Source organism: Nocardia sp. NBC_01499, from assembly GCF_045040275.1.
In the GTDB taxonomy this organism is placed as follows: Bacteria; Actinomycetota; Actinomycetes; order Mycobacteriales; family Mycobacteriaceae; genus Nocardia.
Genome location: NZ_CP109426.1, coordinates 7754608 through 8214459, shown reverse-complemented (window position 1 = coordinate 8214459; position 459852 = coordinate 7754608). Strand labels below are relative to the sequence as shown.

Annotated in this window: 433 protein-coding genes, 5 tRNA genes and 3 pseudogenes (2 of these 441 cut by a window edge); 197 read left to right on the top strand and 244 right to left on the bottom strand. The window is 66.5% G+C overall.

All coding sequences use genetic code 11. The features are described from left to right. The 6 genes from OG203_RS37685 to OG203_RS37660 all read left to right on the top strand — a co-directional run. Positions 1-325: the 3' portion of a chemotaxis protein CheB gene (locus tag OG203_RS37685; protein WP_405161968.1), read on the top strand. 263 nt of this gene lie to the left of the window's left edge; only the last 325 of its 588 coding nucleotides appear in the window; its start codon lies off the left edge, out of view; it ends in the stop codon at positions 323-325. Further along, positions 322-2232 (top strand): CheR family methyltransferase, encoded by a 1911-nt coding sequence (locus OG203_RS37680; RefSeq protein WP_405161967.1) that lies wholly within the window; start codon positions 322-324, stop codon positions 2230-2232. Before OG203_RS37685 ends, OG203_RS37680 begins: the two co-directional genes overlap by 4 nt. Positions 2233-2267: 35 nt before the next feature. Continuing rightward, positions 2268-3155 carry a GAF domain-containing protein gene (locus OG203_RS37675; RefSeq protein ID WP_405161966.1) on the top strand — a complete coding sequence of 296 codons (888 nt, stop codon included), beginning with the start codon at positions 2268-2270 and terminating at the stop codon, positions 3153-3155. A gap of 15 nt (positions 3156-3170) precedes the next feature. Further along, the gene (locus tag OG203_RS37670; RefSeq protein ID WP_405161965.1) at positions 3171-3926 is read left to right on the top strand and encodes a GAF and ANTAR domain-containing protein; all 756 of its coding nucleotides are present in this window, start codon (positions 3171-3173) and stop codon (positions 3924-3926) included. A gap of 151 nt (positions 3927-4077) precedes the next feature. Then, positions 4078-4821 (top strand): phosphoribosyltransferase, encoded by a 744-nt coding sequence (locus OG203_RS37665; RefSeq protein WP_405161964.1) that lies wholly within the window; start codon positions 4078-4080, stop codon positions 4819-4821. Between the two features lie 181 nt (positions 4822-5002). Further along, entirely contained in the window at positions 5003-5905 is a 903-nt protein-coding gene (locus OG203_RS37660; RefSeq protein WP_405161963.1) for an STAS domain-containing protein, read from the top strand. A 6-nt stretch (positions 5906-5911) separates the two neighbouring features. Here the strand turns inward: OG203_RS37660 and OG203_RS37655 are convergent, their stop codons facing one another. Continuing rightward, positions 5912-6595 carry a PAS and ANTAR domain-containing protein gene (locus OG203_RS37655; RefSeq protein ID WP_405168129.1) on the bottom strand — a complete coding sequence of 228 codons (684 nt, stop codon included), beginning with the start codon at positions 6593-6595 and terminating at the stop codon, positions 5912-5914. 223 nt (positions 6596-6818) lie between these two features. Between OG203_RS37655 and OG203_RS37650 the strand changes: the two genes are divergently transcribed. Beyond that, on the top strand, positions 6819-7268 hold the full coding sequence (locus OG203_RS37650; protein WP_405161962.1) for an anti-sigma factor: 450 nt from the start codon (positions 6819-6821) through the stop codon (positions 7266-7268). After that, the gene (locus tag OG203_RS37645; RefSeq protein WP_405161961.1) at positions 7258-8094 is read left to right on the top strand and encodes an RNA polymerase sigma factor SigF; all 837 of its coding nucleotides are present in this window, start codon (positions 7258-7260) and stop codon (positions 8092-8094) included. Before OG203_RS37650 ends, OG203_RS37645 begins: the two co-directional genes overlap by 11 nt. A gap of 4 nt (positions 8095-8098) precedes the next feature. On the opposite strand, the gene OG203_RS37640 is transcribed toward OG203_RS37645, so the two are convergent. After that, a complete protein-coding gene (locus OG203_RS37640) occupies positions 8099-8602 on the bottom strand; it encodes a flavin reductase family protein (RefSeq protein ID WP_405161960.1) in 504 nt (167 codons plus the stop codon). A 135-nt stretch (positions 8603-8737) separates the two neighbouring features. Beyond that, positions 8738-9100, bottom strand: coding sequence for a MerR family transcriptional regulator (locus OG203_RS37635; RefSeq protein ID WP_405161959.1), 363 nt, complete (start codon positions 9098-9100; stop codon positions 8738-8740). A 51-nt stretch (positions 9101-9151) separates the two neighbouring features. Between OG203_RS37635 and OG203_RS37630 the strand changes: the two genes are divergently transcribed. Both OG203_RS37630 and OG203_RS37625 read left to right on the top strand, forming a co-directional pair. After that, a complete protein-coding gene (locus OG203_RS37630) occupies positions 9152-9784 on the top strand; it encodes an NAD(P)H-dependent oxidoreductase (RefSeq protein ID WP_405161958.1) in 633 nt (210 codons plus the stop codon). 85 nt (positions 9785-9869) lie between these two features. Then, positions 9870-10310: a hypothetical protein gene (locus OG203_RS37625; RefSeq protein ID WP_405161957.1), complete on the top strand. Its 441-nt coding sequence runs from the start codon at positions 9870-9872 to the stop codon at positions 10308-10310. Positions 10311-10333: 23 nt separating this feature from the next. Here OG203_RS37625 and OG203_RS37620 read toward each other — a convergent pair whose 3' ends face one another. After that, positions 10334-10567 carry a hypothetical protein gene (locus OG203_RS37620; RefSeq protein ID WP_405161956.1) on the bottom strand — a complete coding sequence of 78 codons (234 nt, stop codon included), beginning with the start codon at positions 10565-10567 and terminating at the stop codon, positions 10334-10336. A 109-nt stretch (positions 10568-10676) separates the two neighbouring features. Here OG203_RS37620 and OG203_RS37615 point away from each other — a divergent pair, with 109 nt between their 5' ends. Further along, complete coding sequence (locus tag OG203_RS37615) at positions 10677-13157, top strand: ATP-binding protein (RefSeq protein WP_405161955.1); 2481 nt, start codon at positions 10677-10679, stop codon at positions 13155-13157. Positions 13158-13478: 321 nt separating this feature from the next. On the opposite strand, the gene OG203_RS37610 is transcribed toward OG203_RS37615, so the two are convergent. Continuing rightward, positions 13479-13552: transfer RNA gene (locus tag OG203_RS37610), tRNA-Ile, on the bottom strand. 118 nt (positions 13553-13670) lie between these two features. Here OG203_RS37610 and OG203_RS37605 point away from each other — a divergent pair. Beyond that, the gene (locus OG203_RS37605; protein WP_405161954.1) at positions 13671-14102 is read left to right on the top strand and encodes a nitroreductase family deazaflavin-dependent oxidoreductase; all 432 of its coding nucleotides are present in this window, start codon (positions 13671-13673) and stop codon (positions 14100-14102) included. Between the two features lie 6 nt (positions 14103-14108). Here the strand turns inward: OG203_RS37605 and OG203_RS37600 are convergent, their stop codons facing one another. The 3 genes from OG203_RS37600 to OG203_RS37590 form a co-directional block, all read right to left on the bottom strand. After that, positions 14109-14288, bottom strand: a complete 180-nt coding sequence (locus OG203_RS37600) for a hypothetical protein (protein WP_405161953.1) — start codon at positions 14286-14288, stop codon at positions 14109-14111. Between the two features lie 55 nt (positions 14289-14343). Further along, on the bottom strand, positions 14344-15351 hold the full coding sequence (locus OG203_RS37595) for a zinc-binding dehydrogenase (RefSeq protein ID WP_405161952.1): 1008 nt from the start codon (positions 15349-15351) through the stop codon (positions 14344-14346). A gap of 98 nt (positions 15352-15449) precedes the next feature. Further along, the gene (locus OG203_RS37590; RefSeq protein WP_405161951.1) at positions 15450-16466 is read right to left on the bottom strand and encodes a hypothetical protein; all 1017 of its coding nucleotides are present in this window, start codon (positions 16464-16466) and stop codon (positions 15450-15452) included. A 447-nt stretch (positions 16467-16913) separates the two neighbouring features. On the opposite strand from OG203_RS37590, the gene OG203_RS37585 reads away from it, so the two are divergent. After that, a complete protein-coding gene (locus OG203_RS37585; RefSeq protein WP_405161950.1) occupies positions 16914-17429 on the top strand; it encodes a hypothetical protein in 516 nt (171 codons plus the stop codon). Here OG203_RS37585 and OG203_RS37580 read toward each other — a convergent pair. From OG203_RS37580 to OG203_RS37570, 3 genes are read right to left on the bottom strand one after another with little or no spacing between them, the layout of a single operon-like run. Next, complete coding sequence (locus OG203_RS37580; RefSeq protein WP_405161949.1) at positions 17426-19204, bottom strand: SDR family oxidoreductase; 1779 nt, start codon at positions 19202-19204, stop codon at positions 17426-17428. The two genes, OG203_RS37585 and OG203_RS37580, sit on opposite strands and share 4 nt — an antisense overlap. Positions 19205-19234: 30 nt before the next feature. Then, complete coding sequence (locus OG203_RS37575; protein ID WP_405161948.1) at positions 19235-20341, bottom strand: PDR/VanB family oxidoreductase; 1107 nt, start codon at positions 20339-20341, stop codon at positions 19235-19237. A 34-nt stretch (positions 20342-20375) separates the two neighbouring features. Continuing rightward, a complete protein-coding gene (locus tag OG203_RS37570; protein ID WP_405161947.1) occupies positions 20376-21278 on the bottom strand; it encodes a metal-dependent hydrolase in 903 nt (300 codons plus the stop codon). 258 nt (positions 21279-21536) lie between these two features. Here OG203_RS37570 and OG203_RS37565 point away from each other — a divergent pair, with 258 nt between their 5' ends. Next, on the top strand, positions 21537-22928 hold the full coding sequence (locus tag OG203_RS37565) for a WS/DGAT/MGAT family O-acyltransferase (RefSeq protein ID WP_405161946.1): 1392 nt from the start codon (positions 21537-21539) through the stop codon (positions 22926-22928). 57 nt (positions 22929-22985) lie between these two features. Here the strand turns inward: OG203_RS37565 and OG203_RS37560 are convergent, their stop codons facing one another. Both OG203_RS37560 and OG203_RS37555 read right to left on the bottom strand, forming a co-directional pair. Continuing rightward, complete coding sequence (locus OG203_RS37560; RefSeq protein WP_405161945.1) at positions 22986-23882, bottom strand: alpha/beta fold hydrolase; 897 nt, start codon at positions 23880-23882, stop codon at positions 22986-22988. A gap of 98 nt (positions 23883-23980) precedes the next feature. Continuing rightward, positions 23981-24439 carry a MaoC family dehydratase gene (locus OG203_RS37555; protein ID WP_405161944.1) on the bottom strand — a complete coding sequence of 153 codons (459 nt, stop codon included), beginning with the start codon at positions 24437-24439 and terminating at the stop codon, positions 23981-23983. A gap of 197 nt (positions 24440-24636) precedes the next feature. Here OG203_RS37555 and OG203_RS37550 point away from each other — a divergent pair, with 197 nt between their 5' ends. Continuing rightward, entirely contained in the window at positions 24637-25383 is a 747-nt protein-coding gene (locus OG203_RS37550) for a glucose 1-dehydrogenase (RefSeq protein WP_405161943.1), read from the top strand. 9 nt (positions 25384-25392) lie between these two features. Here the strand turns inward: OG203_RS37550 and OG203_RS37545 are convergent, their stop codons facing one another. Next, positions 25393-26412 carry a YdcF family protein gene (locus tag OG203_RS37545; protein WP_405168128.1) on the bottom strand — a complete coding sequence of 340 codons (1020 nt, stop codon included), beginning with the start codon at positions 26410-26412 and terminating at the stop codon, positions 25393-25395. Positions 26413-26642: 230 nt separating this feature from the next. Here OG203_RS37545 and OG203_RS37540 point away from each other — a divergent pair, with 230 nt between their 5' ends. Beyond that, positions 26643-27857 carry a lipase family protein gene (locus tag OG203_RS37540; protein WP_405161942.1) on the top strand — a complete coding sequence of 405 codons (1215 nt, stop codon included), beginning with the start codon at positions 26643-26645 and terminating at the stop codon, positions 27855-27857. 64 nt (positions 27858-27921) lie between these two features. Beyond that, positions 27922-28950 (top strand): FAD-dependent oxidoreductase, encoded by a 1029-nt coding sequence (locus OG203_RS37535; RefSeq protein WP_405161941.1) that lies wholly within the window; start codon positions 27922-27924, stop codon positions 28948-28950. Positions 28951-29000: 50 nt separating this feature from the next. On the opposite strand, the gene OG203_RS37530 is transcribed toward OG203_RS37535, so the two are convergent. Together OG203_RS37530 and OG203_RS37525 are read right to left on the bottom strand one after the other, a co-directional pair. Continuing rightward, a complete protein-coding gene (locus OG203_RS37530; protein ID WP_405161940.1) occupies positions 29001-29261 on the bottom strand; it encodes a CsbD family protein in 261 nt (86 codons plus the stop codon). 241 nt (positions 29262-29502) lie between these two features. Next, the gene (locus tag OG203_RS37525) at positions 29503-30153 is read right to left on the bottom strand and encodes a LysE/ArgO family amino acid transporter (protein ID WP_405161939.1); all 651 of its coding nucleotides are present in this window, start codon (positions 30151-30153) and stop codon (positions 29503-29505) included. 49 nt (positions 30154-30202) lie between these two features. Between OG203_RS37525 and OG203_RS37520 the strand changes: the two genes are divergently transcribed. The 3 genes from OG203_RS37520 to OG203_RS37510 all read left to right on the top strand — a co-directional run bounded on the left by OG203_RS37520 (position 30203) and on the right by OG203_RS37510 (position 32487). Continuing rightward, entirely contained in the window at positions 30203-31072 is an 870-nt protein-coding gene (locus OG203_RS37520; protein WP_405161938.1) for a LysR family transcriptional regulator ArgP, read from the top strand. Between the two features lie 170 nt (positions 31073-31242). Beyond that, positions 31243-31575 (top strand): Lsr2 family protein, encoded by a 333-nt coding sequence (locus OG203_RS37515; RefSeq protein WP_357382689.1) that lies wholly within the window; start codon positions 31243-31245, stop codon positions 31573-31575. Between the two features lie 180 nt (positions 31576-31755). Continuing rightward, entirely contained in the window at positions 31756-32487 is a 732-nt protein-coding gene (locus tag OG203_RS37510) for a PaaX family transcriptional regulator C-terminal domain-containing protein (RefSeq protein WP_405161937.1), read from the top strand. A 28-nt stretch (positions 32488-32515) separates the two neighbouring features. Here the strand turns inward: OG203_RS37510 and OG203_RS37505 are convergent, their stop codons facing one another. Further along, the gene (locus tag OG203_RS37505; protein WP_405161936.1) at positions 32516-34150 is read right to left on the bottom strand and encodes an acyl-CoA dehydrogenase family protein; all 1635 of its coding nucleotides are present in this window, start codon (positions 34148-34150) and stop codon (positions 32516-32518) included. Between the two features lie 90 nt (positions 34151-34240). On the opposite strand from OG203_RS37505, the gene OG203_RS37500 reads away from it, so the two are divergent. After that, positions 34241-35269, top strand: a complete 1029-nt coding sequence (locus tag OG203_RS37500; protein WP_405161935.1) for a crotonase/enoyl-CoA hydratase family protein — start codon at positions 34241-34243, stop codon at positions 35267-35269. Between the two features lie 7 nt (positions 35270-35276). On the opposite strand, the gene fabD is transcribed toward OG203_RS37500, so the two are convergent. From fabD to OG203_RS37420, 16 genes are all read right to left on the bottom strand, one after another. Continuing rightward, positions 35277-36119 carry an ACP S-malonyltransferase gene (gene fabD / locus OG203_RS37495; RefSeq protein ID WP_405161934.1) on the bottom strand — a complete coding sequence of 281 codons (843 nt, stop codon included), beginning with the start codon at positions 36117-36119 and terminating at the stop codon, positions 35277-35279. Positions 36120-36136: 17 nt separating this feature from the next. Then, complete coding sequence (locus OG203_RS37490) at positions 36137-37096, bottom strand: zinc-binding alcohol dehydrogenase family protein (protein WP_405161933.1); 960 nt, start codon at positions 37094-37096, stop codon at positions 36137-36139. Further along, complete coding sequence (locus OG203_RS37485; RefSeq protein ID WP_405161932.1) at positions 37093-38748, bottom strand: FAD-dependent monooxygenase; 1656 nt, start codon at positions 38746-38748, stop codon at positions 37093-37095. The genes OG203_RS37490 and OG203_RS37485 overlap by 4 nt, the downstream gene beginning before the upstream one ends. Continuing rightward, entirely contained in the window at positions 38745-40292 is a 1548-nt protein-coding gene (locus tag OG203_RS37480) for an FAD-dependent monooxygenase (protein ID WP_405161931.1), read from the bottom strand. The genes OG203_RS37485 and OG203_RS37480 overlap by 4 nt, the downstream gene beginning before the upstream one ends. Further along, positions 40289-44782 carry a beta-ketoacyl synthase N-terminal-like domain-containing protein gene (locus tag OG203_RS37475; RefSeq protein WP_405161930.1) on the bottom strand — a complete coding sequence of 1498 codons (4494 nt, stop codon included), beginning with the start codon at positions 44780-44782 and terminating at the stop codon, positions 40289-40291. The genes OG203_RS37480 and OG203_RS37475 overlap by 4 nt, the downstream gene beginning before the upstream one ends. Before the next feature lie 27 nt (positions 44783-44809). After that, positions 44810-46378 (bottom strand): phosphopantetheine-binding protein, encoded by a 1569-nt coding sequence (locus OG203_RS37470; protein ID WP_405161929.1) that lies wholly within the window; start codon positions 46376-46378, stop codon positions 44810-44812. Beyond that, positions 46375-50877 (bottom strand): beta-ketoacyl synthase N-terminal-like domain-containing protein, encoded by a 4503-nt coding sequence (locus OG203_RS37465; protein WP_405161928.1) that lies wholly within the window; start codon positions 50875-50877, stop codon positions 46375-46377. The genes OG203_RS37470 and OG203_RS37465 overlap by 4 nt, the downstream gene beginning before the upstream one ends. Beyond that, positions 50796-52148: a multidrug effflux MFS transporter gene (locus tag OG203_RS37460; RefSeq protein ID WP_405161927.1), complete on the bottom strand. Its 1353-nt coding sequence runs from the start codon at positions 52146-52148 to the stop codon at positions 50796-50798. The genes OG203_RS37465 and OG203_RS37460 overlap by 82 nt, the downstream gene beginning before the upstream one ends. A 297-nt stretch (positions 52149-52445) precedes the next feature. Continuing rightward, entirely contained in the window at positions 52446-53393 is a 948-nt protein-coding gene (locus OG203_RS37455; protein WP_405161926.1) for an enoyl-CoA hydratase/isomerase family protein, read from the bottom strand. After that, complete coding sequence (locus OG203_RS37450; protein ID WP_405161925.1) at positions 53390-54265, bottom strand: SDR family NAD(P)-dependent oxidoreductase; 876 nt, start codon at positions 54263-54265, stop codon at positions 53390-53392. The genes OG203_RS37455 and OG203_RS37450 overlap by 4 nt, the downstream gene beginning before the upstream one ends. 187 nt (positions 54266-54452) lie before the next feature. Continuing rightward, positions 54453-58298, bottom strand: a complete 3846-nt coding sequence (locus OG203_RS37445; protein WP_405161924.1) for a WD40 repeat domain-containing protein — start codon at positions 58296-58298, stop codon at positions 54453-54455. A 318-nt stretch (positions 58299-58616) separates the two neighbouring features. Next, entirely contained in the window at positions 58617-58880 is a 264-nt protein-coding gene (locus OG203_RS37440; protein WP_405161923.1) for a hypothetical protein, read from the bottom strand. 34 nt (positions 58881-58914) lie between these two features. Next, positions 58915-59439 carry a hypothetical protein gene (locus OG203_RS37435; protein WP_405161922.1) on the bottom strand — a complete coding sequence of 175 codons (525 nt, stop codon included), beginning with the start codon at positions 59437-59439 and terminating at the stop codon, positions 58915-58917. Between the two features lie 61 nt (positions 59440-59500). Further along, the gene (locus OG203_RS37430; protein WP_405161921.1) at positions 59501-64621 is read right to left on the bottom strand and encodes a hypothetical protein; all 5121 of its coding nucleotides are present in this window, start codon (positions 64619-64621) and stop codon (positions 59501-59503) included. A 101-nt stretch (positions 64622-64722) separates the two neighbouring features. After that, positions 64723-65082, bottom strand: a complete 360-nt coding sequence (locus tag OG203_RS37425) for a hypothetical protein (protein ID WP_405161920.1) — start codon at positions 65080-65082, stop codon at positions 64723-64725. Positions 65083-65775: 693 nt separating this feature from the next. Then, positions 65776-67353 carry an FAD-dependent oxidoreductase gene (locus OG203_RS37420; RefSeq protein WP_405161919.1) on the bottom strand — a complete coding sequence of 526 codons (1578 nt, stop codon included), beginning with the start codon at positions 67351-67353 and terminating at the stop codon, positions 65776-65778. 59 nt (positions 67354-67412) lie between these two features. Between OG203_RS37420 and OG203_RS37415 the strand changes: the two genes are divergently transcribed. Beyond that, positions 67413-68153 (top strand): TetR/AcrR family transcriptional regulator, encoded by a 741-nt coding sequence (locus OG203_RS37415; RefSeq protein WP_405161918.1) that lies wholly within the window; start codon positions 67413-67415, stop codon positions 68151-68153. An 8-nt stretch (positions 68154-68161) separates the two neighbouring features. Here the strand turns inward: OG203_RS37415 and OG203_RS37410 are convergent, their stop codons facing one another. After that, a complete protein-coding gene (locus OG203_RS37410; RefSeq protein WP_405161917.1) occupies positions 68162-68611 on the bottom strand; it encodes a winged helix-turn-helix domain-containing protein in 450 nt (149 codons plus the stop codon). A gap of 202 nt (positions 68612-68813) precedes the next feature. After that, positions 68814-69815 carry an HD domain-containing protein gene (locus tag OG203_RS37405; protein WP_405161916.1) on the bottom strand — a complete coding sequence of 334 codons (1002 nt, stop codon included), beginning with the start codon at positions 69813-69815 and terminating at the stop codon, positions 68814-68816. 297 nt (positions 69816-70112) lie between these two features. Between OG203_RS37405 and OG203_RS37400 the strand changes: the two genes are divergently transcribed. Continuing rightward, positions 70113-70373 (top strand): MarR family winged helix-turn-helix transcriptional regulator, encoded by a 261-nt coding sequence (locus OG203_RS37400; protein WP_405161915.1) that lies wholly within the window; start codon positions 70113-70115, stop codon positions 70371-70373. An 11-nt stretch (positions 70374-70384) separates the two neighbouring features. On the opposite strand, the gene OG203_RS37395 is transcribed toward OG203_RS37400, so the two are convergent. Next, positions 70385-70951: a tetratricopeptide repeat protein gene (locus OG203_RS37395; protein WP_405161914.1), complete on the bottom strand. Its 567-nt coding sequence runs from the start codon at positions 70949-70951 to the stop codon at positions 70385-70387. Between the two features lie 355 nt (positions 70952-71306). Here OG203_RS37395 and OG203_RS37390 point away from each other — a divergent pair, with 355 nt between their 5' ends. Further along, complete coding sequence (locus OG203_RS37390; RefSeq protein WP_405161913.1) at positions 71307-71654, top strand: helix-turn-helix domain-containing protein; 348 nt, start codon at positions 71307-71309, stop codon at positions 71652-71654. Between the two features lie 134 nt (positions 71655-71788). Here OG203_RS37390 and OG203_RS37385 read toward each other — a convergent pair whose 3' ends face one another. Genes OG203_RS37385 through OG203_RS37370 form a run of 4 tightly spaced genes read right to left on the bottom strand, consistent with a single transcriptional unit; the run spans position 71789 to position 73935 of the window. Further along, positions 71789-72358 carry a hypothetical protein gene (locus tag OG203_RS37385; protein ID WP_405161912.1) on the bottom strand — a complete coding sequence of 190 codons (570 nt, stop codon included), beginning with the start codon at positions 72356-72358 and terminating at the stop codon, positions 71789-71791. A 41-nt stretch (positions 72359-72399) separates the two neighbouring features. Then, positions 72400-72891, bottom strand: a complete 492-nt coding sequence (locus OG203_RS37380) for a hypothetical protein (protein WP_405161911.1) — start codon at positions 72889-72891, stop codon at positions 72400-72402. A 1-nt stretch (position 72892) separates the two neighbouring features. Next, entirely contained in the window at positions 72893-73615 is a 723-nt protein-coding gene (locus OG203_RS37375; RefSeq protein ID WP_405161910.1) for a hypothetical protein, read from the bottom strand. Further along, positions 73612-73935: a type VII secretion target gene (locus OG203_RS37370; protein WP_405161909.1), complete on the bottom strand. Its 324-nt coding sequence runs from the start codon at positions 73933-73935 to the stop codon at positions 73612-73614. Before OG203_RS37370 ends, OG203_RS37375 begins: the two co-directional genes overlap by 4 nt. Positions 73936-74088: 153 nt before the next feature. On the opposite strand from OG203_RS37370, the gene OG203_RS37365 reads away from it, so the two are divergent. From OG203_RS37365 to OG203_RS37355, 3 genes are all read left to right on the top strand, one after another. Further along, positions 74089-74469, top strand: coding sequence for a hypothetical protein (locus OG203_RS37365; RefSeq protein ID WP_405161908.1), 381 nt, complete (start codon positions 74089-74091; stop codon positions 74467-74469). Between the two features lie 71 nt (positions 74470-74540). Next, positions 74541-75374 (top strand): hypothetical protein, encoded by an 834-nt coding sequence (locus tag OG203_RS37360; protein ID WP_405161907.1) that lies wholly within the window; start codon positions 74541-74543, stop codon positions 75372-75374. Between the two features lie 550 nt (positions 75375-75924). Continuing rightward, entirely contained in the window at positions 75925-76251 is a 327-nt protein-coding gene (locus OG203_RS37355; RefSeq protein WP_405161906.1) for a hypothetical protein, read from the top strand. A gap of 968 nt (positions 76252-77219) precedes the next feature. On the opposite strand, the gene OG203_RS37350 is transcribed toward OG203_RS37355, so the two are convergent. Both OG203_RS37350 and OG203_RS37345 read right to left on the bottom strand, forming a co-directional pair. After that, positions 77220-77888, bottom strand: coding sequence for an HAD family hydrolase (locus OG203_RS37350; protein WP_405161905.1), 669 nt, complete (start codon positions 77886-77888; stop codon positions 77220-77222). Then, the gene (locus OG203_RS37345) at positions 77885-78733 is read right to left on the bottom strand and encodes a GntR family transcriptional regulator (protein ID WP_405161904.1); all 849 of its coding nucleotides are present in this window, start codon (positions 78731-78733) and stop codon (positions 77885-77887) included. The genes OG203_RS37350 and OG203_RS37345 overlap by 4 nt, the downstream gene beginning before the upstream one ends. Positions 78734-78853: 120 nt before the next feature. Here OG203_RS37345 and OG203_RS37340 point away from each other — a divergent pair, with 120 nt between their 5' ends. From OG203_RS37340 to xerC, 14 genes are all read left to right on the top strand, one after another. After that, positions 78854-79333: a hypothetical protein gene (locus OG203_RS37340; RefSeq protein WP_405161903.1), complete on the top strand. Its 480-nt coding sequence runs from the start codon at positions 78854-78856 to the stop codon at positions 79331-79333. A gap of 127 nt (positions 79334-79460) precedes the next feature. Further along, the gene (locus OG203_RS37335; RefSeq protein ID WP_405161902.1) at positions 79461-80207 is read left to right on the top strand and encodes a DUF2637 domain-containing protein; all 747 of its coding nucleotides are present in this window, start codon (positions 79461-79463) and stop codon (positions 80205-80207) included. Positions 80208-80220: 13 nt separating this feature from the next. Next, a complete protein-coding gene (locus OG203_RS37330; protein WP_405161901.1) occupies positions 80221-80478 on the top strand; it encodes a hypothetical protein in 258 nt (85 codons plus the stop codon). Further along, positions 80478-80825, top strand: a complete 348-nt coding sequence (locus OG203_RS37325; RefSeq protein WP_405161900.1) for a hypothetical protein — start codon at positions 80478-80480, stop codon at positions 80823-80825. The genes OG203_RS37330 and OG203_RS37325 overlap by 1 nt, the downstream gene beginning before the upstream one ends. Then, positions 80825-81109, top strand: a complete 285-nt coding sequence (locus OG203_RS37320) for a hypothetical protein (RefSeq protein WP_405161899.1) — start codon at positions 80825-80827, stop codon at positions 81107-81109. Before OG203_RS37325 ends, OG203_RS37320 begins: the two co-directional genes overlap by 1 nt. Further along, on the top strand, positions 81106-81327 hold the full coding sequence (locus OG203_RS37315) for a hypothetical protein (protein ID WP_405161898.1): 222 nt from the start codon (positions 81106-81108) through the stop codon (positions 81325-81327). Before OG203_RS37320 ends, OG203_RS37315 begins: the two co-directional genes overlap by 4 nt. Further along, entirely contained in the window at positions 81327-82631 is a 1305-nt protein-coding gene (locus tag OG203_RS37310) for an FtsK/SpoIIIE domain-containing protein (protein ID WP_405161897.1), read from the top strand. The genes OG203_RS37315 and OG203_RS37310 overlap by 1 nt, the downstream gene beginning before the upstream one ends. Next, positions 82628-82861, top strand: coding sequence for a hypothetical protein (locus OG203_RS37305; protein ID WP_405161896.1), 234 nt, complete (start codon positions 82628-82630; stop codon positions 82859-82861). The genes OG203_RS37310 and OG203_RS37305 overlap by 4 nt, the downstream gene beginning before the upstream one ends. 21 nt (positions 82862-82882) lie before the next feature. Beyond that, the gene (locus tag OG203_RS37300) at positions 82883-83194 is read left to right on the top strand and encodes a hypothetical protein (RefSeq protein ID WP_405161895.1); all 312 of its coding nucleotides are present in this window, start codon (positions 82883-82885) and stop codon (positions 83192-83194) included. Further along, positions 83191-83406, top strand: coding sequence for a hypothetical protein (locus OG203_RS37295; RefSeq protein WP_405161894.1), 216 nt, complete (start codon positions 83191-83193; stop codon positions 83404-83406). The genes OG203_RS37300 and OG203_RS37295 overlap by 4 nt, the downstream gene beginning before the upstream one ends. A gap of 198 nt (positions 83407-83604) precedes the next feature. After that, complete coding sequence (locus OG203_RS37290; protein WP_405161893.1) at positions 83605-83847, top strand: hypothetical protein; 243 nt, start codon at positions 83605-83607, stop codon at positions 83845-83847. Further along, entirely contained in the window at positions 83847-84476 is a 630-nt protein-coding gene (locus OG203_RS37285) for a hypothetical protein (RefSeq protein WP_405161892.1), read from the top strand. Before OG203_RS37290 ends, OG203_RS37285 begins: the two co-directional genes overlap by 1 nt. Further along, complete coding sequence (locus OG203_RS37280) at positions 84476-86167, top strand: replication initiator (RefSeq protein WP_405161891.1); 1692 nt, start codon at positions 84476-84478, stop codon at positions 86165-86167. The genes OG203_RS37285 and OG203_RS37280 overlap by 1 nt, the downstream gene beginning before the upstream one ends. A 226-nt stretch (positions 86168-86393) precedes the next feature. Continuing rightward, a complete protein-coding gene (gene xerC / locus OG203_RS37275) occupies positions 86394-87878 on the top strand; it encodes a tyrosine recombinase XerC (protein ID WP_405161890.1) in 1485 nt (494 codons plus the stop codon). A 25-nt stretch (positions 87879-87903) separates the two neighbouring features. Here xerC and OG203_RS37270 read toward each other — a convergent pair. Both OG203_RS37270 and OG203_RS37265 read right to left on the bottom strand, forming a co-directional pair. After that, positions 87904-87976, bottom strand: a tRNA-Asn gene (locus tag OG203_RS37270). A gap of 78 nt (positions 87977-88054) precedes the next feature. Further along, a complete protein-coding gene (locus OG203_RS37265; RefSeq protein WP_405161889.1) occupies positions 88055-88945 on the bottom strand; it encodes an endonuclease/exonuclease/phosphatase family protein in 891 nt (296 codons plus the stop codon). A 179-nt stretch (positions 88946-89124) separates the two neighbouring features. Here OG203_RS37265 and OG203_RS37260 point away from each other — a divergent pair, with 179 nt between their 5' ends. Further along, a complete protein-coding gene (locus OG203_RS37260; RefSeq protein WP_405161888.1) occupies positions 89125-89265 on the top strand; it encodes a hypothetical protein in 141 nt (46 codons plus the stop codon). A gap of 205 nt (positions 89266-89470) precedes the next feature. Further along, positions 89471-89716 carry a hypothetical protein gene (locus OG203_RS37255; protein ID WP_107654933.1) on the top strand — a complete coding sequence of 82 codons (246 nt, stop codon included), beginning with the start codon at positions 89471-89473 and terminating at the stop codon, positions 89714-89716. Positions 89717-89803: 87 nt separating this feature from the next. Here OG203_RS37255 and dnaG read toward each other — a convergent pair whose 3' ends face one another. The 4 genes from dnaG to OG203_RS37235 form a co-directional block, all read right to left on the bottom strand. Beyond that, positions 89804-91729, bottom strand: a complete 1926-nt coding sequence (gene dnaG / locus OG203_RS37250) for a DNA primase (RefSeq protein ID WP_405161887.1) — start codon at positions 91727-91729, stop codon at positions 89804-89806. A gap of 56 nt (positions 91730-91785) precedes the next feature. Then, on the bottom strand, positions 91786-93045 hold the full coding sequence (locus OG203_RS37245; protein ID WP_405161886.1) for a deoxyguanosinetriphosphate triphosphohydrolase: 1260 nt from the start codon (positions 93043-93045) through the stop codon (positions 91786-91788). Continuing rightward, positions 93045-93623 (bottom strand): YdcF family protein, encoded by a 579-nt coding sequence (locus OG203_RS37240; protein ID WP_405168127.1) that lies wholly within the window; start codon positions 93621-93623, stop codon positions 93045-93047. Before OG203_RS37240 ends, OG203_RS37245 begins: the two co-directional genes overlap by 1 nt. A 197-nt stretch (positions 93624-93820) precedes the next feature. Continuing rightward, positions 93821-94498, bottom strand: coding sequence for an MBL fold metallo-hydrolase (locus tag OG203_RS37235; protein ID WP_405161885.1), 678 nt, complete (start codon positions 94496-94498; stop codon positions 93821-93823). A 380-nt stretch (positions 94499-94878) separates the two neighbouring features. Here OG203_RS37235 and OG203_RS37230 point away from each other — a divergent pair, with 380 nt between their 5' ends. Both OG203_RS37230 and OG203_RS37225 read left to right on the top strand, forming a co-directional pair. Next, on the top strand, positions 94879-96852 hold the full coding sequence (locus tag OG203_RS37230) for a TPM domain-containing protein (protein WP_405161884.1): 1974 nt from the start codon (positions 94879-94881) through the stop codon (positions 96850-96852). A gap of 44 nt (positions 96853-96896) precedes the next feature. Next, complete coding sequence (locus OG203_RS37225) at positions 96897-97715, top strand: MerR family transcriptional regulator (RefSeq protein WP_405161883.1); 819 nt, start codon at positions 96897-96899, stop codon at positions 97713-97715. A 110-nt stretch (positions 97716-97825) separates the two neighbouring features. Here the strand turns inward: OG203_RS37225 and OG203_RS37220 are convergent, their stop codons facing one another. Then, on the bottom strand, positions 97826-99277 hold the full coding sequence (locus OG203_RS37220; RefSeq protein WP_405161882.1) for a molybdopterin-dependent oxidoreductase: 1452 nt from the start codon (positions 99275-99277) through the stop codon (positions 97826-97828). Positions 99278-99414: 137 nt separating this feature from the next. On the opposite strand from OG203_RS37220, the gene OG203_RS37215 reads away from it, so the two are divergent. Further along, positions 99415-99810 carry a PPOX class F420-dependent oxidoreductase gene (locus tag OG203_RS37215; protein WP_405161881.1) on the top strand — a complete coding sequence of 132 codons (396 nt, stop codon included), beginning with the start codon at positions 99415-99417 and terminating at the stop codon, positions 99808-99810. A 341-nt stretch (positions 99811-100151) separates the two neighbouring features. Here the strand turns inward: OG203_RS37215 and OG203_RS37210 are convergent, their stop codons facing one another. Further along, positions 100152-101405: a phthiocerol/phthiodiolone dimycocerosyl transferase family protein gene (locus tag OG203_RS37210; RefSeq protein ID WP_405168126.1), complete on the bottom strand. Its 1254-nt coding sequence runs from the start codon at positions 101403-101405 to the stop codon at positions 100152-100154. Between the two features lie 86 nt (positions 101406-101491). On the opposite strand from OG203_RS37210, the gene OG203_RS37205 reads away from it, so the two are divergent. After that, complete coding sequence (locus OG203_RS37205) at positions 101492-102100, top strand: TenA family protein (RefSeq protein WP_405161880.1); 609 nt, start codon at positions 101492-101494, stop codon at positions 102098-102100. Between the two features lie 72 nt (positions 102101-102172). Here the strand turns inward: OG203_RS37205 and OG203_RS37200 are convergent, their stop codons facing one another. Beyond that, positions 102173-103093, bottom strand: coding sequence for an NADP-dependent oxidoreductase (locus tag OG203_RS37200; RefSeq protein ID WP_405161879.1), 921 nt, complete (start codon positions 103091-103093; stop codon positions 102173-102175). Between the two features lie 204 nt (positions 103094-103297). On the opposite strand from OG203_RS37200, the gene OG203_RS37195 reads away from it, so the two are divergent. Then, complete coding sequence (locus tag OG203_RS37195) at positions 103298-104023, top strand: DUF899 domain-containing protein (protein WP_405161878.1); 726 nt, start codon at positions 103298-103300, stop codon at positions 104021-104023. Between the two features lie 56 nt (positions 104024-104079). After that, on the top strand, positions 104080-104493 hold the full coding sequence (locus OG203_RS37190; protein ID WP_405161877.1) for a DUF1707 domain-containing protein: 414 nt from the start codon (positions 104080-104082) through the stop codon (positions 104491-104493). A gap of 58 nt (positions 104494-104551) precedes the next feature. On the opposite strand, the gene OG203_RS37185 is transcribed toward OG203_RS37190, so the two are convergent. Beyond that, positions 104552-105943: a glycine--tRNA ligase gene (locus OG203_RS37185; RefSeq protein WP_405161876.1), complete on the bottom strand. Its 1392-nt coding sequence runs from the start codon at positions 105941-105943 to the stop codon at positions 104552-104554. Positions 105944-106150: 207 nt separating this feature from the next. Here OG203_RS37185 and OG203_RS37180 point away from each other — a divergent pair, with 207 nt between their 5' ends. The 4 genes from OG203_RS37180 to OG203_RS37165 all read left to right on the top strand — a co-directional run bounded on the left by OG203_RS37180 (position 106151) and on the right by OG203_RS37165 (position 108815). After that, positions 106151-106501: a metalloregulator ArsR/SmtB family transcription factor gene (locus tag OG203_RS37180; RefSeq protein WP_328410690.1), complete on the top strand. Its 351-nt coding sequence runs from the start codon at positions 106151-106153 to the stop codon at positions 106499-106501. A 3-nt stretch (positions 106502-106504) separates the two neighbouring features. Then, positions 106505-106951, top strand: a complete 447-nt coding sequence (locus tag OG203_RS37175; protein ID WP_405161875.1) for a Fur family transcriptional regulator — start codon at positions 106505-106507, stop codon at positions 106949-106951. A 135-nt stretch (positions 106952-107086) separates the two neighbouring features. Continuing rightward, positions 107087-108073 carry a hypothetical protein gene (locus tag OG203_RS37170; RefSeq protein ID WP_405161874.1) on the top strand — a complete coding sequence of 329 codons (987 nt, stop codon included), beginning with the start codon at positions 107087-107089 and terminating at the stop codon, positions 108071-108073. A 160-nt stretch (positions 108074-108233) separates the two neighbouring features. After that, positions 108234-108815, top strand: a complete 582-nt coding sequence (locus OG203_RS37165) for a hypothetical protein (RefSeq protein WP_405161873.1) — start codon at positions 108234-108236, stop codon at positions 108813-108815. 69 nt (positions 108816-108884) lie between these two features. Here the strand turns inward: OG203_RS37165 and OG203_RS37160 are convergent, their stop codons facing one another. Further along, positions 108885-109859 (bottom strand): hypothetical protein, encoded by a 975-nt coding sequence (locus OG203_RS37160; RefSeq protein WP_405161872.1) that lies wholly within the window; start codon positions 109857-109859, stop codon positions 108885-108887. A gap of 101 nt (positions 109860-109960) precedes the next feature. Between OG203_RS37160 and OG203_RS37155 the strand changes: the two genes are divergently transcribed. Then, positions 109961-110563, top strand: coding sequence for a TetR/AcrR family transcriptional regulator (locus OG203_RS37155; protein ID WP_405161871.1), 603 nt, complete (start codon positions 109961-109963; stop codon positions 110561-110563). A 19-nt stretch (positions 110564-110582) separates the two neighbouring features. Here the strand turns inward: OG203_RS37155 and OG203_RS37150 are convergent, their stop codons facing one another. Both OG203_RS37150 and OG203_RS37145 read right to left on the bottom strand, forming a co-directional pair. After that, positions 110583-110858 carry a YggT family protein gene (locus tag OG203_RS37150; protein ID WP_405161870.1) on the bottom strand — a complete coding sequence of 92 codons (276 nt, stop codon included), beginning with the start codon at positions 110856-110858 and terminating at the stop codon, positions 110583-110585. 110 nt (positions 110859-110968) lie between these two features. Further along, positions 110969-111541: a methyltransferase family protein gene (locus OG203_RS37145; protein ID WP_405161869.1), complete on the bottom strand. Its 573-nt coding sequence runs from the start codon at positions 111539-111541 to the stop codon at positions 110969-110971. 273 nt (positions 111542-111814) lie between these two features. Here OG203_RS37145 and OG203_RS37140 point away from each other — a divergent pair, with 273 nt between their 5' ends. Further along, positions 111815-112243: a hypothetical protein gene (locus OG203_RS37140; RefSeq protein ID WP_405161868.1), complete on the top strand. Its 429-nt coding sequence runs from the start codon at positions 111815-111817 to the stop codon at positions 112241-112243. A gap of 65 nt (positions 112244-112308) precedes the next feature. On the opposite strand, the gene OG203_RS37135 is transcribed toward OG203_RS37140, so the two are convergent. The 8 genes from OG203_RS37135 to recO all read right to left on the bottom strand — a co-directional run bounded on the left by OG203_RS37135 (position 112309) and on the right by recO (position 118657). After that, positions 112309-112680, bottom strand: coding sequence for a hypothetical protein (locus tag OG203_RS37135; RefSeq protein WP_405161867.1), 372 nt, complete (start codon positions 112678-112680; stop codon positions 112309-112311). Positions 112681-112780: 100 nt separating this feature from the next. Then, the gene (locus OG203_RS37130; RefSeq protein ID WP_405161866.1) at positions 112781-113386 is read right to left on the bottom strand and encodes a response regulator; all 606 of its coding nucleotides are present in this window, start codon (positions 113384-113386) and stop codon (positions 112781-112783) included. A gap of 39 nt (positions 113387-113425) precedes the next feature. Next, a complete protein-coding gene (locus tag OG203_RS37125; RefSeq protein WP_405161865.1) occupies positions 113426-114598 on the bottom strand; it encodes a histidine kinase in 1173 nt (390 codons plus the stop codon). A 174-nt stretch (positions 114599-114772) separates the two neighbouring features. Then, positions 114773-115558 carry an ABC transporter permease gene (locus OG203_RS37120; RefSeq protein WP_405161864.1) on the bottom strand — a complete coding sequence of 262 codons (786 nt, stop codon included), beginning with the start codon at positions 115556-115558 and terminating at the stop codon, positions 114773-114775. A 1-nt stretch (position 115559) separates the two neighbouring features. Continuing rightward, positions 115560-116531 (bottom strand): ABC transporter ATP-binding protein, encoded by a 972-nt coding sequence (locus OG203_RS37115; RefSeq protein ID WP_405161863.1) that lies wholly within the window; start codon positions 116529-116531, stop codon positions 115560-115562. A gap of 79 nt (positions 116532-116610) precedes the next feature. Then, on the bottom strand, positions 116611-117039 hold the full coding sequence (locus OG203_RS37110; RefSeq protein WP_405161862.1) for a YbjN domain-containing protein: 429 nt from the start codon (positions 117037-117039) through the stop codon (positions 116611-116613). Then, positions 117036-117845 (bottom strand): isoprenyl transferase, encoded by an 810-nt coding sequence (locus OG203_RS37105; RefSeq protein WP_405161861.1) that lies wholly within the window; start codon positions 117843-117845, stop codon positions 117036-117038. The genes OG203_RS37110 and OG203_RS37105 overlap by 4 nt, the downstream gene beginning before the upstream one ends. Positions 117846-117904: 59 nt before the next feature. Then, positions 117905-118657 carry a DNA repair protein RecO gene (gene recO, locus OG203_RS37100; protein ID WP_405161860.1) on the bottom strand — a complete coding sequence of 251 codons (753 nt, stop codon included), beginning with the start codon at positions 118655-118657 and terminating at the stop codon, positions 117905-117907. On the opposite strand from recO, the gene OG203_RS37095 reads away from it, so the two are divergent. Then, positions 118593-119180 carry a DUF1870 family protein gene (locus OG203_RS37095; protein WP_405161859.1) on the top strand — a complete coding sequence of 196 codons (588 nt, stop codon included), beginning with the start codon at positions 118593-118595 and terminating at the stop codon, positions 119178-119180. The two genes, recO and OG203_RS37095, sit on opposite strands and share 65 nt — an antisense overlap. Here the strand turns inward: OG203_RS37095 and OG203_RS37090 are convergent, their stop codons facing one another. The 10 genes from OG203_RS37090 to OG203_RS37045 form a co-directional block, all read right to left on the bottom strand. Further along, a complete protein-coding gene (locus OG203_RS37090; protein ID WP_405161858.1) occupies positions 119181-119627 on the bottom strand; it encodes a hypothetical protein in 447 nt (148 codons plus the stop codon). 55 nt (positions 119628-119682) lie between these two features. Further along, positions 119683-120282: a TetR/AcrR family transcriptional regulator gene (locus OG203_RS37085; RefSeq protein ID WP_405161857.1), complete on the bottom strand. Its 600-nt coding sequence runs from the start codon at positions 120280-120282 to the stop codon at positions 119683-119685. Further along, positions 120269-121135, bottom strand: a complete 867-nt coding sequence (locus OG203_RS37080) for an alpha/beta fold hydrolase (RefSeq protein ID WP_405161856.1) — start codon at positions 121133-121135, stop codon at positions 120269-120271. The genes OG203_RS37085 and OG203_RS37080 overlap by 14 nt, the downstream gene beginning before the upstream one ends. A gap of 156 nt (positions 121136-121291) precedes the next feature. After that, positions 121292-121975 (bottom strand): acireductone synthase, encoded by a 684-nt coding sequence (gene mtnC, locus OG203_RS37075; protein WP_405161855.1) that lies wholly within the window; start codon positions 121973-121975, stop codon positions 121292-121294. 4 nt (positions 121976-121979) lie between these two features. Beyond that, positions 121980-122885 carry a GTPase Era gene (gene era / locus OG203_RS37070; protein WP_405161854.1) on the bottom strand — a complete coding sequence of 302 codons (906 nt, stop codon included), beginning with the start codon at positions 122883-122885 and terminating at the stop codon, positions 121980-121982. Further along, positions 122878-123258, bottom strand: coding sequence for a cytidine deaminase (locus tag OG203_RS37065; protein WP_405161853.1), 381 nt, complete (start codon positions 123256-123258; stop codon positions 122878-122880). Before OG203_RS37065 ends, era begins: the two co-directional genes overlap by 8 nt. Continuing rightward, entirely contained in the window at positions 123255-124613 is a 1359-nt protein-coding gene (locus OG203_RS37060) for a hemolysin family protein (RefSeq protein WP_405161852.1), read from the bottom strand. Before OG203_RS37060 ends, OG203_RS37065 begins: the two co-directional genes overlap by 4 nt. Beyond that, positions 124610-125164, bottom strand: a complete 555-nt coding sequence (gene ybeY / locus OG203_RS37055; protein WP_405161851.1) for an rRNA maturation RNase YbeY — start codon at positions 125162-125164, stop codon at positions 124610-124612. Before ybeY ends, OG203_RS37060 begins: the two co-directional genes overlap by 4 nt. 74 nt (positions 125165-125238) lie before the next feature. Next, positions 125239-126300 (bottom strand): PhoH family protein, encoded by a 1062-nt coding sequence (locus tag OG203_RS37050; protein WP_405168125.1) that lies wholly within the window; start codon positions 126298-126300, stop codon positions 125239-125241. Positions 126301-126459: 159 nt separating this feature from the next. Next, positions 126460-127395 carry a LysR family transcriptional regulator gene (locus tag OG203_RS37045; RefSeq protein ID WP_405161850.1) on the bottom strand — a complete coding sequence of 312 codons (936 nt, stop codon included), beginning with the start codon at positions 127393-127395 and terminating at the stop codon, positions 126460-126462. 141 nt (positions 127396-127536) lie between these two features. Here OG203_RS37045 and OG203_RS37040 point away from each other — a divergent pair, with 141 nt between their 5' ends. After that, positions 127537-128772 (top strand): MFS transporter, encoded by a 1236-nt coding sequence (locus tag OG203_RS37040; RefSeq protein WP_405161849.1) that lies wholly within the window; start codon positions 127537-127539, stop codon positions 128770-128772. 115 nt (positions 128773-128887) lie between these two features. Here the strand turns inward: OG203_RS37040 and OG203_RS37035 are convergent, their stop codons facing one another. The 8 genes from OG203_RS37035 to OG203_RS37000 form a co-directional block, all read right to left on the bottom strand. Beyond that, complete coding sequence (locus tag OG203_RS37035) at positions 128888-129628, bottom strand: 16S rRNA (uracil(1498)-N(3))-methyltransferase (protein WP_405161848.1); 741 nt, start codon at positions 129626-129628, stop codon at positions 128888-128890. After that, the gene (gene dnaJ, locus OG203_RS37030) at positions 129629-130783 is read right to left on the bottom strand and encodes a molecular chaperone DnaJ (RefSeq protein ID WP_396967509.1); all 1155 of its coding nucleotides are present in this window, start codon (positions 130781-130783) and stop codon (positions 129629-129631) included. Positions 130784-130924: 141 nt separating this feature from the next. After that, a complete protein-coding gene (gene hrcA / locus OG203_RS37025) occupies positions 130925-131956 on the bottom strand; it encodes a heat-inducible transcriptional repressor HrcA (RefSeq protein ID WP_405161847.1) in 1032 nt (343 codons plus the stop codon). Positions 131957-132240: 284 nt separating this feature from the next. Next, positions 132241-132645 carry a hypothetical protein gene (locus OG203_RS37020; RefSeq protein WP_405161846.1) on the bottom strand — a complete coding sequence of 135 codons (405 nt, stop codon included), beginning with the start codon at positions 132643-132645 and terminating at the stop codon, positions 132241-132243. A gap of 170 nt (positions 132646-132815) precedes the next feature. Continuing rightward, on the bottom strand, positions 132816-133994 hold the full coding sequence (locus OG203_RS37015) for a DUF3558 family protein (protein ID WP_405161845.1): 1179 nt from the start codon (positions 133992-133994) through the stop codon (positions 132816-132818). Between the two features lie 131 nt (positions 133995-134125). Further along, the gene (locus OG203_RS37010; RefSeq protein ID WP_405161844.1) at positions 134126-134548 is read right to left on the bottom strand and encodes a DUF4254 domain-containing protein; all 423 of its coding nucleotides are present in this window, start codon (positions 134546-134548) and stop codon (positions 134126-134128) included. Continuing rightward, complete coding sequence (locus OG203_RS37005; protein ID WP_405161843.1) at positions 134545-134865, bottom strand: hypothetical protein; 321 nt, start codon at positions 134863-134865, stop codon at positions 134545-134547. Before OG203_RS37005 ends, OG203_RS37010 begins: the two co-directional genes overlap by 4 nt. Next, complete coding sequence (locus tag OG203_RS37000) at positions 134862-135320, bottom strand: DNA-directed RNA polymerase subunit beta (RefSeq protein WP_405161842.1); 459 nt, start codon at positions 135318-135320, stop codon at positions 134862-134864. The genes OG203_RS37005 and OG203_RS37000 overlap by 4 nt, the downstream gene beginning before the upstream one ends. A 254-nt stretch (positions 135321-135574) precedes the next feature. Between OG203_RS37000 and OG203_RS36995 the strand changes: the two genes are divergently transcribed. The 6 genes from OG203_RS36995 (at position 135575) to OG203_RS36970 (ending at position 140683) form a co-directional block, all read left to right on the top strand. Then, a complete protein-coding gene (locus OG203_RS36995) occupies positions 135575-136456 on the top strand; it encodes a helix-turn-helix domain-containing protein (protein ID WP_405161841.1) in 882 nt (293 codons plus the stop codon). Next, a complete protein-coding gene (locus tag OG203_RS36990; RefSeq protein ID WP_405161840.1) occupies positions 136453-136665 on the top strand; it encodes a DUF397 domain-containing protein in 213 nt (70 codons plus the stop codon). Before OG203_RS36995 ends, OG203_RS36990 begins: the two co-directional genes overlap by 4 nt. Before the next feature lie 223 nt (positions 136666-136888). Further along, positions 136889-137470, top strand: coding sequence for a DUF3558 domain-containing protein (locus OG203_RS36985; protein ID WP_405161839.1), 582 nt, complete (start codon positions 136889-136891; stop codon positions 137468-137470). Between the two features lie 40 nt (positions 137471-137510). Next, complete coding sequence (locus OG203_RS36980; protein ID WP_405161838.1) at positions 137511-137987, top strand: hypothetical protein; 477 nt, start codon at positions 137511-137513, stop codon at positions 137985-137987. Then, positions 137984-139165, top strand: coding sequence for a hypothetical protein (locus tag OG203_RS36975; RefSeq protein ID WP_405161837.1), 1182 nt, complete (start codon positions 137984-137986; stop codon positions 139163-139165). Before OG203_RS36980 ends, OG203_RS36975 begins: the two co-directional genes overlap by 4 nt. Before the next feature lie 741 nt (positions 139166-139906). Next, positions 139907-140683, top strand: a complete 777-nt coding sequence (locus OG203_RS36970; protein ID WP_405161836.1) for an ESX secretion-associated protein EspG — start codon at positions 139907-139909, stop codon at positions 140681-140683. An 8-nt stretch (positions 140684-140691) separates the two neighbouring features. Here OG203_RS36970 and OG203_RS36965 read toward each other — a convergent pair whose 3' ends face one another. Both OG203_RS36965 and OG203_RS36960 read right to left on the bottom strand, forming a co-directional pair. Beyond that, on the bottom strand, positions 140692-141405 hold the full coding sequence (locus OG203_RS36965; protein WP_405161835.1) for a hypothetical protein: 714 nt from the start codon (positions 141403-141405) through the stop codon (positions 140692-140694). 32 nt (positions 141406-141437) lie between these two features. Then, the gene (locus OG203_RS36960; RefSeq protein WP_405161834.1) at positions 141438-142178 is read right to left on the bottom strand and encodes a nuclear transport factor 2 family protein; all 741 of its coding nucleotides are present in this window, start codon (positions 142176-142178) and stop codon (positions 141438-141440) included. Between the two features lie 170 nt (positions 142179-142348). On the opposite strand from OG203_RS36960, the gene OG203_RS36955 reads away from it, so the two are divergent. Further along, complete coding sequence (locus OG203_RS36955) at positions 142349-142852, top strand: MarR family winged helix-turn-helix transcriptional regulator (protein ID WP_405161833.1); 504 nt, start codon at positions 142349-142351, stop codon at positions 142850-142852. Positions 142853-142884: 32 nt separating this feature from the next. Here the strand turns inward: OG203_RS36955 and OG203_RS36950 are convergent, their stop codons facing one another. Together OG203_RS36950 and OG203_RS36945 are read right to left on the bottom strand one after the other, a co-directional pair. Continuing rightward, a complete protein-coding gene (locus OG203_RS36950; protein WP_405161832.1) occupies positions 142885-143943 on the bottom strand; it encodes a DMT family transporter in 1059 nt (352 codons plus the stop codon). A gap of 236 nt (positions 143944-144179) precedes the next feature. Beyond that, positions 144180-144473, bottom strand: a complete 294-nt coding sequence (locus tag OG203_RS36945) for a hypothetical protein (protein ID WP_405161831.1) — start codon at positions 144471-144473, stop codon at positions 144180-144182. A gap of 328 nt (positions 144474-144801) precedes the next feature. Between OG203_RS36945 and OG203_RS36940 the strand changes: the two genes are divergently transcribed. After that, entirely contained in the window at positions 144802-146079 is a 1278-nt protein-coding gene (locus tag OG203_RS36940; protein ID WP_405161830.1) for a helix-turn-helix domain-containing protein, read from the top strand. On the opposite strand, the gene OG203_RS36935 is transcribed toward OG203_RS36940, so the two are convergent. The 5 genes from OG203_RS36935 to OG203_RS36915 form a co-directional block, all read right to left on the bottom strand. Further along, positions 146066-146509: a serine hydrolase gene (locus tag OG203_RS36935; RefSeq protein WP_405168124.1), complete on the bottom strand. Its 444-nt coding sequence runs from the start codon at positions 146507-146509 to the stop codon at positions 146066-146068. The genes OG203_RS36940 and OG203_RS36935 overlap by 14 nt on opposite strands. A 119-nt stretch (positions 146510-146628) precedes the next feature. Beyond that, a complete protein-coding gene (locus OG203_RS36930) occupies positions 146629-147375 on the bottom strand; it encodes a histidine phosphatase family protein (protein WP_405161829.1) in 747 nt (248 codons plus the stop codon). 164 nt (positions 147376-147539) lie between these two features. Next, positions 147540-148343 carry an alpha/beta fold hydrolase gene (locus OG203_RS36925; protein ID WP_405161828.1) on the bottom strand — a complete coding sequence of 268 codons (804 nt, stop codon included), beginning with the start codon at positions 148341-148343 and terminating at the stop codon, positions 147540-147542. A 15-nt stretch (positions 148344-148358) separates the two neighbouring features. Beyond that, positions 148359-148847 (bottom strand): hypothetical protein, encoded by a 489-nt coding sequence (locus OG203_RS36920; RefSeq protein ID WP_405161827.1) that lies wholly within the window; start codon positions 148845-148847, stop codon positions 148359-148361. Between the two features lie 1086 nt (positions 148848-149933). Then, complete coding sequence (locus tag OG203_RS36915) at positions 149934-150143, bottom strand: hypothetical protein (RefSeq protein ID WP_107654883.1); 210 nt, start codon at positions 150141-150143, stop codon at positions 149934-149936. On the opposite strand from OG203_RS36915, the gene OG203_RS36910 reads away from it, so the two are divergent. Further along, positions 150142-150390 (top strand): hypothetical protein, encoded by a 249-nt coding sequence (locus OG203_RS36910; RefSeq protein ID WP_405161826.1) that lies wholly within the window; start codon positions 150142-150144, stop codon positions 150388-150390. The two genes, OG203_RS36915 and OG203_RS36910, sit on opposite strands and share 2 nt — an antisense overlap. Positions 150391-150922: 532 nt before the next feature. Here OG203_RS36910 and hemW read toward each other — a convergent pair. Together hemW and OG203_RS36900 are read right to left on the bottom strand one after the other, a co-directional pair. Further along, positions 150923-152098 carry a radical SAM family heme chaperone HemW gene (gene hemW, locus OG203_RS36905; protein ID WP_405168123.1) on the bottom strand — a complete coding sequence of 392 codons (1176 nt, stop codon included), beginning with the start codon at positions 152096-152098 and terminating at the stop codon, positions 150923-150925. A 195-nt stretch (positions 152099-152293) separates the two neighbouring features. Then, positions 152294-152692 carry an SgcJ/EcaC family oxidoreductase gene (locus OG203_RS36900; protein WP_405161825.1) on the bottom strand — a complete coding sequence of 133 codons (399 nt, stop codon included), beginning with the start codon at positions 152690-152692 and terminating at the stop codon, positions 152294-152296. Positions 152693-153034: 342 nt separating this feature from the next. Here OG203_RS36900 and OG203_RS36895 point away from each other — a divergent pair, with 342 nt between their 5' ends. The 6 genes from OG203_RS36895 to OG203_RS36870 all read left to right on the top strand — a co-directional run bounded on the left by OG203_RS36895 (position 153035) and on the right by OG203_RS36870 (position 159522). After that, positions 153035-153127 (top strand): Ms4527A family Cys-rich leader peptide, encoded by a 93-nt coding sequence (locus OG203_RS36895; protein WP_405161824.1) that lies wholly within the window; start codon positions 153035-153037, stop codon positions 153125-153127. Positions 153128-153260: 133 nt separating this feature from the next. After that, positions 153261-155078 (top strand): nitrite/sulfite reductase, encoded by a 1818-nt coding sequence (locus OG203_RS36890; protein WP_405161823.1) that lies wholly within the window; start codon positions 153261-153263, stop codon positions 155076-155078. 41 nt (positions 155079-155119) lie between these two features. Next, entirely contained in the window at positions 155120-155851 is a 732-nt protein-coding gene (locus tag OG203_RS36885) for a phosphoadenylyl-sulfate reductase (RefSeq protein WP_405161822.1), read from the top strand. A gap of 70 nt (positions 155852-155921) precedes the next feature. Then, positions 155922-156884, top strand: coding sequence for a sulfate adenylyltransferase subunit CysD (gene cysD / locus OG203_RS36880; protein ID WP_405161821.1), 963 nt, complete (start codon positions 155922-155924; stop codon positions 156882-156884). Between the two features lie 81 nt (positions 156885-156965). Next, positions 156966-158261 (top strand): sulfate adenylyltransferase subunit 1, encoded by a 1296-nt coding sequence (locus tag OG203_RS36875; protein WP_405161820.1) that lies wholly within the window; start codon positions 156966-156968, stop codon positions 158259-158261. 454 nt (positions 158262-158715) lie between these two features. Further along, the gene (locus OG203_RS36870; RefSeq protein ID WP_405168122.1) at positions 158716-159522 is read left to right on the top strand and encodes a sirohydrochlorin chelatase; all 807 of its coding nucleotides are present in this window, start codon (positions 158716-158718) and stop codon (positions 159520-159522) included. Position 159523: 1 nt separating this feature from the next. Here OG203_RS36870 and OG203_RS36865 read toward each other — a convergent pair whose 3' ends face one another. The 3 genes from OG203_RS36865 to OG203_RS36855 form a co-directional block, all read right to left on the bottom strand. After that, entirely contained in the window at positions 159524-160150 is a 627-nt protein-coding gene (locus OG203_RS36865) for a TetR/AcrR family transcriptional regulator (protein WP_405161819.1), read from the bottom strand. 93 nt (positions 160151-160243) lie between these two features. Further along, a complete protein-coding gene (locus tag OG203_RS36860; protein ID WP_405161818.1) occupies positions 160244-161482 on the bottom strand; it encodes a cytochrome P450 in 1239 nt (412 codons plus the stop codon). A 97-nt stretch (positions 161483-161579) separates the two neighbouring features. Further along, positions 161580-162524, bottom strand: a complete 945-nt coding sequence (locus tag OG203_RS36855; protein WP_405161817.1) for a helix-turn-helix transcriptional regulator — start codon at positions 162522-162524, stop codon at positions 161580-161582. A gap of 98 nt (positions 162525-162622) precedes the next feature. Here OG203_RS36855 and OG203_RS36850 point away from each other — a divergent pair, with 98 nt between their 5' ends. The 3 genes from OG203_RS36850 to OG203_RS36840 all read left to right on the top strand — a co-directional run bounded on the left by OG203_RS36850 (position 162623) and on the right by OG203_RS36840 (position 164711). Next, positions 162623-163033: a VOC family protein gene (locus OG203_RS36850; RefSeq protein ID WP_405161816.1), complete on the top strand. Its 411-nt coding sequence runs from the start codon at positions 162623-162625 to the stop codon at positions 163031-163033. A 329-nt stretch (positions 163034-163362) separates the two neighbouring features. Further along, positions 163363-163920 (top strand): ECF RNA polymerase sigma factor SigK, encoded by a 558-nt coding sequence (gene sigK, locus OG203_RS36845; RefSeq protein WP_405161815.1) that lies wholly within the window; start codon positions 163363-163365, stop codon positions 163918-163920. Then, positions 163917-164711, top strand: coding sequence for an anti-sigma factor domain-containing protein (locus OG203_RS36840; RefSeq protein ID WP_405161814.1), 795 nt, complete (start codon positions 163917-163919; stop codon positions 164709-164711). The genes sigK and OG203_RS36840 overlap by 4 nt, the downstream gene beginning before the upstream one ends. Position 164712: 1 nt before the next feature. Here the strand turns inward: OG203_RS36840 and OG203_RS36835 are convergent, their stop codons facing one another. Next, complete coding sequence (locus OG203_RS36835; RefSeq protein WP_405161813.1) at positions 164713-165585, bottom strand: cyclopropane mycolic acid synthase family methyltransferase; 873 nt, start codon at positions 165583-165585, stop codon at positions 164713-164715. Between the two features lie 207 nt (positions 165586-165792). Continuing rightward, complete coding sequence (locus OG203_RS36830) at positions 165793-166587, bottom strand: HAD family hydrolase (protein ID WP_405161812.1); 795 nt, start codon at positions 166585-166587, stop codon at positions 165793-165795. 378 nt (positions 166588-166965) lie between these two features. On the opposite strand from OG203_RS36830, the gene OG203_RS36825 reads away from it, so the two are divergent. Further along, positions 166966-167988, top strand: coding sequence for a serine hydrolase domain-containing protein (locus OG203_RS36825; RefSeq protein ID WP_405161811.1), 1023 nt, complete (start codon positions 166966-166968; stop codon positions 167986-167988). A gap of 102 nt (positions 167989-168090) precedes the next feature. Here OG203_RS36825 and OG203_RS36820 read toward each other — a convergent pair whose 3' ends face one another. Continuing rightward, positions 168091-168705: a chloramphenicol phosphotransferase CPT family protein gene (locus tag OG203_RS36820; protein ID WP_405161810.1), complete on the bottom strand. Its 615-nt coding sequence runs from the start codon at positions 168703-168705 to the stop codon at positions 168091-168093. A 66-nt stretch (positions 168706-168771) separates the two neighbouring features. Beyond that, complete coding sequence (locus tag OG203_RS36815; protein WP_405168121.1) at positions 168772-170721, bottom strand: Hsp70 family protein; 1950 nt, start codon at positions 170719-170721, stop codon at positions 168772-168774. 574 nt (positions 170722-171295) lie between these two features. Between OG203_RS36815 and OG203_RS36810 the strand changes: the two genes are divergently transcribed. Next, on the top strand, positions 171296-172057 hold the full coding sequence (locus tag OG203_RS36810) for an SDR family NAD(P)-dependent oxidoreductase (protein ID WP_405161809.1): 762 nt from the start codon (positions 171296-171298) through the stop codon (positions 172055-172057). Positions 172058-172152: 95 nt separating this feature from the next. On the opposite strand, the gene OG203_RS36805 is transcribed toward OG203_RS36810, so the two are convergent. The 8 genes from OG203_RS36805 to OG203_RS36770 all read right to left on the bottom strand — a co-directional run bounded on the left by OG203_RS36805 (position 172153) and on the right by OG203_RS36770 (position 180720). After that, positions 172153-173736 (bottom strand): FAD-dependent oxidoreductase, encoded by a 1584-nt coding sequence (locus tag OG203_RS36805; RefSeq protein WP_405161808.1) that lies wholly within the window; start codon positions 173734-173736, stop codon positions 172153-172155. Between the two features lies 1 nt (position 173737). Further along, on the bottom strand, positions 173738-174742 hold the full coding sequence (locus tag OG203_RS36800) for a diiron oxygenase (protein WP_405161807.1): 1005 nt from the start codon (positions 174740-174742) through the stop codon (positions 173738-173740). A gap of 239 nt (positions 174743-174981) precedes the next feature. Next, the gene (locus OG203_RS36795) at positions 174982-176151 is read right to left on the bottom strand and encodes an Hsp70 family protein (RefSeq protein WP_405161806.1); all 1170 of its coding nucleotides are present in this window, start codon (positions 176149-176151) and stop codon (positions 174982-174984) included. A gap of 515 nt (positions 176152-176666) precedes the next feature. Beyond that, positions 176667-177662, bottom strand: coding sequence for a sulfate/molybdate ABC transporter ATP-binding protein (locus OG203_RS36790; RefSeq protein ID WP_405161805.1), 996 nt, complete (start codon positions 177660-177662; stop codon positions 176667-176669). After that, positions 177659-178465 (bottom strand): sulfate ABC transporter permease subunit CysW, encoded by an 807-nt coding sequence (cysW, locus tag OG203_RS36785; RefSeq protein ID WP_405161804.1) that lies wholly within the window; start codon positions 178463-178465, stop codon positions 177659-177661. The genes OG203_RS36790 and cysW overlap by 4 nt, the downstream gene beginning before the upstream one ends. Continuing rightward, on the bottom strand, positions 178462-179322 hold the full coding sequence (gene cysT / locus OG203_RS36780) for a sulfate ABC transporter permease subunit CysT (protein ID WP_405168120.1): 861 nt from the start codon (positions 179320-179322) through the stop codon (positions 178462-178464). Before cysT ends, cysW begins: the two co-directional genes overlap by 4 nt. A gap of 55 nt (positions 179323-179377) precedes the next feature. Continuing rightward, positions 179378-180424 carry a sulfate ABC transporter substrate-binding protein gene (locus tag OG203_RS36775; protein WP_405161803.1) on the bottom strand — a complete coding sequence of 349 codons (1047 nt, stop codon included), beginning with the start codon at positions 180422-180424 and terminating at the stop codon, positions 179378-179380. A 206-nt stretch (positions 180425-180630) separates the two neighbouring features. Next, positions 180631-180720, bottom strand: coding sequence for an Ms4533A family Cys-rich leader peptide (locus OG203_RS36770; RefSeq protein WP_317983926.1), 90 nt, complete (start codon positions 180718-180720; stop codon positions 180631-180633). Positions 180721-180791: 71 nt separating this feature from the next. Here OG203_RS36770 and OG203_RS36765 point away from each other — a divergent pair, with 71 nt between their 5' ends. Further along, positions 180792-181847: a M48 family metallopeptidase gene (locus OG203_RS36765; protein WP_405161802.1), complete on the top strand. Its 1056-nt coding sequence runs from the start codon at positions 180792-180794 to the stop codon at positions 181845-181847. A gap of 73 nt (positions 181848-181920) precedes the next feature. On the opposite strand, the gene OG203_RS36760 is transcribed toward OG203_RS36765, so the two are convergent. Further along, entirely contained in the window at positions 181921-182178 is a 258-nt protein-coding gene (locus OG203_RS36760; RefSeq protein WP_405161801.1) for a hypothetical protein, read from the bottom strand. A 135-nt stretch (positions 182179-182313) separates the two neighbouring features. On the opposite strand from OG203_RS36760, the gene OG203_RS36755 reads away from it, so the two are divergent. After that, positions 182314-184311 carry a glycoside hydrolase family 15 protein gene (locus OG203_RS36755; RefSeq protein ID WP_405161800.1) on the top strand — a complete coding sequence of 666 codons (1998 nt, stop codon included), beginning with the start codon at positions 182314-182316 and terminating at the stop codon, positions 184309-184311. A 12-nt stretch (positions 184312-184323) separates the two neighbouring features. Here OG203_RS36755 and OG203_RS36750 read toward each other — a convergent pair whose 3' ends face one another. Beyond that, on the bottom strand, positions 184324-186123 hold the full coding sequence (locus tag OG203_RS36750; RefSeq protein WP_405161799.1) for a dynamin family protein: 1800 nt from the start codon (positions 186121-186123) through the stop codon (positions 184324-184326). A 76-nt stretch (positions 186124-186199) separates the two neighbouring features. Continuing rightward, positions 186200-188584, bottom strand: a complete 2385-nt coding sequence (locus OG203_RS36745) for a hypothetical protein (RefSeq protein ID WP_405161798.1) — start codon at positions 188582-188584, stop codon at positions 186200-186202. A 383-nt stretch (positions 188585-188967) separates the two neighbouring features. Between OG203_RS36745 and OG203_RS36740 the strand changes: the two genes are divergently transcribed. The 3 genes from OG203_RS36740 to OG203_RS36730 are packed head-to-tail and all read left to right on the top strand — an operon-like array spanning position 188968 to position 191449. Beyond that, positions 188968-189327: a hypothetical protein gene (locus tag OG203_RS36740; RefSeq protein WP_405161797.1), complete on the top strand. Its 360-nt coding sequence runs from the start codon at positions 188968-188970 to the stop codon at positions 189325-189327. A gap of 23 nt (positions 189328-189350) precedes the next feature. Further along, positions 189351-190040: a response regulator transcription factor gene (locus tag OG203_RS36735; protein WP_405161796.1), complete on the top strand. Its 690-nt coding sequence runs from the start codon at positions 189351-189353 to the stop codon at positions 190038-190040. Continuing rightward, on the top strand, positions 190037-191449 hold the full coding sequence (locus tag OG203_RS36730) for a sensor histidine kinase (protein ID WP_405161795.1): 1413 nt from the start codon (positions 190037-190039) through the stop codon (positions 191447-191449). The genes OG203_RS36735 and OG203_RS36730 overlap by 4 nt, the downstream gene beginning before the upstream one ends. Here OG203_RS36730 and OG203_RS36725 read toward each other — a convergent pair. From OG203_RS36725 to lepA, 3 genes are all read right to left on the bottom strand, one after another. Then, positions 191430-192023, bottom strand: a complete 594-nt coding sequence (locus OG203_RS36725; RefSeq protein WP_405161794.1) for a Uma2 family endonuclease — start codon at positions 192021-192023, stop codon at positions 191430-191432. The two genes, OG203_RS36730 and OG203_RS36725, sit on opposite strands and share 20 nt — an antisense overlap. Before the next feature lie 161 nt (positions 192024-192184). Further along, on the bottom strand, positions 192185-192802 hold the full coding sequence (locus OG203_RS36720; RefSeq protein ID WP_405161793.1) for a Uma2 family endonuclease: 618 nt from the start codon (positions 192800-192802) through the stop codon (positions 192185-192187). 35 nt (positions 192803-192837) lie between these two features. Continuing rightward, on the bottom strand, positions 192838-194697 hold the full coding sequence (lepA, locus tag OG203_RS36715) for a translation elongation factor 4 (protein ID WP_405161792.1): 1860 nt from the start codon (positions 194695-194697) through the stop codon (positions 192838-192840). A gap of 300 nt (positions 194698-194997) precedes the next feature. On the opposite strand from lepA, the gene OG203_RS36710 reads away from it, so the two are divergent. After that, a complete protein-coding gene (locus tag OG203_RS36710) occupies positions 194998-195549 on the top strand; it encodes a type II toxin-antitoxin system PemK/MazF family toxin (protein WP_405161791.1) in 552 nt (183 codons plus the stop codon). Between the two features lie 79 nt (positions 195550-195628). Here OG203_RS36710 and OG203_RS36705 read toward each other — a convergent pair whose 3' ends face one another. From OG203_RS36705 to OG203_RS36690, 4 genes and pseudogenes are all read right to left on the bottom strand, one after another. Beyond that, positions 195629-196414: an aquaporin gene (locus tag OG203_RS36705; protein WP_405161790.1), complete on the bottom strand. Its 786-nt coding sequence runs from the start codon at positions 196412-196414 to the stop codon at positions 195629-195631. A gap of 97 nt (positions 196415-196511) precedes the next feature. Then, positions 196512-197354: a transglutaminase domain-containing protein gene (locus OG203_RS36700; RefSeq protein ID WP_405161789.1), complete on the bottom strand. Its 843-nt coding sequence runs from the start codon at positions 197352-197354 to the stop codon at positions 196512-196514. Further along, a complete protein-coding gene (locus OG203_RS36695) occupies positions 197351-198322 on the bottom strand; it encodes an alpha-E domain-containing protein (RefSeq protein WP_405161788.1) in 972 nt (323 codons plus the stop codon). Before OG203_RS36695 ends, OG203_RS36700 begins: the two co-directional genes overlap by 4 nt. Positions 198323-198677: 355 nt before the next feature. After that, positions 198678-200303: pseudogene (locus OG203_RS36690) on the bottom strand (circularly permuted type 2 ATP-grasp protein); the annotation flags it as partial. 325 nt (positions 200304-200628) lie between these two features. Here OG203_RS36690 and rpsT point away from each other — a divergent pair. Both rpsT and OG203_RS36680 read left to right on the top strand, forming a co-directional pair. After that, a complete protein-coding gene (gene rpsT, locus OG203_RS36685; RefSeq protein ID WP_364728132.1) occupies positions 200629-200889 on the top strand; it encodes a 30S ribosomal protein S20 in 261 nt (86 codons plus the stop codon). Positions 200890-201053: 164 nt separating this feature from the next. Further along, the gene (locus OG203_RS36680) at positions 201054-201305 is read left to right on the top strand and encodes a hypothetical protein (RefSeq protein ID WP_405161787.1); all 252 of its coding nucleotides are present in this window, start codon (positions 201054-201056) and stop codon (positions 201303-201305) included. Here OG203_RS36680 and OG203_RS36675 read toward each other — a convergent pair. Further along, positions 201289-202161: a helix-turn-helix domain-containing protein gene (locus tag OG203_RS36675; protein ID WP_405161786.1), complete on the bottom strand. Its 873-nt coding sequence runs from the start codon at positions 202159-202161 to the stop codon at positions 201289-201291. The two genes, OG203_RS36680 and OG203_RS36675, sit on opposite strands and share 17 nt — an antisense overlap. Before the next feature lie 187 nt (positions 202162-202348). Here OG203_RS36675 and OG203_RS36670 point away from each other — a divergent pair, with 187 nt between their 5' ends. The 3 genes from OG203_RS36670 (at position 202349) to OG203_RS36660 (ending at position 204249) form a co-directional block, all read left to right on the top strand. After that, positions 202349-203419: an aldo/keto reductase gene (locus OG203_RS36670; protein WP_405161785.1), complete on the top strand. Its 1071-nt coding sequence runs from the start codon at positions 202349-202351 to the stop codon at positions 203417-203419. A gap of 118 nt (positions 203420-203537) precedes the next feature. Then, entirely contained in the window at positions 203538-203765 is a 228-nt protein-coding gene (locus OG203_RS36665; RefSeq protein ID WP_405161784.1) for a hypothetical protein, read from the top strand. Between the two features lie 10 nt (positions 203766-203775). Further along, positions 203776-204249, top strand: coding sequence for a GNAT family N-acetyltransferase (locus OG203_RS36660; protein ID WP_405161783.1), 474 nt, complete (start codon positions 203776-203778; stop codon positions 204247-204249). An 83-nt stretch (positions 204250-204332) separates the two neighbouring features. On the opposite strand, the gene OG203_RS36655 is transcribed toward OG203_RS36660, so the two are convergent. After that, entirely contained in the window at positions 204333-205361 is a 1029-nt protein-coding gene (locus OG203_RS36655) for an LCP family protein (RefSeq protein WP_405161782.1), read from the bottom strand. A 623-nt stretch (positions 205362-205984) separates the two neighbouring features. Beyond that, complete coding sequence (locus tag OG203_RS36650; RefSeq protein WP_405161781.1) at positions 205985-206338, bottom strand: hypothetical protein; 354 nt, start codon at positions 206336-206338, stop codon at positions 205985-205987. A 276-nt stretch (positions 206339-206614) separates the two neighbouring features. On the opposite strand from OG203_RS36650, the gene OG203_RS36645 reads away from it, so the two are divergent. Further along, complete coding sequence (locus OG203_RS36645; protein ID WP_405161780.1) at positions 206615-207052, top strand: hypothetical protein; 438 nt, start codon at positions 206615-206617, stop codon at positions 207050-207052. A gap of 106 nt (positions 207053-207158) precedes the next feature. Here OG203_RS36645 and holA read toward each other — a convergent pair whose 3' ends face one another. The 3 genes from holA to OG203_RS36630 all read right to left on the bottom strand — a co-directional run bounded on the left by holA (position 207159) and on the right by OG203_RS36630 (position 211775). Further along, positions 207159-208127 carry a DNA polymerase III subunit delta gene (gene holA, locus OG203_RS36640; RefSeq protein WP_405161779.1) on the bottom strand — a complete coding sequence of 323 codons (969 nt, stop codon included), beginning with the start codon at positions 208125-208127 and terminating at the stop codon, positions 207159-207161. A 268-nt stretch (positions 208128-208395) separates the two neighbouring features. After that, positions 208396-211098 (bottom strand): ComEC/Rec2 family competence protein, encoded by a 2703-nt coding sequence (locus tag OG203_RS36635; RefSeq protein ID WP_405161778.1) that lies wholly within the window; start codon positions 211096-211098, stop codon positions 208396-208398. Then, positions 211095-211775, bottom strand: coding sequence for a helix-hairpin-helix domain-containing protein (locus OG203_RS36630; RefSeq protein WP_405161777.1), 681 nt, complete (start codon positions 211773-211775; stop codon positions 211095-211097). The genes OG203_RS36635 and OG203_RS36630 overlap by 4 nt, the downstream gene beginning before the upstream one ends. A gap of 1764 nt (positions 211776-213539) precedes the next feature. Between OG203_RS36630 and OG203_RS36625 the strand changes: the two genes are divergently transcribed. After that, entirely contained in the window at positions 213540-213755 is a 216-nt protein-coding gene (locus OG203_RS36625; RefSeq protein ID WP_405161776.1) for a hypothetical protein, read from the top strand. A 156-nt stretch (positions 213756-213911) separates the two neighbouring features. Continuing rightward, positions 213912-214694, top strand: a complete 783-nt coding sequence (locus tag OG203_RS36620) for a DUF5984 family protein (protein WP_405161775.1) — start codon at positions 213912-213914, stop codon at positions 214692-214694. Here OG203_RS36620 and OG203_RS36615 read toward each other — a convergent pair. From OG203_RS36615 to OG203_RS36560, 12 genes are all read right to left on the bottom strand, one after another. Beyond that, positions 214670-215191, bottom strand: coding sequence for a GNAT family N-acetyltransferase (locus tag OG203_RS36615; RefSeq protein WP_405161774.1), 522 nt, complete (start codon positions 215189-215191; stop codon positions 214670-214672). The two genes, OG203_RS36620 and OG203_RS36615, sit on opposite strands and share 25 nt — an antisense overlap. A gap of 1011 nt (positions 215192-216202) precedes the next feature. Then, the gene (locus OG203_RS36610) at positions 216203-217045 is read right to left on the bottom strand and encodes a DegV family protein (protein ID WP_405161773.1); all 843 of its coding nucleotides are present in this window, start codon (positions 217043-217045) and stop codon (positions 216203-216205) included. A 3-nt stretch (positions 217046-217048) separates the two neighbouring features. Further along, the gene (gene octT / locus OG203_RS36605) at positions 217049-217744 is read right to left on the bottom strand and encodes a diglucosylglycerate octanoyltransferase (protein WP_405161772.1); all 696 of its coding nucleotides are present in this window, start codon (positions 217742-217744) and stop codon (positions 217049-217051) included. Positions 217745-218411: 667 nt separating this feature from the next. Beyond that, positions 218412-219071, bottom strand: a complete 660-nt coding sequence (locus OG203_RS36600; RefSeq protein WP_405161771.1) for a histidine phosphatase family protein — start codon at positions 219069-219071, stop codon at positions 218412-218414. A 144-nt stretch (positions 219072-219215) separates the two neighbouring features. Then, positions 219216-219632 (bottom strand): ribosome silencing factor, encoded by a 417-nt coding sequence (gene rsfS / locus OG203_RS36595; RefSeq protein WP_405161770.1) that lies wholly within the window; start codon positions 219630-219632, stop codon positions 219216-219218. A 26-nt stretch (positions 219633-219658) separates the two neighbouring features. Continuing rightward, on the bottom strand, positions 219659-220300 hold the full coding sequence (gene nadD / locus OG203_RS36590) for a nicotinate-nucleotide adenylyltransferase (RefSeq protein ID WP_405161769.1): 642 nt from the start codon (positions 220298-220300) through the stop codon (positions 219659-219661). Between the two features lie 78 nt (positions 220301-220378). Further along, positions 220379-222967, bottom strand: a complete 2589-nt coding sequence (locus OG203_RS36585) for a hypothetical protein (protein ID WP_405161768.1) — start codon at positions 222965-222967, stop codon at positions 220379-220381. Positions 222968-222970: 3 nt separating this feature from the next. Next, positions 222971-224821 (bottom strand): HSP90 family protein, encoded by a 1851-nt coding sequence (locus tag OG203_RS36580; RefSeq protein WP_405161767.1) that lies wholly within the window; start codon positions 224819-224821, stop codon positions 222971-222973. Between the two features lie 60 nt (positions 224822-224881). Then, entirely contained in the window at positions 224882-225223 is a 342-nt protein-coding gene (locus OG203_RS36575) for an MmcQ/YjbR family DNA-binding protein (protein ID WP_405161766.1), read from the bottom strand. A 9-nt stretch (positions 225224-225232) separates the two neighbouring features. Next, complete coding sequence (locus OG203_RS36570; RefSeq protein ID WP_405161765.1) at positions 225233-226660, bottom strand: vWA domain-containing protein; 1428 nt, start codon at positions 226658-226660, stop codon at positions 225233-225235. 4 nt (positions 226661-226664) lie between these two features. Further along, entirely contained in the window at positions 226665-227549 is an 885-nt protein-coding gene (locus OG203_RS36565) for an AAA family ATPase (RefSeq protein WP_405161764.1), read from the bottom strand. 44 nt (positions 227550-227593) lie between these two features. Next, a complete protein-coding gene (locus OG203_RS36560) occupies positions 227594-228859 on the bottom strand; it encodes a glutamate-5-semialdehyde dehydrogenase (RefSeq protein ID WP_405161763.1) in 1266 nt (421 codons plus the stop codon). Positions 228860-228938: 79 nt separating this feature from the next. On the opposite strand from OG203_RS36560, the gene OG203_RS36555 reads away from it, so the two are divergent. From OG203_RS36555 to OG203_RS36540, 4 genes are all read left to right on the top strand, one after another. Next, a complete protein-coding gene (locus tag OG203_RS36555; protein ID WP_405161762.1) occupies positions 228939-229817 on the top strand; it encodes a ribokinase in 879 nt (292 codons plus the stop codon). A 302-nt stretch (positions 229818-230119) separates the two neighbouring features. After that, positions 230120-231490: a glutamine synthetase gene (locus OG203_RS36550; protein ID WP_405161761.1), complete on the top strand. Its 1371-nt coding sequence runs from the start codon at positions 230120-230122 to the stop codon at positions 231488-231490. 1 nt (position 231491) lies between these two features. Beyond that, a complete protein-coding gene (locus OG203_RS36545; protein WP_405161760.1) occupies positions 231492-232562 on the top strand; it encodes an amidohydrolase family protein in 1071 nt (356 codons plus the stop codon). Positions 232563-232653: 91 nt separating this feature from the next. Then, a complete protein-coding gene (locus OG203_RS36540; RefSeq protein WP_405161759.1) occupies positions 232654-233877 on the top strand; it encodes an RtcB family protein in 1224 nt (407 codons plus the stop codon). A gap of 39 nt (positions 233878-233916) precedes the next feature. Here OG203_RS36540 and OG203_RS36535 read toward each other — a convergent pair whose 3' ends face one another. Continuing rightward, on the bottom strand, positions 233917-234399 hold the full coding sequence (locus OG203_RS36535) for a hypothetical protein (protein WP_405161758.1): 483 nt from the start codon (positions 234397-234399) through the stop codon (positions 233917-233919). A 142-nt stretch (positions 234400-234541) separates the two neighbouring features. On the opposite strand from OG203_RS36535, the gene OG203_RS36530 reads away from it, so the two are divergent. Next, positions 234542-235465 (top strand): alpha/beta fold hydrolase, encoded by a 924-nt coding sequence (locus OG203_RS36530; protein WP_405161757.1) that lies wholly within the window; start codon positions 234542-234544, stop codon positions 235463-235465. 29 nt (positions 235466-235494) lie between these two features. Here OG203_RS36530 and OG203_RS36525 read toward each other — a convergent pair whose 3' ends face one another. Further along, a complete protein-coding gene (locus tag OG203_RS36525; protein ID WP_405161756.1) occupies positions 235495-236613 on the bottom strand; it encodes a GGDEF domain-containing protein in 1119 nt (372 codons plus the stop codon). A gap of 288 nt (positions 236614-236901) precedes the next feature. On the opposite strand from OG203_RS36525, the gene OG203_RS36520 reads away from it, so the two are divergent. The 3 genes from OG203_RS36520 to OG203_RS36510 all read left to right on the top strand — a co-directional run bounded on the left by OG203_RS36520 (position 236902) and on the right by OG203_RS36510 (position 242739). Further along, positions 236902-239025: a RecQ family ATP-dependent DNA helicase gene (locus tag OG203_RS36520; RefSeq protein WP_405161755.1), complete on the top strand. Its 2124-nt coding sequence runs from the start codon at positions 236902-236904 to the stop codon at positions 239023-239025. An 838-nt stretch (positions 239026-239863) separates the two neighbouring features. Then, complete coding sequence (locus OG203_RS36515) at positions 239864-241687, top strand: ThiF family adenylyltransferase (RefSeq protein WP_405161754.1); 1824 nt, start codon at positions 239864-239866, stop codon at positions 241685-241687. After that, complete coding sequence (locus OG203_RS36510; RefSeq protein WP_405161753.1) at positions 241684-242739, top strand: 3-oxoacyl-ACP synthase III family protein; 1056 nt, start codon at positions 241684-241686, stop codon at positions 242737-242739. The genes OG203_RS36515 and OG203_RS36510 overlap by 4 nt, the downstream gene beginning before the upstream one ends. Before the next feature lie 197 nt (positions 242740-242936). Here OG203_RS36510 and OG203_RS36505 read toward each other — a convergent pair whose 3' ends face one another. The 3 genes from OG203_RS36505 to OG203_RS36495 form a co-directional block, all read right to left on the bottom strand. After that, positions 242937-243140, bottom strand: coding sequence for a hypothetical protein (locus OG203_RS36505; RefSeq protein WP_405161752.1), 204 nt, complete (start codon positions 243138-243140; stop codon positions 242937-242939). Positions 243141-243204: 64 nt separating this feature from the next. After that, positions 243205-243513 carry a hypothetical protein gene (locus OG203_RS36500; protein ID WP_405161751.1) on the bottom strand — a complete coding sequence of 103 codons (309 nt, stop codon included), beginning with the start codon at positions 243511-243513 and terminating at the stop codon, positions 243205-243207. Next, positions 243510-243758, bottom strand: a complete 249-nt coding sequence (locus OG203_RS36495; protein ID WP_405161750.1) for a DUF6364 family protein — start codon at positions 243756-243758, stop codon at positions 243510-243512. Before OG203_RS36495 ends, OG203_RS36500 begins: the two co-directional genes overlap by 4 nt. 85 nt (positions 243759-243843) lie before the next feature. On the opposite strand from OG203_RS36495, the gene ligD reads away from it, so the two are divergent. From ligD to OG203_RS36440, 11 genes are all read left to right on the top strand, one after another. Next, positions 243844-244818: a non-homologous end-joining DNA ligase gene (gene ligD, locus OG203_RS36490; protein WP_405161749.1), complete on the top strand. Its 975-nt coding sequence runs from the start codon at positions 243844-243846 to the stop codon at positions 244816-244818. A gap of 135 nt (positions 244819-244953) precedes the next feature. Continuing rightward, positions 244954-245736: an SRPBCC domain-containing protein gene (locus OG203_RS36485; RefSeq protein WP_405161748.1), complete on the top strand. Its 783-nt coding sequence runs from the start codon at positions 244954-244956 to the stop codon at positions 245734-245736. Continuing rightward, positions 245733-246071: a YciI family protein gene (locus tag OG203_RS36480; protein WP_405161747.1), complete on the top strand. Its 339-nt coding sequence runs from the start codon at positions 245733-245735 to the stop codon at positions 246069-246071. Before OG203_RS36485 ends, OG203_RS36480 begins: the two co-directional genes overlap by 4 nt. A gap of 1 nt (position 246072) precedes the next feature. Then, positions 246073-247386, top strand: a complete 1314-nt coding sequence (locus tag OG203_RS36475; RefSeq protein WP_405161746.1) for an RNA polymerase sigma factor — start codon at positions 246073-246075, stop codon at positions 247384-247386. A gap of 44 nt (positions 247387-247430) precedes the next feature. Continuing rightward, complete coding sequence (locus OG203_RS36470; protein WP_405161745.1) at positions 247431-248381, top strand: D-isomer specific 2-hydroxyacid dehydrogenase family protein; 951 nt, start codon at positions 247431-247433, stop codon at positions 248379-248381. A 142-nt stretch (positions 248382-248523) separates the two neighbouring features. Beyond that, positions 248524-248880 carry a nuclear transport factor 2 family protein gene (locus OG203_RS36465; protein ID WP_405161744.1) on the top strand — a complete coding sequence of 119 codons (357 nt, stop codon included), beginning with the start codon at positions 248524-248526 and terminating at the stop codon, positions 248878-248880. Between the two features lie 134 nt (positions 248881-249014). Beyond that, complete coding sequence (locus OG203_RS36460; RefSeq protein WP_405161743.1) at positions 249015-250001, top strand: alpha/beta hydrolase; 987 nt, start codon at positions 249015-249017, stop codon at positions 249999-250001. Positions 250002-250003: 2 nt separating this feature from the next. Next, positions 250004-250909 carry an SDR family NAD(P)-dependent oxidoreductase gene (locus tag OG203_RS36455; protein ID WP_405161742.1) on the top strand — a complete coding sequence of 302 codons (906 nt, stop codon included), beginning with the start codon at positions 250004-250006 and terminating at the stop codon, positions 250907-250909. 7 nt (positions 250910-250916) lie between these two features. Beyond that, the gene (locus tag OG203_RS36450; protein ID WP_405168119.1) at positions 250917-251837 is read left to right on the top strand and encodes a ferritin-like domain-containing protein; all 921 of its coding nucleotides are present in this window, start codon (positions 250917-250919) and stop codon (positions 251835-251837) included. A 5-nt stretch (positions 251838-251842) separates the two neighbouring features. Then, on the top strand, positions 251843-253345 hold the full coding sequence (locus OG203_RS36445) for a flavin-containing monooxygenase (protein WP_405161741.1): 1503 nt from the start codon (positions 251843-251845) through the stop codon (positions 253343-253345). 42 nt (positions 253346-253387) lie between these two features. After that, a complete protein-coding gene (locus OG203_RS36440) occupies positions 253388-254215 on the top strand; it encodes a MerR family transcriptional regulator (protein WP_405161740.1) in 828 nt (275 codons plus the stop codon). Here OG203_RS36440 and OG203_RS36435 read toward each other — a convergent pair. The 3 genes from OG203_RS36435 to OG203_RS36425 all read right to left on the bottom strand — a co-directional run bounded on the left by OG203_RS36435 (position 254212) and on the right by OG203_RS36425 (position 257214). Beyond that, positions 254212-255093, bottom strand: coding sequence for an alpha/beta fold hydrolase (locus OG203_RS36435; protein ID WP_405161739.1), 882 nt, complete (start codon positions 255091-255093; stop codon positions 254212-254214). The two genes, OG203_RS36440 and OG203_RS36435, sit on opposite strands and share 4 nt — an antisense overlap. A gap of 79 nt (positions 255094-255172) precedes the next feature. Further along, positions 255173-255901, bottom strand: coding sequence for an ABC transporter permease (locus OG203_RS36430; RefSeq protein ID WP_405168118.1), 729 nt, complete (start codon positions 255899-255901; stop codon positions 255173-255175). A 32-nt stretch (positions 255902-255933) separates the two neighbouring features. Then, entirely contained in the window at positions 255934-257214 is a 1281-nt protein-coding gene (locus OG203_RS36425) for a glycosyltransferase (protein WP_405161738.1), read from the bottom strand. Between OG203_RS36425 and OG203_RS36420 the strand changes: the two genes are divergently transcribed. The 3 genes from OG203_RS36420 (at position 257213) to OG203_RS36410 (ending at position 261629) form a co-directional block, all read left to right on the top strand. Further along, positions 257213-259870, top strand: coding sequence for a cytochrome P450 (locus OG203_RS36420; protein WP_405161737.1), 2658 nt, complete (start codon positions 257213-257215; stop codon positions 259868-259870). The genes OG203_RS36425 and OG203_RS36420 overlap by 2 nt on opposite strands. Before the next feature lie 38 nt (positions 259871-259908). Continuing rightward, complete coding sequence (locus tag OG203_RS36415) at positions 259909-260436, top strand: pyridoxamine 5'-phosphate oxidase family protein (protein ID WP_405161736.1); 528 nt, start codon at positions 259909-259911, stop codon at positions 260434-260436. Between the two features lie 98 nt (positions 260437-260534). Next, entirely contained in the window at positions 260535-261629 is a 1095-nt protein-coding gene (locus OG203_RS36410) for a methyltransferase (protein WP_405161735.1), read from the top strand. Here OG203_RS36410 and OG203_RS36405 read toward each other — a convergent pair. Then, positions 261626-262216: a TetR/AcrR family transcriptional regulator gene (locus OG203_RS36405; protein ID WP_405161734.1), complete on the bottom strand. Its 591-nt coding sequence runs from the start codon at positions 262214-262216 to the stop codon at positions 261626-261628. The genes OG203_RS36410 and OG203_RS36405 overlap by 4 nt on opposite strands. A 72-nt stretch (positions 262217-262288) precedes the next feature. Between OG203_RS36405 and OG203_RS36400 the strand changes: the two genes are divergently transcribed. Next, positions 262289-263113: a class I SAM-dependent methyltransferase gene (locus OG203_RS36400; RefSeq protein WP_405161733.1), complete on the top strand. Its 825-nt coding sequence runs from the start codon at positions 262289-262291 to the stop codon at positions 263111-263113. 47 nt (positions 263114-263160) lie between these two features. On the opposite strand, the gene OG203_RS36395 is transcribed toward OG203_RS36400, so the two are convergent. The 9 genes from OG203_RS36395 to OG203_RS36355 all read right to left on the bottom strand — a co-directional run bounded on the left by OG203_RS36395 (position 263161) and on the right by OG203_RS36355 (position 274696). Beyond that, on the bottom strand, positions 263161-263505 hold the full coding sequence (locus OG203_RS36395; protein WP_405161732.1) for a hypothetical protein: 345 nt from the start codon (positions 263503-263505) through the stop codon (positions 263161-263163). A gap of 157 nt (positions 263506-263662) precedes the next feature. Beyond that, complete coding sequence (locus OG203_RS36390) at positions 263663-264586, bottom strand: hypothetical protein (RefSeq protein WP_405161731.1); 924 nt, start codon at positions 264584-264586, stop codon at positions 263663-263665. Continuing rightward, complete coding sequence (locus OG203_RS36385) at positions 264568-265179, bottom strand: nitroreductase family protein (RefSeq protein WP_405161730.1); 612 nt, start codon at positions 265177-265179, stop codon at positions 264568-264570. The genes OG203_RS36390 and OG203_RS36385 overlap by 19 nt, the downstream gene beginning before the upstream one ends. Beyond that, positions 265176-266162 (bottom strand): ScbA/BarX family gamma-butyrolactone biosynthesis protein, encoded by a 987-nt coding sequence (locus OG203_RS36380; RefSeq protein ID WP_405161729.1) that lies wholly within the window; start codon positions 266160-266162, stop codon positions 265176-265178. The genes OG203_RS36385 and OG203_RS36380 overlap by 4 nt, the downstream gene beginning before the upstream one ends. Then, positions 266159-267079 (bottom strand): nucleoside-diphosphate kinase, encoded by a 921-nt coding sequence (locus tag OG203_RS36375; RefSeq protein WP_405161728.1) that lies wholly within the window; start codon positions 267077-267079, stop codon positions 266159-266161. Before OG203_RS36375 ends, OG203_RS36380 begins: the two co-directional genes overlap by 4 nt. Continuing rightward, positions 267076-268164, bottom strand: coding sequence for an SDR family oxidoreductase (locus OG203_RS36370; protein WP_405161727.1), 1089 nt, complete (start codon positions 268162-268164; stop codon positions 267076-267078). The genes OG203_RS36375 and OG203_RS36370 overlap by 4 nt, the downstream gene beginning before the upstream one ends. Before the next feature lie 76 nt (positions 268165-268240). After that, a complete protein-coding gene (locus tag OG203_RS36365; protein ID WP_405161726.1) occupies positions 268241-268498 on the bottom strand; it encodes an acyl carrier protein in 258 nt (85 codons plus the stop codon). Next, positions 268495-272010 carry an AMP-binding protein gene (locus tag OG203_RS36360; protein WP_405161725.1) on the bottom strand — a complete coding sequence of 1172 codons (3516 nt, stop codon included), beginning with the start codon at positions 272008-272010 and terminating at the stop codon, positions 268495-268497. Before OG203_RS36360 ends, OG203_RS36365 begins: the two co-directional genes overlap by 4 nt. Continuing rightward, entirely contained in the window at positions 272000-274696 is a 2697-nt protein-coding gene (locus tag OG203_RS36355; protein ID WP_405161724.1) for a phosphoenolpyruvate synthase, read from the bottom strand. Before OG203_RS36355 ends, OG203_RS36360 begins: the two co-directional genes overlap by 11 nt. A 191-nt stretch (positions 274697-274887) precedes the next feature. Between OG203_RS36355 and OG203_RS36350 the strand changes: the two genes are divergently transcribed. From OG203_RS36350 to OG203_RS36340, 3 genes are all read left to right on the top strand, one after another. Then, entirely contained in the window at positions 274888-275619 is a 732-nt protein-coding gene (locus OG203_RS36350; protein WP_405161723.1) for an ESX secretion-associated protein EspG, read from the top strand. Between the two features lie 82 nt (positions 275620-275701). Continuing rightward, positions 275702-276076, top strand: coding sequence for a hypothetical protein (locus OG203_RS36345; RefSeq protein ID WP_405161722.1), 375 nt, complete (start codon positions 275702-275704; stop codon positions 276074-276076). Further along, a complete protein-coding gene (locus OG203_RS36340; protein ID WP_405161721.1) occupies positions 276073-277185 on the top strand; it encodes a hypothetical protein in 1113 nt (370 codons plus the stop codon). The genes OG203_RS36345 and OG203_RS36340 overlap by 4 nt, the downstream gene beginning before the upstream one ends. Positions 277186-277602: 417 nt before the next feature. Here the strand turns inward: OG203_RS36340 and OG203_RS36335 are convergent, their stop codons facing one another. The 12 genes from OG203_RS36335 to OG203_RS36280 form a co-directional block, all read right to left on the bottom strand. Continuing rightward, on the bottom strand, positions 277603-278007 hold the full coding sequence (locus OG203_RS36335; protein WP_405161720.1) for a hypothetical protein: 405 nt from the start codon (positions 278005-278007) through the stop codon (positions 277603-277605). A 273-nt stretch (positions 278008-278280) separates the two neighbouring features. Next, positions 278281-278655, bottom strand: a complete 375-nt coding sequence (locus tag OG203_RS36330) for a hypothetical protein (protein WP_405161719.1) — start codon at positions 278653-278655, stop codon at positions 278281-278283. A gap of 273 nt (positions 278656-278928) precedes the next feature. Beyond that, the gene (locus OG203_RS36325) at positions 278929-279312 is read right to left on the bottom strand and encodes a hypothetical protein (protein WP_405161718.1); all 384 of its coding nucleotides are present in this window, start codon (positions 279310-279312) and stop codon (positions 278929-278931) included. 579 nt (positions 279313-279891) lie between these two features. Then, positions 279892-281034, bottom strand: coding sequence for a glutamate 5-kinase (gene proB, locus OG203_RS36320; protein ID WP_405161717.1), 1143 nt, complete (start codon positions 281032-281034; stop codon positions 279892-279894). Between the two features lie 607 nt (positions 281035-281641). Then, a complete protein-coding gene (gene obgE, locus OG203_RS36315; RefSeq protein WP_405161716.1) occupies positions 281642-283096 on the bottom strand; it encodes a GTPase ObgE in 1455 nt (484 codons plus the stop codon). A 135-nt stretch (positions 283097-283231) separates the two neighbouring features. Continuing rightward, on the bottom strand, positions 283232-283498 hold the full coding sequence (rpmA, locus tag OG203_RS36310; protein ID WP_040732806.1) for a 50S ribosomal protein L27: 267 nt from the start codon (positions 283496-283498) through the stop codon (positions 283232-283234). A 22-nt stretch (positions 283499-283520) separates the two neighbouring features. Further along, the gene (gene rplU / locus OG203_RS36305) at positions 283521-283832 is read right to left on the bottom strand and encodes a 50S ribosomal protein L21 (protein ID WP_040732804.1); all 312 of its coding nucleotides are present in this window, start codon (positions 283830-283832) and stop codon (positions 283521-283523) included. A gap of 340 nt (positions 283833-284172) precedes the next feature. Continuing rightward, positions 284173-287295 (bottom strand): translation initiation factor IF-2 N-terminal domain-containing protein, encoded by a 3123-nt coding sequence (locus OG203_RS36300; protein ID WP_405161715.1) that lies wholly within the window; start codon positions 287293-287295, stop codon positions 284173-284175. 506 nt (positions 287296-287801) lie between these two features. After that, positions 287802-288218, bottom strand: a complete 417-nt coding sequence (ndk, locus tag OG203_RS36295; protein ID WP_405161714.1) for a nucleoside-diphosphate kinase — start codon at positions 288216-288218, stop codon at positions 287802-287804. 97 nt (positions 288219-288315) lie between these two features. Then, positions 288316-288732 (bottom strand): DUF4233 domain-containing protein, encoded by a 417-nt coding sequence (locus tag OG203_RS36290; RefSeq protein ID WP_405161713.1) that lies wholly within the window; start codon positions 288730-288732, stop codon positions 288316-288318. Further along, entirely contained in the window at positions 288729-290099 is a 1371-nt protein-coding gene (locus tag OG203_RS36285; protein WP_405168117.1) for a bifunctional folylpolyglutamate synthase/dihydrofolate synthase, read from the bottom strand. The genes OG203_RS36290 and OG203_RS36285 overlap by 4 nt, the downstream gene beginning before the upstream one ends. Before the next feature lie 95 nt (positions 290100-290194). Continuing rightward, positions 290195-292867 (bottom strand): valine--tRNA ligase, encoded by a 2673-nt coding sequence (locus tag OG203_RS36280; protein WP_405161712.1) that lies wholly within the window; start codon positions 292865-292867, stop codon positions 290195-290197. Positions 292868-292987: 120 nt separating this feature from the next. Between OG203_RS36280 and OG203_RS36275 the strand changes: the two genes are divergently transcribed. Next, entirely contained in the window at positions 292988-293290 is a 303-nt protein-coding gene (locus tag OG203_RS36275) for a helix-turn-helix domain-containing protein (RefSeq protein ID WP_405161711.1), read from the top strand. Between the two features lie 132 nt (positions 293291-293422). Here OG203_RS36275 and OG203_RS36270 read toward each other — a convergent pair whose 3' ends face one another. Further along, positions 293423-294346, bottom strand: coding sequence for an NAD(P)/FAD-dependent oxidoreductase (locus tag OG203_RS36270; RefSeq protein ID WP_405161710.1), 924 nt, complete (start codon positions 294344-294346; stop codon positions 293423-293425). Positions 294347-294615: 269 nt separating this feature from the next. On the opposite strand from OG203_RS36270, the gene OG203_RS36265 reads away from it, so the two are divergent. Then, a complete protein-coding gene (locus OG203_RS36265) occupies positions 294616-295326 on the top strand; it encodes an AAA family ATPase (protein ID WP_405161709.1) in 711 nt (236 codons plus the stop codon). A gap of 149 nt (positions 295327-295475) precedes the next feature. On the opposite strand, the gene OG203_RS36260 is transcribed toward OG203_RS36265, so the two are convergent. Both OG203_RS36260 and OG203_RS36255 read right to left on the bottom strand, forming a co-directional pair. After that, the gene (locus tag OG203_RS36260; protein WP_405161708.1) at positions 295476-296426 is read right to left on the bottom strand and encodes a diacylglycerol kinase; all 951 of its coding nucleotides are present in this window, start codon (positions 296424-296426) and stop codon (positions 295476-295478) included. Next, a complete protein-coding gene (locus OG203_RS36255) occupies positions 296423-298000 on the bottom strand; it encodes an FAD-binding oxidoreductase (protein WP_405168116.1) in 1578 nt (525 codons plus the stop codon). Before OG203_RS36255 ends, OG203_RS36260 begins: the two co-directional genes overlap by 4 nt. 136 nt (positions 298001-298136) lie before the next feature. On the opposite strand from OG203_RS36255, the gene OG203_RS36250 reads away from it, so the two are divergent. Both OG203_RS36250 and OG203_RS36245 read left to right on the top strand, forming a co-directional pair. Further along, entirely contained in the window at positions 298137-298766 is a 630-nt protein-coding gene (locus OG203_RS36250) for a TetR/AcrR family transcriptional regulator (protein ID WP_405161707.1), read from the top strand. Between the two features lie 103 nt (positions 298767-298869). Continuing rightward, positions 298870-300411 (top strand): glycerol-3-phosphate dehydrogenase/oxidase, encoded by a 1542-nt coding sequence (locus tag OG203_RS36245; protein WP_405161706.1) that lies wholly within the window; start codon positions 298870-298872, stop codon positions 300409-300411. Here the strand turns inward: OG203_RS36245 and OG203_RS36240 are convergent. Together OG203_RS36240 and OG203_RS36235 are read right to left on the bottom strand one after the other, a co-directional pair. Then, a complete protein-coding gene (locus OG203_RS36240) occupies positions 300408-300962 on the bottom strand; it encodes a GNAT family N-acetyltransferase (RefSeq protein WP_405168115.1) in 555 nt (184 codons plus the stop codon). The genes OG203_RS36245 and OG203_RS36240 overlap by 4 nt on opposite strands. Positions 300963-300970: 8 nt before the next feature. Next, complete coding sequence (locus OG203_RS36235; protein WP_405161705.1) at positions 300971-301642, bottom strand: TetR/AcrR family transcriptional regulator; 672 nt, start codon at positions 301640-301642, stop codon at positions 300971-300973. 212 nt (positions 301643-301854) lie between these two features. Between OG203_RS36235 and OG203_RS36230 the strand changes: the two genes are divergently transcribed. The 3 genes from OG203_RS36230 (at position 301855) to OG203_RS36220 (ending at position 306162) form a co-directional block, all read left to right on the top strand. Then, positions 301855-303270: an MFS transporter gene (locus tag OG203_RS36230; protein ID WP_405161704.1), complete on the top strand. Its 1416-nt coding sequence runs from the start codon at positions 301855-301857 to the stop codon at positions 303268-303270. Between the two features lie 79 nt (positions 303271-303349). Next, entirely contained in the window at positions 303350-304108 is a 759-nt protein-coding gene (locus OG203_RS36225; RefSeq protein WP_405161703.1) for an SDR family oxidoreductase, read from the top strand. A gap of 623 nt (positions 304109-304731) precedes the next feature. Further along, complete coding sequence (locus OG203_RS36220) at positions 304732-306162, top strand: FHA domain-containing protein (protein ID WP_405161702.1); 1431 nt, start codon at positions 304732-304734, stop codon at positions 306160-306162. A 49-nt stretch (positions 306163-306211) separates the two neighbouring features. Here OG203_RS36220 and OG203_RS36215 read toward each other — a convergent pair whose 3' ends face one another. Both OG203_RS36215 and OG203_RS36210 read right to left on the bottom strand, forming a co-directional pair. After that, entirely contained in the window at positions 306212-307123 is a 912-nt protein-coding gene (locus OG203_RS36215; protein ID WP_405161701.1) for a hypothetical protein, read from the bottom strand. Next, positions 307120-307632: a hypothetical protein gene (locus tag OG203_RS36210; RefSeq protein ID WP_405161700.1), complete on the bottom strand. Its 513-nt coding sequence runs from the start codon at positions 307630-307632 to the stop codon at positions 307120-307122. The genes OG203_RS36215 and OG203_RS36210 overlap by 4 nt, the downstream gene beginning before the upstream one ends. 913 nt (positions 307633-308545) lie before the next feature. Between OG203_RS36210 and OG203_RS36205 the strand changes: the two genes are divergently transcribed. The 3 genes from OG203_RS36205 to OG203_RS36195 all read left to right on the top strand — a co-directional run bounded on the left by OG203_RS36205 (position 308546) and on the right by OG203_RS36195 (position 312285). Further along, positions 308546-310843 carry an FdhF/YdeP family oxidoreductase gene (locus OG203_RS36205; protein WP_405161699.1) on the top strand — a complete coding sequence of 766 codons (2298 nt, stop codon included), beginning with the start codon at positions 308546-308548 and terminating at the stop codon, positions 310841-310843. After that, entirely contained in the window at positions 310836-311675 is an 840-nt protein-coding gene (fdhD, locus tag OG203_RS36200; RefSeq protein ID WP_405161698.1) for a formate dehydrogenase accessory sulfurtransferase FdhD, read from the top strand. The genes OG203_RS36205 and fdhD overlap by 8 nt, the downstream gene beginning before the upstream one ends. A gap of 79 nt (positions 311676-311754) precedes the next feature. Further along, positions 311755-312285 (top strand): hypothetical protein, encoded by a 531-nt coding sequence (locus tag OG203_RS36195; protein ID WP_405161697.1) that lies wholly within the window; start codon positions 311755-311757, stop codon positions 312283-312285. A gap of 178 nt (positions 312286-312463) precedes the next feature. On the opposite strand, the gene mihF is transcribed toward OG203_RS36195, so the two are convergent. Beyond that, positions 312464-312778 carry an integration host factor, actinobacterial type gene (gene mihF, locus OG203_RS36190; protein WP_029895202.1) on the bottom strand — a complete coding sequence of 105 codons (315 nt, stop codon included), beginning with the start codon at positions 312776-312778 and terminating at the stop codon, positions 312464-312466. A gap of 529 nt (positions 312779-313307) precedes the next feature. Here mihF and OG203_RS36185 point away from each other — a divergent pair. From OG203_RS36185 to OG203_RS36160, 6 genes are all read left to right on the top strand, one after another. Further along, positions 313308-313685: a nuclear transport factor 2 family protein gene (locus OG203_RS36185; RefSeq protein WP_405161696.1), complete on the top strand. Its 378-nt coding sequence runs from the start codon at positions 313308-313310 to the stop codon at positions 313683-313685. A gap of 191 nt (positions 313686-313876) precedes the next feature. Then, positions 313877-314692 carry a hypothetical protein gene (locus tag OG203_RS36180; protein ID WP_405161695.1) on the top strand — a complete coding sequence of 272 codons (816 nt, stop codon included), beginning with the start codon at positions 313877-313879 and terminating at the stop codon, positions 314690-314692. Between the two features lie 380 nt (positions 314693-315072). Then, positions 315073-315687, top strand: a complete 615-nt coding sequence (locus OG203_RS36175) for a DUF3558 domain-containing protein (protein WP_405161694.1) — start codon at positions 315073-315075, stop codon at positions 315685-315687. Positions 315688-315689: 2 nt separating this feature from the next. Further along, on the top strand, positions 315690-316082 hold the full coding sequence (locus OG203_RS36170; protein ID WP_405161693.1) for a hypothetical protein: 393 nt from the start codon (positions 315690-315692) through the stop codon (positions 316080-316082). Next, positions 316079-317395, top strand: coding sequence for a hypothetical protein (locus OG203_RS36165; RefSeq protein WP_405161692.1), 1317 nt, complete (start codon positions 316079-316081; stop codon positions 317393-317395). The genes OG203_RS36170 and OG203_RS36165 overlap by 4 nt, the downstream gene beginning before the upstream one ends. A 2-nt stretch (positions 317396-317397) precedes the next feature. Further along, positions 317398-318177: an ESX secretion-associated protein EspG gene (locus tag OG203_RS36160; protein ID WP_405161691.1), complete on the top strand. Its 780-nt coding sequence runs from the start codon at positions 317398-317400 to the stop codon at positions 318175-318177. A 17-nt stretch (positions 318178-318194) separates the two neighbouring features. Here OG203_RS36160 and OG203_RS36155 read toward each other — a convergent pair whose 3' ends face one another. Both OG203_RS36155 and OG203_RS36150 read right to left on the bottom strand, forming a co-directional pair. After that, on the bottom strand, positions 318195-318641 hold the full coding sequence (locus tag OG203_RS36155; protein WP_405161690.1) for a DUF4254 domain-containing protein: 447 nt from the start codon (positions 318639-318641) through the stop codon (positions 318195-318197). After that, on the bottom strand, positions 318635-319096 hold the full coding sequence (locus OG203_RS36150; RefSeq protein WP_405161689.1) for a DNA-directed RNA polymerase subunit beta: 462 nt from the start codon (positions 319094-319096) through the stop codon (positions 318635-318637). Before OG203_RS36150 ends, OG203_RS36155 begins: the two co-directional genes overlap by 7 nt. 32 nt (positions 319097-319128) lie before the next feature. Between OG203_RS36150 and OG203_RS36145 the strand changes: the two genes are divergently transcribed. Continuing rightward, on the top strand, positions 319129-320226 hold the full coding sequence (locus OG203_RS36145; RefSeq protein WP_405161688.1) for a helix-turn-helix domain-containing protein: 1098 nt from the start codon (positions 319129-319131) through the stop codon (positions 320224-320226). Further along, a complete protein-coding gene (locus OG203_RS36140) occupies positions 320223-320435 on the top strand; it encodes a DUF397 domain-containing protein (RefSeq protein WP_405161687.1) in 213 nt (70 codons plus the stop codon). The genes OG203_RS36145 and OG203_RS36140 overlap by 4 nt, the downstream gene beginning before the upstream one ends. A 106-nt stretch (positions 320436-320541) precedes the next feature. Here the strand turns inward: OG203_RS36140 and OG203_RS36135 are convergent, their stop codons facing one another. The 3 genes from OG203_RS36135 to OG203_RS36125 form a co-directional block, all read right to left on the bottom strand. Then, positions 320542-320709, bottom strand: a complete 168-nt coding sequence (locus OG203_RS36135; RefSeq protein ID WP_405161686.1) for a hypothetical protein — start codon at positions 320707-320709, stop codon at positions 320542-320544. A 155-nt stretch (positions 320710-320864) separates the two neighbouring features. Continuing rightward, complete coding sequence (locus OG203_RS36130; RefSeq protein ID WP_405161685.1) at positions 320865-321587, bottom strand: GNAT family N-acetyltransferase; 723 nt, start codon at positions 321585-321587, stop codon at positions 320865-320867. 303 nt (positions 321588-321890) lie between these two features. Beyond that, entirely contained in the window at positions 321891-322508 is a 618-nt protein-coding gene (locus OG203_RS36125; protein ID WP_405161684.1) for a LysE family translocator, read from the bottom strand. A gap of 109 nt (positions 322509-322617) precedes the next feature. On the opposite strand from OG203_RS36125, the gene OG203_RS36120 reads away from it, so the two are divergent. Further along, on the top strand, positions 322618-323070 hold the full coding sequence (locus OG203_RS36120; protein ID WP_405161683.1) for an Lrp/AsnC family transcriptional regulator: 453 nt from the start codon (positions 322618-322620) through the stop codon (positions 323068-323070). A gap of 4 nt (positions 323071-323074) precedes the next feature. On the opposite strand, the gene OG203_RS36115 is transcribed toward OG203_RS36120, so the two are convergent. The 7 genes from OG203_RS36115 to OG203_RS36085 all read right to left on the bottom strand — a co-directional run bounded on the left by OG203_RS36115 (position 323075) and on the right by OG203_RS36085 (position 329550). After that, on the bottom strand, positions 323075-323350 hold the full coding sequence (locus tag OG203_RS36115; RefSeq protein ID WP_405161682.1) for a ribosomal protein L7/L12: 276 nt from the start codon (positions 323348-323350) through the stop codon (positions 323075-323077). 51 nt (positions 323351-323401) lie between these two features. Continuing rightward, on the bottom strand, positions 323402-323785 hold the full coding sequence (locus tag OG203_RS36110; protein ID WP_405161681.1) for an STAS domain-containing protein: 384 nt from the start codon (positions 323783-323785) through the stop codon (positions 323402-323404). Between the two features lie 265 nt (positions 323786-324050). Continuing rightward, the gene (gene clpX, locus OG203_RS36105; RefSeq protein WP_150403131.1) at positions 324051-325331 is read right to left on the bottom strand and encodes an ATP-dependent Clp protease ATP-binding subunit ClpX; all 1281 of its coding nucleotides are present in this window, start codon (positions 325329-325331) and stop codon (positions 324051-324053) included. A gap of 449 nt (positions 325332-325780) precedes the next feature. Next, entirely contained in the window at positions 325781-326452 is a 672-nt protein-coding gene (locus OG203_RS36100) for an ATP-dependent Clp protease proteolytic subunit (RefSeq protein ID WP_364727875.1), read from the bottom strand. Positions 326453-326519: 67 nt separating this feature from the next. Continuing rightward, the gene (locus tag OG203_RS36095; protein ID WP_405161680.1) at positions 326520-327110 is read right to left on the bottom strand and encodes an ATP-dependent Clp protease proteolytic subunit; all 591 of its coding nucleotides are present in this window, start codon (positions 327108-327110) and stop codon (positions 326520-326522) included. A gap of 273 nt (positions 327111-327383) precedes the next feature. Beyond that, on the bottom strand, positions 327384-328796 hold the full coding sequence (gene tig, locus OG203_RS36090; protein ID WP_405161679.1) for a trigger factor: 1413 nt from the start codon (positions 328794-328796) through the stop codon (positions 327384-327386). Positions 328797-328965: 169 nt separating this feature from the next. Continuing rightward, a complete protein-coding gene (locus OG203_RS36085) occupies positions 328966-329550 on the bottom strand; it encodes an FKBP-type peptidyl-prolyl cis-trans isomerase (protein ID WP_405161678.1) in 585 nt (194 codons plus the stop codon). Positions 329551-329661: 111 nt separating this feature from the next. Between OG203_RS36085 and OG203_RS36080 the strand changes: the two genes are divergently transcribed. The 4 genes from OG203_RS36080 (at position 329662) to OG203_RS36065 (ending at position 337824) form a co-directional block, all read left to right on the top strand. Beyond that, a complete protein-coding gene (locus tag OG203_RS36080) occupies positions 329662-332127 on the top strand; it encodes a phosphoketolase (protein ID WP_405161677.1) in 2466 nt (821 codons plus the stop codon). A 56-nt stretch (positions 332128-332183) separates the two neighbouring features. Continuing rightward, positions 332184-333776, top strand: coding sequence for a 3' terminal RNA ribose 2'-O-methyltransferase Hen1 (locus OG203_RS36075; protein WP_405161676.1), 1593 nt, complete (start codon positions 332184-332186; stop codon positions 333774-333776). Further along, complete coding sequence (locus OG203_RS36070; RefSeq protein WP_405161675.1) at positions 333776-336370, top strand: polynucleotide kinase-phosphatase; 2595 nt, start codon at positions 333776-333778, stop codon at positions 336368-336370. The genes OG203_RS36075 and OG203_RS36070 overlap by 1 nt, the downstream gene beginning before the upstream one ends. A gap of 218 nt (positions 336371-336588) precedes the next feature. Further along, positions 336589-337824, top strand: coding sequence for a serine hydrolase domain-containing protein (locus tag OG203_RS36065; RefSeq protein ID WP_405161674.1), 1236 nt, complete (start codon positions 336589-336591; stop codon positions 337822-337824). A gap of 5 nt (positions 337825-337829) precedes the next feature. Here the strand turns inward: OG203_RS36065 and OG203_RS36060 are convergent, their stop codons facing one another. Next, positions 337830-338225 (bottom strand): DUF1801 domain-containing protein, encoded by a 396-nt coding sequence (locus tag OG203_RS36060; RefSeq protein ID WP_405161673.1) that lies wholly within the window; start codon positions 338223-338225, stop codon positions 337830-337832. Positions 338226-338293: 68 nt separating this feature from the next. Between OG203_RS36060 and OG203_RS36055 the strand changes: the two genes are divergently transcribed. The 5 genes from OG203_RS36055 (at position 338294) to OG203_RS36035 (ending at position 344434) form a co-directional block, all read left to right on the top strand. Beyond that, positions 338294-338938: a TetR/AcrR family transcriptional regulator gene (locus OG203_RS36055; RefSeq protein WP_405161672.1), complete on the top strand. Its 645-nt coding sequence runs from the start codon at positions 338294-338296 to the stop codon at positions 338936-338938. A gap of 283 nt (positions 338939-339221) precedes the next feature. Beyond that, entirely contained in the window at positions 339222-340058 is an 837-nt protein-coding gene (locus OG203_RS36050; RefSeq protein WP_405161671.1) for an SDR family oxidoreductase, read from the top strand. Positions 340059-340144: 86 nt separating this feature from the next. After that, positions 340145-341194: a 3-oxoacyl-ACP synthase III family protein gene (locus OG203_RS36045; protein WP_405161670.1), complete on the top strand. Its 1050-nt coding sequence runs from the start codon at positions 340145-340147 to the stop codon at positions 341192-341194. A 3-nt stretch (positions 341195-341197) separates the two neighbouring features. Then, positions 341198-342154 carry a hypothetical protein gene (locus OG203_RS36040; protein ID WP_405161669.1) on the top strand — a complete coding sequence of 319 codons (957 nt, stop codon included), beginning with the start codon at positions 341198-341200 and terminating at the stop codon, positions 342152-342154. A 246-nt stretch (positions 342155-342400) separates the two neighbouring features. Continuing rightward, positions 342401-344434 carry a LuxR C-terminal-related transcriptional regulator gene (locus OG203_RS36035; protein ID WP_405161668.1) on the top strand — a complete coding sequence of 678 codons (2034 nt, stop codon included), beginning with the start codon at positions 342401-342403 and terminating at the stop codon, positions 344432-344434. A 1-nt stretch (position 344435) separates the two neighbouring features. Here OG203_RS36035 and OG203_RS36030 read toward each other — a convergent pair whose 3' ends face one another. Continuing rightward, positions 344436-345863 (bottom strand): MFS transporter, encoded by a 1428-nt coding sequence (locus OG203_RS36030; RefSeq protein WP_405161667.1) that lies wholly within the window; start codon positions 345861-345863, stop codon positions 344436-344438. A gap of 54 nt (positions 345864-345917) precedes the next feature. Continuing rightward, positions 345918-346688: a trans-aconitate 2-methyltransferase gene (locus OG203_RS36025; RefSeq protein WP_405161666.1), complete on the bottom strand. Its 771-nt coding sequence runs from the start codon at positions 346686-346688 to the stop codon at positions 345918-345920. Positions 346689-347038: 350 nt separating this feature from the next. Between OG203_RS36025 and hspQ the strand changes: the two genes are divergently transcribed. Further along, entirely contained in the window at positions 347039-347257 is a 219-nt protein-coding gene (gene hspQ, locus OG203_RS36020; protein WP_405161665.1) for a heat shock protein HspQ, read from the top strand. Positions 347258-347476: 219 nt separating this feature from the next. Here the strand turns inward: hspQ and OG203_RS36015 are convergent, their stop codons facing one another. The 5 genes from OG203_RS36015 to OG203_RS35995 form a co-directional block, all read right to left on the bottom strand. Beyond that, entirely contained in the window at positions 347477-347950 is a 474-nt protein-coding gene (locus tag OG203_RS36015) for a flavodoxin family protein (protein ID WP_405161664.1), read from the bottom strand. A gap of 119 nt (positions 347951-348069) precedes the next feature. Next, positions 348070-348963, bottom strand: a complete 894-nt coding sequence (locus tag OG203_RS36010) for an RNA polymerase sigma-70 factor (protein WP_405161663.1) — start codon at positions 348961-348963, stop codon at positions 348070-348072. After that, the gene (locus OG203_RS36005) at positions 348960-350168 is read right to left on the bottom strand and encodes an NAD(P)/FAD-dependent oxidoreductase (protein ID WP_405161662.1); all 1209 of its coding nucleotides are present in this window, start codon (positions 350166-350168) and stop codon (positions 348960-348962) included. Before OG203_RS36005 ends, OG203_RS36010 begins: the two co-directional genes overlap by 4 nt. Positions 350169-350282: 114 nt before the next feature. Continuing rightward, a tRNA-Pro gene (locus tag OG203_RS36000) sits at positions 350283-350356 on the bottom strand. A 47-nt stretch (positions 350357-350403) separates the two neighbouring features. After that, positions 350404-350477 (bottom strand) — tRNA-Gly (locus tag OG203_RS35995). Between the two features lie 913 nt (positions 350478-351390). Here OG203_RS35995 and OG203_RS35990 point away from each other — a divergent pair. After that, the gene (locus tag OG203_RS35990) at positions 351391-352341 is read left to right on the top strand and encodes a diguanylate cyclase domain-containing protein (protein ID WP_405161661.1); all 951 of its coding nucleotides are present in this window, start codon (positions 351391-351393) and stop codon (positions 352339-352341) included. A gap of 52 nt (positions 352342-352393) precedes the next feature. Here the strand turns inward: OG203_RS35990 and OG203_RS35985 are convergent, their stop codons facing one another. Beyond that, complete coding sequence (locus OG203_RS35985) at positions 352394-353206, bottom strand: Fpg/Nei family DNA glycosylase (protein WP_405161660.1); 813 nt, start codon at positions 353204-353206, stop codon at positions 352394-352396. A gap of 13 nt (positions 353207-353219) precedes the next feature. Further along, positions 353220-353693 carry a ribose-5-phosphate isomerase gene (locus OG203_RS35980; RefSeq protein WP_405161659.1) on the bottom strand — a complete coding sequence of 158 codons (474 nt, stop codon included), beginning with the start codon at positions 353691-353693 and terminating at the stop codon, positions 353220-353222. Between the two features lie 390 nt (positions 353694-354083). Here OG203_RS35980 and OG203_RS35975 point away from each other — a divergent pair, with 390 nt between their 5' ends. Next, positions 354084-354959: a M48 family metallopeptidase gene (locus OG203_RS35975; protein ID WP_405168114.1), complete on the top strand. Its 876-nt coding sequence runs from the start codon at positions 354084-354086 to the stop codon at positions 354957-354959. Positions 354960-355008: 49 nt separating this feature from the next. Here the strand turns inward: OG203_RS35975 and OG203_RS35970 are convergent, their stop codons facing one another. Continuing rightward, a complete protein-coding gene (locus OG203_RS35970) occupies positions 355009-355656 on the bottom strand; it encodes a DsbA family protein (protein ID WP_405161658.1) in 648 nt (215 codons plus the stop codon). 179 nt (positions 355657-355835) lie between these two features. Between OG203_RS35970 and OG203_RS35965 the strand changes: the two genes are divergently transcribed. From OG203_RS35965 to OG203_RS35950, 4 genes are all read left to right on the top strand, one after another. Then, positions 355836-357071, top strand: a complete 1236-nt coding sequence (locus OG203_RS35965; RefSeq protein ID WP_405161657.1) for an NAD(P)/FAD-dependent oxidoreductase — start codon at positions 355836-355838, stop codon at positions 357069-357071. A 111-nt stretch (positions 357072-357182) separates the two neighbouring features. After that, the gene (locus OG203_RS35960) at positions 357183-357584 is read left to right on the top strand and encodes a YciI family protein (RefSeq protein WP_405161656.1); all 402 of its coding nucleotides are present in this window, start codon (positions 357183-357185) and stop codon (positions 357582-357584) included. Between the two features lie 11 nt (positions 357585-357595). Continuing rightward, positions 357596-358825, top strand: coding sequence for an RNA polymerase sigma factor (locus OG203_RS35955; RefSeq protein WP_405168113.1), 1230 nt, complete (start codon positions 357596-357598; stop codon positions 358823-358825). A gap of 83 nt (positions 358826-358908) precedes the next feature. Continuing rightward, positions 358909-359391, top strand: a complete 483-nt coding sequence (locus tag OG203_RS35950) for an NUDIX domain-containing protein (RefSeq protein WP_405161655.1) — start codon at positions 358909-358911, stop codon at positions 359389-359391. A 247-nt stretch (positions 359392-359638) separates the two neighbouring features. Here OG203_RS35950 and OG203_RS35945 read toward each other — a convergent pair whose 3' ends face one another. After that, a complete protein-coding gene (locus tag OG203_RS35945) occupies positions 359639-360475 on the bottom strand; it encodes a phosphoribosylaminoimidazolesuccinocarboxamide synthase (RefSeq protein WP_405161654.1) in 837 nt (278 codons plus the stop codon). Between the two features lie 122 nt (positions 360476-360597). Here OG203_RS35945 and pepN point away from each other — a divergent pair, with 122 nt between their 5' ends. After that, complete coding sequence (gene pepN / locus OG203_RS35940) at positions 360598-363177, top strand: aminopeptidase N (RefSeq protein WP_405161653.1); 2580 nt, start codon at positions 360598-360600, stop codon at positions 363175-363177. A gap of 53 nt (positions 363178-363230) precedes the next feature. On the opposite strand, the gene OG203_RS35935 is transcribed toward pepN, so the two are convergent. The 6 genes from OG203_RS35935 to OG203_RS35910 form a co-directional block, all read right to left on the bottom strand. After that, positions 363231-364025, bottom strand: coding sequence for an NAD(P)H-binding protein (locus OG203_RS35935; RefSeq protein ID WP_405161652.1), 795 nt, complete (start codon positions 364023-364025; stop codon positions 363231-363233). Positions 364026-364154: 129 nt separating this feature from the next. Continuing rightward, a complete protein-coding gene (locus OG203_RS35930; RefSeq protein WP_405161651.1) occupies positions 364155-365072 on the bottom strand; it encodes a hypothetical protein in 918 nt (305 codons plus the stop codon). 222 nt (positions 365073-365294) lie between these two features. Beyond that, the gene (locus OG203_RS35925) at positions 365295-365759 is read right to left on the bottom strand and encodes a DUF5130 domain-containing protein (RefSeq protein WP_405161650.1); all 465 of its coding nucleotides are present in this window, start codon (positions 365757-365759) and stop codon (positions 365295-365297) included. Next, the gene (locus tag OG203_RS35920) at positions 365746-366027 is read right to left on the bottom strand and encodes a hypothetical protein (RefSeq protein ID WP_405161649.1); all 282 of its coding nucleotides are present in this window, start codon (positions 366025-366027) and stop codon (positions 365746-365748) included. Before OG203_RS35920 ends, OG203_RS35925 begins: the two co-directional genes overlap by 14 nt. 80 nt (positions 366028-366107) lie before the next feature. Next, complete coding sequence (locus OG203_RS35915) at positions 366108-367709, bottom strand: alpha-amylase family glycosyl hydrolase (RefSeq protein WP_405161648.1); 1602 nt, start codon at positions 367707-367709, stop codon at positions 366108-366110. 134 nt (positions 367710-367843) lie between these two features. Continuing rightward, complete coding sequence (locus OG203_RS35910; protein ID WP_405161647.1) at positions 367844-368272, bottom strand: globin; 429 nt, start codon at positions 368270-368272, stop codon at positions 367844-367846. Positions 368273-368504: 232 nt separating this feature from the next. Here OG203_RS35910 and OG203_RS35905 point away from each other — a divergent pair, with 232 nt between their 5' ends. Then, entirely contained in the window at positions 368505-369200 is a 696-nt protein-coding gene (locus OG203_RS35905; RefSeq protein WP_405161646.1) for an HNH endonuclease, read from the top strand. A gap of 839 nt (positions 369201-370039) precedes the next feature. Continuing rightward, positions 370040-370165 (top strand): hypothetical protein, encoded by a 126-nt coding sequence (locus OG203_RS35900; protein WP_405161645.1) that lies wholly within the window; start codon positions 370040-370042, stop codon positions 370163-370165. 684 nt (positions 370166-370849) lie between these two features. Here OG203_RS35900 and OG203_RS35895 read toward each other — a convergent pair. From OG203_RS35895 to OG203_RS35865, 7 genes are all read right to left on the bottom strand, one after another. Then, positions 370850-371515 (bottom strand): hypothetical protein, encoded by a 666-nt coding sequence (locus OG203_RS35895; protein ID WP_405161644.1) that lies wholly within the window; start codon positions 371513-371515, stop codon positions 370850-370852. Positions 371516-371558: 43 nt separating this feature from the next. Further along, positions 371559-371930, bottom strand: coding sequence for an acyl-CoA thioesterase (locus OG203_RS35890; protein WP_405168112.1), 372 nt, complete (start codon positions 371928-371930; stop codon positions 371559-371561). A gap of 110 nt (positions 371931-372040) precedes the next feature. Then, complete coding sequence (locus OG203_RS35885; RefSeq protein ID WP_405161643.1) at positions 372041-376990, bottom strand: NAD-glutamate dehydrogenase; 4950 nt, start codon at positions 376988-376990, stop codon at positions 372041-372043. A 493-nt stretch (positions 376991-377483) separates the two neighbouring features. After that, positions 377484-379160 carry an energy-dependent translational throttle protein EttA gene (ettA, locus tag OG203_RS35880; protein ID WP_405161642.1) on the bottom strand — a complete coding sequence of 559 codons (1677 nt, stop codon included), beginning with the start codon at positions 379158-379160 and terminating at the stop codon, positions 377484-377486. A gap of 87 nt (positions 379161-379247) precedes the next feature. Next, positions 379248-379739 (bottom strand): single-stranded DNA-binding protein, encoded by a 492-nt coding sequence (locus OG203_RS35875; RefSeq protein ID WP_405161641.1) that lies wholly within the window; start codon positions 379737-379739, stop codon positions 379248-379250. A 191-nt stretch (positions 379740-379930) separates the two neighbouring features. Continuing rightward, positions 379931-380899, bottom strand: coding sequence for a threonine/serine dehydratase (locus tag OG203_RS35870; RefSeq protein WP_405161640.1), 969 nt, complete (start codon positions 380897-380899; stop codon positions 379931-379933). 66 nt (positions 380900-380965) lie between these two features. Next, positions 380966-382999, bottom strand: a complete 2034-nt coding sequence (locus OG203_RS35865; RefSeq protein WP_405161639.1) for a cytochrome c oxidase assembly protein — start codon at positions 382997-382999, stop codon at positions 380966-380968. Between the two features lie 82 nt (positions 383000-383081). On the opposite strand from OG203_RS35865, the gene OG203_RS35860 reads away from it, so the two are divergent. The 4 genes and pseudogenes from OG203_RS35860 (at position 383082) to OG203_RS35845 (ending at position 385192) form a co-directional block, all read left to right on the top strand. Next, entirely contained in the window at positions 383082-383468 is a 387-nt protein-coding gene (locus tag OG203_RS35860; protein WP_405161638.1) for a DUF4345 family protein, read from the top strand. Positions 383469-383537: 69 nt separating this feature from the next. Next, positions 383538-383611: transfer RNA gene (locus tag OG203_RS35855), tRNA-Arg, on the top strand. A 184-nt stretch (positions 383612-383795) separates the two neighbouring features. After that, a pseudogene (locus OG203_RS35850) lies at positions 383796-384197 on the top strand (hypothetical protein); the annotation flags it as partial. A 173-nt stretch (positions 384198-384370) separates the two neighbouring features. Beyond that, on the top strand, positions 384371-385192 hold the full coding sequence (locus OG203_RS35845) for an alpha/beta fold hydrolase (protein WP_405161637.1): 822 nt from the start codon (positions 384371-384373) through the stop codon (positions 385190-385192). Between the two features lie 265 nt (positions 385193-385457). Here the strand turns inward: OG203_RS35845 and OG203_RS35840 are convergent, their stop codons facing one another. From OG203_RS35840 to istA, 3 genes are all read right to left on the bottom strand, one after another. Next, complete coding sequence (locus OG203_RS35840) at positions 385458-386351, bottom strand: hypothetical protein (RefSeq protein WP_405161636.1); 894 nt, start codon at positions 386349-386351, stop codon at positions 385458-385460. Positions 386352-386754: 403 nt separating this feature from the next. Continuing rightward, complete coding sequence (gene istB, locus OG203_RS35835; protein WP_405160819.1) at positions 386755-387528, bottom strand: IS21-like element helper ATPase IstB; 774 nt, start codon at positions 387526-387528, stop codon at positions 386755-386757. Further along, on the bottom strand, positions 387525-388997 hold the full coding sequence (gene istA / locus OG203_RS35830) for an IS21 family transposase (protein ID WP_405167889.1): 1473 nt from the start codon (positions 388995-388997) through the stop codon (positions 387525-387527). Before istA ends, istB begins: the two co-directional genes overlap by 4 nt. A gap of 1081 nt (positions 388998-390078) precedes the next feature. Between istA and OG203_RS35825 the strand changes: the two genes are divergently transcribed. Next, entirely contained in the window at positions 390079-390810 is a 732-nt protein-coding gene (locus tag OG203_RS35825) for a sensor domain-containing protein (protein WP_405161635.1), read from the top strand. A 237-nt stretch (positions 390811-391047) separates the two neighbouring features. Here the strand turns inward: OG203_RS35825 and OG203_RS35820 are convergent, their stop codons facing one another. Next, positions 391048-392019 (bottom strand): magnesium transporter CorA family protein, encoded by a 972-nt coding sequence (locus OG203_RS35820; protein ID WP_405161634.1) that lies wholly within the window; start codon positions 392017-392019, stop codon positions 391048-391050. Positions 392020-392115: 96 nt separating this feature from the next. Between OG203_RS35820 and OG203_RS35815 the strand changes: the two genes are divergently transcribed. The 5 genes from OG203_RS35815 to OG203_RS35795 all read left to right on the top strand — a co-directional run bounded on the left by OG203_RS35815 (position 392116) and on the right by OG203_RS35795 (position 395184). Then, positions 392116-392439 (top strand): ArsR/SmtB family transcription factor, encoded by a 324-nt coding sequence (locus tag OG203_RS35815; protein WP_405161633.1) that lies wholly within the window; start codon positions 392116-392118, stop codon positions 392437-392439. Next, entirely contained in the window at positions 392436-392918 is a 483-nt protein-coding gene (locus tag OG203_RS35810; RefSeq protein ID WP_405161632.1) for an SRPBCC family protein, read from the top strand. The genes OG203_RS35815 and OG203_RS35810 overlap by 4 nt, the downstream gene beginning before the upstream one ends. After that, positions 392919-393362, top strand: a complete 444-nt coding sequence (locus OG203_RS35805; RefSeq protein WP_405161631.1) for an SRPBCC family protein — start codon at positions 392919-392921, stop codon at positions 393360-393362. Positions 393363-393533: 171 nt separating this feature from the next. After that, positions 393534-394286: a phosphotransferase family protein gene (locus tag OG203_RS35800; protein WP_405161630.1), complete on the top strand. Its 753-nt coding sequence runs from the start codon at positions 393534-393536 to the stop codon at positions 394284-394286. Positions 394287-394383: 97 nt separating this feature from the next. Beyond that, positions 394384-395184 carry an LLM class flavin-dependent oxidoreductase gene (locus tag OG203_RS35795; protein WP_405161629.1) on the top strand — a complete coding sequence of 267 codons (801 nt, stop codon included), beginning with the start codon at positions 394384-394386 and terminating at the stop codon, positions 395182-395184. A gap of 131 nt (positions 395185-395315) precedes the next feature. Here OG203_RS35795 and OG203_RS35790 read toward each other — a convergent pair. Next, positions 395316-395614 (bottom strand): annotated as a pseudogene (locus tag OG203_RS35790) (cytochrome P450); the annotation flags it as partial. A 175-nt stretch (positions 395615-395789) separates the two neighbouring features. Between OG203_RS35790 and OG203_RS35785 the strand changes: the two are divergent. Continuing rightward, entirely contained in the window at positions 395790-396929 is a 1140-nt protein-coding gene (locus OG203_RS35785) for an FAD-dependent monooxygenase (protein WP_405161628.1), read from the top strand. A gap of 42 nt (positions 396930-396971) precedes the next feature. Here OG203_RS35785 and OG203_RS35780 read toward each other — a convergent pair whose 3' ends face one another. Beyond that, positions 396972-397391: a DUF2000 family protein gene (locus OG203_RS35780; protein WP_405161627.1), complete on the bottom strand. Its 420-nt coding sequence runs from the start codon at positions 397389-397391 to the stop codon at positions 396972-396974. A gap of 50 nt (positions 397392-397441) precedes the next feature. On the opposite strand from OG203_RS35780, the gene OG203_RS35775 reads away from it, so the two are divergent. Beyond that, a complete protein-coding gene (locus OG203_RS35775) occupies positions 397442-398260 on the top strand; it encodes an AraC family transcriptional regulator (RefSeq protein WP_405161626.1) in 819 nt (272 codons plus the stop codon). A 42-nt stretch (positions 398261-398302) separates the two neighbouring features. Here the strand turns inward: OG203_RS35775 and OG203_RS35770 are convergent, their stop codons facing one another. Continuing rightward, entirely contained in the window at positions 398303-399649 is a 1347-nt protein-coding gene (locus OG203_RS35770; RefSeq protein WP_405161625.1) for a helix-turn-helix domain-containing protein, read from the bottom strand. 804 nt (positions 399650-400453) lie between these two features. On the opposite strand from OG203_RS35770, the gene OG203_RS35765 reads away from it, so the two are divergent. After that, positions 400454-401335, top strand: a complete 882-nt coding sequence (locus OG203_RS35765) for an ATP-grasp domain-containing protein (RefSeq protein WP_405161624.1) — start codon at positions 400454-400456, stop codon at positions 401333-401335. 76 nt (positions 401336-401411) lie between these two features. On the opposite strand, the gene OG203_RS35760 is transcribed toward OG203_RS35765, so the two are convergent. Beyond that, a complete protein-coding gene (locus OG203_RS35760) occupies positions 401412-402245 on the bottom strand; it encodes a class I SAM-dependent methyltransferase (RefSeq protein WP_405161623.1) in 834 nt (277 codons plus the stop codon). A gap of 153 nt (positions 402246-402398) precedes the next feature. On the opposite strand from OG203_RS35760, the gene OG203_RS35755 reads away from it, so the two are divergent. Beyond that, positions 402399-402626, top strand: a complete 228-nt coding sequence (locus tag OG203_RS35755; protein ID WP_405161622.1) for a hypothetical protein — start codon at positions 402399-402401, stop codon at positions 402624-402626. Between the two features lie 119 nt (positions 402627-402745). Here OG203_RS35755 and OG203_RS35750 read toward each other — a convergent pair whose 3' ends face one another. After that, entirely contained in the window at positions 402746-403432 is a 687-nt protein-coding gene (locus OG203_RS35750) for a TetR/AcrR family transcriptional regulator (protein WP_405161621.1), read from the bottom strand. Between the two features lie 65 nt (positions 403433-403497). Here OG203_RS35750 and OG203_RS35745 point away from each other — a divergent pair, with 65 nt between their 5' ends. Continuing rightward, the gene (locus OG203_RS35745) at positions 403498-404016 is read left to right on the top strand and encodes a hypothetical protein (RefSeq protein WP_405161620.1); all 519 of its coding nucleotides are present in this window, start codon (positions 403498-403500) and stop codon (positions 404014-404016) included. A 75-nt stretch (positions 404017-404091) separates the two neighbouring features. Here OG203_RS35745 and OG203_RS35740 read toward each other — a convergent pair whose 3' ends face one another. Further along, entirely contained in the window at positions 404092-404610 is a 519-nt protein-coding gene (locus OG203_RS35740) for a macro domain-containing protein (protein WP_405161619.1), read from the bottom strand. A gap of 398 nt (positions 404611-405008) precedes the next feature. After that, complete coding sequence (locus tag OG203_RS35735) at positions 405009-406628, bottom strand: asparagine synthase-related protein (protein WP_405161618.1); 1620 nt, start codon at positions 406626-406628, stop codon at positions 405009-405011. Positions 406629-407363: 735 nt separating this feature from the next. Here OG203_RS35735 and OG203_RS35730 point away from each other — a divergent pair. Then, a complete protein-coding gene (locus OG203_RS35730) occupies positions 407364-411311 on the top strand; it encodes a hypothetical protein (protein WP_405161617.1) in 3948 nt (1315 codons plus the stop codon). A gap of 53 nt (positions 411312-411364) precedes the next feature. After that, entirely contained in the window at positions 411365-412690 is a 1326-nt protein-coding gene (locus OG203_RS35725; protein WP_405161616.1) for a bifunctional folylpolyglutamate synthase/dihydrofolate synthase, read from the top strand. Between the two features lie 9 nt (positions 412691-412699). Here the strand turns inward: OG203_RS35725 and OG203_RS35720 are convergent, their stop codons facing one another. Next, the gene (locus OG203_RS35720) at positions 412700-414169 is read right to left on the bottom strand and encodes a benzaldehyde dehydrogenase (RefSeq protein WP_405161615.1); all 1470 of its coding nucleotides are present in this window, start codon (positions 414167-414169) and stop codon (positions 412700-412702) included. Positions 414170-414291: 122 nt separating this feature from the next. Here OG203_RS35720 and OG203_RS35715 point away from each other — a divergent pair, with 122 nt between their 5' ends. Then, complete coding sequence (locus tag OG203_RS35715; RefSeq protein ID WP_405161614.1) at positions 414292-415530, top strand: SGNH/GDSL hydrolase family protein; 1239 nt, start codon at positions 414292-414294, stop codon at positions 415528-415530. 23 nt (positions 415531-415553) lie between these two features. Here OG203_RS35715 and OG203_RS35710 read toward each other — a convergent pair whose 3' ends face one another. Further along, positions 415554-416819 (bottom strand): wax ester/triacylglycerol synthase domain-containing protein, encoded by a 1266-nt coding sequence (locus OG203_RS35710; RefSeq protein WP_405161613.1) that lies wholly within the window; start codon positions 416817-416819, stop codon positions 415554-415556. A gap of 266 nt (positions 416820-417085) precedes the next feature. Here OG203_RS35710 and OG203_RS35705 point away from each other — a divergent pair, with 266 nt between their 5' ends. The 5 genes from OG203_RS35705 (at position 417086) to OG203_RS35685 (ending at position 420714) form a co-directional block, all read left to right on the top strand. Beyond that, positions 417086-417784 carry a hypothetical protein gene (locus OG203_RS35705; protein WP_405161612.1) on the top strand — a complete coding sequence of 233 codons (699 nt, stop codon included), beginning with the start codon at positions 417086-417088 and terminating at the stop codon, positions 417782-417784. Further along, on the top strand, positions 417781-418683 hold the full coding sequence (locus OG203_RS35700; RefSeq protein WP_405161611.1) for an NADP-dependent oxidoreductase: 903 nt from the start codon (positions 417781-417783) through the stop codon (positions 418681-418683). Before OG203_RS35705 ends, OG203_RS35700 begins: the two co-directional genes overlap by 4 nt. Before the next feature lie 97 nt (positions 418684-418780). Next, a complete protein-coding gene (locus OG203_RS35695; protein WP_405161610.1) occupies positions 418781-419176 on the top strand; it encodes a hypothetical protein in 396 nt (131 codons plus the stop codon). 80 nt (positions 419177-419256) lie between these two features. Further along, positions 419257-419556: an ANTAR domain-containing protein gene (locus OG203_RS35690; RefSeq protein ID WP_405161609.1), complete on the top strand. Its 300-nt coding sequence runs from the start codon at positions 419257-419259 to the stop codon at positions 419554-419556. Between the two features lie 144 nt (positions 419557-419700). Further along, complete coding sequence (locus OG203_RS35685; RefSeq protein WP_405161608.1) at positions 419701-420714, top strand: YdcF family protein; 1014 nt, start codon at positions 419701-419703, stop codon at positions 420712-420714. 1 nt (position 420715) lies between these two features. Here OG203_RS35685 and OG203_RS35680 read toward each other — a convergent pair whose 3' ends face one another. Both OG203_RS35680 and OG203_RS35675 read right to left on the bottom strand, forming a co-directional pair. Continuing rightward, on the bottom strand, positions 420716-421399 hold the full coding sequence (locus OG203_RS35680) for a PAS and ANTAR domain-containing protein (RefSeq protein WP_405161607.1): 684 nt from the start codon (positions 421397-421399) through the stop codon (positions 420716-420718). A gap of 144 nt (positions 421400-421543) precedes the next feature. Then, positions 421544-422425 carry a hypothetical protein gene (locus OG203_RS35675; RefSeq protein WP_405161606.1) on the bottom strand — a complete coding sequence of 294 codons (882 nt, stop codon included), beginning with the start codon at positions 422423-422425 and terminating at the stop codon, positions 421544-421546. Here OG203_RS35675 and OG203_RS35670 point away from each other — a divergent pair. The 5 genes from OG203_RS35670 (at position 422411) to OG203_RS35650 (ending at position 426510) form a co-directional block, all read left to right on the top strand. Next, positions 422411-422962, top strand: a complete 552-nt coding sequence (locus OG203_RS35670; protein ID WP_405161605.1) for a hypothetical protein — start codon at positions 422411-422413, stop codon at positions 422960-422962. The two genes, OG203_RS35675 and OG203_RS35670, sit on opposite strands and share 15 nt — an antisense overlap. Continuing rightward, on the top strand, positions 422941-423483 hold the full coding sequence (locus OG203_RS35665) for a hypothetical protein (protein ID WP_405161604.1): 543 nt from the start codon (positions 422941-422943) through the stop codon (positions 423481-423483). The genes OG203_RS35670 and OG203_RS35665 overlap by 22 nt, the downstream gene beginning before the upstream one ends. Before the next feature lie 273 nt (positions 423484-423756). Continuing rightward, positions 423757-425370, top strand: coding sequence for a hypothetical protein (locus OG203_RS35660; protein ID WP_405161603.1), 1614 nt, complete (start codon positions 423757-423759; stop codon positions 425368-425370). A 110-nt stretch (positions 425371-425480) separates the two neighbouring features. After that, entirely contained in the window at positions 425481-425846 is a 366-nt protein-coding gene (locus OG203_RS35655) for a hypothetical protein (protein ID WP_405161602.1), read from the top strand. A 205-nt stretch (positions 425847-426051) separates the two neighbouring features. Beyond that, positions 426052-426510 carry a hypothetical protein gene (locus tag OG203_RS35650; RefSeq protein ID WP_405161601.1) on the top strand — a complete coding sequence of 153 codons (459 nt, stop codon included), beginning with the start codon at positions 426052-426054 and terminating at the stop codon, positions 426508-426510. A 43-nt stretch (positions 426511-426553) separates the two neighbouring features. Here the strand turns inward: OG203_RS35650 and OG203_RS35645 are convergent, their stop codons facing one another. Beyond that, positions 426554-427360: an SAM-dependent methyltransferase gene (locus OG203_RS35645; protein ID WP_405161600.1), complete on the bottom strand. Its 807-nt coding sequence runs from the start codon at positions 427358-427360 to the stop codon at positions 426554-426556. Positions 427361-427479: 119 nt separating this feature from the next. On the opposite strand from OG203_RS35645, the gene OG203_RS35640 reads away from it, so the two are divergent. The 3 genes from OG203_RS35640 (at position 427480) to OG203_RS35630 (ending at position 433228) form a co-directional block, all read left to right on the top strand. Further along, complete coding sequence (locus OG203_RS35640; protein WP_405161599.1) at positions 427480-429609, top strand: putative bifunctional diguanylate cyclase/phosphodiesterase; 2130 nt, start codon at positions 427480-427482, stop codon at positions 429607-429609. Between the two features lie 666 nt (positions 429610-430275). Then, a complete protein-coding gene (locus OG203_RS35635) occupies positions 430276-432636 on the top strand; it encodes a hypothetical protein (protein WP_405161598.1) in 2361 nt (786 codons plus the stop codon). Positions 432637-432724: 88 nt separating this feature from the next. Continuing rightward, positions 432725-433228 carry a DUF6301 family protein gene (locus tag OG203_RS35630; RefSeq protein WP_405161597.1) on the top strand — a complete coding sequence of 168 codons (504 nt, stop codon included), beginning with the start codon at positions 432725-432727 and terminating at the stop codon, positions 433226-433228. A 60-nt stretch (positions 433229-433288) separates the two neighbouring features. On the opposite strand, the gene OG203_RS35625 is transcribed toward OG203_RS35630, so the two are convergent. The 3 genes from OG203_RS35625 to OG203_RS35615 form a co-directional block, all read right to left on the bottom strand. Beyond that, entirely contained in the window at positions 433289-434290 is a 1002-nt protein-coding gene (locus tag OG203_RS35625) for a DUF1295 domain-containing protein (protein ID WP_405161596.1), read from the bottom strand. A 12-nt stretch (positions 434291-434302) separates the two neighbouring features. Next, entirely contained in the window at positions 434303-435667 is a 1365-nt protein-coding gene (locus OG203_RS35620) for an oxygenase MpaB family protein (protein WP_405161595.1), read from the bottom strand. Between the two features lie 87 nt (positions 435668-435754). Next, entirely contained in the window at positions 435755-435904 is a 150-nt protein-coding gene (locus OG203_RS35615; protein WP_405161594.1) for a hypothetical protein, read from the bottom strand. A gap of 116 nt (positions 435905-436020) precedes the next feature. Between OG203_RS35615 and OG203_RS35610 the strand changes: the two genes are divergently transcribed. Next, positions 436021-436683 (top strand): TetR/AcrR family transcriptional regulator, encoded by a 663-nt coding sequence (locus OG203_RS35610; protein ID WP_405161593.1) that lies wholly within the window; start codon positions 436021-436023, stop codon positions 436681-436683. A 118-nt stretch (positions 436684-436801) separates the two neighbouring features. After that, positions 436802-437065, top strand: coding sequence for a GlsB/YeaQ/YmgE family stress response membrane protein (locus OG203_RS35605; protein ID WP_405161592.1), 264 nt, complete (start codon positions 436802-436804; stop codon positions 437063-437065). Here OG203_RS35605 and OG203_RS35600 read toward each other — a convergent pair. From OG203_RS35600 to OG203_RS35590, 3 genes are all read right to left on the bottom strand, one after another. Beyond that, entirely contained in the window at positions 437038-438492 is a 1455-nt protein-coding gene (locus OG203_RS35600) for a purine-cytosine permease family protein (RefSeq protein WP_405161591.1), read from the bottom strand. The genes OG203_RS35605 and OG203_RS35600 overlap by 28 nt on opposite strands. A gap of 173 nt (positions 438493-438665) precedes the next feature. Further along, a complete protein-coding gene (locus tag OG203_RS35595) occupies positions 438666-439373 on the bottom strand; it encodes a respiratory nitrate reductase subunit gamma (RefSeq protein ID WP_405161590.1) in 708 nt (235 codons plus the stop codon). Between the two features lie 179 nt (positions 439374-439552). Then, a complete protein-coding gene (locus tag OG203_RS35590; protein ID WP_405161589.1) occupies positions 439553-440227 on the bottom strand; it encodes a response regulator transcription factor in 675 nt (224 codons plus the stop codon). Positions 440228-440332: 105 nt separating this feature from the next. Between OG203_RS35590 and OG203_RS35585 the strand changes: the two genes are divergently transcribed. Continuing rightward, the gene (locus OG203_RS35585) at positions 440333-441196 is read left to right on the top strand and encodes a phosphatase PAP2 family protein (RefSeq protein WP_405161588.1); all 864 of its coding nucleotides are present in this window, start codon (positions 440333-440335) and stop codon (positions 441194-441196) included. Beyond that, positions 441177-442580: an ATP-binding protein gene (locus OG203_RS35580; protein ID WP_405161587.1), complete on the top strand. Its 1404-nt coding sequence runs from the start codon at positions 441177-441179 to the stop codon at positions 442578-442580. The genes OG203_RS35585 and OG203_RS35580 overlap by 20 nt, the downstream gene beginning before the upstream one ends. Positions 442581-442584: 4 nt before the next feature. On the opposite strand, the gene OG203_RS35575 is transcribed toward OG203_RS35580, so the two are convergent. From OG203_RS35575 to OG203_RS35565, 3 genes are read right to left on the bottom strand one after another with little or no spacing between them, the layout of a single operon-like run. After that, on the bottom strand, positions 442585-443595 hold the full coding sequence (locus OG203_RS35575; RefSeq protein WP_405161586.1) for a hypothetical protein: 1011 nt from the start codon (positions 443593-443595) through the stop codon (positions 442585-442587). Further along, positions 443582-445039 carry a hypothetical protein gene (locus OG203_RS35570; protein ID WP_405161585.1) on the bottom strand — a complete coding sequence of 486 codons (1458 nt, stop codon included), beginning with the start codon at positions 445037-445039 and terminating at the stop codon, positions 443582-443584. The genes OG203_RS35575 and OG203_RS35570 overlap by 14 nt, the downstream gene beginning before the upstream one ends. After that, on the bottom strand, positions 445036-445359 hold the full coding sequence (locus OG203_RS35565; protein ID WP_405161584.1) for a hypothetical protein: 324 nt from the start codon (positions 445357-445359) through the stop codon (positions 445036-445038). Before OG203_RS35565 ends, OG203_RS35570 begins: the two co-directional genes overlap by 4 nt. A gap of 215 nt (positions 445360-445574) precedes the next feature. Between OG203_RS35565 and OG203_RS35560 the strand changes: the two genes are divergently transcribed. The 3 genes from OG203_RS35560 to OG203_RS35550 are packed head-to-tail and all read left to right on the top strand — an operon-like array spanning position 445575 to position 448240. Next, the gene (locus tag OG203_RS35560; RefSeq protein ID WP_405161583.1) at positions 445575-446429 is read left to right on the top strand and encodes an ABC transporter permease; all 855 of its coding nucleotides are present in this window, start codon (positions 445575-445577) and stop codon (positions 446427-446429) included. Further along, the gene (locus OG203_RS35555) at positions 446422-447249 is read left to right on the top strand and encodes an ABC transporter permease (RefSeq protein ID WP_405161582.1); all 828 of its coding nucleotides are present in this window, start codon (positions 446422-446424) and stop codon (positions 447247-447249) included. Before OG203_RS35560 ends, OG203_RS35555 begins: the two co-directional genes overlap by 8 nt. Before the next feature lies 1 nt (position 447250). Next, positions 447251-448240: an ATP-binding cassette domain-containing protein gene (locus tag OG203_RS35550; protein WP_405161581.1), complete on the top strand. Its 990-nt coding sequence runs from the start codon at positions 447251-447253 to the stop codon at positions 448238-448240. Positions 448241-448272: 32 nt separating this feature from the next. Here OG203_RS35550 and OG203_RS35545 read toward each other — a convergent pair whose 3' ends face one another. Then, positions 448273-448977: a DUF4389 domain-containing protein gene (locus OG203_RS35545; RefSeq protein WP_405161580.1), complete on the bottom strand. Its 705-nt coding sequence runs from the start codon at positions 448975-448977 to the stop codon at positions 448273-448275. Positions 448978-449243: 266 nt separating this feature from the next. Next, positions 449244-451301, bottom strand: coding sequence for a CocE/NonD family hydrolase (locus OG203_RS35540; protein ID WP_405161579.1), 2058 nt, complete (start codon positions 451299-451301; stop codon positions 449244-449246). Positions 451302-451430: 129 nt separating this feature from the next. Here OG203_RS35540 and OG203_RS35535 point away from each other — a divergent pair, with 129 nt between their 5' ends. Beyond that, positions 451431-452093: a TetR/AcrR family transcriptional regulator gene (locus OG203_RS35535; RefSeq protein WP_405161578.1), complete on the top strand. Its 663-nt coding sequence runs from the start codon at positions 451431-451433 to the stop codon at positions 452091-452093. Here the strand turns inward: OG203_RS35535 and OG203_RS35530 are convergent. Then, entirely contained in the window at positions 452090-452416 is a 327-nt protein-coding gene (locus OG203_RS35530) for a hypothetical protein (protein ID WP_405161577.1), read from the bottom strand. The genes OG203_RS35535 and OG203_RS35530 overlap by 4 nt on opposite strands. A gap of 390 nt (positions 452417-452806) precedes the next feature. On the opposite strand from OG203_RS35530, the gene OG203_RS35525 reads away from it, so the two are divergent. Next, entirely contained in the window at positions 452807-453340 is a 534-nt protein-coding gene (locus tag OG203_RS35525; RefSeq protein WP_405161576.1) for a DUF4254 domain-containing protein, read from the top strand. Here the strand turns inward: OG203_RS35525 and OG203_RS35520 are convergent, their stop codons facing one another. Genes OG203_RS35520 through OG203_RS35510 form a run of 3 tightly spaced genes read right to left on the bottom strand, consistent with a single transcriptional unit; the run spans position 453341 to position 455943 of the window. Further along, on the bottom strand, positions 453341-453658 hold the full coding sequence (locus OG203_RS35520) for a hypothetical protein (protein WP_405161575.1): 318 nt from the start codon (positions 453656-453658) through the stop codon (positions 453341-453343). It lies immediately after the preceding gene. Then, on the bottom strand, positions 453659-454807 hold the full coding sequence (locus OG203_RS35515) for a fatty acid desaturase family protein (RefSeq protein WP_405161574.1): 1149 nt from the start codon (positions 454805-454807) through the stop codon (positions 453659-453661). Between the two features lie 20 nt (positions 454808-454827). Further along, the gene (locus OG203_RS35510; protein ID WP_405161573.1) at positions 454828-455943 is read right to left on the bottom strand and encodes a ferredoxin reductase; all 1116 of its coding nucleotides are present in this window, start codon (positions 455941-455943) and stop codon (positions 454828-454830) included. Between the two features lie 207 nt (positions 455944-456150). Between OG203_RS35510 and OG203_RS35505 the strand changes: the two genes are divergently transcribed. Then, positions 456151-456771: a TetR family transcriptional regulator gene (locus OG203_RS35505; protein WP_405161572.1), complete on the top strand. Its 621-nt coding sequence runs from the start codon at positions 456151-456153 to the stop codon at positions 456769-456771. Positions 456772-456775: 4 nt separating this feature from the next. Here the strand turns inward: OG203_RS35505 and OG203_RS35500 are convergent, their stop codons facing one another. Next, entirely contained in the window at positions 456776-457534 is a 759-nt protein-coding gene (locus OG203_RS35500) for an SDR family NAD(P)-dependent oxidoreductase (RefSeq protein ID WP_405161571.1), read from the bottom strand. Positions 457535-457670: 136 nt separating this feature from the next. Between OG203_RS35500 and OG203_RS35495 the strand changes: the two genes are divergently transcribed. Further along, a complete protein-coding gene (locus tag OG203_RS35495; RefSeq protein ID WP_405161570.1) occupies positions 457671-458336 on the top strand; it encodes a CPBP family intramembrane glutamic endopeptidase in 666 nt (221 codons plus the stop codon). Between the two features lie 48 nt (positions 458337-458384). Here OG203_RS35495 and OG203_RS35490 read toward each other — a convergent pair whose 3' ends face one another. Continuing rightward, positions 458385-459401: an alpha/beta hydrolase gene (locus OG203_RS35490; protein ID WP_405161569.1), complete on the bottom strand. Its 1017-nt coding sequence runs from the start codon at positions 459399-459401 to the stop codon at positions 458385-458387. Between the two features lie 148 nt (positions 459402-459549). After that, positions 459550-459852: the final stretch of an oxygenase MpaB family protein gene (locus OG203_RS35485; RefSeq protein WP_405161568.1), read on the bottom strand. The gene runs 939 nt beyond the window's last position; the window shows 303 of its 1242 coding nt (coding positions 940-1242); its start codon lies beyond the right edge, outside the window; the stop codon is at positions 459550-459552.

Below are 459852 nucleotides of genomic sequence, written 5' to 3'. Positions count from 1 at the left end.
TGAGCCGAAAGGGGTCCTGGCGCTGTCCGGCAGCGAGCTCGTCCACTTCGTCCGGCCCTCCGCCGACCTTCTATTCGAGTCGGTCGCGGGCGAGTACGGCGCACGCGCGATCGCCTGTGTGCTGACCGGGTCCGGCAGCGACGGCGCGACCGGCGTGAGCGCGATCAAATCCCGGGGCGGCACGGTGGTCGCGCAGGATCCGGAGGACGCGGAATTCAAGGGCATGCCTGGCGCCGCCGTGGCGACCGGCGACGTGGATCTCGTTGTGCCACTTGACGAGATCGCGGGCGTCATCCGGGGTCTCGTGGTGGAAAGCGCATCGTGACCGAATCGAGCGAGGAGATCATGACGACACCGGGTGAAGACATCGACACCGTCGACCCGGCGCTGGAAGATCTGCTGCTGTTCATTCGCGATTCGCGCGGGTTCGACTTCACCGGTTACAAGCGCTCCTCACTGACCAGGCGTATCCGCAAGCGGATGCACGAGGTCAAGGTCGCCGAGTACCTCGACTATCGCGACCTGCTGGAGAGCAACGCCGAGGAATTCCGCCACCTGTTCAACACCATCCTGATCAATGTCACCAGCTTCTTCCGTGACCTGGAGGCCTGGCAGTACCTACAGCGCGAAGTGCTGCCGGAACTGATCGCGAATACCAAGCCGGACAGCGAGATCCGGATCTGGAGCGCGGGCTGCTCCAGCGGCGAGGAGACCTATTCGCTGGCCATCGCGTTCGCCGAGGCACTCGGCATCGAGGAGTGCGCGAAACGGGTCAAGCTCTACGGCACCGACGTCGACGAGGAAGCACTGCGCGAGGCGCGGTCCGGTGTCTATCCGGCGAAGGCGCTCAGTCAATTGTCCGGCGAGCTGCGCGACCGCTATTTCGAGCCGGTCGGCGACAAGTTCGCCTTCCGCACGGACCTGCGCCGCCGGGTGATCTTCGGCCGGCACGACATCACCCGCGACGCGCCCATCTCCCGCCTCGATCTGCTGGTGTGCCGAAACACGTTGATGTACTTCAACGCCGAGGCGCAATCGCAGATCCTGGATCGATACCGCTTCGCGCTGCGCGAGGGCGGCTTTCTGTTCCTCGGCAAGGCGGAACTATTGCTCTCCGAGGGCGAGCGGTTCGGCGTGGCGAGCATGCGCCAGCGCATCTTCCGGCGCCGGGCCGGCCAGGTCCGGCCGCCACATCAGCCGAGCCCGGCGCGGCTCGACGTCGACCTCGGCCAGGAGGTGCAGGGCCTGGTCAAGAAACGCCAGCTCGGCGAGCTCGCCCTGGAGACCGCCCCGTTCGGGGTGCTCGGCCTCGACGCCGAGGGCAAGGTCTCCATCCTGAACAATCAGATGCGCAGCCAGTTCGGCCTGTCCCAGCACGATCTCGGCAGGCCGCTGAGCGAGCTGGAGATCTCCTACCGGCCGGTCGAACTGCGCTCGCTGATCCAGCAGGCGGTGTCCGAACGCCGTAGCATCAGGATCAGCACGGCCGAACGCAAGCTCGGCCCTGACGATGTCCAGTATTTCGAAGTGCATATTCAGCCGCTGTGGGGCAGCGACGGCTCGGATGTCGGGGTCGTGGTGAACTTCATCGACACGACAGTGTCAACGCGACTTTCCCTCGAAGTGAAAGTGAAAAGGGAAGAACTCGAGACGGCATACGAGGAACTCCAATCCACCAACGAGGAACTCGAAACCACCAACGAAGAACTCCAATCCAGCATCGAGGAATTGGAAACGACCAACGAAGAACTGCAATCGACCAACGAGGAACTCGAAACCACCAACGAAGAACTTCAGTCCGGCAACGAAGAACTCGAGACGATGAACGAGGAGATGCGGCTGCGTACCGACGAACTGAACGAGACCCGCACGTTTCTCGAGGGTGTGCTGTCCAGTGTCGCGGCTGGCGTTGTCGTGCTCGACGATCAGTTGCGGGTCAGGAGCTGGAACCGGGGCGCCGAGGAGATGTGGGGACTGCGTTCCGAGGAGGTTCAGCAGCAGGTTTTCTTCACGCTCGACTTCGGGCTGCCGACGCAACTGCTGCACGAGAGCATCCAGCGCTGCCTCAAAACGGGTCACCGGGACGGACCGGTGGAGATCCCGGCGGTCAATCGGATCGGGCGATCGATCACCTGCGCGGTGACCTGTTCGCCGCTGGACGGCACCGGTGACGGCGTGGTGTTGCTCTTGGAGGAAGTGCCACCGACAAATGTTGCCATACAGGGCAATTAACGCTTTTACCAGCTCTAGCGAGTAGGCTTGCCAACGTGCGGTCGTATTCGGACGCTCACCAGGAAATTGCCCGTGAGTGGCAGGAATTCAGCGCCGAGCGTGAACGAGCCGCTCGTGCGGCGACGGTTGCCGCGAAATACGAGGCGCAGGCCACCGAGCGGCCGGAATCCATGCGGCCATTTCGGCAGCGCATGGCGGAGCTGCATCGACGGATCGAGGGACGGCACCTGGCCTGTGCGCGACTGCACCGGTTGCACGCCCTGCGCTTGCAACGGTGGTACATCGGCGATCGGGCCACGCTGCGACCCGTCTTCATGGCCTCGGTGGCCCAGCACCTCGGCATGGACAACGCCGCGGTCACCCTGTTCGGCCACGCGGGTGAGGAGTTACTGGTCGCCGCCTCGGACGTCACCGCGCGGGCCGCGCACGATCTCGAACTGCTGATCGGCGAAGGCCCGGCCCGCGACGTGCTCGACGGCAGGGAGTACGTCGCCGCGGGCGGTGCCGAGCTCGCCGCGCGCTGGCCGCAGTACGGCCCGGCACTGACCGAGCTCGGCGTGCGGTCGGTGGTCGCGGTCCCGTTGCTCTCCTCCCGTCTGCTCGGCGCGCTGTGCGTGTTCACCAGCCGAGCCGGCCTGCGCACCGAAATAGCTCCGGCCGCAGAGAAAGTGGCCGACGCCCTCGCCAACACGGTGCTGCTCGCCTCGTACGCGACCGCCGACGACGACGCACCGCGGGGCACGTTGTTCGATGATGCCGATTACCTCGCGGCCGTGCATCAGGCGGTCGGTATGGTTGCCGTGCAATGTAGTTGCGATCTCGACGCGGCGCTGGCGCTGTTGCGCGCACGCGCCTTCGCCGACGGGATCGCCGTCTCGGAGATCGCCCGCCGCGTACTGGAGGACGGATACCAATTATGTTGACCGTCAAGGTATTTCATGGCTGAAGAGCTGGCATTAGGGATGTCGGAGTTGACGGCGCTGCTGTTGACCGGCGACGACGTCGCCGAATCACTCTGCGCCGTCGCCGATACCGTCGCGCGGATGCTGCCGGACCACCCGATGACGGGGGTCACGCTGACCCGTGAGCAGGGCACCATCGTCGGCGGTTCCAGCGACGCGCACGCGATGCTCATGGAGGAATCCCGGTTCAGCGAGGGGTACGACCCAGGCCTACAGGCCATCAATACGGCACAACAGGTTTCGGTGCCCGATGTCGCGGCCGAGCACCGCTGGGGCGGCTATTCGATGCGAATGCTCGCCTACGGGATCAATTCGATCTACGCCCAACCACTTTCGGTCGACGGCGAGCCGGTCGGCGCGCTGTCGCTCTACTCGACCCGGCCGCACAGCTTCACCGACCGGGCCAGGCGGGCGGCCACCCTCACGGCCGAACACCTCGGCGTGCTGCTCGCCGTCGCGACCGGCACCGCGCGCCAGGCCAAGCTGACCGAACAGCTGCGCGCGACACTGGCCTCCCGCTCCACCATCGATCAGGCGCTCGGCATCCTGATGGCCGAACGTCGTTGTGACCGTGACGAAGCCTTCGACATCCTGCGCGGCAGGTCCCAGCGGCGCAATGTCCGCGTCGCGGTCCTCGCCGTGGAGATCATCGAGACGGTCACCGGCCGTAAACCCGCCTCACCACATTTCGCCGAGCCGGAAGAGCCGTCACGGCAGCGTCGCCGTTCCTGATCTACCCACTCCCCCAAGGCATTTCGCGAGCTCGAAGGTAGCCGTGCGACAAACCGGCGGCAAAAGCGGTACCGCCGAGTAGAATTGGCCATGTCCTCCTGAGTCCTGAAGCGCGGCTCCGGATCATGCCACTCGACGCTCGGGGGACGGTATGGACGACCCCGCTTTATCCCGTGACCCGATCGACCGCCGCGCGCACCTGCGTTCGCTGTTCAGCGATCGCCGCGACGCGGGTCGTCGGCTCGCCGACCGATTACAGGCCTTCCGCGGACCGGATGTCGTCGTCCTCGGCATCCCCCGCGGCGGCGTCACGGTGGCGCACGAGATCGCGGCGCGCTTGCGACTGCCGCTCGACGCGATCGTCGTCAACAAGCTTCGCGTTCCCTATCAACCGGAGCTGGCCTTCGGCGCGATCAGCGAGGCCGAAACCCGCATCATCGACGAGGTCGTCGTCCGCAGTTCCTTCCTGACCGCCAAGGAACTCGCCGAGACCGAATCGCACGAACGCGACCGATTGCACCGCCTGTCGGAACGGTTCCGGCGCAGCGGTCCGCAGCCGAAACTCGGCGGGCGCACGGCGCTGGTCGTCGATGACGGCGTCACCACCGGCATCACCGCACGGACCGCCTGCCGTGCCGCCTATCGTCGCGGCGCGGTCCGCGTCGTCCTCGCCGTCCCGGTCGCGCCGCACCGCATCGTGCGGACGCTGGCCTATCACGCGGACAAGATCGTGTGCCTGGAAACCTCGGCGAACGCCCGGCCCCTGTTCGAGTCCTACCTGCGCTTCGACCCGGTCACCGATACCGATGTCGACCATCTGCTCGGCAGGCACACACCGGCGCCGAGCGCGCCGGAGCGAATTCGCCTGGCGGAGAGCGGGAACGGCAGCGGATAGCCGGAGTACCCAGCTCGCCGCGCCCGGAAACCGGCGCGGCACCCTTGCGATGGCTGCATCGCCCGCGATAGGTATACGATTCTGCGGGCGGTGGAATGGTCCAACAAACGGCTGGCCACTGGATTTTCGAGCACGCGAGGCCGACGTGCGTGGGATGGACCGGAGGGCGGCATTGTCCGAGATGTCGATTACTGCTTTCGCGGCGGATACCAGTTCCAACGGTGTCAGTGAGGGGCTGCTTTCCGAGCTGGTCGAACACCTGCGGCAGAACCGAACCATCCTGCGCGAGGAGTGGGCGCGCCGCATCACCGAGGCGCAGTTGCTGACCGCGATGACGCCCGACGAGATGTTCTCCGAGGCCACCTCGGTCTATGACAACTACGTGGCCGTGCTGGAGACCGGTTCGGTGGAGGCGCTGCAGGATTACGCCCGCGATCTGTCGGAGCGCATTATTCCGCGAGGTGTCGAGACCGACGAGGTCCTCGGCATCGTGCTGCTCCTGCGTGACGTGCTGGCCCGCTCGTTGTTCGAGAAATACCAGGCCGATTTCCAGCTGCTCAACGCGGTGCTCGACGCCTACGAACCGGCTGCCAACCGCATCGCCAACACCGTTGGCGTCTCCTTCGTCGAGGAACGCGAACGCATCATCCGCCAGCAGCAGGAGGCGATCCGCGAGCTGTCCACCCCGGTTCTCCAGGTGCGTGAACAGCTGCTCATCCTGCCGATCATCGGCGTGCTCGACGGGCAGCGCGCCCGCCAGCTCACCGAACAGCTGCTGCGCGCGATCCGGGCCAACCGCGCGAAGGTGGTCGTCATCGACATCACCGGTGTGCCGACCATCGACTCGACCGTGGCCAACCACCTGGTGCAAACCGTCGACGCGTCCGGCCTGATGGGCGCGAGCGTGATCATCACCGGCCTGTCTTCGGAGATCGCGCTGACGCTGGTGACCATCGGCCTCGACCTGTCGAAGATGAACGCGGTCGGCGACCTGCAGGGCGGCATCGAAGAGGCCGAACGGCTGCTCGGCTACGAGGTCAGCCGCTCCGGCACCGGCGAAACCACCCGACGCCCGGAAGCCTGACGGCTCTTATTCGGGTCCGGCCTGCTCATGCATGGTCAGCAGCAGATGGTCGAACGCGGTCTGCACCTGCGGCGGCGCCGGGGGCAGTGAGTCGAGTTCGGCGATCAACCGCGTGGCCAGGGTGCGCAGCTTGATGTTGGTTTCCTGCGACCGCCACTGCAGCACCCGGAAGGCCTGCTCGGCGTTGAGCCGGTAGACCCGCATCAGCACGCCCTTGGCCTGTTCGATGACGGCGCGCGCCTCGAACAGTTCCGGCAGTGCGTTGGCCAGCGTCTCCTGGCGCTGTTCGTCGAAGGTTTCGGTCAGGTCGACGTAGTAGCCTGTGGTGCCGACGACTTTGCCGTCGTCGTCGGTCATGGTGTCGCCCAAGACGATCACGTGGCGCATCTGACCGGTGGTATCGATGATCCGGTGACGGCTACAGAACGGCTCGGCATTGCGCAACGACTTGGCGATCGTCTCGGCGACTTGCGCACGGTCGTCCGGATGCTTGTGTGACAGCAGCAATTCCGTGGTCGGTGTGACCGTCCCCGGCTCGTAGCCGTGCATCACGGCGACCTCGTCCGACCATTGCCATCGCTGATCGGCGAACCAGAAGCCGAAGCTTCCCGTTGCCTGCGGCGTGCCGCCACCGACCACCTGGACGACCGCATGGGTCGCCGCCTCGGTTGCCGTTGCGCCTGATTCCATCACCGCGTAAGTATGCGCGCTACCTGCGGTTTTTACACTGTGTTGACGGTCGGTCGCCCGTGTCGGAACCGTATTGAAATGCCGCGCAGTCAAATTTCCCGCGTTGCCGAATCCGGCGCCGACCGTGTGACACCGGCAACTGCGCCGCATCCAGATCTCGGCAGCCGGGTTGGGTCGGCGCAACGCGGGTATGGCCCAAGTGAATCGTTGGGAGGCGGTGAAGATGATGAAGGTAGTTTCCCGGACATCGGAACCACAGCAGACGGCCGTTGTCGCACACCGAGTGGCCCTCGAACTGGCCGCTGAGCCGCACGAGTTGGGGATGCTCCGTGCGCTCACCGATACCACCTGCATGATGGCCGATGTCCCGCTCGACGCGATCCCGGACATTCGGCTGGTGCTCAGCGAAGCGGGGACCGCGCTGATGCTCGACGCGGTGCCCGGCTCGACCCTCAGATGCGCGTTCACCTACAACCGGCGTCGACTCAGCGTGCGACTCAGCGCGACGACGACGCGCGATGTCGAAATCAGCCGCGATCCATTGAGCTGGCAGCTGGTTCAGGTACTCACCGATTCGGCCGAGATGATCCAGGATCCTTTTGAACTCGACGTCGGCGGGTATCCGACGGCCATCGAATTCAGTTGGGAGCGAGGAACATCCGATGCAACGTGAGTTCACCAAGGACCGAACCGACACCCCTCGGCGCACGCAATCGCGTGGCGACAGCTACGACAATATCGAGCCGTGGTTCGAGAAGATGGCCGCACTCGCGGCGGGCGACCCGCATCGAAATGAGTTGCGCGAGGAAGTAATGCGGCTGTGCCTGCCGCTTGCCGAGCACATCGCGCGCAAATTCGCCGGTCGCGGTGAGGCTTTCGACGATTTGCAGCAAATCGCCAGGCTGGGTTTGGTTCTCGCGGTGGACCGCTTCGATGTCTCGCGCGGCAGTTCGTTCCTGTCGTTCGCCGTGCCGACCATCATGGGCGAGGTGCGCAGGCACTTTCGCGATCACACCTGGGCCGTGCGAGTTCCGCGCAGGCTCAAGGAGATTCAGCAGTTGATCGGGCCCGCCACCGAGACGCTGTCGAACCGGCTCGGCCGCGTACCCACCGCAAGGGAGATCGCCGCCGAGCTGGAGCTCGAGGTCGGCGAGGTGACCCAGGCGTTGATCGCACGCAACGGGTATCAGGCCAACTCGATCGAGGCCGTGACTCGTGACGACGGCGAGAACGCGCCGTTGGCGGTCGCGGCCGGCCTCGGCGCGGAGGAACCCTGCTACCAACTGCTCGAACAATCGATGACGATACGTCCGTTGATCGCCGCGCTGCCCGAGCGGGAACGCGGGGTGCTGATCATGCGGTTCTTCGAATCGCTGACCCAGGCGCAGATCGCCGAACGACTCGGTGTTTCCCAGATGCAGGTGTCGCGGATTCTGTCCAAGACCTTGAATACCCTGCGCGAACAGGCATCGGACGAGCAGCAGGCCCAGGTGGCCTGACCGGCTATGCCACGTGGCCTGGTTTCAGGTCTGCGACGGTGTTGTAGCGCAGCGGGTCGGTAGGCGGCGGGGCGGACGCGTCCTCCGGTTCGATCAGCATGCCGACGTGATCGCCGAGGTCGTGTCGTTCGAGGATGCGGCCGGTGAACCAGCCCGCCGCGGCGGCCAAGATGGGTAGCTCCCCGGGGCCCGGCTGCCACTTGCAGTGCGCGAACTTGTTGATGTCGTCGCCGGTCTCCGCGCCGAAAAGCGCTGCCAGTGAAGACTGTTCACGACCGAGCAGATGCACGGCCAAGCGCTCGGCCGCCATCGCGACGCCGAAGGTGAAGTTGTTCTTGGAGATGCCGACCAGAAACCGCCGCGGTTCGATACTCACCTGAGAGGTGAACCCGACCAGGCATCCCGCCTGCCGCCCGTCGGCCCGTGTGGTCACGACGAACACCGGATAGTCGGCGGCCGCGATCACCGCATCGAAACCCGATCGACCTGCTGTGGCGTTGTCCGACATGGTCCTCGCTCGGCTCGGCCGCAACCCGGGACCGCCTGGTCAGCGCGGCCCGGGACCGCGGCAAGTGGGCAGTCCACGACCCACACTACGAGACATCGCCGGTGATCAGGGCTCGAAGATTCCGGCTTGCCTCGGTCAGCGACCGGCCTTGATGTCCTGGCGGAGCTTGCGGAGGTTGGCCTTTTCGACGAGAAGGCGTTCGATGCCCGCGTCCAATTGGCGGGTGCGCTCGTCGAGTTGGGCGAGCACCTCGTCGCGGTCCTGGTCGGTGGCGCTTTGCGGGGCGGTGCAGGCGATGTGGATCAGGGCGGCGGCTTCGGTGAGCGAGAGTCCGGAGGCGAGCAGGCAGCGGATGTCCCGCACGGTCTTGATGTCTTCGTCGCCGTAATGCCGGTAGCCGTTGGGGTCGCGTCGCGGGGTCAGGACGCCGGCGTTCTCGTAGTGGCGCAGCATGCGCGGGCTCGCGCCGGTGAGCTGGCTCAAATCTTTGATCTGCACCCTGAGCTTCTCCTTGACATTGACGTTAATGTCATACTTTACCTTGGCCGTATGACGAACGAACGGAGCAAGCCGAACGTACTGCTCGTGGTGTCCCACCCGGATCACCAGTCCGCCACCTGGGCTATCGCCCGCGCGGTCGAGCAAGGCATCCAGGCGGACGGAAACACCACTGCCACAACGCATGACCTGACGGCCGCCGGCTTCAACCCGGTGTTCACCGCCGCGGATCTCGCGGTCCACCGTCTTCTCGGCGACGTTCCCGCCGACGTGCGGCGCGAGCAGGAGTTGATCGAATCGGCCGACGTCGTCGCCGTGCTGTTCCCGGTCTACTGGTGGTCGCTGCCCGCGCTGGCCAAGGGCTGGATCGATCGCGTATTCAGCCGAGGCTGGGCCTACGAGAACACCTCCCCCGACGGCCCGAGCGCGGTAAAAGAGCTGCACTTCATCGCGCTGGCGGGCGTCAAGCAGGGCACCTTCGATCGCCGCGGCTACAAGGACGCGATCACGCTCCAGCTCAAAGAGGGCATCGCCGGTTACTCCGAGATCGCCGCTTCCTCCATCGAAATCCTCTACGGCACCGAGACCACCGACCCGCACGCTCACGAAGAACTGGCCGCCCAGGGCTACAAACTCGGCGCCGACCTAGCCCAGCGCGCTCAAACGGCCTTCGACAACGGCTAAGGCGCGCGAACCAATCCAGAACCACCTCGGGTCCGAATAGCGGGATGGCCCCCGAACCGTCCCCACAGAATCGAGACCCGACCTCGTGTCATACCGACCCGCCCACCTCGCCGCGGCTGGAATCACCACCGTCGCATCGTTGTTCATCCTTGCCCCGGCCGCACACGCCGAAACCTCCCCCAGCTATCACTGCAAAACCATCAAGCCAGGCAAGTCCATCGGCGACAACCTCGCCCCGGTAGCAGCCGCTGGCTGCACCTCCGTCAACGAAGCCCCGACAGACGGAGCGGTCACCGGCTTCTTCTTCATCATCGACCTCACCAAGAAGGGCGCGTTCTACGTGTGCGGCGTCAACCCGGACGGCAAATTCGCCCCCGACAAGACACAGACCGGCACGGCAACCCTCCCCGACAAAGTCAAGGCGACAGGCTGTAAAGCCTTCCCCAAGGGCAAGTTCAAGTTCACCCCCGAGCAGTTCGAAGGCGAACTGGCCAAGCAAGCGGAGGCAAAGGGCACCGCGAGCTAGCGGGGCGTTCGCACCCGCCCGCGTTATCGCTCGGCGCGGAAACCCATGCCGCGCAATACCGTTCGCAGGTGGGTGTCGAATAGTCCGTCGGTGTCGGTGACGATCCTCGGTAAATTGCCCCACAGCTCGGAGATGGTGAATCCGAGGATGGCGGCCCACGCGTTGTGAGCCGCGGCGGGGGTCAGCTCCGTCAGCGCGCGAGGTAGTGCGTGAAGCCAGCGCGACGATTCGTGCCAGCGCCTAGCACCCCACCGCAACCCACGGACCAGGCCATTATCGTGTGTCAGTGTGCGTTGCGAGATAAACGGGACCGGTCGGGATGCGATTGCGGAAGACGCTTCACCGCGGGCGCTGTTCGCAGCCAGGTTGGCGGAACTGTGGGAAGCCGCAGGCAACCCCACACTGCAGCGGGTCACGACCGCCACCGAGGAACGGCTCAAGGCCACCCGCACCCCAGCACAGAACCAGCGCTCATCGATGCAGCGCATCAGCGATTGGCGAAGCGGGCGCAATGTGCCCTCCCGATTCGAATCGTTGGATCCGGTGCTGGTGACGTTGATCGCGCTAGCGCGGAACACATCCGGTCCCGTTCCGTCGGTCTTGACGAACCGGTCGGCCTGGCGGCGTTTATGGAAGGCGGCCACCGTCCAGCCCGTACGCCCGACGGTGCTGACCTCGCTGCGCCGCGATATCCCCACCTTCATTGGACGCGACGAGGAGGTGCAGCGGATTCTGGATGCGGCGGGGCCGGGTCGGGTCGTGTCCATCCACACCATCGACGGCATGCCAGGCGTCGGAAAAACCGCCCTGGTCACCCGGGCGGCACATCTGCTATCCGACTTGTTTCCCGACGGCAGGTTCTTCGTCGAACTGAACACCCACACCCCAGGACAGGTGCCCGCCGATCCTGCCGAGGTCTTGGCCACCCTGCTCACCGGCCTCGGCATCGCACCGAGCCACATCCCGGACTCCCTCGACGCACGACGTGATCTATGGCGCGACCGCGTCTGCACCAAGCGGGTGCTGCTGATCCTCGACGACGCCCGCGACCAGGACCAGATCGAACCGTTGCTACCGGCCGGGCCGGCATGCCTCACCTTGATCACCAGCCGCCGCCGACTCATCGCCCTGGACAGCGCCCTACCGCTGCCACTGGACACCCTCGATCCCGGCAGCGCGGTCGACCTGTTCTGCCAGTTGGCCCAACGCAACCCACAAGGCGACGACATCGCGGCCGTCGCCGAGATCGTCCGGTTATGCGGGTACTTGCCGCTGGCGATCGTGCTACTGGCCGGCCGACTCGCCCATCATCCCGCCTGGACTCTCACCGGCCTGGCCAAGGAGTTCCGCACCGCTCAGGATCGGCTCGGCGAACTCGACGCCGGTCAGCGCGCGGTGCGCGCCGCATTCACCGCCTCATACGACACATTGCCACCCCGCAAGCAACAACTGTTCCGCACGCTGGGCCTACACCCTGGCACCGACTTCGACGCCTATGCCGTTGCCGCGCTGAACGACATACCGCTCGGCCAAGCACGAGCCGACCTCGACGCTCTCTACACCGACAACCTCATCGAGGAGACCACACCCGGCCGGTACTGCATGCACGACCTGGTACGCGAATACGCGCGCGACCTCGCCGACGCGTCATCCAGCGACGTCGAGCGACTGCTCGACTACTACCGCCACACCGCCGCAGCGGCGGACCGATGGCTGACCCGACGGCCCCGCCCCGCCAACAACAACCACACCGCCGGCAGCACCGGTGCCCTGGTGCGCGAATTCGACGACGAGATGACCGCGCTGGCGTGGATGCGTACCGAGCGAGCCAACCTACTCGCCTGCGTCGAGTACACCGCCGACCACGATCCCGCCCGGATGATCGAGCTGACCGAGGTGCTCGCGGCATTGCTGGAACGCGAAGGGCCGTGGTCATCGGCCCTGCGACTGCACCAGCGCGCCGCCGCGACCGCGGACCGCCTCGGCAACCGACTCGGCCATGCCAACGCACTCACCAACCTCGCCATCGTGCAGTGGTGGACCGGGCAATCCGAGCAACCCGCCCACCTGCTCCGACAGGCTCTGACCCTGTACCGGGCGACCGGCTACGCCATCGGCGAAGCCGACACCTTGGCCACCCTCGGCGGTATACACCGATACACCGGTGACAATGCGCAGGCCGCCGACCTGCTCCGGCAGGCTCGCACTCTGTACCGGGCGACCGGCTACGCCATCGGCGAAGCCGACGCCTTGACCAGGCTCGGCGGCGTACTTCGAGATAACGGCGACTACGAACAGGCCGCAGACCTGCTCCAGCAAGCCTTGATCCTGTTCCAGGAGACCGGATACCGCCTCGGCGAAGCGGACGCTCTCGGCTTGCTCGGCAGCGTGCACCGCACGACCGGAGACTATGCGCGGGCCGCCGATTTGCTGGAGCGCGCCGAGTCGTTGTACCAGGCGATCGGCGATCGCCGCAGCGCGGCCAACGCACTCAGCAACCTCGGCCTCGTGAGCCGCGACATCGGGGATCACGACCAGGCCGCCGACCTGATCCACCAGGCGCTGATCCTGTCCAGGGAAATCGGCCACCGCATCGGCGAAGCCAACAACCTCAACAACCTCGCCACCGTGCGCCGGGAAATGCACGACCACGAGCAGGCAGCCACCCTCTCCCGCCAAGCCCTGACCTTGTTCCGCGAGACCGGATACCGCCTCGGCGAAGCCGAAGCCCTCGCCAACCTCGGCGCCGTCTGCCGCGAAACCGGCGATCACGACCAGGCCGCCGACCTCTCCCGCCAAGCTACGGACCTGTTTCGCCAGATCGGCTACCGCGTCAACGAAGCGTAGTTTGAAACGCCGCTGGTCCCCTCCACCTGCGGCGCCTCGACCACCGGCTCCACCACTTCGCAGATGGCGACGCAATCATCACCGCCACCCCATAACCGCCGCCAAACAAACCCGTAACTCCCCCGGTGAACCAGCAGGTCAGAGCCCACAGATCGAAATTCCGGTCCGGATAACACCGGATGCTGAGACCGCCGTACCCACCCTGTCATCGGAGGCGGCCAGCCGAACACGGCATGCGATCGGCGTCGACACGAACACCTAGGAAACCAAAACCTTTGTCGCAGAACCCTGTTCGTGGCATTCGCGAGGAAGAGAAAGATGTGGGGCGGGCGGGGCTCGAACCCGCGACCAATGGATTATGAGTCCACGGCTCTGACCGACTGAGCTACCGCCCCTCTTCTGCGGGTGTACCGCAGGCGTGGGGGATGTTACCGGTTCGGGTGGTGCTTGCACCAGTTGGACCCGGGTGGCGGTTAGGGTTGGGCGTCCGGCAACCGTTCTGGAGGGTCGACGATGGCTAGTGTGTTCACGAAGGTGCTGAAGGCGCATCAGTGGGTGTACGAGAACAGCGGCGGGCTGGTTGGACATCGGGTGCTGTTCGGCAATCCGACGCTGCTGTTGCGGACGGTGGGGCGCAAGACGGGGCAGGCGCGGACGTCGGCGCTGACCTACGGCGAGGATGGGGCGGACTACTTGGTGACGGCGTCCAATGGTGGGTCGCCGCGGCCGCCGGGGTGGCTGGCGAACGTGAAAGCCAAGCCGGAGTGTGAGATTCAGATCGGGCGGCGCAAGGTGGCGGTGATCGCACGGCCGACTTATCCGGAGGATCCGGACTATGCGCGCCGGTTCGCGATTGTCGACAGGATCAACAAGGGTCGCTACGGCGCCTATCAGAAGATGACCGAGCGCCCTATTCCCGTGGTGGTGCTGACGCCGGTCGGCTGAGCGGGGTCAGTCCCGGTCGTCGCGCTCGTAGTCGTCGTCGCGGTCATCCCAGTGGCCGTCGTAGTCGTCGGGATCGTCCCTGTCCCAACGTTTCCCGTCGGCCGGGGGTCTGCTGGCGATTTGCACGACAACGATGACCAGGGCGAGCACTACCAGGACCACGCCTACAACGATCAGAGTCTCCACCCAGGGCACCCTAGCGCCGAGCCAGGGTGCCCGCTAGGTGCTCGACCGAACGGTCTCAGACGGTAGAACCCACGGTCAGCAGGGTGCGGCCCACCGCGGTCCTGGATTCGATGGCGGCGTGCGCACTTTCGGCGTCGTCGAGCGGAAAGGTTTGGCCGATCACCACTTCCAGGCGTCCGGCCACCGCCTCGGCGAGGGAACGTTCGGCAAGCCCGGACCAGTCGGTACTCGCGTCGGTGATATCGAACAGGGCGTAGACGGTAATGCCGCGCGCGGCAGTCACCTCGGCGTCGATCACCGCGAATTCGCCTGCGGCAGCGCCATATCCGAGGAATCGAGCGTTGTCCGCGGCCGCCTCCAGCGCGGCCGCACCCAGCGCACCGCCCGCGCCGTCCAACACCACGTTCGCGCCCGCCCCGCCGGTCGCCGCGCGGGCCTCGGCCGCCCAGCCCGCTTCGGAGTAATCCACGACAGCATCGGCACCGAGACGCTCGGCAAGCTCCAGCTTGGCCCGTCCCCGCGCCGCCGCGATCACGTGCGCTCCGGCCGCGTGCGCGAGCTGAATCAGCAAGGTGCCAAGGCCACCACCGGCCGCGGTGATCAGCACCCACTCCCCCGGCCGGATCGCGGCACGGTCGAACACCGCGAGTGCCATCTTGCCGTCGTGGGCGAGCGCGACGGCCTGCGGCAGGCTCAGTCCGTCGGGCACGGCGGTCAACGATTCGGCCTTGGCGAGGGCCTTTTCGGCGTAGCCGCCGATCGGCTGGCCACCACCGATCCTGCTCGCCGCAGTCGTGGTGGTGACGCGCGTGCCGAGCAAGGACGAGTCGACACCGGCACCGACCGCGCTGACTACTCCGGCGACGGCACCGCCCGGCACATACGGCGTCGTCAGTGTGAAGAACTCGCCGCCCCACCCGCTACGCAACCGGGTGTCGAGGAACATCACGTCGGCGGCGGCCACGTCGACGACCACCTCGCCCGGCCCTGCCACCGGTTCCGGCACCTCACGCACCGTAAGCACTTCGGGTCCACCGAATTCCACTGCCTGCACTGCCCGCATGACGGTCCTCCATCGCTTCGCTGTTTCCTCCGACAGAGACCAGCATGGAACCTGAACCGTTGTTTAGGTCAAGCCGAGCGGTTATGCTCAGCGCATAATCAGGCGACGCCGATAGAGTCACGGTCCGGATTCGCCGCCCACGCACGGACGCGACGCCAGGCGATCAGCAGAACCACCAGTGCGACAAGGCAATACACAACGTTGCCGACCCGCGCGATCACCTGGTCGGTGCTCCCGACGATCGGTGTCCCGAGGAAGCTGCTCCAGCCGTAGGCGACGAACGCACCCGACGCGGTCGCCAGCGTCTCCGGCAGACCCCACTCCGCTCGCCGCCCGAACACCCACAGCGCCGCGACGGCGAGCGCCTCCGTCACCAGGATTACCGCCGCGCCGACCCACCCGTTCAACCAATGTCCGGATCGCACAACAACACTCGCCGCGAGCAGCGCTGCCCCGAAGATCACGAGCACGGGCGGCACGGTCCCGGAACGCCGCGCACCGCCCGATCGTGCGGCGAGCGCGGCACCTACGAACACCACCGCGACCACACCGGTGACAACCATCTGCGCCACGGTGGGGCGGAATTTCGGTTCCGTGTTCAGCGCACCGACCGACAGCAGCGCGCAGCCGAGCACGAATACGACACCGGCGACGATCATGCCGCGGATACGCAACCATGGCGCACGGGCCCGCGCGGGAAACAGGCTCTCGGCCACCGCGATCGGCGCACAGATGCTCCAAATGACATGCAGCGAAAGGACGAACACGGTCCACTTGCCGCCCATCCCGAGCACGTGCAACGGCGCCTCGTCCAGCAGCCGATACCCCGCGTAGTCCGGATTGAACAACGACATCGTGACGTAGCCCTCTTCGATGACGCCGAATGCGAAGGCCAGCAACGCGATCGACGGCCATCCGCGCCCGGTACGGCGCACCACCTCCCGGATGAGCAGCGCCCCGCACCCGTACAGCGGAATGAAGATGACGAAGATGAAAACACTGGTGATCGCCACGTCACCGAGGAGCAGCTCGGCGACGAACGGCGACAGCAGCAGCAACGTGACAACCGGAACCCATCGCCGCGTCTTCGGACCCACTACCGCGTCTACCGCCATATGCCAACGGTATCGACCGTCACGAACCGCTGCCAGCGACGCCGATCAGGAACTGCCACCGCCACAGCTGCTGCCTCCGCCGCCACAGCTCGAACTGCTCCCGCCGCCGCAACTGCTGCTACTTCCCCCACCGCAGCTGCTACCGCCGCTGTCGTGATGACCACCGCCGTGATGGTGGTGACCACCGCCCGAATCCGAGCTACTCGATGACCCGCCGTCCGCGCCGATAAGCCCCGCGCCACCGGCCGCCCAGTACGGATCCGAACTAGTGGAGCCGCTGTCGGATCCACGTCGCGGATCACCACCGCGCCGACCCCGGCTGTTGCGCTGCGATCCGGCGGCGATCTTCGCGACAAACAGCAGCACAACCAGCCCGATCAGCACGATAGCGACAGCTTCACCCATCTCTGCACCGTAGCGGCCGGGCACGCCTGCGTACAGTGAACTGTGCCGTCTTTCAGCTTCCGCAGGTCAGGGCAGCGCGAGATCGATCTCGACGCGGTCAACGCCGCCGTCGCCGCGCTGGAGTTGCCCGAGGCCGTCTACAAGACCTCCCCGTGGCAGCCGAGAGAACTCGTGGAAACCGGCCTGCGGCAATGGTTGCGCTGCTGCGGCGCGGCGATGCGCGACGGGCAGGTGGTCGGCATGCCGTCACACGCCGTTGACGAGGCGTGGCACGGGTTCATTCTCTGCACCGAGCGTTACGCCGAGTTCTGCGCCACCGCCTACGGACGCTTCCTCCACCACTTCCCGGAAGGTGCTGGGCCGCCGAAGGATTCGCACGGCTCGATGGGCGAGCAGCTCGGCCGCACCGTGGTGGCCTGGGCGCTGGTCGCCGCGCCCGGCGAGACCTGCGTGCTGTGGGACCTCGACCGCAGGGTCGGCGTCGAACACCCGTGGGGTGTCGACGCCGAGCGCGTCGCGGCCATCGAGGCCGATCTGCGCACCCTGTCCGATGGTTAGGTGAGCTTCACCCGCGCCGCGACGAACCGGCCGACCGCGGGCGCGAGCCTGCTGAAGTGGTACTGCAACCGCGCTTCCGGCGTCACCGGGACGATGCTGCGGTCCTTCTCGACGGCGCGCACGATCTGCTCGGCCACCTTCTCCGGCCCGTAGCTGCGCTTGCGGTAGAGGTTGTCGTAACGCTCCTGCTTGCGCTTCTCCTCCTCGGCACTGACACCCGAGAAGGTCGTCGTCGCAACGATATTGGTGTGCACGATGCCGGGGCAGATGGTGTGCACCGAGATGCCGCGACCGGCCAGTTCCGCGCGCAGGCAGTCGGAGAACATGAACACCGCCGACTTGCTGGTCGAGTACGCGCTGAACCCCTGTTGCGGGCTGTAGGCGGCCATGCTGGAGAGGTTGACGATGTGTCCGCCCAAACCGCGCTCGGCCATGGCGGATCCGAAGGCACGGCAGCCGTTCAGCACGCCGCCGAGGTTGATCCGCATGACCCGGTCGAACTCCGCCGCCGAGGTGTCGAAGAACCCACCGGCCTGGCCGATTCCGGCGTTATTGATCAGAATGTCGGGTACGCCATGGGTTTCCAGCACGATCTCGGCGTGCGCGTGCACCGCGTCCGCGTCGGCCACGTCGAGCTGATAGGCATGCGCCACACCGCGTTCGGCGGCGATCAGCTCCGCGGTCTCCTTGGCCGCGGCGAGATTGATGTCCGACAGCACGATTTCGGCGCCGCGACGCGAGAGCGACAGCGCCGTTTCGCGACCGATACCGCTGCCACCGCCGGTGATCACCACGAGCTGATCCTCGAATGGCCGTGCGCTGCGGCCGACTTCGGCGCGCCTAAGCCCACGCGGCACCGTGCCGCCGTTGAGCGCGTCGATCAGCTCGGTGGTCGCGGTGGCCAGCAATTCGGGGTGGGAGAACGGCATCCAGTGCCCGGCGGGCACGTCGCGGCGCCACAGCCGCTGCACCCACTTGCGTTCGTCGTCGTATCCGGCGGGCCGGACCGCGACATCGCGACCCGCGACGATGAGCTGCACGGGCACCTCGGTGTGCCGCTCGCGCGGAGAACGCAAGCGCTGCACGATGTTCGCGCGATAGATCAGCAGGCCGTCGACCAGGTCTTGCCGAAACGTCGGACCGAGCGTCACATTCGACGGCGATGTCTCGTTCATGATCGAGACGACCCGCTGCCACCGCCGCTCGGTGCCGAGCAGGCCGAACACGGCCCTCGGCAGCCCCGGCGTCATGAAGAAGAAGGTGTAGGCCGAGGACAGCGTCTGGCTGACCGGCTGCCAGATGTTGCGCGGCGTCGGCCGGGACAGCCTGTTACGCATCCAATTCGCGATGTGGTCCAGATTCGGACCCGACACCGAGGTGAACGACGCGACCCGCGCGGCCGCCCTCGGCTCGCACACCGCCTCCCACACCTGCACCGAACCCCAGTCGTGCGCGAGCACATGCACCGGCCGGTCCGGGCTGACCGCGTCGACGACGGCGAAGAAGTCGCCGGCCAGATGATCGAGCCGGAAGTCCGCGGTGCGCCGGGTCCTGGTGGACCGCCCGTGCCCGCGGGTGTCGTAGGTGACGACGTGGAAGCGGCGTGCCAGCAACGGCACCACCTTGTCCCACAGATGGTTGGTGTCCGGCCAGCCATGCACCAGCACTACGGTTTCCGCGGTCGGATCGCCGTATTCGTAGACGGCGAGCTCGAATTCGCCGTTGCGCACCGTCCGCTCGGCGGCCACGAGCTCCGGTGGTTCGAGGGTCGTCATCGGTTTCTCCTTGCTGACCAGAGGTCGTGGTTACAGATCGAGCACCAGTCGCCCACCGGGCGAACGGGATACGCAGACGAGCATCTCGCCCGCCTCGTGTTCGGCTCGGGTGAGCACGGTTTCGCGATGCTCCGGCTCGCCGGACACCACCCGGACCTTGCAGGTGCGGCAGAAACCCTGGCGGCACGAGTAGGGACGATCCGGCCGAGTCTCGAGGATCGTATCGAGCGCGGAGCGATCCGCGGCCACCTCGACCACCTCACCGGTAGAGGCGAATTGGATCTCGAACGGCACGCCGTTCACGATCGGCGGCGGCGAGAATCGCTCGGAATGCAGTTCCACGCCGGGCATTTCGCGCACCGCCGCGGCGACGGCCGTTGTCATCGGTACCGGGCCGCAGCAGTAGACCGCGGTATCGGCCGCGACGCCGGGCAGCAATGCGGCGGCGTCGGGCAGGCCGTGCTCGTCGTCGGTACGCACGATGACCCGGTCGCCGAACCCGGCGATCTCGTCGAGGAACGGGATGGTGTCGCGGTTACGGCCGGTGTACACCATCGACCAGTCGATGCCGAGCCGCTGCGCGAGCCGCGCCATCGGCAGGATCGGCGTGATCCCGATGCCGCCCGCGATGAAATGCAAACGGGCAGCGGGTGATCCGTGGCCGGGCACGGCGAACGGGAAGGCATTGCGCGGCCCGCGCACGGTGAGCGGCGCACCGACCGGCAGCCCGTCGTGCACCTCCACCGACCCGCCGAGACCGTCCGGAATGCGCCGCACCGCAACCCGATACGCGCGAGTGTCGGCCGGATCGCCGCACAGCGAGTACTGCCGCAACCGCCCCGAGGGCAGCTCCAGATCCAGGTGCGCGCCCGCCCGCCACGGCGGCAGCTCCCGCCGGTCGGGCGCCTCCAGTCGCAGGCTCACCACGTCCTGATCATGCGCCTCGATTCGCCGCTCGGTCACCACCAGCGCAAGCCGGTGGTCGTCCACCTTTGGTGCGAGGTCGCGTCGGTTGATCATGGTGGTCCAGCGCAGCCGCGCCGAGGCGACCGCGTCGAGCACCCGCATCGCCCGGTCCTGATCACGCTTGCCGAACAGGTCCGCGGGGAACTGTTCGGGGACGGGACGTAGGTTCACCACCGCACCTCACCCACGCTGCGCTGTCTCCGATTCACGACGCGATCGCCTGCGCGGCAGGCGACTTCGCGAGGTAGGCCACCGCCTGCGCGGTTGACCCGACCGACCCGGGGTTGTAACCGGGCTTGAATGTCGACAGCGCACTCCACAGCAGCGACGGCACACCGGGCAGCGCGCCGCGCCACATCGCGCCGAACACGCGCTTGATCAGCCGCGGGTAACCGAGGTCGGGCAACTCGGGATCCTGGTGCACCATGTATTTCGTGCCGCGCACCACCAGCGTGATGAAGGTCGGGAAGACGAACGTCATGACCGCCGCACGCCGCACATAACCCGCGCCGAAATAGACCGCGACATCGTGCGCCACATGCCGATGCTCGACCTCCTCGGCTCCGTGCCAGCGGAACAGGTCCGCGATGCGCGGCTCGGCGTCGAACTTCTCCAGGTCCGCGTTCAGCACCCAGTCGCCGAGGTAGGCGAAGAAGTGCTCGAGGCAGGCGATCACCGCAAGCCGCTCGACCAGCGTCTGACGCTCCGCGATGCCCTCGTTCTCCCTGGGGCCCAGCGTCTTTCGGAACAGGAACTCGGCCTGGCGCACGTAGGGTTCCGGGTCGATGCCGTGCGCGGCGAGCACCTCGGTCAGCACCTTGTCGTGCGTTTCGGCGTGCATGGACTCCTGGCCGATGAAGCCGAGCATGGCCTCGCGCAGCTTGTCGTCCTTCACGAACGGCAGCGCCTCGGCATAGGCGGCACAGAACATGCGCTCACCCTCGGGCAGCAGCAGATTCAGCGAGTTGATCAGGTGCGAGGCGATGGGCTCGTTCGGCATCCAATGCAGTGGCGTATCCGCCCACTGGAACTGCACGTTGCGCGCGTGCAGCGCGACCTCGCCCGGATCAATGTCCGGTCGCCGCTCACCTCTACGAAGTAGCTTCATCGGTACTCCTCTCACGACTGCGTCGTCGTGCGCCTTCCTGCATGGCCGTAGCAATCATCATACACATACATGCAACTACGGGTTACATAAACATCTGTAGCGCCACAAATGGGACACCCAGCCGCCGGACCTCGCCGAACGGCGACCAGCCGGGCCGCGACCAATGCCGTTAGCCCGCTTGACAATAGAGGCCACCACTGTGACCCACCTCGCGCCCGTTCGACCAAATACTAGAACGCGTTCTAGTAGGCTTCGGCTATGGAACGACTTACCGGATTGGATGCCAGCTTTCTCTATTTGGAAACCGGAACCCAGCACCTGCACGTGTGTGCCCTGCTGATCCTCGATCCCAGCTCAGGGGACTATTCATTCGATAATTTCAAGGCCGAACTAGGCAGGAGGCTGCCGCTGATTCCGCAGCTGCGCCGCCGCGTCTACGAGGTGCCGTTCAATCTCGACCACCCGGTCTGGGTCGAAGATCGGAACTTCGATCTGGACTATCACATTCGCCGCATCGGCATCGCCGCCCCGGCCGGACGCCGCGAGCTCGCCGAATTGGTCGGCGATATCGCCAGCCGCCCGATGGACCGCGACCGCCCGCTCTGGGAGATGTCGGTGGTGGAGGGTCTCGACGACGGCAAGGTCGCGGTGATCTGCAAGTACCACCACGCCTCGGTGGACGGCATCACCGGCACGAACATGATGATGCACCTGTGCGATATGGAGCCGAACGCGGCCAAGACCCCGCCCGCCGAGCCGTGGCGGCCGGAACCGAGCCCGAACGACTGGCAATTGCTGGCCAAGGCGGTGGTCAAGTTCCCGACCAAGGCGGGCATCGTCGGAATGGTGCCGAAAACCCTCGGCATGGTTGCCGGATTCGCGAACCGACGCCGAAATGACAAGGCGGGCATGGCCTTGCCGTTCTCCGCGCCGCGGACCCCGTTCAATCTTGCCATTACCCCGCATCGCGCGGTCGCGTTCACCGAGGCCGAACTCGGCGCCGTCAAGGAGATCAAGTCCGCGTTCGGGGTGAAGATCAACGACGTGGTGCTCACCATTGTCGCCGGGGTGCTGCGCGCCTATCTGGCGAAGCACGACGAACTGCCGGACCGCTCGCTGGTCGCCTCGGTGCCGGTCTCGGTGCACGAATCCACCAGGCACACCGCGGGTATCAACAAGGTGTCCACGCTGTTCGCGCGGCTCGGCACCGATATCGCCGACCCGGTGCAACGCCTGCTGCAGGTGGCCGAGGACAACCGCGGCGCCAAGGCCGAACACGACCTCATCGGCGCCGACTTCCTGCAGGACTGGTCGAAGTACGCCCCGCCGAACACCTTTCAGCTCGCGGCACGGGTGTACTCGTCGTTGAAGTTGGCCGAACGGCATCCGGTGGTGCACAACCTCGTGGTGTCGAATGTGCCTGGCCCGCCGATGCCGCTGTACTTTCTCGGCATTCGAGTCAACGGGATGTATCCATTCGGCCCGGTCTTTCACGGCGCCGGGCTCACGGTGACCGTGATATCGAACGACGGCAACTTGGACTTCGGCTTCATCGCCTGCAAGGAATTGGTGCCCGACATCGCCGAGCTGGCCGACGCGGTCCCGCACGTCGTCGCCGAATTACTGACCGCCGCACGGGAATTAGGCTGATACACGAATAGGCACCTGTTCGCCATCGCCGCCGAACAGGGCCGAGGTAGCCCTGCCTCACAATCTCGCGGCGACCGCACCGCAGGCTTCGAGCAGCACGGGCACGAAGAGATCGGCCTCGAGCACGCAGGCCGCGTGCCCGCCCTTGATCAGGTGAATGCTCGCCCCGGGGATCATGGTCGCCATCTCCAACTGCCGATAGACCGGAATGGCCCGGTCCCGAGTCGTGATCACCACGGCGGTAGGCATTTTCAGGGTCGACAACCAGTCCGTCGCATCGAATCGGCCGACCTCGCCGATCACCTGGGTAATCGCCCACCCGCTGGTACTGCGCAGCTCGGTGAGCGCCCACCGATCCAATCGTCCCGGCGCCCAGGCGATTTCCGGCAGTTCGGGCAGCCGTCCGGCGTATTCCTCGATCCGCTTGAAGGAATAGGGCCCGACCGCCTCCGCGAACGCCCCGAATGCCCGATGAAAGGCGCGCTCGCGCCACTTGTCCTGGAACCGATACGGCGTTGAGCACAGCACGAGCCCGCTCACCCGATCCGGATGCCGATGTGCGGCAGCCAAACTCACCACACCGCCCAGCGAGTATCCCGCGCACACGGCCTGTGCCACGCCGAGCGCGTCGAGCACGGCGGCGACGTCGTCGGCGCAGTCAGCCACCGAGAAGCGCTCGGAGCGGATACCGCGACCGTGCCAGCGCTGGTCGAACAGGATCACCCGGTACCGCTCGGCCAGCGGCGCCAGCGCCGGAAACCAGTTCAGGTACGCGGTGCAGCCGGTGCCGTGCAACAGGACCAGCGCCGGTGCACCCTCCGGTCCCGCGATGTCGACCACGTAGGTGCTGCCCCGCCCTGGCAAGTCGATCAGCCGACCGCCCGGCACCTCGGCGATATCCGGCACCCGCCGCGCGAGCCGACGCAGTGCCGCCGAGGATGCTGAGTTCGTCATCGCGCGCCTCCCGCGAATCGCGGACAGAATTAGAACGTGTTCTACACGATGATGCCATAGCGCGGCGGCCGACGACGGCGAGACGCCCGATCGAACGCCTAAGCCAGGGCCCGGACGATCGACTCGGCGACGCAGGCGGGCTTCGCCGCGCCTTCACACTCGATCGTCGTTGCGATCACGACCTGAAGCCCGCCCGGCACCTCGTCGACGCTGACGATCGTGGCCCGCCCGCGAATGCGCGAGCCAGCGGGCACCGGCGACGGAAACCGAACCTTGTTGAGGCCGTAGTTGATCCGCACAGCGGCGTCGGTGATCTCGAAGAGCTGCCCGGTGATTTCCGGGAGCAGCGACAGCGTCAGATACCCGTGCGCGACGGTCGTGCCGAACGGCCCGTCGGCCGCGCGCTGCGGATCGACATGAATCCACTGCCGATCCTCGGTGGCCTCGGCGAACGCGGTGATGCGGTCCTGACCGACCTCGATCCAGCCGCTCACGCCGAGGTCGGCGCCCGCGGCGTCGCGCAGCGATGCCATGGTGAAATGGGTTGGCTCACTCATAGGTAAACCGTAGAGCGCGCGGGCCGCCGTGGCGAGAGCCGCTGGCCGATTCCCCGAAGTCGCTGGCTCGCAACGACTTTCTCCGAGGCCGTCCCCGCTATGACACCATCGGACCTGAGACCAGCGTCCGATTCGGCACATTTCTGTAACGTGTTCCAGTACGTTGGCGGGAACAGACGAGAGACGGAGGTGCCGCGATGGGGCGGTTGACCGGCAAGGTGGCATTGATCAGCGGCGGGGCCCGCGGCATGGGCGCGGCACACGCCAAGGCCATGGTGGCCGAGGACGCCCGCGTCGTGCTCGGTGACGTGCTCGACGACGAAGGCGCCGCGGTCGCCAAGGAATTGGGCGACGCCGCCGCCTACGTGCACCTCGATGTGCGCGAGCCGGCGGACTGGACCGGCGCGGTCGCCGAGGCGGTGCAGCGGTTCGGGTCGCTCAACGTGCTGGTGAACAACGCCGGCATCGCCAACGGCAACCTGCTCGTCGACTTCGAGCTGGCCGAATGGCAGCGGATCATCGACATCAACCTCACCGGAACGTTTCTCGGCATGCGCGCCGCGACACCGGCGATGATCGAGGCGGGCGGCGGCTCGATCATCAACATCTCCTCCGTCGAAGGCCTGCGCGGCAGCCCGGGCCTGCACGGCTATGTCGCGTCCAAATTCGCCGTGCGCGGCCTGACCAAGTCGACGGCACTCGAGTTGGCCAAGCACAACATTCGGGTCAACTCGGTGCACCCCGGCCTGATCAGCACGCCGATGACCGAGGGCATTCCCGCGGATTTCCTGCAGATCCCGATGGGCCGGGCCGCCGACCCGTCCGAGGTCGCCGCGCTGATCACCTTCCTGGCCAGCGACGAATCCTCCTATTCGACCGGCGCCGAATTCGTCATCGACGGCGGCCTCACCGTCGGCATCCCACACAAGACCTTCGATTCCTGAACCGCGGCGTCAGTCGCCGTAGTGGTGCGGCATATCGCGGGTCAGCACCAGCGCGAGCACCGGAAGCGCCGTCAGCGCGAGACAGGCGATCACGTTGATCCACTTGTAGGCGATGACAACCGCGGCGAATTCGCGCAGAATCGCGGAAGGCAGATAGTAGAAGGCGGTCCGCGCACCGGTTACCTCGGCGTCCAGGTCGAGGCGCCGGGCCAGGATCGCCGTGCGCAGAATGTGGAAGTTGCTCGTTACCAGCACCATTCGGGTTGACTCGCCGCGCTCGCCCAGTAATTGCTTGGTGTAGAGCAGATTTTCCCGGGTGGTCGTCGAACGGTCCTCCAGCACAACGCTGTCGGCGGGCACGCCGTGCTCGATGAGGTAGCCCGCCATCGCCGCGGCCTCCGACACCGCCTCGTCGGAACCCTTACCGCCGCTGGCGATCAGCAGTGGCGTGCGCCCCGCCGCGAGTTCGGCGCGATACACCTCGATGGCTCGATCCAGGCGGCTGGCCAGCAGCGGCGGCACCCGCGCGCCGATCAGGCCGGCGCCGTGCACGACGATCGCGTCCATGCCTGGCCGATAGGGCAGCGATCCGTAGAACAGCGAATACAACAGGAAGCTGGCGAACAGGAATCCGATGTAACTCACCGCCATGGTCACCGACGCCAAAATCACCACGACCCAGATATCGCGGGTGAAAATAGCAACCCCGAGCAACACATAGGGCACCAGCAGCGCGACACCGAGGCCGAGCGGAAGCAGATTCGCGACGCGCAATCCTTCCCGGCGAATCATCTGTCCGCCGTTGACGATCAGCAACCCGGCGAGCACAAGAACCAGCAGCGGCGACAACAGCACCAGCAGCCCGGCCAGCACCACCGGCAGGTCGCCCTTGGCGCCGGAGCCGATCAGCCACACCCCGGTGAAAGCCAACCCGAGCAGCAGAAACACCCCGTTGCTCAGCCGTCGCCGATCCTTACGGAACCTGAGTAGGAAGACGCCGAGCAGGACGAGGCCGACAACGAGCAGCATCACCGAACCACCGTAACCGGCGCACCGACAACCGTGCCGCGATGCCACGCCCGCCGATCGGCAGGACCGCACGGCGCGGCTCCCTCTCGCCTTTCCGTTTTTCCCATATCGTGTCGCTCGTCCGAACACCGGCCGGGCGATTATCCACGGCCACTTTTCGGGTTATTCGACTTTCCACAAGCTGAACAATCCCCCGTGAATGTCGTGATGAATGGGAGTCGCTCATCGCCATGCTTCGACACCTTCGCCCCGCGCTCGCCGTTGTCGCCCTGCTGATATCGGTCGCTCACGTGGCCGTGCTGCCGGGTTCCGCTGCGGCACAACCGATCTATCCAAGGCCGGACCCCGACCCCTTCTATGCCGCACCGCCGGACCTCGACCGCGCGCAGCCCGGCGACGTGCTGGCCGTTCGCCCGATGCCCGCGCTGCTCGGATTTCCCGGCAGCACGGTCACGATGATCAAGTTCCGGTCCACCAATTCCGCGGGCAATCCGATCGCGGCCACCACCACCGTGCTGACCCCGCACGACCATGTCCCCGGCGGGCCGCTGCTTTCCTATCAACACATCATCAATGGCCTCGGCACCCAGTGCGCCGTTTCCCGGGTGCTCTACACGGCCGATCCGAATCTCGCCGTCCGCGAGGCGCCCGCGCTCAACACCGTGCTGCTGCGCGGCTGGTCGGTGGCGCTGCCCGACCATCTCGGCCCGACCAGCGCCTACGGGGCGGCGAAACTCGGCGGAATGATCACCCTCGACGGCATCCGGGCGGCCCGCCAGGTCGCTGAGCTCGGTGTCGCCAAGAGCCCGGTCGCGATGTTCGGCTATTCCGGCGGCGGCATGGCGACGGGCTGGGCGGCCGCGCTCGCGCCAACCTACGCACCGGAACTCGACATCGTCGGCGCGGCCGAGGGCGGTGTCCCGATGAACCTGGTGAAAATGACCGAGGGACTCGGCTATTCCAAGCACCCGGCGTTCGGGCTCGCGCTGGCGGCGGCCATCGGGCTCGAGCGGGAGTACCCGACGCGGCTGCCGATCAGCGACAACCTGAATGCCTTCGGCCGGGCCACCCGCGACCAGATCGCCAACGGTTGCACCAACGAAATCCTGGCGGCGGGTGCCGGGCACAGCGTCCTTGACGTGGCAAGCTCCACCTCACTGGCCGACGACCCGAGTGCCCGCTCGGTGCTGGAGGAGAACAGCCTGGAGCTCTACGACGGTGTGCCGAAAATGCCGATCTACCAATGGCGTTCGCAGGACGACGCGCTGATCCCGGTCGTCTCTATCGACAACACGGTCCGGCGGTACTGCGCGGCGGGCGTGCGCGTGCAATCGGAGCTGTATCCGAGCCCGGATCACCTGACCACCGCGGTGCTCGGCGCACCGGCCGCGATGTCGTGGATCGACGACCGATTCCGCGGCGTACCGGCACCGACCGACTGCTGATCCCCACGACGGTCCCACCAGCGAGACTCTCCCGCGCCTCGCTGGTGGGACCTAAGGTAGGCGCATGGTCACGATCATCGGCGGTGGAATCGCGGGTACGTTGCTAGCCGGTGCGCTCGCGCGGGAGAAACGACCGGTCACGGTCTATGAGAGTCAACCGGTTGTCGGCGCGGGACACTTTCTGGCACTCGACGGCCGCGCCCATGCGGCGATGGCGGATTTGGGAGTCGAGATCGACCGGTTGCACGCGGCGTCGCATCCGCTGACCGAGCTGCGCGCGGCCGACCATACCGGGGTGATCCGCAGCGACTCCCGCACCGATCGCCGAATGTATCTGCGCGCCGACCTCATGCGGGCGCTCACCGAATTCGCCACTGCCACAACGGCGGACATCCACTACGGCACGCCGGTCACCGAGCTGAACGCCGCCGAGGGCACGCTCTTCAGCGGAGACAACCAGGTGGCCGCCGATCACCTGATCATCGCCGCCGACGGCATCGACTCCCTCGCACGCCGCCGCCTCGAACCGGAGCGCACCGCCGAATACTCCGGGCAGGTCATCATTTACGGCATCACCGACAAGCCGATCCGGCCGGACACCGACCCGTCCGTCCTGCACTTCCAACGCCAACTCGACGACGACGGCCGACCCGTCAGCACCTTCGGCCACTTCTGGGACGACACGATCTCGGTGTGGTTCACTCGCCTCACCCGCGCGCCACTCGCGGTGCAGGACATCGGGATTCAGCCGATCGACAGCTGGACGGAGCCAATCATGGCCGGCGCCACCGCGATTCCCGAACTCGTCGAGAGCCTGCTCGCCGCGACCAACACCGTGCACGTCTCCAACGCCCGCACGGTCCCGCTCGCCGACGCGCGGCCACCGCGGACTCCGGTGATCCTGTGCGGCGACGCCGATCACGCCATCACACCGGCCGCGGGTGTCGGCGCCCGCGACGCCATCGAGGACGCCGCTGCGATCTACGAGGCCATCGCTACCGGCGGCGCACCGGCGGCCGCGATGGCCGAGCGGCGGAACCAGATCCTCGCCGAGCGGGCGCAGGCCGCCCAAATGTTCCGCAGCGCAACATGAATCGGCGGCGCAGGGACAAAAGTCCCCGCGCCGCCGACAACTGGCAGTGACTAGGAATCCTTGGATTCCTTGCCGCTCTCGTAGGCGCTCTGACGGGCCTCATTCAGGGTGGCCTCGGCGCGCGCCTTCTCCGCCTCGGCTTCCTTCTTGGCGGCCTCACGCTCGGACTCGGCCTTGTCCTGCTGGGCGCGGCCCTCGCTCTTGAGGCCTTCGTTGCCGGTGACAATGCCCGCGGCTTCCTTGGCCTTGCCCTTGACGTCCTCGACGACGCCCTCGACGGCCTCGCGCGGTCCGCTGTCGTGCTTGGTCATGACTACTCCTCCAACTAGGGGTGTGGGCGGTCATTCGCCGCATACCCGGCCCCTATGGCCCTAATCAGCACGGACCGCCGCGCTGGCTGTGTCTCCCGTCACGCGAAGGACGCAGCCAACCGCGTTCGCGCCGAACAACACTCGACACCGGTCGGTCGGCAACATTCGAGCTTTCACTGTCCGACGCCGGATCTCGTTCGTCTACGGGTCTGGAGCGTTGAAAACCAACGGGTTCGAACTCCTAGGGACCGGTCAGCAGCAGGCCGACGGCCAGCAGCGTCATCATCACCGCGATTGCGGAATCCAGCACGCGCCACGCGACGGGACGCGCGAACAGCGGGCCGAGCAGCCGGGCGCCGTAGCCGAGCGCGGTGAACCAGACGATGCTGCCGACCATCGCGCCCGCGCCGAGGAACCAGCGGTCGGGGCTCGTATAGGTACTGGCGAAGGAACCGAGCAGGACAACGGTGTCCAGGTAGACGTGCGGGTTCAGCCAGGTCAGCGCCAGGCTGGTGGCGATGGTGGCGCCGAGTGCGAGCGTTGTGCCCGCGGGTCCGGCGGTGAGCGCCGCCGACGCGAACGCCCGGCGGGCCGCGAGGACGGCGTAGCCGAGCAGGAACGCGGCACCCGCATACCTGATCACCGTGAGCACGCCGGGCGCCGATTGGACGACAACACCGAATCCGCCGACGCCCGCGGCGATCAAGACGACGTCCGACAGCGCACACACCGCGACCACCGCGAAGATGTGCTGCCCGCGCACCCCCTGACGCAGGACGAACGCGTTTTGCGCGCCGATGGCCACGATCAGCGAGAGCCCGAAACCGAGACCGGAGAGGGCAGCCAACACCGCCGAGGGAACATCCACATCCACCGACGCTAGGCACGGCATTATCTCAAGGCAAACTAAAGATTCTGCATCACCATTACGATTCCTTAACATGGACCTGCAGCTCGATCAGCTCCGCGCGCTGAACGCGGCGATCACCGAGGGCACTTTCGACGCGGCCGCGAAGCGCCTGCGGATCACGCCGTCCGCGGTCAGCCAACGCATCAAGGCACTAGAGGACGCGGCGGGCCGGGTTCTGGTGCTGCGCACAAAACCGGTGTGCGCCACCGAATCCGGGCTCGCGGTACTCCGACTGGCCAAACAGATCGAGCTGCTCGCCGCGGACACCGCCACCGAACTCGGCGGCGCGCATCGGCCGACCAGGCTGCCCATCGCGGTCAACGCCGATTCACTGGAAACCTGGGTGCTGCCAGCACTGGCAACGGCACCGACCGGCGTCTGCTTCGAAATCCATCGCGAGGACGAGGAATACACCACCCGGCTGCTCCGCGACGGCACCGTCATGGCGGCGATCACCGCCACTTCCACACCGGTGCAGGGGTGCAAAGTCGAGCGACTCGGCGCGATGCGCTATCGACCGATGGCGCAGCCGCGATTCGCGCGCACCTGGTTCGGCGACGGCGCGACCGCCAAAGCTTATGCGGCCGCACCGGTGGTGCTATTCGACCGCAAAGACGATCTGCAAGACCGTCACCTGCGCCGCCGTAGCCGCCAACCGCTGGATCCGCCACGCCATTACGTCCCGTCCTCGGCCGGTTTCCTCGACGCGGTCCGGCTCGGATTGGGCTGGGGCATGTTGCCGGACCTGCAAACCCGCAATTTCGGCACCGAGCTGGTTACCATCGACGGCGAGGCATTCATCGATGTCCCGTTGTACTGGCAGCAATGGCGGCTCGACTCACCGGCATTGAGCGCGGTCGCCGCGGCGATAGCTGCGACGGCGGCAGAATCGCTGCGCTGAGTACCGCCTATCGGATGCGCTCCCTGCGGCCTTGCGCATTCGCGACTCGCAAGCACCTGTGCACTTGCTGTGCACTTCTGCGGCACAGTACTTTTCTCCTCGCCGAGTTCGATGCGATACGGTATTAGTATTTCGAGCAATTACTCGTGCCTACCCAAAGGACGCACCCCATGGCCAAGAAAGTCACCGTCACCCTGGTCGACGACTACGACGGCAAGTCGAAAGCGAATGAAACAGTTCAATTTTCGATCGATGGCGTGGCCTACGAGATCGATCTGTCCACCAAGAACGCGGGCAAGCTGCGCGTGACGCTGGAGCCATGGGCGGAAAAGGCGCGCAAGACAGGGCGGGCGAAGCGCAAAGGCACCGGCAAAGCGACTTCGGCGACCGACCGCGAGCAAACAGCGGCGATCCGCGAATGGGCCAGGAAGCACGGGCACAACGTATCGACCCGCGGCCGGATCCCGGCCGACATTGTGGCGGCATATAACAACGCGAACTAGCGGCACCACGGGATTCGCCTCTCGGCCCGACACATCGCCAGTTCACGGCCCTCGCCGCGAACTTCGGGCGGGCGATGTCTCGCGGCGCGACCGTCGGGTCCGCGCGTGCTCGTCTGTAGAATTTCGAGTTCGTCGGCCGGAGTTCGACCGGCACCGACTCGGACAGGACGGGGTGTGACGATGCGCGTGCGGAAGCTGACCGCTCGGTCGGCAATTCTGAGTGCGTTGCTCGGCGCGCATCCGGCCGAGGCACCGGTCAGCTGGATCGTTTCGGTGGCCGAGGAACTCGGGCTTCAGCAATCGGCCGTTCGAGTCGCGCTGACCAGGATGGTCGCCATGGGTGATCTGGCACGCGCGAACGGCGTGTATCGGCTCTCGGACCGGTTGATCGAGCGACAGCGCAGGCAGGACGCCGCAGTGCGTCCCGTGGTGAAAACCTGGGACGGCGAATGGTTTTTGGCGGTGGTGACAGCCGTCGGTGACGACGCGCCGGCGCGGACCGCCTTCCGAGACACGATGCGCGCCCGCAAACTCGGCGAATTACGCGAGGGCGTGTGGACCAGGCCCGCGAACATCGAGATCGTGCTCGGACCGCAGGCAAGCCGTCGGGTTTCCGTATTCACCGCCGCGCCAACGGATTCACCGATCGCGATGGCGGAAACCCTTTTCGCGCCACAACTTTGGGCCCGCGACGCGGAGCGGCTGCTGCGCGAGTTCGCGAGTTCGTCGACGTTGCGGGAACGGTTCGAGGTGGCGGCAGCGGCGGTGCGGCATATTCTCGACGATCCGCTGCTGCCCGATCCGCTGCTGCCCGCCGACTGGCCGGGAGCGCGCCTGCGCGCCGAATACGCGGCGTTCCGCACCGAATTCTTGGCATTCGCCGAGCAGCTGCTCGTCACCTCGGATGTGTAGCGGCAATCGAGGAAACTGCCGGTCGGTTTCAGTCGCCTGCCTTGGGCGTGGCGCGCTGAATGATGGCGGCGCTATCAATACCTGTCGGTAGGGTGCCGAAAACGTCGCCGTGTTCACCGCCGAGCCTGCTGACGGTGAAGGCGTCCGCGACGGCGGGATGACCGTAGCGAACAAGCAGCGACGCCTGAAGTACCTGCGCCATATCGCCGACGATCCGGCGGGCGCGGTGCTGGATGGTATCGAAGTCACCGAATTGCTGTTCGAGCCGGACGATCGCCGCGTCGAGGTGCGCGTCGGCGCCAGAGGCACGTTTGACTTCGTCGAAAAAGGCGCCGAGGGTTTCCGGTTGTTTGGCCATCGCGCGCAGCGTATCGAGCGCGGCGACATTGCCGGATCCCTCCCACACCGACATCAACGGCGCCTCCCGATACAGCCGTGGCATCCGCGATTCTTCGACATAACCGTTGCCGCCCAAGCATTCCAGCGCCTCGGCGGCGTGGATCGGGCCGCGTTTGCACACATAGTATTTGCTCACCGCCAACGTGATTCGGCGCAACTGATCGGCGCCGTCCACCCCGGCCGTCGCCCGATCGGTGAGATCGGCGAGCCACAGCGCGACCGTGCTCGCCGCCTCCGCCTCGATCGCGAGATCGGCGAGCACATTGCGCATCAACGGCTGATCGGCCAGCGTCGCACCGAAAGCCGTGCGGTGCGCGGCATGATGGGCCGCCATGGCGACGCCGGTGCGCATCGCGGTGGCGGTGCCGATGGTGCAGTCGAGGCGGGTCAGATTGACCATTTCGATGATCGTCTGCACGCCGCGGCCTTCGTCGCCGACCAACCAGCCGACGGTATTGTCGTATTCGACCTCGCTACTGGCATTGGAGTGATTACCCAGCTTGTCCTTGAGCCGTTGCAGCGCAAAGGTATTGCGGGTGCCGTCGGGCAGCACGCGCGGCACGAGGAAGCAGGAAAGCCCGCCGGGAGCCTGCGCGAGCACCAGGAAGATATCCGACATCGGCGCGGAGGTGAACCACTTGTGCCCGGTGATCCGGTAGGCTCCCTCCGACATCGGGGTGGCGGCGGTGGTATTCGCCCGAACGTCGGAGCCGCCTTGCTTTTCGGTCATCGACATTCCGGCGAGCAGGCCGCGCTTGGCCAGCGGTGCGCGCAGAACAGGATCGTATTCCTTTGTGGACAACAAGGGTTCGTACTGGGCGGCGAGTTCCGGAGCCACCCGCAGGGCGGGCACCACCGCGTAGGTCATCGAGATCGGACAGCCGTGGCCCGCGTCGACCGGACCCCACACACTCAATTTCGCGGCCCGCGTCAGATGCGGGTTCGGCCGGGTGTCCGCCCACACCGCCGCGTGCAGCCCGAAGCCGACCGCGTTGGTCATCAGCTGGTGATAGCTCGGGTCGTAGACCACCTCGTCGATCCGGTTGCCGTAGCGATCGTGCGTTTTCAGCGTCGGCGGATGCGCCTCGGCCAGATCGCCGAGCTCGATGGCCTCGGCACTACCCGCAAGCCGTCCGATCTCGTGCAACTCGTCGAGGATGTGCTCGGCGCCCGCGCGGTGCAGCGCCTCGAGCAGCACCGGCTGCTCGGCGGCGTCGTAATCGACGAGCGGGGGAACCTGGTTCGTGACCGCGTGGGTTGGCATAAAATCAGTATTACAGTGCACCGTCAGTTGACACAAGTATGTAATATCAGCGGGAAGTTCGCCGTCCCCCGACGTAGTCAGGAAACCCTCTTGTCAGACTTCGAGAATCAATCCGGCAAGCGCAAGGCCGCTTGGTATGAGGGACTTACCGAAGCGCCCGATTCGCCGTGGGCCGACCGTGCGCTGCCGCCGACGGAAATCAGCTATCGCACGCTGACCTACGAGGTCACCGGCCGGATCGCGCGGATAACCTTCAATCGCCCCGAACACGGCAACGCGATCACCTCCGACACCCCGATCGAGCTCGCGCACGCGGTCGAGCAAGCCGACCTCGATCCGCGGGTGCACGTGATGGTGGTTTCCGGGCGGGGTAAGGGATTCTGCGGCGGATACGATCTGTCGATCTTCGCCGAGAGCGGTTTCGATCCCGGCGAGCCCGGCGAGTCCGCGGGCGCTCCCGCTGGCACCGTGCTGGATCCGGTGGTGCAGGCCCGCAATCACGATTCCGGGCGCACCTGGGATCCCATGGTCGACTACGCGATGATGAGCCGGTTCAATCGTGGCTTCGCCAGCCTGCTGCACGCCAACAAGCCGACGGTTGCCAAGCTACACGGCTTCGCGGTCGCGGGCGGCACCGATATCGCGCTCTACGCCGACCAGATCATCTGCGCCGACGACACCAAGATCGGCTATCCGCCCACCCGCGTGTGGGGTATCCCGGCCGCGGGCATGTGGGCGCACCGCCTCGGCGACCAGCGCGCCAAGCGCCTGCTGTTCACCGGCGACTGCCTGTCCGGCAAGCAGGCCGAGGAATGGGGTCTCGCGGTCGAGTCGACGCCCGCCGACGAACTCGATGAGCGCACCGAGGCACTGCTAGAGCGCATCGCCCGGATGCCGATCAACCAGCTGGTCATGGCGAAACTGGCGCTCAACAGCGCGCTGCTCGCGCAGGGTGTGGCGAACTCCGGCATGATCAGCACCGTCTTCGACGGCATCTCCCGGCACACGCGCGAGGGCTACGCCTTCCAATCGCGTTCGGCCGAAACCGGTTTCCGGGAGGCCGTACGGGAGCGCGACGAGCCGTACGGCGACTGGAAGCGCGCGCAGTTCGAGAAGTAGCGTCCGTTCAGGCCGCGATCTTCGCGATCATCGGGGTGAGCACGCGGCGGGCGCCGGTTTCGATGAATCGGGTCTCGCCGCGCGCCAACAACATTCGGATGCTGTCGGCCCAGCGGACCGGCCCGGAGAGCTGCGCGGCGAGCGAGGTACGCAGTCCGGCATCGGCATGGAGTTCGCCGGACAGGTTGGCCACCACCGGAATTCGGAGTTCTCGGATCGGCGCAGCGGCCAGCACCTCCGTGAACCGTGCCTGCGCGGTCGCCATCAGCGGTGAGTGGAAGGCCCCGCTGACCGGCAGCACCACATAGCGGGTCGCACCCGAGGCCAGGAAATCGGCACGCGCCGCGCGGATCTGCTCGGTGCTGCCGGATATCACCACCTGCTGCGGTGTGTTCAGATTCGCCACCCAGATGCCGCCGTCCGGCCTGCTCGCCGCGACGGCCTCGACCTGCTCGGCGGTCAGGCCGACCACCGCCGCCATGGCGCCGTCATCGGCCTCGGCCATCAGGTCGCCGCGACGAGCGACCAGGGCGAGCCCGGTGGCGAAATCGAACGCGCCCGCCGCGAACAGCGCGCAGTACTCCCCCAGGCTGTGGCCGAGCAGATAGGACGGTCGCAGCGCTGATCTGCGTTGAAAACGTAAGTAGGTCAAGACATTCACGGTGTAGATGGCGGGTTGGGCGTACCTGGTCTGCGCGATGCGTGCGCCGCCGGGTTCCATGCACACCTCGCGCACCGAGTAGCCGAGCACCGCGTCCGCCTCGCGCACGAGGTCGGGGAACTCGTCGAACAGTTCCTTGCCCATGCCGGGGAACTGCGAGCCTTGGCCGGGGAAGACGAATACAGGCATAGTCGGTGCTCCGTCGGTCAGGGGTTGAGGAAGACGAACTTGTCGTTGGCCCCCGCGGCCAGCTCGCGATAGGTCTCGACCGCCTCGTCGAGCGGGCGGGCGATGATACCGGTCGGCACCGGCAGCGCGCCCGATTCGAACAGCGCGCCAATGCTGTTCAGCGCGGCCGCGCTGGCGACGGTGTCGTGCCTGGCCGAGTTGACGCCGACGAGGGTGCCGCCGCGGCGGTAGAGGTCGAGCACCGGGACCCGCTCGTGACCGTCGGCGGGCGCGGCGATCACCGCGATGTGGCCGCCGGTGCCGAGCGCGGTGATCGCCGCGGGCAGCCAGAAGCCGGTGGTGTCGAACACGGCCTCGGCGCCGTTGGCGAAACGGTCGCGGACCTGTGCGGCGAACTTCTCGGTGTCGTCGAGCACGATCGCCTCGACGCCACGGGCGCGCAGTTCCTCGGCGTGTGCCGAACGGCGCACGCCGACAACGACATCGGCGCCGCGGGCGGTGGCGAGCAGATAGGCCGCCGTGCCGACCGCGCCCATGCCGATGAGGACCAGGCTGGTGCCCGCGCCGACGCCGATCCGCTCGACGGCCTCCCATGCGGTCAGATACGGCACACCGGACGCGGCAGCCTCGGCGAAGGAAAGGGCGGCGGGTTTGCGTGCGGCACCCGCGGCGGGCAGCGCGAGGTATTCGGCGTGTGAGCCGTCGCGGACGAACCCGAGTTCGCGTCCGCTGCCCCACACCTGCTGGCCGATGAGCTCGGCGGGACCGTCGACGACGACGCCGGCGAAGTCGCGGCCGGGCGTGCGCGGCACGGTCGTATACGGGAACTTGCCGAGCACGTTCTTGAAGTCGCTCGGATTGACTCCGGCGGCCTGGATGCGCACCACGACCTCGCCCGAGATCGCCTCTGGCCGAAGCACTTCCGCCAGGGCGAGGGCGTCGAGTGAGCCGATCTGGTCGAAACGCAATGCCTTCATAGTCCGTCCTCGGTCCGCGGTGTGGTGGATGTGAGTAGATCCCAATAGGTTTCGAGCGTCTGCTGGTCGCCATGCCGGAATACCGCCGCCACGTAGCCGTCCGGGCGGATCAGCACGCCGGTGCGCGGCGGCACCCCCATCCGCGTGCGCCAGTGTCCAGAAACGTCGAACAGTACGTTGCCGCCCTCCGGTCGCCGGTACTTCTGTCGTGGTGACGGGCGGTCGTAGACGACATAGCAGGCGGTTTCCGCGGCGACCTCCGCGGCGAACGTTTCCGGCGGGTCGGTGTCCTCCCCGGCGAACACCAGCAGAACGTGCCGGTAGGCGCCCAGTTCGTCGAGCAGCCGGAGGGGGTGGCCGTTGGCGGTCTCGAAGGCGCAGTGCGGCATGCGTTCTCCGACGCGTACCCGCGGCCCGCCCGGCGTGCTGCCCGGCGCGGGGCGCGCGAACAGACCGCCCGCGGGATAGCCCACCCGGTACTGGCTGACCTTCGCCAGCTCCTCGGCATGGAACTTGGGTAGCCGGAGCAGATAGTTCTGGTAGCGCAGCAGCTGCCGCTTGAGGCGATTGCGGCCGAAGATCCGTTCGCTGAGCATGTTGTTGTATTCGAAGAGCCGCTTGGCGACCGGATGCCGTTCGTCGTGATAGCTGCCGAGCACCGCGGTGCCGCCGTGGCGCAGGCTGCTGCCGAGCTTCCAGGCCAGGTTCATCGAGTCCTGGATGCCGGTGTTCAATCCCTGTGCGCCGATGGGGCTTTGGATGTGCCCGGCGTCGCCGACGAGGAAGACGCCACCGACCTGTAGTCGTTCGGCGAGGTACTGACGCGGGTTGAATCGGGTGAGCCAGAACGGATCTCCGAGTTTCACGTGCGCGAGGCCGACGGTGCGCAGCAGCGCGTCGAATCGGCGCAGGATGAATTCCTCGTCGACCTCGGCCGACGCGGTGCGCGAGGTCGATATCAGCCGGAAGTAGCGGCCGTCGATCGGCAGGATGGTGAAGAACGTGCCCTCGTCGAGATAGAACGCGTGCCGATCTTCGGGATGGTAAGGGAAACCAGCTATTTCGATGTCGGCCATGATGAAGGTCTCCGACTGCTCCGCGCCGTCGAAGGCCGTCCCGATCACCTCCCGTACTCGGCTGCGGCTGCCGTCGGCCCCCACTACATAACGCGCTTCCACCGTGGTGACGGTCCCGTCGGCCGCGGTGAGGGTGCAGACGTGATCCGTCCCGAGCTGCTCGATCTCCGCGAGTGCGAGACCGCGCTCGACGAGGATGCCGCGCTCGGCCAGTGCGGCGGTGAGGATTTCGATCGTCCTGCGCTGGCTGAGGTGTAGCACGCCGTGGAATTCGCCGTCGAGCCTGGCCAGATCGGTGACCGCGATGGGGCTTCGTCGCTCGGTGTAGTGGTGGATGCGACGCGACAGGATGCCCTCTTCGAGGAACCGGTCGGCGACGCCGAGCATCCGGAAGCATTCGAGGGTCCGCGGTGTCAGCGTCATCGCCTTGCTCAGCTCCGACCATCGATCGAGCTTGTCGACGATCCGGAACCGCACGCCATTGTTGGCCAGTGCCAAGGCCATAGTGAGCCCGACCGGGCCCGCGCCGACGATGAGCACGTCGACCTGTCCTGTGCCATGGGAACTTTCGATCACCACACACCGCCACCGGACAGCTGCCAGGCCGACAGACACTCGGCGATCCGAGGTGCCATGGCGTCGCGGTACGCGGCGAACACGAATCGGTCCGGCCGCAGCACCACGAAGTCGGCGTCCCCGATGGCGCGCACCACGTCGCCAGTGGCATCGTCGAGCACGATCACCCCCGGTTCTCGCTTCTTCGGCTCCCCATGGGCGCGCACCTGGACGACCACCGTGTCGGCACCGAGCAGCGCCCGCCACCCGATGGCCGAGATACGACTGTGCGTTCGCGCCAGCACCGCGAAACCATGACCGAGCAGGTTGTCCAGCGGTTGCGCGACGCCTTCGTGCAGCACCACGGGTTGCGGGAACATCTTTCCGCCGCAAGCCTTTTCGTCGAAGAACCCAGCTTCGTACTCGGGTGCGGGTTTGGCGCGGCGCTGGTCCTGCACCGACAACTCGCGAGCACCCGGGGCTTCGCCGGTGTCACCCTCGATCCGGCGGGCAAGATGCCGCACGAATGCCACGGTGCGCGCGAGATGGTCGCCGCGCTCGATGTCGTAGCTGTCCAGGATGTCGGCGGGTAACCGGCGCTGGAGCACGAAGGCGATCTTCCAGGCCAGGTTGACGGCATCGCGGACGCCGGAGCACAGGCCCTGGCCGCCGTAGGGCGGTACGAGGTGCGCGGCGTCGCCGAGCAGGAAGACGTTTCCGTCGCGCAGTTGTTCGGCGTGCCGAAAGTAGCGTTCGTACACTGCGGCTCGTACGACGTCGACCGGGTGATCGGCGACCAGTGGCCGCAGTGCGTCCCGAATGAGTTCCGGCCCAACGACTTCGGACCGCGCGGCCACGGCCGACAGTCGGCATTCGATGCGGCGCAACCCTTCCGGTAGCGAGATCGACACCATCGGTTGATCGGCGGTGTCTTCGTGCCGTTCGCGCATGGCCGCCGCGAGGAACTTATCATCGCGCACGTCGACGACCAGCCACTTCTCCTCCTGGGTTGCCCCGACCAGTTCCACGCCCAGTTGTTGGCGCACGCGGCTGCGGCCGCCGTCGCAGGCGAGCAGGAAGCGGGCGGACGCGCGCAGTTCCCGCCCGTCGGCGTCGCGCATCAGGGTGACGATCCCGCCCGCCTCGTCGAAGTCGACGAACTCGGTGCCCTCGCGCAGCTCGACCGAGGGCAGCTCGGCCAACCGGGTGCGCAGGCCAGCTTCCAGCCTCGGCTGGAGGAACGTGGCGAGGAACGGATGCCCGAAGGGGCCCGGCGTCGCGGGCGGCTGGAAACGTGAATAGCCCACCGGGGACAGGTATTCGATGGTCGGCGAGTACCGCAGTCGCGGCAGCTGGGTGTCCGCGATGCCGGTCGCCTGCATGGCGCGCATGGTCTCGTCGTCGATGCCGATCGCGCGCGGGTAGGTGTACATCTGCTGCCTGCGCTCGACCACCAGCGTGCGCACGCCGTACTGGCCGAGCAGTACCGCGGTGAACAGGCCGACGGGTCCGGCGCCGATGACGATCACGTCGTATTGCGGTGGCGTGCTGGCGAATCCATTCATCGGGCGCCCCTCGCGATTATCTCCAACACATCGGCGCGGCGTTGCTCGGGGTGCAGGAAGAAGTGGTCACCGTCGAGGACGTGCAGGTCGAAATCCGCTGACGTCCAGGCGGACCAGCCGCGCATATTCGCTTCCGTGACGCGATCGTCACCGCTGCCGTGCAGGGCCGTGATCGGCACGTCCAGCACCTTCGCCTCAGCCTGCCGGAAGCTGCCGACCATGCGAATGTCGTTGGCCAGGATGGGGAGTGCCATCCGCAGGAAGGCCGCGTCGGCGTCGAGGGCGGGGAACCGCAGCAGCCCGGCCAGGCGTTCGAGTTGAGGATCGGTGCGGTCGCGGATGTCCTCGTCGCTCGGCAGATCCGGATAACCCGCCTGCCGCAACTCTTCTCGGCACGCCAGGTAGAAGGGGTTACCGGTGTGATCGGGGCTGCTGAACGCACCGATGTACAGGTGCCGTGGTCCGGGGTGGCCGCGCTCGCGCAGGCGGAGGGCAAGTAGGTAGCTGATCAATCCGCCCGCGCTGTGTCCGTAGAGCGCGAATGGTCCGTCGCCGGAACGGAGTACCTCGTCGGTCAGCTCGTCGACTATGCGGTAGACGTCGGGCACGAGCGGCTCGCCGAGTCTGGTGCCACGGCCGGGCAATGCGACCGGGCATACCTCGATGTCGGCGGGTAGCTGGGACTGCCAGCCGTGGAACAGCAGCGTGCTGCCGCCACCGTAGGGGATGCAGAGCAAGCGCAACGGTGCGTCGGAATTACGCGGCGGGAGATACGGTTTCGCAGTCGATGGTTGCTCCGGTGCGCTTTCGGCCTCGGTGTGTAGCCGAGCCGCCAGGTCGGCGATGGCGATGCCCTGCACGAGATCGCTTAGCTCGACCCGCTCGCGTGGGTTGACCGGTTCCAGTGCTCGGTACAGCCGGGTCGCCTGGATCGAGTCGATGCCGAGCGCGGCGGTCGTGTCGGCGGCGCTGAGGTCGGTGATTGGGATGCCGGTGAGTTCGGCGATCAGGCGACCGACCGCGGCCTCGAGCAGGCCCTGCGCCGTTGATCCTCGCGCCGTGTTGATCTCGGCGATCTCGTCCGAGGTCAGCCGCAGCGTGTCCGTCGACGCGTCCGAGGCGGCGATGACCGAATCGATACCGCTGTCGATCCAGCGGATGGTGCAGGCCTGGCATTCCACGATCGTGGCCGCGTCGGCATCGAGCAGGGCGAAGCGGCCGACCACGCTCTTGCCGTCTGGGGCGAGGCGGATCCCGTCGACCCGAATCGTGTGCGGCGCCACCGGTTTACCGGGACGCACGATCAGTCCCGCCAGGCGTTCAACCATGAACGCGGCGCCCGCGGGGACGACGTCCGGCATGAGGACGTGGAACACTTGCGCGCACGCGTCGAGGATTCCGGGCGCGACCCGGGTTGCCGCGCGTTCGGTACGGATGATGTGCGCGGGATCGATATCGGCGATCGCGACGGTACCGGCGCGGCGCACCGCGCCGACGGCACGGACGCTCCGTCCCAGCCGCAGGCCACGGTTCCGCATGGCGGTATAGAACTCGGGGCCGGCGTATGCGGTGTCGAATCCGCCTGACGCACCGGCGATTTCGGCGAAGACCGGGGGCGGATCGGAGCGCTTGGCGAGCACGCCGGACACATGGGTTCGCCAGCGGTTGGCTTCGGCGTCGACCAGGGAGTGGAACCCGAATCGTGGTGCCGTGGAGTCGATGTCGTCGAAGACTAGGCGGACCGGGACCGGCTTGTCCGTGACGACGAGCGCGGTGCTGAAGGTCATTTCCGCGATATCGAAGCGGGCGTCCGGGGCGAGCCTGGCGGTGGCGCGGAGCACCATCTCGACGAAATAGCCGATGTGCACGATGTTGTGGGTATCGGCCAGTGGGAGCACGCTGCTGGTCAGCACGAAGTCCAGCTCGGAGCTGCCGCGGGGTGAGGGATGGGTGCGGGGCTCCAGCGGGTCGCCGACGGGTACGGCGGCCGGTTCTTCCTGCGTCGTCTCGAGGACGTAGGTCGATTCTTCGTAGGCCGAGGTGGGCACCAGGATGTGATGAGCCCGCGTGCCCTCATACCAGGCCGCCCAATCGATCTCCGCGCCCAGCTCGTACAGGCGTACCAGGGCTGCGAGCAGTGCGTCCGTGTCCGACGCGAGTTCGACCACGGAGAGTGCGTCGGTCATCGCTCGTGTCGGCGCCGATTCGAGGCCGAGCACGATGGCCACCCGCGCGTCGTGACCAGCGCAGAGACGCGCGGTGCGGGCCAGGTCGGGTTCGGCCCGTGCGGCTTCCATCCAGTAGTCGGGGTCGAGTGCCTTGCGTGGGCTGAGGAATTCGCCGGTGGCCGGGCAGATCACGGCGGCCTCGAAACGAAACGCCTGCGCGGGCTCGCGCGTTGCCGGGCGGGTGCCCTCCGGGATCCGCAGCGCGGCAACGCCGGTCGGCGTCGTGCAGGTCGGCACATGGTGCGCGGTTGCGAACGCGTCGATCAGTTCGCCGACGATGGAATCCGGGCTGCGCGCACCGGTTTCGAGGGCTGTCGCGTATAGGCCGATGCCGTCGGGGCACCAGATCTCCGGTTCGATGCCGAAGCTGTGCCACATCCGGATGAGTCCGGACAGTACGGCGAGTTGGTGGCAGGCCGCCTCGGCCGGACTGTCGGTGCGGCTTCCGCTCGGCAGTGACGTGCCGCGGCGTGTGGTCCATGCGGTGGCTACCGTGTCGAATCCGTTGCGGAATCCGGCGAATGCGCGGTACCAGGTGTCCGCGCGTGGATCCGGTTGCTGGGGAATCAGTCCCGCGAGGACGAAGACCGGTTTCAGCGGTCCGGTTCGGGTCAGTTGCGATCTGATGGTGAAATGCGGTGTAGTGGCGAGGGTTTCGAGTGCGTCGAGGAGGTCGTCGCGATTCGCGCCCGTCACGTAGGTGCGGTAGGGGCCGTGTGCGCGACCGGTGGCGTAGGTGAAGCACACGTCCTCGACCTTGGCGTTGGGTGTGGCACGTAGGTATCGCACCGCGTCATCGATGGTGGTCGCCAATGTCTTCGCGGATCGGGCGCCGAGTAGCAGTGCGTGCGTGCGGTGCTCGACGCCCTCGGTACGCGCCCGCATTTCGGGACTGCCGATCACCACGTGCGCATTGGTGCCGCTGAAGCCGAATGAGCTGACCGCGGCGACCAATTCGCGTCCGGGGACGTCCAGGTGCGCGTCGGGGACCCGCAGTCCCAGTTTCTCGAAGTCGATCGTGTGGTTGAGCGCGTCGGATCCTGGTTGCGCCGGGATACGGCGATGCTGCAGCACCAGAACAACTTTGAGCAGTGATGCCAGCCCGGAAGCGGCCTCCAGGTGGCCGATCTGCACTTTGTTGGATCCGACGATCAAAGGGCGGCCGGTCGGACGGTCCTGGCAGTACGCCGCGCTGGCCGCCGTCATCTCGATTGGATCGCCCAATGGTGTTCCGGTTCCATGGGTTTCGAGGTAGTCCACCTCGGCTCCGCGCAGACCCGCCTTGCGCAATGCCTCGGTCAGCAAGTGCCGCTGTGCTCGTCCGTTCGGCACGGTCAGGCCGCTGCATCGGCCGTCGTGGTTGACGGCGGTGGCGCGGACCACCGCGAGTACCTCGTCGCGGTCGTCCCTGGCGTCGGTCAACCGCTTCAGCACGACGACCGCGCCGCCCTCACCGCGACCGTAGCCCTGGCCGTCGCCGGTGAACGGATGGCAGCGGCCGTCCAGCGACAGCGCGCCGAAGCCGGCCAGCGCGCCGACCACCGACGGGTCGAGCAGCAGGTTCACGCCGCCGACCACCGCCACGTCGCAATCGCCGTTGCGGATGCCCTCGCAGGCCAGATGCAAGGCGACCAGGGAGGAGGAGCACGCGGTGTCGATGGAGAGCGCGGGCCCGGCGAAGTCGAAGGTGTGGCTGATGCGCCCGGACACGACGCTGTCGAGGGTGCCCGTCGCCACGTAATGACCCGGCTCCGTGGACTTTCGGGCCAGCGCGCCGTATTCGCCGCCGATGACACCGAAGTAGACGCCGACCTTGCCCGTCATCCGCCACGGGTTGTAGCCCGCCCGCTCCAGCGCCTGAGTAGTGAGCTTCAACGCCAACCGTTGGGTCGGGTCCATATCGCGGGCTTCGTTGGGCGAGATGTTGAAAGCCCGTGGATCGAAGCGCATTACGTCACGATCGAGGTAGTTCGCGGGCGCATAGGCTGCCGCTGTTGGGTGCTGCGCGAAGTACTGGCTGTGCACGGTGCGCAGCCACTCGCTCGCGGGAGCGTCACGCTCACAGGACTTTCCGGAATTCAACAACTCCCAGAAGGCCTCCGGTGAATCCGCACCACCCGGGAGTTCACATGCGGTGCCGATGATGGCAACGGGCGCTACGGCACCGGTACTGGTCGCCGTCTCCCGGTTCAGTTCCCGGATCGTCGCCAGCGACTTCCGCAACAGTGCCCTGAGCTGCCCATTTTCTTCTTCGGGTGTCATCTGGTTCCTCGATCGAATAGCCGGGCGTCAGAGAATCGCGGTAAGGACGCGCTCGAGCTCCACCGGCGAAAGATCGTCGATGGCAGCGGAATCCAGTGCGGTCAGCATGTTCTCGCCGCCGGAGGTGTCCTCGGCGCGTAGCACAGGCAAGGAGGTCGGAACCGAAACCGGCTGGGTTACCGCACTATCGAGCGACCGTTCGAGATAGTCGGCGAACTCGGTGATCGTCGGGTAGTCGAATGCGGTCGTCTCGTCAGGCTCAAAACCCAGCGTGGCCGAGATCCTGGTGCGGACTTCGGCGAGATGAATCGACGTCATCCCGATATCGAAGAACCCCATATCCACAGCGGGCACCTCCCCGTCCGAGTACCCGAGAGCGTCCCCAATCCAGCCCTGCAGACGGCCGCGGAGGAGTTGGCGGCGCAGCGTCGACGGCAGATCGGCCAGCTCCGAACGCAGATCGCCGGTGCTGGCGTCGGACATCACCGACGCAGCTGACGCGACGATTGGAGCGGATGCAACGGTCGGCCCCGTCGCGGCGGTCGGCGCGATATGGGCCGTAATCCCGGGCAGAGTGATCGGGGCGGTCACGGCCGTCGGGACAATCGGCCCAGTCGCCGCAGTCAGCCCGGTCGGCGCAGTCGGCGCGGTCGCCGCAGTCGCCGCAGTCGCCGCGGTCGGCGCAGTCGGCGCACTCGGCGCACTCGGCCGGGCCAGCGCAGTCGAAATCGTCGAGGCAGTCGGCACGGTAGGCGCAGTCACGGCTGTCGGCCACACCGCGGCAACCGCCGCAGTCTGGGGCATCGGCGCGGTCGCCACAGTCAGCCCGGTCCTCGCGGTCGGCGCAGTCACCGCGGTCGGCGCAGCCAGCACCGTCGGCGCACTCGGCGCGGTCGCGTCACTCGCCGCAGTCTGGACTGTCGGCGCGGTCGCCACGGTCAGCCCGGTTTGCGCGATCGGCCCAGTCGCCTCGGTGGGCGCAGGCAGGTCAGTTGCGACGGTGGAGTGGGTCGGTGGGGGCTGCGTTGTCGTCGGTTCGGGCTGCGCCGATGGGCTGGTCGCATCGGGGTGGGTGGTGGGTGTTGGCCAGAATCGTTGGCGCGACAAGGGGGTGGGGGGTAGGTAGGCGGGGAGTTCTAGGTCCAGTTGTGGGTGGACGATGGTCCAGTCGATGGGGAAGCCGACTGTCCATAGACCGGCCAGCCGGTTGTAGTGTCCGGCGGCGGTTAGGTTTTGCACGTAGTCCTGGTCTGCGTTCAATCTATCGCCGAACAGGTTCGTCTCGACTCGGCCTGCGTAGATTCCCTTCCCCCGCAGCTGGTTTCCGCTATCAGGGTGTTCGGCGAAGAAGCGCAGGGACTCGATCGCTTCGGCCAGCGTGGTCGCTACGAAGGCGAATCGGTGCGGGTAGGCGTCGCGGTGCCGTAGCAAGGTTTTCGCGACTGCCGGGAGGGTCACCGTGCCCGCGAAAGCCGCTCGGCGCGGGTCCCGTTCGGTCGCGTCCAGGTAGGTGGCGAGCGTGTCCGCTTGGGCGGCAAGTGTTTCCGTGGTTCTGCCGGATATGCCGATGACGTATCGAGGGGTGGGGGCATTCATGACGGGTACTCCTCGATCAGGACATGGACATTGGTGCCGCCCGCGCCGATCGACGACAGTCCGGCACGGCGCGGGATGGCACCGGCACCCATACGGGCGGGATCCCAGTCCTCGAGTGTTCGTTGGACGTAGACCGGTGAGTTGGCGAAGTCGATGGCCTGGTTGGTGCGTTCGGCGTGCAGCAGCGAGGGGACGAGGGTGCGGTTCTGCAGTTGCAGTAGCACTTTGGCCAGTTGGGCGACTCCGGCGGCTGCTTCCGCGTGCCCGATATTCGATTTGACCGAACCGATGGCGCACTGTCGCTGCCGCGGCGTGGCCGTCTCGAAAGCGTCACGGATGGCGGCGATTTCGACCGGGTCGCCCAGTCGGGTTCCGGTGCCGTGCGCCTCGAAGTAGGTGATCGTGTCGGGCGTCCAACGCGCCTGACGCAGCGCGCGTTCGATGGCCGTGGTGTGCGCTACCGGGCTCGGCACAGTGAAACCGTTTGTCCGGCCGCCGTGGGTGAGCGCACTCCCCCGGATCACGCCATAGACCCGGTCGCCGTCACAGACCGCGTCGGCCAACGGCTTCAGCAGGAACGCGCCGACAGCCTCGGCCGGAACGTAACCGTCGCCTCCTTCACCGAAGGCCCGGCAGCGACCGTCAGAGGAGAGGAACTGGTACTGGGCCAGCATCTGGTACTTCGACGGGTGCAGCGTGAGATTCACGCCACCGGCGACCGCGAGGGAACATTCACCGCGGCGCAGACTTTCGCACGCGAAGTGCAGCGCGTACAGCGACGAGGAGCACGCCGTGTCCAAAGTCAGGCTGGGCCCGCGGAAATCGTTGAGATACGAGACTCGGTTGGCTACCGCATAGGTCTGCGAGTTGATCGGCACGTAAGAGTTCGCGCCCGCGGCTTCGTGCTGCACGAGCTGGTAGTTGTTGAAACTCGCGCCGACGTAGACGCCGACCTGATTGTCGTGCTCCGCGCTGAGCCGCTCCCGCGAATAGCCAGCGACCTCGAGGCAGCCACGGGTGGCCTCGAGGAACAGCCGTTCCTGCGGGTCCATGAAGACGGCTTCGACCGGGGCGATGCCGAAGGCCGCAGCATCGAAAAGGTCTACGTCGGAAAGGAATCCGCCCCATTTCGAGTAGACCTTGCCCGGCACGTTGCGTCGCGGATCGAAGTACTCGGCGTGATCCCAGCGGTCCAGGGGGATCTCGGCGACGGAATCGACGCCGTCGCACAGGTTCTGCCAGAACTCCGGCACCGTATCGGCGCCGGGGAACCTCGCGTCGAAGCCGATCACAGCGATGCCGTCGTCGGCCGACTCCTGCCGAATCCGCTGCCGCACAACGGGCCGCGCGGCCGGGGGCGCGACAACCGAGGGTGCCGGTTCGGTGGCGGGTGCGGAGCCGAAATGCTTGCCAACGCCGTCCGCGTAGTCGCGCTGAATCCGACCAGCGACCTCACCGATATCGCGGCATTCGAAGAACAAGGTCGCGGCAATGTCGCCGAACCGCTCCGACAGCTGCAGGTTGAGCGTGTGAATGATGAGCGAATCGATACCGATGTCCGCGAACTCCGTTGCCGCGCGCAGGTTCTCACGCGGTGACCGGGTCGCCTCGGCGATCAGATCGATCAGGAGCTGTTCCAGTCGCGACGTGTACTCCGGCGGCGGCGCACTCGTGCCCGCGAATACCGGGAGGGACTCGGGACTTTCAGCCGAAACCTCACCACTAGATTCCGACAACTGGGCAATCGCGAGATCCGCTGACGGCACATCGGGCACCTGGCCGTCGATACGAAGATCAGTGTCCTCATGCCAGAACGAATGCTGATCGAACACGTAGCCGGGCAGCCCGGGCAGCCGCGGCGTCTCATCGAGCTGCGGCCCGGCCCAATCGAGATCGCAACCGCGCAACCACAATTCGAGCAACGCGGCGGTCACCGTGCGCTGGTCGCCATCGGCGATCCGCACCACCTCCCCCGATGCTTCGTCCAGCGGCCCGAGCACAACCACGGCCGACGATCGCTCGGTGAGCGCGGCGACAGCCCCCGCGAGGTCGGCACCCGGAGCGGGTAGCTCCAGCCGACGCCCGGTATAGGCCTGCTCGGTCCGCTTCGTCAGCACGCGGAACCGAGGTAACCGCGCCGACCGCACTACTGTTCGGCTGCGTGCGCTATCGGCGATATCCGACAGCTCCGCATCGCCGAAAAGCGCTGCCACAGCATCACTTCGGTCCACGATCCCATCACAGATCAGCACGGCGAGTTCCGCCGTCGCGGGCGGCAGCCACCCCGGCGGCGTCAATCCCCACGCGCGGTCGATCTCGCCCGCCGCCACATTCACCGCGAGCGCGAGCACGGCAAGCTGCTCCGGCGTCAGTTCCGGCGCCACCTCACCGAACCGGCGGATCGCCTCGACCACCGAAAAGCTTCGGGCGGACAGCAATTGCTCCCAGCGGCCGAGCGCCCTGGCGAAGGTGTGCTGATGGTCGAGCAGCAGCGCCGCCTGGGTGATGTACGGCGTGACCTCGGTCAGGGTGCTGGCACAGCCGGTCACCAGGTCGCGCAGGTAGTCCGCGTCGATCTCGTTGGGCAGCAGGCATTCATCGCCGACCAGCACGGTGTAGCGCGGTGATGCCTGCAAGACCAGCGGATCGTCGACCAGCAGCGCGCCGATGGCTTCTTCCATCGGAATCGCTTGCGCGTGCACAAGGGCCGCCGCCGTGCCGACCGCGTCGAGGGCGACCACCTCGGTGATCGCCACCCGGCGCCTGGTCAGCTCGGCCAGACCGTCGAGGTGCGCCACGAACCGCGTGAGGCGCCCGTCCGCGGCGAATTCTCCGTCACGGTCGGCGATCAGTGCGCGCAGTTCACGACCGGCCGCCGAGTCGGACACCGGACCCGCTGTGGCACTTGCCGAGTCGTGCGGCGCGAGCAGCACTATCGGCTCGGGCTGCGCGGCGACATAACGGACAGCGCTCAGCTCACCACGACGCACCGCGGCAAGCAGATCCGCGATACCGTCGGCGGGGACCCCGAGCCGATACGGCAGGCTCAACAGCCGCTGGTTCGCCGCATGACACAGCTGCGGGACGAATTCCGGTTCGGCCCAGCGTGGTTCGTCCGCCCACGCGGCGAGCGTCTTGCGCAGTGCGTCAGGAGTTTTCGCGGCGAGGGTGAAGACGGCTGGCCCGTGCCGCGGCGCGGGGTCCCGCCGACCGGCCGGGGCTTCGTATTCCTGAACTACCGCATGACAATTGACGCCGCCGAAGCCGAACGAGCTGATCCCCGCCGTGCGCGGTCCATGCTCGGCGGGCCAGTCGACGAGGGCGTTCGGGAACCGGATCGTGGCACCGACGGCATGCAGCAGCGGGTTGTGGATCTCCATGTTCACTGTGGGCGCGATGCGGCCGTGCCGCAGCATCAACAGGACTTTGATCAGCCCGGCCATCCCCGCGCCCGCCTCGACGTGGCCGATGTTCGTCTTCACCGAGCCAACGGCCAACGGCGTGCCGCGATTCCGGCCGTACACGCTGTTCAGCGCCTCGATCTCGATGGGATCGCCGAGGCTGGTACCGGTGCCGTGCGCCTCGACATAGCTCACCGCCGACGGCTCGACACCCGCCGCGGCCAGCGCCCGGTTGATCACGTCCGTCTGCGCCGCGACGCTGGGCGCGGTGAGACTTCTGTTGTGCCCGTTGTGATTTGTGGCGATGCCGCGCAGCACACCGTAGATGTGGCAGCCGAGCCGCTCCGCCTTCGCGCGGGTGGTCAGCAGCACGACACCGACGCCCTCCCCCGGCACATAACCGTTGGCGCGCCGATCGAAGGTGAAGCACCGTCCGTCGGGGCTGAGCATTCGCGATTGCGAGAACGCCAGATACCGCCACGGCGAGCAGACCACGTTCACCCCGCCGACCAGCGCGAAATCACAGTCCTCGGTGAGCAGGTCGGCGCGACCCTGTGCCAGCGCGACCAGCGAGGCGGAGCAGGCCGTATCGACGGTCCTGCTCGGCCCGTTCAGGTTGAGCAGGAACGAGATTCGGTTCGCCGCGATGCACGCGTAGTTGCCGGTGGGATCGAAGGCGTCGACCTGCTTGTTGTTGGAGATCCCCTTGATCAGATAGTCCTGCGCCATCAGCCCGACGTTCACCGACGTGCGACCCGACTGCAGCAGGTCGATCGGCAGGCCGGAATCTTCTACACAGTGCCACGTCTCCTCGAGCAGCAGCCGATGCTGCGGATCGATGGCGACGGCTTCGCGTGGCGACAGGTTGAAGAACGCGTTGTCGAAGTAGCGCGCCCCCGCCAGCCTGCCCAGCCACTTCGTGTTGATCTTGCCCGGGTTGCGGTCGCCCGGCGCGAAGAATCGGTCCCGATCCCACTGATCCGGGCCGACTTCCGCGATATCGGAATGTCCCGTCGCTAACGTTCGCCAGAACTCTCCGGAATCGCGCGCGTTCGCGTATCGGCAGGCGAGGCCCACCACGACGACATCTTGTTCCATCGCCTTCGACTCCCTGGAATTCTCGAAGCACCCGCGCCGCGAATGTCCGGGCGGCACAACACCGTTCGGACGATCACGGCGAGCGTGCACAAAGTGATGGCGACAACGCCCATGGGGACCGCACTGACCCCACCGAGCCCGACCAGCGGCGCGACGACGGCGCCGAACAGGAACTGCGTGAACCCGAGCACTGCCGAGGCGCTACCGGCCGTTGCGCCGTGTGGTTCGAGCGCGAGCGCGGTGGCGTTCGGCATGATGAAGCCGATCGAGGCCACCATGAGAAACAGCGCGGGCACCAGGAACAACAGCCCGAGGCTGCCCACCGCGACCACGACGAGCACCGCCGCGCCGCCGAGCGCTAATCCGATCAGACCGATATCGAGCAGCGTGCGGGGCGTGGTCCGATTCAACAACCGAGCATTTGCCGCATTGGCGACCAGTATTCCAGCGCCGTTGATCGCGAAGAAGACGCTGAACAACTGCGGTGACGCCCGATACACCTCCTGGAATACGAATGACGACGCGGAGATATAGGCGACCATCGCACCGAAGGACAATCCGACAACGAGTGCGTACCCGACAAATGACCGGTCCCGCACCACCTGTCGCATATCGTGGCCCATCATCACGATGCCGCCGCCGCGCCGGTGATCGACCGGCAGGGTTTCGGGCACCCAGAGATAGGCGAGCGCCAGAAACACCACACCAAGTCCGGCAAGCACCAGAAACACACCACGCCAGTCCACGAACCGCAACAACTGACCGCCGACAACGGGCGCGATAATCGGCGCGACGCCATTGACGGCGAGCAGGATCGAGAAGGCCTTTCCGGCCGCGGCGCCCTGGTAGATATCCCGGACAACGGCGAACGAGATGACGATGCCCGCCGCCCCCGCGATTCCCTGCAGCAGCCGAAACAGGTCGAATACCACCACATTCGGCGCGATCGCGCACAGCAGCGAGGTGCCGCAAAACAGCGCCATGCCCGCCATCATCGGCCCGCGGCGCCCCCGTGCGTCACTGATCGGACCGACGAGAAGCTGACCGAACGCGAGGCCGATGAGGCACGCGGTGAGTGAGGACTGCACGCCCGACTGCGACGTATGCAATGCGGTGGCGGTTTGCGGCAGGCTCGGCAGATAGAGGTCGGTGGTGACCGGGCCGAACGCGGACAGCGCGCCGAGCACGGCGATCAGCCGCACAGTGCGCATACCTTTGCCGACACCCTGCTCGAGGGTGCCGGTGCCCACGTCACCGATATCGATGTCCACGGCGAACCTCTCTGCCCTCCAGCGAGGCTCGATCCAACGTATTGATTCCCCCCAGGACCCCCTTGGTCGAAAAGTGTAGTTAGATCGGCTTTAACTCTCGGTGAACTGTCTATGGATAAGACGACCGATCTCTATGACGGACGTCACGAAAGACCGGTGAACAGTATTCTGCGCAATTCACCCGAATAGGCCATTGCCGACAAGTCGCCTTTATGCGCCGTTACTTCAGCTCGCGGTTCGAAGCGATTCCTGTTGTCGCACTTGGTATCGCGCTTGCCCTGCCGAAACCCGCTCGAGTTAGAAGTCGACCACGCTGCCTTCGACCCATCGGGGCAGCCGTTCCGCGATGAAGGTCGCCAGGTCGCGGCCGCTGCGTTCGACCTCGCGGATCTCTTCGAGATACGCCGTCATCGCGCGTTGGGCGGTCGCGGTCGAGCTCGATTCCAGGAAGCCGGTTCGCTCGACATGCAGTCCCTTTTCCAGGGATTCGGAGCCACCCTCGTAGATGGCGCGTTTGAGGGCCGCGACCGCGACCGGTGATCTGCGGGCGAGGCGAGCGGCGGTGCCGAGGGCCTCGTCCATCAGGTCGGCCGGTGCGACCAATCGGTGCACGAGGCCGATGTCGCGGGCCCGGGCGGGCGTGATCGGGGCGCCTTCCAGGCACAATTCCAGTGCGCGGGCGGCACCGAGCACCCGCGTGAGCATTTGCGTGCCACCGCCGCCCGGGATGATCCCGACCAGGATTTCGGGTTGGCCGATCTCGTAGGGGCCATCCGCCATCAGCCGGATATCGCAGGACAGCGCCAGCTCGCAGCCGCCACCGAGGGTGCGGCCGTTGAGCGCGGCGACGAATACCTTGTCGGAGTTACGCATTCGGCGACACACCTCGTGATAGCGGCGCAGATCGGCGACGCCGCCCGCACCGGCACGAGCGAGTGCCGCTTGGCCGCCGGGAATGTGGTCGGCGGCGCGGCTGGTGCGCAGGGCCGCGGCGGCGGTGCGCCGGGTGAGGGTGACCGGGGATGCCGCAGCGCCAGCGAGGATTTCGGCGACATCGTAATGGCTGACGAAGACATCCTCGACGGCGCTGGTGAGTACGACGGCGCGGATGGTGTCGTCGTGTTCCAGCGAGGTGAGCAGGTCCGCAAGCGCGGTCATGATTTCGCTGGTGAGGAAGTTGTAGGGCGGGTTGTCCAGCCAGACGGTCAGGACAGTGCCGTCACGGTCGGTGCGGAGCACACTCATGATTCCTCTTCTGCCGGTGATCTTTTCAACGTCGAGCGGATTCCGAGCTTGATCACGGCCACCATGATGCGCTGGTAGCCGACTGGGAACAGCCGTTGGATGATGTCCATTGCCACCGCGTCGGCGCCGATTCGGACCTTCGCCTTGCCGCGCCGGATCCCCTCGGCGATCGCCACCGCCGCCTGTTCCGGTGACATTCGCGCCATCTGGTCGAACATCTCGACATTGGCCGCGGCGGAGTCGGCGCGGGCGACACCGGTGCCCTCGATCCGGGTTGACCGCGCGATATTGGTCCGGATCCCACCCGGGTGCACCGCCATGACGCGCACCGGAGATCCCGCTAGCCGCAACTCCATTCGCACCGATTCGGTGAAGCCGCGGACCGCGAACTTCGTTGCGCTGTAGGCCGATTGGCATGGCATTCCGAGCAATCCGAATATGCTCGACACATTGGCGATGGTGCCGCCGCCGGATCGTTCCAGAATCGGATGGAACGCCCGGGTGCCGTGTACGACGCCCCAGAAGTTGATGTCCACGATCCACCGCAGGGTCTCGTCACTGAGCGTGACGGCGTCGCCAAGTACCGCGACTCCGGCGTTGTTCAACACGATATCCACCCTGCCCCACCGTCTTTCGACGGCGTCGGCGAAGGCGTAGATCGCGTCCTCGTTGCCGACGTCGACCAGGTGCGTGCTCACCTCGGCGCCGAGCCCGGCCACGCGGTCCGCCGTCTCCTTCATTCCCGTCTCATCGATGTCGGCAAGGGCCACCGTGGCACCGCGACGGGCGAATTCGACGGCCGTCGCCGCACCGATTCCCGACGCCGCCCCGGTCACCACCGCTACCTTGCCGTCCAGGCGTTTATCAGACATGTCGCAGCCCTCCGCTCGGTCCCACCCTCGCCATAGTAGAGAACGATCACTCTCTAACTTCGACTTAGGTCGATTCCCGGGCAAGACTGTTCGCGTGCACAGTCGGACGCCATCGAACTGGTGCACCGAGCGGAGGTCGTCGGATAGTCGGATTCGTCTCGGACACAGGTGAATCAGCGGTAGGTGCTCAGCAGGGACGGATATAGTCGATCGAGGGAAACAGGTCTCGCCAGGTTTGCTCATCGATCTGCGAGGCCGAGGAGGCGCACAGTTTGTCCGCGACCGCGTCCGGGTCGATATGCCAGATTTCCGACAGTTGATCGCCGATGCCGATCAGGCGGGAGTCGTCTTTCGGATCGAAGCGCACGAACCACGTCCAGCCGATCTTCGCCTGGATCGGGTCGCCCAGCGGCTTCATATCGGACGGGTCCGAGATGTTCCACAGGCGGGCGGCCTGGTCGTCACCGCCCGAGGCAAGGCGGCGGCCGGATTGATCGATCGCCAGCGTCCGTACCGCGGCGGTATGCGCGCGCAGTGCGCCCAATTCGCGAACCCGCGCCAGATCGGTGACGTCCCACGAGCGGATCATGCCCTTGTCGTCCGCGCCGAAGAGGGTCTTGCCGTCGGGGGCGAAGACCAGCGCACGCGCGTTGCCGCCCTGGGTGTTCAGGGATGCCTCGACCGGCTTGGCCGGATCGGTGATGTCCCACAGGTGGATTCGCGAATCGTCGTCGGCGGCCGCGACCAGCGACCTGCTCGGCGCGAACACCGCCAGTTCGATCTCTCGATCGTGTCCGGTCGGCAATTGCCCTAGTAGTCGCGGCGCGGACGGCTCGGCGACATCCCACAGCTGAAGCGACTGTCGGTCGATGCCGGTGAGCAGGCGCTTCCCGCTCGGGTCGAAGGCGATCGGTCCACTGAGGCCGCCCGGCAGTGCGCCGAGCGGTGCGGGTCGCGCGGGGTCGGCCAGATTCCACAGTCGCACTTCGCCATTGCCCGCGGTGGCGAGCAGCCCGCCGTCCGGACGCAGCGCGACCTGCGGGCCCCGGCGATCGGGCGGGCCTGCCGTCGCCTCGCCGATCAATCGACTGTAGAACGGGATGCTGATGTCCCACACGCCGATTCGTCCGTCGCGAAGGCCGCTGGCCAGCAGTTTGCCCGAGGTGTCGAAGCTGGCCGAACTGAGTGCGCCCTCGAACAGGATGGGCATCTGCACCCTCGCGTGCGTCCAGGTCCGGATCCGTCCGTCCGAGCCCGCGCTCACCACCTGGGTTTCCGAGACGATCGCGAACTGCTGATTGGAACGGCTGTTGCCGTTGACCTCGAGGGGAACGCCGGAAATGCCGTCGTAGCCGCGGGTTTCCCAACCACGAGCGATACCGCCCGCGTCCGAGGTAGCGAGGACCTGACCACCAAGCCAGAACTGCAGATGCGTAATCGGCACCGACCGTTGCTGTTTCCGGTCGATCAGTCGCGGCCGAGCCGGGTCGCGCACATCCCAGACCTGCAGCAGGCCATCGGCGGTACCGGCCGCGATCCGCCCGCCCTCGCCGAAAGCGATTGCCGGAACGGCACCTTCGCTGTCGAGCGGTGCCCCTATCTGGGTTGGGTTTTCGGAGTCGCCAACGGCCCACAGTCGCACCGTGCGATCGTTTCCGGCGGTGGCAAGCACCGCAGCGTCCGGCGCGAGCGCCAGCGCCTTTACCCCACCCGCGTGCGCGGCGATGGGTGCACCGATCCGCCGAATCGTTTGTGGCGTATCGGCATTCAGGAAGTTCAGCGTTCCGTCGACACCACCCGCGACGATCGAACGTCCATCGGGTAAGTACGTGACAGAGGTGGCGACCGTGCCGATGTCGACCTGACCGAGCTGGCGTGGCGCGCGTGGATCGTAGACATCCCAGACCCGTACCGTGCCATCGCTGCCCGCGCTGACCAGCTTGCTGTTGTCCGGGCTGAACGCGACCGATTCGACGTTGCCGCGGTGGCCGCTGAGCTGCCCGGCGGCAGCTATCGTTCGCGGCTCCGAGAGATCCCACAGTCGGATGGTGCCGTCGCTGCCCGCGCTGGCCAGCAGCCGCCGCGCGGTACTCAACGCGAGGGCGCGCACCAGGCCATCGTGCCCCTCCGTCGAGGTGATCTCGATCGGCAGTTCCTGCGCCGCCAGTAGGCGGGCCCGCGCGGTGGGGTCATCCGGGCTCATCCGATATGCCGCAAGCGCGAGCTGAGCGGAGAGCCCGGGGTCCACGCCCTCGATCCGCTGTGACTCCTCGATGAGCTGGCCGAGTTCCACGTCCTTGTGTTCCTGCGCGACGGCCGCGCGCTGTGCGATCACAATCACCGAAAGTGCAAGTGCCACAACGGTCAATACCGCGATAGCGGACAGGATCGCCCGGCGCCGCACCGTCCTGGCGTGCTGGCGCGTCAGCGAGGCGGCCACGAACTCCCTGGCAATCCGGTTCGACGACTCCGTGCGCCGCATCCACCCGGCCGCGTCCTCGAGCCGAGTCCTGGAGTAGAGCAATGCCGTTGGACGGTCCTGCTGTACCCACTCCCGTGCGTCGGATTCGATACGCTGGCGGTCGGGCGCGAATTCCTTTTCCGCGGACAACCATTCGGCCATTCGAGGCCAGCCGGTCAGCAGCAGATCGTGCACCAGCTCGATTTCGCCGTTGCGCTGCACGATCATTCGCACTTCGGTCATCCGCTCGATGACCAATCGCGTCAATTCCGGATCCGCGGACTCGTCGACCAGTAGCTCGATCGACATCCGGTTGCGCACCACCGCGGTTGGTCCGATGACCGTCAGCGCGATGAGCACATGCCGGGCGGCCTCGCGTTCGCTTTCGGTGAGCTCGGACCAGAACATCTCGCTACCCACCGCGCAGGCGCGAGCCAGTCCGCCCGCCTCGCGATAGGCGTCGAGCGTCAGCGTCTTGCTGCGGCGGTTCGACCAGGTCACGGCGAGTACGAAGGACAACAGCGGCAGGCGTGCCGAACTGTGCGCCTCGATGGCGTCGAGGTCTTGCAGCAGGACCTCGACCAGGCTGTCCTCGACCCGCAGCCCGGTGACCGTGGCGGGCCGGACGATCGCCTCGCGCAGTTCCTCCGGCGTCATCGGGTTGAGCAGCATGGTGTGGTCGCGCAGCACCGTCATCAATACCGGGTAGCGCAACAGCTTCGGCAGGTGCGCGGTGTCGAAGGCTACGACGACGGTGGTGCGTTGTTCGGCGTCGGTGGTCGCGAGCGATGTCAACGCGGACAGAAACTGTTGGCGCAGTGCGTCGTTCGGGCAGCGCGTGAACAGTTCCTCGCCTCGGTCGACGACCAGCAGACAGTGGCCTGGCGGCCGCGTTCGGAGCGCGGACGCCAGGGCGGTCATCGGATCCTTGCCCGGGGTCATGGTGATCGGCGTCCGCGAACCCGGCGCGGCGAGCAAGCCCGCGGCGAGCAATGACGATTTGCCGACGCCCGAGCCGCCGAGCAGCAGCACCATCGACGGGGCTTCGGCGGATTCGGCGGTCGAAATCAGCTCGAGCAGTTGCTTTTTCGCTTGGTCGCGGCCGAAGAACAGGTCGCTGTCCTCGGTGCGGTATGCCCAGAGGCCTCGGTAGGGCTCGCGTTCGACGTCGGCGACCGGCGGCTCGACCCTGGCCGCCTTCCAGTCCTCGTGCCAGCGCACCAGATCGAGCAGGGTCGCGTCGATGCCGGGGTTGCTGGCGACCCGGCGCCTGGCCTCCGCGATCAAGACCTCCAGCACCGGGCGGATCGCGAGGAAGGTGGCCGGTGTGCGGTTGCCGCGGCGCCAGTCGCTGATCCGCTGGGCAGTGATGCGCGCCGCGGTGTCCGGGATTCGCGCGTTGGCGGCGCGGACCACCGACTTCACCGGCGGCGTCCCGGCCGCGGCGAACAGCTCACCGAGCCTGGCGACGAAAATGCGACGGCCTTCGAGTCGACTCGGTCCGGCGGTCGGGCGTGGGTCTACCGCGTTGCCGCTGCCGGAACCCGGGCCTGGCGCTGTGCGTCCCTCCACGGCTGCCTATCGCCGCGAGGGTGTCGTCGCGCCGATCAACGAACAGGACGATCGCATGTTCTCCACCGAGGTCTCGGGTGTCCAGGGAATTGCGGTACCTAGCTGAAACGGTGTATCGCGTTCGTGTCATCACCCGATCGACCTACCCTCCGACGTCCTGAAACCGAGCACCTGCGCTTAAAAAAACCAGGCAGGCGGGACTATCGAGCGATGGGCCGATCGTATCAGCCGCCCGCTCCAGCATCGTTTGCGACGCAGTAGCCACAACGCCCACCGTGTGAGTCACGGTGGGCGTCGCGGCCTGTGCGCTGCGGGGTGCTACCACCCCATGATCACGGCGTTCTGCACCGCTGGCAGGAATCCCAGTGTCGTCACCAGCATCATTCCGACGCCGACGGTGAACTGCCGGTGCCGGTTCCACCAGCCGATGGGCCCGGAGCGGGACCTTGCGTGGCAGACGGCGATGGTCTCGGCGTCGGTCGCGTTCTGTTCGTAGTAGCCGAAGGCGACCGGTGCGGAGCTGATGTCGAGCAGGCCCCCGAGCGGGGCGGTGCTGCTTGGCGCGGACCTGGGATCGAACATGATCGGATCTCCTTTGCTTGTCGTTGGTGGTTGGTCAGAAGATGGCGTCGATCCAGGGGTCCATCAGGGAGTCGTAGACGTCCCTGGTGAATTCGCCGCGACCGACCAGATCGCCGAGCACCGCCGCGGTGACCGCTCGGTTGATCGCGTTCATCGCGCCGAGCGAACTGAGCGACTGCAGCAATCCGTGCAGGCCCTCGACGCTGCCGCCGATGGCCGGGGAAATCGCCTGTCCGGCAATCAGTCCCGCGAGCTGAACGGCCCTGGTGCGGCCGAACTCCTGTGCGGTGTCGGCGGCGATCTGCGCGGTCTTCGTTTCTGTCGACGACTTGCGGAAGCTGGACAGCAGCCCGGCGAGGCCGTCGGGGTTGGACAGTCCGGTCGGCTGGCCTTTCTCCGCCGCGATGTTGAGCGTCTCGATTTCGTCTGCGGTGAGCTGGGCGGCGCGTTCGATGATCTGCACGACGTCGCGCCACTGTGGGCCGTAGAGATACTCGAGGTGCAGGCTCGGGTCGGCTGGATCGAAATCGGTGTCGGTGTTGTGCTGTTCGGGATTCATCGTCTTCTCCTCAGATGTGTTGGATTCCGTTGCTGAACAGTGCATTCGGTTGGCTGCCGGTTCAGAGGGACAGCTCGACCAGGCGTCGGTCCTCCTGGTTCGTGATGCGTCCATCCGCGACGTCGTTGCCGACCAGCGGGATCTCGGCGTGGGCGTGCGTGACTTCAGCGCGAGCCCGCGGTGCGAGGGACTTCTGCAGCGAGGCGATGAGCTCCTCGACGCTCGCAGTGTCCTGGATGTCGTCCAGGAACTGGGTTCCGGTCGGCGTCATACCGCTGTCGGAGTGACCACGCGAGGTGTTCTGATCGCGCCAGGCGCGGATCGCGGAAATGATGTAGGACTTCACATCCGGGCTCGACAGGGCGGCCGCGGGCACCACCACGATGACCGCGATGAGCACCGCGATCAGCAGCAGCGGCACCACAACCACCAGCACGCTCGGCACCAGCACGCTGGCCAGCAGCGCGCCGAGCAGCAGCGGAACCGTACTGGCGACCAGCGCCGTCAGTCCGAGCGCGATACCGATACCCACCGGCACCGCGACCGCGAGCAGCAGGCCGAGCAGCGCGACGGTCAGCAGAGCCGCCAGCGCGGCGGGCACGCCGATGGCGAGCAGCGGGATGGTGGCCAGTGCGACCAGCGCACCGATTCCGGCGATCACCGGCGCGAGCGCGGCAAGACCGAGCACCGGCAGTGCCAGCCCGATCAGCAGAGCCCCGATGATGCCGACGGTGACCACCGCGGCAATCGTGGCAACCGCACCAAGAGCGATGGCACCCAACACGATCGGCGCAAGGACAGCACCGAGCAGGATGGGCAACGCCAGCGCGACCAGCGGAGCGAGCGGAGCCAGCGGACCAAGAAGCAAGGCGCCCAGCACAATCGGCGCCAGAACGGCCAGCACCGGCAGCAGCACGGGAAGCAGCGCCACGGCGATGGCACCGAGCACGAGCGCGGGGAGCGCCAGTGCGGCGAGCGGAGCCAATGCGGCGAGGGACAAGGCCCCCAACACAATCGGCGCCAGGATGGCCAGCAGTGCAGGCACCGCCAGTGCGAGCGGAGCCAACGCGGCCAGCGGAGCCAGCACACCAAGCACCAACGCGCCCAGCACAATCGGAGCCAGCGCCGTGAGCAGTGCCGGAATCGCAGCCAGAGCCAGCGCCCCGGACACGATCAGCGGCAGCAGCGCCAACGCGGTGATAGTGGCGACGGCCGCGAGAGCACCGAGCACGAGCAGCACCGGAGGCACCAGTGCGGCCAGCGGAGCCAGTGCGGCAAGAGCCAAGGCCCCCAACACAATCGGCACCGTCAGAGCCAGCACCGCCAGCAGCGCAGGCACCGCGGCCAGGGCCAGCGCGCCCGCCACGAGCAGCGGCAGCAGCGCCAGCGCCGTGATCGCGGCCAGAGTCGCGAGAGCGGCCAGCGGAACCAGTGCGGCAAGAGCCAAAGCTCCCAACACAATCGGCGCCGTCAGAGCGGCGAGCATCGCAGGCACCGCAGCCAGGGCAAGAGCCCCGAGGGCGACCAGCGGCAACAGCGCCAGTGCGGTGATCGTCGCCAGCGCGAGCGCGCCGAGGGCGATTAGGACGGGCAGCGCCAGCGCGGCCAGCGGAGCCAGAGCCGCAAGGGCCAAGGCCCCCAACACAATCGGCGCCGTCAGAGCGGCGAGCACCGCAGGAACCGCAGCCAGGGCAAGAGCCCCGAGGGCGACCAGCGGCAACAGCGCCAGTGCCGTGATCGTCGCCAGCGCGAGCGCGCCGAGGGCGATCAGGACGGGCAGCGCCAGCGCGGCCAGCGGAGCCAGAGCCGCAAGGGCCAAGGCCCCCAACATAATCGGCACCGCCATAGCCAGCACCGCCAGCAGCGCAGGCACCGCGGCCAGGGCGAGAGCGCCTGCCATGAGCAGCGGAAGTACCGCCAGCGCCGTGATCGCGGCCAGAGTCGCGAGAGCGGCCAGCGGAACCAGTGCGGCCAGCGGAGCCAGTGCGGCGAGAGCCAAGGCCCCCAACACAATCGGCGCCAGGATGGCCAGGACCGCGCCCGCGGTGAGCAGCGCGCCGATGATGGCGGCCGTACCGAGAGCGATGGCGCCGAGGGCGATCAGCACCGGCAAGGCCAGCGTGGCCAGCGCGACGGCACCGGCGATCAGCAGCGCACCGAGAACGATCGGTGCGGCCGCCAGGGCCAGGGCGGTCAGGATAGCCGCGCTGATTGCCAACGCGCCGAGCCCGATCAGGATGGGCAGGGTGAGTGCGGCGAGCGCGGTCAGAGCGAGAACTCCGAGCACGATCGGCGCGGTGAGGATCGTCGCCACAACCAGTGCGGTGATGGCCAGAGCGGGGATCGCTGCGGCGATAGCAGCCAGCGTGAGCAGCACCGGCAACAGCGCGGCCAGGGCCAGGGCCCCGAGCACGATCGGTGCGGCCAGCGCGGCGATTACGGCTGCCGTGACCAGTGCGGCGATTGCGGCCAGCACGGGTGCTCCGAACACCGCGCCGATGACGAACGCGGCGAAGGCCAGAGCGGCCAGGGTGACCACCGTGCCCGCGGTCAGCGCGGCCAGGATGATCGCCGTGGCGACGCCCGCGGAGAGGGCCACGATGGCCGCGACCACCGCGATGGCGGCGATCGTGATCATTGCGGGCAAGCCTGTCCAACCCGCGAAGACGAACACGATCAGTGCGGCAAGAGCCAGTGCACCGAGGGTGACCGCCGTGCCGAGGCCGATGGCGCCGACCGTGGTCAGTGCGGCCAAGGTCGCCGTGGCGAGTACGGCCAGCGCGGCCAGGGCCAGTGCCGTCGTTGCGATCGCTCCCGTGATGGCGTAGGCGGCCAGCGCGATCACCGCAGCGAGTGCAAGGGCACCGAGAACGATCGCTTCGACGAGGCCGAGGGCGGCGAGGATGATGCCCGCGATCGGTCCGGTCCAGCCGAGGACCAGCACGACCACCAGCGCGGCGAAGCCGATCACCAGGGTCGCCACCAGAGCGGCGAGACCGAGCGCGCCGAGGGTGATCGTCCCGGCCAGACCCAATGCGATCGAGGCGATCACGATCAGCGAAGCCACCGCCAGAGCTGTCAGTGCGGCAGCACCGGCGGTCAGCAGTGCGCCGAGCGCGACAGCACCGAGGGCGAGCAGTGCGGGCGCGACCACGAGGGCAAGGGCGGTCAGCAGGGCCGCCCCGATTGCCAAGGCGCCGAGCACAATCGGAGCGGGCAACGTCAATGCCAAGAGCGCGAGCGCGCCGAGCACGATCGGTGCCGTCAGCGCGGCGAGTACCGCTACCGCGATCAGTCCGGCGATGACCACCGCGGGGATCGTGGCGGCGATGGCGGCCAGCGCGAGCAACGCCGGGAGGGCGATCGCGGCCAGCGCGGCCAGGCCAGCCAGCACCGGGGCACCGAGCACCACGGTGATGACGAATGCCGCGAAGGCAAGCCCGGCCAGGATGACGGCCTCGCCGACAGCGAGACTGGCGATCACAACCACGGCCGAGAAGACAGCCGCGGCGATCACGATGGCCGCAACCACCGCGATGGCGGCGATCACGATCATGGCGGGTATGCCCGTCCAGCCCGCGAAGACGAACACGACCAGGGCGGCGAAGGCAAGCACACCGAGGGTGACCGCGGCGCCGAGACCGATCGCGCCGACCGTGACCAGCGCGGCCAAGACCACCGCGGCGATCGTGGCGAACGCGGCAAAGCCGATGGCCGCCATGCTGATCGCTTCCGCGACCGCGAACACCGCGAGCGCGACGGCGGTCGAGAAGGCCAGTGCACCGATGACGATCGCTTCGACGAGACCGAGGGCCGCGAGGATGATGCCCGCGATCGGTCCTGTCCAGCCGAGGACCAGCACAACCACCAGCGCGGCGAAGCCGATCACCAGGGTCGAGACCACCGCGGCGAGACCGAGCGCGCCAACAACGATCGTGCCGGCCAGACCGATCGCGACCGCGGCGAGCACGGCAACAGCGGCAACCGCGACGGCCGAGACCGCGACGAGTGCGGCAACCGCCACCGCGCCGAGCGCGACGCCACCGATCAGCAGTGCGCCACCGATCAGTAGCGCGCCGATGACCAGCGGTGCGGCCACCACAGCGGCCAGCGCGAGCGCGCCGAGCGCAACGGCTCCGACGACGACGCCGACGACCACCAGTGCGACGAGCACGGGCAGTTCCATGAACGGCAGGGCCGCATTGTGGCGAGTGCTGACCAGGCCGCTTTCCTGCACCATGCTGCGGATCTCGGTCAGTACCGGCGCCCAGGCGGAGCTGAGCGCGTTGACCGGGTCGGCGAGGAACTGTGTGATGCCTTCGGCCAAGCCCTGCAGCGGGTCGCCGTCACCGACGGTCTGGCCGAGCATCGGGGTCAGCATGTCGCGCAGTGCCTGGGTGGGGTCCGGCCCGTCCTTCGGGAAGTCGAAGAGGGTGCGGGCCTGGTCGATCAGGTTCTCGAGGGGGGCGCCCACCGGATCGCGGCGGGTGCCTGCCTGCTCGACCGCCTGGTTGACGAAGGCGAGCAGGTCCTCGACGGGCCCACGCAGCGGCCCACTCGGGAAGGTCGTGTCGGCCCATCCGGCCAGTTGCTGCAGATCGACGCCGGTGCTGACGACCTGCTCGGCGACGGCGGCCAACTCGGTGACCTGCGACGGCACGAAGCCGAGCGGGGCAGCCGTGGTGGTGGTCGCGGTGGTGGTGCCCGGCACCGTGCCGACGGGTCCCGGCTGGGCCGCGGTCTGCGGCGCCGGGGTGGTGAAGCCGCGGATCATCTCGCCCGCGTTCTCCGCGGGGGTGCCCGCGGTCACGTTGTCCAGTGCGTTCAGCGCCTGGTCGACCATGTTCTGGCCCTCAGGAGCGAGGTTGTTGGTGATGTTGCCGATTTCGGGCACAGCGGCGGCGATGTCGGGTACGGATCCGCCGAATTCGGTCACGGCACCGTTGACGGTGTCACCGAGTCCGGGTACAACCGAGTTCAAGCCGGGGATGAACTCACCCGGGCTGATCGGAATGGGCGGAAACGCCGGTGCTTCGGCCGACGCCTTGCCGGTCGACACCATGACGGTGGCCAGCGATGCGAACGCGGCCGCCGCGTAGAGGCCCCTGCGATTACGCTTCGTTTCCTTGCGATGCTTCGCGGCGCGCTTGGTGGTTCGGTGACGTTCGTTGGCTGCAGACATGGGATGTACCTTTCGATCGGACGCTGATGCAGCGAATACACAGCCGGATCTCGACTGGGTTGGCTGAGCTCGCGCAGAGCTCTCGGGAAAGAACTCGCGGGTCAGACCGGTCCGCTTTCGCCGGTCGCGCACACCGCCCGTGACCAACCGCCGTTCTCGCCGACGGTGGTCCCGATTCGGGTGTGCAGAATGCCGCCGATATCGCGGCACCGGATGTACGCGTGCTGGCCGGCTCCGGCCCCCGGCTCACAGGTGATCGTGAGCTGATTCGGCACTGAGTAGTCGGAGTTGCACCCTGCTGGCGGCGGGTCGGCGAAGGCCGGAGTGGCGGCCAGTCCCGAACCAACAACTACTGCGATCCATGTGGCAGCTAATGCTGCGCAGCTGATGTTTTTGTTCATGGGTTCAGGTTTGGGAAGCGGCGCAAGGGCGTCAATCAAGAAACCGGAGATATGCGGCATCCTCGCAGGTCAAAGGGTCGCCTATACTAATTCGCGGCGGATTATCCTTACGAGATCTTGACGCTGAACGGTATTGACATTCGGCGCCCTATGCGTTGGATGCCGCCCATTAAATCTTCTGTAGCGACTATCTAGCAAACATTTTTCGAGGCCTGTCGACGACAACCTGCGATGCCTTCCGCGGACGCGTGAGTTGATCCTCGAGCGTCGCTGCCCAGCCGTCGGGCCAGACGGGATTGGCAGTGCGTTGCGGTCGAGGGGTGCGAGCTGACGATCGACGAGATGGTCTTCATCGTCGAGGCACTGGACGTCGCGTAGGTAGACGGCCACGCCGTACGCGCGGCGGCGAGCGGGCGTCCGGCCAGAACCTGGACACCCGGATGGCGACTCACGAGGCTTACGCCCGGGCGATTGTCGGTTTCGACGGCCGCCCGGGCGTGATGTCGATGAGCCACATGCGACAGACCGCGCTGAGCACGGCTTCCAGCACGGCCTGGACCCGACTGCTGGATGGCCACGGTGCCAGCATGCGTCGGGGATTGGCCACGGGACCGGCACACGCCGGCAACTGACCACCGGACCGGCACACGCCGGCGACTGACCACCGGACCGGCACACGTCGGCAACTGACCCACTGTGCCGGCATGCGTCGGACAGCCTCCGGACCGGCAAATGACGCCAGGGCCGGCCCGCTTATCGAGTAAGTTTCGCGTCGACTGACGCAAATGCTGCCGACGACGGCACACCAGCCCATTGACGCAGGACAGCTTCCAAGCCGGTGACGGCAGTGCTATCGGTAGCCCAGATGACCACCCCATCCGGGCGAACCAACACCCCGGTCGGTGCCGCATTGTCGTCGATCACACTGTTCACTCGCCCGGCCCAGCCTTCGGCAATGCGAGCGAACGCACCCTCCGGCGTGCGATCGAGCAGCAGGAATCCGCCGCCGTGACCGTGGTCGACCAGCCGGGAACCGTCGCTCAACCACAGGTCAGGCGCGTACCGGCCGATCAGCGGGTGGTCGCCGGGCAGGTCGATGCGCTGGTCGACGCCGGAGACCTTCTTGACCGCGTAGGTCGTGCCGTCCCGCGTGCTCAGCAGATCGGCCACGATCCCCCGCAGCGCGGCCGACTTGGGGTCCCCGCGCAGCATCCCGGTCTGGGCTCGTGTCCAGTCCAGCACCCAGGCGCCGAGGGGACGGCGCTCGGCGTCGTAGGTGTCGAGCAGCCCTTCGGGTGCCCACCCGGCGATCACCGCGCCGAGCTTCCAACCGAGGTTCATCGCGTCGCCCGCCCCGAGGTTGAGCCCCTGGCCACCGAACGGCGGGTGCACGTGCGCGGCGTCACCGGCCAGTAGCACCCGCCCCGAACGGTAGGTCGCGGCTTGGCGGGCGTTGTCGGTCCAGCGGCCCGGGGCGGAGTGCAGCGCGGTCAGTGTGACGTCGGTGCCCGACACTCGGCGCAGGGTGCTCTGCAGTTCCTCGAGGGTGATCGGTGTCGAGCGGTCGGCGGGCGGGGCGTTGAACTCGATGGTGGCCACCCGCCCCGGCTGCGGCCCGTATCGGTAAGCCCCCGCGAGCGACCACGTCCATCCGCTCGCGAGTTTCTCCGGGTCGGCGATGTCGACGACCGCGAGGTACCCGGTGAGTTCGGGGTCGGTACCAGGGAATTCGATGCCGGCGAGGCGGCGTACAGCGCTGTGCCCGCCGTCGCAGCCGACCAGCCACCCGGTGCGTACCGTGCCCTCGGTGGTGCCGACGAGCACGCCGTCGCCGGTGTCTTCCAGCGCGGTGACCTCCACGCCACGCCGCACCGGTACGCCGAGTCGGGCGACCTGTTCGGCGAGCAGCGCCACCAGCTCGGGCTGCGGCACCATCCGTGCGCCGGCGGCCGCGGTGTGCGCGGTGAAGTCGGGATCGGACCAGTCGACGAGGCCGGCATCGAGGACCATGCCCGCGAAGTGCCCGGTGAACCGCGACTCGAGCGATCGCCGACCAGGGTCGTCGGCAATCCAGGAGGACGAGCCCGTCCGCTCGCGCAACTCTCGCTGCACCGCCTCGGCGGCAGGCAGCAGGCCGCGGCGGTCGAGCGCCTCGGCCGTCGGCATGTTGATCGACTGCGCCTTCATCGCCTTGTCCGGTTCGGCCGACCGCTCGAGTACCTGCACCGAGGCGCCCGCGAGCGCCAGCTCGGCAGCGAGCATGAGGCCCACCGGCCCGGCGCCGACCACGGTCACGTCTACGTCTTGATTCGCATTGATTATCACGAACACTGTTCTATCTAAGAACGATGTTCGTGTCAAGAACGATGTTCGTATAAGGAACATTGTTCGTGACGCGCTATGGTGGTCCGGTGAACCCGAAGGAGCGACGCGCGGCGCGCCACCAGCCACCGAACCCCGATGCCGACCCGAGGCCACGGCGCCGCAAGACACTGATCACCGTCGAGCTGGTCATCGATACCGCGCTGCAGGTCGTCGCCACCGAGGGCTACGAGGCGCTGACCATGCGTCGGCTGGCCGCCGCGCTCGACACCGGACCTGCCTCGCTCTACGCCCACGTGGTCAACAAGGCCGACCTCGATGAGCTGCTCATGGGGCGGCTGTGCGCGGAGCTCGTCCTACCCGAACCCGACCCCGCGGCCTGGCGCGAGCAGATCCGCGGCGTGTGCGCCCAGATCCGCGACCAGTACCTGCGATACCCCGGCATCTCCCGCGCCGCGCTCGCGCTGGCCCCGACCGACCTGGAGATCGTGCGCGTCAGCGAGGGCATGCTGGCAATCCTGCTCGCCGGCGGCATCGCCCCGCAGGCCGCCGCGTGGGCCACCGACGCCCTGTTCCTGTACGTGGCCGCCTACTGCCTCGAGGCATCGATCCGGCAGCAGCGATCAACCGACGATGACACCGCCTGGGTCGTCGACCGCGCCGAAGTGATACGTAGGTTCACCGCCCTACCTGCCGAAACCTTCCCGCACACCAGCCGGCACGCCGTCGAGCTCACCGCAGGCGAAGGTCATGATCGGTTCGACTTCACCGTCGGACTGATGATCGACGGACTCGCACACCGCGGCTAACGCTCAACTCACCGCCCGTTGCTCAGGCCGAGTCGTTCGCCGATGTCGGCGATGCTCATGCCGTGGTCGTGCGCGTCTTCGATCGCGGTCTGGCGGATGCCGGACAGTTCGGCGATCCGCAGTTGGTAGTGGGTGATGAGGTTGGCGGCGAGTTGCGCACGTCGGATGGGGTGCGCGACGGCGCGGACCTCGTCGACATCGTCGTCGAGTTCGACATCGAGCGGTTCACGCTGCCGCACCGGCTCTTGATCAATGACGAAGGTCCCCCGGCGCGGAACTGTCCGCACAAGTTGCTGATTACACAGCAGCTGAATTGCTTGACGGATCACCGAACGCGATACGCCGTGCCGCTCGGCGAGCTCAGCGTGACTGGGCAGCTGGGCATCGCCGGGAAGAGTCCCGTTGCGGATCCGTCGTGCGTAGTCGCCCGCGATGGTGACGTAAGCCGCCTCGGCCATCCCGTCGATCCCTTCGTCTGCGGTCGCTGCGTTCGAGGGTACGGCGGAGAATGCGATCGCGTCGGCCGCGATCCCGGGACCTGTTGCGTTTCAACGTTTCCTAGCGGACCAGGCCGTCGCGCAAGAGTGGACCGCTCAGTGCGGTGGGATGACGACGCGCCACGATTGTTGCGGACCAGGTCGTCGCGCGAGACTGGACCGCTCAGTGCGGTGGGATGACGACGCGGCGCCACGGTAGTTCGGGAAGTTCGGCGAGCTGCTCCGCCGTGAACCCGAGCGGCACCCCGTCCACGCAAGCGGTGTCCAGGTAGAGGCGTTTGAGCTGGTAAGCCCAGCCGAGCGACGCGTCCGGGTGGCCGTCGTCGAGCAGCTTCCAGCCCAACGGATCGCGGCGAAGGTGACGAGCCAGGTCGGACGTTCGCGGATCGGCGAGCAGCAGTGCCCACAACTCGTCATCGGTCATCGACGCGATGTCGGCCGCGCGTTCGCCGTCATCGAGCAAGACACTGACCAGCCCACGCAGGGCCCCGTTCGCGACCGCGTTCTCCCAGCTACACAGGTACAACGCTTCACCGAACGCCAGCTCCGCCAAGTAGCTCGCGGTAGCCCGATCCGTGTGCACCGCCCCGTCGACCAGCCGCAGCTTCGCCAACGTATCCGGCGGCGATTCGGCCAATCGAGCGTGCGCACGCCCACTACGCACGAACGATTCGAGATGATCGAGCTTGAGCGCCCCCGACAGTCCCCGCAGGACCGAAACGCCGCCCGCCTCCACCCGCAGCACGGCCGCTACGTCCATGCCGTGCTCACCCAGCAACGACGCCAACCCGCGGACCCGCTGCCGCCCCAACTCATGATGATTCAACCCAGCCAACCCCTCAAAGGTATGACTGAACGGCAAATGCCCAATGTCATGCAGCAACGCCGCAACCCGCGCGACTTCATCATCCGGCGCGAAATGCACCACCAGACTGAGCAATCCGAGACTGTGCTCGAGCCGACTATAAGTCTGATGCGTCGTCACCACCGCCCCACCGGCATGCGCGATGAACTGCAGCCGCCGCACCTCCCAACTCCGCAACAGCCGCCGCTCCACCGGCAGTAGCCGAAACTCCACTCCCCACAGCGGATCTCGATACCAGTCATCCCGACCGAGAATCCCGGCCACCGAACGTGCCCCAATCCCATTGCTACGCAAGTCCATAACCACTCCCCCGGTCCGTGAACACTGCCCGACACTCTGCCAGACACAGCCCGCTTCGCGCAGGACCAAACGGACCCGCCGCACCCGACGCCGTCGACCACATCATCGACCAGTAGCACCACGAACGCCCCTCACCCATGCACGTGATCGGCCGAATCACCCGCCTGCACTGGGCGTTAGCCGAGCAACTCACCCACGTCTTCAGCGAATTCGACCTGGGCCGAGGCGAATTCGACGTCCTCGCCACCCTCCGCCGCTCCGTTTGAACTCACCGCAGGCGACCTACGCGACTCCACGATGGTGACCTCCGACGCCGTCACCAAACGCGTAGACCGCCTCGAACACGCCGGACTAGTCAACCGCCACGCAGCCCAATCCGACGCCCGCAGCCGCCTGATCCAACTAACCAACCAAGGCCGCACCGTCACCGACAAGACAGTCGAACACCACGCCCACAACGAATCGCGTCTACTCTCCGGCCCCACCCCCGAAGATCAGCAAGCCCCAACCACATCGCTACGCAAGCTAACTCAGACATTGCCGCCGAACGAACGTTAAGCCGTCCGCAGCTACGGGCTCTTACCCTCGGCCCGCCCGCGCCAGTATTCGGCCTCATCGATCTCGCCACGTTCGGCAAGCAACCGGCTCAGGTTGCTCATCGCACGGTAGTCATTTCCGTCGGCGGCCCAGCGGAACCAGGATTCGGCATCGTCCGCCTCGCCGCGTTCAACGTGCATTATGGCCAGGTTGGTCATTGCCTCGAGATGACCGGCGTAAGCGATCTGGCGATACCAGAATTCGGCGTCGTGTTTCTCGAACCGCCCGGCGAGCATGATGCTCAGGTTCGCCATCGCGTGTTGGTGGCCGACGGCGGCAGCCTGACGAAACCAGTACTCGGCGCTCCGCGTCGCACCGCGCTCGGCAAGGAAGAGGCCGAGAATGTTCATCGCCCAGGGGTCATTGGCGTTCGCGGCCCGGCGAAACCAGTTTTCCGCCGCCGATATCTCACCGCGCTCGGCGTACAGGATGCCGAGGGTGCACATGGCGCGGGGGTGTTCAGCGGCGACCTGGCGACGCCAGTATTCGACCTCCGATGTCTCACGGCGCAACGCGAGCAGGATTCCCAGATCGGTCATCGTCGTGGTTTCACCCGTACCGGCGCGCGCCGTCGGCCCGCTACTCGAATGATGTTCGGCCGCAGCGCGATAGCGCGAGTATCCGGTTGCCAACCCACAGCGCCACCCTGCGCAGCTCGACCTGTGTGATCCACTTTCACATCCCGCAATCGTCTCTGCCGACGCCCGGCGCGGCCCCCGTGGACCGTGTGGATCCTCCGAATAGATCCCGCGCCCGCCAAGTCCCAACAGCGACACTAATACTCACTTTTGAGTACCGCAACACCCACTCTTCGCAGTTCCAGACCATCAGCTTCGGAAAACTTTTGACTGCTCCGATTGGGTGAGCCGGTGTTGCCATGGATACGCTGGTCCGATGGCGAGAGAGGACGCGTTGGGCGCGCGAGCGCGCGAGCGGCTCAATGCCGCCGTTGCTCGCGCCATCCGGGATCGCCGTCTCAAACGGGAGATGACCAGGGAGCAGGTTTACACGACCGCCGACCTGCCCCGCGCCACCTACGACCGGATCGAGAAGGGCGAGACGCTACCCGACGTCGGCCGACTCGAGGCAATCGCGCACGCGCTCGACACGACGGCGGTCGGAATCATCAACGAGGCCAAGCGATCTCTCGAAGAGACCCCCGAAATCAGCCAGACCGCGAACCGCGAGGAAACATCTGCCCGAGCGGCCAGAATCTACGGCCGCATGCTGGGCCTGGAGTGACGTTGTGCCACAACAACTTCAGCAGTCGCCATAATCCGCCCCCTGCGCTTCGGAGTCGTGCCCGATCAGCATTGGGAGCGAATGCCATTACGCTAGAAGATCTTCCATGTTCGCTGTTTGATCACCCGCGCCCGCTAGCGGAGGTTACCTTTGACCGAAACAGCGGCAGCGAAGTTCGGGTGCGCGCGGATCACCACCGTCGTCCTGTCCACGATCGGCCGAATACGTACGTACCGGGTCGCGCGACCGAATGCACTGGCGGCCACGACAAGACCACATGGAAACCAGCCGGGAAAGAATATAAGCACCACCGGCATAGACACTTCTCCGACAACTCCCGCCTGGGCCGCCATCCACAATACGACGATGGCGACGATGCCGGATAGCGCAAAGACGTAGCCGATCAATCGAAGCACTCGGGACTGCCAGATGCAACGTTTACATACCGGCCAATCGCCGCTGAGTTCGGTGTTGCTCTCCGGTGTGCGACGGTAATGTCGGAGACCCCAGAAAAAGTTTGTCGCCCAGGTACTTTGCACTCGACCATGCGTTCCCTCATGGAAGCGCACCACCCCGGAACGGCGCTCGACAGCGAGCCGGCCGTGTCGAGCGCATACATCGGGCAGCGGTCGACTCACTTCCAACGCCAGGTAACCCGGCACCGCCGTTCGGCCTGCCCTCGCCTGAAGCTCCAGCGCGCTCATCGAACCGGTCCTGGTTCGAACGGGCACAGGTACGTCTTGCTTCACACCATCCATCCACGCTGTCGGCGTTCCCGGAAATACAGATCGTCGTCGTCCGGATCGTCAGGCGCAACAACCTGGTCGCGGTTGGGTTTACGCGTACCCGCGATGACATGTCCCGACCCAGCACTCGGCTGAAGGTTCGGTTGGTTATCGGTCGACGTCAAAGGCGGCGTGTGCACCGGTTCCCCGGGTTGTTCGCGATATCTTTCCAGCTCCGCCCGCCCCCGCTCGGCCAAGCGAGCCCGCTCCTCGTCCGACATTGCCGCAAAACGTTGCAGCGCATCAGGCATCACTCTGTCGAGTGTGCGGCTGAACGCATCGGTGCGCGCGAAGTCGCGCACGCCGAGTTTCCCGGCGAGGACCCCGCGGATCTGTTCCTTCATGGCCGGATCGGAGGTGTTGGCGGCGAGGGTACGCAGCGCGTCGGATAGTCGGCGCGACACGGCGATATCGCCGCGGGCAACGTCGAAGATCGGTTCGGGAATGTTCATCTCACGCTCCAGGGTGGTCGTAACCGGTGCCGGGTAGCTGCGGGATCTCCTTCGACCGCACCGTCGCCACACCGTCCAGGATCGCGGCGACGGCGGTCTCACCGGCCGTAGCGAACGTTGCGTACTTGGTCAGCGCCTGATTCCACAGACCGACCATCTTCACCATGTCGTAGACGACCGCCGCCTCCAAACCGGCCGACGCGATGGCACCGATGCCGGTGGACGCGGCCGCGGTAGCCGCCGCCTCCTCTATAAGCGCGATGACCGCCGTGTCGATGATCGACTGAATCAGAAACGAGACTCCTTGGGCCGCATAGTATGCCGATAACGCGAAGGTATCGATGTCCTGCGCGATATTCTTCAGCGGAGCGACCTGGCTGTCGATCGCATCACGGAACTCATCGAAATACGATCGAGCCGAATCGGCTGCATTTCCACGCCAGGAGTCAACGCCCTTGACTGCGGAATAGACTGTGCGTGCATAACTATCGTTGTATTTCGAGAGGGCCCTTATTGCCGCACCAGCTTTTTGGATCTGCGCCCAGTCTCCGGCGAACTCGGTTGTCGCCCATGCCAGCGGATCCTTGCCGATGACCTGGACGATGAACTGATCAACCCAATACGTCATCGAATACACATTGTTGTTGAGAAACAGCTCGACCGGATCAGCTACCGGATCCTGCACTTCCGGCTCTGTCAGCTGGTCCACTGGCGCGTCGCTCACCGCCGACCTCCGGGGTAGGTTCGGTCCAGCGCAGCCGCAGTGGCGTGATCAGTGGTGCGATACATCTGCGCGGCCTTCGCCACCTCGTCACCCGACTGGCTCGTGAGCCGCCCCAACGTCTCATAGTTCGACGCCAAGTCCACGCGCAGCTGCTGGATGGTGTCGGCAACCCGGCTGAAGATCACTCCGGCTCGGTCTCGCGACAGATCGACATGCTCCTTCAGGTATGTCTCCGACTGAGCGTTGTCAGTCCCAAGTTGCTTCAACTTCGTGGACAAACCATCGAGCGTGGTTGGTTCCACCGTGAGATCGTCTGCCATCAGAATCCTGTCTCCATAGTCCGTCAAAGCTATGACGCACCATGCGCGGCTTTGGTTCCACTCGAGACAGCTCGAACCAAGACGTGCTGGCGTCCGCTTGGGTATTCAGGGGCTGGCTACCGGCCCGCGAACTCACCTGGCATGTTGGGGCGTATGAGCGAACAGTGGCGAGATGGTGAGCTTGCGGAGTTCGTCGGGGTGATTCGACGCGGCATCGAGGACGACGGTGGTGCGGCGTTCAGCTTCCGTGGGCATGGCGTGTTCACGGCAACGTCCGCTGGTGGCCGCGACTACGCGATAACGGTCACCCCGGCCCCGGCTGAGCCGCCTCCCATCGATCAGGCCGCCTACGACCGCGCCGTTGCCGACTATGGGCGTCAGTTCGTCCCCGATGTTGACACCCTGAACGCCGCAGCGAACCTCATCCGTTTGTACGGCCACAAGAAGATCATCGAAGGTGTCCGCGAGGACCGAGAACTCGCGGATAAAGTCCAAGAGTTCGCCGACTGGGTAGGGCGCGGAATCGAACGATGATGGCATTCTCCGACTGACGGCGACCTCAGTTTCACTCGTGGAAGTGCATGGTGCCCGCGAGAATTGGCGGCATGACTGGCTTCGTGCTGACGACACAACGGCGGAACGAACTGGCGGCACTCCTGGAGGACGAGCAGCGGCTCCGGACGGAGTATCCGAAGGTAGCGGACTATCTGGACACAGCTCCGCGGTTGTCCGGCACCGGGGATTCTGGCGCTGACTCGGCGTTCGACCTCCGGCTGGTGCACTACATGACGGGCGGAGAGTCCCCGACGGGAAACCCGTACTGGGACATCGTCGGCCCGTCGGTGGCGGAGGACAGCGGGCGTCGCGTGGTGAACGGCGGTCGATCGAACGGGAGCGCTCGCCTCGGCTACGCGCAGACGATCTTGCAAGCGGCCTACGCCTACGCGGTGCCGTCCCCGGAGACATTGCGGTGGATCGAGCGGTTCGCGCAGGGGCGAAGAGTCCTGGAGCTGGGCGCGGGTCGCGGCTATTGGGCGGGACAGTTGGCGCGAATCGGGGTGGAGGTCGCGGCCTTCGATTCCGAACCACCAGACCGAGCCGGGAACGTGTCGTTTCCTGAAGCGTCCGGACAGCTGGATGTATGGCACCACGTTGGCGGCTTGGCAGAGTTCGCGGCGGAAGAGCAGTCGGGGTGTGTCCTGCTCCTGTGCTGGCCCCCGGGCTGGGGCGATCCCATGGCGTCCAAGGCGCTGCACGCATTCGAGGAGGCAGGCGGGGAACGGCTGATCTACCTCGGCGAGCCCAAGGGCGGCAAGACTGGCGACGATGCGTTCTTCGATCACCTCGACGCGACATGGCATCTCGAATCCCCAGACCCGCACTATGTTTCGTGGTGGAACCTGGCCGATGCCGGTCAGGGGTGGGTTCGCAGGCGTTAGAGACACAGCAGCCCGCTCGATCGAGGCGCATCCGGGCCCGAAAACGAGTTCGGCCCCCGACCAAGATGTATAACTCCTGGTCAGGGGCCGTACAGGCTCCCCCATCTGGACTCGAACCAGAAACCTGCCGACTAGCAGAACAACGGGCTACCACGGACAATCCGAGACTGTCCAGCACTACGTGAAAGCTGTTGTGATGCAGGGTGTTACCCGCATGACGGACACTCTTGAACGATCCGGAACAACTTGGAACTACCGAGACGGCCGGTCACTTAGTGGAGCGTTTCTGGAGCGAGTTCGATTTCGCGGCCGGGCTGATCGCAGTGCTGACCCCCCGCTCTACGACCTGAATGTTTGCTGCGTGCGGCGTGTCGCAGGATGAACCGATCCAAGCTTGCGGCAGATTCGAATACGTCGAGTACCTGTTAACCGACTGATCGGAGAAGGGTCTATGACGTTGTCGAGAGTTGCTTCAGGCGTGCTTGTGGCCGTGGCGTGTGTGTCGCTGGTTGGGTTGTCGGGTACGGCGAATGCCAGGCCGGACGCCACGGTGACGGTCGAGAAGGCAACCTACGTCGATGATTTGAACGTCGATGTGACGATCAGCTACACCTGCGCCAAGGGTGAAGCGAAGGGCGTTTTGGTATCGGTATCCCAAACCGACCCGGCCCTGGATGAGGAGAACGGAGTGGGTGACGCTGGCGGCTCGAATTCGACTGAGAAGATCACCTGCAAGGGCAAACCGCAGAGCGTGACGCTTCGAGTCAACAACAGCGGCCAAGATGAATTCGCGCATCCGGGTGCGGGTGATGTGCGGGCGACGATCTACGGCTCGAATGGCGTGATCAAGGACAACAAGAAGAACCTGACGTGGTAGCAGTTTCTGTCGGATGGGCTGCGGTACCGCGGTAGGTTGTTGATCCGCTAACTGCTGTTCTCCCCGCTTCCTCATAGCTGCCGCCCTGAAGCGAGGGAGTGCGTGTCAAGGGTGGCGTAGCCATCACGGAGTGACGCCGTAGGCGCTCTTGACTCGTGCGAGTGAGGTCAGATACTTCGGCAATGAGGAGGCGGGGGGAATGTCCGCTGGTGTCACCGGGGTGGGCTGGAACCGCGGCGTGGATGGTGGCGTCGAAGCTGGCATTGACGAATCGGGACCACAGCCAGTCACCCCGTCAGGTGCCGGGCGATGCGTGATCAGCTGCGGAGGTAGGTCGGGGACGGCTCACGGCGTGCCCACACTTACTCGGCTATGCCCAAAGCGACCAAGAGTGTCCTGGAGTGGCAGTTGTGAGCGCAAGCGCGGTTACCGACGTGCCGACGCGCCCGCCTGCCGCAGCTTGCGGAGGCCGGCGGTCGCGCGGCGCGGCGCGGCGGTAGCCGCGCGGGCGGCGCGCAGCGCCGCTCTTGATCCTCAATGGCGGAATTCGGCAGCAACCGCGTTCGGTAGTGAGCGAACCTAATTGGGGCGCGTCAGACTGACACTCCAGTGACATCGCGGAACTCGCTGCGGTCCAACGGTTCCGGTGCTTAAGGTGGTGAAACCTCCCCTCAAGGGACGGTGTGGCAGCTGGTCCAGGCCGCATCGTGCCGAGGAAGGAGGTGGTGGGTTTGGCGAAACATCGCCGGAAAAAGCAAGAGGCTCCGGTCGACTACGGCATCGTCTTGGTAGGAGTTGCCGTAATCGCCGGAGCACTCGTCTTGGTCCGCTGGCTGCGAGCTAGCTAGCCCACCGGGGTGGGGCGTCGCACGAACGGCGTCCCACCTTCCAGCATCACTTGCGTGACGGCTTCATGCTATCAAGATTGCATGAAATCATGATAGGGCCGAAGAGATCAGAGGACGTGTTCATGAACCGTCCAGGGCGGTACGGATTTCGGCCATGCTGGTAACGAGCGCAGCGGGAGAGTGCGCCCGGAAGCGAGCGACCTTTTCTGGTCGGTTCGCGAAAGCGATCACAGGGATGTGCGCCGTATGCCCCGCTTCGATGTCCGACACGGAGTCGCCGATGAAGATGCAAGCGCCAGCGTGGGCGTTGAGGTCGTTCGTCGCGGCGTAGAGAAGGTACGGATCGGGCTTCAACAGGGTGAGGTTCTCGGGCGTCCGACCGTAGATCCCGGCCACAAGTTCGCGGAGCCCGTGGGCGTTGAGGTACGTGTCGATGGCGGTAGTGGAGTTGTTGCTAACGACGCCGATAGTTCGTCCGTTCGCGATGAGGGCGCGCATCAAGGCTGGGGTTGCCTCGGTAGGACGCGCCACTCGCACGGCGGCTATTTCGAGCTCTGTTAGTCGATGCTCGACAGTGCGAGCGGTTGCGGCGTCGTAGGCGGCGGCGTAGCTGAGGAGACCGAACGGATCTTTGGCGGAGGCAAGATCGTCGGGAATCGGTGAATCAATCAGGGCTGCAAGCTCTTTGGAGACAGATCGATCAGTGACTTCCGAGAAGACGGCACAGATCGGCCCATCGAAGTCGAAGAGTACGCAGGAGCGGTCGTGCAGTAGTTCGGTGAGATTCACGACGGTCGGTAGTCCCGAGCGACGGAGTTCCAGATGCTGTCGAACCAGATCTGGGACTGTTCGACGAACTGGCTGTCGTTGGAGTCGGGGTCGGCGTCCTGGCCGTGTTCGAAGAGGGTGGCATCCTTGCCCATGAGATCCCAGACAGCGACGGATTCTCCGTCGAGTTCCAGTCGGTGTTCGCGGACTGGGTAGTAGCCGAAGAAGGCTTGCTCGCCGTTCAGGATGTAGAGCTTGAACAGCGGGACGGCGGGGTATGAGCGCACCTGAGCGGTTGCACTGGTGACGAGACCGAGTGACGCGAGTTCGTGCACGGAGTCGACGATCGCAGTCGTGTGGCGCTCCATGATGCGTATTGCACGGCGCCGGAATGCGGGGCTGTCGGCGAGATCATCGGTGCGTGCCGGTAGAGACCACGGCATCGAAGCATCTGGGACCAGCAGGCGGACAACCAGCGACTCTGGCCGAAGTCGTCCCTCCCTGATTCGGTCGAGTGGTTCCGCGATCGCTCCATGCAAAGTCTCGCCAGAGAACCCAGCGAAATCGATGGTTACTGCGGTTGCCTCGAATGCGCGCTCGATGTGGCGGCGCAGACCCACCGGACGTTCAGTGCGCTCACGAACGAAGACGCCGCTGCCCTTTCTGGAGACCACGAGGGACTCGTCGCGAAGAATTCGAATCGCCTGCTCAACAGTCGCTTTCGCCACTCCGTAGCGCTCGACGAGTTGAGGCCCGGAGGGCAGCTTCTCCCCCGGTGCGAGCTTCCTCGTGAGGATGGCCGCCCGTAGCACGTTCGCGATTTGCTGCGAAGCGGGCCGAGGGTCGTCGGGGTCAATGGCATCCATGTCCACAGGATAGTCGATCTGCCTAGGTAAGCCAGGAAGGCTATTGACCTACCTAGGGAACATGCGTAGATTGAAGATACCTAGGGAGGCTGGGTAACTTTCAATCGACTAGGAGTCACGATGGCGATCAGCAAGGGTCACAAGTTCTCGATCGAGTCGTCGGCGGCGTTCCCTAAGCGTTTGTTGCTGATGGGTGGGATCGGTCCGGCGATCAAGTACAACCCGGACCGCAACGCGTTGCCGGAGCAGAAGTTCGATATCGATCCGAAGAACCCTGATGTGGGCACGGGTCTGCCGTTGTGGACGGCAACGGTCACTGATCCGCATGAGGCCAGTGACGGTAAGGGTAAGCGGGCCTCGTTCGAGATCACGTTCGTTTCGCGTCATCAGCCGATTCCGGCTGGTGAGCAGGTCACCGACGATATCTGGTTCATCGAGGTGGAGGGGTTGACCGCTGAGCCGAAGGTGATGGGTCAGGGCGAGTTCAAGTACCTCGGGTACACCTACCGCGCGACGGGCATCAAGGGTGACACCTCCGGTGCCAAGCAGCCGCCGAATGATCCGGGTGCTGCTCGTCCGTCTGCGTCGAAGGCGGCGTGATGATGCGTATCGATGGCAAGGCCAGCTTGTGTGCGGTGTGCGGTCATTCCGAGTACGTGCATCGTTCGATGGTTGCTGATCACGCTTTCGTGCCTGCGGTATCCGGCTTCGGATCGGTTGCGGCGTAATGGGTGCGGCGGATCAGTCGGCGGGGATGGTTTGGGCGCGCTGGTCCGCCGTGGTCATCATCGTCATCATCGGGACAGCTGCGTTCGTACTGTCCTTCGCTGCGTTGCGTGATCTGGCGATTCTTGCCAACACTCCGAAGCAGTGGGCGTGGCTGTTCCCGGTGATCGTCGACGGCACCATCATCCAAGCAACCATCTCCGCCTTGGTGCTGGCTGCCAGTCCCGAACGTCGCTGGTTCCTGTGGGTCCTCGGCACCGGCGCCATGGTGTCGATCGCGGGCAACTCACTGCACGCGGTCGCGGCCGGCCGAATCCTGCCGTGGTGGGCCTCAGCCCTGGTCGCGGCGATTGCCCCGATTTCCCTCCTCGTTGACACGCACGGTCTGGCGGTGTTGTTCCGTGCCGCCCAACACGATTCGATCCCTGAGCCCGTCACGGTGAGCGAACCAGCACCGGCGAAGTCTCCGGTCCCGGCTCGTCGTAAGGCGGTCAAGCGTCGCGATCCGAACATGATTGCTCGGGCGGTAGCGATGCACGCCGCTGGCGAGTCTTACGCCGAAATCGGTAGGGCACTGGGTGTTTCAGCCCGCACGGCGGCGAACTACGCAACTTCGGCCGCACCGACCCCGGCACCTGCTGCGGCTGCCACACCGGCACCAGCAGCGCCCTCCCCCGCACCCGTGGTGGTGCGTCCCATTCATCCCGTGCGGCCGGTGCAACAGGCGCTGCCACTCACGGTGTCCTGACAAGGAGTCTCTGATGTCTTCGACTGTATTCACAAGTGCCACTGCTGAATTCGAGAGGGTGGTGTATCTGCCTGCTCATCCGTACCGCTACGGGCCTGATGAGCGGTTCGAGATGGCCGTTCCGGCTTACGTGCGGGTCGATCTCGGAGCTGATGCGTGGCTGAGGCTGAGCATCGAGGATGCGCGTGGCGTGCTGGCGGGATTGGTGACGGTGCTGGCCGAACACGATGCCGCTACCGCTCGCGTCGATCTGGTGAAGGCGGTGGCGTGATGTCGGAATTGATGCACCAGTGCGAGAACCACTGGGTCACCCCGAACATGTCCGACCGGACCTCGATAGAGATCTCACGCGGCGCAGCCAAGGTCGTTGCCGAGGGTGCGATCGGTGCCCGCTACGACAAGTGCCGTGCGGCGGTCATGCTCACTCTCGGTGGACTGGGAACGGGGTGCCGGGGCCTGTTGGGTGGGTGGTATCTGCGACCGGAAGACATTCCCGGCGTTATCGAGGTCCTTGAGGCTGCTTACCGGGATGCGTTGATCGCCAATGGCGCTGACCTGCCCCCGATTCCGTACGTGGATATCACCCTGCGGGCGCGTGAGAACAGCGAGGTGGCGTGATGCCCGCGACTGCCAAACGCGTTGTCCACCCGCCGTTCCTGGTGGCTGTTCTCGGTGTTCCTGCGGTCGCGATCATGGCGACAGCGGTGCTGCTGACCGCCGACCGCTCACCAGCCCCGGTGGCCTATCACACCACTGTCCGTGCTGATGGGTGCGTGATGTTCTGCGAGGACGTGCCGAAGCCGTCGTTTCGTGACGCGAACTGCCCCGACGGGCCGCCGTTGATCGGTTTCACGTTGTGGACGTGCGCGACCGGTAGCCCGAAACCGGAGGGGAAGCGGTGACGAGTACTCCGATCATGGGTGAGCTGCGGAACGTGAAATACGTTGCGGCATCACCGGTTCAACCGGTCCAGTCCGCGGCTCGGATGTCGTTCCTCGTCGGCCGGACAGAAATCCGGCTGAGCCTCGATGATGCTCGCGTGCTGGCCGAGGTGCTGCCGAACGTGCTCGCTGAGCATTCGGTGTCGCTGTCGTTCGAGCCGTTGCGGGGGTTGGTGTGATGGCGCTGACTGAACTCACGGTCGCTGGTGGTGCGCTCCTCGGCACGGGTGGGTTGGTGTGGCTGCGCCACCTCGGTGCCGGTGCTCGCCCGAAGACGGTGCAGGACATCGCTGCGGATGCCCCGCTCGAATTGCGTACTGCCGTCTCGATTCTGGCCGATCCGCTGCAAACCAATCTGATGTTCGCGGCCCTGGATCTGGGTTCGGTGCAGGGCGGGTTTCCCAAGCTTGAACGCTACGACTACTCGCGCTTCGGGCTAGAGGTCGACGTGCTCATGCTCGGCGGGCAGTCGCTCAAGGACTGGGCAGGCGACGAGACCTTGAACCAGTTCGCGACCTATCTCGGAGTGCCGAAGGTGACAGCGTCGTCACCAGAACCGAGCTGGGTCCGTCTCCAGGTGCGGGTGTTCGACACCCTCGTCGCCCCGGCAACGACGCCGGGAACGGTCCCCAATGGTGTGGACCTGGAGGCGGTCCCGGTCGGAATCACCGAGGACTACGACACCTGGCGGCTCAAGGTCCTCTACTCCCACATCCTGCTCGCCGGGGCCACGGGTTCGGGGAAGGGCTCGGTGATCTGGTCGATCCTGGCCGGTCTCGGTGTGGCGATCCTCGCCGGTTTGGTGGATGTCCGCCTGGCCGATCCGAAGGGCGGTGCGGAGTTCGGACGCGGCGAGGATCGGTTGTTCACCCGCTTCGCTGTCGATACCGACTCGATTCTCGCGATGCTCAAAGAAGCGGTCGCGGAGATGGATGAGCGGTTGGTCCGGATGCGTCGTGCCGGGCTGCGCAAGCTCGTCCCTACCACCGATGAACCGCTGATCCTGATCATCATCGACGAGGCTGCCTCGCTGTCGTCCTATGCCAACCGCGCCCAGCAAGAGGAGTTCCGTCAGCAGACCGGGCTGCTGCTGTCCAAAGGCCGTGCGGCAGGGGTGTCGGTAATCGCGGCCCTGCAGGACCCGTCGAAAGAGACGATGCCCAACCGGCAGCTGTTCCCGACCCGAATCGGGCTGCGCCTGGACGAACCGAACCAAACCACCATGGTTCACGGGCAAGGCGCACGTGATCGTGGTGCGCGCTGCGACGAGATCAACGAACACACCCCCGGCGTCGGCTACGTCGGCGAAGACGGCACCACCGGATTCGTGCGGGTACGTGCCTTCTGGGTCAACGACGAAGCCGCCGACGCGATCGTGGACGCCTTCTCCCCGGCCCCCGAAATCAGCGGCCCCACACAGGATTACAGCGGCTTCGACCCTGACGACCTCGGCGACGGCAACGAAGACGGGGTGGCGGCATGACCAGCATGCGAGACATCCCGGCCGATCCGGTGGTGAGCCTGCGACTGAGCGGGTCAGCAACCTTCGTCAACGACGTGCTGGCGTTGCTGGAAGCCCTCGGTTTCGACCTCACCGTGGAGAGCAACTACCTGGCCCGCCACACCCACCGCGACGTACGTATCTACGCCTCGATCACACCGCGCTCGCTGCGTCCGCTGCGCTGGCTGCCTACCGACTCCGAAAGGCGGTGAACAGACATGAAGCGAGGGTTCGTGACCGAAACTCACGTCGTCATCTACTGCGACATGTGCGGTGACATCTACACCGAAAACACCGGCGAATCAATCTGTTTCGACTCCACACAGCAAGCCGTCGACTACATCCAAACCCGCTCGGCCGGTGTCGGCTGGCTCTACGACGGTGACCGGATCTGGTGTGACGGCTGCATAGCCGCTGACCACTGCGACCGCATGGGACACCAATTCCCCGACACCTGGCAGACCACTAAACGCCTGCTCGGCATCTCCACCCGTCTCCGCACCTGCACTGTGTGCGGCATCCCTGAAATCGAGGCCCTGTCATGACCATTCACCACCTCCACCCCGCCGACGACTTCGACCGCGAAGACATCGACGCCGCCATCCACCTCCGTTCAGTACGCCGCTGCCGCCTCGAACGCGGCGGGCTGGACTCGATCGCTATCGCGGTGCGCTTGCTCGCTGAAACCGGTGAGGCTCCGGGCTGGGATGACGCCCTGGACGACGTCGACGGTTCCGATTGGGACTGGGCAGCATGAGCACCGCTGCGAGGCCGATCTGCTGCGGGACAGCGATGTCCATCGAGCGGGTCAGTGTGTGGGACGGCGGAGAGGTCATGCACTGCTACGAGTGCGGCCATTGGGAACCCTACGAGACCGACGAAGACGGCCATTACTGCGGCGATCCCGAATGCGAACGCTGCGGTATGTGGGAGCCCAATGGCGCGGCCCGGCTCGATGAGTACAGACCGTAAACGGGTGCAGTGGGGCGTGCTGATCGGTCAGGCAGTGCGCCCCCTGCCCAAGGCTCGCAACGTCACCGACGCGGTCCTCTACGCCTGCCACCTCAAAACCAACAGACGGGTGAAAACCATTGTGGTGTACCGGGATTCGGACACCGAGAACTGGCGGAAATGGATCGATGAAACTCCCGTGCCGACACAGCTGGCACTGGATCTGTACGACAAGGAGGCCCGGTAATGGCGACGAAAACCACTGAGACACAACAAAGCCTGGCAGAGGTGCTCACCGAAGCGTTCCTGATGCTGGGGTGGCAGATCCTCAAGGCTGGGGTGGTGACGGTGTGGTGGGCGGTGCTGTTCCCGATGGTCTCGATCCCGGTCGCCGGTGCTGTCGCGGCCGGCCTTTTCTTCGGGTGGCCGTGGGCGGTCGTGGTGGTCGGGGTGTCCATCGCGGGGATGGTGCTCTGGCGTGCGAAGCATCCGGAGACCTTCGAGCGGTGGCTCACCGGACGCGCACGTGCCCGCTTCCTGCGGTGGTGGCGCTACCGGCTGCGCTGGGACAAGCGACTAGACGCCTGCAAACTCACCGTGGCGGGTGAGGCGTCGACGTTCGTTCCGTGGCTCCTCATGGCCGAGATCGGCGACAGCATGGACTGGGTGCGGGTGCGGATGCTCGACGGTCAGTGTCCCGCCGACTACGAGAACCGTGTCGATCGCTTGGCCCACACCTTCCAAGCTCTCGAATGCCGCGCTCACGTCGTCGGCCCCGGTGTTGTCGAGCTGGTGTTCCGCTACGCCGATGCCCTCGCCGAACCCGTCCCGGTACCCCGTCTCGATGCTGCTCGCTTCTGGAAGGACGCTGCCTGATGAACGACACCACCACCGAACCCAAGGCAGGGGGGACAGCGGCTCAGCGCCGCGCCCTACCCAACCTCTACGAGGTCGCCCAGGCCGCAGCTGATCAGTACCAGGTGTGCAAGCGTCCGATCGCGATGCGGGTCGAAGACCCCAAGACCGGCACCGTGACCTACGAGGGTTCGCCGTGCAAGTCCACGATCGAATCGGTGTGCCCGGCGTGTGCAAAGGCGAATCGGCTGCTGCGGATCGCCCAATGCCGCGAAGGCTGGCACGCCGCTACCGAACCCGTCGAACCGGCCAGCGACCCGACCGACTTGCAGGTCGAATTGCTCACCGCCCGAGCCGATCTCGTCGCCCAGTACCGCCAAGCTGTCGCTGACGGGGATGAGGAGTTGGCGGCCGGTATCGCGGAGGTGATCCGGGACCTGGACATCGAGCTGCGGGAAACAGGTCTGCGTGGTCGTCTCCCGGTCTTGGACGCTACGGGCAAGGATCGGCGTCGTCGCTCCACTCGTCGCCGTCAGGATGTGCCGGACCTGCCTCGCCGCAAGGTCACCAAACGCACTGTCGGCAAGGCGATCGGCGGTCACCTGTCCTCGATGTTCGTCACCTTGACCATGCCCAGCTACGGCCACATCAACCGTGACGGCGCGGTCAACGACAAGGGCGAACCCTGCTCCGACGGTTCCCCGGTCGACCCGGACAGCTACGACTACCCCACTGCGGCACGCGATATCGTGTTCTTCTCCAAGCTGGTCGACCGGTGGATTCAGAACCTGCGTCGCTGTGTCGGCTACGACGTGCAGTACTTCGCCACCGTGGAACCCCAGCGTCGCGGTGCCCCGCACCTGCACATCCTGATCCGGGGCGTGGTCTCCCGCGAAATCCTCAAGCAGGTCACCGCGGCTACCTATCACCAGGTGTGGTGGCCGCGCTTCGATGCCGAAAACCAGGTCTACGGGGGCAAGCATCTGCCGGTGTGGGATCACAAAAAGGCGACGTTCGTAGACCCGGAAACCGGTCGGGCACTGACGTATTGGGATGACGCCTTGGACATCCTCGACACCATTGATGACCTCGAGCCTGCGCATACGGTGCGGTTCGGGTCACAGATGGACCGCAAGCAGATCACCGGCATCGCCGCAGGGACGGAAAAGGCCGGCCGAACCATCGGCTACGTCACCAAGTACCTGGTCAAGTCGATCGCCGAAATCGTCGAGCCGCAATCCGACCGTGCCGCAGAGCATTACGACCGCCTGCACACCCAGCTACAGCACACCCCGTGCTCGCCGCGCTGCGCGGTCTGGCTGAAATACGGCATCGTCCCCCAGGGTGCCAGCGACAAAACCGTGCCCGGACGCTGCCGGGGCAAAGCACACCGGCGAGACACTCTCGGCCTGCCCGGTCGTCGGGTGCTGGTCTCGCGCAAGTGGTCCGGCAAGACCCTGCCCGATCACAAGCAGGACCGGGTCGAGTTTGTTCGGCAACTGCTCGCAGACGCCGGAATCGTCAAACCCGACACCAGTCACCTGAAGGTGACGCCGGTCGAACCAGGTGACAAGTCCCGGCCCCTGCGGGAGTACCTGATCATGGGCGCGATCGCCAAACGCACCACCTGGCGCGCGGAACTCCTGAAAGCCCAGCTGGCCGCCGGTCCACCGGAGCCACCAGAAACTTCGGCAACTCAGCAAGCAGCATAGGAGGAGGTCACGCATATGAGCATCCGAGCAGAAGTTACGAGCCTTGGTCAGCGGTGGGCAACCACTCGGGAGGCGGCCGCTATCGTGTGTTGCCATCCGGAGGTGTTGCGTCGCTGGAATCGTGAGGGCTCTGCACCCTTCGCATTGCCGACGCCGAAACGTCGTGGCCGCCAGCTCCTTTGGGATGTACAGGCGTTGCACGAGGCAATGGAGTCGATCGCTGCTGATGAGCGGGCTGCGTAGCGGCATGGCAACAGGTGGTCGGCCGCCTGGTGAGCTGGGCGTCGCGGGTGCGGTCTGGTTGACCGAGCTGCGTCCGGGTCATTGGGAGGCACAGACGTGGGTTCGGGATCGCAGTGGTCGGCGTCGGCGAGTGCGTCGCGTGTCTCCGGATCGGTTCGATAGTCGCGGTCGTCGGGTACCGGATAAGGACGGCAGTCGTGCTGATGCGGCGGTCCGTGCTGCGGCTGCTGGACTGGCTCCGGATACGGGCAACGATCAGATCACCGCACGTACGACCGTAGAAGCCCTGTGGACGGCGTATCGGGCCTATCTGGTGAAGAAGGGCCGCGCGGACAATACGTTGCGGCTCTATGACCGCTGGGCGGCAATGTTGGTTGCCGAGTACGGGTTTCGTCGTATCGGGCAACAGGAGTTCACGACGGGCACCGCAGAGTCGTTCCTGGAGGGGGTAGCGGCGAACCATGGCCGCGGCTCGATGTTGAACGCGCGCTCGATGATGTCGGGCATGTTCCGCTTCGCGGTGCGCCGGAGTCAGGGGGCGATAAGCGTGAATCCGGTGCGGGAGGCCGAGATACCGGAGAACGTGACCCCGAGGGGCCGCACAGGTGGTGCGGCGTACATAGAGATCGAAGACTTGTGCTTCATCCTGGCGTCGGTCTACTGGTCCACGGTTCCGTGTCCGCGCAAGCTGACCAAGGCCGAGCAGAAGCGCGGAATCCGTTCCTACACACCGCCTACGGTCGCGGAGTACTGCGACAGTGCCGATTTGGCAGACCTGGTCACGATCATGAGCGCGGTCGGTCAGCGTCCGAGCCAGGTACTGGGTCTCGCGTGGCCGTTCTACGACCGCAAGCGGCGCACCATTCAGACGGTCGGGAAAGTGGTTCGCGTGCCGGGCAAGGGCTTGGTGCGGGTGGTCAAGGACAACGATCCGAAGAACCCGCAAGGCACCATTGCCCTACCGGAGTACGCCGTCGAAGTCCTCGACCGTCGATGGGAGCGGATGCAGCTGCGCAAACGCGAGACTCCCCCGCCCACCGCATTCGACACACTGCTGGGATGCCGACCTGAGGAGTTGATTTTCCCGTCGTTCGAGTGGACGCTCCGGGATCCGGTGAACGTGAATCATCAGTGGCAGCGTGTTCGTGAGGCGTTGGGGTTGCCCGATGACGTGGTCCCGTACTCGCTCCGCAAATTGATAGCCGGGCTGCTCGATGATGAGGGACTGTCGGCTCGGGTGACCGCTGATGTGCTCCAGCATGCCGATCCGGCAATGACACAGCGCAAGTACATGCAACGCGGGCGGGTGCATCATGGCGCGGCGGCGGTGGTCCACAACGCGGTCATGGCCGGGCTCGGTCGGGATGAGGATGATCGTGACACGGAAGGACGAGGTCCGAGTTTTGGGAGCGTTAGTGGAGCGTTTCGGGGTCTGGGAACGAATTCGACCCCTGACCCGGTTCAGTGATACCCAGGTCAGGGGTCGTATCAGGCTCCCCCATCTGGACTCGAACCAGAAACCTGCCGATTAACAGTCGGCTGCTCTGCCAATTGAGCTATAGGGGACTATCCTCGGCTCGTCTGTGCTAGGCGGGCCGAGGAGAAACTTTAGCGTATGGGCGGGCGCCCGCCCAAATCGCGCCGCTACCTGCTGACTTGTGGGGCGAGGGTGGCGGTGGCGGCGCGGTGGTCGCTGCCGGGGGTGTGGCGGACGGTGGCGTCGAGGGGGGTGAGGCCGCGGGTGAGGATGTGGTCGGGTCTGGTCAGGGGGAATTGGGCGGGCCAGGTGAAGCCGAGGCCGCTGCGGACGTCTTGGAGGGTTCGGGTGAGTGGGGTGAGTTCGGGGTCGGTGGAGGCGGTGTTCAGGTCGCCGAGGATCAGTAGCCGGTCGGCGGGGTCGCGCTGGACCAGGTCGGTGAGGGTGTGCAGGGTGCGGTTGCGTGAGTCGGTTTCGCCGAATCGGACGGAGCCCAGGTGCACGGCGTAGACGGTGATGTCGCCTGCGGGCGATTCGATGCGGGCGCGTAGGGCTCGGGCCCACCCTTGGCCTAGGTCCAGGCGTTCGACGTCGTCAAGGGGGTAGCGACTCCAGAGGCCGATGGTGCCGACGGTGGCGACGTGCGGGTGCTGTGGATCCAGGGCCGCCGCGACGGACGGCCGGTTGCGATCGGTGAGTTCCTGTACCGAAATCACTGCGGCGTCGGTCAATTCGGCGGCTGTGCCGCGCGCGCCGAGGTTCTGGGTGGCGACGCGGAGTTCGGCGGTGGATGACGGCCCGTCGGGCCGTTCGACGAGCTGCGGCACGAATAGGACCGACCAGGCCAGGATCGGTGCCACCACGGCGGCGATACCGACCTTGGAGCCAGTGGCGAGCGCGACGGCGGCGAGTAGCAGCGTCGGGACCAGCAGCCATGGCAGAAAACTGCCGACCAGCTGGCGCAGTCCGCCGATCTCGGGCAGTAGTCGATGGGCGACCAGCAGTCCGCCGAGTAGTGCGGCGGCGGCCGCGAGCGTGATGTCTCTTGGAGTCCCCATGACGGCCACGATGAACGCGGTAGATGAGAGGTTCATGAATCCGGGCGTGTTCGACCGTTCTCACATGGAAGTAACGGCACGGCCACCATCCGGAGAGAGTATGAACACATAGGGCTGAGAACGTGGCGAAGTGGGCACTCCTCAGCAACCCGCTGAGCAAAAGGAACGAGGAGGCCGCCATGAACGAATTCGCATGCGGCGATTGCTGGCGCAACGAGAACCTGACCTTCGCACAACGACTGGATCCGGCGCTCATCCGCCGCGGCCAGCGCCAGCTGTGCGAGGAGCATCGGGCCAAGCGAGAAGAACTCGCCGCCTGACCTGTCCGGTCTCGATCACCTGGTCGGGTTACGCCACCGCAGCTGCCCGACCAGGCCGATACGGCTCCCCTCCCTGGCCGAAACATGCTGCGGGTCTTGCGTGCCGAGGTGGCGCGCCGCCCCAAGCCCCCATCCGGATCGACACGGCCACCGCGCGTCGGGCAGGATAGACCCGCGAACAGGCAACTGGGAGGAGCACATCGAGATGCTGCGGTTGATCATCGGCGTGGCGGCCGGATATGTACTCGGCAGTAAGGCCGGGCGGGCTCGCTACGAACAGATCAGCGCCGCGACCCGTGCGCTGTCGGAAAGTCCGGTGACCCGCAAGTTGGTGCTCGTCGGCAGGCAGAAGTTGTCGGACAAGCTCAGCACCAAGCCGCGGCTGGAACCGATGGAGCCGCTGGACGAGCGCACCACCATCCTGGTGCCGCAGGATCAGCTGCGCCGTTGAGCGCGGTGCCGGACACTGCTCCGCTGGGTGGCGTCGAGACGACCCGCCACGGAACGTGGCACCTGGGGACCCGACGGACGCGAGTTACTAAGCCCCGGTAGCGAAGTCGTCGTGATTCCCCATCGCCTGCGTCAACAGACTCTTGCGATACTGCTCCAACGCCACCAGATCCCCGAACAACGCCATATAGGCATCAGGCTGCTCAGTAGACGACACCCGCTGCAGCTTCGACTTCAGCTCCGCGATCTGCCGCCCCACCCAAGCCTCCTGGGTACGCGCGAGCACCCCCGCGACGAACCGCGGGATCCCCGCCGCGTTCTTCACCGGCAGCGGCTCGTTCGCCAGCTCGGACAGCAGCGCACGCATGGTCAGATCGTCGGTACGGTCCGCGACCGCGTTGACCCACTCGGCACCCCCGAGCCCGAGCCCGGTGCCGCCCACCTCGGCGATCAGCTGCCGAACCGCCGCGTAAGCGGGATGGGTGAAGGCATCGGCCTCCAGCGAGTCGAACACCGACCCTGCCATCGCCGGATACTGCAGCGTCGCGGCGAGCACCTGCCGCTGCGGCATCAACGTCGGATCGTTCGGATTGGGCCGCGCCGCAGGATGTTCGGCGACCGTCTCGGCCTGCCGGGCAGCGGGTGCCTGGCGTCCACCGGTACTGCCGCCGCCCATCCGATTGCGCTTGGCTTCGTCGCCGACCCGACGGACAACGGTCTGGATGTCATCCCAGCCGACCCACCCGGCCAGTTTCGTCGCGTACGCCTTGCGCAACGCGTTGTCCTTGATCTGCGCCACCACCGGAATCGCCCGGCGCAACGACTCGACCTGTCCCTCGGCGGTGTCCAGGTTGTGGTCGGCGAGCAGGCCACGAATCACGAACTCGTACAACGGGGTTCGCCGCGCCACCAGATCGCGGACGGCGCTGTCGCCGGAGTGCTGACGTAGCTCGCACGGGTCCTGCCCGTCGGGTGCCACCGCGATGTAGGTCTGCCCGGCCAGTTTCTGGTCGCCCGCAAAGGCTTTCAGCGCGGCCGCCTGGCCCGCCGCGTCGCCGTCGAAGGTGTAGATGATCTCGCCGCGCCAGAAGTTGTCGTCGAGCAGGAGTCTGCGCAGCAGCGCGAGGTGCTCGTCGCCGAAGGCGGTGCCGCAGGAGGCGACGGCGGTCTTCACACCGGCCAGGTGCATGGCCATCACGTCGGTGTAGCCCTCGACGACGACGGCCTGATGCCCCTTGGCGATGTCCCGCTTGGCCAGGTCGAGGCCGAACAGCACCTGAGACTTCTTGTACAGGATCGTTTCCGGGGTGTTGATGTATTTGCCAGGCATGGTGTCGTCGTCGAAGAGCTTGCGCGCGCCGAATCCGATGACGTCGCCGCCGAGATTGCGGATCGGCCAGAGCAGCCGCCGATGGAACCGGTCGATCGGGCCGCGCTGGCCCTGCCTGGACAGCCCGGCGCCCTCCAGCTCCTTGAACTCGAAACCCTTGCGCAGCAGATGCTTGGTCAGCGTGTCCCAGCCCGCGGGCGCGTAACCGCAGCCGAACTGCTGGGCGGCGGCGGCATCGAAATTGCGGTCGGTGAGGAACTTGCGCGCCGTCTCCGCGCCCGGCTCGCGCAGCTGAGCCATGTAGAACTCGTGCGCGGCGGCGTTGGCGGCGACCAACCGGGAACGGGTGCCCCGATCGCGCTGCACCGAGGTGCCGCCGCCCTCGTAGTTGATCTGGTAGCCGATCCGGTCGGCCATCTGCTCGACCGCTTCGACAAACCCGACATGATCGATCTTCTGCAGGAACGCGAAGACGTCACCGCCCTCACCGCACCCGAAGCAGTGAAAGAGGCCGTGATTCGGCCGCACGTGAAACGACGGCGACTTCTCGTCATGAAACGGGCACAGCCCCTTCATGGAGTCCGCGCCAGCGCGCTTCAGCGCGACGTACTCCCCCACAATGTCTTCGATGCGGACGCGGTCACGTATCGCCGCGATATCGCGATCAGGGAGTCGTCCGGCCACGGCACGAGTCTAGGCCAACCCGAGCCGACGCCTACGCAGCGGACCAACCCCGCTGCTCACCGACTGAGTTCGATGGCGACGCGTTCTAGTCTGCTTTCGGTGTAGGACGCGATCTGGTCGACGATGACGCGGACGCGGGCGGTGTCGTCGGGGGCGGCCTCCCACCACGGGAGTAGGAGGGGGTCGAGGGTTTGCGGGGCGGCGGCTAGTAGGCCCTCGGCTACGGCGTGGATGCGGTCGCGTTGGGCGGCCTGGCGGAGTTTGTGGTCGGGGTCGGACATGACGTAGCGGAGGGCGACGGTTTTGAGGACGGCGACTTCGGCGGCGACGACGTGCGGGACCTCGAGGTCGGCGCCGTAGCGGGCGAGGCTGTCGCTGCCCGCGGTCGCGCGGGTGGCGGTGATGGCGGCGGTGGCGAAGCGGCCGACGAGTTCGCTGGTGAGTCGTTTGAGCGCAACGGAACTGGCGAGGGTGCCGTCGTAGGCGGTGACCGCGGCGACGACGGGGAGTTCGGATAGTCGTTGGGCGGCGGCGACCAGCTCGTCCGCGGACAGGTCGTAGTGCTTGTGGCGGCCGAGGCTGGCCAGCGCGTCCTGTTCGGCGGGGTCGGCAAGGGCACGCAGGTCGATGCGGCCCGCGATCACACCGTCCTCGACATCGTGCACGGAATACGCGACATCGTCGGACCAGTCCATGATCTGGCATTCCAGGCTGCGGCGGCGCTCGGGTGCGCCCTTGCGGATCCAGTCGAGCCGGTCGGTGTCGATGTCGTACGCGCCGAATTTGGTGCCGGAACCCGTTCTGCCCCAAGGGTATTTGAGCGCGGCGTCGAGGGAGGCGCGGGTCAGGTTGAGGCCGGCGCTGGCACCGTCGGCGTCGAGCACCTTGGGTTCGAGGCGGGTGAGAATGCGCAGGTTCTGCGCGTTTCCTTCGAAACCGCCGTGCGCGTCGGCGAACACGTCGAGTGCCTTTTCGCCGTTGTGCCCGTACGGCGGGTGGCCGATGTCGTGGGCAAGCCCGGCCAGGTCGACCAGGTCCGCGTCGCAGCCGAGGCCGTCGGCGATGCTGCGCCCGATCTGGGCGACCTCGATCGAATGGGTGAGCCGGGTACGCGGGGTGTCGCCGTCGCGGGGACCCATCACCTGCGTCTTGTCGGCGAGGCGGCGCAGCGCGGCCGAGTGCAGCACTCGGGCACGGTCGCGGGCGAATTCGGTGCGATGACCGGTCTCGAATTCGCTGCGCGGCGGACCGAGCCCCGCGGTTTTGGCCCGCTCGACGACGAGCCGTTCACAATCGTGTTCGCCGTAGCCGTCCACTACTGTCCTGCCGTATATCGGAAGTCCGCCGCGAAATGGGTGAGCTGATACCAGAGCAAAGCGCCTGTCTCCCTGGCGATTCCGTGTGCCTGCGACTCACGGGTGTAGACGGCGGGCCCGGTCCTGGTCGGCGCGGTCCACGCGTCGAGGCCCTCGTCGCGGGCCATGGTTCGGGTGCGCAGCGAATGCCACGGGTCGCTCACCAGCACCGCGGAGTCCATATCGCGGGCCTGCATGGCCGTCGCGACCGCCTCGATGCTGCGCAAGGTGTCCGAGCCGGTCTCCACGGCCAGGATCTTGTCGCTCGGCACCCCGCGCGACTGCAGATAGTTCTTGCCCGACGCCGCCTCGGTGTACAGATCACCCTCCTGCTTGCCCCCAACGGTGATCACCCGCGGCGCCACGCCGAGCCGGAACAGCCGGTAAGCCTGGTCGAGTCGCGCCTCGAACACGCTGGAGGGAGTGCCGGAGTATTGCGCGGCACCGAGCACCACGATGGCATCGGCGGTCGCGTAATCGTCGATCCGCGCCACCTGCCACACCCGCAATGCCGTCCCTCCGACCAGCACCAACCCCATCAACACCGACCCGGCAACGAGCCGACGAACCCACCTCAGGATCCCCGCGCCGCGGCCTCGCGGCTGAACGGGGTCGGGCGCCGAATCGGCTCGAGCGCGCATCGTTGGCGAATTCACTCCCCAAGTCTGCCAGTACGCGTGCTTCGCCCGGGTTGTTCGGGGATCTACCCCCGTCGACGGGCGGACGCGGGTCTTCGCTACCAGCCGCGTTCCCGCCACTCGGGCAGGTGCGGGCGGTCGATGCCGAGGGTGGTGTCGTCGCCGTGACCTGGGTAGACGACGGTGTCGTCGGGGTAGCGGGCGAAGAGTTTGGTGGTGACGTCCTGGTAGAGCGAGTCGAAGTCCGCGGGGTTGGCGGTGCGGCCGAGTCCGCCGGGAAACAGTGAGTCGCCGGTGAACAGGTGGACCAGCCCATCGCCGTCGGTGAGGGCGAGAGTGACCGAGCCTGGGGTGTGGCCGCGGAGGTGGATCACCTCGAAGCTCAACTCGCCGATGTCGATGTGGTCGCCGTCGGCCAGCAGGCGGTCGGGGCGGACCGGGAGCGGGTCGGCATCGAGTTGATGTGCGGCAGTAGGTGCTCCGGTGGCGGCCGTCGTCTGCTTCAGCGCCTGCCAATGGTCCGGATGCTGATGCGTCGTGACGATCAGCCCGATCTGTCCCGGCGCCACGTAATCGATGAGTTCCGCGACGCGCTCGGATTCATTCGCGGCATCGATGAGCAGCGCGGCACCGGTGGCCGCGCATTGCACGAGGTAACAGTTGTTGTCCATGCCGCCGACGGACATCTTCACGATGCTGGCACCCGGCACGTCACGCTGCTGCGGATCGGCACCCGGCGACACATGGCCGGTATACGGGCGATCGATGTTGATCACACCGTCGATGCTATCGACCACCGCCGTCCCCAGCCACTCGGTCTTGATCAACGGGACGTGACGGCGCCTTCGACCCGACACGCGTCGCGACTCGCGAGTCATCCGGACGTGGAGGGCCCGAGACACGGGAGTCATCCCGACGCGGAGGGCCCGAAACTCGGGAGTAATCCCGACGCGGAGGGCCCGAGACTCGGGAGTCGTCCGGACACAGAGGGCCCGAAACTCGGGAGTCATCCGGACACAGAGGGCCCGAGACTTTGGAGTCATCCGAATGCGGAAGGCGCGGCGACTCAGGAGTCAGCGGGGACCTCGAGGCATTCGACTCGAGTTGTGCCGTTGACCAGCAGCCTGACGGACAGCTCGCGCGATAGATTCTTGCCATGCCGAATCGTGTTGCCCGCTGGACCTCCTGGGTGTTGCTCAGCGTGCTGTTCGCCGTGGGAGCGCTGTTCGGTGCGCCGACGGGGACGGCGGACGCGCCGCTGCGGCTGGATACCTATGTCGTCGATTCGGCCAAGGTGCTGAACCAGGGGCAGCTGGATCGGGTGCGGGCGGCGGTGGATCAGCTGTATGCCGACCAGCAGGTGCGGCTCTGGGTGATCTACGTGCACGATTTCGGCGGGCTCGGGCCGGAGGTGTGGGCGCAGCAAACGGCCACCAAATCCGGGTTCGGCGACCGCGATCTGTTGCTCGCGGTCGCCACGCAGGATCGCGCGTACTGGTTCTACGGCGAATTGCCAAGCGGTGTCAGCGATTCCGACTTGAACAGCCTGCTGACCCGCCAGGTGGAGCCCGCGCTGCGGGAGGGCCGGTGGGACGATGCTGGCGTCGAGACCGCGGACGGTCTGACGTCGGCCATGCAAGGCGGCGGCGTCAATGTCGGATTCCTGATCGTCATCGGTGCGCTGGTCGTGCTCGTGGTCGGCGGACTCGTGCTGTTCTCCCGCAAGCGGCACCGCGACCGGGCGAAGGCCGAACTCGCGGTGGCACGCGAGGTGGACCCGGACAACACCGCCGCGCTGGCCGCGCTCCCGCTGGCGGCGCTGCACGCACGTTCGCGCGAGGCGCTCGTCGAGATCGACAACGCGACCCGCACCAGCGCCGAGGAACTGGAGCTGGCGACCTGCGAGTTCGGCGCGACCGCGACGCTCCCGTTCAGTACCGCCCTCGATCACGCGAAAACCGCTGCCGTCAAGGCCTTTTCGATCCGACAGCGCCTCGACGACGACATCCCGGAAACGCCGGACGAACAGCGCACCCTCCTCGTCGACCTGATCGGCACCGTCGGACGCGCCGATCGCGAACTCGACGCCCAGGTAGCCGAATTCGACGCCATGCGCGATCTGCTGATCAACGCCGCCGACCGATTGGACGGGCTGACAAGGGATCTGGTCGAGCTGAAGAGTCGCCTGCCCGCGTCCGAGGCGGAACTGTCCCGGCTCACCGCCGCGCACCCGGCCAGCGTCCTCGCCCCGATCCACGACAACGCGACCATGGCACGCGAGCGAATCACCTTCGCGGAGCAGAACATCGACGCGGGCCACGCGGCACTCACCCAGCCGGTGGGCAAGCAGGGTGGCGCGGTGGCCGCGATCCGCTCGGCGGAGGCCGCGGTCGGCCAAGCCCGCACCCTGCTCGACGGAATCGACAACGCCGCCACCAACATTCAGCAGGCCCGCGACGGCCTGCCCGCGGCACTGGACGAGCTGCGCCGTGATATCGCCTCCGCCACAGAGCTTTCCGGGTACGGCGGCCAAGACCTGGCCGCCGCGACCGCGACCGCGCAATCCACCCTGGACAAGGCTGCCGCCGCCGCGACAGCCGACCCGCTCGACGCCTTCCACGACGCGGTAGCCGCCGACGGCGAGCTGGACCGCGCCATCGCCGCGGCCACCGATCGCAAACTCGCCGCCGAGGATCTGCGACGCAGGCTCGACCAGGCACTGACCGACGCCCGCTCGCGCGTGAGTGCCGCGGCGGACTACATCAGCACCCGCCGCGGCGGCATCGACGCCGAAGCCCGCACCCGGCTGTCCGAGGCACAACGCAATCTCGATGCGGCACAACAGCAGAGCGCCACCGACCCCGCGCAGGCACTGACCAGCGCTCAGGCTGCCGCGGATCTCGGCGGACGCGCACTCCAGGCCGCGCAGGCCAGCGTGCGGGCCTGGGAGACGGCCCAACCGGTGTCGGGGTCCTCGCAGGCCGGTGCCGTGCTCGGCGGCATCTTGATCGACGGACTGCTACGCGGAGCGGCGAGCGGCGGCCGCCGGTCCGGCTCGGGCGGCTGGAGCGCTGGCTCCTACGGTGGCTCGACGGGTTCGCGGCGGATCAGCCGGGGCGGCCGGTTCTGATGCTTGACCCTGACACAGTGTGAGGTCATAGACCAGGAGTCGTTATGTTCACCATCGGAGACTTCGCCAGACACGGACGGGTGTCGGTACGCATGCTGCGCCACTACGACGCGATCGGGCTGTTGCGCCCCGATCGGGTCGACGAGCACAGCGGCTACCGCTTCTACTCCGGCGCACAGCTGGCCCGGCTCAATCGCCTTGTCGCACTGAAGGATCTGGGCTTCACGCTGGAGCAGGTCGGCCAGATCCTTGACGACCAGGTCAGCGGCGCGGAACTACGCGGCATGCTCACTCTGCGCCGTGCCGAGCTCGAGCAGCGCATCGCGGGCGACCGCGCCAGGCTCGTCCAGGTCGAAACGAGGCTCCGCATCATCGAGAAGGAGGGCGCGATGCCTGTCCATGACGTGATCATCAAATCCATTCCAGCGGTCCGCGTGGCTGAATTGTCCGCTGTCGCAGCCGATTTCGAGCCGAAATCGATCAGCCCGGTGATCGGCCCGCTATTCGACGACATCTGCAGGCGGCTGGAGAAAGCCGGGGTGCCGATCATCGGCCCCGGCATCGCGTACTACGAGGAACGCGAAGACGGATCGATCCTCGCGCACGCCGCCATGCCCGTCGCCCTCGACCCCGCCGACACCTACGATTTCACCGTCACCGACCTACCCGCCATCCCCCAGGCCGCCACCGTCGTCCACCGCGGCAGCATGAACGAAGCCCTGGAACCCTGGCAGGCCCTCGGCCGCTGGGTAGACGAAAACGGCTACCGCCTCACCGGCCCCAGCCGCGAGGTCACGCTGGTCTTCACCGAAGACCCAAGCGGCTGGGTCACCGAACTACAGGAACCCATCGCCCCGAAGTAGTCCCGAGCTAGCTTTCAAGATCATGGGGAACTGGTGGCGGGGGCTTCTCGGCCGATGCCGCCATCAGTTCCCCATGATCTTGATCGCCACCCCCTTCTGCGGAGGTTAGGTCAGACCTGGAGGGTTACCGTGTGGAATCCCGATGGGCCCGTAGGGAATGGGGTGCGGTGGCGGCCCTGCTGGACTTCGCCGGAGCGGCTGATCGTCCTGGCCTGCACTCGATGTTCCCCTGGGGGCAGTTCCAGTGTGGTGCGCCAGCGACGCCAGGCGGCCGGGCCGAGTTCGGTGGCGAGCTCGGCTGGGTGCCAGTCGCCTTCGCCTATGCGGACTTCCACACCGGCGACGCCGTGCGGTGGAGCCCATGCGACACCGGCGATCGTGGTGCTGTCCGCGGCGGCTCGGCCAGGGGCGGTGACGTCGATGCGGGCCTGAGGCGCTACCCACAGTGGGCCCGCTGGCCAGCCGCGCCGCCACCAGTAGTCGACATGGCTGTCGTCGGAAAGTTCCAGTTCGCCAAGCCATTTCGCACCGGTGTACTGACCGTAGAGGCCGGGGACGAAGACGCGGGCGGGGAATCCGTGCGCGGGGGTGAGTGGCTCGCCATTCATGCCGATCACCACGTAGCCGGGCCATTCGCCGGAGCGCAGCGGTTCGACCGGCAGCGAGATCGTGTAGCCGTCAACGGCTCTGGTGACCAGCCGGGTGGCATCGGGCTCCGGGATGGCGTGCTTCAACAGGTCGGCCAGCGGCACGCCGAACCAGCGGCCGTTGCCCGCGCGGTCCGCACCGGCATGGTTGTGCAGGCACACCATGACGGCGTCGAATTCCACGGCGTCCTCGGCCAATTCGGGCAGCGACAGCCGCAACGGATGCGCGACCTTGCCGGTGACCGACAGTCGCCAGTGCATCGGATCGATCCGGGGCGCACGCAGATTGACATCGGCGACGTACATCCGACGCGCGGCGGTGACCAGTGGCGACAGCCCCGGCTCATCCTCCAGCCCGTCCTGCGGCACCACGCCCAGCGCGCCCATCGGCCCGATCCGGCGAATATCGTTGTCCTGCTTACGATCCAGGTCATGCTGCAACGTGTGCGCGGCCACGAACATCCCCGCGCCCGTCGCCGCCCAGGCCAGTGCGCCGCGCATCCCACGCGGCCGCCTGCGCAAACCCGCGGCGAGCACACCGGTGGCCGCGACCGCACCGGCGACGGTGGACGTCGACCGAGTCGGCTGTCGTGTCGCCAATGCTGCCGCCCCGGCACCGAATACGGCCGCGGCGGGCGTGCGCAATCGTTCGGGCAAGCCACCGACCCCGATGGTGGCCGCGAGCGCACCAACGCCGATACCGAACCGCGTGGCGGCCTTGTCGTGCCGACCGAACAGCGCAACGGCGGCCTCGACGACCGGCACCGGCACCGCATCGATGGCCGCCCGCCCGAGGGTGTCGATCAGCGACCCACCCCTAGTCGCCGCGACAGCCTCGCCGACCCCTAGCGCCGCCACCCCGACCGCGGCCGCACCGACCCCGCCGCCGCGCTTCCGGTCTCCGTTTGTCAGCACCTCCGGCACACCCGCTTCCACCCTGATCGTCCGCTGTCACCATGCATTCTGCCCGAACGGCGGCACCGGCCAGCCGGTTTCACCCGCAGCCCCTACGGGCCTACCAGCCCGTCGGCGTACACGATAACGTTCGAAAGATGAACCATCCGGTGATCCCCGACAGCTACGCCGACCTGCTGACCCGTCCGCTCTACGGACACCTGGCGACTCTCACCGCGGGCGGGGACCCGCAGGTAACGCCGATCTGGTACCTCTGGGACGGCGAGGTGCTGCGCTTCACCACGACGACCGATCGCCACAAGTACCGCAACACCCAGAACCACCCCCAGGTCGCGATCAGCATCAACGACCCCGACCAGCCATACCGCTACCTCGAGGTCCGCGGCGTCATGGAGACGGCCGAGCCCGACCCCGACGGCACCTTCTTCGACGTACTCGCCCGCCGATACGGACTAACCTACGACGCGCCGGTCGCCGACCACCCCCGCCGCGTCGTCCTGATCATGCGCCCCAGCCGAGTCAGCTACCAGTAGTCCGCTCCGGATCATCCCGCCAGACAACACATTCAACTGACCAACAGCCGGTCGGCATAGGCACCACCACCCAGCAGGCCAATCGCCGACCAGCCGCCGCGCATCGTGCCGATCACGCGACCCAACCGCATTAGCTACCACCACTCACTGAGCGGCCCGACCGGCCGTTCACGCATCGTGCCAATCATGCGGTTAGCCGAGTCAGCTACCAGCGGGCGGCTCCTGGATTATCTTGACCGACAAAGCATTCAACCCATACGCACCACGGCTAGCAACCGGCTGGCGTCAGCACTGCTACCGAGCAGGCCAACGGCCAGCTGGCCGTTCGCGCATCGTGCCAATCATGCGGCTCCGCCAGTGGGCCGCTCCTCGATCGTCTCGACGGACAACGCGTTCAGCTCTTTGCGCACCGCGACCAGCAGTTGGTCGGCGTTGGCACCACCGCCGAGCAGGCCAACAGCTAGTTGGCCGTGGAAGGTGTAGATCAGGAAGGTGATTGCGGCGGAGGCTCCGGTTGAGGGCCTGGGGTGGGCGGAGAGGTAGACGATTTCGTAGTCGGTGAGCGCGAGGCCCCCGGGGGTTCGGAACGGTGGTACGGCGCCGGTGTTGGTGATTGCGACGTGTCCGGCGAGGGAGTGGATTCGACTGGGGCCGAAGAAGTCTGGGAAGTGCAGCACCGACTGCTGCACGGTGCCGTCGGCCAGGTCGTCGCGTAGTCGTTGCGAAATCCGTTGGGCCAGTTCGATGACGCTCCCAGACGGGTCTACCTCGGCGGCGAACGACGCGAGTCCGGCCATATTGGTGCCCTCGGCGGGAGCCACCCGAGGGTCGAGGCGTGGCCGCATGTCCACCGGATACAGACAACCCAACGGCACCGTGCCATCGGATGTTTCGGATGCGTACGCGCGCAACAGCGCGGCAGTAACCAACCCATTGACACTGACGCCCTGCTGACGCCCAAGTCCGACGATCCGCGCCGTCACAGCTTCATCCAAGCGAACACGCCTGGGCCTGGCGAGCGAAGTGGGCGCCGAATCACCAACGGGGACAGGCACTACCTCCAGCGGACGCGTCACACCCTCGAGACCAGACACCCGCCCAGCGGTAATACCACGCCGCGCAACATGCCATTCCAACGACTGCGGATAGTCCTGCGGCACAACACTTATCGGCGCTGACTCAACAATATCCGTGTAATACCCCCAGAACCGCGACAACAGTTCGACGCAATGCCCAGCATCCGCGACACTGTGATGCGCGAACAGCGTGACCCGCCACCGATCAGCCCCGGACACCACCGCATCCAAATAAGCCAGCTGCGTCCCCGGGTCCACCGGCGTAGCCGGCAAACCCACAGTCTGCACATCCCCCTCGGTGACCGAGGCCCCGACTCGCGAATCCCCAGGGCGCAGTAGATAACCCGCCCCCGCCGCATCCTCCCCGATCCGGCAGAGCACCACCGGAAACGCAAGCTGCAATGCGGCGAAGGCCTCTTTCAACGCCGCTGTATCGAGCTGTCCCGACACCGACACCGACCGACCCGTGTACGTCCCGTGCCGAACAAACCGCTGTTCCGACGGCGCAAGCACGCGCACCACTTCATCCTCATCCCGCAACACCTCGCAAGCGTGCGGCAACACCGGCCGGGGCGCAAACGAGGGAATGCGCAAGACTGGCAGACATGAGTCTCGCCGCACATCTGGAAGAACTCGGCCGTCCCCTGGTCGAGCATCAGCTCGACCATCCCACCGTGGCCGGCATAGCCAAGGGTGACCTGCCCGAGCCGATCTTCCGGTCCTGGCTCGAGCAGGACTACCTCTTCCTGCTCGACTACGTCCGCGTATTCAGCCGCCTGGCCTGGCAGGCCCCGTCGGCGCACCTCGGCGACCTGGTCGATCTGGCGCACGCCACCTACCACGACGAGCTCGCACTGCATCGCTCACTGGCCGCGGAGTTCGGCGCCGACCTCGACGGTGCCACCAAAGGCGTTGCCTGCCAGGCATATACGACGTTCCTGCTCGACTCGGCCGCCACCTACGCCGAGGGCCTCGCCGCCATGTACCCGTGCATGTGGGGCTACTCCACCCTCGGTGCGCGCCTGGCCAAGAACCCGCCCGCCGAGCCGCGCTACCGCCGCTGGGTCGACACCTATGCCGACCCCGGTTTCGCCGCCCTCACCCGCCGCTGCGCGCAGATGATCGATGAGGCAGGTGCCGACCCAGACCGCGCGGAACAACTGTTCCGGGAGGGCATGCGCCACGAACTCGCTTTCTGGGACGTCCCCCGCTAAGGACGCACGCCGTTGATTTCCCGCACTTGGAATCGCATGCGAGGTGCGGGAAATCAAGAGTGGCGCGGGAACTCAGGGATGCAGCACGATCTTGCCGCGCGTGTGCCGCCGCTCGAGATCGCGGTACGCCTCCTGCACCTTGTCCAGCGGATACACCGCGGCAATCGGCACCTCGACGGTGCCAGCGGCGGCGAGATCGGCCAGCTCGGTGAGCACATCGATCGTGCCCGCGGCGGCATTGCCATCGGCCTTCACCCCGTACTTCTCCGCAGCGGCGAAGTTGATGATGGTGTCGATGCGCTCCACCGGAACCCCGAGCTCGATGGCAATGTCCACATAGTCGGCACCGAACGTATCGATGAACGCGTCCACACCATTGGGCGCGGCGGCCCGCAGCCGATCGATCAGTCCATCGCCGTACGCGACCGGCGTCACACCGACCTTCCGCAGCCAGTCATGGTTGCTCGCACTCGCGATGCCGATCACCTCGGCCCCGCGCGCACGCAACAGCTGCACCGCGATCGACCCGACGCCTCCCGCGGCACCGGACACGACGACGGTATCGCCCTCGTTGGCCTCCACCACCCGGATCGCCGCGAAAGCCGTTGTGCCAGCGACATATAACGCGCCGGCGACATCCCAATCCAACCCGGCGGGCTTGGGCGTCACCTGCGTGAAGGGCACCACAACGTGTGTCGCGTGACTGGCCCGGTCGTCGGTGAACCCGAGCACCTCGTCACCGACCTCGATACCGCCGACATCGGCACCGATCTCCACGATCCGCCCCGCGAAATCGGTCCCCTCCCCCGACGGAAACGTCGCGGGCCAGCGGTCGTGCAACGCACCGCTACGGATCATCGCCTCGCCCGGATTGAGGCCCGCCGCGACCACCGCGACCACCACCTGCCCGGTCCCCGCGGTCGGCGTCGGTACCTCGACCACCGTCAACTCATCAATCCCGCCATAACGATCGAACTTCACCGCTCTTGCCATGCTGGGCTCCTCGTTTCGGTGACTTGTTGCACGTCGAGCGTCAACTGTCCACCCGGGCCGGTTAATTCCCGCCGGACCACATCCGGAAACTCCGGCAGCACCAGGGCCGTCAAGCCCTCTGAACACGCCAAGACGCTACCGACCGATGTGTTCGCCCCGATCAGCCGGTCTACACACATGGACCACTGAACCAAGGGAGAACTCATGAACCGCCCGGCCGTAGCAACCCCCGACGAATGGCTGGCGGCCCGCAAGAGCCTGCTGGCCGAGGAGAAGGCACTCACCCGCCAGCAGGACGAGCTCGCCGCCAAGCGCCGCACCCTGCCGATGGTCGCGATCGACAAGGACTACGTATTCGAAGGCGCCACAGGCAAACTCACGCTGAGCGAACTGTTCGAGCAACGTCGCCAACTCATCGTCTACCACATGATGTGGCGCTGGGACCTGGACGCGGGCTGCCCCAGCTGCGCGTTCCTGCTGGACAACGTCGGCAACCTCGCCCACCTGCACCACCAGAACACCTCGTTCGCGGTGGTGTCCCGCGGCCCGTGGGACACGCTGAACCGCTATCGCGAGCGGATGGGCTGGACCTTCCCCATGTACTCCTCGCACGGCAGCGATTTCAACTACGACTACCACGTCACCCAGGACGACTCCGTCACGCCGGTCGAATACAACTTCCGCACCAGGAACGAGATCGAAACCAGCGGCCAGACTTGGCAACTCGACGGCGAGCAGCCCGGCACCAGCGTCTTCTGGCGCGACGACGACGGGGCGGTCTTCCACACCTACTCCTCCTACGCCCGCGGCGGCGATATCCACATCGGCACCCACAACTACCTTGACCTCACCCCGCTCGGCAGGCAGCAGCACGTCGGCGAGGCGGTGCACCACGACAGCTACGACTCGAATGGGCCGCACTGCCACTGAAAGTCAGTGCACCCATTGATGCGCGGATCGCCCGCCACCGCCCTACGCTGGCAATCGTGGGTGCGGAGCATGTGCGGGCGTCTGATGCGGACCGCGAGAAGATCGTCGAACGACTGCGGCTCGCGATGAACGAGGGCAGGCTGACGCTGCACGAGTTCGACGACCGGCTGCAGCAGGTGTACAACGCCAAGACCTACGGCGAGCTGACCCCGGTGCTGGCCGACCTTCCCGCGCAACGTGGTTCGCGCGCGGCGGCGACCAGGCGGATACCGCAGTGGGTCGTCATAATGTGGATCCCGTGGGTCTTCGTGAACATGCTGACCCTGTTGATCTGGGTGGCCACCGGCGCGGGCTACTTCTGGCCGTTCTGGGTGGAGGTGCCGTGGGGCATGGCGCTGCTCATTCCGACGGCGATCGGAATCACCGTGCAGGGCAACGGTTCCGAGCCGAAGACGCCACCGAGTCACTGAACGACGAACGACCCGCACCGATCCACTCGGCGCGGGTCGTCACGATGTCGCGAAAAGCTCAGGACCCCAGCAGATGCTGAGCGAGATAGCCCTCGACCTTGTCCAGCGCGATCCGCTCCTGCGTCATCGAGTCACGCTCGCGAATGGTCACCGCCTGATCATCGAGGGTGTCGAAGTCGACGGTGATGCAGAACGGGGTGCCGATCTCGTCCTGACGACGGTAGCGGCGGCCGATGGCGCCCGCGTCGTCGAACTCCACATTCCAGTTCCGGCGCAGTTGCGCGGCAAGGTCTTTCGCCTTCGGCGTCAGATCAGCGTTGCGCGACAACGGAAGTACGGCGGCCTTGACCGGGGCGAGCCTGCGGTCGAGCCGCAGCACGGTGCGAGTGTCCACGCCGCCCTTGGCATTCGGCGCCTCGTCCTCGGCGTAGGCGTCGACCAGGAACGCCATCAGCGAGCGGGTCAGACCGGCCGCCGGCTCGATGACGTAGGGCACGTAGCGCTCGTTGGTGGTCTGGTCGAAGAAGCTGAGCTCGGTGCCCGAGTGCTCGGAATGCGTCTTGAGGTCGAAGTCGGTGCGGTTGGCCACGCCCTCGAGCTCACCCCACTCGTTACCCTGGAAGCCGAAGCGGTACTCGATGTCGGTGGTGCCCGCCGAGTAGTGCGACAGCTTTTCCTTCGGGTGCTCGTAGAGCCGCAGGTTGTCCGGGTTGATGCCGAGGTCGGTGTACCAGGAGAAGCGGGTCTCGATCCAGTACTTGTGCCACTGCGCGTCCTCGCCGGGCTTGACGAAGAACTCCATCTCCATCTGCTCGAACTCGCGGGTGCGGAAGATGAAGTTGCCGGGGGTGATCTCGTTGCGGAAGCTCTTGCCGATCTGCGCGATGCCGAACGGCGGCTTCTTGCGCGCGGTGGTCATCACGTTGGCGAAGTTGACGAAGATGCCCTGCGCGGTCTCGGGCCGCAGGTAGTGCATGCCCTCCTCGGACTCGATCGGGCCGAGGTAGGTCTTGAGCATCATGTTGAAGTCGCGCGGCTCGGTCCACTTGCCGACGGTGCCGCAGCTGGTGCAGGCGATCAGCTCCATCGAGACCGTGTCGGGGTCGTCGATCTTGTGCTTTAGCGCGTACGCCTCCTGCAGGTGGTCCTGCCGGAAACGGTGGTGGCAGTTCAGGCACTCCACCAGCGGATCGTTGAACACCCCGACGTGGCCCGAGGCCACCCACACCTGACGCGGCAGGATCACCGACGAGTCGAGGCCGACGATGTCCTCGCGGCTGGTGACCATGGAACGCCACCACTGCCGTTTGATGTTCTCCTTGAGCTCGACGCCGAGCGGACCGTAGTCCCAGGCCGACTTGGTGCCTCCGTAGATCTCACCGCTCGGGTACACCAGACCCCGGCGCTTGGCGAGGTTGGCAACGGTGTCCACCTTCGACTTGGGTGCCACTCGAGAATTCTCCATCCACTACGAGTCGGATTCATTCGGTCCGATCAGACCTCGCCCACAGACTATCGGCCCTGCCCAATCGAGTTTCCACCGCACGGCAACCTCGCCGTGTCACCGACACCGGATCACCGGCTTGCGGCGCGCCCGTTTGACATGCGCAACTATGCATATCAAAATGGGATCGCTTTCCAATAAGGAGTTGGTGCCATGACCGCCGAGACCGCCACCGCCCATCCGCACAACCCGTACCGCTCGCCCGCCCCCGCGGCGGTGCCAGCGCGGACCGTGCTCGAGGACGCGGGCGAGTTGCTTCGCGCCCTGGCCGCACCGGTCCGCATCGCCATTGTGCTGCAACTGCGCGAGTCGCCGCGCTGTGTGCACGAGCTGGTCGATGCGCTCGGCGTCACCCAACCGCTGGTCAGCCAGCATCTGCGCATCCTCAAGTCCGCGGGCGTCGTACACGGCGAGCGGTCCGGTCGCGAGGTGCTCTACGAACTCGTCGACGACCATCTCGCGCACATCGTGGTCGACGCCGTCGCGCACGCCGAGGAAGGGTAATTCGTGCCAGAGAACAGTGTCGTTCCGCAGAAGGCGGTCGGCATCCGCAGCACCAGACAGCGCAGTGCCATCGCGGCATTGCTCAGTGACATCGAAGAGTTCCGTTCCGCGCAGGAACTGCACGACGAGTTACGCAAGCGCGGCGAGGGCATCGGCCTGACGACGGTCTATCGCACGCTGCAGTCGCTGGCCGACGCGGGCATGGTCGACGTATTGCGCACCGACACCGGCGAATCCGTCTACCGTCAGTGCTCGACCGGGCATCATCACCATCTGGTCTGTCGGCACTGCGGGCGCACCGTCGAGGTGGAGGGGCCGACCGTGGAGGCCTGGGCCGGTGCCATCGCGCGCGAGCACGGCTTCACCGAGGTCAGCCACACCATCGAGGTGTTCGGCACCTGCCAGTCCTGCGCGTCGTCGGGCAACGGCGACGGCGGGACCGTCGTATAACGCACGCTTCGGTCCGCCCAACGGACCGGTCCCTGGTTAACATCGCCGCTGCCCGTGCAGATTTCAACGCGAACCCAAGAACGCCCGGCCGACCCGGGCGTCGCGCTCTGGGGTTGCACATCTTCTGGAGGCAGCGTGCGCTCGACCATTTCATCCGTAGTTCCGGCGCGTAATCGCCGAATCCGCACCGCCGCAGGAGCCGCCGCGCTGATCAGCGCGGCCGCGATGGTCCTGACGGCATGCAACGACAAGGACGGCGCGGCGACACCAGTCTCGGCGGCACCGGCCACCAGCGTGGCCGCCAACGGCGCGCCGAACAGCAGCAACACGGGCGGCGCGAGCCAGTCGACGGTGCGGACCGTCGGCAAGACCGGCTGGTACGAGGGCTTCGACATCACCGTCAACAAGGCCACCGTCGTGCCCGACGAATTCGGCGGCGCCAAGGTGTTGATCGACATCACTTACAAGAACACCACTCTCGACAACAAGACGATCAGCACCAACACCTCGTTGCTCGTCGGCGGTCAGGTCGACGGCGGCGCGAGCTGGGACAACCCGACGGTGCCCGGCGGCGGCTCGGCCGCGGGCAAGGTGACCACGTCGGTCAAGTCCGCCAAGGACGCCGACCATCTGATCGACACGATGACCGTTGTCTACGGGCAGGCCTCGGACAACCAGACCAAGATTCCGCTCAGCGCCGCGGGCGCGGTCGAGAGCGTGCAGCCCAAGACGCTGCCCGTCACCGGCACGCTCACGCAGGACCAGACCACGATCGAGGTGACCGGGGGCAAGCTCAGCCCGAGCTACACCAAGGACGAGAACGGCAAGTACGAGCTCGCCCTGCACATCAAAATCATTGGCGGGCCTGGCATCTCCGCGGGCGGGGCCAACATCTTCACCGAGTACTTCTCGGTGAAGACCCCGGACGGCCAGAGCCTGGTCGCCGACGACCGCGGCACCATCAACGAACTGCTCGACGCGGGCAAGACCATCGACAACGCCAAGGACTACGTCGTCTTCGTCGTCCCCGCCCCCGGCACCGGCCCCTATGTCCTGACCTACAACAGCCAGAAGGCCGACGGCGCCGCCACCGCCCCGACCCTCCCCTTCACCGTCAGCTGACCATCGGACCGAGATAACTGCTCAGCCCCGCAAAACGGCCCCGGAGATCTTCTCCTGGGCCGTTTTCCGTCCCCCAACCTCTTTCCATCCACGCCGCCCCCGGCAACGAACACCTGATCGACACTTGTTGCTACCGAAGGGGACAACTCGCATGCTCGCGATGAGAAGCAGTCTGCTCGCTGTGCTCGCCACGATTGCTGCCGTGCTGATCGGCGCAACGGCAAGCTATGCCAATGCTTATCCCGAAGAAGTAATCGAGAAGAAATCAGCGGAGATCACGAGCTACGTATGCATGAACGGAGGCAAGGAACCACGCAGCCGCATCTGGTACGAGACGCACAGCGCAATCCAGCGTATGGCTCCGTACGACTGGGTTTGGGATGTTAAATCCGGCTCGTTGAATCCCAATTACAACCCAATGGAAGATACGCTGAAACAGCTCTATGGTGACCGAAAGTTCAATCCACGGACCAGGGTAAAGCTGTGCGCAGATTTACAAAATTACGCCAAGAAGCTGACGGAGAACATCATCGCCCACAAGGGTAAGAACAAGATATGCTGTATCGTCGCAGAGGACACGGAGAAGTTCTTTGAGAAGAAGATCGACGCGCAAATAGACAACAACAATAAGCAAAAAGCAGCCATCGATAGCCCGGGCTACTACGAGAGCGTGCACGAAGGAAACGATCTCAAATACCTGGACATGTGGGCCTGCGATCCCGACGAGCCCCACTGCGACTGAACTCACCGAACGGGACATGACAGCGCGTCCACTCGACGTCCGACGCCGTCATGTCCCGTTCGGCGAATCTCAGCCGGTGGTGACCGGGATGGGGGCGGCGGTGGCAGGTTCGTTGGCGGGACGGGTGCGGAGTGCGCCGACACCGAGCAGAGTGAGGGCGGCGACGGCCCAAATCACCAGTACCGCAAGGGGACCCGAGGCACCCGCGCCATCGAAGAACGCGACCGAGCGAAGTAACGAGGCGGCGGCGCCCGGCGGGAGCAGCTGGCCGATCGCGCCCCATGGCTTCGGAAGTAGTTCCGGCGCCGAGGTCGCCGCGGAGAACGGGTTGCCGACGAGCAGCATGGTCAGTGCCGCGATGCCGATCCCTGCCCGGCCGATCGCGGCCGATAGTCCGACTACCGCGCCCGAGACCGCGAACGAGACCAGCCCGGCGACGGCGGCCAATACCAGGTATGGGCCCGGCACCAGCGACATCCAGCCCTGGATGACCTCCATGCTCAGCAGACCACCGACCACGCCGAAAGTGGCCAACCCCAACGCTTTTCCGCCGATCGTCGGGATCAGCAGGCCGAGCAGCACGCCCGCCGCGATGCCCGACAACGCCAGCGGCAGCACCATGGCGCCGAACGCGGTGCCGCGCGGATCGTCGGAATCGGCGGCGACCACATCATCCACCCGTGCGGCCGGACCGCCGGACAACTGCTGGCCGATCTGCGTGAGTTGTTGCGCGACAGCAGGACTCGCGGCGGAGGCGATCAACACTCGCGGCGGCCCATCGCCAGTGACGATGGCGCCGTACACATCCCGGTCCTCGATGGCGGCGCGGGCGGCAGCCTCATCGGCCGGGCGGGAGACATCGAAGGCGCCGGGGCTGCGCTCCGCTAGCTGACCAACAACTAGGTCGGCCTGCGGGCCGGTGACCGCGATGGGTAGATCACGCGGGGCGATATTGGCGGCGGGCCAGGCGAAGGCAATCAGCATCAGCGCCTGGAGCAGTGCGGCGCCGACGCCGACGGCCAGCGCTCGCTGCGTGGTATCCATGACGTACTCCGTAAATCGAATGATCGTTCTCTTTCGATGAGGAAACGGTCGCACGCACCCCCGACGTTGTCAAGAACGGACGTTCGTTTTACTTTGGAAGCATGCCGAGAGTCAGCGAAGAACACCTGGAACGCCGCAGGCAGCAGATCCTCGACGCCGCCCGCAGGTGCTTCGCGCGCAAGGGCTTCCACGAGACCTCCATGCAGGATGTCTTCGCCGAATCAGGGCTGTCCGCCGGTGCGGTCTACCGCTATTTCAAGAGCAAAGACGACCTCATCGGGGCACTGGCCAGCCAGACGACGGTCGCCCTGCGCGCGTTGATGTCCGAGCTGATCCGCGCCGAACCGCTGCCGCCGCCCGACGTTCTCGTCGCCGCCTTGGCCGAGCACATCGCCGCGCGCAGCGGACCCGACGACCCGCTGCGACTGGTCCCCCAGGCGTGGGCGCTGGCACTCGTGCACCCCGAAGCCGCCGAGTACGTCAAGGAGGCCATCCTCGCCATCCGCAACTGCTGGTACGAATACACCGAGCGCATGCGCGACGCGGGCTGGCTGCCCCCCGACGCCGACATCCACGCGGTAGCCACCGCCATCATGGGCGTGCTTCCAGGATTCATGTTGCAGCACTTGATAATCGGCGATATCGACCCCGAAACCCTGGCGCGCGGCATCCGCACCCTCCTCCCCTACGGGCCCGCCGCCTGACACGCGGCAGTTCGCAGGATCAGAGGCTGAACGCGATCCCGCGCAGCACCAGCGCGACGATGAACACCGCGGTGAACGCCAGGTCGATCGATAGCCCGCCCGCGCGGATCGGTTGCAGCACCCGCCGGACCGGCGCGATCACCGGCTCGGTCGCGGCGTGCGTCAGTTCGCGGGGACGGGTGGCCCAGCTCGGACTGTTGCCGAGCGCCAGCATCCAGTCGAACACCATCCGCGCGAGCAGCAACACGATGAATACCGTCAAGGCGTAACCGATCAGGGTCCCGATGAGGCTCATGCCGATCTCCTTCGTGGTGGCCTGGTTGGCCTTCTCACCAGTCTCAACGCAGCGGACAGGGTAAAAAGTGTCGGGTTTGCCGGGTTCTTAACGGACTATCAGATGATTGATCACCACAGGCCGGGGATAAGCCGTTTGGTACCGGCCCGATATTCCTCGTAGGGGCGGCCGATGGTCGCGACCAAGGCCCGCTCCTCGACATCGATCCGTCGGTTCAGCGCGTAGACCGGGAGCACGACGGCGATGAGCAGCGAGATCCAGTTTCCCGCGGCGAGGCCCAAACCGGTCGTGATGAGCAGGACACCGGTGTAGGACGGATGGCGCACCCACCGGTACGGGCCGCGATCCACCACCGTCTGATCGGTGTCGACCTCCACCGTCGTCCGGAACGAGCTGCCGAGCACGGCGATCGCCCAGACCCGCACGACCAGCCCGAACCACATGATCGCGAGCCCGACGATCTCCCAGGGCAGCCGCCCGCCCGGCAGCTGGAATACGCTCGTCGCGGGCAGTATCGCCGCGATGGCTATGGCACCGTTGACGGCGATCACGACGAGTAACACGATGGTGAGCCGGGTACCGCCGTCGTGCTCGGTCGAACCCTTGCTCCGCAAGCGATCTCGCACCCGCAAGACGAGCTCGAGCGCCAGCCACACCCAGGTGCTGACCATGGCAGCGTTCACGGCAATCGCTCCTTCGCCTGATTCCTACGGTCGATACAGCGAGCAAACCATCAAATGCCGTTGCCGCGCATCAGGGAACTCCCTGATGAGATCGTCGCATTGCCACCGGTGTCCCGTCAGCGCAACTCGCTCGCCAACGAGCGAAAACCACCCGACCCCATGAAACTGACGGCCCGCTGATCCGCGCCGGGCCATTGAAAGCAGCCACTACCTGTGTAAGTGTCGGGGCATCCCCTCGTAGGGCGAATCAGTTTGTCGGAAGGGAAATTTGCTGTGCTCGTTTCGAAGAAGGCCGCTGCCGCGGTGACCACGCTCGGCGCGTTGACGGCCGCGATCACGCTCGTCGCCCCCACCGCGGGGGCCTCGGTCACCCGCGTCGATGTCGCGCCCGGCCTGAGTTTCGGTAGTTCGGGTGGTGCCTACGGCGCCGGTTGTTCGTACACGGTCACCGCGACCGCGCGACCCGGCGCGACCGTGACCTACCTCGATGACGTCGAGGGCGGACGGACCATCGATACGTTCAAGCCGGTCACTCAGGTCGCGGACGCCTCGGGCAAGGCGACGACCACCTGGACCCCCGTCAAGAAGGGCAAGCACGATATCTGGGCGGCCGAGTACGTCCAAGGTGAGTCGTACATCATGACGACGGTGAATGTCGGGACCGGCATCAACCTCGGCCCCGCATGCGTCGTACTGCCGTAATCGCCTAGCGCGCCGCGTCGGCCGCACACCTGGTACGGCCGACACGGCGAAAGTGGCGCCAGCTATCAGTGCGTCGGCGCCGGACTTGGTGTCGGCGTGGCGGACGGCGGCGTCGGTGCCCCGGGAACCGAGTCGTTGCGGCCCGGTTCGCCGGACCTGTCCCCGTGGTGCATTCTCGATCCGTCCTCCCGCCCGGAACGATGGGCGGCGGCCGCCATGTGATGCCCGCCGTGATCGTGGCCGGCGCCACCGGCGGCTAGTCCGACACCGAATCCGATCCCGCCGATCAGCACGGCCGCCAGCACCGCGCTGGCGACCCGTAGCGGCCGCGATCCGCGCCAGCGCGACGCCAGCCGCGATGGTGGCTTCGGTGCCGCCGCTGTTGGGTTCGTACCCTGCTCAGGGGCACTTTCCCCGGTGTTCTCTGCTTCTGCCATGTCCGCGCCTTTATGTATGGATTGTCCCGACCTGGACCTCCGACCGTACGAGCGAAGGGTGGGACACTCCTGCGGATCTGTTGTGTAAGTCCTGTGCGCGTCAGAGCCAGCCGAGGCGTTCGGCGGCGCGGACGGCTTCGGCCCTGGTCGAAGTGCCCGTTTTGCCGATGGCGGACGAAAGATGGTTGCGCACAGTGCCTTCCGACAGATGCAGCTGTTTGGCGATGGCACCCGCGGTCGCGCCGTCGGCGGCGGCGGACAGGACCTCACGTTCGCGTTCGGTCAGCGGGGAGGTGCCCGCCGTGAGGGTCTCCGCGGCGAGGGCAGGGTCGACTACCCGAAGGCCGAGCTGAACCCGACGCACCGCGTCGGCCAATTCCCTTGCGGGAGTGTCCTTCACGACGAATCCACTGGCACCAGCATCGATAGCGCGACGCAGATAACCGGGTCGACCGAAGGTGGTCACCATCAAAACCCGCACGCCGGGGTGGCTGGCATGCAACTGCGCGGCGACCGAAATACCGTCCATCCCAGGCATTTCCACATCGAGCAGCACCACATCGGGATTCGTGCGGGCGACCGCGTCGAGCACCTCGTCGCCGCGACCGACCTCCCCGACCACGTCCAGGTCGGATTCCAGTCCGAGCAACGCCGCGAGCGCGCCACGCACCAGCGCCTGGTCGTCGGCGAGCAACAGCCGGATCATCTGGCCCACTTCCTGTTCCGGAGAACACTTTTCGTCGAACTACTCGGGAACAGTGACACGAACACGCACTCCCCCTTCCGCCGGAGCGGACAGCTTCAATGTGCCACCCGCGGCTATCACGCGTGCGCGCAGACCCGCGAGCCCCGAGCCCGACGACCCGCTCGCACCGAGACCGCGCCCGTCATCGACCACCTCGATGCTCGACGGCGTGACCGTCACCGTGCAGTGCCGGGCGGCGCTGTGCCGGATCACATTGGTGATCGCCTCGCGCAGCACCCAGCCGAACAACTCATTGTCCGGCGCATCCTCGGTCGCGGGCAGGTCGGCGGCGATATCCGCGGCGGCCAACGCCGTCTTGGCATTGGCGAGTTCGCCGCGCAACGACACCTCACGCAACCCGCCGACGGTATCGCGCACTCCGGCGAGCGCCTCCCGCGCGAGCCGCTCGATATCGGCGAGCTCGGTCTTCGCCCGACCCAGGTCGACATCGATGAGTCGTTGCGCGAGTTCGGTTTTCACCGTGATCACGGTCAGCGAGTGGCCGAGGATGTCGTGCACGTCGCGGGCCACCCTGTTGCGTTCCTCCACGATGTCGAGTTCGGCGCGCTGCCGCCGCGCCAGCTCGGTGAGCTGCTCGCCACGCATGCCCAACTGTCTGATCACCCAGACCACTACGGGGACGAAGGCAAGGTAGAACGGGAAATCGGACAGGCTCGGGATGGCGAGCGGCGCGAGCAGGGTCGCGAGCACAACCGCGAAGGTCACGTAGCCGGACTCGCGGCCAGACATATTAAAGATGGCGGCCAGCGCGACGAAGTTCGCGGTGGGCAACGCCACCGGCCCGAGCAACGCGACCAGTGCGACCGTACACACCACCATGCCTGCTAGGAACAGCCATATGCGGGGGTCAACGACCCGGTCTAGCACCGATGCGGTACGGCTGCGGCGACCGAACAGCACAAACGAGCTGACGACCAATGCCGCGTAGCCGAACAACGTCGATGCCGCGAGTACTACCCGCAGCCGCTCACCGTCCGACCAGCTCTGCAGCACCGGCCCGATCATGTAGGACATCCAGGCCACCGACATCAGCGCGCCGAACCACGCACGCCGCCGACCGTTGTCCGAGGATCCGCCCTCGGCGACCACGCTGTCGATGAACGCCAACATCCCGCCGTCGCGCAGCGACCCGAGCCGCGACCTCACATCCATGCCGTACGCCTCGCAGGCAACGGGTCGCGAGGCAGAGTTCGCGCGGCTCGGTCGATCACGAGGACAGACGCTACCGAACCGGTCGATCCAGCCCGCACCCCGAACGTCACGCGCACAACGTCGCGGCCGTCCACCCCGCGAGTAGGACGGCCGCGACGCTGTGCGCCGGGTAGCTCAGCGAGCGGTATCACGACGGAACAGCATCGCCGATCCCCCAGCGAACACCGCGGCCCACACGATGACGTTGACCACCGCGAGCGCGATCGACACCCCGCTGGTGTCGCCGAACGGCAGCCGCGCCAGCGTGGCGACGCCGTTGGTCGGCAGCACCTTCGACACGTCACCGAACCAGCCGCTCAGCGGAACGAACAGCCCGCCCGCGAAGGACAGCACCGCGAGCACCGGGCCGAGCAGCTGCATCACGTTCTCCGATGGAAGCAGGTAGCCGACGAACACGCCGAACGCGGCGAAGACCAGCGAGGTGATCCAGGCGAGCAGGAAACAGCTCACCCACGCGACCGGCGTCAGGTGGGCGCCGAGTACCGCGCCGATCGCGAAGACCGCGGCGACCGAGATCAGGCCGAGCACCATCGCGACGGTGACCTTGGTGGCGATGTAGGCGACCGGATGCAGTGGGGTGAGCCGCAATTGGCGACTCCAGCCCTGTGCGCGTTCGATCGCCACCATCGCACCGCCGCTGGTGTTGGCGAGCATGGCGCCGTAGACGGCCATCGACACCATGATGTAGCCGGTCATATTGCCGGTGCCGACCGTCTCGGTCCGGAAGTCGGATTGCAGGCCGAAGATGACGAAGAACAGCGGCGGTATCACCAGCGTGAAGATCATCGTGCGGCGGTTGCGCAGCATGCGGCGCAGTTCGAGGCGCAGGAATCCGGTACTGAAGCCACCGAGCGGTGTGGTCCGGTGCTTCGTCGAAGCCTGCGGGGCAAGGGTTGTCATATCAGTTGTCTCCGGTGGTGAGCGCCAGGAACGCGGATTCGAGGTTGTGCGAGGTGATTTCGAGATCGGTCGCGGTGGTCTCGGTGAGCAGGTAGCGGGCCACCGCGTCGGAGTCCTTGGTGTGCACGGTGATTCGCTCGCCGCGCACCTCGACATCGTCGACACCGGGCAGCGCGAGCAGCCCTGCGGGCACGGTACCGGCCAGGGTGGCGCCGACCGCGCGGCCCGAGGCCAGGTTCTTGATCTCGGCGGCGGTACCGTCCGCGACCACCCGCCCGGCCCGGACCAGCACGATCCGATCGGCGTAGGCGTCGGCCTCGTCGAGGTAGTGGGTGGCGAACACGACGGTGCGGCCGCGCTGGGAATCCTCGCGCATCGCGTTCCAGAAGTCCCGGCGCCCTTCGACATCCATGCCGGTGGTCGGCTCGTCGAGCACGATCAGGTCGGGGTTCGGCAGCAGGGCGAGCGCGAACCGCAGCCGCTGGCGTTGTCCGCCGGAGCATTTGCCGACCATGCGACCGGCGATATCGGCGATGCCAGCACGGGCGAGCACCTCGTCGACCGGACGCGGGTTCGCGTGCAGCGTGGCCACCAGGCGCACGGTCTCCCCGACCGTGAGATCGGGCAGCAGACCGCCGGATTGCAGTACGGCCGAAATCCGGCCTACCGCAAGCGCTTCCGTCGGCGTGCCGCCGAACACCTCGACGGTGCCCGAGTCCGGCCGCGCCAGGCCGAGCACCATGTCGAGTGCGGTGGTCTTGCCCGCGCCGTTGGGCCCGAGGAACGCGACGATCTCACCCTGTTCGATGATCAGGTCGAGCCCGTCTACCGCCCGCACTGTGCCGCTGCCGGGCACCGCGAAGCTCTTACGCAGATCGTGCAGTTCAATCGCGGGCGTCGCCCGGTGTGCGCCCCGCGCCCCCGAACCGCCAGCCGCGGCGAAGTCGGCCGCGGTCGTCAGTGCTGATGTCATGCCTTAACGTTCGCGCACCGGGGCCGCGAACACCCCACACGTCCGTCACGTGTCTGCCATGACAGATGTCATGGCTCGGTCAGGGCAGCAAACCCTGACGGGCGCGGCCGGCTCCGGAGAGGACCAGCACCAGCATGGTGGCCAGTGCTTGGTCGTCGAGCCCGGCGGCGGGGAAGGTGTAGCGCAGGATGATGTCGGCGAGCTTGTCGTGCGCGATCACGGTGAGCGAGCCGAACTGCAGCGCGTTGTTCCGTTCGGCGACCCGCTTGTGCAGCTGCGGCTTGATCGGACGATCCCAGGCGAGCACGCAGGTCAGCGTCAGCACGTCCAGGCCGGGCGCGAGACTCACCGCGCGCAGCGAGCACAGCGCGCCCTCGTATTCGAAACCGATCGATCCCTCGGGGTCGACGCGCACGTCGATGTCGTAGAGCGACAGGCAGGCACCGGCCCGCGCCTGCAGTTCGTGTTCCGGACTCACCGTTGATTCCATGTCCGTGCCGCCGTTCATTTGGTGCCGCCGAAGCGCCGGTCACGCGAAGCGTACTGGAGGCAGGCTGCCCACAGGTTGCGCCGGTCGAAATCGGGAAACAGGGTGTCCTGATAGACGAATTCGGCGTAGGCGGACTGCCAGATGAGGAAGTTGGAGCTGCGGAATTCGCCGGAGGGCCGCAGGAACAGGTCCACGTCCGGCATGTCCGGCTCGTCCAGGTATTTCGCCACCGTCGCCTCGGTGACCTTCTCCGGATCGATCTCGCCCGCCGCCACCCGGCGCGCGATTTCCCTTGCGGCATCGGCGATTTCGGCCCGGCCACCATAATTGACGCACATGGTGAGGGTCATCACCGTGTTGTCCTTGGTCATCTCCTCGGCGACCTCGAGTTCGTTGATCACGCTGCGCCACAACCGAGGTCGCCGTCCGGCCCAGCGCACCCGAACGCCCATCTCGTTCATCTCGTCGCGGCGGCGCCGGATCACGTCACGGTTGAAGCCCATGAGGAAGCGCACCTCCTCGGGGCTGCGCCGCCAGTTCTCGGTGGAGAAGGCGTAGGCCGATAGCCACTTCACGCCGATCTCGATGCAGCCCTCGACGGTGTCCATCAGCACCGCCTCGCCGCGTTCGTGGCCAGCGGTGCGCGGCAGTCCGCGCTCCTGCGCCCAGCGGCCGTTGCCGTCCATCACCAGTGCGACGTGCTTGGGTACCAGCACGGCCGGGATTTCCGGCGGACGAGCCCCCGAGGGGTGCTGCGAGGGCGGACGAACGGTGCCGGGCGCACCCGACCTGGTCGCGGTGGCGGAGTCTCGACGGAGGATCACGGCCCCTATCCTGCCTGATGGTTGTGGAGGCTTTGTGAAGGTCTCCACCGATCAGGGGATCAGGCGGGGGCTCGCACCGGGCTCGACCGCTCGATCAGCGGCAACGTGCGCAACTGCCGCTCGAGATGCCACTGCAGATGCGCGGCGACCAGACCGCTGGCCTGCCTGCGCACCCCGTCGGGCACCGTCTCGACGAACTCCCACTCGCCGCGCAGCAGCGCGACGAGCAGATCGAGCACCCCTGGCGCCGGTGTCGCCGAACCGGGCGGACGGCAGTGCACGCACACCGCGCCACCGGCCGCGACATGGAACGCCCGATGCGGGCCCGGTGTCGCGCACTTGGCGCATTCGTCCAGCGCGGGCGCCCAGCCCGCGAAACCCATGGCGCGCAACAGGAATGCGTCCAGGATCAGCTCGTGCGGCCGCTGTTTGGCTGCGATGGCGCGCAACGCGCTCGCGGTGAGCGCGTGCAGCCGTGGCGCGGGCGCCCGCTCCTCACCGGCCAGCCGTTCGGCGGTTTCCAGCACCGCGCAGGCCGTGGTGTAGCGGCCGTAGTCGTCGATGATGTCGGCGGCGAACGCCTCCACCGTGTGCACCTGGGTCACCACGTCCAGCGTGCGTCCAGGATGCAACTGCACGTCGATGTAGGCGAACGGCTCCAGCCTGGCCCCGAACCTCGACTTGGTGCGGCGCACCCCCTTGGCCACCGCGCGCACCAATCCGTGCTGGCGCGTCAGCAACGTGACGATGCGGTCCGCCTCGCCCAGCTTGTGCTGGCGTACCACCACCGCCACATCTCGATACAAACGCACGCCTCATCCTCCCACGAAGACCCGACAGCCCCCGGCAGGCGCGGCATCCGCTCAGCCACTTCCCCGACGAATCCACCATGCCGGTCGGCGCACTGCCCTATCCTTTTCCTCTAACCGCACTGCTGGGGAGGGGTTTTCGGATTTGGACGACCTACTTGGTACCGGAACCGCCGCAGGTTTCCGGGCCACTCGTGAACTACTCGGTTTGCCAGTGCCCTGGTGCGCTCGGCTCTTCGCCGTCGCCGAGCGCACCGTAGAACGATGGGAGAGGGGGGCCTTCCAGATCCCGGACACGGCGGCTCGCGAGCTGGCCGAGATCGCCGACGAGACCGAGCAGGTGGTCGAGGCGATGGTCGACGCGATCGGCGCTGGTGAGATCTCCGCGCGCCTGCACACCTACCGGACCAATGACGACTACTGCCGCCACGAGCCGGATACGCGCTATCCGGCCACCTGGCATCGTGCCGTCTGCGCCCGGGTCATGGTCGAATTACCGCAGGTGGAGCTGCAATTCGTGGAGTAGTCAGCGGTACAGCGTCGGCTCGATGACGAGCTGGAAGACCGGGGTGTCGACACGAACGGGGGTCAGTGCGGTCGCGTCGGCGGGCTTGGCGCCCGAGCCTTCGAACAGGCAGTGACCGTTCGGATTGATCACCAGCGCGCGCCCGTCCGCCGCGCCGGGCACGGTGACGCGGGCCGCGCCCCGCAGCTCGACCGCGGTATTCGGCGCGATCGGGACCAGGTTGTGCACCCACGGCGCTAGGTAGGGATGCGCGACGACGGTGGTCGCATCGGCACCGCGCTCGACCTCCGTCGCTGGCACCTGGATCGGCGAGATCGCCGGCGTGAGCGATGTCGCGCCGTCGCCGTTCGGGGCCTGGGTGTAGTCGGGGGTGAGCGGCTGCGCCTGTGCCATTCCGGCCAGTCCGAAGCCGACCGCGAGGCCGACACCTATCGCTACGAGCTTCATCTCGCCGATTCTGGGTGCCCGTGCGACCGGGCACGACTATTGCGCTCGAGCTGATTCAGGTCCGCACGATGCCAGAGATCAGCTGCAGTACCGCCTGCTGGGCTTCGGCGCGGGCGCGGTCCGGGTCCTCGGCGTGCGCGACGATCAACGCCGCCTCGTTGAGGGCGCTGAGTATCAGTTGGGCAAGCACCTGAATGGGGCCGTCGGCGATCAGGCCGGCCGCGCGAGCGCGTTCCAGCTGAGCGATGGTCATGCCGAGGGCGTGCCGGCTTTCGAATTCGCGCCAGGCCTGCCAACCCATGACGGCGGGCGCGTCGGTGAGGGCGATGCGCAGCACGGCTGGACGCTGACAGATCTCCAGAAAGACGCCGAGGCCGACCGCCATTCCCGCCATCACATCGTCGGGATCGACTGTGGCGATGGCGTTTTCGATCTCTTCGGTGGTCTCGATCTCGAGCTGCTCCAAGACCGCGAGGAACAGGCCGCGCTTGTCGCCGTAGTGGTGGTGCAGCGCACCTCGGGTGACCCCGGCTTCGGTGACGAGTTCCTCGGCGGAGGTCGCCGCGAAGCCGCGCTCGGTGAACAGTCGACGTCCGGCCTGTTCGAGCGCGGCCCTGGTGGTGCGGGAGCGGTCCTCCTGGCTACGGCGTGGCATGCAGCCGAGTGAACTCCAGGATCGACTCGGTGAGCAACTCGGGCTGGTCTTCCGGGATGAATGTGTAGGAATCGTCGATGACCTTCAGCGTCGCGTGCGGCAGGTCCCTGGTCAGGCGTTCGGCGTAGGACATCGGGAAGATCTTGTCCTCGCTGGCCCACACCACGAGCACCGGGATCTCCACCGACCCGAACTGCGCCGCGGCTTCCAGCGTGTAGCGGGCCTTCGCGCTCTTCAAGAACAGCCGCAGATCCTTACGAATGGCGCCGGACTCACGGCTGCCCTTCAGATAGGAGTCGGCGATCTCCGGCGGCAGCGGGCGCTTGGCGATCATGCCGAACACCAGCGGCGTCGAGTGCAGCGCCCGGATGCGCGCCACCTCGGTCACCGGGCGCATCGAACCCGGAATCTTGGCAAGCAAGGGGAAGACGTTGAACGGCGGCGGCATCATCGCCTCGTAGCTGTCGACCGCGGCGAGTACCACGCGGCCGATCCTGGCCGGATGACGCGTCATCAGCACCTGGGTGATCGCGCCGCCGGTGTCGTTGGCGACCACGGTGACGTCGGTCAGGTCGAGTCGTTCGAGGAAGGCGGCGATGAGGTCGGCGAAGCCGGGCAGGGTCAGGTCCGCGTCCGGCACCGGGATCTGGTGTGAGCCGAGCGGCCAGTCCGGGGCCAGGCAGCGATAGCCCGCCGCGGCGATGCCGGGGACGACCTTGCGCCACAGGTCCGCGTTGACGAGCAGTCCATGCACGAAAAGGACCGGCGAACCCTCCCCCGTGTCGTGGTATCGGATGCGGCCGCCGGGCAGGTCGATCTCGTGTGTGCGGCCGAGTTCGGTGCTGATTCCCATCGTTCCTCCAGTGCGTTGCGGTACCGCCACTCTTACATACATACGGTATGTATGTCTACAGTTCCACGGCTAACCAAACGGAAATCGGCCAGCTGACACTACTGATTTCCGTTGCGGCACAATTGGAATCGGAACTGCACCGGGACGGCGAACGCCCTAGCCCCTGGTGGCTATCGCACTGAACCGCGCGACCCGCGGATGCGCACCAACCTCCGGCGAACCATCCTCGATCCGAGACACCCCCACCGTCCGCATCCCAGCCGCAGCCGCCGCATCCAACTTCGCCACCGCCCCGGAAACGAACCGAACCCGCTCCGGATCCACCCCGATCACCTTTGCGATCAACCGGTAGGACAACGGCTCATCCCCCTCCCCCTCCGACGCACTGTCGAAATACCCACCGATCCCCCCGGACAAGTCCCCGAACTGCGAGTTCGCGAACCAAAGCTGCTGTACCAGTTCAGATTCCGCACAGAACACATAAACCGGCACCCCCGCCCCAGCCCACTCCTCCAGCACCGCAGGCACATCCGCATAAAACGGCGCCGACAACTCCCCCGCCGCGAACCCACCCAACCAAATCAACCCCTCCAACGCCCGCAACGGCTCAGCCCTGATCCCAAGATCACTCCACTGCTCCAACCGCCCCGTCACCGCAGCCGAATCAGCCCCCACATCCCCCATAGCAAGCCGCACCGCATCGACAATCCGACCGATCTCAGGCTCAGGCCTCCGCACCCACTCCGCCAGACGCTCACGCGCGTAGGGAAACAGCGAATCCCGAATAGCCCCAACAGGACTCACGGTCCCTTCGATGTCGAGAAGAACGGCTTCGTTCATACGCTTAGAACCCCAACTTGCCCAACTGTTTCGGGTCACGCTGCCAATCCTTGGCGACCTTCACGTGCAGGTTCAGGTAGATGCGGGTGCCGAGGATGTGTTCGATTTGGTGGCGGGCGTTGGTGCCTACCTCTTTGAGACGCGCCCCGCCCTTGCCGATGACGATGGACTTCTGGCTGGGTCGTTCGACGTAGAGGATGGCGTGCACGTCGAGCATTTCCTCGTTCTGCTCGTACGGCAGGATCTCCTCGATCACCACGGCCAGCGAGTGCGGGAGTTCGTCGCGGACACCTTCGAGTGCTGCCTCGCGAATGAGCTCGGCCATGAGGGTTTCCTCGGGCTCGTCGGTCAGCTCGCCGTCGGGGTAAAACGCCGGTCCCTCAGGCATTTTCGAGGCGATGACATCGATGAGAACCTCGATCTGCTCACCCTTGACCGCCGACACCGGCACCACGTCACAGTCAGGACCGAGCAGCTTCGATAGCGCGAGCAGTTGCTCGCCGATCTGATCCCGGCTCACCTTGTCGATCTTGGTGACCACGCCGAGCAACGTCGTCTTCGGCGCCATCTGCTTGATCTGCTGCACGATCCACTTGTCGCCGGGACCGATCTTCTCGTCGGCGGGCACGCACAGCGTGATCACGTCGACTTCCGAATACGTATCGCGCACAAGGTCGTTCAGCCGTTGACCGAGCAGGGTGCGCGGACGGTGCAGGCCGGGGGTGTCGACGAGGATGAGCTGGGCGTGATCACGGTGCACGATGCCGCGAATGGTGTGCCTTGTGGTCTGCGGACGCGAGGACGTGATCGCGATCTTCTGGCCGACAAGCGCATTGGTCAGCGTCGACTTGCCGGTGTTCGGGCGGCCGACGAAACAGACGAAGCCGGAACGGAATTCGCCGTCAGCCACCGCGCACCTCGCTGACCGGCTCCGCGTCGACGGACATCTTCGAGTCGTCGACGATCTCGAACACCGCGCCATCACGATCGGTGAAGATGATCCTGGCCTCGGGCGACACCTCACGCACCGCCGCGACCCCGAAGTCGGACAGCCGCCCGCCGACCACCACGGCCGCCTCGAATCCCTCTGCGCCACTGGAGATCGCGGCCGCGACCGCCGCCTGCAACGCGGTCAGCCGCAGTGCCGTCAGGCTCACCTCGCCCGCCGCGTAGGTGCGGCCGTCGGTGTCGCGCACCGCCGCGCCGCTGGCACCGCCCGCGCGGCCCATCGCCCCGCGCGCGAGCACAAGCAGTTTGTTGTCCTCGGGATCCAATTCGGTCATTCGGTGTCTCCGTCCTCGTGTCGACCGGCCGGGGTCTCCCGATCCGCTCCATTGCCTTTGCGCTTGCCGTTCGGCTTCTCGCCGTCGGCCTGCTGCGCTTTGTCCGTCACCTTGCGCACCACCACGGTGTGCACCCGCACCCGCCCGCGCGTGTCCGCGCCGCCCTCGCCACGCAGCATCAGCCCGTGCACCACGACCTTGGACCCTGGCAGCGGCACCCGGCCGAGTTCGTGCGCCATCAGACCGCCGACCGTGTCGACGTCCTCCTCCTCGATGTCGAGCCCGTACAGCTCGCCGAGGTCTTCCACCGGAAGTCGCGCCGAGACCCGGTAGCGGCCGTCGCCGAGGTCTTCGATGGGCGGCGTCTCGTCGGTGTCGTATTCGTCGGCGATCTCCCCGACGATCTCCTCGAGCACATCCTCGATGGTGACCAGCCCGGCGATGCCGCCGTATTCGTCGACGAGCAGCGCCATGTGGTTGCGCCTGCGCTGCATCTCGTCGAGCAGGCTGTCCAGCGGTTTGGAGTCGGGCATGAACACGGCCGGGCGCATGACTTCGCGCACCAGCACCTTGCGGCCCCGTTCCGCGTACGGCACAAGGTCTTTCAGGTACACCACGCCGAGGATGTCATCGACGTTCTCACCGACCACCGGTATGCGCGAGTGTCCCGATCGCACCGCCAGCGACATCGCTTGTGCCGCGGTCTTATCCGCCTCGATCCAGACCATCTCGGTACGCGGCACCATCACCGCGCGGGCGGCGGTATCGCCGAGTTCGAAGACGGACTGGATCATTCGGCGTTCTTCGTCGGCCACCACGCCGCGCTCACTGGCCATCTCGACCACTTCGCGCAGCTCGATCTCGGAGGCGAACGGACCGTTACGGAAACCCTTACCTGGCGTGATCGCGTTACCGAGCAGGATGAGCAGCCTGGACAACGGCCCGAGCAGCGCGCCGATGAACTGCAACGGCAGCGCCGCGCCCAACGCGATCGAATAGGCGTGCTGGCGGCCGAGGGTTCGCGGGCCGACCCCGATCACCACGTAGGACACCAGCACCATGACGATGGCGGTGACCAGCAGCGCCCAGTCGTCTTCCCAGACCGCGATCAGTGCCGCAGCGAGCAGCACAGTGGCGCCGATTTCGCACAGAATACGAAGCAGCACCATGAGATTCACGTAGCGGGCGCGGTCCGCGACGATCTTGCTCAGCCGCACCGCGCCGGGCCGGTCGGCCCGCACCAGGTCGTCGACGCGGGCCGGTGAGATGGTGTTCAACGCCGAATCGACGCCAGCGAACACTCCCCCCACCGGGACGAGCAGGACGGCGAGCATTATCAGGGTCAGCGAATTCACGCGGGTCCTAATGCGTCACCCGGTGTGGTGAAGCCCGCCTTCCCCAGCAACCTGGCGTCTCGGGCGGCGAGTTCGGCCCGCCGCTGTGCCTCGCGCAGGCTCTCGTACCACTCTTCGAGCAGCGTGGCCTGCAGCGCGAACATCTCCTTCTCCTCCTCCGGCTCGGCATGGTCGTAGCCGAGCAGGTGGAGCACGCCGTGCACGGTGAGCAGCGCGAGTTCGTGGTCGAGCGAGTGACCGGCCTTGCGCGCCTGGGCCGCGGCGAATTCGGGGCACAGCACGATGTCGCCGAGCATGGACGGGCCGGGTTCGGGGCTGTCGGGGCGCCCGCCGGGCTCGAGTTCGTCCATCGGGAAGGACATGACATCGGTCGGGCCGGGTAGGTCCATCCAGCGCATGTGCAGGTCCGCCATGGTGTCGAGATCGACGAGCACCATCGACAGCTCCGCGGCCGGGTGCACATCCATCCGGGTGATCACGAAGCGCGCGACACTGACCAGATCTTCTTCGGGCACGTCGATACCCGACTCGTTGGCGATCTCGATACTCACCCGGTCAGCCTAATGCCGCAGGTCGACACCCAACGCCGTTGGGTGTCGACCGAATGACCGACATTGTGCGCAACTCAGTGTCGATCGCCTCGACTTGCGGCACGACGCTGCGCCCGGTTGCCCGGATAGTGCGCGCCGACCTGGGGCGCACGCTCCGACTCGGCCCGCTCGTAGGCGTCGACGATGTCGGCGACCAACCGGTGCCGGACCACGTCACTGCTGGTCAGGTACGAGAAGTGGATGTCGTCGATATCGGTGAGGATCTCACTGGCCGCACGCAACCCGGACCGTGCTCCGGTCGGCAGGTCGACCTGGCTGACGTCACCGGTCACCACGATCTTCGAACCGAACCCGAGCCGGGTGAGGAACATCTTCATCTGCTCGGCCGTGGTGTTCTGCGCCTCATCGAGCACGATGAACGAATCGTTCAACGTCCGACCACGCATGTACGCCAGCGGCGCGACCTCGATGACTCCGGCGGCCATCAACTTCGGAATGGCCTCGGGATCCATCATGTCGTGCAGCGCGTCGTAGAGCGGCCGCAGGTACGGATCGATCTTCTCGTTGAGCGTGCCGGGCAGGAAGCCGAGCCGCTCGCCCGCCTCCACCGCGGGGCGGGTGAGGATGATCCGGGTGACCTGCTTGGTCTGCAACGCCTGCACGGCCTTGGCCATCGCCAGATACGTCTTGCCGGTGCCAGCGGGGCCGATGCCGAACACGATGGTGTTGGCGTCGATCGCGTCGACGTAGCGCTTCTGGTTCAGGGTCTTTGGCCGGACGGTCTTGCCGCGCCGGGACAGGATGTCCAGGCTGAGCACCTCGGCCGGGGACTCGGAGGAGCCCTCCGTGAGCATCGAAACGGTGTGCCGCACCGCTTCCGGGGTCACCACTCGGTTCCGGCCGGTGAGCGCGACGAGCTGTTCGATCACTCGCTCGGCGAGGGCGACGTCGGCCGCCTTGCCGGTGAGGGTGACGGAATTGCCGCGGACGTGAATGTCCGCGTCGAGCAACTCTTCGAGTTCACGCAGGTTCTGATCGGCCGAACCGAGGAACGGGAACACGGATTCGGGAGCGAGTTCGATACTGGAACGCACGGTGCGTGCTGCGGGACCCGAGGTGTTGTCGTCAGCGCTGATGCCTGCTGCGGAGGTTGTCGGGTCGCCGATCTCGCCTTGTGTTCTCAAAAGTGGCTATAGCCTGCTTTCCGGTCTCGACGTGCTGCTGTGTTGATGAAAGTTTAACGCGCCCCACCGACACCGCCCAGTGAATAAGCCGCTAACGGGAGGACCGGATGATCAGGGGATTCCCCGGCGCCGCTGCGCCCAATCCTCGGTGAAATCACGAAACCGGCGCGCCGCCCCTGGAGCGGAGGTCTGCGCGGACCACACCAGCCCGACCTCCCGGGTGGCGCCCGCGTCGGCGAGCGGGATCAGCACCGGCCCGGTCAGCCGCACGTCCGCCTTCACACCGGCAACGCGCGGCGAGCTCGCCGGGCCGATGTCCTCCTCCGGCAACACTCCGACGCCTAGACCTGCGGCGACCAGTCCCGCGACGGTGATCAGGTCGCTGGCCTCGAAGGCGATGCGCGGGCGCAGGTCGGCGGCGGCACACAGTTCATCGACGATGCGGCGCATGCCGAAGCCCGGATGCATGGCGATGAAGTCCTCGTCGGCGACCTCGTCGAGGCGCACCTGCCTGCGGCCGGCGAGCCGGTGATCGGCGGGCACGGCCAGCGCGAGCCGTTGCCGAAGCAGGCCACGCCAGCCGATGCCTGCCATGGTCGGGCGCGGCGAGACGATACCCAGATCCGATGTCCCGTCGAGCACATCGGTGGCCACCATTTCGGCGGGCCCCTGGCGAAGCGCGAAAGTGATTCTGGCCGAACCTCGGCGGAATTCGCCGACCAGTTGCGGAACGAGCCAGCCACCGAAGGAATGCAGAAAGGACAGGCGCACAACACCGTTGGCGGGACTGTTCAGATCGTCGATGGACGTGGCGGCGGTATCGAGTTCGGCTCGCGCGCGGCGGGCGTGTTCGTAATAGATGCGGCCGAACTCGTTGAGGATGATGCGTTTGCCACTGCGGTCGAACAGCTCGACGCCGAGCCTGCGCTCCAGCCTGCCGAGCATGCGGGACAGCGTCGGCTGGGCGATGTGCAGGCGTTCGGCGGCCGCGCCGACCCGTTCCAGTTGGGCGAGCGTGGTGAACCATTCGAGGTCTTCGCTCAGCAACGGTGTCCACCTCCTCGGTGATGCGGGTCACAGGCGCGCTAAGGGCGGCCCCGGCTGCCCTGCCTATATGTGCTCAGTGCATGAACTTCACCATTATTATGCATTTCCGTTCGGAAGGGGTGCGGGGCGATCCTGAAAGCCATGACCTCGACGAAGACCCGGCCCGTCGCCGGGGGCCGCACGTCGCACGAGCGCCGGATCACCACCGCGCTGTTCGCGGCGGGCCTGGCCACCTTCGCGACCATGTACAGCGCGCAGGCGTTGCTGCCGAGCCTGTCGGCGGCGTTCGGCGCGACCCCGGCCCATGCGGCGCTCGCGGTTTCGCTGACCACCGCGTTTCTCGCGCTGGCGATCATTCCGGTGAGCGCGCTGTCCTCGCGGATCGGGCGCACGCGGGTGATGACGATTTCCGCGGTCAGTTCGGCGGTGATCGGACTGCTGCTGCCGTTCAGTCCGTCGCTGGAGGTGCTGCTGACCGGGCGGGCGCTACAAGGTCTCACCCTGGCCGGGGTGCCTGCGGTGGCGATGGCCTATCTCGCGGAGGAGGTCGGCACCGCGGGGCTCGGGGCGGCGATGGGTGTGTACATCGCGGGCACCAGCATGGGTGGCCTGGCCGGACGGGTGATTCCGGCGTTCACCCTCGGACTCGGCTCCTGGCGCTGGGCCGAGGCGACCATCTCGGTCGCGGCGGCCGTGTGCACCGTGTGGTTCGTCCGTAGTCTGCCGCCGTCGCGTGGTTTCGTCGCCAGGCCCGCCGGAATCCGCACCGTGCTCGGCGATCTCGCCGTTCAGCTGCGCAACCGCGGGCTGCTCGCGCTGTTCGCGCTCGCGTTGGTTCTGGTCGGCACCTTCGTCTCGCTCTACAACTTCCTCGGCTACCGGCTCACTCAGCCGCCGTTCGAATTGCCCGATGCGGTAGCGGGTTTGGTGTTTCTGCTCTATCTGGCGGGCACCGCGGTCGCGACGGTCGCCGGGCGGCTCGCCGATCGCGTCGGCCGTCATCGCGTGCTCGCGGGCACGGTGGTGCTCATGGGCGTCGGGTTGGCGCTGACCATCCCCGATAACCTGGTGACCCTCATCCTTGGCATGTCCCTGTGCACCGCAGGCTTTTTCGGCGCGCATACGGTGGCGAGCGCCTGGGTCGGTGTCATGGCGTCAGGCAATCGCGGCGCCGCCTCGTCGCTGTACCTGTTCTCGTTCTACGTGGGCAGCGGCGTCATCGGCGGCGCGGCGGGTATCGCCTATACCAAGCACGGCTGGGCGGGACTCGTCGTCTGCGTTGCGGCTCTGCTTGTGGTGGCCTTGATCCTGGTGTCCACCTTGGCGTTCCACACCAAGCGCGAGACCCTCCACACGGCAACGTCACCCAGCATCTAAGCGATCGCGGACTCGCTTGCACCAGTCACGGCCGCAGCCGCACGCTTTCTGACATACGCACGCGTGTCAGTGCGGCGATTCGGGGCGTGGGGGATCAGAAGGCGTGCGGCCGTTACTACCAGCGCGGAGTCAACGCGCCCAGCGCACCCAACGCAACGGCAGCGGCCGTTGACGTACGAAGCACGGTGGGCCCCAACAGGACAACGTCCGCACCCACCTCGGACAGCGCCGCCAGTTCGGAGCCGTCCAGCCCGCCTTCAGGACCCACAATCAGCACAACTTCGGGCGCATCGGCAAACGGCAGCTCGGTGAACCGCCCGGTACCGGATTCGTGCAGGGCGGCGACGATCGCACCGTCCGCCTTGGCCTTTCGGATCAACTCGAGCAGATCGCGAGTCCGATGCAGGTCCGCCACCTCGGGAATGTACGGACGCCGCGATTGGCGAGCGGCCGAGCGTGCGGCAGCACGCCACTTGTCAACGCCCTTGCCCGCCTTACCTTCCCAGTTCGCGATGCAGCGAGCGGCCTGCCACGGAACGATGGCGTCGGCACCAGCCTCGGTCATCAGCTCGACGGCCAGCTCCGAGCGATCCGATTTCGGTAGCGCTTGCACAACCGTCACCCGTGGCGGAACAGGTTGCGCCACAGTGCGATTCAGCACCTTCAGCTCCAACCGGTCCCGTTGCGCCGCAACGACTTCCGATTCGGCGAGCACACCGCGCCCGTCCGACAACGTGATCGGCTCGCCGACCCGGATGCGGCGCACCGTCGCGGCGTGCCTGCCCTCCTGGCCGTCGAGCACGGCGATGGCGCCCGGTTCGGGCACCTCGTCGAGGTAGAAGACCGTCGCGGCCAATTAGCGCCCGCTGAACGAGGCCCGCAGCCTGGCGAACAGGCCGCTGTTGTGCTCGGACTGGGTGGACATGACCTCGGCGCGTTCGCTGGGGCGCATGCCCTTGTACTTGCGCAGCAGCTCGGTCTGCTTGCCGTCCAGCTTGGCGGGGATCACGATGTCCAGGTGTGCGAGCAGGTCGCCGCGCGCGCCGGAGCGCAGCCGAGGCATGCCGTGACCGCGCAGCACCGAGACCTCGCCGGGCTGGGTGCCCGGCGCGATGGTCAGTTCGGTGGGCCCGTCCAGGATGGTGTCGATCACCACGGTGGTGCCGAGCGTGGCGTCGACCATCGGCACCCGGATGGTGCAGTGCAGGTCGTCGCCGTCGCGGACGAACACGTCGTGCGGCTGCTCGACGATCTCCACATACAGATCACCGGCGTGCCCGCCACCCGGACCGACCTCGCCTTGCGCGGCGAGCCGCACCCGCATGCCGTTCGCGACACCGGCGGGGATCGGCGCGGCGATCTCGCGACGCGCGCGCACCCGGCCGTCGCCACCACACTTGTGGCACGGATCGGGAATGGTCTCACCGGCGCCGCGGCAGGTCGGGCAGGGGCGCGAAGTCAGCACCTGGCCGAGGAACGACCGCTGCACCGATTGCACTTCGCCTGCGCCACCGCAGGTTTCGCAGCGCACTGGCTTGGATTTTCCGTTGGTGCCGGCGCCCGTACACACATCGCAGAGGATCGCGGTGTCCACCGTCAGGTGCTTGGTCACGCCGACCGCGCATTCGGCCAGGCTGAGCCGGGTCCGCAGCAGCGAGTCCGCGCCGGGCTGTACCCGTCCGCGTGGCTTGCGTGCGCCACCCGAGGCGTTCATGCCGCCGAAGAAGGCCTCGAACACGTCGCCGAGTCCGCCGAATCCGGCGCCCGAGAATCCGCCGCCGCCACCGCCACCGGACTCCAGCGGGTCACCGCCGAGGTCGACGATGCGCCGCTTCTCCGGATCCGACAGCACCTCGTAGGCGGCGGACACTTCCTTGAACTTGGCCTGCGCCGTCTCATCCGGGTTGATGTCGGGATGGAGTTCCCGCGCCAACTTGCGATAGGCGCGCTTGATCTCCTGGTCGGTCGCGTTCTTCGCGACGCCGAGCAGTCCGTAGTAGTCCCGTGCCACTTGAGTTCTCTAGTCCTTGGTCGTTCTCGACAGTGCCGACGGTGCTTCACCGTTCCAACCGCATGCTGATGGACAGCATTAGTCGGATGCACTCAACTTTATCCGGCCGGAAGTACGAGGGTATCAGCGGCATCGGAGCCGTCAGCGTTCGGCGAGGACCTCGCCGATGTACCTGGCCACGGCCGCGACCGAGGCGATGGTTCCCGGGTAGTCCATTCGGGTGGGGCCGAGCACGCCCATGCCGCCGAGGATCGCGCCGGAGGTGCCGTAGCCGGTCGACACCACCGAGGTGCCGCGCATCTGCTCGACCTGGGTCTCCTCGCCGATGCGCACGGTCACGGTGCCAGGCTGTTGCGCGGCGGCCAGCAGCTTGAGCACGATCACCTGCTCCTCCAGCGCCTCCAGCACGTCACGCAGCGAACCGGGGAAGCCGAAATCGGCCGCGTTGCGGGTCAGATTGGCGGTGCCACCGAGCACGAGCCGTTCCTCGGGATGCTCTACCAGCGTCTCGACCAACACCGTCGATACCCGGATCAACACGTCGCGCAGGCGAAGCGGCGCCCGCTCGGGTAGCTCCGCCACCGCCGCCGAGGCGTGCGCAAGCCGCTTGCCGTCCATCGCGCCGCCGAGCATGCCGCGCAGCGCGGCCAGATCCTCGTCGTCGATCAGCGCGCCGAGTTCCACCAGTCGCTGATCGACCCGGCCAGTGTCGGTGATCACTACGAGCAGCAGCCGCGCCGGATTCAGCGCGACCACCTCGATGTGCCGCACCGTCGACGCGGACACCGACGGGTACTGCACGACCGCGACCTGCCTGGTCAGCTGGGCAAGCAGCCGCACGCCGCGGCGAAGCACGTCGTCGAGATCGACACCGGACTCCAGGAATTCCATGATCGCCCGGCGCTCGGCCCCCGACAGCGGCTTCACCTCTGCGATCCGATCGACGAACTGCCGATAACCCTTGTCGGTGGGGATGCGCCCGGAACTGGTGTGCGGCTGTGTGATGTAGCCCTCAGCCTCCAGCACCGCCATATCGTTACGAACGGTCGCGCTGGAAACACCCAGATTGTGCCGTTCCACCAGGCTCTTCGACCCGATCGGCTCCTTGGTCGCGACGTAGTCCGCGACGATCGCGCGCAGGACCTCGAAGCGCCTGTCATCGGTGCTCGACATCGGCCCCACCTCCTCGCTTCGTCCTCGGGTATGCCGCTTATGGGCCACCCTCTCATCGCACAACACCATGCGAATCCTGGTCCGTCTGCTTAACCAGTCTAATTGCCCATGCACGAATCGCCCCTTTGCCCGCCGGACGGTCGGGCGAACGGGACATGAGTGCGCGGGCGTTGCGCTGGAATCCGATGGAACCGATCGGCGGTTCGCTGCGTCGGATCGAGTGACGGAATCGCTGCGGGACGACCTTGACCGCATCACGCCGCGCCTGGTCGCAGGATGCCACTTCAGCAGTCGGAATCGTCCTCCTCGCAGGTGCCTTGCGGAGCGGCGGGCGTATGGGCACCCGAGGCCGTGTCGCTCGGTGTGCCATCGGCTTTGGTGCCGAGCGGCAGGCCGTAGCAGCGACCGGACACTTCGAGCGTGCTTGCTTTCTTGGTGGCTGTGCCGTTGGTACAGGCGAAGATTGGGCCTTCACCGTCGAGTGCGATGGTGAACGCTGTTTTGAGCTGACCGGTTGGCTGCGCACTGTTGGTGGCGTTGCAGTAAAGGCCAAGGCTCTGGGGCCCTTTGAAGCTCATTTCCTTGCAGATAAACGTCGCGGAAGTGGCAGGGGCCGCGACGGCAACGGTGGTACCGGGCAGGACGAACGCGGCGGCTAACACGAACAGATTGATGGGACGAACGCTCAAGACGAAACCCCTTCACAGGCCGTGCGAGCCCCACTGCCTCATCTCGACGCAGCGGGCCCGCGACTCTGGCCCCGACCGATCGGTCAGAACTACTCCTGTATTCGAGCCAGCCAACGCCACGGATCGGCCCGAACCGAATTCGACGGGATTCCTCTTCGCAGCGACGCCGGTCACGGAATGGCGTGCAGGACCGTCGGGGTGACTTGGGCGGCTTGCACGCAGGCGTCGAACGGGAAGGGCGGCGAGGCGGGGACGAGGTTCACCGAAACCGTCAGCAGGTTGGCGTTATTCGCGGTGGGTGGGTCGGCGCGGCGATAGTTCAGGGTGATCGCGCAGCTGGAGTTCTGCCGGGTGGGATCGGTGGACTGGACCGTCCGCAGCTCGATACCGGTGAGCCCTTCCACGCTCGTGTGGCGCGCGTATTGGATGGACTGTCCGCCGTCCAGGCCGGACGGTAGGCGCAGGACCTCGCCCGTCTTGACCATCTGCTCACTGGTTTGGTCGAAGGAGATCGCGACGGTGGCGCGCTGGGCGTCGCCGGGCTGGATGAGGGATATCGCGCACTGGTATGCCTTGGTCCAGCCGACCGAGGTCATCTGCCAGCCGGGGAACTGCGCGGTGATCTGGGCCGTTGCCGCACAGGGATTGCGCTGCAGCAGCGACCGCCCGCCCTGATCGTCGATGACGTGCGGCGGCAATGCCACAAGGCCGTCGATGGTCGCGGCGAGGTAATCGCTGGTGAACTGGCACGGCTGCGACCACGGGACCGGCGTCTTCGCCGCGTTCGACAACTTGGCGACGCTGAGGAAATGCGCGAAACCGGTGTCCCCGGCCGGAATTCGGTAGTCACAGCTGGATGCGCCTGGCCGGTCGTCGCTGCTCGCGCTGCGGTACACGGTGTGGCCGCTGATCTGTTCGGCCTTGTCGGCCGCTCGCTTGTCCGAGGTGTAGAGCTGGTCGAGTTGCAGGTTGAACGAGTAGTACGCGTCGTCGGGCGCGCTAACGATCAAGCTGCATCCGGTCCAGCCGTCACCGCGGTCCATGCCGGGGCTGCGGTCGAAGCGCTGGAATACGCCGAGCCGCTCGGCGAATTCGCGATTCAACAGCGCGCACGGGTCGGTCGCGCGGATCCGGGTCATGAGGTCGGCCGTGCCGGGCGCGATGGCCGCCATATCTTCCGAAGCCGGCGTCCCTACCTGCGCTTTCGCCGCTCTCGGTGCCGTGGATTCGACGGTGGCCCGCACGGTCGCGTCTTTGGATATGGTGCCGCATCCGGACAGCGCGATAACGGCCGTGGCTATCGCTACCACGGCCGCCCAGCGCCGACTGCCGCCCACGATCAACGGCAACTCCCTCGGCTTATCGAACGATCCACGGCAGGTTAACCCAATAACGGGTCCTCCCCTATAGGTTCTCGAATACCCGGTGAATCGTGACCCAATCCAGGCCCGAATCCATGTCGCGGGAACAAAACTCATGATCAGCACCCGGTGGGGAGTCGGCGGCGGCCGGTGGACAGTTCGTCGACGAGATCCTCGTACCCGACGGCCAATTCGGCGAGGCGTTCCCAGGCGAACCAGAGCTCCCAGTCCGACTCGTCGGACAGTGCCGCGTAGGCACAGACGGTGAGGTAAGCGAGGCGGTCGAGGATCGCGCCGACGGTTTCGGTGTGCAGGTAGGCGCCGCCGTGCGCGACGGGGAGGTCCGCGGCGACCCAGCGGTCGATGGCGCGGACCTCACGAACGCGGTATTCGTCTATCTCCCGGGCGGTTTCGCGAGCGACCAACCTGCGCTCGTGCAGGGTGGTCAGCTCGCGAGCGGCACGCAACAACGGATGGTCGGTGTCCACGTCACCACGACAGGCTTGCAGCACTTGGCTTCTCGTCGGCAACAAGTCAGTCACCCGGCCCACATCGTGTGGCGGCGCGCGCTTTCCATGCGGCCACGTACGAGATCGCTGGCTGACTTATGCGCGGGCCGCGAAACTATGCGCGCGGTGCGTCCGCGGGGCTGCGGGACGGTCACCGGGTGCGGCTCGCGGACGTGCAGGTTTCGGCGAGGTGGCCAGATATCGCTATCGGGTGCCGCCAGGGCTGTCGCAGTTGACTTCTCGGCGGCGGCACAGTTCTCACCAGCTCCGCTCAATGAGGTTGGCGCGGCAAGCGGCGCGGACTGGTAGGCGATGGGCTTGCGGCGGTTGACTTCTCGGCGGGTGCTCATCGGATCGGCCTCCTGGTGCAGGCACGGAGGTAGTCGATGATTACCGCGCCGGAGGGGCGAAAGGTGTCACGTGGCGGGACGATCCAAGTGCGGGAGGGGGTTTGGGAGTCGGCGGGAGACGGGAGGGCGATCTCGCCGCCGAACGGGACGATGGCGACGTCGAGGTGGAACAGTTCGGTGCAGAGCTGGACACTTTCGGGGACATCGGGTCTGCACAGGAAAGTCCAACGGCGGGAACGGATGTGGGCCACGATGGGCCCGAGTGGGCAGCCGCGGAACAGCATGTCGTCACGGACCCGCTGACCGAGCCGGGCGGGCATGGTGATCGCACCGACTAGTCCGGCTTTGACAACGATGCGGCCCGCCTCCGGGTGGATTCCGGCGGGTAGGCCGCAGGTGCGGCGGTAATAGGCACAGCGGGAAATAGGGGTATCCGTGAACGCTGGGTCGTTCATATCTAACCTCGACTCACCTCGATCGGACGCTTGGTGCGCCCGATCCGAGTGGACCTGAACCCGCTCTCGCAGATAGGGTTTCAAGACTTCGATGACACGGACCGGGGCGCGGATTCAGTAGAGCACCGGAAATGATCGGCGGGAACGTTCCCAGTAGCGGAACCAGGGGAAAAGTCGCAAGGTTCCAAGGATTCCCGTCCATGCGGTTCCAGTTGCATACCTGGCCAATAGTGAGGCTACGAAAGGGAATTGCCGTGACCCCCACCGGATCGACCATCCCGCGACGCATGCTGGCCCGTCAGCTGCGCGAACTCAGGGAGAAATCGTGCGTCAGCGCGGAAATCGCCCGCCAGGCGATAGGCGTTGGCAAGCAGACGCTATGGCGGATGGAAACCGGGCAACCCGTCCGGTTGAATCCGTTGTTCATCGAGCGGCTGTGCGCGCTGTACGGTGCGCGCGACGACGTGACGCGGATGCTGCTCGGATTGGCGGAGGAGTCGCATCGCACCGGGTGGTGGCATGCGTATGGGGATGCCATTCCGAAGCATTTCGATTTGTTTGTCGGGTTGGAAGAGGCTGCTAAGAGGATTGTTTCGTATCAGACAATGCTGATTCCCGGCCTGCTGCAGACCGATGAATATCGGCGCGCGATGACCTGGGTGATGTCACCCACGATGCCAACAGCTGAAGTTGAACGACGAATCGAACTGTTCACTCGACGGAAGGCTCGGGTAACCACGGAAAGCAACCCACTGATTGTCGACGCCATCGTGGACGAAGCGATGCTCCACCGTGCTATCGGCGGTCCGGCTGTCATGGCGGATCAGCTGAATCACCTTGTGAGAGTGGACAAGCTCCCGAACGTCTCAGTGCGAGTGGTCCCACTCAGCGCCGAGGCGTACGGCGGGCTCCGGTTCGGGCCGTTCGTCATGCTCGAATTCCCTAGGCATCCAACAGCACATCTCACCGAACCTCCTGTCATCTACATGCAGGGCTTCACGGGGGCGCTGTACCTTGAGAAGACCGAAGAGGTGCAGCAGTATCAACTGGCGTATGCCGACCTGCAACGCTCGGCATTGGATGAGACTCGCAGTCGCGCTCTCATCCGCAAGATCGCGAAGGAGTACGCGACGTGAACAGAGATCTGCCCAACGCTGCCTGGTTCAAGAGTAGTCACAGCAGCCCGGATCAAGACTGCGTAGAGGTCGCATTCCTCGATGAGAACACGGTCGGTGTTCGCGATTCGAAGAACCCAACCGGACCAGCGCTCGCCTTCAGTCCTGGCGAATGGGACGCCTTCACGGCAGGCGTCGCCGGTGGAAAGCTCGACCGCTCGCACGCCTGAATCAGGAACCTGAGCCGTACGCTCGGAACCTTGCTCACGTGAGGTTCCGGGCTCATACCTCCTAAGCCACTCCCTACCGGGTGCGAAGGAATCCGCTCGACCCGTTGCGACTCGCTTGCACGCAGGTAGAGCCATCGGTAGCGTCAGCATGAGCTGACGAGGGGGCGGAGAAGCCGGTCCAGCCCCTGGGCAATCGATAAAGCACCGGTGAGCGAAGGATCCGATGTCGAGCAGGTCGATCTCGTGGCAGCTGACCACCCTCGCTCTTGGTGCCGTGTTCCTGCTAGGGGGGTGCGGGCCTGACAACGATGGGAACGGCAAACCCACCGGAAGCACGAACGCCCCGTCTACATCAAAATCAGGTCTCGCCGCAGACGTCCCCGCCGGATTCAACGCTTGCAATGACATCCCCCAGGCCGTACTCGACTCCGAGAAACTTCTGGACAAGACGCCGAACGACTCCAATGCCAATGGTGGCATCAAGTGGCGCGGATGCCTGTGGGCTCAGACAGACGGATATGCGGCGAGCATCCAAACAACGAACATCACCCTCGACATGGTCCGGGAGAAGAAGTTTCCGGACAGTCAGGAATTCACCATAGGCAGTCGGCGCGCGGTCTCCACACGACAAATCGATGATCACCCAGAGGCAGCATGCACGGTGAACGTGGAGATGAAGGGCGGCAGCCTCGAGTTCAACCTCACCAATCCCGCGTCGAGCAAGATCACGGGTCACCTCAACACGTGCGACTTAGCGCGCGAATTGGCCGAGAAGGTTGCACCGACGATGCCCGCGACTGCGTAACCACACTCTGAAGGACTGCATTCATCGGGAGGGATGGAACATGGGTGACGACACGACACCGCCTCGGCCAATGGCGAACTTGCTCAGTGCGGTGCGGGAGGGGCAGGCGACGGTAGAGATGAAGCCTGAAGACTTCGTCTACATAGACCGCGACTGCGAATACTTCAAGCGCTTGATCCGGCGGGTCCAGGGCATCGCCGAGCAAGTCTCGCGACAAGAGAGCTGGGGCCTTGGCGAGAAGACTACGAAAATGGTGTCAGGGAAGACCGTGGTCGACCGTTTCAAACAAAAGGCCAAACAAGCGGGCGACGGCAACGATGTCTACGCAATCCTGGACCAGCACTACAAGATCGTCGAAGATCTCCAGGAAGTCCATAAGACGGCGCGAGAGCGAATGATGCAGGCGGACAGCAACTTTGCTGCTGAATTCACTCGATTGAACGATACGCTCCCCGAACGACCACCTGCTCAGCTCCCAGCTGGCCCGTACATCCTCCCCGACAGGACCGCCCGATGACCGGATACGAACCCCCGCGAATTCCCGGCGGCGGCGAGCATGCCGCCAGCTGGGGTCACGCGGAAATCAAGGACGCCTTCGAGCCGCTCGATACCACCAACGCGATCGACCAGGCCGAAAAATACTGGCAGATGCACCAACTCTGGGAGCAAGGCGTATCGACGTTCGCCCGCTCGATCCAGACCTCGATCTCCCAAGCGTGGTCCGGCCCAGCCGCCAAGGATTCCAAGGATTCGATCCAGGCCTACGCGACCGATGCGCACACGCTGACGCCCGCTTTGGCCGAACTACACAGCAGAGTCCGCGATGCCGCGACAGCAATCGTCAACACCAAGAAGGCGATTCCCGATACGGTCGAGACATCGATCCGCTCCCGGGTATTCCACCCGAGCCGCTGGAATATACAGAATGTGCAGAACGAAGAGGCGGAGAAGGCTCGGGTCGCGATGTACGAGCATTATGTGCAGCCGTTCGGCCAGATAGACGGCAAGATCCCGGTCCTGCCAACGCCGACGAGCCCAACCAAGGCTGTCGACATCACACCTCCGCCCGGTGGCTACACGAACGACGGTAGCAACAACGGCGGTCAGCCAAACGGGCCCAAATCGACTGATACCAACCAGAATTCGAAGAACCCCACCGTCCCGGGCGACAAGGACGGCGACGGCAAACCCGACGACTCGACCACCAAGGACGACCAGTCGAAGTCCGACCAAACCACGCCGAGCTCGACAACTCCGAGCAGCACCCAAACCAACCCGGCGAGCACCACCCCGACGACAAACCCGAACTCCCCCACCTCAACGGACCCGACGAAGACCGTGCCATCGAGCACCACCCCGACCGGCACCGGCCTCCCCCACTCCCCCGGCAGCCCAGGCAGCCCTGGCTCACCGAATTCGAGAACCCCCCAACCGGGCCGCAGCATCCCCGGCACCCCCACCACCCCCGGCACCACCTCCAACCCCGCCGCCGCAGCAGCCGCAGCCGCCCGTGGCGCAACCGGAACCCCAGGCATGGGCGGCATGGGCTCGGGCGCCCGAGGCGGCAAATCCGAGGACGACGCCGAACACAAAATCCCCGACTACCTGATCACCCAGGAAAACACCGACGAGCTCCTCGGCGAACTCCCAAAAACCATCCCCGGCGGCGTAATCGGCGGCGACCTCCCCACCTAACCCCCCATGCACCCACCCCAAGCAACCCCCCGAAACCAACCCCCGCCTCCCACCACCCCCATATCCCACTCGCCAACCCCAACATCGCCGGAGCACCCCGAACGGGACACAGTGGCGGCAAAACCCGCACTCCTCCGCCACCACGTCCCACTCGCCGCAGCAACCACGCGGCGGACTGGACCGACGCGCCCGGGACGTCACCGGGCAACCACTCACAACCCGAGCCCGCTCCGGCCCATCGAACGGGACGTGGTGGCGGCAAAACCCCCATTCCTCCGCCACCACGTCCCAGTCGCCGCAGCAGCCACGCGGCGGGCTGGACCGACGCGCCCTGGGCGTCACCGGGCGGCCACTCGCAACTCGAGGCCGATGCGGCCCATCGAACGGGACGTGGTGGCGGTGAAACCCGCATTTTGCCGCCACCATGTCCCACTCGCTGTAGCGACCACGCGGCGGGCAGGATCGATGCGCCCCGGGGCGTCGTTAGGCGGCCGCTCGCGACTCGAGTTCGCCGGACCATCGAGCAGGACATCGCGGCGGCGATACCCGCATTTCACCGCCACCATGTCACACTCGCCGCCCGAACCGGCGGTGCTCGACGGGCTGGAACGACGCGGATGACAGGATGCGTGTGGGAGTGCTGTGGCGGGAGCGGCGGCGGAGAGGGTATTGCGGGGGCTGGAAGGGGCCGCTCGCACGGGGCATGTATCGAATGTACGACAGGGAGAAGATCGGATCGGCATGACTGAATGGACTTGGGAACCAGACGATTTCGCGGCCCTCTGGTACTCCGATGCCCATGACCGGTTTCCCGGCCCCCTGCGCTACACCAGCCGCTTCGCTCTGCGCGACGAGTTCGCCGCACACCGCCGAGCCGTCCACGATCGCTACAGCGCCGACGAGCTGGAGGAGATCCAGCTGGCGCTGCACACCCTCGGCACCTCCGATATGCGGATCGAAATCCTCGGCGGCACAAGCAAACACAAGAACAGCACCGGCGACGACGACCTGCGCGAATACCGAATCCTCGGTGCGCGCAACCCGTATCGCGCCGTCACCCTCATGCAGGGCGGCACCGCCACCGACCACGGACCGATCCGCGTCCGCATGTTCCGCCCGGAAAGCCTGCCCGCCCGCATAGTCCAGGCCATCCCCTCCTGCACCCCGGGCACTGCGGCCCCCGCGACCTTCCACCCCGACGATATCGCCCCGCGCCGCAACGGCTACTTCGAAGACGTCGCCCGCCAAACCCCCCGCGAGCAATACCAACGCCTCCTCGGCCGCCCCACCGACGGAGGCGGCTCCGCCGTTCTCGTCGCCGCCCCACTGCACACCCTCGCCGAACCATGGAACGTCCTCCAATGGCACGACATCACCAACGACGGCCGCTACACCGAAATCCGCGGCCCCCACATCACCGTCCGCCCCACCACCCCCGCCGACCTGACCACCCACTTCACCACCTGGCTGGACCGAGCCCAACAACGCCTAGCAGACGCCGACCCCGACCCCTGGTAGCCCGTTGATCATGAATGCGACCCCGCGTAGGTGACAGGGATTCGATGTATGACGTCCCAGTGTTCGACGATCTTGTCACCCGCCACGCGATACAGGTCGTAGAAGACGATGGGTGTATCCCCGCGTAGGGCTTCGGACATGGTCAGGACGAACTCACCCTCGGCCACGGTGTAGCGCAGTAGTGGGTCGCGCAGGGGTATCCCGGCCGCGCCGAGGGCGGCGTGCAGGGCCTCGATACCGTCGGCGATATCGGGATTGTGCTGGGCGAAGCGCTCATCGATGAATTCGGCGATGCGTTCCAGCTTCCCGCCGAAGACGACGTTCTGCAGGAAGCGGACGACGATCGCGCGGCTCACCTCGGTCTGTTCGGGGACGATGACCTCGGTCGGTCCGTCGAATTGGGTTCGACCGCTGCGGGTGACGTAGACGACGGGTTGCCGCACGGTCCAGTGCTCGGCGAGCTTGCCAGCCGCGATCCGGAACACGTCGAAGGCCACCACGAAGCCGGTGGTGCCGACGCACCGGTAGACGCCGTGCAGCGCGACCATCTCCTCGTCGGCGATCACCCGCGCGAGTCGATAGTCGAGGATGTCGGGTTGTCGATTCAGTACAAAGCGCAGCTCACCCGCGCTGTTGTCGCCGGTCCAGCGGTCCGCGCCGGGCTCGGCGTCCACGAACATCTCCTGGATCGCCTGCAGGGCGATGTCCTTGTTACCACTCACCGATTGCTCCCTTCGATCGATGCGACCTGCGCTCAGAACAGCCCGTTGCCGTGGGCGGAGGTGGGCGGGACCTTGCCGACGACGTCCCAGTGCTCGACGATCTTGTCGCCTTCGACACGGAACAGGTCGTAGGCGAGGATGCGCTCGCCGTCCTTGACGTATTCGCCCATGGTCAGCGCGAACTCCCCCTCGGCCAGCGCGAAGTGCGGGTCCTGCACCATCCCCCCGTCCTCGATGGCGGCGCGCAGCCCGTCGATCCCGTCGTCTCGAAACGGGTTGTGCTCCGCATACCGCTCGGAGCTGACGAATTCGGGCAGCCGCTCGACCTGCCTGCCCATCAGCACGGTCTCGACGAACCCGATGACGATCTTGCGGGTCGCCTCGGTCCGTTCCGGCGCGGTGACCCGAATCCGCCCGTCGACCTGGGTGCGGCCGCCGACGGTCCAGTCGACGACGGGTTGCAGCGCGTCCCAGTGCTCGGCGAGCTTGCCCTCCTCGAGCCGAAAGACGTCGAAGGCGACCAGCGAACCGAAGCGCGTGTCCCGGTAGACGCCGTGCAGCGCGACCATGTCCCCGTCGGCGATCACCCGCGCGAGCTGGTAGCCGAACCCGTCGGGCTGCGTGGCGAGGAACTGACGCAGGCCGTCGGGGCCGTCCGCGACCCACGGATTGTGCTGGCGGTAGTCGGTGCTGGTCCAGCGGTCGACCGCGTCAGGAAGCTTGTGCACGAACAGATCTCGCGTCGCCTGCACAACGATGTCCTTGCTGCTCATTTCGTTGCTCCGATCGGTCTGCGTGCGGAACACGGCGAAGCCCAGCGGCCGTCAACAGTTAAAGCATTAACCATGAATTCGGCCAAGTAAATGTCACCGACGCCACATTGCGGAAGGACGTATCTTTGATTAACGAATTACCCTGGCAATCGGTCGCTAGACTCGGCACCATGGACGAACCGCGCGCGTTGACCGCCGATGAGCGGCCGATGTTGACCACCGACGAGCGGCAGATATGGAAGAAGCTCGCCATCCTGATGTTCCAGGTGCCTGCGGCAGTGGAAACCCAGCTACAGCAGAACGCGGGCATGAGCCACTTCGAGTACGCCGCACTCCACCTGCTCGCCCAGGCCCCCGGCCATAAACTCCAGGTCAGCGCCCTGGCTGACGCGGCACGTGCCTCCCGCCCCCGCGTCTCGCAAGGCATGACCCGACTGGAAAGGCGCGGGTGGGTGCGCCGCCAGCCGAGCCCGCACGACTCCCGCGCCACCTTGATCGTGCTCACCGACGCGGGCCGCGCCCAGCTCGCCGAGGCCACTCCCGGCTATCACGAGACGGTCCGGGCCTTAGTACTCAGCGGCCTCGACAACACCGACGTCCAACACCTCGAAGCCGTCTGTGACCTGCTGCTCAGCAACCTAGAGACCTACCAGGCCGTCACCGGTCCGGCCTGAAACACCCTGTCACGCAAGCGAGCTGACCTATCTCAGCTGGCCGCGGACTGCTGACCTTTCGCCGGGTCATTCACCCATGCTCCGATCCACGAATGGCTCGCTGCCAGTTCCTCTTCGCGTTGTGAGCGCGGTTCCTCTCGGTCATCCGACAAATACATGCGGAGAACGGGAGACGATTGTTCGACGGTGGATAGCGCGAACTCCGGTTGCGGCAGGATAGGAGCTGGCACCGGGTCTTCGGGCACACCATCGGCCGGTGCGCCGCGCCCATCGAGCAGGTTGAGCGCAAGCGCGCACAGCACAATAACTGTGCCGCCTGCGATTCCACTCCAGGTCGGCACCTGTCCGAAGAAGAGTAGCCCGAACAGCAGCCCCCAAACGCATTCGACGGTAAGCATATTACCGCTGAGCACCGGGTCGACTCGTTCGAACGAATAGTTGATGAGGAAGACGTTCAGCACGCTGAGCACTCCGGCGAGACCGACTGCGCCCCAAAGCATTACCGCTGACACGTGCGACGCGACATGCGGCAGACCATCGCCTTGCACAACGGAAGTCAACACCACTCCCACCGCGCCGACACCGAGGGTAAGCGCGGTGAGCTCGTGATTGTTCAAAGTGCCGTCGTGCCAATCCCGGCCGAGATAACTCAGCGACATTGCCACCACGGCGACTAGCGCGAGCAGGTTGCCATAGTTCAACGAACTCGTCGCGCTGCCACTGAATCCCGACAGGATCGCGACACCGACGCCGGAGCCACCGACGAAGATGATCCGGACTGCGGAGACGCGCACGCTGCGAAACAGCATCCCGAGCGCGGAGACCAGCGGTAGGGCGGCGATGAACGAAATATCGCTCACCGCCGTCATTCCCGCGGCCTTCGAGAACAATGTGGTGCCGACTACGTACAGCAGGACGGTACGTCCCACGATCACGCACCATTCCCGCGCCCGGATCCGCAGCACTGTTCGCCAGCGGATCCATCGACTGAATACGACAATCGCGATGAAGAACGCCAGACCGGAGCGCAGATAGACCTGCTGGGCGGGGGTGAAACCGCCACCGAGATAGCGTGACAACACCGTGAGCATCGCGAAAGACGCGGTTAACAGAACCAGCGCTCCGATACCGCGCAGGTCAGTTGAATGTCTGCTTAGTACGATCGCGGACCCGTTGATGTCGCTCACATTACCGATATGACCGACACCCGGTTCCGTACTCCCGGGTATTTTTTACATGACTTGACGCAGCTACAACGGTATGGGGCTAAACGAACCCCGCTGCGGCGTCACGCGCCCGTACGTGCCTCAGTTACTGCGGCATTCGACTAGGCGGGACCCCCTATGACAGGACGAATCTGGAGACGTCGCCGATCGGTACGGCAGCGGCAGCGCCGCCCTCGGGCCAGCCAACCGGCCAGTACCCACGCGACGGCCAATACCGTCACGGCCATCGTGTTCATGGCGGAGGCGCAGGTCACGAAGGTGGCCAGAGCGGTCACCGCAGTCGCGATAGGCGTCATTACGTACACCAACTTTTGGGCGAATGACACATGGTCATCCTCGTCGGTGGTGTACTCCGGGTTTTCCAGGACCCTCCCGACGATGACGATTCTTTTCATGCCCCTAGGGTGCCGCTGACCGGCCAACCCGGCCAGGGATTGCCCCGCCCTTGCACGCCTGGCGCGCAGAACCGCTCGTTTATGGACGTGGGACCAGGTCAGGGATACCGTCGGAAGCGCGGACGACGTACATCCTTACGCGTGTCCGACTACCGGAGCAGCAGGGATCTGGGGAGATGTGTCGTGAGGGAGCTTCAGCGAGCGAACCGAAGATACGCCATCGAGCACGACGTAGCCGTGAACCATCAGGGCGGGGTCGTGTACAAGCCAACCGACCATACAGTGCGCGTTCGCGCATTGCAGAGCTGAGCGTCGACGAGGTGGGTCGATGAACGCACAGCACAGCATTGCGTGTGGAAGACGAGTCGTACGTGAATACGAGGCCGCGGGCGGGTCGACGTGGGAACAGGTCCACGCGGTCCGATCGCACTGCGGCGTCTCGTTGCTACGTGCTCATCGCATCGCACACGGATTCACTTTGGTCGATGTGGCGCATCGGTTGCAGGAGATCGTCAGTACGGACGGGTCGTCGTGCCGCGGGTTGTCGCATCAGAGCGTGTCCCGGTGGGAGACCGGACTGGACATGCCGTCGTATCAGTTCCTCGACGCGCTGTGCCGGTTGTATCGAACCCGGCCGGACCGGCTAGGTTTCGGCCACGACTACACCGACGACGGCGTCCCACCGGTCGCCGTGCCGAGCCGCCTGGTCGTCACGCCCGCGTCGCAGGTGGGCTCCACCGCGCGAGATACCGTGCGCGCGTTGGAAGAAGGGCTCGAACTCAGCGGCTATCTCGTATATGTCCTGCCCCCTTCGGAATACATTCCGGCGCGGATGCGGGACCTGGCGCAGGTCCAGCAGGTGAAGCTCGCCGACCATTCGGCGGATCTGCATCGGCGACTACACCGCATCGAGGCGATTCTGGCTGGCCTCATCGCGTTTCGGCTCAACGATGTCGCCGATCTGCACGACACCTTCATGTGGTTCGCCAAAGCGCGCCGCGCCGCCAGGCAGGCCGGAGACCCGTCGCTGGAGGCCTGGCTCGCCGGGCACATGGCGCACACCCACGAGTGCTATCGGCACGCCCTCGATCAGGGTTTGACGGCGGCCCGTTCGGCGCAGGCGGCCAGCGGCCGTGGTCCGACGGCGGCGGGTGTGTTCGGGCTGCTCGCCGAGGCGGGAATCCAGGCCAGGATCGGGCGGCGCCGGGATGCCGTCGACGCGGTCACCGCGGCGGAACGGATGTTCGCCGCGCTACCCGACACGGCCACCACCGACGACAACCTCGGCACCTCGGAATACATTCTGCGCTGGCATCAATCGCATGCGCTGAGTTCGATCGGCGACTGGCGGGCGGCCGAGGCCATCCGCGGTCGCATGCTCGAATTGCCGATGGCCGAGAAGGATCAGGTCGGGCGTGCGCTGCTCGATCTCGACATGGCCACGTTATGGACCCGGCAGGGAGAACTGGACCATGCGCGCGAACAGATCCGGCAGGTGTGGCAGTCGTTGCCGCCGGAGCTGCGGGTGGGGCAGGTCCGGCGCAACGTCTCGCAACTTGTGGTCGGGTTGCCACAGGCCATGCGGGACAACATCATCGAGCGGTGATCCCGCCGGTTCGGTGGAAGAGTCGGCCCGCGAGGTCGGCGCCGGTGATGTGGCCGTGGTCGTCGCGGAGGAACCAGCCGATGCCGATGGCGTCGCCGAGAGTGCTGCCACGCAACGCGATTGTCGGTTGTCGCATCTGGTTGATGACCGCGGCGGGCAGTATGTCGGTGCGGCCGTCGCCGAGATGGAAACGGGCCCAACGGAGTTGGTCGGCGACCGAGGAAGCGAGGCCGCCGCCGGGGTTGTTGGCGCGGGTGTCCTTCCATGGCCGGGCGACCGCGAGTGTGCCGTCCTCGCCCGGGTTGTGCCCTTCGGCGAAGGGGCGGGCCATGATGTCGTCGGGCAGAAAGTGGCTGTCGGACAGGCCGAGTGGTTCGAGACCCAGTGTGGCGACGGCCTTTTCATAGGTCAGGCCGGTGACTTTCTCGATGAGCCGAACTCGGTGGCTGTCTTCTCGATGAATTCGGCCAGTTGTGCCATGGGGTGCCCCTTGCGGATTCGGTGGATCGTCTGATGTGTATGACGATGCCGAGGGCCGCTGATACGGATTCAGTGCTGCGGCAGGTGGGTGCGCTGGTCGTAGGCCAGCAGGTGATAGCCGTTGGCGGTGCGTTGCCAGCTGGTGATCGATCCGTTGCCTGCCAGACCGGCTTCGGCGAGTGCCAGAACCGCTGTGTCGGTGAGGTTTTCGAGGAGTTGGCGCAGGAACAGGACTATCGCGTCGTGCGCAACGATCAGCACGCGATGGTGCCGCTGATCGGTTTCGAGATCGGCAACGACACCGCGCAGTCGGTCGGCGACGTCCCGGAACGACTCTCCGTCAGGTGGCCGGTAGCCGAGCGGGTCGGCGGCTTCCTGCACGAGTTCCTCGGGAAAGCGTTCGCGCACGGTAGACGGCGGCATATGGCTGAGTTTGCCCCGATGCCGGTCATAGAGCCGCTGATCGATGTGGTGGCACGGTAGCTCGCGCTCCGCCGCACGCAATTCCTGTTCGATAAGTTGCCACGTCTGCGCGGCTCGCAGATATGGCGAACACAACACCAGGTCAGGTACCTGATCCGAGTCGAGCGAAGCGAACCACCGCCCGACGGCAATCGCCTGCCGCTCCCCTAAATCGGTCAGCCCGATAGCCATATCGTCGGAATCGATAGCCGTATCCGTGGCGAAAGCTACATTCGCGGTGCTCTGCCCATGCCGAACCGCATACAACAGATCGACCGATCCAGAGTTCTCCGAATGCGCGCAGGTAGTCTCGAATCCACCTTGCCCCCAAGCATTTCCATCACCGAATGTCACACCATCCCCCTTCGTGATCACACCAGCTTATGCGCCAACCCTGACCGCCGAGCGCAGCGGCGTACGCCGACGTGATCGAGCGGCCGCACACTTCTTGATTTCCCGCACCTGGAATTGGATGCGATTCCCAGGTGCAGGAAATCAAGAGGTGTGCGCCACGTGGGTCAGCGCGGGACGGCCGCCTCGACTACCGCGGTGACCTCGGCGGGGTGGGAGACCAGTGATGCGTGCGAGGAGTTCACCTCACTGGTGTGCGCGCCCATGCGGTTGGCCATAAAGCGTTGGGAGGCAGGGGGAATCACTCGGTCGGCGGCCGAAACGAGGTACCAGCTCGGGGTGCTGGACCAAGAGGGAGCGCCGGAGGGTTCGAGGTTGGCCGCGATCGCGATGGAGTGCTGGTGGGCGATCATGTCGGCGGCGGTGGCGGGGCTGACGTCCTGGGCGAACACGGCATTGAAACTATCGGGCGCGACGAAACCGTCGAGGTTCTTGCCCGCGATGCCGGTGGGGTCGTCGACGATGCCGAGTTGCAGGACGGGCGGCAGGAGTTGGCTGCCTGGGAAGCGAATCGGGTCGAGCAGCAGTTGCGCGGGCTCACCCTGCACGGGGGCGAAAGCCGCGATGTAGACCAGGGATTCGACCTTCGGGTCGTGCACGTTGCTGATCACCGCGCCGCCATACGAATGGCCGACCAGCACAACGGGTCCGGAGATGGTGTCGAGGGTGCGTTGGATGGCGGCCGCGTCGTAGGCCGGACCGCGCAGCGGATTGTCCGGTGTCACAACGCGATAGCCGTCCCCGCGCAGCGCGGCGGCGACGCCGTTCCAGCTGGTGGCGTCGGCGAACGCGCCGTGCACAAGCACGATGGTCGGCAGCGGCGCGGCATTGGCGGGAATGGCCGCCAACGTCGTCGCGGCCGTGATCGCCACCGCCGCAACCGCCGCCCGCAGAGTGCGAGAGATGTTCATTGTTGTCCTGTCGGGTCAGGCTTCGCAGCCGTCGATTCGCGAGAAAGTCCAGCAGGTCGTCGTTGAACACTGCTCGAACTCGCCGTGCAGGCCATGCGATGCGTCAGCGTAGCCCGTCAACCGCGCTTTCGGCGACCATCGCCCCACCCCGACAACCGCCCCGTTCTCGTCATCGTCCCACCCGCAACCACCACCGTGATCGACCCGGATATCGCGCGCAACACGGATCGATGCACCACCTTCGCCAGCAGCAGTCACAGCCACAGCAAGCCGCTGCGTAAAGACCCGATGGCCGCGCACAACAGCCAGCAATACCGCGCGCGTGCTGCGAATCGACGCGCAGCGTACTGCGGCTAGGACAGTTCCGCTGAGCGCCGGGTCGAAGCTGCTGCGCATTCGTCGGTCAGGCCAACCGGGGCCCTGGTCATCCGAGCGACCGCGCAGTAGTAAACGGCCTTCGGCCTGACCCGCTGCGATCGGGACGATCTCGTCATCACCTCGCACGACCACACCGGGCTATCAACGAATCGCAGGTCCTCCATGAAATCGAGTCGTGGAGAGAACACGGCCATGCAATCGCAGGCGGGCCCTGCCCGATCGGGCGCGCGGTCGGCCACTAGTCGGACCGGCCGCACAGTAGAAAGCGGCCTTCGGCCAGAGCGATCGGGACGATCTCGTCGTCGCCGCGCACAGACTGACTCGCCGCGCACGAAACAACCAGCAATATCGCGCGCGTGATGCGAATCCGTGCGCAGCGCGCTTCGGCTAGGACAGTTCCGGCGCCGGGGGGAACTGCTGCGCATTCATACGTCAGGCCAACCCGGGCCCTGGCCATCCGGCAGCCGCGCAGTCATAAGCGGCCTTCGGCCCGAGCGGCGATCGGGGCTCACCGCGCACGACCAACACCGCGATCTCAACGGATCGCAGGTCCTCGATGAAACCGGGTCGTGGGGAGAACACGGCCGTGCAATGCCGGCGGGCCCGAGGACGCCCCGGGCGCGCGTCGGTCAGGCGTGCCGCGAGACCGCTACGGCGAATGGGACATAGTGGCGGCGAAATGTCGGTTTCACCGCCGTGATGTCCCATTCGATGGTCCGGGCAGACTCGAGTTGCGAGTGGCCGCCCTGCCCCGATCGGGCACGCGGTCGGCCACTAGTCGGACCGGCCACGCAGTAATAGGCAGTAGTAAGCAGCCTTCGGCCTGACCGGCTGCGACCGGGACCACCGCGCACGACCACACCGGGCTATCAACAGAGCGCAGGTCCTCGATGAAATCGAGTCGTGGGGAGAACGCCGCCGTGCAATTGCAGGCGGCCCCCGCCCGTGTCGATGTCTCAGCCCGGGGCGGATCGCCCGCGCGCACAACGTGTTGGTGCGGCGGGTGTGCCGGGCCTGTGCGGCGGGGTCGAGCAGTCACTCATCCGGAGGGCCGGGCCGACAGGTCGGGACAGCAGACACCGCACGATCGCAATGATCGCGCGGCGCTGGGGGTTTCGTGACCCGTCGTATTTGCCCGGCGTCTCCGCGCCGCATACGGGCTTTTCCCCGAAAGTGGCGACGGGTGGCGGTCGCCGACGGGGAAGTTTTTAACTAGTCGCAGACCCTGGCTTGCTTGCCAGCGAGTGCGTCCAAACCGAGCATCGCCAATAGGGACTGGCAATCGTCGGCATTTTGTGAATAGCTGGCAACGGTGCGTGCGGCCACCGCGCTCTGTCGCGCAGTTTCGGCCTTTTCGTTTGCCCGCGCCTCGGCGAATTCGCCCGGTTCGTGGATGAGGGTGATGTGTCGTGCCGGGGACATGAATCTCCTTGGGGTTGATCGAAGCCTACAAGGCGCGCTCGCTCAGCGACAGCTGAACCAACCCGGCAGTTCGCTGAAGGCGGTCGGTTGGGCGGTGGACGGCGGGCATCCCGGCGGGCGGCAGGGGCGAGTCGACCGGGCACAGTTGCGGCACTCGCCCGGTGGTGGGGCGGTTGCGGACGCCCCGGAGGAGCCGAGCCCACTTGACGCCGATCGGATCGCGGTGATCACCGGCGTGGCCTGCTGACGAGAGGCGGTGACTAGGCGGGTGCGCGGTGAGCGTTGCGTCACATGATCGCGCTGACGAGCCGCACGGCACTCCCCCACGATCAACCCGGACGATCCCGACCGCGGTAGCGAAGACCTCGGCGTTGACCCTGGTTGGCACTCTTGAACAGCTCCCACCGGCCGGCCGTTTCGCTCAGCTGGCCCCGGCCGACCACCTCGCTCAGTCGGTCAGCAACTGGCTCACCTCGCTGTCGGCTGCCTCGACCGAAAGTCTGACCACCGGACTACGACGCCGTAGTCACGAACATCGCCGAGGCCCTCAGCTGATCCCGGCGGACACACGGTCGGCAGCCACCCACCATCTCCCGCCGTCGGTCGTCGAGTGGCACAGGTCGAGGCGTTTGCCGAGACGCCACTTGCGCCACTCAACAAGTGGCAGCCCATTCTTCGGTGAGGGGCCGTCAGCGATCTGACATCACCGTCTTCTATGCGGCGCGCACCGAAGTATCAGGCGGGCCGGGCGATCGGCGCCGCCCTGGCCATAGCCGGTTTCAAGGGACGAGGAGCTGACGGACTACACCGTCGGCCAGGAGCCTGCCTTGATCCGTGAGAACGAGATGGTCGCCGGAGTGGATCGCGAGCCCGTCGGCGATGACGCGATCGGCGGCGGCGAGCCCGACCGGGTCGAGATCAGCGAGGGGTAGGCCGGTGCGGAGGCGGACGGCCAGCATGACGCGCTCGGTGTAGCGCTCGTCGGGGGTGAGGGTTTCCCAGCCTGCGGCCGGCAGGCCACCCTCGGTCACGCGGTCGGCGTAGCGGGCCGGATGTTTGATGTTCCACCAGCGGACGCCGCCGACGTGACTGTGCGCGCCGGGCCCGGCGCCGAGCCAGTCGCCGCCGTCCCAGTAGCCGAGGTTGTGCCTGCAGGCCGCGGCTTCGCTTGCGGCCCAATTGGATACCTCGTACCAGGTCAGACCCGCGGCGGTGAGGCGAGCGTCGATGCGTTCGTAGCGGGCGGCGAGGACGTCGTCGTCGGGGGCGGGGAGTTCGCCGCGACGCACCCGTCGAGCCAGCGCGGTGCCGTCTTCGACGATCAGTGAGTAGGCGGAAACGTGGTCGACACCCGCGGCGAGCACCGCGTCGAGGCTGGCGTCGAGGTCGCTGTCGCGTTCGCCGGGGGTGCCGTAGATCAGGTCGAGGTTCACGTGGTCGAACCCGGCGGCCCGAGCCTCTTTCGCGGCGGCGACGGCACGGCCGGGGGTGTGCGTGCGGTCGAGCACTTTCAGCACGTGGGCGGCGGCGGATTGCATGCCGAGGGAGATCCGGGTGAAGCCCGCCGCGCGGATCTGCTTGAAGAATTCCGGCGAGGTGGATTCCGGGTTGGATTCGGTGGTCACCTCGGCATTCGTGGCGAGGGTGAAGTTCGCGCGCACGGCGTCGAGCACCGCGGCTAGCCCGTCGCCACCGAGCAGCGAGGGGGTGCCACCGCCGACGAAGATCGTCGCCACCTCGGGCGTCGCGGTCGGCAATGCCGCGAATTGCGCTGCCGCCGTAGCCAACTCGCCACGCAACGCTTCCAGCCAGGACTGCGGCGACGCGGACGTCCCGAGCTCGCCCGCGGTATAGGTGTTGAAATCGCAGTATCCGCACCGCGTCGCACAGAACGGAACGTGCACATAGATCCCGAACGGACCGCCCCCGAAATCACTCAGCACCGGTCCGGACATCTCGGTACCGACGGGGATAGTCGCAGGTGAACTCACCCCTCTAGTGTGCAGGTCCCCCAGCACCCACCCGCCCCCGGGCAACCCGCACGCGATCGAGGCCGCCCCGCTCCCCTGCGGATCTGGACGAATGATCACGGGGAACTGGTGGCGGAAAAGTTCGAGAGTCCGCCGCCACCAGTTCCCCCTCACCGACAGTTAGACGACTTCGGCGACCACGGTGTTCTGGTTGGCGGTGAGCAGCCAGCGGCCGTCTTCCTTGGACATCACATACATCGGGGAGCCTTGGCCGGTGAGTTGGCCGTCGTGGGTGAGGTAGCGCTGGATCACTTTGACGGCAGCGACATCCGGTCGGATGAACAGGACGTGCTCGACCTCGTAAGTGGCGGTACCTTCGCGCATCGCGCCGGGCAGGACGTTGGCGGTGAACTCGGCGATGGCCGCGCGGCCGAACAGTCGCTTGCCGCCGCCGGTGGTCCAGATGGCATCTTCGCGGAACAGGTCGACGAATTCGTCGACCAGTTCGTTCTGCTGGACGTGCTGAATGGTCGCGACTACTGCACGGATGGCGCCGAGGTCGACAGATGCGGTACTCATGATGGTCACTGTGATACCTGAAGTGGACTTCAGGTCAAATCAGCTCCGCCGCCGACCCGGCCGAGGGAAACTCGAGTGGCCCCGCCGTGACATCCCGCTCGCCAGGCAACCGCAGTCGACTCGTGTCGACGGGCCTGCGCGAGTAGCTCCGCCGCCATCCCCGTTCAAGGAACGTGGCGCGGTTCACTCCGGGCGGGTTGGACGCATCAACCGCCGCCCGAGCGGGGCGATCTATGACTGGCGTCACATATCAGGTCAACGGTCCAGGGGATTTCCCGCTGAATTGCGGAAAATACGGACGCCCGGTCCGAAGGCCGCCGCTGAGGTGGCACAATAGGCTTCATGCGCGCATCGGGAGTACGACTTGTGGCACGTCGCCACGTCGACTACAAGCGCGTCTGTAGTGCCTGCTGTCTGACCGATTCCCCTCGGTAGCTCAGCGACGCCCATCCCCGGGTCTTCCCGGCGATCCCGATATTCGACTTCATCGGTCCGCTGACACCGCAGGTGCGAGTCAGCCCCTCGCGCCTCCCGCACGGATACAAACCACCCCGCAGGAGCGACCCCCATGACGTCGAGCCCCGACGCCGGTCCGACCGACCAGTCCGGCCCCGAGCCCCGGCCAGGCCACCACACGCGCCCCGACCGCCCCGCTTCCGAGCGCCGCGTCCGCACGCGCGCCGAAGCCGCCGGCGCCGCGACGGCCACCGCGCCGCGCGCCCGCACGGGTAAGCCGGTGCGCCGCAAGGCCGAGGGCCAGTGGGCGCTCGGCTATCGCGAACCGCTGAACCCGAACGAACAGTCCAAGAAGGACGACAACCCGCTCAACGTCCGCGCCCGGATCGAGAACATCTACTCGAAGCAGGGCTTCGACAGCATCGACAAGGGCGACCTGCGCGGCCGTTTCCGCTGGTGGGGTCTCTACACCCAGCGCGAACAGGGCTACGACGGCAGCTGGACCGGCGACGAGAACCTCGACCTGCTCGAGGCCAAGTACTTCATGATGCGCATCCGCTGCGACGCGGGCGCATTGACCGTCGAGCAGCTGCGCACCCTCGGCCAGATCTCCACCGAGTTCGGCCGCGACACCGCGGACCTGTCCGACCGCGAGAACGTGCAGTACCACTGGATCGAGGTGGAGAACGTCCCCGAGATCTGGCAGCGGATCGAGGCGGTCGGGCTCAAGACCACCGAGGCGTGCGGCGACTGCCCGCGCGTGGTGCTCGGCTCGCCGCTGGCCGGTGAATCGTTCAACGAGATCATCGATCCGACGCCCGCGATCGACGAGATCGTGCGCCGCTACATCGGCAAGAAGGAGTACTCCAACCTGCCGCGCAAGTTCAAGACCGCGATCTCGGGCCAGCAGGACGTGGTGCACGAGATCAACGACATCGCGTTCGTCGGGGTGAACCATCCCGAGCACGGACCCGGCCTCGACCTGTGGGTCGGCGGCGGGCTGTCGACGAATCCGATGCTGGCGCAACGGGTCGGCGCGTGGGTGCCGCTCGACGAGGTGCCCGATGTGTGGGAAGCCGTGGTGTCGCTGTACCGCGACTACGGCTACCGCCGCCTTCGCACCAAGGCGCGGCTGAAGTTCCTGGTCAAGGACTGGGGCATCGAGAAGTTCCGCGAGGTGCTCGAAGAGAAGTACCTGAAGCGCAAGCTGATCGACGGTCCCGCACCGGAGCAGCCGACCAAGCCGATCGATCACGTCGGTGTGCAGAAGCTGAAGAACGGGCTCAACGCGGTCGGGTTCTCCCCCATCGCGGGCCGGGTCTCGGGCACGATCCTCACCAAGGTCGCCGACGCGGTCGAGCGGATCGGGTCGGACCGCATCCGGTTCACCCCGTATCAGAAGCTGATCGTGCTCGACGTCGCCGACGACAAGGTCGACGCGCTGATCGATGAGCTTGCCCCCCTTGGGCTGCAGGCACGTCCGTCGCTGTGGCGGCGAAACCTGATGGCCTGCTCGGGAATCGAGTTCTGCAAGCTGTCCTTCGCCGAGACGCGCAAGCGGTCGCAGGTGCTTGTCCCCGAACTCGAGGAGCGGCTCGCCGATCTCAATGCGCAGCTTGACGTTCCGGTCACCATCAACATCAACGGCTGCCCGAACTCGTGCGCGCGGTCGCAGATCGCCGACATCGGGTTCAAGGGCCAGCTGGTCGACGACGGTAGCGGGAATCACGTGGAGGGCTTCCAGGTTCACCTTGGCGGCAGCCTCGGCTTCGACAGCGCTTTCGGGCGAAAACTGCGTCAGCACAAGGTGACCAGCGACGAGCTCGGTGACTACATCGAGCGGGTGGTGCGCAACTTCACCAAGCACCGCGAGGATGGCGAACGGTTCGCACAGTGGGCCGTTCGTGCCGACGAGGCCGATCTGAAATGAGCCTCGCTTGCGAAGGGCCTTCAGGTGATGGGAGATCAACTGTGACAACCGAACTGGTGGCGAAGCTGGCCGAGGACGAGCTGCGGGCCATCGCGGAAAAGGGCGCGGCCGACCTCGGCACGGAGGCGTCGGCACTCGACCTGCTGCGGTGGACCGAGGAGCATTTCGGCGGTGCCGAAGCAGGCGGCTACATCGTCGCCTCGAACATGCAGGACGGCGTGCTGGTGCACCTGGCCGCGCAGGTTCGCGCAGGGGTCGATGTGCTGTTCCTCGACACCGGCTACCACTTCGCCGAGACCATGGGCACCCGCGACGCCGTCGAGGCGGTGTACGGGGTGAACGTGATCGACGTCCGGCCGGAACACACTGTCGCCGGACAGGATCAGTTGCTCGGCAAGGACTTGTTCGGGCGTGATCCTGGTGAGTGCTGCAGGCTGCGCAAGGTCGTTCCGCTGAAGAAGTCCCTAGCTGGGTACAACGCGTGGGTCACCGGCATCCGCCGGGTCGAATCGCCGACCCGCGCCAACGCGCCGCTCATCTCGTTCGACGAGGCGTTCGGGCTTGTGAAGATCAATCCGATCGCCGCCTGGTCCGACGACGAGATGCAGGCCTACATCGAACAGCACGGCATCCTCGTCAATCCCCTTGTCGAAGAGGGCTATCCGTCCATCGGCTGCGCTCCGTGCACACGGAAGCCGGAGCCGGGAGCCGATCCACGAAGCGGGCGTTGGGCAGGCCTCGCCAAGACCGAATGCGGGTTGCACACCGCCTGACCGAGTCAGGCCCGGAGGCGGCAGCCTGCGTAACCACGTAGGGCCCTCGGGCAGGCAGATTGGACACAGCATGACGGAGACCATTGTGAGCGAACTTCTAGGCGAGTCCTCGAACACCACCGAACGTGCCTTCGGCATCACCGATTTCGATACCCTTGCCGCGCTGGAGTCGGAGTCGATCCACATCTTCCGTGAGGTGGCAGGGGAATTCGAGCGGCCGGTGATCCTGTTCTCCGGCGGCAAGGATTCCACCGTGCTGCTGCATTTGGCGCTCAAGGCATTCTGGCCTGCGCCGCTGCCGTTCTCGCTGCTGCACGTCGACACCGGGCACAATCTGCCCGAGGTGCTCGAGTTCCGGGACAAGATCGTCGAACGGTACGGGCTTCGGCTGCACGTCGCCAAGGTCGAGGATTACCTCGCCGACGGCAGGCTCACCGAGCGCCCGGACGGCATTCGCAACCCGCTGCAGACCGTTCCGCTGCTGGACGCGATCAGCGAGCATCGCTTCGACGCGGTGTTCGGCGGCGGCCGCCGTGACGAGGAGCGGTCCCGCGCCAAGGAGCGAATCTTCTCCCTGCGCAACGCCTTCGGGCAGTGGGATCCGAAGCGGCAGCGGCCCGAGCTGTGGAATCTGTACAACGGACGGCACGCGCCTGGTGAACATGTGCGGGTGTTCCCGCTGAGTAACTGGACCGAGCTGGACATCTGGCGCTACATCGCGCGCGAGGACATCGACCTGGCGAGTATCTACTACGCGCATCAGCGTCCGGTGTATCAGCGTGACGGCATGTGGATGACGCCCGGCGTGTGGGGCGGGCCGCGGGAAGATGAAGTGCTGGAGACGCTTTCGGTGCGCTACCGCACCGTCGGCGACGGATCATCCACCGGCGCTGTGCTTTCCGACGCAGCCGATAACGAGGCGATCCTCGCCGAGGTGGCCGCGTCCCGACTGACCGAGCGTGGGGCCACCCGCGGTGACGACCGCGTGTCGGAAGCCGCGATGGAAGACCGCAAGCGCGAAGGCTACTTCTGATGCGGCCGAACCTGGTGCGCGGCACCGCCCCGATCGCGGAGACCGTGATGAAAGAACGCAAGCGAAAGGGTTACCTCTGATATGTCCGACCTATTGAGGCTGGCTACCGCCGGTTCTGTCGACGACGGTAAGTCCACTCTGGTCGGGCGTCTGCTGTACGACACGAAATCCGTTCTCGCCGATCAGATCGACGCCGTTACTCGCGCGTCGGTGGACAAAGGTCTTGCCACGCCGGATCTTTCGCTGCTCGTCGACGGGCTGCGTGCCGAACGTGAGCAGGGCATCACCATCGATGTCGCCTACCGCTATTTCGCTACGCCGCAACGTTCTTTCGTGCTCGCGGACACGCCGGGGCACGTGCAGTACACGCGCAATACGGTGTCCGGCGCGTCGACCGCGCAGCTGGTGATTCTGCTCGTCGACGCGCGCAAGGGCGTTATCGAGCAGACCCGACGGCACGCGGCGGTACTCGCGCTGCTCGGGGTGCCGAGGCTGGTGCTCGCGGTGAACAAGATCGACCTGGTCGATGACGCGGCGACCGTGTTCGCGGAGATCTCCGCCGAATTCAACGGTCTCACCCGCACACTCGGCTGGTCCGACGACGACGTGCTGGAGATTCCGGTCTCCGCGCTGCACGGCGACAACATCGCCACCCGCTCGGACAGCACCCCGTACTACAGCGGACCCTCGCTGATCGAGCACCTCGAATCGGTGCCGGTCGATGCCGACAGCACCGGCAATCACACACTGGGACTTCGCTTTCCGGTGCAGTACGTGATCCGGCCGCGCACCGCCGAATACCCCGATTACCGCGGTTACGCCGGACAGATCGCGGCCGGTGCGGTCGCGCCGGGTGACGAGGTCGTCGTGCTGCCCTCCGGGATTCGCACCACCGTCGAGCGAATCGACACTCCGGACGGTGAACTCGCGGTGGCGCAGACCGGCCGCAGCGTCACGCTGATCCTCGCCGATGAGGTCGACATCTCCCGCGGCGACACCATCGCCTCGGTCGCCGACGCCCCCGAGCCGATCGACACCTTCGACGCCACCGTCTGCTGGCTCGGCGACAAGCCGCTGCACCCCGGCGCCCGCCTGCTGCTCAAGCACGGCACCCGCACCACCCAGGCCATCGTCGGCGCACTGCTCGAACGCTTCGACGAACAACGCCTGATCGCCGACCCGAACCCAGAATCATTGGCCCTCAACGACATCGGCCGCATCTCCCTGCGCACCGCCGAACCCATCGCCGTCGACGACTACCGAGTAAACCGCCACACCGGCAGCTTCCTGCTCATCGACCCCGCCGGCGGCAACACCCTGGCCGCAGGTCTCGTCGGCGACGTACTGTCGGCCGTCGAAGTCGGCACCGGAGCCTGACATGACGCACCCGTTCGGCATCGCGACAACGCGGCCCCTCGCCGTGCGCGCGGTGCCGGGCGCGCGCGTAACCGCGACAACGGCGACCGGCGGCGCCAATGGCCCGCCGGAAGCCGTCGTGCCGCCACCAGCGCTCGACACCGCCGTAAAGCTGAACGCGCATGCGGCACTGAGCATCTCGGCGCGGCCCTTCGCCGCCAAAGCGGTGGCGGACAGGATGGTGGCGTCGCCCGAGACCGCGGCAGCGTCGACCGGCGGCGCCGATGCGCTGCCGGGAGACGCGGCTTCATCCGTCGCGATGGCTTCATCCGTCGCGATGGCTTCGTCCTTCACGATGGCTTCGTCCTTCACGATGGCTTCGTCCCTCACGATGGCTTCGTCCTTCGCGAGGGCGTCGAACATCACGATGCCGCGCGCCGTCCACGCGGCAGTAGAGACGGATGCGCTTGCGGCACTGAACATCGCTGCTGGGTCACCCGGGAGCGAGGGCACGCCGTTTGACGGCAGGCCTGCGCTGATCGCGGTGGCGCACGGTAGTCGGGATCCTCGGTCGGCGGCGACAATGTCGGCGGTTGTTGCCGAGATCGCGGCTGCCCGGCCGGAGTTCGATGTGCGGCTGGCGTTTCTCGATCTCAGTGCCCCTTCGGTTGATCAGGTTGTGGATGCTGTTGCGGTCCAAGGGCATACACATGCGATTGTCGCGCCGTTGCTGCTGGGCAGCGCCTTTCATGCTCGGGTGGATCTGCCCGGACTGTTGGCTGCGGCGCATGCCCGGCATCCGCAGCTGCACTTGACTCAGGCGGATGTTCTCGGTCCTGATGCCCGGCTGATTGCTGCTCTGCGAGATCGCGTGACGGAAGCGTCCTCGCTCGTTGCGACGCGAGATGCGTTGGAAGCCCCGTCGAATCGACGCCTTGGTATCGCGGTTGCCGCGGTGGGCTCATCCTCCCCCGCCGCCAACGGCCGCACGACCGAGGTGGCCCGCCGCCTCGCCGCACTCACCGGGCACCTCACCGAGATCTGCTTCGCCACCACTGAACCATCACTGCCCCAGGCGATATCGCGCCTGCGCACCCGCGGCGCCGACAACATCCTTGTCGCCCCCTGGTTCCTGGCGCCGGGCCTACTCACCGATCGCCTCGTCACCGCAGCGCCGAATGTGTTCCACGCCAACGTCATCGGCCCACACCCAGCCCTCACCGACATCGTCTGGAACCGCTACGACGCGGCGATCACCAACGCCCTCACCATGTCGGCCTAGTTCACGAGCCGAGCAGGTTGTCGACGATGGCGCGGGCCGTCGCCACGCCCCACTCGTCACCCATCTGGTGGGAGGTGTGCGCGGCACCGATCACGGCGGCCAGTTCGAAGGCGATCACGTCGGCATTGCGTTCGCCGAGGTGTCCTTGCTCCTGGGCGCGCCGGACCTCGTTGGCCACGAAGGTGAGGAAGTCGCGGTTGTCCGCCGAAATCGCATCGCGGATGGGACCGGGGCGGCTGTCGAACTCGGCGATGGTGGCCACCCGGAAGCAGCCGCCGGGGAAGGCGGGCTCGACAACCTGGCCGAACCAGCGATCGATGAGGGCGCGCAGGCGAGGCATGCCACTGTCCTCATCGAGGCTCGGCGTGACGACCTGGTCCAGAAATACGTCACGCGCCGCTTTGACCGCGGCCAGCTGCAGGCTCTCCTTGCTGCCGAACAAGGTCGCGATGCCGCTCTTGCTGAGCCCGAGATCGGCGGCCAGCCTGCCGATGCTCACCCCGGTCAGCCCCTCGACGGACGCCACATCGGCGGCATGCCGGGCAATCGAAGCCCGCGATCGCGCCCCTTTGGCCAACCGCTGATCGATACCTTGCTGCCGGTCAGCAGCGGTAGTGGACTCGGACATGTGCCCATCCTCCCACGAAATCGCGCGAATACGAACGTACGGTCGTACTTCGATGAACGACCGGGTGCTCGCTCCCATTCCCCGATATGGCAGCTAGGGGCGTAGGCGCACCGGCAAAGCGGTCAGCCCTCGGATGGCGAAGCTAGTGCGCCACTCGAGTTCGGAGCGCGGCGATAGTTCCAGATCGGGGTACTGCCGCAGCAACCGAGCCAGTCCGATGCAGCCCTCCATGCGGGCCAAGGGCGCCCCGACGCAGTAGTGGATGCCGTGGCCGAAGGCGAGGTGACCGTTGTCGGATCGGTCTATGTCGATGCTTTCCGGATCGGCGAATCGACGAGGGTCCCGGCCGGTCGCCGCCACGGACAAGGCGATCAGCTCGCCGGCGGCGATGTCGATGCCACCTACGGTGATCGGGGTGGTCGTGTAGCGGAAGGTCGTCTCACTCGTCGGTGACCGATGCCTGAGCACCTCCTCGATGAACGCCGGGATGCTCGCGGGGTCGCTGCGTAACCGCTGGTGTGAGTTGTGGTCTGCCAACAGCGTGACCACTGCGTTGCCGATGAGGTTCGCGGCCGTCTCGAAACCGGCGACCAACAGGACGAGGACCATGCTGCGCAGTTCGCGGGGAGTGAGCCGGTCGCCGTCCGCTCCGGCCGCGATGAGCTCGGAGAGCAGGTCGGCGCCCGGTTCGGCGGTCCGCTGGTGGATGAGGTGATCGATATACGCGACGAACTCGGTGGCGGCCGTCATCCGCTCGCGCGGAGCGTGCTCGCCGGACACGATGACCGTCGACCAATGCTGGAACTTCCCACGGTCCTGGTCCGGCACTCCGAGCAGCTCACAGATCACCGACATCGACAACGGCACCGCATAGCGGTCAAGCAGATCCACGACATCATCGGCGGCCAGCTCATTGAGCAGGGCGTCGGCGAGCTCGGTGACGCGCGGTGCCAGCCCGCGCACAGCTCGTGTGCCGAACGCGCCGCTGAGCAAGGTCCGCAGCCGGGTGTGCTCGGGCGGGTCGTAGAAGACCAGCATGTGTTCGAACGGGCCGCTTTGCCGCTGGTGGCCGGCATTGTTGGCCGCGAGGGCCGCCCGCGCGCCGTCGGAGCCAAGGCGTTTGCTGATGCCGGGATGCGTGAACGCCGCTTTCGCTTCGGCATAGCCGGTGATCAGCCATCCGGTGCTGCGATCAGGAAACACCACCCGGTTGACCGGCCCCCGATCACGCAGCGCGCGGTAGGCGGCCTGCGGGTCACGGTAGAAATCGGGGGTCAACACGAACGGCTTGTTCGCTGATCCGTCGGCGGCAGAAGCGGTTTCGATCTCCATCTGGCGACGCTATCAGCGTGGCGGCGAGTGAAGCCCCGCCATGGTCTGCCGCTTCATGGTCGGCGGTGCGACCTACTGGAGATTCTCCGGGTGTGGGTCAGGGGTGGTAGCGGTCGACGAGTTCGGTGCCGATTCGGGCTAGTTCGGTGCGAACTTCCGGTGGATCGAGGACTTCGATGGAAGCGCCCCAACCTGCCAGTTGCTGGGCGAGCATCCAGGCGGTGGGGGCGGTGATCTGGACTCGGACGCGGCCGTCGTCGACCGGGCCGTCGACTACGCAATGTCTGCCCTGCTGATCGCGCAGGATCGGCAGCAGTCGCTCGGCGATCAGGACGGTTGCGGCGGTGGCGGCGCGGCGCTGCTCGACCTCGTCCACTACCTCGTTCCAGGTGGCGGACAGGTCGAAATCAGTTGGGCGGTGGGCGATTTCGCAGGTAATGACAGCTTCGGCGATGCGGTCGATGCGGAAAGTGCGTTGGCCGTGGTCGGTTCCGGCGATGAGGTACCAGATGGCGTCCTTGTCGATCAGGCCCCACGGGTCAACGAGACGGTCGGTGTGTTCGCCCTTCTTGCTGGCGTAGCGCAGGCGAACCTTGTTGCGCTGCACCACCGCTCGCTGCAGCAGCGCGACCACCGGCGGCAGCTCGCGGTCCGTCTGCCCCCATCGAGCCGGGTCGATCACCACGGCGTCGGCCGCCGCGGTGGCGTCGGTCCGGAACGGCTGCGGCAGGGCGCGAACCAGTTTGCGCAGCGCCGATTTCACCTCCGGCACCGCGCTCGCCGACGGGCCGGCCAGCAGGAACAACGCCCGCGCCTCGCCCGCGGTCAAACCGGTGAGGTCGGTGCGCGCGCCGCCGACCAGCGACCATCCGCCGCCGCGACCGGGCTGCGGATACACCGGGACGCCCGCCGTCGACAACGCCTCGAGGTCACGGCGCGCGGTGGCGACCGACGTCTCCAGCTCCTCCGCGACTTCGGCCGCGGTCACCCGTCCGCGCGTCTGCATCATCAGCAGAATCGCCACCAACCTGTCCGCTCGCATGCGCACAATTCTGCCGGAGAAAGTGCTCATTCGGTGAGCACTTTTGCGCGGAGGATGGTTTCCACAAGCACAGCAAGAACCGATGAAGGAGACCCACAATGCTGCGAGGAATGGCGACGAGCACGTTCTACGCCGACGACGTCGAGGCCGCGAAGGACTGGTACAGCGAGTTCCTCGGCGTCGAGCCATACTTCACCGTCCCCGGCGGCTACTACGAGTTCCGCATCGGCGACTACCTGCACGAATTCGGCCTCATCAACCGCGCCTACGCACCGCAGGGAGCACGCAACGCACCCGGCGGCGCGATCGTGAACTGGCACGTCGATGACCTCAAGGCCACCTTCGACCGCCTGCTCGAACTCGGCGCCAAAGAATACGACCCGATCACCGAGCGCGGCAAAGGCACCGGCTTCGTAACCGCCTCCGTCATCGACCCCTTCGGCAACATCCTCGGCCTCATGTCGAACCCGCACTACCTCGAGGTGCTGGCCAAAACCGGCCCGGCATAACCTCGAAACGGTGACATGGTGCCGGACGGGACTCGTTCGTCCGGCACCATGCCCCGCCGCGTGTCCCGGCCGGTCGCCTCGGCCGGGACACCGCGCGAGCCGCCGCTGGCAGGCAGGCTCTGCATAGAAGTCGAAGCCGGAGCGAGCGCGGATTGGTCCGGATTTCGACGGCGCGCGGGGTAGCGGCGGCGTTGCGGTGGCTGAGGCGTCATATGATCTGGCTCACATCCGCCGTTGCCTCGCGCACGGCTTCCGGCTTGGTCAGGCTTGGAAGGACACCTATGGTCAGCCGCGCCCGAGCTCTACCCGGCGCCCGCACCCCCGACAACATGACCGATGCAGCGAACACCCCGGAACTATTGCTGCGCCGCATCGCTCGCGGCGACGAGCAGGCCTTCGCCGCGCTCTACGACATCGTCGCGGGCCCGGTTCTCGGCATCGTCGCGAGTGTTCTGCGCGACCACGCGCAGTCCGAAGAGGTCGCGCAGGAGGTGCTACTGGAGATCTGGCTCAAGGCGGCGCAGTTCGACGAGCACGGCCGCAGCGCACTGGCGTGGGTGCTGACCATCGCGCACCGGCGCGCCGTCGACCGGGTGCGCTACCAGCATGCCAACGCCGAAAGAGAAAACCGCGCAGGACAATTGGAGCCGCGCCACGGATACGACGAGGTGGTGGAGGCGACGCTGGCCAAGATGGAGCACGAGGCGGTCCGGCAGGCGCTCGACGACCTCACCGAGCTGCAACGCCGATCGATCGTCCTCGCCTACTACGGCGGCCGCACCTACCGCGAGGTCTCCGAGACGCTCGACAAGCCGGTCGGCACGATCAAGACCCGGATGCGCGACGGCCTGATCCGTCTGCGCGAGAGTTTGGGAGAGCGCTCGTGACACCGGACCTGCACAACCTCACCGGCGCATACGTTTTGGACGCGTTGTCCACCGCCGAGCGCGTCGGCTTCGAGCGGCACCTTGCCGACTGCGCGGCGTGCCGCACCGAGGTCGACGAGCTGAGCGAGGTCGCCATGCGGCTGGCCGTCGCGATGCCGCCACAGCCCGCGGCGGACATGAAAGATCGGGTGCTTGCCGATATCCGCGCGCGGCCGCAGCGGCGCTCCGACGACGTCCTCGGGAGTACCCAGTTGTTGCCCGCGCTGGACGCGCTCGGCCGTACCGACATCATGCCCGCGCTGAATGGGTTGGCAGACAACACTATTCCTACACCGCAACGCCGTTGGGTCATTCGGGTCGCGCTCGGTGTCGCCGCCGCCGTCGCGGTGGTCGCCGTGCTGCTCACCGGGCTCGCGTTCGTCGGCAGCGAGCAGCGCGGCGACGTGGTCGCGACGGATCAGGTGCGCGATGCCGGGGACGCGGTCACCAGAACCGGCACAGTGACGACGGGTGACGGTGTGGCACAGGCGATGTGGTCGGCCAGCGTCGGCAAGATGGTCGTCACGGTCACCGGGTTGCCGAGGCCGGATGACGACCACGGCTATCAACTGTGGACCATCCCGGCCGACGGCATGCCGCGGTCGGCCGGGATGATGCACGTCTCCGGTGGTCGCGCCGAGCTGGCGGGCGACCTTGCCAGAGACACCGCGTTGCTCGCGATCACGGCGGAACCGAGCGGCGGCTCAGCTCAGCCGACAACACCCATCGTGGCGCGAATCCCGCTGAGCTGAACTACTTCACACAGGTGAACTGCATGACGTCGAGGTGGCCCGCCCGGAAGTGATGGGCGCATCCCGTCAGATAGCGCATGTATGTCTGATAGGTGTCCGCGCCGCACAGGGCCTCCGCCTCGTCGCGGCGTTCGGCGAGCGCGGCCGCCCAGTGATCGAGGGTTTTCGCGTAGTGCAGTTGCAGCGGGTGGATCCGTTCCACGGAGAAGCCCGCGTTCTGCGCGTACTGGCGCACGCCCGGCGGGAATACGCTGCTGTGAAAGGGCAATTGGCCGCCGGGGAAGATGACGTCACGGATGAAACGGAAGAAGTCGATATCGGTGCGGTCGAGCTTTATGTCGTGTTCGCGCAGATACGTCAATCCGTAGATGACAATGCTGTGCAACAACATTCGGCCGTCTTCGGGCAGCGTGCGGTAGGCGAAGTCGAAGAACTCGGTGTACCGCTCGTGCCGAAAGTGTTCGAAAGCACCGATACTGACGATTCGGTCGACCTTGCCGTCGAACTCTTCCCACCCTTGCAGGCGGACCTCGGCGCGCCCGCCGTAGCCACCCTCGTCCAGCATGTCCTGCACGTAACCGTGCTGGTTCTTGCTGAGCGTCAGCCCGATGACCTTGACGTCGTAGCATTCCAGCGCGCGCATCATCGTCGAACCCCAGCCACAGCCGATATCGAGCAGGGTCATGCCGGGGCGCAGGTCGCACTTGCCGAGGGCGAGATCGATTTTCGCGCGCTGGGCCTGTTCGAGGGTGTAGTCGTCCTGTTCGAAGTAGGCGCAGCTGTAGGTGCGGGTCGGGTCTAGGAACAGGGCGAAGAAGTCGTCGGACAGGTCGTAATGGGTCTGCACCTCCGCGTAGAACGGCGTGCGGGTCATGTCGATAACCTCCGTCGAGTCCATCGATGGTCGACCGATCCGTGCGCTGTGCGACGGGTCGGGCGATGAACAGGCGATCGAGCAGCGGCGGACGCGGACGCGCGCCGCGATGTTCAGGTAGCGGCGATGCTTGGCCAGGCGACGGTCCTGGCATCAGCTACGAACATCGATGTTCACAATAGCGCAGGCGGATGTTGGCCCACCAGATTAGGGGCGAAACCAGCGCTCGAGGACGGTAGCGACGCCGTCTTCGAGCACGTCGCCGGTGACCTCGTCGGCCAGGTCTCTGACCTCGGCGGGCGCGTTTGCCATCGCTACGGAATGTGCTGCCCAGCGCAGCATTTCGCGATCGTTGTAGCCGTCGCCGATGGCAAGGGTGGCGGTGCGTGGGACTTGTAGTGCCAGGCGGAGGCGTTCGAGGGCCCACCCTTTGGAGACGCCTTGGCGGGAAACGGTGAGCCAGGGACCGAATTCGCCGTGCACCCAGCTGGCGCCGGGGACCTTGAGCTTGTGCAGCAGGCGCAGCATTTCCGCCAGCGAACCCTGCGGCCACCAGCCATTGAGCCGTGGGGTCGGCTCGCTGCTCAAGGCGCTGTGGTCGACGAGCAGGTATTCGCCGAGCGAGAACTCCCCCGGGCTGACGCCGGTGGCCCAGTAGCCGATGCCGACCTTCTCCACGGCGAAGATCATCTCGGGGATCAAGGCGCGCAATGCGACGACCGCGGGCGCGGGGTCGAAGTCCTGCACGGTCAACGGTTGGCCCTGAGCTACGTCGACGTGCACCGCGCCGTTGGAACACAGCGCATGCCCTTCGACGAGGCCGAGCTCGGCCAGCACCGACCTGGTCGCCAAGACGGTCCGCCCGGTCGTCACCACTACATGCGCGCCCGATGCGACGGCCGCGCGCACAGCGGCGGCCACCCGCTCGCTGACCGGACTCCCGGTGTCGAGCAGCGTTCCGTCCACATCCAGCGCGATGAGCTGGGGTCCCCCGCTTGCCACCAGTCCATTGTGCCCCGCCGCGACGGTGCTCGTCCGGCGATCAACCGCACGAGACCTCTACGTGCGTCCGATGATTCAGTAGCGCGGTGACAGGCCCTAGAGCGCCGCACCGTAGACACCACCCTGGGTGGGTCTGCCTGGCACCTGGGTATCGCAACACGGTGTACCAGTTTGGCTCTCGGGGGTGAGGTGCGTCCGGTCAAAGCTTCCTAGCGTAAGTCCTGCCAACTGTTGGAGGACGAAATGCGCAGGTGTACCTACATTTTCGGCGCTATATGCGCCACCGCGACACTGACGCTGTGCGCGTGCGGGACCGGGGACCACGCGAGTACCGCTGCCCCGCCCAGCTATACCGACACACGAACCATTCTGCAGCGGTTGACCACTGCCGACGGCGCACCGGGAGCCCTGCTCGAAGTGAGCGACGCGCACGGCCGAACCGTGCTGACGAGCGGTGTCGCGAACATCGAGACCCATGCGCCGATAGCCGAGGACAGCCGGTTCCGCATCGGCAGCATGACCAAGATGTTCGTGGCCACCGTGGTGCTGCAACTCGTTGGTGAGGATCGGGTGGCACTCGACGCGCCGGTCGAGCAGTACCTGCCCGGACTGATCCGCGGCAATGGCAATGACGGGCATGACATCACGGTGCGCCAGCTGCTCCAGCACACCAGCGGGCTGCCCGACTACTTGGACTATCTGAACCAAGAGCAAGTCCTGAATGATCCACTCCAACACCATGATCCCCTGGAACTAGTACAGCTCGCGCTGGCCAACCCGCGACTGTTCCCGCCGGGCACCGGCTGGCAGTACTCCAACACCGACTACCTGCTGGCAGGCATGCTCATCGAGAAGATCACCGGTCGGCCGTACGGAGAAGCGATCGACCAGCGCATCATTGGGCCGCTCGGCCTGCGCGACACATCCGTTCCGGGGGACGAACCGAGCATCCCGGGCGATCACCCGCAGGGTTACGTCAAGCACGGAAACTCCGGCACCATAGACCTGACCGAGTTCAATGCGTCGGTCGCGGGCGCCGCCGGGGGAATGATCTCCAGCGCAACGGATCTCAACCAGTTCATCGACTCCCTCGTCAATGGTCGCCTCCTGAACCCGCCCGAACTCCAGGCGATGATGACGACCCGACCAACCGGCGATTCATCCCAAGACGCCTACGGTCTCGGTTTACAGAGCACACCATTACCCTGCGGTGGCCTGTACTGGGGACACGACGGCGGCATCCCCGGCTTCCAAACGATAGGCGCGACCACAACCGACGGCCGCACCGCAACGATGATGACCAACCTCTACCCTGGCGAAAACGAAGCACAGGACGCGGACATCCGTACCACCCTCGCCACAGCATTGTGCGCAAGCAGCCCCGCGAAACCCAAGCCCTGACCACGACAATCCAGGCAACCGCCGAATCCGAGAGCCCTGAACCGGTTTGACGAAAGCCGCTGTCCGCGTTGATGTATGGGCGGCTGCCACGCCGCCGGGCGGTCACGGCGGGAGCGGTTGTCCGCTGGGCTGCGCTCGCCGCAGTACGGTTCTGGCCAGTTCAGCGGGGGATGCCGTGGTGGTGTCGACGATCATGTCGTAGGGGATGCCGTGGTCGTGGACAGCGTGGAAGTGGCCGCGCGCCAAGCCGATTTCGTTGCCGCGCGCCACTTCTCGCCGCTCCGCTACGGGCAGCGGGCAGTTGACGGACACCAGCTGAATGTCAAGGCCCGCGAGGGCGTTCAGCCACATCGGAAGCAGATCCGGAGTCAGCAACATCTCATCGATAACGAGGTGATCACCGCCGTGGGCGAACGCGGCGGCAGCGGCACAGGCGGACTCCAGCATCCGCCGACCCACCGGCCCATAGCGGACGACCAGCAGCGGGTGGCCGTCGGCGGCTCGCCCGGTGCGGTCGTACCAGAAACCCGCGCGACTGAGTGGACCGTCGCGTCCCCCACCCCAGTTCGGCGGCACCAGGTCGAAGAGGGTGTCGATGCCCCAGTAGACGAACGGGACGTCACTCTCGTCCTGGATGCTTCGAGCCAAGGTCGTCTTGCCCGAACTCGACGTCCCGTTGAGGAGGATGACCCGGCTGGGGCTCGCAACGCTCGGCATCCGGCCACAGTATCGAGTCGACGTCGGACAATCGGCCCTGGCTGGCCTATGGCGGGTCGAGCCCTCCTAGTGGCTGCCTGCGCCGCCGCTCGCTGAACCGCCCGATGAACCGCCGGAGGAAGCGCCGCCGGAAGTCGAGCCTCCTGAAGTCGAGGCGCTGGAGGTGGAGCCGCCGGAGCTGCTGCCGCCGGTGGAGGCGCTGCTTGATGTTCCGCCCGAAGTGGTGCTGCCGGATGTGCTTGTGCCCGAGGAGGTTCCGCCGGAGGACGTGCCGCCGGATGAGGTACCCCCGGACGATGACGTGTCTGCGCCGCCGCTGGTACCGCCGGAAGTCGAGCCACCGGTGGAGGTTTCGCCCGAAGACGAGCCGCCTGTACTCGAATTGCCTGAGGTGGTTCCGCCGGACGTGGTTCCACCGGATGACGTGCTACCCGATGTCGATCCACCCGTGGACTCGGAAGGTGTTGTGCCGGTTGATGTGCTGGTGCCGGAGGTCCGGGTGTCCACGGTGCCGCCGGTTGCCGGGGTGCTCGCGGCGGGTGGGGTGGCGGGCTGCTCAGGCGCTGCGGGGGCCGGATTGGACTGGGGCGCAGCAGGTATGGAGCCGGATATCGGGGCCGGGGGTGCGGCGGGGACTCCTGCGATCGGCGCCGCGGGGACACCTGGAACCGAGGGCTGTTCGGGCGGTGGGACGAGCTGGAAGAAGGGCAGGGGGTTGATGAAGTAGGCGGGGTCGGCGTAGGTGCCGCCGTGTTGCGTTGTGACATCGGGGAATCGGTGCTCGGCGTGGGCGCCGGGGCGGGATTCGGCGATGCTCGGGCCGAGTTTGGTGGTGTGTGCCGCGGGGGTGATGAAGAGGCCGTAGGCCGAGGGTCTCGGCATCCCGGCACCGGCGGCCAGGGTTCGCGATGTCGTCCATCCCGCGGGCGTCGCGACCCAGGCTTCGCGGTGACCGGTCATTTGGTCCAGGCTGGCGTCGTACAGGAGGGTGTCGGTCGCCGGGGAATCGAGGCCGGGGAATTGATCGAGCACCGGCGATGCGCTCGGATTCGCGGGGCTACCGAATACCGTGACCGCCGACATCGCCACCGCGGAAACAACGGCGGCACTGGAGAATACGGCTACACGCGGCGCGTGCTGCTTACCGCCGGACGCGGCGAGCGCCATGGTGCGGGCGGCCATGAGGGCGGCGCCCGCGGCGACGATCTGGCCGGGGTCGGCCGAAACCACCAGGGGGCGGCCGAGTTCGGCGAGGGTGCGGGCGACCTCGGCGGGCCGGGATGCGCCGCCGATCACCAGGATGCTGCTGATATCGGACAGGGTGAGGTCGGCCGATCGAACGGCGGCGCGCACCACCTCGAGCGTGTCGTGCACGTGCGCGGTGCGCAGGCCGTCGATGTCGACCATCGACAGCATCGACGTCGGCGTGGTCGCGCCGGGCCCGGCGTCGTGGGCGTAGCGCGCGATCATCGCGCCGAGTGGCCTGCCGCCGAAGTCGTAGGAGCGCACCGGTTTTCCGACCATCGGGTGGTTGTCCCAGTCCGGGCCGACCCGCACGACGGTGACGTCGAGACTGGTCCCGCCGAGGTCGTAGACGAGCACGAAGCCCGGCTCCAGCGGACCGTGTTCGTTCTCCAACCATTCCGCGGCGGCGACGGGTTCCGGTACCAGCGCGACGTCGCTCGCACCCGACAGGTCGAACGCCTGCCGCAGCAAGGACACATCTTTGTCGGAATACGTTGCGGGGTAGGTGGCTACCGCACCGGACTCGGATGCCGCCGGCTCGGCCTCGCGCAGGCCGTTCACCACCGCGGCGACCAGATTGGCGGGCGACCAGATGCGCCCGCCGACGATCATCGGCTCCGGGTCGGAGCTCAGGTCGGCGAAATCCGTGACGGCCATGCTGAATTGCGGGATGCCGCCGATGCGCAGTCCGCCCGCGCTGTCGAAGGTCACCGCGGTGCGCCGACTGCGCACGACAGGCCGAGTTCGCGCACCGGTTGCCGACGCCGTCATAGAGTTCACTGCGCCGATGCTGAAACCCAGACCTGTGGTCATATGCTATCCCGTCAACGTACCGAGACCACGTCCATCACACAGAGAACCATGTGGCCGCGGTCGTCTTCCAAACAGCCAGCACAGATTAGCTGTTCGGCTCGCTGGAAGGATGTGGAATAGACATGAACGGCCGGAGAATGGCGTGGAACGTTTAGCTCGCTACGGCAATGATCCGCGTCACCTGCAACTATGCTCCGGCCGCAGAATTGTTCAGCCCTCTCGACAGCCGTCGATTCAATAGTGCCCCAGCCGATCCGGTTACCACGCAGCGATCCGGACAATGCTCCGATAAACGATCAACGCCGCGAACTTCGCCGAGAATTACCCGTCACATAAAGACACTGACTGGTCGGTAACCAAACTATAGCCAGCTCCAACGATTTCAGCAAAGCTAAACTCGGCCCGCCAGACACATGATGCATCAACTCAAGGACCGTTTCCCGCCAGCGCGGCCGACCTGCTCCGGCTTGACTTGGTTCTGCGAACGCACCACTCCGGTGAGATCGCAAGAACGAGAAGGGAAATGGAGACCATGGCGACACGGTTCGCGGAAAAGGTCGTGCTGATCACGGGCGCCAGCTCGGGTGTCGGCAAGGCGGTGGCGCTGCGGGTGGCGAGTGAAGGTGCCGCTGTAGTACTCGGCGCGCGAGGCAAGGACGCGGGTGAGCAGGTGGCGGCCGATATCCGGGCGGCGGGCGGGCGGGCGCTGTTCGTGCCGACCGACGTGACGGTAGAAGAAGACGTGGCCCGGCTCACTCAGGCGGCGCTCACCGAGTACGGGCGGCTCGACGCGGCCTTCAACAACGCGGGCGCGCTCAACTCCTTCGGTCCGATCGGCGAGATCGACGAGGCAGGCTGGCGCGCCGACCTGGAACTCAACCTGACGAGTGTGTTCTACGGTCTGCGCCACCAGGTGCCCGCGCTGATCGCCAACGGCGGCGGCGCGATCCTCAACAACGCCTCGAACCTCGGGGTGGTCGGTATGGGCTCGGTCGCGCCGTACGTGGCGGCCAAGCACGGCGTTGTCGGCCTGACCAGAGCGGTCGCGCTGGAGTCGGCGCAGCAGGGCGTCCGGGTGAACGCGATCGTGTCCGGTGCGATCGACACCCCCGCGTTCCGCAACTCGATGGGCGCGACCCCCGAGGGCGAAGCCGCCATCGCCGCGCTGCACCCGCTGGGCCGAATCAGCAGGCCCGAGGAGACCGCGTCCTTCTGCGCATACCTGCTCAGCGACGAAGCCAGCTTCGTCACCGGCGCGGCACTCGCGATCGACGGCGGTTTCACCGCCCAGTAAGGCCCAAAAGGAAGCTCGGACGGGTCACCATCGACGGCGACGTTGGCGTCGATGGTGGCGACCTCGCGGGACTGCGCAGTCCCGCGAGGAGATCGTCAGGAGCGGGCCAGGAGTCGACGGACCGGACTGCGGCGCTTGGTGGCACCCGCGGTCCGGACCTCGGGCTGGCGCTGGTGGATCAGGCGGTCGAATTCCGTTGCGGTGCCAGCAGGTTCAGGAAGGCGACCGGCGTTGTAGTCGTCGGCCAGTTGTTGCACGGTCTGCTGGGCGCAGGACTTGTTGGTGCCGATGAAGCCGGTCGGGCCGCGCTTGATCCAGCCGGTGACGTAGGTGCCCGGCAGGACGGCACCGTTGACTCGTTCGAGGACGCGGCCGTCTTGATTCGGGATCACGCTGCCCGCAGCGTCGAACGGCAGGCCGGGGATCGCGACGCCACGGTAGCCGACCGAGGTGAGCACGAGGCCTGCGTCGAGCCGTTCGGTGACGCCGGTCGCGACCGCGCGAGTGCGGCCGTCCTGGTCGGTGACGAGCTCGTTGCGGCTCACCTCGATGCCGGCCACCCGGTCGGTGCCGAGGATCTCGGTGGGAGAAGCCAAGTAGCGGAACACGATTCGCTTGCGTTCACCGAACGGCCGATTACGCACCGTGTGCAGCAACCGCAGCTTCTGCTCGACCTGATACGACAGACCGTCGGTGACCGCGGGCAGTTCGCCGTCGATCGCGATGTCCACGTCGGCACCGAGCAGACCAACGAATTCCGGCACGGTGAAAGCGGATTCGAGCGGACCGCGGCGGCCGAGGATGACCACCTCCTCGATCTTGCTCTCCCGCAACGCCCGCAGCGCGTACGGCGCAATATCGGTGGCCGCCAACGCATCCGGATCACTGGTCAGAATGCGCGCGACATCGAGGGCGACGTTGCCGTTGCCGACGATCACCGCCCGCTGCTGCGACAGATCGAAGATACGGTCCACGTGATCGGGATGCCCGTTGTACCAGGCGACGAAGTCGGTGGCAGAGATATTGCCGGACAACCCTTCACCGGGGATGTCGAGCTTGCGGTCGGCCGAAGCACCGACGGCGTAGATCACCGCGTGGAAATGATCGAGCAGCTCCTCGTGCGAAACATGCCCGCCCACTTCGACATTCAGGTACGAGCCGAAGCCGTGCTGGGCCGAGATGATGTCGAACAGCTCGCTGACCTTGCGGGTCTTGTCGTGATCCGGCGCGACACCGTGCCGGGCCAGCCCGTACGGAACCGGCAGCCGGTCGAACACGGTGACCGACACGTCGGGCTGGGTCAGCAGCTCGTCGGCCGCGTACATCGCCGACGGACCCGACCCGACGATCGCCACCCGCATCGGCTGGCGCTCGGTCCGAATCTCGGCCGCGGGCACCGGCTTTGCCAGCAGCGGCCGCGGCCGGGCCTGCCGGTAGAAGTCGGCGTTGATCTCGATGAACGGCTTCTGCTCGTCGGTCAGCTTCTTCGCCGAGACGATCGCGTCGACCGGGCACGCGGTGGCGCAGGCGCCGCAGTCGACGCACGCCTGCGGGTCGACGTACAGCATGTCCGCGGTCAGGAAGTCGGGCTCATCCGGCGTGGGATGGATGCAGTTGACCGGGCAGGCGTACACGCACGACGCGTCGCTGCAGCAGGACTGCGTGACGATATAGGGCACGTCAGCCGGCCTTGGCCGCGCGCAACGGCTCCGAACGGTAGCGGGTGGTGTGGCCGTCGATCTTGAGCAGCTTCCATACCGCCTTGGAGATCGGGTTCATCAGGCCGATGTCCTTGGCCAAAGTCCGCACGTCACCGAAGAAGTCGCTGAACTCCTGCTTGGATTCCTTCGACCCGTAGAACAGTTCCTTGCGGACGTAGTCCGGGATGTCGAATTCGCGCCAGAAGGAGCGCGGCGGGGTGAAGATCGAGCGGCCGAGGATGAACATGACGATCGGCATCGCGATCGACAGCACGAACTTGCTACCCGGCTTCGCCTCCGGCACATGGATTTTCAGGAACTCGTGGGCGAAGGAGATGTGCCGCGCCTCTTCGGCCACGTGAATGGCCATGACGCCGCGCATGATCGGGTGCACGTCCTCGCCGGAGCGCAGGATCGCCTTCTGGATGTGGTCGATCGGCTCCTCGCCGGCGAGCACGGCCATGAAGAACAGGTTGGGGAAGAGCGCGGCCACCGGGGCGCCGACGTACTTGAACTTGCGGACGAGCGGGCCCATGCCCGGTACGTCCTCGCCGATCCGGTTCACCATCTCCTGGAACATCAGGGTGTGGTTGTGCTCCTCGATCATCTCGTGGGAGCAGTAGCGGAATTCGGGGGAACCGTTCGGCAGGCCGAAGTTGTGCGTCACCATGCCGCTGATCAGGATCGTTTCGAACTGCAGGCCCACCTTGGCCACGTTGGCCTGGCGGTATTTGCCGATCGCGATCTTGCGCTCGTCGGACTGCGCGAGGTACCAAGGATGACGGCCGAGCGGATCGGCCGAGACCGGCAGGATCCACCGCTCCGGCCCCGCCTTGGGGTCGAAGTCAGGGTTGTCCCAGTCGATGTCCTCGAACGGGTCGAAATGCTTGTTGACCGAACCCTCAGAGAGCAGCAGCAGCGTCGCGGCGTACTCCTGCGCCTTCTCCAGGTCGGTGTCGACCGGGGGCGTCACGGCTGTAGACATCGTCGTCGCCTGCCTCTCCTCGTAGAACGTTTATCTGTTTCCCATAGTTACACCTACGAGTAGTCACGTCAAGCTACCCAGACATAGATCTGGACGATTGATCACGGGGAACTGACGGCGGCGAAACGCGAGAGGCCGCCGCCACCAGTTCCCCCTCGGCGGGGTAATACGGTGGCGGCGGCCTCGCTGAGGATCCGGTGGCGGCTGCCCTCGTCACTGCCGCCGCTGGATCGCCCTTATTAGTGCAGCCCGAGCTGCGCCAAACCCACGACGACCCCGTCGGCAGGTAGTGCGAGTGCCATACCGACGCCGGCGACGGACAGCCCGGCGGCGAGCGCGACCCTGGTCAGCCGCTGTTTGGTCCGCTGCGACAGCCCCAACGCCCTGGTGGCCGCCCGCCGATGCGCGCCGGGGCGGCGCTTGCCGTGGTGCTTGCCGGACAGTTCCTCGGCGGCGACGGCGGCCCTGCGGCCGATGATCGCCGCGCCGTCCGCGATGGTCCGCTCCGGATCGGGCGCGGTGATCACCGGCCGTGCCAGCTCGCCCGCCAGCACCTGGGCCACCTCGACCGGGCGCGCCGCGCCGCCGACCACGAGGACGCAGTCGACATCGGCCATGGTGACGTCCGCGACGCGCAGGCATCGGTAGACGAGTTTCAAGGAGGCCCGCACGTGTTTGGTGCGCAACTCGTCCGCGGTCGTGCCGGTGACCAAGCCGGAGATCGAGTCCGACGGCAATCCGTGCCCGGCCCGCGAGGCGACCAGCGCGCCGAAGGCCCTGCCACCGTATTCGGCGGAACGCATCGGCTCGCCGACGATCGGATTGCTCGGACAGCCCGCACCGACCCGGACCAGCGTGACGTCGAGACTCGCGCCACCTAGGTCATAGACGAGTGCGAGACCGGGCATGAGCGGACCGCGGTCGGCTTCGAGCCAGGTCGCCGCCGCGATGGGTTCGGCGACCAGTTCGACCCGGTCGAGACCGATCGCGTCCAGTGATGCGCGCAGGTCTCCGACATGCGTCTCGTTGTAGCGCGCCGGATAGGTGAGCGCGATGCCGACGCCGGTGCTGTGCCCGTCGTAATGCGGATGATCGAGCAGCGTTTCGGTGATCAGGCTCTCGGCGACCACCGCCACCAGGTCCGCGGGTGAGAGGGCGCGGTGACCGACGCGCGCCGACATGATCGAACGTTGTGTGAGATCGGCGAATTCGATGATCGCGCGACCGTGCCGCGGGATCATGCCGACCCTGGCCAAACCCGTGCTGTCGAAGGTGAGTGTTGTTCGGCGGGTGATGGATTGGGATCGTTGGGCCCAGCGGCGCCCCGGCGGAGCTTTCGCTGAACCTTCCTCCGCGAGTGCGGAAACCGTGTTCACCGTGCCGATGCTCAAACCGAGACCAACCGCCATCGCAATCCACCTGATCGCCGAGCCGATTTGCTTCGAACGCTGTCCACGCAACCACTCGGCGACCTGCATGCCAACCACCGGACACCCTGTTGTCCGCAGCCGCCCTGTTTTGGAACAGGTTGCATAGCATAAGCATCCATCCTGGTCACCTGCCCTGGACGGCGGCGTATGCGGCGGCGGGCGGATCACACTGCGACACGCCGATATTCGAGGGTGTCCCGTCCGTGTTTGCGGACGCACCGAGCAATCGGGCACCCCGGGTGAATACACGTTCTCACATGCTGTGATAGCCCCTAACAATGCCCCGAACGCCTGACACGGGACCGCCGGAGGCGGATACTGTCCCGACGCGCCGGGGCAAAACGACGACACACCACTTAGCTCACGCTTGAACGCCGAGCCCAACAGTCCGCCAGCGCAACTCTTTACCCACTATCGCGGCAGCTGTCCGTCGCGGAAACCGACGGATTCCGTTGCGTCAGCACAAGATCAGCAACGTCTCAGCAGCCGGATGATCAATGTGCGGGCAACTCCGGAATTCTGGTCGCTCGGGCGTACACCGTTTCACCGTCGGACAGCCGCAGCGCCTCCGCGTCACCACGGGTCACCTGAGCGGCGAACAGATCACCGGTAGCCGCGTTACGCAGCTCGACCCGCACCTCGAACCCCAGGTGCACGACCCGCTCGACCGTCGCCCGGGTAACACCCGCCGAGTCCGCGGTCCCCTCGTGCTCGGCCAGCGACATGCTCGGCTCGCGACCGACCCGGATGTCGTGCGGCCGCACCAGATGCCCGTTGAGCCGCGCCACCGCGCCGAGGAACGACATCACGAATTCGTTGGCGGGCCGGTCGTACACGTCCTCGGGCGTACCGATCTGCTCGATCCGGCCCTTGTTCATCACCGCGATCCGGTCGGCCACGTCCAGTGCCTCCTCCTGGTCGTGGGTGACCAGCACGGTGGTCACGTGCACCTCCTCGTGCAACCTGCGCAACCAGGTGCGCAGATCGGCACGGACCTTGGCGTCCAGCGCGCCGAACGGCTCGTCGAGCAGCAGCACCTGCGGGTCGACGGCGAGCGCGCGGGCCAGCGCCATCCGCTGACGCTGACCACCGGACAGCTGTGCAGGGTAACGGTGCTGGAAACCGTCGAGGCCGACGATGCCGAGCAGTTCGTCCACCCGCTTGGCGATCTCGTTCTTGGGACGCTTGCGGATCTTCAACCCGAACGCCACATTGTCGCGAACGGTCATGTGCTTGAACGCGGCGTAATGCTGGAACACGAAACCGATGTCGCGCTTCTGCGGCGGCACCCTGGTCACGTCGTTGCCCGCGATCAGCACGATGCCGGAGTCGAGCGATTCGAGTCCGGCGATCGAGCGGAGCAGCGTCGACTTGCCCGAACCCGAGGGCCCGAGCAGCGCGGTCAGCTCGCCGGACGGGATATCGATGGTGACGTCGTCGAGCGCGGCGAACGAACCGTAGTTCTTCTTCGCATTGGTCACGGTGATCATTTAGTGCCCCGTTTGCGTTCGAGGAGGGTCATCAACAGGAGTGTCACGAGGGCAAGGCCCATCAGCAGGGTCGCGGCGGCGTAGGCGCCGAAGGTGTTGTGGTCGTTGATGTATCGGCCGTGCACCAGCAGCGTCAGCGTCTGCGATTTGCCAGGCAGCGCGGAGGACACCATGATCACCGCGCCGAACTCGCCGAGCGCACGCGCCACGGTGAGCACGACGCCGTAGGTGAGTCCCCAGCGGATGGCGGGCAGCGTGATCCGCCAGAAGGTCTGCCAGCGGGTGGCGCCAAGGGTGGCGGCGGCCTGTTCCTGGTCGTCGCCGATCTCGTGCAGCACCGGCTCGACCTCACGCACCACGAACGGCAGCGTGACGAAGATGGTGGCGATCACCATGCCGGGCAGATTGAAGATCACCTTGACGCCGAGGTCCTCCAGGCCGCCGAACCAGCCGCCCGCACCCCACAGCAGGATCAGCGCCACACCGACCACGACCGGCGAGACCGCGAACGGCAGATCGACGATGCCCTGAACCAGGGTGCGCCCCGGGAACTTTCCGCGCACCAGCGCGATCGCGGTGACGACGCCGAACACCACGTTCACCGGGACCACGATCACCACGATGATCATCGACAGCTGGAACGCCGAGATGGCCGCCGGCGTGGTAATGGACTCGAAGAACGCGCCGATGCCCTTCTCGAAGGTGCGCAGCAGGATGATGATCAGCGGCAACACCAGCAGCACGAACAGGTAACCCAGCGCGACGACCCGCAGCGAAATGCGGGTAGGCCAAGACAGATTCATCGCGATTCCTGTTCCTTGCGCACGCTGCGCTCGGCGAGCAGTCGCAGTATCAGCAGCGTCGCGAACGAAATGACAAGCAGCGCAACCGAAACCGCGGCCGCGTTGACCGGCCGATCGATCTCGATCTGCTTCTGGATGTACTGCGAGGCCATTTCGGTCTTGCGCGGAATCGCGCCACCGATCAGTACCACCGAACCGTATTCACCGATGGCACGGGCGAACGCGAGCCCGCCGCCGGAGATGATCGCGGGGGCAAGGGTCGGTAATACGATGCGGCGGAAGGTGGTCCAGTTGTCCGCGCCGAGCGAGAGCGCGGCCTGCTCGACCTCGCGGTCGGCCTCGATCAGCACCGGCTGCACCGAGCGGACCACGAACGGCAGCGTGACGAACGCGAGCGCGACGATAAGACCGGGCTGGGTTGCGTTGAGGTGGATATCAATGGGGCTCTGCGGGCCGTACAGCGACAGCAGTACAATGCTCGCCACGATCGTCGGCAGCGCGAACGGCAGATCGATCAGCGCGTTGACGATGCTCTTGCCGGGAAAGTCGTCACGCACAAGCACCCACGCGATGAGCGTGCCCATCACCACGTTGACCACCGCGACCACCACCGAGACGAGCACGGTGATCCGCAGCGAGTCCACCGCGGCGGGCGCGCTGATCGCGCTCCAGAAGCCGGACCAGCCCTCATCGAACGAGGTGACGGTGAGCGCGGCCAGCGGAAGCAGCACAATGACGCTGAGCCACAGCACGGCGGTGGCGATGCCGAGCGGGCCCACCGAGCCGGTCACCCGCAGCCACGACCAATTCCGCCGGCTGACCCCTGGGGAACCGCCGGGAGCGGGCGTCGACCCGATCCCGGCGGTGCTGCTGTCAGTCACAGTCGTCCAGTATCCCGTGCGCCGGGGCCGGTTACTTGGTCGCCTTGTCGTAGATCACCGCGACGGAGCCGGTGTTCGGGGTGAACAGGTCCTTGTCGACGGCCTTCCAGCCGCCGAGGTCGTCGATGGTCCACAGCTTCTGCGGGGTCGGGAAGTCCTTGGCGAAATCGGCGGCGACCTTCGGGTCGACCGGACGGAAACCCGCTGCGGCCCAAGCCTTCTGGCCCTCGGGGGTGTAGAGGAAGTCGCGGAAGGCGACGGCCTTGGCCTGGTTCTTGCTGTTCTTGAGCACCGCGACCGGGTTCTCGATCTTGAACGTGGTCGACGGGATGAAGTGCTCGATCGGGTCGCCGTTGCGCTCGGAGAAGATGGCCTCGTTCTCGTAGCTGAGCAGCACGTCGCCGGTGCCCTGCAGGAACGTCTCGGTGGCTTCGCGGCCCGACTTCGGCTGCACCTTGACGTGCTCCTTGGTGATCAGCTGGCTCAGGTAGTCCAGGCCCGCCTGCGGGTTCTTGCCGCCGTCGGACTTGGCCGCGTACGGCGCGAGCAGGTTCCACTTGGCCGAGCCAGAGCTGAACGGGTTCGGGGTCACCACCTCGACGCCGGGCTTGAGCAGGTCGTCCCAGTCCTTGATGCCCTTCGGGTTGCCCTTGCGGACCGCGATCGCGACGACCGAGCCGAACGGAATCCCCTTGGTGGCGTCGGCATTCCAGTTCGCGTCGACCAGGCCAGCGTCAACCAGGCGGGTGATATCGGGCTCGACCGAGAAGTTCACGATATCGGCTTCGGCGCCGTCCTTGACCTTGCGGGACTGATCGCCCGACGCGCCGTAAGAGCCGTTGACGACGACGCCCTTGCCCTTGTCGGTCTTGTTGAACTCGGGGACCACCTTGTCGAAGCCGGGCTTCGGGACGGCGTAGGCGTAGAGGTTCAGCGTGCCGCCGCTGCCGTCGGCGCCACCACCCCCGGCCGTGTCGCTGGCTCCACCGCCGCACGCGGTGAGGGCGACCGCCGCGAACGCGGTGAGTGCGGCGACGGTGGCGCGTCGGCGCGGGGTGAGCCAAGATTTGCGAGACATCGGGGTGGACCTTTCCTACGGACCGCCTGCTCGGGACCTCGAGTGGCGGAGAAAACTACTGTTGGATCGGTAGACCTGCGGCCGCATCGATGCGAGCGGTGGCGTGGCTATCGGCCGGGTAGGCCGTCGGGGGTTCGGGGACGTCTGCGAAAAGGTTGCACGCCAGTCTACGAGGGAGGGACGCGCAAACGTGCCCGGTCAACCGATCAGCGACAGAGAATGTCGGCGACCGCGAGATTGCCGACCGCGATCAACGCCAGTTCATGGCGGACCCGCGGGACACAACTCGAAGACACGGGCAGACTGTAGCAGAGGCCACGGCCCGAGTTCGAATCACAGAGTTCCAGGAAGAGGGGGGTTTCATCCCATGACTAACAGCCCGGATCGCGTACGTACGAGGTTTCCAGGGATCAGCACTCGCGCGTGGGAGCACCCCGCCGACCGCACCGCGTTGGTCGCGCTGCGGACGCTGTCCGGGTTCGACCTCATACTGCGCACTTTGTCCGGTTTGCTGCAAGAACGCCAGCATCGACTTCTTTACCTCGCGACGGCGGTTCGAGTCGACGAACGACAGTTCCGTTCGCTGCATCAATTGCGCGAAGACTGCGTCGCCGTGCTCGACGCCCGCACCACGCCGGAGATTTTCGTGCTGCAGAGCCCGCACGTCAATGCCTTCACTATCGGCATGGACCAGCCGTTCATCGTGCTGACCACCGGTTTGATCGATCTGATGGATACCGAGGAGTTGCGTTTCGTCGTCGGCCACGAGCTCGGGCACGCGCTGTCCGGCCATGCGGTGTACCGCACCATGCTCATGCATTTGCTGCGAATCTCCGCGAGCATCGGCTGGATGCCGGTGGGCGGCTGGGCTTTACGCGCGATCGTCGCCGCGCTGATGGAATGGAGCCGCAAGTCCGAGTTGTCCGGCGACCGGGCGGGGCTGCTGTGCGGGCAGGATGTCGACGCCTCGGTGCGGGTGCACATGAAGACCGCGGGCGGCACCTGGATCAAGGAAATGAACCACGGCGCGTTCCTGGCCCAGGCCGACGACTACGAACGTTCCGGCGACCTGCGCGACGGCGTGCTGAAACTACTCAACCTGGAGCTGCAGAGCCACCCGTTCTCGGTGCTGCGCGCCGCCGAGCTGCGCCGCTGGATCCAGAGCGGTGAATACGACCGCATCCTGGCCGGTGATTACCCGCGCCGGGACCAGGACAGGAACGCCAGCATCACCGAGGAGATCAAGGAAGCCGCCCGCAGCTACCGCGACAACTTCGACCAGTCCGAGGACCCGCTCATCCGCACCGTCGGCAACCTCGGCCGCGATGTCGGCTCCGCGGTCAGCACGGTCGGGCAGGAGGTCGGCGACACCGTCTCCAAGATCGGCAAGCGGTTCAACGACTGGCGGGCCGGGGAGAACTAGCGAGTGACGAGCCAGGCGACGACGACGAGGACGAGCAGGGCGATCAGGGCCAGCTGGACGCGCGAACGTGGCATCAGTGGGCGCCGCTCTGCACGGTCGGGCGAGTTTCGCCGGTCGTGAGGTCGGCGGGCACGGTATCGGGCACGACGGGCAGCGTCGGCTCGGTGCCGTGCTTGCGGTCGAGTACCCGCAGCAGGGCGCGCAGCGTCCGGTCGAGCAGGTAGGCGATGGCGAAGCTGACCGGGACCATGCCTACCAGCACGACGAGGAACTGCGGGATGAACGGGAGTCCCGCGACCCACAGCTCGAAGCTGTCCCACCAACCTGCCATCTGATGCACCACCTCAGCCTAGTGCGTCCACCTGAGAGCTCGGCAAGGTGAATATCGGTCACCCGAACACGCCGCACCGCAGGGGCGACAATAGACACAGTGGACGTAAGCCTCGGGTGGGCCCGAAGATGAGGTATGGCGTCTCCCGAGTCCTCCGACGATCTCACCGTCGACGAGCCGTACGACCTGCCGGTCCTCAGCCACCTGACCGAATCACGCAAGCACGGCGCCTTCCCGCCGATCGATGACTACGCGTTCCTGTCCGACTGCGAGACCAGCTGCCTGATCGCCAGCAACGGATCCGTCGAATGGATGTGTGTACCCCGTCCGGACTCCCCCAGCGTCTTCGGCGCGATGCTCGACCGCAGCGCTGGCCACTTCCGGCTCGGTCCGTACGGCGTCAACGTGCCTGCGGCGCGCCGCTATCTGCCCGGCGGCATGATCCTGGAAACGACCTGGCAGACCGACACCGGCTGGCTGATCGTGCGCGACGCGCTCGTGCTCGGCCCGTGGCACAACAACGACCAGCGCTCCAAGACACACCGCCGTACCCCGATGGACTGGGACGCCGAGCATATGCTGCTGCGCACGGTGAAGTGCGTGAACGGCACCGTCGAGCTCGAGATGAGCTGCGAGCCCTCCTTCGACTACCACCGCGCGGCGAGCCGCTGGGAGTACACCGGCAAGGTCTACGAGGAGGCGACCGCGGTCCGCACCGACGATCCGGGCGCTGGCCCGAGCCTGGTGCTGACCACCGACCTGCGGCTCGGTCTCGAGGGCAGGGAGGCGCGCGCCCGCACCAGGATGGAGGAGGGCGACGAGAGGTTCATCGCGCTGACCTGGTCGGAATTGCCCGCGCCCAAGACCTATGCCGATGCGGCGCAGCGGATGTGGCAGACCACCGAGAGTTGGCGCCAGTGGATCACCCAGGGCAATTTCCCGGATCACCCGTGGCGCAGCTACTTACAGCGCAGCGCGCTGACCCTCAAGGGCCTCACCTACGCCCCGACCGGCGCACTACTCGCCGCTGCCACCACCTCGCTCCCGGAAACCCCTGGCGGTCAACGTAATTGGGACTATCGCTACACCTGGGTTCGCGATTCCAGCTTCGCGCTGTGGGGCCTGTACACGCTCGGGCTCAACCGCGAGGCCGACGACTTCTTCGCCTTCCTGCGCGACGCGACCACCGGTGAAAACGGCGATGCTGTTCCGCTGCAAGTCCTTTACGGCATCGGCGGCGAACGCCAGATCACCGAGGAGACGCTCGACCACCTCAGCGGTTACGAACGATCCAAGCCGGTGCGCATCGGCAACGCCGCCTACAACCAGGACCAGCACGACATCTGGGGCACCATGCTCGATGCCGTGTACCTGCATGTGAAGTCGCGCCAGCAGGTGCCGGAAACGTTGTGGCCGTTACTGGAACGTCAGGTCCACGCGGCCATCGCGCATTGGCACGAGCCCGACCGCGGCATTTGGGAAGTACGCGGCGAGCCACAGCATTTCACCTCGTCCAAGGTGATGTGCTGGGTCGCACTCGACCGCGGCGCGAAGCTGGCCGAGTTGCACGGCCAGCTCGAGCACGCCACCGACTGGTACACCATCGCCGACGAGATCAAGGCCGACATCCTCGAGCACGGGGTGAACTCGAACGGTGTGCTCACCCAGACCTACGGCGGCGACACCCTGGACGCCTCACTGCTTTTGGCGGTGCTGGTCCGCTTCCTGCCGCCGGAGGACCATCGGATCCGGGCCACCGTGCTCTCCATCGCGGACCGGCTCACCGAAAACGGCCTGGTACTTCGCTACCGCACCGAGACCACCGATGACGGATTGTCCGGTGCCGAAGGCGCTTTCACCATCTGTTCGTTCTGGCTGGTGTCCGCGCTGGTCGAGATCGGCGAGCTGCAGCGGGCCAGGCACCTGTGTGAGCGGCTGCTCGGCTTCGCCAGCCCGCTGCGCCTCTACGCCGAGGAGATCGACCCGCGCAGCGGCCGTCACCTTGGCAACTTCCCGCAGGCCTTCACCCACCTTGCGCTGATCAACGCGGTCACCCACGTGATCAGGGCCGAGGACTACCGCAACGCGGGCGGCTTCCAACCCGCCCACTCCCCCGCGAACAACCCTGGGTAGCAGCGCTTTTCGTCAGACGGCCAGACTGTCGGCCTGTTCGCGCAGGCCGCGCAGTTTGCCGAGTTGGGCATCAACGTCGGTGATCCGGTCGCCGCTGCGGTCGCCGTACTTCTCGTAGGCGGCCTCGGCCAGGCGCAGCGCCTCGTCGGCCTGCTTGGCGACGTCGCCGGCGATCTCGGTGAAGTGATCGCGCAGCACCCGCTGCATGGCGCGCAAGCGATTTCGCGATTCCTTGCTCACCTGGAAGATGACGTCGTCCATCAGCCGAGCCACCGCGACCTTCGCCTCGGCGCGACGACGAGCCTTGCGGTTCTTGCGATCGTCCCACAGCGCGTTGACACCGAGCAGCACGCCCGCACCGGCCGAGTACCAGTTGACCAGCGACATGCCGAGCAGGCTGGTGGCAAGACCGACCATGAGGACGCCACCGTAGGAACCACGCAGGCCGGACAGGAACTGTTGGGTCACACCGGCTTTCGCGCTCTCCAGGGGTTCGAGCGGCTGCACCGGTTCGAGGACCTCGCCGGGGTTGTCCAGACGCAGATCGGGCAGCGGCGCGGCTCGGTTGTCCGCCAAGAACTTCGAGGCCACCTGCTCGGACAGCTCGACCGAGCGATAGTGCGCCATCACGAAGTTCTCCTCGACCGCCTCGCAGATCCTGGCGTCGAGGTCGGTGCCGAATTCCTTCCAGCGCCGCGCCGGATCGGTCTTGGTGATCTCGGCCTCGGCGTCGCGCACGAGGTTGCGCAGCCGGTGGCGCAGGTCGTGTTCGATATCTGCCATCAGCTCGGTGCTGCCGTCGACCAGGGTGACCTGCCAGTTCGCCGTGCGCTGGCGCAGTTGATCGGCGCCGTCACGGGCCCGGACCAGCTGGTCGGTGATCTCGTCCCGGCGGCGCGGATCGCGCAGCGACTCGACCTCGTTGCGCAACGTCAACGCGAGATGATCGCTGACCAGCCGAATGTCCTGCACAGCGGCTTCCAGCGCGACGCTGTCCGCGCGGGCGACCACATAGTCGCGCAGGTGGTCGATCAGTTGTGGCACACCGGATTCGATGTCGCGCTGATAGTTGCCGGACAGCCCGGCCTGCCGGTGCAGTTCCGCGGACACCGGCGCCACGGCGAAGCCGAGTCCGGCCGCGTCGAGCAGTTCCCGGTTGCGCTGTTGGGTGTGCGACCAGTGGGAGAACTGGTCGATCTTGTTCAGCACGCAGATGACGGTCGGGCAGATCTGCTGGATGCGCTGCAGGTAGGCGATCTGATCGACGGTGAGTTCGGTGGCCGCGTTGGTGACGTAGAGCACGGCGTCGGCGGCGGCGACCATCGACCAGGTGGTGTTGTCGGCGCCGCGCGCACCGGGCGCGTCCATCACCACGACACCGTCGGCAAGCAGCGAACTCGGCTGGGTGAACTCGGCCCGGATCACGCCGAAGCCGGAGATGGCCGGGCCTGGATCGAGCGGATCCACCGATTGCCGCTCGGTGCGGCCGTCGACCGAACGGACCAGTGTGGCGGTCGGATCCGGTCCGTACTCGACGATGACGGGCACGCTCAGGTCGCTGTCGGTCGCACTGACCGACGCGCCGACCAGGCTGTTGACCAGCGTGCTCATGCCGTTCTTCGGCTCACCGACGACGACGAGACGAACACGGGGATCGCTGACCCTGGCCCGGACCATACTCAGGCGGCTGCCCAAATCGTCCCGGCCCGCGAAACGGGTCATCTCCCGCAGTTCGTCCAGAATCCGGATCAGCGGCGCCATCGCGTCCGGATGTTTCACCGTCGCGGCCTTCAGCCCGGCTGCGGCAGACAACCTGCCTCCTTACATGCGTTTGCTATCGATCGACATGGACGCCCCCTGCACCCCTTGACCTCACAACAAGCTCCGGTTACATCAACGCTATGTCCAAGCCGCCCGGTACCAGGTGGTGGGTCTCGGCCATCGTTGATTCCGGCATCAAGCCGCCGGACAGGCCGCCGCCCGAGGCAACCGCGAGGGTCGCGTGGTCGGTGTAGTAGGCGTGATCGGTGTAGTAGGCGTGGTCCTGCAGCGGCGGCATGGTCGTGTCGACCATGTGGGTGCTGCTGATCGGGTCCGCGCCGACGTGCGACTTCGGGTCGGCCAGCGGCGGCTTGAAGGTCGGCACCGGCGCCTGCGTCGGGGCAGGGTTCTGGAAGGTCGGCACGTCGTGCGTCGGGAAGTTCTGCGTCGGGACCGCGGTCGGCACGTCGTGGGTCGGCACCGAGACGGTCGGCTCCGGCTGGCTCGCGGTCGGCACGTCGTGCGTCGGCACGGACGGCTGGGTCGTTGCCCCACCTGACGTTCCGCCGTTGCCGGTGCTGGGACCGGTACCTGTACTCGGGCCGGTACCCGTGCTCGGACCGGTGCCCGTGCTCGGACCGGTGCCAGGAGTCGTCGAGTCGTCGTTCGGGGCGGTGGTCGGCGTGTGCGTCGACGGAACCTTGGTGGTCGGCACGTCCGGACCCGTGGTGATGCCGCCGTGCGGCGTCGAAGGATGGCCCGCGCCAGGCACATTCGTGGTGTCCGGTGTCTTCGGGACGCTCGGCACGGTGACATCGGTCGGCACGATCGGGGCCGGAACGGTCTTGGTGATGGTGGTCGGCGTGTTCGGCGTGGTGATCGTGACGTCGGTCGGCTTCGTGCTGGTCCCAGGATCGGTCACCGGGGTCGGCTTCAGCACGGGCGTCGGCCGGGCGTGATCGAACAGCACGGGCGTGGCGGCCGCGGGCACGGTGAGCACCGACGGACCCTCCGGCGCCGTGAACACATTCGCGATCGGCGTGGTCGCGGCGTCCGGCTGGATCGTGGTCTGCAGCGGGGTGGCCGCCACCGGCTGCGCGGCACTCGCCACGGGCGCTACCGCGACAACGGGCGCCGCCGCGGCTACCGGAGCGACCGCGGCCGACATGACCGGTGCGGGCGCGACGAGCGGCTGAACGACCGGCTGCGCGGTGGCGGCCGGTGCTGCCGTCGACGAGGACGAGCCCGGGGTGGTGAGGCCGCCGAGAACGCCGGGGTGGCTGTGCTGGTTGTGACCGGTCATGGCCGGATCGGTCACCGAGCGCCCGGTGCCGTCTGGCACGTGCCCGAGGCCGCTGCCGAGGAAGTCGGTGAACTGGTCGAGCTGGTCGCCGACGTGGCCGACGCCGACATCCACCTTCATCTCGGAGTTGAAGTAGACGCCCTGCGGACCGACGCCGAAGTCCACCGACCACTGCGTGCCGACAAAGATCCCGAGGGGATCACCGCCCGCGTGGCCGACACCGTCGAACGGGCCGCCGGCGGTCGGGGTCGCTTGCGAGCCGGGCAGGTCGAAGGCGCCGGAACCCGGCGCGACGAAACCGTTCGCACCCGGCATGCCGAAACCGTGCCCGGCCTGACCGAGCCCGTGGCCGGGCAGGCCGAAGCCGTGGCCGCCTGGCTCGTCGAGATCGTCCGAGACGCCGCCGGTTCCCGGCAGCTGCAGGCCGTTGGACACACCGGCGTCCGTGCCGGGCAGGCCGAAGCCGCCGGAGGTTCCCGGCAGGTCCATGCCCGTCTGGCCGGGCAATCCGAACCCATGTTGAGCTGGCGCATCAGATGTCCCCGGCAATCCGAAGCCTTGCTGCGTACCGGACGTACCTGGCAACCCGAATCCCTGCTGGCTCGGCGCACCGGACGTGCCAGGCAGCCCGAAGCCCTGCTGGCTCGGCGCACTCGACGTGCCCGGCAATCCGAAGCCTTGCTGCGTTCCGGACGTGCCCGGCAGTTCCATGCCGTTCTGACTCGAGGCACCGCCGGGCAGCGTCGGCAGACCCATGCCGGACTGGCCCGCGTCCGTTCCTGGCAGCGGGAAGCCCGCGTCGGTGCCGCTGTAGTCACCGTTGAGGGTCGGCAGCGGCAGGTTCGCGCCACCCTGGGTGGTGCCGGGCAGGGTGAAGCCGTGGTAGTCGTGCGAAACCGGTGAGTTGGTGGCGTGCGGCGGGTTCAGCGGCGCGGGCTCGACGACCTGGTCCGGGAAGGTGATCACCGGCGAAGGCGTGTCGGAATCGGGGTCGCTGTTACGCGCCCAGCCCGCGTTCCTGCTGTCCGCGTGCGACGAGCCGGGATGCGCCGGGACGCCGCCGCCGTTCGCGGCAACCAGCGCGCCGCCGGTGACATACGCGCCCGCCCGCGCTACCCGCGCGACGCCGGTGGCAACTCGGTAGGCGGTGTCACCCGCGCGCTCGGCTGCCTCGGTGGCGTCGTCATCGAAGGGCAGGTCACGCGTCATGAAAGCTCCATCTCGGGTTTCCAGCAACCATCCGCACCGGCCGGCCAGACCGAGTGAAGATCACCTAACACTATTTCGGGAAAACCCGACTGTCACATTCTCCAGGACTGTAGAGACTCCGCCGGTGGCGAGCAACACAACCCTGCCATCCCGAAAACCAGAACGGAAGCCCTATTTCTAGTGGGTTACCCAACCGGACATAGACTCCAATTTGCACCATGACCAGGTCTGATTCCGCTGCGGTCGAATCGCGTCGCGCGCAGGTCGACGAGAACCTAAGAGTTCTCTAACGATTGCTCAACAAGTGGTGAAGATCCTTTGCTTACCGTCGATTTCGTCGGACCAGTCGGACCGGCAGCATCGATCTGAAGGAGTCACCCCTCATGACTGCACTCATCGGACGCCGCGTCGCGGCCGTGCTCAGCGGGACCGCGCTCACCGCCGCCCTGATCGCTGGCATGGCGGGCGCCGCCTCGGCACAGCCGGGACTGCCCGCGCCCGCGCAGCCCGGTCCCCGGATCATGATCGACCCGATCGCACCGGCCGAGCCCACCGTCTGTCCCGAGTTCGGTCCGGACGGCTCGGTGGTGATCACCCACGGCCAGGGCGACGGACCGTGGGTCACCATCGAACGCGACGTGCCGCCCGGTGCCGTGCCCGCGACCCCGCTCGACACCGTCCCCGGCCAGGTCTCGCCCGCGGTCCCCGCCGAACCGGGGTGCGTCGTCGCCAGCGTCCGCTGACCGGCCAGGACTAATGTTGATCCATGACCGGACACCGGATCTTGGTCGTGGACGACGAGGTTCGTGTGCTCGCGTCGCTACGACGCGGGTTGGAGCTTTCCGATTTCGAGGTGGTCACCGCGGCCGACGGCGGCGAGGCGCTGGCGATGGTGCGCGCCACGTCGCCCGACGCCATGGTGTTGGACGTGAATATGCCGACCTTGGATGGTGAGGGCGTGGTCACGGCATTGCGCGCGATGGGAAACGACATCCCGATCTGTGTGCTGAGCGCGCGCAGCGCCGTGACCGACCGCATCGCCTGCCTCGAACGTGGCGCCGACGACTACCTCACCAAACCCTTCGACCTCGGCGAACTGGTCGCCCGGCTGCACGCGCTGCTGCGCCGCCGGGTCACCACCGAACGACCTGGCGCGCAGGTGCGGGTCGGTCAGGTGCAGATCGACCTGGCCGGGCACCGGGTGCTTGCCGCGGGCACACCGGTCGACCTGACCAAACGAGAATTCGAGGTACTGGCCATGCTCGCCGATAACCCTGGCATCGTGCTCGGTCGCGAGCAAATCCTTGCCACGGTATGGGGTTACGACTTCGCCACCGATACCAATGTGGTCGATGTGTTCGTCTCGTATCTGCGGCGCAAGTTGGAGGCGCCCGGCGCGGCGCGAGTGGTGCACACCGTGCGCGGCGTGGGCTTCGTACTGCGGGAGCAACCGTGAAACGCTCGCCATCGCTGCGAACTCGGGTGGCGCTGGTTTCCGGCGTTGTCGCCGCGCTCGTCGCGCTCACGCTGACCATCACCTTCGCGGCGTTGCTGAACGCGACCGGGGAGCGGCAGTTGGACGAGACCGTTTCATCGATGGCGGTCCGAGTTGCGACTCCGCTGAAAAATGTTCCGGCAGAACGGATTCCGTCCCCTCCACCGGCCGCCGCCCCACCACCGGCCGCTGCCCCGCCACAGGCCGCCGAGCCACCGCAGGCCGCCGCGCCACCGCCTCCCGCGGCGACGGCCGGAGCCCCCGGATACGTGACCGAAGCGCCGTACGCGGCGAAAGACATCCCCGATGAGGCCACCGTCGCTCGGCGAGGCAACCTGCCACCCGACGCAGCGGTCACCCGCGTCGACGGCCTCCCCGGCGTGCTCGTCTCACTGGACCCGAACCGCGACGTGGTCGCCTCCGCCATCCACCGCAGCCAGTTGATCGGCCTCGGCATCGGCGTCGCCGGCGCGCTGATCGCCGCGCTGCTCGGCTGGTTCCTGGCCGGTTACGCCGCCCGGCCGCTGCGCAGACTGGCCACCGCCACCCACGGCATCGACACCCTCGAGGAACTACCGCCGCTATCCGGCCAAGGCGCCAGGGAGGCGGAGGAACTCTCCGACGCCATCACCCGCATGCTCGCCCGGCTCGAAGCCGCCCACCGCGCCACCAACCACGCACTCACCAGCGCCCGCGACTTCGCCGCCGTCTGCGCCCACGAACTGCGCACCCCGCTCACCGCGCTGCGCACCGACCTACAAGTGTTGGCCACCAAGGAGATTCCCGCCGAACAGCGCGGCACCATCCTCACCGAGGTGCTCTTCGCCGAACAACAGATCGAGAACACCCTCACCGACCTCGAACGACTCGCGGTGGGCGAACTCACCGAGCCCGACCTCTTCGAACCCTTCGACCTCTGCGAAACCCTAGACCGCGCAGCCCAAGACGCCCAACGCCGCCACCCCGACGTCCGCATCGCCCTCACCGAATGCGAGCCCGTCACGGTAACCGGCCTCCCCGGCGGACTCATGCTGATCGTCACCAACGCCGTAGCGAACGCCGTCCAACACGGTCACGCCGACACCGTCACCATCACCGTCAACCCCGCTACCGACAACACGGTCGAGATCCTCATCGACGACGACGGCACCGGCATCCCAGAAACCCTATGCCCCAACGCCTTCGACCGTTTCGTCAAAGGCCCCGGCTCCCCCGGCTCCGGCCTCGGCCTGGCGCTTGTCCGCCAACAAGCCGAACTCCATTCCGGCACAGCCGAACTCGCGAAGAGTCCGTTGGGCGGAGTGCGCCTGCGGGTACGCGTCGCGACAGTTCCGCAGTCAGTGGCAGAGGTCAGCGGCCCAATCCGGTGAGCTCTATGTCCATATCGAACGGGACCGACGTACGCAACCACCCGTTATGCATCGGTGTCGGGATGGAAGGCTCGTAGAGTTTCGTGGTCTCGTCCAGCTGGAAGGCGTACACGACCGGCTCGAAGTTCTCGGACTCTATCCGCCAGTAGTTCGGTATCCCGGCCGCTGCGTAGTCCATCGGTCGGATCCAGCGATCTTTACGGCGAGTTCCCGGCGAGACGATCTCCACGGCGAGGCGGACAGCAGACTTCGGAAGCACGTTCTCCGCGGGATTCGCTGCCGCTGACTCGATGACAAGAATGTCAGGGATCGGGGCGAAGTCGTCTGCGAGCTCGATCGACTGCTCCATCTCGACCGAAAGATCTAACGGGCAGAGCGCCTCCATCGCAACGGTGAGTCGTCGCAGCACACGGTTGTGCCACATCGACGCCGACGCCATCATCACGGCCACCCCATCCTCGAGCTCGTATCGGAACCCCGGGTCATAACCCGCCCTGACATCGGCGACGGTCAGACCGTCGGGAGCGTACCCGCCGTGGTGCGGCAGCCCACCATAGTGCGGCAGCATAGCCATTTCCGCCTCCTCGGTTGCACTCCCCGTGACTGGGAATCCTGCCTCATGCGTGGTGCCCTATGAAAGCATTATCGCGCAGTTTTGCCGACGTGTGCTTAGTCGGCCTACGTGCCCTTCGGCTTATCCGAATGCCGGGTTGGATAGCTGAGCCCGGCCGGGTCTCAGATCCGTTCGAGATCCTCGAACGAGACGCTTACCTTCATTGCCTCGGGCAGGTCCACGCCAAGTGCGCCTCGATGCGAGAAGACGAGTTGGTAGTTGCGGCCGCTCCAGTCCAGCCGGTACTCCTCGATCGAGTGGACGTGATCACCGTCCATGACCACGATCAGGTAGACCGGAATGCCCTGCGCCGCATACTCGGCCCGCTTGTCGTTGAAGTCGACTTCCACATCGGACGAGGTGATCTCGATCGCGACCAGCACGTCGTCCGACCAGAGATGAGCGCCAGGTTTCAGGCAGTGCAGCACGCTGATGTCGGGGCGCCGAAAGGTGAACTTCTTGCCGTCTCGCATGGAATGCGGGTTCCGGCTCCGGAAGCGCATATCGGTGTCCTGCAAGACGTCGATGCACGGCGCATCGGGCCCGTCCGGACGTGCCGTCAGCAGCGTCATCGTCAAGTTTCGCGATACTCGCTGATGCCCGGGTGTCGGAGACTGACAGAACACGACCAGGCCGTCGACGACTTCGATTGTCCGACACACCTCGGCAGGCAACGCCTCGTACTGCTCCTCGGTGACGACCAGACTGGACGGGTCGGTGGCCCAGGTAGGCAGCGACATGACCGAACTCCTTCGCGATCAGTGTGCGGTCGACACTACTTCCCCTTCGGCTTATCCGACGCCGCGTCCGACGACAACGCCGCCACGAACGCTTCCTGCGGCACCTCGACGCGCCCGATCGTCTTCATCCGCTTCTTGCCTTCCTTCTGCTTCTCCAGCAGTTTGCGCTTACGGCTGATGTCGCCGCCGTAGCACTTGGCGAGCACGTCCTTGCGGATGGCGCGGATGTTTTCGCGGGCAATGATTTTCGAGCCGATGGCGGCCTGGATGGGCACCTCGAACTGCTGGCGCGGGATGAGTTCGCGCAGCTTGGTTGTCATCTTGTTGCCGTAGGCCTGCGCGGCGTCCTTGTGCACGATCGCGCTGAACGCGTCCACTGCTTCGCCCTGCAGCAGGATGTCGACCTTGACCAGCGCCGCGTCCTGCACGCCCGTCTCCTCGTAGTCGAGGCTGGCGTAGCCGCGGGTGCGTGACTTCAGCGAGTCGAAGAAGTCGAAGATGATCTCCGCCATCGGCATGGTGTAGCGCAGCTCGACACGGGTCTCGGACAGGTAGTCCATGCCGCCGAGCTCGCCGCGGCGACTCTGGCACAGCTCCATGATCGAGCCGATGAACTCGCTCGGCGAGATGACGGTGCATTTCACCATCGGTTCGTAGACGTGCCGGACCTTGCCCTCCGGCCAGTACGACGGGTTGGTGACGACATGCTTGCTGCCGTCTTCCATCTCTACGGTGTAGACCACGTTGGGTGCGGTGGAGATCAGGTCCAGATCGAACTCGCGCTGCAACCGCTCGCGGGTGATCTCCATGTGCAGCAGGCCGAGGAAGCCGCAACGGAAGCCGAAGCCAAGTGCCACAGAGGTTTCCGGCTCGTAGGTGAGCGCGGCATCGTTGAGCTGGAGCTTCTCCAGCGCGTCGCGCAGGTCCGGGTAGTCGGAGCCGTCGACCGGGTAGAGACCCGAGTACACCATCGGGCGCGGTTCGCGGTAGCCGACGAGCGGTTCGGTGGCACCGTTACGCGCGGCGGTCACCGTGTCACCGACCTTCGACTGGCGCACGTCCTTCACGCCGGTGATCAGGTAACCGACCTCGCCGACGCCGAGCCCCTGGGTCGGCTTCGGCTCCGGCGAGACGATGCCGATCTCCAGCATCTCGTGCGTCGCGCCGGTGGACATCATCTTGATCTTCTCGCGCGGGGTGAGCTTGCCATCCACCACGCGGACATAGGTGACCACGCCGCGGTAGGTGTCGTAGACCGAGTCGAAGATCATCGCGCGGGCGGGCGCGTCGGAATCACCGACGGGCGCGGGCACGGTCTTGATGACCTCGTTGAGCAGTTCGGTCACACCGACGCCGGTCTTGCCCGATACCCGCAGCACGTCGTCGGGTTCGCAGCCGATGATGTGCGCGATCTCGGCCGCGTAGCGGTCCGGGTCGGCGGCGGGCAGGTCGATCTTGTTGAGCACCGGGATGATCGTCAGATCCTTGTCCAGCGCCAGGTACAGGTTCGCCAGCGTCTGCGCCTCGATGCCCTGCGCCGCGTCGACCAGCAGCACCGCGCCCTCGCAGGCTTCCAGTGCGCGCGACACCTCGTAGGTGAAGTCGACGTGGCCCGGCGTATCGATCAGGTGCAGCACGTAGTCCGTGCCGTCGACCTGCCACGGGAGCCGCACGTTCTGCGCCTTGATGGTGATGCCGCGCTCGCGCTCGATGTCCATCCGGTCCAGGTATTGGGCGCGCATCGCCCGCTCCTCGACCACACCGGTCAGTTGCAGCATCCGATCGGCCAGCGTCGACTTCCCGTGATCGATATGCGCGATGATGCAAAAGTTCCGGATCCGAGACGGATCGGTGAACGTCGTGTCGGCGAAGCTGGCGGGCACTCCACTCCTCATGGGTATTGGCAAACTGCCGTCTATCGTCCCATGAGCAGTGCGAAGCTCCCGCCAGCGGTGTGCTCGAGCGCGGCAGGCCTGGCGTTTCCCGGTCGGGAACAGTGGGCGCCCACACACTCGGTGCCATCCTGCTATGACTCGATTTCTATCCGCGATCCGCTTCCATCCCTGCTAGCGAGGGCCTTTGCGGGAGCTTGCCGTCCGATGCTCCATCGCAAGCCCAGATCAGCAAATTCGTAGTTGGCAGAAGGTGGTCGCGGCGCGGATGAGAAGACGGCGGTGCGCCGTTATATTGCGAATATGGCCCGAAGTTGGAACTCCCTCGGCAAGCAGCTCGGACTGATCGCGAAGGAGCAGGGTCCCAAGATCGTCAGGCAGCAGGGACCGAAGCTGGTTGAGCGACTGGTCGGGACGCTGACCTCGCGGCGGACGCCCGCGGTGAAGGTGCGGCCGACCGCGTCGACCCCGGTGCCGACGGCCGAGCGTGCCCGCCAGATCGTGTACTCACCGCAGTTGGACGGGCGGGCCGATCCCGGTGAAATCGTGTGGACCTGGGTGCCGTTCGAGGAGGATCCGAGCAATGGCAAGGATCGACCGGTGCTGGTGGTCGGGCGGGATCGCCGGACACTGCTCGGGCTGATGCTGTCGTCGAAAGCGGACCGGGCGCACGACCCGAACTGGGTCGGTATCGGCAGCGGCAGTTGGGATCCCGAGGGCAGGCCGAGCTGGGTTCGGCTGGACCGGGTGCTCGATGTGCCAGAAGACGGTATCCGCCGCGAGGGAGCCATCTTGGCCCGCAAGACATTCGACCTCGTCGCGCACCGGCTGTGCGCCGAATATGCTTGGCACTGAGTCGAATACGGATCGAACTCCGCCGAATAGCAACGGGCCCACCGACACCCGGAGATGCCGATGGGCCTGTCGGATCAGTTCAGGAGAGCAGGTTGCGCGAGCGACCGAACAGCAGCCCGTACACCAGCGCGCCGAGCGCGCCGCCGATCAGCGGGAACACCACGAAGGCCCAGACCTGCCCCATCGCACCGTCCTGATAGGGCGCGACGGCGAGGCTGCGGGCCGGGTTGACCGAGGTGTTGTCTACCGGGATCGAGATCAGGTGGATGACCGCCAGCGTGACGCCGATCGACAGACCGGCCAGCGGCACATCGGAGAGCTGATCGGTCGAGGCGAGCACCACGAACACCAGCAGCGCGGTCAGCATGACCTCGATGATGATCATCGCGGCCATCCCGTACCCGTTCTGCAGCACGACCTCGCCGAGCGGCCCCTTCTGCGCCGACGGACTGTGATGTCCCCAGCCGTTCGCGCCGAGCCCGTTGACCGCGCGGTCATAGGACGGCAGATTCTTCGCCAGCGCGAACAGCACAAGCCCGGCCAGGAACCCGCCGATCAACTGCGCGATCCAATACCCGACCGCCGTCACCACGCTGATCCGGCCGAGCAGCAGATGCCCCACCGTCACCGCGGGATTCACGTGACAGCCGGAGATCGGCCCGATCGCGTAGACAAGGAACAACAGTGTGAGCCCGAAGGCGAGCGCCACCCCGAGCGCGCCGACCCGCTCCCCCGCGAGCACCGCGGTGCCGACACCGCCCATCACCAGAACAAAGGTGCCGAGCGCTTCCGCGCCCCATTTCTTGGTGTCGGGAATGGGCCCGTATTCGGCGACCTCTTCGACAAACTCTTGAGCCGTTGACATCTGTCCACCTTCCGCGTTCCAGACGAGTAGCTATTGCCAGCCGTGGTACCGCTTAGAAAACAGAGCCGTTCAAGATCAACGGGTTGTATCACGGACGCTACGCGAGTCGGGTGATCTCTACAACGACCTCGAGATCTGTGGAGCCACCTCCGGAGAATATGCCTTTCAACGGCGGCACATCCGCGTAATCGCGGCCGACACCGACCGAGATGTGCTGTTCGTTGATGGCGATGTTGTTGGTCGGGTCGTAGCCCCACCACATGCCGGTCCACGCCTCTATCCAGGCGTGTGACTGGCCGGCCACCGTCACGCCGATCTCGGCGGCCGGGTTCGGGTGCAGATAGCCGGAGACGTATCGGCTGGGAATGCCCATGCTGCGCAACAGCACCAGGGTCAGGTGCGCATAATCCTGGCAGACGCCTTGGCGTTCGGCGAACGCCTGCACCGCCGAGGTGTGCACCGAGGTGGTGCCCGCGAGATAGTTCATCTCCCGATGCACCCATTCGGCAGCGCGCACAACGGCTTTCGCGGGCGGCAGGCCCTTGGCCAACTGCTTGGCGATACTTGCCAGCTTGCGATCGCTCGGCACATACGAAGTGGGCGCGAGCATTTCGTCGAAACGGTCGACGATCCGCGCGGTACGCAACTGATCCCAGTCCAACTCCTCGGCCGGACCGGCGAACGGCTCGGTCTCCACCACCGACGAGCCGGTGACCTCCAATTCGGTATGGGGAGCGTGCAAGTCGAACGCGGTGACCGCGGTGCCCCAGTAATCGGTGTAGCGGTAGGAGCGAGTGGAGGGCTCCGTCTCGACTCGATTGAGGATCACGTTCTGCCTGCTGTCGGCACGCGGCGTGAGCCGAGCCTCGTTGAACGACCGCGTCACCGGCGCGTCATAGACATAACCGGTGGTGTGCACCACCCGGATCCGCCAGCTCATACCTCCCCCTCCACCTGAACTTGGCCGTCCCGATTACTGTGCAGATCGGTCCACGCCACCCAGGGCGCCGCATGGAAGTACTGCAGCGCGATCGCCTCGCTGACGTCACGACATGCCTTCTGCAACAACAGCAATCGATTTTGCAGATCCTCCAGCAGCACACCAGGCGGCAGGAACTCGAGCTCGCTACGCGCGCGCCCGAGCAACCGCTGCGCCTCATGCCTGGCCCCGACCCGGCTGCTCGGCCGCTGATCCAGTTCGGCAAGACAGGTTTCCGCCACCCGTACCGAGTGGAACACCGATCGCGGGAAAAGCCGGTCGAGCAGGATGAATTCGGCGACCAGGTTGGCGTCGAGCGCGCCGCGATGGGTGCGTAGATAGGTGTCGTGCGCCCCGGCCGAGCGCAGCACGGTCACCCAGGCGGGCGAGGAGGTGCGGTCACCGGCGCGCGAAAGTAACAGCCGCACAGTCATATCCACGCGTTCGATGGATCGGCCGAGCAGCAGGAAGCGGTAGCCGTCGTCGCGGCTGAGCGTGGAGTCGGACAATCCGGCGAACATCGCCGCACGATCCTGCACATAGTGGAAGAACTCGTGCGGACCGAGACTGCGCGCCGCCTTCTCCGCCACCGCCAGCCCGATATAGGTCGCGTTCAAACATTCCCACATCTCACTGGAGGTGACTTCCCTTGCCCCCCTGGCATTTTCACGAGCATTCGCGATCGAATCGATAATCGAGCCACCGTCGTGACTGAAGGCGACAAGATCGGTAACCGACCAGACATCCAACGTCCCGTCCGGCGGCTCGATACCGAGCACCCGCAACAAGACTCGGGAAGTCCGATCCGGATCAACGGTCGCGTCCTCGAGCAGCTGATGCACCGCGACATCGAGAATCCGCGCGGTATCGTCAGCGCGCTCTACGTAACGTCCGATCCAATACAGGGATTCCGCATTGCGAGCCAACATCAGCGCATCACCACCCTTGCCGCTGCTGAGATTGCCTGCCCGGCGACTGACGCTGTTGGCGTTCCGATAATCGTTCGCCCGGCGACTGGCCCTGCTCGTCCTCGGATAGCCGCCCACCCCGCGATCGACGCTGCTCATGGTCCGGCGGCCGACTGCCTTGCGACTGACGCTGTCCGGTCCCCAATAGTCGCCCACTGTGGGGCTGGCGCTGCTCGTGCTCCGATAGTCGCCCACCTTGCAACTGGCGTTGTTCCTGTTGCTTCGATAGTCGATCACCTTGCAACTGAGGTAGTTCGTGTTGCTTCGATAGTCGCCCACTCTGCGACTGCCTCTGCTCCTGCTCCGGTAGTCGCCCTCCTTGCGACTGCCGCTGCTCTTGCTGTTGTTGCTGCTGTTGCTGATTCGCCTGCGACGCCGTCAGATCGCGTCCCACCTCCCGCGAATCCGATTGCGGCGGTTCACCAACCAACTCGGCACCGGACAGTTCCCGATCCGCCAGCGAATCCCGCCCGGACAACACCCAGGTGTCCTTACTCCCCCCGCCCTGACTGGAATTGACCACCAGCGACCCCTCTGGCAGCGCGACCCTGGTCAGCCCGCCGGGCAACACCCAGATCTGGTCACCGTCGTTGACCGCGAACGGCCGCAGGTCGACGTGGCGCGGCACCAGCTCGTTCCCGACCTTCGTCGGCACGGTGGACAGCTGCACCACCGGCTGTGCGACCCATCCGCGCGGGTCCGCCCTGATCCGTCGGCGCGAGGCGTCCAGTTCCCGCGGCGTCGCGTCCGGCCCGATGACGATGCCGTACCCGCCGGAACCCTCGACCGGCTTGACCACCAGCTCGGCGATCCGATCGAGCACCTCGTCGCGCTCGTCGTCCAACCAGCAGCGGTAGGTGTCGACGTTCGGCAGCACCGGCTTCTCGTTGAGGTAGTACTCGATGATCGTCGGCACGTAGGCGTAGATCAGCTTGTCGTCGCCGACGCCGTTGCCGACCGCACTGGAGATCACGACATTGCCCGCCCGCGCGGCATTGAGCAGGCCGGCGACGCCGAGCACCGAGTCCGGCCGGAAATGCATGGGATCAAGGAACGTGTCGTCGATTCGGCGGTAGATCACGTCGACCTGCCGCTCACCCGCCGTGGTCCGCATGTACACGAGGTTGTCGCGGCAGAACAGGTCCCGCCCCTCGACTAGTTCCACGCCCATCTGCCTGGCCAGCAGCGAATGCTCGAAGTATGCCGAGTTGTACACACCGGGCGTGAGCACGACCACCGTCGGATCCGCCTCGTTCGGCGCGGCCGACTTGCGCAGCGCCGCGAGCAGGTGCCCCGGGTAGTCGCCGACCGCACGCACCCGGTGCGAGGAGAACAGGTCGGGGAAGACCCGCGCCATGGTGCGCCGGTTCTCCATCACATACGACACCCCGGACGGCGAGCGCAGGTTGTCCTCCAGCACCCGGAAGTCGCCGCGCTCGTCGCGAATGAGGTCGATACCGGCCACATGGATGCGCACCCCGTTCGGCGGCACTAGCCCCGCGGCCTCGCGATGGAAGTGCTGACACGAGGTGACCAGGCGTTTCGGGATCACCTCGTCGCGCAGGATGTTCTGCTCGCCGTACACGTCGGCGAGGAAAAGCTCCAGCGCGACCACCCGCTGCTTGATCCCGCGCTCGAGCTTGGCCCACTCGGCGGCCGCGATCACCCTCGGCACCAGATCCAGCGGGAATGGCCGTTCCTGCCCGGACAGGGAAAAGGTGATGCCCTGGTCGATGAACGCGCGGTCGAGCGCGTCCGAGCGTGCGGCGAGGTCTGCCACATCGATCGGCGCGAGCGCGGCGAACAGTCCCTTGTACGGCTGCCGCACCCGGCCCGCGGCATCGAACATCTCGTCGAACGCGTCGGCGTAGCGGCCCGGGCGATAACCCTCGAATAGCCCTGGGGGCGCGACCTTGCCGTTGCCGACGGCCCGCCCGTTCATACCGACCGGTCCGGACGCGCCGGATCGCGCCGAACGTGGCGGGGAGGCGGGAGTCATGCAAAAATCGTGCTACACGCAGCGGCAATGCTGTGTGTGACACAGGTAAATTTCTCGCATCACTAGTCCGCTACTGGCGAATTGCCCGGTCATTACACCGACCGGTTGGTGTCTTTTACCCAGGCGGTCCAGTGCTGATTTCGTGCGCCGACCGGCGGCTGGTATCCTCGACCTTCGGCGTTGCGTTACCCGTTTACCGAGGGTGCGACGCACGCGTACGAACTTTCCAGCACAAACCACTCAGCGACAGGAACACGAGGAAACAGGCGTGGCCAACATCAAGTCCCAGTTGAAGCGGATCCGTACCAACGAGGAGGCGCGCAAGCGTAACCAGTCGGTCAAGTCCGCGCTGCGCACCGCGATCCGCAGCTTCCGGGAAGCCGCCGCGGCCGGCGACAAAGAGAAGGCCGCCGCGCAGCTTCAGACCGCGAGCCGCAAGCTCGACAAGGCTGCCTCGAAGGGCGTCATCCACGCCAATCAGGCCGCCAACAAGAAGTCGGCCCTCGCGCTGGCTCTGAACAAGATCTGATTTCCCGGTACCGATCCGGTACCGCATGTTTGTGACGCAGCCGCCGTGGCCTCGACGACCACGGCGGCTTTTGTCGTGCTCATGACCTGCTCAGCAGACTGTTCATCTCCGAGGATTCCGGATCGGGCCACAGCCTGTCGGTGGTTCCAGCTACCATTCGGCGCATGGTTACCGTTTACGCCAATCAGACCGTGGTCCGTGGCGAGGATCTGCCGGACGTGATCCGGGCCGCCGAGGTCCTTGGCATCGGGGTGAAGATCGAGAACGTGATGGTTCCCATCGACGATGAGGGCAATTACTCGTTGGAGTGGGTTGTCACGCGGGACGACGAAGTACCTGTCTACGACGACTGGGAGGGCCGCTATGAAGAGTCCGAGGAAGAAGAAGAGGAGCTAGTACTCAGCTCTGTGGAGTGAGTCCTGGCGGTGTCCGATCGACCAACGGCGCCGGATCGGCCGCAAGCCGGTCCAGCGCCGTCTGAGAATCCTCATCGGCCGCTCGATAGATGATGATGCGCTGGTCAGGATCCTGTATCGGCATCAGCACCTCGTAATTGACCACCACCTGCCCGACAATCGGGTGCCGCAGCGGCTTGGCCCCTCGACCGTTCACCTTGACGTCGTGCTGGGCCCATGCCCGCTCGAACTCGGCGCTGCGGGTGAAGTCGGCGATCAGATCGCCGAGCACCTGATCCTCGGGATGCGCCGCCCAGGCGGCACGCAGATCGGCGATGCCCTCGCGGATGATGCGCTCACGCTCCACGTAGAAATCGCGCATGCTCGGCTCCATCAGGCACAGCCACATGGTGTTGCGATGCCGCGGCGGCAGCGTGTCGAAGTCGATGATCAGCCGCGCCATCTCCCGATTCCAGGCCAGGATGTCGTAGCGATGGTTGACAAGCATCGCCGGTAGTGGCGACAGATCGTGCACCAGCATGGCCAGCGCGGGCGCGGGCGCGGTGCTCGGCTTTCCAGCGTTCGGCTGCCGCTGCTTGGCCAGATCGAACAGATAGGCGCGCTCGTCGGTATCCAGCCGCAGCGCACGGGACAGGGCCTCCAGCACGTCCGCGGACGGGCGCAGGCCGCGCCCCTGCTCCAGCCGGACGATGTAGTCGGTACTGACCCCCGCCAGCTCCGCGACTTCCTCACGCCGCAGCCCCGGCGTGCGCCGCGCCTGCCTGCGCGGCGGCAGCCCGAGGTCGCCCGGCGTCAGGCGTTCGCGCCGGTCCCGCAGGAAAGCCGCCAATTCCTGTGTTGGATTCGCCGCGCTCACGGACCCCCTGTGGCCGTCGGTTCCCACCTTCGCGCCGTTTCTCGCGTTCACAGTTCCAGTCATCGCCTTTGATGTTACGGCTGCATAGGACTCGCTTTCCCAGGAAAAAGCTTCCCTTACCCATCTCCGCGCACAGTTCCAGACTGGGTTTCATCAACAAAGACGCACCAACGACAAGGAGCTGGACATGTCCGGAGCACTCACCCTCGATACCTACCGGCTGCTCGGCCGCTCGGGTCTTCGGGTGTCTCCGCTGTCTCTCGGCACGATGACCTTCGGCGCCGACTGGGGTTGGGGTGCCGATAAAGACGAGGCGCGCAAGATCTTCGACACCTACCTCGATCGCGGCGGAAACTTCATCGACACGGCGAGCCAGTACACCAACGGCACCTCCGAGCAACTGCTCGGCGAATTCACCGCGGACAATCGCGAAAGCCTGGTGCTTGCAACGAAATACACGATGCTGCGCCGCCAGGGTGACCCCAATTCCGGTGGTAACAACCGCAAGAGCATGTTCGCCTCGGTCGAGGCGAGCCTGCGCAAGCTGAACACCGACTACATCGATCTGCTGTACCTGCACGTCTGGGATTTCATGACCCCCGTCGACGAAATCCTGCGTGGCATGGACGATCTCGTGCGTTCGGGCAAGGTGCTCTACGTCGGCATCTCCGATGCGCCGGCGTGGCAGGTGTCGCGCATGCAGACGATCGCCGACCTGCGCGGCTGGTCGCCACTGGTCGCGCTGCAGATCGAATACAGCCTGATCCAGCGGACCGTCGAACGTGACCTCATCCCGATGGCGCGGGAGATGGGTCTCGGCGTTATCCCGTGGTCGCCGCTCGGCAGCGGCGTGCTCACCGGCAAGTACACCCGCGACGACCTGGACCACGAGGCGGACAGCTCACCCGAGGGCACCCGCAAAAACGTTGCGGCGGCACAGGGTTCGCTCACCGAGAACTCGTTGGCCATCGCCGATGTGGTGAAGGAGGTCGCCGGCGAGATCGGCAAGACGCCCGCCCAGGTCGCGCTGGCCTGGACGTTGCGCAATCCCGGGGTGACCTCGCCCATCATCGGTGCGCGCACCACCAACCAGCTCGAGGACAACCTCGGCGCGCTCGAGGTCGAATTCGACACCGCACAGCTGGCTCGACTGGAGCGGGCAAGCGCCATCGAACTCGGCTTCCCGCACGACATGCTGGCGGCACCGATGACCCAGGGCGTCATCTCCGGCGATCTGAAGATCCAAAAGCGCTCCTGAGCAACGGGTTACGCGGCGGTGCGAGTATGCCTCGCACCGCCACGCAAGGCTGTGCCTTTCCGGCATTGCGGTGAAATCCCCGGCCTTACCGGTGACAACACCGAACGCGGAGGACCCAGTGGATAGCCCGCGACCGCGCTGCCGATACACCCTCGCCGAGCTGATCACGCAACTGCGCGAATCGGCCGGATCGGCGCACCGAGCGCCCGGCGTGAGTCCGCTGGATCCGTTGGTAGACATCATGATTCATGGCAACGACAGCACGTCCGCTTGCAGGATCCGCGAGATGCCCGCTGAGCAGGCAAGCGCGGCGCTCGATCGGGTACTGCGCAACCCGTTTCGCTAGTCTTGCCGATATGGATCTGGCGGCACGGGCGTACGACAGTCCGGATGCGCGGAAGCTGATCGCGGCGATCCAGCAGGACCTGGTGGCGCGCTACGGCGAGCCGGATGCGAGCCCGACCGATCCAGCCGAGTTCGAACCACCCCGCGGTACATTCCTGATCGGCTATCTCGACGGCGTTCCGGTGGCCTGCGCTGGCTGGCGTGCGCACGACAGCGACGAGCCCCACTTCCGTGACGGAGATGCCGAACTCAAACGTATGTACGTGGCCGTCGAGGTTCGCGGCCGCGGCCTGGCCAGGCAGCTACTGGCCGCCGTCGAGCAGAGCGCCGCGGCGGCCGGGCGGCGGCGGATGGTTCTGGAGACCGGTGCTATGCAACCGGAGGCCATCGCCCTTTACGTCTCCGCGGGTTACTTGGCGATCCCCGGTTTCGGTATTTACCTCGGCATGCCCGAGAGTCGATACTTCGGTCGAGATTTGCGCTGACCACGGGTCGGGGCGTGCCGATCACCACTGCCCAACGCGCTCACCGCCGCGAGATCGATTCTGGTACAACGCTTTCCAGCAGGTCAGTTGACGCAGGGGATGGTGTCGCCGGTAATGGTGGCGTCGACCGGCTTTCCGACATCCGGTGTCGGCATTGCGGATCCAGCCTGCGGATCGGTGGTTGACAGCGTCTGCGGGTGGGCCGGATTGAACAGTGCGACAGTGGGATCCGGGTCGCCGAACGCGGCGCGCACCTCGCGGCGGATGGCCGCGGGGTCGATGATATTGACGTCCTGACCGTTGATGTTGTCGTAGCGAAGCACCGGAAGAGTGCGGAATTCGACGGCAGGGCTCTCGGACGAGCCGAGGGTGCGCAGGAAGTCGGTGATGTTCCAGCCGTCGGACAGCACGATATTGCGGTGCGCGACGTCCATCAGCGCGGACAGCTTGCCGACATCGGTGAACGTGCCCGCCTGCCGCAGATCGAGCGCCACCGAGGTGAGAAATGCCTGCTGACGGTGGGTCCGATCGAGATCGCCGTTCGTCAAGCCGTGCCGCTGCCGGACAAACGCCAGCGACTGGGCCGGATCGAGCCGCTGCCTACCCGCCGGGAAATCGGCACCGGAGTAGTAGCTGTCGTTCACCGGCTTGTTGAGACACACCTCTACACCGCCGAGCGCCTTGGCCAAGTCGTAGAAGCCCGCCAGCGTGACCTCGCCGAACCGATCGATCGGCACCCCGGTCAGATCCCGAACCGCCTGCACAATCGAAGCCCGTCCCGCCTCGCGCCCCGCCCGCTCCAACGCCTTGCTGTCGGTCACGCCTTGACTGATCAGCTGATCCTGCACGGCTGCCTTCTTCAGGCCATACGCTTCCTTGATTTTCACGTTGGTGTAGCCGGGAATGCCGGACACCTTGACGTAATCGTCACGCGGAATCGACACCGCAACAATCTTTTTCATATCCGCCGGAATATGAACCAGAATCAGCGTATTCGCGTTGTACCCGCCCTCTTCACCGTCCCCCGCATGCAACTGATCAAGGATCTCCTTCGGCAGATCATTCCCATCCTGATCCTTGCGAGTGTCCAGCCCGATCAACAGAACATTCACGTCCCCCGCCAACGATCGAGGCGCATCCACCCCCAACGCCGCCGATCTGGTGAATCCCCTGTCGAACCGCCCCTCCGTCGCAAACCCAACAGCGGTGCCAACCAACACCACTATCGACAATCCCCCAACCACCACTTTCAGCAAGGTCCGCCCCACCCGCCGCTCCGCCCTCCGACGGGCGCCACTCCGCCGCCGTCGAACGTGCCACGCACGGTCCCGCCGGGAATCATCAACCGGAAACCCCGGCGCATTTCTCTCGTCCATAACCAATTCCAGTTTGACATGAAGTGAATAGTCAGCAATTGGCTAAATCCCGGGCGAAACCGCCATCCAGGCCGCACAAAGAACGTTCCCCACCACCCCACAGATACCGGACAAACCTCACCTGACGTTGCGATTTAACACCGGTATCCCACCGAACACAGAAACCACCCACATCCGAACGATCCCGCGATCCCCACCACTGAGTTCTCCACCACATGTGTCAGAGCACACATTCAGCATCACCAACCGAATAGGCCAACAGACAGCCAATGCACGTCCCGTCAGCCCGCGCACGATATCGCTGACGAATCCGGTCGCGGATCGCTATACCGCGCGCATCGGCAGCAACGCATAGCTGGTCAATCCAACGCGGTCGGCGGGTGGCTGTCGAATAAGTAGCGGACGATGGCGGTGAGTCGTACCGGGTCCGTTACTTCACGTAGCGACTCGAAGGACTCCACGGTGACATCCATCAGAGACACCGCCCCGCGCTCTCCGGTTCCGTGGGACGCTTCGGGACGCTCCACGAACCAGATGTAGCACCGATAGGATTCGGGTTCATCCACCGGTGCGCCGTTTCGAAACACCGGGCACAGGAACGCTACCGAGTCGGCCGAGACCTGATGGGCGAGGGCATTATTCGAGCTCCATGCGGCCAGATGTAGCGCCATCGCCTCATCTTGCAGGCGTTGCAGATCACGCTGGTCGGCCACTCGCACGCTCAACCGAGGATCTTCGGCGGATAGATTTATGTGCGGCTGATGACCCTGTATGCGATCGTTCACAGCGGTCCTCGAACTTTCTATCTGGTCGTTACACGACCGTTGTACCCACTGAACCGGCGCCCCGGAAACTCTGGGCAAGCGAAACGGCGTTGGAACCACGGATTCCCCATACGCTTGGAGCGCGAAAGCCCCTGTGCCCCAACGGGTCAGTCGGTATCGTCGCCGACATACGCTCGCGTTGGTCGCGAGTTACGTTCCACCGAGATGGGAGCCCTGTTGATAACCGGTTCACCGAAAGGTGAGGAGGGGCCGAGCGCGGGCCTCCCCCTCTCCTTCGACCGTAGGTTCCGGCCATGGCAATACAGAGTCGGCCACTCGGAGCTTTCGTTCCGGACTGTCGATGCTGGATCCAACGACGACTTCATTGAGATCTGGTTCACCGGCGTTTTGGGTATGAAGCTCAAAACTGTGTATGAAAGGCTCCATATCTTTGTCGCGGACGGCCCTCGAGCCGCGGATATTCTCGAGTTCGCCGACGTTCCCGAGCGGCATGCGGCGAAGATGTGGTGTCTCGCGCTGAACTCCGACGATGACAGTTTCGTGGTGTGCAGGGGGATCAGTGTCTGGTCACACCCCCGCGATGCCCAATTTGACCGGTCAGGCCTTCCGAAAATCGGGTCCACGCTTATATTCCGAGGGTAAGGCCTACTGGTGGCCCAGTGGCTGGGCGAGCCGACCAGTCCCCCCGTTACCCGTTCAACTCCTGTGCGGCCCAGTCGATTTCGTACAGTTCGACGTTGGGCCGCGATCAGCCCGCGGAGTGTAGGTCGAGGATTTGGGTGAGGGCGTGTTCTAGGGCGTAGTTGGCGTCGGCGGCGCCGCCTTTTACGTCGGCGTTCAGCGCCGCGACTACCTGGAGGGCGGAGCCGATGGTGGTTGGGGTCCAGTTGCGGGCCTGGGCTTGGGCCTTTTTGACCTTCCAGGGCGGCATGCCGAGTTGCTGGGCGAGTTTGAACGGGTCGCCGCGGCCCGCTGAGCCGACTCGGGCGATGGTGTGCACGGAATCGGCGAGGGCGTCGGCGAGCAGCACGTGCGGGACGCCGCGGTCGTTCGCCCAGCGCAGCGCCTCCATCGCGCCGGGGCGGTCGCCCGTGACGGCGAGCTCGGCCACGTCGAAACCGGAGACCTCGGCCTTGCCGGAGTAGTAGCGGTGCACGGCGGCGACGTCGATCTTGCCGCCCGTGTCGGAGGCGAGTTGCGAACAGGCGGCGGCGAGTTCGCGCAGGTCGGACCCGACCGACTCCAACATCGCCTGCACGACGTCGCCCGCGACGCGCACCCCGGCGGTCCGGAACTCACCGCGCACGAATTCCACGCGCTCAGCCGACTTGGTGAGCTTGGCGCAATCGTGCACCACCGCACCGGCTTTCTGCAGCGCGGGCACCAATGCCTTTGCTCGTCCACCCCCCGAATGCAGCACTACCAGCACCACACCCTCGGGCGGGTCACCCGCGGCGGCGGTGATCACCGCGACCGCGTCCTTGCCCGCCTCGGCCGCCGACTCCAGGATGATCACCCGGTCCTCGGCGAACAGCGACGGACTCAACAACTCGGCCAGCTCCGCGGTGCTCGCGTCACCTGCCCGCATCCGATCGACCGGCACCGCCTCGGCATCCGGCGCGAGCGCGCGCACCTGCGCGGTGACTTCCCCCACCGCACGTTCGACGAGCAGTTCTTCGTCACCGAGTACCAGGTGCAGCGCGGGCCGCTCGGTCATGACGCCACCTCGCCGACGTTCGCCTCCGCCACGGGCGAAGGCACGCCGTATCGATGGTCCACTCGCTGACGCTCGCTGGGCTCGGTCACGGCAGGCATCCTACGGTCCCCCACCGACAGACCCGCCCCGCAGGTTCCGCGTGTTCACCGAGCCCCGCGCAGAACTCGGCAACTCGCGTCTACAACGCGCCAGGTCAACTCGGTATCGAGCCGGTCGAAGCGTTCTCCCACATGCGTACGCGGCGGCCACAGCAGCTGGTCGGGTGACTTCATCGGGAGGTCACTAGGCGGAGTGATTGCCCGTCGCCCAGTACCAGCACATCACCGCGTTGGTCGGTGCGTGCCACGGTGGTGCCGAGGGTGGACAGCTCCGTGAGAACGCTGACATTCGGGTGACCGAAGGTGTTGTCGGCGCCGACACTGACCACGGCGAGCCGCGGGTGGACGGCGGCGAGGAATTCTGTTGTGGTGGTTCGTGATCCGTGATGTGGGAGCTTCAAAACATCTGCCTGCAGCGAGGTGCCGGTCTGCAGTAGCGCGCGTTGCGCGGAAGCCTCGATGTCACCGGTGAGCAGGATGCGCCCTGCGGGCGTGGTCGCGGCGATAACAATCGAACGATCGTTGGCGTCGTCGGCTTCGGCGCCGGGAGTGGGCCGCGGTCCATCGATCTCGGGCGCGAGTACCTCCAATTCGACTGTGCCGAAACGGAATACCTGTCCGGCCGACAGCTCCAGAAGTGGGATTCCAGCCTCTCCGGCAACCTCCACGACATGCGCCAGCCCCTCTACCCGCGGTCCACGTCGCGCAGCCGCCCCATGCGAGTCATTCGCCGACGATCGGTCGAGTGGCGACGTGCATCGCTTGTCGGTCGGCTTGCACGAATTGCTGGTCGGCTCGCAATGCTCGTCCGCCGACCCGGATCCGCCACTCGCAGAACCATTCTCACTACGCGCCGAATCATGCTGAGCGGCGGGCAATCCGCACTCACCACTTGTCGATCCGGTCCCGAACGCACGCCCGACCTCCGAGGTGGAACGCGATTGCGCAGCCTGGTCCGACTGCGCATCCTCGCCCACCGACGTACCAGCGCTGGGCGTCAACCCATCGAGCTCATGCAGACCGACCGCCACCGCGTCCACGGCACGCCCGTCCAGCGCGCCGCTGATGCCGCCGATGTGATCAGCATGGGGATGAGTCAACACCAGCAGCGCGATCCGCGAGATATGCAAGCGGTCCAAGCAATTTCGGATCGGACGCGGTTCTGGCCCGACATCGATCACTACCGCTGTGCCGTCACCGACCGATAAGGCGAGCCCATCCCCCTGCCCCACATCACAGGCGGCCAGCACCCAGCCGGTCGGCGGCCATCCGGGATGCCAGATCCGCACCGGGATGAACACCGCCGCCACGCCGAAGGCCACGGTCAGGATCACCCTGCGCATCGCTGCGAAGCGCAACACGAGGATGCCCGTCGAGACCACCACGAAGGCGATCAGTCCGCCGAGCGTTCCGCTGGGCACCTCGATGGATGAGCCGGGCACATCGGCCATGTGTTCGGCGACGAACAGCAACCACCACATCGGCGGTATTACACAATGCACTACGAGCTCGGCCAACGGCGACCAGACGCAGGCCAGCACCGCGCCGATCGCGCCGATCACCGTGATCGGCGCGATCACCGGCTCCACAAGAACATTCGCGACAATCGCGACCAGGCTGAGCTTCCCGTCCAAGGCGACCACCAGCGGCGTGGTGATGATGAACGCGCCGACTGCCACCGCGACGATCTCGGCAGGCATGTGCCGCCAACCCTGCGCCCGCAGCCAGTCCGCCCAACTCGGTGCCAGCAGGATCAATCCGGCGGTCGCGCACGCCGACAAAGCGAAGCCAGCGGAAACCGCGAGCGCAGGCCACACGGCGAGCAGGCCGATGACCGCCGCGCAGAGAGCGGGTAGCGCCTGTTTCCGACGCCCGGTCACCAAGGCCAGCAAGGTGATCGCGCCCATCGCTCCGGCCCGCAGCACGCTCGGGTCAGGCCGTGCGACGATCACGAACATCACCAGCGCCGCCCCCGCGACCACCGCTCCGGTGCGCGGACCGAGGGTCAGCACCCGCACCGCTAAGAGCACCGCGCCGAGCAGAATCGTGAAATTGGCGCCGCTGACCACGCAAAGGTGTTCCAGGCCTGCGATTTCGAACTCTTCGCGAAGATCATCGGGTAGCGCGGAGGTGTCCCCGTCGACCAGTGCGGGCAACAGTCCGGCCGGTTCAGCGGGCAATGCCCGGGATGTTGCGGTCGCGAAATCCGTACGCACCGAACGGGCTACGCGCTGCCACCACGGCAACGCACCGACAACCTTCGGCGCTCCCTGCGCCCGCAGTGTCGCCACGGTGAGATCGCGACCTCGGGGCAGATCCGCCCGCGCCTGGAACTCGATCGCCTGTCCTGGCGACAGTTCGGCCCATCCGTCGCCGGACGCCAGAACCACTACCGCCCCACCGACCCGCACCGTCGTTTCGCCGAACTGATACTCGTTCAGACTGCCCCGCACAACCCACCGGTTGCCGCCAAATGAGGTGCCACGCACTGGCTTCGGATCTCCGCTCGGTGTCATCACCACACGCAGCGACAGCCCCGACGCCGCCCGCAGTGGATGCGTCGCCACCCGATGCTCCCGCCACGCCGCAGCCACCGCGAACCCGGCTGCCAGCAGTACCGCCGCTAGCGCAACGATCGCCACGGCCCGCCGCCGTTCCGCCCGATGCGCGATCGCCCACAGCAGCAACACCCACAAGCCGATCGCCAGCACCACTAACGCCGCGGCAAGCAACAACCCCGCCAACCACCCCGCCGTCACCGCGACAATCGTTGCCGCCCAACAGCACAACGCCGCGGGCAACAACCGGGCATCGAGCACCTGCGGTTCGCCGTCGGCCTCATCGCGCTCCGGATCGTCACCTTCGGACCTCATACCTTCACCAGCTCGCGCAGCCGGGCCAGGCGGGCGGGACCGATGCCGTCGATCTGGCCGAGTTGGGTGATGTCGGTGAAGCGGCCGTGCGCGGTGCGCCAGGCGACGATGGCCTTGGCGGTTACCGGGCCGATGCCGGGGAGGGCCTCGAGTTCGGACGCTGTGGCGGTGTTGAGGTCGACACGGCCCGAAGGGGCTGTCGGATGGGCGGATCCGGACGGTGCGGCCGGGCTGCGGCCGCCCGCGTTGATTGTCGCGCTGCCGAGTTGCGGTGGGCCCGGGTTCGGTCCCGATGGTCCGACGAGCACCTGGTCACCATCGAGTAGCCGCTGCGCCAGGTTGAGTCCGGCAAGGTCAGCGCCATCCTGCGCACCACCTGCCGCCACCAGGGCATCGGCGACGCGCGATCCCGCAGGCAACCGCACCAACCCGGTCCGGTGCACCAACCCGACGACACTGACCACCAATTCGGCGCCAGATGCCGCGCCCGGCTCGGCCGGTAGGGGTGCCGCGCCAGGCGATGCGGGTGCCGCGCCAGGCGATCCGGCCGCACTCGGCGGCACCGCACTCGACATCCGCGCAACAGCAGGAGTCGTGGTCGTCCGCACGGCAGCCAGCGGCGGCACCGGTCGAGCAACCGGCCGCTCACGAAACAAGACGACAGCAGCCACCGCCATCGCCACCACCCCAACAACCAGCAACGCGCACACACCCCGCCGCCCCGGATCAACCCGAATCCCCCGAAACCGCTCCGGCACAAGCCGATCCCGCCATCCCCCACCCCCAGCAGGCTCATCCAACCACGCCGGCGAACGCACCTCTCCGACCCCATCTTCCCCCGCACCACCGCCCCCGACCTCAGCCCTAGAAGGCAACTGCACAAGATCCCACCGCCCCGAACGCGAAGCCACCCCACTCACCCCCGCCCTCCCCGCCCCCGACCACCGATCCGCGCCGACCACAGCCCCCTCCGACCCCTCGCCATGCACCCGAGACGCCGCACCCGCGGATACCACCGGGCTAACACCTGAACCCACCACACCCGATCGCCGATCAACGCTGAGCACAACAGCCTCCGACGCCTCAACCTGCGCCCACGACGCTGCTCCCGCCGAGACCACCGAGCTGACACCCGAACCCGCCACACCCGTCCGCCGATCCACCAACGACCCGGGGACAACCGGCAAACCTGCCGACTCAGAGAACACCGAGGCTTCTGAACCCACCTCACCCCATGGCCGATCAACACTGAGCACACCATCCACCGACGACCCGGCTCGCCCCTGCGACGCGCCGCCCACCGACAGCACCGACTTCCCCGCCGAACCCGACCACCGGTCCGCGCGGAGCACACCACCCTCCGACGCCTCAGCCTGCGCCCACGACACTGCTCCCGCCGAGACCACCGGGCTGACACCCGAACCCGCCACACCCGTCCGCCGATCCACCAACGACCCGGGGACAACCGGCAATCCCGCCGACTCAGAGAGCACAGAGGCTTCTGAACCCACCTCACCCCGTCGCCGATCAACACTGAGCACACCATCCACCGACGACCCGGCTCGCCGCTGCGACGCGGCGTCTATCGACGGCACCGACTTTCCCGCGGAACCCGACCACCGATCCGCGCTGAGCACACCACCCTCCGACGCCTCAGCCTGCGCCCACGACACTGCTCCCGCCGAGACCACCGGGCTGACACCCGAACCCGCCACACCCGTCCGCCGATCCACCGACGACCCGGGGACAACCGGCAATCCCGCCGACTGGGAGAGCGCTAAGCCCTCCGAACTCACCTCACCCCGTCGCCGATCAACACCGAGCACACCATCCACCGACGACCCGGCTCGCCGCTGCGACGCGGCGTCTATCGACGGCACCGACTTTCCCGCGGAACCCGACCACCGATCCGCGCTGAGGACAGCATTCGCCGGGTCCTCGGCGGGTGTCCTCGACGGCACGTTATCCACGACGGGGCTAACACCCGAGCCCACCAACCGCCGAGCCGCGCGCAGCACGGCATCCGCTGACGTATCGGCGGGCGCCATCGACGCCTCTGCTGCCGAGACTGACTGGTGCACAATCGAATTCGACCCGCTAAGCAACGCATCTCCCGAGGATCCCGCAGGTACCCGCAGTGCCGGGTTTTCCGAGACAATCTGGCTCGCAATCGAATCCAGTTCGTCCGACCGCTGATCGACACCGCGCACGGCAGCCCCCGACAGCTCACCGCGTGTCCGTGGCTCCGAACTACCGGGGAGTACTTGGCTCGCTCCGGCATTCGGCTCACCCGATCGCCCATCCGCGCCCTGTGCGGTAGCCACCGAAGACTCGGTCCTTACTAGCGACCTCGCGATTTCGGGCAGTACTAGGCTCATGCTGGAGCCCGGCTCAGTGGACTGCCAATCCGCGCCTTGCGCCAGACCTACCGACGAGCGGGTATGCGTCATCTGCACTGGATCTTCTTTCCGTCGCACCCGCGCCGGATCCCCGAGTCCCCGAGCTGCTGCGGGCAGCGCACTCGCCCGATGCGCGCGGCGACCGCCGAGGGGATGTGCGGCTTCGGCTGCGCCCGCGATTCCCGTCCGGCTGGCACCTACGCGGCTGGTCAGTGCGCTCAGCCGTCGCTGTATCCGCTCGCGTTCGTCCTGTCGTGACATGGGGGTGACGGTAGTTCTGGTCGGCGGCGAAAGATCTTGGCCGACCAGGGAATTCATTCGTCCTGTTGATAACTGTGCGGGTGTGGACAACTCGCCGAGGGCGCACAGATCGGTCGGCGGGCGTGGCGCACTGCGAAGTGCAAAACTTGGCCGGTGATCCGATTCCGTTTCGGCCTGACGCCACTGGGCCGAGTCGAGCCGTGGGGAGAACAGCACCGGACTCTGCACTGGTTCGCGCTCACCGAAGGCTGGTACTACATCGACCTCGGCGGCCATGAGCTGCTGCGTCTTTCCGAGCGTTCGACCCGACTACTGCGGACCCAAGCCGGTCACCAAGAGACGCCGTACGACTGCTACGTGGAGTACTACGTCGCCCGCCTTTGGGAGGACGTACTGGCGTTGCTACCGAGCGCCCTCGAGCCGGTGCCCGGCGACCTGATCGACTTCGTCGCCGCCGAATCGACGGACTGGTCATGGACCGAGACACCCGAGGTCCATGCCGCGTCGACCTGGTACGGCGAGCGCACCCTCGACACCGGGTACCTGTGGTTCGGCCCGCGCGTGCGGTGGTGGCGCACGGTCAACGGCAGTACCGATACCGTCACCGTCGCTTGGCGTTACCCGACGGATCCGGAGCGCGAAATGGAGTTCACCGGTCCCCCGACCGGCCGGGTCAGCATGCCGACCGACGAATTCCGCACGGCCGTCATCGAATTCGATCACACCCTGATGACCGCGATGAAGGACCGGATTCGCGAGTTCGAATCATCCGGTCCGCCAGCGGGTATCGAGATCGACCTCGCCCTGTTCGACCACGAGCAACAGGATCGGGCGCACTGGCTGGCGCAGGCCATGGAGCGGCGACCCGAGACGGACTGGGATGCCGTCCGTATCGGCGCCCGCACCCTCCGTCAATCCGCTTCCACGGCGGGCTGATCGGGCCCTTGCGGCAGATCCTTGGCGAAACAGTTCGACAACGGCAGGCTCTCGTACGGCGAGAAGATCGGAATCCGGTGGTATCCGCTGCGTTCGTAGAACCGCACGGCCTCCGGCTGCAGATGACCGGTCTGCAGAATCAACCGCGGTAAACCTCGTTCGCGCACAGCATCTTCCGCCGCATCGAGCAACAGCGGCGCGACACCGGACCCCCGATAGCCGGGCCGAACGTACATACGCTTGAGCTCGAGCTCACCCGCGTTCCAGCGCACCGCCGCATGCCCGACCGGCTCCCCCGCATACACAACGAACGTCCGATGCACCGTCACTGGATCTATCGCATTCGGATTCACCCGCAGCGTCTTGGCCAGGTACGCATATCGCGGCCCCACCTCCGCCGTCATCTCCGCCCGCAACACCTCCGCGTCCGAATGCCCCCACTCGACCGCAACCACCCGCAACACCGACCGAACCGACTGCTCCGCAGAACTCGCCACCCCGCGACCTTAACCACCACCCCCGCCCCACACCCCCCTTCCACTCACCAAGATTGCTGCCCCACCATCACCCGCGAGCAGCACACCCCCTTCCCATACTCCGCCGCCCCCATGTACTACTCAAGTACAGACCACCATCCACCCCAACGGGACATGACGGCGGCCCCACTCGCACTTCTCCGCCACCACGTCTCATTCGAAGCAACCACGCCCACTCCCCGCGGCAGATGGCCGCCGAACGGGACATGAGGGCGGCGACTACTCGCACTTTGCCGCCACCATGTCCCGTTCGGCGCACCCACGTCCACTCCCTACGGCTATCGCCCTGGCATCGCCTTCAGTGACACTCCACCGAGACCCCTCGCCACACCTAACCGGCGCCAAACGCCACTCACCTCAGCAGGTGACCGCCCAACGGGACATGACGGCGGCCCTACTCGCACTTCTCCGCCACCATGTCCCGCTCGACGCAACCACGTCCACTCCCTACAGCGATAGCCCTGGCATCGCCTTCAGTGACACTCCACCGAGACTCCTTGCCACACTTCACCGCAGCAATTCGCCCACTGACCAAGCCCGATATCCCCCAAACGACGCGTGACCACGGCGCAACTCACGTTTCGACGCAGTCGAGTCCGCTCACGACCACGACGGTCACCCGGCCATCCCCGTAAGTGGCACACTTCGGAGACCATTTCTCACACGTTGCCACACTCTGCAGCCACCACGCCCCGTTCGCCGCGGCGGATGGTCGCCGAACGGGACATGAGGGCGGCGACTACTCGACGTTTGCCGCCACCATGTCCCGCTCGACGCAACCACGTCCACTCACCCCGACAGATGGTCGCCGAACGGGACATGAGGGCGGCGACTACTCGGCGTTTGCCGCCACCATGTCCCGCTCGACGCAACCGTCCACTCACCCCGACAGATGGCCGCCGAACGGGACATGATGGCGGCGGCTACTCGGACTTTGCCGCCGCTATGTCCCGTTCGGCGCGACGAGAAGGGTTAGGTGCAGCCGCCGGGGAGGACTAGGACGCCTACTGCGCCTACTCCTAGGTGGACTCCCAGGGCGGGGCCGAATTCGGCGATGATGAGTTCGCGGATGCCGGGGATCAGGTCGCGGAGTTGGGTGGCGACGGTTTGGGCTGCGTCTTCGGCGCCGAGGTGCTGGACGGCGACGGCGGCGCCGTCCTCGCCTGCCGCATCGACCGCTGCCGCAACGAGTTTCGCGAATGCCTTGGAGCGGGTGCGGACCTTCTCGCGGAGTTCGAGGCGGCCCTCGACGATCTGCAGCAGGGGTTTGGTGACCAGTTCGCTGCCGAAGAAGGCGGCGGCGGCGCTCAGTCGACCGCCGCGGCGCAACTGTTCGGTGCGGTTGACCAGGATGAATGTGCGCGCTCGGCTCGACGCGGCGACCGCGGTGTCGTAGACGACGTCCAGCGACGCTCCGCCCTGGGCACGGCGTGCGGCGGCAAGCACCGGCAGCCCGGTGGCCAGGCCCGCGCCGAGCGAATCGACGAGGCGCACCCGATCGGCGGCATCCATGTCGCGGACGGCCTGTCTGCCCGCCTCCCATGTTCCGGAGAGTTGGCGCGAAATATGCACCGCGACAACACCATCGCCGCCGCTGAGCTCCCATGCCTGTTCGTAGACAGCGCGCAGCTCGCCCGGCGACGCGGCCGAGGTGGTCACCGTGTCCGCGGCGTAGTCGATGTCGACGGGGTCGACGCCCTCGCGGATCGCGCGGTCACCGATCAGGACATGCAGTGGTACGACGGCGATATCGAGCTCGGCGGCGAGTTCGGCAGGGAGGCTGGCGGACGAATCTGTCACGACCACGACGGCCACGGACTACCGAACCTCCTGCAGGGTCTTCACCATCGCGTTGGCCACCGCGGTATGCCCGGCCCAGCCCCAGTGGATACCGTCCGGGTTCGCGTCGCCGGAGAAGATGTTGTCGCGCACCGCTTCACCGAGATCGACCAGCGGCACGGCGGTGCGCGCCGACCACGCGCGCAGCGCCTTGACCGCGCGCTCGCGTCCGGAATGCACGCGCCCATACGCGTCGCAATTGTGTACGGACGGAAGCACCGCGACGAACGGCAGGTCGGGACGCAAGTGCGCCAACGCTTCTCGCGACTGCTCCAGGTAGTCCACGCTCACCTTCGGCGGAAGCGCAACGGGGCGACCGAGTTTCGAGAGCTTGGGCTGCAGCCAGCCGTAGGTGGCGCGGACGCCGCGGCGCAGGGCAGGCGGACGCACGTAGCGGATCAGCTCACGGAGTGCGGTCGGCAGCGGCGAGGGCAGCGAGTCCATGCCGCCGACGGCGAACACCACCGCACCGGCGCGCGGCACCGCCGCCCACACCCGCGGATCACCGATCAACGCCCAGTACGCGTCCCGGCAGGTCCAACCAATTCGCCCGACCAACTCGACATCCCAATCCAGCTCGGCCCCAACAAGGTTCGGCCAGATCCGCGGGTGATCAGCAGCCAACCCACCTTTGGGCCCGAAGTAGGACAACGAATCCGCGATCACCAGCAGCACGGGCCGTCCCGAGGGCGACGCGCCAGCCGAAGCGCTGGAATCTGCGGCGGCAGAGGCGGATCCGCCCTCAGCTGACGCTGAGCCGACAGCAGATTCCACGGCCGGGGCACCAGATGTGGGCACAGCCGACTCGACGGCTCCGGCCGATTGTCCTGCCGCAGCGACCGAACCCACAGCTACAGACGCGGACTCGGATGTCGTAGAGCCGATCCCGGCGGCAGTCTCGGTGGCCGGAGCACCGGAACCGACTGCCGGAGAGGTGGACTCCGCCCTTGCCTGCGAGGAGCCAACGCCGACAGCGGATTCGACCGCTTCGGCCGAGTCAGCGGAAACCGAATCAGCGATCGCACCGACAGCAGGTAACTCGGCTGCGGGCGCTTCCGCGACGGAACCAGCTGCGGCAACGCCTGATTCGCGTCCAGCCGCGGCCGGTGCGGAAGATTCACCGACCGGCGTCAACCGTTCAGGAGGTGGATCCACCGAACTGGCGGGAGCGGAACCTTCAGGTTCGGACGGCGCTTCACCCTCGTCCGTACCCGACTCAGCGGCCTCGGGCTCGACCACCGGGGGTACCGGGGGCGGGCCGAACAGCGCGTCCGGGACGGAACGTTCCGGTTTGGCCGACGCCTTCCGGAACAGTTCATCCGGCACCTGCCGAATCGGATCTTCAGAGGACATCCGGGGCCACCTTCGCCGATGCGTTCCACACGTCAAGGCGCCAGCCGGGCTGGTCGATGCTCGGACCGTGACTGCTGAGCTGCACCCAGCTGGTATTGGCCAGTCCACCGAGGACGGGCCAGTTCGCTGGCGGCAGATCGAGCAGCGCGGCCGTGAGACCAGCGATCAGCCCGCCGTGCGCCACCAGGATGATAGTCCGGCCGGGCCAGTCCTGCCGCTCGACAAGCAGTTCCCGCACCACCGGCAGCGACCGCGCGCCGACCTCGAGTTTGCTCTCCCCGTTGGGTGGCCGGTAGGTGGCGTCGAGCCGCCAGGCCTGGCGCGCGCCCGGGTAGTCGGCGTCGACCTCGAGGTGGGTCAAGCCTTCCCAGTCGCCGAGATCGGTTTCGCGCAGCCGCGGATCGGGCACCACCTCGAGTGAGGTGTGATCGGCCAGCGCGGAAGCGGTCTCGAAGGCACGGCGCAGGTCCGAGGCGATGATGGCGATCGCATTGCGCGAAACAAGTTCGCGCGCAGCCTCTTTCGCCTGACGGCGGCCGAGTTCGGTGAGATCGGTGTCGATCTGGCCCTGCATCCGGTCGGCGGCATTCCATTCGGTTTGCCCGTGGCGCAACAGGATCAGGGTGCGCACGTGGGCGTACTTGCTCACGACTGCGCCTCGCTGACGCTCGGCTCCGTCGTGCGCAGTGGCGCGCTGTGTCGTCGGTTCGCTCGCTGACGCTCGCTCACAGTCGCGCCTTTCTGACGCTCGACGCGGTGGCGAGCAACGCTGCCTTACCGATGACTCGCTCGTTCACTCGGTGTCGCTCTCCGCGTCACCGTTCACCGCCGCGGCCCGCGCTTCCGGTCCGCCGATGCCGTCCACCGGCACCACCGGGCAGTCCTTCCACAACCGTTCCAGCGCATAGAAATTGCGCTCGTCGTTGTGCTGGACATGCACCACGACATCGACGTAGTCGAGCAGCGCCCAGCGTCCCTCGCGAGTGCCCTCGCGCCGAACCGGCTTGTGCCCGGCCTCGCGCAGCTTGTCCTCGATATTGTCGACGATGGCGTTGACCTGACGCTCGTTCGGCGCGGAGGCGATGACGAAACAGTCGGTGATCACCAGCTGCTCGGACACGTCGAGCACCACCACGTCGAGCGCCAACTTCTCGTCCGCCGCCCGCGCGGCGACCTGCGCGATCTCGACCGACTCCACAGAGGCACTCATCGGTGCCCCCCGCTACGCTCGCTCACTCAGCTACCTTCCGCTCCTGCGGGCACATAGAGGTGCCGCTTAGATATGTACTGCACCACGCCATCGGGGACGAGGTACCACACCGGCCGGTTCTCGGCGGCGCGGCGACGGCATTCGCTCGACGAGATGGACAGCGCCGGGATCTCGACCATGGTCACCGCATCGGCCGGAAGATCGCGCAGATGCTCCTCGAGATGATCGGTATTCAGCTCGTACCCCGGACGGCTCACCCCGACAAACCTCGCCAGTTCGAACAGTTCGGCCCAATCCTGCCATGTCAGGATGTTGGCAAGCGCATCCGCTCCGGTGATGAAGTACAGCTCGGCGTCGGGATGCTTGTTGCGCATCTCGCGCAGCGTGTCGACGGTGTAGGTGACCTTTTCCCGGTCGATGTCGGCCCGACTGACCGAGAAACTCGGGTTCGAGGCGGTCGCGATCACGGTCATGAGGTAGCGGTCCTCCGCCGGGCTGACCTGTTTATCGGCCTTCTGCCAGGGCTGACCGGTGGGGACGAAGATCACTTCATCGAGCGCGAACCGATTCGCGACCTCGCTGGCGGCGACCAGGTGACCGTGGTGGATGGGGTCGAAGGTACCGCCCATCACGCCCAGTTTGCGGCCGCGCCGACCTGTCTCTTGCATGAGTGCCGAGCTTAACTGGTCGGGTTCGGGTCGCCGGGGGCGGCAAGCCGCAGCGGGCGAGCGCTGAGCGGCCGACCGTTAATCGCCCGCCAGCCCATACCCGTCTTCCGCGTCGAGCATCTCGCTCAGCTCCCGACGGGTCTGTGCGAGCTCCTCGGCTACCTCCCCGCTCGCCGAGCCGCTGTCCGCCAGCTCGGCGATCAGCGCCTCCATCGCGTCGAGCCACGGTCGCCCCGGCTCCGCGTCGAGCCCCCACAACTGCAGCCAGGCCGCCGACCGCACGCAGCGGGCCCTGGACACCACGTTCCCGAGATCGCCGAACAGTTCGGCCGCGCGCCGATACGCCGCCACCGCTGACGCGTTCTGATCGCAGTAGTCCAGCGCGATGGCGGCCGACATGGCGAGTTCAGCATGCAGTTCGCGGCGGTCCGGATCGTGCTCGATCAGTTGAGCGCCTTGGGCGAACTGCCTTGCGGCGTCGTGGTATCGGTGCAGCGCGTTCAACGATTCGCCGAATTGCGCACGTACCGCGGCCAGTTCGGCTGGCGGATATGGAATCCCATCCGCCGCCATCGCCTCCTCGAAAAGGGCGGCAGCCTCGCCGTGTCGCCGACCGCGATGGAACGCTCGGGCGGCAATCACGGTGTGGTGCAGCAGATCCGGCTCCGACAACCCCTCCCAGCGCGCGGCCGCACGCACCGCCGCGTCCGCCAGATCGAGCTCACGATCCGGTTGACCAGCGATAGCGATCACCAACTGCGAACTGAGCCGCGCCAGATGCTCTGCTGCCAATACCCCCGCACCGACCGTCAACGCTTCGCGCAGCCGAGCCTCGGCCTGTTCCGGAGCATCTGCCAACCGAGCAGCACCTACCTCCGCCAGCCGATGCACCTCAGCCACACGATCGTCGTCGGAGACAACGCCCTCGGGCCACTCCTCGGGAAAGGACGAGACCATCCTTCGCCCGACACCGGCCGCCAACACAACACCGCCCGACGAACCGACCCCGACGCGGGAGACGGAACCTGCCATCGAGATGGCACCGCCCACTGGAACGCCGCTGCCCACACGAGCAGCACTAGCCACGAGAGCGCCACCATTCGCAGCCGTCGCGGGACGCGCGGGGCCAGCGTCACCCGCACCGCCACCAGCAGGAACGCCACTGGTGGCGGCACCACCCACAGACGCAGCGCCGCTCGCAGGAGTAGCACTGCCCGCAGGAGTGACACCACTAGCCGTGGTATCACCGCTCACGGGAGTGGCATCACGCGCCGAATCGGCCCTCCCACCTCCGGCAGCCGCACCATTCGTAGAAGCCGCAGCACCCCCGGCACCAGCACCACCTGCCGAAGCAGCCCCGTCAACAGGAGCTACGCCGCCCACAGAACTGCCACCACCCGCAGGACCTCCCCCTCTGGCGGCGGCATCCGCAGAAACTACACCACCTGCTGGGGACGTCCCCTCTTCAGGAGCAGCACCGGCCGCAGAAGCTTCATCGTGCGCAGCAACACCGTCTGCAGAAGCCGCAGCTCCCAAAGCGCCCTCCCCTGCCGCAGGAACAATCCCCGCGGCCTGCGGCAATCTACTGCGCAAGCCGAGTGGAAGTCGTTCCAGCAGTGGCTGTCTCGCGAGACGTGTAGTGACCTGGGTGCTCACCGCCGCGTTTCCGTTGCGAAGGTCGTATCGCGCGCACAACCCGGCGATCTCCGTATCGAGCTCAGCCAGTATGGAATCCACTGTCTCGCCGGCGACCGGTAGGTAGCCGAGGCCGAGGGTGGCGAGTCTGCGTAGCAGCACGCATACTCCGGTGATGAATGCGAGGCGGGCACCGGCGTCGGCGCCGGGGTCGGTGAGCCAGCGGGCGTGTTCGGCGAGTATTTCCAGCCCCCGGCCCTCGTTGCCGGTCAATGCGCAGAACTCGATGTGCATCGCCACCGACGGGCGCAGGCTGTCGCTGTGCCGGACCAGCGGGTATCCCGTCAGATGTGCGCCGCGCGCGTCGGCGATGCGGCCGGTGCGCATCAGCGGGAGCAGTGCCTGGGCCAGCACGCGATGCGGCTCTTCCGCGCAGGTGCGATCGCCGTCGATGACCGGCTGCCAGTGTGCGAGCGCGCCCGCGTCATCCCCCAAAGCCGCTCTGCTGGTGCCCCATTCGTTGCGTTCGCACGCGTCGCAGTCGGACATACCGTCGCGCGGCGCCCCCATGGCTTCCTCGTGCAACCGGGCACCGTCCTCGACGTCACCCAGCTTCCGCGCCAGCTGGGCCCGCAGCGCCAGCACCGGGCGCGGGCTGTAACCGCGCTGGCGGTAACGCTTTTCGAGCTCGTCGAACCAGCGGTAGACGGTCGGCAGCGGTATCGCTGGGTTGTCGATCAGTCCCCAGGTCATCCACTTGAGGTACCAGTGCACCGAATGTGTCAGCGGCCCTAGCTCGGCCGGGAATTCGTCGTAGATCCGCAACAGCCTGCCGTAGGCGACCGGTGCCAGATCGCGTTCGCTCGCGTAGGTGTACGACTCGGCGAGCTCAAGCAGCACCCGGCCCTCGAGGTGCCGGTCCGGGCCCGACTTCGCCATCGCCGCAAGCATTTCCAGCCGTTCGACGCGTAGTCGTCCGTGCGGCAACGAGTAGACGTGCGCGAGCGCCTCATTGATCTCGGCGGTGTCCACGTTTCACTCCGTCTCTTCGCCGGTGCCCGCGGCACGTTGGGTTGCCCAGCTGAGGAATTCGCCGAAGGCGCGGTTGAGCAGCGCCGTATCGGCCGCCCGCAGCGGGCGGTGGGTCATCAGCAGTGCCTGCCCGTACAGCGATTCCACCGCCGTCTTCAGGAAGGCCGGATCGCCGATGCGGGCCAGCCTGCGCACGACGGGACTGTGATGGTTGAGCACGAGCTGGGCGCGCGGCGCGGCGGCATCCAGCGCGCCGAGGATCTCGCTCCACAGCTCGTTGGCGCCGAGCGCGGTCTCCGCCCTGGTGCGTTCGTTGCGCGCGCCGCGTCCGTCCAGGTACAGCGCGGGCACCGAAACCGGGTGGAAGGCACGCACGATCACGTCGCAGGACAGCGGGTCGAGCACCGCGCGGGCAATGGCGAGGACCGGCGTCAATGCCAGTTCCTCGGCGGGGTCGACCGGATCAAGCGCGGCCGTGATGGCGTCGGTGTCCAGGTCGATCACCTCGACACCGGGTAGCAGTCGCGGCAGCGCCGCCACGAGTTCCCGGTCATAGGCGTAGCCGCCGTTGACGATGCCGATCCCCTGCGCCGCCGCGGTCGCGGCGACCTGGCGGAACTCCTCGACCGTCGCCGTCACCCGGATGACCGGGTGCCTGCGCGCGAATTCGGTCAGCGGGAGCCGCCCGTCGGTGGTCTCGAAGCCCAAGTGCGGCAGCATGATCCGGAACAGTTCCGGCGAATGCCTGGCCATCGCCTTGACGCCGAGCGCGTGCACCGCGAGGAACGCGGCGAGCCGTTGCGGCTGCTCGGCCGCGATCTCGGTGAGCCAGTCGCGAATTCGGTCGCCGAGCACCTCGCGGATGATGGACAGCCGCTCGTCCTCGTAGAGCCCCTCGCGAGAGGCGGTCGGGCGCAACGAGTCGGTGTCGATCACGCACCGCACGAAGAACGCCCAGTCCGGCAGCAGCCCGCGCACAGCGTCGCCGAGCAGCATGCCCTTCAGATACACCCGGTGCGCGCTGCTCTCGGCCGGATTGCCCGGCTGCGCAAGCACATACGCGACGCCGCTCACTCCGGCCAGTTCCGCGTCGAGTTCGATAACGTCGAGTGGATCGAATCCGAGTGTGCGCTCGCCGAATTCGAGCAGCGCGTCGCGCCGTTCGATGGCGGACGGGTAGTCCCGATGCCACACCGCGGGCCCGTCGGTGATCGGCACGACGACGCCGTCTGCCTCGACCGTCACCGCGTACGGCAGCAATGAGCCGTATTCGCGGGCGAGTTCGATCACCCGGCGCGGCACGAACCACGACTCCGATCCGGCTCGCGGCGTCAGGTGCACCGTGGTGCCGGGCTCGGGATACTCCATCGGTTCGAGCAGACGCACCGAGTAGGTGCCGTCCGCCGCGGCAAGCCATTCGACCGGTGCGGCCGAGGGATCGTCGGCCGACCGGGTGACGACGCGAATCGTCTCGGCAACGGTGAAGCAGGCCAGCAGGCCGATGCCGAACTGCCCGAGGAACTCTCGCCGCGCACCCTCGATATCGTCACGCTTCGACGATCGGCCGATGGTCGCCAGGAATCGGTGTACGTCCGCCTCGGTCAGGCCAACCCCTGGGTCGGTGATCCGCAAGCCGGTCGCGTCGATGCCGATCCGAATCGCGGTAGGCGCCAAACGGTCCCGCTTGGCGCGCGCGGTGACGGCGTCCACCGCGTTCTGCAATAACTCGCGCAGATACACGCGTGGACTGGAATACAGGTGGTGAGACAGTAAGTCGACGATCCCCCGCAGATCCACCTGAAACGTATAGCTGTCCTGCACCGCCGCCACACCGCTGGGCGTTCTCTCGACCATGGTGGGCAATCCTTGCGGCAATGCCCAATGGTTCGCTTAACGAACGCTGATGATGGGCGATCAGGCCTTCGGCCGCTTGGACTTCGGCAGCTTGGCGACAATCGCGTCGTAGGACTGATCAACGAGTTCCCGCAGCTCATCGTCGGGCACCGCGCCGCCGAACTTCACTACGTTCCACCCGTACCGCCCGATATACGCCGAAGCCGACACATCATCCGGATACACCCGGGTCAGCTCGTCGGCTTCCTCTCGCGTGCGCCCGCACTTGAGCCCCACCGAGGTCGTCCCGAGGAACGCGAAGATCTTGTCGCCGACCTTCGCGACAACATCGCCTTCCCATGGTTCGTCCTGCCAGGCACCGGGTTTCGCCAGGCAGTACTTCAGCAGTTTCGCGTCATCCATGTCGGCTCCTCACACCGGCAGCAGCATCGACACCACGGCCGTCAGCTGGCTGGCCGAGCGGCATTCGTGCATCTCGATCACCTGCCGGTACTTGTCGGCGGCGGAATCGCCCGAACCCCAGTTGGTTTCCATCTCCGGGTTGAGCCAGTGCGCGTGCTTGGCGGTGCGCACCAGCGACCGCAGCGTTTCCAGTTCCGGGTCGCGGTAGTTGGTGCGCGCGTCGCCGAGGATCAGCAGTGAGCTGCGCGCGGTGACGGCATCGGGGTAGTCCCTGGCGAATCCGGCCAGCGCGTTGCCGTAGTCGGAGTGCCCGTCCATCCCGACGACGCTGGCCTCGGTGAAGATCCGGTTCATCGCCTTGTCCAGCTGGGTGCGCGGATCGAAGAACTGCGTTACCTCGTCGGTCTGATCGACGAACGCGAAAATCCTTACCCGCGAGAACTGTTCGCGCAGCGCGCTGACCAGCAGCAGCGTGAAGTTGCTGAACCCGGCCACCGAGCCGGACACGTCACACAGCAACACCAGCTCCGGCCGACCCGGCCTCGGCTTGCGGTTCACCAGGTCGATGGGCACCCCGCCGGTCGACATCGACCTACGCAGCGTCTTACGCAGATCGATCTCACCGCGCCGGGAATGCCTGCGCCGCACCGCGAGTCGCGAGGCGAGAATGCGCGCGAGCCGCTGCGTGCTGCGCCGCATCTCGATCAGCTCGGATTCCGAGGCGCGCAGGAAGTCGACGTCCTCGGATTGGCGCGGAACACCATAACTGGCGACCCGTTCACGGCCGATCCGCTCGGCAACCCGCCGCCGCGTCTCCGCCTCCACGGACGCCCGGAACGCGTCGATGCGACCACGCGCGGCCCGCCGGGCGATCTCGGTGTCGAACGCGCTGGTGTCCGGCCCGGCCGCCAGCCCGGCCAGGATCTTGGCCAGCAAGGTCTGCGGCTGAACATCTTTCAACGCCTGATAGGCCGAGAAGGACGACCCGCTGGCGGACTGATACTGACCGAGCTGCTCCACCAACTGAGCGACCAACGCGTCCAACCGACCATCGCCAGCTTCCTGGCTCAACAGATCCGCGAGCAGTTCCCGCAGCGCCGCGATATCCACCTCGCCCGTCGGCGTCCTGGGAATCTCGACCTCGTCACGGCCGGCGGTACGCTCCCCGATCGCGATCGGGAACCACAGATCGAACAGCCGGTCGAACGTCGCTCGATGCGTGGTCCGACGCAGCAGCGAACACGCGAGCCCCTCGCGCAACACGTCCCGGTCGAGCAGGTCGAGCACGGTCACCACGCGGCCCGCGTCCACGGTTTCCGAGGGACCCACCGGAATACCGCGCTCGCGCAGCGCCTCGACGAACCCGACGAGATGACCGGGCAGCCCGTGCGGCGCGCTCAGTTCCACATCTGCCGCGGGCTGTGCTCGCGCGGACATCGGATCAGGCCAGCTTCAGCTCGGCCAGCGCACGCTGGTGATCGCTCTGGTGCTTGAGCACGACGCCGAGCGTGGCCCGCACGGCCGAGTCGTCCAGGTCGTGCATGCCGAGCGCGAGCAGCGTGCGGGCCCAGTCGATCGACTCAGCCACCGAGGGCAGCTTCTTCAGCTGCATGCCGCGCAGCACGTGCACGATCCGCACCAGCTGGGCGGCGACGGCGGCGGACAGCTCCGGCACCCGGCTGGCCAGGATGCGGCGCTCGAGTTCCTCGTCCGGGAAGTCGAGGTGCAGGTAGAGGCAGCGGCGCTTGAGTGCCTCGGACAGTTCGCGGGTGGCGTTGGAGGTCAGCACCACGAAGGGCTTGCGGGTGGCGACGATGGTGCCCAGTTCGGGGACGGTCACCGCGAAATCGCTGAGCACCTCGAGCAGCAGACCCTCGATCTCTACGTCGGCTTTGTCGGTCTCGTCGATCAGCAGCACCGTCGGATCGCTGCGCCGGATCGCGGTGAGCAGCGGCCGCGACAGCAGGAATTCCTCGGTGAAGACGTCGGCTTTCGTTTCTTCCCAGTCGTTTTCGCTCGACGCCTGGATCCGCAAGATCTGCTTGGCGTGGTTCCACTCGTAGAGCGCGCGGGCCTCGTCGACGCCCTCGTAGCACTGCAGCCGGACCAGTTCGGCGCCGGAGGTCTGCGCGACCGCCCTGGCCAGTTCGGTCTTGCCGACACCGGCCGGACCCTCGATGAGCAGCGGTTTGCCGAGCCGGTCGGCCAGGAACACCGAGGTGGCGGTGGCTTTGTCGGCGAGGTAGCCGGTGCTGGCCAGCTGATCGATCACATCGTCGACCGAGGTGAAGATCGGCTCCTGGGTCGTCTCGGAGGTGGGGGCCACGTGCAGTCCTTCCTTGGGGGCGAGCGAGGCTCGCTCCCTATTACCTATACCGGCCGGATCTGGCCGTCGCCCCACACGATCCACTTGGTGGAGGTCAGCTCCGGTAGCGCCATGGGTCCGCGGGCGTGCAGCTTCTGGGTGGAGATGCCGATCTCGGCGCCGAAGCCGAATTGCTCACCGTCGGTGAACGCGGTTGAAGCATTCACCATGACGGCCGCGGCGTCGACTCGGCTGGTGAATTCGCGGGCCGCGGCCAGCTCGGCGGTGACGATGGCCTCGGTGTGCCCGGTGCCCCAGGTGTTGATGTGCTCGATGGCCGCGTCCAGGCCATCGACCACCTTGAGCGCGATATCGAGGGTGAGGTACTCCTCGCCCCAGTCCTTGTTGTTCGCGGGCACCAGGCCGGGCAGGTCGCCGTGCACGGTCACGCCGTGCCGCTCCAGCGCCTCGATCAGCTTGGGCACCGCGACGGTGGCGATGGCGTCATCGATGAGCACGGTCTCAGCGGCATTGCAGACGCTGGGACGGCGGGTCTTGGCGTTGAGCAGGATCTGCTCGGCCATGTCCAGGTCGGCGGCCGCGTGCACGTAGACGTGGCAGTTACCGGTGCCGGTCTCGATGGTCGGCACCGTCGCGTCGCGGACGACGGCGCTGATCAGGCCGGCACCGCCGCGCGGGATGACCACGTCGACCAAGCCGCGTGCCTGGATCAGGTGGGTGACGCTCGACCGGTCCGCGCTGGGCAGCAGCTGCGCGGCGTCAGCCGGAAGATCCTGTGCGGCAAGGGATTCCCGCAGCACCGCGACCAGTGCGGCGTTGGAGTGCGCGGCCGAGGAGGAGCCGCGAAGCAGCACGGCGTTGCCTGACTTCAGCGTCAGCCCGAACGCGTCGACGGTGACGTTCGGCCTGGCCTCGTAGACCATGCCGATCACCCCGAGCGGCACCCGCACCTGGCGGACTTCGAGGCCGTTCGGCAGCACCGAGCCGCGCACGATCTCGCCGATCGGATCGGGCAGCCCGGCCACCTGACGCAACCCCGAGGCGATGCCGTCGATCCTGGACTTGGTCAGCCGCAGCCGGTCGATCAGCGATTCCTCGACGTTCGCCGACTGCGCCGCGAGCACGTCCTCAGCATTGGCGTCGAGCACCGCGTCGGCAGCGGCGAGCAGCGCATCGGCGGCGGCATGCAGCGCCGCGTTCTTCTGCGCCGTGGTCAGCTGCGCCAACACGCGCGACGCGACCCGAGCCTTGCGTGCGGCATCGTGCACCACCTCGCGGACATCCGGCTCGGTCGTCGTTCCTACCGTCATGGGTACAGCGTACTGATCCGGCATCAGGCCGGATCCACCGCTGTAGGAGGTGGCAGCGCCTCCATTAGCCTTTGACGGCATGGCCCAAAAGACGGATGTTCCCTCGATCGTGGTGCTCGGCAGTATCAATATGGACCTGGTTACGACTACCGATCGGCGGCCGATGCCGGGCGAGACGGTGCTCGGTACCGGGTTTGCGATGGTGCCCGGAGGGAAGGGGTCGAATCAGGCGATCGCGGCGCGGCGGGCCGGTGGGGCCGTGCAGTTTCTCGGGGCGGTCGGTGACGATGTGTTCGCGGCGGAATTGCGGCGCGTACTGACGGATTCGAGGGTTGGTGTCGAGCGGCTGCGAAACGTGGACGGGGCGAGTGGTGTGGCCGCGATCGTGGTGGATGGTGGCGGCGAGAACAGCATCATCGTGGTCGGTGGGGCGAATGCGCGGATGACCGAGCTCAGCGCGGCGGACCTCGAGGTGATCGCCGCCGCCGATATTCTGCTGTGCCAGTTGGAGATTCCGATCGATACGGTGCTGGCCGGGGCTCGGCACGCGCGGGCGAACGGCACAACGGTGCTGCTCAATCCGTCCCCCGCCCAGGATCTTCCGCCCGAGCTGTGGGCGAATGTCGATGTGGCGGTGGTCAATTCGGGCGAGGCCGAACAGCTCGGCACCGCCCTCGACCCGGTCACCCACGTGGTCGTGACGCGCGGCGCGGACGGCGCGGACTATCGAGGGCCCGACGGCAAAGAGCTGTCCCAGCCGAGCCCAAAGGTCGACGTCATCGACACCACCGGCGCGGGCGACACCTTCACCGGAGCACTGGCCGCCGCCTGGCATCGCGGCCCCGAATACGCCCTGACCTGGGCGGGCGCGGCAGGCGCACTCGCCACCACCAAACTCGGCGCAAGCACCTCCATCCCCACCGAAGCCGAAATCACCGCCGCCCTCCCCACGCAATAACGCGTCCGGCAAGAGCTGCCCCCGATCCACTCAGGCATCCGCCCGGCGGTCCGCCACCGCATCGGCTATGGGCCCAGTCTCCGAGCGACCACCGCGCTCATGACCGAACGGGACATGACGGCGCCAAAGTGCGAGTAGGACCGCCGTCATGTCCCGTTCGATCACGAAACCCTGCGCTAATCCGGTGGCGCGCACCGTGATCGGTCCGGGGTTGCTAGTCGCCGACCGTCAGCCGGGCGATCGGCCGCCACGGGTGGAAAAGTCGACGCCGAGGATCGTGCCGCCGACTATCGTTGACGTTCATGGCCACCATGCCGGAGCGCATACCGTTCGATGGCGACAACGAAGCACTCATCGGCAGGTTGGATGCCGATATCGTCGCGCTGACCTTTGTCGACAATGCCGGGATCACCAGGGTGAAGACGGTGCCGATGCGGCGGCTGGCGCTGGCGGCGCGAAACGGGGTCGGGGTGTCGCCCTGTTTCGAGACGTTCGGCTTCGATGACCTGATGGCGGTCGGCAAATACCTCGGCGGGCCCGACGGTGATCTGCGGCTGGTCCCGGATCTGTCGATGTTGACCGAGCTCGCCTGCCAGCCGGGCTGGGCCTGGGCACCCACCGACAAGTACACCCAGGACGGGACACCGTTCGCCGCCTGTCAGCGCGGTTTCGCGACCCGACAGGCCGAGGCCGCACGGCAGGCCGGGTTGCGCCTCTCCATGACATTTGAGACCGAATGGTCTGTTGGTCGGGATGACACGACGGACTTTGTCCCCGCGGTCCACGGCCCCGCCTACGGCCTGGTGCGACTCGGGCAGGTCGCCGACTACGCGCGGGAACTGGTCGCGATATTGGACCGGCAGGGCATTCTCGTCGACCAGTTCCACCCGGAGTACGCGCCGGGCCAACTGGAACTGTCGGTGCAACCGTCCGATCCGGTCGGCGCCGCCGACGACGCGGTGCTGGTGCGGCACACGATCCGACAGGTGAGCCTGCAATACGGCTGGCGCGCGCTGCTCGCCCCCTGCCTCGACCCTGACGGCACCGGTTCCGGTGCGCACCTGCACTTTTCGGCGCAGGACGACCAGGGTCCACTCTTCGCCACCGGCGACGGCCCGTACGGAATGCGCAAGGCCGGTGAGGCATTCCTCGCCGGTGTCCTGCGCGAACTGCCCGCCCTCGTCGCGGTGGGCGCCGGCAATCCGGCGAGCTTCCTACGCCTGGTGCCCTCGCGATGGGCCGGCGCCTGGCAGTGCTGGGGACGGGAAACCCGGGAGGCGGCACTGCGTTTCATCACCGGCGTGCGCGGCACCGAGGAGTGGGCCGCCAACGCCGAGATCAAATGCTTTGACGCGACCGGGAATCCGTATCTGATCGTCGGTTCGGTGATCGCCGCCGGTCTGGCCGGTCTGGCCGAGGAACTGCGGCTGCCCGCCGAAATCAGCGGCGACCCGGTCACCTTCGATGCCGAACAGCTGCTGATCTCCGGCGTGCGCAGGCTGCCGACCGGCCCCGCCGAGGCGGCCGATCGGCTGGCCGACTCCGAAGTACTGGCCGAGGCGATGGGCCCCGAACTGCACGACGCGCTACTCACCGTGCGCCGATCCGAGGCCGAACGCTGCCAGGACACCAGCCCGGAAGAGCTTGTCGCACTGACCCGTTGGCGGTTCTGACGTGCTGACCGACGGTCTCACCCTCACCGACCATCACTGTCACGGTGTCGTCCCGCACGACCTCGACCGAACCGGGTTCGAGCGACTACTCGGCGAGGGACCAACCGGCAGTTTCGATTCCGCGATCGGCCTCGCGGTCCGCCGTTGGTGCGCACCGGCCCTCGACCTGCCGCCACACGTCGGCCCGGACGCTTACCTGACCCATCGGGCCGAACTCGGCTGGCGCGAGGTCGCCGTGCGACTGCTCGGCGCCACCGGCACCACCAGTTGGTTCCTCGATACCGGATTCGGCGGCGGCACAGCGGAATTCAGCCCGCTCACCGATGGCGAGGTGCGCGAGGTGGTACGGCTCGAGCAGGTCGCCGAGCAGGTCATCGCCGAGGTTGGCGCGGGCAAGACGGTATTCGACCAGATCGAGGCCACGCTGCGCGAGCGGGCCCGAAATGCGGTGGGGCTCAAGACCATTGTCGCCTACCGATGCGGCCTGGACTTCCCGCTGCGCGATCGACCACCGAGGGCGCTGATCCCCGGCCACCGCCTCACCGATCCGGATCTGCTCGGCTGGCTGGTCGGACTCGGTGCCCGCATCGGCGCCGAATTCGGCCTGCCCCTGCAATTCCACACCGGCTTCGGCGATACCGACCTGCGCCTACATCGCGCGGATCCATCGCTGCTCACCGATTTTCTCCGCAAAACCGCGAACACCGGCCTCATCGTTATGCTGCTGCACTGCTGGCCATTTCACCGCAATGCCGCCTACCTGGCACACGCCTTCGGACATGCCCGCATGGATATCGGACTCACCGTCCCCTACGTCGGGCACCGCGCGCAGGCCGTGCTTGCCGAAGCGCTCGAACTCGCCCCCTTCCGCTCGCTGTGCTACTCGTCGGACGGCTACGGCCTGCCGGAACTGCACTTTCTCGGCGCGTTCTGGTGGCGGCGCAGCCTCGGCAGGCTGCTCGACGAATGGATCGCCGAGGACCTGATCACCACCGCCGACGCCGAACGCCTGGCCGCGGGCATCGCGCATATCAACGCCGAGGACGCTTACCCGAGCACCCCCGCTCAGTAGAAATACTCGACCGCACCGCGTATTTATTCGAGTGCATTTACCCGCGTCGATCTTTACCGTTGATCAGGAAAACCAACGAAAGGATCGAACAATGTTTCCCGTCGAGCTGCGCGGCACCCGCGCGCAGACGCTTATGTGGGCCGAAGAGCACGCGGTCGAGCAGGCCGCGCTGCAGCAGCTGCGGAATATCGCCGCGCTGAAATGGGTCCACGGCGTCCGCGTGATGCCGGACGTGCACCTCGGCAAGGGTGCGACGGTCGGCTCGGTGATCGCGATGAAGGACGCGGTGTCCCCGGCAGCGGTCGGGGTGGATATCGGCTGCGGTATGGAGAGCGTCAAGACCGACCTCACCGCCGCGGACCTCCCCGATGACCTGCGCTCGCTGCGGTCTCGGATCGAGGCCGCGGTCCCGGTCGGCTTCAGCGCGCACGACAGCGCGGTCAACGTCACCAAGCTCGGCGGCGAGGTCTCCGCGCTCGGCGCGAGCACCGCGACGCTGCGGTCGGGCTGGGACAACTTCTGGGGCTCGTTCTCCTCGCTCGATGACGGAGTGCAGAACCGAGAAGCCAAGGCGCACAAGCAGATGGGCTCCCTCGGCGGCGGCAATCACTTCATCGAGGTCTGCCTCGACCAGGACGGCGCGGTGTGGATTCTGCTGCATTCGGGCAGCCGCAATATCGGCAAGGAACTCGCCGAGCGGCATATGGCCGTGGCACGGAAGCTGTCGCACAACGTCGATCTGCCCGATCGCGATCTAGCCGTATTCCTTTCCGGGACACCGGAAATGGCCGCCTACCGCCGCGACCTCACCTGGGCGCAGGAGTACGCCGCACGCAATCGCGCGGTGATGCTCGCCCTGGTGTGCCGCGCGGTGCGCGACGAATTCGCCGGGCGTCCGGTGCGTTTCGAACGGCCTATTTCTTGTCACCACAACTATGTGGCTGAGGAGCTCATCGACGGCATCCCGATGCTGGTGACCCGCAAGGGTGCGGTCCGGGCGGGCGCGGGCGATCTCGCGCTGATTCCGGGTTCGATGGGTACTCGTTCATATGTGGTGCGCGGCAAGGGAAATCCGGCCTCGTTCCAGTCGGCCTCGCACGGCGCGGGACGGCGGATGAGCCGTAATGCGGCGAAGAAGCAGTTCACCGTCGCCGATCTGGTCGCGCAGACCGAGGGCGTCGAGTCGCGCAAGGACGCGGGGGTTGTCGACGAGATTCCCGCCGCATACAAGGACATCGACGAGGTCATCGCCGCACAGCGCGACCTGGTCGATATCGTCGCGACGCTGCGGCAGGTGCTCTGCGTCAAGGGCTGAATTCGGGCCGCGCCCACCACATGTGGGCGCGGCACCGGTTCATTTGCGCCGCAGCGTGGCCGCGAACGCGGCGCCGATCAAGAACACGCCGGTGAACAGCGCGAAGCCGTTCAGTATCCAATTGTGCAGTGCCAGATGGAAATCGTCGGACAGCTCGGGCAGATTCTCGACCTGCTTGTAGGTGTCGTCCGGAAAAACGATCTGCAGGATCCCGGGGATCAGCCCCCACACCAGCCCCGCGATCGCCGTGCCGACCGGGGAGAACGCGGCAAGCGCCGCCACCAGGAACAGCAGCACCGCGCCGCCGATGATCTGGAAGTTCGAACTCCAGCGGTCCGACGAGCTGCCTAGGATGACCCACTGCCTGGTATCCAGCGCGCCATGCGCGGCCAGCCCCACCCCGATCGGGGTGATCACCAACGAGATCAGCGTGCCGGTCAGCGTCCGGCCGAAGCCGCTGCGACTCTGGAACTGGGCGCCCGGCGGCGACCAGCCCGCGGGCGGCTGATATTGGCTCGACATGGTTGCCCTCCTGCGCGGACCCCCGATGTCGGGAATCCTCTCGCCCTATTCTCCGTCGTTCATGGTCATTTCGCGCCGAATGCCGCGCCGATGTGCGTGAACAAGCCGTAGAGATGGGCAGCGCGGCTGGTTACCATCGAGTATGCGTCAGCAGCAACGGGATTCCGGCTCAGCTACTCCGACCGCGACGGAAGCGGCCGATCCCCCGGTAATTCCGGGCGTTCGCCGATCCTTTGTCACCGCGCGCGGTGTCCGCTTCCACGTCACCGAGGCCGGGCCCGCGGCCGGGCGGCCGGTGCTCGCGCTGCACGGATGGCCGCAGCATCACTACGCCTACCGTCACCTGCTTGCCGATCCGCCGGAGGGTTTGCGCATCATCGTGCCGGATTTGCCGGGTTATGGCTGGTCCGGTCCGGCACCGCATCGATGGGCCAAAAACGAAGTGGCTTCCGATGTCCTGGCGTTGATCGATGCGCTCGGCCTCGACCACGTGCTGCTCGTCGGCCACGATTGGGGCGGCTACATCGGCCACCTCATGGTGTTGCGGGAGCCCGAACGGTTCGACGGATACCTGGTGCTGAACATCGCCCATCCGTGGCAGACACCGCGTTCCGTGCTGCCGCATCTGTGGCGGTTCATGGTTTATCAGCCGCCCGTCGCCGCGTTCGGGAGTTACCTGCATCAGCACACCCGCTTCCTTGACCTGATCTTCGCCAAGAGCATCAAGAATCATGCGGAGTTCGGTCCGGACGTGCTGCGTGCCTACACCGATCGGTTCCGCGATCCGGTCGTCGCCCGCGCCGCGACCGATACCTACCGCACCTTCCTGCTCCGCGAAATGCCCCGCGCGGGCCGCCACGGGGAAACCCGCCGCGCCACCGTCCCGATCCGTGCCCTGTTCGGCGTCGATGACGCTGCCGTGCACCATTCGCTCGCCGCCGCCGAGACCGCGAAGGCCGACGACTACACCCTCGAACGGGTGACGAACTGCGGCCACTTCATCACCGAGGAACGCCCCGACCTGGTCCGCGCGCGTCTGATCACGCTCGCCGCGGAAACCGCCTGAACCCGTTGTGGCGGAACCTGATTCGATTGTCAAGCCGTCCGCGTCGCATCGTGGTCGTCGATGCCCTGCAGCGCGGTGATGTGCTCGACAACCACGGTATTTCCGCCACGCTGTTTCGCCTGATACATCGCGCTGTCGGCACACCGGATCAGATCCTGCACCAGCTGACGGCTGCGGCTGTAGCCGTCGGCACCCGCGTCGGCGACGGCGATGCCGATGCTGGCGGTGACCGAGATCGACCCGACCGGTTCGGCGACCGCGTTGCGTAGTCGCTCGGCGGCATCGACCGCGGTCGGCACGGGCAGGCGCGCGACGACCGCGAATTCCTCGCCACCGAGCCGGGACACGATGCTGTGCGCGGGTGCCGCGTGCAGCAACCGATCGGCGGTATACACCAGCACCTTGTCGCCCGCGGAGTGTCCGAAGGTGTCGTTGACGGCTTTGAACCGATCCAGATCGACCATCATCACGCAGACCGGAACCGGACCGGAGCCACCGACCACCATCGCGGAGTGGTATTCGAAACCACGTCTGCTCAACAGCGTCGTCAATGGATCGGAGAGCATGTCGGTGCGCAGCACCCAGTAACAGAATTGCAGCCCGGGCGGCACCACCGTGGCCGCGACCATGCCGAGGATCATGATCACCGCCGACGCCGCGTCGCCGACACCGAACAGCGGTATCGACAGCACCACGGCGGAGAGCAACGACCACGCTGTGTGCCCGGCGAGCACCTGCGGACTGTGAAAAGCGCTGACATAGATGCCGACGATCAACAGCAGCATCATCCCGACCGACCGGACGACATAGCCGGGGCTCAGCACGCAGACCACCGTGATGCAGACGTCGCCGACCGCGAGCAATGTCAGCGATTCCAGTCTGCTCGGCCACGGCAACCACCACCAGCGCACGACCCACACCACCGCCGCCGCCACGATGCACCACAGCACCGTGCGGCCGAGCACGTTCTGCGGGCCCGCCGACGATGTCACCGTCAGCACGCTGATCAGCGGCGTTGCCAGTCCGCACAGTCCGATGGCGAATTTGACCACCCCGAGCGCCGAGCGGGAGGCGAGGGCGTTCACCACCCAGCGATAGTCGACGCCGTCCCGCCACCAGTCCCGCAGCAAACGCACATAGCCGTTCACAACCGCGCCTCACGCACGCTCGGCTGTGCCATGACCCACTCGCTACGCTCGCTCATTCGACTCGTCCTCGGCGTCTACGGAAGCCTCGTATCGTCTCGAACCGCACTCACTGTGGTGAACGCCGCCGCGGAGGCCGGATTCCGACGTCGTCGCGGCGATTCAGGCAGTGTAGGACACATCGCGGCGCATACCGAGAGTCCGACCGGTATCGATCCCGACATGCACGGTCGAGGCGGGCGAGCGCGACGAGCGCGGTTCGTGTCGGTACCGTCGGGCACGATGGAGCGCATGACCACGGCGACCGATGTCCCGGCGATCGACCTCACCGCACCCGACCTTCGCGAGCGCGCGGAACACCTGCTGCGCGAACTGGCCGGACCAGACGCTCGGCTGCGGGAGGACCAGTGGACGGCGATCGAGGCGCTGGTGGTGCAGCGACGGCGCGCGCTGGTGGTGCAGCGCACCGGCTGGGGTAAGTCGGCGGTCTACTTCATCGCCGCCAAACTGCTGCGCGGGGCCGGGCGCGGGCCGACGGTGATCGTGTCGCCGCTGCTCGCGCTCATGCGCAACCAGGTCGCCGCCGCGCAACGCGCGGGTGTGGTTGCCGCGACGATCAATTCGGGCAATGTCACCGAATGGGACGAGATCCACGCCCAGGTCGCGTCGGGCGCGGTGGACGTGCTGCTGGTCAGCCCGGAGCGACTGAACAATCCGGACTTCCGCGATCAGGTGCTGCCGAGACTGGCCGCCGACGCGGGTCTCGTGGTGATCGACGAAGCGCACTGCGTCTCGGACTGGGGCCACGACTTCCGGCCCGACTATCGGCGTATCCGCACGCTCATCGCCGATCTCGGCTCGGACGTGCCGGTGCTGGCCACCACCGCGACCGCGAACGACCGGGTGGTCACCGACGTCGCCACTCAGATCGGCACCGACACCCTGGTGTTGCGCGGCACGCTGGATCGCGAGTCGCTGCACCTGTCGGTGGTGCGTTTCGCCGACGCCGTGGAACGCACCGCCTGGCTCAGCGGGCACCTGCGCACCCTGACCGGCTCCGGCATCGTCTACACGCTTACCGTCGCCGCCGCCCACGATCTGGCCGACGTGTTGAACTCGCACGGACACACCGTCGCCGCCTACACCGGCCAGACCGATCCCGCCGAGCGCGAGGCGCTGGAGTCGGCGCTGTTGAACAACGAGGTGAAGGCGCTCATCGCCACCTCGGCGCTCGGGATGGGTTTCGACAAGCCCGATCTCGGCTTCGTCGTGCACGTCGGTGCGCCGTCCTCTCCCATCGCCTACTACCAGCAGGTCGGTCGTGCCGGTCGTGGCACCGAGCGCGCCGAGGTGGTGCTGCTGCCAGGACCGGAGGACGCGCGGATCTGGAGTTACTTTGCCTCCGTGGCGTTTCCGCGCGAGCACATCGTGCGTTCGGTGCTCGACGCGCTCGATACGGACCGGGCCCTGTCCACCGCCGCACTGGAACCGCTGGTCGAGCTGAACCGCTCGCGGCTGGAGATGGTGCTCAAGGTGCTCGATGTGGACGGTGCGGTGCGCCGGGTGCGCGGCGGTTGGGTCTCCACCGGTCAGCCGTGGACCTACGACACCGAACGCTACGAGCGGCTGTCCGAGGCGCGTGAGGTCGAACAGCAGGCGATGGTCGACTATCAATCGACGACGGCCTGCCGGATGGAATTCCTGCGCGGTCAGCTGGATGACCCGGGATTGTCTGCGGAACAAGCGGATTCGACCGGCTGCGGCCGCTGCGACAACTGCACCGGTACCCGGCCCGATGTCACGGTGGACGCCGAGGCGGTCGCCGCCACCCGGGCCCGCCTCGACCGGCCGGGGCTCGACCTGAGCCCGCGCAAGCAGTGGCCGACCGGCATGGCGAAGCTCGGTGTTCCGTTGTCCGGCAAGATCACCGGCGGCGCCGAGACCGGCCGCGTCCTCGGCAGGTTGACCGACCTCGGCTGGGGCCAGCGCCTGCGCACCCTGCTCGACGGGCCCGACGATCCCATTCCGGAGAAGGTCTTCGAAGCCTGCGTCGCCGTGCTGCGCGATTGGAAGTGGGACACCCGCCCGACATCGGTGCTGGCGCTGGAATCCCCGCGCTACCCCGTGCTGACCGCCACCCTCGCGGCAGGCCTCGCCGAGATCGGTCGACTCCAGGATCTCGGCACGCTACCGAACCGTCCCGACCGCCCACCGGTGTCCGCCGCCAACTCCGCGCACCGCGTCGCTGGCCTGTTCGACTCATGGGAGGTCCCCGACCTCACCGACATCGAAGGCCCGATCCTGTTGGTGGACACCCTCTCCGACACCGGCTGGACCCTCACCCTCGCCGCACACGCCCTGCGCACCGCGGGGGCGGACGCTGTCCTCCCCTTCGCCCTCGCATCGGTAACCTAGGCCAGCTGAGCATCGACGCGAGTCATATGGTCGCTAATTGATCTTCAACAGCGACCATATGACTCGCCTCAACTCCAGCAACAACCATTTGACTCGCCTCGATCCCGGAAGCTCAGTCAACGGGACCACAGCCAGTCCGCACGCTGGAACTCAGGCGTTGCCCATCCCAGGCTGCGGCAGAGAAAGCCGGGTACGGCAGGCGACGCGCTCAGCACTACTCGGTCATTCCCTGGGACAGGTACACCCACCGGGTGAGTACAGCTAAGAACTCCCGACGCAACCAGCCCAGTGAGCTGAAGACCCACCCAGGTATTCCTGTGAGTAGTGTGGGCGCGTCGCCTGCCGTACCCGGCTTTAGGCGCACGTCAGGTGCGCGATGCCAAGTTCCCGAGGTGGTCATCTGGCTGTGGTGACGGCACAACACTCTCGACAACAGCGAGGTCGGTCAGCGCCACTTCCCGGGTGGTCTCACCAAGATCCGCACCCGGACTTGGGATCCGCACTCGGAATAGGGCCCTATTTCGAGTGCGGATCCCGAGTCTGGGTGCGGGGATCGGGGGTGCCCGAATCGTCCCTTTGGTGCTCAAGATCAAATGTAGCTACTATGTAGCGATCGCGGGATCGCGCTGCTTTGCGCGAGGGTCTCGCGTTCTTTTCGCTGTGGTTCTGCCAGTAGTTATCGCATTTGCGCACTGTGGTTCCGCTTCGTCGCTCGGCATATCTGCCAGCTCCAAACCCCTTTTTCACGCATCCCTGGAAAGGACCACGTCCGGTGGCAACCCTGGGCGGACCGTGCGCGCCCACGCACGGATATTCCGCATGCGATCGTAATCCTGTTGTGCAGTGGCATATTTCGGCGTGTTCGGTGCCACGCGACGGCACCGAACATACGGATCTGGTCGGTGAGTTGCGCGAGTTGCGTGCCCGGATCCTGTACGACCGTGGTCGGCGACCCGACTTTCAAGCCGCCGACGGTACGCACGTCGATGATCAGGAATTGGACTATGGTGCATGGCATTTCGTTGCTCGGCGTGAGCCGGACGGCGTCCCGCTCGGCTATATCCGGCTGTCCACTCCGGCCACCGGCGACCTGTTCCAGTCGCGCGCGTACCTCGGCGACGACGCCTACGACGCGGTGCTCGCCAGCGAGGGCGTGACCGCAGGCGAGACGTTCGAGCACAGCAGATTGGTCGTCGAGCATCGTGCCCGCAAACTTGGCTTGGGCGCGTTTCTGAACGCCGTCGCGATCGGCGCGGCCCACCACCTCGGCGCGAAGATCATGATCGGCACCTCCGGCACCAAGGACGGCCAGGATCAGTTCCATGGCCGGTTCGGCTTCCACCCGGTGCCCGGCACCCGACGTTATGTCGAGTGCTACACCGAAGACGTGGTCATCCTGGTACACCGAACGGCGGCAGGTGCCGGCGAATACACCGACCTGGTGGCCGAGATGTCCACGCGGTTCCCGACCTGGGCGCCGATAGGCCGTTACGCCACAACGCTTCCGACGGATCAGCACGCCGCACCGTCGGCCCTGCGACCGCGCACGCCCGGTGACAACGACTGGCGGCCGGTGTTGTTCGAACCGACGCGCACCGCCGATCGGGCCGCACTGACCGAGCTGCTCGAATCCGGGGTGGTCGGCGCGGTGCACGACACCATCGACACCCAGCTCGTCGAATTGATCCACAGCCGCGAGCCCGCCCGCCGCACCAGTGACAGCGCGCTCGACGCCGATATAGCCACCCAGCTCGCGGGAGTCGAGCCGTGGGCGTACGGCACCTGGGTCTGGTATCCCTGGTCCGCGCGACTGGTGCACGTGCTGCCGCGCGCGGAGTTCCGCCTGGTCCGCACCGATCGCAATCGAGAGAAGATCCAACGCCCGCAACAGCGCCGCCTGCTCGACCGCAGGATAGGGATAGTCGGTCTGTCGGTGGGTAACTGCGCCGCGATCACCCTGGCTCTCGAAGGGATCGGTGGCGCCTTCCGCCTCGCCGACTTCGACGAGTTGAGCCTGTCGAACATGAACCGCTTGCGTGCCGGAGTGCACGACATCGGCGTCGGCAAGGCGGTGCTGTGTGCGCGCCAGTTGTTCGAGATCGACCCGTACCTGGACATCGAGATCATGCCGACCGGGCTCACCGACGCCAACATGGCCGAGTTCTTCGGCACCGGAGCGGCCGCGATCGACCTGCTCGTCGAGGAATGCGATACCCCGTACGTCAAGATCGCGGCTCGTGAACATGCTCGCGCCCTTGGCATTCCGGTGATCATGGACTGCAACGACCGAGGCATGCTCGATATCGAACGATTCGACACCGAGCCGGACCGACCGCTGTTGCACGGCAGGCTCGGCACCATCACGGCCCGCGACCTGCCGACGCTGACCGCGCAGGACAAAGCCGATCTCATCCTGGCGATGGTCGACGCGGATCGGATCAGCCCGGAGCTCGCCGCGGCGTTCCCGGAAATCGGTCGGACACTGAGCAGTTGGCCGCAACTCGCCTCGGATGTCACACTCGGCGGCGCGCTCGTCGCGGAGGCGGCACGGCGCATCTTGCTCGGGATGCCGTGCGAGTCCGGACGGTTCTATATCGATCTCGAGGCCTTGATCGCGCCGGAGCACAACACCGTCGCGCCGCTCGAGAGCACGTTCGCATGAGCGCGGTGCTGGAAGGTGCGGTACCGCGGACCACAGCGGTGCGCCCGGCGCTCCCGATCGCGGTGGCTGGCACCGGAATACACCTGCCGGACCGGGTCATCACGAACGAGCAGCTCACCAGGACGCTGGACACGACCGACGAATGGATCGTCGACCGCACCGGCATCCGCGAACGTCGGCGGCTGGCAGCGGATCTGGCGGTCTCGGATATGGCCGCCGCGGCGGCCCGTTCCGCGCTGACCGACGCGGCACTCGCGGCTACCGACCTCGACGCGATCATCGTGGCCAGCTACACCTCGGACCAACCGCTGCCGTCCACGGCGCTGATCGTCAAGGAGCAGATCGGCGCGCAGCACGCACTACCACTCGACATCACCCAGGCCGCGTGTGCCAACGGATTACAGGCGATCCTGGTCGCGGCGCACCTCTTACAGGTGTCGGCGCGGGCGGTCCTGGTCGTGGCCGCCGACTGCGCCTCGCGGGTCACCGATCCGCGCGACCGGACCACCGGGGTGTTCTTCGGCGATGCCGCGGGCGCTGTCGTCCTCACCCGCACCGAATCCCCCGGCGCCGGGCTGCTCGCCTGGGATTTCGGCTCGCAACTGTCCTACGACGTGGAGATCCGGGCGGGTGGATCGCGGCTGCCGACCACCGAACTCACCGTCGCCGACCGGGATCACTATCTCCGGATGGACGGCCGGGCCGTGTGGGCGACCGCGACAAGTCAACTGCCGCACAGCATTCGCACCGCCGCGGAGGGCGCGGGCCTGCCGGTCACCGAGATCGACCACTTCTTCCTGCACCAGGCCAACCTGAACATCCTCACGGCGGCCATGACCGAACTCGGGGTGCCGATGGAGCGGGCACCGATCACCCTCGACCTGCTCGGCAATACCGGTTCCGCCGGTGTCTTCACCGCACTCCATCACGCCAGCATCCGTGGCCGTATTCGCGCCGGTGACACCTATCTGATGTCTGCTATCGGCGCCGGATTCCAGTGGGGCACACTGTGTTTTCGGCATCCTACGGCCGATCCGGGCGAATTGGGCTGAGCGGCGCGGTTATTGACGGGGGTCGTGCACGGTGATCGTTCGCGGTTCGGGTTCGATCACCTGTGCGGCGCGGCGGGGATAGTGGGCGGTGGGTTCCCGGACACCCGCCGTGCCGCCGCGTTCGGTCGGCGACGAGCGTTCGGTCAGTGGCGAGCGTTCGGTCAGTGGCGAGCGTTCGGTCAGTGGCGGGAGTCCGGTCAGTGGCGGGAGTCCGGGAGGGTGATCGTTTTCGGGTCAGGTTCGATCCGTCGGGTCGCGCTCAGGTGGTTGTCCGGAGGCAGCGGGCGTCGGGGTTCGCGGACGCCCGCGGTGCCGCCGCCACCTTCGCGACCCGGTCGGCCGCCGCCGGTGGTTACCTTGCCGCCCAACAATCTTCGAATGGCTCGCAATAGTTTTCTCATGAGGTCCAGTGTGCTCGCCGGACCGGCGGGCACACTGGTGTTCGCGGGCAGCGAAGCTGGTGGTTTACAGGCTGAGGGTGGCGCGCAACCTGGCGTCGAGTGATTCGGATTCGGTGGTCGTCAGTTCGCCGAGTTGCTCGGTGAGCCAGGGGCGGTAGGCGCGGTGTAGTTCGAGGGTGTCGGCCCAGCCGTGTTCGGTGTACGTGGCCAGGACGTGGCCGGGGTCGGCGTCGCGCAACGGGACGACGTGCAGCCAGCGGTACGGAGAGGTGATCACCGCCGAGTCGGAAACCAGCACGACCGACATGCGTCTTGGCAGCGGGGTGCCGTCGCGCAGTGCCGGGGAGTAACGCCAGACCTCGCCGCGTCTCATGCCGCGCCGCGGTTGCGGCGGGCGTCGGTTTCGGCCGCCTCCGTGACGTTGAGGTCGTCGTAGGCCGCGGCCTGTTCGACGGCGTCGTCGACGGCCAGCTTGGCCAGGCTGTCGTGCACGAGCGCGGTGCGCAGCGAGGCGTTGATCACCGAGGACAGACTGCGATTCTGCTGGTCGGCCGCCTGCTTCGCCCATTCGGCCACCTGCGGATCCAGCGTCACGGTTACGCGCGTCGCCTTACTCATACCCTCATGCATACCAGAACGCAGCAGATTCCGAAGCGTGTTTTCGGACGGCGAGCACGCTGTCGCGTCGGCTATCGTCGGACGCGTGGCCAGCAAGGCTGCGGCGTCGGCGATCGAACTGGATGTCGGCGACCGCACGATCCGCGTTTCCAACCCGGACCGGGTGTACTTCCCGGAGTCCGGCGCGACGAAGCTCGACCTGGTGCAGTACTACCTGAGCGTCGGCGACGGCATCGTGCGCGCGCTGCGTGATCGCCCGTGCATGCTGCACCGTTTTCCGAAGGGGCTGGCCGGGGACAAGGTGCACCAGAAGCGGCTGCCCGCGGGCGCGCCCGACTGGATCAACACGGTGCGCGTCTACTTCCCCCGCTACAGCAGGCACGCCGACGAGCTCTGCGTGCACGAACTGGCCGACGTCATCTGGGCCGTGCAGATGTCGACCGTCGAGTTCCATCCGTGGAACTCCCGCGCGGCCGACACCGAGAGCCCCGACGAGTGGCGCATCGATCTCGATCCGATGCCGGACTGCCCGTGGTCGCGGGTGCAGCGGGTGGCCGAGGTCGCGCACGAGGTGCTCGATGAGCTGGGTGCGATCGGTTGGCCGAAGACGTCCGGCGGCAAGGGTTTACACGTCTACGTCCGCATCGCGCCGAATTGGGGATTCAAGGAGGTGCGCCGAGCCGCGCTCGCCTTCGCCCGCGAGGTCGAACGCCGCGCCCCAGACGACGTGACCACCACCTGGTGGCGCAAGGACCGCGACCCCGAGATGCTGTTCGTCGACTACAACCAGAACGCCCGCGACCACACCATCGCCGCCGCCTACTCCGTCCGCGGCGTGCCATCGGCCACCGTCTCCACCCCGATCCGCTGGGACGAGATCCCCGACATCGACCCCCGCGACTTCACCATCAAAACCGTCCCCGCCCGCTTCGCTGACCTAGGCGACCTGCACGAGGGCATCGACGACGCCGTCTTCGAGATCGACCAGCTGCTCGAATGGGCCGACCGCGACAAGGTGGACGCCGACCTCGACGCGGAAACCGACCTCGACACAGACTGACCAACCCGCTGCCGAGTGCAGCGCGTCTCGGGTTGTGATCACTCCGCTACGAGCTGCTCGGTCGAGCATTGTCGATTCCGCGTCGCCTCGTTTGTCGTCAAGGTAGTCGGGCACATGACGAGAGGACGATCGAGAATGCCGAAACAGTTCGAAGTGGGGTTCGAGGGTGAGCTACCGGCGAGGCCGGGTGAGGTGTGGGAAGCGTTCACCCTGTACACCAAGGGCTGGTACTGGAATATCGAGTACGAGCCGTGGCTCGGCGGTAAGGAATCGGGACTGACCACGGCCGGTGGCATCGTGACGGCGTGGGAGCCGCCGACGCATTTCGGCACCCGCTGCGAGGAGGACAACGGCTGGTGGAACAACCTCGACTACCGCCTCGAGGACCGCGGGGATACCACCTATCTGCGGTTCGTTCATACCGGCCTTTTCGAGCCACACGACTACGACGTCCGCTATGACGCGTGTCGTGGACACACCGCGTTCTACTACCACTCGCTCGAACAGTATCTGCGCTACTTCAAGGGGCGCGATGCCACTTACCTGCGCATCGAGGGGTCGGCGGCCACTTCGGAGAAGGGCTCGTTCACAAGGTTGTGCCGTGCGCTGGGTTTGCCGCTCGGCGCGGTACAGGGGGATCAGGTTCGGTTACATCCCGCAGGGCTGGACCTGGTTCTGGACGGGGTCCTGGACTATCTCACCCCGGCGTTCGTCGGGGTGCGGACCGAGGATGGCCTGTACCGTTTCTATGGCCGCGACGCGTGGGGACAAGCGCTCGGTATGGGCCATCACCTGTTCGCGGACGGCGTGGACGGCCCACACGCCGAACGGATGTGGCAGGGGTGGCTGCACAGATTGTTCGATGAGCCGCTGATGGCGGGTGCTGGACACGATGGCGACCAGGGAGCGACGCGATGACGCAGTACGCGGTATTGATCTTCGAGACGGAGACCGGAACCGAGCCACCGCCGGAGGTGATGGCCGCCCACCAAGAACTGCCTGCGCGGATAGCCGAGCGCGGCGGCAGGATCGTGGCAGGCCTGGCACTCGAGCCGAGCACGACCGCCACGGTGGTCCGCGATGGTCTGATTACCGACGGGCCGTTCATCGAGAGCAAGGAAATGCTGGCCGGGGTGTTCGTCATCGAGGCACGCGATCTGGACCACGCGATGGAACTGGCCGGACTGACCCCCGTGCTGAAAGGTGGGGTGGAAGTGCGTCCGCTTGCGGGATTCTTCACCGATCCGAGCTGAGGTGTCCGACGAAACCACGCTCGCGGAACGGGCCGTCGCCGATGCGCATCGCCGCGAATGGGCGACGGTTCTCGCCGTGACCGTCCGGATCACGCGTGACCTTGATCTGGCCGAGGAATGCGTGCAGGACGCCTATGTCGCGGCGTTGCGAACCTGGACGTCGACCGGCATCCCCGCCAAACCGGGCGCCTGGCTCACCACCGTGGCCCGGCGCAATGCCCTCAATGCCGTGCACCGCGAGCGGATTCTGCGGGGCAAACTGCCGTTGCTGGTCGACCAGGACGGCCAGCCCGACATCGACGATGCCGTCATCCCCGATGATCGGCTACGGCTGATCTTCACCTGCTGTCATCCAGCGCTGATGCGTGCGGCACAGGTGGCATTGACCTTGCGGCTCGTGTGCGGTGTCAGCACAGCGGAGATCGCCGAGGCATTCCTGGTATCGACCGCCACTATGGCCGCGCGGATCACCCGGGCGAAGACGAAGATCGCCGTCGCCGCAATTCCCTACCGGATCCCCGATTCGAACGAACTGCCGCAGCGCCTCCAGTCCGTCCTGACCGTCGTGCATCTGCTGTACACCAGCGGGCATACCGCGCGTACCGGAGTCGAACTCGTCCGGATCGATCTCGTCGAGCGGGCTATCGATCTGGCTCGAATGTTGTATCTGCTGTTGCCCGATCAGGGCGAGGTGCTCGGCCTGCTTGCGCTGCTGCTTGTCAATCATGCGCGTCACGACGGGCGCACAGACGCACGCGGTGACCTGGTCACCCTCGAGCAACAGGACCGTCGCCGGTGGGATCGCGGCATGATCGACGAGGGACACCAGCTGATCATTACTTCGCTGCGCAGCGGCCCTCCTGGTCGTTTCACGCTCCAAGCGGCCATTGCCGCCCTGCACGCTCAGGCACCGAGTTTCGCCGAGACTGATTGGTCGCAGATCGTCACCCTCTACGACCAACTCCTCGAGACCTGGCCCTCGCCTGTCGTGGCGCTCAACCGCGCGATATCGATATCGATGCTCGACGGTCCCGCTGCCGGTCTGGCGGAAATTCAGGCCTTGGAACAGAGCGGCGCATTGAACGGCTACCACTACCTCCCGGCCGCCAAGGCGGACATGCTGCGGCGCCTTGGCCGACGCGCCGACGCCGGTGCTGCCTACTCGGCGGCGCTTGCGTCCACGGACAACGCTGCAGAGCAGCGGTTCCTCGCGGCTCGGCTAGCCGAATGCGGCACCGACAGTCCATCAACGGCCGGGGCGATACCGCGCCGAGTTGGGCCGGATGCGGTGATAACGTCGCTGCGGCGCTGTTGACGGGTGCCTGCGATCCGCTGTACCGCTCTGAAGGAGGTCTATCCATGAACCGACCGGCAGTAGCGATAGCGATCGGGCCGTCGGATCCGCCGCCCGCGTTGTTGGCGAAGACGGTTGTGGACAGCGGGGCGACGGTGACCGGGCTCGACGAGGCTCGGGGGCTGATCTGGTCCGGGACTCCGGGACAGTTTCCGGATGAGCTGCCTGACACGCTCGAGTGGGTGCAGTTGCACGCGGCCGGTGTCGAGGACTGGTTCACCTCGGGTGTTATCGCCGCCCACCCGAAGGTCCAGTTCACTTCCGCCGCAGGCGCTTTCGCGGCGAGCGTGGCCGAGCACGCGCTGATGTTGCTGCTGGCGGGGGTGCGTTATCTGCCCGAGCAGCTGCGCGCGGCCAGCTGGCGGCAGCAGGATTTCTTCCCGCACATCGGTTCGCTGCGCGGCAAGACGGTGACCATCGTCGGCGCGGGCGGCATCGGGCGGGCACTGATTCCGATGCTCACCCCGCTGGGTGCGCACGTGATCGCGGTCAACCGGTCCGGCCGCCCGGTCACCGGCCCCGGTATTCCCGACACGATCGAGACGATCTCTACCGACCACCTCTCCCGGGTGTGGCCGCGCACCGATCACGTGGTTGTCGCGGCCCCCGCCACCGCAGCGACCGAACATCTCATCGACGCGGACGTACTCGCCCGGCTGAAGCCGTCCTCGTGGATCATCAATATCGCCCGCGGCAGCCTGATCGACACCGACGCCCTGGTCACCGCGCTCGCCTCCGGCGCCATCGCGGGCGCGGGCCTCGACGTCACCGAACCGGAACCGTTGCCGGACGGCCACCCGCTCTGGGTGCTGCCGAATGCCATTGTGACGCCGCATGATTCGAATCCGCCGCAGTTGCGCCTCGCGGCCTTCGCCGACCACGTCGGCGCCAACGTCCAGCGCTTCGTGGCGGGCAAAGACCTGCTCGCCCCGATCGATCCGGACCAGGGCTACTGACCTGAGGCTCGCCGACGTACGTATACGACGGCGAAAAGTACCTATAGATGACTGATTCGGGGCGACCCCCTGCGGCCATAACGTAGTTCCTGTCAGCAAGGAAGACAGCGAAACCGCAGACCACAGCCCTGAAGGAGCCATCATGAACACCATCGTCGCCCAGTACCTGGAAGCCTGGAACACCACCGACGCCGCCGACCGCAAAGCCGCCGTCGCCCGGGTGTTCACCGAGACCGCCAGCTACACCGACCCGCTGATGGCGGTGGCCGGGCACGACGCCATCGACGCCGGAATCGCCGCCGCGCAAGCACAATTCCCCGGCTGGACGTTCCGGTTGGCCGGTCCGGTGGACGCACACCACGACCAGGTCCGGTTCACCTGGGAGCTCGGGCCCGCCGAGTCCCCCGCGCTGGTCGTCGGCTTCGACGTGGCCACCGTCGAGGACGGCCGGATCGCCACTGTGTACGGCTTCCTCGACAAGGTCCCCGCGGCTGCCTGAGCGAACCCCCGACGACCGCGGCACCAGCACACCAGCTGATGCCGCGGTCGTTTTCGCAGGTCAGCCCCTATCGCGATCAGCCTGCAATAAATGTGCCATTGACAACTGGCACATTCATCGGTGATTCTGAACGCATGACAAGGTCAACGAGGACCTCGCTCCCCGAGGTGCCGACCACACCCTCCACCCGGGCCACCCTGGCCGCGGCGGCCACCCAGCTCGGGTTGCGGCCGCTGAACAACGCGGTGCCGATGAACGCCCCGGGAGTCTGGTTCGCCCGCAAGCTCGTCGCCACCTTCATGGCCGTCGGCGGCCCGGTGCCACGCGGTACCGCCGTCACCCCGGTGCGTTCCGGGGCGGTGCGCGGGGAATGGGTCCGCGCGCCCGGCGTCGCGTTCGGCAAACGCGCCATCTACTACATCCACGGCAGCGGGTACGTCATCTGCTCCGCGCGCACCCATCGCGGGCTCGCCGCGCAGCTGTCGCGCAAGACCGGGCTCCCGGTCTTCCTGACCGATTACCGACTCGCCCCGGAACACCGCTTCCCGGCAGCCGCCGACGATGTCGAGGCGGGCTACCGCTGGCTGCTCGACCGCGGCTACGCCGCCGATGACCTTGTCATCGCGGGTGATTCGGCGGGCGGGCACCTCGCGCTCGACCTGCTCATCGAGAACGAACGCCGCCACCTACCGCAGCCAGCCGCCGTTGCGATGTTCTCGCCGCTGTTCGACCTCACCCTGCGGCTGGCCGCCGAACAGGAACGGCGCCACCGTGATCCGCTCATTTCCGCCAAGGCGGCGAGCCGGATGCCGCGCGCGTACACCCGTGGCCTGCCCGAGGACACGCCCCGACTTCGGTTGACCGTGCCAACAGGTATGTCCTTGCCGCCCATGCTGATTCAGGTCGGCGGCACCGAAATGCTCAGCGCCGACGCGCGAGCGCTGTGCGAGATGGTGCGCACCGCGGGCGGCAGCTGCGACCTAGAGGTATGGCCCGGCCAGGTGCACGTCTTCCAGGCGTTGCCGACGCTGGTGCCCGAAGCCGATCAGGCCCTGACGCGCGCGGCCGAGTTCCTGCGCGGCGCGCTGGCCGCCCGCACTGTCTCCGAGAAGGTGAGCTGACAATGTTCGGACTGGAAAAGCTGCTGCCCCTTGGCAATCGGCCGCGGCGCACATACGGCGCGCGAGCGGTGGTGACCGGCGCAGGCAGCGGCATCGGCCGGGCCTTCGCGCTGGCGATCGCCGATCGCGGCGGGCAGGTGATCTGCGCCGATATCGATGAGACCCGCGCCGACCAGACCGTCGCGCTGATCGAACGCAAGCATCCAGGCACCGCGCACGCGTTCCGCTGCGATGTGGCCCAGCGCGAAGACGTGGAAAACCTTGCGCGCTTTGCCGAATCGCTGTTCGAACGCCCGGTCAGCCTGGTCATCAACAACGCAGGCGTCGGCATCGGCGGAAAGCGCGTCGGCCAGGTCGGATTCGAGGACTGGGAGTGGGCGCTCGGCATCAACCTGTGGGGCGTGGTGCACGGGTGCGAGGTGTTCACCCCGCAGCTGCGGGCCGCACGTCGCGGCGGCATCATCAACGTCGCCTCAGCAGCCGGGTTCGCCGCCGCGCCATCAATGGCCGTCTACAACGTGTCCAAGGCGGGTGTGATGTCGCTGTCGGAGACGATGGCGGCCGAGCTGAGCGGCACCGGCGTGGCGGTCACCGTGCTGTGCCCGACCTTCGTGAAAACCAATGTGGCCAAGGACGGCCGGATCACGCAGCAGTCGGCGAGCCTTGCCGACACCCTCATGCGCTGGACCGGCTTCTCCCCGGAATCCGTCGCCAGCACCACCCTCGACGCACACGACCGCGGGCAGCTGTACGTGCTGCCACAGCTCGACGCCCATGTCGTCTGGCGGCTCAAGCGCTACTTCCCCGCCCAATACACCTATGTCCTCGGCCTCCTGGATCGGGTTCTGCCCCAGGACAACTCCCCCGCCACCGACCACACCTCGGTCACCGACAAGACAGGAGTCTGACATGGCCATCACGATGGACTTCGACGACATGCTCGCCAAGATCAAAGACCGGCAGTGGGCACTTGCCGATATCGATTGGGACGCACCGGGTGCCGAGACGATCTCGCCCGAACTGCACGCCAAGCTCAAGCCGTTCATGGCCGACCTGATGTGGATCGAGAACGTCGGCGCGCGCGGCTTCGCCGCCATGGCGAAGAAGGCGCCCACCGAGACGCTGCGCGAGATCTACCGCTATTTCCACGCCGAGGAGCAGCGGCACGCGAATGCCGAACTGGCGCTGATGCGGCGCTGGGGCATGCTCGACGGCGACGAGATCCCGCAGCCGAACGTGAACGTCAAGCTGGTGATCGACTTCCTGGACAAGTACGCCGACGGCATGTCGCTGTCGTTCCTCGGCACCGTCATTCCGATGCTCGAGGTCGCGCTGGACGGCGCGCTGGTCAAGTTCATCATGGACGAGATCCACGACCCGGTCTGCCAGGACGTCTTCAAGAAGATCAATAACGACGAATCCCGGCATCTGGCCGTCGATTTCGCGGTGATGGATGTGCTCGGCCACGCACAGATCCGCAAGCTTGCCACCGATCTCGTCGGCGGTTGGCTGAAGCCGTCGCTGATCATCGGCGTGTTGAGCTATGTGCCGCTGCTGAACAAGATGCGCGACAACATCGTCGAGATGGGCGTCGACGAGGAGAAGCTGTACTCGGCGCTCAAGCGGTACGCCAATGTCGGTGAGCGGAGCGAATTCGCACGCAGGCTGCCGATGTATCAGCTGGTGAAGATGCAGGGCGGCTGGGTGATCGACCGCGGCCACCCGTACCACCTGTTCGCCGACGCGCTGGTGAAGATCACCGCCAGGGTGCCGAAGGCGCTGTTGCGCAGGGACCCGACCTGGGTCAAGGAAGTCACCTACGAACCGGCGGCATGAGACATATGACTGACAAGACACTGGACGTCGCCATCATCGGCGGCGGGTTCGCCGGTATCGGCGCCGCGATTCGCTTGAAACAGAAGGGGATCGACGGTTTCGCCATCTTCGAACGCGGCGACGCGATCGGCGGCACCTGGCGCGACAACACCTATCCCGGTGCGGCGTGCGACATTCCGTCGCGGCTGTACTCCTACAGCTTCGCGCCGAATCCGGACTGGTCGCACACTTACTCGGGCAGCAACGAGATCCTCGGCTACATCGAGTCGATGGCGACCGAGTTCGGGCTCGGACCGCATTTCCGGTTCGGCCACAACGTGACCGGGATCGTCTTCGACGAAGCGGCCGGGCAGTGGGAGATCACGATCGACGGCAGGGAGACCGTGCGGGCCCGTGCGGTGGTGCTCGCCTCGGGGCCGCTGGCCAATGCCAGCTTTCCCAACATCCGAGGCATAGACGAGTACGCCGGACACAAGATCCACAGTGCCCGTTGGGATCACGACTACGACTTCACCGGCAAGAAGGTCGCGGTCGTCGGCACCGGTGCCAGCGCGGTGCAGATCATTCCCGAGCTTGTCGATAAAGCGGCCTCGGTCAAGGTCTTTCAGCGCACCCCGGGCTGGGTGCTGCCCCGGGTCAACCGGCGCACCAACTCGGTGACCAAGGAGATCTATCGCCGGGTGCCCGCCGCCGAGCAGCTGGCTCGGCAGGCCTGGTTCTACGGGCACGAGTCGGTCGCGCTCGGCGTCGTCTGGAACACGCCGCTGACCAGGGTCGTCGAGCTGGTCGGGAAGGCCCAATTACGCAGGCAGGTCAAGGATCCCTGGCTGCGACGCCAACTCACACCGGACTTCCGGGCGGGCTGCAAGCGCCTGCTGATGACCGACGACTACTACCCTGCCCTGCAGCGGGACAACTGCAAGCTGATCACCTGGCCCATCGCCAAGCTCTCCGAGCGCGGCATCCGGACCGCGGAAGGCGTTGAGCACCAAGCCGATTGCATCGTGTTCGCGACCGGCTTCGACGTGTCAAAGACCGGCACCCCGATCCCGGTCGTCGGCCGGGACGGCCGGGTGCTCGCCGACGAGTGGTCGGGCGGCGCGTACGCCTACAAGAGTGTCGCGGTGTCGGGATACCCGAACATGTTCCTCACGTTCGGCCCGAACTCGGGACCCGGCCACAACTCGGCGCTGGTGTACATGGAGGCCCAGATCGACTACCTGGTGAGTGCCATCGGCACCATCCTGAAGCAGGATCTGCGCGTCCTCGACGTCAGGAAGGACCGGCAGGATCGCTACAACGCGGGCATGCAGCGCAGGCTGACCAGCACCACCTGGAACTCGGGCTGCCGCAGCTGGTATCTCACCGAGGACGGTTTCAACGCGACCATGTACCCGGGGTTCGCCACGCAGTACGTCAATCAGCTGCGGACCGTCGATCTCGCCGACTACACGGTCGTCGCCGCGGACCGCAATGTTCGTGAGCCCCGGATCGCGGCGGTTTCCTAGATGACCGGTGCCGGCGGCCTTGGCGATAGACTCGGTCGATCAATGACCGTGCTGTTCGGCCGTCGGCAATCCGGCACCGTGGTGGGCGAGGAGGTGGAATCGATGGAGTACCGCATCGATGACCTCGCGCGCGCCGCGGGCACCACCACCCGCAATGTGCGCGCCTACCAGGAACGCGGCCTGCTGCCCCCGCCCGTCGGCAAGGACGGCCGGGCCAGCATCTACGACAACTCGCACCTGGAGCGGCTGCGGTTGATCGACGCGCTGTTGCAGCGCGGTTTCACCACCGCGCACATCGGCGATTTCATCACCAGCTGGGAAACCGGCAAGGACCTCACCGAGGTGCTCGGCCTGCAGCACGCGGTGACGGCGTCCTGGGCCAAGGACGAGACGTTCGAGGTCCCGCGCGAGCTGATCGGCACCATCCTCGGCGCCGAGGCGGACGAGCTCGTCGACCGCCTGCGGGAGATGAAACTGGTCCGGCTCGAGGGTGACACCGTGGTGTTCACCGACACCCAGCTGCTCACCTCATTCGCCGAGTTGCACGAGTACGGCCTGGAATTGCGCACCCTCATCGAGATCTACGCCAAGGTCGCCGACCGCATCGATGACATCACCCACATCATGATCACCGCCGCCAAACAGCACATCGTCGATGAACACGGCCCCGGCTGGCTCCCCGACACCAGCGCCGAAATCGCCGATACCACAACGATGTTGAGCAAGATGCGCGAACTGGCCGTAGCGTCGGTGCACTCCACCCTCGCCCGTTCGCTCGACGTCACTCTGCGCAACGAGCTCGGCGACTACCTCGCCACCGCCGCCGAACGTGAACGCGCACGGACAGATTCGCGCCCCGACTCCGGTTAGACCCGGACTGGATCGTTCTTGTCCGCGAAGGCAAGGAGGCGGGGAATCACCCGCTCCGGAAGCATCCACAGCAGGTCGTGTCCAACGCCGGGATAGCTTTCGATATCGACAGAGGGAACGTGGCGCCGGGCACGACTCGCCGCCTGCTCGGGATCATGTATGACCGTATCGGCGCCGAAGAGAATCAGTAGCGGTGCGGTGATGGCGTCGAACCGCTCGTCGGTGAGGGGGCGCGGCAACGGCTGCGCGAGCCGGAACTTCAAGCACGCCAACACCATTACCCACTCGTCATCGGTCATCTCGATACCGGGGGTGAGCCACTTGTTGAACTTCTCCATCTTCGCTCTGGTAGGCCGGAAACCGGCAACAATGAACTTGAACAGCAGACCCAAGCGCAGCCTGGCGAAGATGGCCGGTGTCGGTTCGAGCAGGCTGACGCTGGCCAGCCGGTCGGAGCGATGGGCCGCGGTCACGGCCGCTATCCAGGCGCCGAGGGAGTAGCCCGCGAGGTGGACGCGATCCTCCCCGAGTCCACTGATCACCTCGGCTACCCACTTGGCGACATCGGCATCGTCACGCAGCGGCGCGGTCTGCACACAACGTCCAGCCCACCCCATGATGTCGGGGGTGTATACGACGCGATCGCGGGCCAGGTCCTCGATGAACGGACCCCAGAACAGGCAGTTGCCCGCCATGCCGGGCAGCAGCAGTAACGGCGCGCCCTCCCCCGTTCCCGACTTACGCACTCTCGTTGTCCCGAACGATGTTTCGACGTCGATGTCCATCGATGGCACCGCCCACTGTGCCGCGATTGTGTCGTAGGCCCGCTGATAGGTGGCCTCCACCTCGGCGCTGGTGAACCGTCCGATCTTCGACATGATCTCCCCTTCCATCTTGATGGTATCAACGTACCATATAAATGGTATGGGCGTACCACCAACGGCCGTGCCGCACAGTTCAGCTGCGGGATCGGCGGGCGAAGAGTGCTGTGGCGCAGGCGTATCCGAGGACAGACAGGCCGACGGACCAGACCACCGCAAGCGCCGCGCTGTTCGCTGAATCGGATCCGGTGAGCAGTGCGCGGAGCGTATCGATCACCGGGGTCGCGGGTTGGTGTTCGGCGAAGCCGCGTAACCAGGACGGCATGGAGACGGTCGGTACGAAAGCGCTGCTGATGTACGGGATGAACATGATGGCGTAGGTGAATCCGCCTGCGGCCTCGGGGTTTTGCGCCAGCAGGCCCAACGCGACCGCTATCCAGGTAATGGCATGGACGAAGAGCACGATCACCGCGAGCGCGCCAAGCCACGCGAAAAAGCCTGCGCTGGAGCGGAATCCCAGGATCACGCCGATCACGAGCACAATGACGACGGCAAGCAGGTTGCGCACGACGCCCTCCCCCACATGCCCGGCCAGCAGCGCTTGCCGAAACATCGGCAAGGTCCGGAATCGATCCACCGCGCCGGTACGCAGGTCGGTCGCTACCGCGGTAGCGGTGATCGACGCACCGAATCCCGTGCACAGCAGGATGATTCCGGGAATCACGTAGTCGATGTAAGGACCGTCGACCTGGATCGCGCCGCCGAACACGTACACGAACAGCAGCATGATCAGTACCGGAAGCACCATCGAGATCAGCAGTGTGTCTCGGCTGCGTAGCGTGTGCCGGACCGCGCGCCGGAACATGACGGCGGAATCGGCGAGAGCCGCTAGTTGGCTCACCCGGCGGCTGCCTCGACAATATCGGCGGTGCGTGGCGTCGCGTCCGCATGCGATTGCAGCTCTCCCGCAAGGGCTTTCGCCCGTTGTGCGGTCTCCGGCTCGAGCAGCTTCCGTACGCCCGCTTCCAGTCGGTCACGGTCGAGCTTGCGGAAACTCAGATGCGCGCCGACGCCGAGGCGTTCGACCTGGGCGCCCCACATCGGCTGATCGAACGACACCGAACAGACCAGCGTCGGCAGACCGGCACGCAGGCTCTCGAAGGTGGTGCCGATACCGCCGTGATGAACGGCGGCGGCACACACCGGGAAGACGATGTCGTGGGCGACGGGGCCGACAACCTTGACCCGTGAACCGGTTTCGGCGTCGGCGGCGGCCAGATCGCTCCAGCCCGCACTGACCAACCCGCGGATACCCAAGCGCTCGCACACCTGCTCGACGATGGCGAGCACGGCGTGCGTGTCGCGAATGGGCATGCTGCCGAAGCCGAAATACACCGGCGGCGCATCCTCCGCGATCCAGGCGATCACCTCGCCGTGATCGGCGGCCAGCTCGCCGAGAGCCTCCCGCGCGGTCCGTTCCAACGGGAGGAATCCCACGAGCGGCCGACGCGCACCCCACTCCTGCGCCAGGCCTGGCACCAGGACCGGATCATAGATCTGCACCTCGGGCACGCCCGTGCGTTCGAGCACGGCGGCCGGGCTCGCGGTCGAGCGCGGCAGGCCGAGCTCCTTGCGCAGCTGGTTGAGATACCGCATGAAGACGATGCGGCGCAGGTTCTCGGCGAGTAACCAGGTGGCCCGATTGACCACGCCCGGCGGTTGCCAGTCCGACGGCAGCGCGCCGGGGAACGGGTACGCGGCGTTGTTCCGGCACGGGAATCCGTGCAACGAGACCAGCGGCACCCGCATCGCCTCGGCGACCGACGCGGCCCGATCCTCGGTGAGCATCGTCGCCACGATGACGTCCGCGCCAGCGCACACATCGATCACCTCGCGGTTCATCCGCTCGGCATAGTCGGCCATCTGCTTGCCGACCAGTTGCATCAGCCGGAAGCTACTGCCGGCGGCCAGCGCTTTCTGTCCTTCGTCGGAGGCGTAGAGCTGCTGCACGTCCGGCCCGCAGCTGACGGCGGACAGGCCGGTGCGGGTGGCGAACTCGATGAGGTTCGGCGGCGCGCCGAGCATGACGTCGTGGCCGCGCCTGCGCAGCTCGAGGCCGAGCGCCACGGCCGGTTGCACGTCGCCGCGGGTGCCCGTCAACGGAATCGCCACTCTCATGCCAGCTCCTGTACTCGGCGGGGGCATCCCCGCACTCCGTCACGCCACGTCGTTGTTCCAGCGTGCGCGCGGTGTACATGTCCGTACCGTGGTCGACATGCACGTCGCGCTGTTCACGGACTTCCATCCCGCGACCCTCGGCGGGATCCAGACCTCGGTACATGCCCAGCGTCGCGGGCTCGAGCGGCTCGGCCACCGCGTCACCGTGTTCACCGCGCCCACGCCGGAATCTACCGAACCGGAGCACGACATCGTGGTCCTTTCCGCACTCGGGGGCGTCATGGTGAACGGTTTCGCCATGGTGTTGCCGACTCCGGCGAACAACCGATTGATCGACACGGCCTTCGCCGAGCGCGGCCCGGTCGACGTCGTGCACACCCAGACCACCTACGGTGTCGCCATCGCCGGACTCCGCGCGGCCCGCCGTAACGGCATCCCCGTCGTCCACACCGTGCACAGCCGCGACGACGTCTTCATCGCCAACACCTCGCCGGTCCCGTACCTGTCCGCGCTCACCATGCGCGCCCTGCACTGCCGGTTCGTCGTCCATCGCGGACATATGCCGCGCACCAACGAGTCCCGAGCGGCGCGGCACGCCTGGCGCACGATGATCGCCCAGGCGGCGGCCGCCGATCGCGTGATCGTGCCGACCGATCACTTCGCCGAACGGATCCTGGCGCACGGGCTCACTCGGCCGCTGCGGGTGATCTCCAACGGAATCGACGACGAACTCCTCGACCATGCACAGGTACCAGAACCGGGTGCGACACGAAACGGTCCACTGCGAATCCTCTGGTGCGCCAGGCTGTCCGGTGAGAAACGACTACTCGAAGCGATCGAGGCGGTCCGACTCGTCGAGAACTGCACGTTCGACATCTACGGCACCGGTGACCTGTGGGAGCGGGCACAAGCGGCGATCGAAACAGCCGGACTGAGCGACCGCGTCCGACTACACGGCGGCGCGAGCCAAGCGGACTGTCTTGCCGCGATGGCGACACACGACGTATTGCTTTTCCCCTCTTCAGGTTTCGACACTCAGGGCATGGCACTGCTGGAGGCGGCGGCGATGCGGCTGCCCGTCGTCTACTGCGATCCGGATCTGGCCGAGACGGTGCCCGAAGGCGGCGGCGTCTGTACCCGCGACCCGTCGGTGATAGCGATCGCCGATTCGCTGCGCGAACTCGCCGATCACCCAGAACAATTGGCGCCGATGCGCAAGATCCTCACCGACCGGACCGATTCCGCGCGGCAGTCCCGCCTCACCGAAGCGATCCTCTCGATCTATACCGACCTGGTCGGAGGTACGAAACCCGCTATGCCGCAGTCTGTTCCGAATGTGCCGACCGCCCCTGGACGGCTTCCCCTGCTCGGCCACAGCGTGCTGGCGCTACGCGACGGCCTGAAGTTCGTGACATCGTTGGCCGAGGTCGGCCCGATCGTCCGGATCTATCTCGGGCCACGACCGGCCTACGTGCTCACCACCCCCGACCTCATCCGCGAGCTGAGTTTCGGCGAGGCAGGCGAATTCCACCGCGAGGAGCTGCGCGACGCGATCAAGGAGGTGATTCGCGGCGCGTCCAACGTGCTCAGTGGTAAGCCGCACGAGCTGCGCCGCCGAATGATCGCGCCGGCGCTGCGGCAGCGCCGATTGAACGAATACGCCGTGGTCGCCGCCGATCTCGCGAACGCGTGGTCGAAGTCGCTACGGCCGGGCCAACAGCTGAACCTGGTCGACGAGGCGCACCGGCTCGTCCTCGACACGATCTCCGCCACCCTGTTCACCGCCGAATTCGGCGCGGACGCGAAACGGGAAGTCCAGCAGAACATCCCGTGGCTGCTCGGCCAGGTGATCCAGCGTGCCGCGTTGCCGCCGCCGGTGCGCCGCCTGCGCGTCATCGCGAATCGCCGGTTCACCACCAAGTCTCGTCGGCTGCGTGCCGAAATCGGCGCCGTGGTCGCCCAATACCGCCGCGCCGACCGCGATTTCCACGATGTGCTCTCCGCGCTGGTGCGCCACAGCGACCCGGAGACCGGCACCCGACTGTCGGACGAGGAGATCATCGATGAGCTGCTGTTGATGCTCGCCGCCGGTGTCGGCTCGACCGCGTCCATCCTCGGCTGGGTGTGGCACGAGATCATGCGCACTCCGGATATCGCCACCGAATTACGCCGCGAGCTGGACGATTTCGTCGCCGACGGCCCGGTAACCCCCGATCATGTCGCAGAGCTGCCCTACCTACGACAGGTCGTGCTGGAGACCCTGCGGTTCTGGGGACCGTGGGTGAGCACGCACACCGCGGACGGCCCGGTCACCCTCGGCGGCACCACACTCCCCGACGGCGCCATGGTCGTGTTCAGCCCGTACATGATCCACCACAGCGCGCACTACTATCCAGACCCGGAAATCTTCGACCCCGATCGCTGGTTCCCCGGCCGCGCCGAGGAGATCGACAAGAAGGCGATCCTGCCGTTCGGTGTCGGCCTCCGGCACTGCCCAGGCAACAACTTCGCCCTGCTGACCATCACCCTGGCCACCGCCGCCCTCTTCGCCCGCTGGCAGCCGGTAGCCGACCCTGGCTACCAGGTGAAACCGTCGAACCGCGATTTCGTCGCCGCGCCGTCCCGGCTGCCGGTGGTCTTGCATAAACGACTCTGATTCGATGAATTCCGCGCCGTCGTATCGTCAGCACAACTATGGACACCAAGAATCTCGCTGACCTCTACGCGCTGCCGGAGCTCGATTGGGCAAACATTCAGAAGACGCTCGACACGAACTTCCCCCAGGCCCCCGATACCGGCGGCCCGAACCGGCACACCTACTGGTTGACCACGATCAACCCGGACGGCAGCCCGCACATGACCGCCGTCGGCGCGCTGTGGCTCGACGGCGCGTTCTGGTTCACCACCGGCGCGCGAACCCGCAAGGGCCGCAACCTCGCCCGCGACCCGCGCTGCGCGATCAGCGTCGCCGCGCACGAGTTCGACCTCACCGTCAACGGCACGGCGACGCAGGTCACCGATCCGGCCACGGTCGCCGAGATCGCCGCGCGCTACGCCGAGGACTGGCCGGTCACGGTCGACGACACCGGCCAGGCGCTCACCGCCGCGTACAGCGCGCCGTCCGCGGGTCCGCCGCCGTGGCACGTTTACCGCATCACCGCGAGCACCGCGATGGCGCTCGGCACGGTGGAGCCGGGCGGCGCGACCCGCTGGCGTTTCTGAGCGGGCATCGACCACCGCTTCGGCGCGCAACCCGCCGCGGGCCCGTACCCTGCTGATTGGCGCAAAGTGCCAACCGTCGAGCGGATGGGAGTCGCCCCGTGGCAGCCGATCACCCGAGAATGCCGCCGCCAGGGCTGGTTCGCGCGGTCGAGCTGGTGCGCAACGGCTTGTCCGTCGCCTACCGCAAGCTCGTTCCCGGGCAGCTCGCGGTGATGGAAATGCTCGCCGCCGGGTGGTTGTCGCAGGCGATCCATGCCGCCGCCGAACTCGGTATCGCCGATGCGCTCGCCGACGGTCCACACAGCGGCGCCGAGCTGGCCAAGACGGTCGGGGCCGACGAGGACGCGCTGCATCGCCTGCTGCGCCTGCTCATCGGGCACGGCATCTTCACCAGGCGCCGCGACGGCAGGTACGCGCTCACCCCGATGGCGAGCGCGTTGCGGCGTGACAGCGACGTCTCGCTGCGCGACGCGGCACTGTTCTTCGGCTCCTCGATCCACCGGGACAACTGGTCGCATCTGGTCGACGCGGTCCGCACCGGCAAGCCGGTCGGCGAAGCGCTGCACGGCATGTCGTTCTTCGAGCACGCACAGGCCGACCGGACGCTCGGCACGCTGTTCGACAACGCGATGACCAGCATCGGCAGCCTCGGGCTCGCTCCGCTGCTCGCGGCATACGACTTCGCCCGCTTCGACACCCTCGTCGATGTCGGCGGCGGCGAGGGCACGTTACTCGCCGAAATCCTGTGCCGCGCACCACAATCCAACGGCATCCTGTTCGATCTGCCGGAGGTGGCCGAGTCGGCGGCCGGGCGGCTGGCCGATCTCGGACTGGCCGACCGATGCCGGGTCGAGCGCGGGTCCTTCTTCGACACGGTCCCGCGGGGCGGCGACGCCTACATTCTCAAACACATCCTGCACGACTGGCCGGAGGACGACGCGGGCCGCATCCTCGCGACCATCCGCGCGGCGATGAAACCCGATGCCCGCCTGCTGATCATCGAACTCGTCATCCCGCACAACTCCCGCCCGCACCCGGGCAAGTTCATCGATCTAGAGATGCTGGTGAACACCGGCGGCCGTGAGCGCACCGCCGATGAATACCGAAAGTTCTTGGCGCGCTTCGGATTCACGCTGAATCGGGTGGTCCCGACCGTCTCGCCGGACAACATTCTCGAGGCTGTGCCCGCTTAGGTTGTCAACACCCCGTCGATGACGGTGGTGACCACCCTGCTGACGGCTCCGGCCTCCGGCGGTGCGCCTTTGCGATCGGCGAACAGCAGATGCCCTGCCCCGATCAGCGTGGGCGCCAACACATCTACGTCGGCCGCCGCGACGATGCGTCCCTGTTCTCGCTCGGCACCGAGGTAGGCAGCGATCATCGCCGTAGCCTCCGCCAACAGCGGAACGCCGGTCGGCCTGGTCTGACGCAGCCTGGCGCGCAACTCATCTCGGAAGGTGACCAGGCTGACGATCGCCACGGCGACGGTCCCGAACACGTCGGTGAGCGCGTCGCTGAGATTGCCGACTACGGTGCCGGTTCCCGCGGACGCGCGCAGTGCGGCGGCCTGGTGGTCGATCCGTGCGATGCGGTCGAGCACGAGTTCGGCGAGGAAGGCGTCGAAGTCGGCGAAGTGCCGGTGCAGCACGCCCTTGGCGCAGCCCGCCTCGGTGGTGACCGCGCGGCTGGTCAGCGCGCTCGGACCGTCCTGAAGCAGGATGCGCTCGGCGGCGTCGAATAGCTGCTCGCGCACGTCGCGCAGGGCCACTCCTGTTGGCACCGGGTACTTCTCCTTACGTTGTTCAGCCCGAATCGGTTGTTAAGTGGGCACATGCCCACTTATAGTGGGCGCATGCCCACTGTACCGTCGAAGCAACCGTCAGTTCCGCGACAACAGTCTCATCAAGCCCGCGATGTCGCGGAGTCGTTCGGCGTGGACGCCGAGCGCTACGACCGCTCCCGACCCCGCTATCCCGAGGCGATGGTCCAATCGATCCTTGCCACCAGTCCGGGACGTGACGTCCTCGACGTCGGCATCGGTACCGGCATCGTCGCCAGGCAGTTCCGAGCGGCGGGCTGCACGATACTCGGCGTCGAACCCGATCCGCGCATGGCCGAATTCGCGCGACGCGACGGCACCGAGGTCGAGGTGTCCACCTTGGAAACTTGGGATCCCGCTGGTCGCACCTTCGACATCGTCGTTGCCGGGCAATCATGGCACTGGGTGGATCCTGTCGTCGGCACGGCCAAGGCGGCCGAGGTGCTGCGACCCGGTGGTCGGCTGGCCCTGTTCTGGAACGTGGGGCAGCCACCGCCCGAACTCGTGGAAGCCTTCGCCGAGGTCTACCGTCGCCTGCTCCCCGACTCCCCCGTCAACCAGACGCTCGCGACCGCCGCGGTGCAGGTCTACGTGGCGGGGGGCGACAAGGCCGCCGACAACATCCGCGAAACGGGCGCCTTCGGCGATCCTGAGCAGCGGCAATTCCATTGGGAGCAGCGGTATACCCGCGACGAGTGGCTGGAATTCTCGGCAACCACCGGCGCCGCCACCCAACTCCCGCGGGCCGTGCTGGACGAGGTGCTGGCTGACCTCGGTGCCGCCATCGACGAAATGGGCGGCAGCTTCGTCGCGCAGTACACCGCGGTGATGGTCACGGCGGCACGACTCGCCACCTGATGTGCTCGACAGGACGCCGACCTGGCTCCAGGACAGCCTTGTGGTGACTATGCGGGCGACACGTATGCCTTGGTGGTGATGCCCAGCGCGCTGCTCGTGATGCACGAGGCGCGCATCGACTGGCCGACCGCGGCCGGGGCCGAATCGGTGCCGGAGTATGGGGCGAAGATCGGGGCGTCGGGGGTCGCCGGGACGCTGATGCCGAGGCATTCGACCTCCAGGACCGAGGATCCGTAGCCTTCGTGGCAGAGCGCGACGGCGTCGGTCACGCCGCGGTCGACGAAGCAGGCCCCGGGGTCGGCCGTTGCCGGGTCGGCCGTCCCGATCACGATGCCGCCGACGAGCGCGACCAGGCAGCCACCTCCGACGATTCGCCGCAGCACGGTTCTCACATGAGTCCTTTCCTCAGCGCGATTGGGCAACCCATCAGTCCGGTACCGGCCCGGCCGCCGCATCAGCGTGAAACGTCCCTACCTGCGCCATTCCATCAGACACGAGGCGCACTCGCGCGGGACACGACGGGGCGGAGCCAACGTTTGCCCAGTTCGGCTAGGGCAAGGCCAGGGCCTGGCCGATCAGGGTGAGGTAGAGCGCGAGGATGAAGACAACAGCGGGAAGGGCGGGATAAGCAACGCGGTCTCGGAACCTCAGGGCACCGAAGGCGGGAATCAACAACAGCACTGCGGGGAGCCAGGCAATGAGCGAGCCGGGCGGCGAGTAGTCCCATGGCTGTACCAACCCGATATCGCACAGCACCGCGGCGACCGCGCAGAGCAACGATGCGACAGTACTTCCCTTGGCACCCAGCACATTCGAGTACAGCAACTCATCAGGTCGCCGTTCGCGCGACGTCTTTCTCGCGAATTCGAACTGCAGGAACGCACCGGCGAAGATACCGGCGACCGCCGCGGCCTGCCAGTGCGGGCGCACCTCGCCGGTGTCGATCGCCGAGACCACGATGTATCCGGTGACGAGCAGCTGCACCGGATAGGTGACAACAAGATTCACCAGAATGTTGGTGCGCACGGTAGCGTACAACCACTCGAGACCCCACAGGACCAGCCCGTAAGCCATTGCGACAGCGATCATTACGGCGGAACCCACGGAGAGCGCGAGACTGCCCGCGATGGCGCCGATCGCGATGAGCCCCATCGCGACCCGCAGCTCGCCGCCACTCACCGCGCCGGTCACCAGCGGACGGTCCGGGTTGTGCACGCGGTCGTATTCGAGATCCTTCTGCTCGTCGACCATCCGCAGATACAGCAGCACGAACGCGACGACGACAATCCGGACCACGGTGGCTCCGGTCGGCCGCCACGCTGAATCCGGCTGCGTGACAAAGGAAGCCGTGCCTTCGAGGGCAAGCACCCACAGCACGCCGTACAGCAGGTAGTGCGGCTTGTACATCACCGCGGTGAACCGGGCGATCCGCGCGGCCGACACCAGCGGGTTGATCACGCCCACCGATCCCACCTGGTCACCTCGGCGGCCGGAGTACGCCGCCCGGGCCCGTCGCCGCCGGGCAACAGCCGCGCGACCGGGACCATGGCCACCTGGGTCACCTCATCGAACGGGATACCGAGCAGGTCAGCGACCTCACGTTCATAGGCCAGGTGCGCTGTCGTCAGGCACGATCCGAGCCCGCGCTCGCGCAGCGCGAGCATGAAGTTCCACACCGCGGGATAGATCGAGCCATAGAAGCTCGCCAACCGCAGTGGCGGCGCGGACTCCGGCAGCCGGCCGAGCGAGCAGACGAGCACGAGCGCGGGTACCTCGGCGAGATGCTCCGCGAGGTAGCGGCCGGAGGCGAGATCGCCGAGCTGATCGGGTCGCGGGGTGCGCCCGGACAGGTTGGCGGCGAAGCCTTTCCGGTAGTACTCCGCGATCCGCCGCTTGGTTTCCCCGTCCTGCACGATGACGAATCGCCACGGCTGCCGATTGGTACCGCTCGGCGCCTGAACCGCGATATCGAGACACTCCAGTAGATCTTGTCGCTCGACCGGCCGCGTGAGATCGAGGCGGCGACGAAACGATCGGGTGGTGGTGAGCAGTTCGGCGCCCGTCACAGTTCGACCTCCGTTTCCTCGAAATCCAGTTCGTCGTCGGCGAATTCGAGATCGACCTCGGCCGCGACCGCGTCGGACTGGCGGATCTCGCAGTGGATCACGGTCCGATCGGCCTGCTGCCCGGTGATCTCCGCGGCGCACTCGGCGGGCCGGTCCAGTTCCACGAAACGCTCGAAAGTGCTTCCGATGCATTCCAATCGGGGCGAGCGGTGCAGCACCATGGCCAGCGCGGTCTGCCTGCACGCCTCGATCAGCAGGCTGCCTGGAACGTGGTCGAGCTGGTGATCGAACAGAAACGGATGGCCGAGATCGGGAACCAACTCAGCGCGTGCGGTGGCCTCGGACAGCTGCGGCGCGGCGATCACGACATTGCGCCAGTTCTCCCGCCCGACCTCGGCCGAGACCGCGCGATCGGCGAGCGCCGAAGCACCCAGAAATGCGCCTAGGCCAAGGCTTTTCCGGAAGGCGTCGCGCAGTGAGGTCCATTGCCGCGCCGTTACCCAGGAAAACGAACCGTCGACGGTCATCATCGACTCGGCGCCACAGTCGATTTCGAGCACCATGTCCAGACCGTGCACCGTCTCGCCGCGCACGTGCCGTCGCGGTACCCGCGCGCGCATCACGAGATCTGCGGGGGCGGTGCCGATTTCCCATGCCGCGGTGTCCGCGCCGGTGCCGTTGAAGGTGCGCACGATGAACGCCATATCGGCGGGCACGCCGTAGAACTCGTGGCTGAGCGCGATGGCGGCCTGCCTGGCCGCCTCCATCACCAGCAGCGGATCGTGGCGCAGGGCGAGCGACCCGGTGTGGTCACCGTAATAGGCGTGCATCCTTGGTAATTGGGCACCGACCACGAACTCGTCCTCGGCGACGGTGTCCAGCGAGGTGACGAACACCTCGGACACCGCGCACCGATGCGCCAGCGCGCGCGAGATCGTGCGCAGATGGGTCGCCGTCTTCACCGCTTCCACGTTCGCCGTCACGGTCGTTCCTCCAGCCAGTCTTTCGCGGACACCGGTCGCAGCGTTTGCGGCTGCGTGCCGACCCGCATCGGGAGTACATAGGACCCGAGCACGATCACCGACCACGGATCGAGTTCCCTGGCCTCGGCCCACGCGGAATACAGCAGCCGCGCGCAGTCCGCGTCCGACTGTGCGTCGAAACCGGGTGCGACCGTGGCACCGGCCGCCTCGAGGTCGCGCAGAATCCGCTCGGTCGCAGCGGCACGGTCGAAGCTGCGCGCGGGTGTCCGCGCGTACAGGTCGTTCGCGATCGCGAGGGCGTCGGACGAGCGGTTGGCACCCGCACCCGCCTCCGCGATCACCGTCGCCCGGCGGTGCTCGTCCAGGTAGATGGCGAGCTCCCGCAGCACATCGGCGGGATCGTCGGGCGAATGCACCAGATTCAGCAGATAGCTGTGCCGGCCGAGCAGATAGCGCAGCTCGCCTGGCCTACGTTTACGTGGGTCGGTGGGGCCCTTGGCCTCGGTAAGGCGCACGGGGACAGGCAGTTCCGCGTCCGCGCCGCGCACGACGAGCACCAGCACATCGGAGATGCCGACGAGCAGGTCGGCCAGGCGCCTGCGTTCGGGCGAGGCGATGTTCCAGGCGAAGTACCACAGCGCGCGGGCGAAATGCCGGTCGGCGGTGATCCGGAAGGCCGAAACGACCCGGAAGTCATTGTCCGACAACCATTTCAGCGTCGGCTCTATCGACCTTGCCACAATGGCGTCCGGTTTCAGCAGCAGCATCGAATGTTCTCTGGCGAACTTCGCGGCATCGACGCCGAGGCGGTCGAGTTGGTCGACGGTCTCCTGTAGGTAGGTGTCGGCGGCATAGGCAGTGACCTTTTCCTGCTGCGGCGTCAGCGCGGCGAGCAGCTCGCGCAACGGCGCGGTCACCGGTCCGCCCCGAAATCATTGCCCGCCAGCACCTCTTCGATCGAAGCTAGTGGCACGCCGAGGTAGCCGGATTCCAGGCAGTAGTCCAGCAGCACCCGCAGATACTCCTTGCCGGTCGGCGGTGCTGGTTTGCCGAGCAGCACTTCGGCATTCGCCGTGTCGAAGACGACCTTGCGCTCGAAGTAGCTGGTGTAGAGCGAACCGATGCGCCGGTAGTACTCGCGCTCGATGGCGCCGAGATCGTCTTCGCGGAACGTCGCCGCGGGCACGAAGGTCGCGACCTCGAACGAGGGGTATTCGGCGAGCACGTCGGACACCTCGCGCAGCGACAGCGTGTCCTGGCCGAGCGCGTGGAAGGTGCGGTGCGTGGCCGAGTCGAAATCCAGTACGGCCGCGGCGATTACGTCGGCGACGTGGTCGACCGGCGCCAGCGAGAGGGTCGCGTCGTATCGGCCGGGCAGCGACCGCAGTTTGCCCTCGACCATGAGTTTGACGACGGTGTAGAGATTCTTGTATTCGCGGATCACGCCAGTGCCGCTCGCCCCGGTCACGATGCCCGGCCGGACGATCGCCCAGCGCAGGCCCTGATCGGCCGCCGCACGCACCAGCTGCTCGGCATGGAACTTGCTCTCCTCGTAGCCGTTTCCGAAGGTCTGGCCCGTGTCGAGTTCGTCCTCGGCGATGGTGCCGCCGCGCCGTCCGCACACGTACGCCGTGCTGACGTGCACGAGCGGGACGTCCCAGGTCTGGGCGAGCGCGATCGCGTTGGCGGTGCCGAGCACATTGAGTTCGTGGTAGTCCGTTGCCGCGGCGTCGAAGGCGGTGGTGGCCGCGCAATGCACGATCATGCCGACGCGTGCGGACAGGTCGGCGGAATCACGCTGGGACAACCCGAATCCGGGACTGCGGATGTCACCGGCGACCGGGCTACCCGCGCCGAGGACGGTGCCGTCGTTGCGGACTATGCCCGAATTGCTGTGCAGCACAGCGGCGACCGGGCGGCTCGCGGCGGCCAACCGGGCCACCACTTCCGCGCCGACCAGTCCTGTTGCGCCGGTTACCAATACGGTGTCGCGCGCGCTCATGACGCCACCACGCTGACGCTCGCCTCCGTTCCGCACAGGGGTGCACTGCGGCTCTGGTTCACTCGCTGGAACTCGCTCATGACTGGTCTTCCACAGCCAATGTGGCCGTCACCAGGCTGATGACCTCGCCGACCCGGCGCACGCCTACCAGTTGCTCGGGCTTATAGCGCGGGAGGTCGAACGACCGCTCCAGCACGACGGTCAGCTCCATCAACCGCAGCGAGTCGAAACCCATGTCCTCGATGAGTCGCTGGCTGTCCTCGGCCGGAGCTTGCGGGTCGGGTGCCATGGCGTGCACCAGTTTCCGGACCCGCTGCGCCACCGCGGCGGTCATGACGGCACCGCGTCGTCGCGTAGGTGTGGTTGTTGCCCGCCGGAGGTGAGCAGGTCGCGGGCCTCGTCGAGCGGCAGGTCGGTGTCGAGATAGCCTGCGATGCGCAGCCAGTCGTAGCCGATGGCCAGCGTGCGTCGCCACTGTTCCCGCGAGTCGAACGAGGCGGGGAAGCCTGCCGCCGCCGGATCCGCGGCGACCAAGCGCACCAGCGTGACGAAGTCGTCGAGGACCGCGATGCCGGTGGCGGTGTCGCCGGTCTCCGAGAACCGCACCTGCCGAGCCGATTCCAGCCGCACGAGCAGGTCGTCACGGTGCGGAGCAGGTGACAGCAGGATGCGGCGCAGGGTCGCCGACGGTGCCACGTCGGCGGGCAATGGGTGAATGCCGTAGGCGGACAACAGCACCCGCACGCTCATCGCGATCATCCGATGTGCCGCGATATCGGCGACGGCGCCCTGGCCATTCTTGACGGCACCCGCCAGATCCTCACGCGCGTTCTCCAGCACGATGTTCGACCACACCAGGTTCATCGCACACTCGGTGAAGCGCCGCGCGGGCAGCGGTGAGAGCGTCACGATCGCGTCCCCGCGCGCGGCGCCGGTCACGCTGAGCGCGGGTGCCAGCGCGGACGGCACCGGGGTATACGGCCGCACCGGTTTGCACATGGCGAGTGCCGGAGTGAGGAGTTCGCCACGGCGCCACTGCAATCCGACGAAGCCGAGCCGGAGGAACTCGGCCAGCTCGGCGGTGCTGTCGGGTTGCGCGCGGGCCAGCACCGCGGCGAGCGAATGGCGGAACACCACCGAACGCCAAGCGCGGGCACCGTTGTCGGAGAGCACGAAAACGTCACTGTCACCGCGAATAACGTGCACGCGCTTGCCGATGGTCCAGGTGGTGACCTTGGGCAGCCTCGCGAACAGAAGCTCGTCGGGATCATCGACGACACCCTCGACGCCGAGGTCGGTGGCGAGTTCGAGCACCTGCGTCCAGGTCGCCCGCTCGGACAGCGCCCGCGCCTTCGCATCACCGAGTACGCCAGGCAGCGCGTCGCCGTAGGTCCGCGTCGCATCGTCACCCGCCCACGTCGCCGGGTCGCTGAGATCGCGGTAGCGGTCGATGAGTTCGTCGCCGCCGATCCGATCCAGTTGCTGCGGCAGCCATTTGGTCTCCAGATAGCTTTCGCCGCGCCGCGCGGCCCAGCCCTTGATGGCCTGCAGCAGGCCGTCGCGTACCCAGTCGATCGACTCGTCGCGCGCCTTCAGTGTGCGCAGTGCGATGGCGTACCGCAGCGCCTGCTTGGCTCGGGCGGTCCACCAGTCCGCGATCAATGTCGTGAAGGTGGAATGCGGTAGCAGCGTGCGTAATTCGTCGATATCCGGGCCGCCGGTCCGGACCACAGTCGCACGCAGGAACCGCTGACATCGATTGAGCAGATCCTCATCGAGCTCAGTGGCGTTGGCGGCCTTCGCCACCTGTTCGAGCTGTCTGCGCAGCTGGGACTCGGAGCGGGTGCGTACCTCGACTCGTCGGCCGTCGATGAACAGCACGGTCGGCAGCGTCGGCAGCTCCTCGTCGCCGGGCGCGAGCACCAAGAAGTCGACGTCGGACCCCTCGTTACCGAATCCTTCGGCCAGTGAGCCCTCGAACAACACGGTCGAATTCGGCGGAACCGCAACGGTTTCCAGTGCGCGGTCGAGCAGCTGACTGACCCATTCGGCGGCCAGCGTCGGCTCGGGCAGGTCGTCCGCGGCGTTGTTCCCCTGCCGTCCCTGCGCACGCTGCGTACCGGCCCCCACCTGGTGGCGGCTATCGTCGGAAGGACCGTCCGCCTCGTGCACAACCGCGTCGGCCAGGCCGCCACCGCGGTACTGCTCCCACATGTACCGCCGCCGCGGCTTGCCACTCGAGGTGCGGCGGATGATGCCGCGCGGACCGGTAATGATGGTGACCGTCTGAGCGGGCCCCAATTCGCCACGAATGATCTTGCGCGCCTCAGTAATCCAGCCGCCGGGTTTGGACTCGGCGAACAGCGCGATGCCCTGGTCGCCCGGTTCGGTGATCGCGACGGCGGCGAGTTTGCCCTTGGTGATGCCGGTTTCCTGAGCGACGCGGGATTCGATGTCCTCCATGAACACCGAACGGCCGCGCACCTTCAGGCTCGACCCCATCCGGCCGAGCACGAATACCTCGCCACGATGCAGGAATCCGGCATCGCCCGAGTACAGTGCGCCGCCGATGATCCTGGTCGACGCGCTGTCGGAATCGTCGGAGTAGCCGAGCGCCACCGAGTCACCGACCACCACCATCTCGCCGAGCGTGCCGTCGGGCAGCTCGTTGCCGTCCTCATCGACCACCGTGACGGTCGATTCGGGGGTCGAGTAACCGAGTCCGGTGATCCAGCCCGCACCGTCGACTCCGTGGGTGTCGTCGAGCAATTCCCGATCGAGGAGGGTGACGGGTTCGCCGAACCGCAGCGTCGGGGTGTCGATGCGCAACGCGGTGATCGGGTGATGCCGCGCCGAGGAGGTGACCATCAGCGTCGACTCCGCCAACCCATACGCCAGCGTGTAGGCGCTCATCGAAAAGCCCTGGGGTCCGGTCAGTTTCGCGAACGACTGAAGGTCGGCTACCTCGACCGGCTCGGAACCGACGGCGAGGGTGCGCCAGCCGGACAGGTCGAGGTCGGCGATCTCCTCCGGCGAAACCCGATGCGCCACATAGCCGAGCGCGAACGACGGCGACGGCGAATGCTGGGCGTGCGCCATCGCGCGCAGCCAGCGTGCTGGCTCGCGGACGAACTGGTCCGGCCGCATCAGATACAGATCGCCCTGATTAGTGACGGTGGTGAGGAACGCGCCGACCAGACCCATGTCGTGATACAGCGGCAGCCACGAAACCATCGCCTCGCCATGTCGCCACTCGACCAGCGCGGAGATCATCGCGATGTTGTTGGCCAGGTTGTGCCAGCTCACCCGCACGCCGCGCGGGGTGGCCGTGGAGCCGGAGGTGAATTGCAGCAGCGCGCACTCGTCGGGCTCGCCGAACACGCGCTGCTCGGGCGCGCACGGGCGCAGCGTCGACGCGTCGATGACCAGTGGTTCGTCGGTGCGTCCGGCCGCCGTCGCGGCCTGCCGCACGAACTGTTCGAATTCCGTCGAGGTGACCACCAGCCGGGGGTTCGCCTGTCGCAGGATGGCGGCGATGTGCGCGATGATCTGGTCGAGGTCACCGAACATCGGCGGCGCGACCGGCGTGAACACCCCGCCGCACGCCCAGACCGCGTAGAACGCCGCGACACAGGGGAACCCGGTCGGCATGATCACGCACGCGCCGTTGCCGCTGCCCATCCCGTGCTGTCGCATGAGCGCGGCGATCGACCAGGTCAGATCGGCGAGTTCGGGGTAGCTTCGATATTCCCAGCCGTCGGCCTCGTCGGCCAAATAGATCCCGGCCTGCCCGGCCGGGCCGGCTAGCCAATCACGTACGGCCGCAACGTCTTTGTCATGCTCCATCGCGGACATCTCCTTCGGCCAGCACAGTAACGGTTCCGTTTGTGCCATCGACCCGAATCCGCATACTGGTCCGTACCTTTTTGGTTACGTCTTTGACCTGGACCACCGTGGGCACCCCGAGTTCCCGCGCGACGATCGCGACGTGGGTGAGCGGGCTACCGCGCTCGATGACCAGCGCCGACGCCGAGGGCAGCGCGGCCACCCAGCCGGGATCGGTCCGATACGCCACCAGAATGCCACCCGCCACGTCGCACGGCTCGTCGACCACGACCGCGGTGCCCTCGACGATCCCGGAGGCCGACGGCGTGCCAGCGAGCACTGTTCCTGCCTCGGCTGCCGGGGTATCGGTGATCGGCACCCAGCCCTTGGCAGCCAGCTCGGCCCGGCCGAACGCAGGCCCGACGGTGACGAACCTGGCCGGAGCCACCAGCCCGGAATCCCTGGCGCGCTGCGCTTTTCGCGCGGCGACAAGCTCACGCAGGTCCACGGTGTCGGCATCGTCATAGCAGCCGCGCAGTTCCTGCACGGTCAGGTAGAACACGTCGGAGAACTCGTCGATGACGCCGCGTTCGGACAGGTCGCGGCCCATCACCCGGATCATTCGCTTGACCATGCCGAAGGCCCTGGTCCGGCAGAACCGTAGCCGCTCACGGTGCGCGGCGCAGCGGGATACCTTGCCGCGCAACCGTTCATAGATTCTGCGGCGGAAGCCGTTCAAGTGGGTGTCGAGGTATTCCTCGGCCTCGTCGCGGTGGCCGAGCGGTGCGTCCGGCAGTGCGCTGCGCAACATGACGAACAGGCTCGCCGGATCTTCGCGCAGGTCAGGTGTTTCCAGTTTGAGTTCGTCCAGGCTTCGATAGCCGTAGCGATCGATGTAGGCGTCGACCTTGTCGCGGAAGTCCGGCCGGTCGGCCAGCGCCGAGTAGATCTGTTCCGGCGCGGTCGAATTCACCAGGGCGGTGAGTTCGGGGTCGGCGCGTGCGGCATCGGCGAGGGCCTTCATCGCGCGGGCTGGTTCGGCAGACTCGACATCGGCGCCGGGGCCGACCACCGCGTAGAGGAACCACTCGGGTGCTTTCGGCAGCAGCAGCTTGGTCAGCAGAAACATCAAACCGGTGCAGGTCAGCAGGATCGCGTCGAGCACCATCAGCGGGCCCCAGCGTTCGACCAGGTCGCGGTCCACTTTGCGGTATGCCGCATAGGCTTCGGGGCCGGACAGCGCGGTGTAGTCGAGGGCGTCGTACTCGTCGTAGACGCGGTAGAAGTCGGTCATGAACTGTTCGACGATGTCGTCGATGCCGAACAGTCGCCGCAGATAGGTCAGCGTGGTCACCGATCGCGACCGCAGCCGACTCAGCGGATTGCCGAAGGTGAACGGGCGCAAGGTCTTCGCGATATCGTCGGCGAGCGGCTCGTCCACGCCGAGCGCGGCCTCGAGCACCTTGCGGTTCAACGGGTACCCCGGCGCGATGCCAACCATCCGGTACCAGTGCAGCAGGTTGTAGTAGACGCGGCCGTGAAAGTAGCCGAGCAGCACCGGAGTCCACCGTTCGGTCTGCCGCAGCTGCGCGTCGGGGACGCGGAGGGATTTCGCGTAGCCGTGGTACACCCGGCCGTAGATATCGGCGGCGGTGGTGTAGGTCAGCGGGGACGTGAGGCCGTTGAAGCTCTCGATGATGTTGGAGTTGTCCCAGATTCGCTGTTCGCCGTCGGGCACGTCCTCGCCGGCGCCGCGGATGATCGCGCCGGGTCGGGCACCGAGCGCGGTGGTGATGGGGCGCGACTGCAGGAACCACAGGCCGTCGTCATCGATCGCCCACTCCACATCCTGCGGGGCATCGAACTCGACCTCCACCTTGCGGCCGAGTTCGGCGACCTCGGCGATCTCGGCATCGGTCAGCGCGGGCAGTTCGCGCCGTGCCGCGTCGACCTCGCTGATCGCGTAGCCCTGAGCGCCCTCGGCCACATACGACCGGTCCTTGTCCCCCAGCACGGTTTCCAAGACCGCGCCGGAGGACTTGTCGACCACCACCGAGTCGGCGTCCACCGCGCCCGACACCAAACCCTCGCCGAGGCCGTAGACCGCGCTGATGACCAGTTCGTCGCGCGCGCCGCTGATCGGATTCGCCGTGAACAGCACGCCGCTGGCCCTTGCCGCGATCAAACGTTGCAGCACAACGGCGACCGCGCCCGCTCTCGGCTGCCTGTTGGCGAATGCGTAACGCAGCGAGCGCTCCGAGAACGCGGACGCCCAGCAGTCGCGCACCCGGTCGAGCACCGCGTCGATGCCGTTGACGTTCAGGAAGGTATCGAACTGGCCCGCGTACGAGTGCTCGGGGCCGTCCTCGGCGAGCACCGACGAGCGCACCGCGATCGGGCCGTCGAGTCGCGCGTAGGCGTCGGCGATCAGCTCACGAATCGCGCGCGGCAGTGACGTCGCGGCGATCTCGGCGCGCAACGCGGCACCGGCGGTGAGTGCCGCATCCAGGTCTTGCAGCAGTGTGACCTCAGTCACTCTTCGGAGCAGATCGGTCTCGGCGGTGAACCGCGCGAAGACATCGGTGCCGAGCACGGTCCAGTCCGGGACCCGAAACCCGCTCTGCCGCAGGCGGTGCAGGCCGCGCGCTTTACCGCCACCGACGGCGGCGATCGTCGCGATATCGGTCCACGGTCCAAGCACCTGCACGGCATGCTCCCATCACCCCAGATCATCGTGCCGCAACAGCACGCACCGACTCGTTCGGGCCGAGCAGAAACTAATGGGGTTTGTTTGGATATATCCGAGAATTCACCGCAGCGTTAGCCCACAATCCTAGGTGCTCGGTGCGGCAACCGCCCCCGCGCGCGGCGACCGTTAAGCTACAAAGCAGTTTCGGTGTGTTCGGTGAGGATGTGATTCGGGCGGTGAGTTGGACCTTCACTCCGGACGAGTTCGCCCACCTGTGGCGCGAAACCGACCTCGACCGGCATCCGTACCCGCTGCGCATCCTCGAGACGCCGCGCACCGAGGACGAGGCAGACCGACTGCGCGCGACACTGAACGAGCGGCTGCCGCTGCGCGCCGACCCGGATCTGAGCGCCTGCCTGCGCATTCTCGCGACACCGCACACCAGGATCGTCGCGATCGGCGGCACGCACACACCGGGCAGCGAGATCAGGCTGCTCGCCGCGGCGATCTTCGACCGGGCCGTGCTCGCCGTGCAGGAACCAGGCTCGACCCCGGATTTCGGCGGCCGCGTACGCCTCTCGATCGGGCACAGCGGCAAACTGGGTGCCCGGATCGCCAGCCTGCTGCCCGCCGCTCAACCCGGTCACGAACCCGCTCGCGTCGCACCGACGGACGCGGTCCGCGACGAGGAGACGGTGGTCGCGCAACAGCCGACGGCGCCGCGAATCCGCAAGCTGCTGCTGAAACCGCACAGCGCGGAAGGCCATATCCGGATCGAGCCAGCGCTGGATCGTCCCACTCCGGCACCGCCGATCCACTACACCTGGTTCGACGTCAAAGGCGACGGGCGATATCTGATCAGGGCGGGCAAGGAAGTCCACATCACCCCCGCCTCGGCCGAGCAGATCGGCGCGCAGCTGCAGAAGCGCATCCAATCGTGAGCGTGCCGACTGATAACCACCGCTGCCCGTTGGATCGGCCACGGGCTAGTCTGAGGCTGACCGACCATCTCAGGGGTGTGCGATGACGATCGAGACCAGCCGAGCCGATATCGCCCGGTTCAAGCAGGCGGCCCAGGCAGGCACCGTCCAGTTCGATCCGGCCGCGGCGCGGCGCTGCGCCGAGACCTACGACCAGCAGGCCGAACGGCTTATCCACCTGCAACAGCGCCTCGAAACCGCCTCGGAGCTCGGCGGATTCGGCGGATTCGTGTCGGCGCAGCAGTTACAGGCCGGGTTCAACCACAAGGCACGCGATGCCGCCACGTTGCTCGATCAGTACATCGAGGCCGCTTACCGGATGAAAGAGGCGTTCCTGATCAGCGGCGGGTTACTCGAAGAAGCCGACGCCGCCAACGCCGCAGCCCTGCGCGCCGTCGCATCGAGGCTTCCGCGATGACCGGCACCGACCCCGACTACATCAGCTCGATGGAGCATTTCGAGTCGATGCGCCACGAAGAGATCTACGCCAAGACCCAGCAGATCGACGCCGCGGAGGTACTGCGCGCCTCGGTCGCCTGGCTCGAGGTCGCTGGCACGCTCAGCACCTCCTTCCCACTCACCCGCAGCAGCGTTGACCGCGTCATGGACGCGGCGGAGTGGAAGGGCGCGACGGCCGACGCCGCGGCCGCAAGCATCCACAGCTTCGCGGCCTCGGCGGACGAACTCGCCGCGATCATGGGCCAGGTCGGCGCCAGGCTCGGCGGTGTTGCCGCGGCGGCCGAAGCGGTCAAGATCGCGGTGGCCCCGCCCGGCTCGTCCGGGCCGATCGGTGCGGTGGCGCGACTACTCGAGGCCGCGCACGTCATCGACGCGAAGATGGCCGAGGAGGCGCTGCGGCAAGAGGCGGTGCTCGCGATGAACATGGTGTACAAACCGGCCTACGGGATGGCGGGCAAATCCGTTCCCGCGCTGCCTTCGCCGCCTGATCTGTCCGCCGAAGTCAAACCCGCGCCAACCGCGCCGCAACAGCAGCGGCCGGTGCCGCCGAGTCAGCAGCCGGAATACACCCCGCCGCAGAGTCAGCCGGACGGCACTCCCCCGCCCCAGCCGAACGGTCACCCGCCCGCACCAGCCCCGTCGGTACCGGAATCGCAAGCGCCGCCGAGCACTACGACGCCGCCACGACCGGTCCCGGATCCCCAGCCGACGCCGCCGACCACTCAGCAGGCGCCACCACCGGCAACCCAGCAGGCGCCACCACCGGCAACGACCCACCCGGCGCCCCCATCCGACGCACCGCCGACCCAGCAGGCGCCGCCGTCGACACAACCTGCACCCGCCCCACAACAGGCGCCCCCGCCATCGTCAACTCAGCAGGCACCTCCACCACCAACCGAGCACGCGCCACCACCACAACCGCCACCGATCCCCGCCCCCGCGCAACCGCCTGTCCCCCTTCCAGATCCAGGCGGCCAGCCAGGCGTCACCGGCCCGATCCCCGCGGAAAACGACCAACAACCCCCGTCAACCACCAACCAACCCGGAGTGGTGCCCGCACAAAAGTAACCACCACACCAAACCCATTGGCGCGCACCCCAACTGGATCTCTCACAACGCAACCACAGCCAGGCGACCACGCTGGAACCTCCACGTCATGTGCCTGACTGATAGCTAAAGTCGGGTACCGCAGGCGACGCGCCCAGCACTGCTCGGTAAACACCTGGGTGGGTCCACCTTTGCGGAGGTCTTTAGGTGCACCCGCCCAGGATCGTGCACTGAGGGAAGTCCGATGGTGCACTGCCCCAGGGTTTTCGGCGGTTCGTGGGATACCCGGGTAGTGCTGAGCACGTCGTGTGAGGTCCCCGGCTTTCTCTGCCGCGGCTTGGGAGGCAAAGGTGGCAGTTGGGAGCGGGAGGACTGGCTGTGGTGCCGTTCTCGAGCGTCATTCAGGCGGGAAGGTTTCGGAGGACAGGGTTTTCGTGATCAACGGGACACGGCGGCGGAAAAGTACGGGTAGGTCCGCCACCATGTCCCACACGGGGGCAACGTCGAAGGCCAACGGGACATAGTCGCGAAAAGTACGAGTGGGGGCGCCCTCATGTCCCGGACGGAAATGGCATTGAAGGCGAACGGGACATAGTCGCGGAAAAGCGCGAGTAAGGCCGCCACCATGTCCCGTTCGGGGGCGGCGTTGAACGCCAACGGGACATAGCGGCGGAAAAGTACGAGTAAGGCCGCCACCATGTCCCGTTCGGGGGCGGCGTTGAACGCCAACGGGACATAGCGGCGGGGAAGCGCGGGTAAAGCCGCCACCATGTCCCGTTCGGGGGCGGCGTTGAACGCGAACGGGACATGGTGGCGGGGAAGTTCGAGTGGGGGCGCCATCATGTCCCGTTGGTGATGAACGCACCCGTTGCCGGCGTCTAGATGGAGGCGCTGGTGCGCCGAACCGGTTGGTGCGCGACCGTATTGACGGTGGTTGGCGGGTTTGTTGTGATTCGGCTGCTGCTCTCGCTAGGACTGGACCGGTGCACTGAACCCGTTGGCGCGCAACACATTGGCCGCAGACACTTACTGCAGTCGGCGCGAGGCATGGCGGCCGTCTCCTCAGCCGCCGACCACGCTCAGACCTTCGGTGTCCTGCGGTGCCGTTCTCGATCGTCATTCAGACGAGAAAGTTTCGGGGGCAGGGTTTTCGTGATCAAACGGGACATAGCGGCGGGAAGGCGCGAGTAAGGCCGCCACCATGTCCCGCACGGGGACAGCGATGAAGGCCAACGGGACATAGTCGCGGAAAAGTACGAGTGGGCGCGCGCTCATGTCCCAGACGGAAATGGCATTGAAGGCGAACGGGACATAGTCGCGGAAAAGCGCGAGTAAGGCCGCCACCATGTCCCGTTCGGGGGCGGCGTTGAACGCCAACGGGACATAGCGGCGGAAAAGTACGAGTAAGGCCGCCACCATGTCCCGTTCGGGGGCGGCGTTGAACGCGAACGGGACATAGTGGCGGGGAAGTTCGAGTGGGGGCGCCATCATGTCCCGTTGGTGATGAACGCACCCGTTGCCGGCGTCTAGATGGAGGCGCTGGTGCGCCGAACCGGTTGGTGCGCGACCGTATTGACGGTGGTTGGCGGGTTTGTTGTGATTCGGCTGCTGCTCTCGCTAGGACTGGACCGGTGCACTGAACCCGTTGGCGCGCAACACATTGGCCGCAGACACTTACTGCAGTCGGCGCGAGGCATGGCGGCCGTCTCCTCAGCCGCCGACCACGCTCAGACCTTCGGTGTCCTGCGGTGCCGTTCTCGATCGTCATTCAGACGAGAAAGTTTCGGGGGCAGGGTTTTCGTGATCAAACGGGACATAGCGGCGGGAAGGCGCGAGTAAGGCCGCCACCATGTCCCGCACGGGGACAGCGATGAAGGCCAACGGGACATAGCGGCGGAAAAGTACGAGTGGGCGCGCGCTCATGTCCCAGACGGAAATGGCATTGAAGGCGAACGGGACATGGTGGCTGGGAAGCGCGGGTAAAGCCGCCACCATGTCCCGCACGGGGACAACGTTGAAGATCAACGGGACATAGCGGCGGAAAAGTACGAGTGGAGGCGCCATCATGTCCCAGACGGAAATGGCATTGAAGGCGAACGGGACATAGTCGCGGAGAAGCGCGAGTAAGGCCGCCACCATGTCCCGCACGGGGACAACGTTGAACGCGAACGGGACATAGTGGCAGGGAAGTTCGAGGGGGGCGCCATCATGTCCCGTTGGTGATGAACGCACCCGTTGTCGGCGTCAAGCTGGAGGCGCTGGTGCTCCGAACCAGTTGGCGCGCGACCGTATTGGCGGGCTTGTTGTAGTTCGGCTGCTGCTTTCGCTAGAACCGGGCCGGTGCACTGAACCCGTTGGCGCGCAACGCATTGGCTGCGGACATTTGCTGTAGTCGGCGCGAGGCATGGCGGCTGTCTCCTCCGCCCGCCGACCACCGACCACGGGCGCACCGTCGACGCCCTGCGGTGAACGGTCCACGGGCGCACCGTCGACGTCCCGCGGTGAACAGTCCACGGGCGCACCGTGGACGTCCCGCGGTGAACAGTCCACGGGCGCACCGTGGACGTCCCGCAGTGAACAGTCCACGGGCGCACCGTCGACGTCCCGCAGTGAACAGTCCACGGGCGCACCGTGGACGTTCTGCGGTGCAGCTCACGCGACGTAAGTGGCGTGCAGTTGATGTAGGTTGCGGCCTGGGTCAGGAGCGTGCAACGTGCGTTGAGTCGGTTAGGGGGCGACTTTGACTAGGTCGTCGGCGTGGATTACTGGGCGTTGCATGGTGTCTGGGAGTTCGGCGGTGGAGTGGCCTAGCATGCTCGCGAGTTCGGTGCTGTCGTAGGCGACTACGCCGCGGGCTATGACTTGGTTGTCGGGGGCTACTAGGTCTACTACGTCGCCGCCGTAGAAGCGGCCGCGTAGGGCGGTGATGCCTGCGGCTAGTAGGGAGCGGCGGGCGGCTACGGCGTGGGCGGCGCCGTCGTCGATGAGTAGGGCGCCTCGGCTGTCGGCGGCGTGGCGGACCCAGAACTTGCGGGCGGACAGGCGGATTGGGCGGGCGGCGAATGCGGTGCCGACCTTGCCGGTGGTCAGGGCTTCGTTGGCCGCGGTGGCGGCGGCGAGCAATACGGGGACGCCCGCGTCGGCGGCTAGGCGGGCGGCGGACAGTTTCGAGGCCATGCCGCCGGTGCCGAGGGCACCGCCGCTGCCTGCGATCACACCGTCCAGGTCGGCGCTGTCGCGGACCTCGGGGATGAAGCTCGCAGCGCCTTTGCGCGGGTCGCCGTCGTAGAGCCCTTCGACATCGGACAGCAGCACCAGGGCGTCGGCGCCGACCAGATGGGCGACGAGGGCGGCGAGGCGGTCGTTGTCGCCGAAGCGGATCTCTTCCGTTGCGACGGTGTCGTTTTCGTTCACCACGGCGATCGCGCCGAGGGAACGCAACCGGTCCAGGGTGCGCTGTGCGTTGCGGTGGTTTTCGCGGCGCGCGAAATCGTCAGCGCTCAACAGGACTTGGCCGACCGTGCGGCCATAACGCGCGAACGAGGTGCCCCACGCGTGGGCGAGCGCGAGCTGGCCGACGCTGGCCGCGGCCTGCTTGGTGGCCAGGTCGCGGGGGCGGGCACTCAGGCCGAGCGGGGCGATACCGGCGCCGATCGCGCCCGAAGACACCACCACCACATCGGATCCCGCGCGCATCCGCGCCTCCACCGCATCGGCGAGCCGATCGAGTCGCGCGGTGTCGAGCCCACCTTTCAGGCTGGTCAGCGCCGACGAACCGATCTTCACCACGACCCGACGCGCCGACGCGATCGCCAGCCGCGCCTCACTCAGGTTCGAATCCGCCCCGGTAGCACCCGAATTCACCGTCATCGCAATCGATCTCCCTGCGCAGCAATAGAACTCGCCGACACCACACCCGCCATCACCGCGTGCCGAACCCTCATGGCACCACTCGATTCCGGCCCGCCATCACCGCGACCATGCGCCAAAACCCTCATAGCACCACCCGATCCCGGCCCGACATCACCGCGACCACGTACCGAAACCCTCACGGCACCACTCGATTCCGGCCCCCAATCACCGCGACCACGTGCCAAAACCCTCATAGCACCACCCGATCCCGGCCCGACATCACAGCGACCACGTACCGAAACCCTCACGGCACCACCCGATTCCGGCCCCACCATCACCGATACCGGGTACCGAACCCTCATAGCACCACTCGATTCCGGCCCGCTACCACCGGGGCCACGTACCGAAACCCTCATGACACCACTCGATTCCGGCCCCACCATCACCGATACCGGGTATCGAACCCTCATGGCACCACTCGATTCCGGCACACCATCACCGCGACCACGCGCCGAAACCCTCATAGCACCACTCGATTCCGGCGCGCACCCACGTCACCGCGTGCCCAACCCTCATGGCATCACTCGATTCCGGCATCCGCCGAAGTGACGGGGAGTGCGCACGCCTACTCCTCGTCGTCCTGCACCAAACCGCGACGCACCCGCGACGCGTGCTTGCGCTCGGCGGCACTGATTCGATCGTCTTGTTCCAGCCGGATATCGGTGCCGCGACCGGTGGGGACCATGTCGATGCCCGCCGAGATCTGCGGCTCCCATTCGAAGGTGACGTTGCCGATGGTCACCGGGGCACCCGGCTCGGCACCCTGCTTGACCAGCTCGTCCTCGACGCCGAGGCGGGCAAGCCGGTCGGCGAGATAGCCGACGGCCTCGTCGTTGTCGAACTGCGTCTGGACCACCCAGCGCTCGGGCTGCGAGCCGCGCACGATGAAGCCGCCAGGCTCCTGCGGGTCCGCGATCACGGTGAAACCGCTCTGGTTGACCGCGATCGGCCGGATCACCGGACGCGCCGGCGCCGCCTTCGGATGTGCCTCACGGTACTGGAGCACCAAGTCCGCGAGCGCGAAAGTCAAGGGCCGCAAGCCTTCTCGGCTGACGGCGGAGATCTCGAAGACCGGCCAGCCGCGTGCGGTGAATTCGGCGGTGACCATCTCGGCCAGCTCGGCGGCGTCCGGCACGTCGATCTTGTTCAGGATCACCACGCGTGGCCGATCGGCCAGGTCGCCGAGGTCGGCGTCGGCGCTCAGCGCCGGTTTGTAGGCCGCGAGTTCGGCTTCGAGGGCGTCCACGTCGGAGACCGGGTCCCGGCCCGGTTCGAGGGTGGCGCAGTCGACGACGTGCGCGAGAACGGCACAACGCTCCAGGTGCCGCAGGAAGTCGAGGCCGAGGCCGCGACCTTCACTGGCGCCGGGGATCAGGCCTGGCACGTCGGCGACGGTGAAGGTGGTGTCGCCGCTGAGCACAACGCCGAGGTTGGGCACGAGGGTGGTGAACGGATAGTCCGCGATCTTCGGCTTGGCCGCCGACAGCACCGACACCAGCGAGGACTTGCCCGCGGACGGGAAGCCGACGAGGCCGACATCGGCGACGGACTTCAGTTCGAGGACCAGGTCGACCTCGTCGCCGTCCTCGCCGAGCAACGCGAAGCCGGGGGCCTTGCGTGCCTTCGAGGCGAGCGCGGCATTGCCGAGTCCGCCGCGACCGCCGCGCGCGGCGATGAACTGGTTGCCCGCGCCGACTAGGTCCATCAGTACCTTGCCGTCGCCGTCGAGCACCATGGTGCCGTCGGGCACCTTGAGCAGCAGGTCGACGCCTTGCTTGCCGTCGCGGTTGCTGCCTTCGCCCGGTTTGCCGTTGCCCGCCTTGGCGTGCGGGTGGAAGTGGAAGTCCAACAGCGTGTGCACGTTGGGGTCGACTTCGAGGATCACGTCCCCGCCGTTGCCCCCGTTGCCGCCGTTGGGTCCGCCGAGCGGCATGAACTTCTCGCGGAGTACCGAGGCACAGCCGTGTCCGCCCTTACCGGCACGCACGTGCAGTACGACACGGTCGATGAACTTGGACATTTCCGAATCATCCTCCTTCAGGACTGGTCGATCGCAGTGGTACGTGTGTGAAAACGCGCTGGTTCTTCTGAAAACGCGAAAACGGGCCAGGGTTGCGACCCTGACCCGCTCGGCTGTTGTCTGGAGAGGTAAGGCCTAGGCCTCGACCGGCTCCGGGACGACGATGTTGACGGTCTTGCGTCCGCGCTTGGTGCCGAACTCGACCGCGCCCGCCGCGAGGGCGAACAGGGTGTCGTCACCGCCACGGCCGACGTTCACGCCGGGGTGGAAGTGGGTTCCGCGCTGACGCACCAGGATCTCGCCTGCGTTGACCTTCTGGCCGCCGAAACGCTTGACGCCGAGGCGCTGGGCGTTGGAATCGCGACCGTTCCGGGAGCTGGACGCACCCTTCTTGTGTGCCATAGCTGAATCTCCTCGGGATGTCTTACTTGATGCCGGTGACCTTGATGACCGTCAGCGGCTGACGGTGACCCTGACGCTTGTGGTAGCCGGTCTTGTTCTTGAACTTGTGGATGCGGATCTTCGGGCCTTTTGTCTGCTCGACGACCTCTGCGGCCACGGAGACCTTGGCCAGCTTTGCGGCGTCGGTGGTCAGGTCGGCCCCGTCAACGACGAGAACCGGATCCAGGGCGACGGAAGTGCCCGGCTTACCCTCGATCTTCTCGACCTTCACCAGGTCACCGACCGCGACCTTGTACTGCTTTCCGCCGGTCTTGACGATCGCGTACGTTGCCATCGGTCGGCTTCCTCCACTCGATTAAGTACAGTCATGTTTCTTCTCGCGACACAACTGCGCGACGCGAGATGTTCTTGGCTGGCTTGCTGCGCGGGGCGTGATATAACGCCCATCGCCAGGCAGCGACCGACCCAGGTTACCAGAGCAGTCCTGCAACGACACAATCCGCCTGTCGGCAGCCTACGAGCAACCCTTTGCCGGGGGTTCCGGCGCCTACGACCGTGCTGCGGCGAATGTCCTCAGCAACGCCGTAGACGGCCCGTGCGTGGCCGTCATCCGACGACGCGGCCGGTCGCACCCAAAGGTGTGACCGGCCGCGTAGAGGCTGTCAGATCAGCTGCTACGACTCCGCAGGCGGCGGGCCCGCGGGACGACCGACGGCACGACGCCGCGGCTTACGCTGCGGCACCTCGACCGGGATCTCGGCGGTGAAGTCGACAGCGGGCGCGGGAGCCTGCTCCGGGGTCGGCAGCACGAACACCGCACCACTGCTGTCCGCGGCGGGTGCTGCGGCCGAACGGGCGACTCTGCGCCGCCGTCCGGTGCGCGGTGCCGGTTCTGGCGCACCGTTGGTTACCGCGCGATCCTCGGCAGGCTTTGCCACCGTTTCCGCAGGAGCCTCGGTGACCGTCTCGACGACTTCTTCCGGTTCCGTCTCTTCGACAGGCACGGCGACCGCGATTTCGGGCTCGACGACCTCGGTCTCGTGCGACTCGGCAACCACCGACTCACGCTCGGCCGCCACCGACTCGATCTCGACGTCCACCGACTCGATCTCGGCACCCGACTCGTCCTCGTCCGCATCACCGTGATGCGCGGCCATCGCCAAGGCAACCGGGTGCGCCCGCTTGACCGCGATCTCTTCCTCGGACTCGACCGGTGCGGTCCCGTTGGTCGCGGCGACCGGCGCGGCGGGCGCCGCACCCTTGTCGCGACCACGGCGGCGACGCGATCCGGTTTCCCGAGCCGCGCCACGGCTCGCACCACTGTCGTCGCCAGAGGACGGCTCGACCGGGTAGGCGTGCACCAGGATGCCGCGCCCATGGCAGTGCTCACAGGTCGTCGAGAACGCCTCGACCAGACCGGTGCCGAGCTTCTTGCGAGTCATCTGCACCAGGCCGAGCGAGGTCACCTCGGACACCTGGTGGCGGGTGCGGTCCCGGCCGAGCGCCTCGGTGAGCCTGCGCAGCACCAGATCCCGGTTCGACTCGAGCACCATGTCGATGAAGTCGACGACGATCATGCCGCCGATATCGCGCAACCGCATCTGGCGCACGATCTCCTCGGCCGCCTCAAGGTTGTTGCGGGTGACCGTCTCTTCCAGGTTGCTGCCGCCGGAACCGGTGAACTTGCCGGTGTTCACGTCGACCACCGTCATCGCCTCGGTGCGGTCGATCACCAGGGTGCCGCCCGAGGGCAACCACACCTTGCGATCGAGCGCCTTGGCGAGCTGTTCGTCGATCCGGTAGGCCTCGAACACGTCGACGCCGTTGTTCTCGTGCCGGGAGACCCTGGCGAGCATTTCCGGCGCGACGGTGCCGATGTACTTCTCGACCGTGCTCCAGGCCCGCTCACCCTCGATGACGAGCTTGGAGAAGTCCTCGTTGAACAGGTCACGGATGACCTTGACCAGCAGGTCGGGCTCTTCGTACAGCGTCTTGGGCTGACCGTCGTTCTTGCCTTCGGCGGCCTTCTCGATGGTGCGCCAGGTCGCCTGCAGCCGTTCCACGTCGCGGGCCAGCTCGTCCTCGGCGACACCCTCGGACGCGGTGCGGATGATCACACCGGCGTCGTTGGGGACGATGTCGCGCAGGATTTCCTTGAGCCGCTTGCGCTCGGTGTCGGGCAGCTTGCGGCTGATACCGGTGGAGGTGCCGCCCGGCACATACACCAGGAAGCGTCCGGCCAGGCTGATCTGCGTGGTCAGCCGGGCGCCCTTGTGTCCGACCGGATCCTTGGAGACCTGAACGAGCACGAGCTCACCGGGCTTGAGCGCCTGTTCGATCTTGCGCTCTTTACCGCCGAGGCCGGCGGCCTCCCAGTTCACCTCGCCCGCGTAGAGCACGCCGTTGCGGCCGCGGCCGATGTCGACGAACGCCGCCTCCATGCTCGGCAGCACGTTCTGCACCTTGCCGAGGTAGACGTTGCCGACCATCGAGGCGGAACCGGTGCTGGTGACGAAGTGCTCGACCAGGATGTTGTCCTCGAGCACCGCGACCTGAGTGGCGGTCGGATGATCGGGGAACGCCTTCTCACGCACCACCATCACCCGGTCCACCGCTTCGCGGCGAGCCAGGAACTCCGACTCGGTCAGGATCGGCGGACGACGCCGACCGGCCTCGCGGCCGTCGCGCCTGCGCTGCCGCTTGGCCTCGAGCCGGGTGGAACCGGTGATGCCCTGCACCTCATCGACGGCGGTGGCACGGCTGCGGCTCTTGTTCCGCGGCTCGCGCTCGTGCACGACGGTGTTCGGCGGGTCGTCTTCGGTGGTGGTAGCGGCCTCGGCCTCGGGGGTGTCGCCCGCCACCTTGCGACGGCGCCGACGACGGCGGCGACGGCTCGCGCCCTCCGGCTCGTTCTCGTCGTCCTCGGTGTCGGCGTTGTCGTCGGACGAGTCGCTGGCGTCCGCGTTGTTGTTGCCGCTGGTGTCGGCGGTGTCGCCGTTCTGCTCGTCCTCGTTGTCGTCCGAGTCGTTCTCGTCGTCGGCGTCGCTCTGCTGCTCGCCACGACCGCGACCGCGGCCACGGCGGCCACGGCGCCTGCGACGCGGCTGACCATCGGCGTCACCCTGCTGATCGGTCGACTCCTGGTCGTCCTCGACCGTCTCGGGCTCTTCCTCTGGCTGCGGCTCCTCGACCACCGGCTCTTCGCGCCGGACATCGCGCTCGGTGCGGCGCTTGCGGCGCGTCTGCTCGGCGGCCGCGGCATCCGGCGGCAGGAACAGCGGTGCCTGCACGACGGCGGCGGACTCGAAGACCACCGGCGCCGCGACGTGCGGCTCCTGCCGAACCGGGTGGGTGAACAGCTGCACCGAGGGCTGGTGTGCGACCTCGTTCGGGTTCTCGGCCCCGGAATTGCCGATCAGCGGTTCCGGCGCGGAGAAGACCAGGCCGCCGTGTCCACGGCTAGGCGCGGGCTCCGGTTCCGCTGCGACCGGCTGGACCGGGGCGTCGACCGGCTGTGCCGGAGTCTCGGCTACTTGCACCGGGGTCTCGGCCGCCACCGGGGTTTGCACCGCTGGGGCGTCGCCCTCCGGCGGACCGAGCGCGTCGCGGACAGACTCCGCGATCGCCCGATCGACGTTCGATTGCGCGCTGCGCGCGTCGGACCCCAACTCGGTGAGCTTGGCCAGGATGCGCTTGCTCGTTACCCCCAGCAGCTTGGCGAGTGCGTGAACACGAATTCGCTCCGGCAATTGTTCGGCATCCTGTGGTGTTGTTTCCAATGGCTCTTTTTCGGCCACGAAGTCTCCTCGGACCCCCGGGCGCGTCCCTCCCGGTAAGGAGTGAAGCGGCCGACGCGGGGGCACTATCCGTTCGCCTCACGCCGCTCAGCGCAAGGTCATATGGTCTCGCCCCGCATGTCCGGTTATCACCATGGTGTTCGTCGGTTTGGGCTAACTGGTCACGCGGCGCCTGGCTGTTGGCTGAACTCCACGATTGTGAGCGCTCATCCAGCGTGCCGACGCGAACAACAAGCCCAGCGACCGGGCCTTTTGTCCGTGGCAGCGATGATCGGCATCGAACCGCGGTGTGTCATCCGGCTGCGATGGCCCCGATAGTCCACGTACCTGCGCGAACAGTCGGCATCAAAAGCAGCCGATGTCAGTATCCCATACCGAGCGCCGCGACCTCACCGCGGCGCACGACTAACCTCGCTAAAGCTCGGCTAGCCGCGCACCGCAGGGCGCTGTGTCTTTGGTTCGCTCGCTGCGCTCACTCACTACCGAGTCCAACTCGCAAACTATTTTCAGGCCGGGAACTCCGGGAACCACAGAGCAATCTCCCGCTTGGCCGATTCGGGCGAATCGGACCCATGCACCAGGTTCTCCTGGGTCTCCAGGGCGAAGTCTCCGCGAATGCTGCCCGGTACGGCCTTTTCCACCGGGTCGGTGCCACCGGCGAGCTGCCGGAATGCCGCGATGGCGCGCGGCCCCTCCAGGATGGCCGCGATAACCGGGCCGGAGGTGATGAATTCGATCAGGGAGCCGAAAAACGGCTTCTCGGCGTGCTCGGCGTAGTGGCCCTTGGCCAGGTCCTCGGACACATGCTTCAGCTCGAGGGCCGCGATCTTCAGGCCCTTGCGCTCGATTCGTACCAGCACCTCGCCGGCGAGGCCACGGGCCACACCGTCCGGCTTGATGAGTACCAACGTCTGCTCAGTCACGGCGCACACTCTAACCGGCACCCCCGGCGGGTACCGAACCAGCGGCCCCCGCACGGTCGGCGAAGCGGGCCGCGACCGCTGTCCGGGGCCGCCAGGACTAGGACGAACGCTGGGCCCGCTGACTCGGCAGCAGACCCTTTTCGATCCGGCCGCGCACGTCCGCGCGCAGCACCAGAATGAAGCCCCAGACCACCGCGAACACCACGCCGATGACCCCGATGGACACATGGATGAAGATGCCGAGCAGCACGAACACCTGCAGGCCGAGATTGAACGGCATCGCCCAGGACCGCCGCTGCAGCCCCGCGCCGAGGAACATCACCACGGCGAGCACCACCAGGTAGGTACCGGACAACCAGGTGACCCCGCCGCCGACCGCGCTGACGACCGGCAGCGCGAGCAGCACCACGATCGCCTCGAGCACCAGCGTCCCCGCCATGACCCCGCGGAAACCCTTCCAGGGATCGGTCGTCGGCGCGGGCACCGAATCCGGTTGTGCGGCGGGCTCACTCATGCGGGGTCCTTTCCGAACAGCGCGCGCGTCGCGCCGGCCGTCACGACGGAACCGGTCACCACGACTCCGGCGCCGGACACCATCTCCCCCGCCTCGCCGACTTCCTCGGCGATGGCGATGGCCGTCTCCAGCGCGTCCGGCAGCGTCGGTGCGGTGATCACCCGCTCGTCGCCGAAGCGCTGCACCGCGAGATCGGCGAGCCGGTCGACGTCCATCGCACGCGGCGAACCGTTGCCGGTGACGACGATCTCGTCGAGCACCGGCTCCAGCGCGGAGAGGATGCCGTCGGCGTCCTTGTCCGCGAGCACGGAGACCACACCGACCAGCTTGCGGAAGTCGAACTCCGCCGTCAACGTCGAGGCGAGGGCCTGCGCACCCGCCGGGTTGTGCGCGGCGTCGATGAAGATGGTCGGCGCACTGCGCATCCGCTCCAGCCTGCCCGGGCTGGTCACACTCGCGAAACCCGCACGGATGGCTTCGATGTCGAGTTGCCGGTCGGCACCCGCGCCGAAGAACGCCTCGACCGCCGCGAGCGCGAGCACCGCGTTGCGCGCCTGATGCTCACCGTGCAGCGGCAGGAAGATCTCGTCGTATACCCCGCCGAGGCCCTGCAGTTCGAGCTGCTGGCCGCCGATCGCGATCTGGCGGGCGAGCACCCGGAATTCGCCGCCTTCGCGCGCCACTGCGGCGTCCACCTCGACGGCCCGGCGCAGCAGCACCTCCATCGCCTCGGGGTCTTGCTCGGCGATCACCGCGACGGTGTCGCGCGGAATCAGGCTCTCCGGCGCACGTTTGATGATTCCGGCCTTCTCCCCCGCGATGGCGGTGAGATCGGTGCCGAGATAGTCGGTGTGGTCGAGGCCGATCGGGGTGATCACCGCGACCTGTCCGTCGATCACATTGGTGGCGTCCCAGGTGCCGCCCATGCCGGTCTCCACGACGGCCACGTCGACCGGTGCCTCGGCGAAGGCCGCGAACGCCATGCCGGTGAGCACCTCGAACTTGCTCATCGGCGGACCGCCCGCCGCGGCCGACTGCGCGTCGATCATCTCGATGAACGGCTGCAGTTCCTGGTAGGTCTCGACGTACCTGGCCGGCGTGATCGGGGCGTTGTCGATGCTGATCCGCTCGGTGGCGAGCTGCAGGTGCGGGCTGGTGATCCGGCCGGTGCGCCGGTGCAGCGCGGTGAGCAGCGCGTCGATCATCCTGGTCACCGAGGTCTTGCCGTTGGTGCCGGCGACGTGGATCGCCGGGTAGCTCTGCTGCGGCGAGCCGAGCAGATCCATCAGGGTGGCGATGCGGGTGAGCGACGGCTCGATCTTGGTTTCCGGCCAGCGGGTGTCGAGTTCGGCCTCAACCAGCGCCATTTCGGCCAGCTCGACCGGCGACGGTCCGGAACTCAGCCGCGGTCCGGCGGCCGGGTGGCGGAGGTCGTCGCCGTACTGCGGTTCCGGTTCGTGGTTCATTTGCCACTCAGTTCTGCGAGTCGGGCACCGATGCGCGCCACCTCGGCGGCGGCGACCTCTTGGCGGGCCTTGATCTTCGCGACCACCGGCTCCGGCGCCTTGCCGAGGAACGCCTCGTTGCCGAGTTTGGCTGCGGTGCTTGCCAATTCCTTCTCGGCCGCGGCCAGGTCCTTCTCCAGGCGGCGGCGTTCGGCGTCCAGGTCGACGGCGCCGGAGGTGTCCAGCTCGACGGTGACGGTGGCACCGCTCAGCCGGACCTCGACGGTCGCGGTCGCCGCGAAGTCGTCGCCGGGCGCGGTGAGCCGGGCCAGGTTCGCGACCGAGTCGTGCAGTTCGGTCAGGCCGGCGGTGTCAAGGCCGATGAGCTTGGCCGCCACCTTCTGCTTGTCGGCAAGGCCCTGATCGCCGCGGAACCGGCGGATCTCGGTGATCAACCGCTGGGTATCCGAAATGCGTTGTGCCGACACCTGATCCGTCGGCACCCCGGAGGCCTGCGGCCATGCGGCGATCACCAGGGATTCGCCGTCGGTCAGCGCCTGCCACAGCGATTCGGTGACGAACGGGACGACCGGATGCAGCAGGCGAAGCACCGCGTCGAGCACGTTGCCGAGCACGACCTGGGTGTGCTCGGTGCGCGCGCCTTCCTCGGCGAACTGCACCTTGGTCAATTCCAGGTACCAGTCACAGACTTCGTCCCAGAACAGGTGGTACAGCGCCTCGCAGGCCTTGCCGAACTCGTAGCTGTCCAGCGCCGAATCCACTTCGGCGCGCACCTCTTCGAGCCGATCCAGGATCCAGCGGTCGGCATCGGTGAGCTGCGCGCGGTCGGGCAGTTCGCCGGTCCGCGCGCCGTTCATCAGCGCGAACTTGGTGGCGTTGAACAGCTTCGTGACGAAGCTGCGCGAGGCGAGCGCGTGCTGTTCGCCGACCGAGAGGTCGCCGCCGGGATGTGCGCCGCGTGCGAGGGTGAATCGCAGTGCGTCGGCACCGTATTCGTTGATCCAGGCCAGCGGGTCGATGCCGTTGCCGCGCGACTTCGACATCTTCTTGCCGTACTGGTCGCGAATCAGGCCGTGCAGGAACACATCCTTGAACGGGACCTGCCGCCCATCTTTGCCCGCGGCAAGCACCGGGTCGTCGCCGACGAAGGTGCCGAACATCATCATCCTGGCCACCCAGAAGAACAGGATGTCGTAACCGGTGACGAGAACGCTTGTCGGATAGAACTTTTCGAGCTCGGGCGTGGCGTCGGGCCAGCCCATGGTGGAGAACGGCCACAGGCCCGAGGAGAACCAGGTGTCGAGCACGTCCGGGTCCTGCACGTAGCCCTCGGGCGCGGTCTCGCCGGGACCGACGCAGACCACGTCGCCCTCGGGGCCGTACCAGATCGGGATGCGGTGGCCCCACCACAGCTGCCGGGAAATACACCAGTCGTGCATGTTGTCGACCCACTCGAACCAGCGCGGCTCCGAGCTGGCCGGGTGAATCACGGTGTCGCCGTTGCGAACCGCGTCACCGGCGGCCTTGGCCAGCGACTCGACCTTGACCCACCACTGCATGGAGAGGCGCGGTTCGATCGGCTCGCCGCTGCGCTCGGAATGCCCGACGCTGTGCAGGTAGGGCCGCTTCTCGGCGACCACGCGCCCCTCGGCGGCCAGCCGCTCGCGCACCGCGACGCGCGCCTCGAATCGGTCCATGCCGTCGAATTCGGTTCCGGTGCCGGTGATCCGGCCGCGCTCGTCCATGATGTTGGGCATCGGCAGGTTGTGCCGCAGGCCCATCTCGAAGTCGTTCGGGTCGTGCGCGGGAGTGATCTTCACTGCGCCGGAACCGAATTCGGGGTCGACGTAGTCGTCGGCGATGATCGGGATCTGCCGCCCGGTGATGGGGTGTTCGAGGGTGGTGCCGATCAGCGCCTGGTAGCGCGGGTCGTCCGGGTGCACGGCCACCGCGGTGTCACCGAGCATCGTCTCGACGCGGGTGGTCGCCACGATCACATGCGGTTCGCTGTCGTCGAGCGAGCCGTACCGCAGCGAGACGAGCTCGCCGGGGATCTCCTGGAAGTTGACCTCGATATCGGAGATGGCGGTGCGCAGCGCGGGCGACCAGTTGACCAGTCGCTCGGCGCGGTAGATCAGCCCGGCGTCGTAGAGCCGCTTGAAGATCGTCTGCACGGCCTGGGACAGGCCGTCGTCCATGGTGAACCGGTCCCGGTTCCAGTCGACGCCGTCGCCGAGCGCGCGCATCTGCCACTGGATGGCGCCGCCGGATTCGCGCTTCCAGTCCCACACCTTGTCGATGAACAGCTCGCGACCGAAGTCTTCCTTGGTCTTGCCGTCGACGGCGAGCTGCTTTTCCACGATGGTCTGGGTGGCGATGCCCGCGTGGTCCATGCCGGGCAGCCACAGCACCTCGTAGCCCTGCATGCGCTTGCGGCGGGTGAGGGCGTCCATGATCGTGTGGTCGAGGGCGTGGCCCATGTGCAGGTTGCCGGTGACGTTCGGCGGAGGCAGCACGATCGAGTAGGGCGGCTTGTCGCTGGTCGCGTCGGCCGCGAAATAGCCAGCGGCTACCCAGCGCTCGTACATCGAGGCCTCTACCTCAGGGTTCCAGCTCTTGGGGAGGGCATCGGCACGATTACGCGTCTTGTCAGGGGCTGCGCTGGTCACCCGACGATTCTAGTGGTCCGGCTCAATCGATTTCCGCAGGGTGCGGGCCGACACCGGACTGTCCCGCCGAGCGCCCCGCGATGGGCGTGCCGAACCGCGCGCCATGTGAGACTTGCCGGTGTGAGTGAGTTCGGCGAATTCCTGAGGGTCAAGCGCGCGTCGATCACGCCCGCGCAGGTCGGTCTGCCGCCGGTCGGTAATCCGCGCCGGGTGGCCGGGCTGCGCCGCGAGGAGGTCGCCCTGCTCGCCATGATGAGCGTCGATCACTACACCCGGCTGGAGTTGGGGCGAGTGACCCGCGTCTCGGACGACGTGCTCGGCGGGATCGCGCGGGCGCTGCTGCTGACCGAGGCCGAACAGACATACCTGCGCCAGCTCATGGTGCCGCACAACAGGATTGCCGCGGAATCGGGCAAAAAGTAAGGCGGAGTCTTCGGTGGATGAGGGACACCGAAGACTCCGCCTACACCTGAAAGCTTACCGTCCCAACTGGAAGGGTTCGGGAATCCATAAGCAATTCTCAGCTTCTGGCATTTTCTACCCCGGATCTCCGCATTAACCGGTCGAAACGGGCTCCTGGGCGGCCGCTAACGCGAGGTCGACATTGATCGCGACGGCGGCGGAATAGCCCGCGGCCGCCGCGCCGACGACCTGAGCGGCGGGGTTCGAGACATTGCCCGCCGCCCAAACCCCCGGCACGCTTGTCCGCCCGGACGGGTCAACGATCGGCCAGCCCTTCTCGTCGAAATCGCATCCAAGGGCGTGCAGCAAGTCGGCATTGGGCAGGAAGGTGGGTGCGACGAACAGTGCCGAGCAGGGCACTGCCCGGCCGTCGGCCAGTTCCACCCCGCGCAAGGTTCCGTCGACGACGAGTCGCGTGACCTCGCCCTCGATGACCCGGACACCGCGCGCCGCGAACTGGGCCCGGTCGGCATCGGACAACTCCATGGTGTGTTGGAACAAGGTCACGTCGGCCGACCATTGCGGCAATACCAACGCCAAATGCGGCACCCGCGGATCGGCGCCGCCGAGCAGACCGAGCGGCTGATCGCGCACCTCATATCCGTGGCAGTACGGGCAGTGCAGCACGTCGATACCCCACCGCTCGCGCACGCCGGGCAGGTCTGGCAGTTCATCGCGCAGTCCTGTCGCGACCAGTATCCGGCGCGCGGTCAGCGTCCGTCCGCTTGCCAGCCCAATGGTGAAATCGTCTCGGCCATCACCCTTTTCGACATCGGTGACGACATCATCGATCAGCTCGCCGCCGTATCCAGCGACCTCCGCCGCGCCCTTTTCGAGCAGCTCGCCCGGCGACATCCCATCCCTGGTCAGAAAACCATGCATGTGCTCGGCGGGCGCGTTGCGCGGCGCACCACCGCGTACCACCGCCACCCTGCGCCGAGACCTGGTCAGCACCAGCGCCGCGGACAGTCCCGCAGTACCCCCGCCGACGACCACTACGTCATATAACTCGCTCATCTAGCGATCACCTCCGCCGAAGAGGATGGAGGGCACGTCGTAGCTGCGACAACATTTGTTGCTGTTTCAGGGAATTGGAGTCATGCGGCCGGGATGAGCGCGTGCACGTCCGCACGACCCCGCGACCAAAAGTCCGAATAGTCACAATTCAACAATGTCCGTATTGTCCGTTCTTGCCAGATCGACCGCAAGTGCGGACCCTGGTAGATGTGAACGCATCCGCCAGTCCGGTTCAGGGAAATCTCAGTGAGAATGCAGGGTTTTCCCCGTTGCCCGGCCAGCGGCCGCTGCGGACGCTGGAAGAGGTGAACCCGCCCCTCGCCCCATCGCCGCCGCACTCCCCCGAGGCGTTACCGCCCGCACTCGCGCCGGATGCCGTGCACGATCTGCGGGGCCGATCGATCGATGAATTGCAGTATCCGCCCATGACGGCCCTGGTTGTCGCCGGGATACCGGGCGCGGGCAAAAGCACGGTGCTGCGCCGGTTCTTCGGTGCGACCACCGAGTCCGAAGACCCATCGGGTGGGCCAGCGGGATCACTGGTGCTCGACTCGCTGCAGGCCCGGAATCGGTTGCGGCACCGGCTCGGCTGGCTGCCGTACTCCCTGTGGCGACCGGTCGTCCATGTCGTGCACTTCGCGGGAATCCGTGCGGCACTGCGTGATACGGACGGACCGGTAGTCATCCACGACTGCGCGACCACCGGATGGGCGCGCCGAATCATCGCCCTCTGGGCCGCCGGTTACGGCAGGGAGCTGCACGTGATCCTGCTCGACGTGCCCACCGCGGTTGCCCGCGCCGGTCAGCACGCACGCGGGCGGCGCTCCAATCGAATGACCTTCGTACTGCACTGTTTTCGCTGGCGACGGTTGATGCGGCGACTGCGCGCGGGCGGCGGCATGCGGCCCGCGCCGGAATCGCTGGTGATCGTCGACCGGATCAATGTCAATCGCATGCGCCGGGTGACCTTCGCCGCGTAGGAAGGGCGCCGGTGTCATCCCAGCGGATGCCGGGCCCGAGTCGCTGCGCGAGAACCTTTGCCGCCACTCGATTCCGGCGTGTGCCGGACGGACGAGAAGGCGTGGGTGCGCCGGCGGCACAGGGAGGTGTTGGTGCGCAGGCCAACGCCTCAGGGGACCAATACCGTCAGTGCGCCGGGGACGGCACGGATGGTGATCGGCAGCAGGCCAGCGGGTTCGCCGTCCGCGGTTGCGGGGGCACCGGGCGCGGTCAGGGTGATTTCCGCGGCTCGATACTGCTTGACCGCCGGGTGATTCTGCCGTTTGCCCGCGGACAGCACGGGCAGTAGGCGCAGCATCTCCCGCCGGGACAGCGCGCCGACCACGGTGAGGTCGAGCAGGCCGTCGTCGAGCACCGCGTCCGGACAGATCAGCATGCCGCCACCGTAGGTGCGGGTATTGCCGATCGCGACCATCACCGCGTTCGTCGCCAATGCCGAACCCGCACCGGGGTTCGTCAGTCCTTCGGTGACCGCGCCGGTCAGCTCGACCCGATAGGGCACGGTGAACCGGCCGGAAATCTCGGCCAGCGCGGCGAGGGTGTACCGCAGCCGCCCCCTCGGCCAGCGCATGGCGTTGGCGCGCAAGGTGACTCGTGCGTCGAACCCAGTGCCGGTGACGGTGGCGAACCACATCGGTGCCGAGGTGGACGCCTCGAGCTGACCGAGGTCGATGGTCCTGGTTCGTCCGTCGATCACGATATCGGCCGCGGCGACCGGATCCTCGGTGGGCACACCGAGTTCCCTGGCGAGATCGTTGCCGGTGCCTGCCGGGATCAAGCCCAGCGGCACGCCGGTCCGCGCGACGGCATCGAGGGTCACGTTCATCAGGCCGTCGCCGCCGATGCAGACCACCGCGTCGGCGTTGCCGCGCTCGATCGAATCGCGCACCAGCTGAACAGTTTCGGCGGCCGACGGTGCCTGCACCTCGGCGACCTCGACCCCGCGATCACGCAACCGCGCCAGCGCCGCGGTCGCGACGTCCTGACCGGCGCCCAGCCCCGCGTGCCGATTGGTCACCACGGTGACCGCACGCACGGCGCGGGACGAATACTGCGTCACGGAACCAGCTTTCCAGGATTGAGGATGCCCGCGGGGTCCAATTCGGCTTTCACCGCGCGCAATACCCGCACCCCGAGGTCACCGATCTCGGCGGACATCCACGGGCGGTGGTCGGTGCCGACCGCGTGATGATGGGTGATGGTGCCGCCCGCCGCCACGATCGCGGCACCGACGGCTTGTTTCGCCGTGTGCCACTGGGCGATCGGCTCGTCGAGCTGCTTGGCGACGATGGTGAAGTACAGCGACGCACCCGTCGGATAGGTGTGCGAGATGTGGCACATGACCAACGGCGGAGTGCCCTGCCCGGCGAGCGAATCGGTCAGTGCCGCAGTCACCTTCGCCTTGAGGTTGGCCAGGTTCGCCCAGGTGGTCGCGGTCTCCAGCGTCTCGCACAGCACGCCGACGTCCAACAGCGCGTCGCGCATGTACGGCGCGCCGAAGCGGCCGTGTTCCCATTCCAGGGCCGGGGTCTCGCCGAGCGCGGTGCCACCGGCCGCGGCGAGCAGCGCGCTCGCTTCGGCGCTGCGTGCCGCGACGTGCGCCTCGGTGCCCTCGAAAGTGGTGATCGCCAGGCAACCCGAGACCGCGTTGCCGCCGATATCGCTGGAACGAGCCAGGTTGACCCCGGTCTCGGCCTCGTCGGAGAGCCGGAGCACCGTCGGCGTCGCACCGGCCTGCACGACCGAACGCAGTGCGGCGGCGCCGGTTTCGAAGTCGGGGAACGACCATCCTTGGTAGGCAATGGTTTCCGGCACCGGATGGACGCGAACGGTGACCTCGGTGATCACCCCGAGGGCCCCCTCGGACCCGACGAACAGCTCACGCAGGTCCGGCCCCGCCGCCGACGCGGGCGGACGGCCGAGTGCCACTGTGCCGGTGGGCGTTGCGATCTTCAGCCGCTGCACCATGTCGTCGAAACGCCCGTAACCCGCCGAGGCCTGCCCGGACGACCGAGTGGCGGCGAACCCGCCGATGCTGGCGAATTCGAAACTCTGCGGAAAGTGCCCGAGCGAAAGTCCTTGTGCGCGAAGCAGTTCCTCCGCGCGCGGCCCCGTGAGTCCGGCACCGAGGGTGGCCATGCCGCTGATCGGGTCGATCTCCGATACCGCGTCGAGCCTGCGCAGGTCGACCGCGATCACGGTGTCGAAGCGGCCACGCACCGGATCGACGCCGCCGACCACGCTGGTGCCGCCGCCGAACGGGACGACCGCGATGGCGTGCTCGGCGCAGTAGGCGAGCACCGCAAGTACCTGCTGGTGATCGGCGGGAAAGACGATGGCGTCCGGTGCGTCCTGCGGGCCCTCGGCGCGGCGGCGCAGCAGGTCGGGGGTGCTTTTGCCGCCCACGTGCCGTAGCCGATCGTGGTGGTCGGCCGAGACGTTGTCCGCGCCGACCACCTCGATCAACCCGTCTCGTTGGGCAGGCGTGATTGCCGACTCTCGGAGTGACACTTCGCCCTCATCGCGGCGCGCCACCGGGTCGCCGGACACTCCGAACACCTGCGTCAGGAGGCCCCGGATCTGTGCCGATAACGGCTTGTGTCCGGCCGGAATGCCCCAGGCATCCCAGACCATACTCGCCGCGGCCTCGGTTACGCCCGAGTTTTCCGCCGGAGCCGATTCCTCGCCGGTGTGCTGCTGCGTCTCGACCATGCGTTACAGTTTGACATAGAATGTCAAGTAGTAACGAACCCGGACCGAAGGTGACGCCTTGACCGCTCCAGACGGCCCAGCTGCTCCAAACGGCTCAGCCGACGACGCGCTCTCCGCCATCGACCTGGCGATTCTCGACGCCGCCCGCCGCTGTGTTGCGGAGTTCGGCGTGCGCCGCACCACCCTCACCGAGGTGGCCCGTCGCGCGGGCGTCAGCAGGCCGACCGTCTACCGCCGCTGGCCGGACACCGGAGCGCTGGTCGCCGAACTGCTGGTCCGCGAGCTGCGCGCGATCGTCGCCGCCACCATGCCCACCTCGGGCGCCGGCCGCACCAGGCTGGTCACGGGCATCGTCGCGGGCGCGGTCACGATTCGCTCGAATCCGTTGTTCGGCAAGATCTTCCGCGCCGACACCGACCTGATGCTCACCTACGTCTTCGGCCGCCTCGGCCGCAACCAGCGCGCACTGATCGACCTGTTCACCGCGGGCATCCGCGAGGGGCAGCAGGACGGGTCCATTCGCGACGGCGACCCGGAACATCTGGCCACCATGCTGCTGCTGATCGCGCAATCCGCAGTCCAGTCGGCTGGCACGGTCGCCCCCTTGCTCGCCGGAGCCGACCTCGACGCCGAGCTGGCCAACGCGCTCGACGGCTATCTCGTTCCGCCCCATCGAAAGGGGTTGTGACGATGGGATATTCGGCGACCACCGCGGCGATCGATCACCGCGGGGCAGCGGCGGCCTGTTACCTGAGCGTCGGCAGGACGACTGATCTCGGAAAGGCGAAGCGATGACAGCGAATTCGGTATCGAGGGGAGATTCGGCACTCAACGCTGAGCGCCGCACCCGGGAGCTACGGCGGCTCGGCGACGAGGCGCGGATCGACGTGCTTGTCATCGGCGGCGGCGTCACCGGCGTCGGTGCCGCGCTGGACGCGGCGGCCCGTGGCCTGCGGACCGTGCTGGTGGAGCGACACGACCTGGCCTTCGGAACCAGCCGGTGGAGTTCCAAGCTGGTGCACGGCGGGCTGCGGTATCTGGCAAGCGGTCAGGTCGACATCGCGCACGAAAGTGCCGTGGAGCGAGGCATTCTCCTTCGCACCACCGCGCCGCATCTCGTGCGTCCGCTGCCGCAGCTTGTGCCGCTGCTGCCCAGCATGGGTGCCGCGCAGAGCGCGCTCGTGCGGGCCGGTTTCCTTGCGGGCGACGTGCTGCGCCGCGGTGCGGGTACCCCGGCCGCGATCCTGCCGCGTTCCCGCCGAGTCGCGGCCGCCGAAGCGCTGCGGCTCGCGCCGACCGTGCGCCGCGACGGGTTGCGTGGCGGGCTCCAGTCGTGGGACGGACAGCTGGTCGACGATGCCCGCCTGGTTGTCGCCTTGGCACGCACCGCCGCCGCGCAGGGCGCGACGGTGCTCACCCGCGTGGAAGCCCTTGCCGTGACCGGCAATTCGGCTCGACTGCGGGACACCCTGACCGGCGAGACCATGACCATCCGCGCCAGCGCCGTCGTCAACGCCACCGGCGTGTGGGCCGACGAGGTCGATCCGAGCATCGAGCTACGCCCGAGCCGCGGCACCCACCTGGTGTTCGCCGCAGAGTCGTTCGGCGGGCTCACCGCCTCGCTGACCGTCCCGGTACCGGGCAGCACCAGTCGTTTCGTCTTCGCCTTCCCCGCCGCGCACGGCCGCGTGTACCTCGGTCTGACCGACGAGGACGCCCCGGGCCCCGTCCCGGATGAGCCGAAACCCACCGAAGGCGAGATCGACTTCCTGCTCGACACCATCAACACCGCGCTGCGTGAACCGTTGACCCGCAGCGACATTCGCGGCACCTACGCGGGCCTGCGCCCACTGCTGAAAACCGCCGACGACAGCACCGCCGACATCTCCCGCAAACACGCGGTGCTGCACTCCCCCACCGGCGTCATCACCGTCGTCGGCGGCAAACTCACCACCTACCGCCAGATGGCCGAGGACGTCATCGACGCCGCCGTCACCCGCGCCGGACTCACCGCGGGCCCGTGCCGCACCAAACGACTTCCCCTGGTAGGCGCGGTTTCCGGGGCCGCACGCGACCGCATCGACGCACCACCGGTCCTGATCGACCGCTACGGCAGCGAGGCGGCCACCATTCTCGCCGCCGCACAACACAATCCGGCGCTAGCCCAGCCGGTAGCCGCCGGAATCGACGTCACCGCAGCGGAATTCCACTTCGCCGTCAGCAACGAAACCGCCCTCGACGCCGACGATCTCCTCGACCGCCGCACCCGCATCGGCCTGATCGCCGAGGACCGCGCGGCCGCCACCCCGGCCGCGATGGCCGCACTGGCCTAGGTTTCCGAGACGGTCCCGTCGAAGGACCACGAATCGAGATCGGCGCTCATGGAGGCGCGCGGCCAGTCGTCAAGACCGTGCGCCGCCTCCGCCGCGCGGATCGCATGCAGGCCCGGCGTCTGCTCCTCGTCGCTCAGGTAACGGAAGCCGAGGCGCTGGTAGTACGGGCCGTTCCAGGCGACGTCGATGAAGGTGGTGAGGGTAATCGACTGCATCCCATGATCTTTCGCCCAGAACACGGCGTGATCGATCAGGCGTTTGCCGATGCGTCTGCCGCGATATCCGGGCAGCACCGACACCTGGTCGATATGGGCGTCGCCGTCGACAACGCCGAGGATCAGGTAACCGACCGGATTATCGCCGTCGTCGGCCCACACCCACGCGCGCCCGGCGCGCTGGAACTCACGTAGCGTTTCCAGCGAGGGCGGCTCATCCTCCGCCACGGCGGTCATGCCGATATCGGCGAACGGTTTACCCGCCGCGATCTCGATCTCCTGCAGGGCTGGCAAATCGACCTCGGTCGCCGGTCGGATCACGGACACCCTTGACATCTTAGAGTTCAGGTGACCGGCGTGGCGAGAATGCCCTCGATCAGCACCCGAAGTGCCCATTTTCCGCGTGCTTCCCCGTCACCGGTCATGAGAGTTTCCCGCATCGCCACGATCATCGGATAACGATCGGCCGGCAGCTCGGCGAAACGCTTGGCGACCTCGGCGAGGTGCACCTCCGCGCGCATGCCTTTGGTGTTGTAGGCGCTCTGTTCGGCGGCGGCCGCGGTGATATGCAGGAACAGCAGGTCGACGGCCCACGAGTTGGTGATCCCGGCCACCCCGCTCTCGGCGAGCACGGCCAGCATCCGGTCCATCAGCAAGAGCGTGTTCGTCGCGGTCGGGATCGATCCGAGCGCGACCAGCGCCAGCCCCTCGTGCCGACTCATCGCCGCGATCGCGGCCTCCACCAGCGCGACCAGGCGTTCGCGCCAGGTGCCGCCGGTCGGTTCCTCGAGCGTGCCGAGCACGTGATCGAGCATGGCGGCCATCAGGTCGTCGCGGTTGGCGACGTAGACGTAGAGCGAGGCCGCGCCGGTGTCCAGCTCCTGCGCGACGCGGCGCATGGTCAGTGCGGCGAGGCCCTCCGCATCGAGGACGCGCAGGCCGGTTTCGATGATCACCTCACGGCTCAGTGGCGCCTTCGCGGGACGGGCCCTGCGGCTGACCGGCGCTGTGCTCATGCCTTCGCCCCACTAGCGATCGAATCCGCCAAAACCGCAGCGGTGGCTGTGTTCATTGCCCGCTCTCCGCGCTCGCTCATGGTGATGAGCATACGCCTGAACGAACACCGTTTGACACGAACGCCGTTCGCCTCGTATGGTCTTCTCAATCGAACAACGTTCGTAACGATCGGAGTTCGATCGGATCTTCTCCACCTCGAAGGAGGTGCCCCATGACCACCGTCACGCACTCCACCCCAGCAACTCCCCAGGTCACCAGCCGGATGTGGGCCGTACTCGCCGTGATCATCGCGGTCGAGATGCTCGACCTGCTCGATGCGACGATCACCAACATCGCCGCCCCGACCATCGCCGCGGACCTGCTCGGCGGCCAGTCCCTGATCCAGTGGCTCGGTGCGAGCTACGCCCTCGCCCTCGGCGTGCTGCTGGTTGTCGGCGGCCGACTCGGCGATCGCTTCGGCAAACGCCGCCTGTTCCTGATCGGGCTGGCCGGGTTCACCGTCGCCTCGATCGCCTGCGGCCTCGCCTTCGACCCGACCTCGATCATCGCCGCCAGGCTGGTCCAGGGCGCCTTCGGTGCGCTGCTGATCCCGCAGGGTTTCGGCATCCTCACGGCCGTCTTCCCCCGCGAACATCTCGGCAAGGCGTTCAGCGTGTTCGGTCCCGCCCTCGGCCTGTCCGCGGTCGGCGGCCCGATCCTGGCCGGTTTCCTGATCGACGCCGATCTGTTCGGTTTCGGTTGGCGCGCAATGTTTTTGATCAATATCGGGCTCGGTGGCGCCGCGTTCGCCGCCGCCTACCGCTTGCTGCCGTTCGATAGTGGCGACCGCACCGTCACCATCGACGGGCTCGGTGCCGGGCTGCTCGGTGTCGCGATGTTCGGTGCGCTGTTCGGCCTGATCGACGGCTCCGCGCATGGCTGGACCGTCGCACCCCTCGGCTATCTCGCGGCGGGTCTGGTCTGCTTCGGCCTGTTCGCCCGGCGCCAGCTGACCGCCGCGGACCCGCTGATCCGGCCGTCGCTGTTCAAGAACCGGGGCTTCACCTCGGGACTGCTGCTCGGTCTCGTGTTCTTCGCCGCGGTCTCCGGCCTGCTCTATGTGCTGTCACTGTTCCTGCAGACCGGACTCGGCTACAGCCCGACCGGCGCCGCGCTCGGCCTCGCTCCCTTGGCCGTCGGCATCGTGATCTCCTCGGTCGCGGCCCATCGGTTCATCGACAGGCTCGGTCGCAACCTCATTCTGATCGGTCTGCTGATCACCCTGACCGGCACCGGTCTGCTGATCGTAATCGCCGTGACCGCAGGAGCATCCGTCGCCCCGTTGGCGCTGTCCGCGCCGATCCTGATCCTCGGACTCGGCATGGGCACCTGCTTCGGCACCATCTACCGGGTCACCATCGGCGATATCGAACAGGCCGAAACCGGCAGTGCCAGTGGCTCACTCACCGCGGTGCAGCAACTCGCCAACGCCGTCGGCGCGGCCGCCGTCACCACCGTGTACTTCCACTCCGTCGGCTCCGGCCAGGCGCACGCGCTGACCATCAGCCTCGTTCTCGTCGCCGCCATCGCCCTCGTCAGCTGCGGGCTGGTCCGACTGCTTCCCCGCAACGCACCCGCCCAGCACTGACCCACCAATGCGCCTGTCCGCCAACCTCTTTACGACGAACTCGCACTACCCTGACCGAACCACCCACGAAGGATTTCTCATGATTCTCCTCACCGGAGGCCGCGGCGCGGTCGCCACCCAGCTGCTCGCCCTGCTGCACGCCGACGGAATCCCCGTCCGGGTCGGCTCCGGCCGCCCCGAACAACTCCAGCTTCCCGAGGGCGTCTCGGCCGTCGCCTGCGACCTGACCGATCCGACCACCTTCCCCGCCGCCCTCGCCGGTGTCACCTCGGTCTTCCTGTATGCCGAGCCCGCGACGATCAGCGAATTCGCTTCCGCCGCAACCGAAGCCGGTGTCGAGCACATCGTGCTGCTCTCCTCGTCCTCGGTGCTCGGTCCCGACGCCACCACCAACTCGGTCGCCAAGGCGCACCTCGACGCCGAGCTCGGTCTCGCCGGCGCACCGATGACGGTCAGTGTGCTACGCCCCGGCGCCTTCGCGGGCAATGCTCGCAGCTGGGCATGGGCGATCAAGGCCGGCAGGCCGATCAACCTCCCCTACCCCAACGCATACGCCGATCCGATCCACGAAATCGACGTCGCCGCAGCCGCGTACGCCCTGCTCACCGCGCCGGAACATCGTGGCGAACAGCACACCCTGACCGGCCCCGAGACCCTCACCTTCACCGAGCAGATCGACCTCGTCGCCACAGTCATCGGCCGCCCCATCGCCGTCGACCAGGTCACCCCCCGAGGCCTGGAAGCGGCAGATGGCCGACTACATGCCCGCCGACATCGCCGACGGCCTGCTCGACTACTGGCGTGGCTACGACGGCGTCCCGTCCGAGATCACCAATAGCATCGCCATCCTCACCGGCCGGCCACCACGCACCTTCACCAGCTGGCTCGAGGAGAACGCCGCCGAGTTCACCGGCTGAACGCTCGACCGACTGAACCCGCACACCGTTTCTGTCAGCCGCACGCCCAGTACACGGGTGTGCGGCTTGCGGCAGCTGTCCGCCTATTTGCGGAGCGTGGGCAGACCGGTTGTGACAGCGACGGATACCGGGAGTCGGGCAAAGACGGTCGGCACTCGCTGCCCAGCCTGAACGGGTGAACACCACGCCGAAAACGATGTGCGCGTCCACCACGGAGCAGGTAGCGCGAGCAGCCGGTCGGAATCGCGACGAGTGACCGCGGCGATACATACCGAGTATCAATCGAGACGGTCGCCACACTTCTCGCCGAGAACCTATGAGACGAGCACCAGGCCAACGACGTTCACAACCTGCGGACACATAGCCGGTTGGAAGGCCAGAGTCCCGGCGGCACTATCGATTTCAGTGGGTCGGCCGATTCTTCAGTCCGAGCACGACAACACGTCCGTGCGCATCCCGCCGCCCATCGACGCACTGATCCGCCCGACGTACACGCTCTATGCTGGCATCGAATGTCGGTCGGGCGCCGGGAAGGAGGGCGCGAGTGCGCAACAAACCATCCACCGTTGGGATCGCGCAAGGTCATGGCCTTGTCGCGCGCTTCGGTGGCGTCGTCGTGTACCTGGCCGGTGAAACGGCCTCCACCGATCGGATCCTCGGCACCATCGAGGCGGTCGCGGAGGGGGAGCATCCCGGCGCGGCGCTCACTCAGCGGCTGGCCGCCGTGGTTTTCGGCAGCACTGCCGAGCCGTCCCCGTTCGGCGTGGTGGCACCGACCGACGACGGCACCCTGATCCTGCTGCGCGGACCGGTGTTCGCCGAGATCAACGGCGCGGAAGGCACCAGGCGACTCGATGGTGCACGCGCGTTCACCTGGGTCGATGAGATCGTGCGCGAACCGCTGCGCCGCATCACGGTCGGCACGGATACCGGAAAACCGTTGAAGGCGCTGCCGCGCACCGATCTCCGCGCGGGCGTGGTCCCCGGTGGTGGATTCGTCCTGCAGACGGCCGTTCGCCGCGCGAGCAAATCGGCCAAGAGTTCCACGACGCCTCGCCCGTCCGTCACCGCGTCGACCGATGATCCCGCGCCGACCGCCGCCGCCGGATTCGCCGCGACGCCCGAACCCACCGGTGCCGACGAAGCGGTCGATACTCCTACCTCAGCGGCGTCGGCCGTCCGATCTTCCACCGCCGCCTCAGGTACGTCGACCGCTCGTTCCGCTTCCGCGGCCCGCTCCGGCTCCGGCTCCGGCTCCGGCTCCGGCTCCGGCTCCGCAGCTTCATCCTCGGCTCCGTCGTCGACCACCAGCTCCCCCTCGGCCGATTCAGCGTCGGCGGCGCCTTCGGCAACCCGATCGACCGCGGCTCAGTCGTCGTCCGCACCCTCAGCAACCCGATCCGCCGCGGCCGCGTCGTCGGCCAACTCCGCCACCAAGATCCAGCCTTCGGAATCGGCGCGGCCACGAGCAAGACCACGCCCCCCGATCGGCCGACCCGCGGTGGACCGCCCGCTCGCTTGGTCCCAGACCCGCCAGCCCGGCGCACACCCCGAACCCATTGCGCTGCACAAGACCACGGTCGACCGTGCCGTCAGTGTCACGCGTCCTGCTGCCGAACACGATCAAGCCGTCGGCACCCTGATCCTCGAGAACGGCACCGCCTACCCCCTCGACCGCCCGTACGTCATCGGACGCGGCCCGCAAACCGACGACTCCGTCCGCTCCGCGACCGCCGCCCCCATCGTGATCCAACGCGACCGCCACGTCTCCCGCGTGCACGCCTACGTCTCGGTCGACCGCGGCAAGGTCTTCGTCCGCGACGCCACCGCCACCTCCGGCACCTTCATCGCCCCACCCGGCGCCGACGAGTGGACCCGAATCGGCTCCTCTCCCACCGAACTCCGCCCCGGCTGGAGCGTCCGCATCAGCGAACGAGTACTCACCTACCGCTGCCCCAACCAGCCCGACGCCTGACTTACCCACGTTCGGCGAGTGTCCGCATGCTCAGGGCGGTGACCTTTACTCACGAAATGCCTCCCTGTGCCGTTGATTCCGAAGACTCAGCTGACGGGTGCTCAGGTTCGCCCTGCTCGGTCACGGTGTCGGCCCGTCGGCCCGAAACTCGAGAGGTTTCGGACTCGGCGATATCGTCCGGGGCGTCGTCGATGTCGTTGTCCTCGTTATGTTCCGGTTCCGGCGGCGGCGACGCGTAGCCGAGCAGAAACGCAACGGCCGCGGTAACTCCCGCGAACGCCAGCCACAGACTGGTATCCGGCACCCACCACCGCGCCACCGACGCGGTGAACGCGAACACCAGCCCGATCCCGAGCCCCGGAGCGAGCACCCGCAAACCGCGCTGCCCTCGATTGGCCGAAAGCCGTTGCCGCGCAATGGTCAACGCCGCGTCGGCGATACCGAGAGCGGTGAGCACGGCAAGCGCGATCCCGAACAGCCCGTACACCGACCACAACGACCCACGCACATCGGTGATCAGCGGTATCGCCGTGACCACCGCGTCGCTCGCACCATAGACCGCGAGCTCACCGCCGATGAGCCCGGTCGCCTGCCCCGCCAACCCACGCAACTCCAGCTGATACTGCAACGACTCGGATTTGCCTGGCGCAACGGTCAATTCAATGGCGGTCGAGTAGGAGAAGAAGCTCAGACCGAGCACATGACCCGAGAGATCAACGTGCCGGACCTCCACCGGCGCACTCGTATTGTTGGTCAACTCGATCGCGACCCGAACGGTGCTGTCCGGCACGAGCCGCAACGGCCGCTCCACCGACGTCCCCGCAATATCGTGCCCATCGAAATTCGCGGTCATGTCGACCCCGTCGGGCCGCGCACCCGCCAGCGCCGCCGCCCACCCCAGCACGATCAGCGACAGCACCGGCCAGACCACCCACCGAATGCCATGGAAGCCACCGCTCATTCGCCCCTCCGCTCAGGTAGCTGCGAGACAAGCCGACGGCCGTAATACCACCCACCGAGCAGCAGAATGAACAGAATCACGGTCAGCGTCGACGTCCCCGCGCCAATACTGCTGACCAGCACCACATCCAGCGGCGCGACCAACGTGCGCCCACACGTCGCCGTCACCTGATACCGACCGACATCCACCGCCCCGGTAACCAGCGGCACCTCGAACGCTCCATCCACTCCGGCAACAGTCTTCCCGGCGGCAACACCCCCGATCGCGACATCAACGGGCGCTCGCGGATCGCATCCATGCCCACTAGCCGTGACACCAGCACCCGGCCCCACCGTCGACGGCGTGAGTTCCAGTGCGGCAGGCAGCAATTGAGGTGGCGCAGGCGGCAGCACCTGGGGAGCAGGCGGCACCACCACCGGCACCCGCACCGGATTCCTCGGCGGCACAACAACATCCGGCAGCCTGACCGGTGGCGGCGGCACCACCTCCTCCGGCGGAGGCGGAATCACCTCAGTCGTCGTAACAGGCGGCGTCGTAGAGCTCTCGGGCGTAGTCGTGACAGGCGGCGTTGTCGTAATAGACGGCGTTGTCGTCACCGGCGGAGTCGTCGTATCAGTCGGGGTCGTCGTATCAGACGGAGTCGTAGTTGGCGAGGTCGTAACATCCGGCGATGTCGGATCACCCGAACAAGTAGACCCATCCGCCCCACCACACGGCTCATACGCTCGACGATTCAGAACAAGCACCAGCTGCCCACCACCATCCTGCGTCGGCGGAGCCAGAGGTTGCTGCGCACCAGCGAGCGGCACTGACCCCTCGCGTATCCCGCCACCAGCCTGCGATGGCAGCGGACTGGCCAACTGCCGTTCCGCGGACGCATTGCGAGTCCCGATATCGTTCAGCCCGCCATCCGGCGGCATCCTCTGCGGCTCAGCTACCGCGGACGTTGGCCCTACCGAACCTGGATCCCCAACAGCGGCCGCTCCCGGAAAACCAAGCAGCACAACCCAACACAGAACCCCCATGCCCACCCGACCCGCGCGCCTGTGCCCCACCTGCCGACGCATTGCGCCAGCACGCGCAGCAATTGGTGCCAGCGTCCCCATCGGCCATGCTCTCGCTAGGCGTACCGCCGCCGTCGCTCCGACCCTGCCCGGTTCGATGGCGGACTCCGTACGACCGCGCCCATCCTGCGTGCGATCTCTAGCATCGTAAGGCCGTGTGTGCCAATGCGGAGCCAACTCGGATGAGCCCATTCCAGGGGCTATCCCCGAGCTAGCGCGTCGATCTGGGGACGCGCACCGATACCGTGCACCCATTAGGGTCAGCGCGTGTGCCGCGCCCGTATCTCCCCGAGTGCATACCATCGAGGTAGCTGGTCCCCTGCCCGACTCAGACAGCGCGAAGAGGACAATACGAACTATGCACCGTAATGGGCCGACCGAGGATATCGATGAGTCCGCGCTGAGCGTGACCGCGCCGAAAGAGCAGGCCGCGGGTGTCACCGCGGTCGCGGTGTCGATGAAACGCGCGGTCGAGGAGATGGGCGTGATCCGCACCGCCCGCACCCTCGCTCGGGTCAATCAGGTGCACGGCTTCGACTGTCCCGGTTGTGCGTGGCCGGAGCCGACCGGCCATCGCCGCCCGGCCGAGTTCTGTGAGAACGGCGCGAAGGCGGTCGCCGAGGAGGCGACGCTGCGCACGGTCACGCCGGAGTTCTTCGCCGCCCATTCGATCGACGAGCTGGCGGACAAGTCGGGTTACTGGCTCGGCCAGCAGGGCAGGCTGACGCACCCGATGGTGCTGCACCCCGGCGACACCCACTACTCCCCCATCGCCTGGGACGACGCCTACCGTTTGGTCGCGGATCACTTGGGCGCCTTGACTTCTCCCGACGAGGCCGTCTTCTACACCTCCGGCCGCACCAGCAACGAGACCGCGTTCCTTTACCAGCTGCTTGTCCGCAGTTTCGGCACGAACAACCTGCCGGACTGTTCGAACATGTGCCACGAATCCTCGGGCGCCGCGCTGACCAGCTCGATCGGCATAGGCAAGGGTTCGGTCTCGATCGACGACTTCGCCGCCGCCGACCTGATCATCGTCGCTGGCCAGAACCCCGGCACCAACCATCCGCGCATGCTAAGCGCGCTGGCCGACGCGAAAACCAAGGGCGCGAAGATCATCGCGATCAACCCGCTGCCAGAGACCGGCCTGCTCGGCTTCCGCGATCCGCAGACCGTCAAGGGCTTCACCACCGGCGTCTCCATCGCCGACCACTTCCTGCAGATCCGCCTCGGCGGCGACATGGCGCTGTTCCAGGCCCTCGGCAGGCTGCTGTTCGAGGCCGAGGACCGCGCGCCGGGCACCGTGGTCGACCAGGAGTTCGTCGACGCGCACTGTGCCGGATTCGCCGAGTACGAAAAGCAGGTCCGCGCGGTCGATTTCGACACAGTACTGCAGGCGACCGGCCTCACTCAGGCCGAACTCGACCGCACCGCAAAGCAATTCGCCGAATCGAAGAACATCATCATCTGCTGGGCCATGGGCCTCACCCAGCAGGCGCACGGCGTCGCTACCATCGAGGAGGCGACGAACCTGCTGCTGCTGCGCGGCATGATCGGCAAGCCGGGCGCGGGCGTCTGCCCGGTGCGCGGGCATTCGAACGTCCAGGGCGATCGCACCATGGGCATCTGGGAGAAGATGCCCGACGCGTTCCTCGACGCGCTTGACAAGGAATTCGGCATCACCAGCCCCCGCAAGCACGGCTTCGACACCGTCGACGCGATCCGCGCCATGCGCGATGGCCGGGCGGCGGTGTTCCTCGGCATGGGCGGCAATTTCGTCTCGGCCACCCCGGACACCGCGGTTACCGAGGCCGCACTCCGCAATTGCGCGCTGACGGTACAGGTTTCGACGAAACTCAACCGCAGCCACGTCGTGCACGGCAAGACCGCGCTGATCCTGCCCACCCTCGGCCGCACCGATCAGGACCTGCGCGACGGCACGAAACAGCAGGTGTCGGTGGAGGATTCGATGTCGATGGTGCATCTGTCCACCGGTCGGCTCAAGCCCGTCAGCAAGTACCTGCGCAGCGAGATCGCCATCGTCTGCGAGCTGGCACTGACCCTGTTCGGCGCGGACCACCCGGTCCCGTGGGCGCGCTTCCGTGGCGACTACGACACCATCCGCGACGCGATCTCCCGGGTCGTGCCCGGCTGCACCGACTACAACACCCGGGTGCGCGCCCGCAACGGTTTCGTCCTACCGCACCCGCCTCGGGACAATCGCGAATTCCGCACCAGCACCGGCAAAGCCAACTTCGCGGTGAACGACCTCACCTGGACCCCGGTCCCCGAAGGCAAACTGATCCTGCAAACCCTGCGCAGCCACGACCAGTACAACACCACCATCTACGGCCTCGACGACCGCTACCGCGGCGTGCACGGCGGCCGCAAAGTGGTACTGGTGCATCCCGACGACATCACCGCCCTCGGCTTCGTGGAAGACGAACTCGTCGACGTGATCTCGGAATGGACCGACGGAACCGAACGCAGCGTCAAGGGTTTCCGGCTCATCGCCTACCCGACCCCGCGCGGCAACGCCGCGGCCTACTACCCAGAGACGAATCCCCTTGTCCCCCTTGACCATGTCGCGGCAAGGTCGAATACACCGGTATCCAAGTCGGTGACCATCAGACTCGAACGGGCCAGCCATGAGTAGAGTGACCGCCCGCCGCAGAATGCGCCGGATCTCGCCGACGGGTGAGATCCAACGCCCCGACACCCTGGCCGTCGAAGAGCCACTCGAAATCCGGATCGGCGGCGAATCACTGGCCGTCACCATGCGCACCCCGGGCAACGATGTCGACCTGGTGCACGGATTCCTGTTGAGCGAGGGCATGATCGGCGTCGCCGAGGAGATCATGGCCGCCCGCTACTGCGCGGGCACCGACGACGACGGCCGCCAAACCTACAACGTCCTCGACCTCACGCTGCGCAACCCGGTGCCGATGCGGCCGCGCAACTTCCTGACCACCGGCGCCTGCGGACTGTGCGGCAAAACGGCACTCGACGAAGTCCGCACCCTCACCAGATACCCGATCGCCGACGGCGGGCCGGTAGTGGACACGCAGGTGCTGGCTGGCATGCCGGATACATTGCGCAGCAAGCAATTCCTCTTCGAGGCGACCGGCGGCCTGCACGCGGCGGGCCTGTTCACCGCGGACGGCGAGGTGCTCGCAGTACGCGAGGACATCGGCCGACACAACGCCGTGGACAAGGTGATCGGCTGGGCGCTGCGGCAAAACCTGGTCCCCGCACGCGATCTGGTGCTCATCGTCAGCGGGCGTGCCTCCTTCGAGCTGGTGCAGAAGGCGGCGATGGCGGGCATCGCGATGCTCGGCGCCGTCTCCGCGCCCAGTTCGCTCGCGGTCGATCTCGCGACCGAGGCCGGGCTGACCCTGGCCGCTTTCCTGCGCGGCGAGACGATGAACGTCTACAGCCATCCGGATCGGATCGTCACCACCCCGAACGCGACATCGTTGCTGGCCTGATCACCTCTTGCCCGGACCGGACGTCCGATTTACCGTGACAGCACGTAATCGGAGCGGTTCGGCGGGAACGGAGAGACCGATGCGGATTTCGGTGGAGGGCACGCAGGAGGGGCTACGCGTGCGGATGCGGTTCGAACAGTACCGCCGCCGCCTGCTGATCACTCGAATCATCTTGGCGGTCTTGGCCGTTCAGGGCGCCGTCATCGGGTTGTGGGCGACCATCGCGCCGCACTCCTGGTACACCAGCTTTCCCGGCTTCGGCATGCACTGGATCGCCGCCGACGGCCCGTACAACCATCACCTCGTGGCCGATGTCGGCGCGTTCTTTCTGGCCCTCACCGCGGTGACCATCGCGGCTCTCGTCCTCAACACCACCGCCGCCGCGCGCATCGCTGGCATCGGCTGGCTGGTCTTCAGCCTGCCGCATTTCGTCTACCACGCCTTCCATATGCCCGCGGATATGAGCGGTGTCAGTGTCGTCCTCAGCCTCATCGCCGCCGCCCTGCTGATCGCCCTCGGGATCGCCTGCCTGGTTCTCCCGCCACGCGGCGATATCCCGATGTCCGATCCGGCGCCGTTCCACCTCAGATTCCCGCGGCGCCGACGCTGAGCGGTAACGACAACGCCCCACAGCCCGTCTAGGCGCTGTGGGGCGTTTGAACTGTCTGTGCGGCTGGGGGCTGAGCTACGTGGTCCGGACCGCGAGCAGGCGGTCCGTCGCGAGGCAAAGCCGCGCCACCGACGTGAGGTTTCGTTCCCCGGTTAGATCAACCGCGAACTGTACTTCGTCAGTCCTTGAGGGCGTCGAGCAACGCCGCACGCTGACGTGCGCCGAGCCCACCGATACGACGATCCTCCGGGATCTCCGCCTGATCCATCAACTTGGCGGCCTTCACCGGTCCGACACCGGGCAGAGCCTTGATCACCGCGGCGACCTTGGTCTTCTTGACCAGCTCATCTGAGTCGGCCTTCTTCAGCAGGTCGGCGACCGAAACCTTGCCCGCCTTCACCTTGCCGATCAGTTCGGAGCGCGCCTTGCGGACCGCTGCCGCTTTGGCCAACGCTTCAGTGCGCTGCTCCGCGGTCATGGTAGGCAGTGCCATGTCTCCTCCGCTTCCACTCGTCACTCGAACATCTGGTTGACCGGACCGAGTAAACAGCACTCCACCGGCAGCGCAAGGCCGACACACCGGGACCGGTTCGGCGGAGTTAGCGATGAGTTTCCTGGCTCGAGGCCGTCGAAAGCAGTAACCAGCGGGCAAAAAGGACAAAAACCGCCTTTGTTCCGCTGGGCGGATCGGCGGTAACACGTTTGCCGGTCGGAGCGACAGAATCTACGAAAGCATCAGCGCGGGATAAAGGTTCAACGACGAACCACGGGGGATCAATGACGATCCCCGGCACCGGGCGCGATCGGGTTTTCCGATCGTCACCGTGTCCCATTACGCCGATGCCGACAACAGCACAGCGACTGCGGGGGCATACCAACTTTCGGGGGGATTCCCAACGGCCCGAGCCACAGAGATCGCCGTTGAGCGCGCAATGTCAGCGCGGAACCGATCCTTGACCGCCCCCGCAAGCGTGCTGATACTGTGCCGAATTAGAACACGTTCCAATTCGGCAGGAGTTTCGATGACCAAGCAGATCCGCGATGTGGTCGAGCAGTACGTCAAGCTGGTCGGCGCGGGCCCGACCGAGGCCATCGTCGAGCTCTACGCGCCCGACGCGACCGTCGAGGACCCTGTCGGCACCCCGGTCAGGAACGGGCACGCCGCGATCCGCGAGTTCTACGACGTGATCGCCGCGCTCGACCGGGACACCGAACTGCGGCCGGAGGCTGTGCGCATCGTCGGCAACGAGGCCGCTTTCATGTTCACCATGGTCACCCGGATGGGCGGTCAACGCTTCACCGTGCGGCCCATCGATGTGATGGAATTCGACGACGCGGGCAAGATCACGCGGATGCGCGCCTATTGGAGCCAGCAAGACATGACCATCGAGCCCGAGTGACTCGCCGGGGTTTTCGGCGCAGATAACGCTTCAGCGTGTCCCCGGCGCGCGGAATCGACTATGAAGAGTAGGTGTCGACGCCACCTGTCCGCTACCCTCGCAGCGAGCTACTACCCAGCTCCCGGTGATCGGGCAGCCCGGCATCTCCCGATTTGTCGAGTTCCGTTCAGCCCATCCACTTTTGGAGCCGCATGCCCGAGGAACACTCCTTCGACGAAGTCGCGCAGTTGGCAAGGCGGGTCGAGCGGGCCCGCGGCCGGCTGGCCTACCAGTTCGATCCCGCGCTGACCGAGGCACTCGCCGAGGACGAGCTGGAAGCCGAACGTGAACTGGCCGAGCGCATCCGCACCCAGGACCGCGGGCAGCGCTGGAAGTACGCCGAGGCTGTCTCCAACGCCGCCGACCGCGCGAGGCAGACCAAAGAAGCCATCGAAAAGGCCGACATCCGCGACCTGCTGATGGCACGCAAAGCCATTGCCGCCCAGCGCCGCGAGTCCAGCCCGCACGCCCAGCTCGCCTCGCTCTACCGGCACCGCGCGTGGTCGCTGCGCGCGCTGGCCGGCGTGGTGATCGCGGGCATGCTGTGGTCCGCGGTCAACGTGCAGCACAACATCGCGCCCGACGGTGTCACCGATCCGCTGTACTGGTTCAGCTACCTGGTCGAGGCGATGATCAGCGTCTGTCTGGTGATCATCATGATCGGCACCAGCAAGCTCGCCGAATGGGGCGTGCTGAACAGCCGCAGCCAGGTCGTCGCCGCCGAAATCGTGCTGCTGGCGTTGACGATCGGGTTGAACACGTACCCGCATGTGCGGGACGCGCGATGGTTCGATGCTGGCGTGCACGCGGTCGCGCCGATGATGATCGGTGTCGCGTTGCTGACGCACAACGCGGCGAGTGCGCGGTACAGCCAGGCGATCACGCGCGCTACCGAGCACATTCGGGAGAATCCTGATCGGCCGCGGCCAACGTATGACAGCACGTTGCTCGGGGCTACGCGCGGGTGATTGCTTAGGCGGCGGCCAGTCTTCTGTTGGCTCGAGCCGCCTGGTTCCGGTGACCGGCAACGGTTTGCTGGGCGCTTCCGCACGTCGTTTACGCCCGATTCGCAACCCGTGGTCGGTCCAGATCTGACTGGACGACAGGCGGGCATCGAGGCGACGGCTCAGCCGGATACCGAGAGTGCCGCGTGTCTCGTGAATACACGCCGAGCCCGATCGAGCCGACACTCGCGAATCCCGCTGAGAACCGCCGATCGCACGCGAAATGGGCACATGTTGTTGCGACCCGCGAGTAGTCGGCGGTACGGTTTGCCCAGGTAACGGGGGTGGGCACCGGGACGCATCCACCTCGGATGGACTTCAGCCACCGGCGATTAGGGGAACGGATGACGAGCAGGGGGAACAAGCTGCGCGGTATCGCCCTGGTAGTGGGTGTTGTGCTGGTGTTGGCGGGGTGTCAGAAGACGACTGGTGGGTCGCCTACGGCGAGCGGGGGGCCGAGTTCGACGGGTGCGAGCAGTGCGAGTGCGACGCCGTCGGGGTCGAAGGATCCGGATGCGGCGATTTGGGATCCGTGCACGGCGCTGCCCGACGATGCGCTGCGGACTGACGGGCTGAACGCGGACACGAAAGACAAGGACGTTGCTGGAGTAGATCCTACTGGCTGGAAGGTCTGTGGCTGGCGCTCATCCGCTCGTTGGTACGACCTGTCAGTGATGTCGTCGATCGTGACGCTCCAGCAGTTCCAGCAACGGACCGACTTCGAGGGATTCACGCAGCTGACCGTCGCTGACCGTCCCGCTTTGCGCTACACGAACGTAGGCGACGATAAACGTCTAGATTGCGGCGTCGCCGTGGAAGTCCCACAAGGGACGGCTAAGGGTTCGGTCCTTTTCGCTGTCACAACGAGACTCTCGGTTGGCAGGCTCGGCGAGCCCTGCGATGAAGCGCTTCGCCACGCCACCGATTTAGCCAAGTTTCTGCCCAAGGGAGGGAGCTGACCGTGGCGGCTGCTGAAGGTAAGGCGGATTGGCAGAAGCTGTTGGACTCGGCGAACGCCGGTGAATTGCAGCTGAGTCCTGATGTTGGTAAAGACCTGGACGCCAAATGCCAAACCTACTTGGACGACCTGGATGACATCCGCAAGTCGACGTTCCGAGTCAGGACGGTGGCCGGTTTCGGAGCCATGCCGTCAGGTCCGATCCTCGAGCATAAGTTCCAGCAGAAGGCCACGGGTGGGGACACATCGATCGACACGTCGATCCAAACCCACATCGAAGAAGTCCAATTGATGCGCCAAGTATTCGCCAAGGCCATCGCGAACTACCAAGCGGTCGACGAGTCCAATAGTCAGAAGATCGCGGCAATCGACGTCCCTGGGGAGGGCGGCTCATGAGTCAGGACGACTACCAATCACGGATCATCGCGGCACAGCAGCAGTGGAACGACGATCGCACCGCGATCTACTCGCACCGCAGCAAGCTCGCACAGGAGCTCGAGCAGGGCTATGACCCGCCGTCGATTACGGATCCCGGCCAGGATCTCTACGCGATCGAGACCGGCACGCTGAAAGATCTGGTCAGCAAGGTCGAGGCGATGAAGCCCGGTCAGGCATGGGATGCCTCGCAGATGTGGCAGAACATCAGCGCCACTTTCCGGGAGAAGTCGCATTCGTTCGGTGATGCGATCAAGGCGACCGTCGCGAACGGATGGCGAGGCCAGGCGGCCGATCAGGCGGTGCAGTCGGTCGGCAGGTACGTCGACCAGTCACAGCAACTCACGCTGGCCAGTGAACTCATCTCGGTAAAGCTCAACGAGCTCTACACCGGCCTGCACCAAACCCAGGCCCTGATGCCCCGAGAGGGCGACAGCAGCCCCGATCTGCGCGGCAAGACCCTCCCTAGCGAGGGCGTGCTGAAGGTCGACGACCACAACCAAACTGAGGCGACGGCGGAGGCGCGGCGGGTGCTGCGCACGGTGTACTGGCAGGTCGCGAACCAGACCGATAACGGCGTTCCCATCGTGCCGAACAGTCCGACCCTGGTGAACGATCCGAATCAGCCAGGTCCCACCCCCTCCCCTGCACCGGGCTCGCAGACCCCCTCCGGCCCCGGCGATCAGCCGAAGCAGGACAACCCGACTTCGACCGACGAGAAGCCCGGTGACAAGCCGGGCGACAAGTCCGGTGATCCGAACCAGGATCAGAATTCGCCCACTCAAGCGGCCAGCAATAACCCACAGACGAACCCCTCCAGTACGACACCCCAATCCACCACGCAGGCAAGCAATCCCACGTCGACGTCGAGCACCACCCCGGCGAGCACGACGAACCAGCCCACGCCGGGCACCACACCGCTGTCGACTCCGGTACCCAGCCGCAGCACGACTCCGGGCTCCCCGACGACAACGCGTTCACCCGGCAGCCCCGGAAGTCCGGGCACCCCAAGCACTCCCGGCACACCAGCCCCTGGCCGCAGCATCCCCGGCAGCCCGCAACAACCAGGCGCCGTGACCCCACTAGCCGCCAAGACCGGCACCGGGACTGCGGGCCGCCCCGGATCGAGCGGCATGCCGATGGGTGGCGCCGGAGGCAAGAAGGACGACGAGGAGAAGACGCACCAGACCAAGGATTACTTGATCGGCGACTGGTCCGAGGAACTTCTAGGCGCGCCGAATAAGGCCGTACCCCCGGTGATCGGGGAAGACTGAGCGTGCGCAGTTGGAGATTCACCGGCCAGGAGTTCGACATCCTCTGGTCGGCCTACGGTCGCGACCGCCTGCCCTATCCGCTGGCATTCCGCCCAACCACCGCGGTCGACTGGGATGACCTTGTGCGGCAACGGGAGTCGGCAGTCCAGGCACTTCTCGGCCAGTATTCCGAGAACCTGGAACTCGCCTTGTCGACGTTACTGGAGCCCGAAACACGCATCGAATCCAAGGGTTTCGGCGGCTCTGGCCTCGCTGCGGTATTCCGATTCCACGGTGCGGTCCGAAATGGGTCCGGCGCCACCCTCATCCAGCTGCCCGGCACTGCCGAAGACACCGGCGGCGACGTGATCATGGGTTTGTGCGCACCGAGCGAGGTGGCCGCCGCGACAGTGGCCGCACTGCCGAAGGCCCAGGCTGGCACCCATCCAGCGGTCAGTTTCCGCAGGGACGAGATCGCCGCCGACCGTCAGCGCTACAGCCGTCGCGCCAACGAGGTCAGCATCAACGAACAACTCAACCGCATGTTCAAGCGCGACCGCACCGCCGTCGGCGAGATCACCGTATTCCCTGGCCCCGCAGTAGATTCCAGGCCGACCACCGATGGTCGCGGCTTCCTCTGGACCGACTACGCCGACGACGGCCGCTACTACATCAAATCCGGCGACCCCATTGTCGCCACCCCCATGAGCCCCACCTCGATGACCAACGAGATAGCCCGCCTCCTCGACCTCACCCGCCGCTACTACCGCATGGAAAACGAGCAGTCCAAAGCCACGTGGTGAAGGCAGCAGGTCGACGGTTACGGTCCGCCAGGCAGCCGCCTGCGCCCAGCGCATACTTCAGCGGCCAAATCGTCGTAGCCGACGGCTAATTCGGCGAGTTGCTCCCAAGCATTACCCAGCTCCCACTGCGACGAGCTTGCCAAGGCCGCGAACGCGCAGGCGGTGAACTGCGCGAGCCGGTCGATCACGGCACCGAGGGTCTCGGTATGGATGTGTGCGGCACCATGCGAGGGCGGCAGTTGCAGAGTGACCCAGCGATCGATGTCACGCACCAAACCGGCACGCTGCAAGTCGATTTCATCGATATGCCTGCGATCGGCGATAGTCTCCCTGTCGGCGCACAACCGTTGCTCGTGCAGGTCGGTCAGGTCCCGCGCGAGCCGCAGCAATGGGTGGTCCATCGGCACCTCACCCCGACATGCCTGCAGCAGTTGATGTTTCGGTGGCAGCGGGTCGGTCAGCACCGAGGTCCCCTCGTGGTGCAGGAGCGCAAGGCGGTCAGGACGATCAAGCCGGAAGGGCGAAAGGTGTCGCGCGGTGCGACGATCCAGTGGCGGTGGCCGGTGCGGTTATCGATCGGTGCGGGCAATGCGATCTCGGCCCCCGGCGGGACGAGCGCGACATTGAGGCGGAGCAACTCCGCGAACAGCGACATGTCGTTCGGCAAGTCGGGACGGCAGAGAAAGGTCCAGCGCCGCGACCGCAGATGAGAAATGATGGGACCGAGGGTGATTCGGTTGTGCAACATATCGTCGCGAACGCGTTGACCGAGCTGCGCGGGCATGGTGATCGCGCCGACGATGCCCGTCCGCAGGATGATCCGGCCGACCTCCGGGTGGATTCCGGCGGGTAGACCGCAGGTGCGCCGGTAGTAGGTGCAGCGAGAAGTTGGTGTGTCCGCGAACATCAGGTTGTCCATGAGAAGCCTCGACTCGCATCGCCGGTTCTAGGGTGCGCCCGGCTGATAACGAAGCTGCTAGGTTTGCTGTGGACTCCCTGCCGCTTCACCGGGCGCACATCAACAAAACACCTGCCAGGGTGGTGATGTGTGCGGCTTCGGGCGGCCCGAAACAAGTCCCCCGAATCCCCAGCAAACCTCCCGTGGCAGTTGCCATGATCTACCCGACGCGGGTCGAACGGCCCGCCCGAAGTGGGGAGGACTTCATGCCGGACACCGGATCTACCCTGCCGCGAAGGCAACTCGGCCGATATCTGACGGAGTGGCGCAGTCGTGCGGGGATGAGTCAGCAGAAAGCCGCCGAGCTACTGGAGATGGGTTCGAGCAGTCTGCAACGACTGGAGCGCGGACAGAACAGCAGGATCAAGGTGCGCGATATCCAGGCGGCGTGCGATCTGTACGGGGTGCCAGGTGAGCTGGTCGATGCGCTCATCGGGCTGGCCCGGCAGGCGAGCGTCAAGAGTTGGTGGCACGAATACGGTGACCTCATACCGAAGGACTTCGATGTCTTCGTAGGCCTCGAATCGGCCGCGGTCGAGTTGCGCTCCTACCATCCCGAATTGGTACCCGGCCAGTTCCAGACACCCGACTACCTTCGCGCTCTGGCGGAACTCCGCTTTCCGGAAGCCGCTGCGGCGGAGCACGACCGGTGGATCCAACTGAAGATGCAACGGCAGAACATAGTGACGCGCAAGACCAACCCCACCACGGTCAAGGCCGTGATCGGCGAGGCGGCGCTGCGCCGTGTCTCCGGCAGCCCGAGAACCATGGCCGCACAGCTCAAATGGCTCGCCGACGTCAGTACGCGGCCGAATGTCACAATCCAAGTACTCCCCTTCCGCGCTGGATTCCCTGTCGGGGCATACATCGGCCCGTTTGTGATCTTGGATTTCGGAATGACTGCGGCCGACGAGCCCGTGGAGCCAACGGTGGTCTTCATCGAGGGCAGCTCGATCGGCAACCTCTACCTCGAAAAACCGGAGGATGTCAGACGCTACGATGATTTGTACGAGGGCATCGGCCACGCAGCGTTGGATGCCACAGCCAGCAGGAATCTGTTCCGGCAGGTAGCAAGGGAGTATCTAGCGTGACCGTCGACCTAACTGGCGCTGAATGGTTCAAGAGCAGCCGCAGCAACCCCGATGGCGACTGCGTAGAGGTCGCGTTCCTCGCGAACGGCATGATCGGAGTCCGAGACTCCAAGAACCCCAACGGTTCCGCACTGATCTTCACCCCCAACGAGTGGGACACCTTCACCACGGGAGTGACCGATGGAGAGTTCAACCGCCCACAGCCCTGAACGCATCCCCCAGTGAACAGCCCTCGGATCGCTGCACGCGACACCCGAGGGCTTTTGCTCCAGGCTCGCGACAATCAGGCTCGGACCGGCGGCGCAGAGATCCCGCTCAAGAACCCTTCACGAACCTGAAATAGAAGGCCCCGAACACCAGGACGATTCCGATGTTCACTATCAGCCGCTCCCAGAACTGGTGTCTGAAGAACAGGACGTCCACGCCGACCACGACGGCGATCAGCGCGAGCACGTAGAGCACGACGACTGCCTGCCTTCCCATCTTTCCTTTCTACTACGTTCGGTCGCGGTTGACGTGGAGCCGGAGCGTCACAACGCAATCTTGGAACACAAACGGAATCCAGTTCCCCGCTGGCCGAGGTCCGGTCTCAGTGGACAGTTTTCGTCAACGCAGACCGGCTCCCCGCCAGCCACTGCTCAACTCAACCTGACGCTGAGCTGAGCACCGAGTTCGCGAAAGCCCAGTGCAAGGGCGACCCGCCTCGACTCCGACGCCCGCGCCCGCCACTGGGCCAGCAATCCCCCCTCGAGTGCGTGCGCCACCGCCGCGGACCCTGCCACCCGAGCCAAGCCCTGACCGCGCCGATCCGGCGCGGTCAGCACGCAGAGGTGAGCGGTCCGACTCGGCCAGACGCGGTATCCGGCAGCAGCGATCACCTTCCCACCATCCCGAATGACGAACGCGGGAGACGTAATCTCGTCCAACCCACTCTCCGCCGCATCCTGATCACCGGCCACCATCAGGAGCTGGCGCAGTTCGGAATCCTCGACGGCCAGACGCTCGACTGCCAGCGAACCTGCCGAAACAGGCCGGAACCCGTCCCCATCCACGTATGCCAACGCAGCCGGACCCAACACCTCCGCCAAGGGCAACGCCCGCCCGAGCAAGTCCGGATCGACAAGCCCATCTGCCGACAACCTCGCGACCGCGGCCCGAATCGCCACCGCAGCACCGGAACTGGGCGCGGTCACAATCGCTTCCCCTTGCAGCGCAACCACACCCATCCATCCCGGCGGGCAAATCAGCGCCCTAGGCGACACCACCACACTCACGCCGGTTGCCGATGAGAACGAAACCGGCACCGCGGCCAACCCCTCCCACAGCGCTCGAACTCTGACCAGCACGGCGTCCGTCGACATGCCCTCATTCTGCTTCGCCCATCGCCGGGTCGCGACCGCCGCACCTATCCCGGACATGCGACTGCCCCAAGGTTGGGTTCGAGGTCAACCTTGGGGCAGTGGGAACGCACGGGCCGCGGATGCCTGCAGGTGTTCACCCGCGACCAGTTTCTAGCTACCTACCGGAGGACCCGAGGGCGCCCGCTACTCCACCAATGAAGTCGGTGACTGCAATGTATGCAGCAGCGATGGCGACCAAAAGGAACTCCACGACAGATACATCTGTCGGCCGCGACGATTCGTTACCAACTTCTTCGGGCGCGTTCACAGCAGGCGTTCTACCAGCAGCAACGTGCCGATGAGGAGCATGGCGACACCGGAAACGCGGGTGACGATGCGGGCGGCGGTGGGGCGGGCGCGCAGGACGGTGCGGGCCAGGACGCCGACGCACAGGTAGATGGCCGCACAGCTCAGCGTGTGGATCAGGCCGAGGGTGCCGATCTGGGCGGCCAGTGGCCAGGAGCCGGTGCGGTCGGTGAACTGCGGGAGCAGTGCCAGGAAGAGCAGGATCGCCTTGGGGTTCAGCCCGCTGATACCGATACCGCGCAGCACGCTGGTGCCCCACGGGGATGGGTTCGTCTGCTCCGGCATGGCGGCGGGGGTGGTCGAGCTGGCCAGGGTGGTGCCGCCGAGCCACATCAGGTACAGCCCGCCGAACACCGTAAGTACGGTCAGCACAACGGGATTCCGGTCGACCACCGCCGCGACTCCGGCCGCGACCACTGCGGTCAACGCGACATAACCCAGAAGCAATCCCCCGACGGCGGGCAGCACCGATCGCTCACGCAGACCGGCGGCGATCGCGTATGCCCAGTCCGCGCCGGGGACGAGGATCAACAGGACCGACACCGTCCAGAACGCGGCGATGTACCCGACAGCCATGCGGAACTCTCCCTTCGAATCAATACCCGAGGGAAGGATAGGCGAGTTGATCAAGGAGGTGATTCCAAGTTTTCGCAGCTGAGCGGCGATATATGGAAGGATCTCCCCCATGGATCGCGTTGACAGGAAGATTCTTGCCGAGCTGCAAAAGGACGGCCGTTTGACGATCACCGAACTCGCCGCCCGAGTCCGGCTGAGCCTGTCGCCGTGCCACCGTCGGCTGCGGGAATTGGAGCGGTCCGGGGTGATCCGCGGCTATCGCGCGCTGGTCGACGCGGCGGCCGTCGGGCTGACATTCGAGGCGCTGGTTTTCGTGACGATGCGTCAGGAGGATCGCAGCACCGTCGCCGCGTTCGAGCAGGCCGTCGCGGAGATACCGCATGTGCTGCAGGCGCAGCGCCTGTTCGGGGATCCGGATTTTCTGCTGCGCATCGTCGCGGCGGATCTGCCTGCGTTCCAACAGCTTTACGACGAGAAGCTGGCCACGCTACCCGGCGTGCAGCACCTGACGTCGACGCTGGTGATGAAGCATGTGGTGCACGAACGACCGGTGCCGTTGTGACCGATCAGTATCGCTGGCGACGTTCGACGGCTTCCTTGGCCTCTTTGAGACCGGCGCCGGTCAGCTCCCGATAGACCTTGATGGCTTGAATCTTCTTGCCGTGGAACAAGAGTTCGTCGATCTCGGCGAAACTGATTGCGGGCGGTGCGGTCGTCGGCACTACCTGGATCGGTTTCGCGGTGGTGACAGGTAGGTCTTGGATCCCCAAGTGCTGGAGGATCAGATCGAGTTTGAAGTTCAGCGCGTCGATCTTCCGCTCGAGGCGGCGGTTGTCAAACATGATCGAATCGTAGTGACCGCCACCGCCTCTCGAAAGCCAGCGCCTCGAAAGCTAGGCGGCGCCGAGCACCGCATCGGCGAGGTTGGCGGCGGTGTCGAAGCTGGCGGTGTCACCGGCGACCTCCAACAACCGGTCGACACAGCGGGGGCCGGTGACCAGGCGGATCCGGCGGTCGGTGTGCCCAGCCCAGGCGCGCGCCTCGACCAGCACGTGCAGACCGGCGACGCCGAAGAACGTCACCTGGGACAGGTCAACGACCACCAACGATGCGGCGGTACTCAATGAACCGATCAGCTGGGACCGGAACTGGTCAGCGGTATAGAAGTCCACCTCGCCCGCGAGGGCACACAGGGTGACGGTTTCGCTCGGGGCGGTGACGGAAACGCTCAATCGGGCCTCGGGCACACTCGGCAACGTCGCTCGACTTGGTGCCACACCCCGACTCGGGCTCGGTCTTTGCGTAGTGCTCGCCGAAACTGCAGGAGTAGCAAGAGTTGTCGACATGAGGATCTCAGTCCTGTCGCGCACGGCAATTAACGTCCATTGCCAGGCAATGCGTTGCGCTCTGGGCGCCGATGAGCGCCAAAACTAGGCTGTCTGCTCAACCCTGAAGACGGAGTACCCATCTGACGGTGCTTTACACAAAAAGAGAAGCCACCGCGCGCTACGCGATGGCTTCTCTGCTGTCTGTGGTGTGGGGTTACGCCGACTTCTCCCGGCGTTCGGTCCGCTGCGCCTTGCGGGGCACGATGGTCGGCAGCACGTTCTCGGTGACGGTGTCGGAGTCGACAACCACCTTGGCGACGTCGTCGCGGCTGGGGATGTCGTACATCACCGGCAGCAGGACTTCCTCCATGATGGCGCGCAGGCCACGAGCGCCGGTGCCGCGCAGGATCGCCTGATCGGCGATCGCTTCGAGCGCGTCGGTGGTGAACTCGAGGTCGACCCCGTCCATCTCGAACAGCCGGACGTACTGCTTGACCAGCGCGTTCTTCGGCTCGGACAGGATCTTGACCAGCGATTCCTTGTCCAGGTTGGTCACCGACGCGACGACAGGGAGGCGGCCGATGAACTCGGGGATCAGACCGAACTTGATCAGATCCTCCGGCATCACCTCGGCGAAGTGATCGGCGGTGTCGATCTCGGACTTGGATCTGACCTCCGAGCCGAAGCCGATGCCGCGGTGGCCGGTGCGCTCGGAGACGATCCGTTCCAGACCCGCGAACGCGCCAGCGACGATGAACAGCACGTTGGTGGTGTCGATCTGGATGAACTCCTGGTGCGGGTGCTTGCGCCCGCCCTGCGGTGGCACACTCGCCTGGGTGCCCTCCAGGATCTTCAGCAGCGCCTGCTGCACGCCCTCACCGGAGACGTCGCGGGTGATCGACGGGTTCTCGCTCTTGCGGGCGATCTTGTCGACCTCGTCGATGTAGATGATGCCGGTCTCGGCGCGCTTGACGTCGTAATCCGCGGCCTGGATCAGCTTCAGCAGGATGTTCTCGACATCCTCACCGACGTACCCGGCCTCGGTCAGCGCTGTCGCGTCGGCGATGGCGAACGGGACGTTGAGCATCTTGGCCAGCGTCTGCGCGAGGTAGGTCTTGCCGCAGCCGGTCGGGCCGAGCATGAGGATGTTCGACTTGGTGAGCTCGACGACCTCGCCGCGGCTGTCGCGGCCCTTGTCACCGGCCTGGATGCGCTTGTAATGGTTGTAGACGGCCACCGCGAGGGTGCGCTTGGCGGTGTCCTGCCCGATCACGTAGTTCTCCAGGAAGTCCCGGATCTCCGCGGGCTTGGGCAGCTCATCGAGCTTGACCTCGCTGGACTCGGCGAGCTCTTCCTCGATGATCTCGTTGCATAGATCGATGCACTCGTCGCAGATGTACACCCCTGGTCCCGCAATGAGCTTCTTGACCTGCTTCTGGCTCTTTCCGCAGAACGAGCACTTGAGCAGATCGCCGCCATCTCCGATGCGCGCCATCTCGTGGGTCCCTACTTCCTTGTCCGCGTGCAACCGTCCGTCCAGGTTGCCAGCTATCTGCCGTCTTGCTGGTCCGCGCCACCGGCCGTGGTCGCAAACGCGTCGACCGGTTCCGGTGGGTGAGGCAGTGCTGTCAACCAGGAGCAAAGGTCCCTAGGTTGACCGTACCTGGTGTGTGCGATGGAGGTCGACAACTCGAGCATGTTTCTCCGCCGGGTTGTGCGAGTTCTCACGGCACCGGAGCGCGTTGTGTCCGTTCAGCAGCCTTTTCGTGCTCCGGCCGCTTGTTTCATCGTGGCTGAATACCGAAGCGTTTCCGGGCCAGCCGTGACACTGAAGCAGTCCGGCCGGGCAGCACACCACAAGGCGCACTTCCCGGCCGGAATTCCCTGGGTTACAGCAACTTACAAGCGAATCGCCGCCGGGATCGGCGATCCACCCTGTTCACATCACTTCTTCTGAGCACTGAGCTTGCGGTAGTCGAACACCTGGTCGATGATCCCGTATTCCTTGGCCTCCGCGGCGGTCAGGATCTTGTCGCGGTCGGTGTCCTTGCGGATCTGATCCGCGTCCTTGCCGGTGTGGTAGGCCAGCGTGGTCTCCATCAGGCGACGCATGCGCTCGATCTCGGCGGCCTGGATCTCCAGGTCCGACACCTGACCCTGGATGCCACCTTCCAGCGACGGCTGGTGGATCAGCACGCGGGCGTTGGGCAGGCAGGCGCGCTTGCCGGGGGTGCCGGCAGCGAGCAACACGGCGGCGGCCGAGGCGGCCTGGCCGAGGCAGACGGTCGCGACATCGGCACGCACGTACTGCATGGTGTCGTAGATGGCCATCAGTGACGTAAACGAGCCACCTGGCGAGTTGATGTACATGGTGATGTCGCGGTCGGGATCGAGCGACTCGAGCACGAGCAGCTGTGCCATGACATCGTTCGCCGAGGCGTCGTCCACCTGCACGCCGAGGAAGATGATGCGCTCCTCGAACAGCTTGTTGTACGGGTTGGACTCCTTGACGCCGAAACTCGAGTGCTCGATGAACGACGGCAGGATGTAGCGCGACTCGGCGCCCTGCGGTGCCATACCGCCGAGCGCTGCGCGTGGGTCAAACTGGTTGGCCATCTTCGTCTCCAAAGTCTGTGTGTGTAAGCCGCTGATGCGCTGAACGGACAGAGAGTCCGGATGGCGCCTAGTTTTTGCCTACGCCGTTGGCCTGGTTCGCGTGGCTGATCACCTTGTCGATGAAGCCGTACTCCAGCGCGTCCTTGGCGGTGAACCAGCGGTCGCGGTCGGCATCAGCGGCAACCTGCTCCACGGACTTGCCGGTGTGCAGCGCCTGCAGCTCGTTGAGCTCACGCTTGGTGTGCGCGAACTGCTCGGCCATGATCGCGATATCGGCGGCGGAACCACCGATGCCCGCCGATGGCTGATGCATCATGATCCGCGCGTGCGGCAGGGCGAAGCGCTTGCCCTTGGTGCCAGCGGTGAGCAGGAACTGACCCATCGACGCGGCCAAGCCCATGCCGTAGGTGGCGATGTCGCACTCGGCGAACTGCATGGTGTCGTAGATGGCCATACCCGCGGTTACCGAACCGCCGGGCGAGTTGATGTAGAGCGCGATGTCCTTGGTCGGATCCTCCGCCGTGAGCAGCAGGATCTGCGCGCAGATCCTGTTCGCGATGTCGTCGTCGACCTGGGTGCCGAGGAAGATGATGCGCTCACGAAGCAGTCGCTCGTACACCGAATCGCTGAGGTTGAGACCAGCAGTCGCGGACGTCATGACGACCCCTGCCTGATTGACTGTCACGGATACCTGCCTTTTCTTACCGGCTCGTTGGCCGTCGGCCATCTCTGGTTCGTTGTCACAAACATTAACGAAGCAGGGCGGCACCGAACTCCCGGTACCGCCCTTCTTCGCTCACAGCGCAACTTCGCTGGCGCTCAGCTGCGCTGTTCGCGAGGGCGCGCTGTGTCTTTGGTTCACTCGCTTCGCTCGCTCACAGCGCAATCAACGCAGCTTGCCGCCGCATGTCACGCGTGCATTCCATGGAATTTATTCGGCCTTCGCCGTCGCGGTCTCGGTCGACTCGTCGGCCGCGTCGGCCTCAGTGGTCACGTCGGCATCGACGACAGCGTCGGAATCTTCGGGGGCACCGAACATTTCGGCGGTGTCCACCACGTTGCCCTCGGAGTCTGTCACCTTCACCTTGCCGACAACGCCCGCAAGGGCCTTGCCGCGCCGGACGTCGGCGAAGATCGCGCCGAGCTGGCCCGCCTGCTGCACCTGCTGGATGAACTGCTCCGGCGCCAGGCCGTAGCGCTGCGACTGGAACAGGATCCGCTCGGTGAGCTCTTCCTGGCCGACCTGGGTGTTCTCCGCCTCGGCGATGGCGTCGAGCAGCAGCTGGGTGCGCACCGACTTCTCGGCGGACTCCTTGGCGTCCTTGTCGAACTCTTCGCGGCTGGAGCCCTGGGCCTCCAGCGCCTCGGCGAGCTTGGCCTCGTCGTGGTCGAAACCGTGCACCGCGTCGTGGGTGACGGCGTCGATCTCGGCCTGCACGACCGCCTCGGGCAGCGGCACCTCGACCTGCTCGAGCAGGGTCTCCAGCACCTTGTCGCGGATCTGGCCAGCCTGCTCGACCTTCTTGCTGCGCTCGACCCGGCTGCTCAGATCGGCCTTCAGCTCTTCGAGGGTGTCGAATTCGCTTGCCAGCTGGGCGAAGTCGTCGTCGGCCTCGGGCAGCTCGCGCTCCTTGACGGACTGCACGGTGACCTTGATGACGGCTTCCTTGCCCGCGTGCTCACCGGCGACCAGGGTCGAGGTGAAGTCCTTGGACTCGTTGGCCGACAGGCCGATCAGCGCCTCGTCCAGGCCCTCGATGAGCTGGCCGGAGCCGACCTCGTGGGACAGGCCGGTGGTGGCCGCCTCGGGGACGTCCTCACCGTCGACGGTCGCCGACAGATCGATCGAGACGAAGTCGCCGTCCTGGACCGCGCGCTCGACACCGGTGAGGGTGCCGAAGCGCTGGCGCAGCGACTGCAGCTGCTCGTCGATGTCCTCGTCGCCGATGGTGAAGGCGTCGACGGTGACCGCGAGGGTCTCGTAGTCCGGCAGCGTGAGTTCCGGGCGCACGTCGACCTCGGCGGTGAACGCGAGCTCTTCGCCGTCTTCGATCTTGGTGATCTCGATCTCGGGCTGGCCGATGACCTTCACGTCGGCGGCGGTGACGGCCTCGCTGTAGCGGCCGGGCAGCACGTCGTTGACGACCTGCTCCAGCACCGCGCCGCGGCCGAGACGGGCCTCGAGCAGCTTGGCCGGCGCCTTGCCAGGACGGAAGCCGGGGATCTTGACCTGCTTGGCGAGTGCCTTGTACGCGCGATCGAAGTCAGGCTTCAGTTCCTCGAAGGGCACCTCGACATTGATCCGGACCCGGGTCGGGCTCAGCTGCTCGACGGTGCTCTTCACGGACATGCTCCTTGTTCGTCGTCTGTTCTGGTTGAGACGCGATCCCCCGTCGTCCCGGACTTCCACCGGGACCCCGGCACCCGCCGGGCTGGCGAGGGACGCGGCGTACGCATCCCGACCAGGTTAGTTGACCGGCCGGGGCGGGCTGCACTCGGCCGCTTTTCGGGCCCTACTTGCCGACCGACACCGCGTCGGTGACGAAGACCAGCGTCTCGTTCGGCGCGATGCCGCTGCGGCCGCTGGCGCCGTAGCCGAGGTCCGGCGGCACGATCAGCAGTCGGCGCGAGCCCTGCTGCACGCCGATAAGTCCCTGGTCCCAGCCCGGAATGACCTGTCCGCCACCGAGGGTGAGCTGGAACGGGGTGCCGCGATCGAAGGAGCTGTCCTTCTTCTGTCCGTTGGACCAGGTGACCAACGCGTAGTTCATGGTGAGCTGCTGACCCGACGCCGCGCCGGGTCCAGTGCCCTGGATGAGGTCCTTGGTGATGAGCTTCTTGGGCGGGTCGCAGTTGTCGGGGAGGGTGATCTTCGGCGCGGTGCCGAAGTCGCCGCTCACGCCGATGTCCTCCGCGGTGCATTCCCGGCCCTTGCTCACGCTGGGGCCGCCCTGCGCCGGTGTGGTGACCTTCGTGACCGAAGGTGCGGAGGAAGAGGAAGGAGAGGACGACGCCTTGTCGTCCGAGCCACAGGCGACCAGAGTGAACGCTGCCGCGGCCATGGTGCCGATCCCGATGATCCTGCCGAGTGTGTGCATGCGGCGGACCCTAGACCATCGTGGCGGTGAATGTCCGAGTCGCCCTTCGCGCGTCGAACTGCCGTTACGCTGACACTGGAATTCTCCCCCCATGACGAGGAGAGTCGGCGCATGACCCACACGAGTGCGGGTAGCGATACCTCGGCCGACAATGTCGGCGGCGCGGGCGGCGAGACCGTCGCACCGCAGCCCTACCGGCTGACGGATATCGCGGGACCGCTCGACCGCGACGAACTGACCTCGATCGACGCCTTCTGGCGGGCCGCGAACTACCTCGCCGTCGGGCAGATCTATCTGATGACGAATCCGCTGCTACGCGAACCTTTGCTGGCCGAACACATCAAGCCGAGGCTGCTCGGCCATTTCGGGACCGTGCCAGGCTTGAATCTGGTGTGGGTGCACGCCAATCGGGCGATCCGCCAGCGCGGACTGAGCGCGGTTTTCGTGGCTGGTCCTGGGCACGGCGGGCCAGGGCCGAACGCGTGCGGCTGGCTGGAGGGCACCTACTCCGAGCTGTACAGCCATATTCCGCAGGACGCCGCGGGGATGGGCACGTTCTTCGCGCAGTTCAGCTTTCCCGGCGGGGTGCCGAGTCACTGCGCACCGGAGACGCCCGGCTCGTTCCACGAGGGCGGCGAACTCGGCTACTCCCTCATGCATGCCTTCGGCGCGGCGCTGGACCACCCGGATCTGACGGTGTTCTGCGTGATCGGCGACGGCGAGGCGGAGACCGGCCCGCTCGCGACCAGCTGGCACGCCAACAAGTTCCTGAATCCGGCGCGCGACGGCGCGGTGCTGCCGATCCTCGCGCTGAACCAGTACAAGATCGCCAATCCGACCATCCTCGCGCGCATTCCGGAGCAGGAGCTGGTTTCGCTGCTGCGCGGCTACGGCTATGAGCCGATCATCGTGTCGGGCAGCGATCCGACGGCGGTGCACCAGGCGATGGCGATCGCGGTGGATACCTGCATGGAACGCATCGCGCAGATCCAGCGGGCCGCGCGCGGTGGCACCGACAGTGTGCGCCCGATCTGGCCGATGATCGTGTTGCGTACGCCGAAGGGCTGGACGTGTCCGCCGGTGGTGGACGGCGAGCAGGTCGAGGGCACGTTCCGCGCGCATCAGGTGCCGCTGCCCGCCGCGCGCACCGACGCGAATCACCGTGCGGTACTGGAACAGTGGCTGCGGTCCTATCGTCCGGAGGAGTTGTTCGACGAGCAGGGCAGGCCGGTGTCGGAGCTGCTCGACCAGGTGCCCGACGGCGATCAGCGGCTGAGTGCCAATCCAGTTGCCAACGGCGGCAGTCTCGTTCGCGATCTGAACCTGCCTGACTGGCGCGATTTCGGGGTGGCGGTCGCTACGCCGGGCGGGTCACAGCACGAGGCGACCAGGGTGCTCGGCGGTTGGTTGCGCGAGGTCACCCGGAACAACCCGGACAACTTCATCACCTTCGCCCCCGACGAGCTGGCCAGCAACCGGCTGCAGGACATCCTCGAGGTGACCGGGCGTAACTGGCAGGCCGAAATCGGTGAGTACGACGAGAAACTCGACCGCACCGGACGGGTGATCGAGGTGCTGTCCGAGCACATGTGCCAAGGGTTGCTGGAGGGCTATCTGCTCACCGGCAGGCACGGGGTGTTCACCTGCTACGAGGCGTTCATCCACATCGTCGACGCGATGTTCAACCAGCATGCCAAGTGGCTCGACGCCAGTGCGGCGGTGCCGTGGCGGCGGCCCATCGCCAGCCTCAATTACCTGCTCTCCTCGCATGTTTGGCGGCAGGACCACAACGGGTTCACCCATCAGGATCCCGGCTTCCTTGATGTGGTGCTCAACAAGAAGGCGTCGATCGTGCGGGTCTATCTGCCGCCGGACGCCAACACCCTGTTGTCCACCTATGACCATTGCCTGCGTTCACGGCACTACGTCAACGTGGTGGTGGCGGGCAAACAGCCGCAGGCGGACTGGCTTTCGGTGAACGACGCGGCCGAGCACTGTGCCCGCGGCATCGGCATCTGGGACTGGGCAGGCAACAACGACGACCTCGGCACCATCCCGGACGTCGTGCTTGCCTGCGCCGGTGACGTGCCGACACTGGAAACCCTTGCGGCGGCGGCGATTCTGCGTGATCGGCTGCCGGGGTTGCGGGTTCGGGTGGTCAATGTGGTCGATCTCACGCGTCTGCAGCCGCAGGACGATCATCCACATGGCTTGCCGGACAGCGAGTTCGACACACTGTTCACCCACGACCGGCCGGTGATCTTCGCGTTCCACGGCTATCCGTGGCTGGTGCATCGACTCACCTATCGGCGGGCCAACCATGACGGGCTGCACGTGCGTGGCTACCAGGAGCGCGGCACCACCACGACGCCGTTCGACATGGTGATGCTCAATGATCTGGATCGGTTCCACCTGGTGATGGACGTCATCGATCGGGTGCCGAGCCTGGGCGAGCGGGCCGCTGGACTGCGTCAGGAAATGGTGGACGCGCGGTGGGAGGCGCGGGCGTGGACTCGGGAGCACGGCGAGGACATCCCCGGGGTCGCCGACTGGAGTTGGCCGTATCCGACCGCTTGACGTACTTGGATGAAACTTCCTTGCGCGGGTTCCCGCGGTTGCGCGACGATCGCTGAATGCTACTGACGATCACCTGCACACCACCGGAGGGCGCTGCCTGGCCAGCGACCGATCTGGGGTTCTTGCTGCACAAGAACCCCGACCGGGTGCAGGCGTTCGAGCAGTCCTACGGCACGGCGCACGTGGTGTATCCCGAGGCGACGGCCGCACGGTGCACCGCAGCGCTGGTGCTGGAGATCGATCCGATCCGGCTGGTGCGCGGACGTTCGCGTGGGACAACGGATTTCAGCCTCGGTCAGTACGTCAACGATCGGCCGTACGCGGCGTCGTCGCTGCTGTCGGTCGCGATCGGCGCGGTATTCCGCACCGCGCTGCACGGGCGTTGCACGCTGCGACCGGAGTTGGTCGAGACCACGCTGCCGTTGCGTATCCAGCTGCCCGCGGTGCCGTGTCGAGGCGGGGCGGAGGTGGCGCAGCGGATGTTCGCGCCGCTCGGATGGACGGTGACCGCCACTGCCCTGCCGTTGGATCCGGCGTTCCCGGAGTGGGGTGATTCGCACTACCTGCGGGTCGAGTTGTCCGGGACGGTGCGGTTGGCCGATGCGCTCTCACACCTGTATGTGTTGCTACCGGTGCTGGACGGGGCCAAGCACTACTGGTTGGCTGCCGATGAGGTGGACAAGCTGATCCGCGCAGGTGGCGGGTGGTTGGCCGAACATCCGGAGCGCGAGTGGATCACGCGGCGGTATCTGGCGCGGCGGCAGTCGCTGGTGCGGACCGCGTTGGCTCGGTTGGCCGAGGTCGACGAGGTGGAGCCGGAGGCGTTGGACGCGGTGGAAGAGGCGGACGACGAGGGCGACTCGAGTGGTGCCGGTTCGTCCGAAACAGGTTGCGCGACAATTGAAGTGGCGTCCACCGCGAGCGATTCGGAGGGGGCTTCCGTGGACGCGCCGGTGGCTGGCATCGATACGGTGACCGATGGACACCGCGAAGTCGAAACATCGTCGAGTACACCGTCATTGGCGGTGACCCGGCGTGCCGAGGTGCGCGCCGCACTACACGAGGTCGGGGCACGGCGGGTGCTCGATCTCGGCTGCGGCGAGGGCACGCTGCTGCGGGAGTTGTTGTCGGACAAGATATTCACCGAGATCGTCGGTGTCGACGTCTCGATGCGGGCATTGCATATCGCCGAACGCAAGCTGCGGCTCGACCGCATGCCCGAACGCGTGGCGCAGCGGCTGACCCTGCGGCAGGGCGCGCTCACCTACACCGACGCCCGGTTGCGCGGCTATGACGCCGCGGTGCTGATGGAGGTCATCGAGCACGTGGATCCGCCGCGTCTCGGTGCGCTCGAGCACGCGGTGTTCGCGGCGGCGGCGCCGGGGGCGGTGCTCGTCACCACGCCCAACGCGGAGTTCAACGTGCGCTTCGAGACGTTGGCGGCCGGTACGTTTCGGCATGACGATCACCGATTCGAGTGGACCCGAGCCGAATTCGCGGCATGGGCCGACGCAGTGGCGGCGCGGCACGGGTATACCGTGCGGTTCGTGCCGATCGGCGCGTCCGACACAGAGGTCGGGGCGCCGACGCAAATGGCGGTATTCACGAAGACCGAGTTCACCACCATCGAGCGGGAAGGGGCAGCGTGATGACGGAACTTTCGGTGCCCGAGCTTGCCCTCGTGGTGTTGATCGGCAGCACCGGATCGGGCAAGTCGACGTTCGCGCGCAAGCACTTTCGGCCGACCGCCGTGGTGTCCTCCGATGCCTGCCGCGGCATCGTCAGCGACGACGAGAACGACCAGTCGGCCACCACCGAGGCGTTCGCCCTGCTGCACCACATCGCGGGCGTTCGGCTGCGGCGCGGGCTGCGCACGGTCGTCGACGCGACCAATGTGCAGGCCAAGTCACGCCAGGAACTGATCGCGGTGGCGCGTGCGCACGACGTGCTGCCGGTGGCGATCGTGCTGGATGTGCCGGATTCGGTGTGCCTGGAACGTAATTCGACACGCGCGGACCGGGCCGCGCTCGGCGCGCACGTGGTCGTCCGGCAGCAGCGCGAGCTGCGGCGCAGCCTGCGTGGGCTGGAGCGCGAGGGCTTCCGCAAGGTGTACGTGTTGCGCGGGGTGGCCGAGATCGCGGCGGCGACCATCGTCGACGAGAAGGCGTGGAACGACAAGCGGGAGCTCACCGGGCCGTTCGACGTGATCGGCGATGTGCACGGCTGCCGTGCCGAATTGGAAACGCTGCTCGGCGAACTCGGCTATGTCATCGATCGCGATGCGGGGGGCCGGGCGATCGGCGCGCGACACCCGGACGGGCGTACCGCGGTGTTCGTCGGCGACCTGGTCGATCGCGGGCCGGACACCCCCGGCGTGCTGCGGCTGGTGATGGGCATGGTCGCGGCGGGAACCGCGCTGTGCGTCACCGGAAATCACGAGAACAAGCTCGTGCGCGCCCTCGACGGCAAGCAGGTGCGGGTCGCGCACGGCCTCGCCGAGTCGCTGGCACAGCTCGAAGCCGAGGACGAGGTCTTCCGCAAGGAGGTGCGCGACTTCTGCCGCGCGCTGGTCAGCCACTACGTGCTCGACGGCGGCAAGCTCGTCATCGCGCACGCGGGGCTGAAGGAGGAGTTCCACGGGCGTGCGTCGGGCCGGGTGCGCTCCTTCGCCATGTACGGCGAAACCACCGGGGAGACAGACGAATACGGCTTGCCGGTGCGTTACCCGTGGGCCAATGACTATCGCGGCCGCGCCACCGTGCTGTATGGGCACACGCCGGTGCTCGATCTGCAGTGGGTGAACAACACGCTGTGCCTTGACACCGGCGTGGTGTTCGGCGGCAGGCTCTCGGCGTTGCGCTATCCAGAACGTGAGCCGGTTTCGGTTGCGGCGGAGTCGGTTTGGTACGAGCCGGTGCGCCCGCTGGAGGCTACGACGATCAGCACAGCCGAAGGTGTGGTGCACCGAGATCCCGGCGTGCTCGATCTCGATGACGTGATCGGCCGCCGGGTGGTCGAAACTCGGTATCACGGGCGGGTCGGCGTGCAGGAGGAAAATGCCTGCGCCGCACTGGAAGTGATGAGCCGCTTCGCGATCGACCCGCGCTGGCTGGTGTACCTGCCGCCGACGATGGCACCGGTTGCGACCTCGTCGCTGGCCGGTCATCTGGAACACCCGGCGGAGGCGTTCGCCTACTACCGCGCCGAGGGCGTCGACCAGGTGGTGTGCGAGGAGAAGCACATGGGGTCGCGCGCGGTAGTCCTGGTTGCCCGGTCGGCGCAGGCCGCGCGGGACCGATTCGGCGTCGACGACGGGGCTACCGGTGTGATCTACACGCGCACCGGTCGTCCGTTCTTCGACGATCCGGTGCACACCGAGACGCTGCTCGCCAGGGTGCGCGCGGCCGCCGAGTCCGCGGGACTGTTCGATGAGCTGCGCAGCGAGTGGCTGCTGCTCGACACCGAGTTGATGCCGTGGTCGGCGAAGGCGATCGGCTTGCTGCGCAACCAGTACGCGGCCGTCGGCGCGGCGGCGCGGGCGGCGTTGGGTGCCGCAAGCGAGGTACTGGCGGCGGTGGCCGAACGTGGACTGGATGTCGCCGACCTCGCGGGCCGCACCGGTGCGCGCAAGGACGACGCCGCGGCGTTCACCGACGCCTACGGCCGCTATTGCTGGCCGGTCGACGGCATGGCCGGTCTCCGGCTCGCACCGTTCCAGATCCTCGCCGGTGAAGGGGCGAATTATGCGGTGCGCGAACATGATTGGCACCTCGCGCTGATCGATCGACTGGTCGCGGCCGATGCCGAGCTGTTCGCGCCGACCGGACGGATGTTCGTCGACCTGACCGACCAGGACAGCGCGGCGGCCGCCACCAACTGGTGGACCGAACTCACCGCGGCGGGCGGCGAGGGCATGGTGGTCAAGCCTCGGCAGGCGCTGGTTCGCGGGCCGAAGAAGTCCGAGGGTGCGACGGGCGATGGGCGTCTGGTGCAACCCGGCGTGAAATGCCGTGGGCCCGAGTACCTCCGGATCATCTACGGGCCGGACTACCTGCGCGAGGCGAACCTGGATCGGCTGCGCTCGCGCGGTCTCGGGCGCAAGCGCTCGATGGCGTTGCGCGAGTACGCCCTCGGTCTCGAGGCGCTGGACCGGCTCGCCGCCGGTGAACCGCTGTGGCGGGTGCACGAGGCGGTCTTCGCGGTGCTCGCGCTGGAGTCGGAACCGGTCGATCCGCGACTATGAGAGCACCCCGTCGCACGGCAACCGCTGCCGTGCGACGGGGGTACTCCTGACGTGCAGATTCGCTACGTCAAGGCAAGTCACTGGACACAATCCACCAGGACAACTGTCTCAGACCCATTGCACGGGGCAACTGATACGCGTTACCGTGGGTGTTAGCAAGCTGCTTGCAAGTGTTATCGCGGCGGCTTGTCTGGCGTACTGGACAAAGGAGTCTGACCATGCCGTTCACCAGCTCGGACAGCGCGCCCACCGCGGGAAACATGCTCATCGACGACCGTTTCACCGTCGTCGCCGCGAAGTTCTTCGCGCTGTTCCGGCGCAAGCGGCAGGGCGGTGGTGCACTCGCGGTCTATCTGAACGGTGAACCGGTGCTCGACATCTGGGCGGGCTGGGCGGACAGCGACCGACGGTGGCGCGCCGACACGATGGCGCTGTCGTATTCGACCGGCAAGGGCGTCGCGGCCACGGTGATGCACCGGCTGGCCGAACGCGGGGTGCTCGACTACGACACTCCGGTGGTCGCCTACTGGCCGGAGTTCGCGGTAAATAACAAGCAGGACATCACCATTCGCGATGTGCTGAACCATCGCGCGGGACTGCAGCGCATCCGAGGACTGGTCGACGACCCGGCGGACCTGCTCGACCACGACGCCTTGGCCGCCGCCATCGCCGCCTCCGCGCCCGACCCACTGCGGCTGCGCGCGTCTGGATACCACGGGCTCACCTTCGGCACCATCGTCGCGGAGATCGCGCAGCGGGCAACCGGTCGCGGATTCACCGAGCTGGTTCGCGCCGAACTGGGGAAACCATTGGGCGACAACGACTTCTATTTCGGCGTCCCGCAGCGCCAGCGGCATCGGCTCGCCAAGCTGTCGCCGCGGCTCGGCGTCGCGCGGGTGCCGTTCGACCGGATGATCGCCCCGTTCGCCTCGATGCGGGCGGTACATTCGGCGCGCGGCGCGGTGTACGACGGCTGGGCGGACATGACGCTCGGCGAGCAGCCCTACGACACGATGATGCCCGGCTGGAACGGGGTTTTCACGGCTCGGTCACTGGCCAAGATGTACGGCGCGATCGCCAACGACGGCATGATCGGCCGGCGCCGCCTGCTTCGGCCCGAGACCACTCGGCTGATCGCGCGAATGCCGCCGAACAGCCGGTTCGACTATGTGCTCGGCGCCCCACCGCATTTCGCCCTCGGCTATCACCGAGGCATCGTCGGCACCAAGCTGACGCGGCAGGCGTTGGGACACTTCGGGATCGGCGGGTCGGGTGCCATCGCGATGCCCGGCCTCGGTCTGTCGGTCGCTTTTGTCACCAATCACCTTGGAAACCACGCGATGTCACTGGGCGACGCACGACTGCCGGTGCTCGCCGGGCTCGCCCAGCGTGCCGCCCGCGGCGTGGAAGACACCGACGGATTGACAGGCTCCCTCGACGTCGCGGTCGGCTGAGGGTGTCAGCCTTCGCGTTTGAGCTTGCGCCAGCCACCGGCGCGATTGTTCGCGATGATCTGCTCGAACATCGCGAGAAGCGGTGCGGCAGGGACTTTTTCGCCTTCTCGAACAGACACGGTTCGTGCGGCCTTGTTGTCGTGCCCTGCGGTGATGATGCCGTCGGGATCCGCCACGATGGCTCCGTCGTAGAGGAAGACATTGACGTGTGTCTTCGCCGCGAGCAGGGCGCAGATGTTGCCGTCGAGCACGAAGTACGGTTGCACGGTGCGCTTGATGGTCTCGACGACGTCCGGGTCGGCGGCATGCACCAGCTCGCGCACCTCCTGACAGATCGCTTGCTGCCAGGCGGGCAGCGCGTCGATATAGGTATCGACGCGCGGGTCAGCCTTGTAGGACATGGGCCGATCCAAGCACGAAACCGGTGGTCCGGTGACTGTTTCTTGCCAGCCTGAGTACGATCGACCGTATGGAAAGTGGCCCCGGTTCTGCGGACCTCGCCCGGCGCGAGCCCGCCGAGATCACCGACAAGCGCCTGCTCCGCGGCGCGAAGACGCGCCAGACGGTGCTGCGGCACGCCGTCGATATCGCCTCGCTGGACGGGCTGGAGGGGTTGAGCTTCGGCAGGCTCGCCACCGACTCGGGGCTGAGCAAGGCGGGCATTCAGACGCTGTTCAAGACCAAGGAAGCCTTGCAGCTGGCCGCCATCGACTACGCGCGCGACCTGTTCGTCGACGCGGTGGTCGAACCGGCCAGGCCCGCGCCGCACGGTGTCGCCCGGCTGCGGGCGCTGATCGAGAACTGGCTGGCCTACGTCAACGGTCCGCTGTTCACCGGTGGTTGCTTCTGGGTCGCGAGCATGGCGGAACAGGACAGCAGGCCTGGCCCGGTGCGCGATGCGCTGTTCCGCGATCGTCGGGCGTGGGTGCGCATTCTCGAGCGCGAGCTGCGGCACGCGGTGACGGCGGGCGACATCGCCGAACAGGACACCGAGCTCGCCGCCTTTCAGATCGACGCGGTGCTGTGCGCGACCAACACCGCCCTGCGCCTCGACGACAAGGACGCCGTGCACCGAGCGTGGCGCATCGTCGAGGGCTTCCTCACTTCGCCCTGACACTCGCGCGGGAGTTCGCCGCGTGCCCAAGCTTGTGCGTCGACACGGAGAAACTGGACTCGCGAATACCCCTATCACCCCCCTACCGGTGGCCATCCGCAGTTCCCGTGGTCAGGTAGCGGAAACCGCGACAGCCATCGCCGACGAGCGCAGATCACCTGACTGACCTGCGCGATTGCTTAAATGTTGTTCCCGTGCACCATCTTTCGTGCACAAACCGAGCGTTTGCCACCGCCACGCGACGGCGCCGATCGGCCGAACATCGCGTGGCAGAGTGACCGTCATGAAGACGATCCTGATCACGGGGGCGACATCGGGTATCGGTCTCGAGGCAGCGCGGCAGCTCGCCGCAGGGGGCGATCGGCTGCTGCTCGTCGGACGGAATCCGAGCAAGCTCGCCGATGCGGCGACCGCGGTGCGCGCGGCGGGCGCGGGCGACGTCGACACACTCGAATGCGACTTCGCCTCGCAGGCATCGGTCCGCCAGCTCGCCAAAAGCGTTCTCGCGCAATATGACCGACTGGACGTGCTGGCCAACAACGCGGGCGGCTATCACAAGAATCGGACCGAGACCGAGGACGGCATCGAGGCCACGTTCGCCGTCAATCACCTCGGCGGCTACCTGCTCACCGAACTGCTCGCCGACCTGATGGTGCGCAGCGCGCCGTCGCGCATCCTGTTCACCTCGTCGGTGCTGCACTTCGGTGCCGGCCTCGACCTCGACGACCCCGGCTTCCGGCGAGGGTATTCGGGCGAGAAGGCGTACAGCCGATCCAAACTGGCCAACATCCTGTACGCCAGGGCGCTGGCGCGACGCCTCGCGGGCACCGGGGTCACGGTCAACGCCTTTCATCCCGGCGCGGTGGCGACCGGCATCTGGAATTCGATGCCGTGGTTCGGGCAACCCTTGGTCACGGTCGCCAAGCGGCTGTTCATGATCACCGCGGCGGAAGGCGGGCGTGCACTCACCCACCTCGCCACCGATCCCGAGCTCGCCGCGGTCACCGGCGAGTACTTCCAGAAGAACCGCATCAAGACTCCGTCGCGTCGTGCGCAAGACGACGCGCTCGGACAGCGGCTGTGCGAGCTCAGCGCGACCATGATCGCGCCTGCCGACTAGACACAGCGGCTGAGCAGTCCACGACAACGTTGTCGAAAGTCCTAGCGACTTGTTTGTCACCGACTGATCTGCTGAAAGCAGGGGTAATGCAGCGTACGCGTTTCGAGTCGATCGGCTCGTACACTCCCGACACCATCCGTTCCACCGAAGAGTTGATCGCCAGCCTCGCGGTGCCGAGGTCACTGGATCTGGAGCGGATCACCGGAATCAAGAATCGGCGGGTCTACGACTCACATCCAGACCGCTATGAATCGTCGTTCGACCTGGCGCTGCACGCCATCGACGATTGTCTGGCGCATTCCGATTACCACGCGGAAGACCTCGACATCATCATCTCGGCTTCCATCACCCGCACGCGGGGAAAGGAAATCTACTGCTATGCACCGGCATTCGCGCTGATGCTCGGCAACGCGATCGGCGCGACGGCGGCACGGCATTTCGACGTCTCGAACGCGTGCGCGGGCATGATGACCGGGGTGCTCGTGCTGGACCGGATGATCAAGGCAGGGGTGGTACGCAACGGCCTCGTGGTCAGCGGCGAGCAGATCACACCGGCCGCCGAGACCGCGGTGCGCGAGATCAGCGAGGCCTACGATCCGCAGTTCGCCGCGCTCACCGTGGGCGACGCGGCGGTGGCCGTCGTGCTCGACGATCGAGGCGACGACGATGACGAAATCCATTACGTCGAGCTGATGACCGCCGCCGACGGCGCCGAGCACTGCCTCGGCATGCCGAGCGACCGGTCCGCCGGGATCGCGCTCTATACCGACAACCGTGCGATGCAGTCCGAATCCAGGTATCGGCAGGCGATCAACCGTTTGGACACCTTTCTGCGGGAGACCGGCCGTACCTGGAAGGGGGAGAACTACGACTTCTGGATCCATCACCAGTTCAGCGGGCCGGCCATCGAGTACATCGGCAACCTGACCGAACAGCATTTCGATACCCCGATGCCGCCGATGCTCAATGTGCTGCATGACTACGGAAATACCGCGTCGACCTCCCATTTCCTGGTCATGCACGAGCATCTGGCGAAACAGAACATTCCCAAGGGGTCGAAGGTCCTGATGATCCCGGCGGCATCGGGAACGGTCTCGGGCTATCTCGCCGCGACCGTCTCGCGTCTGGAGGCCTGAGCCATGGCAAGCACCATCGTCGCGGCCGCGACCAATACCGATCTGGACACCGCAAGCTATTTCGAACTGGCCGCCCGTGCGGCGCGGAGCTGCCTCGAGCGCGCCGATGTCGGTGTCGACGAGATCGGCATGCTCGTCAACGCGGGCGTCTTCCGCGACAACAACATCTCCGAGCCCGCGGTGTCGGCCCTCATCCAGAAGCGGATCGGCCTCGGTCTCGAATACCAGCCGGGCCGGGTTCCGGTCTTCTCGTTCGACCTGATGAACGGCGCCACCGGCCTGCTGCACGCCATCACCGCCGCCGAATGTTTCTTGGCCACCGGCGAAGTCGAGTACGCGCTGCTGGTCGCCGGGGACACACATCCATCAATGCAGCGATATATCGCCGGTTTCCCCTACACCACCGGGGCCGCCGCGCTGTTGCTCGGGAGTTCACCTGCCGCAGGCGGATTCGGCTGCCTGCACACCAGCGAGACCACCGGCACGGCCGACCCGTTGGCCTGGGTGGCGCTGGGCGAGGTGGGCGCGAACGGCCGCTCGGCCATGCGTGTTCGGCACAGTAACGAGGATCCGATCGAACTGGCGGCGGCGGCCGTGCGCGACTGTGTCACCGAGGAAGGACTCGACGGCGACGATTTCGCCGAGGGGCGCGCGGTCTTGCTCGCACCGGCTCCTGCCCTCGGATTCCGTGCCCGCCTCGCCGAAATGCTCGGGCTCACACCGGAATCAGTCGTGGGTGTCGCCTCAGCCGTCGGCGATCCGTACACGGCGGCTCCGGTCCACGCGTACTTGAACGCGCGGGACTCCGGAGTTCTCGACACCGCCGACACGGTCCTGTTCCTGGCCGCCGACGACGCCTCGGCGGCATGTCTGGCCTACCATCCGCAGCCACCGGCTGTCGCCGCGGTGCGCGCCGTCACGGCTACGGGATACGAAAGACTGGGGATCGGCCTGCGGTGACTTGAAAAGCGTTGATACGGAACGCATTCCACAATCGCACTGCGCACCTTAACCATTCCGGTGACTATGTCGCCGGAATGCGGTGACAGAACCCGGCAGGCGACTTACGCTATTCGCACCGGCTGGATCAACGGGGCACCCGGACACGCCCCTGCTGCGACGACGCCGCATCTTCAGTGCACCCGAGCCGCTCTCGATGGTGCCCTTCCACAGTCGGGCACATCTCATCGACGAAGGGGCTCGGGCATGCACCTACCCATCTCGCCGCAGAGCGAACAGTGGTCGATTCTCGCGCGATCTCCGGTCGGCCGGGCCATGGCCGTGCTGGGTGGCAGCAGCACGGTCGGCCTGATCGCCGAGCTGTTGGCCGCTGACGAGGCGACGGTGCGGGTCGTCGTTCGGCAGCTCGCCGCCGGGTCGTCCGCGCGGGCGCTGTTCGACGATCTCGAGATCGGCGATCGGATCCTGCGCGACACCCCGGCGGCGGTTCGGCAAGACCTGCGCCGCCGTGCCGCACAACTGTTGCAGCACAAGGGTTTCCCGGCGGTGGCCGTGGCCGACCAGCTGGTCGAGGCCGGTGCCGTCGATTACCCCTGGGCGGCGGAGGTACTGCTCAGCGCCGCCGAGGAAGCGTTGGCGAACGACCAGATCGATCGCGCCGTCGAGCGATTGGAGTCGGCTTATCGCGCGAGTCGCAGCCCCACCGACCGGGCCGCCATCGCGATCCGACTGGTCTGCGTCGAATGGCGAATCAGCCCGTCGAATCGGACGCCGAACTTCACCCGGGTGCGCACGGCCGTGCTGGCCGGTCGGGTACCTGCCGCGCAATTGCCCTCGGCCGTCATGTTTCTGCTCTGGCACGGGCAGACGCAGCACGTCGATCAGGCTCTCGGACAGCTGAATTCCGGTCATTCCGTCGACGTGGCACCGGAGAACGACTTTCTGTGGGCGTGGCTGCGATCCGCTCATCCCCCGCACGCTCAGCGCCACCAGCGACTATGCGCGGCCAAGGCACCGCGGCAACCGATGCTCGCGAATCAGCGGTCGCCGCACCTACTCGGTGCCGAACTGCTCACCGGATTGTTCTCCCAGCGTCCGCTCGATGAAACCGCGACGCTCGCCCAGTGCTTGCTCACCCGGCATCGGCTCACCTCGACCTCGGTGGAAACCCTTGCGGCAGCGGTGCATTGCCTCATCTACACCGACCGGCTCGATACCGCCGCGTCCTGGTGTGATTCGCTGCTCGCCGAGGCCGAGGCACGCCGGGCACCGACCTGGCAGTCGATCTTCGCGGGCCTGCGCGCGGAAACCATGCTGCGCAAGGGCAATCCGCGCGCCGCGGCCAGCGATGCGGTACTCGCGCTGAATCGTGTTCCCGCCGAACACCTCGGCGTCTGGATCGGGATCCCGATCGCGGCGCTGGTTCGCTCGCTCACCGCGGCGGGCCGGCTCGCCGACGCCGAGGCGCAGCTAGAACGTCCCGTTCCGCAAGCCTTGTTCGAGTCGCGCTTCGGCTTGCCGTACCTGCACGCACGCGGCCACCATCAGCTCGCCGCCGGCCGCGCCGACCTGGCACTGCGCACCTTCCGCCGCTGTGGCTACCTGATGCGGCGCTGGCACATGGATTTTCCGTGGCTGATTCCGTGGCGCAACGACATCGCCGCCGCCCACCTCGCGCTCGGCGAACACCGGCACGCGCGCGTGTTCGCGAACCGCCATCTCGATCTGCTCGGCGGCGCCCAGCAACGCACGGGCGGAGTGTCGCTGCGCTTACTCGCCGCCACCGCGGACCGCTATCAACGGGTTCGGCTGCTGCGTGACGCCACGGCGATCGCGCGCTCCGGCGGCTGCGACCTCGAATTGGCAACGGTTCTAGGCGAACTCGGCACGGCACACCGCTGCGTCGGCGATTACGACAAGTCACGCACGCTGATCCGGGAGGCGGCGAGGATCGCCGAATCCTGCGGCGCCGACGCACTTCTGCACGACCTACTCGGCAATCGCCCGGACATCACGACAACACCCCTCCCCCAGGCCAGCTCAGCCACGAACAGTATCGAGAGTCTCAGCCCCGCCGAGCGCCGCGTCGCCGAACTCGCCGCCCACGGCAAACGCAACCGCGAAATCGCCGCCACCCTCGACATCACCGCCAGCACTGTCGAACAGCACCTCACCCGCGTCTACCGCAAACTGGAGATCGCCCGCCGCACCGAACTGCGCTTCGTCTTCCGCACCCGCCACCATGGGCCTACGAACTCCTCCGTCTCGGCGACCGGCTAGCTCACCGCCCTGACGGCAGCGCGAATACCAGCACCGACGCGACGGTCGCGAGCAGGAAGGTCGCGATCGACGACATCGCGAACGCGTGTCCCGCCGCAGCGACGCTGCCGTGCGCGCTGGGATGGAAGGCGGCGAAGAAGACCGCGCCGATCACCGCGACACCGAGCGCGGCACCGACCTGCTGGGCGGTCGACAGCGCCCCCGATGCCGTGCCGACCGAGTCCGGGCTGATCCCGGACAGCACCGTGTTGAGCAGTGGCGTGATGAGCAGTCCACCGCCGACGCTCTGCAGCATCAGCGTCGGAATCACCAGCGCCGCAGAGAGTTCGGGGCCGTATAGCAGCACGACGGCGGTCGTCAGGTAGCCGGTCGCCACCACGATCGATCCGACTTCCAATACGCGCCGACCGTATTTCGGCACGAGCCGACTGGCGATCATGCTGAAGACGAAGAAGGTGGTCGCGGCGGGCGCGTACACCAGGCCCGCGCCGAGCGCCGACAGGCCGAGGCCGTCCTGCATCGAAATCGACAGTGCCAGATAGTAAGACGTCAGCAGCGCGTATACGACGAGGACCAGGACGATGCCCACCGTGAACGAGCGCTGCGCGAACAGCGCCAGTTTCACGAGTGGGTCGCCACCCGCGCGATCGACCCCTCGTTCGATCGCGACGAACAGTCCGAACACGGCCGCGCTCGCCGCGAAGCACACCAGCGTCCACCATGGCCAGCCCGCCTCGCGGCCCTGAATGAGCGGGAAGGTCAGCAAGACCAGCGCGGCGCTCAACGCCAGTACGCCGGGAACATCCAGCTTGCGCGCCCCCGCCGCACGTGACTCCGGCACATACCGCGCGGCGAGCACGATCGTTGCCACGCCGATGGGCACGTTCACCCAGAACACCCCGCGCCACTGCGAACCGAACAGATCCGCACCGATCAACAACCCGCCGATGAGTTGACCGCCGATGGTCGCCAAGCCGATCACCACGCCGAGCACACCGAATACGCGATGGCGGCCGCGCTCGGGCACGAGTACCGCGATCATCGCGAAGACCTGCGGAACCATCAGCGCCGCACCGAGTCCCTGGACGACCCGCGCCGCGATCAGCGTGCCCGGGCTCTGCGCGACGGCACACATGATCGAGGACAGCGTGAACACGGCCGCGCCGAGGATGAAGATCCGTTTGCGGCCGTACATGTCCGCGAAGCGGCCGCCGGTGATCATCAGCACCGCGTAGCTCAGCTGGTACCCGGCGAGGATCCACTGGAGTTGGCCCTCGGAGGCGCCGAGATCCGCGCGGATTGCCGGGCCGGCGACGACCACGATGTACGAGTCGAGGATCGCCATGAACATGCCGATCATGACGACCGACACCGCGGTCCACGGCACGACGGCCGCGCTCGTGCCGACAGGCTGTCTCACATCCGTCATGATGGAGACAATACGGTCGACCGTATACTTACTGCAACCGCATGCGAATCAGCCTCAGACCGAAGGCTTGTGCGCCACCGCGAAGATCCGGCGGAACGGGAACCAGGTGGCCCCGTCGGACCTGGCCGGGTAGGCCTTGCGCAGGCGGGGTGCCAGTTCGCTGCGGAACTCGCGCCAGTCCTCGTCGTCCAGCGCGGCGCGGATCGGGCGCAGGGCGGTGCCGGATACCCACTCCAGCACGGGATCTGGGCCCGTGAGGCGCTGCAGATAGGTGGTCTCCCATACGTCGACCACGGTGCCATCGACCGCGAGAACCGTTGCGTACTCGGCAGGTCCGGACACGGCATCGGCGCTGCGCAGTGCGATCTCGGCCAATCCACTCTGCCAGCGCGCCTCGGTGGCCAGCGCGCGGATCTCCCGGTGCGACGGCGCGTCGAAGTTGCCAGGCACCTGCATGGCGAACCAGGCGCCGGGTGGCAGCGCGGGGAGCCATTCGGCGAGTAGCGTCAGGTGGTCCGGAACCCATTGCAGGACAGCGTTACTGACGACGATGTCGGTTTCGGCGTCCGGCGCCCAGTCGTTGACGTCGAGCACTCGGGCGTCGATCCCCCGCTCCTTGGCCTCCTGAACCATTTCCGGCGAGGAGTCGAGCGCGTCCAGGTGCGCATCCGGCCATCGTTCGGCGAGCACACCGGTGAGATTGCCCGGACCACAGCCCAAATCGACTACGCGGCGCGGCTTTTCGGCATCGATCCGGCCGATCAGCTCGAAGAACGGGCGTGCCCGGTGGTCGGCGAAGTCGAGATACTTCTTCGGATCCCACATACGAAACCCTTCTCGTAAACAGTACGGACGTACTTAGTACGACTGTACTGTATGGCGTGCTGCCACCTCAGTGATGCCACGCGCAGCGGCCGAGGAAACCAGTCCACACGTATGAAACCGACCAGTTTGATATGCTCACCGAAGGAGCGGCCAGTAGACACCAGCACCTGCGGCAGGTGTCGATCGGATCATCGTTGCCGCGTAGGAAACGGATGGTTGCCGACCCGACCGTGCTGACCGGCCACTCGTGACGGCATCTCCCGACGAGCCGGTCGGTCCCCCACCCGTTCATCAATGTCGTTGCACGCAAGCCAGATACAGTGACCCTGTATCGGAAAGGTGCGTGAATCATGACGGAAGCCAAGTTTGCTGTCGGCGATCGAGTCCGCCACGTATCCATGGGTCATCACGGTGTCGTAGTCGCCGTCGACACGGAGTACTCCCCCGCGCACGACACCAACGACCTCAGCCTCAACCCCTCCATCCGCGCCAGCCCCTGGTACCAGGTGACGCTGGACGACGAGCCTGCCGACACCTACCTGTCCGAATCCCAACTCGACGCCGAATAGCGGACCGCGGCCTCGAACACGCGATGGGCGCCCCACCCCGACAACGGCTCTGGTCGACGCCGCCGACAAGGTCGAGCTCGCCCTCGGGACGCCCTGAAACACACTGTTGGACAAGTGATCACGGGGAACTAGCGGCGGCGCCCTCTCGAACTTTGCCGCCACCAGTTCCCCGTGATCAACTGACCAACTAGCGGTTGGTGACCCAGCACGGGTCGAGTCTCAGGAGGCGGCGGTGATTCGGGGGCGGAGGCCTTCGGCGAAGGTGCGTGCCGCCGCGAGGTCGGCGCCGTTGGGGCGGTCTTTGCGGATGCCGCCGACTAGTTTGAACGGGGCGTAGGTGTCGAAGGCGCGGCAGGAGAAGGTGCCGGTTACCTCGAAACCCTTCTGCGCGAGCAGCTTTACCAGCGGGCGGGAGAAGCGCTGGAAACGGGCTTCGGGGAAACCGCTGGTGGCGAAGACGAATGCCTTGTGGCGCTGTTCTTGCGGGAGAGACTCGATGAACTCGCGCAGTTGGGCGTGGAAGGAGCCGAGGAAGATGCCCGAGCCGAAGCCGACGAGGTCGTAGGCGGCGAGTTCGGCCGGGTCGACCTGGTCGGGGGTGACGACACGGGCGTCGAGGACCTGGCCCATGATGTCGGCGATCCTTTTCGTATTGCCATGGGACACCGAGGTGCACACGATGATGGCCTTCATGACGACGCTCCTTCAGGTTGTGTTGATCCGGTCATCCTCTTAAGACACCGCCCGAGCCGTGACCGTGACATCCGAGTGACTGTGGTCTCCATCACCGCGTTGCGCTGCTACGGTTTTCATCACGCATCCCGTGGCCGGTCGAGTGGGCGAAGCACGTCGGCGGTGCGCAGCTTCTCGGGATTGCGGACGGCGTACAGGCCGGTGATGCGGTCGCCGCCTATTTCGATCATCAGGACGGTATCGAGCCGATTGTCGACGCCGGTCCGGAGCAGGAGCGCGGGCAGCGCGTTGAAGCTGCCGAACTCGATGGTCGTGTCCGCCATGCTGTTTCGGGCCAGGTTGATGATGAACTTGGCGACCTGTTCGGGACCGGTGATCGGGCGGCGGGCGGCGGTGACGTGGCCGCCGCCGTCGGAGATCTGGACGACGTCGGGGGCGAGCACATCCATCAGGGTTTGCACCGCACCGGTGCGCGCGGCGAGCAGGAACCGTTCGATCACCGCCCGATTGGTGTCGGCGTCGGGCTGGAAGCGTTTGCGGCGGGCCTGCACGTGTTCGCGGGCCCGATGCGCGATCTGGCGGACGGTGGTGTCGGATTTGCCGATCATGTCGGCGATCTCGACGAGGCTGTGGCCGAACACCTCGGACAGCAGGAACACGGCCCGCTCGGTCGGACCGAGCGTTTCCAGCACGAGCAGCATGGCCATCGACACCGATTCGGCAAGCAGGACATCATGACTGGCGTCGTGTTCGGTGCGGATCGGTTCGGGCAGCCAGTTGCCGATGTAGTCCTCGCGGCGGCGGCGCAGGGACCGTAACTGGTTGAGCGCCTGCCGGGTGACGATCTGCACCAGGTAGGCGCGCGGGTGCTCGACCTCGGCCGCATCGATGTCGCGCCAGCGAAGGTAGCTGTCCTGCAACACATCTTCGGCGTCGGCGGCGCTGCCGAGGATCTCGTAGGCGATCGTGAACAGCAGCGGCCGGAACTGGTCGAACGCGTCCGGCTCGCTCATCGGACCGCGATCGGGGTCGGCGTGGACACCGTCGGACCGGAACGCCACCGGTAGGCGCGCGGGAAGCGCATCGAGGCGATGGTGTACCGGCACACCCGTTCTTTGACCATCGCGGCCACCCGGCCGGACAGCACGAACCCGCGCGCGGTGTCGTCCCGGTGCGTGGCCTGAATGAACGCGTCGCGCCGCCCCAGGCTGATCGCCTGTCCGGCCAGGCCGATCGACAGCGGTTCCGGTTGTTCGCCCCTGATCAACGCGAGCACCGTATCGGCGCCGTGCGCGCCCATCGGTATCGCGGCTTGGCAGCTCATCCGCAAGTGATCCCCCACCGGTCGAGGCGGCGCGACAGCGTCCCCGACGCCGACGATCCGCTCATGGTCAACGCATACCAACGTATCGTCGGTGCGCAGCCGGCCGTCATCGGCCACCGACAGTCCGCTGCGCAGTGCCAGGTCCGGTACTGCGAACGAGCCCGCCCAGACCGTGCAATCGCTGGGCAGCACGCCAGCATCGGTCGTGATCGCGTCGGCGCGGATTCCGGTGACCCGCAGACCGGTGCGCAGCCGAACCCCGGCGTTCGCGAGCTTGCCTTCGATCCGCGCGCGGCTCGATTCGGGCAACCACCCGGCGACCGACCGCGAAACCAATTCGACCGCCAAAGACGGGTACCGGTAGGCGATTTCGGCGGACGTCTCGATCCCGGTCAGGCCGCCGCCGACCACCACTACCCGCGCGCCCGCTGAAAGTTGCGGCAGTCGCCTGCGCAAGGACTCGGCGCCAGCGAGGTCGGCGATGCTGTACGCGTATTCGGACCCGGCCGGGCCCCTGGCAGCCGTGCTGCCCACCGCGTACAGCAGATAGTCGAATTCGAGTGCAGCACCGTCGTCGAGCAGCGCTGAACGCTCGCCGATCGCGTCCACCGTGCCGACCCGCAGTCGCACGTCGTGGTGCAGCAGTCCCCTCCGCTGCTGCACCGCGTTCGTTCCGCCTGCCGCGTGCTCGTGCAGCCGGATGCGTTCCACGAATTCCGCCCGTGGATTGACCACGATCACCCGCACGTCCGACCGGCCAACGGCCGCAAGCCGATTCGCGGCCATCACGCCCGCATAGCCCGCACCGACAACCACTACCCGCGCCACCACGACCACCTCCGACCAGATCGACTCGACACCTCGAAGACACCGCTCGCGCGGCGACCGTGACATCGGCGGAATGTGGTAACGATCACATCGAAATGGATGGCGCACCAACGAAAACGGCGCTGGCCGTAGAACCCGTAGTGCAAGGTCCTGACCAGCGCCGGAACGCTCAATTCGTTGTCGGGGTGACAGGATTTGAACCTGCGACCCTCCGCTCCCAAAGCGGATGCGCTACCAAGCTGCGCTACACCCCGTTGTCCCTCGCGGCGGTTATCGGCCGCCGCCGAGGCTGAATTCCGTGTGGAGCCGGTGACGGGAATCGAACCCGCACCATCAGCTTGGAAGGCTGAGGTTCTACCATTGAACTACACCGGCAGGCATACGACATCAATGGGATCGCCACGATGTCGCGTGCGTCCCGACTGTACCGAACCCTGCTTCGCAAATGCCAATCAGCCCCCCGCGCAGTGAGTTAGCGCAGGCGCATGTTCCGGTCGTCAGCTCAACGCCCTATCGTGAGTCTCACATGCCAGCCGCCCCGGTCAGGGCATGGCACGCGTAGCAGAACTTAATGAAATTAAGAGGGATCTCTTCCTTGGAACTCGGGCGTGTCGGATTGGAAGCGGGGAGCATATGGGACGCGTGACGACTCCTGTCGGGGGAGCCGTGGCCCACGGGGTGGCCACCAGTCGCGCCCGACCGGTCGCGGAGAGGATGCCACCCATGGGGACATCACGACTCGCCGATATCGCACTAGCAGGAATTTGCACTGTGCCACCGACCGCCGGGTGTGCTGTTGGCAGGAAAAACCGGCTCCACATCTCCACTGGGCAGAAGACCCGCAGACCCTCGGCTACTCACACCGCTACTTCGGCGCCGCGACCAGGCGTGCGACTCGGCGGACGCCCTCGACGGCCACATGGCGTCGAGGTATCGCGAGTGGCCGAGGCGACCCGACTGGCGCGGCGCTACAGCGTGTCGCCAGCGTGTCTCAGCGCGACTTCTCAGCGAACGAAATCCGGGTGTAACGCCAACGCGTGTGCAGCGATCACATACCCGATCGCCATTCGCGAGGCATCGAGAACACGTTGCAAAACAGCGTATTTTGATGCCGGGTGGCTTGCTAGGATCCTTTTTGCCGGACGGGGGTATCTGGAAAGGGGGCGGTGAGCGTGCGCCGAGCGAGGTGGACACAACCGCGTAGCAGTGCGAATGATCGGGGTGACGTCGGCACCTGTGTCAGCACAGGGCCTCTGGGTACCGACGCCACCTGCGCAGGGTGAGTTCGATGTCGATTGATATCGAGCCCCCTGTCGCCGCGATGGCCCGCGCCTGGGCCCGCGCGGTGTGCGCCGAGCCGGGTTCCGGCGCGGCGCCCCAACAGCTGGAACCGGTACTTATCGAGATCGTCGAGCAGCTGCTCACGCTCGCCAGGTCCGAGCCGTTCCCGGTGCCGCAGGCCCGGATGCTCGGAGCCCGGCTGTCCGAGGCACCGTTCGACCGGATCCGGATGCTCGCGCAGGCCTCGAGGTGGCTGCTCGGCTTCCCGTCCGGTGCGCCGGGTTCGCTGGTCGCCACCCGCTGGCCGTTCGTCGCCAGTCAGGCCATCGACAGCTACGCCCAGGCGCTGCAGGAGCGTGCGCTGGCGCAGCAGGAGCAGAACCTCTCGGCCAAGGTATCGCTGCGCGTGCAGGAGATCGCGGCGCTGCAGCATCGGCTGCGGCACGAGGCGACCCACGACGCGCTCACCGACCTGGCCAACCGCACGCTGCTGCAGGATCGGGTGCGGCTGATGTCGACCGACCCGAACCGCGGCGTCGGGCTGCTGCTGATCGACCTGGACCGGTTCAAGCAGATCAATGACGGCTACGGGCACGCGATCGGCGACGAGGTGCTCGTCGAGCTGGCCAACCGGCTGCGCGAGGTCTGCCCGCCCGACACGGTGATCTGCCGGTACGGCGGCGACGAATTCGTGCTCGCCGTCAACCCGTCGCACAACACGCTCGGCGACCTCGCCCATCGGATCGTGTCCGCGCTGCGCGACCCGGTGTGGTCGACGGCGGGGCCGGTGCCGGTCTCGGCGAGCGTCGGCACCGCGTTCTGTCCGCCCGGAAGTCCCTGCGACTTCAGCGATCTGCTTCGCCGCGCCGACCGCGCGATGTACTCGGCGAAGACGGCGGGCGGGCGACGGTTCGCGCTGGCCGACGAACCGGAGATCGACACAGCCGTCGCCGGTTGAGGAGCCGCCCCACCTGACAGCCTGGCCACCTGAAAGCTAGGTCACCTGAAAGCTAGGCCGCCTGACAGGTGGGACACCAGAAGAGGTTTCGCGCCTCCATGACCGCGTGCGCGATCGGTGTGCCGCACACGCGACACGGTGCGCCCTGGCGGCGGTAGACGTAGGTGCGCGGCCGGTCCGCCGCGTACGACGGTTCGCCGTGGTCGTCCTCGGGCCGCACGACGACCATCTTGCCGACCCGGACGCCGACCTTCATCAACGCGACCAGATCGACCCACATCGCGTCCCACTCGGCCGCGGCCAGCGCGGTGCCCGGCCGGTACGGCGAAACGTGGTGCCGGAACAGCAGTTCCGCCCGATAGACATTGCCGACACCGGCGACCACCTGCTGATCCATCAGCAGCGCGCCGATCGGCCTGCGCGAGCGGCGCATTCGCTGCCAGGCGCGGTCTTGGTCGGCGCCGCGACGTAGCGGATCGGGACCGAGCCGATCGGTCAGCGCGGAAACCTCTGGGGCGAGCAGCACTTCGCACGCGGTCGGCCCGCGCAGATCGGTGCCGAAGCCGGGCTGCCCGTCCGGCGCGCCGAGCATCCGCATCCGCACCTGCCCGACCGGCTCCCCCATCGGCAGCTCGGATTCGGTGAACTTCCCGTACAACCCGAGGTGTACGTGCACGATCAGACCCGAGTCGTAGTGGTGCAGTAGATGTTTGCCCCATGCCTCGGCGCGCGTCAGCAGGTGCCCGTCGACGCGGGCGGCTCCCGCCGCGAACTTGCCCTGTGGGCTGGACACGCGCACCACACCGCCCGCGAGGCGCTTGTGATGCAGCCTCGCGAGCCGGTGCAGCGTATGACCTTCAGGCACAGCCGGTTACCGCTCAGTACGCGGGAACCGCCGGCGCGACACCGGACTTCTCGTACTCCGCGAGGATGTCGATGCGCCGCTGGTGCCGATCCTCTTCCGACCACGCGGTGCTGACGAACGCGTCGACGATGGCGAGCGCCTCCTCGGTGGAGTGCATGCGGCCACCGATACCGGCCAGCTGGGCGTTGTTGTGCTGCCGGGCCAGCTTGGCGGTCTCCACGCTCCAGGTCAGCGCGCAACGGGCGCCGGGCACCTTGTTCGCGGCGATCTGCTCGCCGTTGCCGCTGCCACCGAAGACCAGCCCGAGGCTGCCGGGGTCGGCCACGGTGCGGCGGGCCGCCTCGATGCAGAAGGCCGGGTAGTCGTCGAGCGCGTCGTACTCGAGGGCGCCGCAGTCGACCACCTCGTGGCCCGCCTTTTCCAAATGGTCTTTGACGTGATTCTTGAGTTCGAAACCGGCATGGTCGGCACCGAGGTATACGCGCATGGCTGGCATTCTGTCAGGCCCGTTTCCGGCCCGTTACGAAGGGGTTCACGGCCCGATTAACACCGGCGACCGCTACGGCGAATCGAGAGATACCTCGCGAGTGCCCGCAACCACAGCAAGGCCACGGGCCGCACCTGTTCCCAGCAAGTGAATAGAGTTCATTTCATGCAGCCGCACGAACCCCAGCCCCATCAGACGGGCCAGCACGTCGACCCGTATGCCTCGGCCGGGTGGGCGCGGGCGCAGGACACGCCATACGGCTCGCCGTCGCCCTACCCCGCTTCCCCGCCGTATGGGCCCTACCCTGGCGCTCCCGTGCCGCCGCAATACGGCCCCTATCCGGGCGCGCCCGTGCCGCCGAACATGCCGCCGCAGCAGCCGCCACGCGGGCTGTCGCCGTTCGGCATGCCGGCCAGGCACAGCTGGGAGATCCCGATGCTCATCGTGGTCGTTTTGTTCACCGTCTTCGCCTACGCGATCGCGGTGCTGCTGCTGGTGACGGACAACTTCGACCAGTACGTGCTGCTGATGGTGTTCGCGCCGATCCTCGTCTGGCTCGGCCGCGGTGTCCTGTATTCGACTCAGCGGGTCAACGGCGTCAAGATGTCGCCGACCCAGTTCCCGGAAGGCCACCGGATGGTGGTCGAGGCGGCGGCCCGGTTCGGCATGACCAAGGTGCCGGACGCGTACGTGGTGCTCGGCAACGGCCAGATCAACGCGTTCGCCAGCGGCCACGGCTTCCGCCGCTTCGTCGCGGTGTACAGCGACCTGTTCGAGATCGGCGGCGCCGCACGGGAACCCGACGCGCTGGCGTTCATCATCGGTCACGAGGTCGGCCATATCGCGGCGGGTCACGTCTCGTACTGGCGCCAACTCGGGATGTTTCTCGTCCCGTTCCTGCCGTTCATCGGCAACTCATTGATCCGCGCGCAGGAGTACACCGCCGACAATCACGGCTTCTGCAACCGGCACACGGGCGTGCCCGCGGCGATGGGCACGCTGGCGGCGGGCAAGTATATGAACACGCTGGTCGGCTTCGACGAGATGGCCGATCGGGCGGCGATCGAGAAGGGGTTCTTCATCTGGGTGGTCAACGCCATGTCCTCGCACCCGGTGCTGACCTGGCGCATGTGGGCGCTGCGCGACCGCAGCAGGCACGGCAAGCTGTGGTTGCGGCCGAGCCCGCCCGCTGGCACGGTTCCCCCGCCTGGCGGCTATCCGAGCGCCTATCAGACTCCGGCGCTGCCGCCGAAACCCGTTCCGTAGCAAGCACGGTCCGGGTGCCGCGGGTCGAACCCGCGGCACCCGCTTGTTATCAGTCGAACTCGGGGCCCTCGGTGCGGGTGCGCTTGAGCTCGTAGAAGTGCGGGTAGTCGGCCAGCGTCACCGCGGCGTCCCACAGCTTGCCCGCCTGCTCGCCGCGCGGGATCCGGGACAGCACCGGACCGAAGAACGCGGTGCCGTTGATGTGGATGGTCGGCGTGCCGACGTCGGGGCCGACCTTGTCCATGCCCTCGTGGTGGCTCTTGCGCAGCGCCTCGTCGTAGTCGGTGCTCTCGGCGGCCTTCGCCAGCTCGGCGGGCAGGCCGGCCTCGGCCAGCGCGTCGGCGATCACCACCGGGAACGATTCCGCGAGGGTATCGCGCTTGTATTCCTCGCGACGGTTGTGGAAGCGGGTGCCCATCGCGGTGTAGAGCGGCAGCAGCACCTTGTCGCCGTGCTCCTGCGCCGCGGCGGTCAGGACGCGCACCGGGCCCCAGCCCGCGGCCATCATGTCGACGTACTGCTGCGGCAGGCCCTCTTTGTCCTCGTTCAGCACCGACAGGCTCATCACGTGGAAGCGCGCCTCGATGTCGCGTACCTGCTCGACCTCGAGGATCCAGCGGGAGGTGATCCAACACCACGGGCACAGCGGGTCGAACCAGAAATCGGCAACATCTTTCGCGGAGCTCTTATCACTCACGACGGGTCCTCTCGAATCGCATGCTCGACGGGCGGCGCTCAGCCCCGCCGCTATACGGACCAACCATCGCGGCGGCCGATTCGTTCCCATCCGGTGCCCGCGTTTTCCGCAGATGCCGCCGCCGGTCGCCGTAGGGTTTAGCGACAGGAGTCCAGGTTCCCTCTCGACAAGGAGTCCGTATGAGTTCAGACGATCGATTCGTCATCGTCGGCGGCGGTCTGGCCGCCGCCAAGGTGGCGGAGGCATTGCGCGCCAACGACTTTCCTGGATCCATCACGCTGATCGGCGCGGAGGAATGGCTGCCTTACGAGCGCCCGCCGCTGTCCAAGGAACATATGACGGGGAAGAAGCAACTCGCCGAATTCACCGTCCAGCCGCGTCAGTGGTATCGCGACCACAACGTCGAGGTCAGGGTCGGCACGACCGTCGAGGGGCTCGATCCGGCCGCGAAGACGATCACGCTGCCGGACGGTTCGACGGTCGCCTACGACAAGCTCGCGCTCGCCACCGGCTCGACCCCGCGCACCCTGTCGATCCCCGGCGCCGACGCGCCCAACGTGTACACGCTGCGCAACATCGAGGACTCCGACACCTTGATCGAGTTCTTCGCCAGCGCCGCCCAGCGCATTGTGATCATCGGCGCGGGCTGGATCGGCATGGAGGTCGCGGCGGCGGCCCGGGCCGCGGATGTCGAGGTGACCATCGTCGAGTCCTCCGAACATCCGTTGCACGCGTCGCTCGGGCCGGAAATGGGCGAGGTGTTCGCCGAGCTGCATCGATCTCACGGGGTCGATCTGCGCGTCGGCGCCCAGGTCACCGAGATCACCACCACGGAAGGGATCGGGACCAGGCTGGCGACCGGGGTGAAACTCGCCGACGACACCGTCATCGAGGCCGAGGCGGTGCTGGTCGCGGTCGGCGCACGGCCGAATATCGAACTGGCCGCCGATGCCGGGCTCGACGTGGACGGCGGCGTGCTCGTCGACGAACACCTGGCCACCAGCGACCCGAACATCGTCGCCGTCGGTGACATCGCCGAGCAGCAGCATCCGGTGCTCGGCCGCCGAATTCGAGTGGAGCACTGGGCAAACGCGCTCAACCAGCCCGCCGTCGCGGCCGCGACCATGCTCGGTAAGGAGGCCAGTTACGACCGGCTGCCTTACTTCTTCACCGACCAGTACGACCTGGGCATGGAGTACACCGGCTACGCGGCCACCGGCGACTACGACCGGGTGGTGACTCGCGGCGATGTCGAGAAACGTGAGTTCGTCGCGTTCTGGCTCGACTCGGACAATCGGGTGCTCGCGGGCATGAACGTGAACGTCTGGGACGTGACCGACCGGATCAAGGAACTGATCCTCGCTGGTGAACCGGTCGATCCACAGGCGCTGGCCGACACCTCGAAACCACTGTGACGCAGACCACTTCGACGATCGGTGCGATGCGTCGAAACGGCATGCTCGGTTCCGACCCCATCGTGTGAGCGCCACACGGGCGCACCGCTCGATAGCCGGAAGAGGAACCCGATGAAGTACATGCTGTTGAAGACCTACAACACCCCCGCGTTCTGCGACACACCGATCAACGAATGGTCCCCGCAGGAGATCCAGGCGCACATAGACTTCCAGCGCGCCCTCGGCGAGCAATTGGCCAAGTCGGGTGAGCTGGTAGACGCGCAGGGGCTCACCGGCCCCACCGAAGCCCGCATCGTCAGCTCCGACGGCCGCTCGGCGCCGGTGGTGACCGACGGACCGTTCCCGGAGACGAAAGAGTTCTTGGCCGGGTACTGGATCGTCGACGTTGACAGCCCGGAACGGGCCTACGAGATCGCCGCGCGCGCCTCGGCGGCACCGGGGCCGGGCGGCACACCGATCGGCGAATACATCGAGGTACGGCCGGTTTTGAGCGTCCCGGCCAGCGACCAGTGACCAACCGGCGAGTGGTGACCGACGACACACCGCTCCCGGGGAGGGCCGAGGACCTGTTGCGCGAGTTGGCGCCACAGGTCCTCGGTGCATTGGTCCGTCGGTTCGGCGATTTCGACGCCGCGGAGGACGCGCTGCAGGAGGCCATGCTCGCGGCGGCGACCCAGTGGCCGGTGGACGGCCTGCCGGACCACCCGCGCGGCTGGCTGATCCAGGTGGCACAGCGCAGGATGACCGACGCGGTGCGGGCCGAGGTGGCCCGGCGACGCAGGGAGACAACGGTCTTCGACCGCGAGGTGCCCGACGCGATGCCGGTCGATCACGACGACACCCTCGCCATGTTCTTTCTCTGCTGCCATCCCGCGCTGTCCTCGGCCAGTGCCATCGCGCTGACGTTGCGTGCGGTGGGCGGGCTGACCACGGCGGAGATAGCACACGCGTTCCTGCTGCCGGAAACGACGATGGCGCAACGGATTACGCGGGCGAAGAAGAAGCTGGCGAGGCTGGAGCGGCCGTTCGCTCAGCCGGGCGACAGCGAATGGCGTGCACGGCTCGGGACCGTGCTGCATGTGCTGTATCTGATCTTCAACGAAGGCAATACCAGTACGTCCGGGCCGGAATTGCAGCGTGCGGATGTGTCCGGCGAGGCGATTCGGCTTGCGCGCGTGGTGCATCGGGAGTTGCCGGACGATACCGAGGTCACCGGGTTGCTCGCGCTCATGCTGCTCACCGATTCCCGGCGGGCGGCGCGCACCGGCGACCGGGGTGAGCTGATTCCGCTCGCCGAGCAGAACCGTGCGCGGTGGGATCGACGGCAGATCACCGAGGGCGTCACCTTGACGACGAGCACTCTCGCACAAGGACTTACCGGGCCATATCAGATCCAGGCGGCCATCGCGGTGCTGCACGCGCAGGCCGGTAGCGCCGAGGAGACCGAATGGACGAAGATCCTCGCGCTGTACGACCTGCTCGAAAAGCTTTCGGACAACCCGATCGTCACGCTCAACCGTGCCGTCGCCGTCGCGATGGTGCACGGGCCCGACGCCGGTCTCGAACTCGCCTCGACACTGGACGACCAACTGGCTGGCAACCATCGACTCGACGCCGTCCGCGGCCACTTTCACGAAATGGCAGGCGATTTCGCCGCCGCCATCACCTGCTACACCTCCGCGGCGGGCCGCACCCCCAGCGCGCCCGAAAACCACTACCTCACCCTCCGCGCCGCACGGCTGCGCCATCGGTGAGTGGCACACCGTAACGCCGCGCTCTCGACGTTTGCCGCAGCCGGGTGCCACTCACCGATCGGTCCGTGGGGCAGACTGCGAGGGTGACGGATAAGACCAGTGCGGGAGTTTTGGTGTTTCGGCGGGGCGACGCGGGCGTCGAGGTGTTGATCGGGCATATGGGTGGGCCGTTCTTCGCGCGTAAGGACAACGGCGCGTGGTCCATCCCGAAGGGCGAGTACGAGCCGGAGTTGGAGGACGCGCGGGCAGCGGCCAGTCGCGAGTTCAACGAGGAGCTCGGACTGTTCGTGCCGCCCGGCGACTGGATTCCGCTCGGCGACGTGCGGTACAGCAGCGGCAAGGGAAAGAAGACCCTGACCGTCTGGGCCGTCGAGGGTGACCTCGACCCTGCCGACGTGGTGCCTGGAACGTTCGAGATGGAGTGGCCGCCGCGCTCCGGTCGCATGGCGAGCTTCCCGGAGATCGACCGGGCCGAGTGGTTCGACCTGGCCACCGCGCACGAGAAGCTCGGCACGGGCCAGCGGCCGTATCTGGATCGGCTGAACGACTACCTCGGTCAGGCCTGACCACTACGGCCAGGCGTGCCTACTGCGGCCAGACCCGACGACCTCGGCCAGACCCGACGACCTCAACCACGCCTGACCACCACGGCCAGACCCGACTACTGCGGCCAGACGTGACTGCCTCGGCTAGACCTGACTACCTCGGCCAGGCCTGACTACTGCGGCCAGGCCTGACTACTGCGGCCAGGCCTGACTACTGCGGCCAGGCCTGACTACTGCGGCCAGGCCTGACTACTGCGGCCAGGCCTGACTACTGCGGCACACCGGTCCAGGTGCGTCCGGTGACGAGTTCGTATGCCTCCATGTACTTCTGGCGGGTGGCCTCGACGATGTCGGCGGGGATCTCCGGGCCGGGGTATTCCTTGTTCCAGCCGGTGGAGGTGGACCAGTCGCGGACGAACTGCTTGTCGAAGGAGCGTTGCGCGCGGCCGGGTTCCCATTCGGCGGCCAGCCAGAAGCGCGACGAATCGGAGGTGAGCACCTCGTCGCCGAGGGTGAGAGTGTCACCGTCCCAGCCGAATTCGACCTTGGTGTCGGCGACGATGACACCTCGCTCGGTGGCGTGCGCCGCGCCGCGGGAGTAGATGTGCAGGGTCAGGTCGCGCAGCTGCTCGGCGACCTCGCGGCCCTCTTGATTCACCACGTCGGCGAAGGTGATCGACTCGTCGTGCCCCTCGGAAGCCTTGGTGGTCGGCGTGAAGATCGGCTCGGGCAGCTTGTCGCCCTCGCGCAGGCCGGGCGGCAGCGCCACGCCGGACACCGAGCCTTCCCGCTGATACTCCTTCAGCCCCGAGCCGACCAGATAGCCGCGGGCGATGCATTCGACCTGCACCATCTTCAGCGGCTTGACCCGGATCGCGCGACCGGCGAACTCGGCGGGCACGTCGGTGGCGGAGACCACATGGTTGGGCACGTCGGTGAAGTAGTCGAACCACCAGTTGGACAGCTGGGTGAGCAGCGCGCCCTTGTCCGGGATCGGCGTCGGCAGCACCACGTCGTAGACCGAAACCCGATCGGACGCGACGAGCAGCAGGGTGTCGCCGTCCTCATAGAGGTCGCGCACCTTACCGGCGTGCACATGCTTCACTCCGCAGCTCCGATCCTGGATAGGGTTCTAAGGCAGTTCAAAAAAAGTCCCGCGCGGGCAACCTTACCCAGGTGGCATCGTGGGGAATGCCCGAGCTAGTTCTTCGAACCCGAAGGAGCCCTATGTCCGCACCGAACCTGACTCGCGACCAGGCGATCGAACGCGCGTCGACCGTGTCGGTCGACAATTACCGCATCGACCTGGACCTGACCGACGGTGCGGGCAAACCGGGCGAGCAGACCTTCCGCTCGCGCAGCACGGTCACCTTCACCGCGACGCCGGGCGCGAGCACCTACATCGATCTGGTGGCCCGCGGCGTGCGTTCGGCGGTGCTCAACGGCACCGCGCTCGACGTCTCCGGCTACGACGAGTCCACCGGGATCGCGCTGACCGACCTGGCCGCGACCAACGAGCTGGTCGTCGAGGCCGACTGCGAGTACTCGCACACCGGTGAGGGTCTGCACCGCTTCGTCGACCCGACCGACGACGCCGTCTACCTGTACTCGCAGTTCGAGACCGCCGATGCCAAGCGGATGTTCGCCTGCTTCGACCAGCCGGACCTGAAGGCCACGTTCGATATCAGCGTCACCGCGTCGCCCGACTGGCGGGTCATCTCCAATAGCGCCGTCGTGGAAACCCTTGCGGCGGAACCGGGTAAGCACATCTTCCGGACCACGCCGAAGATGAGCACCTACCTGGTCGCGCTCATCGCGGGCCCGTACACGCAGTGGACCGACGTCTACACCGACGACCACGGCAGCATCCCGCTCGGCATCTATTGCCGCGCTTCGCTTGCCGAGCACATGGACGCGGAGCGGCTGTTCACCGAGACCAAGCAGGGATTCGGCTTCTACCACAACAACTTCGGCGTTCCGTACGCGTTCGGCAAGTACGACCAGCTGTTCGTGCCGGAGTTCAACGCGGGCGCGATGGAGAACGCGGGCGCGGTGACCTTCCTCGAGGACTACGTCTTCCGGTCCAAGGTGACCCGCGCGTCCTACGAGCGCCGCGCCGAGACCGTGCTGCACGAGATGGCGCACATGTGGTTCGGCGACCTGGTCACCATGAAGTGGTGGGACGACCTGTGGCTGAACGAGTCGTTCGCCACCTTCGCCTCCGTGCTGTGCCAGTCCGAGGCGACCGAATACACCAGTGCCTGGACCACTTTCGCGAATGCGGAGAAGTCCTGGGCCTACCAGCAGGACCAGCTGCCCTCCACCCATCCGATCGCGGCGGACATCCCCGATCTGGCCGCGGTCGAGGTGAACTTCGACGGCATCACCTACGCCAAGGGCGCGAGCGTGCTCAAGCAGCTCGTCGCCTATGTGGGTCTCGAGCCGTTCCTTGCCGGTCTTCGCGCCTACTTCACCGACCACGCCTACGGCAACGCCACCTTCGGCGATCTGCTCTCGGCGCTCGAAAAGTCTTCCGGCCGTGACCTTTCCGACTGGGGTGCGCAGTGGCTCAAGACCACCGGCCTGAACACCCTCCGCCCGGACTTCGCGGTGGACGACGACGGCAAGTTCACCTCGTTCGCCGTCCTGCAAGGTGGCGCGGCGCCCGGCGCCGGTGAACGTCGCGTGCATCGGCTCGTCGTCGGCGTGTACGACGACCAGGACGGAAAGCTGGTGCGTACCAAGCGCGTCGAGCTCGACGTCCAGGCCACCGAACGCACCGAGGTACCCGAACTGGTCGGCGTGGCGAGCGGGCAGTTCGTGCTGATCAACGATGACGACCTGACCTACTGCTCGGTGCGCCTCGACGCGGGTTCGCTTGACGTGCTCGTCAACCGGATAGCCGATATCGCCGAGCCGCTGCCGCGCACCCTCGCCTGGTCGGCGGCCTGGGAGATGACCCGCCAGGCCGAGTTCCGCGCCCGCGACTTCATCGCCCTCGTGCAGTCCGGCGTCGGCGCGGAATCGGAAATCGGTGTGGTGCAACGGCTTCTGATGCAGGCGAACCTCGCGCTGCGCAGCTACGCCGACCCGGAGTGGGCGGCGAGCACCGGCTGGACCGACTACGCGAACCGGCTGCTGGAGCTGGCCCGCGAGGCCGAGGCTGGCTCGGACCACCAGCTCGCCTTCGTCAACGCGCTCACCGGAGCCAAGCTGTCCGCCTGGCACACCGAGGTACTGCGCGAGCTGCTCGACGGCGATCCCGGCAAGGTCGGCCTGGCCGGGCTCACGATCGACACCGACCTGCGCTGGCGGATCGTGGTCGCGCTGGCAGCGGCGGGTGAGATCGACGCCGACGGCCTCGACACCCCGTTCATCGACCAGGAGCTGGCCAAGGATCCGACCGCGGCGGGTAAGCGGTATGCCGCGACCGCTGCGACCGCCCGTCCGCTCGCGGAGGTCAAGGAGCAGGCCTGGGCCAAGGTGATGGATGACGATTCCATCTCCAATATCACCACCCGCGCGATCGTCACGGGGTTCGCTCCGGCGGGACAGGCCGAGCTGCTCGCACCCTATGTGGATCGCTACTTCGCGGAGGTTCCCGGCGTGTGGGAGCGGCGCTCCAGCGAGGTCGCGCAGACCGTGGTCGTCGGTCTCTACCCGGGGTGGACGATCAGTGACGATGCGGTCGCCGTCGCAGACAAGTTCCTCGGTGGGGACCACCCGCCCGCGCTGCGCCGACTGGTGGTCGAGGGTAAGGCCGGCGTCGAACGTGCCCTTCGCGCACGGGCATTCGACGGGAAGTAACCGGCTGTGATCAACGGGGCATGACTGTGTGAGTCATGCCCCGTTGACCAATGTCATTGGAATAGAGCAGTATTCGCCGCGGCCCACTGGGCGAAGGTGGTGGCGGGGGCGCCGGTGACGTCGGCGATGGTGGTGCTCGGTTGCGGGTGCCAGCCCACCATCGAGCCGGTCGCTTCGACATACCACTCGGCGTTGTTCATGACTCGCGCGAAGATCGCGATCGCTTCGTCACGCGGGACTTGCCGGACAGTCACGGTCCGGCCGAGAGCGATACCGAGTTGCTTGACGCGGTCGGCCCTTGTGAGCACTTCCGGGCCGGTGAGCTGGTAGGTCTGGCCGTTATGGCCTTCGGAGAGCAGGACTTTCGCGGCGACGCGGGCGATGTCGTCCATCGCGACCGGGACGCTCTCGACCTCCGGGAACGGGTCGCCGACCTCGTCGGACGAACGGATCTGGTCGGCCCACATCGTGGCATTCTCGATGAAGTCACCGGCGAACAGGTGAGTCCATTCGAGTCCGGAATTCTCGACCGCCTCCGCTATCGGCGTCCAATGGGCCTCGCCGGAGAGATCGACGATGTGCCGGATACCCGCCTGCTCGGCCAGCGAGACAACCTCATCGATCGTCTCCAACATCGGCGCGAGATACATCCGCTCCACCCCCTCGAAGGCAGCAGGCAACGACGACACCCTGCGCAGATACCCCTCGGCGACCTCCACTCCGGCAGGCAGCCCGGCCCGATCCGGATGATTGGTCAGTGCTCTGACATCGTCGGCACCCCCCGCAAGCAAGTGGTCGACAACCATACGTCCGATATTCCCGGTAGCCCCCGTCACAAGAATCTTCACCTGACCACCCTGCGCGGGCCGCGCGATACGCGGCAACCCCCAAATGTGGTGCTAGCGAACAAGAAAATTTGAGGCTCTAGCGGGGCATTGTGGTCAGGCCGGGCGATGCGGTGCTGCAGTGCAGTGCAGTCAGGCGGCACGGTGCAGAACAGTGCGATGCGGCAGAGCAGCGTGGTGCGGTGCAGCCGAGCAGTCCGGTGCGGCGCGGCTGTGCGGCACACGGTGGTGCGGCACGGACGGCAGCGCGGTGCAGTGCGGCCGGTGTGGCGCAGCCGGGCAGCGCGCGCGGCGCGGCTGGGCAGCGCGGTGGTGCGGCGCGGTGCCGACGGGCAGCGCGGTGCGGACGGGCAGCGCGGTAGTGCAGCGCGGGTGCGGACGGGCAGCGCAGCGCGGTGCGGTGCGGTGCGTGCAGCGGCCAGTGTGCGCAGCGCGGCTGGGCAGCGCGGTGGTGCAGCGCGGTGCCGACGGCAGCGCGGTGCGGTGCAGCCAGTGCGATGCGGACTGGCAGCGCAGTGCGGTGCAGAACAGTGCGGTGCGGTGCGGTGCGGTGCGGTGCGATGCGGCAGAGCAGTGCGGTGCGGCTGGGCGTGCGGTGCAGCCGAGCAGTGCGGTGCGGCTGGGCGGCTGGGCGGCACGGTGGTGCGGCACGGACGGGCAGCGCGGTGCAGTGCGGCCGGGCAGGGTGCGCGGCGCGGCTGGGCGGCGCCGGTGGTGCGGCGCGGTGCCGACGGGCAGCGCGGTGGTGCAGCGCGGTGCGGACGGTGCGTGCAGCGGCCAGTGCGCGCGGCGCGGCTGGGCAGCGGCGCGGTGCCGACGGGCAGCGCGGTGCGGTGCGGCCGGTGCGTGCAGCCGGGCAGTGCGCGCGGCGCGGCTGGGCGGCGCGGCGCGGTGGTGCGGCGCGGACAGGCAGCGCAGTGCGCACAGGCCGCGCAGTGCGGTGCGGCCGGTGCGGCGCAGCCGGGCAGTGCTCGCGGCGCGGCTGCGCGGCCCGGACAAGCGGCGCGGCTCGGCCAACCGGCGCGGTGGTGTGCCGCGGCCGGGTGGCACAGCCGGGTGGCACAGCCGGGTGGCACAGCCGGGTGGCACAGCCGGGTGGCACAGCCGGGTGGCACAGCCGGGTGGCACAGCCGGGTGGCACAGCCGGGTGGCACAGCCGGGTGGCACAGCCGGGTGGCGCAGCCGGGTGGCGCAAACGCCACCGGCGCGCTCACCACAGGGGTGAGCGCGCCGGTGGCATTGCTCGTGACTCCGCCGCTCGGGCGGAATGGTTCAGCGGCCGATGGCGGCGGCCATTACGCGGACCGCGGAGACCAGGCCGTCGATGAGCTGGCCCTGGCGGAACGAGCTGGACGCGGCGGTGACGCCGAGCTGGCAGACCCGGTCGTTCGCGCGGTCGGCGACGTCGCGGCCGGAGCGGACCTCGATCGCCTTGTCGTTGGGCGAGACGGCGATGAGCACCGAACGCGTCGCCTCGGGGGTCGACGGGAAGATCGCGTCCGCGCCCGCGGCCGGATCAGCGCCGAGATCGCCGATGTAGACGTTGAACCGCACCTTGGTGGCTCGGGTCGCCTCGGTGAGCACGTTGTCCATGGCCAGCCGCTCGTCATCGCTGAACGGGGCCTCCCTGAACACGTCGCCCGCCTCGTGCACGCCGGAGACGCGTCCACTCGTGGTGACCACGTACCCGTGCGGCAGGTCGGCTTCGACCACCGCGGGCCAATTAGAACTTGCCACTTGCCCGGCCTCCGATCAGCTCCGCCTGGTTGGCCTCGATCGCCGCATGATGGCCATGCGATGACTCGGCCGCATTGTGGTGACCCGTCGAGGTCACCTCGTCGGTCGCACTCCACAGCACCGGCGCCGCCGTCCACTGCTGACCGAGGTCGTAGTGGACGGGCTTCTCACCGGCGAGTGGCTTACCGAGATACGTCAATCCGGCGATCGCGCCGTATACCACCAGCGGGATGCCGAGGAAGACCAGCACAGTCTCGAGAATGCTCACGGTCCAACGGTAGACGATGCTGTGTAGTAGTTCCTCTTCTGGTCACACTGAGCGTGATTCGTGTCGAGCCGGGCGGGTCGTCAGACCAGCCAGGCGGCGGTGTTCGGCGGCAGCTGACCGCCCGCCAGCGGCGCGCTGGCCAGCAGCACATCGCCGGGTGGCAGCTGGGTCGGCGCCGTCGACGCGTTCAGCACGCAAACCAGTCCGCCCTCACGGCGGAAGGCGAGACAGCCGGGCGGGCTGCCGTACCACTCGACCCGGTCACCGGTGAATTCCGGTCGCAGGCCACGCAATTCGATGGCCATCCGGTAGAGCGACAAGGTCGAGCCCAGTTCTTCGAGCTGTGCTTCCACCGTGTGCCCGGCCCAGTCGGACGGCATCGGCAGCCACGGCGTTCCGGTGGTGAAGCCGAACGGCGGTGCAGTGCCCTCCCACGGGATCGGCACCCGGCAGCCGTCGCGGCCGCGTTCGGTGTGTCCGGAGCGTTCCCACGCGGGGTCCTGCAGTACCTCGTCGGGTAGGTCGTCCACGTTGGGCAGGCCGAGTTCGGCACCGTTGTAGATGAATACCGAACCGGGCAGCGCCAGTTCGAGCATCATCATCGCGCGGGCCCGGTCCACCCCTGCCGCGCCGCCGCCGTAGCGGGTGACTTCCCGTTTGATGTCGTGGTTGGACAGCGTCCAGGTGGGCGATGCGGCGACCGGCGCGACCGCGGCGAGGGAGTTGTCGATCGCCTCGCGCACATCGTCGGCGTCGAATTCGGTCTGAGCCAGGCGGAAATTGAAGGCCAGGTGCAGTTCGTCGGGGCGCAGGTACTCGCCGAATCGAACGTTGTCGTTGACCCACACCTCACCGATCGACACCGCGTCGGGGTAGTCGTCGAGCACCTTGCGGATGCGACGGTGGATCTCGTGCACCGCGGGGTTGTTGAAGCGCAGATCGTCGTCGTCGTTGGCGAGCAGGGCGGTCTTGACCACCGCCATATCGGGCAGGCCCGCCGGTTTGGCCATGCCGTGTGCCACGTCGAGGCGGAAACCATCGACGCCGCGATCGAGCCAAAACCGCAGTGTCTTCTCGAAATCGGCGGCGACCTCGGGGTTTTCCCAATTCAGGTCGGGCTGTTCGGGCGCGAAGATGTGCAGGTACCACTGGCCCGGCGTGCCGTCGGGCTCGGTGACCCTGGTCCAGGCGGGACCGCCGAAGATGCTCGGCCAGTTGTTCGGCGGAGCGTCGCCGTCGGGGCCGCGGCCGTCACGGAAGAGGTAGCGGGCGCGTTCCGGGCTGCCCGGTCCGGCTTCGAGCGCCGCGAGGAACCAGGGATGTTCGCTGCTGGTGTGGTTCGGCACCAGGTCCATGGTGATCTTGATGTGGCGGAAATGCGCCTCGGCGATCAGCTCGTCCATCGCGGCGAGGCCGCCGAAGAGCGGGTCGATATCGCGGGGGTCGGCGACGTCGTAGCCACCGTCGGCCATCGGCGATGTCATCACCGGACAGACCCACAGTGCGTCGATGCCGAGCAGCTCGAGATAGCCGAGCTTCTCGCGTACGCCGCGGAGATCACCGACCCCGTCGCCGTCGGAATCCGCGAAGGATCTTGGATAAACCTGGTAGAACACGGCCGACCGCCACCATGGTTGCGTGGTGCGATCCACCGGCACCAGTACGGCGGGTGTATCAGTCACAGACGTAATAGTGCCAAAGTTTTGCGGCAAAAACCCTTAGGCGGAGCACCTATCTCAACTTCGGGCAAATTGTCAGCGTCCGATCGGACGCGCCGAAAACCCTCGCGCCGACTCGGTTCTCGCGCCAAACGCCCTCACCAGGGGGCGTTCATCAGCGAATTCGCCGCCATCTCCAGGTAGTCCAGCAGCGCCTTGCGATGCTCGTCATCGAGTAGCTCGGGCTCGATCTCGGCTACGGCGATTCGCATACAACGCAACCACGCGTCGCGCTCCAGCGGACCGATCGTGAACGGATTGTGCCGCATCCGCAGCCTCGGATGGCCGCGCTCCTCGCCATAGGTGCGCGGGCCGCCCCAGTACTGCTCCAGGAACATGCGCAGCCTGCGCTCGGCCGGGCCTAGATCTTGTTCGGGGTAGAGCGGGCGCAGCACCTCGTCGTCGGCCACCTCGCGGTAGAACGCCGCGACGATCCGCCGGAACGTGTCCGCGCCGCCGACCGCCTCGTAGAACGACGCTGTCGTCTGCTCTGCCGAAGCCGCTGCTGTCTGCTCGCCCGAAGTCATAGACCCTCTCGATTCGCTGGATGCGCCGACGTCCATTGTGCCCGCGCTCGGCATCGGCAGCCCACATCGCTGTTTTCCGGAGCCGAAAATCGCGGACCGGCAGCTCTTCAGCCACAGTTAACCGGACATTGTTGAAAATCACCGTGCAATAGCCGTCGTTCCATGGTCAACTGGGTGGCAATCTCTGCCGAGCTAACAGCATGATCCTGCCAATCATGAAATTGAGGTCCAGATGAAGCAGCGGCACAGCGCCAGATCACACGAGGCGCGTACACACCGACAACTCCAGCCCGCCGACGTCCACAATCGTGGCTCGGGGGCTACTCCGCTGCATATCCTGTCCGATCATTATCCGGGCGCGCATCACGAACATGCGCACCGCTCCGCACCGCCGCACAATGAGACTCCGAGCTGGTTGAAGCGCCGGGTGCTGCTTCTGAACGCCACCTACGAGCCGCTTACCGCTCTGTCCGCGCGCCGCGCGATCGTCCTGCTCATCTGCGATAAAGCCGACACCGTCCATCACGACGCCGAAGGCCCGGTAGTCCATTCCGCCGAAGCCGCCGTCGCCATCCCCTCGGTGATCCGCCTGCGCACCTACGTCCACGTCCCCTATCGGGCCCGCGTCCCGATGACCCGCGCCGCACTCATGCACCGCGACCGCTATCGCTGCGGCTACTGCGGCGGCAAAGCGGAAACCATCGACCACGTCATCCCACGCAGCCGAGGCGGCGAACACTCCTGGGAGAACTGCGTCGCCAGCTGCGCGCCGTGTAATCACCGCAAAGCAGACAAAATGCTGAGCGAACTCGGGTGGACGCTGCGCTCACCGCTCGTCTCTCCGAAGGGGCCGCACTGGCGGCTGTTATCTACAACGGCCGACCTGGACCCGGTGTGGTTGCAGTATCTCGGCGAAGGCGCCGCCTAGGTGTATTCGATTACCAGGGTTGCCCACGTGCTCGGCGCCAGCAGCTGGAAACGTGTGGGATTGCCCGGGTAGGAGACTCAGTCGCCGGAGCCTGTTTCGACAGGCTCGTCGAGTAAGCCGACTTTCGCGCGTCCGCTCGGGAGTAGCAGCCACGGTTCGGTTCGATGGCGGCGGTAACCAGCGCGCCGTTTCTGTCTGCGGGAATGCCTGTGCTGGTTACGCTTTCGGGATTACTCATGGCCGGACGAGATCAAGGAACACCAGACCGGCTTCGGAACCCGAAAGCGTTTGTGACGCAACCACAGCCAGATGACCACGCCGAAACCCCCACGTCGCGTGCCTGACTGATAACTACAGCCGGGTACCGCAGGCGCCGTGCCCAGCACTGCTCGGTAAACACCTGGGTAGGTTCACTTTTGCGGAGGTCTTTAGGTTTACCCGCCCGGGACTGCGTGCTGAGAGAAGTCCAATGGTGTACTGCCCCAAGGTTTTCGGCAGTCCGTGGGATACCCGGGTAGTGCTGAGCGCGTGAGGTGAGGTTCCCGGCTTTCTCTGCCGCGGCTTGGGTTGCGAGGTGGCAGTTTTCGGAGGGAGGACTGGCTGTGGTGCCGTTTTCGAGCGTTCCTCGGGGCGGGAATGGTCTCGAAGGATGGTTTTCATGATCAACGGGACATGAGGGCGGGAAAGTGCGAGTAAACCCGCCCTCATGTCCCGTTGGAACATGGACGGGCCGCTGGTGGCGGCCGGGGTGGGGCCCGTGTGGTTGATAATCCTCCGCGCGGCGGCGACTGCGATCCAACGGCACATAGTGGCGAGAAAGAGCGAGTAGGCCCACCCTCATGTCCCGTTGGAACATGAACGGCCCGTTGGTGACTGCCGAGATGGGGCAGCTCGGTGTGGCTGATGGTGTGCCGCGCGGCGGCGCCGAAATCCAATGGGACATGGTGGCGGGAAAGTGCGAGTAGGGCCGCCCTCATGTCCCGTTGAATCATGAACGCGCCGTTGGTGACTGCCGGAGCGGGGCCCGTGTGGTTGATGGTGCGCCGCGCGACGGCGACCGCGATCCAACGGGACATAGTGGCGGGAAAGAGCGAGTAGGGCCGCCCTCATGTCCCGTTGGGATATGAACGGCCCGTTGGTGACTGCCGGGATGGGGCCCGGTGTGGTTGATGGTGTATCGCACGGCGGCGCCGATATCCAATGGGACATGGTGGCGGGAAATGCGAGTGGGACCGCCGTCATGTCCTGTTCGTGGTGCATCTGGTCCCGTTGATCGTGAACGGGGGCATGTCGGAGGCAGACGCACCCTGACTCGGAATCCGCCCACTACGGGCGCCCGGAGTCGGTGCGGATCCCGAGTCAGGGTGCGGATCTCGAAAGCGATGGGGTTGATGGTGCGTTGCGGGGCAGGGATCAAGATCATGGGGAACTGGTGGCGGGATCGGCCGAGAAGGGGCCGCCGACAGTTCCTCATGATCTTGAACGGGGCTGCAGTCGGCGTCGGTCGCACGTGTTCGCTGGGGCACCGCGGTCAGGTTTCCCATGATATTGGAAGGTCTGGATTCGGTGGGGGCGCAGCATTTCTCGGGGGGCGTGGTGCTCTTGGAGGTGCTGTGCCTGCGGATTTCGGTGGGGCGCTTGGGGGTGGGTCAGGTTGGGGAGAGGGTGATGCTGCCGGAGCGGCGGCGGGCTACCGAGCCGTAGCGGGCGTCTATGCGTAGCCAGGTGTTGGTGGCGCGGACGCGGACGATTTCGGTGGGGAGGATGCGGCGCGAGTCGGCCTTGTCACCGGAATGCGGGATGAAATCCATTGCGGTGAGGGCGAAGACGACGCGCATCGGGACGTGCACCTGGGTGTCGGCGCTGGAGACGGTGAGCACGGTTTGGTCGAGCAGGGAGGCGGGTGGGCCGTGGCTGCTGCCGTGTTCCTTGGCCAATTGCGCGCCCTGCTCGGCGAGTTCGACCAGGGTGCGGGCGGGCACGTCGTCGATGTGTGCGAAACCGTCCACCGGGGGTAGCGCGCCGCGCCATGCGGAATCCATCGAATAGCCGAGGTCGATGGGCAGACCGGAGCCGAGGCCGGCCAGCACCATATCGGCGCCGACGGTGACATCGTCGACGCCTAGCTCACCGACAATGGTGCGGACCGCGAGCGCCTCGAAACCCGTTGCCACCCAGGCGGAAACGTACTGCTCCCCGCGGCGGCGGATACGTACCACCGCCGCGGGGTCCAGCCGCACAGCCCGAGTCAGGAACGTCGCGAGGTTCTCTCGCTCCGCCGGATCGGACACGTGCAATACACGTTGTTCGGCCATCACGGCTGTGCTGCCGTTCTCGACCAGCGCTCGCCTATGTGGATCAGTCCTTCCACTGGGCGAGATAGTCGCGTTCGGCATTGCTGAGCCGACGCAACCGCTGTGCGGTCATGTCGAACGCGGCAATCTGAGTGGAGGCCGTCACCGCGGGCGGCGAGTCCGGCGCCGCACTCGCGGCGCGCACCTCGTAACCGATGGTGAAGTCGACCGCCCGCAGCCGCTCGATCCACATGGCGATATCGAGCGGAGTGTCCTCGTGCCGCAGCTGGCCGCGATAACGCACCCGCAGATCGGCCAGCACACAGCCGGTCCCGAGCTCAGCAGTCGGACGGCCTGGCTCGAGCAGCCACGGGATGCGCGCCTCCTCCAGCAGAGTCACCATGCGGGCATGGTTCACATGCTGGAAAGCATCCATGTCCGACCACCTGACCTCTACCTGGGTGTGAAAACGCTTGGGCAGCACGACCTTGCCGCCCTGCGCAGCATTCAGACCCTGCGCCTTCCCATTACCGTCCAACGAACTCGTCAACGTGGTACCTCCGATTGAGCGCCCACCCCGCTCACCATGCTTCGCACTTGCCGCGCTGCAACCGACAACGTGGCGAGATCGTGGGTTCCGGACTCGAACAACTCCGACAGTGCCGCACGGGCACGTCCGAGCCGTGACTGGTTCTTCGACTCCCAGTATGCAATCTTCTCGTCCGCGCTCTCTTCCGGGTCACCGGCGGAGAGCACATCGAGGGTCAGCGAACGCAGCGAGGCGTACATGTCGTCACGCAGCGCGAGCCGAGCCAGCGAGTGCCAGCGGTCGCCCCGTTCCAGGTGACTCACCGCCTGCAGCAACCAGTCGATCTTGAGGTGCTCGTTGAGCGCGTAGTACAGCGATCCGACCTCGTCGCCATCACGATCGGTGATGTCGGCGATGTCGACGATGTCGAGCAGCGGGAACAGGTTGAGCAGCCCGAACACCTCGGTGGCCAGGTCGGTCGGTGCACCGCGGGCGATGAGCTCGGCCGACTGATCGGTGAGCGTCGCGACGTGATGTCCGCGCAGCCAGCCCGGCACCTTCGGCGCCAGCGCCTGCACGTCCTGGCAGTACCGGTTGATCTCCGCGCCGACCGCGATCGGCTGCGGCCGGTTGCTCAGGAACCAGCGCGACGCACGGTCCAGTGTCCGTTTGGTTTCCAGTTCCAGCAGGTCGCGCACCGCGGTGGCGGCGTCGGCCGCGCGGATCCGCGCCCACATCTCGGGCAGGCCGAAGATCTCGGTGGCCGCCGCGAACGCGCGCACCGAGTCGGTGGGCGTGGCGCCGGTCTCCTCGCTCAACCGGTGCGCGTAGGTGATGCCGCCGTAGTCGACCATCTCGTTCACGATCATCGTGGTGAGGATCTCCCGACGCAGCCGGTGCTTCTTGATCGCGGCACCGAACCGGTCCCGCAGCGGCGTCGGGAAGTAGTCGGGCAGCCGGGTGACGAAGAAGGGGCTGTCCGGCAGATCCGTGTCGAGCAGGTCGGCCTTGAGCGAAAGCTTCACGTGCGCCATGAGATTGGCGAGTTCCGGTGAAGTCAGGCCGACGCCGTCCTCCAGCATGCGCTTGAGCTCGACGTCCGAGGGCAGTGCCTCCAGCTCCCGGTCGAGGCCGCGGCGCGTCTCGAGATCGTCGATGAGCCGCATGTGCACGTTCAGCATCTGTGGTGCGTCCGTACGGGACATGCCCATCAGGAAGTTCTGCGCCACATTGTCTTCCAGCACCATCTGCGCGACCTCGTCGGTCATCGAGGCGAGCAGCGGGTTGCGTTCCGGCTCGAGCAGCTGGCCCGCGCTGACCACACCGTCGAGCAGCACCTTGATGTTGACCTCGTGGTCAGAGCAGTCGACGCCCGCCGAGTTGTCCAGCGCGTCAGTGTTCATCTTTCCGCCGCTGCGGCAGAACTCGATGCGGCCGAGCGCTGTCGCGCCCAGGTTGCCGCCCTCGCCGATCACCTTGACTCGCAACTGGTTTCCGTTAACGCGCACCGCGTCATTGGACTTGTCGCCCACCTCGGCGTTCACCTCGGTGCTCGCCTTGATGTAGGTGCCGATGCCGCCGTTCCACAGCAGCTGGGCGGGCGCGAGCAGGATCGCGTGCACCAGCTCCGGCGGGGACAGGGATTCGACACCGTCGGCCAGCCCCAACGCCTTTCGGACCTGGGGACTGATCGGAACCGACTTCACCGTGCGGTCGTAGACGCCGCCGCCCTTGCTGATGAGCGAGGCGTCATAGTCCGCCCACGACGAGCGGGGCAGCTGGAACATGCGCTGCCGTTCAGCGTAAGAGGCTGCAGTGTCCGGGTTCGGATCCAAGAAGATGTGCCGGTGGTCGAACGCCGCGAGCAGGCGGATGTGCTCGGAAAGCAGCATGCCGTTGCCGAACACGTCACCGCTCATATCGCCGACACCGACGACGGTGAAATCCTGTGTCTGGGTGTCGATATCCATTTCCTGGAAGTGGCGTTTGACGCTCTCCCACGCACCCTTGGCGGTGATGCCCATCGCCTTGTGGTCGTAGCCGGCCGAGCCGCCGGAGGCGAACGCGTCGCCGAGCCAGAAGCCGTAGCGCTTGGCCACATCGTTGGCGATATCGGAGAAGGTGGCCGTGCCCTTGTCGGCGGCGACCACCAGGTAGGTATCGTCGCCGTCGCGGCGAACCACCCTGGCGGGCGGCACAACCTTGCCGGTCGCGCGATCCACATTGTCGGTGACATCGAGCAGGCCGGAGATGAAGGTGCGGTAGCAGCTGACGCCTTCGGCACCGAGCGCCTGACGGTCCGCGACCGGATCACCGGTGGCGGCCGGCGGCTGCTTCACAACGAAGCCGCCCTTCGCGCCGACCGGCACGATCACCGCGTTCTTGACCGCTTGCGCCTTCACCAGACCGAGCACCTCGGTGCGGAAGTCCTCAAGACGGTCGGACCAGCGCAACCCGCCACGGGCCACCGGGCCGAACCGCAGGTGCACGCCCTCGACCCGCGGCGAGTACACGAAGATCTCGAATTGTGGCCTCGGCTTGGGCAATTCGCTGATCTCGCGAGGCTCGACCTTCACCGACACGTAGTCACGCGACATGCCCTCGGCGTCGGTGACGTAGTAGTTGGTGCGCAGCGTCGCCCTGATCAGGTTGAGGATGGCGCGCAGGATGCGGTCGGCGTCGAGGCTGACCACGTCGTCGATCCGGCCGCGGACCTGGACCTCCAACTCGGCGGCATGGTCGGCCGAGACGGTGTCCGGGTCGAAGCGGGCCGCGAACAGGTCGACGAACAGCCGCGCGACGTCCGGATAGGTGAGCAGCACCCGGGAGATGTTGGCCTGGCTGTACGGAAAACCGGCCTGCTGCAAGTACTTCGCGTAGGTGCGCAGGATCGATACCGCGCGCCACGGCAGCCGCGCGCGCAGCACCAGTTCGTTGAGCGGGTCCGCTTCCGCGCGGCCATACCAGGCCGCTTCGAAGGCCTCGGTGAACCGCTCGCGCAGACCGCGAACCTCCGCCTCGAGCACGGCCGCCCGTTTGGACGACTCGAGCAGCTCGGCGTCCAGATCCCGGTCGAGCGCGCTGCGCAGCAACTCGGGGCGGGCAAGCAGACCGAAGTCGTAGATCCAGCGTTCCCCGCCGGTGCTCGGGTCACCGCCCGGCTGAGCCTCCAGCTCGAGCTGGTACGGCCGCTCGTCGACCACCTCGACGCCGAGGCTCTGCAGGACCGGAAGCACCTGGCTCAGTGAGATACCGGGTCCGGCGACATAGAGCGAGAATCGCCACGAACCGGGGTCGGATTCGACGTTGCGGTACAGGTATTGGTCGATGCCGCCGTCACGCAGGTGCTCCAGGCGGACGATGTCGCCGAGCGCACGGCCTGCCTCGAAGTCCTCCTTGTAGGCGTCCGGGAACGCCTCGGAGTAGCGCTGCACCACCGCGGGGTCGAGCATCGTCGAGGTGCTCACCTCGTCGTTCAGCAGGTCTTCCCAGGTGCGGCTCGCCTCGCCGAGCAGCGCCTGGATGCGCAGCCGGTTCGCCTCGGAGGTGTCCGCGGCCGGTGCCGCGTAGCGCGGCGCACCGTGCTCCGCCTCCGGCATGCGCACCGTGAAATACACACTGGCCAAGTCGCTTTCGCCGACCCTGGCGGAGTAGTCGATGGAGACGCCACCCAGTTCGCGGACCAGGATGTCCTGCATCTCCAGCCGCACCCTGGTGGTGTAGCGGTCGCGCGGCAGGTAGACCATGCACGCCACGAATCGGCCGTAACCGTCCGCGCGCAGGAACAGGCGAACCTGACGGCGCAGCCCGATGTTCAGTACCGCGAGGGCGGTCCGGCGCATCGTCTCGGCGTCGGAGGAGAACAGCTCGGTGCGCGGGAAGGACTGGATGACCTCGAGCATCGCCTGCCCGGAGAACGACTCCAGGTCGAATCCGCTCTCCTCGATCACCGCGCGCACCCTGCGCTCGATCACCGGAATATCCAGCACGTTCTCGTGCACCGCGGTGACCGTGAAGACGCCGATGAACAGATGCTCGCCGACGATGGTGCCCGCGTCGTCGAAGTCGGCGACGCCGATGAAGTACGGGTACACCGAGCGATGCACGGTGGCGGGCACCAGGCCCTGGGTCAGCATCAGCAGCGGCCGGTCGACGGCGTTGATCGGCACCCGGAAATCGGTGCCGACGTCGGGCCGGAGCACGCCGAGGCAGGTGCCAGGCATCGGGTTGGAGCTTTCCCGCCCCTGCTCCGAGCTCAGCTGGTAGCGGGCGTAGCCGAGCACGGTGAAGTTACCGCTGGCCAGCCAGCGCAGCAGGTTCGCGGTGTCGACCAGGTCGGTGTCCGCGAACGGCGCGGTGCCCGACTTCGCGGCCAGCTCCAGATCGTCGGCCAGCCTGCTCTGCACATCCTTGATCGACTCGGTGTCGCCGATGACCTGGCGCACGTCGGCGACCACGTTCGGCATGCCGGATTCGATCCGGCTCAGCAGCGCCCGGCTGGTGGACGGGTGCAGTTGCAGGTGCATCCACGACTCGCGCAACGCGGTCGCGCCGTTCGTGCCGTCGACCTCGTGCGGGGCGGCATGCTGCAGCAGGCCGTCGGCATCGCGCTCGACTTCGAAGATCGGGTGGATCACTTCGCTGACGCTGACGCCGAGCCGGTTCAGCGATGAGGTGATCGACTCGACAAGTAGCGGCATGTCGTCGGTGACCAGCTGTACCGCCGCGCCGAGGCCGGAGCCGTCGTCGGGGTGGTACACCCGGACCAACGCCCGGTCCGCCGGGCGGTGCATGGCCAACTCCATGTGCCGCCGGAAGATTTGAGTGATGCCGGTGATCGCGCAGTCCACATCGCCAGCGTCGACGTGGCGGAAATACGCCTCCTCGAGGGTCGCAAGTTCGCCACGCAGTGCCTGCGGCAAACCAGCGGCCCACGCCGCACTGGACAATTCGGACGAGACCGTCATTTTTTCGCCAACTCCTCGGATTCGGTTCCGTAACAAAGCGACGCCGGTCCGAGAGTAGCTGTGCGTGGAAGACGAGGGGGTGAAATCCCTTCCAATCCTGGGGTGTTCACCATCACGGCCGTGTTCGCCACGCGATTGCCCAGCTCGGATGAATGATCTCGGCACAGCATCGTTCGGACTAAGGAACGTCAGGTGTGTGCGACAGGGTCTTTCTGCGGCGGCAGCGGGGCCGAAGCACCTCGGTTCAGCTCGGCTACCAGGTCGACGGTGGGGACCGCCGATTGCTCGAACTGTGCCTGCGCATTCACGTGTCCCACAGTAGCGAGATTCGAGATGTCCGTGGGGACCGGTCTGGTGCGGTTGTGCCGGATCCGAGACATAACGGACTCATATCGGTGCGGCCGAGCCGGAACCGAGTCGTGACGTCGTGTTGACGCGCGCGGCTCGATCCCGGATCAGGTCAGCTGCCGACGGAGGCCGGTCCGGAATCGGATCAGTCGCGGGTCAGCTTGCGGTGCGTAACCCGGTGCGGGCGGGCCGCTTCCAGGCCGAGGCGCTCGATCTTGTTGGCCTCGTAGGCCTCGAAGTTGCCCTCGAACCAGAACCACTTGGCGTCGTTGTCGGAGTCGCCCTCCCACGCCAGGATGTGGGTACAGGTGCGGTCAAGGAACCAGCGATCGTGGGAGATGACCACGGCGCAGCCGGGGAACTGTTCGAGCGCGTTCTCCAGCGAACCGAGGGTCTCCACGTCGAGGTCGTTGGTCGGCTCGTCGAGCAGGATCAGGTTGCCGCCCTGTTTGAGGGTGAGCGCCAGGTTCAGCCGGTTCCGCTCACCACCGGAGAGCACCCCGGCAGGCTTCTGCTGATCCGGACCCTTGAAGCCGAACGCGCTGACGTACGCGCGCGACGGCATTTCCTGGTTACCGACCTGGATGAAGTCGAGCCCTTCGGACACGACCTGCCAGACGTTCTTCTTCGGGTCGATGCCGGCGCGGTTCTGGTCGACGTAGCTCAGCTTGACCGTATCGCCGACCTTGACCTCGCCGCTGTCCGGCGCCTCGAGCCCGACGATGGTCTTGAACAGCGTGGTCTTACCGACACCGTTCGGGCCGATGACGCCGACAATGCCGTTGCGCGGCAACGTGAACGACAGATCCTTGATGAGCTGACGGTCGCCGAAGCCCTTGTCAAGATGCGAGACCTCGACCACCACGTTGCCGAGGCGCGGACCGGCCGGAATCTGGATCTCCTCGAAATCCAACTTCCTGTGCTTATCGGCCTCGGCCGCCATCTCCTCGTACCGGCCGAGGCGGGCCTTGTTCTTGGCCTGGCGGGCCTTGGCACCCGAGCGGACCCAGGCCAGCTCGTCCTTGAGCCGCTTCTGCAGCTTCTGGTCCTTCTTGCCCTGGACCTCGAGCCGCTGCGCCTTCTTCTCCAGGTAGGTGGAGTAGTTGCCCTCGTACGGGTAGGCGCGGCCGCGGTCGAGTTCGAGGATCCACTCGGCGACGTTGTCCAGGAAGTACCGGTCGTGCGTGACCGCGAGCACGGCGCCCGCGTACGCGGCGAGGTGCTGTTCGAGCCAGAGCACGCTCTCGGCGTCGAGGTGGTTGGTCGGCTCGTCGAGCAGCAGCAGGTCGGGCTTGCTCAGCAGCAGCTTGCACAGCGCGACGCGGCGGCGCTCACCACCGGAGAGGTTGGTGACCGGCTCGTCCGGCGGCGGGCAGCGCAGCGCGTCCATGGCCTGCTCGAGCTGGGAGTCGACGTCCCACGCGTCGGCGTGGTCGAGGTACTCCTGTAGCTTGCCCATCTCGTCCATGAGCTCGTCGGAGTAGTCGGTGGCCATCAGCTCGGCGATCTCGTTGAAGCGATCCAGCTTCACCTTCACCTCGCCGAGGCCCTCCTCGACATTGCCGCGGACCGTCTTCTCCTCGTTCAGCGCCGGCTCCTGCATCAGGATGCCGACCGTCGCGCCGGGCGCGATGAACGCTTCGCCGTTGTTCGGCTGGTCCAGTCCGGCCATGATCTTGAGCACGCTGGATTTACCGGCGCCGTTCGGGCCGACGACACCGATCTTGGCGCCGGGAAGGAAGTTCAAGAAGACATCGTCGAGCACGACTTTGTCACCGTGCGCCTTGCGAACCTTCTTCATCGTGTAAATGAACTCAGCCATAAGGAGGAAGCCTATCGGTGTCGGAAGCGGTGAGTTGAACCGGCGGATACCCCTCGCGGCGCTCGGCCAAAAGTCTGCCGCGCCGGGTCAGGCGCCAGCGTGCTCGGGGTGGGTTGTCAGGGGCGGCGCCGCGGCGGCGGCTGCGCTATTCTCCCCCAGCCCGTCGCCTGCGGGCACCTGGTGTTCAGCGCCGAAGCGGTCTCCAGTATTCCGCATCTCCGACCACCTGGTCACCTGCGCGGTGCAGCGGCCGAGGTCGGGGCCGACGGCGGTCGCCCGCATCTCCAGGTCGCGCCGGTCTACCCCGTCCTTGCTGCGATATTCGAGCGACCGCAGCTGGCCGTGTGCGATGACCGGATCGCCGCGCCGCATCGAGGCGTCAACACCGGCCAACAGCCTGCGCCAGCAGCTCACGGTGAGAAACAAGGTGCCGTTGTCCACCCACTCCCCCGTGTGGTGGTCCAGTCGGCGTGCATTGCTCGCCATCCGGAAGGTCAGCACCTGCTCACCGTTCGGCAGCTCACGCTTCACCGGATGGTTGACGATCGTGCCGATAACGGTCGCGTTCGCTTCGTACATCTTTACGCCCCTTCGCATTCGGCCCGTGGCGGTTGCCCGGGGACTTCCTCCCCGCGAGGAGGACTCCTCAAGCCTCACCGATTCGACGGGCGATTGGGCGCCTCGATCCGAGAATGTGGACAACTTTCTCGAATGTGGATATCCGGTGCTTCTTTCCATGCCGCCGAGGGGTCCGGAAAGTGCGAAAGTGGTTACAGCACCGAAAGATCGGTATTCGCGCCGCAGAGAACGATCACCGGGCGCTCGTCGGGTGCTGGCACGTAGACTCCGCTCTGCACCGCGGCCAACGCTGCCGCACCGGCGAACTCGACGACGATGCGAAACTCGCGCCACAGATAGTCACGGGCGGTCGCGATCGCGTCATCGGTCACCAGCAGCGAACGCACCTGATAGCGCCGCGCGATGTCCATGGCGATATCGCCGATCCTGGTGGCGCCCAAGGATTCCGCCGCGATGCTGGACACGCCTACCTCGACCGGCCGATTCGCCGACAACGCCGCGTGCAGCGTGGGAATACCCTCCGGCTCAACGCCGACCACCTGCTGGCGACGCCCGATCGCGGCCGCGATACCCGAGACGAGCCCGCCGCCGCCCACCGCGGCCAGCACCGACGGCCGCCCGCGCACCTGTTCCTCGATCTCCAGGCCGACCACACCCGCCCCCGCGACGATGGCGGGCAGGTCGTAGGCGTGCAGTTGCAAAGCGTTGCGTTCCGCGGCCAGCTCGTTGGCGTAACCGAGCGCCTCGGCGTAAGTCGTTCCGTGCCAGAGCACCTCGGCGCCATGCGACCACATCGCGGCGACCTTGGTGTGCGGGGCCGACTCCGGAACGATGACGGTGCACGACTTTCCGAGCTGCGCCGCGGCCAGCGCAGCGGCGATACCGGCGTTGCCCGCGGAGGCGATCACCACCTGGTCGATGTCGTCTGGCGACTCCAGCAGCGCGTTGAGGCTCCCCCGAACCTTGAAAGTGCCGCCGTGCTGGAGGTATTCGAGCTTCATCGTGACCGGCACCGGACCGTTCGGCCCGGCGACGGAGGTGTGGAAGACCGGCGTCTTGCGGATCCGTCCGGCCAGCCGCCTACGCGCGGCCCGCACATCGGATCGGTAGATCCGATCGATCGGTCTGTGTTCGGAGAAGACTACGGACCGCTCGTTCACAACAACACCTTGACCAACTCGATACCACCATGACCTGAGACTTCATGCCCAAAGGCATTGCGACTACTACTTGTGTACCCCTCGGTCACGTTTTGCCAGCTCCGCGAACATCGCGTTGTGTGCGGAGAGGGCGGCGTCGTGGTCGCGGTCGGCGGCCCGATCGGTGCGCTGCGCCAGTCGTCGATCGCTGCGCGACCACTGGGTGAGCAGCGCGAGCATCACTACTACCAGCGGCACCTCACCGAGCGCCCAGGCCAGGCTACCGCCGGTGCGCTGGTCGCCGATCAGGTCGCCGTTCCAGCCGAGGCCGAGACCACGGTAGAACCAGCCGCCCAGAACCGTGTTCATGCTCATCAGCGCGATGCCGAAGAAGGCGTGGAAGGGCAGCGAGCCGAACACCATGCCGAGCTTGGTCAGCGGCTCCGCCTGGCGCGGCTTGGGGTCGATACCGATGACGACCCAGTAGAACAGGTAGCCGCTGAGCAGGAAGTGCGCGTTCATCATCAGGTGCGCGGCATGCGAATTCGCGTATGTATCGAAGATCCCGCCGAGGTACAGCGCGTAGAACCCGCCGACGAAGATGACCGACGCCACAATCGGATGGGTCAGGAAACGCGACACCGGGTTGTGTACCGCGGCGAGAATCCACTCGCGTGGCCCCGGTGCGCCGGTGCGTCCTGCGGGCGGCAAGGCCCGCAACGCCAGCGTCACCACGCCACCGAGCGCGAACAGGATCGGCGCGAGCATGGACAACGCCATATGCGCACCCATGTGCACGCTGAACATCGCGGGCGAATACCGCCCGACCCCCGACGAGGTGGCGAACAGCAGCACCGCGCAGCCGGACAGCCAGGCGATGGTCCGCCCGATCGGCCACGCGTCGCCGCGGGCCCGAAGTCGGCGCACGCCAAGCAGATACAGCACCGCGAGCACGATCGCCAGCGTTCCGAAGATCAGGTCGAAGCGCCAGTCGAACAGCATCCGCGCGACAGTCGGCGACCCGGCCAGGTTGTAACCGAGTTCGACCTCGGCCGGTGTCGGTATGTGCGTCGGCGGTGGCGGCGGGGTGCGACCGAGACCGACCGCGAGGCCCATGGTCGCCGCGAAGACCAGCACCTCGACACCGGCGAAACGGATCAGCGCACCGCGATCCTTCGGGTTCGCGGCGAGCGCGGGCAGCGCGGCGCGCCGCTGCGCGAAGCCGATCAGGCCGAGCACGATCAGCGCGGCGGCCTTGGCGAGCACCAGCCTGCCGTAGGTGGTGGTGAACAGTTCGTCCCACGGGACCCGGACCCAGGAGTTGATCACTCCGCTGACCCCGATGGTGACGAACGCGATGGTGGCGGTCAGCGAGAAACGCCGCGCGGCGAGGTCGGTGTGCGCGCCGCCGCGGCGTGCGTGCGCCAGTAGCGCGAAGAGGCCGCCGACCCACACCGCGGCCGAAATCAGGTGCAGGATCAGGCTGTTGGTGGCGAGGTCGTGCGCGCCGCCGGAGGACGAATGCCCGGTCAGCGCCAGCGGCATCATCGTCACGATGGACGCGGCGAACAGCACCGGGGTCCAGCCCCAGCGCAACGCGACCCTGGCACCGATCGCGACGATCAGCGCGAAGACCATCGTGGTGCGCCAGGCGCCGGCCAGCTCGATCTGATCGATGGCGCGCCACAGTGCCTCCGGGCGCAGGGTATTACCGACGGGCTGCCCGGTGGTGTCGGACACCGTCAACGGAATGAGCAGCGCCGCACAGCAAGCCCAGATGAGCGCGAAATTGGAGGCGCGGCGCACCGCCCGGTACCCGCCGACGTCGAGCAGTCCGTTCGCTTGCGGCGGCACCAGGAATGCGGCGAACAACAGCGAACCGACCGTCAGCGCCGCCGACAGATCGGCGAGCGCGCGCACCGCGGGCAGGCCGTAGGTGGTCAGCGCGCCGGGATCCGGAATGCCGAGCAGACTCAATGCCTGGGTCGCGGACAGGCCGACGACAAGCGCGGCGACCACCGCCGCGATCGCGCCCGTGAGCGCGATCACCACGGCGTATGTCGCCGCCGTCCGAGTGACCTCCAGATCAGGTGAAGCGGACGGGTCCTGCGCTGACGACATACGACTGAGCGTAGTTCGATTGTTGTCGCGTGGCCGCGCCGGGTTTGTGCCGATAGGGTGGTCGGCGGATCACGGAGGTGCAATGTCGATCGTGTCGATCGTGTTGATTGCCTTGGTGGCGTTGTTCTTCGCTGCCATGGGCGTTTACGGGCTGTTGCGGCCCAGCCAACTCACCGACCCGCTCGGGCTGCTCGCCGATCGCGCGGACGCCCGCGCCGAGGTACGTGCCGTCTACGGCGGTTTCGGTGTCGCGATCGCGGTGATCCTCGGGTTGGCCGCCGCCGATGTCGGTGACCTGAGATTCGGGGCCTGTGTCGCGGTCGCCGCCGCGCTGGGCGGCATGGCGTTCGGCCGAATCTGGTCCGGCTTCGTGGAAAGCCCGCCCGCGTTCTTCCCCGTTTGGTTCTACCTGGTGGTCGAGGTGATCATGGCCGCAATGCTCGTACTCGCCGTCACGCTCGACCCGTAGCCATCTGGTCGGTCGCTATAATTGGCGCGCTGGACAGCACGACCAATGTCGGCCATGGTGGAACCCACTGCCTCCGTAGCTCAGTTGGATAGAGCAAGGGCCTTCTAATCCCTAGGTCGCAGGTTCGATTCCTGCCGGGGGCGCTTCCCGCTCTGACCTGGATATACTCCGGGTCAGAGCGGGATTACCCAATCAGCACAACGCTTAAACAGCTAGGGATTGTCGCGAGTGGACTTCGTCCATGGGGCAGGATCTCGGATCGCTGCCGCACTGTCCAACATCGCGATCGCGGTGGGCCTGTTCGCACCGCTGTAGGGTGCGGCGCGCGGCGCCCTCGACGTGATGGCCACTGTCCTCGCGACACGGTCGTCTCCCAACCCTGCCCACGCCACGCTGGCCGACTCCCCCGGTGCCCGGCACAACATCGCCGCCGCCGCACACAAGATCGATACAGCCCAGCGCCGCATGCTCGCCATCGCCGCCGCTGTCGACGCCACACCGCCCGGCGAGGCGCTCGCGGCCGAGGAACGTGCGCGGCTGCGGATGGATCTGATCACCGCAGTACGTGAATGCCGCAGCGCGTTCGAGGACCGAACATCCGCTCATCACCGTAAGACGCTCCGTAACGCACTAGCTGCGACCCGCGCGTTGAGGAACGTACACATCTGCCGCGACCCGCGCGTTTCGGCGCGGTCGACAGCACCCCGCAGAAGTCAACGGCCCAAGTGAACTCGGGCCGTTTCAACGCGCTCACATAGCTCCGATGAGCGAGCGATCCGGACCCATGGCACCTTGGACAGATTTGCGTCGATGGGAGCGCGGGGGACACCGTGGATAGGGTGGTGGTGCCGGAAGAGGAAGTGATCGAACCCGGGATAGGTGAGCGGCGAAAGGTGGCGGTCATGACGTGGGAGCTGCCGGAATCGGTGGAGGTCGACGGGGGCGCGGTGCGCTGGGCCAAGCTCGGAAACGGCGAGCGGGCGATAGTGCTGGTCCACGGCACGCCCTACTCCTCATTCCTGTGGCGGGAGATCGCTCCCGCCTTGGCCGAGCGGTACACCGTCTACGTGTTCGACCAGCTCGGCTACGGCTATTCCGAGCAGGCCGAGGGCCAGGACCTGACACTGGCCGCGCAGGCCCGCCGGTTCGCCGGGTTGCTGCGCTACTGGGAACTCGACACCGCCGAGTCGGCCCCGGCCGTGGTGGCCAACGATATCGGCGGTGCGGTGGTGTTGCGTGCGCTGCTGCTAGAGGGCGCCCGCTTCCGCGATCTGACCCTGTTCGACTGTGTCAGCGGCGGCCCTTGGGAGCGGGGGTTGTTCGCGCTGATGCGTACCCACCACGAGGTGTTCGAGCAGCTGCCCGGATACGCCCATGAGGCCCTGGTTTCCGCGCATCTGCGCAACGCGACCCACGCCGGGTTCCGGCCCGGGGTACTGGAGACCTTCCTGCAACCCTGGCTCGGTCCATCGGGGCAGGCCGCCTACTACCGCCAATACCGACAGCTGGCCCAAGCCGACACCGAACCGTTCGAGGCGCTGCTCTCGGGAATCGACATTCCGGTCCAGTTGCTGTGGGGTCGGCAAGACAAGATCCTGCCCCCGGAGTACGGCCACTGGCTGCACGAGCACCTCCCGCAGGCACCGCTGTATTGGATCGAGGATGCCGGACACCTGCTACAAGAAGACGCTCCCGCCCGTCTGCTCGCCCACCTTCTCACCTGACCTGTGCACCCGCGGCCTGCCTCCACGTGCTGACCGTTCTCGGTCTCACCCTGAATACTGTTCGCCAAACATGCTCACGGCGCTGTCCGGGATTTTCATTGGCGACCTCGGCCTGATAGGTCAACCTGATCTGCGTCCGAACGCACGGAAATGCCGATGTCCGGATTGTGCAGCGGATCGAAATAGCCACGGCCGCAACTTGTTCCGACGCCCTGCTGGAGCCGGTGTCGTTGCGGGAGGCCGCAAACGATTCGAGGACACCCGTCTAGAACGGCTCAGCTTCGGCCACCAGTTCCGAGACGGGATGCGTGCTGGTGTCGACCGCAGGACGGGACAGGTGGAGGGCGGTGTGGAAATAGCCGTCGGACTCCTTCCCCTGAGGGGCCTCGCCAGTCGAGGTCACTGCGTCGATGGCGTACCGGCGCTCGTGGACGCTGGTGAAACGGCGTTGCGGGAAGGTCGGCGAGGCGACTCTTTCGGTGATCAGACCGGCCTCGGCCAGGCATTCGGCGATGTGCTCGTAGGAGCCGGTGCGCAGTACGAACGCGGCAACCCACACCGTCTCTTCGGTATGGGCCAGTAGTGGCCGGAAGGTGCGGGCAGACAGGAAGCTGGCACCGCCGGTGATGGTGATCAGCCACGTGCGGCGTGCGGCGTCCAGCAGCGCCGCGGTGGGCGGCGCGGTCTCGAGATTCTCGGTAAAGCCCTCGTCCAGGAGTCCGACAGTGCGTGCGTAGGTGATGGCGTTGGCGGCGATGTCGAGTCCGAAAGCCGGAACTGCATCAGGTCGTCTATGTGCCGCATAGAAGGTCCGGTCCCATTCGATCAGCTCAGCGGTCGTGAGCTCGGCTGCCTGCGGGCAAAGGTAGTGCGCATACAAATCATCCAACGTGAGGTTGTAGTTGAGCAGGGCGGCGTTGATACCGTAGGAGCAACAGATGTCGAGCACCGCCCTCGGGTTCGCACCTCGAGCGATTCTGGCCCTGGTGCGGGCGGCAACCGTGCGCCGGAAGATCCTCTGGGCGTGATGGGGCGTGCGGTACTCGTAAGCCTCGAGCGCTCGGAAGTAGGCGCGAGGATCGGGCTGGTCGTAGATGTCATCGAAGGGCGTCATCGTCTTCTGACCTGAGATGACCACATCGCCTGTCCTGTCATTCATCGCATGCCTCCCTCAACCCGGCACCCAAATACGTTTCCAGTCAACCAAACTCGATCGAACTCGGCCTAGCATTCGCCGCCTGACGACCTTGTCATATTCCGGCCCGTCTCGATGAACACGGGGAGTACGGGCGGTCGCCGGGCTTGTTGTTCGGCTGGCCACCAACACCTCTGGAACGTCCGCTACTGCCGTTGCGACACGAGGTCACACGATGCGAGTGAACTCGCAGATAGGAGGGCCGAACGTGGTTTCGGCTGTGTGAGTTCCGGGCTCGTGCTCGATGCCCGGCCCCGCTCTCTTGTCAACGGGCAGCGGGACCTCCGGGCGGGTGGACTTGACGGGTCCGGTTGGGTGGACAGCAGATCTTCGGGCCGGTGGACATCAGTTCTCCGGCTGAATCAGGTCAGGTCAGTGGCGTCACCCCCTTGCCGGCGAATGCTTCGGCCAGCCGGTGGGAATCACCTTTCGTCAGCACCAGGTGCGCATGATGCAGGAGCCGATCGACGGTCGCGGTGGCCAAAGTTTTGGGCATGATCGAATCGAATCCGCTGGGGTGGATATTGCTGGTCACCGCGATAGAACGCCGCTCGTAGGCGGCGTCGATGACACGGTAGAACGCTTCGGCGGCGTCAGCGCCAACCGGCAACATGCCAATGTCATCAACCACGATCAGATCGCAAGAGCAGATGCGGGCAACCGCGCGAGCGATCGAGCCGTCGACCTTGGCCTTGCCGATCATGGTGGCCAGGGATTCGAGGGTGAACCACGACACCCGCAGATCTTTCTCGATCGCCGAATGCGCGAGGGCTTCGACGAAGTGACTCTTGCCCGTGCCGGAGGGGCCAGCGACAGCTAAATTCTCATGTCGCCCAACCCATTCCAGAGTGGAAAGCGCATTCTGCGTTGCTTCGGAGATCGTTGACTCCTCCGGCAGCCACGACGAAAACGTCTTGCCAGTGGGGAAATTCGCGCGTTTGCGGCGTTGGCGGCGGGTGGCGGAGTTGCGTCCGGTGACCTCCTCGTTGAGTAGTACCCGAACTACCTCTGCGGGGTCCCAGCGTTGGGCGCGGGCGGTGGCCAGGACATCGGGTGCGGCCTTGCGCAGATACGGCAGCCGCATCCGGCGGCAGATCGCTTCCAGTTCGTCGGGCAGCGCCGGGGCTTTCGGGTGGCTCATGCTCCGAACCTCCCCCAGCCCGCGGTCCCGGGTTGGACCGAATGCGCCTCGTCGGCGCGCACGACGTCGGCGAGGCTGGAGAACTTGGCGAGGTGATCGAGGATGGCGGCGGTGTCGCCGTCGTCGAACCGTCCGGCGACCGCAGCGGCACCGAGAGCTTCGTCGACCGCATCGGCCCCGGTGATAGCGGCGAGCTCGAGAGCCCGGGTCATCTTCGCCCGGATCCGCGACACCCCGGTGGCCGAGGCTTCGGTGAGCCAGCGGCGGGCGCCTTCACCGAGGTCGAGAAACGCGATCTCCTCAACCGTCCGAGGCCGCAATTTCCGCACCCGCGGTAGATCCCCGCCCGCGTGATGGGGATAGTGCTCGTCGAGGATGCGCGGATTACCGGGCGTCGAAAGCTGGTGGCGGGCAATCTCGGCCAGCCCGTGCGGGGTTCGGGCGGTGATGACCAACTCCTCACCGGCGACGCGGCACCACACCTTGGCGCCCTGGTGCCCGTCCGGGGTCGAATACCGCACCGACCCCCATCGAACAGTCTGGTCGTCACCGACGAGGCGTTCCTCACCCAGAGCGATCGCATGCGGTTCGCCCGGCAGCACATGCAGATGCTGACGCTCGATCCCCAGGCGAGCGATCGGCGCGACACCGGTCTCGCGATGCGGGCGGGCGTTGATGCGTTCACACCACGCCCAGCACGCATCCGCCAGCTCGGTGAACGAGGAATACTCGGGCAGCAGATTCGCCGTGGTCGGCACCAGATCGGCTTTCGCGATCTTCACCGTGTGTTCCGCGCCGCCCTTGGACTCCGGATCGAAGGGCTCGCATGTTTCCACCTTGCAGCCGTAATGCCTTCCGGCCGCGACCATTTCCGGATGCCGCACCGGCAGCCCTGCGATCCGGTCCACCGTCACCGTTCTCGGGTTGTCGGTGAGCAAATACGTTGGGGCGCCACCGATCCGGCGCAACGTCACATCAATGCCCAGCACCAGCGAACCCAGGGTTTGATCCCACGACGGGATCACCACCCGATATCGTGACCACGCCAGCCAGGCGCAGAACAACTGGGTCCGCCGACCAGCCACCTTCGGGCCCTCACCCCAGTCGAATTGCAGCCACATGCCCGGCTCGGGCAGCCACGGCCGATATTTTCTGCGGTGGCCGGCCTTCCACGCCGTCTTCGCCTCGGCGACCGCGCGGCGCGTCGAGCGGTCGGTGCCGGTGAACCCCATCGCCTGCAGTCGTTGATGCACCACATCAGCGCGCACCTTGCCCTGGGACTTGTCGACCCACTCCTCGATCTTGCCCACGAACGGGTCGATCGACTTCGGCCGCGGCAGTTTCACCAGCGGATCGCGGCCCGCGTCGCGGATCGCGACATACCGGGCCACCGTCTTCTCATCCACCCCCGACAACGCTGCCGCCGAATGCGCGCAGCGTGTCAAATCGAACGCTTCCAGAATCTCCATGATCTCCCTGTCAGACTTGGTCAACGGGATCCCTTCGACGCAGTTGGCGAGCGATCACACACCACTCAGCCAACCCGCCCGAAGAGATCCCGTTTCGCATTTACTCAGGCGTGTCCCGGAGACCCAGACGTCCGCCCATCCGGAGAAATCATGTCCGCCAGCCCGGACCCATATGTCCATCCACCCGGATTATCCGGCGTCCGCTGGCAGCTCTGACGTGCGTTGCTGGTAACGGCAGGGTGCGAAGCTCAGGGAAACACCGAAAAGTTCTCGTTCCATCCGGGGGTCACGGGTCAGGGGCAGACCGGAGGGGTGAATCGCGTGAACCTTCGTTGATGTCTCGTAATGCGGGACCCTGCTCGATGGATAGCAGTTGGCAGGGGGGTAGGCACTGGCCGTTGCAAGGCGGCAGGCGCCGGTCGGGGACGGCACTCGACCGGGAGAGCACCGCCGTCCCCGGGATAGAGAAGGCACCCTCCCCGGTCGTATCTCGCGCGTGTGGAACGTGGTAACCCCGACGGGGTCCAGGCATCGAAAGCTGGTGCCGGGTAGGCCGACCGTGAGGAAAGCTGAACTCCCCGAGCGGGTTTGGGATGGCCCGAGAAACCAATGCCAGTAGCCGAAAGGCAACGGGAAACCATCACGGTAGTCACTGGCCCCTCCGCTGGTGCGTAGTGAGTTAGACGCCGGATACCCGGTGAACGGACCAGAGGGCAACGTCTTCGATTGCCCCGCTACAGGATTGGCGGACAGTCAAGACGCGTACGGCGACGACAGCACCTGACCTCCACGGGCTTGCTCGAGCCGGACGCACAGTAATGTGCACGTCCCGTTCCGAGGGGCCGGGCGCAGTAATGCGCCCGGCCTACCCGGCCTGATCGCGCTGGCAGAACCGGCCAGCGCGGCCCGGCGGAAGTTCAACCGGCCGTGCCGATTGGTATTCCTGCGGAATGCGCCACCATGCCGCATATCGCGCGGTCTCGCAGCGAGTAGTGGCAATTGCCGTCCCTCCCTGGTGGTAGCCCGATCCCCTACCGGGGTTGGATGAGGTCTCGCTGGGTGTGGTCTTAGCGTTGTCTTCGTGACGATCATCCGGCGCTTGGGCCTCGACTTCGCATACACATTCTTGGGATTGCCCCTCGCATTGGTCAGTTTCAGCCTCCTTGTGTCCCTCTTCGCCGCGAGCATCGGCACAGTGGTGATCTTCATCGGGATTCCACTGCTCGCGCTGACGCTGCTGCTCGCGCGCGGTTTCGCCGACATCGAGCGCGTACGCCTTCTACAGTTGACGGGCAGGGCGGCGCCACGGCCTCGGTACGCCCAGGCACCGGAGGGGGCGGGGTGGTTCCGTCGGATCACCGCACCGATCGGGCAGGCGCAGAGCTGGCTGGATCTGTTGTACGCAGTCGTCAACCTACCGATCGCGATCATCACGTTCGTGCTGCCGACTGTGTGGTGGGCAATGACACTGGGTGGATTGACGTACTGGTTTTGGGGCAGATTCATTCCCTATGGCGACAGCCACGACATCGTCGTCGAGACGATCATGGGCGCGGACACCGCCCACAACCGGACAGTTTTCAACACGATCGTCGGTGCCGTAGCGCTGCTCACCGTGTACACCGTCCAGCGGGGCAGCGCCGCCCTGCAGGCCGCCTTCGCGCAGACGCTGCTCACCCGGCTCGCCGTCATTCAGGGACGTATTCAGGATCCGACCACCAGCCGGGCGGCGGCCGTCTCCGTGGAATCGACCGCGCTGCGCTCGAAGGCGGTGGTCGTGTCTCCTTCACAGAGCACCAACCTGGGGGCATAACGAAAGGTATGGCCCACGACGACGACATGTCCCAGCACCGTTCACGCGCTACCGTCGGCAATCGCCGACATGAGCCACCGACGCGGCCTTCGAGATCGTGATCGCCGAAGGCTCCGACGGCGAGCGACTCGCACAACGCCAACATCCCCGCGCTGCACCTACCGCCCGCGGCTGCTCAGCTCGAATACAGCATCAATCACCAACCGACCGGCAAGAAGATGCTGGTCGACGTTGCGATCAGAGCCAGTCGCGTTTCTTGAACAGCACGTAAAGGGTGCCGGAGATGACGATGATGGCCATCGTGGATACCCAGAATCCCCAGGCTTGTTGGAATCCGGGATAGGGCACGTTCTGTCCGTAGAAGCCGGTGATCGCGGTGGGCACCGCGATGATCGCTGCCCAGCTGGTGACCTTCTTCATGATCGAGTTGAGCCGATTGCCCTGCAGCGTCAGCTGTGTCTCGCGGATGGTCGTGACCAGATCACGCAGGGATTCGGTCCATTCGGCGGCACGCAGGATGTGATCGTAGACATCCTGGTAGTAAGGCATCATCGTGTCGTCGACGACGTGCAGGTCGGGGCGCATCAGCGCATTCGCCAATTCCCGCATCGGCAGCACCACCCGGCGCAAGGTGACCAGGCTCTTACGCAGGCGCAGTGAACGCCGCTGCAATTCCCGATAGTCGGCACGGTCGGCGAAGACGAGATCCTCGAGCGCTTCGATCTGCTCGTCCAACGACTGCACCGCCTCGAAATGGCTGTCAACGACATAGTCGAGCAACCCGTGCACCAGGAACCCCACCCCGCTTTTGGCGAGTTCAGCGGCGGCGTCCCACCGTCGCACCACCTCATCGATATCGAAGTTCTCACTTTTGCGCACGGTGACCAGTGCCCGCTCGGTGATGAACGCGGCCAGCTCTGATTTCTCCAATACCCCGCTGGCGGCGTCGAGCCGCACCGTGTACGCCGTCAGGAACGCGTGGGTGTCATAGCGATCGAGCTTGGGTCGTTGATGCTCATTCACCGCGTCCTCCACGGCAAGCCGATGCAGACTCAGCTCCTCGCCGATCCTCGCCAGGTCCTGCGCACTCGGGGAGCACATGTCCAGCCAGACCGTCGCGGTCGTATCGACCAGATAGTCCGAGATCTCCGCCACCGGGAAGTTCTCCGATTCCAGAACACCGTTGCGGTAAAGACGGGTACGCGCCATACCAGCAGACGCTAGTCGGCAGTCCTTAGATCACGTGCGAGGCAAAGGTGCGGGCGCTCTTGACCGACGCCTTCCGTAAGTGAATACTTACCGTTCGTGGGCACTAACCAAGAGGGTGATGGATGGGATGCGCTGGGCGATCGCACCAGGCGTGCGATCGTCGCGTGTCTGGCCGAGCGGCCACGGGCCGTTGGCGAACTGGCTGACGAGTTGCCGGTCAGCAGGCCTGCGGTGTCCCAGCATTTGAAGGTGCTCAAGGATGCGGGGCTGGTCACCGATCGGATGGCTGGCACCCGCCGTATCTATCGGCTCAACCCGGCTGGTGTGGCCGCATTACGCGACCAACTCGACACATTCTGGAACCGAGCGCTGGCTGGCTATGAGGACGTCGTCGAAGAACCGACAGAGGAGAGTTCATGACCCACGCACCGGCCGCGGTGGTCCGCAAGCAGACCGTCGTCGAGGCACCGCTCGACCGAGCCTTCGCCGTATTCACCGAACGGTTCGGCGATTTCAAACCGCCGGAGCACAACCTGCTCGGGGCGGCGATCGCCGAAACCGTCTTCGAGCCACGGGTCGGCGGACACATCTACGACCGTGGCGTCGACGGCAGCGAGTGCCGTTGGGCGCGCATCCTCGCCTACGAGCCGCCGGACCGGGTGGTGTTCAGCTGGGACATCGGCCCGCAATGGCAGATCGAGACCGAACCGGACAACACCAGCGAAGTCGAGGTCCGCTTCATCGCCGAGACCCCGCAGCGCACGCGAGTGGAGCTCGAGCACCGCAACATCGAACGGCACGGCCCAGGCTGGGAAGCCGTCACCGACGGTGTCAACGGCGACGCGGGATGGCCGCTGTACCTGGACCGCTACGCCAGCCTGTTCACCGAGGCCCGCTAAATGCCACCGCTCATCACCAGTACCGAGGTGGACCGCTCGGCGAACGAGGTGTTCGCCTACGCCACCGATCCCACCCGGTTCTCCGAATGGCAACAAGGTGTCATCGACGGCCGCATGGACGCAACGGGCACTCCGAGCGTAGGGACGCGATGCCTGACCACGCGACGCATCGGCATGGCCAACCGGCCGGTCACCTCCGAACTCACGCACATCGACCCGCCTAAAACCTGGGGTGTGCGCGGTACCGACGGACCGATCCGGGCCGTCGTGGACGTCACCGTCGAACCACTCACCGACAGCCGGTCACGTCTCACTATCGCGATCGACTTCGAAGGCCACGGCATCGGCAAGCTTCTGGTCCCACTCGTTGTCCGCCGCGAAGCGCGCAAGGAGATGCCAGCCAACCTCGCCAAGTTGAAGCAGCGGTTAGAGGGCACGGAGTAGGTCAGCAAACCTACTGAGACGGCAGGAACCGTTGTAGATGATCGCCGCTGGTTGATCGGCTGAGGTCAATCCTGGTGGTTGTCGAGGTTGGTTCCAGCGTCGCTGGCAGGAAGCCCGACCTGTCACTTGCACGCGATAAACCTGGCGACGGTGGTGGTCATCCTCGCGATAATGGCCGCCGTGGCAGAAGTCGAAGTTGTTGTCGCCCATCACGAGCGCGCGACCTTGCGCGTCGGTGACGTGTTCCTGAAGGTCGACGCTCATCAGGCGCGCACCGACGTCGAGGTCGAGGCGATGGCTATGGCGCCGATCCCGACTCCGGAGGTGCTGTGGCGCAAGCCGCCCGTGCTCGCGCTCGGCGCCCTCCCCGGCACGGCACTCGGCCGCCTCGGCGAGCCGTCGACCGCGTCATCGGCGGCGTGGGTAGCGGCGGGTGCCGCCGCACGGATGCTGCACGACGCGCCACTGCCGCCATGGCCCGGGCGCAGCCTCGATGAGCTCACATCGGAGCTGGACGGCGAATGCGCGTGGCTCGTCAGGAACGGCGTTCTGCCCAGCGACGTGATCACGCGCAACCGCCGGGTCGCCGAGGCGGCGCTGCGGCCGTGGACACCGGTGTTCACGCACGGCGACCTGCAGCTCAGCCACGTGTTCGTCGACGGTGACGAGATCACCGGCGTGATCGACTGGTCCGAGGCGGCCAAGGGTGATGCCATGTACGACCTCGCCACCTTGACGCTCGGACACGCGGAGCACCTCGGCGACGTCGTCGCGGGCTACGGCACCGACGTCGACCTCGACGTGATCCGCGGGTGGTGGTCGTTGCGAAGCCTGCTCGGCGTCCGCTGGCTGGCCGAGCACGGCTTCGACCCGACCGCGCCAGGCTGCGAGGTCGACGTGCTGAGATCCCTGGCGCGCCGATGAGTTTCGGGTGGATCGGTCGTCAATATCTCTGGATGTACCGACGGAGATGATCATGGGCCGGCAAGTGATCTCGCCGACCGCAGAGAGGAATTCAGGCATGACGAGACCGTTTCGATTCGGGGTTGTCGCCCCGATCAGAACCGACCTGCCGACCTGGCTGGACCGGGTGCGCCGCATCGCCGACAGCGGCTACTCGACGCTGCTGATGCCCGACGTCGCGCAATGGCAACCGGCGCCTGGCCCCACGCTGGCCACCGCCGCGGCCATTACCGAACTGCGCGTTGGCACCTGGGTGTATGCCTCCCCGCTACGACCGGCATGGATGACGGCGTGGGAAGCGCACTCGCTGTCGGTGCTCACCGGCGGACGCTTCGAGATGGGCATCGGCACCGGCAGGCCAGGAATGGAGGACGAGCTCCGCGAAAAGGGACTGCCCATCATCCCGCCGAACAAGCGGCTGGCCCAGATACGTGAGACCGTCAAGGCGCTGCGCGATCTCGATGGCCCCGACCTGCGCACACCTGTGGCGATGGCCGTGCGCGGCCCGAAGGCCCAGGCGCTGGCGGCGGACGTCGCGGACACGGTCACCTTCGCACAGATGCCGAATGAGTCTCGGGTCGAAGTCACGCGACTGGCACGCGAGTTCCGTGCCGACGTCGAGCTCGCGCTCGGGGTGCCGGTTATCGGCGACACTGTCGCACCGTTCATGGCACCCCCCGACACCGACCCTGCCGCACTTCGCGCGGTGGACTCGCTGGCCATACTTCCGGACGACCCGGCCGCCGCCGCCGAGGAAATCCAGCGGCGCCGGGAGGAGATCGGCTTCTCCTACTTCGTCTTCGGCGCCGACTTCGCCGAACGGTTCGCTCCGGTCGTCGCCGAGCTCGCCGGACGGTAGTTGGCAACGACCACCGTTGGCGATTCGCAACCTCAGTGGCGGAGCGTCCGGCCCCTGTCGCGATCGACGGCCCGGTTGCTCGCATGCATCGGGAGGGGGCCATCTGGACCACCGGTGAAAGAGAACTGCGGCCGGATCGACTTGGCGACAACGGCTTTCGTCCACGGTAGGGAGTCCACGTCGTCGGCGGTGGGGATGCGGCCGGCGAGCACGCCGTCGAGCTCGGCGTGCAGGCGGGCGCGGACATCGGGGTGTTCGGCGAGCAGTTTCCACGTCCAGGTGAGCGCGGTAGCTGTGGTTTCCATCCCGGCGCCGATGAATGTCATGAGCTCGTCACGGATTTCGGCATCGGTATAGCGGTCTCCGGGTCGCGGGCCGCCATGAGCAGTGCGAGCAGGTGGTCGCGGTGGGTGATCGCACCGCACCGATGAGTTTTGTGTGGATCCGTCGTCCATACCTCTGGATGCATCGACAGCGGTGGGTCAGCGCAAACGATCCGGACGGGTAAGCAGGAGGCATAAGTGAGTGGTATCAGAGTGTTGGTGGCAGGGGCGAGCATCGCGGGGCCCGCGCTGGCGCACTGGCTGTGCAGGCGGGGGGCCTAGGTGACCGTGGTGGAGCGGGCACCCGAGCTGCGTCCCGGTGGTCAGGCGGTGGACGCGCGCGGGGTGACCAAGGAGGTCATCCGGCGGATGGGGCTGGACGCGGCGGTGCGCGCGGCCTGCACCGAGACCGCTGGCGCGCACACCGTTGACGTGAACGGGAACGTGCTGGAGACCTTCCACGCCGCCGACGACGGCGGCGATGGGTACATCTCGGAGATCGAGATCCTGCGCGGTGACCTGTCCCAGGTGCTCTACGACGACACCCGAGAAGGTGTCGAGTACCTCTTCGGCGACCGGATCGCCGAGCTCACCCAGGACGCGGACGGGGTCGACGTGGTCTTCGCCTGCGGCGACCGGCGTCGCTTCGACCTGGTGGTCGGGGCGGACGGCCTGCACTCGGCGCTGCGCGCGATGGTCTTCGGGCCGCACGAGCGGTTCGTCCGCCATCTCGGGCAGGTGCTGGCCTTCTACAGTGTGCCCAACGAGTTCGGGCTGGACCGCTGGCTGATCGACTACCAGGAGTCCGGGCGCTCCGCCGGTCTGCGGCCCATCCAGGACGCCACCCGGGCGATGGCCATGTTCTCCTTCCCCTCGGCCGACCTCGACGTCGACTACCGCGACGTCGAGGCGCAGAAGCGTCTGCTGCGCGAGCGGATGGCCGGCTTCGGCTGGTTGACCCCGGACATCCTCGCGCACCTGGACGACACCCCGGACTTCTACCTCGACCAGGTCGCTCAAGTGGTGATGGACAGCTGGTCGAGCGGACGGGTAGGGCTGCTCGGGGACGCGGCGTTCAGCTCGTCGCCGCTGTCCGGGCAGGGCACCGGGCTGGCCTTGGTCGGTGCCTACCTGCTGGCCGGAGAGCTGGCCGCCGCGGGGTGGGACCCGGAAGCCGGGTTCGCCGGTTACGAGCGGCGGATGCGCTCGTTCGTCGAGGCCAACCAGGAGATCGGCCGGTTGCATGCGCGCAGCCGCGACGTTCCCGGGGCGGACGCCGAACCGAGCATCGATTTCGACACCGAATGGTTCACCGACCTGATCGAGCGTGCGATCAACGGCGTCGAGCTGCCCGACTACGCGGGGGTGCCGGACTCCGGAGCCGTGGCCGGACCGCCGATCACCTCGTTGGCCATGCCGTAGGTGCCATCCCCACAGACCGACACACAGGTCGGGCTCCGCGGTTCACGGATGCATTCGTGAACCTTTGAGTACCTTGTCAACGACGTTGCGCGGTCCGTACACGGCGATGCCGACAAGGTCCAGGTCGTCGGTGCCGACCGCCCGCACCGCGGCCCGGTTGTCCTGGTCGTTTCCGGTGGTGAACAGGTCGGAGGTGAAGACCGCCGTCCGCAGTCCCCGCGCCAATGCCTTGCTGTGCGCACCGCGCAGCACCTCTTTGCCGCCCTCGAAGACGAGCACCGGCTGCCGGAACATCGGCAGGTAGATCGTTGCGTCCGCGTCCTCGTACGGTTCCCCCATCACCTCCGGTTGTGCCGTGCCGAGACCGCTGACCAGAAATGCCGTCACATTCAACCGCTGCCAGGTCTGTAAGTCCTCGCGCAGCAGTACCGCGATCTTGGTGTCGAAACGTACGTTCTCCATGCCGATGACTCTGCCGCCAGCCGGCCCGCCGAGGCTTGTACGATCCTGACATGGTTGCCGACGGCACGGTCGAGCAGATCAGAGCGTGGCAGCCGCGGGTGCCGGGGATCGTCGAAGTCTTCCATGCCCGTTTCATCGGGCACGTCTACCCGATGCACGCCCACGATTCCTGGACGCTGCTGATCGTCGACGACGGGGCCGTCCGCTACGACCTCGACCGGCACGAACACGGCGCCCTCGGTTCCGTGGTCTCGCTGCTTCCGCCGCATGTTCCACACAACGGCCAGGCTGCGACCGCACACGGGTTCCGCAAGCGGGTGCTGTACCTCGACGATGCCCATCTCTCCGAGGCGATGATCGGTCGCGCCGTCGACACCCCCACCTTCACCGACCCACTACTGCACCGACGCATCCGCCAACTGCACACCGCACTCACCCATCCCGGCGAGGAATTCGAGGCCGCCAGCCGCCTCACGCTCATCCACGACCGGCTGCGCGACCTGCTGCGCGGCACCGATCCACCGACTCGGCACGCCGATCCCGGGTTTGCCCACCGCCTGCGAGAACTGCTCGATTCCCGAACCACCGAAGGCATTTCCCTCACCGAGGCCGCGGCCGTATTGCACGCCGATTCCACCCACCTCATTCGCGCATTCAGCCGCGAGTTCGGGATGCCACCACACCAGTACCTGATCTCCCGCCGCGTTGACCTTGCCCGCCCGCTGCTACTAGCCGGCATGCCCGCGCGAGATGTGGCCGCCACCACCGGCTTTCACGACCAACCACACCTGATCAGGCACTTCAAACGCATTCTCGGCACGACGCCCGGGCTATACGCACACAGCGCCGACGACCGGGCGCACCAGTAACACACTAAGCGTTCCGCCGCGATGCGGGAAACTGTTCGGCCCCTACACCGGACGCCGCAACAGATCCCGTACCGCGTGAACCTCGGCACTGGCGGCATCGGTCGACTTGACGCCGTCGAGAATCTGCAAGGCACGGCGTGGAATCTGACCGACTCGATACTCCAACGGTGTACGCCCCCACACCTCAGCGATTATCCGACAACCCCAATCCAATTCTCCTTCCTCAACTTTCGAGGCGGCCTCATCTAAATACAGAGCTGCCTCACCGACCCGGTCTTGTCGACTGAACGGCAACTCGAGGGCTCGTGTCCGGAGCACATCGGCATCGGTTCGTGCGCCGATCGCGGTCAAGGCGGCGGATTGATGCCAGCGCAGAAAGTACTCGGTGATGTGGCATCCATCGGCTACTGTCTCAGCCTCGGGAAGTGCGGCGAACATCCGATCGGCCGTGCGGATGGCTGCCAAAGTCTCTCTGCGGCAGGCCATCCGAGCCTGGACACCGGCCTCGGCCAGGTAGCCGAATACGGCCGCAGCGTTCGGACGACCACCTCCGGCCGACTGGGCCATGCGCGCGGCGGCGAGGCTGGAGTCGAGGAACCGGCCGTACCAGCCGCATGATGTGCAGACATGTCCGACGATCCACGCCTCCACACCAATGTCACCTGCCAAGCGGCTGGCGCGGCTAGCAATACCGAACCACTCGAGTGAATCATCCAGGCTCCCAACATCGATGATCCGGATGCCGATGAACCCGGCGTTCTTGGCGAACACGCGGTACAGCCGCCGCTGGATACTCGGTGACCGCACCGACATCAAGCCCGCCTTGATGCGCGCCAGATCCGCCATACGTGCCGGGATGAACTCTGTCGGCGCGGCGGTGTACAGCACGTATCCGGCTGCCTCGGTGAGTTCTTCGAGGAGGTCGAGATACGCCGTGGCACCGCGGTCGGGAATGCCGGTACGGCTGATCGGCAACTCGGGCACCGATAACAGGGCGGGTTCCGCGCCGATCGTCGTGGGGTTCGTAAGCACTCGCCGATCGACGTCGGAGTAGTCGTTTCCGAATCCGAGCCGGTCTGGTCTGGTGCGGTACAAAGCGCACAAGGCATCGAGATAGCGCGGTGTCGGCACGTCTCGGCCGTTTTCCCACCGCGAGAGTTGCTGGTGCGCAAGGCCTTCGGATGGCGCTCCACGGGATCGCAGAATCTTCTTCAGCAGTTCGACCGCTTCGACCAGCGTGTGTCCGCGGGCGATGCGATGCGCGCGCAGCAGCGACACCGCACAGTGCCGATGTACGGCAAACGCCGCGTCGTCCGCAAAACCACCCGCCGCCATGACATTTCGCGCCAGGCGGCGTCCACAGGAACTGTTGTGCCGACTGTCCCCCATTACGCTGACCTCCCCAGCAGGCTCACGGGGCCGACCAAGATTGCGGTACTCACCCCTGTCGTCACGCCTACGCGACGCTACCGCCAGGCCCGATGGACGACGATCAGGCCGCGACGCATTTCAAGCAGAACGTGCAACACGATCACCAACCAGGTGTCGAGCCCGGTCAGTCCGTTCGCAACCGATGCATCGGCGCGCACGTGACCCCACGGATATCCCGTATGGCCGCGACCCGCAAGTTCAGTCAGCCGAAACCGCTGGGCGGTGGGCGGTGGGCGGTGGGCGGTGGGCGATCTCGCTCACGTCCGCGCCTGCCGCGTACCGCGCGGCCGTCCGGGCATAACCTTATGTGCAGCAGTAACTTTCGCGAGTTACCGCTTCGGCGGATGTGAATATCTGCGCCGAGGTGGCCGCAAGCAGGTCTTCGTGGCTTCTCCATCCAGTCTCCATAACGGCGAGAGGACGGTTGCGTGCGGCTGCGCCCGCTCGCCGCACGCCGCCGACTGTTACTGGTCGGATGATCACGGGGAACTGAGGGTGGCATCGGTCGAGAGGGGAGTTACCTCAGTTCCCCGTGATCGCTTGTCCAGTACGCTATCTCGGAGGTTGCCAGACGAACGCACGCAGATGCCAATGTGCGGATACTGATGGTTGCTCGGTCGGAGGGCTGCCGCCTTCGTGTATGTCGCGGCATGATGTCCGTTCTCATCTGGGGCGAGATTTCAGGTAGCCGATAGGGATTCGTGTGACCGCTGTAGGAGAAATGCGGTTGGTCCGGAGTAGGCGACGAAGGATGATGATTCGATGCCCATCCTGCTCTCGTGTATGGATCCGCTCGACCAGCGGCGTACCGATCCGCATTTCGCTGCCGAGACAGCCGCTGCCCGGGCATTCGGTGCGGACATCGGGCTGATCGACCACGATTTGCTGCTGGCCGGTGATGCCGGTGCGGCGGTGCGGACCGTGCCACGCGATCGCGGACCGGCCTGGTATCGCGGCTGGATGATTCCTTCGACCGCGTACGCGGCGCTCGCTGGCGCTCTCGCGGCCCGCGGCACACCGCTGATCGTCGATCCGGCGTCCTACCGGGCTGCGCACGAATTGCCCGGCTGGTACCCGACGTTCGCGCCGCTGACTCCGGCAAGCCGCTGGCAGGCCAGCTCGCCGGGCCGGGTACCGGAGGCCGCGACGCTCTCGGCGCTGGCCGCCGCGCTCGGTGCCGGGCCTGGCATCGTCAAGGACTACGTCAAATCAGCCAAACACGCGTGGGATACCGCCTGCTACATCCCGGATCTCGCCGACACCGCGCGCCTGCACCAGGTCGTCGCCGCCTTCATCGCCGAACAAGGCTCGTATCTGGCCGGTGGGATCGTGCTACGAGCCTTCGAGGCATTCACCGCCGATGGGCGCAGGGCCGCGGAGGCCAGGGTGTGGTGGCTGGACGGAACGCCGTTCCTTGTCGGCGCGCACCCCGACACCCCCGGCCAGCACCCCGCCCCAGCCTTGGGCAGCATCGCCGATCGCGTGAAACAGCTGGGTGCACGCTTCGTCACGACAGACCTCGCGCTGCGCAACGACGGTGTCTGGCGGGTAATCGAAGTCGGCGACGGCCAGGTCTCCGACCTGCCCACAGACATCGAACCCGACCTCGTTGTCAACGCACTGCTCGGTGCCCCACACCACTAGGTCTCACTTCCGGGCCGCCCGCCCTGCGACTCGCGCGGATGGTCAGCGCGGTCGGTATGAGCCCGTGAGCCCGTGTTTATCGCTGCCAGATGTCGACGGCGATCTCGCGGGTGTGTTCGCTGAACATTCCACTCGGGCTGGCGTTGTGTAAAAGCTGGCGAAGCTCGGTCTCGAACCCGGCTCGGCGGTCGCCGAACAGGTGTGGTGCCGAGCTGGACAGCGAGAAGACCGCTGCGACAACGTCATCGGCCACACGCGTGACACTGCTGCCTGGTACCTCGAGTCGGCGTTTTCGGGTGAACCCCGCAGCACGGTAGATCGCGTCCTCACCTGATGCTGTGCCGTTGGGAAGCAGGCCCGCGCCCGCGCGTCGCGTCGGACCGAGGTACGTGCGCACCAATTCGTCGATCGCCGAATGCGGTGGTGTGGGGTGCGGAGTCGCGACCGCGCCTGCGATCCCTCGATTTGTCGTAGCGTGCACGTGGACGCAAACACCGCCGGTATCCAGCATATCGTGCACCGCCGCAGCGACTTTCGACCGATCCATCCAGTGAAAAGACTGGGCGAAGGTGATCACCTTGAAGCTGCCGAGTCCGGCGGGGAGGTCCTCGGCGCGCATACACACCCACCTGGCGTTGGGTATTGCGGCCTTGGTAGCGAGCCGATTGGCTTCGTGGATCATGTCGGCGTCGGCGTCGAGTCCGATGACCTGCTCGAACACGTTGGCCAGCAACAGGGTCAGGGAACCTGGACCGCATCCGATGTCGAGCAGGCGACCGGAGCCATCGAGGCAAAGCTCGCCGGTCATGGCCTCGGCGAGCGCCTTGGGATAGGGCATCCGACCTCGCGCGTAATACGTGGCACTACCGCGGTACAGCGACGCATCCCATGCCCACCCGTTTCCCTGCACCGGGTCAGCATAGAAGGCGATCAACGGCAGTCGATGTCGTGACGACCAACCAGCAGAGCAGCGACGCACGCGACTATCCGGGGGTAGGAGCACCAATGAATTGGGGGCAGCTGTGCGTGCAACGCACCCATCTCGTTCGGCGATTATTCCACCATGATCACTCGCCAACTCATCGCAGGCGGATTGCTCTGCGCTGCCTCACTTTTCATTGCGGCTCCGGCGGCTCAGGCGGGAACGGGCAGCTCATCGCTCGGTTCGCTGATCGATGTCGGCTGCCTCCTGCAGACACTGTCCGCCCAATCCCCCACCGCCGATTGCCAACCCCCACATATCCCGACCGCCGGATTCGCGGACACCACCTCCGCACCTGCCGTCCGCTGAGTCATCAGCGCCGAACACCTTCCCGCGCTGCGAGTTGCCCGGTCGCCGCTGCCGCGCAGGATGCAATGACAGCTCTCCCCCCGGTGACTCGCTTACGGCCCACGCCTGTGAGAGCCAGGCTACGAGGCGCCTGCGGCAAGTCGTTCGGCCGCACGGACCCTCGACTGTTCGAGGCGGGCGCGCTCGTCACCCATGCCGACAAGTAAGTCCATAGTGGCTGGACCGAGGACGTTGGTGACGGCGTGACCCTCTTGTCCGAGATAGCCGGTCATTTCGAGTAGCACCACGCCGTGTACCAAACTCCACAGCCGTCCCGCGATATCGGCGATCGGGTCCGCACGGATGCGACCCGCGGCGACCATCCGCTCGACAACGTGCATCATCTGATTGAAAGCTGTTGTGTCGGCTGCGGTTTCGACGGGCGCACGTGGGGCGCTGAGACTACGTGCCGCCGGGCGCGTGGTCTGCGGGGAGACCAGGCCGAACATCAGCCGGTAGCGCTGCGGATTGTCCAGTGCGTAGGTGCAGTACGCATCGCCCGCGACGAAGAAGTCGGCGACCGGATCGTCGGTGTCGGGGACCGCCAATACGGCGCCGAAGCGGGTGAATGCCTCCGCCGCGACCGCCTCCAACAGTTCGTTCATGCCACCGAAGTGTGAGTACACGGCCATCGTGGACGCGCCGATTTTGGTGGCGACCGTGCGCGCACGCAACGCTTCCGGCCCCACCTCCTCCAGTAACTGGATGCTCGCCTCGATCAGTTGGGCACGCCTGCTCTGCGCCGACTGGTCCGATTCCTCGGTCACTATTGCCTCTGCTCCATAACGACGTTATCGTACGGGCATAACACTGTTATGAATTTGGGGGAGGCATGTGCCATCACGATCCCGAGGATGCGGAATCGGCGGCGGTGCTGTCGCCGGAGGCGCTATTAGCCGCGATATCCGGTCATCTCGACTCGGCGGCGCCACTGGTCGGGTGGGCGCGTGAACTAGCTGGTCTGCACGCGGCTCGGATGTCGGAGCAAGCCGACCAGGTGCCGCGCCCGATCGACGTCGATACGGCTGCCGTACGCGCCGAGATCGCGCGGATAATCGCCGCGATCGATTCGTGGGCCGCGGTGCACATGCCTCGAAACCCAGACGCGCGCAAGGAAACCCACTCCCTCGGCGAAGTCCTCAGCCACGTCGCCGGAACATACGTCCAGGCACGATGGACGATCCTGCACCCCGCCGACGAACAGGTACAGCGTGCGGCCTGGCGCCACCTCGGCGAAGCCCAGGAAGGCTATGGCCAGCTCGTGGCGGACATCAATACCCATGACAATCGAGTTCCGTTGGTGTGCAACGGAAACCCCAACTCGAATCCATGGCCTGGCGAGCGCCCATGATCGGCGGCGACCGCGTGGCCCGAATCGCCGAGCGGCTCCCGGAAGGTCAAGGGGCCGAGATCATTTCGGATACTCTTACGCAGGCAGATCGTCCAGTCGGGTTGCTTCGACAAGCAGGTCGTGGGTTTCCTGGTCGAAGGCAACCAGGCGGATCAGGGAAACGTTGGTCCGCGTGGAGCGGATCGTCGCGACGGCGATCCGAGCGGCCGAAGCGGGCGGAAACCCGTAGACCCCGGTGGCGACGGCCGGAAACGCAATGCTTCGGACCCGCAGTTCATCGGCCACCTGGAGGCAACGCCGATAGCACGACGCCAAGGTGTCGGCCTCACCGTAGGCCCCGCCGTCCCACACCGGCCCAACGGTGTGGATCACGTGCTTGACCGGCGGGTCGAGGTCGAAGGCCGGTGTCGCCATCGCGTCGCCCGGCAGACACGGCGCGATCGCGGCACCCGCCTCGGCCAGTCGCGGCCCGGCCGCCTGGTGAACCGCCCAGTCGACACCGCCACCGCCGAGCAGCGACTCGTTCGCCGCGGTGACAATGGCGTCCACGATCTCCTCGGTGATGTCACCGAGCACTACCTCTATCAAGGTCACATTCTCATCGTGGCACCGGCCAACGCTCAGCCGCGCATGTTTCTCCCACAGCGGAGGGCTGACATCCGGTCGGCACCTGCCGAATGGGCACCGCCCAGCCGGAATCCGCAGGTGCCCATCGTGATTGATCGACGAACGCGCGGCAGACCATAACCTGAACCCTGCCTGCCGCCCGCCATCCGCAACGCCGACATGTTCGTCATCGAACAGATCCTGCGCGATTGGCCCGCCGGTTCCTGCACGGTAGAAGCGCACAGCTACCCGCAGGAGCCACGAGTCGATCATGGGCGCCGTGTTCAGCCGAAATCTACGGCGCCCATTCGGAAACCTCTGATCCTCTCCTCGAATTACATTGCCTTGTCACCGGATTCGAGCCATGGCGCGGCGCACGTGACCGCTCATGCCGGATTCAGGCTGTTCACGGGGACTGGGGCGCTAGCCTCCAGGAGCACGAGATCGTCGGCCGATTCGCCTGTTCCCCAGCTGTCGCGAGTACGGGCGTCCAGCACGGCCTGGAGGGTCGGGTAGTGGCCGAAGAGTGTGAACATATCGTCACCGCCGAGCTCGCCGAAATGGCCTCGCCAGATCCGGAACAGGTACAGGCCGATCTTGCTGGCGATCCCGGCTGCCGGGTATTGGGCCTTGGCGTGTGCGAGTTCGGCGTCGGTGATCTGGTCGTCGACGGTGCCGAGTAGGTGCAGGATGCCGCTGCCGTGGTCGAATGCGAGCTTGATCCGCCAGACGATCTCGGTGGGGAGCAGGTCTTCGCATGCTTTGCGCAGCAGCCATTTCTCCACGACCCGGCCGTCAACGGGCCGCAGCAGCCATTCGGGTGGGAGGTTGGTGCCGTATTCGACGATCGCCGGATCGAGGAAGGGCACCCTGGCTTCGAGGGAATGCGCCATGGTGGCCAGGTCGAGCCTGCGGCAGTCCGTGTCACCGATGTTCGCGATCGCGTTGCGCAGCAAGGTCGGGAGCACGCGGCGCGGTTGGCGCCGGAAGTCGCCGTAGCCTGCGAAGATCTCGTCGGCTCCCTCTCCGCAGAGCACGACTTTCACCCCGCGGGCCTTGACCTCGCGCGCAAGCAGCATGCTCATCAGCCCTTCGAGAACCAGCTGGCTGTAGGACTCGGTCTGGTAGACGGCCTCCGATAGCAGCTCCTCGACCTGGTCCAGGTCGAACGCGCACACCACGTGCTCGATCCCGAGGTGCTCGGCGACCTGACGTGCGGCCGCCACATCCGGGGAACCCTCCATCCCGACGGTGAAGGCGATCAGGTCCGGGCGGTGCCGGGCGGCCAAGGCCGTGATGATGCTGGAATCGATCCCGCCCGAAAGGTAGGTGCCGATCTTGATCCCCGGGTCAACGGCCAGATGCTTGTGCACCGATGTCTCGAGCAGTGCGCGCAGCAACGCCGGGTCGGCGACGCTCGTACGCCGGTGTGCGTCGAGCGAATACCACTGCCGGACACCGTCAGCGGTGACCAGCGCACCCGGCGGAACGGCGCGAACCCGATCGATCGGCAGGCCGCAGCCGAGGAAAGCCTTTGCCTCCGAGGCGAAGTACCAACTCGCACCGTCGGTGAGGTAGTAGAGCGGTTTGATGCCGTAGCGGTCACGAGCGGCAAGGAATGTGTCGCGCTCCGCATCGTAGAGAACGAAGGCGAACATGCCATCCAGGTACTCGACAGCATCCGCGCCGAACTGCCGGTAGAGCGCCAGGACAGCCTCCGCATCGGACTCGGTCTGGAACTCGTAGTCATCCGCCAGCTGGGAACGAATCGCCGCGTGGTTGTAGATTTCCCCGTTGCACACCAGATGGACCGAACCGTCGCTGCTTCGCAACGGCTGTTCCCCACTCGCTGCCCCGATGATGCTCAAGCGATGCATCCCGAGCGCGCACCGCTGTCCGATCTCGGCGGTGCCGTAACTGTCCTCGCCCCGATGGGCGATCGCGCCCATCATCCGGTCGATGTTGTGTAGCTGAAATCCGCCGATTATCGCGACAATTCCACACATCGCCTACCCCCTTATTCATCACGGTTCGATCAGGACCAGGAAGCCTCGGTCGAATCGCACTACACCGTGCGAGCGGCGTCCCCGGGCCCCGCAACCGCGCCGCGGCTGGCGGACGCGGCTTCATGGCAGCCTGCCGTTCGGATGTGATGGAGCTGGCCCGCGGCACAGCTCTCCCCCTCAACTTCACGCGCAGACAGCGGGACCACAACCCGGACAAAACACCCGCCGAGGCAACCAAGAAGATGATCTTGAAATACGAGGCAGCCTGTCAATCCCCGCGACACCGGCGCATCCGAGAGTTCACCAAAGCACCCCCGCTTCGCCAACACTCGCTCATCCGCCCGTCGCGTGGTCGGCTCGCCGGACAACGCCACCGACATCCCAGCCAAACCGAGGCAACGCCGCGCGGCCTCCCCCACATCGGCTCCCCTCCGGGCGACGTGAGTTCGGCACACACCTCGGTTCGCTGGTTCAGACGTCCGTGGCTGCCTCTCCCCCTGGCTGCGCACACCGAATACCAGGGTCATCGACGGTCGGCGAGCGGGCAAGCAGTGCGGTCATGTTCCGCGCGAGAACAGCTGGTCAGAACGGGTTTCGGATGTTTCGAAAGCGAACAGTGAGGCGGACGACGCCAACCGCGTCGATGCGGGCGAAGCAGGTCGGACGTTCAGCTTGAAACCGCAGGTAGACCCACGTTTTCGTGTTTCGGAAACGAACGGGAGGTACGGTGCGCCGGTGGATATCGAGGAAACCAAGACCGCAGGCGCCAACCCGCGTGAGGTCCTGGCCGAATCCTTCGCGCAGCTGTACACGGCCGCCGGTGAACCGCCGCTGGCCCGGCTGGCCGCCGAGGTATCGGAAGTCCAACGGCGCAGGTACCAAGGGGCGGTTCCGATCAAGGTGACCGGGCCCCGAATCAGCGAGTGGCGCAACGGACGCCGCGTTCCGGCCCGGTTCGATGCTTTCCAGCTGGTGCTCGAAGTCCTCGTCAAGCACGCCCTGAGTAAATCCGTCCCCGCGCCGCGGCCCGGGATGTACGAAATGCGGTGGTGGTCGCAGCTGTGGGAGCAGGCGCGCGCCGCGACGTCCGGCGACGGGGACAACGGCAAACCGGCCGACACCGCCGCGCCGACGCAGTCGACGTGTCCTTATTTGGGTCTCGCCCCCTACGAGATCGAGGACAGCGACCGGTTCTTCGGCCGGAGTAAGCACATTTCCGAGCTGGTCGCGGTGACCAGAGCTGCCCTGTCACAGTCCTCCGACGGCACGATCGTCAGCTTGATCGCAGCCTCCGGCGCGGGCAAATCCTCATTGCTGCGAGCAGGATTGGTACCGGCGGCCCACCGAGGTCTGCTGCGGCTCGACCCAGGGGAAACGTGGTCGACCATCCTGCTCGTACCGGGCAGACATCCGCTCGCGGCGCTCGGCGACCGGATCCAGCAGGCCCTCGATGCGACGGACCGCGTCCTGATCGTGGTCGACCAGCTCGAGGAAATCTTCACGCTCTGCACCGACGAGGACGAACGCGCCGCCTTCATCACGGCACTGGCGGCGGCATCTACTCCGGCACCCGGCGACTCGACCGCCCGCTGTGCCGTCGTGGTCGGTGTGCGCGCCGACTTCTACTCGTATTGCCTCGCATATCCAGAACTCGCGGATTCGGTCCAGCGGCGGGCCATGGTCCTGCGGCCGATGAATCTCGGCGAACTCCGTGACGTGATCTTGTCCCCCGCCCGATCCGCCGGACTACGGGTGGAACCCGCGCTGGTCGACATGATCCTGCACGACTTCGGCGCGGTCAGCGGGACCAAACAGTCACTGGCCACACCCGCCTCGATGCCGCTGCTGTCGCACGTCCTCGCCACCACCTGGCGGCAGCGGGAAAACGGAGTTCGGCTGACGGTCAAGGGTTATCGGAGCGCAGGCGGTATCTCCGGCGCGGTCACCGTCACCGGCGAGCAGGCATGGGCACGGCTCGACGACGCGAGCAAGGTTGTGGCAGAAGATCTTCTGTTACGGCTGGTCCATGTCGGCGACGATGCCGCGGACACCCGCCGTCGCGTTCCCATCGATGAACTCATCGGTCATTCCAGCGACCCGCGGGCCACCCGCGCGGCGTTGGAGGTGTTCACTGATGCGCGGCTGGTGACGATCGACGCGGAGCTGGTCGAGTTCACGCACGAAGCTGTGATCACCTCCTGGGACCGGCTACGCAAACTCATCGATGTGAACCGCAGCGGCAACATCGTGCGGCAACGCGTGGAAGAGGCTGCGAAGGAATGGGATTCGGCCGGGCGGGACAAGCAGCTGCTCTACACCGGCCATCGCCTCGGCCAAGCCGTCGAGTGGAGCGAAGCGGCGCGCTCCCGGCAGCATCTGGCGGGACTGTCGAGTGAGTTCCTGTCCGCTTCGCAACACCAACGGCAGTGGGTCAACAGACTCAAGGTGGCCGCCATCGCGGCGCTCGCGATCCTGATGGTCATCGCGACCACCTCGGCGACGTATGCCGTTCGGCAGGCCCGCATTTCGGCGGAGCAACGGGACAACGCGGTATTCACCTCGCTGCTTGCCCAAGCCGACGATGTCCGGGCCAACGACCCCAACCTGGCCGCGAAGCTGATCCTGGTCGCCAACCAACTGCGCCCCAAGGATCCGCAGGTGTATTCGCGCATGCTTGCCGCGCAGAACTACCCGATGGCCGCGTCGCTGCCCGGGCATACCGGTGCCGTGTACATGGTCGCGCACAGCCCGAACGGGCAAGTCCTGGCTTCGGCAAGCAACGACAGCACCGTACGACTATGGGACACCACCGATCCCGCCGACTACCGTCCGCTCGGTGCGTCGTTGCCCACCCAGCAGGGGTGGGTCAGTTCGGTCGCGTTCTCCAAGGACGGCCAATTCCTGGCGGCCGGTACCGAGAGCGGCGTGATCTACCTGTGGAACGTGTCCGATCCGGAGCATCCGCGCCAGGTTGGCGCGCCGATCGACGCGGGCTGCAGTTCGATCTTCACCGTCGCCTTCCACCCGCGGCTGCCGATATTGGCCCTCGCCTGCCGGGATTCGACCATCCGGTTGTGGAGTATCAGCGATCATCCGACGTTGTCCCGAGTGATCAGCGGCGCCAAGAACGCGGTGCGCACTCTGGCGTTCAGCCCCGACGGCCGTCTCCTGGCCGCGGGCGGCAATGACACCACGATCAGCCTGTGGGACGTGACCGACCCCATGGCTCCTACCTCGCTCGGGCCGCCGCTGACCGGATTCACCGACATCAGCCATTCGGTGGCGTTCAGCCCGGACAGCCGCCTGCTGGCCGCCGGAAGCGACGATCACACCGTAAAGCTCTGGGACGTAACAACTCCCGCGACACCCGTGCCGGTCGGTCCGGCGTTGACCAACCAGACGGGCCCGGTCTGGTCGGTGGCCTTCGCCCCGGATGGCGCCCGGCTCGCGGTGGGCAGCTGGGACGGCACGATCAGCATCTGGGACGTGGCCAACCCGGCGGCACCGATTCCCGCGGCGGAACCGCTGGCCGACAACAGCGGTGTCAACAGCGTGTCCTTCGATCCGGTTCGGGGCACCCTGGCTTCCGGGAACCAAGACGGCATGGTGCGCATCTGGTCGCTGCCCAAGGCGCACATCGCGGACCAGCAGGCCGGGGTCGCGATGGCCGCGATCAGCCCCAATGGATTACACCTCGCCATGAAATCTCGCGAGGCGGGTGTCGTGACATGGGACAGCCCGAACGGGTCGGCGCAGTGGCGTCGCGATCAGTACCCCATCCCTGGCAACAGCCCCATCCTGACCATGGCCGTGAACCCACGCGGATCGGTGCTGGCCGAGGCCGCGTCCGGCAGCGGCAACATCACCGTCTGGGACCTGGCCGACGCGGCACGCGCACGCACGCCCGGCGCGATCCTGCCGACCCAGAGCAAATACTTCACCGGCCTCGCCTTCGACAACGGCGGCCGGCATCTGGTCGCCAGCGACACCGATCAGTCGATGACCATCTGGGATCTCACCGATCTGAGCCGACCGGTCCCGCTCGGCAAGGTGACCGCCGAGGGCAGCAGCTGGATCACCACCACGATCTTCGACGCGGACGACCACATGCTGGCCGCCGGAACAGCCGACGGCCGAGTGTGGCTGTGGGACGTCAGCGACCCGGCCCACCCCAAGCAACTCGGGGAACCCTTGACGGTCGGCTTCCCCGCGATCAGTGCCCTCGCGTTCGGCCACGATGGCCGCCTGCTTGCCGCGGGCAGCCAGGACGGTTCGATTCAACTGTTCGATCTCGCCGATCCGGCGCGTCCGCGACGGCAGTCCGCGCTGGCGCCGACCGGAGCACCCTCGGAGATATCCTCCGTGACGTTCAGTCCCGACGGTCGAATGCTGGCGGCGGCCAGCAACAACGCCGGAATCCAGCTGTGGGACACCGAGGATTCGGACGACGTCAGTGCCATCGGGCGTTCGATCGTGCCGGTCCGGCCGACTCGATGGAATCTGCAATTCGCGCCCGACGGCCGCAGCCTGGTGGCGGTGGGCCAGAACGGGGGCGCTTATTCCTGGGACCTTGACCCTGGCACCGCGGTCGCGGGCATGTGCGCGGCGGCGCGGGCTACCTTGACCCGGCAGTGGTGGGAGCACTACTTGCCAGCGGTGCCGTTCCGATCGGATGTGTGCTAACCCTCACGTCACGGCCGTGCTCCCCCTCGCGCCAACCATTATCGTCATTGGACATGGCGACCGAAACAGATTGGTATCGAGAGCTTCTCGACATCGAGCAGGAGCTGTTGTCCCGCGTGCCGGAATCCGCGCCGCAACCGAGTCTCGATCGAGTCAGCGCCCTCACCGATCTGATGGGCGGCACCCACCGGGCCTACCCGGTCGTGCATCTGACCGGGACGAACGGGAAGACGTCCACCAGCAGGATCACCGAGGCGGTGCTTCGGGCGCACGGTTTGACGACGGGCGGTTTCACCAGCCCGCACCTGCAGTCACTGACCGAGCGGGTCACCATCGATGGTCAGCCGCTCTCGGCCGAACGTTTCGTACAGACCTACCGCCGGGTGCAGCCGTTCATCGAGCAGGTCGATCGCACGCAACCGCTCACGATGTCCTACTTCGAGGCGTTCATGGGTGTGGTGTTCGCGGCTCTCGCGGAAGCGCGGATCGACGTCGGGATCATCGAGGTCGGGCTCGGCGGCGCGTGGGATGCCACGAACGTCGTGGATTCGGTGGTCTCGGTGATCACCCCGATCGATCTGGATCATCAGAAGTTCTTGGGCTCCACCCCCGCCGAGATCGCCGCGGAGAAGGCCGGGATCATCAAACCGAACAGCACCGTCGTGATCGCCCGCCAGCTCGATGAGGTGCGCCCCGTGCTGGCCGCTCGGGCGGCCGAGGTCGGCGCGACCGCATGGTGGGAGGACACGGATTTCGCCGTCGCGGCCCGAACCCCCACCGACTTCGGGCAGGTAATCGACGTGCGGCTGCCGTCCGGCAACACGTTCAGCAAGCTGGAACTGCCGTTGCACGGCCCGCACCAGGCGCAGAATGCCGCGGTCGCCTTGGCCGCCGCCGAGGCTTTTCTCCGGCCGGAAAAAGACCTCGACCTCGACCTCGTTCGCGCGGGGATCGCGTCGGTGACCTCACCCGGTCGGCTGGAGGTGGTCGGCTCGGCACCATTGACCGTGCTGGACGCCGCGCACAACCCGGCCGGAGCGCGCACTACCGCGCGAGCGCTGGCCGACGCGTTTCCCGGCATCCACTTCGTCGGTGTCGTCGCCATCATGGGCGACAAGGATGTCGCGGGCATTCTGCGCGCGCTGGAGCCGGTGTTGGACAGCATCGTCGTCAGCGTTAACGCCAGCGCCCGCGCACTACCCGCCGCCGACCTCGCCGACCTCGCCACGCAGGTGTTCGGTCCGCAGCGCGTGCACACCGAAGCGACACTCGACCGCGCGATCGCGGCCGCGCGGCAGCTTTGCCGGACACCCGATGGCGGCGTGCTCATCACCGGGTCGATCGTCACGGCGGGCGAGGCCAGAACCCTGTTGGTCTGACCGCGCTGCTCAGAACGGGTAGGTCGCGGGCTTGCGCTGCATAGTGATCCACCGGGTTTCGGTGAACGCCTCGAGGTTCGCGGCAATGCCGCCGAAGCGGCTACCGGTGCCCGACGCGCCGAAGCCACCGAAGGGCGCGACCGCTTCACCACCGACGGTCTGATCGTTGATGTGCACTATCCCGGTGGGGATCCGGTCAGCGAGCTCGAGTCCGCGTGCCGCGTCGGCGGTGACGATACCGAGACTCAGTCCGTAGTCATTGCCTGTCGCGAGTCGCACGGCCTCGTCCTCGCTACGGAACGACAGCACGGGAGCGACCGGACCGAACACCTCCTGCGCGTAGACCGGCATCGTCTCCGATACTCCGCTGAGCACAGTGGGGCGATAGAACAGTTCGCGATACTTCCCGCCGGCCACCAGCTCGGCCCCCGCGTCGACCGCGGACGTCACGAACTGGTGGATCTTGTCGCGTTGTCCGGCGTCGATGACCGGCCCGAGGGCGACCTGTTCGGTGGCCGGATCGCCCACCGGGAGCGCGTCGGCCTTGGCGGCGAGGCGCGCGACATAGTCCTCGACCAGGCTTTCGTGCACCAGATGACGGCCCGTCGCCATGCAGATCTGACCCGAGTGCAGGAATGCTCCCCACGCGCCGAGCCCAACGGCCGCATCGAGATCCGCGTCGTCGAGGACGATCAACGCCGAATTGCCGCCGAGTTCCAGATGCGCCCGCTTGAGGTGACGGGCGGCCAACTCGCCGACCCGGCGACCGACCGCCGTCGATCCCGTGAACGAGATCACCGGCACAAACGGATCGACGATCATCGCCTCTCCGATCTCGGCACCACCCGGCAGCACATGCAGCAGCCCCTCGGGCAGCCCGGCCGCCTCGAAGATCCGCGCGAGCACCACACCGCCGGAAACCGCGGTGCGCGGATCCGGCTTGAGCAGCACGGCATTGCCGAGGGCAAGGGCGGGGGCGACCGAGCGGATGGCGAGGGTGAGCGGGAAGTTGAACGGCGCGATCACCCCGACGACCCCCACCGGTACGCGGCGGCTCATCGACAGCCGGTCGTACTCGGTGGGCAACACCGATCCAGGCGGCGTCGAGGCCAACGCGGCCGCCTCGAAGGATTCCTGCGCCGCCGCTTCCACCTCCACCGCCGCCTTCCCCGGCACCGATCCCGCCTCGCGGATCAGCCAGTGCTGCAGATCAGCGGCATGCTCGTGGAACAGATCGCCCGCCCGACGCAGCACGGCGGCTCGCTCGGTGTACGGCAGGGCAGCCCAGGCACGTTGGTTCGTGGCGGCGGATCGCGCCGCCGCGGCGACGTCGTCGACCAGGGCCGCACCCGCGCGGCCGATCTCGGACCCGGTGGCCGGTTCGATCACCGGAACGGTCGCCTGTGCCGCACGCCAACCGTCGCTGAAGATCTGGCCTGTCCATGTCGCCGAGTCGAGAAAATCAAACTCTGTGGGCATGAGATGAGATCCTTTCACACCGATCCACACCGGCAGCCGCATCGAATACTGCTCTGTAAGCGACCCGCCCTGCTGCCCGACACGCTGTGTTCGCTGGCCAGGAACCTGTACCGACAAGGAGAGTGTTCGTGCGTCTTCAGAGGCGATCGCGCTGGTGGATCCCCATCGCGGTATCGGCGGCGTTGAGCAGCGTTGTCGCACTTCCGGCTTCGGCCCAGCCGAACCTCACGCATGCCAAAACCCAAGTCCAGCAAGGCGATCAGGCCCACGCCATTCTGATGGGCGACTCCTACGCGTCGGGCGAAGGCGGCCGATGGGAGGGGAACGGGCCCAACGCGATAGATCGGGGCGTTCTCCCAACGTATGGCAGCACCTGGGATTATCCGGTTACGCCCCCGGGAAACGCGGGCGGGTGCCATCGCTCCGATGTTGCCGTGATCTACCCCTATGAGAAGTTAGAACTGCTCGACCTCGCACGCAACAAGGTCAATATCGCCTGCGGTGGAGCGGAGATCAAGCATGTACTGACCGAGTCGTGGAAGGGCGAGAAGCCGCAAATCGACCAGCTGAAGGAAAAGCTGAACCCGGGCATAAAGTATGTCGTGCTCTCCGTCGGGGGAAATGACGCCGATGTCAGCGGGGTCGCCGAGGCGTGCATAAAGAAATTCGCGGTCTGGAAGCAGATCATCGGGCCGACGCCGATCGGGCGGAGCGAAGGCGAGAAGTACCAGGATTACCTGAAGGGACTCAAGGAGTCCGACAAGAATCAGGTATGCAGCGCGAATCCGAAGCTGTCGGGTTTGGAGAACAAACTCGAGAATGTGTACGAGACCCTCGTCAAGGAGGCGATCACCCCGCTCGCACCGGACGCCCAGCTCGTTGTGCTGAACTATCCGAGCCCGCTGCCCGCTGACGATACGAAGCTGAGGGGACCGTACGAACAGGATTTGCTCAGCAGGTGGCAGGACGGGGGATGCCCGTTCTTCGACAAGGACTTCGCGAAATTCGCGGGCATCAGCAAGGACATCAACGGCAAAATCGAGCATGCGGTAGCCGCGGCCGCGAAGGATAGCAAGCTGCCGATCCACCTCCTCGACGTGGCCAAGATGTATGCGGGACATGAGATATGCGCGGCCGGAATCACCCAGGATCAAGAATGGATGCGACAGGTTCCGGTCGATCAGCTGGCCCAGCCCGGATTGGCCAGCGAAGCACTGCATCCCAACGCTCTCGGGCAGCGCATGGAGGGTGCTTGCGTGCAGAAGTTTCTCGACCAGCTCAATAGCCGAACCACGAAATCGGCAAGCGAGCACGGCGTATGTCAGGACAACGCGGATGTGCAGATGAATACCACCCAGTGAAGCCGGGCGGACCTGAACTATCGCTACTTCAGCTCGGCTACCGCATCGAGCCACATATCGGGAAGCGCCTCGGCTCCGGGCAGTCGCGAGTCGGTGAGGAAGGAAACGACCGCGAGGTCCCGGTAACTGGTCATCGCGGCGCCCAGGCGGTGCCGAGCTGGCAGAAAACCGATCGGGACGGTTGCCGCGATACGGCGGCCGAGCACGGTCGCCTCATGGGTGCAGCCGGGAACATTGGTGGCGATCAGGTGGGCGAATCGGTCACTGAAATGGTGATACACCCAGGGTAGGAACAGTCGGTACGGCATACCCTTGATCATCGACTGTGCCGTACTGCGTTGCGTCCCAAGGGTATCCGGCGACAAGCGGGCGTCGAGCGCGGCGAGGCGGGACAGCGGGTCCGGATCGTCGCAAGGTAGCGGGACCCGGAAACCGACCGAACGCTGGCTGAGCTTTCCCTGCTCGCTGCCGATACTGAGCGGCACGATCGCCCAGACCGGCTTGCCCTTGTCGCGCAGCATGTGCCAGGGCGACGCTGGCCACTCCCGTAGTACGTGTGTCATCGCGGCGAGGTACACGTTGTTCGCGGTGGTGTTGTGCTGATGGCCGATCTCGCGCAGCTGGTCCAGGCTGGTGTGGCCCCAGTGGATCGTGCGTTCGCCGAAATCCGTTGACCCCGGCAGCGGGCGAGCGAGGGGACGGCAGGCGCTGATACTGTGCGCCACCGTCTTCAGCAGCGACGATTTCGCTCCCGCATCGGCGCGCGGCCGCGGAATCCGCGGCTTCGATTCCTTGACGCTGGCACCGTCGGCGAAGGTCGACATGATCGTCGTGGCGACCGACATACCGTCGTGCAGGGCGTGATGGCCGAGATAGATCAGCGCGAATTCGTCAGCGGCATAGCCGTGCACCAACCACACTCGCCACAGCGGCTGGGAATGGTCGAATGGTCGACGGATCAGTTCATCGACGGTGCCTCGCAAACCGCCTGGGCCCGTTAGTCGTTCGCCGATAAGGGTCCTGAGATCGATGTCGCGCTGTGGCTCCCAGACCGCTCGGCTCAACGGACCGTCGCTCAGTCGGCAGCCCAACTGCGGTAGGAGGTGCAATTGTCGCCGGAACAACTCACGCACCTCGTCCACGGCAGGCGGGGTGCCTTCCATGAGAAGTATCCCGCCGATGCCGAAGGACATGGGCGGGTGCGTTGCCTCGTAGGCGAGAAAAGCACGTTGAAACGGGTCGAGCGGCAGAGTCTTATCTGAAACCTGCTCGGCAATCACTGAGTCCATCGCGCTCTCCCTCGACCGTTGGCCAGCAGTTCGGAGCAATACGACGATCTTCTCGTGCAATTCTGACGATAGCTCGAATCCAGGACTGTGTCACCGCTTTGCCGAATGGTTGCCGTCGTTGTTCAGGCTTGGGACACAGTATTTCTCGTGCATACTGCGCGGAACGAAAGCGTTTCACAGCGCCGAGCCGCCGAGTCGTCACCGGTGACGCGACGTGACGGCCGTAGGCTCGACGGTCTACTGGGTACTCGACAACTGTTGTCGCGATGGATAGCCAACTGGAAGGGCTGTTAGGAATGCTGCGGAAGTTCCTCGATCAGGGTGTCGTCTCGTTGATCGACAAGTCGGCGCGGGTGCAGGCACCGCTGGTCGGCAAGTACACGGGATTCGTTCGCGGCAGGCATCCGAGCGAGTCGCCCGATCAGCTCGTCGAGCGGCTCGGGCGGCATTACTCGGTCGCGGTGACCGCGAGCGGCGTGGTCGTCGGGCTGAGTGCGGCGGTACCTGGCGTCGGCACCCTGGTCGGATTGGCCGCGGCCGGGGCGGACACGCTGTTCTTCCTTGAGGCCTCGACGGTGTATGCCGTTGGTGCGACCGAGGTTTCGGGCAGTAAGGCCACGGCCCCGCACCCACCGCTCGTTTCGGCGGTCGTGCTCGGCCAGGCGGGCACCGAGTCGCTCGGGGCGGCGGGACGCTCGGCCAAGCAGTGGGATACCAAGCTGGCCAACAAACTTCCGATCATCAGGCGCATGAACGACTCCCCGGTCAAGCGGTTCGTCGTGCAGTTCATCGTCAAACGCGGCGCGCTCGCCTTCGGCAAGGTGATTCCCGCCGGTATCGGCGCCGTGGTCGGCGGGGTAGGCAATTACGCGCTCGCCCGCAGCGTCATCAAGAACCTGCACGACGCTCTCGACGAATCGGGACAGACGATTTCCACTCCGCAGCAAGCGCAGAGCGATCGATGAAGGCAGTCCGTTTCACCGAGTTCGGCGGCCCGGAGGTCCTCGAGATCGTCGATCTCCCCGACCCGCATCCGGGGCAAGGCCAGGTCCGGATCGCGGTGCGCGCGGCAGGGGTCAACGCGAGCGACTGGAAGAAGCGCAAGGGCCTGATGGATGAGCTTCTCCCGCAGACCCTCGGCCACGAAGCGGCGGGCGTCGTCGACGAGCTCGGTGCGGGCGTTACGGACGTGGCCGTCGGCGATCGCGTGTTCGGTGTCTCCGCCGAACCGGCGGCCCAGGCCGAGCTGGTTGTGCTGTCCCACTACGCGCCGATCCCGCCGTCACTCGACTTCCCCGGCGCTGCCGCGCTGCCCGCCGCCATCGAGACGGCCACGCGCGCGCTCGATCAGCTCGGCGTCAAGAGTGGGAGCACGCTGCTCATCAGCGGCGCCTCCGGCAGCATCGGTAGCGCCGCGGTTCAGTTCGCCGTTGCGCGCGGTGCGCGCGTGATCGGCACCGCGAGTACGGCAAACCACGAGTACCTTCGCTCGCTGGGGGCCGAGCCCGTTGCCTACGGCGCCGGCCTCGTCGAGCGGGTTCGCGCCCTGGCGCCCGACGGCGTCGACCTCGCGCTCGATGTGGCCGGAAGCGGCGTCCTGCCCGAGCTCATCGAACTCGCGGGCGGCCCGGAGCACGTCGTGACGATCGCCGACTTCGATGGCGCGCAGGCGCACGGTGTGCGGTTCAGCCGCGGCGACTCCGGTCGTGCGCTGCACGTGCTCGCCGAGATCGGCGAGTTGATCGAGTCCGGTCGCTTCTCGCTCCCGGTCGCGCAGACCTTCCCACTCGCCGAGGTCGCGCAGGCACACCGCGTCAGCGAGGACGGACACGTTCGCGGGAAGCTCGTGCTGGTGGTCGACTGAGCAGGCGAGCGGTCAGTGCGGGCGCGCTGGCGAGGCTTTTCAGCTGGCTCCTGTCGCAATCAGGTCGTGCTGGCGTGGTCGAGAGGAGACTGGGCGCGTGACGGGTGACGGGGTTCAGCTGATCGTGGTGGATGCCGCGAATGTTGTCGGGTCGAGGCCTAATGGCTGGTGGCGCGATCGTGTCGGCGCGGCGCGGAGATTGCTCGAGCAGCTCACGACGTTGGCGGCACATCTGGAGCAGCCCGCCGAGGTGGCCGTCGTGCTCGAGGGGAAGGCGAAGGCAGCGGATCCAGCTGTCGAGGGCGTGCGGGTGGTGCTGGCGGATGGTTCGGGTGACGACGCGATCGTCGATGTGGTGGCCGCCGCCGCCGGGCAGGACGGCGCGCGATCGATCACCGTGGTGACGGCGGATCGCGAATTGCGCGGGCGCGTCGAGGATCTCGGCGCGGCGACCGTCGGACCCGGCTGGCTACTTGACCGCATCAATCCGTAGCGGACCGACCAGTTCTGGCCCTTGACATGAACGTTTGCCAACTGCCCCATAACAATCGGTTCGCTGGGTAGTCCCTCGGTATGAGCGATGTATTCGAGGAACGCGGCCAACCGTCCCTCGGGCGCGCATCACCGGAACTACTGGCGGCCCGGGCGGTCATCGAGCAGGCCAAGGGCGCGTTGATGCTGGTCTACGGCGTCGACGCCGAGCAGGCGTTCAGCATGCTTCGCCGCCGATCCCAAGCGACCAACGTCAAACTTCGGGCACTCGCCGCGCAATTGATCGCCGAACTCCCCGCACTGGACCTCGCGCCGCCGGAACTACGCGCCGAGGTCGACTACCTGCTGCACATCGCACACACCCGCAAGCCCAACTCTTGAGCCTTTGACCAGCGCTGATCCCCGCCGATCCGAGCCGGAAGCGGCGCGAAACCTGTTGGGACGTATCGGACAATCCCTCAGCGGGCCATGCGACAACCCGGGCCCCGATGCGAACCGGCGCCGCGCGCCCGCTACCGTGCGCGGGTGATCCTGCTCACTGTCGGCCTGGTTCTGTTAGGTGTCTTCGCACTGCGGTTCCACCTGGACCGGCGGCGGCTGAGCAACGGAATCTATCTCCTCCTAGGCGTCGCGGTCCTCGTCGCGTGGGCGATCGGCTCGGGCGACAACGCGAGTCTGACGCTCGTGCTGATCGGCCTGCTGGTGGTGTTGTCACCGCTGGTGGTGCTCGTGCTGGCCGGGCTGTTGATCGCCAACGGCATGCAGATGGTGCGCCGCGAGGGACTGCGGATCGCGAACCTGCTCTCGATCGGGCCCGGCCTGGTTCTGCTCGTGCCCTACGTGCTGCTCGGCGTCGCCATCGCGACCGGCAGCCTGCGCTCGGTCCTGCTGGCGTCGCTGGCCATGGCGGTGAGCTACTTCGGGTTCGTGTTCGCCAGCTTCGTGTTGTATTCGCTGCTCTACGGGTGGCTGCCGTACCGGCCGGGGATGGACGCGATCGTCGTGCACGGTTCGGGCCTGGTCGGTGCGCGGGTGCCGCCACTGCTTGCGAGCCGACTGGACCGGGCGATCCAGATCTACTGGGCGGAACTGGCCGAGGGCCGCCGCCCGGTGATCATCACCAGCGGCGGCAAGGGCTCCGACGAGGCGGTGTCGGAGGCCGCCGCGATGGCGGACTATCTGCGGGCGCGCGGCATTCCCGACGAGAGCGTGGCAAGGGAGGAACGCTCGACAACGACGCGGGAGAACCTGCTTTTCATCAAGCGGCTGCTCGGCGAGCGCGGAACAACCACTCGCATGGTGTTGGTTACCAGCAACTTTCACATCCTGCGCACGGCGATCCTGGCCCGCAGGCTGAAGCTGGACGCCGAGGTGACCGGCGCGCGTACCGCCTTCTACTATCTGCCGAGTGCGATCCTGCGCGAGTTCGTCGCGATCGTGGTCGCCTACAAGTGGACCAATGCCGTCACGTGTCTGACGCTCGTGGCGTTGCCGCTGCTGCTCGCCTTGGCTACCGGCGGGATGCCCGCCTACCGGTGAATCAGGAGCCGTCGACGCGTTCGTGCACGGTCAGCAGCAGGTGATCGAAGCGGGTGCGGAACCCGGCCGTCTCCTTGTTGAGCATCCTGAGCTCTTGCACGAATTGCGCGGCCAGGTCGCGCAGCTTGGTGTTGGTCTCCTGCGAGCGCCAGCGCAGCACCCGGAACGCCTGCTCCGCGTTCACGCCGTAGGCGAGGATCAGCGCGCCCTTGGCCTGCTCGATCACCGCGCGCGCCTCGATGACCTCAGGGAGGATCTCTTCCATGACTTCCTGGCGTTGCTCCTCGAGCCGTTCGCTCACGTCGACGTAGTAGCCGGACGTCCCGATCGCCGTGCCGTCCCCGTCGATGATGAGGTCGCCAACGACGACCACCTCGCGCGTCTCGCCCTCGGCGTCGACGATCCGGTGCCGACCGCAGAACGGCTGCCCGGTCTCCACCGACGCGGCGATGCAGCTCGCGACATGCTCCCGGTCATCGGGGTGTTTGTGGGACAACAGCAGGTCGGTCGTCGGTTCCACCGTCCCCGGCTGGTAGCCGTACATCGCGGCGAGTTCGTCGGACCATTCCCACCGCTGGTCGGCGAACCAGAATCGGAACCAGCCCGGCTCGGCGCAGGCGTCGATGCCGATGGTGTCCTCCATCGCGCTCACCGCCTCCGGTGCGACCTCTTCACCCAGCGTCACCGCCCCAGTATCCGCCGAAACAGTCCTGCTTCGGAACCCGACCCACGAAATCGATGGTGCGGTGACCGCTGAGCACCGGCCGGGATCAGCGCTGCGGCCCTGCGCGCTCGGCGGGCGCAGGGCCGCAGCGCTCGGGCCGTGGACCTACATTTCGTGGTACGACTCGGCGAGGTCGTATTCGGCCCCCGCCACCTCCAGGTCGTATTCGGCTGCGGGAAAGCGGAATTCGGGTGATGGGTCGCCTGGCATCTCCCAGTCCCGCCAGACCACCTGGTCACCCTCGCGCACGATCGTGACATACAGTGCGCCGCAACACCCTTCGGTGCAGTATGCCTCGGCCAGCTTCACCCTGCGCGGCTGGTCGCTGGCCCGTAATCCCGTGCGGCGCAGCAGATTCTCCGGCTCCTCCCCCGATCCCATCGGGAAGAGGTCGGCGATGATCGGGCGGCCGTCGAGCAAGATCCTGGTCGTCGCACTGCGGTAGACCGATGGTCCCGGCGCGACGGGTATGACGACATGGATCTCGAAGCGGTTGCGGCCCATGGCTTCATGTCGCCGGTCGAGGACATCGCGGACCCACCTCGTTCGGCGTGAGTGGAACGGCTCGACGTAGCCGGGGGCGGGTTCCAGTGTCCGCAGCCATCGTGGTGATCGAAGGACCGACAGGAACCGGTGCAGCACGGCTTCGCGCTCGTATTCGGCCCAGTCGAGGCACGCCGCGGCACCGGTGCGCAGGTCGACGACGAGTGCGGCGAGGTCGGCGCATCGACTCGAAGATGGTGCTATCCGGGCGGTTTCGGCGGCGACGAGGGCGAGCAGACGCCGGGCGTCGACATAGCGATCGGTCCGGTCGCTGGCAGAGATCATGCACAGCAGTAGGGCGACGGCTTGGTCCCAGACCTGTTCATCTCGGCCGTCGGCTATGAGCGCGTCGGCGAGCGATGTCAACGGACAATGCGGCCGCTCGATATGTTCGATCAGGGAAACCGGGTGCTCGAGCGCACTGCGCTCGTGAACTGCACTCACCGGGCGGGATGGGACTCGATTCTCTTCATCACGACGGTAACCATACCGCAGCACACCCGCCGAGGTCAGCAGCGCGCCGTCGACCAATTCGTCACGTGGGCAAAGGATCTCGGCGATGTGAAGGTGAAGAAGGAGTTCTACCCCACCGGCTACGACTGCTTCGACCCCGCGGCGCACACCGCCAACCCGGCCGTCGGGATCCAGCGCGCCGTCAGCACGCTGCTGTCCGAGCTGATGGCAGCACACGGCTTCACCAACCTCGCCGAGGAATGGCAGCACTTCCCCCTGACGGACGAACCGTTCCCGAAGACCTACTTCCACTTCCCGGTGCGCTGCGGCCGACCCGCGCAAAACCGGCCCGCTGTGGCTATATACGCAGGCAGGCCCGGCTCCTACACTGAGAAACTGCGGCACGGTCGACCGTCGGAGCGCCACGGCAACTCAGCGATCGGCATATCTCGAAGTCTCGATCCGCCCAGGGCCGAAGCATTCGGCCCGTTCATGGAGGAGGCAGGATGCCCGATCCATCGCACCTGAAGATCTGCCTGCTCGGCCGGGGCTGCACCTGCCCCACCGTCACACTGTTCCTCGCCCCCGAGCCGCTGATTCCCGGCGGCAGCATCCTGCATCTGCTCGAACAGGCACCGCTCACCGCCGACACTTCCGTGCCGACCCCGGACGCCGACCTGGTCGCGCTGGTGCAGACCGACTCGGCCGTTGCCCACCCAAGCCCGCTGCTGCACACCGAATTCCGGGCGTTCCTGTCCGGTCGGCCCGACCCCGGCCAGATCCGCACCATCCTGCACGACCGGCACATCACCGACACCGCCCCCGTCGGCCTCGACGTCGACGACCCCGCCGAAATGACCCGCCTCGCCCTACTCCCCGAACGCCCCGTCGGATTCCGCCGCACCGAGGACTTCCAAGAAGAGGCGATGCGCCGCGCCATGCTCGCCGTCTACCGCCATTTCGCGGTCGACCAGCGCATCCGGCTGATGTATCACGGGTTTGCCGACCCCGCGACCGGTTGGTTCGCGCTGCGCACCGCGATCGCCTGAGTTACAGCAACCGTAAAACTTCCGACGTATGTCAGTCGAACGTTCGGCTGAAACCGGAATCGTATCCTGTATAGCTTGATCGACCGACGCCGATTTGCCGTGCCGCAAGACATTCGAGTAACGCCCGGGGAGAATAATCGATACTCCGGCAACGGGCGCGCCGATCCGACTGTTGCTTGATTGTTACTATTGCAGAAATTCGAAAGATCAAATGCCAGTGTCTTCCGCAGATCATCTCAGACCGAGGCGCCTGTCCAATTGTGAGGTCGCCGAATGATCACCCTATATTCTGAAATCGGCTTGTTTCGCCGAGGCGAGCCGAGCCCGATCAGCTGGCGAGCGCGGGCGCGTTGGTTCCGACGGTTCGTCGGAAAACTACACAACAAGGCCGAGGATATCGTCGCGCATCCCAGGGACCACGCACGTGGGATCAGCAACTGTCTCACCGCGGTCGGATTGCCGCTCCTTGCGGTGCTGGTGATCGCATCCGGTTTCCACAAGTTTCTATGGGATAACGTGAGTGCAAGGTGCTTCATTATCCTGATCTTGGTATCTATCGCCGTCGCGTGGTTAATTTTGCGGATCAAACTCACCGATCCAGCCGATGAGACTATTCAGACGTTTATTTCGTCGCAGGGAAATAAAAACGAAGGCGAGAAGCGACAACTGCTGGATACGTTGATAGCCGAAGCATCGACGTTCAGCGCACACTACGGCACTGCCGTCATCGCATTGCTAGCGGACATGCTGGCCGAGCCGAACACATATGTACACCGGTCGAGCGAGAGCGTGGAGGTCGGCCGACGGGTCACCAAGCGATCCGTTCAGTTGTATTTGTTCGTCGCCAGGCATCACCTACCGAGCATCGGTCCGAACTATTCGGTGGCCGCCGCCTCCGCCCCCAGCGTTCGGCGACGGCCTGCGTTCAGAGGCCTGATCCACAGCGAGGCCGACCAGAAGATTCTCATTCCGCTTGCGCAGCAGGAGAAGGGGCGGATGTACGAGCGGATGTCGATCCGATCCCAGACCGACGACAACGTGGTCGCGTTGTCCTACGGCGGCGGGGCCATGGCGGCCTACGTTGCGGTTTTGATGCACCTCTACTCAACGGTATTCGATTTGAAGGAGACATATAAAGAGTGGGACGATGACCGGCAACGTGAATTCATCAAGATGGTCGGCTGGATCGCCACATCCGCGACAGGTCTCAGCGCGGTCGGCGGCCGGTTCGCGAAAGCAGCAGGCTCGACAAAGGCCAGGGCGGCCAAACGGCCCCATAAATCATGTGCCGCAGCGGCATATATCGAGCAACTCGAAGAGATCCTCAATACCTCACCAGGCGAGGACAACTCTCCCGCTGACCGGAGTCAACGAAGTAAGCTGCTGCGAATCGCGAAGATCGGCATAACACACTATGTGATCATCGTGCAGTGCGTCCCGGCCGAGTACATGAACTTCAGCTATGCATACAGCCAGCCGACCGCGAACCTCTTCTGCCCGCCACGAAAAGACGAGGGAACTCGCTTCACGCGCAAGGTTCAGGCCTGGACCAAGATATCCAATGGATTCCTCAGATTGTCGATGGCCAGTGCTCGCCATGCCAAGAGCTATCACATGGATATCAGCGTGCAGGAGGCTGGATCATATATCCAGCAAGCGCATTTCCAGGTGGAAAAGGAAGGTGACGCCGCGTTGACAGAGGAAGAGCGACGGTCGGTGCTCGTCAATCCATACCACCCACTCTCCGTGAACAACCCATACCTTCGCAAGCCGACGAACTCACGGGCGAGCGCCCATGTATACGGACGTCACCTCGGCAGGCTGTTTCGCGACGCCGATGGGAACGCGGTCACAGAAATAGAAGACATCCCGACAGGCGAATCATGAACGATCAAGACGACGCGGACGAAGCGGCCGCGACTAATGGGCTCCGTCCGATCGAGTTCTGCGTACGCATTCGCATACGAGAGCGTCCGGCTGGCACCGAACTATTCGCCATGATCGCTTCGGTATCACTGCTACTCGTCACCTATGTGCTGATGAGAATACTGTCGGAGCATATCCACACCGACGTTGCCGTTGCGATCATTGCCCTACCGGCAACCCTCGCGGCCATGGCCGTATTCTTTGTCGACGCAGTCGGACGCAGCCTGTTCGTCTCACCTGCCGGTATGTGGCTCACGTTCGGCACCGCCATCATGGCAGCCGCCAACATTTTCGCCTTCGCCATTCAGGCAACAACCGAGAGCTATTCGGCTGGCTTGTGGTACCCGTCGTTCGCGATCACCGCCGTCCTGGCCACAGCTTCGGTCGGCACGTTCACGATCCGATGGATTCACTACAACTCGAGCAAGACGATCTGATCTCCATGACGATCAGGCCCCTTAACCGACCATCTGATAACCAAAAAGCCGAGGTAGACTTGTTACCGATCAGTAGCATGGTAGGAAGTCTTCAAGGTGATGTGGATCACATCGGAGCTCGGCAGACCCTCCAGCGAACATCCAACAGGCTCGCCGCACCGAATCACAGAAGCAGATATAGGCGCAGGCGACAAGGAGTACGGCAATGAGCAAGCGCGACCCGTGGACCACGCCCGGTGCGATCTATATCCCCAGCGACTACGCCCCGGTTCCCCCGGTACCGGTGGGAACCAAACTCGGCAATGTCCAAGAGATGGCAGACGAGATGGAGACCTTCCATCAGGCGCTGGTTGAGCTGACCAAAGACCCCGTGAAGTTGCGCGAGGCCGTGAGTGCGCTGACCGCCCAATGGAAACCGGACAAGTTCGACAACGAGATCATCGATCAATTGAAGGCGCGGGCGGTTACCCATCCAAGGCGAACAAAGCCGCGCGGGGAGACGCGGCCAGGCGGATCGGCTGCCCGCAAGCAAGCACGTCGGCGCCGAACTGCCCGCACCAGCGAAACCTCACGCTTCCATTCGATCATCACCGCGTGGATAGATCATCTTCGACGCTATCTCCCCGTCGGCTTCGATCGAAAGTCGATCCCTGAACCTTCCTAGAATTCATTCCCGGCGAGGCGATTCCGACCAACATCGACCACACTCAACCCTTACGAGCGACCCCACCGTAAGCACCGGAGCGCTCAGGATTGTCACCCACATCGGCTGGATTGTCGGGCCGCCACAGCGGCAGCGGCACCAGCCCGGGTTCGAGCAACGTCCACCCCTGGAAGAACTCCGCGATCTCCGGCTTGGCACGCAACACGATCTCGGTAGACGTACGGCCGGAAAGCTTTTGCGCCTCCAGGACTTCCTCGGGTTGCCCGTCGGCCGTCGCATGGGTGATCGCGAGGTAACTGCCGGGGGCGATCGCGTCCCGCAGCCGGGCGACACACCCGACCGGATCGGCGTCATCGGCCACGAAATGCAGCACGCCGAGCATCAGCACGGCCACCGGCTTGTCGAAGTCGAGCAGCTGTGCCACCCGCGGGTCGGACAGAATGGTGTCGGGGTTGCCGATGTCGGCTTGGACGACGGTGGCGGCGGGATTTCCGTCGAGGATGGCGCGGCTGTGCGCGACCGCGACCGGGTCGATATCGACGTAAACCACACGCGCCGCAGGGTTTACCGCCTGGGCGACCTCGTGCACATTGCCGACGGTCGGGATGCCGGAGCCGATATCGAGGAACTGATAGATGCCCTGGTCGACCAGGAAACGCACGCATCGACGCAGCAAATCGCGGTTGGCGCGCATGGTCTCCCCGACGCCAGGGGTGAACTCCTCGATCTGGCGCGCCAACATCCGATCGATCTCGAAGTTGTGCATGCCGCCAACGAAATAGTCGTACACGCGGGAGGCGCTCGGCCGATCCAGATCGATACCCTCGGGTGCCCAACTCGGTCTGGTCATCGAACGCCAACCCTTCTCGAATCATCGCATGCCAGCGACGAAAGCATCGCCATCGTAGCGGGGTTCGCGAGCGGCCGCAGTTGGGCGGATACCCGCAAATCGGACTACCATCAGAGCTTATGGCGTGGGATGCCGGGAGCGGTTCAGATCCTGGCGGGCCGCACGCGGAACTGGCCGGGCAATGGGCGGCCGCACTCGGTGGCGGGCCGCGCAACCATGTGGTGCCCATGAGCCGTGCCGAAACCCGCAGTTTGCTGACCGATCTGGCCAGGGAATTCGTCGACGCAGCCGCCAGCGCGGACCCCGCCGATCGAGTCGCCGCGCTCGGTGGCGAGCTTGCCCGATCGCATTTCGTCGGCGACGAGGTGCTCGGCCGCAGCCTCGCCGTACTCAACGCCTATCTCGTCGGACCCGGCGCGATCCACGCCGAGCGCGCGACGGAGTTGCTGTCCGCCTTCGCCACCGGGTATCTGCGCGCCTTCCGCGCCTGGTTGCTTGCCGAGCAGGAGAGCGTCCGTGCCGCCGACATCGCCGCCCGTCGCGTGGTCGAGCAGCAACTTCGGGCCAGCGAGGCGCGGTTGCGCGCGGTGTTCTCCCAGGCCGGGATCGGCACCGGGCTTTCGGATATGACCGGCCGAATCATCGAGGTGAACAACGCATTCGCGGCCATGCTCGGCTATCGGCCCGAGGAGATGTGCTCGCTGTCGGTCACCGATCTGACCCACCCCGACGACGGTCCCGACATGTGGCAGAAGTACGCCGGGGTGCTCGCGGGCAAATACGACAACGTGCAGTTGGAGAAGGCCTACCGGCACCGCGACGGCGGCACGGTGTGGACCCACATCAATGTCTCGCTCATCCGCGACGAGCATGGCCGGCCGCAGTACACGCTGGTGCTGGTCGAGGACGTCTCCGAGCGCCGCGCCCTGCGCGAACGGTTGCAGTACCGCGCGCATCACGACCAGCTGACCGGACTGCCGAACCGATCCCGCTTCTTCGACGCCCTCGGCGCCGCCTTCGCCGACTGCGTGCGGGTCGGGCTCTGCTACATCGATCTCGACCACTTCAAAACCGTCAACGACACCTTCGGGCACGCGGTCGGTGACGAACTGCTCGCGCAGGTCGCCGCCCGGCTCAACGCCTGCGTCTCGCGGACCGACCAGCTGGTCGCGCGCATGGGTGGCGACGAATTCGTCGTGCTCATCCCGCATTCCACCGGTGTCGAGGAAATGGCCGACGTGGCACGGACGGTGTTGCACGCGTTGGCGCAACCCTTCTACGTCCACGAGCACCAGCTGACCGTCACGGCGAGCATCGGCGTGATGGAGGAACGCGCCGACCGCCTGTCCACGGGCGAGTTCCTGCAGGCCGCCGACACCAGCATGTACTGGGCCAAGGCGGCGGGCCGCGGCCGGTACGCGATCTTCGACGCCGACCGCGGCCGCCACGAACACACCAGCGCCGAACTGTCGGCGGCCATGCCGTCCGCGCTGCGGCACGGCGAGTTCTACCTCGACTATCAGCCGATCGTCTCCCTCGCGAACGGGCAGACGGTGGCGGTGGAAGCGTTGGTGCGCTGGCGGCATCCGGATCTCGGCATCCTCAGCCCGGCCCGGTTCGTCGATATCGCCGAGGACAACGGTCACATCGGCGCGCTTGGCGCCGTGGTACTGGAGACCGCCTGCCGGGCAAGCCGCGAGTGGCACGACCGCTATCCGCACACTCCGACCGTCAGCGTCAACGTCTCGGCCGCCGAAGTGGCCGATCCGGCCTGGCTCGAGCACGTCCAACACGTCATCGCGGACACCGGCATGGACGCGAGCCTGCTGCAACTGGAGCTGACCGAGCGGGCGTTCATGCAAACCACCGGCCGGCCGCTGCGCGCGCTGCACACCCTCGCCGACGCCGGTGTGCGAATCGCCATCGACGATTTCGGCACCGGCTACTCCAATCTCGCCTACCTCGGCCAACTTCCGTTGCACGTGGTCAAACTCGCGGGCCCCTTCATCCAGCGCATCCGCACCCCGGACACCGCGAGCCCGACCGACCTGCTCCTGCTGGAAACGATCATCGACCTCACCCACGCCCTCGGCTTCACCGTCACCGCCGAGTGCGTCGAGACCCGCCACCAAGCCGACCAACTCCGCGACCTCGGCTGCGACACCGCCCAGGGCTGGCACTTCCACTACCCGATGCCCGCCGACCAGGTAACAACACTGCTCGGCATGTCCGATCTTCGCTTGAGTTGAGCGTTCCGGAAACTCCTGGCGGAAGTAGCCATTTACCTGGCCTGTTGAACTCAGTTGCCCGTTTTGTCACAACGGCGCTGCTACGCTGCGTGCGGCGCGCCCTCTGAAATACCCCGTTGCGTCGATGACGCGGGCGAAAAGGTAACGGCGTGCAGTGCCAGAGACTGAGTCATATTGCCTCCGCTGCAATGAATTCCGCTGAGCGCAGACCCTCGCGTGTTCATCGACTTCTGAGCAGATCGCAGAGGCCGATCGTGTTCACCTCCAGCGTCGGAGTCGCCCACGGCTGGGCAACGTTCTCCCACCGCGACCCAGCCGAAGTCTGACCGGCCAGAACGAACTGCGACCGCACGCCCCTCGACAGTCGGAGCTCTCGACACGTCCGGCACCTGTGACCAGGCGAGCGCCGGCAAGTCCCGCACCGCGACACCAGCAGCTCGAGCTCGCTCGAGCTTTGGGCGATGGCACCTGATCTGCTCGGCCTCAACGGTTTTGCGTCGAATCCGACGTACTTGCTGATCGCGCGGTGATGAGAACGCTCGCTGCCACACCCCGAGTGCCGCCCCGCAACCGATTTTCGGTTGCGGGGCGGCACTCGTCATATCTGCCCACAGCTTTTCCCGCACAACGGGACCGGCTCGATCGACGAATGTCGAGGTTCTCGCAATGGATTCCACCGCTGAATACAACAAGCCCAGCCAACTGCAGCTTCTAGGGCTGGATCCAGCAACAATGGCCGACCCGAAGAACAGCCCACTGCCGGTCAATGATGACAAGGTCGCCCAAGATCCGCTCTGGTCGATGATCGCCAAACCGAAATCCGAGACTCCGCAACCGAAACCAGAATCACCAACGAACTCTCCCGTCGGTCTCTACAGCACACCGCCACCACGACCAGCGCCCAACAACCGACCCGAAGCAAGCTCGACTACCGGCGTCGAAGGCCATCAGCAACAACAACCTGTACCAGCGCAAGAAAACCCGCTCGCGGACACACCGACCTATAACCCATCGACTCCCGGACTGCTGCCCGTCACACCGCCAGGTCAGACCTATCAGGGGTACAACCCCTCGGACAACTCGCGCGTGCAAATCGAGGTGCCGCAACAGCCCGCTCCGCCCGCGAGTACTCCCTACCCCGCGTCGAAGGTCCGTCTCCCCGACGAGGGAGACGGACCCCGGTGGGCAGTCTTGAACAGCGCAGGTGAGTATCTGTTCACCATCGACGACACCGGTAAGAAAATCAGCACCGGTGGCGGGAACACCACCCCCGGACTCAGCTCGACCGGACCCGCGGCGTCCGCAGGACTAGCGGTCGGGACCGGAACCGTATTGGAAGCGGAATCGGCCGCCGCAGCGGCCACCCGCGCGACCACCAGTGCCGCCGCTCGTGCGGCACTGCTCGCCGCCACGGAAGAAGCCGCAATCCTCGGCGCGCCCGCCGGCCCGCTGGGCTCAGCGCTGACCGCGGGTATCACGCTCATCGTGGCCGGTGGGCTGATCTATTGGGACTACAACCACAACAATCCGTTCAACGGCGACAGCGATACCGAAACCGAGGAACGCATCGATCCCGACTCGATCCCGGAAATCGTGCGGCCGAAACCGACGCCCACGCCAGAGAAGACCAACGTGCCGCCTGCGGACAACGGTGGCATATACGTCGACCCAGGCACCCAACCTGGGCTGGAAAGACCCGTCGACACCACACCGACGACACCCAATTCCCCACCGCTTACGCGACCCACCCGACCAAGTCCGGCCGACGACCCCGACACGAGCCATCAGCAGATTCTCTTCCCCAGCGCAGATCCCACGCAAACAAAAGGGGTCCCTGTCGAAGGAACATATTGGGAAGGCAACCGCCTGAAGTATGCCCCGGGAAACCCTGCGGGCAAACCGCCAAACACCTACGCCAAGAATCCGAACAGACCAACCGAACTCAATCTCGAAGCCGGCCTTTACAAGCTCTTGGAATCGGGTATCGACGATGTCGACGACGAGCACCGGCCAAAGATCATGGCAGCCATGGCCGTTCTTCAGGGCACCTTGTTGTACCGGGACATATACCTCGGAGCCATCGGAGTCGTCGGCGGATCCAGTGCTGACATCGGCAAACTCACCAGCCCTAATAAGAAGACTAAGGAAGAGGAACTAAGGAGACTGGGTGATCTCGGCGTCCCGCAGAACCTGCTGAATAACGCAATCGCGGCTTGGTGGGGTGCGAAGGCGCCGGTAGATCGGGCCAAGGAACTGCTCGGCGAAGCCGGGGCGATCGCGATGCTCGAAATGGACGGGTGGACAGTGAACCCCCGACCCAAGGGCAATAACACCCACGACATCGTCGCCGCCAAGAACGGTGAAGTCATGGTGATCGAAGCCAAAGGCGGCGACCCCCGTCCGCCACGCCCGGGGGAGGCGACCGTCTCGGCCGGCCCTGGCCTTGACACCGACATCCTTGCCCAGCAGATGACCGACCCGTATCTGTGGCACAAGCTGAAACAGGATGCTGACAACGATCCAGACTTCATGCAGTGGCTCGTCGATCAGGGTGTGTGGACCGCCATCAAGGCCGAGGACCCTTCCAAGGTTGGTTATCGCCTGATCAAGGTCGACACCAACGGGAACATCATCATCTATGGCGCCGAGCAGACCCCGACCCGCGAAGGTATCCCCGCCGAGACCGTCATCGGTCAAACCACCGGCAACGGGCCCGGTCCCACCCTGCGGGGAATCGCTCAACCACTACCGCAGACAACTCTTGCTGTGTCGACGGGGACTTTCCTGGACGGATTGCTACCTTCGCCCGGTAGTTGGCTCCGTGATCTGGTCCAGACAGGTTTGCACGATGTCAGCGCGCTCGCACGACTCGCTGTCCCGGTCCCTGTGGTGCCCGCTCTGCAACCCGGATTGTGGTCGGCACGCAAATCAGCGAACGAATCCCTGACAGTCAACGTCGTGCAGGAAACACCGCCCGGGCATTACATGCCGGACGCAGAAGGTCTTCACTGCATGACTTACCTGTGAGCCCAGGGCTTCCCCACGGTGTGGGAGGCTACGACCGCCTGCGGCCGCAGCCGACCACCGACATCGACTATGAGAAAGAGCCTTTCTAATGCGAGCAGACATCGAACGCGCTGCCCAGGCGGTGCGCGTGGCCACCGAGTTCGACTGGACGTGGACCGTAAAGGATTTGCAGCCGTTCTGCGGCCGGGTCGGTTGGCAGGTAAGCGGTCTCGATGAACAGTTCCCAGCCGTGACGACCAATCTCGAGGTCAACCGCCCTGACGCGGTGGTGTTCATGCCGGAGGCACCGACTACCGAACTGTCGCGCCAGACCAATCAGATTTCGTTTCGTGCCAGTGATGTGGTACTCGACCGGGACAACTTAGGTCCCGAGCTGGACGAGGTTTTCGATGCGCTGGTGCAGCGGATGTTCGAACTACACGGGCAGCGGCCGACGGATTGGTGGATCGAACCTACCCGCGGATTGCGCTGGGATTTTCGAGCTCTCGTAGTGACGGCCACCATCTCAGCCACATCGGTCTACGTTGACCTGGTCAGTCCTGCGTACCAGCGATGGCACGACGAACTCGAGCAGAACGCGGATGACGAGTAGCGCACCATGTACTCGCCGAGGCAGCCCGGATCGTCGATCAACAGGATTCACCCTGTCTGCTTAGCGTGACTCCTCCCGGATGCTCCTCAACCCCCTGTCCGGCTCGTCGGAGGGCGCGGGTGGCGGCTGCGGCTCGGCGAGACGACGACGGGGTGGGCCGGGGAAGAAGCGGTTGGTGGTGCGCTGGTAGTCGGCGTAGTCGGGGCGGGATTGCAGGCTGTAGTGCTCGGCGGGGACGGCGCCGGTGTAGTAGACCAGGGTGTAGTAGAAGGCCGCGGAGATGGTGAGCAGGCCGATCAGCGTGAGTATCCACAGCGCGGGCGGGGTGTCGGGGCGGCGGCTGAGCAGGGTCGGTAGGACCAGCACGATCAGTGCGTTCCACTGCATCCACTGGCCGAAGTAGTTGGGGTGGCGGCTATATCGCCACAACCCGGCATCGCAGCTGAGCCGGGTGCCCTCCCGTCGGCTGCGCTCGCTGAAGCGTGCCTTCTGCCAATCCGCCAGGGACTCAACACCATAGAACACGGCCCACAGCACGAGTGCCACGATCTCGACGACGCCGAACGACCGCGAACCCGCGACGGCGAGCGCGGCCGGGATGGCCAGAATGCTCATGTTGGCCGCGCCCTGCAGCATGATCTCGACCTGGATCGACAAACGCTCGCTGCGCAGGCCCGCGCGCTCCCAATGCAGTCGCTGATAGCGATACCGCGGCACGTCCTCGGTCAGCGCCCCGTTGGCCCCGGCGAGCGCGGCCCAGATACCCATCCGCAGACCCATGACCAGGTAGATCACCCCGACCGTCACGGTCAGCGTCGAATCGGCGCCGCCGAACGCGAGGGTCAGCACGCCCAGATCGACCAGGCCCCACGGCCAGGCCAGGTCGACGTAGCTCATGTGCCCGGTGCGATACGCGGGCACACAGGCCAACACCACGAACAGCGCGGCTTGGATCACCAGGTTCGTCACTGTGAATACGCGCAGGTCGGACTGAACCGCCAGCGTGACGAAAGCGCCTGCGGCAATGAGGTATTGCGCAATGCGAGCCTGGGTCACCGACATCTACATACTCCGCTATCCAAAGGCGAGCAGTGGTTCGCTGCCGTCGACGGCGGCATGCTCGGGCAACGACTTCGCGGCACGGGCCGCACGGATCTGTGCGTACTGCTCGGCGGGCCGGACCATCCCGTAGTGGACACGGGCTTCCTCGGGCGACCACACCACCGGGTTCTTCGGTGCCACCTCGCACAAGATCGGGTCAAGGACCGGCGAGCTGAGCGGACTACCCATCCGGACGATGAGTCGTTGTGCCTCAACGCTTTGCGCGACCAACCGGAACAAGATCTGCAACGCGACGGTGGCGAGCGCGTCGGTCACCGGCGACTGCTGCACGCCGCCCATCTTGCGCATCCATCGAGGCAGGCTCGCGATAGTCGCGCGACGGAACAGCCCCTGGGTGAGCTTGGCGACGGGCCACAACAGCACAGAGTCGGGCAGTGGCGCGGACGCGCTGTTGAGCAACTGCTCGACGTGCTGCTGCGTCGCCTCGGTAGCCGCGAGGATCGGGCGCATGCGCTCGTAGTACGCCCGCATCTGCGCACGGGAGCGCGGCACGTCGTCCAGGTTGATGGTCTGGAATTCCGCGGCGCGGGCGCATTCCGCCCAATACTGGTTTTCCTCTTCGGGGCTGAGCTTGCCCGGCCCGAACTTCTCGTAGGTGTAGAGCACGGAATGCCATGCGGTCAGGTGGATCCAGAGTTGCGCTTCGGGATCGTTTGCGTCGTAACGCAATCCGCTGATCGGCTCGGTACCGGTGATCTTCGAATGGATCTTCACGAGAATGTCCGACGCCTTCAGCACCGAATGACTGTCACCGAAGGTGACGGTAGCCATGTACTGCAGTGTCCGGTCATAGCGCAGCGAGGGACGCTTGCTGACCGCGCCGGTATCGTTCACCGAAGCAAGTAGGAACGGTTCATACATCTCCGTGACGACCGTCCGCTGGAACCCGATGGACAGCGCCGTCGGATACCGAAATACCTTCCAGGACACCGAGTCCGGACCGAAGAAACCGTAGTCCTCGTGTGGAACCACCGCGTCGTGGCTGCTCATGGTGTGCCTTTCTCTCTTACTGGTCCGGCTCGATGGCCGCGGATCCCGCACGCCCTCGACGGCCCGGAATATCGTGTCGGCCATGCGCCCGCCTTCACGCAGGGTGAGCGCCGCGATGAGGCCGTCGAGATCGCCGAAGCGCCGATACACGGTGGTCCGATTGACCCCGGCCCGCCGCGCGACGGCGTCGATCTTCAGTCGCGAGACTCCAACGGAGGCCGCCTCCACGAGGGAGGCATCGAGAATCCGTGCCACGGTCCGGTCGGCGTCCTCGCCCGCACCGCCGAAGACCCCGGCCGCGAGGAGGGTGGCAATGCGCTGCTTCATGCGACTGACGGTAACCTCTACAGTCAGCGGATGCAACGATTCAATACGCTTCTGTTGCAAATGTTGCTTTACATCAGATAACGCCGGTCAACGAAAGAGCGCGCACGACGAGCGCGGACGGCTCCCCGCCTGCCGAGACTCCGCGACCTCGCGACCGTGAAAGTCCTGGGTATCACCATCACGCAGGAGCAGATTGGCCAGCACGAACAACGCGACCAGCAGAACAACGACAGTCATGACATCACCTCGCGAAATAGGCCAAGCGCCCTGTTCTCACATTGAGACATGTGAGACATTGATCGCCCGTTTGTCTCGACAGTACTGTTGATCTGCCGGCGACGACAAGGAGTGCAGTGACACGAGTGACCAGGGACACGCTGCTGAACAAGCTGGCGAAACCCGATCCCGAGGTGCTCAAACTGCTCGACGAGGCCGACGAGGTGACCGAGCGGATCCTGGCCGCCGCCTTCGAGCAGATGGCTGTGGTCGGCTGGCGCCGGTCGACGGTCGAGGACGTCGCCAAACGGGCGGGGCTCGGCCGCGCGACGGTGTATCGGAAGTTTCCGAGCAAGTCCGCGCTCACCGAGGCCGTCCTGCTCGCCGAGCTGCGCCGATATCTCGCTGGCAGCACCGCGGCGACGAGCACGCAGTCGACGGTGGCCGACCGGATGGCCGAAAGTGCCGCCTACACAGTCGAATTCCTGCGCGAGCACCCACTGCTGCGGCGGCTGCTCGAAACGGAGCCGGACACCATCCTGCCCGCACTCACCGTCGGCGCCGGGCCCATCGTCGAGTTCTTCCGGGAGTTCTGCGTCTCCCTCTGGCAGCACGAGTTCTACGGTGACGCAACCATTTCGGCCGAGGACCTGCGGCACCTGCGCACCGTTGCCGAGCTGCACATCCGAATCACCCTGTCGCTCATCCTCACCCAGCAAACCGCCATCGGGCTCGACACCGCCGAGCAGGCCCGCGATTTCACCCGCCACTACCTGGCGCCGATGCTGGATGCGAAGTGAACTTCCGATAATGATGCGTACACGACACGCGATTACGGTCCATGGAACCCGGGTATCCCGCACACTGATCGCGGCGTCTCCCGTGCGTCACACCCAGTGAGTTTCAAGGAGCGAATCCATGGGCATCATCTCGATGATCATCATCGGCCTCATCGCCGGAGCGATCGCACGCCTACTCGTCCCTGGCAAGGAGAACTTCGGCTGGATCGGCACGATCGTGCTCGGCATCGTCGGCGGCTATGTCGGCGGCACGCTAGGCAGCTTGGTGTTCGCACCGCACAAGTTCACCCTCCAACCACCGGTCAACCACGCCTTCCTCGGTGCCATCGTCGGCGCGGTGATCCTGCTGATCATCTACAAATTCGTGCGCGCGCGAGTCTGAGAATCGGCGATTTCCACGGTGCCCGCCGGATAGCTCATCGCGTCCGGCGGGTTACTGGTGCGTCGAGCGAGCGGGTAGTAGATCGCGGCGGTGAACACGATGCCGACGATCCAGGAAACGTCTGCGCCGCCTAGCTTTTCGGTGATCGGGCCGGTGTAGAGCTGCTGCGCGAGGAACGGAATCTGCGCGAGCACGCCGAGCGCGTAGCAGGCCAGTGCGGTGATGTTCCAGCGTCCGTACCGGCCGTTCGGGTCGTACAGCGCCGGAATGTCGATGCGTTCGCGCGAGATCAGATAGTAGTCGATCAGGTTGATCGCGCTCCACGGGGTGAACACCATCAGCAGGGTGAGCACGAAATTCTTGAAGTTGCTGAGGAAGTCGGCGCTGGCCCCGATCGCGACGAGCATGGACACCGCGGTGAAGCCGACGATGTAGGCGGCCCGCGCGAACGGCGTGGTGCGTGACTGCCCGCTGAACGCGGTCACCGAGGTCAGGATCGACATGAACCCGCCATAGGCGTTGAGGCAGTTCACCGTCAGCTTGCCGACCACGATCACCAGATAGATCAGCAGCGCGAGCGCGGACGGGCCCGCGAGATCGCCGATGAAGCCGACTTGATTGCCGAGGAACGCTTTACCCGCCACCGCGGCCACCAACGCGCCGAATGTCATCGACCACTGCGAGCCGAGCACGCTGCCCGCGAAGGTCGCCAAGAAGGTGGTCCGGTCGCTGGTCGACCGAGGCAGGTAGCGCGAGTAGTCCGCGACGTAGGGCCCGAAGGTCAGCTGCCAGCCCGCGCCGAGCGAGATCGCCAGCACGAAGGTCACCATGTCGAATGACTTGATGCCGACAAAGTTGCCGACGTCGTACTCGACGAACAGCCGAATGCCGAGGTAGGTGAAGCCGATGACGCCGACCACCGTGGCGATTCGGCCGATCACATGGATCAGCCGGTAGCCGGTCACCGCGACCACCGCGGTGAGCGCGCCGAACACGAGAATGCCGACCGTCGCGTTGTCGATGTGCAGGATCTTGTTCACCGCCTGCCCCGCGAGCACCGTGCCCGTCGCGGCGAATCCGAGGTACATCACGACGACGAGCAGCAGCGGCAGCACCGCACCGAGAACGCCGAATTGTGCTCGGCTGGAAATCATCTGGGGCAGGCCGAGCCGGGGACCCTGCGCCGAGTGCAGTGCCATCACGATGCCGCCGAGGATATTGCCGATGAGCAGGCCGACGATCGCCCACAGCGCGTCGGCGCCGAACACCACCGCGAGCGCGCCGTCGACAACCGCCGTGATCTGCATGTTCGCCCCGAACCACAGGGTGAATTGGCTGAACGGGGTGCCGTGCCGTTCGGCGTCGGGGATCACCTCGATGGTGCGGCGCTCGATCGAACCGCCCGCGTCGAGTCGCTCATCCGCCATGGGCCCGCCTTCCGTCGTCCGAGAACAGCTGTGGAAGTGCGGGTAGTGCCCGGCGAGCTGTCACTGATCAGCAGTATGGCGCACACTGGTCGGTCTTGTACTTCTTTGCGGCGCGCTGAAACTCCCGGCCGGGGGCGTAGTCATACCAGCAGGTGTTGATCTACGGCGCGGCATCACATCCGGTGGGAGACGGTCAATGCTTGGGTGGGTCCGACCCGGGCGGTGGGCCGGACTCGCCGGGCCAGGCGGTAGACCGGTTCCGCGATGATGCTCGCGAGGCGGGTGTAGGGCCAGACCGCGATGAACAGCATCAGGACCAAGCCGCGTGCTTGGTAGATGAACGGGGCGTGCTCCATCGGTTCGGACTGTGGGTGCAGCGTGAACAGCGACCGGAACCAGGCGAACAGTGTTTCGGCGGTGCGATATCCGTTGTCGGAGGAGTTCGGGTCGAACTTGATGGCCACCCAGGTCAGCAGGCCTGCCACCAGGATCGGGAAGGTGATCCGGTCCAATGGGCTGACCGCGGGCTTGGCCGGGCTGCCGATCATGTCCGGCACGAACAGCAATACCGCGCCGATCGTCGCGAACGCGAGGGCGCATATCTCGACGACCGTGATGGTGACGTACCACGCGCCGTCTGGGTATGAGTGTGGCCCGGACGTGATCAAATCGGTAATCCGTGCGGCGACCACGCCGCCGAGCCCGATCCGAAACGCGGTCGCCCCGATCCGCTGCGCCCGATCCATTTCCGCGCCGGCGCCGTACCAACCGAACCGATCGTGCCGGTATCGCCACAGGTGACCGACGACAAATGACAGAAACGCGCTGTACGGCAGGATGATCCACAGCAGCGACATCATCTGTCGACCCGCCTTCTGCATCGAACTAGTAGAAATCGAAACTATCCTAGCTACGCATTACCTTCGCAGAGACAATATCGGTAATCAAGAGCCCAAAACCACGATAGTTGCGCACACTGCACGATCTTGATCGCCGCGCCGCCACCCGCCGCCGCCCGTAAACCCTTGTCGTTCATGGATTCGCACACCAGGCCGGACCATTACTTCACGTCGAGCAGGCGGTAGCCGACGCCGCGGATAGTTTCGATGCTGGCCAGGCCGAACGGGGTGTCGATCTTTCGGCGCAGATATCCGACGTAGACCTCGACCACGTTGTCGGAGCCGTCGTAGTTGCTGTCCCATACCGAGCGCAGGATGTCGAATTTGGTGACCACGTCGCCTTTGTGGCGCATCAGGAATTCGAGCACGCCGTATTCGCGTGGGGTCAGCGAGAGCACCTCGCCCGCGCGGGCGACGCGTCGTCGCGCCGGATCCAGCGACAGGCTGCCCGCGGTGAGCACCACGGGACGTTCCGGGGCACCGCGGCGTACCAGCGCGCGCAGCCGGGCGACGAGGACGACGAAGGAGAAGGGTTTGGTCAGATAGTCGTCGGCGCCCAGGTCGAAGGCGTCGGCCTGGTCGTATTCGCCGTCTTTGGCCGAGAGCATCAGCACCGGGGTCCACACCTGGCGCTCGCGCAGTTCCCGCACGATCTGATAGCCGTGCTTGCCCGGCAACATGATGTCGAGGACGAGGACGTCGAAGTCGCCGGTGGCGGCGCGTTCCAAGCCATCGAATCCGTCGTGCGCGAGTTCGACGACAAAGCCCTCGGCGGCGAGCCCGCGGCGCAGCGTCTCGGCCAATCGGATCTCATCGTCGACCACCAGCACGCGCACGGCCCACCATTCCTTTCCCGAGTCGATTCCATTACAGCTCACCCGGGTTCGTGGCCGGTCGAGGCTCTCAGCGTTTCCACAGCGCCGCGCGCGCAGAGTGGGGCGATGTCCGCCATCCTCGAGTTCATCGAACGTGCCGTCACCGAGGTTCGCACCGAGGCAACGACCGCGGAGATCGCGCTGTGCGTCGGCGTCGTCGCGCTCGCCGTGATCGTTGCCTCGGTGATCGCCGATCGGGTGCGGCCGCCCGATAGTCCCGCGCGTACGGCGCTTCGGCGCGCGGTGCGCGGGCTCGCGGTCGTCGCGGTGTTCGTCGAACTGAGTGTGCATGTGGCGAAATCCGGCTGGCTGACCGGCGCGGACGTTGCCGTGCTCGACTGGTTCGTCGGCCATCGGTCGCCGGGCTTGACCGCCATCGCGCGCGCCGTCACCTCGGTGGGCAGCCCCGCGGGTGTCGCGATCATCGGTGTGCTGCTGGCGGGGTTCCTCGGCTGGCGGCGGCGCAGCGTGCTGCCGACGGTGCTGATTCTCGGCATCGTCGTGGTCGCGGCGGCGGCGAGCACGATCACCAAGCTCGTGGTCGGCCGTGCGCGACCTGCCCCGATGTATCAGCTGATGACCGAAACCGACCTCTCGTATCCGTCCGGTCATGTCACCGGGACCGCAGCACTCGCGGGTGCGGTGCTGCTGGTGTATCTCGGTGCGAAACCGACCGTCCTGCGCGGCACGGCCGCCGCGCTGCTGGCCACCGTTGTGGTGCTGGTTGTCGCGCTGACCCGCCTGTATCTCGGGGTGCACTGGCTCACCGATGTTGTCGGCGGCAGCCTCCTCGGGAGCGCGGTGGTGCTGCTCGGCGCCGCCGTTCAGCCCTACCTGCGATCGAGGTCGCCGCGCCGACCCGTGGCGGGACCGGCGATCGCCGCAGCACCCTCGTGCCAGAGTGAGCAGAGTGAGTACTCGCGGCTCTGACCCAGCGACGCGCCGATTCGCCGACGCCATCGCGGCTCTCGCCCACCCCACCCGGTGGGGTCTGCGCGTGCGGTCCGCGCTCATCGTCGCGGTCGTCGTCGCCGCTGGACTCGCCATCGCCGCCTTGTCACTGACCTACGTGCTGTACCGCTCTCTGCTCAACGCCTCCGACGACACCGCCGCCGAGCGAATCCGCCAGGTGAGCAGTCAACTCACCATCAACACTCCGGCCGACATCGACCGCAGCGCGCTGGCCACCGACAACCGCGTCTCGATTGTGCAGATCATCGACGCGACCGACCATGTCGTGCAGAGCTCCGACGACGACCCGGCCGAGCCGATCACCGAGGTTCGCCCGCAACCGGGTGCCGTTGCCAAGGATCTGCCATCGACGACCGAGGATGCCAGGGTGAGCGCGGCCACCGTCGACGGCCGCGGCGGCCGGTACACGATCGTGGTCGCCACCGATCAAGAGGAAGTCGAACGCACCATCAAACTGGTCGCCGCTCTCGTCGCGTTGGCCGCGCCGTTCATCGTCGTGCTCGCGGCGCTGGCCACCTATGCACTGGTCGGCCGCTCGCTGCGCTCGGTCGACCACATCCGCACCCGGGTCGACGCGATCACCAGCGCCGATCTCTCCGACCGTGTCCCGGTGCCGCCGCAAAACGACGAAATCGCCGCGCTCGCACGCACTATGAACGACATGCTCGCCCGCGTCGAGGCCGGCCACAACGCCCAGCGCCGCTTCATCAGCGACGCATCGCACGAACTGCGCAGCCCACTGACCACCATCACCACCGCCCTCGAACTCGGCCGCGCCCGACCCGACACCCTCGACGCCGCGCTCCTGGACGACACGCTGCTCCCCGAAGCCGAGCGCATGCGCCACCTCATCGACGACCTGCTGCTGCTCGCCCGCGCCGACGAGAACGCGCTCGCCCATCGCCGCACCGATATCGACCTCGACGACATCCTCACCGCGGAGGTCGAACGCACCCGCGCGACAACGGAACTCACCGTCGGCTGCCGCGTCGAACCCACCAGGATCACCGGCGACCCCACCCAGATCTCCCGCGCGATCCGCAACCTGCTCGACAACGCCACCCGCTACGCCGCGACCACCATCGCGGTCAGGCTGCGCCACGAAGGCGACCGCGCGCACATCGAGATCGCCGACGACGGACCCGGTATCGCCCCGCAGGACCGCGAACGCGTCTTCGACCGCTTCTACCGACCACAACACGATCGCGGCCGTGGCACCGGCGGTTTCGGCCTCGGCCTCGCCATCGTCGCCGAGATCATCACCGCCCACGGCGGCACGGTCCGCATCGAGCAGAACACCCCGACCGGCGCGCTCGTCCGCATCGACCTTCCCCGCGACTGAGGTCTCAGGCGGAGGCGATGGCGGTGATGAGGGTTTGGGTCGAGATGGTGCGGGTGGTGATGAGCTGGGTGAAGGTCTTTGGTTGTTCGCCCGGGTATTGCTGGGTGAGTTTGACTTCCCAGTGCGCGAGGCCGTCGTCGCCGTCCCTGGACGGGGCGATCTGGACGCAGTAGCGGGTGCCGACGGGGATCTGGTTGATGCCGCGCTGGATCTGTTCGGCGGGCGAGACGATGGCGTTGTCGGCGACCACCGCGCGGGCCCGGTAGCCGGAACGTTCCACGTAGTAGGCGTATTCGAAGGCGAGGATGGCGTCGGGGCCGTTGGCGGTGCCGCCGGGGTCGGTGCCGGAGACCGCGTCGGGGGTGCGCTTCTGTTCGCAGCCCTGGGTCGCGATGGCCGCGGGTTGCGCGGGCACGGTTGTCGTCGGCGCCGACGAGGCTCCGGCGGAACTCGGTGCGGTGGCGCGCGCGGTGGCCGTTGCGGTCGCCGCGACCTGCGGCGTGCGTTTGCCGAACCCGTGCACGACGGTGAGCAGGATCGAGACGACCGCGATCGCGACACCGAGCACGATCAGTACGGCCAGTACCTTGTTGCCGCGCTGCGGATCACGCCGCCGGGTGGGGTGGCGCAGCGGAACCCCGGGGTGGATGCCGGATCGATTGATGATCGAGGGCGCCGGGTTGACGTCCTGGTCGTACCCTTCGGTGTCGAACTCGCCGGAGCGGACCCGGCGCTCCGGCTCGACCGGCGCGTCCGGCGGCGGGTCGGCCGCGAGTGGCGGGTCGAGCCATTGTTCCCAGTCCCCGGTCCGCCGCGGCCGATCCGCGTGCTCCGGGGCCGGTGGCTCGTACACGGCTACCTCCGGATCTCTGCGACGCACCGGCGCGCGGCGACCGGACTGGCGCCGCCGCTTCTTGGCCTTGCCGGTGGGTGTGCGCAGCATGGGCAGACCCGTGTCGAACGGGTTACCCTGCCCCTCTTGATGATTCGGAGAATTCGGATCAGAGGGTGTCATCGTCGTAGTCGCCGAGGACTGGGGTCACCGCGACGGCGGCGGTCGGCACGGTGACACCGAGCTGACCGTCCTTGGGCTTGTGCTCCTGATCGTCCGCGCGCGGCGGCGGTGGCATCGCGACGCCGCCGCCGGTCCCCGGATGGCTCTGCTGATCCGGGCTGGCGGACTTCGACGGCGTGTCCGAGGGATTCGGCGCGTCCGGCGCGGGTGCGGGGGCCGGCTTGGACACCGGTGGTGCCGGTGCGTCCACCGGGGCCGTCGGCGCTGACCCGTTGTTCTGCGCGGGCGGAATCACCGTGCCGGGACCGGTCGGCTGCGAAGGAGTGGATGGCCGCACGCCCGTACCGAAGTCGAACATCTTCGACGAGGTACCGGAGTTCGAAGTGCCGTTCGTCTGGTCGGCGGTGGTGCTGCCGGGATTGATCGCCTGGGTAATGGCCGTATCCGCACCGGCCGACACGGTGTCGATGGCGTGCGTGCCGACCTCGGCGACCTTGTCGACGATATGCGTGCCGACACCGGCGATCTGGTCGATGATGTTGGTGCCGATATCGACGCCCGCGTTGATGGCGGCGGTACCGACCTGCACGCCCGCGGAGATGAGCTGTTGCTGCAGCTGGAGTTGGGCGGCCAGGGCCGGGTCCACCGGCTGCCCGTTCGCGCCGACACTGGGGATCGTGGTGCCGTACTGGCTCGGGGTCGTTGTACCCGGATCGTATTGGCTCGGGGTCGTTGTGCCCGAATTGTATTGGCTCGGGGTCGTGCCGCCGAGATCGAATTGGCTTGTGCTATCGGGGATGAACTGGCCCGAGGTCGGCTGCGCGGCGGTGACACCGGACGGCTGGGTGACCGTGAGCGGTCCCATCTGGTCCAGTCGCCTGCTGTGGTCGTCCATCTCGGTCTGCGCGGTGTTCACCGTGGTGAGCGCGTCGCGCAAGGCCTGGCTGGCCCGCGCGATCACCGCGTCGGTGTCCGGGGCCGCGGTGGCGTTGCCGAGGATCTGGCGCGCGTCGCGGCGGAAGTCGGCGATGATCTGGTCCACCGACTGCGCGGCGCGGGCGCTGGTGGCGTGCGCGTCGCCGAGCACGCTGAGGTAAGCCGGTCCCCGGTCGGAGATTTCGCCGATCTCGGTCTGCGTGGTGCGCAGCGCGGGCACCGCGGCGTCGGCGCCGCGGGAGGTCCAGGTCGACTCCAGCGCGTGCAGGCCGTCGCGATGCGGACCCTCCACATCAGCGGCCTGGGTGGACGAGGCGGAGAGTGCGTTGGTCGCGGTCTGGTTCGGGACACCGACGCCGCTGCCGAGGGTGGACCGCAGCTGCAGCAGCGGACGGACCAGCGCGGCGACGATCGGCGGATCGACGTTGGGGTCGGAGTAGGTGGTCGGCGCGACGGTGTCGGTGCGGGCCGGGGCGGGTCGCCTGCGTAGTCCGGAAAGGCTTCTCATGTCAGCGTCTCCCCTATCCGGGTGATCGCGCCCGCGGTGTCGGCGTCGACATCCTGCATGCCCGCGCTGTAGTCGCGCAGGATCTGACCGTAGGTGCCGACGAGTTGTCCTGCCGTGGACAGCGCTTGGGCGTGTTCGCCGACCGCCGTGGTGAATCGCGCCGCGAAATCGGCGCCGATCAGGCCAAGATCGGTGACCAGCTGGTCTTGATTCACCGCTCCGGAGGCGACCGCCGCCGCCGAGGCGAGTTGTTGGGAGACCGCGTCCGCGATCGCGGTGTAAGCGGCCACCGCCGCCGGATCCAGCTTCAGCGTGTCCACCGTTCCCCTCCCGGGTTCCCAGTCTTTCGCTACCGCGACATGATTCGATGACAAGCCTACTGCGCGACCTGGACACCCTGTGTCCGATCCTCGCGACTGAGTATGGCAACCAACGGGCCCGCTGTCATGCGCTAGCCCTCGTGGTGTAGCACTTTTCCAAAAACTGCCGGAAGGGCTTCCGTGCGCCCTTCGGCAGGTATTAGGCTCGACTCTTTGTGCGCGAAAGAGCAGAAGGGGACGGACAGCTCGTCGCGACAAGGCATCCGCGGCGCGCGTTCGCGGTATACGCACACCTCGTGCGCGCGGGTTTTCGACGACAGTCGCAGTACAAGCTGGCCATGTTCGCGGGGTTGTTCACCAACTGCGTCTTCGGCTTCGTGCGCGCGGCGGTGATGCTGGCCGCGGTCAGGGCGACGAGCGACTTCGGCGGCTACACCGAGGGTTCCATCGGCGCGTATGTGTGGCTTTCGCAGGGCCTGCTCGGCGCCTTGCAATTCATGGGCCCACCACTGGATCTGTCCGATCGGGTCAAGAACGGTGACATCGCGATCGACTTCCTGCGCCCGGTCGATGTCCAATTCGGTTACCTCGCCGGTGATCTCGGGCGCGCCGCGTGCACCATCCTGCCGCGCGGGGTGCCGAGCGTGCTGATCGGTGTGCTCAGCTTCGGGCTCGTCATGCCGAACACTCCCCTGCCGTATCTGCTCGGCGCGCTGAGTGTGCTGCTCGCCGTCGCCATTTCGTTCCTCTGTCTGTTCGCCGTCGCGCTGATCGGATTCTGGGTGGTTGAGACCCGCGGCTTCCGGGTGCTGTATCAGGTCACCGGCACGTTCCTGGCCGGACTGTTTGTGCCAGTGCACATGTTTCCCGGCTGGTTGCGCGCCATCGCGCAGGCGACGCCGTTCCCCTCGATCCTGCAATCGCCCATCGATGTGCTGTCCGGCCGGATCACCGGGATGGCGGCGGTGAGCGTGGTTGCCGTCCAGGTGTTCTGGGTGTTGGTGATCGGCGGCGTCGGCCGGGTACTGCTCGCGGCCGGGCGGCGCAAACTGGAGGTGCAGGGTGGCTGAGCCGAGCACCGCGCGGGCCGGGACCTGGTTCACCCCGTACGCGGCGGTGCTTCGCTCGCGGATCCGCGCCCAGCAGGCCTACCGGTTGTCCTTCGTCAGCGAGGTTTTCAGCGCGTTCCTGATCGGCCTCGTCGAATTCGCCGAGGTGTGGGTGATCTTCCACAACGTGCGGGTGCTCGGCGGCCTCGATCTGAACGCCGCCCTGCTGCTGTTCGGGTTCGGACAGTCGACCTTCGCGCTGGCCCAGGTGCTGTTCGGCCATCTCGACTCGCTGCCGACGCTGATTCGGATGGGCCAGCTCGACGCCTATCACCTGCGCCCACAGCCGCTGCTGCTGCAACTCATCACCAGCGACATCTCGCTGCGGCGCTTCGCCCGCGCCGCCGTCGCGATCGTGGTGCTCGGTCTCGGGTTCCTGCGCAACGACATCGACTGGACGCCGGCCGGCGCCGGCTTGGTACTGCTCACGCTGCTCAGCGGAATCGCCCTGTTCGGCGGCGTTTTCGTGTGCGCGGCCGGACTACAGTTCTATCTGATCGACGGCGCCGAGCTCACCAACAGCTTCACCTACGGCGGCTCGTTCGCCGCGGTACAACCCGCCACCGTCTTTCCGGCACCGCTGAAGCTGCTGTTCGGCTTCGCCATCCCGGTGTGCTTCACCGCCTATCTACCCACCATCGCGCTGCTGCGGCTACCGGGACCGGCATTGCTGCCCGCGTGGCTGGCCTGGCTTTCCCCGGTTGCGGTGCTGTGGGTGTGGCTGCTCGCATTGTGTTTCTGGCGGTTCGGTACTCGGCACTATCAGGGAGGCGGCGGATAACGTGGCGATTTCCGGCTCATCGGACGCGATCATCGATATCGAGGATCTGACAAGGCAATTCACCCTGTCCCGCAAGGACGGCCGCCGCTGGCGTCGGCGCCGCGAGACGCTGACCGCCGTGCACCGGATGTCCTTCCGGATCGAGCGCGGCACGGCCGTCGGGTATATCGGTGCCAATGGCGCGGGCAAGTCGACCACCATCAAGATGCTCACCGGCATCCTGGTGCCGACCTCAGGCCGGGTGCGCACCTGCGGGCTCGAACCGGTCCGGCAGCGGCGCGAACTCGCCGCGCGGATCGGGGTGGTGTTCGGGCAGCGCTCCCAGCTCTGGTGGGATCTGCCGCTGCGCGAATCGTTTTCGATTCTCGCGGCCATCCACCGGCTGGAGCCCGACACCGCGCGCAAGCGCAAACACGAGCTGATCGAGCAGTTGGAGATGGCCGATACGCTCGACACTCCGGTGCGCCAGCTCTCGCTCGGCCAGCGCATGCGCGCGGAAGTGGCTGCGGCGCTGCTACATTCACCCGAATTGGTGATCCTCGACGAACCGACCATCGGCCTCGACGTGCTGTCGAAGCAACGCCTGCGCGAATTCCTGCGCGCCGAACGCGCGGACCGAGGCACCACCCTGTTGCTCACCACCCACGATATGGGCGACATCGAAAGGCTTTGCGGCCGTGTGCTCGTGGTGGATCACGGCTGCCTGGTCTATGACGGTTCGCTGACCGGGCTGGCGGCCACGGTTGGCGCGCGCCGCGTCCTCGTCGTCGATCTGGCCGAACCGACACCGGACATCGATGACCTGCCCTGCGCGCAGCTGCTCGGCTCCGAGGCCAGTGGGATGCGGCAGCGGCTGGCCTTCGATCCGGAAAAGACCACGGCCGCACAGTTGCTCGCGGTGGTCTCCGTTCGGGCCGAGGTGCGGGATCTGTCCATCGAGGAGCCTGCGGTCGAGGACGTGGTCCGCCGGATATACGAATCCGCCCGCTGAGTCAGCGGGCGGATTCGGTGATTCGTTGTGGTTCAGCGGTTTTCGGGCTCGCGCGCGCCCTGATCGAGCCGGAACGGCGGGTACTCGTCGCGCATCAGTGAGGCATAGGCCTGCACGCGGATGGTCCACCGGCTGACGCCGACGACGAAGTCGTACACCCCCTTCGGGTATCGCGCCGTGAAGAGCAGCCCGATCACCGCGACCAGCAGCAGGATGCTGATCAGCGGAATGCTGCCCGCGCCGGACCATTCATCGTCGTCGTACATGTAGAGCGTCGTGCCGCCGGTCAGCATCGCGCCGACGATCAGGTAGTGCGGAATGGCGAGCAGCCACCACTTCACCAGCACCAGACCACGATGCAGCCGCTCCGGATAGTCGATCTGGAGATCGGCCGCGTACTCCTCGCTCGACTTCAGGCTGAACGGCGGGTACTTGTCGGTGCCGAGCACCGACAGCGCGTAGAACTCGACTCGCCAAGTCCAGCGCATGACACCGACATTGAAGTCGAACATCGCCCTCGGGTATTTGCCGGTGATCAGAATCGCGAAGAACGCGATCACCGTCAGCACGAAGTAAGCGATGTGCAAAAAGAAGAGCACGATGTAATGCGGAATGGCAAGAAGCCACTTGACCAGCCACATCCACCGCGACAGTGCGGGATCCAGATCTCCACGGACACGAACCGGATTGACCGGATAGGCGAGCTCTGCGGAGTAAGCAGGGTTTTCGGGTTCCATGATCGACGCTCCTTTCGGCTGCTTTCGATCCACGCCACAAACCAGGTGCGGAATATCTGTGATTCTCGCGTATCCGGCGGTCACCGACGCCACGATCGGGTACCGACACGCCAACAAATAGCCGCGCACCGAATCGGCATGTCGCAAACTCCGCCATAATCGCCCCGCGACGGGTTCGACGTCGCCGGAGGGTCTCGCCCCACGCGAGCGCTCCGGCCGATACTCCGGAGCGCCCGTGGCCCGCACCTACTCCGGGCCGTCCACGGTTAACCCAGCGGCTTGCTCAGCGGCACGTTCACAAAGCTCGGCGCCGACGGGTCGAGGACAAGATGTTGCGGCGCAACCGAATTCAGGATGCCGCCGTCGAAGAGCAGCGGCGGCGGCAGGAAGCCGCGCGGGAAGTTGCTCGCGAAGACGTTCACGCGCAACCGATGTCCCGGCTGCAGCACGGCGTCGACCGGGTTGACGGCGACATCCAGGGTGGTCGGCTGGCCGGGCACCAGGGTCTGGCGATCGGCGAGGGTCAGCTTGTAGACCGTGTGCGTGTAGTCGCCGTCGGCGTCCTTGGTGCTCTTGTCCTCGTCCACCGCGCGCAGCGACGCGGCGAGCTGGCCGCTGGCAAGCACCGTCGACTGCCCGTTCGGCGCAACATCATTCACGGTCACCGACCAGTAGCCCTCGATGTTGTCGTACATCGTGTTGAGGTGCACGTTGATCGGGCCGGACAGCATGGTTGGCTCGCCGACCGGCGCACCGGTGAAGGTGAGACCGCCGAGCTCGTGGATGCGGTCGTCCCTGCCGCAGAAGTTGGCCAGGCTGATCACGCCGATGGATTCCACGGCGGCATCACGTGAGCACAGCGAGGTGATCCCGGTGATCGGCGATACCGTCAATTGTGCTGCGGCCTCGGGTGTTTGCGCGGTGAGCGAGCCGTCGTAGACGCTGGTCGCGGTGCCGCTGACGGTGGGCGAGAGGTACATCCGCTGGTATGCCATGTCCGGACGCGGGAACGACGACGTGGTGGTCCAGCCGCCGCCCTGCTGCCACAGCGCGACCGGCCCGTACTGGTCGATGCCGTTGTCGATGCCCTTGAGCCACTTGTCGAACCAGGCCATCTGCAGCACATCTAGGCGCGGCGGCTTGCCGGGATCGCCGAGGCCGGAGCCGGGATTGAAGTGATAGGTGTCGCCCATGATCAGTTTCTTCCGCTCCGGCGGCAGCGGAATATCGGAGAACGAGCGGGCACTCGACGAGGCGAAGATGTCCTGCCACCCGCCGTACACGAAGGACGGCACCCGGATCTTCTCAGGGTGGTTGTCGGTGAACGCATTACGCAGCGGACTACCAGGCAGCAATTGCTGCTTCAACGGCTCAGGTATCGATTGAACGTTGAGCGACAACGCCATCAGGATGTAGTCGAAGAATTCCAGCGGCGTGGCGACCCGATCGAGCAGCCATTGCAGATCCAGGTGGCCGAGCGCGATGCCGACCGGGTCCGGGAAATTCGAGATCAGGTCGACGGCCGCGATATACAGCGGGCCGAACAAGCCGAGCCCACCGCCGGGTAATGCGACATCGGCCAGCGTGTCGGTGCTGCCCTCGACCGGGAAGATCGCCTTGAGCGCCGGTGGATTCTGCTCGGCCGCCTTGAATTGATTGATGCCGGAGTAGGAGATGCCCGACATCCCGATATTGCCGTCCGACCACGACTGCTTGGTGGTCCAGTCCATCAATTCCAGGGTGTCCTGGGTTTCCCTGCTCTGCAAGAACTGCCAGGAACCTTGCGAGTATCCGGTGCCGCGCACGTCGGCCACGATGTAGGTGTAGCCCTGCTGCACCAGCTTGCGGTCCGCGCCGAACGTGCGCGGCGCGCCACCGGCAAGCGCCTTGGTCAGATCGGTGATCGAGTCGAACGGCGTCCCGGCGAAATCGAACCTGTTGACCAACTGGATCAGCGCGTCCGACAGTACGGGAATGTTGAGGGCGATATCCGCGAGCAGCGACACGAATTTCGTGTACGGGGTCAGATTGATGATGGTCGGCAGCGGCTCTTCCACGATCCGCCCCGCCGCGTCGACCGGCCGATAGACGTTGGCCTTCAACACCGTTCCATCGCTCATGGTGATCGGCACGTCGAAGTCGATGTGCACCGGGCCAGGGTACTTCGCCGGGCCGTCGTGCGCGGCGGTCCATTGCCTGGCGAGCTCACCGCCGTCCGGCGCCGACTCCGCGACGGCTGTGCTCGGCACGACCCATAGCGCGGTCATGGCGGTGGCGATCACCAGGATCCCGGCACGACTCAACGCGCGGCGAACTGTCCTCATCGACATCGACCCCTCTTGCTGACCTCTTAGAAACACTCGCGTACCTATGTCGATGTGAGAGTAACGGGGACCACATCGAATGGGCAAGTATGGGGCAGATCACTGTCGGAATGTGTCTATCCTCAGGGGATGGGACTCGAAGCCGGTGTCGACCGCGGCCGCCTACCGCGCGGCACCCACGGCATGGCACCGGAGGCGGTCGCCCATTCGCAACGCATGCGGATGTATCTCGGCGTGCTGGAGGCGGTCGCCGAACGTGGTTATGCCGCAACGACTGTCGGCGATATCGTGGCCCGCGCCAATGTCTCGCGGCGCACCTTCTACGAGCTGTTCCGCGGCAGGGACGACTGCTTCGCCGAGGCCTTCGAGGCCGCGGTCGGGCTGGTGTTGGGCGAACTGGCCACCAGCGTGCAGGCCATGCCACGCGCCGAATGGCGTGCGCTCATCCGCACCACCCTGGACACCTACCTACAGGTCCTGGCCGACAACGGCATCTACGCCCGCGCGCTGCACATCGAATGCCTGGTCGCCGGGCCGATCGTCGCCGAGCAGCGCCGTCAGATGAAAACGCTGCTCGCGCACCGCATGCACGCGGCCTTCCGGATCGGCCGCGCCGAAGACGATATCCCGGCCGACATTCCGGCCGATATCTTCGACGCGCTCATCGGCGCCGTGGACGATCGCATTCGCGATTGCCTGGAAGGCCCTGGCGCGCAGGCACTACCGACCCTCGGTGCACACCTGTACCAGATCACCATGGCACTGTTCGGCGTTCCGGAATGGGACGACTAGCCGGGACCGGCCCCCTGCGCCGAATACAGGCTCACTTCGTTGTCCTCGCTGAGGAACGCGTTGACCAGCATGATTCGTTGCGCCTGGAGTTCGTCGGCGGCGGGCGCCTCGGTGGTGATCGAAATCTGCGGTATCGCGGCCCAGTTCACCACGTAACGCTCGGGTGGTCCGTCATCGTCGGACAGCCTGGCCAGACGGAAGACCGATACGGTCTTGCGGAGGATGAGCGTGCGCACAACCTCTCCGATTCGCTCTGGGTCTTCCAGCGCGAACATGAACCCGAATGTCAGCTCGGGTGATGACACGTAGGCAGGCACGAACATCGAGGCTAGCGGATCGAACGACCGCACGCAGCCGCCGCGCCGAACCGGTTGCCGCCCATGCGCCCACCCGCTCTTGTCGGTAATACCGACGGTGCACTCATGTGACCGATCCGTAACGGATCATAACGATTTACAAGCTGCTTTCAGATTTGTACACCATACTATTGCGCCGATTCGGCAACCAAGCTTTCCTGAAAGAGTCCCGATTTCTCGGGGCGTCTTCCTCATCGCATCGTCGCGGATTTCCCGGTTACTTTGCCGTGCTGGTGGACTGTGGGGGGTGGCGTCCGAGTGCGGGGCTGCGCCGGAGCCGAGGGGTGCCCCTCCCCGAAATCCCCCTCGGCCCTGGCGCATCCAGAATAGGGATCGTTACCGCAGGGGTGTGTGCACATGCCGACCGAATACGCAGGCGTCCGTAACGGGACCGAACAGTTACCACCGCCTGCCGAGCTATTGCGCGCGTTCCGCGAGCCCGACGACCCGAACCGCCACCGGCACAGCGTGCTCAGTGCCGCACGGCAACTCGTCGAATGTCACGAGCGAAGGAACACGGCGGTCGAAGCGGCGCACGCGCCGGACGCCCCCGAGGGGCGGGTCGCGGCGTGCAGCCTGCTGATCGAGGACATCGACGGACGTCGGGCCGAACTGGTCGGGCGCATCGACGCCTGGGTGGCCGACAATGTCGAGCACCGCGGCGGCGCCTCGCTGCATACCGAGACGCTCGGCGCGGTGATCGATCGACTAGCGGCGAAATGGATTGCGGCACAACGAGCTTTACGGAGAACGCCGCAGCAGCGGACGCACCCGGTGCAGGTGGACGGGGAAGCCCACCTGCAGTGGTGCAGGCTCGCCGAACTGACCGACGGATATCGGGATCTGATCACCGACGTCACCGAGCACCGGCGCAGGCTGCCGGTCTGGTGATCAGCGGGTCTCGTCGACTCCCGGCTCGACCACCTCGGCGTCGACGAACGGCGCCTCGGTGGTCACCGTCGGCTTCGGCGCCGGGGGTTCGGGATCGTCGTCGTGCTCGAGATCCACCTCGCGGCGCGCCTGGGCATCACGCCGGGCGGCCGCGGCGGCCTCGTTCATCTCGATCGCGTCGGTGAACCACTCACCGATCTCCTTGGTGACCTCCGCGACGGTGCCCGCGATGATGCCGGCGATATTGCCGACATGCTTGGCACCCGAGGACGTCAATTCTTGAATGAGGTCCTTGTTACTTTCGAATTTCCCGATCATTCACACGCCCACTTCGCTTGCCTTTCGCTGACGCATCACGATAACACCGGGAGATGGGTCGCTCTTGATCAAGCTCGGCGGCAACGCGAGTTTGCAAATCTTCAGCCACACCGAGCCGATCTGCTTGCTGAACGACCCCGTGTTGTACGGCAGTCCGTACTTTTCGCACAATGCGCGGACCTCCGGCGCGATCTCCGGATAGCGCGCGGCCGGGATGTCGGGGAACAGGTGGTGCTCGATCTGGTGCGACAGATTGCCGGACATGATGTGGAACAGCTTGCTTCCGGTGATGTTGGCCGAGCCGAGCATCTGCCGGATGTACCACTCGCCTCGGGTCTCCTCGGCGGTCTCCTCTTCGGTGAACGTCTGTACGCCGGTGGGGAAGTGACCGCAGAAGATGATCGAGTAGGCCCACACGTTGCGGACCAGGTTCGCGGTCACGTTGCCCGCGAGCGTGCTGAGGAACAGCGGGCCGGTCAGCGCCGGGAAGATCAGGTAGTCCTTGAGCGCCTGCCTGCTCGCCTTCTTGACCTGGCCGAGCACGGTGCGCTTGATATCGGTCCAGGATCGCTTGCCGCGCACGACATTCTCGATCTCGAGGTCGTGGGCCATCACGCCCCACTCGAACAGCATCATCAGCGCGAAGGCGTAGAGCGGCTGGCCGAGGCGCAGCGGGTTCCACGACTGGCTCTCGTCCATCCGCAGGATGGAGTAGCCGATGTCGCGGTCCTTGTTGTGGATGTTGGTGAAGGTGTGGTGGATGTAGTTGTGCGAGTGCTTCCACTGGTCCGCCGGGCAGACCGTATCCCATTCGAAGACACGGGAATTCAGGCCTGGCTCACGCATCCAGTCGTACTGGCCGTGCATGACGTTGTGGCCGATCTCCATGTTGTCCAGGATCTTCGACACGCTCAGCGCGGCGACCGCGGCCAGCCAGAACGGCGGCAGGAAGCCGAGGTACATCAGGCCGCGCCCGGCGACCTCGAAACCGCGCTGCGCCTTGATGATCGAGTAGAGGTATTCGCGGTCGCGGTCGCCGAGGTCGGCGACGACCTTGGCGCGCAGTTCGTCGAGCGCCTTGCCGAGTTCTTCGATCTGGTCCGGGCTCAGTACCAGCGGGCCGTCTTCGGTTTCGGTCAGGATTGTCATCAGCTGAATCCTTTGTTTCGTCAGATGTCGATGTCGACGTCGCCAACGGGGGCGTTGATGCAGAGCTGGATGGGCTGATCCGGGTCACTGTCGGTCTCGCCGGTGCGCAGGTTGCGGGTGCAACCGGTGCGGCGAACCGCGGTGCAGGAGAAGCAGATTCCCATCCGGCAGCCGTATTCCGGGGTGAGACCGGCGGATTCGGCCTGCTCGAGCAGGGGCGCGCCGTTGTTGTCCGCGGCGACGCCGCTTGCCGAGAAGCGCACAGTGCCGAATGCCTCGTCGGCGTCGACGGGCGTGAGCGACAGCGTGAATTCCTCGGTGTGCAGCCGATCGTCGAGCTGCTCGGCCTCGTAGATCTTGCGCACCGCGTCCATCAGCGACTGGGGGCCGCAGACGTAGGTGTGCGCGTCGGCGAACCACGGTGCCACCCGCTCCAGCTCGTCGTAGTCGAAGTACCCGCTCGACGTCGCGGGTGCCACGTCGATCCACGGTGCCGTCGCGTCGATCCTGGTGGTGTCGGACCGCCACGGATGACGCAGTTCGATGCGAAAGTTCTTGTGCTGCCGCGCGATAGCGTCGAGTTCCGCGCGGTGCGGAACCACCTCGGGCGACTTCGCGTAATGCAGAAAGACGACCTCGCCCGGGTAGCCCTCGTCGGCCAGGGTGCGCAGCATCGACAGCACCGGCGTGATGCCGCTGCCGCCGCTGATCAGCAGCACCCGATCCGGGCGCAGGTCGGGCAGCCGGAACGCACCGGCGGCCGGTGCCAGGTCGACCACCATGCCCGGCGCGGCGTTGCGCGCGAGGTACTGCGATACCAGGCCGTCTGGGTGCGCTTTGACGGTGAGCTGGATGTGCCTGCCCCGGCCACCCGCCGGATCGATCGGCGAATAGCAGCGGGCGTGGCGGACACCGTTGATCACCACGCCGATCTGGACGTATTGCCCGGCGGCGTGGCCTTTCCATTGACGGGTCGGGCGCAGGGTGAGCGTCACCGAACCGGGGACCGAGCGGTCCACCTTGGTGATCTCGGCGCGCATTTCCCGCGCGGTGAGCGTGGGGCGCACGAGTTCCAGGTATCGATCCAGCGGATGCGGCGTGGTCAGGGTCTGCACCAGGTTGATGAGATCCACCATCTGTTCTCCGTGCCTCGTGTCGGGATGCCTCAGGTCGGGGCTGTTCGACTGGGTGAGGACCCGCGACGTTGCGTTCCAATTTCAGTGCACGTCTGTACACTCAACTAGTGTGACCGATGACCGGGGTCCGGTGTCAACCGGCAAAACATGTGACACGAACAACATCTTGGGATTGGGCGAATGGTGAACGGATGTATGCTCACCGTGATGAGCGAGCAGGCAGCAACCCGAGGCGAGCGCAAGGAGCGCACGCGACAGGCCCTACTGGACGGCACCCTGACGCTGGCCGCCGACCGTGGCTTCGCCGCGCTGAGCCTGCGGGAGATCGCCCGCTCCGCCGGCATCGTGCCGACCGCCTTCTACCGGCACTTCGCCTCGCTGGACGACCTCGGCGCGCAGCTGGTCGACGACGGCATCACCGCGTTGCGCCTCGCGCTGCGCGAGGTGCGCCGCAAACCCGACGCGAGCCTGTCCGACACGGTGCGCTTCGTGTTCGCTCAGGTCGACCCGAAGCGCGAACTGTTCGGCTTCCTGACCAGGGAACGCCACGGCGGGTCTGCCGCGCTGCGCACGTCGATCGCGCTGGAACTCCAACTGATCGTCCGCGAGCTCGTCGCCGACCTCTCCCGTATCGCCGCCCTCGACTCCTGGTCACCGCCGGACCTGGAGATCGCCGCCGACCTACTGGTCGCGACGGTCACCGACGGCATCGCCGCCTACATCTCCGCGCCGACCCGCGAGCAGGACGCCCTCATCGACCGCACCGTGCAGCAGATGCGATTGATCTCGCTTGGCATGGGCGCGTGGTGGCCGCCGAAGGAGCGGTAGTCGGTCAGCGAGCCTCCGGATCGAGTGCGAGCACCGAGCGGCCGCCGTCCACGGGCAATACCGCGCCGTTGACGAAGCTCGCATCCGTCGAAAGCAGATAGGCCACCGCCGCGGCGACCTCGCCGGTCGTCGCCACCCGACCGATCGGGTGCAGCTCCGCCATCTGCCGCTCGACCCGCGCGGCAACCGAAGGATCAAGGCTCGCAAGAAATTCCGCGTAGCGCTCAGTCGCGACAGACCCCGGTGCCACGGCATTCACGCGAATCCCCTTGGGCCCGTACTCAACCGCCAACGCACGAGTCAGTCCCTCGATCGCGGCCTTAGCGGTGCTGTACGGCAGAGCGCCCGGCACCGCACGTTGTGCCTGATGTGAGGTGATATTCACAATCGCACCAGGGGTTTCGGCGTTCAGGAACCGGCGCACCGCGGTGGTACAGCCGACAACCGCCGGAGCCAGATTGGCGGTGATCAGCTCGACGACCCGCTCGGCAGAGTCGGAATGCACTGAGGCATCACGGAATACAGCCGCGTTGTTCACCCACCCCGTCAACGTCCCCGCGTCCTGCGCGAGATCCGCCGCCCGCTCCGCAATTTCCTCGGACGAAGCATTCCCGACCACCGAAATCACCCGGCTACCAGCCCATTCGAGCGCCTCGACATCCCGCTCGACGGCAACAACGATGTTCCCCACGCCGAGCAACCGCTCCACGATCCCCCGCCCAATCCCCCGCCCGCCACCGGTCACCACGTACGAAAGTGCCATACACCCGATGCTAGACAACCGGGCCCGAAGCAGGCGCCGAGATGCGGTGCCTTCTCGGCAGCGAGCGGGCTACCCGAAGATCATCCGGTCGGCGCTCACCGAGCGGCGGACCGTTGTGCGCACTAGGGTGTGAAACGTGCGGATTCAGCGGTGGCGGCGCGTGTATCTGACCGCGGAGTACGCGGCACTGTTCTTCGGTGGCGCAACGGTTTACAACCGATATCTGCGTGGCACCAGTCCGATTCCGGCGCTGGTGGCGTCGGCGGCGCTCGCGACGAGTTATCTGCGGCGATCACCCGATTTCGATCGGGCAGCACTGTGGCGGCCGCAGGCGTTTCCCGCGCAAACACGATCGATGGCGACGCTGGCCGGCTCTAGTGCGCTCGCACTCACCGCGGCGGTGGCGCTGCTCCGACGGAAGAACCTCTTCGATCTGCCGCGCGGCAATCCGGCCTTGTGGCTAGCCGTGCTGGTGCTGTATCCGCTGGTGAGTGTGTACCCGCAGGAGTTGATCTTCCGGTCGTTCCTGTTCCACCGGTACGCGCCTGCCTTCGGTGACGGCACCGGGATAGTGGTCGCGAGCGCGGCCGCGTTCGCTTATGTGCACATCGTGTTCGGCAGTTGGATCTCGGTGGTGTTGAGCGCGCTCGGTGGCGCGATCTTCGCGGTCCGGTATCAGCAGACGCAGTCGTTGTTCACCGCGTCCGTAGAGCACTCGGTCTACGGAATCCTGGTATTCACCGTGGGTTTGGGCACGTACTTCTATCACGGCGCGGCCGAGGTACGACCGAAGGACAGCTGAACACCGGGTCGGGCATGGCGACGATGACAAGCCCGAATCGGTCTCAGTTCACTGGCTGCCGATCGACTGCGCCAGGAACGGCCAGGACGTGCGCAGGTCGTCCTCCCAGTAGCCCCACGAATGGGTGCCGACCGGTCGATCGTCGAAGGTCACCGGAATGTTCAACTCGTGCAACCGATTCGCCAGGTTCACCGTGCAGTAGTGGATGGCCGCTTCGATCGGCCCGCCGAAGGCGATCTGTACCGGCAGCGGAATCCGGCCCTCCTGCACCCGCCGATCGAACGGGGTGTCGTGCGGTGCCGCCGCGATGCCGCTGCCCGCACTCAGATAGACGGCGGTTCCGCGCAACCGTTCCGCGTTGACCAGGGGATCATTCTCGCGCCACAGCGGTCCGTTGGCCGGACCCCACATGTTCTCGACGCTTTGCCCGCCGCCCCAGTTCTCCACCGTGAGCCGGACGAACTCGTGCCCGATCGGGTCCGATGTCTGCGCGCAGCCGCTATAGGACGCCACACTGTTCCAGAAACCGGGCTTGGCGATGGCGAGGTTCAGCACCGAGGTGCCGCTCATCGAGACGCCGACCAACGTGCGATTGCCGTTGGCCCCAAGGAACCCCTCGATGACCGGCGGCAACTCCTCGTTGAGGAACGTCTGCCACTTGTTGTAGCCGAGCACGGCATCCGGGCGTATCCAGTCCGTGTAGTAGGAGTTGGCGCCGCCGAACGGGGTCACGACATTGATGTCTTTGTCGCGCAAGAAGCTCACGGCATCGGTCTGCACGTCCCATCCGCTGTCGTTCGGGCCGCCGCCGGAGCCGTTGAGCAAGTACATCGTCGGCCGCGGCGTCGCCCGGTCCGCGGCGCGGATGACCTGCACCATGATCGGCCGGTTCATCGCGGGTGAGAAGACCATGACGTTCTGTTGCCGGTCGTTCACGTCCTGCACCGAAACGACGCCGGGCGCCGCGGACGCGGTACTCGCCGCGCTGACCATGCTTGCCGCGGCAAGCGCACCGGCTAGTACCCAGCGCAACGTTCCCATCCGTGTCAATCGCCGTGTTCTCATTGTCGAAGGTCCTCTCGCTCGCGTGCGGTCGGCTACTTTCGCCACTGCGCTACCGGACGCGGCGGTAACCGCCGACGTCCAGGAGCCGCATTGCAAGGAGATTCGCGTTGCCACGGTGGGCGGTTTGGTCGAACCGCCGACTATTTTCTCAGCGCGGTGGCTGGCTCATGTCCCGGTTCAGCCGCGGGAGCTCGATACTGATCGGCAGGCGGAGTTCGGCCAGGTAGATCAGCGCTGCCTGCCGGAGGAACTCGTCGAAGAGCCAGTAGGCGTCCGGTGCCAGCGGGACGACCGGGAGCAGGCCCTCGCGGACCGCGATGAACGGTCCCCAACTCACTCGGAGCAGCGGGTCCCAGACCGGTTCCCTTGGGATGGCCAGGCCGTCGGCGATCTTGTCGCCGAGCAGGAAGCGGGTGAACGCGCCGAGCACCGGCTTGCTGAGGACGGTGAG

What these genes read in the sequence shown, in the direction of transcription:
- OG203_RS37670 (WP_405161965.1), top strand. Translation starts at nt 3,171, where the DNA reads ATGGCTGAAGAGCTGGCATTAGGGATGTCGGAGTTGACGGCGCTGCTG.
- OG203_RS37665 (WP_405161964.1), top strand. Translation starts at nt 4,078, where the DNA reads ATGGACGACCCCGCTTTATCCCGTGACCCGATCGACCGCCGCGCGCAC.
- OG203_RS37660 (WP_405161963.1), top strand. Translation starts at nt 5,003, where the DNA reads ATGTCGATTACTGCTTTCGCGGCGGATACCAGTTCCAACGGTGTCAGT.
- OG203_RS37655 (WP_405168129.1), bottom strand. Translation starts at nt 6,595, where the DNA reads ATGGAATCAGGCGCAACGGCAACCGAGGCGGCGACCCATGCGGTCGTC.
- OG203_RS37650 (WP_405161962.1), top strand. Translation starts at nt 6,819, where the DNA reads ATGATGAAGGTAGTTTCCCGGACATCGGAACCACAGCAGACGGCCGTT.
- OG203_RS37645 (WP_405161961.1), top strand. Translation starts at nt 7,258, where the DNA reads ATGCAACGTGAGTTCACCAAGGACCGAACCGACACCCCTCGGCGCACG.
- OG203_RS37640 (WP_405161960.1), bottom strand. Translation starts at nt 8,602, where the DNA reads ATGTCGGACAACGCCACAGCAGGTCGATCGGGTTTCGATGCGGTGATC.
- OG203_RS37630 (WP_405161958.1), top strand. Translation starts at nt 9,152, where the DNA reads ATGACGAACGAACGGAGCAAGCCGAACGTACTGCTCGTGGTGTCCCAC.
- OG203_RS37605 (WP_405161954.1), top strand. Translation starts at nt 13,671, where the DNA reads ATGGCTAGTGTGTTCACGAAGGTGCTGAAGGCGCATCAGTGGGTGTAC.
- OG203_RS37595 (WP_405161952.1), bottom strand. Translation starts at nt 15,351, where the DNA reads ATGCGGGCAGTGCAGGCAGTGGAATTCGGTGGACCCGAAGTGCTTACG.
- OG203_RS37590 (WP_405161951.1), bottom strand. Translation starts at nt 16,466, where the DNA reads ATGGCGGTAGACGCGGTAGTGGGTCCGAAGACGCGGCGATGGGTTCCG.
- OG203_RS37580 (WP_405161949.1), bottom strand. Translation starts at nt 19,204, where the DNA reads ATGACGACCCTCGAACCACCGGAGCTCGTGGCCGCCGAGCGGACGGTG.
- OG203_RS37570 (WP_405161947.1), bottom strand. Translation starts at nt 21,278, where the DNA reads ATGAAGCTACTTCGTAGAGGTGAGCGGCGACCGGACATTGATCCGGGC.
- OG203_RS37565 (WP_405161946.1), top strand. Translation starts at nt 21,537, where the DNA reads ATGGAACGACTTACCGGATTGGATGCCAGCTTTCTCTATTTGGAAACC.
- OG203_RS37560 (WP_405161945.1), bottom strand. Translation starts at nt 23,882, where the DNA reads ATGACGAACTCAGCATCCTCGGCGGCACTGCGTCGGCTCGCGCGGCGG.
- OG203_RS37555 (WP_405161944.1), bottom strand. Translation starts at nt 24,439, where the DNA reads ATGAGTGAGCCAACCCATTTCACCATGGCATCGCTGCGCGACGCCGCG.
- OG203_RS37550 (WP_405161943.1), top strand. Translation starts at nt 24,637, where the DNA reads ATGGGGCGGTTGACCGGCAAGGTGGCATTGATCAGCGGCGGGGCCCGC.
- OG203_RS37545 (WP_405168128.1), bottom strand. Translation starts at nt 26,412, where the DNA reads ATGCTGCTCGTTGTCGGCCTCGTCCTGCTCGGCGTCTTCCTACTCAGG.
- OG203_RS37540 (WP_405161942.1), top strand. Translation starts at nt 26,643, where the DNA reads ATGCTTCGACACCTTCGCCCCGCGCTCGCCGTTGTCGCCCTGCTGATA.
- OG203_RS37535 (WP_405161941.1), top strand. Translation starts at nt 27,922, where the DNA reads ATGGTCACGATCATCGGCGGTGGAATCGCGGGTACGTTGCTAGCCGGT.
- OG203_RS37530 (WP_405161940.1), bottom strand. Translation starts at nt 29,261, where the DNA reads ATGACCAAGCACGACAGCGGACCGCGCGAGGCCGTCGAGGGCGTCGTC.
- OG203_RS37525 (WP_405161939.1), bottom strand. Translation starts at nt 30,153, where the DNA reads ATGCCGTGCCTAGCGTCGGTGGATGTGGATGTTCCCTCGGCGGTGTTG.
- OG203_RS37520 (WP_405161938.1), top strand. Translation starts at nt 30,203, where the DNA reads ATGGACCTGCAGCTCGATCAGCTCCGCGCGCTGAACGCGGCGATCACC.
- OG203_RS37515 (WP_357382689.1), top strand. Translation starts at nt 31,243, where the DNA reads ATGGCCAAGAAAGTCACCGTCACCCTGGTCGACGACTACGACGGCAAG.
- OG203_RS37510 (WP_405161937.1), top strand. Translation starts at nt 31,756, where the DNA reads ATGCGCGTGCGGAAGCTGACCGCTCGGTCGGCAATTCTGAGTGCGTTG.
- OG203_RS37505 (WP_405161936.1), bottom strand. Translation starts at nt 34,150, where the DNA reads ATGCCAACCCACGCGGTCACGAACCAGGTTCCCCCGCTCGTCGATTAC.
- fabD (WP_405161934.1), bottom strand. Translation starts at nt 36,119, where the DNA reads ATGCCTGTATTCGTCTTCCCCGGCCAAGGCTCGCAGTTCCCCGGCATG.
- OG203_RS37490 (WP_405161933.1), bottom strand. Translation starts at nt 37,096, where the DNA reads ATGAAGGCATTGCGTTTCGACCAGATCGGCTCACTCGACGCCCTCGCC.
- OG203_RS37480 (WP_405161931.1), bottom strand. Translation starts at nt 40,292, where the DNA reads ATGAATGGATTCGCCAGCACGCCACCGCAATACGACGTGATCGTCATC.
- OG203_RS37475 (WP_405161930.1), bottom strand. Translation starts at nt 44,782, where the DNA reads ATGACACCCGAAGAAGAAAATGGGCAGCTCAGGGCACTGTTGCGGAAG.
- OG203_RS37470 (WP_405161929.1), bottom strand. Translation starts at nt 46,378, where the DNA reads ATGAATGCCCCCACCCCTCGATACGTCATCGGCATATCCGGCAGAACC.
- OG203_RS37465 (WP_405161928.1), bottom strand. Translation starts at nt 50,877, where the DNA reads ATGGAACAAGATGTCGTCGTGGTGGGCCTCGCCTGCCGATACGCGAAC.
- OG203_RS37455 (WP_405161926.1), bottom strand. Translation starts at nt 53,393, where the DNA reads ATGAGTGTGCTCCGCACCGACCGTGACGGCACTGTCCTGACCGTCTGG.
- OG203_RS37450 (WP_405161925.1), bottom strand. Translation starts at nt 54,265, where the DNA reads ATGTCTGATAAACGCCTGGACGGCAAGGTAGCGGTGGTGACCGGGGCG.
- OG203_RS37440 (WP_405161923.1), bottom strand. Translation starts at nt 58,880, where the DNA reads ATGTTCGATCCCAGGTCCGCGCCAAGCAGCACCGCCCCGCTCGGGGGC.
- OG203_RS37435 (WP_405161922.1), bottom strand. Translation starts at nt 59,439, where the DNA reads ATGAATCCCGAACAGCACAACACCGACACCGATTTCGATCCAGCCGAC.
- OG203_RS37430 (WP_405161921.1), bottom strand. Translation starts at nt 64,621, where the DNA reads ATGTCTGCAGCCAACGAACGTCACCGAACCACCAAGCGCGCCGCGAAG.
- OG203_RS37425 (WP_405161920.1), bottom strand. Translation starts at nt 65,082, where the DNA reads ATGCCGCATATCTCCGGTTTCTTGATTGACGCCCTTGCGCCGCTTCCC.
- OG203_RS37410 (WP_405161917.1), bottom strand. Translation starts at nt 68,611, where the DNA reads ATGGCCGAGGCGGCTTACGTCACCATCGCGGGCGACTACGCACGACGG.
- OG203_RS37405 (WP_405161916.1), bottom strand. Translation starts at nt 69,815, where the DNA reads ATGGACTTGCGTAGCAATGGGATTGGGGCACGTTCGGTGGCCGGGATT.
- OG203_RS37400 (WP_405161915.1), top strand. Translation starts at nt 70,113, where the DNA reads ATGGTGACCTCCGACGCCGTCACCAAACGCGTAGACCGCCTCGAACAC.
- OG203_RS37395 (WP_405161914.1), bottom strand. Translation starts at nt 70,951, where the DNA reads ATGACCGATCTGGGAATCCTGCTCGCGTTGCGCCGTGAGACATCGGAG.
- OG203_RS37390 (WP_405161913.1), top strand. Translation starts at nt 71,307, where the DNA reads ATGGCGAGAGAGGACGCGTTGGGCGCGCGAGCGCGCGAGCGGCTCAAT.
- OG203_RS37385 (WP_405161912.1), bottom strand. Translation starts at nt 72,358, where the DNA reads ATGAGCGCGCTGGAGCTTCAGGCGAGGGCAGGCCGAACGGCGGTGCCG.
- OG203_RS37380 (WP_405161911.1), bottom strand. Translation starts at nt 72,891, where the DNA reads ATGAACATTCCCGAACCGATCTTCGACGTTGCCCGCGGCGATATCGCC.
- OG203_RS37370 (WP_405161909.1), bottom strand. Translation starts at nt 73,935, where the DNA reads ATGGCAGACGATCTCACGGTGGAACCAACCACGCTCGATGGTTTGTCC.
- OG203_RS37365 (WP_405161908.1), top strand. Translation starts at nt 74,089, where the DNA reads ATGAGCGAACAGTGGCGAGATGGTGAGCTTGCGGAGTTCGTCGGGGTG.
- OG203_RS37360 (WP_405161907.1), top strand. Translation starts at nt 74,541, where the DNA reads ATGACTGGCTTCGTGCTGACGACACAACGGCGGAACGAACTGGCGGCA.
- OG203_RS37345 (WP_405161904.1), bottom strand. Translation starts at nt 78,733, where the DNA reads ATGGATGCCATTGACCCCGACGACCCTCGGCCCGCTTCGCAGCAAATC.
- OG203_RS37340 (WP_405161903.1), top strand. Translation starts at nt 78,854, where the DNA reads ATGGCGATCAGCAAGGGTCACAAGTTCTCGATCGAGTCGTCGGCGGCG.
- OG203_RS37335 (WP_405161902.1), top strand. Translation starts at nt 79,461, where the DNA reads ATGGGTGCGGCGGATCAGTCGGCGGGGATGGTTTGGGCGCGCTGGTCC.
- OG203_RS37330 (WP_405161901.1), top strand. Translation starts at nt 80,221, where the DNA reads ATGTCTTCGACTGTATTCACAAGTGCCACTGCTGAATTCGAGAGGGTG.
- OG203_RS37325 (WP_405161900.1), top strand. Translation starts at nt 80,478, where the DNA reads ATGTCGGAATTGATGCACCAGTGCGAGAACCACTGGGTCACCCCGAAC.
- OG203_RS37320 (WP_405161899.1), top strand. Translation starts at nt 80,825, where the DNA reads ATGCCCGCGACTGCCAAACGCGTTGTCCACCCGCCGTTCCTGGTGGCT.
- OG203_RS37310 (WP_405161897.1), top strand. Translation starts at nt 81,327, where the DNA reads ATGGCGCTGACTGAACTCACGGTCGCTGGTGGTGCGCTCCTCGGCACG.
- OG203_RS37305 (WP_405161896.1), top strand. Translation starts at nt 82,628, where the DNA reads ATGACCAGCATGCGAGACATCCCGGCCGATCCGGTGGTGAGCCTGCGA.
- OG203_RS37295 (WP_405161894.1), top strand. Translation starts at nt 83,191, where the DNA reads ATGACCATTCACCACCTCCACCCCGCCGACGACTTCGACCGCGAAGAC.
- OG203_RS37290 (WP_405161893.1), top strand. Translation starts at nt 83,605, where the DNA reads ATGAGTACAGACCGTAAACGGGTGCAGTGGGGCGTGCTGATCGGTCAG.
- OG203_RS37285 (WP_405161892.1), top strand. Translation starts at nt 83,847, where the DNA reads ATGGCGACGAAAACCACTGAGACACAACAAAGCCTGGCAGAGGTGCTC.
- OG203_RS37280 (WP_405161891.1), top strand. Translation starts at nt 84,476, where the DNA reads ATGAACGACACCACCACCGAACCCAAGGCAGGGGGGACAGCGGCTCAG.
- xerC (WP_405161890.1), top strand. Translation starts at nt 86,394, where the DNA reads ATGAGCGGGCTGCGTAGCGGCATGGCAACAGGTGGTCGGCCGCCTGGT.
- OG203_RS37265 (WP_405161889.1), bottom strand. Translation starts at nt 88,945, where the DNA reads ATGGGGACTCCAAGAGACATCACGCTCGCGGCCGCCGCCGCACTACTC.
- OG203_RS37260 (WP_405161888.1), top strand. Translation starts at nt 89,125, where the DNA reads ATGAACGAATTCGCATGCGGCGATTGCTGGCGCAACGAGAACCTGACC.
- OG203_RS37255 (WP_107654933.1), top strand. Translation starts at nt 89,471, where the DNA reads ATGCTGCGGTTGATCATCGGCGTGGCGGCCGGATATGTACTCGGCAGT.
- OG203_RS37240 (WP_405168127.1), bottom strand. Translation starts at nt 93,623, where the DNA reads ATGGGGTTGGTGCTGGTCGGAGGGACGGCATTGCGGGTGTGGCAGGTG.
- OG203_RS37230 (WP_405161884.1), top strand. Translation starts at nt 94,879, where the DNA reads ATGCCGAATCGTGTTGCCCGCTGGACCTCCTGGGTGTTGCTCAGCGTG.
- OG203_RS37225 (WP_405161883.1), top strand. Translation starts at nt 96,897, where the DNA reads ATGTTCACCATCGGAGACTTCGCCAGACACGGACGGGTGTCGGTACGC.
- OG203_RS37215 (WP_405161881.1), top strand. Translation starts at nt 99,415, where the DNA reads ATGAACCATCCGGTGATCCCCGACAGCTACGCCGACCTGCTGACCCGT.
- OG203_RS37205 (WP_405161880.1), top strand. Translation starts at nt 101,492, where the DNA reads ATGAGTCTCGCCGCACATCTGGAAGAACTCGGCCGTCCCCTGGTCGAG.
- OG203_RS37200 (WP_405161879.1), bottom strand. Translation starts at nt 103,093, where the DNA reads ATGGCAAGAGCGGTGAAGTTCGATCGTTATGGCGGGATTGATGAGTTG.
- OG203_RS37195 (WP_405161878.1), top strand. Translation starts at nt 103,298, where the DNA reads ATGAACCGCCCGGCCGTAGCAACCCCCGACGAATGGCTGGCGGCCCGC.
- OG203_RS37180 (WP_328410690.1), top strand. Translation starts at nt 106,151, where the DNA reads ATGACCGCCGAGACCGCCACCGCCCATCCGCACAACCCGTACCGCTCG.
- OG203_RS37165 (WP_405161873.1), top strand. Translation starts at nt 108,234, where the DNA reads ATGAGAAGCAGTCTGCTCGCTGTGCTCGCCACGATTGCTGCCGTGCTG.
- OG203_RS37160 (WP_405161872.1), bottom strand. Translation starts at nt 109,859, where the DNA reads ATGGATACCACGCAGCGAGCGCTGGCCGTCGGCGTCGGCGCCGCACTG.
- OG203_RS37155 (WP_405161871.1), top strand. Translation starts at nt 109,961, where the DNA reads ATGCCGAGAGTCAGCGAAGAACACCTGGAACGCCGCAGGCAGCAGATC.
- OG203_RS37150 (WP_405161870.1), bottom strand. Translation starts at nt 110,858, where the DNA reads ATGAGCCTCATCGGGACCCTGATCGGTTACGCCTTGACGGTATTCATC.
- OG203_RS37135 (WP_405161867.1), bottom strand. Translation starts at nt 112,680, where the DNA reads ATGGCAGAAGCAGAGAACACCGGGGAAAGTGCCCCTGAGCAGGGTACG.
- OG203_RS37130 (WP_405161866.1), bottom strand. Translation starts at nt 113,386, where the DNA reads ATGATCCGGCTGTTGCTCGCCGACGACCAGGCGCTGGTGCGTGGCGCG.
- OG203_RS37125 (WP_405161865.1), bottom strand. Translation starts at nt 114,598, where the DNA reads ATGGATGTGAGGTCGCGGCTCGGGTCGCTGCGCGACGGCGGGATGTTG.
- OG203_RS37120 (WP_405161864.1), bottom strand. Translation starts at nt 115,558, where the DNA reads ATGACAACCCTTGCCCCGCAGGCTTCGACGAAGCACCGGACCACACCG.
- OG203_RS37115 (WP_405161863.1), bottom strand. Translation starts at nt 116,531, where the DNA reads ATGACATCAGCACTGACGACCGCGGCCGACTTCGCCGCGGCTGGCGGT.
- OG203_RS37110 (WP_405161862.1), bottom strand. Translation starts at nt 117,039, where the DNA reads ATGAACGGCGGCACGGACATGGAATCAACGGTGAGTCCGGAACACGAA.
- OG203_RS37095 (WP_405161859.1), top strand. Translation starts at nt 118,593, where the DNA reads ATGCGGTCCGCCTCGCCCAGCTTGTGCTGGCGTACCACCACCGCCACA.
- OG203_RS37090 (WP_405161858.1), bottom strand. Translation starts at nt 119,627, where the DNA reads ATGAAGCTCGTAGCGATAGGTGTCGGCCTCGCGGTCGGCTTCGGACTG.
- OG203_RS37085 (WP_405161857.1), bottom strand. Translation starts at nt 120,282, where the DNA reads ATGCCACGCCGTAGCCAGGAGGACCGCTCCCGCACCACCAGGGCCGCG.
- OG203_RS37080 (WP_405161856.1), bottom strand. Translation starts at nt 121,135, where the DNA reads ATGGGAATCAGCACCGAACTCGGCCGCACACACGAGATCGACCTGCCC.
- mtnC (WP_405161855.1), bottom strand. Translation starts at nt 121,975, where the DNA reads ATGAACGAAGCCGTTCTTCTCGACATCGAAGGGACCGTGAGTCCTGTT.
- OG203_RS37065 (WP_405161853.1), bottom strand. Translation starts at nt 123,258, where the DNA reads ATGACCGAATTGGATCCCGAGGACAACAAACTGCTTGTGCTCGCGCGC.
- OG203_RS37040 (WP_405161849.1), top strand. Translation starts at nt 127,537, where the DNA reads ATGACCTCGACGAAGACCCGGCCCGTCGCCGGGGGCCGCACGTCGCAC.
- hrcA (WP_405161847.1), bottom strand. Translation starts at nt 131,956, where the DNA reads ATGTCGAGCACCGATGACAGGCGCTTCGAGGTCCTGCGCGCGATCGTC.
- OG203_RS37005 (WP_405161843.1), bottom strand. Translation starts at nt 134,865, where the DNA reads ATGAGCACCCGCCGAGAAGTCAACCGCCGCAAGCCCATCGCCTACCAG.
- OG203_RS37000 (WP_405161842.1), bottom strand. Translation starts at nt 135,320, where the DNA reads ATGAACGACCCAGCGTTCACGGATACCCCTATTTCCCGCTGTGCCTAT.
- OG203_RS36985 (WP_405161839.1), top strand. Translation starts at nt 136,889, where the DNA reads ATGTCGAGCAGGTCGATCTCGTGGCAGCTGACCACCCTCGCTCTTGGT.
- OG203_RS36980 (WP_405161838.1), top strand. Translation starts at nt 137,511, where the DNA reads ATGGGTGACGACACGACACCGCCTCGGCCAATGGCGAACTTGCTCAGT.
- OG203_RS36975 (WP_405161837.1), top strand. Translation starts at nt 137,984, where the DNA reads ATGACCGGATACGAACCCCCGCGAATTCCCGGCGGCGGCGAGCATGCC.
- OG203_RS36970 (WP_405161836.1), top strand. Translation starts at nt 139,907, where the DNA reads ATGACTGAATGGACTTGGGAACCAGACGATTTCGCGGCCCTCTGGTAC.
- OG203_RS36960 (WP_405161834.1), bottom strand. Translation starts at nt 142,178, where the DNA reads ATGAGCAGCAAGGACATCGTTGTGCAGGCGACGCGAGATCTGTTCGTG.
- OG203_RS36955 (WP_405161833.1), top strand. Translation starts at nt 142,349, where the DNA reads ATGGACGAACCGCGCGCGTTGACCGCCGATGAGCGGCCGATGTTGACC.
- OG203_RS36950 (WP_405161832.1), bottom strand. Translation starts at nt 143,943, where the DNA reads ATGCTCACGGTGTTGTCACGCTATCTCGGTGGCGGTTTCACCCCCGCC.
- OG203_RS36945 (WP_405161831.1), bottom strand. Translation starts at nt 144,473, where the DNA reads ATGAAAAGAATCGTCATCGTCGGGAGGGTCCTGGAAAACCCGGAGTAC.
- OG203_RS36940 (WP_405161830.1), top strand. Translation starts at nt 144,802, where the DNA reads ATGAACGCACAGCACAGCATTGCGTGTGGAAGACGAGTCGTACGTGAA.
- OG203_RS36925 (WP_405161828.1), bottom strand. Translation starts at nt 148,343, where the DNA reads ATGAACATCTCTCGCACTCTGCGGGCGGCGGTTGCGGCGGTGGCGATC.
- OG203_RS36910 (WP_405161826.1), top strand. Translation starts at nt 150,142, where the DNA reads ATGAATCTCCTTGGGGTTGATCGAAGCCTACAAGGCGCGCTCGCTCAG.
- OG203_RS36915 (WP_107654883.1), bottom strand. Translation starts at nt 150,143, where the DNA reads ATGTCCCCGGCACGACACATCACCCTCATCCACGAACCGGGCGAATTC.
- hemW (WP_405168123.1), bottom strand. Translation starts at nt 152,098, where the DNA reads ATGTCCGGACCGGTGCTGAGTGATTTCGGGGGCGGTCCGTTCGGGATC.
- OG203_RS36900 (WP_405161825.1), bottom strand. Translation starts at nt 152,692, where the DNA reads ATGAGTACCGCATCTGTCGACCTCGGCGCCATCCGTGCAGTAGTCGCG.
- OG203_RS36895 (WP_405161824.1), top strand. Translation starts at nt 153,035, where the DNA reads ATGCGCGCATCGGGAGTACGACTTGTGGCACGTCGCCACGTCGACTAC.
- OG203_RS36890 (WP_405161823.1), top strand. Translation starts at nt 153,261, where the DNA reads ATGACGTCGAGCCCCGACGCCGGTCCGACCGACCAGTCCGGCCCCGAG.
- cysD (WP_405161821.1), top strand. Translation starts at nt 155,922, where the DNA reads ATGACGGAGACCATTGTGAGCGAACTTCTAGGCGAGTCCTCGAACACC.
- OG203_RS36875 (WP_405161820.1), top strand. Translation starts at nt 156,966, where the DNA reads ATGTCCGACCTATTGAGGCTGGCTACCGCCGGTTCTGTCGACGACGGT.
- OG203_RS36865 (WP_405161819.1), bottom strand. Translation starts at nt 160,150, where the DNA reads ATGTCCGAGTCCACTACCGCTGCTGACCGGCAGCAAGGTATCGATCAG.
- OG203_RS36860 (WP_405161818.1), bottom strand. Translation starts at nt 161,482, where the DNA reads ATGGAGATCGAAACCGCTTCTGCCGCCGACGGATCAGCGAACAAGCCG.
- OG203_RS36855 (WP_405161817.1), bottom strand. Translation starts at nt 162,524, where the DNA reads ATGCGAGCGGACAGGTTGGTGGCGATTCTGCTGATGATGCAGACGCGC.
- OG203_RS36850 (WP_405161816.1), top strand. Translation starts at nt 162,623, where the DNA reads ATGCTGCGAGGAATGGCGACGAGCACGTTCTACGCCGACGACGTCGAG.
- sigK (WP_405161815.1), top strand. Translation starts at nt 163,363, where the DNA reads ATGACCGATGCAGCGAACACCCCGGAACTATTGCTGCGCCGCATCGCT.
- OG203_RS36835 (WP_405161813.1), bottom strand. Translation starts at nt 165,585, where the DNA reads ATGACCCGCACGCCGTTCTACGCGGAGGTGCAGACCCATTACGACCTG.
- OG203_RS36820 (WP_405161810.1), bottom strand. Translation starts at nt 168,705, where the DNA reads ATGCCGAGCGTTGCGAGCCCCAGCCGGGTCATCCTCCTCAACGGGACG.
- OG203_RS36815 (WP_405168121.1), bottom strand. Translation starts at nt 170,721, where the DNA reads ATGACGGCGTCGGCAACCGGTGCGCGAACTCGGCCTGTCGTGCGCAGT.
- OG203_RS36810 (WP_405161809.1), top strand. Translation starts at nt 171,296, where the DNA reads ATGGCGACACGGTTCGCGGAAAAGGTCGTGCTGATCACGGGCGCCAGC.
- OG203_RS36800 (WP_405161807.1), bottom strand. Translation starts at nt 174,742, where the DNA reads ATGTCTACAGCCGTGACGCCCCCGGTCGACACCGACCTGGAGAAGGCG.
- OG203_RS36795 (WP_405161806.1), bottom strand. Translation starts at nt 176,151, where the DNA reads ATGGCGGTTGGTCTCGGTTTGAGCATCGGCACGGTGAACACGGTTTCC.
- OG203_RS36790 (WP_405161805.1), bottom strand. Translation starts at nt 177,662, where the DNA reads ATGATCACCGTGACCAATGCGAAGAAGAACTACGGTTCGTTCGCCGCG.
- cysW (WP_405161804.1), bottom strand. Translation starts at nt 178,465, where the DNA reads ATGAATCTGTCTTGGCCTACCCGCATTTCGCTGCGGGTCGTCGCGCTG.
- OG203_RS36775 (WP_405161803.1), bottom strand. Translation starts at nt 180,424, where the DNA reads ATGTCTCGCAAATCTTGGCTCACCCCGCGCCGACGCGCCACCGTCGCC.
- OG203_RS36765 (WP_405161802.1), top strand. Translation starts at nt 180,792, where the DNA reads ATGACTAACAGCCCGGATCGCGTACGTACGAGGTTTCCAGGGATCAGC.
- OG203_RS36760 (WP_405161801.1), bottom strand. Translation starts at nt 182,178, where the DNA reads ATGGCAGGTTGGTGGGACAGCTTCGAGCTGTGGGTCGCGGGACTCCCG.
- OG203_RS36755 (WP_405161800.1), top strand. Translation starts at nt 182,314, where the DNA reads ATGGCGTCTCCCGAGTCCTCCGACGATCTCACCGTCGACGAGCCGTAC.
- OG203_RS36745 (WP_405161798.1), bottom strand. Translation starts at nt 188,584, where the DNA reads ATGACGCGTGACCTGCCCTTCGATGACGACGCCACCGAGGCAGCCGAG.
- OG203_RS36740 (WP_405161797.1), top strand. Translation starts at nt 188,968, where the DNA reads ATGACTGCACTCATCGGACGCCGCGTCGCGGCCGTGCTCAGCGGGACC.
- OG203_RS36735 (WP_405161796.1), top strand. Translation starts at nt 189,351, where the DNA reads ATGACCGGACACCGGATCTTGGTCGTGGACGACGAGGTTCGTGTGCTC.
- OG203_RS36725 (WP_405161794.1), bottom strand. Translation starts at nt 192,023, where the DNA reads ATGGCTATGCTGCCGCACTATGGTGGGCTGCCGCACCACGGCGGGTAC.
- OG203_RS36720 (WP_405161793.1), bottom strand. Translation starts at nt 192,802, where the DNA reads ATGTCGCTGCCTACCTGGGCCACCGACCCGTCCAGTCTGGTCGTCACC.
- lepA (WP_405161792.1), bottom strand. Translation starts at nt 194,697, where the DNA reads ATGAGGAGTGGAGTGCCCGCCAGCTTCGCCGACACGACGTTCACCGAT.
- OG203_RS36710 (WP_405161791.1), top strand. Translation starts at nt 194,998, where the DNA reads ATGGCCCGAAGTTGGAACTCCCTCGGCAAGCAGCTCGGACTGATCGCG.
- OG203_RS36705 (WP_405161790.1), bottom strand. Translation starts at nt 196,414, where the DNA reads ATGTCAACGGCTCAAGAGTTTGTCGAAGAGGTCGCCGAATACGGGCCC.
- OG203_RS36700 (WP_405161789.1), bottom strand. Translation starts at nt 197,354, where the DNA reads ATGAGCTGGCGGATCCGGGTGGTGCACACCACCGGTTATGTCTATGAC.
- OG203_RS36695 (WP_405161788.1), bottom strand. Translation starts at nt 198,322, where the DNA reads ATGTTGGCTCGCAATGCGGAATCCCTGTATTGGATCGGACGTTACGTA.
- OG203_RS36680 (WP_405161787.1), top strand. Translation starts at nt 201,054, where the DNA reads ATGGTTACCGTTTACGCCAATCAGACCGTGGTCCGTGGCGAGGATCTG.
- OG203_RS36670 (WP_405161785.1), top strand. Translation starts at nt 202,349, where the DNA reads ATGTCCGGAGCACTCACCCTCGATACCTACCGGCTGCTCGGCCGCTCG.
- OG203_RS36660 (WP_405161783.1), top strand. Translation starts at nt 203,776, where the DNA reads ATGGATCTGGCGGCACGGGCGTACGACAGTCCGGATGCGCGGAAGCTG.
- OG203_RS36645 (WP_405161780.1), top strand. Translation starts at nt 206,615, where the DNA reads ATGGGAGCCCTGTTGATAACCGGTTCACCGAAAGGTGAGGAGGGGCCG.
- holA (WP_405161779.1), bottom strand. Translation starts at nt 208,127, where the DNA reads ATGACCGAGCGGCCCGCGCTGCACCTGGTACTCGGTGACGAAGAACTG.
- OG203_RS36635 (WP_405161778.1), bottom strand. Translation starts at nt 211,098, where the DNA reads ATGAGGTCCGAAGGTGACGATCCGGAGCGCGATGAGGCCGACGGCGAA.
- OG203_RS36630 (WP_405161777.1), bottom strand. Translation starts at nt 211,775, where the DNA reads ATGGCGGTGGCTGCTGTCGTCTTGTTTCGTGAGCGGCCGGTTGCTCGA.
- OG203_RS36625 (WP_405161776.1), top strand. Translation starts at nt 213,540, where the DNA reads ATGCGTCATCTGCACTGGATCTTCTTTCCGTCGCACCCGCGCCGGATC.
- rsfS (WP_405161770.1), bottom strand. Translation starts at nt 219,632, where the DNA reads ATGAGTGCCTCTGTGGAGTCGGTCGAGATCGCGCAGGTCGCCGCGCGG.
- nadD (WP_405161769.1), bottom strand. Translation starts at nt 220,300, where the DNA reads ATGCAAGAGACAGGTCGGCGCGGCCGCAAACTGGGCGTGATGGGCGGT.
- OG203_RS36580 (WP_405161767.1), bottom strand. Translation starts at nt 224,821, where the DNA reads ATGGTCGAGAGAACGCCCAGCGGTGTGGCGGCGGTGCAGGACAGCTAT.
- OG203_RS36575 (WP_405161766.1), bottom strand. Translation starts at nt 225,223, where the DNA reads ATGGATGACGCGAAACTGCTGAAGTACTGCCTGGCGAAACCCGGTGCC.
- OG203_RS36570 (WP_405161765.1), bottom strand. Translation starts at nt 226,660, where the DNA reads ATGTCCGCGCGAGCACAGCCCGCGGCAGATGTGGAACTGAGCGCGCCG.
- OG203_RS36560 (WP_405161763.1), bottom strand. Translation starts at nt 228,859, where the DNA reads ATGACGGTAGGAACGACGACCGAGCCGGATGTCCGCGAGGTGGTGCAC.
- OG203_RS36555 (WP_405161762.1), top strand. Translation starts at nt 228,939, where the DNA reads ATGGCCCAAAAGACGGATGTTCCCTCGATCGTGGTGCTCGGCAGTATC.
- OG203_RS36550 (WP_405161761.1), top strand. Translation starts at nt 230,120, where the DNA reads ATGGCCACCATGCCGGAGCGCATACCGTTCGATGGCGACAACGAAGCA.
- OG203_RS36540 (WP_405161759.1), top strand. Translation starts at nt 232,654, where the DNA reads ATGTTTCCCGTCGAGCTGCGCGGCACCCGCGCGCAGACGCTTATGTGG.
- OG203_RS36535 (WP_405161758.1), bottom strand. Translation starts at nt 234,399, where the DNA reads ATGTCGAGCCAATATCAGCCGCCCGCGGGCTGGTCGCCGCCGGGCGCC.
- OG203_RS36530 (WP_405161757.1), top strand. Translation starts at nt 234,542, where the DNA reads ATGCGTCAGCAGCAACGGGATTCCGGCTCAGCTACTCCGACCGCGACG.
- OG203_RS36520 (WP_405161755.1), top strand. Translation starts at nt 236,902, where the DNA reads ATGACCACGGCGACCGATGTCCCGGCGATCGACCTCACCGCACCCGAC.
- OG203_RS36510 (WP_405161753.1), top strand. Translation starts at nt 241,684, where the DNA reads ATGAGCGCGGTGCTGGAAGGTGCGGTACCGCGGACCACAGCGGTGCGC.
- OG203_RS36505 (WP_405161752.1), bottom strand. Translation starts at nt 243,140, where the DNA reads ATGAGAAAACTATTGCGAGCCATTCGAAGATTGTTGGGCGGCAAGGTA.
- OG203_RS36500 (WP_405161751.1), bottom strand. Translation starts at nt 243,513, where the DNA reads ATGAGACGCGGCGAGGTCTGGCGTTACTCCCCGGCACTGCGCGACGGC.
- OG203_RS36495 (WP_405161750.1), bottom strand. Translation starts at nt 243,758, where the DNA reads ATGAGTAAGGCGACGCGCGTAACCGTGACGCTGGATCCGCAGGTGGCC.
- OG203_RS36485 (WP_405161748.1), top strand. Translation starts at nt 244,954, where the DNA reads ATGCCGAAACAGTTCGAAGTGGGGTTCGAGGGTGAGCTACCGGCGAGG.
- OG203_RS36480 (WP_405161747.1), top strand. Translation starts at nt 245,733, where the DNA reads ATGACGCAGTACGCGGTATTGATCTTCGAGACGGAGACCGGAACCGAG.
- OG203_RS36470 (WP_405161745.1), top strand. Translation starts at nt 247,431, where the DNA reads ATGAACCGACCGGCAGTAGCGATAGCGATCGGGCCGTCGGATCCGCCG.
- OG203_RS36465 (WP_405161744.1), top strand. Translation starts at nt 248,524, where the DNA reads ATGAACACCATCGTCGCCCAGTACCTGGAAGCCTGGAACACCACCGAC.
- OG203_RS36460 (WP_405161743.1), top strand. Translation starts at nt 249,015, where the DNA reads ATGACAAGGTCAACGAGGACCTCGCTCCCCGAGGTGCCGACCACACCC.
- OG203_RS36455 (WP_405161742.1), top strand. Translation starts at nt 250,004, where the DNA reads ATGTTCGGACTGGAAAAGCTGCTGCCCCTTGGCAATCGGCCGCGGCGC.
- OG203_RS36445 (WP_405161741.1), top strand. Translation starts at nt 251,843, where the DNA reads ATGACTGACAAGACACTGGACGTCGCCATCATCGGCGGCGGGTTCGCC.
- OG203_RS36440 (WP_405161740.1), top strand. Translation starts at nt 253,388, where the DNA reads ATGACCGTGCTGTTCGGCCGTCGGCAATCCGGCACCGTGGTGGGCGAG.
- OG203_RS36435 (WP_405161739.1), bottom strand. Translation starts at nt 255,093, where the DNA reads ATGTCGAAGATCGGACGGTTCACCAGCGCCGAGGTGGAGGCCACCTAT.
- OG203_RS36430 (WP_405168118.1), bottom strand. Translation starts at nt 255,901, where the DNA reads ATGTTCCGGCGCGCGGTCCGGCACACGCTACGCAGCCGAGACACACTG.
- OG203_RS36420 (WP_405161737.1), top strand. Translation starts at nt 257,213, where the DNA reads ATGCCAGCTCCTGTACTCGGCGGGGGCATCCCCGCACTCCGTCACGCC.
- OG203_RS36425 (WP_405161738.1), bottom strand. Translation starts at nt 257,214, where the DNA reads ATGAGAGTGGCGATTCCGTTGACGGGCACCCGCGGCGACGTGCAACCG.
- OG203_RS36415 (WP_405161736.1), top strand. Translation starts at nt 259,909, where the DNA reads ATGGACACCAAGAATCTCGCTGACCTCTACGCGCTGCCGGAGCTCGAT.
- OG203_RS36400 (WP_405161733.1), top strand. Translation starts at nt 262,289, where the DNA reads ATGCCCACTGTACCGTCGAAGCAACCGTCAGTTCCGCGACAACAGTCT.
- OG203_RS36370 (WP_405161727.1), bottom strand. Translation starts at nt 268,164, where the DNA reads ATGAGCGCGCGCGACACCGTATTGGTAACCGGCGCAACAGGACTGGTC.
- OG203_RS36365 (WP_405161726.1), bottom strand. Translation starts at nt 268,498, where the DNA reads ATGACCGCCGCGGTGGCGCAGCGGGTCCGGAAACTGGTGCACGCCATG.
- OG203_RS36360 (WP_405161725.1), bottom strand. Translation starts at nt 272,010, where the DNA reads ATGGAGCATGACAAAGACGTTGCGGCCGTACGTGATTGGCTAGCCGGC.
- OG203_RS36345 (WP_405161722.1), top strand. Translation starts at nt 275,702, where the DNA reads ATGACGATCGAGACCAGCCGAGCCGATATCGCCCGGTTCAAGCAGGCG.
- OG203_RS36340 (WP_405161721.1), top strand. Translation starts at nt 276,073, where the DNA reads ATGACCGGCACCGACCCCGACTACATCAGCTCGATGGAGCATTTCGAG.
- OG203_RS36335 (WP_405161720.1), bottom strand. Translation starts at nt 278,007, where the DNA reads ATGATGGCGCCCCCACTCGAACTTCCCCGCCACCATGTCCCGTTCGCG.
- OG203_RS36330 (WP_405161719.1), bottom strand. Translation starts at nt 278,655, where the DNA reads ATGATGGCGCCCCCACTCGAACTTCCCCGCCACTATGTCCCGTTCGCG.
- proB (WP_405161717.1), bottom strand. Translation starts at nt 281,034, where the DNA reads ATGACGGTGAATTCGGGTGCTACCGGGGCGGATTCGAACCTGAGTGAG.
- obgE (WP_405161716.1), bottom strand. Translation starts at nt 283,096, where the DNA reads ATGTCCAAGTTCATCGACCGTGTCGTACTGCACGTGCGTGCCGGTAAG.
- rpmA (WP_040732806.1), bottom strand. Translation starts at nt 283,498, where the DNA reads ATGGCACACAAGAAGGGTGCGTCCAGCTCCCGGAACGGTCGCGATTCC.
- rplU (WP_040732804.1), bottom strand. Translation starts at nt 283,832, where the DNA reads ATGGCAACGTACGCGATCGTCAAGACCGGCGGAAAGCAGTACAAGGTC.
- OG203_RS36290 (WP_405161713.1), bottom strand. Translation starts at nt 288,732, where the DNA reads ATGAGTGAGCCCGCCGCACAACCGGATTCGGTGCCCGCGCCGACGACC.
- OG203_RS36285 (WP_405168117.1), bottom strand. Translation starts at nt 290,099, where the DNA reads ATGGCGCTGGTTGAGGCCGAACTCGACACCCGCTGGCCGGAAACCAAG.
- OG203_RS36270 (WP_405161710.1), bottom strand. Translation starts at nt 294,346, where the DNA reads ATGAGCGAGTTATATGACGTAGTGGTCGTCGGCGGGGGTACTGCGGGA.
- OG203_RS36255 (WP_405168116.1), bottom strand. Translation starts at nt 298,000, where the DNA reads ATGGTCTGGGATGCCTGGGGCATTCCGGCCGGACACAAGCCGTTATCG.
- OG203_RS36245 (WP_405161706.1), top strand. Translation starts at nt 298,870, where the DNA reads ATGACAGCGAATTCGGTATCGAGGGGAGATTCGGCACTCAACGCTGAG.
- OG203_RS36240 (WP_405168115.1), bottom strand. Translation starts at nt 300,962, where the DNA reads ATGTCAAGGGTGTCCGTGATCCGACCGGCGACCGAGGTCGATTTGCCA.
- OG203_RS36235 (WP_405161705.1), bottom strand. Translation starts at nt 301,642, where the DNA reads ATGAGCACAGCGCCGGTCAGCCGCAGGGCCCGTCCCGCGAAGGCGCCA.
- OG203_RS36230 (WP_405161704.1), top strand. Translation starts at nt 301,855, where the DNA reads ATGACCACCGTCACGCACTCCACCCCAGCAACTCCCCAGGTCACCAGC.
- OG203_RS36225 (WP_405161703.1), top strand. Translation starts at nt 303,350, where the DNA reads ATGATTCTCCTCACCGGAGGCCGCGGCGCGGTCGCCACCCAGCTGCTC.
- OG203_RS36215 (WP_405161701.1), bottom strand. Translation starts at nt 307,123, where the DNA reads ATGAGCGGTGGCTTCCATGGCATTCGGTGGGTGGTCTGGCCGGTGCTG.
- OG203_RS36205 (WP_405161699.1), top strand. Translation starts at nt 308,546, where the DNA reads ATGCACCGTAATGGGCCGACCGAGGATATCGATGAGTCCGCGCTGAGC.
- fdhD (WP_405161698.1), top strand. Translation starts at nt 310,836, where the DNA reads ATGAGTAGAGTGACCGCCCGCCGCAGAATGCGCCGGATCTCGCCGACG.
- OG203_RS36195 (WP_405161697.1), top strand. Translation starts at nt 311,755, where the DNA reads ATGCGGATTTCGGTGGAGGGCACGCAGGAGGGGCTACGCGTGCGGATG.
- mihF (WP_029895202.1), bottom strand. Translation starts at nt 312,778, where the DNA reads ATGGCACTGCCTACCATGACCGCGGAGCAGCGCACTGAAGCGTTGGCC.
- OG203_RS36185 (WP_405161696.1), top strand. Translation starts at nt 313,308, where the DNA reads ATGACCAAGCAGATCCGCGATGTGGTCGAGCAGTACGTCAAGCTGGTC.
- OG203_RS36180 (WP_405161695.1), top strand. Translation starts at nt 313,877, where the DNA reads ATGCCCGAGGAACACTCCTTCGACGAAGTCGCGCAGTTGGCAAGGCGG.
- OG203_RS36175 (WP_405161694.1), top strand. Translation starts at nt 315,073, where the DNA reads ATGACGAGCAGGGGGAACAAGCTGCGCGGTATCGCCCTGGTAGTGGGT.
- OG203_RS36165 (WP_405161692.1), top strand. Translation starts at nt 316,079, where the DNA reads ATGAGTCAGGACGACTACCAATCACGGATCATCGCGGCACAGCAGCAG.
- OG203_RS36150 (WP_405161689.1), bottom strand. Translation starts at nt 319,096, where the DNA reads ATGGACAACCTGATGTTCGCGGACACACCAACTTCTCGCTGCACCTAC.
- OG203_RS36135 (WP_405161686.1), bottom strand. Translation starts at nt 320,709, where the DNA reads ATGGGAAGGCAGGCAGTCGTCGTGCTCTACGTGCTCGCGCTGATCGCC.
- OG203_RS36130 (WP_405161685.1), bottom strand. Translation starts at nt 321,587, where the DNA reads ATGTCGACGGACGCCGTGCTGGTCAGAGTTCGAGCGCTGTGGGAGGGG.
- OG203_RS36125 (WP_405161684.1), bottom strand. Translation starts at nt 322,508, where the DNA reads ATGGCTGTCGGGTACATCGCCGCGTTCTGGACGGTGTCGGTCCTGTTG.
- OG203_RS36120 (WP_405161683.1), top strand. Translation starts at nt 322,618, where the DNA reads ATGGATCGCGTTGACAGGAAGATTCTTGCCGAGCTGCAAAAGGACGGC.
- OG203_RS36115 (WP_405161682.1), bottom strand. Translation starts at nt 323,350, where the DNA reads ATGTTTGACAACCGCCGCCTCGAGCGGAAGATCGACGCGCTGAACTTC.
- clpX (WP_150403131.1), bottom strand. Translation starts at nt 325,331, where the DNA reads ATGGCGCGCATCGGAGATGGCGGCGATCTGCTCAAGTGCTCGTTCTGC.
- OG203_RS36100 (WP_364727875.1), bottom strand. Translation starts at nt 326,452, where the DNA reads ATGGCCAACCAGTTTGACCCACGCGCAGCGCTCGGCGGTATGGCACCG.
- OG203_RS36095 (WP_405161680.1), bottom strand. Translation starts at nt 327,110, where the DNA reads ATGACGTCCGCGACTGCTGGTCTCAACCTCAGCGATTCGGTGTACGAG.
- OG203_RS36085 (WP_405161678.1), bottom strand. Translation starts at nt 329,550, where the DNA reads ATGCACACACTCGGCAGGATCATCGGGATCGGCACCATGGCCGCGGCA.
- OG203_RS36080 (WP_405161677.1), top strand. Translation starts at nt 329,662, where the DNA reads ATGACCCACACGAGTGCGGGTAGCGATACCTCGGCCGACAATGTCGGC.
- OG203_RS36075 (WP_405161676.1), top strand. Translation starts at nt 332,184, where the DNA reads ATGCTACTGACGATCACCTGCACACCACCGGAGGGCGCTGCCTGGCCA.
- OG203_RS36070 (WP_405161675.1), top strand. Translation starts at nt 333,776, where the DNA reads ATGACGGAACTTTCGGTGCCCGAGCTTGCCCTCGTGGTGTTGATCGGC.
- OG203_RS36065 (WP_405161674.1), top strand. Translation starts at nt 336,589, where the DNA reads ATGCCGTTCACCAGCTCGGACAGCGCGCCCACCGCGGGAAACATGCTC.
- OG203_RS36060 (WP_405161673.1), bottom strand. Translation starts at nt 338,225, where the DNA reads ATGTCCTACAAGGCTGACCCGCGCGTCGATACCTATATCGACGCGCTG.
- OG203_RS36055 (WP_405161672.1), top strand. Translation starts at nt 338,294, where the DNA reads ATGGAAAGTGGCCCCGGTTCTGCGGACCTCGCCCGGCGCGAGCCCGCC.
- OG203_RS36050 (WP_405161671.1), top strand. Translation starts at nt 339,222, where the DNA reads ATGAAGACGATCCTGATCACGGGGGCGACATCGGGTATCGGTCTCGAG.
- OG203_RS36045 (WP_405161670.1), top strand. Translation starts at nt 340,145, where the DNA reads ATGCAGCGTACGCGTTTCGAGTCGATCGGCTCGTACACTCCCGACACC.
- OG203_RS36040 (WP_405161669.1), top strand. Translation starts at nt 341,198, where the DNA reads ATGGCAAGCACCATCGTCGCGGCCGCGACCAATACCGATCTGGACACC.
- OG203_RS36035 (WP_405161668.1), top strand. Translation starts at nt 342,401, where the DNA reads ATGCACCTACCCATCTCGCCGCAGAGCGAACAGTGGTCGATTCTCGCG.
- OG203_RS36030 (WP_405161667.1), bottom strand. Translation starts at nt 345,863, where the DNA reads ATGACGGATGTGAGACAGCCTGTCGGCACGAGCGCGGCCGTCGTGCCG.
- OG203_RS36025 (WP_405161666.1), bottom strand. Translation starts at nt 346,688, where the DNA reads ATGTGGGATCCGAAGAAGTATCTCGACTTCGCCGACCACCGGGCACGC.
- hspQ (WP_405161665.1), top strand. Translation starts at nt 347,039, where the DNA reads ATGACGGAAGCCAAGTTTGCTGTCGGCGATCGAGTCCGCCACGTATCC.
- OG203_RS36015 (WP_405161664.1), bottom strand. Translation starts at nt 347,950, where the DNA reads ATGAAGGCCATCATCGTGTGCACCTCGGTGTCCCATGGCAATACGAAA.
- OG203_RS36010 (WP_405161663.1), bottom strand. Translation starts at nt 348,963, where the DNA reads ATGAGCGAGCCGGACGCGTTCGACCAGTTCCGGCCGCTGCTGTTCACG.
- OG203_RS36005 (WP_405161662.1), bottom strand. Translation starts at nt 350,168, where the DNA reads ATGTCACGGTCGCCGCGCGAGCGGTGTCTTCGAGGTGTCGAGTCGATC.
- OG203_RS35990 (WP_405161661.1), top strand. Translation starts at nt 351,391, where the DNA reads ATGTCGATTGATATCGAGCCCCCTGTCGCCGCGATGGCCCGCGCCTGG.
- OG203_RS35980 (WP_405161659.1), bottom strand. Translation starts at nt 353,693, where the DNA reads ATGCGCGTATACCTCGGTGCCGACCATGCCGGTTTCGAACTCAAGAAT.
- OG203_RS35965 (WP_405161657.1), top strand. Translation starts at nt 355,836, where the DNA reads ATGAGTTCAGACGATCGATTCGTCATCGTCGGCGGCGGTCTGGCCGCC.
- OG203_RS35960 (WP_405161656.1), top strand. Translation starts at nt 357,183, where the DNA reads ATGAAGTACATGCTGTTGAAGACCTACAACACCCCCGCGTTCTGCGAC.
- pepN (WP_405161653.1), top strand. Translation starts at nt 360,598, where the DNA reads ATGTCCGCACCGAACCTGACTCGCGACCAGGCGATCGAACGCGCGTCG.
- OG203_RS35910 (WP_405161647.1), bottom strand. Translation starts at nt 368,272, where the DNA reads ATGACTTCGGGCGAGCAGACAGCAGCGGCTTCGGCAGAGCAGACGACA.
- OG203_RS35905 (WP_405161646.1), top strand. Translation starts at nt 368,505, where the DNA reads ATGAAGCAGCGGCACAGCGCCAGATCACACGAGGCGCGTACACACCGA.
- OG203_RS35900 (WP_405161645.1), top strand. Translation starts at nt 370,040, where the DNA reads ATGTCCCGTTGGAACATGAACGGCCCGTTGGTGACTGCCGAGATGGGG.
- OG203_RS35895 (WP_405161644.1), bottom strand. Translation starts at nt 371,515, where the DNA reads ATGGCCGAACAACGTGTATTGCACGTGTCCGATCCGGCGGAGCGAGAG.
- OG203_RS35890 (WP_405168112.1), bottom strand. Translation starts at nt 371,930, where the DNA reads ATGGATGCTTTCCAGCATGTGAACCATGCCCGCATGGTGACTCTGCTG.
- OG203_RS35885 (WP_405161643.1), bottom strand. Translation starts at nt 376,990, where the DNA reads ATGACGGTCTCGTCCGAATTGTCCAGTGCGGCGTGGGCCGCTGGTTTG.
- ettA (WP_405161642.1), bottom strand. Translation starts at nt 379,160, where the DNA reads ATGGCTGAGTTCATTTACACGATGAAGAAGGTTCGCAAGGCGCACGGT.
- OG203_RS35875 (WP_405161641.1), bottom strand. Translation starts at nt 379,739, where the DNA reads ATGTACGAAGCGAACGCGACCGTTATCGGCACGATCGTCAACCATCCG.
- OG203_RS35865 (WP_405161639.1), bottom strand. Translation starts at nt 382,999, where the DNA reads ATGTCGTCAGCGCAGGACCCGTCCGCTTCACCTGATCTGGAGGTCACT.
- OG203_RS35860 (WP_405161638.1), top strand. Translation starts at nt 383,082, where the DNA reads ATGTCGATCGTGTCGATCGTGTTGATTGCCTTGGTGGCGTTGTTCTTC.
- OG203_RS35845 (WP_405161637.1), top strand. Translation starts at nt 384,371, where the DNA reads ATGACGTGGGAGCTGCCGGAATCGGTGGAGGTCGACGGGGGCGCGGTG.
- OG203_RS35840 (WP_405161636.1), bottom strand. Translation starts at nt 386,351, where the DNA reads ATGAATGACAGGACAGGCGATGTGGTCATCTCAGGTCAGAAGACGATG.
- istB (WP_405160819.1), bottom strand. Translation starts at nt 387,528, where the DNA reads ATGAGCCACCCGAAAGCCCCGGCGCTGCCCGACGAACTGGAAGCGATC.
- istA (WP_405167889.1), bottom strand. Translation starts at nt 388,997, where the DNA reads ATGGAGATTCTGGAAGCGTTCGATTTGACACGCTGCGCGCATTCGGCG.
- OG203_RS35820 (WP_405161634.1), bottom strand. Translation starts at nt 392,019, where the DNA reads ATGGCGCGTACCCGTCTTTACCGCAACGGTGTTCTGGAATCGGAGAAC.
- OG203_RS35810 (WP_405161632.1), top strand. Translation starts at nt 392,436, where the DNA reads ATGACCCACGCACCGGCCGCGGTGGTCCGCAAGCAGACCGTCGTCGAG.
- OG203_RS35805 (WP_405161631.1), top strand. Translation starts at nt 392,919, where the DNA reads ATGCCACCGCTCATCACCAGTACCGAGGTGGACCGCTCGGCGAACGAG.
- OG203_RS35800 (WP_405161630.1), top strand. Translation starts at nt 393,534, where the DNA reads ATGGCCGCCGTGGCAGAAGTCGAAGTTGTTGTCGCCCATCACGAGCGC.
- OG203_RS35795 (WP_405161629.1), top strand. Translation starts at nt 394,384, where the DNA reads ATGACGAGACCGTTTCGATTCGGGGTTGTCGCCCCGATCAGAACCGAC.
- OG203_RS35780 (WP_405161627.1), bottom strand. Translation starts at nt 397,391, where the DNA reads ATGGAGAACGTACGTTTCGACACCAAGATCGCGGTACTGCTGCGCGAG.
- OG203_RS35775 (WP_405161626.1), top strand. Translation starts at nt 397,442, where the DNA reads ATGGTTGCCGACGGCACGGTCGAGCAGATCAGAGCGTGGCAGCCGCGG.
- OG203_RS35770 (WP_405161625.1), bottom strand. Translation starts at nt 399,649, where the DNA reads ATGGGGGACAGTCGGCACAACAGTTCCTGTGGACGCCGCCTGGCGCGA.
- OG203_RS35765 (WP_405161624.1), top strand. Translation starts at nt 400,454, where the DNA reads ATGCCCATCCTGCTCTCGTGTATGGATCCGCTCGACCAGCGGCGTACC.
- OG203_RS35755 (WP_405161622.1), top strand. Translation starts at nt 402,399, where the DNA reads ATGATCACTCGCCAACTCATCGCAGGCGGATTGCTCTGCGCTGCCTCA.
- OG203_RS35745 (WP_405161620.1), top strand. Translation starts at nt 403,498, where the DNA reads ATGTGCCATCACGATCCCGAGGATGCGGAATCGGCGGCGGTGCTGTCG.
- OG203_RS35735 (WP_405161618.1), bottom strand. Translation starts at nt 406,628, where the DNA reads ATGTGTGGAATTGTCGCGATAATCGGCGGATTTCAGCTACACAACATC.
- OG203_RS35725 (WP_405161616.1), top strand. Translation starts at nt 411,365, where the DNA reads ATGGCGACCGAAACAGATTGGTATCGAGAGCTTCTCGACATCGAGCAG.
- OG203_RS35720 (WP_405161615.1), bottom strand. Translation starts at nt 414,169, where the DNA reads ATGCCCACAGAGTTTGATTTTCTCGACTCGGCGACATGGACAGGCCAG.
- OG203_RS35710 (WP_405161613.1), bottom strand. Translation starts at nt 416,819, where the DNA reads ATGGACTCAGTGATTGCCGAGCAGGTTTCAGATAAGACTCTGCCGCTC.
- OG203_RS35705 (WP_405161612.1), top strand. Translation starts at nt 417,086, where the DNA reads ATGGATAGCCAACTGGAAGGGCTGTTAGGAATGCTGCGGAAGTTCCTC.
- OG203_RS35700 (WP_405161611.1), top strand. Translation starts at nt 417,781, where the DNA reads ATGAAGGCAGTCCGTTTCACCGAGTTCGGCGGCCCGGAGGTCCTCGAG.
- OG203_RS35690 (WP_405161609.1), top strand. Translation starts at nt 419,257, where the DNA reads ATGAGCGATGTATTCGAGGAACGCGGCCAACCGTCCCTCGGGCGCGCA.
- OG203_RS35665 (WP_405161604.1), top strand. Translation starts at nt 422,941, where the DNA reads ATGCCCGATCCATCGCACCTGAAGATCTGCCTGCTCGGCCGGGGCTGC.
- OG203_RS35660 (WP_405161603.1), top strand. Translation starts at nt 423,757, where the DNA reads ATGATCACCCTATATTCTGAAATCGGCTTGTTTCGCCGAGGCGAGCCG.
- OG203_RS35655 (WP_405161602.1), top strand. Translation starts at nt 425,481, where the DNA reads ATGATCGCTTCGGTATCACTGCTACTCGTCACCTATGTGCTGATGAGA.
- OG203_RS35650 (WP_405161601.1), top strand. Translation starts at nt 426,052, where the DNA reads ATGAGCAAGCGCGACCCGTGGACCACGCCCGGTGCGATCTATATCCCC.
- OG203_RS35645 (WP_405161600.1), bottom strand. Translation starts at nt 427,360, where the DNA reads ATGACCAGACCGAGTTGGGCACCCGAGGGTATCGATCTGGATCGGCCG.
- OG203_RS35640 (WP_405161599.1), top strand. Translation starts at nt 427,480, where the DNA reads ATGGCGTGGGATGCCGGGAGCGGTTCAGATCCTGGCGGGCCGCACGCG.
- OG203_RS35635 (WP_405161598.1), top strand. Translation starts at nt 430,276, where the DNA reads ATGGATTCCACCGCTGAATACAACAAGCCCAGCCAACTGCAGCTTCTA.
- OG203_RS35630 (WP_405161597.1), top strand. Translation starts at nt 432,725, where the DNA reads ATGCGAGCAGACATCGAACGCGCTGCCCAGGCGGTGCGCGTGGCCACC.
- OG203_RS35625 (WP_405161596.1), bottom strand. Translation starts at nt 434,290, where the DNA reads ATGTCGGTGACCCAGGCTCGCATTGCGCAATACCTCATTGCCGCAGGC.
- OG203_RS35620 (WP_405161595.1), bottom strand. Translation starts at nt 435,667, where the DNA reads ATGAAGCAGCGCATTGCCACCCTCCTCGCGGCCGGGGTCTTCGGCGGT.
- OG203_RS35615 (WP_405161594.1), bottom strand. Translation starts at nt 435,904, where the DNA reads ATGACTGTCGTTGTTCTGCTGGTCGCGTTGTTCGTGCTGGCCAATCTG.
- OG203_RS35605 (WP_405161592.1), top strand. Translation starts at nt 436,802, where the DNA reads ATGGGCATCATCTCGATGATCATCATCGGCCTCATCGCCGGAGCGATC.
- OG203_RS35600 (WP_405161591.1), bottom strand. Translation starts at nt 438,492, where the DNA reads ATGGCGGATGAGCGACTCGACGCGGGCGGTTCGATCGAGCGCCGCACC.
- OG203_RS35595 (WP_405161590.1), bottom strand. Translation starts at nt 439,373, where the DNA reads ATGCAGAAGGCGGGTCGACAGATGATGTCGCTGCTGTGGATCATCCTG.
- OG203_RS35585 (WP_405161588.1), top strand. Translation starts at nt 440,333, where the DNA reads ATGTCCGCCATCCTCGAGTTCATCGAACGTGCCGTCACCGAGGTTCGC.
- OG203_RS35575 (WP_405161586.1), bottom strand. Translation starts at nt 443,595, where the DNA reads ATGACACCCTCTGATCCGAATTCTCCGAATCATCAAGAGGGGCAGGGT.
- OG203_RS35570 (WP_405161585.1), bottom strand. Translation starts at nt 445,039, where the DNA reads ATGAGAAGCCTTTCCGGACTACGCAGGCGACCCGCCCCGGCCCGCACC.
- OG203_RS35545 (WP_405161580.1), bottom strand. Translation starts at nt 448,977, where the DNA reads ATGGAACCCGAAAACCCTGCTTACTCCGCAGAGCTCGCCTATCCGGTC.
- OG203_RS35540 (WP_405161579.1), bottom strand. Translation starts at nt 451,301, where the DNA reads ATGAGGACAGTTCGCCGCGCGTTGAGTCGTGCCGGGATCCTGGTGATC.
- OG203_RS35535 (WP_405161578.1), top strand. Translation starts at nt 451,431, where the DNA reads ATGGGACTCGAAGCCGGTGTCGACCGCGGCCGCCTACCGCGCGGCACC.
- OG203_RS35530 (WP_405161577.1), bottom strand. Translation starts at nt 452,416, where the DNA reads ATGTTCGTGCCTGCCTACGTGTCATCACCCGAGCTGACATTCGGGTTC.
- OG203_RS35525 (WP_405161576.1), top strand. Translation starts at nt 452,807, where the DNA reads ATGCCGACCGAATACGCAGGCGTCCGTAACGGGACCGAACAGTTACCA.
- OG203_RS35520 (WP_405161575.1), bottom strand. Translation starts at nt 453,658, where the DNA reads ATGATCGGGAAATTCGAAAGTAACAAGGACCTCATTCAAGAATTGACG.
- OG203_RS35515 (WP_405161574.1), bottom strand. Translation starts at nt 454,807, where the DNA reads ATGACAATCCTGACCGAAACCGAAGACGGCCCGCTGGTACTGAGCCCG.
- OG203_RS35510 (WP_405161573.1), bottom strand. Translation starts at nt 455,943, where the DNA reads ATGGTGGATCTCATCAACCTGGTGCAGACCCTGACCACGCCGCATCCG.
- OG203_RS35505 (WP_405161572.1), top strand. Translation starts at nt 456,151, where the DNA reads ATGAGCGAGCAGGCAGCAACCCGAGGCGAGCGCAAGGAGCGCACGCGA.
- OG203_RS35500 (WP_405161571.1), bottom strand. Translation starts at nt 457,534, where the DNA reads ATGGCACTTTCGTACGTGGTGACCGGTGGCGGGCGGGGGATTGGGCGG.
- OG203_RS35490 (WP_405161569.1), bottom strand. Translation starts at nt 459,401, where the DNA reads ATGAGAACACGGCGATTGACACGGATGGGAACGTTGCGCTGGGTACTA.